The organism is Sulfitobacter sp. THAF37, from assembly GCF_009363555.1.
Classification (GTDB): domain Bacteria; phylum Pseudomonadota; class Alphaproteobacteria; order Rhodobacterales; family Rhodobacteraceae; genus Sulfitobacter.
The window spans coordinates 1,437,501-1,890,629 of record NZ_CP045372.1; the positions used below are offsets into that span (position 1 = coordinate 1,437,501).

General features: G+C 64.1%; 432 protein-coding genes, 7 tRNA genes, 2 rRNA genes, 1 other RNA gene, 1 pseudogene and 1 riboswitch (2 of these 444 running past the window's edge). Of the genes and pseudogenes, 227 read left to right on the forward strand and 216 right to left on the reverse strand.

Annotated elements, in window-relative coordinates; all coding sequences use genetic code 11:
• The 5 genes and pseudogenes from FIU94_RS07130 to FIU94_RS07150 all read left to right on the forward strand — a co-directional run.
• Positions 1-35 (forward strand) — tRNA-Ala (locus tag FIU94_RS07130) (it extends 41 nt beyond the left edge of the window).
• 407 nt (positions 36-442) lie between these two features.
• Positions 443-3,276 (forward strand): 23S ribosomal RNA (locus FIU94_RS07135).
• Between the two features lie 88 nt (positions 3,277-3,364).
• Positions 3,365-3,479: ribosomal RNA gene (gene rrf, locus FIU94_RS07140) — 5S ribosomal RNA — on the forward strand.
• Positions 3,480-3,536: 57 nt separating this feature from the next.
• Positions 3,537-3,613: transfer RNA gene (locus tag FIU94_RS07145), tRNA-Met, on the forward strand.
• Positions 3,614-3,803: 190 nt separating this feature from the next.
• Positions 3,804-3,938 (forward strand): annotated as a pseudogene (locus FIU94_RS07150) (integrase core domain-containing protein); the annotation flags it as partial.
• Positions 3,939-4,235: 297 nt separating this feature from the next.
• Here the strand turns inward: FIU94_RS07150 and FIU94_RS07155 are convergent.
• The 4 genes from FIU94_RS07155 to FIU94_RS07170 form a co-directional block, all read right to left on the reverse strand.
• Complete coding sequence (locus tag FIU94_RS07155; protein WP_152465123.1) at positions 4,236-5,288, reverse strand: 2,3-butanediol dehydrogenase; 1,053 nt, start codon at positions 5,286-5,288, stop codon at positions 4,236-4,238.
• Positions 5,289-5,314: 26 nt separating this feature from the next.
• Positions 5,315-6,088: an acetoin reductase gene (locus FIU94_RS07160; protein WP_152465124.1), complete on the reverse strand. Its 774-nt coding sequence runs from the start codon at positions 6,086-6,088 to the stop codon at positions 5,315-5,317.
• 73 nt (positions 6,089-6,161) lie between these two features.
• Positions 6,162-7,961 (reverse strand): NAD(P)/FAD-dependent oxidoreductase, encoded by a 1,800-nt coding sequence (locus FIU94_RS07165; RefSeq protein ID WP_152465125.1) that lies wholly within the window; start codon positions 7,959-7,961, stop codon positions 6,162-6,164.
• A gap of 140 nt (positions 7,962-8,101) precedes the next feature.
• Positions 8,102-9,841 carry a sigma-54-dependent Fis family transcriptional regulator gene (locus tag FIU94_RS07170; protein WP_152465126.1) on the reverse strand — a complete coding sequence of 580 codons (1,740 nt, stop codon included), beginning with the start codon at positions 9,839-9,841 and terminating at the stop codon, positions 8,102-8,104.
• A gap of 794 nt (positions 9,842-10,635) precedes the next feature.
• On the opposite strand from FIU94_RS07170, the gene FIU94_RS07175 reads away from it, so the two are divergent.
• The 4 genes from FIU94_RS07175 to FIU94_RS07190 all read left to right on the forward strand — a co-directional run bounded on the left by FIU94_RS07175 (position 10,636) and on the right by FIU94_RS07190 (position 13,577).
• The gene (locus tag FIU94_RS07175; protein WP_152465127.1) at positions 10,636-11,109 is read left to right on the forward strand and encodes a VOC family protein; all 474 of its coding nucleotides are present in this window, start codon (positions 10,636-10,638) and stop codon (positions 11,107-11,109) included.
• 81 nt (positions 11,110-11,190) lie between these two features.
• Positions 11,191-12,297, forward strand: a complete 1,107-nt coding sequence (locus FIU94_RS07180) for a class II histone deacetylase (RefSeq protein WP_152465128.1) — start codon at positions 11,191-11,193, stop codon at positions 12,295-12,297.
• Positions 12,298-12,306: 9 nt separating this feature from the next.
• Positions 12,307-12,885, forward strand: a complete 579-nt coding sequence (locus tag FIU94_RS07185; RefSeq protein ID WP_152465129.1) for a nitroreductase family protein — start codon at positions 12,307-12,309, stop codon at positions 12,883-12,885.
• Entirely contained in the window at positions 12,870-13,577 is a 708-nt protein-coding gene (locus FIU94_RS07190; protein ID WP_152465130.1) for an EI24 domain-containing protein, read from the forward strand. The genes FIU94_RS07185 and FIU94_RS07190 overlap by 16 nt, the downstream gene beginning before the upstream one ends.
• Here FIU94_RS07190 and FIU94_RS07195 read toward each other — a convergent pair.
• Both FIU94_RS07195 and mce read right to left on the reverse strand, forming a co-directional pair.
• A complete protein-coding gene (locus FIU94_RS07195) occupies positions 13,537-13,830 on the reverse strand; it encodes a DUF1467 family protein (protein WP_152465131.1) in 294 nt (97 codons plus the stop codon). The two genes, FIU94_RS07190 and FIU94_RS07195, sit on opposite strands and share 41 nt — an antisense overlap.
• 3 nt (positions 13,831-13,833) lie before the next feature.
• Positions 13,834-14,238 (reverse strand): methylmalonyl-CoA epimerase, encoded by a 405-nt coding sequence (gene mce / locus FIU94_RS07200; RefSeq protein ID WP_152465132.1) that lies wholly within the window; start codon positions 14,236-14,238, stop codon positions 13,834-13,836.
• A gap of 149 nt (positions 14,239-14,387) precedes the next feature.
• On the opposite strand from mce, the gene FIU94_RS07205 reads away from it, so the two are divergent.
• Positions 14,388-15,107, forward strand: coding sequence for a response regulator (locus FIU94_RS07205; protein ID WP_152465133.1), 720 nt, complete (start codon positions 14,388-14,390; stop codon positions 15,105-15,107).
• A gap of 27 nt (positions 15,108-15,134) precedes the next feature.
• Here FIU94_RS07205 and FIU94_RS07210 read toward each other — a convergent pair whose 3' ends face one another.
• Complete coding sequence (locus tag FIU94_RS07210) at positions 15,135-15,860, reverse strand: GNAT family N-acetyltransferase (protein ID WP_152465134.1); 726 nt, start codon at positions 15,858-15,860, stop codon at positions 15,135-15,137.
• Positions 15,861-16,043: 183 nt separating this feature from the next.
• Between FIU94_RS07210 and FIU94_RS07215 the strand changes: the two genes are divergently transcribed.
• Entirely contained in the window at positions 16,044-16,226 is a 183-nt protein-coding gene (locus FIU94_RS07215) for a hypothetical protein (RefSeq protein WP_152465135.1), read from the forward strand.
• A gap of 24 nt (positions 16,227-16,250) precedes the next feature.
• On the opposite strand, the gene FIU94_RS07220 is transcribed toward FIU94_RS07215, so the two are convergent.
• Both FIU94_RS07220 and FIU94_RS07225 read right to left on the reverse strand, forming a co-directional pair.
• Positions 16,251-17,411: a DUF1501 domain-containing protein gene (locus tag FIU94_RS07220; protein ID WP_152465136.1), complete on the reverse strand. Its 1,161-nt coding sequence runs from the start codon at positions 17,409-17,411 to the stop codon at positions 16,251-16,253.
• 13 nt (positions 17,412-17,424) lie between these two features.
• Positions 17,425-18,861: a DUF1800 family protein gene (locus FIU94_RS07225; RefSeq protein ID WP_254702631.1), complete on the reverse strand. Its 1,437-nt coding sequence runs from the start codon at positions 18,859-18,861 to the stop codon at positions 17,425-17,427.
• A gap of 92 nt (positions 18,862-18,953) precedes the next feature.
• On the opposite strand from FIU94_RS07225, the gene FIU94_RS07230 reads away from it, so the two are divergent.
• Positions 18,954-19,430 carry a hemerythrin domain-containing protein gene (locus FIU94_RS07230; RefSeq protein ID WP_152465137.1) on the forward strand — a complete coding sequence of 159 codons (477 nt, stop codon included), beginning with the start codon at positions 18,954-18,956 and terminating at the stop codon, positions 19,428-19,430.
• A gap of 69 nt (positions 19,431-19,499) precedes the next feature.
• Here the strand turns inward: FIU94_RS07230 and aspS are convergent, their stop codons facing one another.
• Positions 19,500-21,353, reverse strand: a complete 1,854-nt coding sequence (aspS, locus tag FIU94_RS07235; protein ID WP_152465138.1) for an aspartate--tRNA ligase — start codon at positions 21,351-21,353, stop codon at positions 19,500-19,502.
• 667 nt (positions 21,354-22,020) lie between these two features.
• On the opposite strand from aspS, the gene FIU94_RS07240 reads away from it, so the two are divergent.
• A complete protein-coding gene (locus FIU94_RS07240) occupies positions 22,021-24,015 on the forward strand; it encodes a S8 family serine peptidase (protein WP_152465139.1) in 1,995 nt (664 codons plus the stop codon).
• 2 nt (positions 24,016-24,017) lie between these two features.
• On the opposite strand, the gene FIU94_RS07245 is transcribed toward FIU94_RS07240, so the two are convergent.
• Positions 24,018-25,067 carry a phosphatase PAP2 family protein gene (locus FIU94_RS07245; RefSeq protein WP_172975866.1) on the reverse strand — a complete coding sequence of 350 codons (1,050 nt, stop codon included), beginning with the start codon at positions 25,065-25,067 and terminating at the stop codon, positions 24,018-24,020.
• Between the two features lie 355 nt (positions 25,068-25,422).
• Between FIU94_RS07245 and FIU94_RS07250 the strand changes: the two genes are divergently transcribed.
• Complete coding sequence (locus FIU94_RS07250; RefSeq protein ID WP_152465141.1) at positions 25,423-26,913, forward strand: hypothetical protein; 1,491 nt, start codon at positions 25,423-25,425, stop codon at positions 26,911-26,913.
• Between the two features lie 136 nt (positions 26,914-27,049).
• Here the strand turns inward: FIU94_RS07250 and trpS (FIU94_RS07255) are convergent, their stop codons facing one another.
• Positions 27,050-28,069, reverse strand: a complete 1,020-nt coding sequence (gene trpS / locus FIU94_RS07255; RefSeq protein WP_152465142.1) for a tryptophan--tRNA ligase — start codon at positions 28,067-28,069, stop codon at positions 27,050-27,052.
• Positions 28,070-28,142: 73 nt separating this feature from the next.
• Here trpS (FIU94_RS07255) and FIU94_RS07260 point away from each other — a divergent pair, with 73 nt between their 5' ends.
• Positions 28,143-28,829, forward strand: coding sequence for a rhomboid family intramembrane serine protease (locus tag FIU94_RS07260; protein WP_152465143.1), 687 nt, complete (start codon positions 28,143-28,145; stop codon positions 28,827-28,829).
• A 51-nt stretch (positions 28,830-28,880) separates the two neighbouring features.
• Here the strand turns inward: FIU94_RS07260 and murJ are convergent, their stop codons facing one another.
• From murJ to FIU94_RS07275, 3 genes are all read right to left on the reverse strand, one after another.
• Entirely contained in the window at positions 28,881-30,422 is a 1,542-nt protein-coding gene (murJ, locus tag FIU94_RS07265; RefSeq protein ID WP_152465144.1) for a murein biosynthesis integral membrane protein MurJ, read from the reverse strand.
• A 135-nt stretch (positions 30,423-30,557) separates the two neighbouring features.
• The gene (locus FIU94_RS07270; protein WP_254702651.1) at positions 30,558-33,266 is read right to left on the reverse strand and encodes a [protein-PII] uridylyltransferase; all 2,709 of its coding nucleotides are present in this window, start codon (positions 33,264-33,266) and stop codon (positions 30,558-30,560) included.
• 79 nt (positions 33,267-33,345) lie between these two features.
• Positions 33,346-34,530, reverse strand: coding sequence for a penicillin-binding protein activator (locus FIU94_RS07275; protein ID WP_152465146.1), 1,185 nt, complete (start codon positions 34,528-34,530; stop codon positions 33,346-33,348).
• 89 nt (positions 34,531-34,619) lie between these two features.
• Between FIU94_RS07275 and rsmI the strand changes: the two genes are divergently transcribed.
• Genes rsmI through FIU94_RS07295 form a run of 4 tightly spaced genes read left to right on the forward strand, consistent with a single transcriptional unit; the run spans position 34,620 to position 37,774 of the window.
• On the forward strand, positions 34,620-35,483 hold the full coding sequence (gene rsmI, locus FIU94_RS07280) for a 16S rRNA (cytidine(1402)-2'-O)-methyltransferase (RefSeq protein ID WP_152465147.1): 864 nt from the start codon (positions 34,620-34,622) through the stop codon (positions 35,481-35,483).
• A 29-nt stretch (positions 35,484-35,512) separates the two neighbouring features.
• Positions 35,513-35,857, forward strand: coding sequence for a YraN family protein (locus FIU94_RS07285; RefSeq protein WP_152465148.1), 345 nt, complete (start codon positions 35,513-35,515; stop codon positions 35,855-35,857).
• A gap of 58 nt (positions 35,858-35,915) precedes the next feature.
• Positions 35,916-36,851, forward strand: a complete 936-nt coding sequence (gene gshB / locus FIU94_RS07290; RefSeq protein ID WP_152465149.1) for a glutathione synthase — start codon at positions 35,916-35,918, stop codon at positions 36,849-36,851.
• A complete protein-coding gene (locus tag FIU94_RS07295; RefSeq protein WP_152465150.1) occupies positions 36,848-37,774 on the forward strand; it encodes an alpha/beta hydrolase in 927 nt (308 codons plus the stop codon). The genes gshB and FIU94_RS07295 overlap by 4 nt, the downstream gene beginning before the upstream one ends.
• Here the strand turns inward: FIU94_RS07295 and FIU94_RS07300 are convergent.
• From FIU94_RS07300 to cobU, 4 genes are read right to left on the reverse strand one after another with little or no spacing between them, the layout of a single operon-like run.
• Complete coding sequence (locus FIU94_RS07300) at positions 37,740-39,254, reverse strand: YifB family Mg chelatase-like AAA ATPase (RefSeq protein ID WP_152465151.1); 1,515 nt, start codon at positions 39,252-39,254, stop codon at positions 37,740-37,742. The genes FIU94_RS07295 and FIU94_RS07300 overlap by 35 nt on opposite strands.
• Before the next feature lie 54 nt (positions 39,255-39,308).
• Positions 39,309-40,001, reverse strand: coding sequence for a glutathione S-transferase (locus tag FIU94_RS07305; protein WP_152465152.1), 693 nt, complete (start codon positions 39,999-40,001; stop codon positions 39,309-39,311).
• A gap of 58 nt (positions 40,002-40,059) precedes the next feature.
• Positions 40,060-40,641 (reverse strand): histidine phosphatase family protein, encoded by a 582-nt coding sequence (locus FIU94_RS07310; RefSeq protein ID WP_152465153.1) that lies wholly within the window; start codon positions 40,639-40,641, stop codon positions 40,060-40,062.
• Entirely contained in the window at positions 40,638-41,159 is a 522-nt protein-coding gene (gene cobU, locus FIU94_RS07315; RefSeq protein ID WP_152465154.1) for a bifunctional adenosylcobinamide kinase/adenosylcobinamide-phosphate guanylyltransferase, read from the reverse strand. The genes FIU94_RS07310 and cobU overlap by 4 nt, the downstream gene beginning before the upstream one ends.
• 96 nt (positions 41,160-41,255) lie before the next feature.
• Here cobU and FIU94_RS07320 point away from each other — a divergent pair, with 96 nt between their 5' ends.
• The 5 genes from FIU94_RS07320 (at position 41,256) to FIU94_RS07340 (ending at position 47,007) form a co-directional block, all read left to right on the forward strand.
• On the forward strand, positions 41,256-42,134 hold the full coding sequence (locus FIU94_RS07320; protein WP_152465155.1) for an RNA polymerase factor sigma-32: 879 nt from the start codon (positions 41,256-41,258) through the stop codon (positions 42,132-42,134).
• Between the two features lie 88 nt (positions 42,135-42,222).
• The gene (gene coaBC, locus FIU94_RS07325) at positions 42,223-43,416 is read left to right on the forward strand and encodes a bifunctional phosphopantothenoylcysteine decarboxylase/phosphopantothenate--cysteine ligase CoaBC (RefSeq protein WP_152465156.1); all 1,194 of its coding nucleotides are present in this window, start codon (positions 42,223-42,225) and stop codon (positions 43,414-43,416) included.
• A gap of 8 nt (positions 43,417-43,424) precedes the next feature.
• Positions 43,425-43,877 carry a dUTP diphosphatase gene (gene dut, locus FIU94_RS07330; protein WP_152465157.1) on the forward strand — a complete coding sequence of 151 codons (453 nt, stop codon included), beginning with the start codon at positions 43,425-43,427 and terminating at the stop codon, positions 43,875-43,877.
• Positions 43,877-44,932 carry a molybdopterin-synthase adenylyltransferase MoeB gene (locus tag FIU94_RS07335; protein ID WP_152465158.1) on the forward strand — a complete coding sequence of 352 codons (1,056 nt, stop codon included), beginning with the start codon at positions 43,877-43,879 and terminating at the stop codon, positions 44,930-44,932. The genes dut and FIU94_RS07335 overlap by 1 nt, the downstream gene beginning before the upstream one ends.
• A gap of 59 nt (positions 44,933-44,991) precedes the next feature.
• On the forward strand, positions 44,992-47,007 hold the full coding sequence (locus tag FIU94_RS07340; RefSeq protein WP_152465159.1) for a M3 family metallopeptidase: 2,016 nt from the start codon (positions 44,992-44,994) through the stop codon (positions 47,005-47,007).
• Positions 47,008-47,089: 82 nt separating this feature from the next.
• Here FIU94_RS07340 and FIU94_RS07345 read toward each other — a convergent pair whose 3' ends face one another.
• From FIU94_RS07345 to FIU94_RS07370, 6 genes are read right to left on the reverse strand one after another with little or no spacing between them, the layout of a single operon-like run.
• Positions 47,090-48,022 carry a glyoxylate/hydroxypyruvate reductase A gene (locus FIU94_RS07345; protein ID WP_152465160.1) on the reverse strand — a complete coding sequence of 311 codons (933 nt, stop codon included), beginning with the start codon at positions 48,020-48,022 and terminating at the stop codon, positions 47,090-47,092.
• Positions 48,023-48,025: 3 nt separating this feature from the next.
• Complete coding sequence (gene rodA, locus FIU94_RS07350; RefSeq protein WP_152465161.1) at positions 48,026-49,165, reverse strand: rod shape-determining protein RodA; 1,140 nt, start codon at positions 49,163-49,165, stop codon at positions 48,026-48,028.
• Positions 49,162-51,105: a penicillin-binding protein 2 gene (gene mrdA, locus FIU94_RS07355; RefSeq protein ID WP_152465162.1), complete on the reverse strand. Its 1,944-nt coding sequence runs from the start codon at positions 51,103-51,105 to the stop codon at positions 49,162-49,164. The genes rodA and mrdA overlap by 4 nt, the downstream gene beginning before the upstream one ends.
• 11 nt (positions 51,106-51,116) lie before the next feature.
• Positions 51,117-51,656: a rod shape-determining protein MreD gene (locus FIU94_RS07360; RefSeq protein ID WP_152465163.1), complete on the reverse strand. Its 540-nt coding sequence runs from the start codon at positions 51,654-51,656 to the stop codon at positions 51,117-51,119.
• On the reverse strand, positions 51,653-52,585 hold the full coding sequence (mreC, locus tag FIU94_RS07365) for a rod shape-determining protein MreC (RefSeq protein ID WP_152465164.1): 933 nt from the start codon (positions 52,583-52,585) through the stop codon (positions 51,653-51,655). The genes FIU94_RS07360 and mreC overlap by 4 nt, the downstream gene beginning before the upstream one ends.
• A gap of 49 nt (positions 52,586-52,634) precedes the next feature.
• A complete protein-coding gene (locus tag FIU94_RS07370; RefSeq protein WP_152465165.1) occupies positions 52,635-53,681 on the reverse strand; it encodes a rod shape-determining protein in 1,047 nt (348 codons plus the stop codon).
• A 178-nt stretch (positions 53,682-53,859) separates the two neighbouring features.
• On the opposite strand from FIU94_RS07370, the gene FIU94_RS07375 reads away from it, so the two are divergent.
• The gene (locus FIU94_RS07375; RefSeq protein WP_152465166.1) at positions 53,860-54,444 is read left to right on the forward strand and encodes a VOC family protein; all 585 of its coding nucleotides are present in this window, start codon (positions 53,860-53,862) and stop codon (positions 54,442-54,444) included.
• 11 nt (positions 54,445-54,455) lie between these two features.
• On the opposite strand, the gene FIU94_RS07380 is transcribed toward FIU94_RS07375, so the two are convergent.
• The gene (locus FIU94_RS07380; RefSeq protein WP_152465167.1) at positions 54,456-54,782 is read right to left on the reverse strand and encodes a DUF1244 domain-containing protein; all 327 of its coding nucleotides are present in this window, start codon (positions 54,780-54,782) and stop codon (positions 54,456-54,458) included.
• Positions 54,783-55,016: 234 nt separating this feature from the next.
• Between FIU94_RS07380 and pyk the strand changes: the two genes are divergently transcribed.
• The 4 genes from pyk (at position 55,017) to rplT (ending at position 57,463) form a co-directional block, all read left to right on the forward strand.
• Entirely contained in the window at positions 55,017-56,462 is a 1,446-nt protein-coding gene (gene pyk, locus FIU94_RS07385; protein WP_152465168.1) for a pyruvate kinase, read from the forward strand.
• 41 nt (positions 56,463-56,503) lie between these two features.
• On the forward strand, positions 56,504-56,728 hold the full coding sequence (locus FIU94_RS07390; protein WP_152465169.1) for a hypothetical protein: 225 nt from the start codon (positions 56,504-56,506) through the stop codon (positions 56,726-56,728).
• Between the two features lie 147 nt (positions 56,729-56,875).
• Positions 56,876-57,076 (forward strand): 50S ribosomal protein L35, encoded by a 201-nt coding sequence (gene rpmI / locus FIU94_RS07395; protein WP_071973065.1) that lies wholly within the window; start codon positions 56,876-56,878, stop codon positions 57,074-57,076.
• Positions 57,077-57,097: 21 nt separating this feature from the next.
• The gene (gene rplT / locus FIU94_RS07400; RefSeq protein ID WP_071973064.1) at positions 57,098-57,463 is read left to right on the forward strand and encodes a 50S ribosomal protein L20; all 366 of its coding nucleotides are present in this window, start codon (positions 57,098-57,100) and stop codon (positions 57,461-57,463) included.
• A gap of 80 nt (positions 57,464-57,543) precedes the next feature.
• Here rplT and FIU94_RS07405 read toward each other — a convergent pair whose 3' ends face one another.
• Positions 57,544-59,073 (reverse strand): catalase, encoded by a 1,530-nt coding sequence (locus tag FIU94_RS07405; protein WP_152465170.1) that lies wholly within the window; start codon positions 59,071-59,073, stop codon positions 57,544-57,546.
• Between the two features lie 125 nt (positions 59,074-59,198).
• Here FIU94_RS07405 and pheS point away from each other — a divergent pair, with 125 nt between their 5' ends.
• The 4 genes from pheS (at position 59,199) to FIU94_RS07425 (ending at position 63,772) form a co-directional block, all read left to right on the forward strand.
• Positions 59,199-60,272 (forward strand): phenylalanine--tRNA ligase subunit alpha, encoded by a 1,074-nt coding sequence (pheS, locus tag FIU94_RS07410; protein ID WP_152465171.1) that lies wholly within the window; start codon positions 59,199-59,201, stop codon positions 60,270-60,272.
• A gap of 9 nt (positions 60,273-60,281) precedes the next feature.
• Entirely contained in the window at positions 60,282-60,569 is a 288-nt protein-coding gene (locus FIU94_RS07415) for a YrhK family protein (RefSeq protein ID WP_152465172.1), read from the forward strand.
• A 347-nt stretch (positions 60,570-60,916) separates the two neighbouring features.
• Positions 60,917-63,316, forward strand: coding sequence for a phenylalanine--tRNA ligase subunit beta (gene pheT, locus FIU94_RS07420; RefSeq protein ID WP_152465173.1), 2,400 nt, complete (start codon positions 60,917-60,919; stop codon positions 63,314-63,316).
• Positions 63,317-63,325: 9 nt separating this feature from the next.
• Positions 63,326-63,772: a YtoQ family protein gene (locus tag FIU94_RS07425; protein WP_152465174.1), complete on the forward strand. Its 447-nt coding sequence runs from the start codon at positions 63,326-63,328 to the stop codon at positions 63,770-63,772.
• 32 nt (positions 63,773-63,804) lie between these two features.
• Here FIU94_RS07425 and FIU94_RS07430 read toward each other — a convergent pair whose 3' ends face one another.
• The gene (locus tag FIU94_RS07430) at positions 63,805-64,503 is read right to left on the reverse strand and encodes a glutathione S-transferase family protein (protein WP_152465175.1); all 699 of its coding nucleotides are present in this window, start codon (positions 64,501-64,503) and stop codon (positions 63,805-63,807) included.
• A 145-nt stretch (positions 64,504-64,648) separates the two neighbouring features.
• On the opposite strand from FIU94_RS07430, the gene mscL reads away from it, so the two are divergent.
• Positions 64,649-65,083: a large conductance mechanosensitive channel protein MscL gene (mscL, locus tag FIU94_RS07435; RefSeq protein ID WP_152465176.1), complete on the forward strand. Its 435-nt coding sequence runs from the start codon at positions 64,649-64,651 to the stop codon at positions 65,081-65,083.
• Positions 65,084-65,140: 57 nt separating this feature from the next.
• Here the strand turns inward: mscL and FIU94_RS07440 are convergent, their stop codons facing one another.
• Complete coding sequence (locus tag FIU94_RS07440; protein WP_152465177.1) at positions 65,141-65,752, reverse strand: TetR/AcrR family transcriptional regulator; 612 nt, start codon at positions 65,750-65,752, stop codon at positions 65,141-65,143.
• A gap of 85 nt (positions 65,753-65,837) precedes the next feature.
• Here FIU94_RS07440 and FIU94_RS07445 point away from each other — a divergent pair, with 85 nt between their 5' ends.
• Positions 65,838-66,179: a darcynin family protein gene (locus FIU94_RS07445; RefSeq protein WP_152465178.1), complete on the forward strand. Its 342-nt coding sequence runs from the start codon at positions 65,838-65,840 to the stop codon at positions 66,177-66,179.
• Positions 66,180-66,293: 114 nt separating this feature from the next.
• On the opposite strand, the gene ald is transcribed toward FIU94_RS07445, so the two are convergent.
• Positions 66,294-67,412 carry an alanine dehydrogenase gene (gene ald, locus FIU94_RS07450; protein ID WP_152465179.1) on the reverse strand — a complete coding sequence of 373 codons (1,119 nt, stop codon included), beginning with the start codon at positions 67,410-67,412 and terminating at the stop codon, positions 66,294-66,296.
• A 137-nt stretch (positions 67,413-67,549) separates the two neighbouring features.
• Between ald and FIU94_RS07455 the strand changes: the two genes are divergently transcribed.
• Positions 67,550-68,008, forward strand: a complete 459-nt coding sequence (locus FIU94_RS07455) for an Lrp/AsnC family transcriptional regulator (RefSeq protein ID WP_152466976.1) — start codon at positions 67,550-67,552, stop codon at positions 68,006-68,008.
• 18 nt (positions 68,009-68,026) lie between these two features.
• On the forward strand, positions 68,027-68,755 hold the full coding sequence (locus tag FIU94_RS07460) for a sulfite exporter TauE/SafE family protein (protein ID WP_172975867.1): 729 nt from the start codon (positions 68,027-68,029) through the stop codon (positions 68,753-68,755).
• An 86-nt stretch (positions 68,756-68,841) separates the two neighbouring features.
• Here the strand turns inward: FIU94_RS07460 and rpsU are convergent, their stop codons facing one another.
• Positions 68,842-69,048, reverse strand: coding sequence for a 30S ribosomal protein S21 (rpsU, locus tag FIU94_RS07465; protein ID WP_007118112.1), 207 nt, complete (start codon positions 69,046-69,048; stop codon positions 68,842-68,844).
• A gap of 113 nt (positions 69,049-69,161) precedes the next feature.
• Here rpsU and FIU94_RS07470 point away from each other — a divergent pair, with 113 nt between their 5' ends.
• From FIU94_RS07470 to FIU94_RS07485, 4 genes are all read left to right on the forward strand, one after another.
• Positions 69,162-69,860: a COQ9 family protein gene (locus FIU94_RS07470; RefSeq protein ID WP_152465181.1), complete on the forward strand. Its 699-nt coding sequence runs from the start codon at positions 69,162-69,164 to the stop codon at positions 69,858-69,860.
• 70 nt (positions 69,861-69,930) lie between these two features.
• Complete coding sequence (locus tag FIU94_RS07475) at positions 69,931-70,650, forward strand: energy-coupling factor ABC transporter ATP-binding protein (protein ID WP_152465182.1); 720 nt, start codon at positions 69,931-69,933, stop codon at positions 70,648-70,650.
• The gene (locus tag FIU94_RS07480) at positions 70,625-71,257 is read left to right on the forward strand and encodes an energy-coupling factor transporter transmembrane protein EcfT (RefSeq protein ID WP_152465183.1); all 633 of its coding nucleotides are present in this window, start codon (positions 70,625-70,627) and stop codon (positions 71,255-71,257) included. Before FIU94_RS07475 ends, FIU94_RS07480 begins: the two co-directional genes overlap by 26 nt.
• Positions 71,258-71,287: 30 nt before the next feature.
• A complete protein-coding gene (locus FIU94_RS07485; RefSeq protein ID WP_152465184.1) occupies positions 71,288-71,833 on the forward strand; it encodes a biotin transporter BioY in 546 nt (181 codons plus the stop codon).
• Here the strand turns inward: FIU94_RS07485 and FIU94_RS07490 are convergent.
• Together FIU94_RS07490 and FIU94_RS07495 are read right to left on the reverse strand one after the other, a co-directional pair.
• Entirely contained in the window at positions 71,822-72,922 is a 1,101-nt protein-coding gene (locus FIU94_RS07490) for a thiolase family protein (protein WP_152465185.1), read from the reverse strand. The two genes, FIU94_RS07485 and FIU94_RS07490, sit on opposite strands and share 12 nt — an antisense overlap.
• Positions 72,919-74,154 carry a class I adenylate-forming enzyme family protein gene (locus tag FIU94_RS07495; RefSeq protein WP_152465186.1) on the reverse strand — a complete coding sequence of 412 codons (1,236 nt, stop codon included), beginning with the start codon at positions 74,152-74,154 and terminating at the stop codon, positions 72,919-72,921. Before FIU94_RS07495 ends, FIU94_RS07490 begins: the two co-directional genes overlap by 4 nt.
• Before the next feature lie 121 nt (positions 74,155-74,275).
• Between FIU94_RS07495 and FIU94_RS07500 the strand changes: the two genes are divergently transcribed.
• Positions 74,276-75,262: an NAD(P)H-quinone oxidoreductase gene (locus tag FIU94_RS07500; RefSeq protein WP_152465187.1), complete on the forward strand. Its 987-nt coding sequence runs from the start codon at positions 74,276-74,278 to the stop codon at positions 75,260-75,262.
• A 195-nt stretch (positions 75,263-75,457) separates the two neighbouring features.
• Here the strand turns inward: FIU94_RS07500 and FIU94_RS07505 are convergent, their stop codons facing one another.
• Positions 75,458-76,105 carry a ribonuclease T2 gene (locus tag FIU94_RS07505; RefSeq protein ID WP_152465188.1) on the reverse strand — a complete coding sequence of 216 codons (648 nt, stop codon included), beginning with the start codon at positions 76,103-76,105 and terminating at the stop codon, positions 75,458-75,460.
• Positions 76,106-76,232: 127 nt separating this feature from the next.
• On the opposite strand from FIU94_RS07505, the gene FIU94_RS07510 reads away from it, so the two are divergent.
• From FIU94_RS07510 to FIU94_RS07520, 3 genes are all read left to right on the forward strand, one after another.
• Positions 76,233-77,015, forward strand: a complete 783-nt coding sequence (locus tag FIU94_RS07510; protein WP_152465189.1) for a DUF1013 domain-containing protein — start codon at positions 76,233-76,235, stop codon at positions 77,013-77,015.
• Between the two features lie 85 nt (positions 77,016-77,100).
• Complete coding sequence (locus tag FIU94_RS07515; protein ID WP_152465190.1) at positions 77,101-78,213, forward strand: endonuclease/exonuclease/phosphatase family protein; 1,113 nt, start codon at positions 77,101-77,103, stop codon at positions 78,211-78,213.
• 236 nt (positions 78,214-78,449) lie between these two features.
• Positions 78,450-79,628: a type III PLP-dependent enzyme gene (locus FIU94_RS07520; RefSeq protein ID WP_152465191.1), complete on the forward strand. Its 1,179-nt coding sequence runs from the start codon at positions 78,450-78,452 to the stop codon at positions 79,626-79,628.
• A gap of 113 nt (positions 79,629-79,741) precedes the next feature.
• On the opposite strand, the gene recR is transcribed toward FIU94_RS07520, so the two are convergent.
• The 4 genes from recR to FIU94_RS07540 form a co-directional block, all read right to left on the reverse strand.
• Positions 79,742-80,335 carry a recombination mediator RecR gene (gene recR, locus FIU94_RS07525; RefSeq protein ID WP_152465192.1) on the reverse strand — a complete coding sequence of 198 codons (594 nt, stop codon included), beginning with the start codon at positions 80,333-80,335 and terminating at the stop codon, positions 79,742-79,744.
• A 64-nt stretch (positions 80,336-80,399) separates the two neighbouring features.
• Positions 80,400-80,744, reverse strand: a complete 345-nt coding sequence (locus FIU94_RS07530) for a YbaB/EbfC family nucleoid-associated protein (protein WP_152465193.1) — start codon at positions 80,742-80,744, stop codon at positions 80,400-80,402.
• Between the two features lie 54 nt (positions 80,745-80,798).
• Entirely contained in the window at positions 80,799-82,559 is a 1,761-nt protein-coding gene (locus FIU94_RS07535) for a DNA polymerase III subunit gamma/tau (RefSeq protein ID WP_152465194.1), read from the reverse strand.
• Between the two features lie 64 nt (positions 82,560-82,623).
• Positions 82,624-82,986 carry a YidH family protein gene (locus tag FIU94_RS07540; protein WP_152465195.1) on the reverse strand — a complete coding sequence of 121 codons (363 nt, stop codon included), beginning with the start codon at positions 82,984-82,986 and terminating at the stop codon, positions 82,624-82,626.
• Positions 82,987-83,049: 63 nt separating this feature from the next.
• Between FIU94_RS07540 and FIU94_RS07545 the strand changes: the two genes are divergently transcribed.
• On the forward strand, positions 83,050-83,889 hold the full coding sequence (locus FIU94_RS07545) for a neutral zinc metallopeptidase (protein WP_152465196.1): 840 nt from the start codon (positions 83,050-83,052) through the stop codon (positions 83,887-83,889).
• A gap of 150 nt (positions 83,890-84,039) precedes the next feature.
• Positions 84,040-85,047 (forward strand): calcium-binding protein, encoded by a 1,008-nt coding sequence (locus FIU94_RS07550; protein WP_152465197.1) that lies wholly within the window; start codon positions 84,040-84,042, stop codon positions 85,045-85,047.
• 48 nt (positions 85,048-85,095) lie between these two features.
• Here the strand turns inward: FIU94_RS07550 and ffs are convergent.
• An RNA gene (gene ffs / locus FIU94_RS07555) (signal recognition particle sRNA small type) lies at positions 85,096-85,193 on the reverse strand.
• 38 nt (positions 85,194-85,231) lie between these two features.
• Positions 85,232-87,010, reverse strand: coding sequence for a 5'-nucleotidase C-terminal domain-containing protein (locus FIU94_RS07560; protein ID WP_172975868.1), 1,779 nt, complete (start codon positions 87,008-87,010; stop codon positions 85,232-85,234).
• Between the two features lie 211 nt (positions 87,011-87,221).
• On the opposite strand from FIU94_RS07560, the gene nudC reads away from it, so the two are divergent.
• The 3 genes from nudC (at position 87,222) to FIU94_RS07575 (ending at position 89,469) form a co-directional block, all read left to right on the forward strand.
• Entirely contained in the window at positions 87,222-88,190 is a 969-nt protein-coding gene (gene nudC / locus FIU94_RS07565; protein WP_152465199.1) for an NAD(+) diphosphatase, read from the forward strand.
• Between the two features lie 74 nt (positions 88,191-88,264).
• Positions 88,265-88,732: an SRPBCC family protein gene (locus tag FIU94_RS07570; RefSeq protein ID WP_152465200.1), complete on the forward strand. Its 468-nt coding sequence runs from the start codon at positions 88,265-88,267 to the stop codon at positions 88,730-88,732.
• Positions 88,733-88,875: 143 nt separating this feature from the next.
• On the forward strand, positions 88,876-89,469 hold the full coding sequence (locus FIU94_RS07575) for a putative glycolipid-binding domain-containing protein (protein WP_254702632.1): 594 nt from the start codon (positions 88,876-88,878) through the stop codon (positions 89,467-89,469).
• Positions 89,470-89,512: 43 nt separating this feature from the next.
• Here FIU94_RS07575 and FIU94_RS07580 read toward each other — a convergent pair whose 3' ends face one another.
• The 3 genes from FIU94_RS07580 to FIU94_RS07590 are packed head-to-tail and all read right to left on the reverse strand — an operon-like array spanning position 89,513 to position 92,232.
• A complete protein-coding gene (locus tag FIU94_RS07580) occupies positions 89,513-90,910 on the reverse strand; it encodes a PepSY domain-containing protein (protein ID WP_152465201.1) in 1,398 nt (465 codons plus the stop codon).
• A gap of 40 nt (positions 90,911-90,950) precedes the next feature.
• Positions 90,951-91,340: a hypothetical protein gene (locus FIU94_RS07585; RefSeq protein WP_152465202.1), complete on the reverse strand. Its 390-nt coding sequence runs from the start codon at positions 91,338-91,340 to the stop codon at positions 90,951-90,953.
• A gap of 52 nt (positions 91,341-91,392) precedes the next feature.
• Entirely contained in the window at positions 91,393-92,232 is an 840-nt protein-coding gene (locus FIU94_RS07590) for a prephenate dehydratase (RefSeq protein WP_152465203.1), read from the reverse strand.
• Positions 92,233-92,360: 128 nt separating this feature from the next.
• Here FIU94_RS07590 and FIU94_RS07595 point away from each other — a divergent pair, with 128 nt between their 5' ends.
• From FIU94_RS07595 to FIU94_RS07620, 6 genes are all read left to right on the forward strand, one after another.
• The gene (locus tag FIU94_RS07595) at positions 92,361-92,861 is read left to right on the forward strand and encodes a cytochrome c family protein (RefSeq protein WP_152465204.1); all 501 of its coding nucleotides are present in this window, start codon (positions 92,361-92,363) and stop codon (positions 92,859-92,861) included.
• 165 nt (positions 92,862-93,026) lie between these two features.
• Entirely contained in the window at positions 93,027-94,952 is a 1,926-nt protein-coding gene (locus tag FIU94_RS07600) for an extracellular solute-binding protein (protein WP_152465205.1), read from the forward strand.
• 7 nt (positions 94,953-94,959) lie between these two features.
• Entirely contained in the window at positions 94,960-96,045 is a 1,086-nt protein-coding gene (locus FIU94_RS07605) for a microcin C ABC transporter permease YejB (RefSeq protein WP_152465206.1), read from the forward strand.
• 68 nt (positions 96,046-96,113) lie between these two features.
• Entirely contained in the window at positions 96,114-97,238 is a 1,125-nt protein-coding gene (locus tag FIU94_RS07610; protein ID WP_172975937.1) for an ABC transporter permease, read from the forward strand.
• Positions 97,239-97,305: 67 nt separating this feature from the next.
• Entirely contained in the window at positions 97,306-98,889 is a 1,584-nt protein-coding gene (locus FIU94_RS07615) for an ABC transporter ATP-binding protein (protein WP_152465207.1), read from the forward strand.
• A gap of 254 nt (positions 98,890-99,143) precedes the next feature.
• Positions 99,144-100,046, forward strand: a complete 903-nt coding sequence (locus FIU94_RS07620) for a LysR family transcriptional regulator (protein WP_152465208.1) — start codon at positions 99,144-99,146, stop codon at positions 100,044-100,046.
• On the opposite strand, the gene FIU94_RS07625 is transcribed toward FIU94_RS07620, so the two are convergent.
• Positions 100,027-101,487: a D-alanyl-D-alanine carboxypeptidase family protein gene (locus tag FIU94_RS07625; protein WP_152465209.1), complete on the reverse strand. Its 1,461-nt coding sequence runs from the start codon at positions 101,485-101,487 to the stop codon at positions 100,027-100,029. The genes FIU94_RS07620 and FIU94_RS07625 overlap by 20 nt on opposite strands.
• Before the next feature lie 250 nt (positions 101,488-101,737).
• Positions 101,738-102,448: an HAD family hydrolase gene (locus FIU94_RS07630; RefSeq protein ID WP_152465210.1), complete on the reverse strand. Its 711-nt coding sequence runs from the start codon at positions 102,446-102,448 to the stop codon at positions 101,738-101,740.
• Between the two features lie 87 nt (positions 102,449-102,535).
• Here FIU94_RS07630 and clpS point away from each other — a divergent pair, with 87 nt between their 5' ends.
• The 3 genes from clpS to FIU94_RS07645 are packed head-to-tail and all read left to right on the forward strand — an operon-like array spanning position 102,536 to position 104,696.
• Positions 102,536-102,877, forward strand: a complete 342-nt coding sequence (clpS, locus tag FIU94_RS07635) for an ATP-dependent Clp protease adapter ClpS (RefSeq protein ID WP_152465211.1) — start codon at positions 102,536-102,538, stop codon at positions 102,875-102,877.
• Between the two features lie 3 nt (positions 102,878-102,880).
• The gene (locus FIU94_RS07640) at positions 102,881-103,873 is read left to right on the forward strand and encodes a class I SAM-dependent methyltransferase (protein WP_152465212.1); all 993 of its coding nucleotides are present in this window, start codon (positions 102,881-102,883) and stop codon (positions 103,871-103,873) included.
• 22 nt (positions 103,874-103,895) lie between these two features.
• On the forward strand, positions 103,896-104,696 hold the full coding sequence (locus FIU94_RS07645; RefSeq protein WP_152465213.1) for an SDR family NAD(P)-dependent oxidoreductase: 801 nt from the start codon (positions 103,896-103,898) through the stop codon (positions 104,694-104,696).
• 33 nt (positions 104,697-104,729) lie between these two features.
• Here FIU94_RS07645 and FIU94_RS07650 read toward each other — a convergent pair whose 3' ends face one another.
• A complete protein-coding gene (locus FIU94_RS07650; RefSeq protein WP_152465214.1) occupies positions 104,730-105,665 on the reverse strand; it encodes a fatty acid desaturase family protein in 936 nt (311 codons plus the stop codon).
• 109 nt (positions 105,666-105,774) lie between these two features.
• Positions 105,775-106,332 carry a fasciclin domain-containing protein gene (locus tag FIU94_RS07655; RefSeq protein ID WP_152465215.1) on the reverse strand — a complete coding sequence of 186 codons (558 nt, stop codon included), beginning with the start codon at positions 106,330-106,332 and terminating at the stop codon, positions 105,775-105,777.
• 238 nt (positions 106,333-106,570) lie between these two features.
• Between FIU94_RS07655 and FIU94_RS07660 the strand changes: the two genes are divergently transcribed.
• From FIU94_RS07660 to FIU94_RS07720, 13 genes are all read left to right on the forward strand, one after another.
• A tRNA-Met gene (locus tag FIU94_RS07660) sits at positions 106,571-106,647 on the forward strand.
• A 238-nt stretch (positions 106,648-106,885) separates the two neighbouring features.
• Positions 106,886-107,917: a TRAP transporter substrate-binding protein gene (locus tag FIU94_RS07665; RefSeq protein ID WP_152465216.1), complete on the forward strand. Its 1,032-nt coding sequence runs from the start codon at positions 106,886-106,888 to the stop codon at positions 107,915-107,917.
• A gap of 80 nt (positions 107,918-107,997) precedes the next feature.
• On the forward strand, positions 107,998-108,579 hold the full coding sequence (locus FIU94_RS07670) for a TRAP transporter small permease (protein ID WP_152465217.1): 582 nt from the start codon (positions 107,998-108,000) through the stop codon (positions 108,577-108,579).
• Between the two features lies 1 nt (position 108,580).
• The gene (locus FIU94_RS07675) at positions 108,581-109,897 is read left to right on the forward strand and encodes a TRAP transporter large permease (RefSeq protein ID WP_152465218.1); all 1,317 of its coding nucleotides are present in this window, start codon (positions 108,581-108,583) and stop codon (positions 109,895-109,897) included.
• A 103-nt stretch (positions 109,898-110,000) separates the two neighbouring features.
• On the forward strand, positions 110,001-111,539 hold the full coding sequence (locus FIU94_RS07680; protein ID WP_152465219.1) for a benzoate-CoA ligase family protein: 1,539 nt from the start codon (positions 110,001-110,003) through the stop codon (positions 111,537-111,539).
• Positions 111,539-112,363 (forward strand): alpha/beta fold hydrolase, encoded by an 825-nt coding sequence (locus FIU94_RS07685; RefSeq protein WP_152465220.1) that lies wholly within the window; start codon positions 111,539-111,541, stop codon positions 112,361-112,363. Before FIU94_RS07680 ends, FIU94_RS07685 begins: the two co-directional genes overlap by 1 nt.
• Complete coding sequence (locus FIU94_RS07690; RefSeq protein ID WP_254702633.1) at positions 112,356-112,817, forward strand: DUF309 domain-containing protein; 462 nt, start codon at positions 112,356-112,358, stop codon at positions 112,815-112,817. Before FIU94_RS07685 ends, FIU94_RS07690 begins: the two co-directional genes overlap by 8 nt.
• Positions 112,818-112,916: 99 nt before the next feature.
• On the forward strand, positions 112,917-114,575 hold the full coding sequence (gene boxC / locus FIU94_RS07695) for a 2,3-epoxybenzoyl-CoA dihydrolase (protein ID WP_152465221.1): 1,659 nt from the start codon (positions 112,917-112,919) through the stop codon (positions 114,573-114,575).
• Between the two features lie 68 nt (positions 114,576-114,643).
• Positions 114,644-116,095 carry a benzoyl-CoA 2,3-epoxidase subunit BoxB gene (gene boxB, locus FIU94_RS07700; RefSeq protein WP_152465222.1) on the forward strand — a complete coding sequence of 484 codons (1,452 nt, stop codon included), beginning with the start codon at positions 114,644-114,646 and terminating at the stop codon, positions 116,093-116,095.
• Between the two features lie 118 nt (positions 116,096-116,213).
• The gene (gene boxA, locus FIU94_RS07705) at positions 116,214-117,392 is read left to right on the forward strand and encodes a benzoyl-CoA 2,3-epoxidase subunit BoxA (RefSeq protein WP_152465223.1); all 1,179 of its coding nucleotides are present in this window, start codon (positions 116,214-116,216) and stop codon (positions 117,390-117,392) included.
• Positions 117,392-117,814, forward strand: a complete 423-nt coding sequence (locus FIU94_RS07710; protein WP_152465224.1) for a thioesterase family protein — start codon at positions 117,392-117,394, stop codon at positions 117,812-117,814. The genes boxA and FIU94_RS07710 overlap by 1 nt, the downstream gene beginning before the upstream one ends.
• A gap of 77 nt (positions 117,815-117,891) precedes the next feature.
• On the forward strand, positions 117,892-118,779 hold the full coding sequence (locus FIU94_RS07715; RefSeq protein ID WP_152465225.1) for a helix-turn-helix transcriptional regulator: 888 nt from the start codon (positions 117,892-117,894) through the stop codon (positions 118,777-118,779).
• Complete coding sequence (locus FIU94_RS07720) at positions 118,776-119,357, forward strand: 3-hydroxyacyl-CoA dehydrogenase family protein (protein WP_152465226.1); 582 nt, start codon at positions 118,776-118,778, stop codon at positions 119,355-119,357. Before FIU94_RS07715 ends, FIU94_RS07720 begins: the two co-directional genes overlap by 4 nt.
• 359 nt (positions 119,358-119,716) lie before the next feature.
• Here the strand turns inward: FIU94_RS07720 and FIU94_RS07725 are convergent, their stop codons facing one another.
• Positions 119,717-121,282, reverse strand: a complete 1,566-nt coding sequence (locus tag FIU94_RS07725; RefSeq protein ID WP_152465227.1) for a 2-isopropylmalate synthase — start codon at positions 121,280-121,282, stop codon at positions 119,717-119,719.
• A gap of 318 nt (positions 121,283-121,600) precedes the next feature.
• On the opposite strand from FIU94_RS07725, the gene FIU94_RS07730 reads away from it, so the two are divergent.
• Genes FIU94_RS07730 through FIU94_RS07740 form a run of 3 tightly spaced genes read left to right on the forward strand, consistent with a single transcriptional unit; the run spans position 121,601 to position 124,232 of the window.
• Entirely contained in the window at positions 121,601-122,044 is a 444-nt protein-coding gene (locus tag FIU94_RS07730; RefSeq protein ID WP_152465228.1) for a VOC family protein, read from the forward strand.
• Positions 122,044-122,709, forward strand: coding sequence for an SDR family NAD(P)-dependent oxidoreductase (locus tag FIU94_RS07735; RefSeq protein WP_152465229.1), 666 nt, complete (start codon positions 122,044-122,046; stop codon positions 122,707-122,709). The genes FIU94_RS07730 and FIU94_RS07735 overlap by 1 nt, the downstream gene beginning before the upstream one ends.
• A complete protein-coding gene (locus tag FIU94_RS07740; RefSeq protein ID WP_152465230.1) occupies positions 122,703-124,232 on the forward strand; it encodes a cryptochrome/photolyase family protein in 1,530 nt (509 codons plus the stop codon). Before FIU94_RS07735 ends, FIU94_RS07740 begins: the two co-directional genes overlap by 7 nt.
• A 10-nt stretch (positions 124,233-124,242) precedes the next feature.
• Here FIU94_RS07740 and FIU94_RS07745 read toward each other — a convergent pair whose 3' ends face one another.
• A complete protein-coding gene (locus FIU94_RS07745) occupies positions 124,243-125,046 on the reverse strand; it encodes a PHB depolymerase family esterase (RefSeq protein ID WP_152465231.1) in 804 nt (267 codons plus the stop codon).
• A 98-nt stretch (positions 125,047-125,144) separates the two neighbouring features.
• Positions 125,145-125,735: an NAD(P)H-dependent oxidoreductase gene (locus FIU94_RS07750; protein WP_152465232.1), complete on the reverse strand. Its 591-nt coding sequence runs from the start codon at positions 125,733-125,735 to the stop codon at positions 125,145-125,147.
• Positions 125,736-125,879: 144 nt separating this feature from the next.
• Between FIU94_RS07750 and FIU94_RS07755 the strand changes: the two genes are divergently transcribed.
• Positions 125,880-126,275: a metallopeptidase family protein gene (locus tag FIU94_RS07755; protein ID WP_152465233.1), complete on the forward strand. Its 396-nt coding sequence runs from the start codon at positions 125,880-125,882 to the stop codon at positions 126,273-126,275.
• Between the two features lie 12 nt (positions 126,276-126,287).
• Here FIU94_RS07755 and FIU94_RS07760 read toward each other — a convergent pair whose 3' ends face one another.
• On the reverse strand, positions 126,288-127,946 hold the full coding sequence (locus tag FIU94_RS07760) for an NAD+ synthase (RefSeq protein ID WP_152465234.1): 1,659 nt from the start codon (positions 127,944-127,946) through the stop codon (positions 126,288-126,290).
• 215 nt (positions 127,947-128,161) lie between these two features.
• On the opposite strand from FIU94_RS07760, the gene FIU94_RS07765 reads away from it, so the two are divergent.
• Both FIU94_RS07765 and FIU94_RS07770 read left to right on the forward strand, forming a co-directional pair.
• Positions 128,162-129,673, forward strand: a complete 1,512-nt coding sequence (locus FIU94_RS07765; RefSeq protein WP_152465235.1) for an MORN repeat-containing protein — start codon at positions 128,162-128,164, stop codon at positions 129,671-129,673.
• 48 nt (positions 129,674-129,721) lie between these two features.
• Complete coding sequence (locus tag FIU94_RS07770) at positions 129,722-130,771, forward strand: nitronate monooxygenase family protein (RefSeq protein WP_152465236.1); 1,050 nt, start codon at positions 129,722-129,724, stop codon at positions 130,769-130,771.
• Between the two features lie 41 nt (positions 130,772-130,812).
• On the opposite strand, the gene FIU94_RS07775 is transcribed toward FIU94_RS07770, so the two are convergent.
• Complete coding sequence (locus FIU94_RS07775) at positions 130,813-131,736, reverse strand: MBL fold metallo-hydrolase (RefSeq protein ID WP_152465237.1); 924 nt, start codon at positions 131,734-131,736, stop codon at positions 130,813-130,815.
• Between the two features lie 539 nt (positions 131,737-132,275).
• Between FIU94_RS07775 and gltX the strand changes: the two genes are divergently transcribed.
• Positions 132,276-133,610: a glutamate--tRNA ligase gene (gene gltX, locus FIU94_RS07780; RefSeq protein WP_152465238.1), complete on the forward strand. Its 1,335-nt coding sequence runs from the start codon at positions 132,276-132,278 to the stop codon at positions 133,608-133,610.
• Positions 133,611-133,664: 54 nt separating this feature from the next.
• Entirely contained in the window at positions 133,665-135,065 is a 1,401-nt protein-coding gene (locus FIU94_RS07785; RefSeq protein ID WP_152465239.1) for an MATE family efflux transporter, read from the forward strand.
• Here the strand turns inward: FIU94_RS07785 and FIU94_RS07790 are convergent.
• Entirely contained in the window at positions 135,045-135,599 is a 555-nt protein-coding gene (locus FIU94_RS07790; RefSeq protein ID WP_152465240.1) for a gamma-glutamylcyclotransferase family protein, read from the reverse strand. The two genes, FIU94_RS07785 and FIU94_RS07790, sit on opposite strands and share 21 nt — an antisense overlap.
• A 96-nt stretch (positions 135,600-135,695) precedes the next feature.
• Positions 135,696-135,781, forward strand: a riboswitch (glycine riboswitch).
• A 153-nt stretch (positions 135,782-135,934) separates the two neighbouring features.
• On the opposite strand from FIU94_RS07790, the gene gcvT reads away from it, so the two are divergent.
• The 3 genes from gcvT to gcvP all read left to right on the forward strand — a co-directional run bounded on the left by gcvT (position 135,935) and on the right by gcvP (position 140,352).
• The gene (gene gcvT, locus FIU94_RS07795) at positions 135,935-137,059 is read left to right on the forward strand and encodes a glycine cleavage system aminomethyltransferase GcvT (protein ID WP_152465241.1); all 1,125 of its coding nucleotides are present in this window, start codon (positions 135,935-135,937) and stop codon (positions 137,057-137,059) included.
• Positions 137,060-137,078: 19 nt separating this feature from the next.
• Complete coding sequence (gene gcvH, locus FIU94_RS07800) at positions 137,079-137,438, forward strand: glycine cleavage system protein GcvH (RefSeq protein WP_152465242.1); 360 nt, start codon at positions 137,079-137,081, stop codon at positions 137,436-137,438.
• A gap of 67 nt (positions 137,439-137,505) precedes the next feature.
• Entirely contained in the window at positions 137,506-140,352 is a 2,847-nt protein-coding gene (gene gcvP, locus FIU94_RS07805; protein WP_152465243.1) for an aminomethyl-transferring glycine dehydrogenase, read from the forward strand.
• 414 nt (positions 140,353-140,766) lie between these two features.
• Here gcvP and FIU94_RS07810 read toward each other — a convergent pair whose 3' ends face one another.
• The 3 genes from FIU94_RS07810 to FIU94_RS07820 form a co-directional block, all read right to left on the reverse strand.
• On the reverse strand, positions 140,767-141,639 hold the full coding sequence (locus FIU94_RS07810) for an inositol monophosphatase (protein ID WP_152465244.1): 873 nt from the start codon (positions 141,637-141,639) through the stop codon (positions 140,767-140,769).
• A gap of 75 nt (positions 141,640-141,714) precedes the next feature.
• Positions 141,715-144,231, reverse strand: a complete 2,517-nt coding sequence (locus tag FIU94_RS07815) for an ABC transporter permease (protein ID WP_152465245.1) — start codon at positions 144,229-144,231, stop codon at positions 141,715-141,717.
• Positions 144,228-144,896 carry an ABC transporter ATP-binding protein gene (locus FIU94_RS07820; protein ID WP_152465246.1) on the reverse strand — a complete coding sequence of 223 codons (669 nt, stop codon included), beginning with the start codon at positions 144,894-144,896 and terminating at the stop codon, positions 144,228-144,230. The genes FIU94_RS07815 and FIU94_RS07820 overlap by 4 nt, the downstream gene beginning before the upstream one ends.
• A gap of 347 nt (positions 144,897-145,243) precedes the next feature.
• On the opposite strand from FIU94_RS07820, the gene FIU94_RS07825 reads away from it, so the two are divergent.
• Both FIU94_RS07825 and FIU94_RS07830 read left to right on the forward strand, forming a co-directional pair.
• Positions 145,244-145,957 (forward strand): arylesterase, encoded by a 714-nt coding sequence (locus tag FIU94_RS07825; RefSeq protein WP_152465247.1) that lies wholly within the window; start codon positions 145,244-145,246, stop codon positions 145,955-145,957.
• A 3-nt stretch (positions 145,958-145,960) separates the two neighbouring features.
• The gene (locus tag FIU94_RS07830; RefSeq protein ID WP_152465248.1) at positions 145,961-146,578 is read left to right on the forward strand and encodes an SOS response-associated peptidase; all 618 of its coding nucleotides are present in this window, start codon (positions 145,961-145,963) and stop codon (positions 146,576-146,578) included.
• Between the two features lie 65 nt (positions 146,579-146,643).
• On the opposite strand, the gene FIU94_RS07835 is transcribed toward FIU94_RS07830, so the two are convergent.
• Positions 146,644-146,850, reverse strand: coding sequence for a cold-shock protein (locus FIU94_RS07835; protein ID WP_067294005.1), 207 nt, complete (start codon positions 146,848-146,850; stop codon positions 146,644-146,646).
• Between the two features lie 285 nt (positions 146,851-147,135).
• On the opposite strand from FIU94_RS07835, the gene FIU94_RS07840 reads away from it, so the two are divergent.
• Together FIU94_RS07840 and preA are read left to right on the forward strand one after the other, a co-directional pair.
• Entirely contained in the window at positions 147,136-148,458 is a 1,323-nt protein-coding gene (locus FIU94_RS07840; protein ID WP_152465249.1) for an NAD(P)-dependent oxidoreductase, read from the forward strand.
• A gap of 116 nt (positions 148,459-148,574) precedes the next feature.
• Complete coding sequence (gene preA / locus FIU94_RS07845) at positions 148,575-149,879, forward strand: NAD-dependent dihydropyrimidine dehydrogenase subunit PreA (RefSeq protein ID WP_152465250.1); 1,305 nt, start codon at positions 148,575-148,577, stop codon at positions 149,877-149,879.
• 12 nt (positions 149,880-149,891) lie between these two features.
• Here preA and FIU94_RS07850 read toward each other — a convergent pair whose 3' ends face one another.
• The gene (locus tag FIU94_RS07850; RefSeq protein ID WP_152465251.1) at positions 149,892-150,257 is read right to left on the reverse strand and encodes a hypothetical protein; all 366 of its coding nucleotides are present in this window, start codon (positions 150,255-150,257) and stop codon (positions 149,892-149,894) included.
• A 151-nt stretch (positions 150,258-150,408) separates the two neighbouring features.
• Complete coding sequence (locus tag FIU94_RS07855; RefSeq protein ID WP_152465252.1) at positions 150,409-151,026, reverse strand: TetR family transcriptional regulator C-terminal domain-containing protein; 618 nt, start codon at positions 151,024-151,026, stop codon at positions 150,409-150,411.
• Between the two features lie 150 nt (positions 151,027-151,176).
• On the opposite strand from FIU94_RS07855, the gene FIU94_RS07860 reads away from it, so the two are divergent.
• The 7 genes from FIU94_RS07860 (at position 151,177) to FIU94_RS07890 (ending at position 158,148) form a co-directional block, all read left to right on the forward strand.
• Positions 151,177-152,427 (forward strand): Zn-dependent hydrolase, encoded by a 1,251-nt coding sequence (locus FIU94_RS07860; protein WP_152465253.1) that lies wholly within the window; start codon positions 151,177-151,179, stop codon positions 152,425-152,427.
• A gap of 61 nt (positions 152,428-152,488) precedes the next feature.
• Positions 152,489-152,812: a hypothetical protein gene (locus tag FIU94_RS07865; protein ID WP_152465254.1), complete on the forward strand. Its 324-nt coding sequence runs from the start codon at positions 152,489-152,491 to the stop codon at positions 152,810-152,812.
• A gap of 71 nt (positions 152,813-152,883) precedes the next feature.
• Positions 152,884-154,344 (forward strand): dihydropyrimidinase, encoded by a 1,461-nt coding sequence (gene hydA / locus FIU94_RS07870; protein ID WP_152465255.1) that lies wholly within the window; start codon positions 152,884-152,886, stop codon positions 154,342-154,344.
• Between the two features lie 70 nt (positions 154,345-154,414).
• Positions 154,415-155,179, forward strand: coding sequence for an ABC transporter ATP-binding protein (locus FIU94_RS07875; RefSeq protein WP_254702652.1), 765 nt, complete (start codon positions 154,415-154,417; stop codon positions 155,177-155,179).
• A 237-nt stretch (positions 155,180-155,416) separates the two neighbouring features.
• Positions 155,417-156,280 (forward strand): ABC transporter permease, encoded by an 864-nt coding sequence (locus FIU94_RS07880; RefSeq protein WP_152465257.1) that lies wholly within the window; start codon positions 155,417-155,419, stop codon positions 156,278-156,280.
• Entirely contained in the window at positions 156,280-157,119 is an 840-nt protein-coding gene (locus FIU94_RS07885; RefSeq protein WP_152465258.1) for an ABC transporter permease, read from the forward strand. The genes FIU94_RS07880 and FIU94_RS07885 overlap by 1 nt, the downstream gene beginning before the upstream one ends.
• Positions 157,120-157,158: 39 nt before the next feature.
• Positions 157,159-158,148: an ABC transporter substrate-binding protein gene (locus FIU94_RS07890; RefSeq protein WP_152466980.1), complete on the forward strand. Its 990-nt coding sequence runs from the start codon at positions 157,159-157,161 to the stop codon at positions 158,146-158,148.
• 128 nt (positions 158,149-158,276) lie between these two features.
• On the opposite strand, the gene FIU94_RS07895 is transcribed toward FIU94_RS07890, so the two are convergent.
• Complete coding sequence (locus FIU94_RS07895; protein WP_152465259.1) at positions 158,277-158,828, reverse strand: L,D-transpeptidase; 552 nt, start codon at positions 158,826-158,828, stop codon at positions 158,277-158,279.
• A 513-nt stretch (positions 158,829-159,341) separates the two neighbouring features.
• On the opposite strand from FIU94_RS07895, the gene FIU94_RS07900 reads away from it, so the two are divergent.
• Positions 159,342-160,316, forward strand: coding sequence for a response regulator (locus FIU94_RS07900; RefSeq protein WP_152465260.1), 975 nt, complete (start codon positions 159,342-159,344; stop codon positions 160,314-160,316).
• 111 nt (positions 160,317-160,427) lie between these two features.
• Here the strand turns inward: FIU94_RS07900 and ettA are convergent, their stop codons facing one another.
• Positions 160,428-162,083 (reverse strand): energy-dependent translational throttle protein EttA, encoded by a 1,656-nt coding sequence (gene ettA, locus FIU94_RS07905; protein ID WP_152465261.1) that lies wholly within the window; start codon positions 162,081-162,083, stop codon positions 160,428-160,430.
• 199 nt (positions 162,084-162,282) lie between these two features.
• Between ettA and FIU94_RS07910 the strand changes: the two genes are divergently transcribed.
• The 4 genes from FIU94_RS07910 to FIU94_RS07925 all read left to right on the forward strand — a co-directional run bounded on the left by FIU94_RS07910 (position 162,283) and on the right by FIU94_RS07925 (position 165,993).
• Positions 162,283-162,963 carry a methyl-accepting chemotaxis protein gene (locus FIU94_RS07910; RefSeq protein WP_152465262.1) on the forward strand — a complete coding sequence of 227 codons (681 nt, stop codon included), beginning with the start codon at positions 162,283-162,285 and terminating at the stop codon, positions 162,961-162,963.
• Between the two features lie 352 nt (positions 162,964-163,315).
• Positions 163,316-163,756 (forward strand): universal stress protein, encoded by a 441-nt coding sequence (locus tag FIU94_RS07915; protein ID WP_152465263.1) that lies wholly within the window; start codon positions 163,316-163,318, stop codon positions 163,754-163,756.
• A gap of 46 nt (positions 163,757-163,802) precedes the next feature.
• Positions 163,803-165,320 (forward strand): sodium:alanine symporter family protein, encoded by a 1,518-nt coding sequence (locus FIU94_RS07920; RefSeq protein WP_152466981.1) that lies wholly within the window; start codon positions 163,803-163,805, stop codon positions 165,318-165,320.
• An 82-nt stretch (positions 165,321-165,402) separates the two neighbouring features.
• The gene (locus tag FIU94_RS07925) at positions 165,403-165,993 is read left to right on the forward strand and encodes a nicotinate-nucleotide adenylyltransferase (protein ID WP_152465264.1); all 591 of its coding nucleotides are present in this window, start codon (positions 165,403-165,405) and stop codon (positions 165,991-165,993) included.
• Here the strand turns inward: FIU94_RS07925 and FIU94_RS07930 are convergent.
• Positions 165,985-166,809 carry a DMT family transporter gene (locus FIU94_RS07930; RefSeq protein ID WP_152465265.1) on the reverse strand — a complete coding sequence of 275 codons (825 nt, stop codon included), beginning with the start codon at positions 166,807-166,809 and terminating at the stop codon, positions 165,985-165,987. The two genes, FIU94_RS07925 and FIU94_RS07930, sit on opposite strands and share 9 nt — an antisense overlap.
• Before the next feature lie 86 nt (positions 166,810-166,895).
• Here FIU94_RS07930 and dacB point away from each other — a divergent pair, with 86 nt between their 5' ends.
• From dacB to FIU94_RS07945, 3 genes are read left to right on the forward strand one after another with little or no spacing between them, the layout of a single operon-like run.
• Positions 166,896-168,392, forward strand: coding sequence for a D-alanyl-D-alanine carboxypeptidase/D-alanyl-D-alanine-endopeptidase (dacB, locus tag FIU94_RS07935; protein WP_152465266.1), 1,497 nt, complete (start codon positions 166,896-166,898; stop codon positions 168,390-168,392).
• A gap of 24 nt (positions 168,393-168,416) precedes the next feature.
• A complete protein-coding gene (locus tag FIU94_RS07940) occupies positions 168,417-169,184 on the forward strand; it encodes a polysaccharide deacetylase family protein (RefSeq protein ID WP_152465267.1) in 768 nt (255 codons plus the stop codon).
• On the forward strand, positions 169,177-170,031 hold the full coding sequence (locus FIU94_RS07945) for a GNAT family N-acetyltransferase (RefSeq protein ID WP_152465268.1): 855 nt from the start codon (positions 169,177-169,179) through the stop codon (positions 170,029-170,031). Before FIU94_RS07940 ends, FIU94_RS07945 begins: the two co-directional genes overlap by 8 nt.
• A gap of 20 nt (positions 170,032-170,051) precedes the next feature.
• Here the strand turns inward: FIU94_RS07945 and FIU94_RS07950 are convergent, their stop codons facing one another.
• Positions 170,052-170,474: a tellurite resistance TerB family protein gene (locus tag FIU94_RS07950; RefSeq protein ID WP_152465269.1), complete on the reverse strand. Its 423-nt coding sequence runs from the start codon at positions 170,472-170,474 to the stop codon at positions 170,052-170,054.
• Positions 170,475-170,590: 116 nt separating this feature from the next.
• Here FIU94_RS07950 and FIU94_RS07955 point away from each other — a divergent pair, with 116 nt between their 5' ends.
• From FIU94_RS07955 to FIU94_RS07965, 3 genes are all read left to right on the forward strand, one after another.
• Complete coding sequence (locus FIU94_RS07955) at positions 170,591-172,171, forward strand: lysine--tRNA ligase (protein ID WP_152465270.1); 1,581 nt, start codon at positions 170,591-170,593, stop codon at positions 172,169-172,171.
• Positions 172,172-172,232: 61 nt separating this feature from the next.
• On the forward strand, positions 172,233-172,646 hold the full coding sequence (locus FIU94_RS07960) for a DUF4864 domain-containing protein (RefSeq protein WP_152465271.1): 414 nt from the start codon (positions 172,233-172,235) through the stop codon (positions 172,644-172,646).
• Between the two features lie 189 nt (positions 172,647-172,835).
• Complete coding sequence (locus FIU94_RS07965) at positions 172,836-175,124, forward strand: glycosyl hydrolase family 28-related protein (protein WP_152465273.1); 2,289 nt, start codon at positions 172,836-172,838, stop codon at positions 175,122-175,124.
• Positions 175,125-175,169: 45 nt separating this feature from the next.
• Here FIU94_RS07965 and FIU94_RS07970 read toward each other — a convergent pair whose 3' ends face one another.
• Positions 175,170-175,835, reverse strand: a complete 666-nt coding sequence (locus FIU94_RS07970) for a hypothetical protein (protein ID WP_152465275.1) — start codon at positions 175,833-175,835, stop codon at positions 175,170-175,172.
• A gap of 143 nt (positions 175,836-175,978) precedes the next feature.
• Positions 175,979-176,164 (reverse strand): PLDc N-terminal domain-containing protein, encoded by a 186-nt coding sequence (locus FIU94_RS07975; protein WP_152465276.1) that lies wholly within the window; start codon positions 176,162-176,164, stop codon positions 175,979-175,981.
• 106 nt (positions 176,165-176,270) lie between these two features.
• On the opposite strand from FIU94_RS07975, the gene FIU94_RS07980 reads away from it, so the two are divergent.
• Positions 176,271-176,819, forward strand: coding sequence for a hemerythrin domain-containing protein (locus FIU94_RS07980; protein ID WP_152465278.1), 549 nt, complete (start codon positions 176,271-176,273; stop codon positions 176,817-176,819).
• Positions 176,820-176,924: 105 nt separating this feature from the next.
• Positions 176,925-177,281: a PRC-barrel domain-containing protein gene (locus tag FIU94_RS07985; RefSeq protein ID WP_152465280.1), complete on the forward strand. Its 357-nt coding sequence runs from the start codon at positions 176,925-176,927 to the stop codon at positions 177,279-177,281.
• A gap of 93 nt (positions 177,282-177,374) precedes the next feature.
• Here FIU94_RS07985 and uvrB read toward each other — a convergent pair whose 3' ends face one another.
• Together uvrB and FIU94_RS07995 are read right to left on the reverse strand one after the other, a co-directional pair.
• Positions 177,375-179,576 carry an excinuclease ABC subunit UvrB gene (gene uvrB / locus FIU94_RS07990; RefSeq protein WP_152465282.1) on the reverse strand — a complete coding sequence of 734 codons (2,202 nt, stop codon included), beginning with the start codon at positions 179,574-179,576 and terminating at the stop codon, positions 177,375-177,377.
• A gap of 106 nt (positions 179,577-179,682) precedes the next feature.
• Positions 179,683-179,967, reverse strand: a complete 285-nt coding sequence (locus FIU94_RS07995) for an antifreeze protein (protein WP_152465284.1) — start codon at positions 179,965-179,967, stop codon at positions 179,683-179,685.
• 140 nt (positions 179,968-180,107) lie between these two features.
• Between FIU94_RS07995 and FIU94_RS08000 the strand changes: the two genes are divergently transcribed.
• The 3 genes from FIU94_RS08000 to FIU94_RS08010 all read left to right on the forward strand — a co-directional run bounded on the left by FIU94_RS08000 (position 180,108) and on the right by FIU94_RS08010 (position 181,839).
• Positions 180,108-180,419: an ETC complex I subunit gene (locus FIU94_RS08000; RefSeq protein ID WP_152465286.1), complete on the forward strand. Its 312-nt coding sequence runs from the start codon at positions 180,108-180,110 to the stop codon at positions 180,417-180,419.
• Positions 180,420-180,517: 98 nt separating this feature from the next.
• On the forward strand, positions 180,518-181,444 hold the full coding sequence (locus FIU94_RS08005; RefSeq protein WP_152466982.1) for an MYG1 family protein: 927 nt from the start codon (positions 180,518-180,520) through the stop codon (positions 181,442-181,444).
• Positions 181,445-181,762: 318 nt separating this feature from the next.
• A tRNA-Arg gene (locus tag FIU94_RS08010) sits at positions 181,763-181,839 on the forward strand.
• Positions 181,840-182,089: 250 nt separating this feature from the next.
• Here the strand turns inward: FIU94_RS08010 and FIU94_RS08015 are convergent.
• A tRNA-Thr gene (locus FIU94_RS08015) sits at positions 182,090-182,164 on the reverse strand.
• Positions 182,165-182,422: 258 nt separating this feature from the next.
• Here FIU94_RS08015 and murA point away from each other — a divergent pair.
• The 7 genes from murA to FIU94_RS08050 all read left to right on the forward strand — a co-directional run bounded on the left by murA (position 182,423) and on the right by FIU94_RS08050 (position 187,826).
• A complete protein-coding gene (gene murA / locus FIU94_RS08020) occupies positions 182,423-183,694 on the forward strand; it encodes a UDP-N-acetylglucosamine 1-carboxyvinyltransferase (RefSeq protein ID WP_152465287.1) in 1,272 nt (423 codons plus the stop codon).
• Entirely contained in the window at positions 183,691-184,161 is a 471-nt protein-coding gene (locus FIU94_RS08025) for a DUF2948 family protein (RefSeq protein WP_152465289.1), read from the forward strand. The genes murA and FIU94_RS08025 overlap by 4 nt, the downstream gene beginning before the upstream one ends.
• Before the next feature lie 334 nt (positions 184,162-184,495).
• Complete coding sequence (gene hisD, locus FIU94_RS08030) at positions 184,496-185,797, forward strand: histidinol dehydrogenase (protein ID WP_152465291.1); 1,302 nt, start codon at positions 184,496-184,498, stop codon at positions 185,795-185,797.
• A 93-nt stretch (positions 185,798-185,890) separates the two neighbouring features.
• The gene (locus FIU94_RS08035) at positions 185,891-186,370 is read left to right on the forward strand and encodes a UPF0262 family protein (protein ID WP_152465292.1); all 480 of its coding nucleotides are present in this window, start codon (positions 185,891-185,893) and stop codon (positions 186,368-186,370) included.
• Positions 186,371-186,373: 3 nt separating this feature from the next.
• Positions 186,374-186,835 (forward strand): low molecular weight phosphatase family protein, encoded by a 462-nt coding sequence (locus tag FIU94_RS08040; protein ID WP_152465294.1) that lies wholly within the window; start codon positions 186,374-186,376, stop codon positions 186,833-186,835.
• Between the two features lie 9 nt (positions 186,836-186,844).
• Positions 186,845-187,237, forward strand: a complete 393-nt coding sequence (locus FIU94_RS08045) for a ketosteroid isomerase-related protein (RefSeq protein WP_152465295.1) — start codon at positions 186,845-186,847, stop codon at positions 187,235-187,237.
• Position 187,238: 1 nt separating this feature from the next.
• On the forward strand, positions 187,239-187,826 hold the full coding sequence (locus FIU94_RS08050; protein WP_152465297.1) for a GNAT family N-acetyltransferase: 588 nt from the start codon (positions 187,239-187,241) through the stop codon (positions 187,824-187,826).
• A gap of 58 nt (positions 187,827-187,884) precedes the next feature.
• Here the strand turns inward: FIU94_RS08050 and FIU94_RS08055 are convergent, their stop codons facing one another.
• Positions 187,885-188,265, reverse strand: a complete 381-nt coding sequence (locus FIU94_RS08055) for a hypothetical protein (protein ID WP_152465299.1) — start codon at positions 188,263-188,265, stop codon at positions 187,885-187,887.
• Between the two features lie 197 nt (positions 188,266-188,462).
• Here FIU94_RS08055 and lepA point away from each other — a divergent pair, with 197 nt between their 5' ends.
• Positions 188,463-190,265: a translation elongation factor 4 gene (gene lepA, locus FIU94_RS08060; RefSeq protein WP_152465300.1), complete on the forward strand. Its 1,803-nt coding sequence runs from the start codon at positions 188,463-188,465 to the stop codon at positions 190,263-190,265.
• A 359-nt stretch (positions 190,266-190,624) separates the two neighbouring features.
• On the opposite strand, the gene FIU94_RS08065 is transcribed toward lepA, so the two are convergent.
• The 8 genes from FIU94_RS08065 to FIU94_RS08100 are packed head-to-tail and all read right to left on the reverse strand — an operon-like array spanning position 190,625 to position 197,325.
• On the reverse strand, positions 190,625-190,819 hold the full coding sequence (locus FIU94_RS08065) for a DUF3072 domain-containing protein (RefSeq protein WP_152465302.1): 195 nt from the start codon (positions 190,817-190,819) through the stop codon (positions 190,625-190,627).
• Between the two features lie 50 nt (positions 190,820-190,869).
• The gene (locus tag FIU94_RS08070; protein ID WP_152465304.1) at positions 190,870-191,346 is read right to left on the reverse strand and encodes a class I SAM-dependent methyltransferase; all 477 of its coding nucleotides are present in this window, start codon (positions 191,344-191,346) and stop codon (positions 190,870-190,872) included.
• Complete coding sequence (locus FIU94_RS08075) at positions 191,343-192,104, reverse strand: polysaccharide deacetylase family protein (protein ID WP_152465306.1); 762 nt, start codon at positions 192,102-192,104, stop codon at positions 191,343-191,345. The genes FIU94_RS08070 and FIU94_RS08075 overlap by 4 nt, the downstream gene beginning before the upstream one ends.
• Entirely contained in the window at positions 192,101-193,234 is a 1,134-nt protein-coding gene (locus FIU94_RS08080; RefSeq protein WP_152465308.1) for a glycosyltransferase family protein, read from the reverse strand. Before FIU94_RS08080 ends, FIU94_RS08075 begins: the two co-directional genes overlap by 4 nt.
• The gene (locus FIU94_RS08085; RefSeq protein ID WP_152465310.1) at positions 193,231-193,815 is read right to left on the reverse strand and encodes a histidine phosphatase family protein; all 585 of its coding nucleotides are present in this window, start codon (positions 193,813-193,815) and stop codon (positions 193,231-193,233) included. The genes FIU94_RS08080 and FIU94_RS08085 overlap by 4 nt, the downstream gene beginning before the upstream one ends.
• Positions 193,812-194,885 carry a glycosyltransferase family 4 protein gene (locus FIU94_RS08090; RefSeq protein WP_254702634.1) on the reverse strand — a complete coding sequence of 358 codons (1,074 nt, stop codon included), beginning with the start codon at positions 194,883-194,885 and terminating at the stop codon, positions 193,812-193,814. Before FIU94_RS08090 ends, FIU94_RS08085 begins: the two co-directional genes overlap by 4 nt.
• Complete coding sequence (locus FIU94_RS08095) at positions 194,882-196,123, reverse strand: glycosyltransferase family 4 protein (protein WP_152465311.1); 1,242 nt, start codon at positions 196,121-196,123, stop codon at positions 194,882-194,884. Before FIU94_RS08095 ends, FIU94_RS08090 begins: the two co-directional genes overlap by 4 nt.
• Entirely contained in the window at positions 196,120-197,325 is a 1,206-nt protein-coding gene (locus FIU94_RS08100) for a glycosyltransferase family protein (protein WP_254702635.1), read from the reverse strand. The genes FIU94_RS08095 and FIU94_RS08100 overlap by 4 nt, the downstream gene beginning before the upstream one ends.
• A 314-nt stretch (positions 197,326-197,639) precedes the next feature.
• Here FIU94_RS08100 and FIU94_RS08105 point away from each other — a divergent pair, with 314 nt between their 5' ends.
• Positions 197,640-200,078, forward strand: coding sequence for a mechanosensitive ion channel domain-containing protein (locus tag FIU94_RS08105; RefSeq protein ID WP_152465314.1), 2,439 nt, complete (start codon positions 197,640-197,642; stop codon positions 200,076-200,078).
• A 91-nt stretch (positions 200,079-200,169) separates the two neighbouring features.
• Positions 200,170-200,943 carry an MBL fold metallo-hydrolase gene (locus tag FIU94_RS08110; protein ID WP_152465315.1) on the forward strand — a complete coding sequence of 258 codons (774 nt, stop codon included), beginning with the start codon at positions 200,170-200,172 and terminating at the stop codon, positions 200,941-200,943.
• A gap of 145 nt (positions 200,944-201,088) precedes the next feature.
• Here FIU94_RS08110 and FIU94_RS08115 read toward each other — a convergent pair whose 3' ends face one another.
• Genes FIU94_RS08115 through FIU94_RS08130 form a run of 4 tightly spaced genes read right to left on the reverse strand, consistent with a single transcriptional unit; the run spans position 201,089 to position 206,946 of the window.
• Positions 201,089-202,243: an ABC transporter permease gene (locus tag FIU94_RS08115; protein WP_152465316.1), complete on the reverse strand. Its 1,155-nt coding sequence runs from the start codon at positions 202,241-202,243 to the stop codon at positions 201,089-201,091.
• The gene (locus FIU94_RS08120; RefSeq protein WP_152465317.1) at positions 202,240-203,268 is read right to left on the reverse strand and encodes an ABC transporter permease; all 1,029 of its coding nucleotides are present in this window, start codon (positions 203,266-203,268) and stop codon (positions 202,240-202,242) included. The genes FIU94_RS08115 and FIU94_RS08120 overlap by 4 nt, the downstream gene beginning before the upstream one ends.
• Entirely contained in the window at positions 203,265-205,148 is a 1,884-nt protein-coding gene (locus FIU94_RS08125) for an ABC transporter substrate-binding protein (protein WP_254702653.1), read from the reverse strand. The genes FIU94_RS08120 and FIU94_RS08125 overlap by 4 nt, the downstream gene beginning before the upstream one ends.
• A gap of 28 nt (positions 205,149-205,176) precedes the next feature.
• Entirely contained in the window at positions 205,177-206,946 is a 1,770-nt protein-coding gene (locus tag FIU94_RS08130; RefSeq protein ID WP_152465319.1) for an ABC transporter ATP-binding protein, read from the reverse strand.
• 147 nt (positions 206,947-207,093) lie between these two features.
• Here FIU94_RS08130 and FIU94_RS08135 point away from each other — a divergent pair, with 147 nt between their 5' ends.
• The 8 genes from FIU94_RS08135 (at position 207,094) to FIU94_RS08170 (ending at position 215,801) form a co-directional block, all read left to right on the forward strand.
• Positions 207,094-207,576: a class I SAM-dependent methyltransferase gene (locus tag FIU94_RS08135; RefSeq protein ID WP_152465320.1), complete on the forward strand. Its 483-nt coding sequence runs from the start codon at positions 207,094-207,096 to the stop codon at positions 207,574-207,576.
• Between the two features lie 237 nt (positions 207,577-207,813).
• Entirely contained in the window at positions 207,814-208,605 is a 792-nt protein-coding gene (locus FIU94_RS08140; RefSeq protein WP_152465321.1) for an IclR family transcriptional regulator, read from the forward strand.
• A gap of 18 nt (positions 208,606-208,623) precedes the next feature.
• Positions 208,624-210,717, forward strand: a complete 2,094-nt coding sequence (locus FIU94_RS08145; protein WP_152465322.1) for a 3-hydroxyacyl-CoA dehydrogenase NAD-binding domain-containing protein — start codon at positions 208,624-208,626, stop codon at positions 210,715-210,717.
• Positions 210,718-210,756: 39 nt separating this feature from the next.
• On the forward strand, positions 210,757-211,950 hold the full coding sequence (locus FIU94_RS08150; protein ID WP_152465323.1) for an acyl-CoA dehydrogenase family protein: 1,194 nt from the start codon (positions 210,757-210,759) through the stop codon (positions 211,948-211,950).
• Positions 211,951-211,953: 3 nt separating this feature from the next.
• Positions 211,954-213,087: an acyl-CoA dehydrogenase family protein gene (locus FIU94_RS08155; protein WP_152465324.1), complete on the forward strand. Its 1,134-nt coding sequence runs from the start codon at positions 211,954-211,956 to the stop codon at positions 213,085-213,087.
• Positions 213,068-213,502 (forward strand): PaaI family thioesterase, encoded by a 435-nt coding sequence (locus FIU94_RS08160; RefSeq protein ID WP_152465325.1) that lies wholly within the window; start codon positions 213,068-213,070, stop codon positions 213,500-213,502. The genes FIU94_RS08155 and FIU94_RS08160 overlap by 20 nt, the downstream gene beginning before the upstream one ends.
• On the forward strand, positions 213,499-214,269 hold the full coding sequence (locus FIU94_RS08165) for an oxepin-CoA hydrolase, alternative type (protein ID WP_152465326.1): 771 nt from the start codon (positions 213,499-213,501) through the stop codon (positions 214,267-214,269). The genes FIU94_RS08160 and FIU94_RS08165 overlap by 4 nt, the downstream gene beginning before the upstream one ends.
• A 23-nt stretch (positions 214,270-214,292) precedes the next feature.
• Positions 214,293-215,801 carry a class I adenylate-forming enzyme family protein gene (locus tag FIU94_RS08170; RefSeq protein WP_152465327.1) on the forward strand — a complete coding sequence of 503 codons (1,509 nt, stop codon included), beginning with the start codon at positions 214,293-214,295 and terminating at the stop codon, positions 215,799-215,801.
• Between the two features lie 3 nt (positions 215,802-215,804).
• Here FIU94_RS08170 and rpe read toward each other — a convergent pair whose 3' ends face one another.
• Complete coding sequence (gene rpe, locus FIU94_RS08175; RefSeq protein WP_152465328.1) at positions 215,805-216,494, reverse strand: ribulose-phosphate 3-epimerase; 690 nt, start codon at positions 216,492-216,494, stop codon at positions 215,805-215,807.
• Between the two features lie 191 nt (positions 216,495-216,685).
• Between rpe and FIU94_RS08180 the strand changes: the two genes are divergently transcribed.
• From FIU94_RS08180 to FIU94_RS08195, 4 genes are all read left to right on the forward strand, one after another.
• Positions 216,686-216,901 carry a DUF2945 domain-containing protein gene (locus FIU94_RS08180; RefSeq protein ID WP_152465329.1) on the forward strand — a complete coding sequence of 72 codons (216 nt, stop codon included), beginning with the start codon at positions 216,686-216,688 and terminating at the stop codon, positions 216,899-216,901.
• Entirely contained in the window at positions 216,898-217,872 is a 975-nt protein-coding gene (locus tag FIU94_RS08185) for a DNA topoisomerase IB (protein ID WP_152465330.1), read from the forward strand. Before FIU94_RS08180 ends, FIU94_RS08185 begins: the two co-directional genes overlap by 4 nt.
• A 104-nt stretch (positions 217,873-217,976) precedes the next feature.
• Positions 217,977-218,900, forward strand: coding sequence for an aminotransferase class IV (locus tag FIU94_RS08190; protein WP_152465331.1), 924 nt, complete (start codon positions 217,977-217,979; stop codon positions 218,898-218,900).
• A gap of 13 nt (positions 218,901-218,913) precedes the next feature.
• On the forward strand, positions 218,914-220,011 hold the full coding sequence (locus tag FIU94_RS08195) for a histidinol-phosphate transaminase (RefSeq protein ID WP_152465332.1): 1,098 nt from the start codon (positions 218,914-218,916) through the stop codon (positions 220,009-220,011).
• Positions 220,012-220,157: 146 nt separating this feature from the next.
• On the opposite strand, the gene FIU94_RS08200 is transcribed toward FIU94_RS08195, so the two are convergent.
• The 4 genes from FIU94_RS08200 to FIU94_RS08215 form a co-directional block, all read right to left on the reverse strand.
• Positions 220,158-221,471 (reverse strand): TRAP transporter large permease, encoded by a 1,314-nt coding sequence (locus FIU94_RS08200; RefSeq protein WP_152465333.1) that lies wholly within the window; start codon positions 221,469-221,471, stop codon positions 220,158-220,160.
• A complete protein-coding gene (locus tag FIU94_RS08205; protein ID WP_152465334.1) occupies positions 221,464-221,970 on the reverse strand; it encodes a TRAP transporter small permease in 507 nt (168 codons plus the stop codon). Before FIU94_RS08205 ends, FIU94_RS08200 begins: the two co-directional genes overlap by 8 nt.
• Before the next feature lie 55 nt (positions 221,971-222,025).
• Complete coding sequence (locus FIU94_RS08210; protein WP_152465335.1) at positions 222,026-223,045, reverse strand: TRAP transporter substrate-binding protein; 1,020 nt, start codon at positions 223,043-223,045, stop codon at positions 222,026-222,028.
• Between the two features lie 80 nt (positions 223,046-223,125).
• Complete coding sequence (locus FIU94_RS08215; RefSeq protein WP_152465336.1) at positions 223,126-223,659, reverse strand: MarR family winged helix-turn-helix transcriptional regulator; 534 nt, start codon at positions 223,657-223,659, stop codon at positions 223,126-223,128.
• A 136-nt stretch (positions 223,660-223,795) separates the two neighbouring features.
• Between FIU94_RS08215 and FIU94_RS08220 the strand changes: the two genes are divergently transcribed.
• Genes FIU94_RS08220 through FIU94_RS08230 form a run of 3 tightly spaced genes read left to right on the forward strand, consistent with a single transcriptional unit; the run spans position 223,796 to position 226,574 of the window.
• Positions 223,796-224,752, forward strand: coding sequence for a PDR/VanB family oxidoreductase (locus FIU94_RS08220; RefSeq protein ID WP_152465337.1), 957 nt, complete (start codon positions 223,796-223,798; stop codon positions 224,750-224,752).
• 11 nt (positions 224,753-224,763) lie between these two features.
• Positions 224,764-226,104 carry an aromatic ring-hydroxylating dioxygenase subunit alpha gene (locus tag FIU94_RS08225; RefSeq protein WP_152465338.1) on the forward strand — a complete coding sequence of 447 codons (1,341 nt, stop codon included), beginning with the start codon at positions 224,764-224,766 and terminating at the stop codon, positions 226,102-226,104.
• A complete protein-coding gene (locus FIU94_RS08230; RefSeq protein ID WP_152465339.1) occupies positions 226,101-226,574 on the forward strand; it encodes an aromatic-ring-hydroxylating dioxygenase subunit beta in 474 nt (157 codons plus the stop codon). Before FIU94_RS08225 ends, FIU94_RS08230 begins: the two co-directional genes overlap by 4 nt.
• 750 nt (positions 226,575-227,324) lie before the next feature.
• Here the strand turns inward: FIU94_RS08230 and FIU94_RS08235 are convergent.
• From FIU94_RS08235 to FIU94_RS08260, 7 genes are all read right to left on the reverse strand, one after another.
• Complete coding sequence (locus FIU94_RS08235; RefSeq protein ID WP_152465340.1) at positions 227,325-228,587, reverse strand: glycerate kinase; 1,263 nt, start codon at positions 228,585-228,587, stop codon at positions 227,325-227,327.
• A 39-nt stretch (positions 228,588-228,626) separates the two neighbouring features.
• Positions 228,627-228,797, reverse strand: a complete 171-nt coding sequence (locus tag FIU94_RS20855) for a hypothetical protein (RefSeq protein ID WP_172975871.1) — start codon at positions 228,795-228,797, stop codon at positions 228,627-228,629.
• A gap of 80 nt (positions 228,798-228,877) precedes the next feature.
• A complete protein-coding gene (locus tag FIU94_RS08240; RefSeq protein ID WP_152465341.1) occupies positions 228,878-229,072 on the reverse strand; it encodes a hypothetical protein in 195 nt (64 codons plus the stop codon).
• 248 nt (positions 229,073-229,320) lie between these two features.
• Entirely contained in the window at positions 229,321-229,632 is a 312-nt protein-coding gene (locus FIU94_RS08245) for an antibiotic biosynthesis monooxygenase (protein ID WP_152465342.1), read from the reverse strand.
• Between the two features lie 10 nt (positions 229,633-229,642).
• Positions 229,643-230,455, reverse strand: coding sequence for a ChaN family lipoprotein (locus tag FIU94_RS08250; RefSeq protein ID WP_152465343.1), 813 nt, complete (start codon positions 230,453-230,455; stop codon positions 229,643-229,645).
• Positions 230,456-230,536: 81 nt separating this feature from the next.
• A complete protein-coding gene (locus FIU94_RS08255; protein ID WP_152465344.1) occupies positions 230,537-231,556 on the reverse strand; it encodes a Fe(3+) ABC transporter substrate-binding protein in 1,020 nt (339 codons plus the stop codon).
• A 363-nt stretch (positions 231,557-231,919) separates the two neighbouring features.
• On the reverse strand, positions 231,920-233,065 hold the full coding sequence (locus FIU94_RS08260) for an alpha-D-ribose 1-methylphosphonate 5-triphosphate diphosphatase (RefSeq protein WP_152465345.1): 1,146 nt from the start codon (positions 233,063-233,065) through the stop codon (positions 231,920-231,922).
• A gap of 56 nt (positions 233,066-233,121) precedes the next feature.
• Between FIU94_RS08260 and FIU94_RS08265 the strand changes: the two genes are divergently transcribed.
• On the forward strand, positions 233,122-233,790 hold the full coding sequence (locus FIU94_RS08265; RefSeq protein WP_368407144.1) for a DUF1045 domain-containing protein: 669 nt from the start codon (positions 233,122-233,124) through the stop codon (positions 233,788-233,790).
• Here the strand turns inward: FIU94_RS08265 and phnN are convergent.
• The 8 genes from phnN to phnG form a co-directional block, all read right to left on the reverse strand.
• The gene (gene phnN / locus FIU94_RS08270; protein WP_152465347.1) at positions 233,772-234,317 is read right to left on the reverse strand and encodes a phosphonate metabolism protein/1,5-bisphosphokinase (PRPP-forming) PhnN; all 546 of its coding nucleotides are present in this window, start codon (positions 234,315-234,317) and stop codon (positions 233,772-233,774) included. The genes FIU94_RS08265 and phnN overlap by 19 nt on opposite strands.
• Positions 234,314-234,994: a phosphonate C-P lyase system protein PhnL gene (gene phnL, locus FIU94_RS08275; protein ID WP_152465348.1), complete on the reverse strand. Its 681-nt coding sequence runs from the start codon at positions 234,992-234,994 to the stop codon at positions 234,314-234,316. The genes phnN and phnL overlap by 4 nt, the downstream gene beginning before the upstream one ends.
• A 34-nt stretch (positions 234,995-235,028) precedes the next feature.
• Entirely contained in the window at positions 235,029-235,799 is a 771-nt protein-coding gene (gene phnK, locus FIU94_RS08280) for a phosphonate C-P lyase system protein PhnK (protein ID WP_152465349.1), read from the reverse strand.
• Positions 235,796-236,671 carry an alpha-D-ribose 1-methylphosphonate 5-phosphate C-P-lyase PhnJ gene (locus tag FIU94_RS08285; RefSeq protein ID WP_152465350.1) on the reverse strand — a complete coding sequence of 292 codons (876 nt, stop codon included), beginning with the start codon at positions 236,669-236,671 and terminating at the stop codon, positions 235,796-235,798. Before FIU94_RS08285 ends, phnK begins: the two co-directional genes overlap by 4 nt.
• 70 nt (positions 236,672-236,741) lie before the next feature.
• Positions 236,742-237,086 carry an endonuclease domain-containing protein gene (locus FIU94_RS08290; RefSeq protein ID WP_302848716.1) on the reverse strand — a complete coding sequence of 115 codons (345 nt, stop codon included), beginning with the start codon at positions 237,084-237,086 and terminating at the stop codon, positions 236,742-236,744.
• Between the two features lie 225 nt (positions 237,087-237,311).
• Complete coding sequence (locus tag FIU94_RS08295) at positions 237,312-238,376, reverse strand: carbon-phosphorus lyase complex subunit PhnI (protein WP_152465351.1); 1,065 nt, start codon at positions 238,374-238,376, stop codon at positions 237,312-237,314.
• A complete protein-coding gene (gene phnH, locus FIU94_RS08300; RefSeq protein ID WP_152465352.1) occupies positions 238,376-238,936 on the reverse strand; it encodes a phosphonate C-P lyase system protein PhnH in 561 nt (186 codons plus the stop codon). The genes FIU94_RS08295 and phnH overlap by 1 nt, the downstream gene beginning before the upstream one ends.
• A complete protein-coding gene (phnG, locus tag FIU94_RS08305; protein WP_152465353.1) occupies positions 238,936-239,391 on the reverse strand; it encodes a phosphonate C-P lyase system protein PhnG in 456 nt (151 codons plus the stop codon). Before phnG ends, phnH begins: the two co-directional genes overlap by 1 nt.
• A gap of 107 nt (positions 239,392-239,498) precedes the next feature.
• Between phnG and phnF the strand changes: the two genes are divergently transcribed.
• Positions 239,499-240,209 carry a phosphonate metabolism transcriptional regulator PhnF gene (phnF, locus tag FIU94_RS08310; RefSeq protein WP_152465354.1) on the forward strand — a complete coding sequence of 237 codons (711 nt, stop codon included), beginning with the start codon at positions 239,499-239,501 and terminating at the stop codon, positions 240,207-240,209.
• Between the two features lie 89 nt (positions 240,210-240,298).
• On the opposite strand, the gene FIU94_RS08315 is transcribed toward phnF, so the two are convergent.
• From FIU94_RS08315 to phnC, 5 genes are all read right to left on the reverse strand, one after another.
• Entirely contained in the window at positions 240,299-240,916 is a 618-nt protein-coding gene (locus FIU94_RS08315) for a chloramphenicol acetyltransferase (protein WP_152465355.1), read from the reverse strand.
• The gene (gene phnE, locus FIU94_RS08320) at positions 240,916-242,199 is read right to left on the reverse strand and encodes a phosphonate ABC transporter, permease protein PhnE (RefSeq protein WP_152465356.1); all 1,284 of its coding nucleotides are present in this window, start codon (positions 242,197-242,199) and stop codon (positions 240,916-240,918) included. Before phnE (FIU94_RS08320) ends, FIU94_RS08315 begins: the two co-directional genes overlap by 1 nt.
• Entirely contained in the window at positions 242,196-243,068 is an 873-nt protein-coding gene (phnE, locus tag FIU94_RS08325) for a phosphonate ABC transporter, permease protein PhnE (protein WP_152465357.1), read from the reverse strand. The genes phnE (FIU94_RS08320) and phnE (FIU94_RS08325) overlap by 4 nt, the downstream gene beginning before the upstream one ends.
• A gap of 75 nt (positions 243,069-243,143) precedes the next feature.
• Positions 243,144-244,055: a phosphonate ABC transporter substrate-binding protein gene (gene phnD / locus FIU94_RS08330; protein ID WP_152465358.1), complete on the reverse strand. Its 912-nt coding sequence runs from the start codon at positions 244,053-244,055 to the stop codon at positions 243,144-243,146.
• Positions 244,056-244,112: 57 nt separating this feature from the next.
• Entirely contained in the window at positions 244,113-244,907 is a 795-nt protein-coding gene (phnC, locus tag FIU94_RS08335) for a phosphonate ABC transporter ATP-binding protein (protein WP_152465359.1), read from the reverse strand.
• A 224-nt stretch (positions 244,908-245,131) separates the two neighbouring features.
• On the opposite strand from phnC, the gene edd reads away from it, so the two are divergent.
• The 3 genes from edd to FIU94_RS08350 all read left to right on the forward strand — a co-directional run bounded on the left by edd (position 245,132) and on the right by FIU94_RS08350 (position 248,675).
• The gene (gene edd / locus FIU94_RS08340) at positions 245,132-246,931 is read left to right on the forward strand and encodes a phosphogluconate dehydratase (protein ID WP_152465360.1); all 1,800 of its coding nucleotides are present in this window, start codon (positions 245,132-245,134) and stop codon (positions 246,929-246,931) included.
• A gap of 15 nt (positions 246,932-246,946) precedes the next feature.
• Positions 246,947-247,585: a bifunctional 4-hydroxy-2-oxoglutarate aldolase/2-dehydro-3-deoxy-phosphogluconate aldolase gene (gene eda, locus FIU94_RS08345; RefSeq protein ID WP_152465361.1), complete on the forward strand. Its 639-nt coding sequence runs from the start codon at positions 246,947-246,949 to the stop codon at positions 247,583-247,585.
• 139 nt (positions 247,586-247,724) lie between these two features.
• On the forward strand, positions 247,725-248,675 hold the full coding sequence (locus FIU94_RS08350) for a D-glycerate dehydrogenase (RefSeq protein ID WP_152465362.1): 951 nt from the start codon (positions 247,725-247,727) through the stop codon (positions 248,673-248,675).
• Positions 248,676-248,747: 72 nt separating this feature from the next.
• Here the strand turns inward: FIU94_RS08350 and FIU94_RS08355 are convergent, their stop codons facing one another.
• From FIU94_RS08355 to FIU94_RS08380, 6 genes are all read right to left on the reverse strand, one after another.
• The gene (locus tag FIU94_RS08355) at positions 248,748-250,046 is read right to left on the reverse strand and encodes a flavin-dependent oxidoreductase (protein WP_152465363.1); all 1,299 of its coding nucleotides are present in this window, start codon (positions 250,044-250,046) and stop codon (positions 248,748-248,750) included.
• 59 nt (positions 250,047-250,105) lie between these two features.
• The gene (locus tag FIU94_RS08360) at positions 250,106-251,785 is read right to left on the reverse strand and encodes an amidohydrolase (RefSeq protein WP_152465364.1); all 1,680 of its coding nucleotides are present in this window, start codon (positions 251,783-251,785) and stop codon (positions 250,106-250,108) included.
• Between the two features lie 113 nt (positions 251,786-251,898).
• A complete protein-coding gene (locus tag FIU94_RS08365; RefSeq protein ID WP_152465365.1) occupies positions 251,899-252,918 on the reverse strand; it encodes an extracellular solute-binding protein in 1,020 nt (339 codons plus the stop codon).
• Positions 252,919-252,936: 18 nt separating this feature from the next.
• Positions 252,937-253,737, reverse strand: coding sequence for an ABC transporter permease (locus tag FIU94_RS08370; protein WP_152465366.1), 801 nt, complete (start codon positions 253,735-253,737; stop codon positions 252,937-252,939).
• Positions 253,730-254,641 (reverse strand): ABC transporter permease, encoded by a 912-nt coding sequence (locus FIU94_RS08375; protein ID WP_152465367.1) that lies wholly within the window; start codon positions 254,639-254,641, stop codon positions 253,730-253,732. The genes FIU94_RS08370 and FIU94_RS08375 overlap by 8 nt, the downstream gene beginning before the upstream one ends.
• 4 nt (positions 254,642-254,645) lie before the next feature.
• On the reverse strand, positions 254,646-255,707 hold the full coding sequence (locus FIU94_RS08380; RefSeq protein WP_254702654.1) for an ABC transporter ATP-binding protein: 1,062 nt from the start codon (positions 255,705-255,707) through the stop codon (positions 254,646-254,648).
• A gap of 169 nt (positions 255,708-255,876) precedes the next feature.
• Between FIU94_RS08380 and FIU94_RS08385 the strand changes: the two genes are divergently transcribed.
• The gene (locus FIU94_RS08385) at positions 255,877-256,674 is read left to right on the forward strand and encodes a helix-turn-helix transcriptional regulator (RefSeq protein WP_254702636.1); all 798 of its coding nucleotides are present in this window, start codon (positions 255,877-255,879) and stop codon (positions 256,672-256,674) included.
• A gap of 23 nt (positions 256,675-256,697) precedes the next feature.
• Here the strand turns inward: FIU94_RS08385 and FIU94_RS08390 are convergent, their stop codons facing one another.
• Complete coding sequence (locus FIU94_RS08390) at positions 256,698-258,329, reverse strand: alpha-D-glucose phosphate-specific phosphoglucomutase (RefSeq protein WP_152465369.1); 1,632 nt, start codon at positions 258,327-258,329, stop codon at positions 256,698-256,700.
• A gap of 14 nt (positions 258,330-258,343) precedes the next feature.
• Here FIU94_RS08390 and FIU94_RS20860 point away from each other — a divergent pair, with 14 nt between their 5' ends.
• Positions 258,344-258,517, forward strand: a complete 174-nt coding sequence (locus FIU94_RS20860) for a hypothetical protein (RefSeq protein ID WP_172975872.1) — start codon at positions 258,344-258,346, stop codon at positions 258,515-258,517.
• On the opposite strand, the gene comE is transcribed toward FIU94_RS20860, so the two are convergent.
• The 5 genes from comE to FIU94_RS08415 form a co-directional block, all read right to left on the reverse strand.
• Positions 258,508-259,062 carry a sulfopyruvate decarboxylase subunit beta gene (comE, locus tag FIU94_RS08395; RefSeq protein ID WP_152465370.1) on the reverse strand — a complete coding sequence of 185 codons (555 nt, stop codon included), beginning with the start codon at positions 259,060-259,062 and terminating at the stop codon, positions 258,508-258,510. The two genes, FIU94_RS20860 and comE, sit on opposite strands and share 10 nt — an antisense overlap.
• The gene (locus FIU94_RS08400) at positions 259,059-259,565 is read right to left on the reverse strand and encodes a thiamine pyrophosphate-binding protein (protein WP_152465371.1); all 507 of its coding nucleotides are present in this window, start codon (positions 259,563-259,565) and stop codon (positions 259,059-259,061) included. The genes comE and FIU94_RS08400 overlap by 4 nt, the downstream gene beginning before the upstream one ends.
• An 83-nt stretch (positions 259,566-259,648) precedes the next feature.
• On the reverse strand, positions 259,649-260,956 hold the full coding sequence (gene hisD / locus FIU94_RS08405; protein WP_152465372.1) for a histidinol dehydrogenase: 1,308 nt from the start codon (positions 260,954-260,956) through the stop codon (positions 259,649-259,651).
• 248 nt (positions 260,957-261,204) lie between these two features.
• Positions 261,205-262,479, reverse strand: coding sequence for a Vi polysaccharide biosynthesis UDP-N-acetylglucosamine C-6 dehydrogenase TviB (gene tviB / locus FIU94_RS08410; RefSeq protein ID WP_152465373.1), 1,275 nt, complete (start codon positions 262,477-262,479; stop codon positions 261,205-261,207).
• Between the two features lie 9 nt (positions 262,480-262,488).
• A complete protein-coding gene (locus FIU94_RS08415) occupies positions 262,489-263,502 on the reverse strand; it encodes an NAD-dependent epimerase/dehydratase family protein (protein ID WP_152465374.1) in 1,014 nt (337 codons plus the stop codon).
• A 281-nt stretch (positions 263,503-263,783) separates the two neighbouring features.
• Here FIU94_RS08415 and FIU94_RS08420 point away from each other — a divergent pair, with 281 nt between their 5' ends.
• The 3 genes from FIU94_RS08420 (at position 263,784) to FIU94_RS08430 (ending at position 266,434) form a co-directional block, all read left to right on the forward strand.
• Positions 263,784-264,803 (forward strand): ABC transporter substrate-binding protein, encoded by a 1,020-nt coding sequence (locus FIU94_RS08420; protein ID WP_152465375.1) that lies wholly within the window; start codon positions 263,784-263,786, stop codon positions 264,801-264,803.
• A 61-nt stretch (positions 264,804-264,864) separates the two neighbouring features.
• A complete protein-coding gene (locus FIU94_RS08425) occupies positions 264,865-265,632 on the forward strand; it encodes an ABC transporter ATP-binding protein (protein ID WP_152465376.1) in 768 nt (255 codons plus the stop codon).
• Positions 265,625-266,434, forward strand: coding sequence for an ABC transporter permease (locus FIU94_RS08430; RefSeq protein WP_152465377.1), 810 nt, complete (start codon positions 265,625-265,627; stop codon positions 266,432-266,434). Before FIU94_RS08425 ends, FIU94_RS08430 begins: the two co-directional genes overlap by 8 nt.
• 13 nt (positions 266,435-266,447) lie before the next feature.
• On the opposite strand, the gene arsJ is transcribed toward FIU94_RS08430, so the two are convergent.
• From arsJ to ectA, 7 genes are all read right to left on the reverse strand, one after another.
• On the reverse strand, positions 266,448-267,710 hold the full coding sequence (arsJ, locus tag FIU94_RS08435) for an organoarsenical effux MFS transporter ArsJ (RefSeq protein ID WP_152465378.1): 1,263 nt from the start codon (positions 267,708-267,710) through the stop codon (positions 266,448-266,450).
• Positions 267,707-268,708 (reverse strand): ArsJ-associated glyceraldehyde-3-phosphate dehydrogenase, encoded by a 1,002-nt coding sequence (locus FIU94_RS08440; RefSeq protein WP_152465379.1) that lies wholly within the window; start codon positions 268,706-268,708, stop codon positions 267,707-267,709. The genes arsJ and FIU94_RS08440 overlap by 4 nt, the downstream gene beginning before the upstream one ends.
• Positions 268,705-269,553 (reverse strand): helix-turn-helix domain-containing protein, encoded by an 849-nt coding sequence (locus FIU94_RS08445; RefSeq protein WP_152465380.1) that lies wholly within the window; start codon positions 269,551-269,553, stop codon positions 268,705-268,707. Before FIU94_RS08445 ends, FIU94_RS08440 begins: the two co-directional genes overlap by 4 nt.
• A 420-nt stretch (positions 269,554-269,973) precedes the next feature.
• On the reverse strand, positions 269,974-271,407 hold the full coding sequence (locus FIU94_RS08450; protein WP_152465381.1) for an aspartate kinase: 1,434 nt from the start codon (positions 271,405-271,407) through the stop codon (positions 269,974-269,976).
• On the reverse strand, positions 271,404-271,805 hold the full coding sequence (locus FIU94_RS08455) for an ectoine synthase (protein WP_152465382.1): 402 nt from the start codon (positions 271,803-271,805) through the stop codon (positions 271,404-271,406). Before FIU94_RS08455 ends, FIU94_RS08450 begins: the two co-directional genes overlap by 4 nt.
• 6 nt (positions 271,806-271,811) lie before the next feature.
• Positions 271,812-273,104: a diaminobutyrate--2-oxoglutarate transaminase gene (gene ectB, locus FIU94_RS08460; RefSeq protein WP_152465383.1), complete on the reverse strand. Its 1,293-nt coding sequence runs from the start codon at positions 273,102-273,104 to the stop codon at positions 271,812-271,814.
• Positions 273,105-273,156: 52 nt separating this feature from the next.
• Positions 273,157-273,690: a diaminobutyrate acetyltransferase gene (gene ectA, locus FIU94_RS08465; RefSeq protein ID WP_152465384.1), complete on the reverse strand. Its 534-nt coding sequence runs from the start codon at positions 273,688-273,690 to the stop codon at positions 273,157-273,159.
• Between the two features lie 231 nt (positions 273,691-273,921).
• On the opposite strand from ectA, the gene FIU94_RS08470 reads away from it, so the two are divergent.
• From FIU94_RS08470 to FIU94_RS08505, 8 genes are all read left to right on the forward strand, one after another.
• Positions 273,922-274,428: a MarR family winged helix-turn-helix transcriptional regulator gene (locus tag FIU94_RS08470; protein WP_152465385.1), complete on the forward strand. Its 507-nt coding sequence runs from the start codon at positions 273,922-273,924 to the stop codon at positions 274,426-274,428.
• 127 nt (positions 274,429-274,555) lie between these two features.
• Complete coding sequence (locus FIU94_RS08475; RefSeq protein ID WP_152465386.1) at positions 274,556-274,996, forward strand: YeeE/YedE family protein; 441 nt, start codon at positions 274,556-274,558, stop codon at positions 274,994-274,996.
• Positions 274,996-275,415 (forward strand): DUF6691 family protein, encoded by a 420-nt coding sequence (locus FIU94_RS08480; protein WP_216643264.1) that lies wholly within the window; start codon positions 274,996-274,998, stop codon positions 275,413-275,415. The genes FIU94_RS08475 and FIU94_RS08480 overlap by 1 nt, the downstream gene beginning before the upstream one ends.
• A 217-nt stretch (positions 275,416-275,632) precedes the next feature.
• Positions 275,633-276,619, forward strand: a complete 987-nt coding sequence (locus FIU94_RS08485; RefSeq protein ID WP_152465388.1) for a TAXI family TRAP transporter solute-binding subunit — start codon at positions 275,633-275,635, stop codon at positions 276,617-276,619.
• Between the two features lie 23 nt (positions 276,620-276,642).
• Positions 276,643-277,086 carry a DUF1850 domain-containing protein gene (locus FIU94_RS08490; RefSeq protein WP_254702637.1) on the forward strand — a complete coding sequence of 148 codons (444 nt, stop codon included), beginning with the start codon at positions 276,643-276,645 and terminating at the stop codon, positions 277,084-277,086.
• Positions 277,083-279,068 (forward strand): TRAP transporter permease, encoded by a 1,986-nt coding sequence (locus FIU94_RS08495; RefSeq protein ID WP_152465390.1) that lies wholly within the window; start codon positions 277,083-277,085, stop codon positions 279,066-279,068. Before FIU94_RS08490 ends, FIU94_RS08495 begins: the two co-directional genes overlap by 4 nt.
• A 34-nt stretch (positions 279,069-279,102) precedes the next feature.
• On the forward strand, positions 279,103-280,836 hold the full coding sequence (locus FIU94_RS08500; protein ID WP_172975873.1) for an ATP-binding protein: 1,734 nt from the start codon (positions 279,103-279,105) through the stop codon (positions 280,834-280,836).
• Positions 280,833-282,161: a sigma-54 dependent transcriptional regulator gene (locus FIU94_RS08505; RefSeq protein WP_254702638.1), complete on the forward strand. Its 1,329-nt coding sequence runs from the start codon at positions 280,833-280,835 to the stop codon at positions 282,159-282,161. Before FIU94_RS08500 ends, FIU94_RS08505 begins: the two co-directional genes overlap by 4 nt.
• Positions 282,162-282,185: 24 nt before the next feature.
• On the opposite strand, the gene FIU94_RS08510 is transcribed toward FIU94_RS08505, so the two are convergent.
• From FIU94_RS08510 to FIU94_RS08545, 8 genes are all read right to left on the reverse strand, one after another.
• On the reverse strand, positions 282,186-282,950 hold the full coding sequence (locus FIU94_RS08510) for an ABC transporter ATP-binding protein (RefSeq protein WP_152465392.1): 765 nt from the start codon (positions 282,948-282,950) through the stop codon (positions 282,186-282,188).
• On the reverse strand, positions 282,944-284,005 hold the full coding sequence (locus tag FIU94_RS08515) for an iron ABC transporter permease (RefSeq protein WP_152465393.1): 1,062 nt from the start codon (positions 284,003-284,005) through the stop codon (positions 282,944-282,946). Before FIU94_RS08515 ends, FIU94_RS08510 begins: the two co-directional genes overlap by 7 nt.
• A gap of 47 nt (positions 284,006-284,052) precedes the next feature.
• The gene (locus tag FIU94_RS08520; protein WP_152465394.1) at positions 284,053-285,183 is read right to left on the reverse strand and encodes an ABC transporter substrate-binding protein; all 1,131 of its coding nucleotides are present in this window, start codon (positions 285,181-285,183) and stop codon (positions 284,053-284,055) included.
• A gap of 435 nt (positions 285,184-285,618) precedes the next feature.
• The gene (locus tag FIU94_RS08525) at positions 285,619-286,218 is read right to left on the reverse strand and encodes a TetR/AcrR family transcriptional regulator (RefSeq protein WP_152465395.1); all 600 of its coding nucleotides are present in this window, start codon (positions 286,216-286,218) and stop codon (positions 285,619-285,621) included.
• 195 nt (positions 286,219-286,413) lie between these two features.
• Positions 286,414-286,488: transfer RNA gene (locus tag FIU94_RS08530), tRNA-Gln, on the reverse strand.
• A 59-nt stretch (positions 286,489-286,547) separates the two neighbouring features.
• Positions 286,548-287,882 (reverse strand): mechanosensitive ion channel domain-containing protein, encoded by a 1,335-nt coding sequence (locus FIU94_RS08535; RefSeq protein ID WP_152465396.1) that lies wholly within the window; start codon positions 287,880-287,882, stop codon positions 286,548-286,550.
• Positions 287,883-287,960: 78 nt separating this feature from the next.
• Positions 287,961-288,953 carry an NADPH:quinone reductase gene (locus FIU94_RS08540; protein WP_152465397.1) on the reverse strand — a complete coding sequence of 331 codons (993 nt, stop codon included), beginning with the start codon at positions 288,951-288,953 and terminating at the stop codon, positions 287,961-287,963.
• Between the two features lie 89 nt (positions 288,954-289,042).
• Entirely contained in the window at positions 289,043-289,480 is a 438-nt protein-coding gene (locus FIU94_RS08545; RefSeq protein WP_254702655.1) for an SH3 domain-containing protein, read from the reverse strand.
• Between the two features lie 209 nt (positions 289,481-289,689).
• Between FIU94_RS08545 and FIU94_RS08550 the strand changes: the two genes are divergently transcribed.
• From FIU94_RS08550 to FIU94_RS08570, 5 genes are all read left to right on the forward strand, one after another.
• Entirely contained in the window at positions 289,690-290,676 is a 987-nt protein-coding gene (locus FIU94_RS08550) for a D-glycerate dehydrogenase (RefSeq protein WP_152465399.1), read from the forward strand.
• Positions 290,677-290,797: 121 nt separating this feature from the next.
• Positions 290,798-292,576 carry a gamma-glutamyltransferase gene (ggt, locus tag FIU94_RS08555; protein ID WP_152465400.1) on the forward strand — a complete coding sequence of 593 codons (1,779 nt, stop codon included), beginning with the start codon at positions 290,798-290,800 and terminating at the stop codon, positions 292,574-292,576.
• Between the two features lie 32 nt (positions 292,577-292,608).
• The gene (locus FIU94_RS08560; RefSeq protein WP_152465401.1) at positions 292,609-294,015 is read left to right on the forward strand and encodes an FAD-binding oxidoreductase; all 1,407 of its coding nucleotides are present in this window, start codon (positions 292,609-292,611) and stop codon (positions 294,013-294,015) included.
• A gap of 289 nt (positions 294,016-294,304) precedes the next feature.
• The gene (locus tag FIU94_RS08565) at positions 294,305-296,800 is read left to right on the forward strand and encodes an FAD-dependent oxidoreductase (RefSeq protein ID WP_152465402.1); all 2,496 of its coding nucleotides are present in this window, start codon (positions 294,305-294,307) and stop codon (positions 296,798-296,800) included.
• The gene (locus tag FIU94_RS08570; protein ID WP_152465403.1) at positions 296,797-297,543 is read left to right on the forward strand and encodes a hypothetical protein; all 747 of its coding nucleotides are present in this window, start codon (positions 296,797-296,799) and stop codon (positions 297,541-297,543) included. Before FIU94_RS08565 ends, FIU94_RS08570 begins: the two co-directional genes overlap by 4 nt.
• A gap of 321 nt (positions 297,544-297,864) precedes the next feature.
• On the opposite strand, the gene FIU94_RS08575 is transcribed toward FIU94_RS08570, so the two are convergent.
• The 4 genes from FIU94_RS08575 to FIU94_RS08590 are packed head-to-tail and all read right to left on the reverse strand — an operon-like array spanning position 297,865 to position 300,925.
• Complete coding sequence (locus FIU94_RS08575; protein ID WP_152465404.1) at positions 297,865-298,662, reverse strand: GH25 family lysozyme; 798 nt, start codon at positions 298,660-298,662, stop codon at positions 297,865-297,867.
• Positions 298,662-299,315 (reverse strand): DUF938 domain-containing protein, encoded by a 654-nt coding sequence (locus FIU94_RS08580; protein WP_152465405.1) that lies wholly within the window; start codon positions 299,313-299,315, stop codon positions 298,662-298,664. The genes FIU94_RS08575 and FIU94_RS08580 overlap by 1 nt, the downstream gene beginning before the upstream one ends.
• Before the next feature lie 58 nt (positions 299,316-299,373).
• Positions 299,374-300,312: an aldo/keto reductase gene (locus FIU94_RS08585; protein ID WP_152465406.1), complete on the reverse strand. Its 939-nt coding sequence runs from the start codon at positions 300,310-300,312 to the stop codon at positions 299,374-299,376.
• Between the two features lie 4 nt (positions 300,313-300,316).
• Positions 300,317-300,925 carry a glutathione S-transferase family protein gene (locus FIU94_RS08590; RefSeq protein ID WP_152465407.1) on the reverse strand — a complete coding sequence of 203 codons (609 nt, stop codon included), beginning with the start codon at positions 300,923-300,925 and terminating at the stop codon, positions 300,317-300,319.
• 135 nt (positions 300,926-301,060) lie between these two features.
• On the opposite strand from FIU94_RS08590, the gene FIU94_RS08595 reads away from it, so the two are divergent.
• The gene (locus FIU94_RS08595) at positions 301,061-302,047 is read left to right on the forward strand and encodes a serine hydrolase (RefSeq protein ID WP_152465408.1); all 987 of its coding nucleotides are present in this window, start codon (positions 301,061-301,063) and stop codon (positions 302,045-302,047) included.
• Between the two features lie 84 nt (positions 302,048-302,131).
• A complete protein-coding gene (locus tag FIU94_RS08600; protein ID WP_152465409.1) occupies positions 302,132-303,349 on the forward strand; it encodes an MFS transporter in 1,218 nt (405 codons plus the stop codon).
• A 217-nt stretch (positions 303,350-303,566) separates the two neighbouring features.
• Here the strand turns inward: FIU94_RS08600 and FIU94_RS08605 are convergent, their stop codons facing one another.
• From FIU94_RS08605 to FIU94_RS08645, 9 genes are all read right to left on the reverse strand, one after another.
• On the reverse strand, positions 303,567-304,640 hold the full coding sequence (locus FIU94_RS08605; RefSeq protein ID WP_152465410.1) for a BMP family ABC transporter substrate-binding protein: 1,074 nt from the start codon (positions 304,638-304,640) through the stop codon (positions 303,567-303,569).
• Positions 304,641-304,671: 31 nt separating this feature from the next.
• Entirely contained in the window at positions 304,672-305,592 is a 921-nt protein-coding gene (locus FIU94_RS08610) for an ABC transporter permease (RefSeq protein ID WP_152466987.1), read from the reverse strand.
• On the reverse strand, positions 305,592-306,674 hold the full coding sequence (locus FIU94_RS08615; RefSeq protein ID WP_152465411.1) for an ABC transporter permease: 1,083 nt from the start codon (positions 306,672-306,674) through the stop codon (positions 305,592-305,594). Before FIU94_RS08615 ends, FIU94_RS08610 begins: the two co-directional genes overlap by 1 nt.
• A gap of 48 nt (positions 306,675-306,722) precedes the next feature.
• A complete protein-coding gene (locus FIU94_RS08620; protein ID WP_152465412.1) occupies positions 306,723-308,243 on the reverse strand; it encodes an ABC transporter ATP-binding protein in 1,521 nt (506 codons plus the stop codon).
• The gene (gene xdhC / locus FIU94_RS08625; RefSeq protein WP_152465413.1) at positions 308,240-309,004 is read right to left on the reverse strand and encodes a xanthine dehydrogenase accessory protein XdhC; all 765 of its coding nucleotides are present in this window, start codon (positions 309,002-309,004) and stop codon (positions 308,240-308,242) included. The genes FIU94_RS08620 and xdhC overlap by 4 nt, the downstream gene beginning before the upstream one ends.
• Positions 309,001-311,391: a xanthine dehydrogenase molybdopterin binding subunit gene (xdhB, locus tag FIU94_RS08630; protein ID WP_152465414.1), complete on the reverse strand. Its 2,391-nt coding sequence runs from the start codon at positions 311,389-311,391 to the stop codon at positions 309,001-309,003. The genes xdhC and xdhB overlap by 4 nt, the downstream gene beginning before the upstream one ends.
• On the reverse strand, positions 311,388-312,779 hold the full coding sequence (xdhA, locus tag FIU94_RS08635) for a xanthine dehydrogenase small subunit (protein WP_152465415.1): 1,392 nt from the start codon (positions 312,777-312,779) through the stop codon (positions 311,388-311,390). Before xdhA ends, xdhB begins: the two co-directional genes overlap by 4 nt.
• A 188-nt stretch (positions 312,780-312,967) precedes the next feature.
• Positions 312,968-313,444, reverse strand: coding sequence for an SRPBCC family protein (locus FIU94_RS08640; protein WP_152465416.1), 477 nt, complete (start codon positions 313,442-313,444; stop codon positions 312,968-312,970).
• Complete coding sequence (locus FIU94_RS08645) at positions 313,441-313,773, reverse strand: helix-turn-helix transcriptional regulator (protein WP_152465417.1); 333 nt, start codon at positions 313,771-313,773, stop codon at positions 313,441-313,443. Before FIU94_RS08645 ends, FIU94_RS08640 begins: the two co-directional genes overlap by 4 nt.
• A 124-nt stretch (positions 313,774-313,897) precedes the next feature.
• Between FIU94_RS08645 and dnaE the strand changes: the two genes are divergently transcribed.
• Together dnaE and FIU94_RS08655 are read left to right on the forward strand one after the other, a co-directional pair.
• A complete protein-coding gene (gene dnaE, locus FIU94_RS08650; protein WP_152465418.1) occupies positions 313,898-317,434 on the forward strand; it encodes a DNA polymerase III subunit alpha in 3,537 nt (1,178 codons plus the stop codon).
• Positions 317,435-317,522: 88 nt separating this feature from the next.
• The gene (locus FIU94_RS08655) at positions 317,523-318,326 is read left to right on the forward strand and encodes a hypothetical protein (protein ID WP_152465419.1); all 804 of its coding nucleotides are present in this window, start codon (positions 317,523-317,525) and stop codon (positions 318,324-318,326) included.
• Positions 318,327-318,396: 70 nt separating this feature from the next.
• Here the strand turns inward: FIU94_RS08655 and FIU94_RS08660 are convergent, their stop codons facing one another.
• A complete protein-coding gene (locus FIU94_RS08660) occupies positions 318,397-318,591 on the reverse strand; it encodes a SlyX family protein (protein WP_152465420.1) in 195 nt (64 codons plus the stop codon).
• Between the two features lie 160 nt (positions 318,592-318,751).
• On the opposite strand from FIU94_RS08660, the gene hisS reads away from it, so the two are divergent.
• Genes hisS through hisG form a run of 3 tightly spaced genes read left to right on the forward strand, consistent with a single transcriptional unit; the run spans position 318,752 to position 322,010 of the window.
• Positions 318,752-320,245: a histidine--tRNA ligase gene (gene hisS, locus FIU94_RS08665; RefSeq protein WP_152465421.1), complete on the forward strand. Its 1,494-nt coding sequence runs from the start codon at positions 318,752-318,754 to the stop codon at positions 320,243-320,245.
• Positions 320,245-321,324: an ATP phosphoribosyltransferase regulatory subunit gene (locus FIU94_RS08670; protein ID WP_152465422.1), complete on the forward strand. Its 1,080-nt coding sequence runs from the start codon at positions 320,245-320,247 to the stop codon at positions 321,322-321,324. The genes hisS and FIU94_RS08670 overlap by 1 nt, the downstream gene beginning before the upstream one ends.
• Positions 321,321-322,010, forward strand: coding sequence for an ATP phosphoribosyltransferase (gene hisG / locus FIU94_RS08675; RefSeq protein ID WP_152465423.1), 690 nt, complete (start codon positions 321,321-321,323; stop codon positions 322,008-322,010). The genes FIU94_RS08670 and hisG overlap by 4 nt, the downstream gene beginning before the upstream one ends.
• Positions 322,011-322,073: 63 nt before the next feature.
• On the opposite strand, the gene FIU94_RS08680 is transcribed toward hisG, so the two are convergent.
• Positions 322,074-322,505 carry a DUF1489 family protein gene (locus FIU94_RS08680; protein WP_152465424.1) on the reverse strand — a complete coding sequence of 144 codons (432 nt, stop codon included), beginning with the start codon at positions 322,503-322,505 and terminating at the stop codon, positions 322,074-322,076.
• 155 nt (positions 322,506-322,660) lie between these two features.
• Here FIU94_RS08680 and FIU94_RS08685 point away from each other — a divergent pair, with 155 nt between their 5' ends.
• Entirely contained in the window at positions 322,661-326,044 is a 3,384-nt protein-coding gene (locus tag FIU94_RS08685) for an LAGLIDADG family homing endonuclease (RefSeq protein ID WP_152465425.1), read from the forward strand.
• A 127-nt stretch (positions 326,045-326,171) separates the two neighbouring features.
• Here the strand turns inward: FIU94_RS08685 and FIU94_RS08690 are convergent, their stop codons facing one another.
• Positions 326,172-326,465, reverse strand: a complete 294-nt coding sequence (locus tag FIU94_RS08690) for a hypothetical protein (RefSeq protein ID WP_152465426.1) — start codon at positions 326,463-326,465, stop codon at positions 326,172-326,174.
• Between the two features lie 2 nt (positions 326,466-326,467).
• Between FIU94_RS08690 and FIU94_RS08695 the strand changes: the two genes are divergently transcribed.
• The 4 genes from FIU94_RS08695 to FIU94_RS08710 all read left to right on the forward strand — a co-directional run bounded on the left by FIU94_RS08695 (position 326,468) and on the right by FIU94_RS08710 (position 331,204).
• Complete coding sequence (locus FIU94_RS08695; protein ID WP_152465427.1) at positions 326,468-326,689, forward strand: hypothetical protein; 222 nt, start codon at positions 326,468-326,470, stop codon at positions 326,687-326,689.
• 311 nt (positions 326,690-327,000) lie between these two features.
• A complete protein-coding gene (locus tag FIU94_RS08700; RefSeq protein ID WP_152465428.1) occupies positions 327,001-328,464 on the forward strand; it encodes a hypothetical protein in 1,464 nt (487 codons plus the stop codon).
• 20 nt (positions 328,465-328,484) lie between these two features.
• Entirely contained in the window at positions 328,485-329,354 is an 870-nt protein-coding gene (locus tag FIU94_RS08705) for a hypothetical protein (RefSeq protein WP_152465429.1), read from the forward strand.
• A 464-nt stretch (positions 329,355-329,818) separates the two neighbouring features.
• A complete protein-coding gene (locus FIU94_RS08710; RefSeq protein ID WP_152464641.1) occupies positions 329,819-331,204 on the forward strand; it encodes an IS1182 family transposase in 1,386 nt (461 codons plus the stop codon).
• Between the two features lie 253 nt (positions 331,205-331,457).
• Here the strand turns inward: FIU94_RS08710 and FIU94_RS08715 are convergent, their stop codons facing one another.
• The 3 genes from FIU94_RS08715 to trpS (FIU94_RS08725) form a co-directional block, all read right to left on the reverse strand.
• Entirely contained in the window at positions 331,458-332,375 is a 918-nt protein-coding gene (locus FIU94_RS08715; RefSeq protein ID WP_152465430.1) for an S-4TM family putative pore-forming effector, read from the reverse strand.
• A 143-nt stretch (positions 332,376-332,518) separates the two neighbouring features.
• Positions 332,519-333,820, reverse strand: coding sequence for a nucleotidyltransferase (locus FIU94_RS08720; protein ID WP_152465431.1), 1,302 nt, complete (start codon positions 333,818-333,820; stop codon positions 332,519-332,521).
• Positions 333,821-334,185: 365 nt separating this feature from the next.
• Entirely contained in the window at positions 334,186-335,187 is a 1,002-nt protein-coding gene (trpS, locus tag FIU94_RS08725) for a tryptophan--tRNA ligase (protein ID WP_152465432.1), read from the reverse strand.
• Between the two features lie 874 nt (positions 335,188-336,061).
• Here trpS (FIU94_RS08725) and FIU94_RS08730 point away from each other — a divergent pair.
• From FIU94_RS08730 to FIU94_RS08755, 6 genes are all read left to right on the forward strand, one after another.
• Positions 336,062-336,463: a hypothetical protein gene (locus tag FIU94_RS08730; protein ID WP_152465433.1), complete on the forward strand. Its 402-nt coding sequence runs from the start codon at positions 336,062-336,064 to the stop codon at positions 336,461-336,463.
• Between the two features lie 75 nt (positions 336,464-336,538).
• Complete coding sequence (locus FIU94_RS08735; RefSeq protein ID WP_152465434.1) at positions 336,539-336,982, forward strand: hypothetical protein; 444 nt, start codon at positions 336,539-336,541, stop codon at positions 336,980-336,982.
• Between the two features lie 115 nt (positions 336,983-337,097).
• Positions 337,098-337,820: a hypothetical protein gene (locus FIU94_RS08740; RefSeq protein ID WP_152465435.1), complete on the forward strand. Its 723-nt coding sequence runs from the start codon at positions 337,098-337,100 to the stop codon at positions 337,818-337,820.
• Positions 337,805-340,030 carry a Mu transposase C-terminal domain-containing protein gene (locus FIU94_RS08745; protein ID WP_152465436.1) on the forward strand — a complete coding sequence of 742 codons (2,226 nt, stop codon included), beginning with the start codon at positions 337,805-337,807 and terminating at the stop codon, positions 340,028-340,030. The genes FIU94_RS08740 and FIU94_RS08745 overlap by 16 nt, the downstream gene beginning before the upstream one ends.
• On the forward strand, positions 340,030-340,974 hold the full coding sequence (locus tag FIU94_RS08750) for a TniB family NTP-binding protein (protein ID WP_152465437.1): 945 nt from the start codon (positions 340,030-340,032) through the stop codon (positions 340,972-340,974). The genes FIU94_RS08745 and FIU94_RS08750 overlap by 1 nt, the downstream gene beginning before the upstream one ends.
• Positions 340,975-341,051: 77 nt before the next feature.
• On the forward strand, positions 341,052-342,899 hold the full coding sequence (locus FIU94_RS08755) for a TniQ family protein (protein WP_152465438.1): 1,848 nt from the start codon (positions 341,052-341,054) through the stop codon (positions 342,897-342,899).
• A 338-nt stretch (positions 342,900-343,237) separates the two neighbouring features.
• Here FIU94_RS08755 and FIU94_RS08760 read toward each other — a convergent pair whose 3' ends face one another.
• Genes FIU94_RS08760 through FIU94_RS08775 form a run of 4 tightly spaced genes read right to left on the reverse strand, consistent with a single transcriptional unit; the run spans position 343,238 to position 346,901 of the window.
• The gene (locus FIU94_RS08760; RefSeq protein ID WP_152465439.1) at positions 343,238-344,734 is read right to left on the reverse strand and encodes a tripartite tricarboxylate transporter permease; all 1,497 of its coding nucleotides are present in this window, start codon (positions 344,732-344,734) and stop codon (positions 343,238-343,240) included.
• A gap of 1 nt (position 344,735) precedes the next feature.
• Entirely contained in the window at positions 344,736-345,185 is a 450-nt protein-coding gene (locus FIU94_RS08765; protein WP_152465440.1) for a tripartite tricarboxylate transporter TctB family protein, read from the reverse strand.
• Between the two features lie 3 nt (positions 345,186-345,188).
• On the reverse strand, positions 345,189-346,139 hold the full coding sequence (locus FIU94_RS08770; RefSeq protein ID WP_152465441.1) for a tripartite tricarboxylate transporter substrate binding protein: 951 nt from the start codon (positions 346,137-346,139) through the stop codon (positions 345,189-345,191).
• 33 nt (positions 346,140-346,172) lie between these two features.
• Positions 346,173-346,901 (reverse strand): GntR family transcriptional regulator, encoded by a 729-nt coding sequence (locus FIU94_RS08775; RefSeq protein WP_152465442.1) that lies wholly within the window; start codon positions 346,899-346,901, stop codon positions 346,173-346,175.
• Positions 346,902-346,983: 82 nt separating this feature from the next.
• Between FIU94_RS08775 and FIU94_RS08780 the strand changes: the two genes are divergently transcribed.
• Positions 346,984-347,784, forward strand: coding sequence for an amidohydrolase (locus tag FIU94_RS08780; protein ID WP_152465443.1), 801 nt, complete (start codon positions 346,984-346,986; stop codon positions 347,782-347,784).
• A gap of 63 nt (positions 347,785-347,847) precedes the next feature.
• On the opposite strand, the gene FIU94_RS08785 is transcribed toward FIU94_RS08780, so the two are convergent.
• A complete protein-coding gene (locus FIU94_RS08785) occupies positions 347,848-348,387 on the reverse strand; it encodes a cell wall hydrolase (protein ID WP_254702490.1) in 540 nt (179 codons plus the stop codon).
• 154 nt (positions 348,388-348,541) lie between these two features.
• On the opposite strand from FIU94_RS08785, the gene FIU94_RS08790 reads away from it, so the two are divergent.
• On the forward strand, positions 348,542-349,198 hold the full coding sequence (locus tag FIU94_RS08790; RefSeq protein WP_152465444.1) for a hypothetical protein: 657 nt from the start codon (positions 348,542-348,544) through the stop codon (positions 349,196-349,198).
• Positions 349,199-349,243: 45 nt separating this feature from the next.
• Here FIU94_RS08790 and FIU94_RS08795 read toward each other — a convergent pair whose 3' ends face one another.
• Positions 349,244-350,194: a YihY/virulence factor BrkB family protein gene (locus FIU94_RS08795; RefSeq protein ID WP_152465445.1), complete on the reverse strand. Its 951-nt coding sequence runs from the start codon at positions 350,192-350,194 to the stop codon at positions 349,244-349,246.
• 303 nt (positions 350,195-350,497) lie between these two features.
• Between FIU94_RS08795 and FIU94_RS08800 the strand changes: the two genes are divergently transcribed.
• The 5 genes from FIU94_RS08800 (at position 350,498) to FIU94_RS08820 (ending at position 356,563) form a co-directional block, all read left to right on the forward strand.
• A complete protein-coding gene (locus FIU94_RS08800) occupies positions 350,498-351,508 on the forward strand; it encodes a BMP family protein (RefSeq protein WP_152465446.1) in 1,011 nt (336 codons plus the stop codon).
• A 105-nt stretch (positions 351,509-351,613) separates the two neighbouring features.
• Positions 351,614-353,146 carry an ABC transporter ATP-binding protein gene (locus FIU94_RS08805; RefSeq protein ID WP_152465447.1) on the forward strand — a complete coding sequence of 511 codons (1,533 nt, stop codon included), beginning with the start codon at positions 351,614-351,616 and terminating at the stop codon, positions 353,144-353,146.
• The gene (locus FIU94_RS08810) at positions 353,136-354,185 is read left to right on the forward strand and encodes an ABC transporter permease (RefSeq protein WP_152465448.1); all 1,050 of its coding nucleotides are present in this window, start codon (positions 353,136-353,138) and stop codon (positions 354,183-354,185) included. Before FIU94_RS08805 ends, FIU94_RS08810 begins: the two co-directional genes overlap by 11 nt.
• Positions 354,185-355,129: an ABC transporter permease gene (locus FIU94_RS08815; protein ID WP_152465449.1), complete on the forward strand. Its 945-nt coding sequence runs from the start codon at positions 354,185-354,187 to the stop codon at positions 355,127-355,129. Before FIU94_RS08810 ends, FIU94_RS08815 begins: the two co-directional genes overlap by 1 nt.
• Positions 355,130-355,255: 126 nt before the next feature.
• The gene (locus tag FIU94_RS08820; protein WP_152465450.1) at positions 355,256-356,563 is read left to right on the forward strand and encodes an amidohydrolase family protein; all 1,308 of its coding nucleotides are present in this window, start codon (positions 355,256-355,258) and stop codon (positions 356,561-356,563) included.
• Between the two features lie 503 nt (positions 356,564-357,066).
• Here the strand turns inward: FIU94_RS08820 and FIU94_RS08825 are convergent.
• Both FIU94_RS08825 and FIU94_RS08830 read right to left on the reverse strand, forming a co-directional pair.
• Positions 357,067-357,948 (reverse strand): BadF/BadG/BcrA/BcrD ATPase family protein, encoded by an 882-nt coding sequence (locus FIU94_RS08825; RefSeq protein ID WP_152465451.1) that lies wholly within the window; start codon positions 357,946-357,948, stop codon positions 357,067-357,069.
• 120 nt (positions 357,949-358,068) lie between these two features.
• Positions 358,069-358,716 (reverse strand): DUF2268 domain-containing putative Zn-dependent protease, encoded by a 648-nt coding sequence (locus tag FIU94_RS08830; protein WP_152465452.1) that lies wholly within the window; start codon positions 358,714-358,716, stop codon positions 358,069-358,071.
• Positions 358,717-359,128: 412 nt separating this feature from the next.
• On the opposite strand from FIU94_RS08830, the gene gap reads away from it, so the two are divergent.
• Positions 359,129-360,130 (forward strand): type I glyceraldehyde-3-phosphate dehydrogenase, encoded by a 1,002-nt coding sequence (gene gap, locus FIU94_RS08835; RefSeq protein ID WP_152465453.1) that lies wholly within the window; start codon positions 359,129-359,131, stop codon positions 360,128-360,130.
• A 10-nt stretch (positions 360,131-360,140) separates the two neighbouring features.
• Here gap and FIU94_RS08840 read toward each other — a convergent pair whose 3' ends face one another.
• Positions 360,141-360,668: a winged helix DNA-binding protein gene (locus FIU94_RS08840; protein WP_152465454.1), complete on the reverse strand. Its 528-nt coding sequence runs from the start codon at positions 360,666-360,668 to the stop codon at positions 360,141-360,143.
• Between the two features lie 242 nt (positions 360,669-360,910).
• Here FIU94_RS08840 and FIU94_RS08845 point away from each other — a divergent pair, with 242 nt between their 5' ends.
• Positions 360,911-361,990 (forward strand): Hint domain-containing protein, encoded by a 1,080-nt coding sequence (locus FIU94_RS08845; protein ID WP_152465455.1) that lies wholly within the window; start codon positions 360,911-360,913, stop codon positions 361,988-361,990.
• A gap of 26 nt (positions 361,991-362,016) precedes the next feature.
• Here FIU94_RS08845 and FIU94_RS08850 read toward each other — a convergent pair whose 3' ends face one another.
• Positions 362,017-362,586, reverse strand: a complete 570-nt coding sequence (locus FIU94_RS08850; RefSeq protein WP_152465456.1) for a TlpA disulfide reductase family protein — start codon at positions 362,584-362,586, stop codon at positions 362,017-362,019.
• Positions 362,587-362,607: 21 nt separating this feature from the next.
• On the opposite strand from FIU94_RS08850, the gene argH reads away from it, so the two are divergent.
• From argH to FIU94_RS08875, 6 genes are read left to right on the forward strand one after another with little or no spacing between them, the layout of a single operon-like run.
• Positions 362,608-363,999 carry an argininosuccinate lyase gene (gene argH / locus FIU94_RS08855; RefSeq protein ID WP_152465457.1) on the forward strand — a complete coding sequence of 464 codons (1,392 nt, stop codon included), beginning with the start codon at positions 362,608-362,610 and terminating at the stop codon, positions 363,997-363,999.
• Positions 363,996-364,175 carry a hypothetical protein gene (locus FIU94_RS08860; protein ID WP_152465458.1) on the forward strand — a complete coding sequence of 60 codons (180 nt, stop codon included), beginning with the start codon at positions 363,996-363,998 and terminating at the stop codon, positions 364,173-364,175. The genes argH and FIU94_RS08860 overlap by 4 nt, the downstream gene beginning before the upstream one ends.
• An 11-nt stretch (positions 364,176-364,186) precedes the next feature.
• On the forward strand, positions 364,187-364,345 hold the full coding sequence (locus FIU94_RS20870; RefSeq protein WP_172975876.1) for a hypothetical protein: 159 nt from the start codon (positions 364,187-364,189) through the stop codon (positions 364,343-364,345).
• Position 364,346: 1 nt separating this feature from the next.
• Positions 364,347-364,664, forward strand: a complete 318-nt coding sequence (locus tag FIU94_RS08865) for a DUF2834 domain-containing protein (protein ID WP_152465459.1) — start codon at positions 364,347-364,349, stop codon at positions 364,662-364,664.
• Between the two features lie 32 nt (positions 364,665-364,696).
• Positions 364,697-365,962 (forward strand): diaminopimelate decarboxylase, encoded by a 1,266-nt coding sequence (gene lysA, locus FIU94_RS08870; RefSeq protein ID WP_152465460.1) that lies wholly within the window; start codon positions 364,697-364,699, stop codon positions 365,960-365,962.
• Positions 365,963-365,998: 36 nt separating this feature from the next.
• The gene (locus tag FIU94_RS08875; protein WP_152465461.1) at positions 365,999-368,608 is read left to right on the forward strand and encodes a TIGR02302 family protein; all 2,610 of its coding nucleotides are present in this window, start codon (positions 365,999-366,001) and stop codon (positions 368,606-368,608) included.
• Between the two features lie 354 nt (positions 368,609-368,962).
• Here FIU94_RS08875 and FIU94_RS08880 read toward each other — a convergent pair whose 3' ends face one another.
• On the reverse strand, positions 368,963-369,787 hold the full coding sequence (locus FIU94_RS08880; RefSeq protein WP_152465462.1) for a zinc-ribbon domain-containing protein: 825 nt from the start codon (positions 369,785-369,787) through the stop codon (positions 368,963-368,965).
• A 171-nt stretch (positions 369,788-369,958) separates the two neighbouring features.
• On the opposite strand from FIU94_RS08880, the gene FIU94_RS08885 reads away from it, so the two are divergent.
• From FIU94_RS08885 to FIU94_RS08905, 5 genes are all read left to right on the forward strand, one after another.
• A complete protein-coding gene (locus FIU94_RS08885) occupies positions 369,959-370,636 on the forward strand; it encodes a cell division ATP-binding protein FtsE (protein ID WP_152465463.1) in 678 nt (225 codons plus the stop codon).
• Positions 370,633-371,538, forward strand: coding sequence for an ABC transporter permease (locus FIU94_RS08890; RefSeq protein WP_152465464.1), 906 nt, complete (start codon positions 370,633-370,635; stop codon positions 371,536-371,538). The genes FIU94_RS08885 and FIU94_RS08890 overlap by 4 nt, the downstream gene beginning before the upstream one ends.
• Positions 371,538-372,263: a 1-acyl-sn-glycerol-3-phosphate acyltransferase gene (locus FIU94_RS08895; protein ID WP_152465465.1), complete on the forward strand. Its 726-nt coding sequence runs from the start codon at positions 371,538-371,540 to the stop codon at positions 372,261-372,263. Before FIU94_RS08890 ends, FIU94_RS08895 begins: the two co-directional genes overlap by 1 nt.
• Positions 372,250-372,855, forward strand: a complete 606-nt coding sequence (locus FIU94_RS08900; RefSeq protein ID WP_152465466.1) for a pyridoxamine 5'-phosphate oxidase family protein — start codon at positions 372,250-372,252, stop codon at positions 372,853-372,855. Before FIU94_RS08895 ends, FIU94_RS08900 begins: the two co-directional genes overlap by 14 nt.
• A gap of 119 nt (positions 372,856-372,974) precedes the next feature.
• Complete coding sequence (locus FIU94_RS08905) at positions 372,975-373,361, forward strand: hypothetical protein (RefSeq protein WP_152465467.1); 387 nt, start codon at positions 372,975-372,977, stop codon at positions 373,359-373,361.
• Positions 373,362-373,547: 186 nt separating this feature from the next.
• Here FIU94_RS08905 and lpdA read toward each other — a convergent pair whose 3' ends face one another.
• From lpdA to FIU94_RS08990, 17 genes are all read right to left on the reverse strand, one after another.
• Positions 373,548-374,936: a dihydrolipoyl dehydrogenase gene (gene lpdA, locus FIU94_RS08910; protein ID WP_152465468.1), complete on the reverse strand. Its 1,389-nt coding sequence runs from the start codon at positions 374,934-374,936 to the stop codon at positions 373,548-373,550.
• 105 nt (positions 374,937-375,041) lie between these two features.
• A complete protein-coding gene (locus tag FIU94_RS08915) occupies positions 375,042-375,437 on the reverse strand; it encodes an MAPEG family protein (protein WP_152465469.1) in 396 nt (131 codons plus the stop codon).
• Positions 375,434-375,697: a hypothetical protein gene (locus tag FIU94_RS08920; protein ID WP_152465470.1), complete on the reverse strand. Its 264-nt coding sequence runs from the start codon at positions 375,695-375,697 to the stop codon at positions 375,434-375,436. Before FIU94_RS08920 ends, FIU94_RS08915 begins: the two co-directional genes overlap by 4 nt.
• 12 nt (positions 375,698-375,709) lie before the next feature.
• A complete protein-coding gene (locus tag FIU94_RS08925; RefSeq protein ID WP_152465471.1) occupies positions 375,710-376,093 on the reverse strand; it encodes an MAPEG family protein in 384 nt (127 codons plus the stop codon).
• 54 nt (positions 376,094-376,147) lie between these two features.
• Entirely contained in the window at positions 376,148-377,725 is a 1,578-nt protein-coding gene (gene odhB / locus FIU94_RS08930; RefSeq protein WP_152465472.1) for a 2-oxoglutarate dehydrogenase complex dihydrolipoyllysine-residue succinyltransferase, read from the reverse strand.
• Positions 377,726-377,728: 3 nt separating this feature from the next.
• Positions 377,729-380,692: a 2-oxoglutarate dehydrogenase E1 component gene (locus FIU94_RS08935; protein ID WP_152465473.1), complete on the reverse strand. Its 2,964-nt coding sequence runs from the start codon at positions 380,690-380,692 to the stop codon at positions 377,729-377,731.
• Positions 380,689-381,219, reverse strand: coding sequence for a DUF805 domain-containing protein (locus tag FIU94_RS08940; protein WP_152465474.1), 531 nt, complete (start codon positions 381,217-381,219; stop codon positions 380,689-380,691). The genes FIU94_RS08935 and FIU94_RS08940 overlap by 4 nt, the downstream gene beginning before the upstream one ends.
• 25 nt (positions 381,220-381,244) lie before the next feature.
• Positions 381,245-382,132 (reverse strand): succinate--CoA ligase subunit alpha, encoded by an 888-nt coding sequence (sucD, locus tag FIU94_RS08945; RefSeq protein WP_152465475.1) that lies wholly within the window; start codon positions 382,130-382,132, stop codon positions 381,245-381,247.
• A 53-nt stretch (positions 382,133-382,185) separates the two neighbouring features.
• Positions 382,186-382,455 (reverse strand): hypothetical protein, encoded by a 270-nt coding sequence (locus FIU94_RS08950; protein ID WP_152465476.1) that lies wholly within the window; start codon positions 382,453-382,455, stop codon positions 382,186-382,188.
• A gap of 72 nt (positions 382,456-382,527) precedes the next feature.
• Positions 382,528-383,043, reverse strand: coding sequence for a hypothetical protein (locus FIU94_RS08955; protein ID WP_216643244.1), 516 nt, complete (start codon positions 383,041-383,043; stop codon positions 382,528-382,530).
• Positions 383,040-383,324, reverse strand: a complete 285-nt coding sequence (locus tag FIU94_RS08960) for a hypothetical protein (RefSeq protein WP_254702491.1) — start codon at positions 383,322-383,324, stop codon at positions 383,040-383,042. Before FIU94_RS08960 ends, FIU94_RS08955 begins: the two co-directional genes overlap by 4 nt.
• Positions 383,325-383,712: 388 nt before the next feature.
• Complete coding sequence (gene sucC, locus FIU94_RS08965; RefSeq protein WP_152465478.1) at positions 383,713-384,906, reverse strand: ADP-forming succinate--CoA ligase subunit beta; 1,194 nt, start codon at positions 384,904-384,906, stop codon at positions 383,713-383,715.
• A 242-nt stretch (positions 384,907-385,148) separates the two neighbouring features.
• Complete coding sequence (locus tag FIU94_RS08970) at positions 385,149-386,030, reverse strand: sulfotransferase domain-containing protein (protein ID WP_152465479.1); 882 nt, start codon at positions 386,028-386,030, stop codon at positions 385,149-385,151.
• Between the two features lie 143 nt (positions 386,031-386,173).
• Positions 386,174-387,205: a MaoC family dehydratase gene (locus tag FIU94_RS08975; RefSeq protein ID WP_152465480.1), complete on the reverse strand. Its 1,032-nt coding sequence runs from the start codon at positions 387,203-387,205 to the stop codon at positions 386,174-386,176.
• Positions 387,205-387,408 (reverse strand): DUF1737 domain-containing protein, encoded by a 204-nt coding sequence (locus FIU94_RS08980; RefSeq protein WP_152465481.1) that lies wholly within the window; start codon positions 387,406-387,408, stop codon positions 387,205-387,207. The genes FIU94_RS08975 and FIU94_RS08980 overlap by 1 nt, the downstream gene beginning before the upstream one ends.
• A gap of 17 nt (positions 387,409-387,425) precedes the next feature.
• The gene (locus tag FIU94_RS08985; protein WP_152465482.1) at positions 387,426-387,983 is read right to left on the reverse strand and encodes an NnrU family protein; all 558 of its coding nucleotides are present in this window, start codon (positions 387,981-387,983) and stop codon (positions 387,426-387,428) included.
• Positions 387,984-387,987: 4 nt separating this feature from the next.
• Complete coding sequence (locus FIU94_RS08990) at positions 387,988-388,845, reverse strand: CoA ester lyase (protein WP_152465483.1); 858 nt, start codon at positions 388,843-388,845, stop codon at positions 387,988-387,990.
• Between the two features lie 297 nt (positions 388,846-389,142).
• On the opposite strand from FIU94_RS08990, the gene FIU94_RS08995 reads away from it, so the two are divergent.
• Positions 389,143-389,475: a hypothetical protein gene (locus FIU94_RS08995; protein WP_152465484.1), complete on the forward strand. Its 333-nt coding sequence runs from the start codon at positions 389,143-389,145 to the stop codon at positions 389,473-389,475.
• Between the two features lie 59 nt (positions 389,476-389,534).
• Here the strand turns inward: FIU94_RS08995 and FIU94_RS09000 are convergent, their stop codons facing one another.
• On the reverse strand, positions 389,535-390,284 hold the full coding sequence (locus FIU94_RS09000; protein ID WP_152465485.1) for a sulfite exporter TauE/SafE family protein: 750 nt from the start codon (positions 390,282-390,284) through the stop codon (positions 389,535-389,537).
• Positions 390,285-390,402: 118 nt separating this feature from the next.
• Here FIU94_RS09000 and FIU94_RS09005 point away from each other — a divergent pair, with 118 nt between their 5' ends.
• The 10 genes from FIU94_RS09005 to FIU94_RS09050 all read left to right on the forward strand — a co-directional run bounded on the left by FIU94_RS09005 (position 390,403) and on the right by FIU94_RS09050 (position 399,539).
• A complete protein-coding gene (locus FIU94_RS09005; RefSeq protein ID WP_152465486.1) occupies positions 390,403-391,473 on the forward strand; it encodes a PRC-barrel domain-containing protein in 1,071 nt (356 codons plus the stop codon).
• A 186-nt stretch (positions 391,474-391,659) separates the two neighbouring features.
• On the forward strand, positions 391,660-392,622 hold the full coding sequence (gene mdh, locus FIU94_RS09010) for a malate dehydrogenase (protein ID WP_152465487.1): 963 nt from the start codon (positions 391,660-391,662) through the stop codon (positions 392,620-392,622).
• A gap of 318 nt (positions 392,623-392,940) precedes the next feature.
• A complete protein-coding gene (gene sdhC / locus FIU94_RS09015; protein ID WP_152465488.1) occupies positions 392,941-393,324 on the forward strand; it encodes a succinate dehydrogenase, cytochrome b556 subunit in 384 nt (127 codons plus the stop codon).
• 10 nt (positions 393,325-393,334) lie between these two features.
• On the forward strand, positions 393,335-393,706 hold the full coding sequence (gene sdhD, locus FIU94_RS09020; RefSeq protein WP_152465489.1) for a succinate dehydrogenase, hydrophobic membrane anchor protein: 372 nt from the start codon (positions 393,335-393,337) through the stop codon (positions 393,704-393,706).
• 28 nt (positions 393,707-393,734) lie between these two features.
• Positions 393,735-395,540 (forward strand): succinate dehydrogenase flavoprotein subunit, encoded by a 1,806-nt coding sequence (gene sdhA / locus FIU94_RS09025; protein ID WP_152465490.1) that lies wholly within the window; start codon positions 393,735-393,737, stop codon positions 395,538-395,540.
• A 1-nt stretch (position 395,541) separates the two neighbouring features.
• Positions 395,542-395,871, forward strand: a complete 330-nt coding sequence (locus FIU94_RS09030) for a hypothetical protein (protein WP_152465491.1) — start codon at positions 395,542-395,544, stop codon at positions 395,869-395,871.
• A 3-nt stretch (positions 395,872-395,874) separates the two neighbouring features.
• On the forward strand, positions 395,875-396,675 hold the full coding sequence (locus FIU94_RS09035; protein ID WP_152465492.1) for an FkbM family methyltransferase: 801 nt from the start codon (positions 395,875-395,877) through the stop codon (positions 396,673-396,675).
• A gap of 74 nt (positions 396,676-396,749) precedes the next feature.
• Positions 396,750-397,529 carry a succinate dehydrogenase iron-sulfur subunit gene (locus tag FIU94_RS09040; protein ID WP_152465493.1) on the forward strand — a complete coding sequence of 260 codons (780 nt, stop codon included), beginning with the start codon at positions 396,750-396,752 and terminating at the stop codon, positions 397,527-397,529.
• A gap of 69 nt (positions 397,530-397,598) precedes the next feature.
• A complete protein-coding gene (locus tag FIU94_RS09045; protein WP_152465494.1) occupies positions 397,599-397,814 on the forward strand; it encodes a hypothetical protein in 216 nt (71 codons plus the stop codon).
• 72 nt (positions 397,815-397,886) lie between these two features.
• Positions 397,887-399,539 carry an FAD-binding dehydrogenase gene (locus tag FIU94_RS09050; RefSeq protein WP_152465495.1) on the forward strand — a complete coding sequence of 551 codons (1,653 nt, stop codon included), beginning with the start codon at positions 397,887-397,889 and terminating at the stop codon, positions 399,537-399,539.
• Between the two features lie 3 nt (positions 399,540-399,542).
• Here the strand turns inward: FIU94_RS09050 and FIU94_RS09055 are convergent, their stop codons facing one another.
• A complete protein-coding gene (locus FIU94_RS09055; RefSeq protein ID WP_152465496.1) occupies positions 399,543-399,983 on the reverse strand; it encodes a hypothetical protein in 441 nt (146 codons plus the stop codon).
• A 126-nt stretch (positions 399,984-400,109) separates the two neighbouring features.
• On the opposite strand from FIU94_RS09055, the gene FIU94_RS09060 reads away from it, so the two are divergent.
• Positions 400,110-400,955, forward strand: coding sequence for a DUF1989 domain-containing protein (locus tag FIU94_RS09060; protein ID WP_152465497.1), 846 nt, complete (start codon positions 400,110-400,112; stop codon positions 400,953-400,955).
• A 775-nt stretch (positions 400,956-401,730) separates the two neighbouring features.
• On the opposite strand, the gene deoD is transcribed toward FIU94_RS09060, so the two are convergent.
• From deoD to FIU94_RS09080, 4 genes are all read right to left on the reverse strand, one after another.
• Entirely contained in the window at positions 401,731-402,441 is a 711-nt protein-coding gene (gene deoD, locus FIU94_RS09065) for a purine-nucleoside phosphorylase (RefSeq protein ID WP_152465498.1), read from the reverse strand.
• Between the two features lie 169 nt (positions 402,442-402,610).
• A complete protein-coding gene (locus FIU94_RS09070) occupies positions 402,611-402,943 on the reverse strand; it encodes an H-NS histone family protein (protein ID WP_254702492.1) in 333 nt (110 codons plus the stop codon).
• Positions 402,944-403,028: 85 nt separating this feature from the next.
• Positions 403,029-404,996, reverse strand: a complete 1,968-nt coding sequence (locus FIU94_RS09075) for a protein meaA (RefSeq protein ID WP_152465500.1) — start codon at positions 404,994-404,996, stop codon at positions 403,029-403,031.
• Positions 404,997-405,121: 125 nt separating this feature from the next.
• The gene (locus tag FIU94_RS09080; RefSeq protein ID WP_152465501.1) at positions 405,122-405,706 is read right to left on the reverse strand and encodes a GNAT family N-acetyltransferase; all 585 of its coding nucleotides are present in this window, start codon (positions 405,704-405,706) and stop codon (positions 405,122-405,124) included.
• 66 nt (positions 405,707-405,772) lie between these two features.
• Between FIU94_RS09080 and FIU94_RS09085 the strand changes: the two genes are divergently transcribed.
• The 6 genes from FIU94_RS09085 to FIU94_RS09115 all read left to right on the forward strand — a co-directional run bounded on the left by FIU94_RS09085 (position 405,773) and on the right by FIU94_RS09115 (position 412,723).
• Positions 405,773-407,167: a 1-acyl-sn-glycerol-3-phosphate acyltransferase gene (locus FIU94_RS09085; protein ID WP_152465502.1), complete on the forward strand. Its 1,395-nt coding sequence runs from the start codon at positions 405,773-405,775 to the stop codon at positions 407,165-407,167.
• Between the two features lie 114 nt (positions 407,168-407,281).
• Positions 407,282-408,562 (forward strand): crotonyl-CoA carboxylase/reductase, encoded by a 1,281-nt coding sequence (gene ccrA, locus FIU94_RS09090; RefSeq protein ID WP_152465503.1) that lies wholly within the window; start codon positions 407,282-407,284, stop codon positions 408,560-408,562.
• A 380-nt stretch (positions 408,563-408,942) separates the two neighbouring features.
• Complete coding sequence (locus tag FIU94_RS09100) at positions 408,943-409,644, forward strand: autoinducer binding domain-containing protein (RefSeq protein ID WP_254702493.1); 702 nt, start codon at positions 408,943-408,945, stop codon at positions 409,642-409,644.
• A 164-nt stretch (positions 409,645-409,808) separates the two neighbouring features.
• Complete coding sequence (locus FIU94_RS09105; protein ID WP_152465506.1) at positions 409,809-410,444, forward strand: acyl-homoserine-lactone synthase; 636 nt, start codon at positions 409,809-409,811, stop codon at positions 410,442-410,444.
• Positions 410,445-410,486: 42 nt separating this feature from the next.
• Positions 410,487-412,031 (forward strand): ATP-dependent RecD-like DNA helicase, encoded by a 1,545-nt coding sequence (locus tag FIU94_RS09110; protein WP_152465507.1) that lies wholly within the window; start codon positions 410,487-410,489, stop codon positions 412,029-412,031.
• Entirely contained in the window at positions 412,028-412,723 is a 696-nt protein-coding gene (locus tag FIU94_RS09115; protein ID WP_152465508.1) for an SDR family oxidoreductase, read from the forward strand. The genes FIU94_RS09110 and FIU94_RS09115 overlap by 4 nt, the downstream gene beginning before the upstream one ends.
• Here the strand turns inward: FIU94_RS09115 and FIU94_RS09120 are convergent.
• Both FIU94_RS09120 and FIU94_RS09125 read right to left on the reverse strand, forming a co-directional pair.
• A complete protein-coding gene (locus FIU94_RS09120) occupies positions 412,720-413,484 on the reverse strand; it encodes a TIGR02186 family protein (RefSeq protein ID WP_172975877.1) in 765 nt (254 codons plus the stop codon). The two genes, FIU94_RS09115 and FIU94_RS09120, sit on opposite strands and share 4 nt — an antisense overlap.
• The gene (locus FIU94_RS09125; RefSeq protein ID WP_152465510.1) at positions 413,484-414,398 is read right to left on the reverse strand and encodes a sulfite exporter TauE/SafE family protein; all 915 of its coding nucleotides are present in this window, start codon (positions 414,396-414,398) and stop codon (positions 413,484-413,486) included. Before FIU94_RS09125 ends, FIU94_RS09120 begins: the two co-directional genes overlap by 1 nt.
• Before the next feature lie 171 nt (positions 414,399-414,569).
• Here FIU94_RS09125 and FIU94_RS09130 point away from each other — a divergent pair, with 171 nt between their 5' ends.
• Positions 414,570-415,709 carry an endonuclease/exonuclease/phosphatase family protein gene (locus FIU94_RS09130; protein ID WP_152465511.1) on the forward strand — a complete coding sequence of 380 codons (1,140 nt, stop codon included), beginning with the start codon at positions 414,570-414,572 and terminating at the stop codon, positions 415,707-415,709.
• 44 nt (positions 415,710-415,753) lie between these two features.
• Here FIU94_RS09130 and FIU94_RS09135 read toward each other — a convergent pair whose 3' ends face one another.
• The 7 genes from FIU94_RS09135 to FIU94_RS09165 form a co-directional block, all read right to left on the reverse strand.
• Complete coding sequence (locus FIU94_RS09135; protein ID WP_152465512.1) at positions 415,754-416,722, reverse strand: ABC transporter permease; 969 nt, start codon at positions 416,720-416,722, stop codon at positions 415,754-415,756.
• A gap of 8 nt (positions 416,723-416,730) precedes the next feature.
• Positions 416,731-417,852, reverse strand: coding sequence for an ABC transporter permease (locus FIU94_RS09140; RefSeq protein WP_152465513.1), 1,122 nt, complete (start codon positions 417,850-417,852; stop codon positions 416,731-416,733).
• Position 417,853: 1 nt separating this feature from the next.
• Positions 417,854-419,479: an ABC transporter ATP-binding protein gene (locus tag FIU94_RS09145; protein WP_152465514.1), complete on the reverse strand. Its 1,626-nt coding sequence runs from the start codon at positions 419,477-419,479 to the stop codon at positions 417,854-417,856.
• A 4-nt stretch (positions 419,480-419,483) separates the two neighbouring features.
• Positions 419,484-420,479 (reverse strand): BMP family protein, encoded by a 996-nt coding sequence (locus FIU94_RS09150; RefSeq protein WP_152465515.1) that lies wholly within the window; start codon positions 420,477-420,479, stop codon positions 419,484-419,486.
• Between the two features lie 98 nt (positions 420,480-420,577).
• Positions 420,578-421,042, reverse strand: coding sequence for a ribosomal protein S18-alanine N-acetyltransferase (gene rimI / locus FIU94_RS09155; RefSeq protein ID WP_254702494.1), 465 nt, complete (start codon positions 421,040-421,042; stop codon positions 420,578-420,580).
• Positions 421,039-421,665 (reverse strand): tRNA (adenosine(37)-N6)-threonylcarbamoyltransferase complex dimerization subunit type 1 TsaB, encoded by a 627-nt coding sequence (gene tsaB, locus FIU94_RS09160; protein ID WP_152465516.1) that lies wholly within the window; start codon positions 421,663-421,665, stop codon positions 421,039-421,041. Before tsaB ends, rimI begins: the two co-directional genes overlap by 4 nt.
• A complete protein-coding gene (locus FIU94_RS09165; RefSeq protein WP_152465517.1) occupies positions 421,658-422,218 on the reverse strand; it encodes a NifU family protein in 561 nt (186 codons plus the stop codon). Before FIU94_RS09165 ends, tsaB begins: the two co-directional genes overlap by 8 nt.
• Before the next feature lie 232 nt (positions 422,219-422,450).
• Between FIU94_RS09165 and FIU94_RS09170 the strand changes: the two genes are divergently transcribed.
• Complete coding sequence (locus tag FIU94_RS09170; protein ID WP_152465518.1) at positions 422,451-422,810, forward strand: hypothetical protein; 360 nt, start codon at positions 422,451-422,453, stop codon at positions 422,808-422,810.
• 20 nt (positions 422,811-422,830) lie between these two features.
• Here the strand turns inward: FIU94_RS09170 and FIU94_RS09175 are convergent, their stop codons facing one another.
• The 3 genes from FIU94_RS09175 to FIU94_RS09185 all read right to left on the reverse strand — a co-directional run bounded on the left by FIU94_RS09175 (position 422,831) and on the right by FIU94_RS09185 (position 424,479).
• Entirely contained in the window at positions 422,831-423,289 is a 459-nt protein-coding gene (locus FIU94_RS09175; protein ID WP_152465519.1) for a universal stress protein, read from the reverse strand.
• A gap of 68 nt (positions 423,290-423,357) precedes the next feature.
• On the reverse strand, positions 423,358-424,233 hold the full coding sequence (locus FIU94_RS09180) for a branched-chain amino acid aminotransferase (protein WP_152465520.1): 876 nt from the start codon (positions 424,231-424,233) through the stop codon (positions 423,358-423,360).
• A gap of 9 nt (positions 424,234-424,242) precedes the next feature.
• Positions 424,243-424,479 carry a hypothetical protein gene (locus FIU94_RS09185; RefSeq protein ID WP_152465521.1) on the reverse strand — a complete coding sequence of 79 codons (237 nt, stop codon included), beginning with the start codon at positions 424,477-424,479 and terminating at the stop codon, positions 424,243-424,245.
• Between the two features lie 129 nt (positions 424,480-424,608).
• On the opposite strand from FIU94_RS09185, the gene FIU94_RS09190 reads away from it, so the two are divergent.
• Both FIU94_RS09190 and FIU94_RS09195 read left to right on the forward strand, forming a co-directional pair.
• Positions 424,609-425,322 (forward strand): M48 family metallopeptidase, encoded by a 714-nt coding sequence (locus tag FIU94_RS09190; protein WP_152465522.1) that lies wholly within the window; start codon positions 424,609-424,611, stop codon positions 425,320-425,322.
• Between the two features lie 17 nt (positions 425,323-425,339).
• A complete protein-coding gene (locus FIU94_RS09195) occupies positions 425,340-425,714 on the forward strand; it encodes a YigZ family protein (protein ID WP_152466990.1) in 375 nt (124 codons plus the stop codon).
• Here FIU94_RS09195 and FIU94_RS09200 read toward each other — a convergent pair.
• From FIU94_RS09200 to rimO, 4 genes are all read right to left on the reverse strand, one after another.
• Entirely contained in the window at positions 425,667-426,296 is a 630-nt protein-coding gene (locus tag FIU94_RS09200; RefSeq protein ID WP_152465523.1) for a hemolysin III family protein, read from the reverse strand. The genes FIU94_RS09195 and FIU94_RS09200 overlap by 48 nt on opposite strands.
• Before the next feature lie 68 nt (positions 426,297-426,364).
• Entirely contained in the window at positions 426,365-426,739 is a 375-nt protein-coding gene (locus tag FIU94_RS09205) for a thiol-disulfide oxidoreductase DCC family protein (RefSeq protein ID WP_152465524.1), read from the reverse strand.
• Between the two features lie 37 nt (positions 426,740-426,776).
• Positions 426,777-427,133, reverse strand: a complete 357-nt coding sequence (locus FIU94_RS09210) for a hypothetical protein (RefSeq protein ID WP_254702495.1) — start codon at positions 427,131-427,133, stop codon at positions 426,777-426,779.
• 274 nt (positions 427,134-427,407) lie between these two features.
• A complete protein-coding gene (gene rimO / locus FIU94_RS09215; protein WP_152465525.1) occupies positions 427,408-428,784 on the reverse strand; it encodes a 30S ribosomal protein S12 methylthiotransferase RimO in 1,377 nt (458 codons plus the stop codon).
• A 61-nt stretch (positions 428,785-428,845) separates the two neighbouring features.
• Between rimO and FIU94_RS09220 the strand changes: the two genes are divergently transcribed.
• Both FIU94_RS09220 and trpB read left to right on the forward strand, forming a co-directional pair.
• Complete coding sequence (locus tag FIU94_RS09220) at positions 428,846-430,777, forward strand: AsmA family protein (RefSeq protein ID WP_152465526.1); 1,932 nt, start codon at positions 428,846-428,848, stop codon at positions 430,775-430,777.
• A 246-nt stretch (positions 430,778-431,023) separates the two neighbouring features.
• Positions 431,024-432,256 carry a tryptophan synthase subunit beta gene (gene trpB / locus FIU94_RS09225; protein WP_152465527.1) on the forward strand — a complete coding sequence of 411 codons (1,233 nt, stop codon included), beginning with the start codon at positions 431,024-431,026 and terminating at the stop codon, positions 432,254-432,256.
• A gap of 151 nt (positions 432,257-432,407) precedes the next feature.
• Here trpB and FIU94_RS09230 read toward each other — a convergent pair whose 3' ends face one another.
• The 5 genes from FIU94_RS09230 to pth are packed head-to-tail and all read right to left on the reverse strand — an operon-like array spanning position 432,408 to position 436,361.
• Complete coding sequence (locus FIU94_RS09230; protein ID WP_152465528.1) at positions 432,408-432,995, reverse strand: DUF4893 domain-containing protein; 588 nt, start codon at positions 432,993-432,995, stop codon at positions 432,408-432,410.
• A gap of 36 nt (positions 432,996-433,031) precedes the next feature.
• Positions 433,032-433,409: a DUF2237 family protein gene (locus FIU94_RS09235; protein ID WP_152465529.1), complete on the reverse strand. Its 378-nt coding sequence runs from the start codon at positions 433,407-433,409 to the stop codon at positions 433,032-433,034.
• Between the two features lie 7 nt (positions 433,410-433,416).
• A complete protein-coding gene (locus FIU94_RS09240) occupies positions 433,417-434,571 on the reverse strand; it encodes a serine hydrolase (RefSeq protein ID WP_152465530.1) in 1,155 nt (384 codons plus the stop codon).
• 57 nt (positions 434,572-434,628) lie between these two features.
• Positions 434,629-435,666 (reverse strand): DUF2332 domain-containing protein, encoded by a 1,038-nt coding sequence (locus FIU94_RS09245; RefSeq protein WP_152465531.1) that lies wholly within the window; start codon positions 435,664-435,666, stop codon positions 434,629-434,631.
• A complete protein-coding gene (pth, locus tag FIU94_RS09250; RefSeq protein ID WP_152465532.1) occupies positions 435,663-436,361 on the reverse strand; it encodes an aminoacyl-tRNA hydrolase in 699 nt (232 codons plus the stop codon). Before pth ends, FIU94_RS09245 begins: the two co-directional genes overlap by 4 nt.
• Before the next feature lie 302 nt (positions 436,362-436,663).
• On the opposite strand from pth, the gene FIU94_RS09255 reads away from it, so the two are divergent.
• Complete coding sequence (locus FIU94_RS09255; protein ID WP_152465533.1) at positions 436,664-437,884, forward strand: GNAT family N-acetyltransferase; 1,221 nt, start codon at positions 436,664-436,666, stop codon at positions 437,882-437,884.
• 83 nt (positions 437,885-437,967) lie between these two features.
• On the opposite strand, the gene FIU94_RS09260 is transcribed toward FIU94_RS09255, so the two are convergent.
• Positions 437,968-438,642: a 50S ribosomal protein L25/general stress protein Ctc gene (locus FIU94_RS09260; protein WP_152465534.1), complete on the reverse strand. Its 675-nt coding sequence runs from the start codon at positions 438,640-438,642 to the stop codon at positions 437,968-437,970.
• Positions 438,643-438,816: 174 nt separating this feature from the next.
• Between FIU94_RS09260 and FIU94_RS09265 the strand changes: the two genes are divergently transcribed.
• On the forward strand, positions 438,817-439,992 hold the full coding sequence (locus tag FIU94_RS09265; RefSeq protein WP_152465535.1) for an MFS transporter: 1,176 nt from the start codon (positions 438,817-438,819) through the stop codon (positions 439,990-439,992).
• Here FIU94_RS09265 and FIU94_RS09270 read toward each other — a convergent pair.
• The 3 genes from FIU94_RS09270 to trpA all read right to left on the reverse strand — a co-directional run bounded on the left by FIU94_RS09270 (position 439,976) and on the right by trpA (position 443,199).
• Complete coding sequence (locus FIU94_RS09270) at positions 439,976-440,596, reverse strand: hypothetical protein (protein ID WP_152465536.1); 621 nt, start codon at positions 440,594-440,596, stop codon at positions 439,976-439,978. The two genes, FIU94_RS09265 and FIU94_RS09270, sit on opposite strands and share 17 nt — an antisense overlap.
• Before the next feature lie 392 nt (positions 440,597-440,988).
• On the reverse strand, positions 440,989-442,155 hold the full coding sequence (locus tag FIU94_RS09275) for an alpha-hydroxy acid oxidase (RefSeq protein WP_152465537.1): 1,167 nt from the start codon (positions 442,153-442,155) through the stop codon (positions 440,989-440,991).
• A 252-nt stretch (positions 442,156-442,407) separates the two neighbouring features.
• On the reverse strand, positions 442,408-443,199 hold the full coding sequence (gene trpA / locus FIU94_RS09280) for a tryptophan synthase subunit alpha (protein WP_152465538.1): 792 nt from the start codon (positions 443,197-443,199) through the stop codon (positions 442,408-442,410).
• A 398-nt stretch (positions 443,200-443,597) separates the two neighbouring features.
• Here trpA and FIU94_RS09285 point away from each other — a divergent pair, with 398 nt between their 5' ends.
• The 5 genes from FIU94_RS09285 to FIU94_RS09305 all read left to right on the forward strand — a co-directional run bounded on the left by FIU94_RS09285 (position 443,598) and on the right by FIU94_RS09305 (position 447,848).
• Positions 443,598-443,810 (forward strand): hypothetical protein, encoded by a 213-nt coding sequence (locus FIU94_RS09285; RefSeq protein WP_152465539.1) that lies wholly within the window; start codon positions 443,598-443,600, stop codon positions 443,808-443,810.
• Between the two features lie 41 nt (positions 443,811-443,851).
• Entirely contained in the window at positions 443,852-444,949 is a 1,098-nt protein-coding gene (gene ychF, locus FIU94_RS09290) for a redox-regulated ATPase YchF (RefSeq protein ID WP_152465540.1), read from the forward strand.
• A gap of 397 nt (positions 444,950-445,346) precedes the next feature.
• Positions 445,347-445,436, forward strand: a tRNA-Ser gene (locus FIU94_RS09295).
• A gap of 185 nt (positions 445,437-445,621) precedes the next feature.
• On the forward strand, positions 445,622-446,644 hold the full coding sequence (locus FIU94_RS09300; protein WP_152465541.1) for a NotI family restriction endonuclease: 1,023 nt from the start codon (positions 445,622-445,624) through the stop codon (positions 446,642-446,644).
• 73 nt (positions 446,645-446,717) lie between these two features.
• On the forward strand, positions 446,718-447,848 hold the full coding sequence (locus FIU94_RS09305) for a DNA cytosine methyltransferase (protein WP_152465542.1): 1,131 nt from the start codon (positions 446,718-446,720) through the stop codon (positions 447,846-447,848).
• 163 nt (positions 447,849-448,011) lie between these two features.
• Here the strand turns inward: FIU94_RS09305 and FIU94_RS09310 are convergent, their stop codons facing one another.
• From FIU94_RS09310 to FIU94_RS09330, 5 genes are all read right to left on the reverse strand, one after another.
• Positions 448,012-448,644 (reverse strand): hypothetical protein, encoded by a 633-nt coding sequence (locus FIU94_RS09310; RefSeq protein WP_152465543.1) that lies wholly within the window; start codon positions 448,642-448,644, stop codon positions 448,012-448,014.
• Positions 448,641-449,165, reverse strand: coding sequence for a hypothetical protein (locus FIU94_RS09315; RefSeq protein ID WP_152465544.1), 525 nt, complete (start codon positions 449,163-449,165; stop codon positions 448,641-448,643). Before FIU94_RS09315 ends, FIU94_RS09310 begins: the two co-directional genes overlap by 4 nt.
• A 518-nt stretch (positions 449,166-449,683) precedes the next feature.
• Positions 449,684-450,091, reverse strand: a complete 408-nt coding sequence (locus tag FIU94_RS09320; protein WP_152465545.1) for a hypothetical protein — start codon at positions 450,089-450,091, stop codon at positions 449,684-449,686.
• Positions 450,092-450,116: 25 nt separating this feature from the next.
• Positions 450,117-450,389 (reverse strand): hypothetical protein, encoded by a 273-nt coding sequence (locus FIU94_RS09325; RefSeq protein WP_152465546.1) that lies wholly within the window; start codon positions 450,387-450,389, stop codon positions 450,117-450,119.
• A gap of 415 nt (positions 450,390-450,804) precedes the next feature.
• A protein-coding gene (locus FIU94_RS09330) for a DUF927 domain-containing protein (protein ID WP_152465547.1) crosses the window boundary here: on the reverse strand, positions 450,805-453,129 show its 3' portion. It continues 204 nt past the right edge of the window; the window shows 2,325 of its 2,529 coding nt (coding positions 205-2,529); the start codon falls outside the window, past its right edge; the stop codon is at positions 450,805-450,807.

Genomic DNA, 453,129 nt, shown 5'->3' on the forward strand with positions numbered 1-453,129 from the left:
GGAGGTCAGGAGTTCGATCCTCCTAGGCTCCACCATTATTTGGTAGAACATATCTTCAAGCATTCGCGGAATGTTTGAACGTCTGTTCTGCAGACGAATTGACATCGTAAAGAGAGATACAATAACAACACTGTTTGGTTGTCCCGAGTATGGGAGCGACCTCGGTTTGGTGCTTCGGGCTTTGGTCCGGAGCGAGCGTTTGCAAGGCTGTTTCCTCGGCCGACCGATCGTATGCCTTCCGAAAAGAACGTGTTGTCCAAGTCAAGTACACTAACCAGAGGCATGACGCTGCACCCTGCACGGGCTGCGGCTATCAGCGTGTCTCATTGTCCAGACGACAGTCTGGGCGGGAAAGTATGCTTTTGAACCAGGATAAGGATGGTCAGTTTCTTACCAGCTTCTGACCGTCGCGCGAGGCGCAAGTCTTGCTTTTTCTGGATCAAATCAAGCGCGAAAAGGGCGTTTGGTGAATGCCTTGGCAGTAAGAGGCGATGAAAGACGTGATACTCTGCGATAAGCCATGGGGAGCCGAGAATAGGCTTTGATCCATGGATCTCTGAATGGGGCAACCCACCTGATACTGTGTTATTGTTACCCGCTTCGGCGGCGATCAATAATGCGGTAAGACAGGTATTTCTAGACTGAATACATAGGTTTAGAAAAGCAAACCCGGGGAACTGAAACATCTAAGTACCCGGAGGAAAGGAAATCAATTGATACTCCCCCAGTAGCGGCGAGCGAACGGGGACCAGCCGAGCCATGAGTGTGGTTAGAATGCGTTGGAATGCGCAACCAGAGTGGGTGATAGTCCCGTATAAGAAGCATGATTGGACGTATTAAGTAGGGCGGGACACGTGAAATCCTGTCTGAAGATCGGAGGACCACCTTCGAAGGCTAAGTACTCCTTACTGACCGATAGTGAACCAGTACCGTGAGGGAAAGGTGAAAAGCACCCCGACGAGGGGAGTGAAACAGTACCTGAAACCGAACGCCTACAATCAGTTGGAGGGTCCTTGCGGCCTGACAGCGTACCTTTTGTATAATGGGTCATCGACTTGGTCTCACGAGCAAGCTTAAGCCGTTAGGTGTAGGCGCAGCGAAAGCGAGTCTTAATAGGGCGTCGAGTTCGTGGGATCAGACCCGAAACCGAGTGATCTAGGCATGGCCAGGTTGAAGATAAGGTAACACTTATTGGAGGACCGAACCCACATCCGTTGAAAAGGATCGGGATGAGCTGTGCCTAGGGGTGAAAGGCCAATCAAACTCGGAGATAGCTGGTTCTCTGCGAAATCTATTTAGGTAGAGCGTCATCCGAATACCCTCGGGGGTAGAGCACTGGATGGGTAATGGGGCCCCACAGGCTTACTGATCCTAACCAAACTCCGAATACCGAGGAGTACTAGATGGCAGACACACGGCGAATGCTAACGTCCGTCGTGAAGAGGGAAACAACCCTGACCTCCAGCTAAGGCCCCTAATTCATGGCTAAGTGGGAAAGCAGGTGAGACGGCCAAAACAACCAGGAGGTTGGCTTAGAAGCAGCCATCCTTTAAAGATAGCGTAACAGCTCACTGGTCTAATTAAGCTGTCTTGCGGCGAAGATGTAACGGGGCTCAAGCCATGAGCCGAAGCTGAGGATGCATTTATTGCATGGTAGCAGAGCGTAGTGTGACATAATTCCATGTCTCCTTACTCCCCTCGGGGATATTGGAGACGCGGAGTTTTCTGTGAAGCCGGCGCGTGAGCGATCCGGTGGAGAGATCACTAGTGAGAATGATGACATGAGTAGCGACAAAGAGTGTGAGAGACACTCTCGCCGAAAGTCCAAGGGTTCCTGCTTAAAGCTAATCTGAGCAGGGTAAGCCGACCCCTAAGGCGAGGCCGAAAGGCGTAGTCGATGGGAACCAGGTTAATATTCCTGGGCCAGATGGAAGTGACGGATCTCGAGGGTAGTTCATCCTTACTGGATTGAATGGGCTGCTTAGAGGTCCCTGGAAATAGCTCCATCGCTAGATCGTACCCTAAACCGACACAGGTGGACTGGTAGAGAATACCAAGGCGCTTGAGAGAACTATGTTGAAGGAACTCGGCAAAATACCTCCGTAAGTTCGCGAGAAGGAGGCCCGGTTCCTAGGCAACTAGGGGCTGGGGGCACAAACCAGGGGGTGGCGACTGTTTATTAAAAACACAGGGCTCTGCGAAGTCGCAAGACGACGTATAGGGTCTGACGCCTGCCCGGTGCCTGAAGGTTAAAAGGAGGGGTGAGAGCTCTGAATTGAAGCCCAGGTAAACGGCGGCCGTAACTATAACGGTCCTAAGGTAGCGAAATTCCTTGTCGGGTAAGTTCCGACCTGCACGAATGGCGTAACGACTTCCCCGCTGTCTCCAACATAGACTCAGCGAAATTGAATTACCTGTCAAGATGCAGGTTTCCCGCGGTTAGACGGAAAGACCCCGTGCACCTTTACTACAGCTTCACACTGGCATTAGGCCGAACATGTGCAGGATAGGTGGTGGGCTTTGAAACCGGGACGCCAGTCTCGGTGGAGCCTCCCTTGAGATACCACCCTTGTTCTGCTTGATGTCTAACCGCGGTCCGTTATCCGGATCCGGGACCCTGTGTGGCGGGTAGTTTGACTGGGGCGGTCGCCTCCTAAATCGTAACGGAGGCGCGCGAAGGTTGGCTCAGAGCGGTCGGAAATCGCTCGTTGAGTGCAATGGCAGAAGCCAGCCTGACTGCAAGACTGACAAGTCGAGCAGAGTCGAAAGACGGCCATAGTGATCCGGTGGTCCCAAGTGGGAGGGCCATCGCTCAACGGATAAAAGGTACGCCGGGGATAACAGGCTGATACTGCCCAAGAGTCCATATCGACGGCAGTGTTTGGCACCTCGATGTCGGCTCATCTCATCCTGGGGCTGGAGCAGGTCCCAAGGGTACGGCTGTTCGCCGTTTAAAGAGGTACGTGAGCTGGGTTTAGAACGTCGTGAGACAGTTCGGTCCCTATCTTCCGTGGGTGTAGGATACTTGAGAGGAGTTGCCCCTAGTACGAGAGGACCGGGGTGAACGATCCACTGGTGGACCTGTTGTTGCGCCAGCAGCAGTGCAGGGTAGCTATGATCGGACAGGATAACCGCTGAAGGCATCTAAGCGGGAAGCCCCCCTCAAAACAAGGTATCCCTGAGAGCCGAGGTAGACCACCTCGTCGATAGGCCAGAGATGTAAGCGTGGTAACACGTTCAGTTGACTGGTACTAATTGCTCGATAGGCTTGATTTGATCCAGTAGAAGCAAGATTCTACCAATCAATCAAAAGCATACACAGACATTAGCTGTACTGACTTGGAGTTTTAGAGGATTTGTTCGGTTTGGTGATCATAGCACGAGCAAAACACCTGGTCCCATCCCGAACCCAGCCGTTAAGTGCCGTAGCGCCGATGGTACTGCGTCTTAAGACGTGGGAGAGTAGGTCATCGCCAAACCTAACAAGTCCTCTAATCCGTATCTCTCTTCGATGTACACATATACCGACTTAGTGGCGCGGGATGGAGCAGCCCGGTAGCTCGTCAGGCTCATAACCTGAAGGTCGTAGGTTCAAATCCTACTCCCGCAACCAACTTATCCTGCGAAGCGCCCTCCGGGGCGCTTTCGCATGTTGGGCATTCGCCAAGCGCGGCTCTGCTAGCCGCCATCGTGGCGTCGTTGATATGCGATGACCTGCTCACCTGAAAAGTCCTCGGTTTGAGGTTCCCGGCTGAAGTCGTCGATGACACAGAGGATGCAGAACCGGCGGCCATCAGCGAGCGCATGCCCGCAATCTGATCGCGGCATGGCGCGACGACTACAACCATCACCGCCCCCACTCGAGCGTCGACGGGCTCACTCCGTGGGAGTATCACCAACGGTCAAGAGAGGACCAAACCCTGAACAGAGCTAACTGAAAAATGCGGACTCTCAGGGGAGCAGGTCAACGAAACCCAATTAATGCAACAGTCCCATGAGTTGAGAGACCGGAACGTAAGCGTGGCAAGACCATGATGCGGAAGGCCCGACTGGGGCCGGACTCCTGCAAGAAGAGCTCCCGCTCGCGATCCGGAGACGTGAATTGCGCGCGCGAGGCAGAACTTCCCTGCTGGTCGTCTTGAATTGTCGGCGCATGCACTTGCCCTGCATGTTGTAGGTCCTCGGTCGCCGACTACCGCTTGAGACAGTGGCCGCCGGCTTCACTCGACGGAATGTCAGTCCGGTGCCTCGACCAAAATCTTCACATGAGACTTCTCCGCGACCAGCGCCTCGAAGCCTTCGCTGACGATATCCTCAAGCGCGATGCGCTTCGTGACCAGCTGATCGGCGCAGAAGTACCCTTGGGCCATGAGCGCCATCACCGACGGATAGACATTGCGATAGGCAATAGTGCCCTGCAACTGCCGCTCCTTAAGGACGACGGTGTTGGGTTGGAAGGAGGCCTCCTGTTCCCAGATCGAAACGATCAGAACCTGGCCCTCGTGGCGGGTCGCTTCGACGCACTGGGACAAGACCTGAGGCACGCCGGTCACTTCGAAGGCCACATGGACCCCGTCGGTGGCGGCGAGGATCTCGGCCACCGCGTCAGTCGCCGTCGGATCGATCACCGAAGTTGCGCCGAGCTGCAGCGCCTTCTGTCGCCGGACTTCCGAGGGTTCGACCACGTGAATTTCAGAGGCGCCGGCCACACGCAGCGACTCCAACACCAGAAGGCCGATCGGACCGGCGCCGAAGACGGCGGCCTTGTCACCGGCCTTGATCTTCGACAGGCGTACGGCATGCAGGGCCACCGCCGCGGGTTCGACCAGCGCGCCCTGTTCCATCGAGAGCGAGTCCGGCATCTTGTGGACCATTCGGGCGGGCACAACGCTGTGGGCGGCAAACCCGCCGTGGCCGCCGGAGAGGCCGACGAAACCGAGGCTGTCGCACAGGTTGTACTTGCCTTCGAGGCAGGCCGGGCATTCGCCGCAGGCAAAGATGGGCTCGATTGCGACACGGTCTCCGACCGAAAGCCCGGTGACGCCTTCGCCCAGCTCGGCCACCGTGCCACAGTATTCGTGGCCCATGGTAATCGGCGCCTTGTCGTGGCTCAGGGGGTGATCCTCATCGACGGGGATGAAGATCGGCCCGGCCAGGTATTCATGCAGGTCACTGCCGCAAATTCCGGTCCAGGCGACCTTTACTTTTATCTCGCCCGCGCCGGGCGCAGGCTCTTCCACATCTTCGACGCGGATATCTTTGACGCCGTGCCAACGTGCTGCTTTCATGGTCGTATTCCTCTTCAATTGGTAACTCAGCGATAGACCATGCCGCCGTCGATCAGGATCGACTGTCCGGTCATGTAGTCGCTGTCCGGCCCCGCGAGATAGGAGACGAGGCTGGCCACGTCCTGCGGGGTCTGTGCGCGCCCGAGGGCAATGGAACCCACGAATGTATCGAAGGTCTCGCCCTTCGCGGCGCCGGTGAGTTCGGCGAAGCGCGCGTCGATCTCGGTCCACATGTCGGTGCCCACGACACCGGGGCAGTAGGCGTTGACGGTGATGCCGTCGGCGGCGAATTCCTTTGCCGCGACCTGGGTGAGCGCGCGCACGGCGAACTTGGTCGAGCAATAGGCCCCGAGCATGGGGTAGCCCTCATGCCCCGCGATGGAGGCGGCGGAGATGATCTTGCCTTTGGTGCCATCCTTCCTGAACCGCGCGGCGGCGGCCTGGATGCCCCAGAGCACCCCTTTCACGTTCACCGCGAAGACCTTGTCCATCTCGGCTTCGGTGATCTCGGCAATGGGCTGCACCTGCGCGATGCCTGCGTTGTTCACCATGATATCGAACCCGCCCAGCTGATCTGCCGTGCTGTCGATGGCCTCGATCACCTGCTGACGGTCGGTCACGTCGGCGGCGATGGTGATGACCTTGCCGTCGCTGAACCGGCCCGCCGCCTCGGCGAGTTGCCCGGTGTCGAGATCAACCAGGGCGATGCGGGCGCCGTCGGCGGCCAGGCGCTCGGCGATGCCGAGCCCGATGCCCCGCGCGCCGCCGGTGACGAGCGCGATTTTTCCGTTGAGAGACATTGTTCTGCTCCTTTGAAACTCTGGAAAACATGCGCGCACCCGGTTAGGGAGGACCGGGTGCGCGCGCGGTGCATCACGACAGGTGATGCACCTCCTGCAGGCCGTAGACGGGGGTTTCCAAACCTTCCATCCGGGCCTTCAATTGTAGCGCCAGGTACAGCGAGTAATGCCGCGACTGGTGCAGGTTGCCGCCGTGGAACCAGAGGTTTTCCTGCTGGGTCGGCTTCCACATGTTGCGCTGCTCGCCCTCCCAGGGGCCGGGGTCCTTGGTGGTGTCGGAGCCCAGCCCCCAGACCTTGCCCACCTTGTCGGCCACGTCTTGGCTGATGAGGTCTGCGGCCCAGCCGTTCATCGAGCCATAGCCGGTGGCCATCACCACCAGGTCCGCGTCCAGGTGTGTGCCGTCGGCCAGCACCACGCCGGTTTCGTCAAAATGATCGACCTGGCCTTTCATCAGCTTCACCTCGCCGTCGATGATGAGCTGGCTCGCGCCCACATCGATGTAATAGCCCGAGCCGCGCCGCAGGTACTTCATGAACAGGCCCGATCCGTCGTCGCCCCAGTCGAGGTCAAATCCGGCCTTCTCGAGCCCGGCGTAGAACTCGGCGTCGCGATCGCGCATCTGGTCGTAAAGCGGGATCTGAAACTCGTGCATGATCCGGTAGGGCAGGGAAGCGAAGACCATGTCGGCCTTCTCGGTCGTCATGCCATTTGCCACCGCTTCCTCGGAGTAGAGCGCGCCGAGGCCGATCTCCATCAGCGTGTCCGAGCGCACGATGTGGGTGCTGCTGCGTTGCACCATCGTCACATCGGCGTCCGCCTCCCAGAGCGCGGCGCAGATGTCATGCGCCGAGTTGTTGGAGCCGACGACCACCACCTTCTTGCCGGCCCACGCGTCCGGCCCCTCGTGCTGCGAGCTGTGCTGGATGGTGCCCTTGAAGCTCTCCATACCCGGAAACTTCGGCATGTTCGCCTTGCCCGACATGCCGGTGGCCAGCACCAGCTGGGTGGGGCGCAGCACCACCTCCTCGCCGTCGCGGTTGACCTTCACCTCCCATGTGCCGCTGGCCTCGTCGTAACTGGCCTTCTGCACCTCGGACCGGGTCCAATAGTTGATCTCCATGACCTTGGTATACATCTCCAGCCAGTCGCCCACCTTGTCCTTGGGCGTGAAGACCGGCCAGTTGTCGGGGAACTTGATGTAGGGCAGGTGGTCGTACCAGATCGGATCGTGCAGGCAGAGCGACTTGTAGCGCGAACGCCATTGGTCGCCAGGACGGTCGTGCTTGTCGAGCACAATGGTCGGCACCCCGAGCTGGCGCAGCCGCGCGCCCAGCGCGATGCCGCCCTGGCCGCCGCCGACGACGACGGTGTAGGGCTGTTCTGTATGGCCGAGATCGGCAGCTTCCGCCTCGCGATTTTCTTTCCACGACTTGCGGTTCCTCGCAGCGCCGTGTTCGGCCCCCATCGGGCGCCGTTTGCCCCGATTTTCCTCGAAGCCCTTTAGCTCCTGCATCGCGGTGAGCAGCGTCCAGATGCGGCCGTCCTTCAACCGCATCAGCCCCCAGCCCCGTCCGACAGCCGTTTCGAATGTGATCCAGGCAGTGATGACGCCGCCATCCTCTTCGGGCAACTCGCCCTCCTGAATGGCAAAGCTGCCCGGTTTTGTGTGCTTGAGCTGCGCCGCGAGCATGTTCTGCACTTCGGCTGGCCCCTCCACGGTCTTCAGGTTCCAAGTCACGGCAACCAGGTCGCGCCAGTAGCTGTCGGTCGCAAAAAGGGCGCTGGCGGCCTGGGCGTCCTCCTCCTCCAAGGCGGCGTTCAGGCTATTGAGCATGTCCTGCACCTCGGCAGTGACGGTCGAGTCGAGCATTGCGTATCCTCCTCATAGGCAATGTGATGAGGAGTGTGTAGCGAGCCAGCATGCCCGCCGGCCACGACGATCTGGCGATTTTCAGTGTCTTTGAGCTTGCGGCAGTGCAGCATGTTGCAAACGCAACGCCGCGCAACGGTTCAGCCGGGCGCGCGCAACCCTTCCTTGCGGACGCGTCGCAGAACGGTCGAACGGTTCACGCCCAACCTGCGGGCGGCGCGGGCCATGTTCCAATTGCAGGCGTCGAGCACTGCCTCAAGGTCCGGCTCCGCTTCCGAGGGCCGTGGCGGCGCGGGCAGATCAGGCAGGTCGATGACGGTGCCTTCCGCCATCGCGCAGGCCACGTCGAGCACATGTCCCAGCTCGCGCAGATTGCCGGGCCAGTCACGGGCCATCAGCTCGGCGCGGGCCGAAGGCGTGAGCCGTTTCTCGCTGCCTGAACTCCGCCGCAGCAGCCGCTCGATCAGCCAGCCGAGATCCTGCCGCTCGCGCAGAGGCGGAAGCTCGACAACGGCCCCGGCGAGTCGGTGATAGAGCGCGCTTGGCAGGGACTCGTGCGACATAAGGGCACTCGGGGTCAGGCTGCTCGTGCTGATCGGGCGCAACTCGGGGTGCGAATCCAGAAGCCCGGGCAAGGCGCGGGCCGCACTGTCAGAAAGATCCTCGATGCGTCGCAACAGAAGCGTCGCCTTGCCGGGCTGCGACCTGATGAGCCGCGCAATCTCGCCCGCCTCCGTGCCGGCACAATCCACGGTCAGAAAACCCGCGCGTCGGGAGGCCATGTGCAGTGCGCGGGCCAGCTTCGATTTGCCGCTGCCACTCTCGCCGCTGACCACGACCGGGACGGATGTGGTTGCCAGACGCTCCGCCCGAGACAGGAGACGCTCCATACCGGGATCGCTGCCCGCCAAGGCGGTCAGGACACCGGTGCCGGGACGTGTGACCATCGCCCTCTGTGGGGCGCGCGGGGCCTGTGGCGCGATGGCGTGACCGAAGACCGCACCGCCATCGCCCAAGGGGACCACTCGGTCCTCGGTCGGGCGGTCACGCATGAGATCGGGAAGATCGTCGACGCTGATCCCGAGCAGACTGTCGATCCTCTCTCCGATCAGGTTTCCCTTGCGCGAGAGCATCCGCTTGGCCGCGTGGGTCGCCCCGATCACCAGGCCCGACCCGTCGAGAGCGACCGCGCCTTCCGGGTCAACGTCGAGAAACTCCGGACTGGACGAAAACCGCAGAACCCATTCGCGGCGGCTCGCGGCCATCAAATTCGCCATCTCGACCCGCCGCGCGGCCGCCGTCACAAGCGACATGGCGAGGTTCTGGCTACTTTTCGGCGACGGTGAGCGCAGCAACGAGATGTCGAGCACAGCGGCCATCTGACCGAGGCTGTCGTAGATCGGCGCGGAGGTGCATGAGAGTGCAGTATGTGCATTGCCGAAGTGATCGTCCTGATGAACCGTGACCGGCTCGCCCGTCACGATGCAGGCGCCCACACCGCATGTTCCGGCAAGGTCTTCGGACCAGTTCGACCCGAGGTACAGGCCGGCCCCGCGCAGTTCATCGGCGAAGAGACTGTCGCCGAAGTAGTCGACGCAGACGCCTTTGGCATCCGTCAGCAGCAGCACGTAATTCTGGCCCGCGACCTGTCGGAAAAGGTTTTGCAGGCTGGCACGGGCCGCGCCGATCATCCACTCGGCCTGGTCGCGATGGGTCCGGAGTTCGGCATCGGTGACGATGTGCGCGGGCTCGGCGCGGGCGGGATCCATGCCGTAGAGCTCGACGCAGCGCCGCCAGGACGCATCGACATAACTGTCGCGCCCGGTAGCCCTGCCATCCAGAACCTGTGCGATTTCCTCGACGTGATGTCGCTCGAACATCAAAACGTTCTCCCGATGCTGAGTATACACCCGAACCATGCTCACCCAATGGTAGACTTTGGTCTGAGGCCCTGGTCACTTCACGCCCCTGACGAAATGCGCGTCGTTATTGTCGTTCGGCCCAATCGCGCGGCCACGACGACCCGTCTTCGGCGTGCAACGCTCCTCCGGGTCCCGCTAACCTGATCCGGTTGCCAGCTTGTCGCCCGGCAAAAGAGCGCCAGCGACGGAAATGAGCGAACGGTGTTTGTCCCAACCGCCCGTACCGGGCTGTCAAAAGGTCGACTCTGACGCGCCTCTCAGTCCGGCTCATTCCAACGACTGGATAACAGGGACGCCCCAGGATGAAAGCCGCCTCATCTAATATTCGAATGTCGCGCCTGACAATCAGTGCGGACCTTGGTGACCGTTCTGCGAACAGCTCAAGTGCCCACTTCCCGGACTGATGGCTCGAAATCGACGCTACATGTTGCCGCCAATGGCGGGTTTAGGGAAGCTGCGACGCAGCAATAGGCAGCTTGGCGGATGTTCGCTAAGGGCCGAAAGCTACCTACATTTGAAATATTGCGGGTAATATCGTGCAATCCGAAATTCGTTCAAATCCTTGAAGTTGTGTCCAAATCGCCCTCCCGCAACCAAGTCCCCCCTTTTTTCTCGTTTTGGTGCAGTTCGCGACCTTTCTCGTGCGAGACCCAATCACTTTGTGCTCTCCTGCACCAACGCCCTGCGTTCCGGACCCTCGCGCCGGGGCAATTTTCGGCCTACCTTTACCGCAAGACAGGAAAGGAAGCCGCATGCCGGATCACGCCACCATTGGTCACGTTCACCTTCGCGTCAGCGATTTGGACAGGGCGATCTCGTTCTATCGTGATATTCTGGGGTTCGAAGTGACCCAGAAATTCGGGAACCAGGCCGCTTTTCTGTCCGCGGGGGGCTACCACCATCATATCGGCCTGAACACTTGGGAAAGCCGGGGAGGATCTGCTCCTCCGCCGGGGCATACCGGCTTGTATCATGCAGCCTTCCTTTATCCGGACCGACAAAGCCTTGCGACGGTTCTGAAACGCATCGTCGCTGCCGGTATCCCCCTCGACGGCGCGGCGGATCACGGCGTAAGCGAAGCCGTCTATCTTCGTGATCCGGATGACAACGGGGTCGAGATCTATCGCGACCGCCCGGCTGCGGACTGGCCGAAAGACCCGGAGGGCAATCTCAGGATGGTGAATGATCATCTGGACCTGACGGCCCTGCTGAACGAGGCTCCATAGCGGGGCCGATTCCGCGACCGCGATGGACAATTCCCGGCGGCTCCTTCAGGTTCTGCGCGAAACGTCAGAGGGAGGCACATCATGGCGACAGGATTCTATTGGGACGAACGCTGTTTCTGGCATGCCGGGGGCAATTACGCGCTGACCCTCCCGGTTGGTGGCTTGGTCCAGCCTCAGGTCGCCGGTGGCCTCCCCGAGAGCCCTGAAACCAAGCGTCGGCTCAAAAACCTGATGGATGTGACCGGCCTGAGCGCCGAACTGGACCAGCGCAGCGCGGCCCCCGCAGACCGCGAGACGCTGGAGCGGGTGCATCCCGCCCGCTATCTGAACGAATTCAAGGCGGTGTCCGATGCACAGGGCGGCGAGATAGGGCATCATGCCCCTTTCGGCCGGGGCGGTTACGAGATCGCGACGCTTTCGGCGGGCCTGGCCTGCGCGGCGGTTCGTGATGTGGCGACCGGTTCGGTCGAAAATGCCTATGCGCTGACCCGGCCGCCGGGCCACCACTGCGAGCCGGACAACCCGATGGGGTTCTGCCTGCTTGCCAATATTGCCATAGCGGTCGAAGCGGCGCTTGCCGAAGGTCTGGTAAAGCGTGTGGCCGTCCTGGACTGGGACGTGCACCACGGCAATGGCACGGAAAAGATCTTTTACGATCGCGACGACGTGCTGACGATCTCGTTCCATCAAGAGGGAAACTACCCCACGACGACCGGCGGCCTCGCGGATCGGGGCAGCGGGGCCGGGGACGGCGCCAACATCAACCTGCCGCTCCACGCGGGTTCGGGCCACACCGCTTACCTGCACGCGATGGATCGGGTCGCGATCCCCGCGCTTGACGCGTTCAAACCTGACATGATTATCGTTGCCTGTGGCTTTGATGCCGCCATGGTCGACCCGCTGGCCCGGATGCAGGCCACGTCGGCAACCTTTGCCGGGATGACCCAGCGGATCAGGGACGCGGCAAAGCGCCTTTGCCAGGGTCGCCTTGTGCTGGTTCACGAAGGCGGCTATTCCGAAGCTTATGTGCCGTTTTGCGGCCATGCCACCATTGCGACACTAGCGGGCAGTGCCATCAGCGCGCCGGACCCCATGCTGTCGTCATTCGACATCCGCCAGCCTTCGCCAGCCTTTGATGCTTTCCTGCGCCAGTCGATTGACGACATGGCGAAAACACTGGGACTCTGAGGACCGAACATGCCTGACGCCAACCCCGACGCCCTGAAATTCCTGCAGACCCGCCGGTCACGACCGGCCAAGACGCTCGGCCTGCCGGTCCCTGACCGCAGGGCGCTGTTGCCCCTGCTGACTGCGGCTGCACGCACGCCGGACCACGGCAAGCTGGAGCCATGGCGCTTCATCGTGCTGGACCGCGCAGCGATGGAGCGGCTGGCAGACCTGGCCGAAAGCCGCGGTGCCGCTCTCGGCCTGCCGCCGGAACAGATTTCCAAAGGCCGCAGCCAGTTCGACGACGGCCAGCTGGCCGTTGCGGTGATCGAGGTGCAGCGGTCCACCGACAAGATCCCGGCCATCGAACAGACATACTCCGCGGGGGCGGTCTGTCTCGCGCTGCTGAACGCGGCGCTGGCCAGCGGCTGGGGGGCCAACTGGCTATCCGGCTGGCCTTCGCATGACCGCGATTTCATGCGCGAGGGTCTGAGGTTGGAGAACCACGAGCGGATCGCGGGTATCGTGCACATCGGCACCGAAACCAGCGCGCCGCCCGACCGTCCCCGTCCCGACATCGAAAGCATTACCACATGGCTCTCGGACTGATCTTCGACGCATTCTTTCGTGCGCTCGGGCAACTGGGCGACCCTCGTTTCCGGCGGGTTTTCCTGCTGGGCGTGGTTCTGTCCCTGGTTTTGCTGATTGGCTTCACGGCCGCTTTCACCTGGTTGACAGAGGCAATCACACCCGATGAAGTCTGGCTTCCGATCCTGGGCGAGGTGCAGTGGATCGACGATCTGCTGTCCTGGGGCGCTGCTTTCCTGCTGCTCGGGTTGTCGGTCTTTCTGATGATCCCGGTCGCCTCGGCCATCACGTCCCTGTTTCTCGACGAAGTTGCCGAGGCAGTAGAGGGTCGGCACTACCCGGATTTGCCTCGCCCGCAGACGGTCTCTTTCGGCGAGGCCCTGCGCGATACTGTGAGTTTCCTCGGTGTTCTTCTGGCGGCGAATATCTTTGCGATCGTGTTGTACGTGATTTTCCCGCCTTTCGCCCCGGTGATTTTCTGGGGGATGAACGGGTTTCTGCTGGGGCGGGAATATTTCACCATGGTCGCGATCCGTTGGGTCGGTCGCGTGCAGGCCCGAAGCCTGCGTCGCGCGCATCTCGCGACGATCTGGGCGGCGGGCACCCTCATGGCGGTGCCGCTGTCAGTGCCCCTGCTGAACCTTCTGGTTCCTATTCTGGGTGCGGCGACCTTTACCCATCTGTACCACGGCCTGACCAGGCACCGGCCCTGAACCAGCTTTCGACGTCGTCGACGCTGATCCATTCCGACAGGATGACGGTTGCCGCCATCGCCCAGATGACGGCGGCAACCACCGTCGTCCACAGGGCCTTCTTCCTCAGGTGGTGATGCTCTGGTGCGCCGGCGTGGGTGCCGGGAACGACGTCATCCAGATCCCCCTGTGTCTGAACCCGGATCGGCAGGGCGATCAGAAAGGTCAGTGACCAGATGACCGCATAGAGTACGAGCCCCGAGACGATTCCCATGGTTCAGACCTGCTCCAGCTCGACCAGCGCGCCGTTGAAGTCCTTGGGATGCAGGAAGAGCACCGGCTTGCCATGCGCGCCGATCTTCGGCTCTCCGGTGCCCAGCACCCGCGCACCAGTCGATTTGAGGTGGTCCCGCGCGGCGATGATATCCTCCACCTCGTAGCAGATGTGGTGGATGCCCCCGGCGGGGTTCTTGTCGAGAAAACCCTGAATGGGGGAGTCCTCGCCCAGAGGATACAAGAGCTCGATCTTGGTGTTCGGCAGTTCGATGAATATTACCGTGACACCATGGTCCGGCTCATCCTGCGGTGCACCGACATTGGCGCCCAGAGCATTGCGGTACTGATCTGCCGCGGCCTGGAGGTCGGGTACGGCGATGGCCACGTGGTTCAAACGTCCGATCATGATAATTCCTTCCGATGTGCCCGTGCCTTATGCCTTCGCGGTTCGACAAGGGCAATGTGACACCTGCGCACGCAGGCGGATGGTGCCCATTAACGGTGCGTTAGGCATCCCTGACTAGTCTCTGAGTCGTCATCGCACGGGAGACGACAATGGATAGCAACGAAACCTTCTCTGCACAGCTTCCACAGCCCACCGCGGCCCGGCCTCTGCTTGGCCTGACCGTTCTTGTTATCGAGGACAGCCGCTACGCCTGCGAGGCGATGCGCCTGCTCTGCCTGCGCTCCGGCGCGCGGATCAGGCGGGCGGACTGCCTGCGGTCGGCGCGGCGGCATCTGCAGGTCTACCGTCCTTCCGTTGTGGTGATCGACCTCGGCCTGCCCGACGGCGACGGCACCGACCTGATCGCGGAACTGGCGAACAGCACACCCCGCATCCAGGCATTGCTGGCGGTTTCGGGCGATACCCATCTGGAGGCCGACGCGCTGTCCGCCGGGGCCGACGGGTTCCTGGCAAAGCCGATCCTCTCTATCGCCACGTTCCAGGAAAAGGTTCTGTCGCTGTTGCCCGAAGATCGCCAACCATCCGGCCCACGCGTGCTGGACACCTCTGTTGTCACACCTGACCGCATTGCGTTGCAGGACGACATGGCTCACATCGCCGAGGTACTGGAAGATCCGCCCGACGCCCATGCGCTGGACTATGTGACACAGTTCCTGACCGGGGTCGCGCGGCTGGCCGACGACGAACCGCTGGAAAAGGCGAGCGTTGCCTTGGCCGCGAAACGTGCACTGGGTGAAGCGGCAGCTTCCGAAGCCGCGACCCTGGCGGGCATGTTGCAGCAACGCCTGTCGCACCGAATGGCAATCTAGTTCAGGATCAGGGGCGTCCGCTGCGGGTCAGAGCGTGGGATCGGTGGCGACGCGGACAAGGCCAGTGAGATCGGCAAGCCTTTCCTTTTGCGTGCCATCCGCGTTGAAATTCGCCGGGGATAGCCAGGCCTCAAAGGCCTCTTTCAACGCGGGCCACTCGGAATCGATGGCGGCAAACCAGGCCGTGTCGCGGTTGCGCCCCTTGACCACCGTGGCCTGCCGGAACACCCCTTCGTAGCTCAACCCAAACCGCTGGGCGGCGCGCCGGGATGGTCTGTTCAGCCCATCGCACTTCCATTCAAAACGTCGATAACCGGCCTCGAAGGCCCATTTCATCATCAGGTAAATGGCTTCGGTCGCGGCGCGGGTGCGTTGCAATGCGGGGCTGAAGTTGATGTGCCCCACTTCGATGGAACCACCGGCGGGCACGATGTTGAGATAGCTCGCCACGCCCTCCCATGCTCCGCTTTCCAAGTTGCGGATCGCGTAGAAAAACGGGTCGGTCTGGCCCTCATGCTCTCGCGCCCATCGGTAATACTGCGCGGCGGACGAGAACGGCCCATAGGGCATGTAATCCCAGACGGCGTCGTTTTCCGCATAGGCGCGGTACAGCAGGGCGGCGTGCCCCTCTGCAGAGAGGGGGGCAAGCCGGGCATAGGTCCCGGTCAATATCTCGCCGGAGGGCCGTGGCGGCGGCGTCCAGTTTGGAACAGCAGCGCCTTTCGGACGCGGATCGGAGGATAAGCCAGTCATGCCAGAACGATAGGCCCGGCGAACCGGTTCGAAAAGGGGATATCGCACGGATCGGCTACAGCTCTTTCAGAGCCAATCGGCCAGAAATTGGCCAAAAGCCGCAAAACCGACCCCATCTCTGCCCAAATTCGCCGGGTTCGCTTGCTGAGATGTCATGAATGCCGCACCAGCCAAGGCCGCCAGATGTCACGTAACATGCGCACCGAGCGACAAAAACAGGATGCCGATCACCGCAAGGTGGATTGGATCGTGCTGACGGCGTCACTGCTGGGTGTCGGGATCGTTCTCGCCGCGTCGATCCGGGCGGGCGAGGCGGGGCTTGTCGCGAGCCTGGGCAGCTACATGATGACATCCGCGTCGTTCTAGAAACCGGCCGCCATGGGCCTGTCTCTATGCCAGAAGCCCGGGATCGCTGCCCATGTGGAGACCCGGAAACACCTTGTTTTCAAGCACGTCTCGGTTGACGCCCGTGATGCCCCGCATCACCCAGGCGGCGACAGCGCGCACGTCTCGGGTCGGCATCAGGTCCCGCCGCTGGTAGAGGGCGGATTCCGCCAGTCCGGGCCAGTCGCCGTTGACCCGACCGCCCCGAACGGCACCACCGGCGAGAATTGCAAGCCCGCCGGTCCCGTGGTCCGTGCCCCCCGCACCGTTTTCCCGCGCGGTGCGTCCGAATTCCGTCATGGCAAGGATAGCGGTCTTGCCCCAGACGTCAGCGCCCAGACCGTCCCGCAGGGTCAGGATGGCCTCTTGCAGCGTCGCAAGGCTGCGGGGCAGCACACGGTCTTGCGCGCGGTGCGTATCCCAGCCGCCCAGCGAAAAGGCGGCGATCCTTGCGTCCTGGCGCAGCCGTCCGGCGGCATAGCTGGCGATCTGACGATGGGCGCGACCGCCCTTGCCGTCGCGTCCGTTCTCTGCCAGCAGCGCCGCCTCGGCCAGGGCCGCGTGCAGGGCCGGGTCCTCCTCCATCACCCTTTCGGCCAGACGCATCGTCTGCGGGCTGATCTTGAGGTTGGCTTCGGGTGCCCATTTCGCAACCGGAGCACTGCCATCAAGCACCGGCAGGGGCGTGGTGCCGATGGCATAGGCCGTGTCCCGCTCCACGCCCGGCACCTCCTGCAGCAGCCGGTTCAACCAGCCGTCCCTCGCGCCCTGGCCCAGATCCACCGTCCCGGCCTCCAGCAGGTCCTGGCCATCGAAATGGCTTCGCTTGTCGCGATATGGGGTCGAGACCGCATGAACAAAGCCCAGCTCGCCCTTGCTCCACAAGGGCATCAGCCCGGCCAGCGCGGGATGCAGCGCAAAATATCCGTCGAGGTCCTGCGCACCCTCGGTCCGCAGACCCGGTCGCAGTGGGGCATAGGCCGGGTCGCCCACAGGGCGCACCACGTCCAACCCGTCCATCCCGCCGCGCAGTATGATGACCACCAGCCGCCTGTCCCAGGGGGCCTGGGCAAAACTCATCGGTGTGATCAGCGGGCTCGCGGCCACAGAACATCCGATCACACCGGCCCGGACCAGAAGCTGCCTGCGGGAAAGACCGTCCTTCATCCAGTTTCTCCTTCTAACGGCGCTGCAAGGCGGGCGAGATGAGGATCAGCCCGACCCCCACGGCCTGGGTTTCCGCGGCTGATGCGGCAAATTTCAGCGCGTCAGTTGCGTCCGGCCCCACAATGTCCTGAAGCATCTGCTGAGGGTCAGGCAGGTCGTCCAGCAGGCGTGCAGGCACGTTCATCGCCCAGTCCAGCCGGGCGGCGACGCCCTGCGGAGTGACCCAGGCGGCGTCCGTTTCGGGCCAGCCGTCAGGCCCTGATACGCGGTCCCAGTCCTGTCCCATGATCTTCAGGGGACGCAGGAACCAGCGGAGGGTCTCTTTTGGCGTCAGTGCCGCGAAGCGGTCGGGCGGCACGGCGAGCGCGCGCAGGGCGGTGCTCATGTACTCCAAAGGGGGGCGGATGTTCGTCGGGGGGCTATCCCATGCCGCGGGATCGTTCAGCAGCGCCTCATAGACAGCCATCAGGTCGCCATCGCTGTCCAGATACGTTCGCGTCAGCCGCCCGATCGTCCGTTCCGTCGGGGTGTCGGAGATGAAATGCACCGCCAGCTTGCCAGCCAGGTGACGTGCCGTGCTCGGATGCATCGCCAGGTCGCTGAGGGCATTGCGGATCGGCTGCATACCAGGCTGGTCGCTATAGGTCTTTCCCAGCACGGTTTCCGCCCCGGGCTCGGCCCAGCCCTTGCGAAAGACAAAGCTGTAGTCCCGTGTCCGGGTCAGTCCGGTCAACAGCTCTGCCATCTGCCGCACATCCGTCTGGGAATAGGCCGCGCCGACGCCCAGCGTGTGCAGCTCCAGCAATTCCCGGGCCAGGTTCTCGTTGAGACCACGGCGATTGCCCTTGCGTCGGCCCCGCTTGCTGTTCGGTCCGACAGAGGTGCTTTGGTCCAGGTACTCCAGCATCACGGGGTGTGTGATGCAGGCGGAGAGCATATCGACAAAACGGCCCGAAACATGAGGCCGCACCGCTTCTTCCACATAGGCGGGGATCGCAAGCTTCAGCAGCCCTGATTTGCCCTGTGCGGTGAAATGATCCGACCAGAAATCGACAAGCCTTTCGCGGAAATTATCTTTGCTGTGAATGCGCCTTAGTTGTTGCTGGGCAAAGGTTTCCAGCTGCTGATGCCGAAAACGCTGCTCAATTTCATCCGATTTCTCGCGGGCCTCGGCGGCCTGCTCTGGGGTCGTGGCCTTTTTGCGGGCGAAGGCGTCGAAGCGAGCCTTGACGACGTGTCCATCCTGAAGCTGGCGAAAGCCGGGCACCGGGAACCGCTCGGCCATCAGGTCCTTTCCGCGCAACCGACCGAGCATGCCCGCGATGTTCTCCGGCGGTGCGATGGACGGCGACCTGCCATACCCGAAACGCCTTTCGGCAAGATGCGGTGAAAAGCCCATGTCGTCTCCAGAACCGGCCTTGCGGACAAGATAGTATGTCCCGGTTTTCATTGCATCCCCCTTGTTCGGATGCAGGCCGGTTTTGGCCGGGAACCGGCGCGCACCTCTGCGCGTTGGACAGAATTGAACGAAAGGACCTGTAAATGCCCACGATCTATGACGCGATCAAAGCCGATCACGACCAGCACCGTAGCCTTTTGAATGAAATCGGCGAGACCAGCGGCGATAGTGCTGCGCGTCAGAACGCCTGGAGCAGTTTTTACCACGATGTGAAGTCCCACGCCGCAGCAGAGGAAGAGACGTTCTATTCCAAGCTCATTTCCAAGACCTGGGGCCAGGACGCTGCGCGCCATTCCGTGCACGAACACCAGCAACTCGACGACCTGATGGAAGAACTGAACGAGATGGACATGTCGTCCTCAGGCTGGCTGACGAAGTTCAAGACGCTCAAGCACGATTATGAGCACCACATGGATGAGGAAGAAGAAGAGGTCTTTGCCCGCGCCAAAGAAGTGATCGACGAGAGCGAGATCGAAGGATACGGCGCCCGCTTCGAAGCCCGCAAAAAGGAAGAGCGTGATCTGATCGACGAGAAGAAGGAAGACTCGCTGGAGGATTGACAGGCAAGCCCTGTCGCCTGAGGCGGGGCAGGTTCAGGCAAGCGTGCGGCACATGCCCTGAACCCCGACTTAGTCCTGCGGGATCACCCTGAGCCCAAGTTCCATCAACTGGTCGCTGGTAGGGTCGCTCGGCGCGTTCATCATCAGATCTTCCGCACGCTGGTTCATGGGGAACAGGATTACCTCGCGGATGTTCTGTTCCTCGGCCAGCAGCATCACGATGCGGTCGATCCCGGCAGCGCATCCCCCGTGGGGCGGCGCGCCATACTGGAACGCATTGACCATGCCGCCAAAGCGTTTGCGGACTTCTTCCTCGCCGTAGCCGGCGATTTCGAAAGCCTTGAACATGATTTCGGGGCGGTGGTTCCGGATCGCGCCCGACACCAGTTCGTAGCCGTTACAGGCCAGATCATACTGAAAACCCAGCACCTGCAGCGGATCGCCCTGCAAGGCGTCCATCCCGCCCTGCGGCATGGAGAAAGGGTTGTGCTCAAAGTCGATCTTGCCGCTCTCTTCGTCTTTCTCGTAGATCGGGAAATCCACGATCCACGCAAAGGCGAAGCGGTCCTTGTCCGTCAGGCCCAGTTCTTCGCCGATGATGTTGCGGGCGCGGCCCGCGATGGCCTCAAAGGCCTTGGGCTTACCACCAAGGAAGAACGCCGCATCGCCGACGCCCAGACCCAGCTGCTGGCGGATCGCCTCGGTGGGTTCGGGGCCGATGTTCTTGGCCAGCGGACCTGCCGCTTCCATGCCGCCTTCCACCTCGCCGGATTTCAGCTTGGCCTGAGCTTCTTTCACGGTGATGCCCATTTCCTGTGCCACGGCATCCGCCGTTTTCTCGCGCCAGAAAATATAGCCCATGCCGGGCAGCCCTTCCTTCTGGGCAAAAGCGTTCATCCGGTCGCAGAACTTGCGCGACCCGCCAGTCGGCGCGGGGATCGCCCGGACCTCGGTGCCTTCCTGCTCCAGCAGCTTGGCAAAGATGGCGAAACCGGAGCCCGCGAAATGTTCGGAGACGACCTGCATCTTGATCGGGTTCCTGAGATCGGGCTTGTCCGACCCGTACCAGAGCGCGGCATCCCTGTAGGAGATCTGCTCCCAGGTCTGGTCCACCCTCTTGCCGCCGCCGAACTCTTCGAAAACCCCGGCGATCACGGGCTGGATCGTGTCGAACACGTCCTGCTGCTCGACAAAGGACATTTCCATGTCAAGCTGGTAGAAATCGGTGGGCGAACGGTCCGCACGCGGGTCTTCATCGCGGAAACAGGGCGCGATCTGGAAATACTTGTCAAAGCCCGAGACCATCAGCAGCTGCTTGAACTGCTGCGGCGCCTGCGGCAGGGCGTAGAACTTGCCCGGATGCAGGCGCGACGGCACGAGAAAATCACGCGCACCTTCGGGGCTGGAGGCGGTAATGATCGGGGTCTGGAATTCCTTGAACCCCTGATCCCACATGCGCTTGCGGAGCGAGGTCACAACGTCCGATCGCAGCACCATGTTGTTCTGCATCTTCTCGCGGCGCAGATCGAGGTAGCGATAGCGCAGGCGGGTTTCCTCGGGGTATTCCTGATCGCCGAAAACCTGCAGGGGCAAGTCACCGTTCACACGGCCCAGCACTTCGATGTCGCGGATATAGACCTCGATCCCGCCTGTCGGGATCTTCGGGTTCTCCAGACCTTCGGCGCGCGCTTTCACTGTGCCGTCGATGCGGATACACCATTCGGCGCGGACCTTTTCCACCTGCGAGAATACAGGGCTGTCGGGGTCGCACAGCAGCTGCGTCATGCCATAGTGGTCGCGCAGGTCGATGAACAGCACGCCACCGTGATCCCGCACCCGATGGACCCATCCGGCAAGGCGGACCTCTTCGCCCTTGTTGGCAAGGTTCAGATCGGCGCAGGTGTGGCTGCGATAGGCGTGCATGTGCTGTCCCCTTCAGGGCTGAATGAATTGGCGCAGATACACCCCTTGCTGTGCGGGAAGTCAAGGGTTCGGCAGGCCCAAGGCCCATTTTGCAGGCCCTTTGCCGTTTGCCGAAGGGGGCAGCAGGGTCATGAAACCGGGCCGGTCCGTGACAGACCGACCCGGTCGTTCCCGACGGGGAGATGTCGGGGGCATCGCGCTTGTGCCGCATTCGACACGGTGTGCAGGATGCCGCCGTTTTCAACGGTGCGGGTGAATCCCGCACCAGGTCGCTGAGCCAAATTGCCACGACCGCACGACAGCCGCAGGCGAGAATTCCGGCGGCACTATCATCCCCGGAGGGCAAGGTGGCGCATACGAAGTGTAATGCACTCCGCATACGCCAGGCATTCATGACCCGAGCAGATTAAAATACGAAGCTTTGCCACTACGCATATTCCCCCGGACATTTTGCGCTGACCGGAAGCTTCGCGGCGGCATCGCCCCCACCCGGATCACAAACACCAGCCTAGACAGCCGCCTTCAGTTTACCCAGGGGAACGCGGATTGCGCGTTAGTAAACCGTTAATCATTTGCCGCAGCCAGGCCGCAGCTTGACCACCCGTCCGGGCTGCGGTCACACTCGTTCTTGCGTGCCGCGCCCGATGCGGCAGGGCTGGGGGGCCGGATGACGCAGACGATGCAGGAGTATTTCTGGGACGGATACCTTCATTGGGCCGACTTGATGGACAAGGCGGTAGACGGGCCAGCGCCTTCGCTTGGCCGCATCGCGGACGAGACCTCGATGATGGTCTACGAACCCGTTTTCGTGCGGTTGAACACCCCCTTGTCGGCAGGGTCGAATGACCGGCTTACCAAGATGCGGCGGGGTGCCGTGCCCTCAGGCAGCGCAGAGGTGCTGGCGCTGTCCGAGGTTGCCTTTCTCTCGGGGTCTGACCTGGCCTTCGACCTGGACGATCTGCTGATCGGCCTTGAACATGCGCTGCTGTCGGGCACTCCGTTGGAGTTCTTTCTTTATCGTCCCATCGCCCGCAGCATGGCGGATCATTCCCGCTATGACGCAGTCTTTCAGGTCATTGACGTGGGCGCGCCTGTTCTGTTGAGAAATCAAAGACCGGCTGGCATCAACACGGCGCGGGCGACGTCCCTTCCCCCCATCGAGACGCAGGTGATCGGCGCGGTGATCGACAACGACATCGGGTTTCTGAACACCACTTTCCGTCACCAACAGGGAATCCGCGCGGGCGAAACCCGATTTGAGGCGGTTTGGCTGCAGGCGCGCGAATGTCTGGTCAGTACGCCTCTGCCGCCGGTGAATGCGGTCGAGCTGGGCCGTTTCCTGCGCAAACCCGACATTGACGCGATGATCCGCAACGATCCCCGGGACGAGCAGCGCATTTACCAGCAGATCAACGAGGCGCTGCACGTTTGGGACCCCTTCCGCCGCGCGCCGCCTGGGCAAAGCCACGGCACGGCGGTGGCTAACCTTGCCTACGGGCAGGACGCCTGCGCGCCGGACGATGTGTGTACGGTGCCGCTGATGGCGGTGCAGCTTCCGCCCGAAGCCGCCGTTGATACCACCGGGACCTACAGCGAAAGCTATATCGTGCAAGGGGTCCGTTGGCTTTGCGCCGAAGCGCGCCGGCGGGCGCCGCAGGCGCGGCTGGTGATCAACATCAGTTACGGTGTGCTGGCGGGGCAGAAAGACGGCGGCAAGTTTCTGGAGGCGCAGGTCGCGCGAGAGGTCACTATGGCCGAGGCGCTGGGCCAGGAAGTGCATGTGGTCTACGCATACGGCAACAGCCTCAACAGCCACCAGGTTGCGCGGCAAAGCGTGGCACCGGGGGCAACCTCGGACCCGCTGGTCTGGGTGGTGCAGCCTGACGATCCGGTCCCGAGCTTTATGGAGATCCGCGCTCTGGGGGCCGGCCCCGCCTCGCATCTGGCCAGCCTTCCTGAGGGGCTGCAGCTGACGCTCTTGTCGCCCGATGGCAGCCAGGTTCTGCACACCGCGCCCGCCGCTGGTGCGGCTGTGCCGCCGCTTGGCCCCGACCGTGCTGGCGCGGCGGCGCGGCTGTATCACGCGCCGGAACGAAACCTGACCGGGCGGCCCGCGACGCGGGGTTTTTACAACCTCGCCATTGCGCCCACGCGGCGGATCGACCCGGGGCTGCCGGTGGCCCCGGCAGGCGACTGGCGGCTCTCCGTGACCAACACCACCAATGAACCGGTCGATCTGGTATTCCAGATCCAGCGCGGCGACACGGCGCCCGGCTTTGTCATCGGTGGTCGGCAATCCTTTTTTGAGGGCATCGGCGTACCGGTTGTCAAGGACGGGCATCCCGGTCGGGACGTGCTGGAGCCGCTTACGAACGACGGCACCTGCAGCGCCTTCGCCTGTGCCAGCCATCCGCGTATCCACACGGTCGGGGCGCTCAAGGACGTGCTGGGGCAGACCACTGGTGCGGACTATGCCGCACGCGGCGCGCCGTGGGCAGGGACCGGGGGTGCGACGCATCACAGGGTGGTTGATCGGGTCTTTACATACGGTCAGCGCACCACGGGCACTTATTCCGGCACGGGGTCGCGGCTGTCGGGGTCAAGCGGTGCCGCCGCCCGGCTCAGCCGGGAACTGGTCGGATCAGGCCCGCCTTCGGCCTGACGCTAGAAATCCGCCACGCGCATCTCGGCGCGGGCCCGCGCCCAGATATCTCGCAGAAGCGGTGACACAATCGCGGCGTTTACCGCTACCGTGCCGGGGGCGTGATCGAACGCCTTTTGCGGACCGGAAAAGCTGAGGCTGTCGAAATTGAAATCCAGCGCCGCAATGCCTGCGGTTTCCAGCCGGTAAGCACCGGTTGACGTCGCCCCGCTCAATGCGTTGACCAGATATTCGCCAATCGCCATGCCCATCGCGGCTCCGGCGAAGCTGTCCGCGGGGAAATGCACGCCCGCGACGGTACGATTTTCCGCGATGCGGGCTGCCAGCCGCATCAGCAGGCTCGCCTCGGTCGGGGGCTGCTGCGGCGCGAAGGCGGATTCCACCGAATAGGGGGTGTTGCCGGAACTGTCGGTGGACAGCGCGTGCAGCACCGTGGCCACGGCGAAGGCTTCGACCGAATGACCGCTGGGAAAGCTGGCATGGCTGGGCGGCTGAATGATGGGCTGCACGAAACCCGACATTTCATTCGGGCGGGCTGCCGACAGGTGCAGCTTGACCGGCATCTCGATGTAGGTGCCGAACCGCAGGATCGCGTCCAGCAGCATCAGCGTCCAGGGGGTGCGATTGTCGTCGAGCGACATCAACGCGCCGAAAAAGCTGAGCGTATCGGTCTGCTGGACATGAATCTCATCGAACCGCTCGTCGCGCAGGGCTGCGGCGCTCTTGACGAACCGCATCTGCCCGCGAAGGTATGCGTTCAGGGTTTCGCGCCACTGCGTCTGCCCGCCCGTGGCCTGTGGCAGCGGCAAGGTAAAGATCGGCGCGGCGGCACCCGCCTCCTGCAACACCACGTCGGTCGGCGCATTCAGGACCAGCGGTGCGAACAGCCGGTCGAGATTGTAATCCACGATATGGTTGCGAAAGAACGCCTCGTGACGCTCGAACGCTGCAAGGTCTGGCGACAGCGCGGGCAGCCCGGTGGTGGGCGAACTGGTGCGGGGGCGATGCAGGGCCGAATCCCACAGACGGGTGATCCCCTCAAAGGTCGTCATCAAGGCCGCGCTGACCTGACTGTCGCTTGCGCCCCCAGCAAAGAAGATGCCATCTCGCCCGTTGCGCCCGTTTCTTCCGTTGCGACCATTCCTGCCGTTACGGCCATTTCGACCGTTAAGTCCGCCTAGCCTCGTCATAGCACCCCTCCGAGAACCGTTGTGTTCAGTACAGCCTGCGCATAGGCTTGGGTCAACAGACACCGTGACGGGGTGCCGATACTAACGGTTTTATCACGGCTTCTGAAAGAGTTGCACGCGGGGCGGGGGCATGGCGCTGGTACGGTTCACATTGCGGGGTGATTGTCGCATCACGTCGCCGACGGGGAGCGTGTTGACCCCTCGGGGGAAGAAGGCGATGGGCCTTCTGGCCATGCTCGCCGCCAGCGACAATCACACCCGCAAGCGGCGCTGGCTTGAGGAAAAGCTGTGGAGCGACCGCGCCAGTGAACAGGCGCGTGGCAGCCTGCGCACGACATTGGTGGACATCCGCAAAAGCCTGGGCAATTTCGCAGACATCCTGGGGTCCGACAGGTCATCGGTCTGGCTGGACAGCACGCGCATCGAGACCGATCTCGAAGATAGCGACAGCAGCCGTGAATTTCTCGAAGGGCTGGTGATTCCGGATCCGGAGTTCACCGATTGGCTCATGCGCCAGCGTATGACGCTCCGGCGGCCCAGCGGAACGAACCGACCCGAAGCGCATCTGCCCGCGCGCGTGACCATACAATGTGGTGAGCCGTGGAACCTGTCTACAGCGGCAAGCGTCAAGCCGCAGATCGTCAACGATCAGGTCGGCAAGATCATCACGGATTTCATCGCGATCTCACGCCGGACCATTACAGAAACCACCGCCGACCTCGTGATCCGCACCAGTATCGAGGAAGAGGACCGGGGCGCCACGATCCTTGTGCAGGTCATCGACCCGATAAGGGACGAGATCGTCCATACCGACCACTGCTTTGCCGATGACCTGAGCTCTTTCCTGCGCAGTCAGGAACTGCTGGGCCGTTTCTGCTGGAACGTGGCCGACCTGACGCTGGAAAAACTGCCCGGATTGCAGCGCACGCAAAGCCCGCTGGTCACGCGTTCCGCCCACGTGCAGAAGGCGCTGCGCAAGGTCCTGACGTTCGACGCCGCCGAGATGCGGTCAAGCCTTGAGGTCCTTGACCTCGCCAACGACGAGATGGATGCAGGTCTCTATCTCGCGCTCAAGGCCTGGGCGATGACTTCCATGATCATGGAGGGGTTTCTGGTCGAGGATGCCGCCTCGCTGGAAGAGATTTCGGCGCTCCTTGCAAGGGCCGAGGAGCTTTCGCCCGGCGATCCGATGATGGCGGCGGTCAGCGCCAACGTGCAGGCGATCCTTTTCGAACGGCATGACAATGCGATCGGTCTGGCCCGCCGCGCACTGCGCGAGAACCCCAACAACCTGTTCGCGTTGCAGGCCATGTCGGTGGGCCGCGCCGCACGTGGAGAGCTGGAACAGGCCTATGCCCTGTCGCAGCAGAGCAAGTCGATCTCTGCCCTGTCCAAATTCGAGGCCATGTGCAACCTGCACCATGCGTTGCTGTGCATCTCGTTGCAGCGGACCGAGGAAGCGGTGGCCAGCTCGAAGCTCGCCGCGGAACGCTCGCCCGCCTATCGTGCCCCTCGGCGGCAGCTGATCGGTCTGCACGCCGCGCAGGACAAGACGGGCGAAAGCCTGAAACTGGTGAACGAACTGAAGACGATCGAGACCGACTTCAACATCGAACGCTATCTTTTCGACCACAGCTATCCGTCCAACACCCTGCGCAAATCCGGCTACCTGGACCGCGCGCGACAGACGTTGTCGGGGCGAAAGTAGGCCAGGGCGATCAGAACAGGAAATCGCCCGCGTCCAGATCCGCCCTGTTCACGCAGTACAGCGGTATCGAACTGTCTGCGACGGGTTGGCAGCGCAGCCGGGCTCAGGAACCACTGGTCTTCGTCCCCGAAGACGTTCAGCCCACCATGCCGATGATTTCGTAAGTCTTCTTGAGGACGGGCGCGGTGATGTCCCGTGCCTGTTCCGCCCCATGCGCAAGGATGCGGTCGATTTCGTCGGGTTCACTCATCAGGCGGGCCATCTCTGCCGAGATCGGGGCGAGCTTGGCCACGGCCAGGTCCGCGAGCAGGGGCTTGAACGTGCCGAATTGCTGCCCGCCGACTTCGGACAGCACCTGATCGACGCTCTGCTCGGCAAGCCCGGCGTAGATGTTCACCAGATTGCGCGCCTCGGGGCGGTCCTTCAGCCCCTCAGCCTCCGAGGGCAGGGCGTCTGGGTCGGTCTTGGCCTTGCGGATCTTCTTGGCAATCGCGTCGGCGTCGTCGGTCATGTTGATCCGGCTGGCGTCCGAAGGGTCCGATTTCGACATCTTCTTGGACCCGTCGCGCAGAGACATCACGCGGGTCGCGGCCCCCTCGATGACCGGTTCGGTCAATGGAAAGAAGTCGACACCGTAGTCATGGTTGAACTTGGCCGCGATGTCGCGGGTCAGTTCGAGATGCTGCTTCTGGTCCTCGCCGACCGGCACATGCGTCGCGTGGTAGATCAGAATATCGGCGGCCATCAGGGCGGGATAGGCAAAGAGACCGAGCGAGGCGGCCTCGGCATTCTTGCCGGCCTTGTCCTTCCACTGGGTCATCCGCCCCATCCAGCCCATCCGGGCCACGCAGTTGAAGATCCAGGCGAGCTGGGCGTGTTCGGGCACCTGGCTTTGGTTGATCAGGATGGATTTTTCGGGGCTGATCCCGCTGGCGATGAAACCCGCGGCCAGTTCGCGCGTATTGCGGCGCAGCACGTCGGGTTCAAGGAATTTCGCCGTGATCGCGTGCAGGTCGACCATGCAATAGATCGTCTCGAAGTCCTCGTCCTGCATCGACACGAACCGCTTGATCGCGCCAAGATAGTTGCCCAGCGTCAGGCCGCCCGAGGGTTGGATCCCGGAAAACACGCGCGGGGTGAAGGATGTCTCGGACATGGGCGACCTCTGGGGCTGGAAATAGCGGTGGGCACGGCTTACTCATGGGGGCCAATCCCGTCAAGGAGCGCCCATGTCCGCACCCGACTTCCAGCCGCCGGTCAACCCCATGCCCCCGGCCGTGATCCTGTTGTTCGTTGCCATCGCCGGGGTCGAGGCGGGGCTGAGCCTTGGCGAGGCCGGTCTGATCGGCGGTCCCGGCGCCGTGGGCTGGCGACTGGGCCTGATCCGCGACTATGGGTTTTCCGGGCAGATCTTCGACTGGATGATAGCCAATCGGCAATTTCCGCTGCCCGAACTGCTGCGGCTGTTGAGCTATCCTTTCGTTCACCTGAGTTTCACACACGGCATCTTTGCCATGGTGCTGCTGCTGGCGCTGGGCAAGATGGTCGCCGAGGTGATGGGGCAGGTGGCCTTTGTTCTCATTTTTGTCCTCTCAGGGGTCGGCGGGGCGGTTGTCTATGGGCTGCTGCTGGACAATCCGATGTGGCTGACCGGGGCCTATCCCAACGTCTATGGCCTGATCGGCGCCTATACCTTTGTGCTGTGGCGGTCGCTGGGGCGGACCGGCGAGCCGCAGGCGCGGGCGTTCACCCTGATCGGGCTCCTGATGGGGCTTCAGTTGCTCTGGGGCGTGTTCTTTGAGGTCGGTATGCTCTGGGTGGCGGAGCTTGCGGGGTTTTTCTGCGGGTTTGCGTTGTGTTTCCTGTTGGCGCCGGGAGAATGGGCGCGGATGCGCGCCGGTCTCAGGCGGCGGTGAGAGCTGCACCGCCGGATTGAAGTATTTTTGGCATAAAGAAGCGGGGGCTGCTCACCCGCGGCGCAGGGCACGTCTGAATTCCGAGAGCCTGAAGGCCCCGATCAGCTGTCCCACGCCGAAGTAGCTGACCATGCCCACCAGGATGAGCAGCACCAGCGCCAGGCCGCGCCACCAGGGCATGCCGAGAAAGGGCTGAAGGGCGACATTGGCAGCCCAGAGGCACAGGCCCATCACCGCCGAAGCCGCCAGCACCCGCCAGATGCGGCTGTGAAACCGGCTGTCGAATTTCGCCGCTTCGCCGTAGCTGCGCGCGCCGATGGCGAGACAGGCGAACATGGCCCAACCCGCGATCGTTGCTGCGATGGCAGGCGAGACCCAGCCGACCAGCGGTGCGAGGCCGATGGCAAGCGCGGCGTTCACCACCATTGCGACGAGCGCAAAGTAGAACGGTCGCCGTGTATCTTCACGCGCGAAATATATCGGCTGTAGGATCTTTTGCAGCACAAAGGCCGGCAGACCCAGGCCGTAGATCGTCACCGCCGTCGCGATGGCGGCGCTGTCGTCCACGTCGGACGCGCCGCGCTGGAACAGTACCGTCACCAAGGCCAGCGGCACGACCACCAGCGCCACGGCTGACGGGATGGTCAGTGCCAGCGATATTTCGGCCGCCCTGCTGAGTGCACCGCGCGCGCCCGCGTCGTCACCTGCACGCAGGCGGCGCGACAGGTCGGGCAGCAGCACGACGCCTACGGCGATACCCACCACGCCAAGCGGGAGCTGATAAAGCCGGTCTGCCGCAAAAAGCCAGGACACCGCGCTGTCGTACTGGCTGGCCACCAGCTGGCCGACCACCAGGTTGATCTGCATGACGCCCGAGGCGAGCGCGGCGGGCAGGGCGATCACGATCATGTTGCGCATGTCGGGGGTCCACCGGGGCCGACCGGGGCGCAGGGAAAACCCGGCATCAGCGGCGGCGCGCCAGGTCAGGGCCAACTGCGCGACCCCCGCCAGGGGTATCGACCAGATCAGCCAGTTCACCACAACACCGCCGGTCAGCGCACCGATCGTCATCGCGGTGATCACAAAGATGTTCAGCAGCACCGGTGCTGCCGCCGCAACCGCAAAGCGGCCTGTGGCATTCAGGATGCCGGAAAACAGGGCGGACAGGGACATGCACAGAATGTAGGGAAACACGATGCGCCCGAAGCCCACGGTCATGTCGAAACGCGCATCCCCGGCAAAGCCTTCGGCGGTGGCCCAGACCAGCGCGGGCATGAAGATCATCCCCAGACCGGTCAGCACCAGGACAACCATCCCCAACCCGTTGAACGCGTCGCGGGCAAAACTGGCGGCACCTTCTTCGCCTTCCAGCTTTTTGGCGAACATGGGCACAAAGGCCGCGTTGAACGCCCCTTCGGCAAAGAAGCGGCGGAACATGTTGGGCAGGCGGAAGGCGGCGACAAAGGCATCCATCACCGGCCCCGGACCGATGAGCGACAAAAGCAGCACTTCGCGCAGGAAACCCAGAATGCGGCTGAGCAGGGTCCAGACCCCCACGGTGAAAAAGCCAGACATTAGGCGGATGGGTTTCATGGATGCCTCGGAGAATTGCGCTGCGCTTTGCCTAGCCGTTGCCGAGATGCCGCGCAATGGGGCGGCGTGTGCAGGAATTCGGGAGTTTTCCGGCAGATGTCGCAACGGTCGGGCCGACCTCTAGGTCAACACGGCCTAATTCTCCGCCCGTTCCGCGCCTTCCGCAATCGCCTCGCGCAGGCGCTTTTTCAGCATCTTCTGCTTGGAGACCGTGTGGTATTTCAGGCCGAACATGTCCTTGACGTAGAAGGTGTCGACCACCTGCGCGCCGTAGGTGGCGATCACGGCATTGGCGATATAGACGTTTGCCCCTGCCAGTGTGCGCGTCAGATCGTAGAGCAGCCCAGGCCGGTCGCGGGTATCGACCTCGATGATGGTGTAAATCTCCGATCCCTCGTTGTCGAAGGTGATCGACGTGGGCACGCGAAACGCCTTTTCGCGTTTCTTGACCTTGTCGCGGGATTTCAACGCATCGCGCGCCACGACTTCGCCGCGCAGGGTCTTGGCGATCATCTGGCGCAGGCGCGGCAGCTTGGAGGATTCGTAGGCGTTGCCCTCCGCGTCCTGAATCCAGAAGGCATCGGTCACGAAACCATCCTTGGTGGTGTAGCTGCGCGCGTCCACGACATTGGCACCGACCAGCGCCAAAGCCCCCGCAAGGCGCGAAAATATACCCGGATGGTCAGCCATGACGAAACAGGCGCGGGTGGCGTCCCGGTCCTCGTCCGGGTGCAGGTCGATGAGCACATCGCCGTCGTCGATATCACGCAGCATCTTGGCAAAAGCGACATGGGCGGTGACATGCAGCCCCTGCCAGTAGGGGGGATAATGCCGCGCCTTTTCCGCCTTGAGGTCCTTGGCAGGCCAATCCGACAAAGCCTCTTTCAAAGCCTTGCGGGCTTCGGCGCCACGGTTTTCGCGGTTGATGTCCTCCAGCCCCGTCTGCAGGCCACGCTTGGTCTGCCGGTAAAGCGCGCGGATCAGAACCGCCTTCCAGTTGTTCCAGGTGTTGGGTCCCACGCCGCGGATGTCGCAGACCGTCAGCACGCACAAAAGGTCCAGTCGCCGGACCGTCTGCACCGCCTTGGCAAAGTCGCGCACCGTGCGCGGGTCGGCAATGTCGCGTTTCTGCGCCATGTCCGACATCAGCAGGTGATAGCGGACCAGCCATTCCACGGTATCCACATCCGCCCGCGACAGGCCCAGACGGGGCGCGATCTTGCGCGCCATCTTGGCCCCCAGCACGGAGTGATCTTCGGGACGGCCCTTGGCGATGTCGTGCAGCAGCAGGGCGGTGTAGATCACCTTGCGGTTCACGCCCCGCTTGAGGATGGAAGAAGCGACAGGAAGCTCCTCGACCAGTTCCTGCTTTTCGATCTTGGCCAGATTGGCGATGCATTGGATCGTGTGCTCGTCCACGGTATAGCTGTGATACATGTTGAACTGCATCATCGCGACGATGGGTTCGAATTCAGGGATGAAGGCGGCCAGAACGCCCAGTTCGTTCATCCGCCGCAGGGCCCTTTCCGGGTTGCCATGCTTCAGCAGCAGATCGAAGAAGATGCGCTGTGCCTCGGGCGTCTCGCGCAGCTCGTCGTCGATGAGATGCAGGTTCGCCTTGATCAGGCGCATGGCGTCGGGGTGGATCAGCATGCCGGTGCGCAGCCCCTCCTCGAAGATGCGCAGCATGTTCAGCTTGTCCGAGAGAAAGGCGGAATCGTCCGATATGGCGATCCGGTTGTGCACGACCTCGTAGCCGTCCTTGACCTTGGGGCGGCGGCGGAAGAAGCGTTCCAGCAGCGGTTCCGCCTTGACGTGGATCGCTTCGAGGCTGGACAGGAAGATGCGGGTCAGATCCCCCACGACGGTGGCGTGGCGGAAATAGGCCTGCATGAACACCTCGACCCCGCGTCTGCCGCTGGTGTCCTGGTATCCCATCGCCTCCGCCACCTGGACCTGGACATCAAAGGTGAGCTGTTCGGTGGCGCGACCGGCCAGCAGGTGCAGATGGCCCCGCACGGCCCAAAGGAAATCCTCCGCCTCCCGGAAGGTGTTGTATTCATCCGGGCGGAACACGCCCTTGTCCACCAGATCCCAGATCCGGTCGACGTGGTAGATCAGTTTGGCGATCCAGAACAGCGAATGCAGGTCGCGCAGGCCGCCTTTGCCCTCTTTTACGTTGGGCTCCACCACATATCGCTGGCCCTGTTTGAGGTGCCGCTTGTCCCGTTCTTCCAGCTTTGCTTCGATGAAATCGCGGCCTTTGCCGTCAAAGAGATCACTGGCCAGCCTCTCGTCCAGTGTCCGGGAGAGTTCTGTGTCGCCCGCGATGGGGCGGTGTTCCAGCAGGGCGGTCTGGATGGTGAAATCCTCGGCCCCCAGGCGGATGCAGTCGCGCACCGTCCGGGTGGCATGGCCCACCTTCATCTTCAGGTCCCACAGGATATAGAGCATGCTTTCCACCACGCTCTCGGTCCAGGCTGTGGCCTTGTAGGGGATCAGGAACAGCAGATCGACGTCAGAATAGGGGGCCATTTCACCCCGACCGTAGCCGCCGACGCCGATCACCGACAGGCGCTCGCCATCCGTCGGGTTGGGATTGGGGTGCAGATGGCGGGTGGCGATGTCAAGCGCGGTGCTGACCAGATGGTCGGTCAGATAGGTGTAGGCGCGGGTCATGCCCCTTGCATCGAACGGAGATGCGGCGAAGCTCTTGGCGATCTCGGCGCGGCCATTGTCCTGCACCTTGCGCAGAACCTCCACCGCTGCGGCGCGACGTGCGTTTGGATCGGCAGTGTCGCAGACGTCTTGCAGGGCGGCCTGCACGGCGGTCGCGTCAAAGATCAACTCCGGCGCGCAGATCAGGCGCGGATCGGTGTCCGCGCCTGAGGATGATTTTGCGAGTGAAACGGTCACTTCGGCGTCAGAAGCCTGCGCCGCCGAAGGCCTGGGGTGCCGCGTCGATGATGACGACCTGCTTGTTGCGAATTGTCGCCACCGCGAGGCCGCGCTCATTGGTGCCGTTCCGGTTCAGGCGGAAGATGCCGCTGGCGCCGCGGAACCCTGCCCCCTGGGTCAGCGATGCCGCTGAAAGGGCAGAGGATTTGCCGCTTTTGGCCAGTGCGCCAACCGCCGCGATCCCGTCGAAGGCGAGACCGGCAAGCGGGTGCGGGTCGGACTGGTAGGCCGCGCTGTATTTCTGCCGGAAGACACCGGAGGCGCCCGGATCGGGCAGCGCGAACCATCCGCCCTGGACGCCGGGCAGCGCCAGCGTGGCAGGCGGAATGTCCCAGCGGGTCAGGCCGATGTACTGCGTGGCGGGGCCCTGTATTCCCGCCTCGGGCAGCAGTTGCGCGAACAAGGGCAGGGCGCTGGCGGAGGAGGTGGTCAGGAACACGGCGTTGGCATTGCCGCCTTCCACCGCCGCCTTGACCCGCGGAATGGAGGCGATGACGGATTCCTGGCTCAACGCGTAGTCGACGCTGCCCGCAAGTGTCGCGCCATTCGCCGCAATTGCCTGTTCGATGGCGGTGCGGCCCAGCTGTCCGGCGACATCCTGTCCACTGACGACCACGATGCGGTCCTTACCGGTCCGCTTGGCATAGCCCACAAGGCGGTTGGCGGTGGTATCAAAGGTCGGCCCCAGGACAAAGACGTTGCCCCCCGCAATGGTCGGGTTGTTGGAGAACGACAGAACATTGACCCCCTGGGAGGCGACGGCGACACCCGCCGCATTGGCGGATTCGGCATAGACCGGCCCGAGAATGATCTTGGCGCCTTCGTTCACGGCCTGAGCGGCCACGCTCGCTGCCGTGCCGGCATTGCCCGCGGTGCCGTAGACCCGCAAGTCCACCTGCACACCGTCAAGGTCGCGAATGGCCAGCCGTGCCGCGTTTTCAAGATTCTGCGCCAGCAGGTTGTCGCCGGCCGAACCGCCGCGCGGCACCAGCAGGGCAACGGGGATCGGGGCGCTGGTATCGATCCTCGGGCCGCTGTTACCGGCGATGCCGCCCATTGCGATCGGCTCGCATGCGGCCAGGATCAAGGCAAAAAGCGGCAGAAACAGCAGCCGCAACTTCTTGCGGCCTGCATCGAAAAAAGCAATCATGTCGAACTCACTCCCCGGGTGATCTGGCGGCGTCGCGACGCCGGTGTGTGTCCTGCGGGATCATAGAGTGTGGGAAAGGCGGGTCCAGCGTGAATTATGACAAAACCCCCTTGTCGGCGGGTTTGTACTTTGTCGGGGTGCCCATCGGCACGGCCCGCGACATCACCCTGCGGGCGCTGGATGTGCTGGCCAGCGCCGATGTACTGGCGGCGGAAGACACCCGCAGCCTGCGCCGTCTGATGGACATCCACGGCGTGCCTTTGAACAATCGCCGGATCGTGGCGATGCACGATCACAGCGGTGCAGGCGTGACCGAAAAGCTGCTGGAAGACATCAGGGCGGGCCGCGCTGTGGCCTATGCGTCCGAAGCGGGGATGCCGTTGATCGCCGATCCGGGGTTCGAACTGGCGCGGGCGGTCGCGAAGGCAGGCCTGCCCATGACCTGCGCGCCCGGCCCTTCGGCGCTGCCCACCGCTTTGGCGCTGGGCGGCTTGCCGACCGATGCGTTCTTCTTCGCGGGTTTCCTGCCCAATGCCGCCACCGCCCGCAAGGCCGCGATGGACACCCTGCGCGAGATACCCGGCACGCTGGTATTCTACGAATCCCCGAAACGGCTGGGTGCCATGCTGCGCGACGCGGCCGAGGTGCTTGGCGCCTATAGAGAGGCGGCTGTCTGCCGGGAATTGACCAAGAAGTTCGAAGAAATTCAGCGCGCGCCATTGGGCACATTGGCCGAGCGATATGCCGGGTCTCCGCCCAAGGGCGAGATCGTGGTTCTGGTGGATCGGGGTCGTTCAGAAACTGTTAATGAAATTGACCTAGAAACGGAGTTGAGCGGCGCATTGTCGGAAATGTCGATGCGAGATGCGGTCGATTTGGTATCGCAGGCGCATGGATTGCCGCGGCGCAAGGTGTATCAGGCTGCCCTGGCGATGGGAAAGGATGAAACGTGACCGGATCTGCCAGAACCTACAGGGGCGCGATGGCTTACCAGGCTGGGGTCGCGGCGGAAAATCGGATTGCGCAGGACTACGAAAGGCGCGGTTTTGCCTTGGCACGCAGGCGGTGGCGCGGCAAGGGCGGGGAGATTGATCTGATCCTGCGCGATGGTGACGGGTTGATCTTTGTCGAAGTCAAGCAAGCGCGTGATTTCGACCGGGCCGCGTGCAGCCTGTCTGCCCGGCAGATGCAGCGCATCTATCTGGCAGCCGAAGAATTCCTTGGATCAGAGCCTGCGGGCACACTGACCGAAACGCGATTCGACGTCGCACTGGTCGATTCGCAGGGACAGATGCGGATCATCGAAAACGCCTTTGGTCACGGCTGACCCATTGCGCCCGCCGTCCCGCTGCGCCATCTAAGAGGCAAGCAGCAGGGATTGACCGATGAAAATTGCCTTTCAAATGGATCCGATCGGGGATGTGAACATCAACGCGGACAGCAGCTTCCGCCTTGCCGAAGAAGCGCAGGCGCGCGGGCATGACCTTTTCTTTTACGGGCCTGATGATCTGGCCTACGAGGAGGGAAGGATCACCGCGCGGGGGCATGACTTCACCGTGCAGCGGGTACAGGGCGATCACGCCCATTTCGGGCCCCGCCGCGAAGTCGACCTTGCGGAATTCGACGTGGTCTGGCTGCGCCAGGACCCGCCGTTCGACATGCATTACATCACCACCACGCACCTGCTGGACCGGCTGAAAGGCACGACACTGGTAGTCAATGATCCTTTCTGGGTGCGCAATTACCCTGAGAAACTGCTTGTGCTGGATTTTCCCCATCTCACGCCGCCCACCACGATTGCCAGAGACCTGGAAACCATCAAGGCGTTCAAGGCCAGGCATGGCGACATCATCCTGAAGCCGCTCTACGGCAATGGCGGTGCGGGGGTGTTCCGTCTGGATGAAAACGACCGAAACCTGACGTCGCTGCACGAATTGTTTACCGGATTCTCACGCGAGCCCTTGATCGTACAGAAATTTCTGCCTGCGGTTTCCAAGGGCGACAAACGTGTGATCCTCGTTGACGGGGAGGCCGCGGGCGCGATCAACCGGGTTCCTGCCGAAGGCGAGACCCGGTCGAACATGCATGTGGGCGGTCGCCCGGAAAAGGTCGGCCTGACTGATCGCGACCGCGAGATCTGCGCGGCCATCGGCCCGCTGCTCAAGGAGAAAGGCCAGATTTTCGTCGGCATCGACGTGATCGGCGATTATCTGACAGAGATCAATGTGACGTCGCCCACCGGCATTCAGGAGCTGGAGCGGTTCGACGGCGTAAACATCGCCGGCAAGATCTGGGAGGCGATCGAGGCGCGCCGCGCATGAGCCTGCTGCGCCCGGTCCTCAACGCCTACCTGAGACTGGTGGAGAAGCCGCGTCTGGCGCGGAGCAGTGCGCCGGAGCAGATGCGCGGCAACCTGGAACGCCAGGCACGCCTCTTCTTTCGCGCGCCCCGCGGCACCCGACAAAACTGGCAGATCCTTCAGGCCGGAGAGCGTCGTGTCGAGGCGCTGGAAGTGGTGCCGCGTGATCTGGCGTCGGACGCCGTCATCCTGTATATCCATGGCGGCGCTTTCGTCTTTGGCAGCCCCGGCACCCATGCGGCGATGCTGGGGCGGATCGCGGCCCTGTCGGGAACACGCGCGGTTCTGCCGCGATATCGGCTCGCGCCCGAATCCCCCTTTCCCGCCGCCGCCGACGACGTTCGCGCCGCCTGGGACGGGCTGATCGCCGCCGGTGTCGATCCGGCCCGTGTGGTGCTGGGCGGCGATAGTGCGGGCGGGACGCTGGCGCTGGGCCTGCTGTCACAGCTGTTGCAGGAAGGGGCGGCCCGCCCCGCCGGAGTTTTCTGTTTTTCCCCGCTCACCGACCTGACGTATTCAGGCGACAGCTTTCGCCAGAACGCGCGGGCCGAAGCGATCCTTGTGGCGAGCCGCGCCGCAGAACTTGCTGACATGTATCTCGCTGGCCGCCGGGCCGACGACCCGGCGGTCAGCCCGCTGTTCGCCGATTTCGCCGGGGCCGCGCCGGTCTGGCTGACGGTGGGCGACACCGAGATCCTGCGCGACGATTCGCACCGGATGGCTGCGCATCTGCGCGCGCAGGGCGTCGACGTCAGTTTGACCGAGGCGCACGACCTGCCGCATGTCTGGCCCATATTTCACAACAGCCTGCCTGAGGCGCGGCACTCCCTGCGGGACGTGTCGGTCTGGATCAGGCAACGGCTGGAGACGGCAGCCGAAAGCTGACAGCTTCGGCGATATGCGGTTTGCGTACGGTTTCAGACCCATCGAGGTCTGCGATGGTGCGGGCGACCCGGATCACCCTGTGATAGCCGCGCGCCGACAGGTGGAACCGTTCGGCGACCCTGGTCAGCAGTGCACGGGCTTCGGTGTCCGGGGTGGCGATCTGCTCCAGCATTTCGCCTTCGGCGTCGGCATTGACCAGCATGCCCGCGTGATCTCTGAACCTTTCGGTCTGAAGGGCGCGGGCGGCGGCGACGCGGGCGGCTACCTCGGCCGAGCTTTCGCCATTGCTGGGCAGGTCGAGGTCGCTGAAGGCGACAGGCGGCACATCGACGCGCAGGTCGAACCGGTCCATCAACGGGCCAGAGATGCGGCCCATGTAATCTTCGCCACATTGAGGCACCCGGGCGCAGGCGCGGGCCGGGTCACTGAGGTAGCCGCATTTGCAGGGGTTGGCCGCAGCCACCAGCATGAAGCGGCAGGGATATTTCACATGCGCATTCACCCGCGCGATCATCACTTCGCCGGTCTCGATGGGCTGGCGCAACGTCTCCAGCACGGTGCGGGGGAATTCGGGGAATTCATCCATGAACAGCACGCCATTGTGGGCCAGCGATACCTCGCCGGGGCGCGCCTGCCGCCCGCCGCCGATGATCGCCGCCATGGAGGCGGTGTGATGCGGTTCACGAAACGGTCGTGCGCGCGATATTCCACCCTCGTCCAGCAGACCGGCGAGGGAATGGATCATCGAGGTATCGAGCGCCTCCGCCGGGGTCAGGGGCGGCAGGATCGAGGGGAGACGCGCGGCCAGCATGCTCTTGCCCGACCCGGGGGTGCCCACCAACATCAGGTGATGACGTCCCGCTGCTGCGATTTCCAGGGCGCGCTTGGCGCGTTCCTGACCTTTGACCTCGCGCAGGTCGCGGCCCTGGGGCAGATCGGACACTTCGCCCGGTTCGGCGGGAGAGAGCGGGGCCTGCCCGGTGTAGTGGCGCACAACGTCGCCCAGCGTGGCTGCGGCGATCACCTGTGTCTTGCCGACCCAGGCTGCCTCTGCCCCCGACCCGGCGGGGCAGAGCAGGCTGCGATCCTGCTCTGCCGCGGCCATCGCCGCGGGCAGCGCCCCCACCACTGGAACCAGCGTGCCGTCCAGCGACAATTCGCCCAAGGCCACGACATCCTGCACGATGTCGTCGGGCAGGATGTCCAGCGCCGCCAGCAGCGACAGGGCGATGGGCAGGTCGAAATGGCTGCCCTCCTTGGGCAGATCCGCGGGGCTGAGGTTGACGGTGATCCGCTTGGAGGGCAACGCGATGGCCATGGAGGTCAGAGCCGTGCGCACCCGGTCGCGTGCCTCGGACACGGCCTTGTCCGGCAAGCCCACGATGGAAAACGCGGGCAGACCTGCGGTGACGGCACATTGCACCTCGACCATCCGCGCTTCCACACCTTGGAACGCGACAGTGTAGGCGCGCGAAACCATCTTTCCCCTTTCGAATCCCTGGTTAAGGGTTAGGCAAGGTTGGTTTAAGAATGGTTAACGCGGATCGTCGCCCGGCCAGGGTGCAGTGTCCGTGCCCATGTCGTAGGGGAACGGGTCATAGGTCGTCTTCAATCCCTCGGCACGCCAGGCCCGGAATGCGGGGTCGTCGATTGCCGTCTCGCAATAGCGGCGCGCGGCGTCGGAGACGGGCAAATCGTATCCGACGATACGGGCCGCCACCGGCGCATAAAACACATCGGCAAGCGAATAGGCCCCGAACAGCCATTGCCCCCGAACCGGCGCGTTCCGCATGGCATGGGTCCAGAGCGTCTCCAGCCGGTCGAGGTCGGCGCGGACGGCGTCGGACACGGCGAACCCCTTGTTGACGTGCTGCAATTGCATCGGGCAGCTGCCGCGCAGCGCGCCGAAGCCCGACGTCATCGCGGCGCAAAGCCAGCGTGCGGTCGCCCGTGCGGCGGGATCTGCGGGCCACATGCCGGCGTTGGGATGCCGCTCGGCCAGGGTTTCGGCCATCGCCAGCGACTCGCCCACCACGGTTCCTTCGGGTGTGCGCAGCACCGGGACCAATGTGGCAGGGGCCAGGGGGGCCAGATCCGCGCTCATGGTGCCGCTGTAAAGGCCGACCATGTGCGTCTGATACGGCAGGTGGAATTTCTCCAGCATCAGCCATCCCCGGAGGGACCAGCTGGAGAAGGTGCGATCGCCGATGAAAAGGTCATATGTCATGACCGCAGTTAGCTTGCTTTCGAACTTTCCGGCAAACGCCGAATTGTGCGGTGGACCATCACGGGCGGTGATTGATCCGCCGGACCGTCCAGGTGCCCTGATGGCAATGCACCTCGGTCACTGACAGGTTGTCGATCTTGTGGGCCATCGCCTGTGTCGCGGATACCCCCAGCGCCCGCTGGACCTGTGTCAGGATGACGCCGAAATGCGCCACGGCGATGATATGCGCTTCCGGATGGCTGGCGTTCAGCGTATCGACGGCGCGGTTGACCCGCGCGGCGGCGTCGTTCCAGCTTTCCCCGCCGGGCGCGGTTATGTCGCCAGGGGTTTCCCAATAGGCGCGGGACAGTTCCGGATGGGTCTTTTCGATCTCGGTGAAATGTTTCCCGTCCCAGTCGCCAAAATGCAGTTCCCGCAGGTCGTCCCGATGTGGCAGGCGATGGCGGGCCTGTGTCTCAAGCGCGTCTGCCGTGGTGATCGACCGGCTCAGGTCGGAAGACACGATCAACGCGGTGTCCGGCAGGAAACGGGTCAGCCGTGTCAGGCGCGGCGTGTCAGACAGGTCGGCCGGAACATCGCGCCAGCCGACAAACGTCTTTTCGTGCGTTGGGCCGTGCCTGATCCAGTGCCAGGTGGTCACGGCAACTGCCCCTTGAGCGCCAGCGGCAGACCCGCCGTCACCTGCACCACCAGCGCCGCCTCTTGCGCGAGCAGGATGTTCAGACGCCCCTGTGCCTCGCGAAAGCGGCGGGCCAGTGCATTGTCGGGGACGATCCCGTGCCCGACCTCGTTCGAGACGATGACCCAGGGCGCGGCACAGGTGCGCAGCGCAGCCAGCAGCGCGTCTTGTGCAGCGGCAATATCATTTCCGTCCATCATGTGATTGGTCAGCCACATGGTCGCGCAGTCGATCAGAACATGATCCTGCGCGGTCACATCGGCCAGCGCGGGCCCCAGGTCGAGCGGGGCGTCCACGGTGCGCCACCGGGCATCGCGCCGTTTCCTGTGGATTGCGACCTTTTGCGCCACCTCGTCATCGAAAACCCGACTGGTGGCAAGGTAAACCATCGGACGCCCGCCTTTTTCCAGCATTGCTTCGGCCCAGCCAGATTTCCCCGACGCGGCTCCTCCTAGGACAAGTGCGGTTTGCGTCAACATTTTTCTCCTCCCGCTCGGAACCAATGCGCCGCGTCATGCGTACCTTTCCCAAAGGTTTGTCTCAAGACGTGCTGAGATTTCAGGGGGTATTTGATTATGACGATGCAAACGGCCAGGGAGTTTTCCCTTACGCGAACCGCAATGAAAGCGGAACTTCTCGATGCGGATACGGAGCTTGAACTGGCTTATGCATGGCGCGACAAGCGCGATGAAGCGGCGTTGCATCGGCTGATCACCGCCTACATGCGTCTGGCGATTTCGATGGCGGGCAAGTTCCGGCGTTATGGCGCGCCGATGAATGATCTGGTTCAGGAGGCCGGCCTGGGCCTGATGAAGGCGGCGGACAAGTTCGATCCCGACCGAGGCGTTCGTTTTTCCACCTATGCCGTGTGGTGGATCAAGGCGTCCATTCAGGACCATGTGATGCGCAACTGGTCGATGGTGCGCACCGGTTCCACGTCTTCCCAGAAATCCTTGTTCTTCAACATGCGCCGGGTTCAGGCACGGCTTGAGCGTGAGGCGTCCGCCGCCGGAGAGGCGCTGGATCGCCACCAGCTTCGGCAGATGATCTCGACCGAGATCGGTGTGCCGCTGCATGACGTTGAGATGATGGAAGGCCGCCTGTCCGGATCTGACTATTCCCTGAACGCCACCCAATCCGCCGAGGACGAGGGCCGCGAGTGGATCGACGCATTGGTCGATGACAGCATGCAGGCCGCCGAGCGTGTCGAGGACGATCATGACACCAGGCAACTCCGCAACTGGCTGGTGGCCGCGATGCAAGAGCTGAACGACCGCGAACAGTTCATCGTCCGCGAGCGCAAGCTGCGCGACCAGCCGCGCACGCTGGAAAGCCTGGGCGACGAGTTGAAACTGTCCAAGGAGCGGGTGCGCCAGCTTGAAGCGGCGGCTTTCGTCAAGATGCGCAAGTCACTGGAAGGGCAGTCGCGCGAGGTCCTGCATTTCCTGAACTGATCCGCCCCAAGGCACGCGCAGGGGCTGGCACTTCGACAGCCCGCCGCATATGGTCCCCGGCAAGATGCGATCTTGCGGGGGCGAACATATGCTTGCAGGCAAACATATTCTGCTGATCATCGGCGGCGGCATCGCCGCATTCAAAACGCTGGAACTGATCCGCCGCCTGCGCGAACGCGGGGCTGAGGTCACGCCGGTTCTCACCGCGGCTGGGGCGCAGTTCGTCACACCTCTTTCGGTGTCTGCGCTGGCGGGAAAGACCGTTTTTCAGGATCTTTTCGATCTCAACGATGAGGCCGAGATGGGGCATATCCAGCTTAGCCGGGTGGCCGATCTGGTGGTCGTGGCACCGGCGACGGCGGACCTGATGGCCAAGATGGCGCAGGGGCTGGCAAATGACCTTGCCTCTACCCTGCTGCTGGCCACCGATACGCCCGTCCTGCTGGCCCCGGCGATGAACGTGCGCATGTGGCAGCATCCCGCCACGCAGCGCAATCTGGCCACACTTCGGGCCGACGGGATTGCCACGGTCGGGCCGAATGACGGCGACATGGCCTGTGGTGAGTTCGGCCCCGGACGCATGGCCGAACCGATGGAGATCGTGACAGAGATAGCGGCGCGGCTGACCGACGGGCCGCTCAGGGGCAAACGCATCCTTGTCACCTCCGGTCCCACGCACGAACCGATCGACCCGGTCCGTTATATCGCGAACCGATCCTCCGGTGCGCAAGGGGCGGCGCTGGGCCAGGCGCTGGCGGCGCTGGGGGCTGAAGTGGTTTTCGTCACCGGCCCCGCCGATGTGCCCCCGCCCCAAGGGGTCAATGTGGTGCGCGTTGAAACGGCGCAGCAGATGCTTGATGCGGTACAGGCCGCCTTGCCCGCCGATGCTGCGGTCTTTGCCGCTGCCGTCGCTGATTGGCGGGTCAGCTCGGCCAGTGACCGCAAGCTGAAAAAATCGAAGGACGGGCTGCCTGAACTGACCTTTGCTGAAAATCCCGATATCCTGAAGACTGTCAGCCGGATGGAGCAGGGGCGTCCCGGTCTTGTCGTGGGGTTCGCCGCCGAAACCGACGACGTGATCGACAACGCGACCGCCAAACGCAGGCGCAAGGGCTGTGATTGGATCGTCGCAAATGACGTCTCGCCCGCCACTGGTATCATGGGCGGAACAGAAAACGCGGTGATCCTGATTTCGGACGAGGGGGCTGAAACCTGGGACCGCGCGGGCAAGGATGTGGTTGCCCGCAAGCTGGCGGCCCGCATAGCGCAGGCACTGGGGTAGGTGCGGACATGGTGAATATTCTCCTCCGCTGGGCCGAAGGCGCTGACGAGGCGCTGGGCCTGCCAGCCTATGAAACCGAACAGGCCGCCGGTGCGGACTTGCGGGCCAACTTGCCGGACGGGCCGGTCACTCTGCCTCCGGCGGGCCGCGCGCTGATTTCCACCGGGTTGCACATGGCAATCCCGCGGGGGTTCGAGGTGCAGATCAGGCCGCGTTCAGGCCTCGCGCTGAAACACGGGCTGACCTTGCCCAACAGCCCGGGCACCATCGACGCTGATTATCGCGGGGTTGTCGGGGTCATCCTGCTGAATGCCGGGACCGAGGCGTTCGAGGTCACTCACGGTATGCGGATCGCACAGATGGTGGTCGCACCGGTGGTGCAGGCGGTTTTCACTCATGCCGCCGACCTGGACGATACCGCGCGGGGCAGCGGTGGTTTCGGGTCCACCGGGGTCGACTGATGCTGCTGGTCGCGATCATGGCCGCGGCAATCTGGTTCGGCGGCAGGCTGATCGGTGCGCCGCGTGAGGTGCGGCTGACCCTTCTGGGGCTGCTTTATGTCGCGGTGCTGGGTATTCAGGTGGCCTTTCCCGCAACCCATCCGCTGGTAATCAACACCGGCGGCAGCGCCGCCCCCTGGCTGCTGTTGGGCGGGGCTGTAGCGATTTTTCTGTCGTATCGCGGCCTCATCCGCGCACTGCGTCGGCGGGCGGACAGCGAAGCGTCGCAGCCCGACCCACCGCAGGGGGGCGGGGGGTTCTCGGATACCGAACTCAATCGCTATGCCCGCCACATCGTCCTGCGCGAGGTCGGCGGGGCGGGTCAGAAGGCGATGAAGGATGCGCGCGTCCTGGTGATCGGCGCGGGCGGTCTGGGCGCGCCGGTCCTGCAATACCTTGCCGCCGCCGGTGTCGGCACCATCGGGGTGATCGACGACGACACGGTCGAGAACGCCAACCTCCAGCGCCAGGTGATCCACCGCGATTCCGCCATCGGGATGCCCAAGGTGTTCTCCGCCCAGCAGGCGGTGGAGGCGCAGAACCCTTTCGTCACTCTGCGTCCCTATCATCGCCGCCTGACCGCCGAGATCGCGGATGAACTGGTCGCGGACTATGACCTGGTGCTGGACGGCTGCGATAATTTCGAAACCCGCTATCTGGTGAATTCGGCATGCGTGCGCGCCGGAAAGCCGCTGGTCTCGGGCGCGTTGAGCCAGTGGGAAGGTCAGCTTTCGGTGTTCGACCCGGCGCGCGGCGCGCCCTGCTACCGGTGCATTTTCGACGCGCCCCCCGCACCGCATCTGGCGCCGTCCTGCGCCGAGGCGGGGGTGATCGGGCCGCTGCCCGGTGTCGTCGGTTCCATGATGGCGATCGAGGCGATCAAGCTGATCACCGGGGCGGGCACACCGGCACGGGGGCAGATGCTGATCTACGATGCGCTCTTTGGCGAAAACCGCAGCATCACCGTGCAGCGCCGGGCCGATTGTCCCACCTGCGGTGCGGATGCCGCCGCGTGATGTCGGGCGCATTGTAACTGACCGCGCCGCGACCTAGCTTGGGGGCAAAGGAGTTCCCCATGACAAATCCGCTGCTGCAAGACTGGCACACACCCTTCGATCTCGCCCCCTTCGACCGGATATCCGACGATGACTTCGCGCCCGCGCTGGAACAGGCGCTGGCGGCCCACAACGCCGAAATCGAGGCAATCGCGCAGAACGGCGACCCCGCCGGTTTCGCGAACACGGTCGAGGCGCTGGAGGCTGCGGGCGGGGCGCTGGACAAGGTGCTGGGCGTGTTCTTTACGGTCGCCGGGGCCGACAGCACCCCGGCGCGGGAAAAGCTGCAGCGCGACTTTTCGCCCAGGCTGGCCGCCCATTTTTCCGAGATTTCGGCGAACAAGGCGCTGTTCGCCCGCGTGGCCGAGGTATGGGACAAGCGTGACGATCTGGACCTGACGGATGAACAGGCGCGGGTGCTGATGCTGACCCACCGCGGTTTCGTCCGGGCCGGTGCGGCGCTCGACGGAGAGGAAGCTGCCCGGATGAAGGAGATCAAGGGGCGGCTTGCGGTGCTGGGCACCCAGTTTACCCAGAACCTGCTGGCCGATGAGCGCAGCTGGTACATGGAGCTGGCCGAGGATGACCTGACGGGGCTGCCGGATTTCGTGGTCGATGCCGCCCGTGCCGCTGGCGAAGAAAAAGGCGCCGACGGCCCCGTGGTCACTCTGTCGCGGTCGCTGATCGTGCCGTTCCTGCAATTCTCGCCCCGTCGCGATCTGCGCGAGCGGGCGTTTCGTGCCTGGGAGGCGCGGGGCGCTGGTGGAGGTGAGACCGACAACCGCGCCATCGCGGCCGAGATCCTGGCCCTGCGCGAGGAACGCGCCAAGTTGCTGGGATATGAGACCTTCGCGGCCTACAAGCTGGAAACTGAAATGGCCAAGACGCCCGAAGCGGTGCGCGGCCTGCTGATGGAGGTCTGGGCGCCGGCCAAGGCACAGGCGCAGGCCGACGCAGAGGTTCTGACCGGCATGATGCATGCCGATGGGGTGAACGGCGATCTCGCCCCCTGGGACTGGCGCTACTACGCTGAGAAACGGCGCGCGGCGGAGCATGACCTCGATGAGGCGGGATTGAAGCCGTATTTCCAGCTCGACCGGATGATCGAAGCGGCGTTTGACTGTGCCAACCGGCTGTTCGGACTGGAATTCGCGCCTCTGGACGTCCCGCTGTATCACGCGGATTGCCGGGCCTGGGATGTGACGCGCAATGGCGTGCATGTCGCGGTTTTCATCGGAGATTACTTTGCCCGCGGGTCAAAGCGGTCAGGCGCCTGGTGTTCGGCCATGCGCGGGCAGGCGAAGTTCCCCAAGGACCAGCGCCCTGTGGTGATCAATGTCTGCAACTTTGCCAAGTCCGACCCGGCGTTGCTGTCCTACGACGACGCGCGCACCCTGTTTCATGAATTCGGCCATGCGCTGCACCAGATGCTGTCCGATGTGACCTATGAAAGCGTCAGCGGCACGTCCGTCGCGCGGGACTTCGTGGAACTGCCGAGCCAGCTGTATGAGCACTGGCTGGAGGTTCCGGAGGTGCTGGGAAAATTCGCGATCCATGCCCGCACCGGGGAACCGATGCCCAAGGAGATGCTGGACAAGGTACTGGCGGCGGCCACCTTCGATATGGGGTTCCAGACGGTGGAATACGTAGCTTCCGCCCTTGTGGACCTCTCGTTTCATGACGGGTCCGCCCCCGCCGACCCGATGGCGCGGCAGGCCGAGGTTCTGGCGGACATCGGCATGCCCGACGCGATCCGCATGCGCCATGCCACGCCGCAGTTCGCGCATGTCTTTTCGGGAGATGGCTATTCCAGCGGTTACTACAGCTACATGTGGTCCGAAGTCATGGACGCCGACGCGTTCGAGGCCTTTGAAGAAGCGGGCGGCGCCTTCGATCCGGACACGGCAGCGGCGCTGGAGCGGCATATCCTGTCCACAGGCGGCAGCCGCGATGCGGCAGAGCTTTACACCGCTTTCCGGGGCCGCCTGCCGGGGGTCGAAGCCTTGCTGCGGGGCCGGGGGCTGATGGCGGGTTGAAACGGAGCGGGTGCTCCGCGGCCATCTTTCGTTGATTTTGGCCTGACCACCCGCCGTCCGACTGCCACGGACAATTGGCCGATCAGTAACCCAGCCCGCGATCGACGAGGTTGAGAAAGTCTTCTCCCGCCTCGCCCCGGCGGATGTTTTCCGCGATGGAGGCGGAGGCGGTGCTGGCGCGGGTTGCGGCGGCAATGTGGGGGGTCACGGTGACTTTGGGGTGCGCCCAATAGGGGTGATCCTGCGGCAACGGTTCGGTGCGGAAGACGTCAAGCGTGGCGTGTCCGATCTGGCCGCTGTCGAGCGCCGCCAGCAACGCGTCGTCGTCGATCAGCGGGCCGCGACCCGGGTTGATGATGCAGGCGCCCCGCGGCATCAGGGCCAGCGTTTCGGCATTCAGCGTGTTCTCGGTCGCCGGTGTGTCGGGCAACAGCAATACGGCGATCTCGGCCTTGGCCAGGGCGTCTTGCAGGCCGTCCTCTCCGTGCAGGCAGGTGACACCCGGAACGTCCTTGGGGCTGCGCGACCAGCCGGTGACGTCGAAACCGATGCGTGTCAGCATCTCTGCCGCGGCGCTGCCGAGGGCACCCATGCCCAGCATCACGACCGAACGCTCCTCAGCCAGCGGCGGTGTGCGCGGCGCCCAGCGGGGGTCGGTGCGCGTGATGTCGGTGTCCAGCCCCAGATGGTAGCGCAAAACGTGGCCGCTGACCCATTCCACCATGCCTTTCGTCAGGCCGGGGTCGACCATGCGCGCCAATGGTATCTCAAGCGTCTCGTTGCCCACGATCCTCTCCACCCCCGCCCAGAGGTTCAGCACCGCCTTTGCGCGGGTGTAGGGGGTGAAATCCTGCAGGTCGCTGTTCGGGGCATACACGATATAGTCCACCTCTGCCGCGGGCATGTCGGTTGCCAGCCGCGCATCGAGACCGGCTGCGGACAGGGCCTTGCGCAGAGGCTGCTCATAGGTTTCCCAGCCTTCTTGCTTGGCGGCGAACAGGACATTGACGGTCATGGATTACCTCGGTCTGTGAATATGGGCGGATTGCACCAATCCGAAGGCCAGCAGCAGGACCAGCATGGCCGACCCGCCGTAGCTTACAAGCGGCAGGGGCACCCCTACCACCGGGGCGAGGCCCATGACCATGGACATGTTGACCGCGAAGAACAGGAAAAAGTTCAAGGCGATCCCGAGGGTCAGCAAGGAAGAGAAACGGTCCTTGTTCAAGGTTGCGGTAATCACGCAGAACAGGATGATCAGGGCGTAGAGCCCCAGAAGGCTGAAGCCGCCCACAAAACCGAATTCTTCGGCCAGCGTGGTAAAGATGAAGTCGGTGTGCTTTTCGGGCAGGAAGTTCAGCCGCGATTGCGTGCCTTGCATGAAGCCGCGCCCTGTCCATCCGCCGGACCCCAATGCGATCTTGGACTGGGTGATATGATAACCCGCTCCCAGCGGGTCGGCAGCGGGGTCCAGAAAGGTGTCGATGCGGCGGTACTGGTAGTCGTTCAAAAGCTGCCAGGTGGTGCCGCGAGATTGGAAGACCGCCGTGACCAGCCCGCCGGCCGAGGCGATGACAGCAGCGAAATAGGCCCAGTGCACGCCTGCCAGGAACATCAGGCCGCCCCCCGCCGTCAGCAGCAGGATCGCGGTGCCGAGGTCGGGTTGCCGCAGGACCAGCGCGGTGGGGACCAGCACGATGGCCACCGGCAGCAACACCCAGAATGGCCGCGAGACCCTCTTGGGCGGCAACCAGTCGTAGTAGGCCGCGAGAAACATGACGAGTGTGATCTTCATCAGCTCCGAAGGCTGCAGGTCCATGAAGCCAAGGTCGATCCAGCGTTGTGACCCTTTGCGTTCGTCCCCGATCAGCGCCACCGCGATCAGCAGCACCAGCGAGATGCCGTAGGCCAGTCCCGACAGGTTGCGCCATAGCCAGATCGGGGTCAGCGCCACCATCAGCATCAGCGCAAAGCCGAGCGCGAAACGCTTCATCTGCGGTTCTGCCCAGGGGCTGAAGGAGCCACCGGCGACGGAATAGAGCATCAGGAAGCCGATCCCGCAGACCGACGCCAGAAGCAGGGTAAGCGGCCAGTTCAGGTGCAGGATCTTGCGAAAACCCGTCGGGACCGATTTGACCGTATACTCAAGATAGCTCATGCCTGATCGTTTCCGTTGATCCCGGCCTGAGGCTGCATCTCGCGCAGCTTGCGTTGCTGTGTCTTGATCCGGCCCCTGTCGGCGGTCGGATATGCCTCAAGCGGCGGCTCGCCGCCCGCCAGCGCCTGCAGGACCACGTCGCGCGTGATCGGCGCCGCCGCTGTCGACCCGCCGCCCCCATGCTCCACCAGCACCGACACCGCGTAGCGCGGCTTGTCAAAGGGGGCGAAGCTGACGAACAGCGCGTGGTCGCGGCGTTCCCAGGGCAGGTCCTCGTTGCGGCTGACGCCACGGGCGCGCTCGGCGGCGGTGATGTTGCGGACCTGGCTGGTGCCGGTCTTGCCTGCCATGCGGTATTCATCCGCGATGATCCGCGACCGATAGGCCGTGCCGCGCCGGTTGTTGACCACCTCGTACATCGCCTTGCGCATCTTGCGCAGGTTGTTTTCGTTCATATTCAGCGGCTCACCCGCCCCGCTGGGCTGCTCGACCCCATCAATCGTCTTGACCAGGCGGGGTGTCACCGCCCGGCCCGTGGCGATCCGCGCGCTCATCACGGCGAGTTGCAGCGGCGAGGCGAGCATGAAGCCCTGACCGATAGAGGCATTGACCGTGTCCCCGATCACCCAGTCGGCGCCGCGGTTTGACCGCTTCCATTCCTTCGTGGGTGTCAGGCCCGCCGCGACAGAGGACAGGGCGAGGTCGTGTTTGACCCCCAGTCCAAAGCGGTTGGCCATCGCCGATATCTTCTCGATACCGACCTTCAGCGCAAGGTCGTAGTAATACACGTCGCAGGACTGCTTGAGCGAATTCTCCAGATCGACCCAGCCGTGCCCGGCCCGCTTCCAGCAGTGGAACCGGCGGCCTGCGACCTCCAGGTGGCCCGGACAATAGACGGTTTCGTCGGGGCCGATGATCCCTTCTTCGATGGCGGCCATCGCCACGACCATCTTGAAGGTCGATCCCGGCGGATAGCTGCCCTGCACCGTCTTGTTGACCAGCGGCCGGTACTTCGATTCCAGCAGCGGATTGTAATCCTTGGACGAGATGCCGCCGATGAACAGGTTCGGGTCATAGGAGGGCGACGAGGCAATGGCGGCCAGATCGCCGGTGTCGCAGTCGATGACCACGACGGCGGCGCTTTCCCCGCTCAGGCGGGCCTGAACGTACCGCTGCAGATCCGCGTCCACGGTCAGCTGTATGTCCTTGCCGGATTCGCCTTCACGCCGGGACAGTTCGCGCATGACCCGGCCGGTGGCGTTGACCTCGACCTGCTTGGTGCCCGCCTTGCCGCGCAGGATGTCCTCGCGCCGGGCTTCCACGTTGATCTTGCCGATCTGGAAACGCGGGATGCGCAGCAACTGATCGGGATTCTCCAGCGCGTCGAGATCGGCCTGGCTGACCCGGCCCACCCGGCCCACCACATGGGCAAAGTCCGGGCCGCGCGGATAGACGCGGGTCAGGCCGACCTCGGGCGTGACACCGGGCAGGGCCGGGGCGTTCACGCTGACCCGGCTCACGTCGTCCCAGCTGACATCGTCCACGATGGTGACGGGCAGGAACGGAGCGGAACGCTGGATTTCGGCCAACGCACGCTCGCGGGTTTCCGCGTCGATGGTGATGATCCGGCTCAGGCGATCCATCACCTCTTCGGCGTCTCCCGCATCTTCCCGGACCATGACGATCCGGTAGCTGGGCACGTTTTGCGCCAGCCGCACGCCCTTGCGGTCGAAAATTTCGCCCCGCGCGGGCGGAATCAGGCGGATGTTGATGCGGTTTTCTTCGGCCAGCAGGCGGAACTGGTCGGCCTGATCGACCTGCAGATAGCGCATCCGTGCGGCCAGCCCGCCCATGAACAGAAGCTGCGCCCCGCCCAGCAGGGCGGCGCGCCGGGTCAGGCGGGTATGGCTTGCGTCGTTCTCCGCGCGGTTGCGTCTCATTCCATGCCTCCTCAGACCCTCTGGCCCAAAGCATCCAGATCGCCCGGCGCGGTTTTGCGCACGCGCATGATTCCGTGGGTAACGGCGACGATCAGGGGGTAGAATAGCAGGGACATGCCCAGTTCCGAAAGGCTCAGTGCAAGGCCGGGAACCGGGACGAGGACCAGCGCAAGGATCAGCCGGTTGGCGGCCATGATCAGGACCATGACCATGCCGACGGTCAGCCATTCGGCGGCAAACCCGCCATCGCGCAGGGACCGGCCCCGCGACTTGAGGTTCTCGCAGCCGATCAGCGCCAGCAGCGCCCACAGGCCCGGAGGGCGCTGGAGCAACAGGTCAGTCAGCAGAAAGGCGAGTGCTAGCGCCGGCGCGGGGACGTATTCCGGGCGGCGCAGGCTCCATGCGCAGGCGAAACACAGCAGCAGGTTCGGTCCCGCCCAGCGGCGCGGTGTCGTCTCCATCGGCAGCAGCTGGAAGAACAGGATCACCAGGGCCAGCAGAACGAACGCCGCCCGCATCGCCCAGAGCCGGGTCTGTGACAGGTCGTTCATTCGCCCACCTCCAGCTCCACCTCGGCTTCGGCTTGCATGTCCGGGCTGTCGGGTTCTGCAGGCAAGGGGCCTTCGGGTGTGATCACCTGCGCGTTATCGGTGACGCGCTGCGTGCCGTAGTGGCGCAGGACCCGCAGGAACTCCAGCCGTTCGTAATCGGCGGCAAGGCGGACCCGCAGCCGTCCGCCGGGGTCGGCTGCGACCTGTCCGATCAACAGCCCGGCGGGGAATACCCCCCCGTCCCCGGAAGAGATCACCCGATCGCCGGGGCGCACCAGATCCGGGCTTTCGATAAAGTCGAGCGGCGGCGCGGCGGAATTGTCGCCGGCGACGATGGTGCGTTGACCGGATGGCTGGATCACCGCCGGAATGCGGCTGGAGGCATCGGTCAGCAGGATCACACGGGCGGTGTTCTGGGCCACGCCGGAAATGCGTCCGACCAGCCCGATGCCGTCCATCGTGGCCCAGCCGTCAACGATCCCGTCGCGGGCGCCTACGTTCAGCAGCACCGATTGCCGGAAGGGAGACCCGGAATCGGCCAGCACGACACCGGTAATGAAGGTCAGGCGCGGATCCAGCCTGACCTTGTTCAGGTCCAACAGCCGGGCGTTTTCCTGTTCAAGCTGCAATGCCGCCTCTTTCCAGGCCTGCATCTGGCGCAGTTCGCTGCGCAGTTCCTGGTTCTGTTCGCTCAGCCGCCGGTAGGACTGAAAATCGCGCAGCAGGTTGATCGTGCCTGTCACGGGGGCCATCGCCCAGTCCATGTTGGGCACCAGCCGGTCTGTGATCTGCGCCCGGAACCGTTCGACCCGGGGGCTGTCGATGCGCCACAGCAGGAAGGTCGCGCCAAGGATCAGGATAAGGACAGCCAGCAGCAACCGGCGCAGAGGGCCGGTGAAGTCACTGCTGTTCGAGCGGTCTTTGGCCATGTCACAAGGGCTCCTGCCAGAGGAGAGGGCGCTGGGATGGTATCAGGTTTCAGCTGTCGTAGTCGATGGCGTGGCGCAATTGCTTTTCGTATTCGAGCGCCTTGCCCGTGCCAAGTGCGACGCAGTTGAGCGATTCGTCCGCGATGGACACGGCCAGCCCCGTCTGCTCGCGCAGGGCGAGGTCCAGATCGCCCAGCAACGCGCCGCCGCCGGTCAGCATCACGCCGCGGTCCACGATGTCGGCGGCCAGATCGGGCGGGGTGGTTTCCAGCGCGGTCATCACGGCCTCGCAGATCTGTTGCACCGGTTCGGCCAGCGCCTCGGCGATCTGGGCCTGTGTCACTTCGATCTCTTTCGGCACACCGTTCAGCAGGTCGCGGCCCCGGATCTGCATCGACGTGCCGCGCCCGTCGTCGGGCATGCGCGCTGTGCCGATGGACGTCTTGATGCGTTCTGCGGTGGTTTCACCCACCAGCAGGTTCTGCTGGCGACGCAGGTAACTGATGATGGCCTCGTCCATGCGGTCGCCGCCCACGCGCACGGAGCGGGCATAAACGATGTCACCAAGGCTGAGCACCGCAACTTCGGTGGTCCCGCCGCCGATGTCCACGACCATGTTGCCGGTGGGGTCGGTGATCGGCATACCCGCCCCGATCGCCGCCGCGATGGGTTCGGCGATCAACCCGGCCCGACGCGCACCGGCAGACAGAACCGACTGGCGAATCGCGCGTTTCTCGACCGGGGTCGCGCCATGAGGCACGCAGACGATGATCTTGGGCTTTGAGAATGTGGAGCGTTTGTGCACCTTGCGGATGAAATGCTTGATCATCTCTTCCGCCGTGTCGAAGTCTGCGATGACGCCCTCGCGCATCGGGCGGATCGCTTCGATGCTGCCGGGCGTCCGGCCCAGCATCAGCTTGGCGTCCTCACCCACCGCCAGTACCTTTTTGACCCCATCCTTGATGTGATACGCAACCACAGAAGGCTCCGACAGAACGATCCCGCGCCCCTTGACGTAGACGAGCGTGTTGGCAGTGCCCAGGTCAATCGCCATGTCAGAAGAAAACATGCCGCTGAGATTTCCAAAGATGTTCATGCGGTGCAGATCCCGAATAAGCCAAATCAGCCCGCGACTCTGACCGAGGCGGGCGCGCAGCCCTTATAGGCTTCGCTCCGGTGAGGCGAAAGGGGGGCTATTGGATCGTTCGGCATCTTGTCGCCACCGGTGGCGGACTAGGTTAGGCTGGGAAGGACCAACAGGGGTGGAGGAACAAATGAAGAAAATTCAGACTCTCGGCGTACACCACATCACCTTGACCGGCGCGGACCGCCGCACGTCGATCGACTTCTGGGAAGGTCTTTTGGGCATGCCCTTCATCTTTGACCAACCCAATCTCGACGATCCGGACGAAGGTCATCTATATTTCGATCCCGGCGATGGGCGGCTGATCACCATCTTTACCAACGAGAACCGCAAGCCCGTTCACGACCGCACGCCGATGGATCCAGGCTGCGTGCACCACCTGGCGCTGGAAGTCGATCAGGCCACGCACGAGCAGGTTCTGGACCGGCTGGCCGAAAGAGGCATCCCGAACTCCGGGGTCAAGGACCGGGGCTTCATGCAGTCGATCTACTTCAAGGACCCGCTCGGCTTCCTGATCGAGCTGGCTTGCTATACCTTCATCCCGCCCCGCGGGAGCAGCCATGCCGAGGTCATGCTGGAGGCGCACAAGATCCGCGTCGAGCGCGGCGACAAGGCCATAGGGCGTCCGCACCTGGCCGATGCGGTGCTGAAGATCGTGGAGCGCAGCCAGCCCTCGCTGAGCGAAGACCGAAGCCCGCGCAACCCCTATACGTAGGGGCGCCTGCCTCAGCCCTTGGTGACGTTCCTGGCAAAGGACTCCTTGAACGTGTCCTGTTTATCGGGGGTTGCCTCGGTCTGGTAGTTCGCCTTCCAGTCGTCCATCGTCATGCCGTAGAACAACTCGCGCGCCTCTTGCTTGCCCATCTCGATGCCGCGTGCGTTTGCCGCCTCCTGGTACCAGCGGCTCAGGCAGTTGCGGCAGAACCCCGCCAGGTTCATCAGGTCGATGTTCTGAACGTCGGTGCGATCTTCCATCAGGTGCTTTTGCAGCCGGCGAAAGGCGGCGGCCTGAAGTTCGATCTCCTGCTGTGTCGGTTCTTGCGGGCTGGACATGGCGCTCTCCTTTTCGTGCAAAGCTGGGGGCGGGCCGCACAGGTGTCAAGCATCGCCGCCTGCCAGCGTGGAAAACCCTGCCGGACAGGGCAAAGAGACTGGCCCATCGTTTGCATTCGTGAAACCTTGGCGTTGTACGACGGCGGGGCTTCATGTGCGGAGCAGTCCGTGTTACCGCTAACACAAGCGATTTGACCGGTTGCCGGTCCAGATGAAAGACGGGGATGAAAAGATATGAGACGCCTGCGCAACGTAAAGATCGTGGCAACCCTGGGTCCGGCATCCGACAGCTATGACATGATCGAGACCTTGCACAAGGCCGGTGCAGACGTGTTCCGCCTGAACATGAGCCACGGCAGTCACGAGGAAATCCGCGAAAAACACCGCATCATCCGAGAGGTGGAGGAAAACCTGGGCAGCACCATCGGCATCCTTGCCGACCTGCAGGGCCCGAAGCTGAGGGTCGGCGTCTTTGCGGGCGACAGCGAACAACTGGTTCCCGGCAGCAGCTTCCGACTGGACCTGAACGAGCAGGAGGGCGACTCCAGCCGCGTGAACCTGCCACACCCCGAGATTTTTCAGGCGCTGGAGCCGGGGGCGACCCTGCTTGTCGATGACGGCAAGGTCAGGCTGAAGGTCCGCGAATGCGGGTCCGATTTCGCCGATTGCGAAGTGGTGATCGGGGGCATCATTTCCAACCGCAAGGGCGTCAACGTGCCCGACGTGGTTCTGCCGCTGGCCGCCCTGTCGGACAAGGACCGCGCCGATCTGGAATTCGTCTGCGGTCTGGGTGTGGACTGGCTTGCGCTCAGCTTCGTGCAGCGCCCCGAGGACGTCGCCGAGGCGCGCGATCTCGCGCGGGGACGGGCCGCCATCCTGTCGAAGATCGAGAAACCGTCGGCCGTCACCCGGTTTGAGGACATTCTCGATGCCAGTGACGGCATCATGGTCGCGCGCGGCGATCTCGGTGTGGAATTGCCGGTACAGAACGTCCCGCCGATTCAGAAACGCCTGGTGCGCAAATGCCGCACGGCGGGCAAGCCGGTGATCGTGGCCACGCAGATGCTCGAGTCCATGATCGAAAGCCCGATGCCGACGCGTGCCGAAGTATCAGACGTGGCGACCGCGATCTACGAGGGGGCCGATGCGGTCATGCTTTCGGCGGAATCCGCGGCGGGCTCCTACCCGGTGCAGGCGGTCCAGACGATGAACAACGTCGCGACCGAGGTCGAGCTTGATCCGACCTATACCCAGATCATCGAATCCTCGCGCATTGCCGACCGCGAGACGGTTGCGGATGCCATCGTCGCCGCCGCCCGCGAAATTGCCGAAACGACCGAAATCAAGGCGATCTGCTGCTTTACCCAAAGCGGGACGACAGCGGTCCTGACCGCCCGCGAACGGCCCCGTGTGCCGATCATCGCGCTGACCCCCGACGTGCGCACCGCCCGCCGACTGGCGCTGAGCTGGGGGACCAACTGCGTGATCACCCCGCCGCTTGACCGCTTCAAGCTGGCTGTCGTGGCCGCCGTCAAGGCCGCCCGTGCCGAAGGATTCGCCCAGGCCAAGGACCAGATCGTGGTCACGGCGGGGGTGCCCTTCAATGTGCCCGGCACAACCAACATCCTGCGTGTCGCGCCCTGCGACGAAAGTTTGATTTTTGCTTCCGATCCGGAGTAGCCTTTTTTCATAGCTGGTGTTCTACTCAGGAGAGGTCTGCCATGGACCCTGATCTGGCCCTTGTCCTCGGTATCGTGATCGCGGCATTATCGATTCCGTCCATCCTTTCGGCACTGTCGGATAGACGGGCGCCGCGGGCCTCTGCACTCACCATTCTGATCGGCGGAGGGTTGATCCTGTACGCCTTGCAAAGCAAGCCGCAGGGCTACACGCTGAACCAGGTCCCCGACGTGTTTGTGAACGTGGTGGCGCGCTACATGCCCTGACGGGCGGTGCCCAGGGTTTGGGCCGCCCGAAAAGGGGCACTTGCCAAACTTGTGCAACCCTCCTATACGCCCCCTCTCAACCCGCGCGTCCGGCCAATGCGGCATGCCGAGTCGCGCGATAACCGAACTCAAGAGACGGAGACGGAAATGCCCAAGATGAAGACGAAATCAAGCGCCAAGAAGCGCTTCAAGATCTCGGCGACCGGCAAGGTCATCGGGGGTCAGGCCGGCAAGCGCCATGGCATGATCAAGCGGACCAAGAAGTTCATCCGCGACGCACGCGGCACGACAGTCCTGTCGGAGCCCGATGCAAAGATCATCAAGGGCTACATGCCCTACGACCGCTGATAACGCCCAAGGAGAACCGAGATGTCCCGAGTCAAAAGTGGCACAGTCACCCACGCCCGTCACAAGAAGATCGTCAAGGCCGCCAAGGGCTACTATGGCCGCCGCAAGAACGTCTTCAAGGTTGCAACACAGGCCGTCGACAAGGCCAACCAATACGCCACGCGTGACCGCAAGGCGCGCAAGCGCAATTTCCGCGCCCTGTGGATCCAGCGGATCAACGCCGCCGTCCGTGCGCACGACGAATCGCTGACGTACAGCCGCTTCATCAACGGCCTGAACCTGGCCGGTATCGAAGTGGACCGTAAGGTTCTGGCCGATCTGGCCGTGCACGAACCCGAAGCCTTTGGCGCGATCGTCAAGCAGGCGCAGGCCTCGCTCGCCGCGTAAGACCTGCGGCCCTGTTGATTACGGAAAACCCCGCCGAACCGGCGGGGTTTTTTGTTGTGCGGTCGATGGTTTGAAACGTGTCAGTCCGCGTTTCCGTCCCCGCCGATGCTGAGCGCAGACGCCATGCCGGCAGCCTTGGACTTGCCTCCCAGCTTGTCGCGCACCGCGTCTTCGATCCGCTTGCCGATATCACCGTCGATGTTGCGCCAGTATTCGAACGCCCGCACCAGCACTTTCTCGCTGACGCCGTCGCAGAGATGCCCGGTGACGTTGTTCACCAGCCGCTCGCGCGCGGCGTCGTCCATGACATCCCGGACCAGTGCGCCGGCCTGCGACCAGTCGTCATCGTCCTCGCGCAGGGTATAGGCGCTGCGCACCATGTCGCCATCTGCGTGCCACAACCCGGCCTCGGTCGGCAGGGGCTGCGCGGCGGGCCCGCCGTAGGAGTTCGGGGCATAAACCGGGTCGGTCACATTCCGGGTCCGGCCCGCGCCATCCTTGGTATAGGCATGGACAGGCGCCTGCGGCTTGTTCACCGGAATTTCCTTGTAGTTCACCCCCAGCCGGGCGCGATGCGCATCGGCATAGGAAAACCCGCGTGCCAGCAGCATCTTGTCCGGGGACAGGCCGACACCGGGAACCATGTTGTTCGGCTCGAATGCGGCCTGTTCGATCTCTGTATGGAAATCGGTGGGATTGCGGTCGAGTACCAGCTTGCCCACCTCGATCAGTGGATAATCCTCATGCGGCCAGGTCTTGGTCAGATCGAATGGGTTGATCCGGTAGGTCTTGGCATCTTCATAAGGCATGATCTGCCACTTCAGCGTCCAGCTGGGGTGGTTGCCGTCGCGAATGTTGTCGAACAGATCGCGGCGGTGGTAATCGCTGTCGGCACCGGCCATCTTGTCGGCTTCATCCTGGGTGAAATGAGCGTTGCCGTCGCCTTGATCGGTGTGAAAGTGGAACTTGACCCAGAATAGCTCTCCCGCTTCGTTGACCAGCGAATAGGTGTGGCTGGAATAGCCGTTCATCTCGCGCCAGGTTTTGGGGATGCCACGGTCGCCCATCAGATAGGCGACCTGATGCGCGCTTTCGGGGGACAGGGTCCAGAAATCCCACTGCATGTCGTGGTCGCGCAGCCCGTTGTCCGCGCGGCGTTTCTGGCTGCGGATGAAGTTCTGGAACTTGATCGGGTCGCGGACAAAGAAGATCGGCGTGTTGTTACCCACCATGTCAAAGTTGCCGTCTTCGGTGTACATCTTGACGGAAAAGCCGCGCGGGTCGCGCCAGGTGTCGGGGCTGCCACGCTCCCCGGCGACGGTGGAAAACCGCATCAGGACATCGGTTTTCGCACCGGGCTGGAACAACTTGGCCTTGGTGTAGCGCGACACATCCTGTGTCACTTCGAAATAGCCAAAGGCACCGGACCCCTTGGCGTGCGGCTGGCGTTCGGGGATGCGTTCCCGGTTGAAATTCGCCATCTGCTCCAGCAGGTAATGGTCGTGCAGGACGATGGGCCCATCCGGCCCCACGGTCAAAGAGTGTTCGTCGCTCTGGACGCGGATACCGGCATCGGTTGTGGTCGGGGGGACATTGGTTTTGCGGGACATGAAACTCTCTCGTTGAAGGGTGCTTACCACGGCAACCATCGGCGCCACGCCCCGGTTCCCGCCCGCCATCTTGCAATCGGGGGGCGGTGCGGCTAGCAGGGCAGCTAGAAGTATGCGAGGCCACCATGGAAGACCTATCAGCCAAATACCTTTCCCGTATCGCCGACGCGCGCGACGAGGCGGCGCTGGAGGACATCCGTCTGGCAGCCGTCGGCAAGAAGGGCGAAATCGCGCTCAAGATGCGCGAGCTGGGAAAGATGACCCCGGAGCAACGGCAGGTCGCCGGCCCCGCCCTGAACGCGCTCAAGGACGAAATCAACTCGGCCCTGGCCGCCAAGAAGGCCGCGCTGGGCGATGCGGCCCTGGACGAGCGGCTGCGCAGCGAATGGCTGGACGTCAGCCTGCCCAACCGCGCCCGGCGGCAGGGCAGCATTCACCCGGTCAGCCAGGTGACGGAGGAACTGACCGCGATCTTTGCCGAGATGGGCTTTTCCGTTGCAGAGGGGCCGCGCATCGACACCGACTGGTACAACTTCGACGCGCTCAACATTCCCGGCCACCACCCGGCCCGGGCCGAGATGGACACGTTCTATATGGCGCGGGCGGAAGGGGACAATCGTCCGCCGCATGTGCTGCGCACCCATACCAGCCCCGTGCAGATCCGCACGATGGAGGCCCAGGGCGCCCCGCTGCGCATCATTTGCCCCGGCGGTGTCTACCGCGCGGATTATGACCAGACCCACACGCCGATGTTCCACCAGGTCGAGGGGCTGGCGATCGACCGCGATATCTCCATGGCGAACCTCAAGTGGGTGCTTGAGGAGTTCTTTGCCGCCTTTTTCGAGATCGACGGGATCAAGACCCGCTTTCGCGCGTCGCACTTCCCCTTCACCGAGCCGTCGGCGGAAGTGGACATCCAGTGCTCCTGGGTGGATGGCCAGCTGCGCATCGGCGAGGGCGACGGATGGCTGGAGGTGCTGGGCAGCGGCATGGTGCACCCGCATGTGCTGCGGGCGGGCGGCATCGACCCCGACCAGTGGCAGGGGTTCGCTTTCGGCATGGGGATCGACCGCATCGCGATGCTGAAATACGGCGTACCGGACCTGCGCGCCTTCTTTGACAGCGATCTGCGCTGGCTGCGGCACTACGGTTTCGCCAGCCTGGATCAGCCGAACCTGCATGCCGGATTGAGCCGTTAGAGGTTGCCCATGAAGCTGTTTCATCGTGACAGGCGTGAAGATTCCCGTTCGCATCGCAGGATCTACGCCCAGTTCGAAATAGCTTATACGATTGTGGATTTCGCGGCGGCCCTGCTCTTTATCGTCGGGTCTGTGCTGTTCTTCTACGAAGCCACGCAGCGTGTGGGGACCTGGATGTTCTTGGTCGGATCGGTTTGCTTCGCTCTCAAGCCGACCCTGCGGCTGGTGCGTGAGATCAAGCTTTACCGGCTTGGCGACACGGAAGATCTGGCTGACCGGATCGGTGGGCGGGACTGACGCAGTTTCAACGTGGCCCGACGATCCGTGGCGATAAGGTCACGACGGGCGATGTTGGTTTCTGTTGCTTTGCCTTGTTCTGTTTGTGAGTGTCCGGGCCGATGCATCGCCCCCCTGCGCCGAGGGCGGGCTGTGTCGGCTGGGGGGACGCGCCTATCGCATGCGCCTGCCTGATACGGGGCCGCGATATCCCTGAGCGGTGGTCCCGGGGGCAGGCCGGGCATGTGTGTATTTGAAGAACAATGAAGGTGCTGGTGCGTCCTGCGCCGTACGCAGGGGCTTTTCATTGAAACCCCCGGCATTTGCGGGTACCGAACGCCAAAGACGCATGCACGAGGTACCGCGCGATGAAATTCACCCTGTCCTGGCTGAAAGAGCATCTGGATACGACCGCTTCGGTCGATGAAATCACCTATGCCCTGACCGATCTGGGTCTGGAGGTCGAAGGGGTCGAGGATCGCGGCGCGAAGCTGGCGGATTTTACCATCGGTTACGTGAAATCGGCGGAAAAGCATCCCGACGCGGATCGCCTGCGGGTCTGCCAGGTGGAGACGGATGAGGGCGTGACCCAGATCATCTGCGGCGCCCCCAATGCGCGCGAGGGCATCACGGTGGTTGTCGCCAAGCCGGGGGTTTACGTGCCCGGTATCGACACGACCATCGGCGTGGGCAAGATCCGGGGGATCGAGAGCTACGGCATGATGGCCTCTGAACGTGAAATGGAGCTGAGCGACGAGCATGACGGCATCATCGAGCTGCCCTCTGGCGAGGTCGGGCAGCGTTTTGTCGACTGGCTGGCCGAGAATGACCCGGCAAAGGTCGATCCGGTCATCGAAATTGCGATCACGCCAAACCGGCCGGATGCGCTGGGCGTGCGCGGCATCGCCCGCGATCTGGCGGCCCGCGGTCTGGGCAAGCTGAAGCCGCGCGACGTGGACGCTGTCGAGGGACAATTCCCCTGTCCCGTGGCCGTCAGCATCGACGATGACACCCGCGACCAATGCCCCGTCTTTTATGGCCGCCTTATCCGTGGGGTAAAGAACGGGCCATCGCCCGCCTGGCTGCAGGACCGCCTGCGGGCCATCGGTTTGCGCCCGATCTCTTTCCTCGTGGATGTGACCAACTTCTTTACCTTTGACCGCAACCGCCCGCTGCACATTTTTGACGCGGACAAGATCACCGGCGACACGCTGCGCATCCACCGCGCCAAGGGGGGCGAGACGCTGCTGGCGCTGGACGACAGGGAGTACATCTTTGAGGAGGGGATGACGCTGATCTCGGACGCCGAGGGGGTGGAGAGCATCGGGGGCGTGATGGGCGGTGAGCGGACAGGCTGCACCGGCGAGACGGTGAATGTCTTTGTCGAGGCCGCCTATTTCGACCCGGTCCGCACCGCCTATACGGGGCGCGCGCTCAAGATCAATTCCGATGCGCGCTACCGGTTCGAGCGTGGGATTGACCCGGCCTGGACGCCTTATGGCATTGAACATGCCACCCGGATGATCCTGGATCACGCGGGCGGAGAGGCTTCCGAGGTTGTGGTGGCGGGGCAGATCCCCGACACCTCCCGCGCCTATCGGCTGGACGCGGCAAGGGTTCAGTCGCTGGTCGGCATGACCATTCCCGAAAGCGACCAGCGCCAGACGCTGACCTCGCTGGGCTTCCGGCTGGAAGGGAACATGGCGCATGTGCCGTCCTGGCGGCCCGACGTTCAGGGAGAGGCGGACCTGGTGGAAGAAGTGGCGCGCGTCGCCTCGCTGACCAAGCTGGAGGGGAGGCCACTGCCGCGCCTCACCGCTGGCGTCCCCCGCCCCGTTCTGTCGCCGATGCAGCGCCGCATAGGGGGCGCGCGTCGGGCAACCGCCGCGCTGGGGTACAACGAATGCGTGAGCTACAGCTTTATTGATCAGGCCTCTGCCGCGCTGTTCGGCGGCGGCACTGACGCGACGCGGCTGGAGAACCCGATTTCGTCGGACATGAGCCACATGCGCCCTGCGCTGCTGCCCGGCCTGCTGCAGGCGGCGGCGCGAAATCAGGCACGCGGCCAGGCAGATCTGGCGCTGTTCGAAGTTGGACCGGCCTTTCACGGGGGCGAACCCGGAGAGCAGACCGAGATCATCAGCGGTCTTCTGATCGGTCGCACCGGCCCCAAGGATGTGCATGGCGCGTCACGGCCCGTGGATGTCTACGATGTCAAGGCGGATGCCGAAGCGGTGCTGGCGGCAATGGGTGCGCCCGCCCGAGCGCAGATCATGCGCGGCGGGCCGGACTGGTGGCATCCGGGGCGCCACGGTATGATCTGCCTTGGCCCCAAGAAGGTGCTGGGCATCTTTGGTGAGCTTCACCCCAGAGTGCTGTCTGCGATGGATGTGAAAGGACCGGCGATGGCCTTCACCCTTTGGCCCGGTGAAATCCCGCTGCCGCGAAGGGCCAGTGCGACCCGCGCCGCGCTGAAGATCAGCGATCTGCAGGCGGTGGAGCGTGATTTCGCCTTTGTCGTCGATGCCGGGGTTGAAGCGTTGACGCTGGTAAATGCGGCGCTGGGCGCGGACAAGGTGCTGATCGAGGATGTGCGCGTCTTCGACGAATTCATCGGCGGGTCACTGGGCGAGGGCAAGAAATCTCTGGCGATCACGGTGCGGATGCAGCCCAGCGAGACGACGTTGAAAGATGCTGATATCGAAGCGGTCGGGGCAAAGGTGATCGAAAAAGTCACCAAGGCCACGGGCGGCGTTCTGCGCGGTTAAGGAGGCAACATGCTCAGAGTTTATCTTTCCGGTGAAATCCACACCGACTGGCGCGAACAGATCATCGAAGGGGCCAGCGGCCTGGACGTCGTCTTTGACGGGCCTGTCACCGAACACGCCGCCAGCGACGATTGCGGTGTGGCGATCCTGGGGGCAGAGGCTGACAAGTTCTGGCACGACCGCAAGGGCGCGCAGATCAATGCCATCCGCACCCGCAAGGGGATTGCGGACGCGGATGTCGTGGTTGTGCGTTTCGGCGATCAGTACAAGCAATGGAACGCCGCCTTCGACGCGGGTTATGCCGCCGCATTGGGCAAGTCGCTGATTGTGCTGCACGGGCCGGATCACGCCCATGCCCTGAAGGAAGTCGATGCCGCGGCACTCGCGGTCGCCTCCGAACCGGCGCAGGTGGTGCAGATCCTGCGCTATGTCCTGACCGGTGTGCTTCCGGGCTGATTGACTGACGCCCCCAGCCCGGAGCGGTGGCGTCAGTCGCGCGGCGGCGTCACCAGCCCTTTTTGCACCGCCGGACGGGCCGTGAACCGATCAACGTAGTCGACCAGATTGCCGTGATCTTCCCAGCCCACGGCCTCTTTTGCGCCGTAGAAATCAAGCGCCCGCAGCCAGGGGGCGATTGCGATGTCGGCGATGGAGAAATCTCCGGCGATCCATTCCTTGCCCGCGAGTTCAAGGTTCAACACGTTCAGCAGGCGTTTGGCTTCGTCGATGTAGCGTTGCTGGGGGCGTTTGTCCTCCCATTCGGACCCGGCGAATTTGTAGAAGAAGCCGAGCTGTCCCAGCATCGGGCCAAGACCACCCATCTGGAACATAAGCCACTGGATCACATGGGCTTTTTCCGTGGCATCGGACCCCATCAACTGGCCTGACTTCTCCGCCAGGTAGATCAGGATGGCGCCGGATTCGAACAGGCCCACGGGCCTGCCGTCCGGCCCGTTCGGGTCGATGATCGCGGGGATCTTGTTGTTGGGGTTCAGCGACAGGAACTCCGGGCTTTTCACGTCGGCGTCCGACAGGGTGACTTTGTGCGCCTCGTAAGGAATGCCCATTTCCTCCAGCGCGATGGAGGCTTTGACCCCGTTCGGTGTCGGAAAGGAATAAAGCTGCAGCACGCTCGGGTCCTTGGGGGGCCACTTTTTGGTGATGGGGAAGGCTTCGAAAACTGACATGGAGGGCTCCTTTGGTTTCGGGAACTAAGTTAGTGGCTTTTCCCCGCAGTAACAGACTTTCCCCTGTGCAAAGTTATGCTAACAAATGTGCAGTGCTGAACGGACCGAAAGCCGTCCGGGCATCTAATGGAGAGAGGGACATGTTGTGATTAACGAATTCAAGGACTTCATCGCCAAGGGCAATGTCATGGACATGGCCGTCGGTATCATCGTCGGCGCAGCCTTTACCGCCATCGTGACATCGCTGGTCGGCGATTTGATCAATCCGATCATCGGTCTGTTTACGGGCGGTGTGGATTTCACCAACAACTATGCCGTGCTGGCCGGTGACGTACCTGCCGGTGCCTCGTTGGAAGCAGCGCGGGAGGCGGGGGCGTCTGTCTTTGCCTATGGCGCGTTCATCATGGCGGTCATCAACTTTCTGATCATCGCCTTTGTGGTGTTCATACTGGTCAAGATGGTCAACCGCGTCAAAGCTGCGGCGGAGAAGCCCGACGAGGTTGCGCCCGAAGTCTCTACCGGCCCGTCCGAGCTGGACGTTCTGCTGGAAATCCGTGACCAGCTTGCCAAGGGCAGGTGATCGGTTCCGCTGTCGGTCAAAGGCCCGCTTTGGCGGGTCTTTTCCGCTTGCGGCGTTTCAGGCGCGCTCGTCCGGGCTTGGCCCCAAGCCGAGGTACCCGCGCGCCAGCCGCCGGGTTCTGAGCATCAGCGCCTCCTGATCGGTCTCTCCTGCCATACCGGCGGCATCAATCATGCCGCGCAGCGCCGCCACGAGGTCGCGGGCCAGCAGATCGGCATCCTGCAGCCCTGCCTGGGTCAGAAACGCCGCGACCCTTTGCAGAATGGCAGCATTCACGGCCTGTGTTTCCTCCTCCAGCGGGAGGAAGGCATCGGCATGTTCCAGCATCCGGGCCAGTTTGGGCCAGCGCAGCTGATGGCCGACCGCGGCGCGCAGCAGCCGGTCCAGCGTTATGTGTACATCCTCGTCGGCCATGTCGCGGGTGGCTGCCGCTATATCCTCCAGCAGCTGACCGCGTTCGCGGCGTATGATCTCTGCCAGGATCGCCTCCTTTGACGGGAAGTATTGGTACAGCGTTCCGATGCTCACCCCCGCGACCTCTGCCATGCGATTGGTGTTTAGCCGGTCGAACCCCTCCGCCACCAGAATGCGAGCAGCCGCCTCCAGGATCGCGTCGTAGCTGACACGGGCGCGGGACTGGGTCGGTGTTTTTCGGGGGCTTATCCGCATGTCCAAGGCCACCTCGGGAAGCGAGTAGGAGAATGTGAGTGATCGCTCGTATTATGAACCGCAAGCAGAGGAAAAGGAATGACCGATGAAATGGACCGTCTTTGTCAACATGCGCGCCACAGCGGCCTGGTTGCGACAGTCGCCCGAAGACCGCGACAGGATCGCTGCGGCATGCCTTGGCACGGCAATGGTGGACGACCGCGTGACCATGCGGTTCTACGATGCGGAAGCCTTCAGCGGCTATTGTTCCGACGTGGCCGTGTTCGAGGCGACCGATTTGCGGGCCTATTATTTCGTCATGGAGCGGTTGCGCAATACGGCACTTCTGTCAGTGCCCTACTTTGAAATCATCTCCATCATCCCTGCCATGGAAAATGGGTTCCGGGAATTCCAGCGCGCCGAGAATGGTGTACGGCAAGCCGGGTGATCAGCGCGCCCGCGCCCCATGTCCGCGGTTCGGGCGCTGCCACCTCCTGCTGGCATACCGCAGCGTTCAGTGGCAACGCCGTAACACAAGGCCGGGGGTGAACGGCGTTTGACCTTATGCCTTCAGCGCAAGCCGGGGTGACAACACGTCGATCCCCAGCGCCTTGCCCACCGCATGATAGGTCAGCTTGCCCGCATGCACGTTCAACCCGTTCAGAAGATGCTCGTCGTCCTCGCAGGCCTGACGCCAGCCCTTGTTCGCCAGCTCCAGCATGAACGGCATGGTGGCGTTGCCAAGCGCGATGGTCGAGGTTCGCGCAACTGCGCCCGGCATGTTGGCCACGCAGTAGTGCATGATGCCGTCGACTTCATAGATCGGGTCCTGGTGCGTGGTGGCTTTCGACGTTTCAAAACAACCGCCCTGGTCGATCGCCACGTCCACCAGCGCGGCACCGGGTTTCAGCTCGGACAGCTGCGCGCGGGAAATCAGCTTGGGCGCCGCGGCACCGGGGATCAGGACCGCGCCGATGATCATGTCAGCCTGACGCGCAAGTTCCAGCGTATTCTGCGCCGAGGCATAGGCGGTCTTGAAGGTCCCGCCGAACACATCGTCCAGATAGCGCATCCGGGGCAGGGACCGGTCCAGCACGGTCACATCCGCGCCCATGCCCGCCGCGATCCGCGCCGCATGGGTGCCGACAACACCACCGCCGATAACCATGACGCGGGCAGGGTTCACACCGGGCACACCGCCCATCAGCACGCCGCGCCCGCCGTTTGCCTTTTGCAGGGTCCACGCGCCGACCTGCGGTGCCAGACGTCCGGCAACCTCGGACATCGGCGCCAGCAGCGGCAGGCCGCCCATCCGGTCGGTCACGGTTTCATAGGCGATGCAGGTCGCGCCGGAGTCCATCAGGTCGCGGGTCTGCTCCGGATCGGGGGCAAGGTGAAGGTAGGTGAACAGCACCTGACCCTCGCGCAGCATCTTGCGCTCCACCGCCTGCGGTTCCTTGACCTTTACAATCATCTCGGCAGTGGCAAAGATCTCCTCTGCCGTGCCGAGGATGCGCGCCCCCGCCGCCTCGTAATCGGCGTCCTCAAAGCCGGCGCCGACCCCCGCGCCGGTCTCGATCAGCACCTCGTGGCCAGCGTTGGCCGCTTCCAGCGCCGCCGAGGGCGTCAGCCCCACGCGGAATTCCTGCGGTTTGATCTCTTTCGGGCAGCCGATCTTCATATTGATTCCCCCTGTGAAAATATTGCCCCATTTTTAGGCAGCCAAGGCGCAAAGGGACACGAATAACACTGGCGCCCGAGCGATCAATCAGGATACTATTGCGCCAAATGGCCCTGAAACGCGAAGGGATTGCGCAGATGACCCTGGATGAGTTGGATCGTCGTATCCTGCGAGCCCTTCAACGCAACGGGCGGATGTCCAACGCAGAGTTGTCGGATGATGTGCATCTCTCCCCCTCCGCGTGCCACCGCCGGGTCCAGCGGATGGAACGGGCGGGCTACATCAGCGATTACGTCGCACTCCTGGATCCCCGCAAGCTGGGCATGCCGACCGTCGTTTTCGTCGAGATCACGCTTCAGGGTCAGGCAGAGGACACGCTGGACGCCTTTGAGAAATCGGTCGCCCGGATCCCCGATGTGCTGGAGTGCCATCTGATGGCAGGGTCTGCCGACTATCTGCTCAAGGTCATTGCCGAGAACACAGAGGATTTCGCGCGCATCCACCGCCAGCATCTTTCACGCCTGCCGGGCGTTCAGACCATGCAGTCCAGCTTTGCCCTGCGTACCGTCTGCAAAACCACCGCGCTGCCTGTCTGAATGCAGGTCGACCCCGCAATGGCTGTGCTGGTGGCCGCCGTGTTTCTGTTCGCTGGCACGATCAAGGGTGTGATCGGGCTGGGCCTGCCGACGGTCGCCATGGGGATCATGGGCCAGTTCCTGCCGCCCACCACTGCACTGGCGATCATCGTGCTGCCGCTGCTGGTGTCGAATGTCTGGCAGGTGATCCGTGCCCGGGCGGGGCTGGCCACGCTGCGGCGATACTGGCTGCTGATGGCGCTGCTGGGCGGATCGCTCTGGGTGACGACGTTCTTCACCGCGTCGGTGTCGCCCGAATTCCTGCTGGGCGCCATCGGTACCGCCATCGTTGTCTTCGCAGCCTCGAACCTGCTGAGCACCCCGCCGCCGATCCCCGACCGCTGGGACCGGGCCGTACAGGCAATCGCGGGGATCAGCGCGGGCATACTGGGCGGCTTGACCGGCATATGGTCGCCGCCCTTCGTGACCTACCTGATTGCACGACGCACCGACGCGGACGAATTCGTGCGCGCCTCGGGTCTCTTTATCCTGATCGGGGGCGTACCCCTTGCAATCGGCTTCTGGCAATCGGGCATCCTGAACGGCACCACCGCCCCGCTCTCCGCGGCGATGATCGTACCGACGCTGGCAGGTTTCACCCTGGGTGAGGTGCTGCGCCGCCGGATGAGCGCGCAGGCGTTTCGGCGCGTGTTCCTCTGGCTCTTTCTCCTGATGGGGCTGAACCTGCTGCGCCGTGCGGTGTTCTGACCGTTTCGCGATCGGGCGTCGGAAAAAGAAAAACCCCCGCAACGCAAGGCTACGGAGGTTCCGATTTCCGGCATCGCGGGAATGATTTACATCATGCCTTCGCGTTGCGCTTTTTTGCGTGCCAGCTTGCGGGCACGGCGGATCGCTTCAGCTTTCTCGCGCGCTTTTTTCTCGGACGGTTTCTCGAAATGCTGCTTGAGCTTCATTTCACGGAACACGCCTTCGCGCTGGAGCTTTTTCTTCAGAGCCCGGAGGGCCTGATCGACATTGTTGTCGCGAACACTAACCTGCATGTGGTTGTCACCACCTTTCTAGGAAAAAGTTGCAAGGATTTGCAGGAAGTGGCCCTATATCAAGGCTGAGATCATTTGTCGAGTCCGACAATACCGCGTGACAGGAGGTCAAAATGACAAAGACACCCCAGGATCCCAAGCTTATGCTGCTGGATGCGGCCCTGATGCATGTGCCGTTTGATGGTTGGTCGGAAATCACCTTCAAGGCCGCCATCGCCGACAGCGGCGTCGAACCCACGGTGGCGCGCGCAATATGCCCGCGTGGCGCGGTCGATCTGGCCGTGGCATTTCACCGGCAAGGCGACGCCGCGATGGTCGATGCGCTGAAATCTGAAAATCTGCAGGACCTGCGTTTCCGCGATCGCATCGCCCGCGCGGTCCGCCTGCGGCTGGATGCGGTTCAGGACAAGGAACTCGTTCGGCGCGGCACAACGCTTTTTGCCCTGCCGCAATACGCCCCCGACGGGGCCAGGCTGGTCTGGGAAACCTGCGATGCCATCTGGGACGCACTGGGCGACACGTCGGACGACGTGAACTGGTACACCAAGCGCGCCACCCTCAGCGGCGTCTATTCTTCGACCGTGCTTTACTGGCTGGGCGACGACAGCGAGGGTCACACCCGCACCTGGGAATTCCTGGACCGGCGCATCGACAACGTCATGCAGATCGAAAAGCTCAAGGCGCAGGTGAACAACAGCCCGACACTGAGCAAGCTGATGGCGGGCCCGAACTGGGTCCTGAGCCACATAAAGGCGCCCACCAGGTTTCCCAGGGACGATCTGCCCGGTTCGTGGACCGTGCCGCGCGACTGACGGCGAGCCTTTACACTCCGGCCAGACGTGGTAGGCCAAGCTGCCTTGTCCAAGCCGGAGCCGCGCCTGCATGCCGCTGATTGATGCACGGAACATCACTTATGCCCCGGACGGCGTGCCGGTGCTGACCGATGTGACCCTGCGCAGCGACGCGCGGCGCATCGGTATCGTGGGGCGCAACGGTTCGGGCAAGACGAGCCTTGCGCGCGTGCTGGCCGGGCTGATCGTGCCCGACAGCGGCGAAGTTCGCATCGCGGGCGCTGCGGTGGGAACGGAGCGCAAGGCGGCGCTGTCAGCGGTGGGGATCCTCTTCCAGAACCCGGATCACCAGATTATCTTTCCCACAGTGGAGGAAGAAATCGCTTTCGGCCTCGGGCAGATGGGCCTGGCCGAAGCGGAGGTCCGCGCGGGCGTGCAGGCTGTGCTCGACCGTTTCGGCAAGACGCATTGGGCCAAGGCAGCCATTCACAGGCTGTCCCAGGGCCAGCGCCAGCTTGTCTGCCTGATGTCGGTGCTGGCGATGCGGCCACAGGTGATCCTGCTGGACGAACCCTTTGCCGGGCTCGATATCCCGACATCAATGCACCTTTCCCGCGTGCTGGCCGATGTGGATGCCGCTTTGATCCAGATTACCCACGACCCGGCCATGGTGGCGGGCTATGATCACGTCCTGTGGCTCGATGGCGGCACGGTGACCGCGCAGGGGGCGCCGCAGGAGGTGCTGTCGGCCTTTGAGGCGCGTATGACCGAACTGGGGGCGGGCGATGATCTCTCTGACCTCGCCGGTTGAAACGCGCGCCCACGGCTGGCCCGCCGGGGCCAAGCTCATCGCGCTTTGCGGGGCGATCGTGGTGCTGTTCGCCACCGATACGCTGGTCCCGCATGCGATCTATCTTTGTCTGACGCTCGGGCTTTATGCCCTGCCGGGGCGGCGTTTCCTGCGCACGGGGATGAGCCGGCTCAGACCCCTGTGGATTTTCGCAGCGGTGATCCTGATCTGGCATGTCGTCACCTCGGACCCGATGGCGGGCCTTGTGATCGTTCTGCGGATGGTGACGGCGGTGGCGCTGGCCAATCTCGTCACCATGACAACCCGCCTGACCGACATGATGGCCGTGGTGCGCTGGCTGTTGACGCCGTTGCGCCGCTTCGGCCTGCGGACCGAAGCGGTGGAACTGGCGATGGCGCTCGTCATCCGCTTTACACCGGTGCTGGCAGAGAAGGGCCACATGCTGACGCTCGCCTGGCGCGCCCGCGCGGTGCGGCGGGTGGGCTGGCACATCGTGACGCCGCTGGCCGCACTCGCCATAGACGATGCCGAACACGTCGCCGAGGCGCTGCGCGCCCGCGGCGGGGTGGCGGCAACACAGGTTGACCACCCCGGGGGCAGGCAGTAGCCAGTCTCAAACCGGATCAAGGATACCCGCATGGAACGCTCACTCACCCTCGTCGCCCTTTTCGCCGCGCTGATCGCGGCACTGGGCCTGATGCCCAACCTGATGCTGGCGACCGGCGTGCCGATCACCGCCCAGAGCCTCGGCATCATGCTGTGCGGGACGGTCCTTGGGGCGGTGCGCGGCGGTCTCGCGGCGCTGCTCTTAGTGGCGCTGGTGGCGCTGGGCCTGCCGTTGCTGGCAGGGGGGCGCGGCGGTGTCGGTGTCTTCGCCTCGCCGACCGTGGGTTTCGTCGTTGGCTTCCCGATCGCGGCCTTCGCCACCGGTTTCGCGATGGAGCAATTGAGGGGCATGTCGGTCGGCTGGGCCGCCGGGGTCGCCTCGGTGCTGGGTGGCATCCTTGTGCTCTACGCCTTTGGGCTGGCAGGTTTCATGATGGTGCTGGACCGCTCGTTCGTCGAAGCTTTCGCGATCCTCGGCTGGTACCTGCCGGGAGACGCGATCAAGGCGGTGCTGGCCGGGCTGATCACCGCCGGGCTGGCCCGCACGCGACCCGCCAGCCTGCTGTCACGCGGATAGGACCAGCGCGGTTCCGATCCCGCCAGCAGCGGCAATGGCGGCAAGCCCGGTGCCACCCTGCTTGCGTAGCGTGTGAAACAGCCGCACGGCGTTGATCGCGCCGGAGGCCCCCACCGGGTGCCCCCGCGCCAACGCCCCGCCGCCGCGGTTCACGATGTCCGGATCAAGGCCCGCTTCACGGACGCAGGCCACCGCCTGAACCGCGTAGGCTTCCATCACCTCGGCGGCGCGCAGATCGGCGGGCGCAAGCCCTTCTGCCGCCAGCACCTGCCGGATCGCCGCCACCGGGGCGAGGCCGGGCAGGTCGGGGGTGCCGCCCAATGTCACCCCTGCGCGCAACGCGAGACAGGGCGTGGTCAGCCGCCGCGCCAATCGGTCGGACACTACGACAACAAAGGCTGCCCCATCTGCCGCAACAGCGGTATTGGCGGTGGTGATGTCACCGCAAAGCACTTTGGCGCGGCGGCAGAGGGCGGGCCGCAGATCGCGTGTGAAAGCGTCGGCGCGCAGACCGGCAAGCGGGACGATCTCGTCATCTTCCGGAACATGGGCGCGGGCCAATGCGTGGCTTCGCATGGCCCAGTCGTCCTGCGCCGCACGGTCGATCCCCAACGCCACGCCAAGCGCATGCGCCGCCTCGGTCATGTCGGGATCGCGATCCGGCCAGGGGGTGAAGGCGGCCTGGTCGTAAGGTGCTGGCGCACGCCCGTCCGGATAGGTGCGCAACCGCAGAGGGCGGCGCGAATAGCTTTCGACGCCGCCCGCCACCACCACCTCAGCCGCGCCGGACAGGATCATCTGCCGGGCAAGGTTCAGCGCGTCGAGACCGCCCGCGCATTGACGGTCAAGGCTCAGCCCCGCCACCCGTTCCGGCAGGCCCGCCGCCAGGGCCAGCACCCGGGCCGGGTTGCCGCCCGCCCCCAGTGCGTTGCTGACGATCAGCTCGTCCACCTGATCAGTCGAAAGTCCGGCCTGGGCCAGCGCCGCGCCGATCACGGGCGCGCCCAGGTCGTGCAGCGAAAGCGCGGACAGCGCCCCGTCGCGCGGGGCCACGGCACTGCGGCAGGCGGCGGCGATCCACACGGTCATCGGGTCTTCTCCGCAAGGTGGGCCAATTCCGCATGGTCGATCTTGCCCGATGCCAGCCGGGGCAGGGTGGGGACAAAGTGGATGACGCGCGGCGCGACCAGAGGACCCAGGGACGCCCGGCAGGCCCGCTGTACCGCCTCCGCCAGCACAGCGTCCTTTGGGCCTTCCAGCCAGGCTTCCAACCGATAACCGCGCAGCATGTCGGGCCGGGGCACGACAGCACAGTCGGCGATGTCCGGCAGGCTGCTGATGAACTCTTCCACCGTCTCTGGGTGGACGTTCTGATCTGCGATCTGAACCATCCGCGATCTGCGCCCGCTGAGCCAGAGCCAGCCGTCCGCATCCAGCCGCCCCATCTCGCCGACCGAGACGAAGCCGTCCCGCTGCTGCAGCTTCGCGTCAGGCGCGCCGAGATAACGCTCGAACAGATAGGGGCTGCGCGCCCAGACCTCGCCAACCCCGTCCGAGGGATGCCCGGCATCGTCAAGAATGCGCAGCGTCACGCCGGGATAGGCCCTGCCCACGGAGCCTTCGGGCGTCGTCGGTCCGCCAAGTGTGATGAAACTCGTCTCCGCCGCCCCGTAGAACTGGTAGAATGCCGCAGCCGGGGCGAGCGTGGCCACAGCAGCGCGGGTCGCGGGCTGCAACGCCCCGCCGCCGCAAAGGATCAGCCGCAGCCTGGGCAGGCGCTGCCCGCCCGCCGCCCGCGTCAGCCGCTGCAGTTGCACCGGGGTCGCGTAGAGCACGCTCACCCCCCTGTCGATGCATTCTCCCAGTTGAGCGCGGGGCGAAAGCCCGTCCAGCACATGGACATCCGCGCCAAGGTGAAGCCCCTCCAGCACACCGTAGAGCGCAAGGGAATGGATAAGGCCACCGGGCACCGCCACGCGGTCCGCCGCGCCGATGCCGAACATTGCCGCGTTCTGCAAAAAGCTCGCGATCCAGGACCGTTGACTGCGCAGGATCATCTTGGGCCGACCGGTCGAGCCGCCGGTCAGCGTCAGGAAGTGGTCCTGCGGCACCGATTGTCCTGAGGCGACGCTGTCATTGCTCACGCAGAAACCGCCGCCTGCCAGCAGCCGCCCGCCCAGCCGGGCGAGACAGGTCGCTGCCGGTGTCGCCGCGATCGCCTCGAACTCTGCCGCGCGGGTAGGCACCGGGCGGGCGATCTGCGTGCTTCCGGCAAAGAGGCGGGCCTGTTCTTGCCAGATGAAATTGTCCTGATTGGTCATCGGATGTTCCGGTCTCGCGGGTTTGGAGCGGGCTTGCCCGGTATCCCCTGCGGAGTTATCGGGGTCGACGGGGCCAGCGCAAGACCTATGCTGCAAGGCAAGACAAGCGAAAGGAAGACCGATGAGCCAGACAATGACCGCGATGGAGATCACCAAGCCGGGAGGGCCGGAGGTTCTTCAACCCGTCGAACGACCGGTGCCCGAACCTTCCCACGGGCAGGTCGTGATCAAGGTGGCCTATGCCGGGGTCAACCGCCCCGATGCACTGCAGCGGGCCGGGAAATATGCGCCGCCCCCCACCGCCAGCGACCTGCCGGGTCTCGAAGCCTCTGGCAAGGTCGTCGCCCTCGGAGAGGGTGTTACTGATCTTGCCGTGGGTGACGAGGTCTGCGCCCTGCTGCCCGGCGGCGGTTACGCGGAATTCGTCGCCACGCCTGCCGCGCACTGCCTGCCCGTGCCGGACGGCATGGGGATGAAAGAGGCTGCCTGCCTGCCTGAGACCTTCTTTACCGTCTGGTCCAACGTCTTCATGCGGGGCGGTCTCAAGGCCGGAGAGAAGTTCCTGGTGCACGGTGGTTCCTCGGGCATCGGCACGACGGCGATCCAGCTGGCCCATGCGTTCGGCGCGCGGGTCTTTGCCACTGCCGGGACGGACAAGAAATGCGCCGCCTGCATGGAACTGGGCGCCGAGGCGGCGATCAACTACCGCGACATGGATTTCGTCGACGTCCTGACCGCAGAGGGTGGCGCGGATCTGGTTCTCGACATGGTGGGCGGGGATTACATTCCCCGCAACCTGCAGTCCCTGGCGGACGACGGTCGGCTTGTGCAGATCGCGTTTCTGCAGGGGCCCAAGGTCGAGGTGAACTTTGCCACGCTGATGACCCGGCGCCTGACCATGACCGGCTCGACCTTGCGGCCGCAGAGCGATCTGGCCAAAGCGCGAATCGCTCAGGAGCTGCGCGAGGCGGTCTGGCCCCTGCTGGTGGCGGGCCGGGTGGCCCCGGTGATGGACAGCACCTATCCCCTGACCGAAGCCGCCGCAGCCCATGCCCGGATGGAGGGGAGCGGCCACATCGGCAAGATCGTGCTCGAAGTCGCCCCCTGATCCGACAGCCGTGCCAAAGCGCGACACCATGCCTGGCGGCGGCCTGCACCTGAGCCCCCGTCGGGCAGTGGCCCGCTTCTGGCCCCTGTCGCGATTGGGTCTTCTCTTCCTTGCAAGAGGGCGGGAAGGGGCATGGATTTCACAAACCCCGATCTGATCCCCGTGGCGGCAATGCGCCCCGGCGTGCATTCCGTGTCAGTTCAGGCTGCGCAGGGGGGTGAACAGCGCATCCTTCATGCGGCAGTCCCTGACCAAATCCTGGCCGCAGGGCACCGGGTCCAGGGTTTTGCTCAGGCATATGCGTGCTTCCTGGATGTGGCCGTCGCGGCAGGTGATGGTGATCCCGTCCCGCTCCAATGTCGGGTTCGCCTCAAGAAACGCGTCCTCCACGACCGAGGCCGGCAGGCGGACGTCCCGGGTCAGTGCGCGGAAGACCGGCGGGCGCGTGATCGTGCCGTAGGCCTGCCGCGACAGGGCGTAGTAATCGGCGGCGGACAGGCCGCTGCAACTGCCGTGCTTCTTCCATTGATGCCAGGCCAGGCCCCCGGTGCCCATGATATCTGCCATCGCCGCGGTCATCCCGCGCGAAGGCGGGCGCTGGGGGCTCTGGCAGAAGGACGGGTAGCCGCGATGGTACTGAGGCCAGAGGCCGTGCAGGATCCAGCCGTGTGCCGCGCCCCGCGCACATTGGGCAGAGCGTCGTGCGTCGCCTTCAAGGGCGCACCAGTTGGGCGACCAGCTGAGCGATAGCACGTAGTAGTCGAAATCGCCCGGTGTTTCCGCCCGCAACCGGTCTGCCGACGTGGCGATGATCAGGGCCAGGATCAGGGCGAGGGCGCGCATTGGGGCTTTCCTTTGTTGTGCCAGACCACTATAAGGCGCGCGAGTTCCCCGACAATGGAAACCGTCCCGGCCCGCCGGGAAAGCCCTTTCAGGCGACGGGAAAGTTGCGACGTTCAGGAGAGATAAAATGGCAAAACCGATCATGGCCAAGGCGACTGCCGTATGGCTGGTGGACAACACGACGATCAGCTTCAAGCAGATCGCGGATTTCGTCGGCCTGCACGAGCTGGAAGTCCAGGGCATCGCCGACGGCGACGTGGCGCAGGGTGTGAAGGGATTTGATCCCATCGCGAACAACCAGTTGACGCAGGATGAGGTGGATGCGGCCCAGGACAATCCGCTGCACAAGCTGAAGCTCAAGTACAATGCCGCTGCCCAGGGCGAGGAAAAGCGACGCGGCCCGCGCTATACGCCGCTCAGCAAACGGCAGGACCGTCCGGCCTCGATCCTGTGGCTGGTGAAGTTTCACCCCGAACTGTCCGACGGCCAGATCAGCAAACTGGTCGGCACCACCAAGCCGACAATCCAGGCGATCCGTGAACGCACCCATTGGAACATCGCCAACATCCAGCCCATCGACCCGGTGGCGCTGGGCCTGTGTAAGCAGTCCGAGCTGGACATGGCGGTGCAGAAGGCGGCGGCCCGCAAGGCTGCGGCCGGCGAGGTGATGAACGACGACGAGCGCCGTAAGCTGGTCAGCACCGAACAAAGCCTTGGCATGGAGGCCGAGCCCAAGATCCCCACGGCGATCGAAGGCCTTGAGACCTTCACCCTCGGCAATGACGACGCGGATGAGGACGACACGGACAGCCGAGGGGATTACTCGGACGCCGACAGCTTCTTCTCGCTGCCTGACAGTGACGACAACGACGACAATGATGATGACGAGGACGACAGCACGGGCCGCTGAGCCTGTGCCTGGCATGGAACCCAGGCCGGTACTTTCGAGTTCTTCGCCAAGCGGGTGTTGAACCCGGCGAGGTAAGGAGCACGGGATGGACTGGGTGGGCGTGGTGATTGACGGGCTGATCTGGTTCATTGCGGCTTTGCTGCTGATCGCGACGCTTCTGCCGCTCAGCAAGCTGCCCCATGGCATCGTGCGCGGGGGGGAATTCCCCCGCGAACAGATTTTCATTCTTGCCGTGGTGATGGCTGCCATCATGGCCACGACCCAGCAGTATCATCTGGGCGGTGTCGCGGCGGCGGTGATGACGCTGGTTGCCATTGTCCAGTTGATCTTCATCCTGAAATTCACGCCGATCTGGCCGCGCCAATCCGTTGCCGCCGACCCTGCACTGCAGGAAGATACGGCGCGGCACATCAGCCTGCTGACTGCGAACGTGAAGAAATCGAACCGCGATTTCGGCAAGCTGATCGACATGACCCGCGATCGGTCGCCCGATATCATGATGGCGATCGAGGTCGATGACGAATGGCTCGCGGCGCTCAAGGACGGCCTGGCCGACCGCTATCCCCACTGGATCGAAGCGCCGCGCGACAACGGGTACGGCATGTGCCTGATGTCAAAGCTGGAACTGGCGGAGCCACAGGTGCGCGACCTGATCGTGGATGACGTTCCGTCGATCCGGACCATCGTGAAGCTGCGCGACGGACAGACCTGCCGTCTTTACGTGGTGCACCCCGAACCCCCGGTGATCGACCACGACACCAAGGGCCGCGACAGCGAGATCGCGCGCGTCGGCCTCGAAGCGGAGGAGGACCCGCTGCCGGCCATCGTCACTGGCGATCTGAACGATGTCGCCTGGTCCACCACGACCCGCCGCTTTCAGCGGCTTTCGGGGCTGCTGGACCCGCGCGTGGGGCGCGGCTTTTACAACACCTTCAGCGCGACCATGCCGTGGATGCGCTGGCCGCTGGACCACCTGTTCCATGACCCGCGGTTCCGGCTGGTGGACATGGAGCGCATGGGCAAGATCGGTTCGGACCATTTCCCGATGTGGTTTGTCCTGGCGCTGACCCGGTCGGAAGCTTGCGAGAGTGATCCGGGCGAGAGTGAAGAGGGGGAGATCGAAGAAACCGAAGAGATGATCGAGGAAGAGAAATCCCGTTCCCGCGAGGCGATTGGCAGCGATTGGGAAGACGAGTGAAGCCGCGGGTCCAGGTGATGCGGATGAGTGACAGTTCGATCCTTGCCGGTAACTTTTTCGATCACGCCCGATTTGCTCTTGTACGAATCTCAAAAGGGAATAGATGGCGGATTACAGACGCCAACGCACGCGCCTCTGGCCGGTCAGTCCCAGCTGACTGACCCGCGTTTATGTAGCGACGGTAACGTCTCTTGAAACGACATCTGGGGCATCATCCCCCCACCTGCTCTTTGGAGATGACCATGAACGCTATCGTCCCCGGTGCCTTGCGCGCCGCCTCCACCGAATTTGCCGATCCGGCTGCCGCCTACATTGCCGCGCACGATTTTGATCGTCCGACGCTTGTGGTCAGCCGCGACCGCGTGTCCGCTCAATACGATGCGCTGCACGCGGGTCTGGGTGGCGCGCATATCCACTACGCGGTCAAGGCCAATCCGGCGGCGCAGATCATCCGCATGCTGGTCAAAAAGGGGTCGGGGTTCGACGCGGCTTCGCGGCAGGAAATCGAACTGTGCCTTGCGCAGGGTGCCAAGCCCGAAAACATCTCCTTCGGCAATACCATCAAACGCGCCTCCGACATCGCATTCGCCTATTCCGCCGGCGTGACCCTCTTTGCCGCCGATTCCGATGCGGAGCTGGAAAAGATTGCCGCCCATGCGCCTGGCGCGCGGGTCTATCTTCGCCTGATCGTGGAAAACTCCATGGCGGACTGGCCGCTGAGCCGCAAGTTCGGCTGTGCGCCGCAGGCGCTGCCCGGATTGCTGGATTATGCCCGTGACCTGGGCCTGGTGCCCTATGGCCTGTCGTTCCATGTCGGTTCGCAGACCAAACGGGCGGAATACTGGAACCCGGTTCTGGATCAGGTGTCGAAGCTGTGGCACGCCGCTCGGGCTGACGGCCACGATCTGCAGCTGCTGAACCTCGGTGGCGGTTTCCCGGCGTTCTACGGCGAGGACATCGACGCACCCCGCGCCTATGCCGCCGCCGTGATGCAGGCGGTCGAGGATCGTTTTGGGGCCGTGCCGCAGGTGATGGCGGAGCCGGGCCGTGGCCTGGTCGCCGAAGCCGGTCATATTGCGGCCGAAGTGGTGCTGGTTTCGCGCAAATCGGCGGATGATCTGCACCGCTGGGTCTATCTGGATATCGGCCGCTTTTCCGGTCTGGCCGAAACCGAAGGCGAAGCGATCCGATACCAGATCGCGACGCCGCACGACGGCGGCGAAACCGGGCCTTGCGTTCTTGCTGGACCTTCCTGCGACTCTGCAGATATCCTGTACGAGAAACGCCCGATTCATCTGCCTCTCGCCCTGAAGTCGGGTGACAAGGTGATGATCCGGTGCTGTGGTGCCTATACCAGCTCCTACAGTTCTGTCGGGTTCAACGGGTTTCCGCCGCTGGATGTGATCGTTCTCTGAGAGAACGAAAGATCGCGACGGACGGGCCGCCTGCTTTGGGAGGAGCGGGCGGTCTGCGTTTTTTCGGACCGGAGTTTTCGAAACCTCCGGTACGTTGCTTTTGCAGAATGAGGCTATAGCGCCTTGCGGGCGCGCATCGCGGCGCTGATCGTACCATCGTCGAGGTAGTCCAGTTCGCCCCCGATCGGGACGCCCTGCGCCAGTGAGGTCAGTCGCACCTGTCCTTCCAGCCGGTCGGCGATGTAATGCGCCGTGGTCTGTCCGTCGATGGTGGCGTTCAGGGCCAGGATCACCTCCGTGATCCCTTCGCTGGCGACCCGGTCGATCAGCCGGGGGATGCGCAGTTCCTGCGGGCCGATGGCATCGAGCGCCGACAGCGTGCCGCCGAGCACGTGGTAGCGGCCCTTGAACACGCCGGCGCGTTCCATCGCCCACAGGTCGGCCACGTCCTCGACCACGCAGATTTCGCCGTTCGCCCGTTTCTCGGAGGTGCAGATGTCGCAGACATCCGCGGTGCCCACGTTGCCGCAGTTGAGGCATTCCCGTGCGGTAGCCGCGACCGTCTGCATCAGGTCCGCCAGAGGGGTCAGTTGCAGCGCGCGTTTGCGGATGAGGTGCAGCACTGCGCGCCGCGCCGACCGGGGGCCGAGGCCCGGCAGTTTCGCCATCATCTCGATCAGGGCGTCGATGTCGCGGGTCGAACTCATCCCGGCGCTCCCGGCGGCGGCTGTTGCACTAGAGTATTTTGGGCATAAAGAAGCGGGGGCAGTCTTAGAACGGCAGGTTCATGCCTGGCGGCAGGCCGAGCCCCTCGGTCAGTTTGGACATTTCCTCCTGCGCCCGCTCCGACGCCTTGGCCTGAGCGTCCTTGATCGCCGCGAGAATCAGGTCTTCGACGACTTCCTTGTCATCGCCGTTGAAGATGGAGGGGTCGATGTCCAGGCTCTTGAGTTCGCCTTTCGCGGAACAGGTGGCCTTGACCAGCCCCGCGCCGCTTTCGCCGGTCACGAGGATGTTGTGCATTTCCTCCTGCAACTGGGCCATCTTGCCCTGCATTTCCTGGGCCTTTTTCATCATCCCGGCCATGTCGCCGAGCCCGCCTAGTCCTTTGAACATTCGCTGTCTCCTGGTGTCTGGTTGTCTGTCATATGAGGTCCGCGGGTGCCGGGATCAACTGTCCTCGAAGGGATCCCATTCATCTTCGACCTCGGGCAGGGCCTCTGTCTCGGCCTGGGCGGCCACCTGTTCGGGGGTGCGTATCGCGGTGATGCGGGCCTTGGGGAAGGTCGCAAGCACCGCCTGCATCAGCGGATGCGCCTGGGCATCGGCGCGCAGTTCGTCTTCGCGGGCGTCGCGCACCTCGGCGATGGTTCTGGCCGTCGCGCCGTTCACGATACTGACCGCCCATCGGTTGCCGGTCCACTGCTGCAGCTTGGCGCCCAGTCGCTGTGCCAGATCCCGTGGCGCGGTGTCGGTCGGGGTGAATTCGATCCGGCCGGGCTGGTAGGCCGCGAGACGCAGGGTCGTTTCCACCTCTACCAGCAGTTTGACATCCCGGTTGGCGCGGATCAGCTCGACCACATGTTCGAAACTGGGAAAGCGGGCGAGCGCCGCTTCGGGCGCCTGGGCCAGCGCGGTGGTCTGCCCCGCAGGGCCGGGGGCGCTGGCCATCCGGGTCGTCGCCTGCTGCACGGCCTGCGCGCCCCGGGAGGCGGTGCCGCCCGCTCCGCCGTGGCCGGGCGTGGATGCGGGGCCGCTGGCCGGGGGCGGCGTGGAGTTTTGCAGCCGCCGCACCAGTTCTTCGGGGCTGGGCAGGTCGGCCACATGGGTCAGCCGTATGATCGCCATCTCGGCGGCCATCATGGCGTTGGGCGCGCCGGCCACCTCGTCCAATGCCTTGAGCAGCATCTGCCAGAGCCGTGTCAGTACCCGCATTGGCAGCGCCTCGGCCATCTGGGTGCCGCGGCTGCGTTCCTCGGGCGAAACGGTGGGATCTTCCGCCGCTTCGGGCGTGATCTTGACCACCGACACCCAATGCGTGATCTCCGCGAGGTCGCGCAGGACCGCCATCGGGTCGGCGCCATCGGCATATTGCGCCGACAGTTCGGTGAGCGCGCCCGCCGCGTCGCCGCGCAGGATCATGTCGAAGAGGTCCAGCACCCGGCCCCGGTCGGCAAGGCCCAGCATGGCGCGCACCTGCACCGCTGTCGTCTCACCCGCGCCGTGGCTGATCGCCTGATCCAGCAGCGACGTGGCATCACGCGCCGACCCTTCGGCCGCGCGGGTGATCAGCGCCAGGGCATCCTCCGCGATGTCGGCGCGTTCCGCATCTGCAATCTTGCGCAGCAGGGCGATCATCACCTCGGGTTCGATCCGCCGCAGATCGAAACGCTGACACCGCGACAGGACCGTGACCGGCACCTTGCGGATCTCGGTGGTCGCGAAGATGAACTTCACATGTTCGGGGGGTTCCTCCAGCGTCTTGAGCAGGGCGTTGAACGCGCCCGTGGACAGCATGTGCACCTCGTCGATGATGTAGACCTTGTAGCGGGCCGATGCCGCCCGGTAATGCACGCTGTCGATGATTTCGCGGATGTTGGCGACACCGGTGTTCGACGCCGCGTCCATCTCCATCACGTCGACATGGCGGCCTTCCATGATCGCCACGCAATGTTCGCAGACGCCGCAGGGCTCGGTCGTCGGCCCACCCTGGCCGTCCGGTCCGATGCAGTTCATCCCCTTGGCGATGATTCGCGCCGTCGTCGTCTTGCCGGTGCCGCGGATGCCGGTCATGATAAAGGCCTGTGCGATACGGTCCGCCGCAAATGCGTTCTTGAGTGTGCGCACCATCGCATCCTGACCCACCAGGTCGGCAAAGGTCTCGGGGCGATACTTGCGCGCCAGGACGCGGTAGGCGGTGCTGTCGGTCATGTAGGTCCTTCGGATTCGGTCCGGTGGCCAAGGTAGGCTTTCGGGGGCGCGGCGTCCACCGCCGTCAGAGCGCCCAGAGCACCGCGCCCACCGCTATCGACGCGATGCTCAGGAGGATCGCCAGCGTGCGCATGCGGCTGTTCGGCTGCGCCTCGGCGTGATGGTCGTTCAGCCTTTCCAGAGTCTTGGTCGCCTGGTCGTGGGCGGCCCAAAAGATGTAGATCGCCGCCAGAATGAACACCGACGCCACCGCCTTGGCCGCCCAGGTCGGTTCGAATTCCCCGAATACCGCGCGCAGGCCGATCGCGACTGCAAGCGACGCCATGCCGGTGCGCATCCATCCCGCGAAAGTGCGTTCGTTCGCCAGGATCGTGCGGTCCTCGGCCCAGTCGGTGCGATTTTCGGCCAGTTCGTTGTCAGTGCTCATTGAACCATTGTGCGGTTTGGGCAGTTGGCTGACAATACACTGCGACATAGCAAGGACAATATCATGCGGTTACGTGGCATCCGGCGAAGCAGAAACGTCGAGGTAAGGCGTGGGGGTGGCGGTGCGGGCCGGGTCGGCGGCCTGGGGCTTGTCGGGGTGCTTTTCGTGCTGGGCATCGGCTATTTCACCGGCATCGACGTCACACCGCTCCTGACCGGCTCGGGCGGCTCTCCCACCCAGCAGGGAACGCCGGTCAGCGCCGAGGATGACGCGGCCACGCAGTTCAGTGCGCAGGTCCTGACCACGACGGAAGAGGTGTGGACGCAGGTGTTTCGCGACCAGCTGGGCCGCACTTACGAACCGCCGCAGCTGGTGGTCTTTTCCGGGGTCACGCAAAGCCCTTGCGGCGGGGCGTCGGGGGCAACGGGCCCGTTCTACTGCCCGGCGGACGAGAAGGCCTATCTCGACACGCAGTTCTTTACCATGTTGAGCCAGCGCATGGGCGCGCAAGGCGATTTCGCTGCGGCCTATGTGATTGCACATGAGGTTGCGCACCATGTGCAGAACCAGCTGGGGATATTGCCCAAGGTCAATGCGGCGCGGCAACGTGCCAGCCAAACGGAGGCGAACGCGCTGACCGTACGGCTGGAACTGATGGCGGACTGTCTGTCGGGCGTCTGGGCGACGAACGTGCGCGGACTGATGGAGCGGGGCGATCTGGACGAAGCCCTGAACGCCGCGCGCAAGATCGGCGATGACCATCTGCAACGCCAGGCGGGCCGAGTGCCGCAGCCGCACACCTTCACCCACGGTACGTCAGAGCAACGCGCGCGCTGGTTCGGACGCGGTTTCGATACGGGGCGTGTCGGCGAATGCGATACCTTCGCTGCAGAGCGTCTTTGACAATCCATTGTGATATTTATGCCGTGATCTCAGGCCGTTGGCCGGAACTTGCGGGCTTGCATCGAATCCACTTTGCGGGTGTGGTGACCGGGTGTAATTCAGCTGCGCTGGGTCCGCTTGGGGCCTGATTCGCAGTAAGGATTGCTGCCCATGTACGCGCTGCTCGCCCTTCTGGGCCTTGGTGCTGCTTTCGCTCTCGTTGCCGGTATCGGCGGTGACGACGATGCAGTCGACGAAACCCCTGAACAGGAAGAAATGCCTCCGGTCGTGTCGCTTCAGACATTCACGGACGGGGACGACGCCGTGTTGGACCAACGCTATGTGGAAGATGCGCGCGCCAATGCGGATGACCTGGTGGCAGAGGGGGAACTGACCCGCGCCGAGGCCGACGCGGCGCTTGATGCCATCCGCATCGCGCAAAACCCTGCCAATCTGGATACCGGCGCGGGCGACGATTACGTGGTGACGGGCGATGGTGCGGACACGGTCCGCGCCGGCGCTGGCGACGACGTGGTGGTTGGCGGCGGCGGCAACGACCTTGTTTCATTGGGCGATGGCGATGATGTTTATGGCAGCGATGTACGCACGATCTCGCTGCCCGACGACGTCATCGGTTTTCCGGACAGCGGGTTTGGCATCTTTGGCACGGATGCCGCGCTCGAGGGTGGCGATGATACCATCATGGGCGGTGCCGGGATGGACGCGATCTCTGACAGTTTCGGGCGTAACGTGGTGTTCGGCAATCAGGGTCAGGACTTTATCGTCACCGTGGACGAAGACGGCCCGGGCGCATCCCCCGATACCGTCGATGGCGGGTTTGGCAACGACACGCTGGTGGTCGACCAGGGCGACGTGGTTACCGGCAATCAGGGTCGCGATCTGGTGACGGTCGATTTGTTTGCCGGGGTGTCGGACGACTATGCCGAAATCACGATCACCGACTTTCAACCGGGCATCGACACCCTGGAACTGGAAGGCAGCTTTGGGCTGCTGATGCCCCCCAGTCCCACAGGTCCGGATGATGTCCCTGTAAACCCGATCAGCGTGGCCGACCTGGCGGACGGCACGGCGGCGATCGTTTCGGTGAACGGCATACCCGTGGTGCGCGTCATGGGCGGTGCCGGGATGACGGTCGCGGATGTGCGTATCTCTGTCTGAGAGGGCGACGGCGGGCGGGCTTGCGGCGCAAGCCTGTCCGCGGCGTCAGGGTGAGAGATTGATAACGACCCAAGCGGGACTCGTTACGGCTGCTTCCTTCCGGACCTGACCGGGTTGGCGAGGCGCCTGCCCGCACCAACCTCTCGATCCCCGATATAGGGAAACGGGCAGCGGAGCGCAAGGGTCACAGGGTCAGGCGGATGCGCAGAAAACCGTCGTCTGTCACCTGTTCGGCCACGGGTTTCAGATGCGCGATGTCCTGCAGATGCCCGGCGGCCTCGGGTGCGGTTTCCAGCAGGGTTTCGACCGCCCCGCCGCAATCAAATTGCCAGGGTTGCGCCAATGGCCATGGATCAGCCAAGGCTCCCCGGTTGGCCAGCAGGCGCGCCACGGCGTCGGACAGGCTGACCTCGCTGCGCAGGCATACGTGATCGGACGATGGCACGGGAAAGCCACCGCCGCCCGCTGCGCGGAACGCGTCGGTCGCCAGAATGAACCGGTCCTCGGGGCCGATGGGGCGGTCCGCGTGGCACAGGTTGGCGATGCGCTGACCCACCGGACGGGTCGGGTCGATGGTATAGGTCAGCCCGTAGATCGTGTCGAAGTTGAAGGAGGGGATCGCGGGATCGTCCAGCTGCACGACCGCGCCACCGGGCGCCTGCCGCGCATAGGCCGCCGCCGCATGTTCCAGCCACCGCCGCAGACGGTCGCCCGAGATATGCAACGCCCAGACCGGGTCTTCGTAGGGGACCAGCCCATTGAGGTGTCGGCGGCGCACAATCCCTGCCGGAATGCTCAGGTAGTGCCCCGGGCCACTGCGCCCCCCTGTTGTATGGGCCGCGGTGCTGGCTAGAAGGGGCAGGTCCCCCTCGGGGGTTCCCTGCAGCGCGGCGCGGACTACATCGGCCTTGGCTCGGGCGATGAGTTCGGCGCTCGGGGTGGGCATGGCAAGGGCAAAATAGTTGTGCAACTGCCGCTCGATCCGGCCCACAGGCTGCGCCAGATGGCGGCGCGCCGCCTCATGTGGGGCGCGGACCCCCGCCAGCACGCCGGGATGTGCAGGCAGGTCGGCGTGGTTCCCGCGAAGGTCACTGAAATGATCAGTGACCTGCCATCCTCCGTCGGGTCGCGGGGCAAGCGTAAGGTCCATGACCGCCAGATCGGACCCGCCATGCCCGGCCATGATCGCCGGACGTCCGCCCAGCCTTCCCCGGACGGTATCGATGGCAACGGTTCCGGGATGATCGCGCCCCGGAAACCGCTGGTGGGTATGCCCCAGAATGATGGCGTCGATGCCGGGTACCTCGGCCAGCGGCACGGCGCTGTCCAACGGGTCTTGACCGTGCTCGGTCCCTTCGATCCCCATGTGCGCCAGCAGCACGACAAGGTCTGCGCCCTGCGCGCGCAGCGCCGCGGCCTGTTGGGTCAGGGAGGGGCGCGCGGGTCGCACCTCGGCCCGTCCTTGCAGTTGGGTCATGTTCCAGCGCGCGGTCTGTTCCGGCACGACGGAAAGAACCCCGATGTGCAGCGGCGATGCCCCACCCGGAAAGTGGCATTTCACCAGCGCCTCCGGCTGGATCGGACCGGTGCCGCGCAGGGACAGGTTCGTGCAGACCACCGGCATCGCCAGCTCATCGGCGACTTGGTTCAGGTAGCTTAGCCCGAAGTCCAGATCGTGGTTGCCCAGCCCGACCGCATCATAGGCCAGACCATTGAAAGCGGCGGCGACCGGGTGCGCGGCCGTCACCGGCTGACGTGCCAGCCAGCTGCCAAAGGCATTGCCTTGCAGGATGTCGCCGTTGTCCAGCAGCACGCAGGCCAGCCCCTGCGCCGCCGCCTCGGCCCGGGCGTCCGCAATCAGGCTCCCCAGGCTCGCCAGTCCGCCATGGGGCAGGGGTTTGTCGGCGACATAGTCATGCCCCAGAAGCTGCATGTGCAGATCGGTCGTGGCCAGGACGCGCAAGCGCCGGGCCGTGGGTCGAAGAGCGGGCGTTCGCGCTTGGATCTTCATCTTCAAGTACTACTGGCTACCTGACTGCTCAACTCATGATTGTTCGACTTACATCACGGCGGCGGCAAGAACTCAAGGGGCGCGCCATTGCCCTCGCCCGGGGGTTTGTGCAAACGAGACAAGTGGGGCCTTTGACGCGGCCCGCCAGGACGGGGACAGCAGGATGCGACATGCGGAAGAAGTGACATTCGGTGGCTCGGCGCTGGACCGGGCCGGCGAGATTCGCAACGATCCCGCGGCGGTGCGTGCCGCGAGAGAAGCGCCCGAGGCGCGCGCCATCCTGTTCTGGCGGGGCAAGCCGCTGATTTCTCCGGCGCGTCCCGCTCAGCTGGTGCGGCTGCCGCTCGACCATCCCGTGCTGGCCGACGCGGCGGAGGACACGATCCTGCTGGGCCGCGAAGACGGCGCCGCGCGTTTTGCCTTTGACCTGTCAGCCTGGCAGCCCGAGAACCTGGACGAGGCGGCGCTGGGCGGGTTCCTTGACCCCAGCGAACAGCGTCACCCGGCGCTGGGCGACGACATGGCATTCGCCGAACTGCGGCGGGTGATGACATGGCTTGGCCCGCGGGATGCGGAACTGGCCGCGACGGGGCGGGCGATGTTTGGCTGGCATCGCGCCCACGGCTTCTGTGCGGCCTGCGGCAACCGGTCGGATATGGTGCAGGCAGGCTGGCAGCGGGTTTGTCCGGTCTGCAAGGCGTCGCATTTTCCGCGCACCGATCCGGTCGTGATCATGCTGATCACGCACGGTAATTCGGTGCTGATGGGCCGCTCGCCGGGGTGGCCGCAGGGGATGTATTCCCTGCTGGCCGGCTTTGTGGAGCCGGGCGAGACGCTGGAGGCGGCGGTGCGGCGCGAGGTGTTCGAGGAAGCAGGGGTGCAGGTCGGCGAGGTGGGGTATCTGTCAAGCCAGCCCTGGCCTTTTCCGGCGTCGCTGATGTTCGGATGCCGGGGCGTGGCGCTGAGCCGGACAATCTCCATCGACCCGGTCGAGATCGAAGATGCGCTGTGGGTTTCGCGTGAGGAGATGATGGAGATTTTCGCAGGCAACCATGACACGATCCTGCCCGCGCGCAAGGGCGCTATCGCGCACTTCCTGATAGAAAATTGGCTTGCGGACAGGCTGGATTGAGGCAAAGGTAAACGCAAAAGGCCCGCAGGGAATGTCGGGCCGTGCGAAGAGGCAGCGCAAATCGGGACATTTTTATGAAGTTTTCGACCAAGGAAGACGTGGACGCGCCGATCGACGCGGTCTTCGAGATGCTCAGTGATTTCGAGAGCTTTGAACGCTCCGCCATGCGCCGCGGTGCCGAGGTGCAGCGCACCGACCAGATGAAGCAGCCAGGCCCCGGCATGACCTGGCGCGTGGCCTTCGACCTGCGTGGAAAGCGCCGGGAGATGGACCTGGAAATGGTGACTTACGACCGTCCGAACGAGATGGTGCTGGAAAGCACATCGCCGGGTCTGCTGGGCAACATGAGCTTTGAGATGATGCCGCTGTCGCGGTCCCGTACCCGTGTGCTGGTCGAGCTTGAGGTCAAACCGCTGAACCTGAGCGCCCGCCTGCTGGTTCAGTCGATGCGGCTGGCTAAGAATTCACTCACCCGGAAATACAAGCTGCGCGTCGCTGAGTTTGCGCGGCAAATGGAAGAACGCCATTCGCGCATGGCGTAGCCCGGCCCCCTGGTGCAGAGGGGGGTGGCCATCATTCCCGGCGCCCTGCCGGTGGATGACATGCAAGAGGTTTCTGGAGGGGATTGCATGAGTTGCCATTGCAACCCATCATCCGAACCAGCGAGGGAGGCAGCGCCAGCGACATGAACGACGAAGAGCGCATCGGCGATATGCCGCGCCGGGTTTTGTGGCGCAGGATCGACATGGAAGGTCTGGATGCCTGTTCCTACTGCCGCGAGGGCGATGGATATTCCGTTTCCGGCACCGCGCTTTACCTCGATGGTGCCGAACCGGCGCGGCTTGAGTATCGGGTCTGCTGCACATCGGATTGGTCAAGCGGGTCTGCATCCGTTGCCGGATGGACCGGTGACAGACGGAGGGACCTCTCCCTCTCGCGGGATGCGACCGGTGAATGGCTCTTGGATGGCAAGGCGGTTCCCGGCGTGCGCGGCCTTGTCGACATTGATCTGGGCTTCACGCCGGCGACGAACACCAATGCGATCAGGCGGCTGGATCTGGCGATTGGCGAGGACGTCGAAACCACCGCAGTCTGGCTGGACACCGAGGATTGGTGTTTCAAACCTCTCAGGCAGGTATATCGGCGGCTTTCGGAAACCGAATTCGCCTATCGCTCACCGACGCACGGCTATGCCGCAACTCTGACGGCCGACGCTTTCGGGATCGTGCGCGAATACCCCGAGCTTTGGACGGCAGTATCCGGCGCGGGCACCGGTTGAGTGGAGCGGCGGCGGCCCCATGGGACCGCCGCCCTCCGCGCGATCAGGACAGGGCGCGTTTCGCGGACGGCAGAACCCGCAGCACCGTCGCGTCGATCAGCAGGATGACCAGTATAGCGGCCCCCGCCATCGGGAACAGGGCCCCCAGCACCAACACCAGTGCAGCGGCACCCTTCCAGAACGGCAGCCCGGTCGGTCGCGGCGGCGCGGCAAGGCGGGAGGCCGAAGCCGGGCGCCGTTTCTGCCACATCACCACGCCGGAAACGGACACCAGCACCACCAATAGGCAGAACAGGGTATTGAGCGCGAGGTTCCAGATGCCGAGGTCACCTTCGTGAAAGGCGATCCCCACGGCCATCGCCTTGGCGTAGGGTGAATAGTCGGCGAACCGTACATCCGCCAGCACGTTGCCGGTATAGCGGTCGATATGCACCGTCCGGTCCGCCGTCGGATCTGGCCCGTCGTTCGACATGCTGTCATGGCTGACGGTCCATACCCCGGTTTCATCCGCAGGCAGGTTGATCTGGAAGCGACCGTCAAACCCGAGAGTGGTCGCAAAAGCGGCGATCTTGTCGATGGTGACATCGCCCTGGATGGCCGATGTGCCCGTAAGCGAGCCGGAGACCGGCATCGGTGTCTGCTCCAGACCCCAGGGCACCTCGTCCGATGCGCCGTGGTTCATGGCGGCATGCGTGGCGTCCGATGTCGGTACGCCCCATTTCTCGGCTGGAAAGGTGTTCCAGGCCTGCATCATCTTGGTGCCCCAGACCCCCGACCAGCTGAGCCCGGAGACAAGGAAAACCAGCAGAAGCAGTGAAATCCAGAAGCCCGCGACGCCGTGAAGCGATTTCCAGAAACCACGGCCCCGCGCCCGGATCTGCGGGATCAGCGTGGTGCGCCAGCTTGTCCCGTTTCTTGGCCAATGCAGGTAAAGCCCGCTGGCGATCAGGACAATGGCAAGGCTCGCCGCGATCTCGATCATCGCGTCACCGAAAGAGCCGAGCAGCAGGCTGCCGTGGATATCGTTGGCGAAATCGTACCAGCCCGCGCGCCAGGGAAAGGTATGCAGGGCCTCCCCGGTATAGGGGTCGAGCGCCACGCCCGTCCGGGTGCCCCCTGCCTCGACGGCAAAGGCCGCCACACGGTTCTCGGCAAGGGGGGCCACATACTGGACGGCCCGGCTGCCCGGAACCGCGGCTTCGGCAGCGGCCTGAAGCTGGGTGAGCGGGACCGGCGCGCCCGCTGGCGTCACGGCCATCCGCTCGGCCCCCAGTCCCGCACCCCATGAGATCCAGAGCATGGTCAGGCCGGTCAGCGCCAGCATGCACAGGAAAGGGATGACATAAAGTCCGGCGTAAAAATGCCAGCGCCAGGCGATGAAGTAGAATTTGCTCGCAGAGGGAGCAGCCGGAGAGTGGTCTCCGATCGTCGTGTCCGTCATGGGACCTCCGTTGGGATATATCTGAGTTTCGTCGGGAACGTCAGATCTCCAGGGGAGGTCCGGTGGATGGTGGCAACCCGGTTGAGCGGGCATGAAACAGGATAGTCGCCGCGCGGGCGGGTCCGATGAGGGTGACGTCGCCGCGTATCGCCTTGATCGCAGCGAAAGGCGTGAAAGCGACCGCCGTGTTCGCGGAGGCCCAGTCGCAGCGGTCGGGCGCATCGCCTGTGTCTTCGGGATCGACCGGTTGCCCGGTGTCGGGGTCGATGACAACCTCCGGCGTCTCGCTGCCGGTGCATAGCACCATCCGGATGCCCTGCGCAGTGGTGTCCGGCATCACCGCGTCCGAGATCAGCGAAACAGCCAGGAACGGCGCCAGCATCAGCCAAAGCGCCGCCCGACCGAGGATATGTTCGGGCCTGATTTTCATTCAGAACGGTCCAGAGCGCGGCTTGCGTTCCGCTTAGCGGCACACACCCGGTTCAGCCCCTGTCGGGATGCGCGGGGTAGACGCCGAGGATGTTCAGCATGTTGGTGAAATAGGCCAGTTCTTCCAGCGCCCGTTTGACCGCCGGATCGTCGGGGTGCCCCTCGATGTCGGCGTAGAACTGCGTCGCGGTGAAGGAACCGCCGACCATGTAGCTTTCCAGCTTGGTCATGTTGACGCCATTGGTCGCGAAGCCGCCCATCGCCTTGTAGAGCGCGGCAGGGATGTTGCGGACTTCGAAGACGAAGGTGGTCAGCATCTTGTCAGCGCGGCGCGCGGTGTCGATCTGCGGTGACATCAGCAGAAAGCGGGTCGTGTTGTGGTCCATGTCCTCGATGTCGCGGGCCAGGACCTCCAGCCCGTGGATGTCGGCCGCAACCTCGCTGGCCAGCACACCTTCCGTGCTGTCTGCGGCTTCTGCCAGTTCGGCGGCGGCCCCGGCACTGTCGGCGGCGGCCTCCGAGGTGATGCCGTGCGCATCGAGAAAGCTGCGCGCCTGTGGCAACAGGACCATATGCGCCCGCACATGTTTTACATCTTGCAGCCTGACACCGGGGCGCGCCATCAGGGCGATGCGGACCCGCACGAAGGCCTCGCCGATGATGCGCAACCCGCTTTGCGGCAGAAGCCGGTGAATGTCGGCCACACGACCATAGGTCGTGTTCTCCACCGGCAGCATGGCCAGGTCCGCGCGGCCCTCGCGCACGGCGCGGATGACCCCTTCGAAGGTGGTGCAGGGGACGGGAATCATGCCGGGTGCAGCTTGCAGGCAGGCCTCGTGCGAATAGGCGCCAAGAGCCCCCTGAAAGGCGATGCGCGGCGTGGTATCTGCCATGTTTGTGAACTTCCTTCGGCGATTTGTCCCAAGAGGGGCGTTTGGTCGCGGTAACTACACCTTGCCCCGCGAGAGGGAAAGCAATAGATACCCGCCCAAGATAGCCACAGAAGTAATGGACCACGCCCATGTTCGATACGATGACACTGACAAAAATTGCCGGCGGCCTCTTCGGGGCGTGGCTGATCCTGCTGCTGGGCAAATGGGCCGGCGAAGAGATCTATCACGCCGAAGCGCATGGCGATCAATCCTATGTCATCGAAGTGGCCGACGCCGGATCCGATGAGCCGGAGGAAGAGATTGATTTCGCGGCGCTGATGGAAGCGGCCGACCCCGGCAAGGGCGAGCGGGTTTTCCGCAAATGTTCCGCCTGTCACAAGGTTGACGGTAACGATGCGGTCGGCCCGCACCTGAACGGCGTCGTCGGACGTGACATCGCCTCTGTCAGCGGCTTCAGCTATTCCGGCGGCCTGTCCGGCAAGGAAGGCGCGTGGGAGCCCGAGACGCTGAGCGCATTCCTGGCTGACCCGAAGGGCTGGGCACCGGGGACCACGATGGGTTTTGCGGGCCTGAACAATCCCGAAGATCGCGCCAATGTGATTGCATATCTGGACGGCACAGACGGCTGATATTTCTATAAATTCTGCGAAAGGCCGTCCATCCGGGGCGGCCTTTTTCGTATCAGGGGTGCGGCACGCACAAGATTACATATTCGCAACTTGTATCTTGGCGGCGTTGGCCTTTAGCTTACATCTGGTTTGAACGACGATTTGAGACCCTCAAAGGAGAGCCTGATGATCCGACCCCAGTCCCGCGCAGCCGAACTGCCCCTGATGACAAGGCTCCGGACAGCGTGGACCGCGCTGCTGGTGATAGGGCTGGCGCTGGGCGCAGGCACTGCCGCCCTGGCGCAGGAAGAGACGATCAAGAGCCACGGCTATTCCTTCTTCGGCGATCTCAAGTACCCGGCGGACTACGACCATTTCGATTACGTGAACCCGGACGCGCCGAAAGGCGGCGAGATCTCGATCTCGACCCTTGGCACGTTCGATTCGATGAATCCCTATACCCGCAAGGGCCGCGGCGGCGTGCTGAGCACGGTCATGTACGAAAGCCTGCTGGGCGAGGGGGTCAATGCGGCGGCACCGGCAGATGTTTATTCGGAATACTACTGCCTGCTGTGCGAGAGCCTGGAATACCCGCCGAGCAAGGACTGGGTCATCTTCTACATGCGCCCCGATGCGACGTTCTCCAATGGCGATCCGGTCACAGCGCATGACATTGCGTTTTCGCACAACCTGCTGCTGGATCAGGGCCTGAAGTCCTATGCCGACGCAGTGCGCCGACTGATCCCCAAGGTCGAAGTGATCGATGATCACACCATCAAATTCTACTTTGCCGAAGGCGTTTCCCGACGCAGCCTGATCGAACAGGTGGGCGGTGTGCCCGCGTGGTCCAAGAAGTGGTACGAGGAAACCGGCGCGCGGCTGGACGAGGGGCGGCTCGAAATCTCGCCGGGGTCCGGCCCCTACATGGTCGACACCGTCGATGTGAACCGCCGCATCGTTTACAAGCGCAATCCCGACTACTGGGGCGCAGACCTGCCGTTCAACGTCGGGCGGAACAATTTCGACCGCATCCGGATCGAATATTTCGGCGATGAGAACTCTGCCTTTGAGGCGTTCAAGGCCGGCGAATACACCTTCCGCGCCGAAGGCAATTCCAAGCAATGGGCCAGCGCCTATGATTTTCCCAAGGTCCAGCAAGGCCAGGTCGTCAAGGAAGAACTGCCGAATGGATCGCCGCCGACACCCAACGGCATTGTCTTCAATCTGGGCCGCGAAGTGCTTCAGGACAAGCGCGTGCGCCGCGCCGTTGCGCTGGCGTTCAACTTCGAATGGACCAACGAGTCGTTGCAATACGGTCTGTTCAAACAGCGCGCATCCTTCACGCAGGATACGCCGCTGATGGCCACCGGCGTTCCCGAGGGGGATGAACTTGCCTTGCTCGAATCTCTGGGGGACGTGGTGCCACCCGAACTGCTGACCGACGAGGCGGTGATGCCGCATACTTCCAGCCCCGAGCGGCTGCTGGATCGCCGCAACCTGCGCACCGCGATGCGCCTTCTGGACGAGGCCGGGTGGTCGGTCGGCGATAACGGGATGCGCGCCAATGCCGAAGGCGAGCCGCTGCAGCTGCGGTTTCTTCTGAACTCCTCCGGCTCGGCCACGCTGGCCGCGGTGGTCGAAAACTTCATCTCGAACCTCAGGGCCATGGGCATCGACGCCATTCTCGAAAAGGTGGACGCCTCGCAATACACCACCCGGGAACGGGACCGCGACTATGACCTTGTATTCGACGAATACGCGGCCTTTCTGGGAACCGGCACCGGATTGATCCAGCGGTTCGGCTCCGAGGATGCGGCGTATTCGCTGTTCAACCCCGCCGGGCTCGCCAGCCCGCTGGTCGACGCGCTGATCGAGGCATCGCTGCGGGCGGAAACATCCGAAGAGGAAGAGGCGGCGCTGATCGCGTTGGATCGCGCGCTGCGGTACGAATTCTTCATGATCCCGGTGTGGTACAACGACGTGTACTGGGTCGCGTATTACGATCAGTACGAACACCCCGACATCCCGCCCTATGCGCTCGGCTACCTGGATTTCTGGTGGTACAATGCCGACAAGGCGGCCGAGCTGCGCGCCGCCGGCGCGCTGAGGTAGTCGCGGCGTGGGCGCCTATATTGTCAGACGGCTGCTGCTGATCATTCCGACGCTGTTCGGGATCATGCTGGTCAACTTCGCCCTCGCGCAGTTCGTGCCGGGCGGCCCGGTCGAACAGGCCATCGCCCGCATCCAGGGCGGCGGCGATGTTTTCGCGGGATTTGCCAGCGGCGGTAATGACGCGGGCGCCACCGAGGTGGGCACCGGCAGCGAATACGTGGGCTCACGCGGCCTGCCGCCCGAGTTCATCGAAGAGCTGGAACGCGAATTCGGCTTCGACAAACCGCCGGTTGAACGGTTCTTCAACATGATGTGGAACTACGTGCGCTTCGACTTCGGAGAGAGCTATTTCCGGTCCATCGGCGTGATCGACCTGGTGAAGGAAAAGCTGCCCGTGTCGATCTCGCTCGGGTTGTGGTCCACGCTGATCGCCTATCTGGTGTCGATCCCGCTGGGCATCCGCAAGGCGGTCCGGGACGGCAGCCGATTTGACACCTGGACGTCGGGCGCGATCATCGCGGCCTATGCGATTCCGGGATTCCTCTTTGCCATTCTGCTGCTGGTGCTGTTCGCGGGCGGATCCTATTGGCAGATTTTCCCGCTGCGCGGCCTGACCTCGGACAACTGGAGCGAACTGAGCCTCGGCGGCAAGATTGCCGATTACTTCTGGCATATCACCCTGCCGGTTCTGGCTTCGACCATCGGGGCCTTTGCGACGCTGACGCTGCTGACCAAGAACAGCTTTCTCGACGAAATCAAGAAGCAGTACGTGATCACGGCACGGGCCAAGGGGCTGTCCGAGCGCAAGGTGCTCTACGGTCACGTGTTCCGCAATGCGATGCTGATCATGATCGCCAGCTTTCCGGGCGTCTTCATCGGCGTCTTCTTCACCGGCTCGCTGATCATCGAGACGATCTTCAGCCTGGATGGGCTGGGCAGACTGGCGTTCGAAGCCACCGTGGCGCGCGACTATCCCATCGTGTTCGGCACGCTTTTCATTTTCGGCCTGATGGGGCTGGTTGTCGGGCTGATTTCGGACCTGATGTACGTGGCTGTCGATCCTCGCATCGACTTTGAAAAGCGGGAGGGCTGAGCGTGAGCGATCTAGCCAAAACCGACCCGCTGCCGCAGCGCCCGCCCGGACAGGAGGCGCCGCCGCCCGTGACCAAGGCACCGCGCGGCTGGCTGTCGCCGCTGAACCGGCGGCGCTGGAACAACTTCCGCCGCAACCGCCGCGCCTATTGGTCGATGTGGATTTTCGCGGTGCTGTTCGGTATTTCGCTGTTCGCCGAATTCGTGGCGAACGACAAGCCGATCCTGGTGAGCTACCGGGGCGAATACTACATGCCGATCTTCAACTTCTATCCCGAGACGGCGTTCGGCGGAGACTTCCAGACCGAAGCGGTTTATCGCGATCCGGAGGTGAAATGCCTGATCGCGACCGGGGGCATGGACCTGTGTTTCGACGACCCCGAAGGCTATTACGAAGATGCCCAGGACGGCGAGATCGACGGGGAGCCGATCCAGAACGGCTGGTCGGTCTGGCCGGTCATCCCCTATTCCTTCAATACCGCAGTAGACCGCCCCGGGGCCGCGCCGCTGCCGCCCAACGGACAGAACTGGCTGGGCACTGACGGCACCAAGCGCGACGTCATGGCCCGTGTGATCCACGGTTTCCGCCTGTCGATCCTTTTCACCCTGATCGTCACCGGCGCCGCCACGGTGATCGGGATCATTGCCGGCGCGTTGCAGGGGTTCTTCGGTGGATGGCTGGACCTGATTTTCCAGCGGGTGATCGAGATCTGGTCGGCGACGCCGTCGATCTATGTGATCATCATCATGTTCGCGATCCTCGGGCGAAGTTTCTGGCTGCTGGTCTTCCTGCTGGTCCTGTTTTCCTGGACCGGGCTGGTGGGCGTCGTGCGGGCCGAGTTCCTGCGCGCGCGCAACCTTGAATACGTGCGCGCGGCGCGGGCACTGGGGGTCAGCAACACCACCATCATGTTCCGCCACATGCTGCCCAACGCGATGGTTGCCACGCTGACCTTCCTGCCCTTCATCATCACCGGCACGATCAGCACACTGGCGATCCTGGACTTCCTTGGCTTCGGCCTGCCGTCTTCCGCCCCGTCGCTGGGCGAACTGACCCTGCAGGCCAAGCAGAACCTGCAGGCGCCCTGGCTGGCTTTCACCGCGTTTTTTACCTTTGCCATCATGCTGTCGCTGCTTGTCTTTATTTTCGAAGGCATCCGCGACGCCTTTGACCCCAGAAAGACCTTCTCATGACGCGGACACGGAAATTACGGAATTTCCGGCCCGATTTCTTCGAAGAAATCGGCCAGGGGGCGAAGGCATGAGCGCACCTTTACTGGATGTCCGCGACCTGAACGTCTCGTTCCGGCAGGACGGTGCACTGGTCAATGCGGTGCGCGGCGTGTCCTTTACCGTGCAGCGGGGCGAGACCGTGGCGCTGGTGGGCGAAAGCGGTTCCGGCAAATCCGTATCTGCGCTGTCCACCGTGTCGCTTCTGGGCGACAGCGCCGAGGTCTCCGGCTCCGTCACCTATGACGGGCAGCAGATGATCGGCGCGGACGCGGCGCTGTTGCGCAAGGTGCGCGGCAACGACATCAGTTTCATTTTTCAGGAACCGATGACTTCGCTCAATCCGCTGCACACCATCGAAAAACAGCTGGGCGAAAGCATCGCTTTGCACCAGGGACTGGTGGGGGACGACGCGCGGGCGCGCATCCTGGAACTGCTGGAAAGGGTGGGGATCAACGACGCGCAAAGCCGACTGGGCGCCTATCCGCACCAGCTTTCCGGCGGTCAGCGTCAGCGGGTGATGATCGCCATGGCGCTGGCCAACAAGCCGGACGTGCTGATCGCGGACGAGCCGACCACCGCGCTGGACGTGACAATCCAGGCCCAGATTCTCGAACTGCTGAAAGAACTCAAGGACAGCGAAGGCATGGGCCTGCTGTTCATCACGCACGACCTTGGCATCGTGCGGCGCATCGCCGACCGTGTCTGCGTGATGCAGAAGGGCGTGATCGTCGAGCAGGGCCCCACGCACGAGATTTTCGACAATCCGCAACATCCCTATACGCTGAAACTGCTCAGCGCCCAACCCACGGGCAGTCCCGAACCGGTCCCGGCTGACGCGCCGGAGATCGTATCGACCGAGAATCTCAAGGTCTGGTTTCCGATCCAGCGTGGCCTGCTGCGGCGCACCGTCGGACATGTGAAGGCGGTGAACGACACGACCCTGTCGGTCCGCGCGGGCGAGACGCTGGGCATCGTGGGCGAAAGCGGGTCTGGCAAGACGACATTGGCACTGGCGATCATGCGGCTGATCCAGTCGGAAGGGCGGATCACCTTTATCGGCGAGGACGTGCGCAAGTGGTCCACCCGGCAGCTGCGACGGCTGCGGGCGGACATGCAGATCGTCTTTCAGGACCCGTTCGGGTCGCTCAGCCCGCGGATGACCTGTTTCCAGATCATCTCGGAAGGCCTCGGCATTCATGGCATCGGCAAGGGGCAGGACCAGCGCGTGCTGGTGCACGAGGTGATGGAGGAAGTGGGGCTCGATCCGGCAACCATGGACCGCTACCCGCATGAGTTCTCCGGCGGGCAACGCCAGCGGATTGCCATCGCCCGCGCGATGGTGTTGCGGCCGAAACTGCTGGTGCTGGACGAACCGACGAGCGCGCTGGACATGACCGTTCAGGTCCAGATCGTCGATTTGCTGCGGAACCTGCAGGAGAAATACGGGCTGGCCTATCTCTTCATCAGCCACGACCTGAGGGTGGTTCGGGCGATGTCGCACAATGTGCTGGTGATGAAGCGGGGCGATGTGATCGAATATGGGCCGGCGGACGACCTCTATGACAACCCGCAGACCGAATACACACAGACCCTTCTGCAGGCGGCGACCTGAAGGCGCGCCGGCGTTCGCTTACATTGCGGGCCGTCTTACCTGAACCCGTCGGGGCTGCGCGTGCCGGTGGGCCGCCACCGATGCCGTTTTTCAGTCGGGGTGGGCCTGTCTGCCCGGATCGCCGTGCGCATGGCTGCTGCGTAGATATGTAACATCTCTTTTCCTCCGGTTTTGACTTTGACCCTTCACATATTGAGGTAATTGGGGCCAAATGCGACTCATGTAATATTGAAGCATGAAAGTCAGGGTTACATATGGATTGGAGAGCTCTTCCACCGCTGGCCGCGCTGCGTGCTTTCTCTGCCTTTGCCCAATGCGGTAATGTGCAGGCGGCAGGCACGGCGCTGGGGGTCAGCCATGCGGCGATCAGCCAGCAGCTGCGCGCGTTGGAGGCACATCTGGACGTGGCGCTGCTGGACCGGTCGGGCCGATCCATGCGGCTGACGCCCAAGGGCGAGATTCTGGCCAAGGCGCTCCATGCGGGCTTTGCCGCAATGATCGAAGCGGCGCAGGACATCACCGGCGAACGCGATGCGCGACCGCTGCATATCTCCTGCACGCCGACCTTTGCGGCCTCGTGGCTGATGCCCCGCCTGCCGTCCTTCCGTGCCGCCCACCCGGAGGCGAGCCTGCGGCTCGACCCGACGCCTGCGCTGGCGGAGCTGTCGCCGGATGGTATCGACATCGCCATCCGCTATGGCACGGGCCCCTGGCCGGGGCTTGAGACGGAACTGCTGACGCTGTCGCCCATGGTCGTCGTTGCCGCGCCCAGGCTGGTAGGGGAGGGGCCTTTGCCGCCGCTGGAAACGCTGTCCGACTATCCCTGGCTGGAAGAGGCGAGCACCACGGAAAGCACAGACTGGTTACGCCGCCTTGGGCAGGGGGACCTTGCGCCCAGGGCACTGATGCAGGTGCCGGGCAATCTGCTGCTGGATGGGGCGCGGGACGGGCAGGGGGTGGCGGTGACGGTGCACCTGTTCGTCGCGCGGGATATCGCGTCGGGACGCCTGCGCGAGTTGCATCGGGCGGACCGGCCCGGAGCGGGGTATCACCTGGTAACGCGGCCCGGCGTCATGCGGCCCGCGCTGAAGGATTTCGTGCAATGGATCCGCCGCGAGGCGGCTCAGGATCCGCCAGTCAACCCGGCCCTACCATGAAGCAGCTGATGTTGCGCGCGGCAAGCCTGCGACACGCCAGGTCGGCGCTGTCGCGGGTCATTCCGAGGAAATTCGCATCGAACCCCTGTGGCCGCTTCACCACCTTGCGCAGGCTTCCGTCCAGCGTGGCCATTTCAGACAGCGCAGTCTTCAGCAGCACCTTCTCGGCGGCATAGCGGCTGGGATAACGGCCCAGGTTCACACCCCATTGCCGCCCGCCCGAGGTCGAGACCCGGCTGACAACTTCCTGCTCTACCGGCGCGGGGGCCGCCGCGGCAACCATGGCCTGGGGGCGGATCGTTGGCCGCGCCGAAACTTGGGCGGCAGAGGCCAGTGTGACCACACCATCTTCCGCTGCGGGCGCCGGGGGAGTGATCGCGGGGCTCTGCACCGCTTCCTTCAGCGCCGCGGTGACGTCGGCGTTGCTGACCACCGGATCGGCAGCGGCGACAAGCACCTGAGCCTCTGTGCCGGGCCGCAACTGCGGTCGCTTGGACGTCGTGACCGCGCCGACGAGGCGGATCGTCTTGCCCGCGCCACCGGCGCTGTTGCCGGTGTCCTCGTCCTCCACGTCCGCATAGACCATCTCGCGCTTCGGCTTGTTCAGGGGGGCGTTCGACGGGGCCCGGCGGAAGCCAAGGTCCATCAGTTCCGCCACCTTGGCGTTGCGCGATGCTGTGGATTTGCCGCCAAAGACGGTAACGATGATCCGTTCATTGCCCCGTTCCGCAGAGGCGGTGAGGTTGAAGCCCGCCGCCCGTGTGTAGCCGGTCTTGATCCCGTCCGCACCCTTGTAGGACGACAGGAAACGGCGGTTGGTGTGGCTGACCTTGCGGACCCCGGCATCGGCGGTAATGCGCGAGAACAGGTTGTAGTACTGCGGGTAGTCATACAGCAGATGCCGCCCCATCAGGGTCATGTCGTGGGCGGTGGACAGGTGGCCCGCCTCGGTCAGGCCATGCATGTTCTTGAAGGTGGTGCGCGTCATGCCCAACGATTTCGCGGTGCGGTTCATCCGGCGGGCAAATTTGGCTTCGGACCCTTCGATCGCTTCCCCGATTGCGGTGGCGGCGTCATTGGCCGATTTCACCGCCGCAGCGCGGATCAGGTACCGCAGCTTGATCTTCTGGCCCGGACGCATACCCAGCTTGCTGGGCGGCTCAGCGGCTGCATTCTTTGAGATCGTCACCTCGGTATCCAGGCCGATTTCACCCCGGCGGACCGCCTCGAAAGCGATGTAGAGCGTCATCATCTTGGTCAGGGACGCCGGATGCAACCGGGTGTCCGCGTTCTGTGAATGAAGCACTTTCCCGGTTCGGGCGTCGATCACATAGGCGGCATAGGGGGCTGCGATGGCGCTGAGCGGTAAGACCACGAGAAGCCATATTGCCGCGATGAAAAATAGCCCGAAGCGGGCCGGCTGAATGCGCCGCGCCTTCATTTTGAACCTGCCTTTTTTGCCTCTGGACCGCCGATTTTTCGGCTGGCCTCATTTTGATTGGGAGTAAGGTAACACAGGTTCAATTTTGGGAGAAGTCATAACGTACTGGTAAATCATAGAAAACAGGCGCACGTGCCGTCCACATCTAGCGGCAACCTAAAATGGCGCCACAATAGGGGCCATTAAGGCGAAAATGTGGCGATAGCTGGGCGGAAATGCCTTTTTCCAAGGACTGCGTCCTGATGGCATCTCAGCTCGCCGATTTGCACCGCCGGATGAGATCGGGCAGCTTCGAAAGATCAGGGATTTCCGCGAACCTCGGGTGGTTCTCAGGCGCCTTGGCGTGTTCCAGCGCCCAGGTCAGCCCATGCGGCACCAGCACGCCCCAGCCGCCCGCTTCCAGCATCGGTAAAACGTCCGAGGCCATTGAATTGCCCACCATCATCCCCTGATCCGCGCCGGTGCCGTGACGCTCGAAGATGTCGGCATATTCGGTGGGTGTCTTGTGCGAGACCACTTCGATCGCATCGAATCGATCCCGCAGGCCCGATTGTTCGACCTTGCGCATCTGGTCCAGCAAATCGCCCTTGGTGATCATCACCAGCTTATGGTCGCTCCGCAGCAGCTCAAGCGTGTCCTCGACGGCCGGCAGCAGCTCGATCGGATGGGACAGCATATCGCGACCCGCATCGAGGATGTCGCCGATCACCGTGGCTGGCACCTTGCCGTCGGTGATCTCGATCGCGGTTTCGATCATCGACAGGGTGAACCCCTTGATCCCAAAACCATAATGCGAAATGTTGCGCCTTTCCGCCTCGGTCAGGCGGTCCATCAGATCCGGTTTGTCGGCGTGGTCGGCCAGAAGCTCCGCAAAGCGGTCCTGCGTGAGGGCAAAGAACTGTTCGTTCTGCCATAACGTGTCGTCGGCGTCGAAACCGATGGTGGTCAATGGCGTGGACATTTCCAAGCTGCCTCTTTTCTCGTAACGCGAACAGGTTATATACACCCACACACGACTCACAACGCACAGCAACCTGCCGGAGCAGCAATGCGCCCTGACGAATACATGATGGCGAACAGGTCGGACGATGACGGTCAGACCGATCTGCTGACCAAGACCAAGCCCAAGACGAAGCGGCCGCCGCTCTACAAGGTGCTGCTGCTGAACGACGACTTCACACCGATGGAGTTCGTCGTGCATGTGCTTGAGCGATTCTTCGGGCTCAATCATGCGCAGGCGTTCGAGATCATGCTGACGGTCCACAAGAAAGGGCTGGCCGTGGTCGGGGTCTTCAGCCACGAGATCGCGGAAACCAAGGTCGCACAGGTGATGGATTTCGCGCGTCGGCATCAGCATCCGTTGCAGTGCACGATGGAAAAAGAAGAATAGCGTGTGATTGACGCACGTCTGGATCTGGCTCTTCAAGGCGGGCTTGAGCTGCCGGAAGAGGGGCAGATCGCCGTTTTCCGGCCCCCCGAGGACGCGCAGCTGCCCGGGATCGACCGTGATCGCTGTCATATCGTACAGGATTTCAAACCTGTTTTCGATGCCTGGGAAGCGCGCGGATATACTGCGGTGCGGATGATCCGCGACCGCTATGCCGCCGCCATCGTCTGCCTGCCCCGCGCCAAATCCGAGGCTCGTGCCCTGATCGCGGCGGCCTGTGGCACCTGCGACGGGGTTGTCGTGATCGACGGTCAGAAAACGCAGGGCATCGATTCCATATTTCGCGAGATGAAAGCCCGGGTCACAGTGAACGGCCCGATATCAAAGGCGCATGGCAAACTGTTCTGGATCGACGCCGCGGCCAGCGATTTTTTCGCCGATTGGGCCGAAGTGCCGTCGCAGACGCCGGGCGGGTTCTGGACGGCGCCGGGGGTGTTCTCGGCCGATGCGGTCGATCTTGCCTCGGCGCTGCTGGTCGATGCCTTGCCGGCCAAGCTGGGGGCGGAAGTTGCGGATCTGGGCGCGGGCTGGGGGTTTCTGGCCGCGCATGTGCTGACCCGCGAAAGCGTCAAGACGGTGCACCTGGTCGAGGCCGGCCACAGTGCGCTGGAATGCGCGCGTCACAACGTCACCGACGACCGTGCCAAGTTCCACTGGGAGGACGCCACAAAATGGGCGCCGCCGCACCGGATGGACAGCATCGTCATGAACCCGCCATTCCATCAGGGCCGCGCCGCCGAGCCGCAGATCGGCCAGGCTTTCGTCGCCGCGGCGGCAAGGCTCTTGCAGCCAAACGGCAATCTGTGGATGGTGGCGAACCGCCATCTGCCGTATGAGGCAGAGCTGAAAAAGAACTTCGACCATGTCGAGGAACTGGGCGGGGATGCGCGTTTCAAACTGTTTCATGCGTCCAGACCCGTGCGGTCGGCCCGGCGCTGATCGGATCTGAGAAGGGAAAGCGATGTCTTTTTCGATAACCGGCAAGACCGCGATCGTCACGGGTGCCGCCAACGGCATCGGCCTGTCCATCGCCCGCCACCTCGCGGATGCGGGGGCCAATGTCATGTGTGCCGATGCCGACGAAAAGCAACTGATCAAGGAGCTGGGCAGCGAGCCTGACGACGGCAACATCCGCGTTTTCGCGGGCGATCTGCGCCAGCGCCTGACCATCGCCAACCTGATCTCTGCCACGATCGACGCTTTCGATCAGGTGGATATCCTGGTCAATGCCTCGCGGCAGGTCCTGACCTCCGACGCGCTGGACGTCGAAGACACCTCGGTCGAGACGCTGCTGGAACAGAATCTGATGACGGCGCTGCGGCTCACGCAGGCGGTCGCCCGAAGAATGATCAAACAGGCCGACCCCGAGGCCAAGGGGCAGGTGGGGTCGATCATCAACCTCTGCTCGACCGCGTCCAAGCAGACCCGGCCCGAGCTGATGGGCTATGCCATCGCGGCCTCCGCCGTGCAGCAGATGACCCGGTCCATGGCGCTGTCGCTGGCGCAGCACCGGATCCGGGTAAACGCGATCTCTTTCGGCAGCGTGATGAGCGCCTCGTTGCGGGCAGCAGTGGCCGAGAATCGCGAATGGCGCGACGACATCCGCAAAAACACCCCGCTTGGGCGCATCGCCTCTCCGAACGAGCTTTGCGAGGCGGTGCAGTTTCTGGCGGCGGACAGTTCGGCCTTCATGACCGGAGAGATCATGGTGATCGACGGCGGCCGCACGTTGCTGGACGCCGTGACCGCACCGGCGCACTGAAGCCGGGTTTCAGCTGGCCGGTACGGGCCGTACCTACCAGCCGGCCTCGGCCAGGGCATGGCCATAGTTGGGAGAGACGCGCATACGGCCGCCAAGCCCGGCCTTGCAGAGAGCTTCGTGCATCTCGGGCAGCCGCCAGCAGGGGACGTGCATCACCATGTGATGTTCAAGGTGGTAGTTGACCCAGTAGGGCGCAACCAGCGCACGGGCGATGGGGCCCGCGCGGGTGGTGCGAACATTCTGCAAGGGATTCTCGGACTGTTCGGTTGCACCGTGTTCGGCAATGTTGCGGATGCGCAGAACCAGCTGGAACCACGTGAGGTAGGGCAGTATCCAGAACGCGAGGCCGTACCACCATTCTCCGGCAATGCTCATCACCAGCGCAACGCCCGCAAATACCGGCAATGATTTCCACAGGTCCCGCGCTTTGAATGCCTGCGCGGCATCCTGATTGGCCGCCTCGATCGCGTCGTCGTCCCCGGCCAGGCGCAGGGACATCATGATCTGGCCGATCAATTGCCGCGCGCCGGTTTGCCCGGTCAGGTCCCGGATGAATTTGCGGCGCAGGCTGGCGTGAGAAGTTGGGAATTTGGCCGACAGCACCAGGTCGGGGTCCTTGTCGGTCTGGGTGTGGCGGTGATGGGTCAGGTGATAGTGGCGGTAACTGGCCAGCTCGGCCAGGATCGGCCGCCCGCACAGCCATTCCCCCGCGAATTCGTTGATCCGGCGGGTCTTGAAAAGGGCATTGTGTGCCGCTTCGTGCATCAGGATGGCGAGGCCCAGCTGGCGAGAGCCGATCAGCACGACGGCCAGAAGGGCGGTCAGGATGTTCGGCCATAGCGCGAACAGGCCGACAGCCCCGGCGATCACACCCCAGCAGTGCAGGACCAGCCAAGCCCCCATGAGGTCCGACCGGGCGGCGAGCCCGCGGATGGTGTCGCTGTCCAGATATGCCTTTCCGGGTGTCATGCCCCATGCTGTGCCAGCAGGACCGTCAGGTCAAGCGCGACAGGCGCTGCCTACCCAAAACCCCCCGCAACCGGGCTGCGGGGGGCAATCTAGCAAACTATGGTCAACGTTACTGCTTGGGCAGCATCACGCCGTCAATCACGTGTATGATCCCGTTGGACTGGTTCACATCCGGGATGGTGACAAACGCACCATTGCCGTTCTCATCGACGATCAGCACACGACCGTCATCAGCGAAAGAAGCTGTCAGTGTGCAACCGCCCAAGGTCGGGATCGCATGGCTGCCGCCACCCGCTTCGATCATGCCGGTCAGCGCCTCGGCAGTGACCACCCCGTCGACCACATGGCAGGTCAGCGTCTGGGTCAGTTGTTCACGATTGGCGGGCTCCAGCAATGTGGTGACGGCCCCTTCCTCAAGGCGGTCAAATCCTTCGTTTGTCGGCGCAAATACGGTAAAGGGGCCGGGGCCGGACAGCGTTTCCGCCAGGCCGGCCGCCTGCACGGCGGAAACGAGGGTGGTATGATCCGCCGAGTTCACGGCATTCTCAACGATATTGCGGTCTGCGAACATTTCTGCGCCGCCCACCATCGGGTTGTCCTGCGCGAAAGCCGCTGTGACCGAAAGTGCGAGGGCAGAAGCGGCCAGTGTCAGTTTGATCGGTTTCATATCTGATTCCCCATTGGGTGTCTGTTACGGTATGGGAAGGTACGTGATCCGATTGGATTTAGTTTCAAGGGCTGCACTAGCGCAGGCATTCAGCACTGGTGTCGGCGCCTTCTGCGTCTTGCCTGTCTCGCGTGGGGCCGGTGATGATCACCGGATCGGGCCGGTTCGCCGATGAAGGCGACAGATCGCGGATTTATGCTTGACGGGGGCTGTGGGCTGGCATAGTCCACGCGCTCATGGCGTTATAGCTCAGTTGGTTAGAGCGAACGACTCATAATCGTTAGGTCGGTGGTTCAAGTCCACCTAACGCCACCATTTCCCTGTCCGTCGCATGACCCGACGCCGCCTGATAAGGGGCGCGGCCCGTCAGGGCGCAACCGGAAATATAATGCCGAAATCGGGACAGCCGCCCGCTTTTTTCATGAATTGCTCAGCTTGGCCGCAACCCCTTGTTGACGGCGATAGACCTGTAATGTCTGATCTTATGGCATTCAAATTCCGCCATCGTCCGGCAATAAGGGCGAGGTCGGGAATCATGATAGGGAGAAGACCAATGATGTTTCGCAGAACCCTGCTGGGGGCCGCGGGTGCGGCGCTTGCAACCGCGTTCACCGTGACCACGGCCATGGCGCAGGATGTGACCCTCCGCCTCCACCAGTTCCTGCCGCCGCAGGCGAATGTGCCGAAGCTGGTGCTGGACGTCTGGGCCGACAGCGTCGAGGAAGACAGCGGCGGCCGCATCAAGGTTGAACGCTATCCTTCCATGCAGCTGGGCGGCACCCCGCCCGAACTGATGGACCAGGCCATTGATGGCGTGGCCGATGTGGTCTGGACCGTCGTGGGTTACACGCCGGGGCGCTACCCCTCGACCGAGGTGTTCGAACTGCCCTTCATGGTGGACGATGCGCGCGCCGCCTCTTCGGCCTATTGGCAGATGTTCGAGAAGCACATGAAGGACACCGAGTTCAAGGACGTCCACATCCTGGGCACCTGGGTTCATGGCCCCGGTCTGATCCATGCAAACAAGGAAGTCCGCTCACCCGACGACATGCAGGGGATGAAGATCCGCGGTGGGTCGCGCCTGGTGAACCGCCTGCTGGAAGTCACCGGGGCGACGCCGGTCGGCATGCCGGTTCCCGCCATTCCCGAAGGCCTGTCCAAGGGCGTCATCGACGGCACCACCATCCCGTGGGAGGTCACTGCGTCCCTCAAGGTGCCGGAGCTGGTGAAGAACCACACCGAATTCGACGGCGCACTTTACACTCTGACGTTCGTACTGGCGATGAACAAGGACCGGTACGAGGGCCTGCCGGACGACCTGAAGAAGGTTATCGACGACAATTCCGGGCTGGAGTTCTCGATCTTTGCCGGCGGCACGCAGGCGGATTCGGATGGCCCCGCCCGGCAGGCCGCCGTGGATGCGGGCAACAACATCGTCACCCTGAACGCCGAGGAGACCGCCGTCTGGCGTGACGCGGCACAGCCGATCTACGATGAGTGGGTCGCCGACATGCAGGACAAGGGCATCGACGGCCAGGCGCTGATCGACGAAGCGAAGTCGCTGATGGACGCTTACCAGCAGTAAAGACCCGCGCATTCGGCTGCCCCGCAACCTCGCTATTGCGGGGCAGCTTTTTGCACTATTCTACCGAAAGGTTCTCGCGGATGCGTCGACTTGTCCACGCCCTGGCCCGTGCCACCGCCATTCTGGGCGGTTTCGTCCTGCTGGCGCTGATCGTGCTGACCACGTTGTCGATCGTCGGGCGGTCTCTGAACAAGTTTCTGCATACGGATTTCTTCGACACGGCGCTGACGGGGCTGTCGCAATTCCTGCTCGACCTCGGGGTGGGAGAGATCAATGGCAGCTACGAATTGCTGGAAGCTGGCGTAGCCTTTGCCATTTTCTCGTTCCTGCCGATCTGTCAGCTCTTCGGGGCCCATGCGACCGTCGATATCTTTACCTCTGGCCTGCCGGATCGGGTCAACCGGTGGATCGCCGCCTTTTGGGAAGTTGTCCTCACGGCCGTCATCGTGCTGCTGATCTGGCGCTTGTTCGGCGGGCTGGAACGGTACTATGGCAATGGCGAAACAACCCTGTTCCTGCAGTTTCCGGTCTGGTGGGCCTATGCCTGCAGCTTTGCCGCCGGGATTGTCGCCTGCATCGTCGCGGTCTGGTGCGCCACGATGCGCGTGATGGTGGCGGTACAGGGGCGCGACCTGCTGCCCACCGACCTCGGGGAGCACTGAGATGAGCGGTCTCGAACTGGGGTTCTGGTCCTTCCCGGTCTTGCTGCTGATGGTGTTTCTGCGGGCGCCCATCGGGCTCGCGATGATGCTCTGCGGCTTTGGCGGCTGGTACTTCTTTATGGGGGGCAACCCGACACCGCTGCTGGCCAAGCTGAAATCCGAAACCTACACGACCTTTTCCAGCTATTCGCTGTCGATCATCCCGATGTTCCTGCTGATGGGCCAGTTCGCGACCCTGTCGGGCATGTCGGCTGCGCTGTTCAAGGCGGCTGAATCCTTCCTCGGCCATCGGCGGGGCGGGGTCGCGATGGCGGCGGTCGGGGCCTGTGCGGGCTTTGGCGCGATCTGCGGGTCTTCGCTGGCCACTGCGGCGACGATGTCCAAGGTCGCGCTGCCGGAATTGCGCCGCTACGGCTATTCCGGAGGCTTTTCGACCGCGACACTGGCGGCGGGCGGGACGCTGGGCATCCTGATCCCGCCCTCGGTGATCCTGGTGATCTATGCCATCCTGACCGAACAGAATATTGCCAAACTGTTCCTGGCCGCCTTCATCCCCGGTGTGCTGGCCGCGATCGGCTATGTCATCACCATTTCAATCTACGTCCGGCTATACCCCAAAGCGGCCGGCACACGCCCTGCCGTCCCAATGGCCGAACGGTTCCGCGCGCTGGCCGACACCTGGCCGGTGCTGGTGATCTTCTTCATTGTCGTGGGCGGCATCTATCTGGGTTGGTTCACCCCGACCGAAGGGTCCGCCATCGGCGCCGCGGGCACCGGGCTGGTCGCCCTGCTGTCCGGCAGCCTGAACTGGGCGGTGCTGCGCGACAGCCTGCTGGGCACCGCCAAGACCACCGCGATGATCTTTTTCATCGTGCTGGGGGCGGGCTTCTACAACGGGTTTCTGGCCCTGTCGGGGGTGCCCCAGTTCATGGCGGACTGGGTGGTGACACAGGGCTTCAGCCCGTTGCTGGTGCTCAGCATCATCCTGCTCTTCTACCTGATCTTCGGCTGCCTGATGGACAGCCTTTCGATGATCCTGCTGACGGTCCCGATCTTCTTTCCGGTGATATCGGCCATGGACTTCGGGATGAGCGCGGAGCACGTCGCGATCTGGTTCGGCATCCTGGTGCTGATCGTGGTCGAGGTGGGGTTGATCACGCCGCCCGTCGGGATGAACCTGTTCATCATCAACACGATGGACCGCGACACCCCGATGAAGGAGACCTACAAGGCCGTGATGTTCTTTGTCGGCTCCGATATTGTGCGTGTGATCCTGCTGGTGGCCTTCCCCAGCATCACCCTGTTTCTTTTGACATAGGCGGACGGTTCGCCAGCTTTGATGCAGTAAAGTGCATCTTTCTCCGGTCAAGCTTGCGATTGCGGCACTAAGCTGCACCATGTGGTGACTTCGGGAGGAACGGATGCTGTCAACACAAGCGAATGCCGCGCGTTTTTTCGTCGATCGCCATATCGCCGAGGGCCGGGGAAGCAAGATCGCCTATACCGAGGCGGAAACCGGACGCACCCTGAGCTATTCCGACATGGCGGGCGGCGCGTCCTGTGTGGCCGGGGCGCTGACCCGTGCCGGTATCCGCCCCGAGGAGCGCGCGGCGATGCTGGTTCTGGACCAGATCGAGTTTCCGCAGATCTTCTGGGGCGCGCTGAAGGCCGGTATCATCCCGGTCCCGCTCAACACTCTTTTGGCTACCCCCGTCTACGATGCGATCCTGCGCGATTCCCGTGCCGCGATCCTCTTTGTCTCTGCCCCCTTGTGGGAGGCCGTGGCACCGGCGGTGCGCGACAATCCGTATCTGCGGCAGGTGGTGGTGATCGGCGATGCGCCCGATGACACGACTGATTTCGCCACCTTCATCGCCGACGCGCCCGCGCAGGACACGATCCCCGTCAGCAGCGACGAAGTCGCCTTCTGGCTCTACTCCTCCGGATCGACCGGGCAGCCGAAAGGCGTGGCGCATGTGCATTCCGCCCTGCGTGCCACCGCGGACACCTACGGGGCCGAGGTCTTGGGCATTCGAGAGGACGATGTGGTGTTGTCGGCGGCCAAGTTCTTTTTCGCCTACGGGTTGGGGAACGCGATGACCTTTCCGTTGTCGGTCGGGGCCAGTGTGATCCTGTACACCGGCAGACCGACCCCGCCGGCAATGATCGACACGATCAACACGCACAGACCCACGATCTTTTGCGGGGTGCCGACGCTGTTTGCCGGTATGGTGGCACAGATGAACAGCACCGGTGCGCCCGACGCGCCGTTGCGGATCTGTATTTCGGCCGGAGAGGCACTGCCCGAAGAGGTGGGGAAACGCTGGGAGAAACACACCGGTGTCAGCATCCTGGATGGGGTCGGATCGACCGAGATGCTGCACATCTTTCTGTCGAACGTGCCGGGCGACATCGTCTATGGCACCTCCGGTCGCGCCGTGCCGGGGTACGCGCTGCGACTGGTGGGCGAAGATGGCGAAGAGGTCGCCCCGGGCGAGATCGGAGAGCTGCTGGTCAACGGGGCATCTGCCGCGAACTGCTATTGGAACCAGCGGGACAAGTCGCGCGGGACTTTCGAGGGGATCTGGACCCGGACCGGCGACAAATACGAGAAACGGGCCGACGGACGGCTGGTCTATTGCGGGCGTACCGACGACATGTTCAAGGTGTCCGGCATCTGGCTGTCCCCCTTTGAGGTCGAGGGCGCGCTGGTCAGTCATCCCGCGGTGCTGGAGGCGGCGGTTGTTGCCAAGCGGGACGCGGACGGGCTGGAGAAACCCCAGGCTTTCGTCGTGTTGCAGGCCGGAGAGAACGCGGAAACGATCCACGATATCCTGAAGGATCACGTCAAGGAAAAGATCGGAAAGTGGAAATATCCGCGCTGGATCGACGTGGTCGATGAATTGCCCAAGACCGCGACGGGCAAGATCCAGCGTTTCAGGCTGAGAGAGGGGCGCTGATGTCGATCGAATGGAGCGAGAAACCGGACCAGAAGCTGACAGTGGCGGGGCAGGGGCTGGAATATGCCTGTTGGGGTCCGCCGCCGGATGCGGCGCCGACGCTGTTGATGCTGCACGAAGGCCTTGGCTCAATCGCGCAGTGGCGCGATTTGCCGTCCCGGTTGGCGGCGGCTACCGGCTTTGGCGTGCTGGCCTACGCGCGGGCGGGCTACGGCGCATCGGACCCTGCCGATCTGCCGCGCCCGCTGGACTACCAGACCCGCGAAGCGACCCAGGTGCTGGGGCCATTGCTGGATGCTGCGGGGATCGAACAGGCGCTGCTTCTGGGGCACTCCGACGGGGCGACGATTGCGGCCATCTATGCCGGGTCGGTCTCCGATCTTCGGGTGCGGGGGCTCGTGCTGATTGCGCCGCACTTCTTTACCGAGCCGGAGGGGCTGGCGGCGATCCGCGCGGCGGGCGAAGCTTACCGCGACGGTGATCTGCGCGTGCGTCTGGCAAAGTATCATGCGGACGTGGACGGTGCCTTTCGCGGCTGGCACGATGCCTGGACCCATCCCGGGTTTGAACGCTGGAACGTCGCCGATTGCATCGACCACTGGCGCATCCCGGTGTTGGCCATCCAGGGGCGGCGCGACCCCTACGGGACCTTGGCCCAGATCGCTGAGATCGAGCAGCGCATCTATGCGCCGCTGGAAACGCTGATCCTGGACGACTGCGGACATGCGCCGCATCTCGAACGTCCCGAAGAGACCGAGGGGGCCATCGTCGAATTCTGCGCCCGGCTGCACCGGCTGGAGCGGGAAGAGGTTCACTTTGCCTGAACGGCCCGGGCACATCGACCTGCCACCGCATGCCTATGTTCCCGGCCAGACGCCGCGTCACCCCGAAGACCTGTTCGATCCCGTCAAGGCCAGCGTCACCGGCGAGGTCCCGGTGGCAGAGTTGCACCGGACCGAGGCGTGGAGAGCGGGGCGCGCCTATTTCGAAGCGGGCTATTACTGGGAGTGTCATGAAGTGCTGGAGGCCGTCTGGATGCGCACGCCCGAAGGGTCGCAGGAGCGGGACATCACCCAGGCGCTGATCCAGCTGGCCAATGCGCGGCTCAAGATCACCATGCGCCGCCCCCGGGCGGCCTGGCGGTTGTGCAACATGGTGGCGGGGCATCTGGCGCGCTGCGATGCGGACGCGCTGATCCTGGGACTGCGGGTCCCGGAGCTGCGGGAGTTGGTCGCGCAGACAAGACGGAGCCTGGAGAGGCAGGGAAATGCAATATAGTGCATTCCTGGCCGCTTTTTGATCCAATAAGCTGGTTATTGGCGGCCGAATTGGTACTATAATACATCCGCGGCCACTGGGTCCCCTAAAGAGGCATACATGACCAAGATCATCGACTTTCAGACCGATCCTACGAAATACCGCCACTGGAAGGTGCAGTACGAGGGCCCCGTGGCGCGTTTGTTCATGGATGTGGACGAAAAGGGCGGGTTGTTCGACGGCTATGAGCTGAAGCTGAACAGCTACGATCTTGGCGTGGACATCGAATTGGCCGACGTGGTCCAGCGGATGCGCTTTGAACATCCCGAGGTCAAGGTCGTGGTGATGCAATCGGCCAAGGACAAGGTGTTCTGCGCGGGCGCGAACATCCGGATGCTGGGCGGTGCGGCGCACAGCCACAAGGTCAATTTCTGCAAATTCACCAACGAGACCCGCAACACCTACGAGGCGGCGCTGGCCGATTCGGGCCAGAACTACATCTGCGCGGTCAAAGGGGCCTGTGCAGGGGGCGGTTACGAGCTGGCACTGGCGTGCAACCACATCATGCTGACCGACGACAGCACGTCCTCCGTTGCCCTGCCCGAAGTGCCTCTGCTGGCGGTGCTGCCCGGCACGGGCGGGCTGACCCGCGTGACCGACAAGCGCCTGGTGCGCCGCGATCTGGCGGATGTCTTCTGTTCCATCGAGGAGGGGGTGAAAGGCAAGCGCGCCAAGGATTGGCGGCTGGTCGACGAGGTCATTCCCAACTCCAGGTTCGACGAGACAGTCGCGGAGCGCGCCAGGGAGATGGCAGCGGCGTCCGACAAGGCAGATGTCGAGAAAGGCATCGAACTGACGCCGATCAGCCGCAGCTTCTCGGACGATGCGATCACCTACTCGACCGTCGAGGTGGCCCTGCACCCCGAAGGCCGCCGCGCGACCGTGACGATCAAGGGGCCCGAAGACGGCGCGCCCGCCGACATGGACGCATTCACCGCCAAAGGCGCCGCGGCCTGGCTTTTGCGCTGCGCCCGCGAGCTGGACGACGCGATCCTGCACCTGCGCAACAACGAAAAGGAACTCGGCCTGATCGAATTCCAGACCCAGGGCGACCCCGAGCAGGTCGTGGCCCACGAGGCACTGCTGCTGGACAACAGGGATCACTGGCTGGCCAACGAGGTGCTGCAATACTGGAAACGCGTGCTCAAGCGGATCGACATGACATCGCGCAGCCTTGTGGCAATCGTCGAGCACGGGTCATGCTTTGCCGGACCTCTCGCCGAACTGCTTTGGGCCGTGGACCGCAGCTATATGATGCTTGAGGAATTCGACGGCGACAATCGCCACACCGCCACGGTGACGATGACCGACGGCAACTTCGGCACCTATCCGATGGGCAATGACCTGACCCGGCTGGCCACCCGGTTTCTGGGCACGCCCGAACAGGTGGAGAAACTGAAATCCAGCATCGGCGCGGCGCTGGAGGCCGACGAGGCCGAAGAGCTGGGCCTTGTCACCTATGCCTACGACGATATCGACTGGGAAGACGAGGTGCGCCTGTTCATGGAGGAACGCGCCAGCTTTTCACCCGATGCGATGACCGGGATGGAGGCCAACCTGCGCTTTGCCGGGCCTGAAACCATGGAAACCCGCATCTTTGGCCGACTGACCGCCTGGCAGAACTGGATTTTCCAGCGCCCGAACGCGGTGGGCGCGGACGGCGCGCTGCAACGCTACGGCACCGGCCAGCGCGGCGAATACGACATGGAACGTGTGTGACGGGCCCGGATTTTTAGAAAATCCGGCCCAAAATTTTCGAAAATTTTGGCCCCCCTAGGAGGAAACCAATGCTCGACCTGATCAACGTAAGCTATGACACCCAGATCCCGAACAACGTGAACCTGAGCCAGGACAAGAAAGTCCTCAAGGCGCTGGAAAAATGGCACCCCGGCTATATCAACTGGTGGAACGATCTGATCCCGCAGAACTTCCAGGAATCGATGGTCTACCTGCGCACCGCCGTCAGCGTGGACCCCAAGGGCTGGGCCAAGTTCGACTACGTCAAGATGCCCGAATACCGCTGGGGCGTGCTGCTGGCCCCCGCGGTCGAGGATCGCAAGATCCCCATGGGCGAACATTACGGCGAACCCGCCTGGCAGGAAGTGCCGGGCGAATACCGCAACATGCTCAAGCGCCTGATCGTGATCCAGGGCGACACGGAGCCGGGTTCGGTCGAGCAGCAGCGTTTCCTCGGCCTGACAGCGCCGTCGCTTTATGACATGCGCAATCTCTTTCAGGTCAACGTGGAAGAAGGCCGCCACCTCTGGGCGATGGTCTATCTGCTGCAAAAGTATTTCGGTCGCGATGGCCGGGAAGAGGCGGACGACCTGCTGGTCCGCTCGTCCGGTTCTGACGAAGCGCCGCGGATGCTGGGGGCCTTCAACGAGGAAACGCCGGACTGGCTGTCGTTCTTCATGTTCACCTATTTCACCGACCGTGATGGCAAGATGCAGCTGGAATCGCTGGCTCAGTCCGGATTCGACCCGCTGTCGCGCACCTGCCGCTTCATGCTGACCGAGGAAGCGCACCACATGTTCGTGGGCGAAACCGGCGTGGGCCGTACCATCCAGGCGACGCTGGAGGCGATGGCGAAACATGGCATCACCGACCCCACTGACATCAACAAGATCCGCGATCTGGGCGTGATCGACCTGCCCACGATCCAAAAAAAGCTGAACCTGCATTATACCCTGTCGCTGGACCTTTTCGGGCAGGAGGTATCGACCAACGCCGCCAATGCCTTCAACTCCGGCATCAAGGGGCGGTACATGGAGCAGCGGATCGACGACGATCACAAGCTGACCGGCGACACCTATCCGGTGACGTCGATCAGGGACGGCAAGATCGTCACCGAGGACGCCCCGGCCCTGACCGCGATCAACATGCGCCTGCGCGACGACTATGTGCGCGATGCGGCAGGCGGCGTGGGCCGCTGGAACAAGCAGATCGCCAAGGCGGGCGTGGATTTCGAACTGAAACTGCCGCACGAAGGCTTCCATCGCCAGATCGGCGTGTTCAGCACCGTGGCGGTGGACCCCGATGGCAACATCATCTCGGCTGACGAATGGCACAAGCGGCGCGACGAATGGCTGCCGACCAAGGCCGACGGCGACTACATCCAGTCGCTGATGGTGCCCTGCTATGAGCCGGGTAAATACGCCTCATGGATCGCCGCGCCCAAGGTCGGGATCGACAACAAGCCGGGCGATTTCGAATACGTGAAGCTGCACATGGCCTGAAGGGCAGGGTGGGTTTCAACCCCACCTTACGGCAATCTTGAGAGGTGCGTGCCTGTCACGCGCCTTTCCTATAAAAGGGACATGCCGCCCAAGCAGCGGGCCGGAGGGGAAAGCGCATATGAACACACCCGTCAAGCAGCACCTGATCGACCCGGAAATCTGCATCCGCTGCTACACCTGCGAGATGACCTGCCCGATCGACGCGATCACCCATGACGACAACAACGTCGTCGTGGACCCGGACATCTGCAACTTCTGCATGGATTGCATCCCCGTCTGCCCCACCGGTTCCATCGACGAATGGCGGGTGGTGCAGACCCCCTACACGCTGGAACAGCAGTTCGAATTCGACGAACTGCCCGAACAGGAAGACATCGACCCCGCCCCCGCCAGCGATGACGAGGAAGCGGCCGATCCGATTGCCGCCCTGCTGGCAGAGGCGCACAAGGGCGCGGGTGGCAAGGCGAGGGCCCCGCTCAGCGCGGGCAAGCCCACGGTCAACATGTACACGCTGGGCAAGCCCGCAAAGATGAAGGTGCAGGGCAACAACCCGCTGACCAGGGACCCCAGCCATGACGTGCGCCACATCATACTGGACCCCGGCGCGCTGCCCTTTCCGGTGCTGGAGGGGCAATCGGTCGGCATCATTCCCCCCGGCACGGACGCAGAGGGCAAGCCGCATCTGCCCCGGCTCTATTCCATTTCCTCGCCCCGCGACGGAGAGCGGGCGGGCTATCACAATATCTCGCTCACGGTGAAGCGGGAGGACAAGGGCCTTGCCTCCAACTACCTGTGCGATCTGGAACAGGGCGCCGAGGTCGAGGTCACAGGCCCCTTTGGCGCCACCTTCCTGATGCCGTCCACGGCGGAATCGCATCTGCTGCTGATCTGCACCGGCACCGGCTCCGCCCCGATGCGGGCCTTTACCATGCAGCGCCAGCGCAGCGGTGCCACCGGGGGCATGACCATGTTCTTCGGCGCGCGCACGCCCGACAGCCTGCCTTACTTCGGGCCGCTCAAGAAGGTGCCGGAGAGCCTGCTGAAACAGCATCTGGTGTTCTCGCGCGCGCCGGACCGGGACAAGGAATATGTGCAGGACCGCATCCTGGCCGAGCAGGACAGGGTGGCAGAACTGCTTCAGGATGACCGCACGCATATTTACATCTGCGGTCTGCGCGGCATGGAGGAAGGGGTGGAACGCGCCATGACCTCCATCGCCGAAAGCCTCGGCCAGCAGTGGACCGCGCTGCGCGATGCCATGCGCGAGGACGGGCGGTATCACGTGGAGACCTATTGATGGCCGACCCCTTTATCCACCCGGTCAACGTCACCTGGGCCGACTGCGACCCGGCGCGCATCGCCTATACCGCGCGGCTGCCCTATTTCGCCCTGGATGCGATCAACGGCTGGTGGGAGGCCCATCTGGGCGGCGACGGCTGGTTCCAGATGGAGATCGACCGCAACGTCGGCACGCCCTTTGTCAGCCTCGCGATGGAGTTCCGCAGCCCTGTCACCCCGCGCCACACCTTGATGTGCGATACCTTTCCGACCCGGCTGGGAGAAAAATCCATCAGCTTTGCCGTGAACGGCTCGCAGGATGGCAAGCTGTGCTTCGAAGGGCGGTTCACCTGCGTTTTCACCATTGCGGACCAGTTCAAGAGCCAGCCGGTGCCACCGGATCTCCGGGCCATCATCGAACCGCATATTCGTGCGGAATAATGCACCTTATCGCCCTTGGTGAGTTGAATTTCGCGGCGCATTGCGAAATATTGCCTTAATTCAGAGGTCCGGATGCCATGCCCGATACGCTCCAATCAAACGACGCCGGCGCCGCGTTGATCGCGCGGGTGGCCGAACGGGTGGCTGCGGCGCGCAAGAAAAAGGGCGTGCCGCGCCGGGTTTTGTCGGAACGCTCCGGCGTGTCGCCGCGCTATCTTGCCCAGCTTGAATCAGGCGAGGGCAATATCTCGATCCTGTTGCTGTCGCGCGTGGCGGCGGCGCTGGATCTGAAGGTGGAGGCGCTGCTGGCGGATGAGATCCCCACGGACCACGATGCGCAACGCTTTGCCGCGCTCTACCGCAGCGCCCCGCCCGCGGTGCAGCACGAGGTCGGCGCTCTGCTTGCGCCGCGTGATCCGTCGCTGATGCGGGCAGGGCGCATCTGCCTGATCGGTCTGCGCGGCGCGGGGAAATCGACGCTGGGGCGGCTGGCAGGCGAGGCGCTGAAGATCCCTTTTGTCGAGTTGAACGAGGATATCAGGAACGCCGTCGACATGCCGTTGTCCGAGGTCATGGCGTTCTACGGCGAAGACGGCTATCGCCGGTTGGAGGCCGAGGCGCTGGACCGCATTTCCTCCATCCACGACCGGGTGATCCTGGCTGTCGCAGGGGGGCTGGTGGCGCAGCCCGCAACCTACGACCGGCTGCGGGAACGGTTTCACACCATCTGGATCCGCACCAGCCCCCCGGAACACATGCAGCGCGTGCGCGCCCAGGGCGACTTGCGCCCGATGCAGGGTAATCCCGTCGCGATGGCACAGCTGCGCGATCTGCTGGACTCGCGCAGCCCGCTTTACGGTCTGGCGGAGGCGCAGGTGAATACATCGAACCGCACGGTCAGTTCGTCGCTGAACGACCTGCTGAGCACCATCGCGAAACACAAGTTCCTCGACCCGGTGGCATGAACCTGAACACACTGATCTCAGCCTTGCAGGATGTGTTCTGGCGGCGGGGCGAGGATTTGCTGTTCCGTCACACCAACCCGTGGGAACTGGACACCGCACTGACCGATTGGGGCCTTGAGCTGGGTCCATGCGAGGCGCAGGACCTGCTGGGGCTGGACAAGGTGCTGGCGCGGGGGCCGGAACGCACCGTTCCGATCCTGCCGCGCATGGTGTCCGAGGGGCGCATGGGCAAGGGCGGCGGCGTGGGCTATTATCGGTATCCCGGCGGTGGCGGCGCGGTGATCGACCCGCTGATCGAGGATCTGATCCTTGAGGAAGCCCGGTTCGCCAAGATCACGCGGTCAGAGCTGAGCGATGCCGCGCTGGTCGAGGCAATGCGCGGCGCGCTTGTCGGGGAATGTCGCAAACTGATGTCGAGACCGGGCGTGACCCTGCCCGCGGTCGAGACGGCGCTGGTGCAGGGGCTGCGCCTGCCACTGCACAGGGCGGCGCAGGTTCTAGGTCGTGTTGACATTCATTTTCGCCCAGCCGTTTCAGTCCAAAATTGCTCAGTTCCAGGCAAGAGAGCGAAGGAATAGCCAGCTATTTCAAGCTCTCTTTGCGCGCCCCGCCTTGAAATTGAAGCGCCAATACCCTGCGCGCTACGCGCTCTCGGGACATTGGCGACGTGGTTCATTTTTAAAGTAAAGGCGGGACGCTGTAACGCGGAAATGGCAATTTTGGCGAAACCCCTTCGGGGCGCGGCGGATTTTGCCTCTGCCATCCCGGATGTTCGCTTCCAATGATCACATTGCTGCGCTCACATCAGGGCGCCAGCGGCAAAATCCGTCTCGCGCGGGTGGTCGACAATGAATGGCAACACGACCTAGCGGCCATTTGAACGGAAAAGGCCCCCGAGGTGTCTCGGGGGCCCTTTGCCAATGCGGTACCATGCCGGTCAGGACACGTCCTTGTAGCTGACCTCGCGCTTGTCGCTGCCGCCCTTCTCGCGGCGGACCAGCAGGCGGTTGAGCGCATGAATATAGGCGCGGGTCGAGGCGACCACCGTATCGGTATCCGCCGATTGACCGGTCACGATCCGCCCGTCCTCTTCCATCCGGACAGACACGGTGGCCTGTGCATCGGTGCCTTCGGTGACGGCATGCACCTGGTAAAGCTGCAGGCGCGCGTCATGCGGCACCAGCGCCTTGACGCAGTTGAAGGCCGCATCGACCGGACCATCGCCGGTCTGTTCGGTGGTCTGCTCGGCACCGTCCACATTCAGCGTCATCCGGGCCTGGTTCGGCCCCTCGGTGCCGCAGACCACATGCATGGAGACCAGCGCGATGCGGTCCTCCTCCGGGTCGGTTGCGATCCGCATGAGCGCGATCAGGTCTTCCTCGTAGATTTCCTTCTTGCGGTCGGCCAGTTCCTTGAAGCGCACGAACACGTCCTTGAGCTGGTTGTCGCCCAATTCGTACCCGAGGTCTTCGAGCTTGGCACGCAGCGCGGCGCGGCCCGAATGCTTGCCCATGACAAGGTTGGTGGCGGCCAGCCCGACGTCCTCGGGGCGCATGATCTCGAAGGTTTCAGCGTTCTTCAGCATGCCGTCCTGGTGGATGCCCGATTCATGGGCAAAGGCATTCTTGCCCACAATCGCCTTGTTGAACTGCACCGCAAAGCCCGACACCGTCGCGACCCGGCGCGAGATGTTCATGATCTTGGTCGAATCGATCCCGGTTTCGTAAGGCATGATGTCGTTGCGCACGCGCAGCGCCATCACAACCTCTTCGAGCGCCGTGTTGCCCGCACGTTCGCCAAGTCCGTTGATCGTGCATTCGATCTGTCGCGCACCGGCCTCGACCGCGGCAAGGCTGTTTGCCGTCGCCATGCCAAGGTCGTTGTGGCAGTGCGTGGCAAAGATGATCTCGTCGCCGCCGGGGACTTCCTCGATCAGTCTGCGGATCAGATCGGCGCTTTCGCGCGGCGCGGTATAGCCGACCGTGTCGGGGATGTTGATGGTGGTGGCACCGGCCTTGATGGCGATCTCGACCACCCGCCTGAGGTAGTCCCACTCGGTCCGCGTGGCATCCATCGGCGACCACTGCACATTGTCGCAGAGGTTCCGCGCATGGGTCACGGTCTCGTGGATGCGGTCGGCCATTTCATCCATGGTCAGGTTTGGGATGGCCCGGTGCAGCGGCGAGGTGCCGATGAAGGTGTGAATACGCGGTTGCTTCGCGTGTTTCACCGCCTCCCAGCAGCGGTCGATGTCGGGCAGCTGGGCACGGGCCAGCCCGCAGATCACGGCGTTCCGGGACTGGCGTGCGATTTCCGCGACAGCCTTGAAATCGCCTTCGGATGCGATGGGAAAACCGGCTTCGATGATGTCGACGCCCATGTCGTCAAGCAGGCTGGCGATTTCCAGCTTTTCGGCGTGGGTCATGGTGGCGCCCGGGCTTTGTTCGCCGTCGCGCAAGGTGGTGTCAAAGATCAAGACGCGGTCTTGGGGCTTGGTATTCATGTCGGGTTCTCTCTGTTCTGCTGTAAATCCGTGGCGCGTAACCAACCCTCTGAGCGGACGCGCCGGATGGCACGCTCAGAGGCGGATTAGCAGCAGCAGGTTGGCACGCAGCGGCGTCGCGCAGGGGCGCGGCAGGGTCGTGATATGGGCGGCGTGTGTCATGCGCCCATTTATAACCTGCGTTTCGCAAATGAAAAGGGTTCAATCGGCGGCGACGCGACCGGACGGCCGGGCCGCACACCGGCTTTGCGGATTTACGGTCCGGACCGGCGTTGATTGCGGGCGCGATACATCTAATTCCTCGAAAAGGAGGATGTCATGAGCCAACCGGAAAAGACGAAACTCGTGGGCGTGAACCACCTTGTGCTGGAAGTCGGCGATCTGGAGGAGGCGCTGGCGTTCTACCGGGCGGTCTTTGACTTTGATTTGCGCGGGCGCAGCGACACGATGGCCTTCATCGACATGGGCGACCAGTTTCTGGTGCTGTCGCAGGGCCGCGACCAGGCACCTGACGAGGGCCGGCATTTCGGTCTCGTGGTCGAAGATCGCAGCGGCGTGCCCGCGCGTGTCCGCGCCGCAGGGGGGACGATGCTGGATACCGGGTACATGGATTTCCACGATCCCTGGGGCAACCGTGTCCAGGTGGTCGACTACCGCGATCTGCAATTCACCAAGACCGACGCGGTGCTGCGCAAGATCGGTGTCAGCGGGAACAAGACCGACGACGCGCAACAGGAACTGCGCGACAAGGGCATGCTCTGATGGCGCGGCTGCTGGTGATCGGGGCTTCAGGCGGCATCGGGGCCGCCCTGGCCGCTGCGGCAGGCGGTCGCGGCGACGACGTGACCGAACTGTCGCGCTCGCGCGACGGGTTTGACATCACCGATGAAGCGTCGGTGGCCGAACATCTGGGCGCGCTTGAGGGGCCGTTCGATCAGGTGATCGTGGCCACCGGCGCGCTTGAGATCGACGGTGCCGAGCCGGAAAAGACGATCCGTTCGATTCGAAAAAAGGCGATGTTGGACCAGTTCGCGCTGAACGCCGTCGGTCCGGCCCTGGTCCTGGCCCATGCCCAGGATCTGCTGCCGCGCGACGGGCGCAGCGTGCTGGCGGTGCTGTCGGCACGGGTCGGCTCCATCGGCGACAACCGGATCGGCGGCTGGATCAGCTATCGCAGCGCCAAGGCGGCGGTGAACCAGATCGTCCATACGGCGTCGATTGAACTGGCTCGCACGCACAAGGACGCGGTGTGCGTGGCCCTGCACCCCGGCACCGTGGCGACACCCTTTACCGAAAAGTACCTTGGCCGGCATCCCGCCGTGCAACCGGAAGAGGCGGCGCAGAACCTGCTGTCGGTGATGGCAGGGCTGACGCCGGACGACAGCGGCGGGTTCTTCGACTACGCCGGAAAGCCGGTCGAATGGTAAAGCGGCTGGTTCTTGTCCTGGGCGATCAGCTGTCTGACCGGCTGAGCGCCCTGCGCGAGGCCGACAAGGCGCGCGATGTGGTGGTCATGGCCGAGGTCGCGGAAGAAACGGACTATGTCCGCCATCACCCCAAGAAGATCGCCCTGATCTTTGCCGCCATGCGCAAATTCGCGGCGGCGCTGGAAAAAGACGGCTGGGAGATGCGCTATACCCAGCTTGACGACACGCAGAACGCGGGCAGCATCTTCGGCGAACTGCTGCGCCGGGCAGAAGAGACCGGGGCGGAGGAAGTACTGACGACCGAGCCGGGCGAATGGCGGCTGATCGACAAGCTCAGGCATGCGCCGATCAAGACCCGGATCCTGCCGGACGACCGTTTCATCGCGACCCACGCCGAATTCGACGACTGGGCCAGGGGGCGAAAGGCGCTGCGGATGGAATATTTCTACCGCGACATGCGGCGCAAGACCGGCCTGCTGATGGATGGTGACGCCCCCGCGGGCGACAAGTGGAACTACGACCACGACAATCGCAAACCCGCCCCGGACGAGGTCGACTTTTCCGGCCCGATGCAGTTCACCCCCGACGAGACGGTGGAAGAGGTGCTGGACCTGGTGGAGACGCGTTTCGGCGACAGGTTCGGCGACCTGCGGCCGTTTCACTATGCCACCGATCAGGGGCAGGCGCGTCGGGCGTTGTCGCATTTCATCAGACACGCGCTGCCCCGGTTCGGGGATTACCAGGATGCCATGATGGAAGGGCAGGCGTGGCTCTATCATTCGATCCTGTCGCCCTACATCAACATCGGCCTGCTCGACCCGCTGGAGGTCTGCCGCGCGGCCGAGGACGCCTGGAAGGCGGGCGATGTGCCGATCAATGCCGCCGAAGGTTTCATCCGGCAGATCATCGGCTGGCGCGAGTATATTCGCGGCATCTATTTCCTCGAAGGGCCGGAATATGCGCAGCGCAACAGGCTGGGGCATGACCGGACGCTGCCGGATTTCTTCTGGAACGGGGAAACCCGGATGAACTGCGTGGCGCAGGCCGTATCGCAGACGCGCGAACATGCCTATGCGCATCACATCCAGCGGCTGATGGTCACGGGAAATTTCGCGCTGCTGGCGGGGCTGAACCCGCAGGACCTGCAGGAGTGGTACATGGCCAGCTACATCGACGCCTTTGAATGGGTCATGTCGGCCAACGTGATCGGGATGAGCCAGTTCGCCGACGGCGGTGTGGTGGGGTCCAAACCCTATGTGTCGTCCGGCAACTACATCGACCGCATGTCGGACTACTGCAAAGGCTGCTCCTACAGCGTCAAGGACAAGACCGGCGAGGATGCCTGCCCGTTCAACCTGCTCTATTGGCATTTCCTGGACCGGCACCGCGACCGGTTCGAGGGCAACGGGCGCATGGGCAACATGTACCGCACTTGGGACCGCATGGATGCCGACCGGCGCGAGACTGTGGTGCAGGACGCCGACGCCTGGCTGAAAAGGCTGGACGCGGGCGAACGCGTCTGACCCTGCCCTGTCAGAGCTGCCCGGCGGCCTGAAGCCGCTCCAGCCCGTAGCGCAGGTGTTCCGTGCGGAAGGAATGACCGCCCGGGAACAGGCAAAAGTCGAGCATATCGCCCGTGGGCGCTGACCGCACCTCGCAGTTCAGGTCTTCATAGCTGGTCGCAACGGCAGGGCCGAAATCTCCGAAATCCTCGTAAAGCGCGATCGCATCCGCCACCTCGCCCTGCTTGGTTTCATTGATGACCCGGCCGGTCAGCGGCACCGTCCTGTCCGCGTCGCCGTGGATGTGCACGATGGATGACACCGGTGGCACGCAGGTTTCGGGCGGTTCCAGCCAAAAGGTGCCAGACATGGGGATGAACCCGGCAAAGGCGCCCGGATGGCTGCAGGCGAGGTTCCATACCATCATGCCGCCCGCCGAAAACCCGGCGGCGACGATGCGGTCGGGGTCGATGGGAAACCGGTCTTTCGCGTCGGCCAGCACGGCGTCGAAATAGGCGAATTCAGCCGCGCCCGTGCTGTCGAAGGTCCCCGGCCCGTTCGGCAGATCCCACGACCCGTCAATGCCATTGGCGGCGATCAGGGCAAGACCTGCATCCGACAGCATGCGGCGCAAGCTGCCATTGCGCATCGCTCCGGCGGCGGAGCCACGGTAGCCATGCGACCAGACCAGCGCGCCGACCGGCGTTGCGCCGTCGTGGCCTTCGGGCATGGCAATACGGTAAGTACGGTCGCCCACGGTACAATCCGTGTCCGGCCCGCAGGCGAAGGCGGGCGTGGCGAGAATGAAGGCGATGAGGGAAATGAATCTGCGCATGGCACACCCTAAGCCCCGAACAACCCGGCATTCAATTCACAAGCCCGTGGCACCCTGCAAGATGGCCGCCCGGTGAAGGGCGACCCCGAAAGTCACTTTCAGTCGATCAGCTTGCCTGTGATCTCAACCAGTCGCTTGGCCTGAAAATCCACGGCCTTCTTGCCGAGGTCGTCGAATTCACCGGCTGTACCGGAGTACCCGTAGGGGTTCCCGTCCTGAAACTTGACCTCGTCGGCGTAGCCCGGCGCGACGATGATCGTGCCCCAGTGCATGGCCGACTTATAGAGGTTCTGGATCGTGCCCTCACGTCCGCCGTGAGCTGTCTGCGCAGAGGTTGTCGCGGTGATCGTCTTGTTCACCAGCTTGCCCTCCTGCCAGAGCGGACCGAGCGTGTCGATGAAGGCTGCCATCTGGCTGGGCAGGTTGCCATAGCGCGTGGGGAAGGAGAAGAAGTAGCCGTCAGCCCAGGTCATGTCATCGTGCGACACTTCGGGAATGTCCTGCATCTTTTCCACTTGGTTCTTCCAAGCTTCCTGCCCGTCGATGACCGATTGCGGTGCCGTTTCGGCGGCGCGACGCAGGCGTACTTCGGCCCCGGCGGCTTCGGCGGCTTCCTTGGCGGCCAGCGCGATCTGATGGTTGGTGCCATAGGTGGTATAGAAGATGACGGCGATCTTGGGGGTGCTCATGAGGTGCTCCTTGGATTGGACATATGATTGTAAAATGACACAGAGGACAGTTCGTTCCGCTCGGCAACGCACAAGGCCTGTGATAATTTGCAGAAGGGGCCGCGGGCCTTTTACTTCACGCCCCTGCGGCCCATATCTGCGGTCATGACCGCTGACATCCCCGATCTCGACCGTTTCGAGGGCATTGCACGCCGCACTGTCGAAGACTTTCCGCCACCGTTCCGGAGCGCGGCGCGCGACGTGCTGCTGCGCGTGACCGACTGGCCGACGGACGAGATGCTGGCGTCACTGGAGATACCGGAGCCTACCGGGCTGACCGGGCTCTACGAAGGCATACCGATGACGCATAAATCGGTGATGGACATGGCCCATGAACCCGACACCGTCTGGCTGTTCCGCGAGCCCATCCTGCACGAATGGCGGGCGCGGGGCGATGTCGAGATCGAGGACCTGATCGCGCATGTCACGATCCACGAGTTCGCGCATCACTTCGGCTGGTCCGACGACGAGATCGCCACCGTGGCACCTTGGCAGTATTGACGCCCTCCAAGGTCAGGAGGGGTCGCGCCAGCGGTTCACGATCGGGTAGCGCCGGTCGAGCCAGAACGCCCCCTTTGTCAGGCGCGGGCCGGGTGCGGACTGGAACCGCTTGTATTCGCTGATGTAGATCAGGTGTTCGACCTTTTTCGCCACATCTCGTTCAAACCCTGCCGCCACGCAATCGGCAACCGATCCGTCCTGATCCACCAGAATGTTCAGGATCGCGTCGAGTTCCGGATAATCGGGCAGGCTGTCGCTGTCCTTTTGATCCTCGCGCAGTTCCGCGCTGGGCGGCTTGGTGATGATAGTATCGGGGATCACGGCACCCGCAGGCCCCATCATCCAGTTGCGGTGGTTTTCGTTGCGCCAGCGGCAGGTTTCGAACACGCGGGTCTTGTAGAGGTCCTTGATCGGGTTATAGCCACCCGCCATGTCGCCATAGATCGTGGCATAGCCCACCGCGACCTCGGACTTGTTGCCGGTGGTCAGCAGCATCTCGCCGAACTTGTTGGACATCGCCATCAGCAGTAGACCGCGCAGGCGGGACTGGATGTTTTCCTCTGTCAGGTCTGGATCACGCCCTTCGAACAGGGGGGCCAAGGTGTTGGTGATCGCCTGGCGCCCCTCCTTGATCGGCACGTAGTCATAGCGGCAGCCAAGCGCCTTTGCCACGGCCTCCGCATCGTCCAGCGAGCTTTGCGAGGTGTATTCCGAAGGCAGCATCACGCAGCGCACGTTCTCCGCGCCCAGTGCGTCCACCGCGATGGTGGCCACGATAGCCGAATCGATGCCGCCCGACAGGCCCAGCAGCACCTTTTTGAACCCGGTCTTCGCCATGTAATCGCGCAGCCCCTGCACCATGACGCGGTAATCCTGCTCCCAGGCGTCGGGCAGCGAGGCAAGCGGCTGTTGCAGAATGCGCCAGCCTTCATCGCCGCGCTCCAGATCAATGTGGTGCACCTCTTCGTCGAAAGCAGGCATCTGCATTGCCAGCTTGCCGCCGGGGTTCAGCGCAAAGGAGGCGCCGTCAAACACCTGGTCGTCCTGGCCGCCCACCATGTTGAGGTAGATCAGCGGCAGCCCCGTCTCGATCACGCGGGCGACCATCATGTTCATCCGCGTGTCCAGCTTGCCCCGGTAATAGGGCGATCCGTTGGGCACCAGCAGGAATTCCGCGCCCGTCTCGGCCAGGGTCTCGGACACTTCGGGGTGCCAGGCGTCTTCGCAGATCGGGCTGCCGACACGGGTGTTGCCCACCGCATAGGGCCCGCCCAATGGCCCGGAATCAAAGACGCGCACCTCGTCGAAGACGGTCTCGTTCGGCAGATTGTGCTTGAGCACGCGGCTGGCGATCTTGCCGTTCTTGAGGATCAGGTAGGCGTTGAACAGCTCTGCCCCTTCGGCCCAGGGCGCACCGATGGCCAGCGCCGGTCCGTCTGCGCAGTCCTCGGCCAGCCGTTCGATATGCGTCATCACATCCAGTTGGAAGGCGCGTTTCATCACCAGGTCCTGGGCGTTGTAGCCGGTGATGAACATCTCGGGCAGGGCCACCAGATCGGCGTTCGCCGCCTTGCCCTTCGCCCAGGCGTCCGCCGCCAGCGCGGCATTGCCCGCAAGATCGCCCACCGTGGGGTTCAACTGGCCAAGGGTGATGCGGAAACGGTCTGCCATATGCGCGCCTTTGCGTTTTGCTCCGCCCCGGATGTAGCAGATCGGGCACGGGGGAAAAGCCCAAAGGACCTTGCCCGCCGGATGCGGCAGACCCGGTGCGGTGAATTTGCCGACACACGGCGCAGGGCACAAAAGACGATTGCCCCTCTATCCCCCATTGCTTAGGCTTGCCGACGATCCCGCTTTGACGGCGGTGCAACTAGACGGGTATGTCCATGTCCTTTCGTTCACTGATCCTGTGTCTTTTGCTGACAACCACGCCCGCCTGGGCGCAGGAAGGTCAGGTACTGACCAAGCAATACGACGATGGCGGCGTGTACGAGGGCACCTTTCGGGGTGGCCTTCAGCACGGGCAGGGCACCTACACATTGCCGAACGGCTACCAGTACCAGGGCAACTGGGAAGACGGCGAGATCAAGGGCGAAGGCGTCGCGCGCTTTCCCAACGGGTCGGTCTACGAGGGCAATTTCTCCAAGGGCAAGCCGGATGGCTTCGGCAAGATCACCTTTGCCGACGGCGGCACCTACGAGGGCGACTGGGAGACCGGCGCAATCATGGGGCAGGGCGTGGCCCTGTACGCCAACGGGGTGCGTTACGAGGGCGGGTTCCGCAACGCCAAACATCACGGCAAGGGCGTGATGCAAAGCCCGAGCGGCTACGAATACAAGGGCGACTGGATCGACGGGGTCAAGCAGGGCACCGGTACCATCACCTATCCCGACGGCGCGGTCTACGAGGGCGCGATCGAGGCGGGCAAACGCAATGGCGAGGGCAAGCTGACCATGCCCGACGGGCTGGTTTACGTCGGTCTGTGGCAGGACGGCCAGATCGAGGGCACCGGTACGCTGACCCAGCCCAACGGCGACGTCTACGAAGGCAACCTCGTCGCGGGCCGGCGCGAGGGCGAGGGGAAAGTGACCTATGCCAACGGCGACACCTATGTCGGGACGTTCGAGGATGACCGCCGCCACGGGCAGGGCACCTTCACCGGGGCGGACGGTTACGTCTACGTCGGCTCCTGGGTGGACGGCCAGATCTCGGGAGAAGGCCAGGTCACTTATCCCGACGGATCTGTCTATGTCGGCGAATTCCGCGATGACCTCGCGGAGGGGCAGGGCAAGATTACCTACCCCGATGGCTCCACCTACGAAGGTGCCTGGGAGGCCGGTGTGATCGAGGGCGAGGGCCGCGCGACCTACCCCAACGGGGTGGTCTACGAGGGCAGCTTCTCCAACGCGCGCAACGACGGCCAGGGGGTGATGACCTATGCCGACGGGTATCGCTACGAAGGCATGTGGAAGGACGGCCAGCGTCACGGCATGGGCACCGCGACCTATCCCGACGGCACCGTTTACGAAGGCAACTTCCAGGATGGCAAACGTCACGGCCGCGGCAAGATCACCATGGCCAACGGTTTTGTCTATGACGGCGAATGGACACGCGGCGAGATCGAGGGCCAGGGCATCGCGACCTACGCCAACGGCGATGTCTACGAAGGCACCTTCAAGGCGGGCAAACGCCAGGGCAGCGGCACCATGCGCTATGCCAGCGGTGAGCAGGCCAGCGGCGACTGGGACAACGGGGCCCTGACCGAGACCGCCGCAGGAGAGACCGCCGCAGCAGAGGGCAGCGAAGAAACCGCAGCGGAGGATGGGCAGCCCGCGTCCGAGACCCCGCCGAGCGACGACGCCCCGGCCAGTGACGACGCCCCGGCCAGTGATGACTAACTCAAACCGGCGGGCGCGCTGGCCTCGCTGAAGTCAAAGAGGCACCGCATGCTGGACGGACTGGGCATAGAACTTCCGATCTTTCAGGCACCGATGGCCGGGGTTTCGACCGCGCGCATGGCGGCGGCGGTGTCGAACGCGGGCGGGCTGGGCGCGATTGCCGTGGGCGCGACCGATGTCGCTGGTGCTGCCCAAATGATCGCGGACACCCGCGCGGCGACGGACCGCGCCTTCAACGTCAATGTCTTCACCCATGAAAAGCCACAGGCGGACCCGCAGGCTGAACGCGCCTGGCTGGACCTGTTGCGCCCGCTCTTTGCCGAATTCGGCGCGGAGCCGCCCGCAGAGCTGCACACCATCTATCAAAGCTTCAACGACAACCCCGACATGTTGTCCCTTTTGATCGAGACCCGCCCGGCGGTCGTCAGCTTTCACTTCGGGCTTCCCACACCGCAGGCTGTCACAGCACTTCGGGATGCGGGCATCACGCTGCTGGCGACGGCGACGAACATGGATGAGGCGCGGCAGATCAAGGCGGCGGGCATTCACGGCATCGTCGCCCAGGGGATCGAAGCGGGCGGCCACCGCGGCATGTTCGACTGCGCGGCGCCCGATCCGCAGCTTGGCACCTTTGCGCTGACACGGCTGCTGACCGCTGAACTGGACCTGCCGGTGATTGCGGCAGGGGGCATCATGGATGGCGGGGGCATCGCCGCTGCATTGAACCTGGGTGCCGTTGCGGCACAGCTGGGCACCGCCTTCATCGACTGCGCTGAATCCGCCGCTGATGACGCCTACCGGGCCGCCCTGCACGGGCCGGGTGGCTACCGCACGCGATTGACATCGGTGATTTCCGGTCGTCCGGCCCGCGCGCTTGAAAACCGCTTCACGGCCAGTGACGGCGTGGCACAGCACGGCATGCCGCCTGCCTATCCGATCGCCTACGACGCGGGCAAGGCGCTTCATGCCGCCGCGAAAGCCGCCGGTGAACATGGGTTCGGCGCACAATGGGCCGGTCAGGGCGCCCCGCTGGCCCGATCCCTGCCCGCGGCGGAACTGGTGGCGACGCTGGCCCGGGAACTTCGGGCGCAGCGCTGACGTCCCGGCGCGGGGATCGGCCCCGCACCGGGCACCTCACCTCAAAGCATCAGCTGGTAGCTGTGCGGCACATAGACGAACCCGTCGTCGCGCGTATCGACATAGCCGAAAGCGGGAAATGGCATGTGATAACCGACAAAGGGGATGCCATCGGCTGCCAGCATGTCCAGCAGTCGGCGTCGCGTTGCGGCGGCGGCTTCCTTGTCCTGGTCGAACTTCACTTCCCAGTCCGGATGGGCCAGGGACCAGACGTAGTGGTTCGCGAAATCCGCCCCGAGAACCAGTTGCTTGCCATCGGATTCGATCATGTAGGCCATGTGGCCGGGGGTATGCCCGAATGCCGCCATCGCCGTGATGCCCGAGGCGACCGTCCCGCCGTCATCTAGAAACGTCATCTGGTCCGCCAGCGGCTTGACCTTGGTGTTGAACCCCTCGTTGTCCATCGCGGACCAGGCGTCGAATTCGACCTGTCCGGTCACGTAACGCGCGTTGGGAAAGGTCGGCGCATCGCCCTGCATCAGCCCGCCGATATGGTCGCCGTGCATATGGGTCAGCACCACGATGTCCACCTGATCGGCGGCGTATCCCGCCGCCTGCAGTGCCGCCAGCGTGCCCTCCGCGCTGACCCCGGTATCGAAAAGGACGACTTCCGACCCGGTGTTGACGACCGTCGGCGTGAAGAAGAACTGCGCAGCATCCGCCGGGATATGCGCGGCCTGCGACACGTTTTCAAAGGTCTCATGATCCACGTTCAGGCCGAAGATGTCATGCGGCGCCTCGACCGCGCGGGTGCCCGCGAGGATCGTCGTGACATCATAACCGCCAAGGCTGACACGGCGAAACGGCGAGGCGCCGGCACCCATGATCGGCGCTTCGGCACGGGCAGAGGTGGCCGCAGCGGCCAGGGGCAGGGCGGCAGCACCGGCAAGGGCGCTGCGTCGGGACATTTTGAATGCGTTCGTCATGGATGGGACCTCCGTTTTCTGTTGTGATGGCTAATGGTAGCAGCGCGGGCGCTCTTTCCCATTTTTCCATGCTCCGGAGGCGATCATATTTTCGTCAGCCCGCCGGCACCGCGCAGACGCCCCCGTGGCAGCGACCCTAGGCTCTGGACCCATTAACTCCATATGCTCAGCGGCGATTTCACGAAATTTCAGTGGTTTGGGGCGTGCAGCTAATCCCCTCTCGGGACATTGCTGCGCAATGCCCTGCCGGGCAGTGGTAGGTTCTATTTGCAAGCGACCCAAGACGTTGAAATGAAGTGAAATCGCCGCCCGTCGCTCCGAAGGAGCGCCGATTCATGCTGCCACGCCTTCGGCGTGACGGGTTTGACGGATTTTCCCGCAGCCTGCGGCGTATCTGTTTGAAATAAAACTACTATTCCAGCGCAGATGCTTCTTGTCTGCGGACAAATCAGTCAAACAGAGCGTATTGAATTGATGGGTCCAGAGCCTAGACAAACAATCGGCTCTGTGACACTTGACCGGGGTCCAAGGAGAACAGCATGGCCGCCGATACCGTCACCCGTTTCGCCCCTTCCCCCACCGGTTACATCCACGTTGGCAACCTGCGCACGGCGCTGATGAACTATCTCATCGCGCGCAAGGCGGGCGGCACCTTCATCCTGCGCATCGACGACACCGATCCCGAGCGGTCGAAGGAAGAATATGTCGACGGCATCAAGCAGGATCTGACCTGGCTGGGGCTGGAATGGGACCGGGTGGAACGCCAGTCGGAACGGCTGGACCGGTATCACGCCGCCGCTGACGAACTGCGCGCCAAGGGCCGGTTCTACGAGGCGTTCGAGACCCCGACGGAGCTGGACCTGAAGCGCAAGAAACAGCTGAACATGGGCAAACCGCCGGTCTATGACCGCGCGGCGCTGTCCCTGACAGACGCGCAGAAGGACGACCTGCGTGCCGAGCGGGGCAATGGCGTCTGGCGTTTCAAGCTGGACCAGAGCCGGATCGAATGGGCCGACGGTATCCTGGGCGATATTTCCATCGACGCGGCCAGCGTCAGCGACCCGGTGCTGATCCGGGGCGACGGACAGATCCTGTACACGCTGGCGTCGGTCGTGGACGACACCGACATGGGCGTGACCCATGTGGTGCGCGGATCGGACCATGTGACCAACACAGCCACGCAGATCCAGATCATGCAGGCGCTGGGGCACGATCACCCCGCCTTTGCCCACCATTCGCTGCTGACCGGTCCCCAGGGCGAGGCGCTGAGCAAGCGGCTGGGCACCCTGGCGCTGCGCGATCTGCGCGAACAGGGCGTCGAACCCTTTGCCCTGCTCAGTCTGATGGCGCGGCTGGGGTCGTCGGACCCGGTAGAGCTGCGGACAGACATGGCAACGCTGATCGACGGCTTCGACATCGAACGCTTCGGCACTGCCCCGACCAAGTTCGACGTGCGGGACCTGTTCCCGCTGACGGGCCGTTACCTGCAGACCCGCCCGGTCGAGGATGTCGCGGGCACGATTGCCGACATCGGCGTGCCAGAGGATCAGGCCGCGCGATTCTGGTCCGTCACCCGCGAGAACATCGAAACGCTGCATGACCTCAAACCCTGGTGGGAAATGTTCCGCGACGGTGCCGATCCGGTGATCGAGGACGGCGACGAGGCCTTTGTCGCCGAAGCCATGGCGATGCTGCCCGAGATGCCCTTTGACGAAACCACCTGGTCCAGCTGGACGGCCGAGGTCAAGGAAAAGACCGGGCGCAAGGGGCGCGCCCTGTTCCGGCCCCTGCGGCTGGCGCTGACCGGACAGGAACACGGCCCCGAGATGGCCAATGTCATGCCGCTGCTGCGGGTCGTGAAGGCGCGCGGGTGATGACCGGCCTGCAGGCTGACCACGTCCTGCAGGATAGACGACGCCGGACCCACGATGGCTGACGGCGCGCAGGCAAAGTTCCTCACCGGGAACCTTTTCGTGCACGTGGCGGTCATGGCGCTGACCTCGTCCATCGGACTGATGGCTGTGTTCCTGGTCGACTTCGTCGACATGATCTTCATCTCGATGCTGGGCAAATCCGAACTCGCGGCGGCGGTGGGATATGCCGGCGCGATCCTGTTCTTCACCGCCTCTTTCGGGATCGGCATGGGCATCGCGGCAGGCGCGCTGGTGGCCCGGGCGCTGGGGGCGAACAACCTCGTGCTGGCACGCGAAAGGTCGACCCACGCGTTGCTCTACGGTCTGATGTTCGGGATCGTCTTCTCCATCGGGGTCTGGCTTGCGTTGCCCGGGCTGGTGGCGATGCTCGGGGCCCGCGGCGAAACCGCCGGGCAGGCCGTGCATTTTCTGCAGATCGTGGTGCCGTCGGTCCCGTTTCTCATGGTGGGGATGATGGGGTCGGCCATCCTGCGGGCCCATGGCGACGCGCGGCGGGCAATGATGGCGACCATCGTGGGCGGCATCGTCAACGCCGCGCTGGACCCGATCCTGATCTTCGGGCTGGACCTCGAACTGACCGGTGCCGCCATCGCCTCCTTTGTTGCGCGCGTGGCGATTGCCGCCGTGGCGATCTGGTCCCTGATCAGGGTCTATGACGCGCTGGTGATGCCCCGGTTCAGGGGGATGCTGCGCGACTTTACCCCCGTTGTCGCCATCGCCTTTCCGACCATCCTTGCGCAAATCGCCACACCGGTGGGGCAGGCCTATATCACCCGTGTCATGGCCGATTACGGCGAGGACGCGGTGGCGGGCATGGCCGTCGTGGCGCGGCTGATGCCGGTGGCCTTTGCCGTGGTCTTTGCGCTGTCGGGGGCGGTGGGGCCGATCATCGGCCAGAACTACGGCGCGGGCGACCTGGCGCGGGTCCGGCGTGGCTTCACGGCGGCGATCCTGTTTGTCGCGCTGGTGATCCTGACCGTGTCGGCCCTGTTGTTCGCCTGCCGTGCGCCGATTGCGGATCTGTTCGGTGCGACCGGCATCGCACGCGACCTGATCTACCTGTTCTGCGGCCCGCTGTCGCTGGCGTTCTTCTTTCCCGGCGTGCTGTTCGTGGCGAATGCCGTGTTCAACAACCTGGGCCAGCCGTTCCTGTCTACCGTCACCAACTGGGGCCGCAACGCGGTGGCGCTGATCCCGCTGGTCTGGCTTTGCGCGGCCATCGGGGGCGCGCCCGGTGTGCTGATCGGGCAGGCGCTGGCCGGGGTCGTCTTTGGTGTCGTGGCCTGGATCATGGCGCTGCGCTGCATCGCGCGCGGTGGCAAACCCGAAGGCCGGGGCAAGGAAATCTTTGGACGTGAGGGCCGCCTGATGACCCTATTCCACGCGCGCCGATAGCCGCGCGAGGTGGCTGTCCACCAGTGCCGTCTCCTGTGCCGACAGCACCTTGTGCCGGGGATAGCGGGGTGCCGCGCGGTCGTTCAGCACCGGCGTATCCCAGCCGTCCGTCGTGTCGAAGAAATCCTGCACGCCCGCTTCGCCGAATTCGTGCAAAAACCCCTGCACCACCACGTCGAGATAGCTGAGCAGGATGGCGTGGTCGCCCGGTACGCCCGTGTCGGAGGGCGGCACCGCGTAATGCGCGATGTCCGGCGCCGGGCTGATGGGGTGGATCACCGCCCCGCCCGAGGACAGGCGCGCATAGCCCGCCTCGCGCGCGTCCAGCGCCGCCCAGTCTGCCCCCGGCACCGCTGCGATCAGCCCGTCGATGGTGGTGCCGGGGTCTTCCACGACGCTGAGGAACACCAGATCTCGTACCGCCGTGCGCACCCAGCTGCGCCGCCAGCCGCGCAATCGCGCGGGATGGGCATCGGGATAACTGTGGGTCTGGCGGTTTACGAGGCTGCCATAGCCAAAGAAATAGGGGATCATATGCAGAAGGTCCGTTGGTATCGCGGGCAAAAGACCATTGTAGCCCGGCGCATGCAAGCCTGCTTGACGACCGGTCGGCCCCCGGCATACCAAAGGGCATCCGTCACGGGAGAATCGGATCATCCGATGCCGAAGGAGCAACCGCCCCGGAAACTCTCAGGCACAGGGACCGTGCCGGATACCGACACTCTGGAGAGTGGTGCCAAGCGCATCCGCCGAAGGGATAACGATCTCAGGCGAAAGGACAGAGGGGGCATCTTGGACCGCAATGTGCGGGGGAAAGATGCCGTTTTGCTCCATCTGGACAACCGGCAGGAAGAAGAGGTGCCGCGCCGATGGACGATCTGAAACATACACCGCTGTTCGATCTGCACGTGGAACTGGGCGCGAAAATGGTGCCCTTCGCCGGCTATGCCATGCCGGTGCAGTATCCGCTGGGGGTGATGAAGGAACACCAGCACACGCGCGAAGCGGCGGGCCTGTTCGACGTCAGCCACATGGGGCAGGTGATCCTCTCCGGCCCGTCATGGGATACGGTCGCCCGCGCCTTCGAGACGCTGGTGCCGATGGATGTGCTGGGTCTGGCTGACGGCAGGCAGAGGTACGGCTTTTTCACCAATGATGCGGGCGGGATAGAGGACGATCTGATGTTCGCCCGCCGTGGCGACGATCTTTTCGTGGTGGTCAATGCCGCCTGCAAGGACGCCGATATCGCCCGGATGAAGGCCGCGCTGGAACCCGATGTGACCGTGACGCCACTGACCGACCGTGCGCTGATCGCGGTGCAGGGCCCGGCGGCCGAAGGCGTGATCGCCGCGATGGACAGCCGCGCGGCGGAAATGGCCTTCATGGATGTGCGCGATCTGGAACTGGATGGCGCGCCGGTCTGGGCCTCCCGTTCCGGCTACACGGGCGAGGACGGCTTCGAAATCTCCGTCCCCGCCGACGCGGCGGAGCCGCTGGCAAGACGCCTTCTGGCGCAGGACGGGGTCGCCGCCATCGGCCTCGGCGCGCGGGATTCGCTGCGGCTGGAGGCGGGGCTGTGCCTTTACGGACACGACATCGACACGCAGACCACACCGGTCGAGGCCGCGCTGACCTGGGCGATCCAGAAAGTGCGCCGCCCGGGGGGCGACCGCGCCGGTGGCTATCCGGGCGCGAAGGTCGTGACAGATCAGATGACGCAGGGTGCGACGCGCAAACGCGTCGGGCTGCAGCCCGAGGGGCGCGCGCCCATGCGCGAGGGCACCGAAATCTTCGACGCAGCCGAAGGCGGCAACCGCGTTGGCCAGGTCACATCCGGCGGTTTCGGTCCCAGCGTTGGGACACCGGTTGCGATGGGCTATGTAGAGGCGGGGCTGGCCGGGACCGGAACGCCCCTCTGGGGCGAGGTCAGGGGAAAACGGCTGGCGCTCGCCGTGGCGAAGCTGCCCTTCGTGGCGGCGAATTTCAAACGATGAAGTCAACAGGGAAGACACAATGAAGTTTACTGAAGAACATGAATGGCTGCGCGAGGAAGACGGCGAAATGGTGATCGGCATCACCATCCACGCGGCAGAGCAGCTTGGCGACGTGGTGTTCGTCGAATTGCCCGAGGAAGGCACCGTGGTCAGCAAGGACGATGAGGTCGTGGTGATCGAAAGCGTCAAGGCGGCGTCGGACATTCTTGCGCCCGTGGATGGCGAAATCACCGAAGTGAACAGCGCATTGGCCGACAACCCCAGCCTCGTGAACGAGGATCCGCAGGGCGACGCCTGGTTCTTCAAGATGAAGATCAGCGATCCATCCCAGATGGACGAATTCATGGACGAAGCCGGGTACCAGCAATTCATCGGCTGACCCGGACCCGCACGCCGGACCCTCCGGCCGGGGTTATTTGACTGCCAGAAAGAACGAGGATGTCGCGATGAGCTTCAAGCCGACCGAATACCTGCCCTATGATTTTGCCAACCGCCGACACATCGGGCCGTCACCGGCGGAGATGTCGGAGATGCTGAAAGTTGTGGGCGCCGATTCGCTCGACGCGCTCATCGACGACACCCTGCCCAAGGGCATCCGCATGAAGGGGACGCTCGATTTCGGCAAGGCCAAGTCGGAGCGCGAGGTGTTGGAGCATCTGCGCAAGGTGGCGTCCAGGAACAAGGTCCTGACCAGCCTGATCGGCCAGGGCTATCACGGCACCGTCACGCCGCCCGCGATCCAGCGCAACATCCTGGAAAACCCGGCCTGGTATACCGCCTATACCCCCTACCAGCCCGAAATCAGCCAGGGGCGGCTTGAGGCATTGCTGAACTTCCAGACCATGGTCAGCGACCTGACAGGCCTGGAAATCGCAAACGCCTCCTTGCTGGACGAGGCGACCGCCTGTGCCGAGGCGATGACCATGGCGCAGCGGGTCTCCAAGTCAAAGGCGGTCAAGTTCTTCGTGGACCGCGACTGTCATCCCCAGAACATCGCGGTGATGAAGACCCGCGCGGAACCGCTGGGTATCGAGGTTGTCGTGGGCGACCCGGCCAAGATGGACGCATCCGAGGTCTTCGGCGCGATCTTCCAGTATCCGGGCACCTATGGCCACGTGCGCGACTTTACCGACAGCATCGCGGCCCTGCACGAGCACAAGGGCATCGGCATCGTCTCGGCCGATCCGATGTCGCTGACGCTGCTCAAGGAACCGGGCGCGATGGGGGCGGACATCGCCGTCGGCAGCACGCAGCGGTTCGGGGTGCCCGAAGGCTATGGCGGGCCGCATGCCGCCTACATGGCGTGCAGGGACGCCTACAAACGCGCCATGCCGGGCCGTATCGTCGGTGTTTCGATCGACGCGCATGGCAACCGCGCCTACCGTCTGTCCCTGCAAACCCGCGAACAGCACATCCGCCGTGAGAAAGCGACCAGCAACGTCTGCACCGCTCAGGCCCTGCTGGCGGTCATGGCGTCCATGTACGCGGTGTTCCATGGCCCCGAGGGGCTGAAGGCCATCGCGCAGCGCATCCATCGCAAGACCGTTCGTCTGGCCCGCGGATTGGAAGAAGCGGGCTTCAAGGTGGATCCGCAGGCGTTCTTCGACACCATCACGGTGGACGTGGGGCCGCTGCAGGCGGCGGTGATGAAATCGGCGGTGGACGAGGGGATCAACCTGCGCCGGGTGGGGGAGTTCCGGGTCGGCATTTCGCTCGATGAACGGACCCAGCCTTCCACCATCGAGGCGATCTGGCGGGCCTTCGGCATCGTCAAGAAAGACAGCGATTTCACCCCGGAATACCGCGTGCCCGAAGAGATGCTGCGCACCTCGGATTATCTGACGCACCCGATCTTTCACATGAACCGGGCCGAGACCGAGATGATGCGCTACATGCGCCGTCTGGCGGATCGGGACCTGGCGCTGGACCGCGCGATGATTCCGCTCGGCTCCTGCACGATGAAGCTGAACGCCGCCGCCGAGATGATGCCGGTCAGCTGGCGGGAATTCTCGTTGATCCACCCCTACGCGCCCGCCGATCAGGCCCTGGGGTACAAGGAAATGATCGACGACCTGTCGGCCAAACTCTGCGATATCACCGGCTACGATGCGATCTCGATGCAGCCCAATTCGGGGGCGCAGGGGGAATATGCGGGGCTTCTGACCATCGCCGCCTATCACGAGGCGCAGGGCCAGGGACACCGCAAGATCTGCCTGATCCCGATGAGCGCGCACGGCACGAACCCCGCCAGCGCACAGATGGTGGGCTGGAAGGTGGTCGTGGTGAAATCGGCGGCCAATGGCGACATTGATCTGGACGATTTCCGCGCCAAGGCCGAGGCCGCGGGCGACGATCTTGCGGCCTGCATGATCACCTACCCTTCGACGCATGGCGTGTTCGAAGAGACGGTGAACGAGGTCACGAAGATCACGCATGAATTCGGCGGGCAGGTCTATATCGACGGGGCCAACATGAACGCCATGGTGGGCCTCAGCCGCCCCGGTGATCTGGGCGGCGACGTGAGCCACCTGAACCTGCACAAGACGTTCTGCATCCCGCACGGCGGCGGAGGTCCCGGCATGGGGCCGATCGGCGTCAAATCGCATCTGACGCCGCATCTGCCGGGTGATCCGAACGGGGGCGGCGCGGCGGTCTCGGCGGCGCCCTACGGCTCGCCCTCGCTGCTGCCGATCTCCTGGTCCTATTGCCTGATGATGGGCGGCGAAGGGCTGACTCAGGCCACGCGGGTCGCGATCCTGAACGCGAACTATATCGCCAAGCGGCTCGAAGGCGCGTTTGACGTGCTTTACAAGGGGCCGACGGGCCGGGTCGCGCATGAGTGCATCGTCGATGTGCGTCCCTATGATGACAGCGCCGGGGTGACGGTGGATGACATTGCAAAGCGCCTGATCGACTGCGGCTTCCACGCGCCGACCATGTCCTGGCCCGTGGCGGGGACATTGATGGTTGAGCCGACGGAGTCGGAAACCAAGGCAGAGCTGGACCGCTTCTGCGACGCGATGCTGGCGATCCGGGACGAGATTGCCGCGATCGAGGCGGGCGACATGCCGCGCGAGAACAACCCGCTCAAGAATGCGCCCCACACGGTCGAGGATCTGGTCGTGGACTGGGGCGACCGGCCCTACAGCCGCGAGCAGGGCTGTTTCCCGCCGGGGGCCTTCCGGGTGGACAAGTACTGGCCGCCGGTCAACCGGGTGGACAATGTCCATGGCGACCGGAACCTGATCTGCACCTGCCCGCCCCTTGAGGACTACGCCGAAGCGGCGGAGTAGCCAGAACACCGACCGGTTGTCTCGTTCCTGTGGGAAAAAACGGCCACCCGAGGGGCCAGCCCTTTTCATCGCGTGTTGCAACTCATGGCCGAAATGCCTGCGGGCATGACGCTATGTCCAACAAAGTCTCCCGAAGCAAAATTCGGGAGACTTCTGCGCCGAAGGTCGGCATTGCGGACTTTGCTGCCGTTGCGATAGCGCGGTGCCTGTTCCACAAGCATCCGCCCGGCGCCAGCCGGGCATCGCCCGACCTCCCCCCGGAGGGCGATTTTGCAACATTTGCCACCACATCACCCGCCTGCTAGTTTGAAACGACTCTCACCACTTATTGGCTTGGAACGCCCTCCAGCTCGGGCGATACCCGGCTGGCGCCTCATGTCACTTTGGTCTCATTGCGGGCAGGTCCGTCCGGTCCTACAGGTCCGCGTCGTTCAGGAATTTGAATGCCTTGGCCAGCCGGTTCCAGGTTGCCTTGTCCGGCGCCGCCAGAAGGTGCCCGCTGCGCAAGGTGGCGGTGTAGTCTTCGCCTGACAGCATCTGCACATATCCGCCCGCTTGCTGGCAGATCAGTACACCAGCGGCATGGTCCCACGGGTTCAGGCTTTCGGTCAGGACAAAGTCGACATGACCCTGCGCGAGCATCCGGTACTCATGGGCCGAGCAGCGCAGGCTGCCCACCCAGCCGAAATCGGGAAGCTTCGATGCCAGCTTCTGCCGCCGCGCGTGATCGAACAGGTAAAGCGGGACATAGCCGGAAAGCCCTGCCAGTTCACCGCCCTGGCTGGCCTGCAGATCTCGGGTCACGCCGGAGGGATGTTGCATCTGGGCGGGGCCCTGATCGTCTGCAATGACCCAATCGTCCATCACCGGGTCATAGATTAGCCCGAAGGCCGGTTTGCCGTACCGCGTGACCGCAAGGATGATGCCGAACACCGACAGCCCCCGCGCATAATTCCAGGTGCCGTCGATCGGGTCGATGATGAAACACAGCGGCGCGTCCGCGATCTTGTCCAGCAGGCTGGCATCGGCGGACACCGCTTCCTCGCCGATCACGAGCGCACCGGGAAAGGCCATATGCAGGGCGCGGGTGATCATCGCCTCTGCTGCCGTGTCTGCAATCGTCACCAGGTCGTCCGGCCCCGACTTCGTGGCGATGTCGGCGGCGTTCAGCCCGCGGAAACGCGGCATGATCTCGGTTTTTGCGGCGCGGCGCAGGATGTTGATCACATTGTTGCGCTGGGCGCGGCTCAGGGCGGGGGCGCGGTTGGCGGGCAGATTGTCAGGCATTGTCGCTCCTTTGTATTCTGGCGCTGACTTGCCCGATCCGCCGGGGGATGTGCAAGCCGGGTCCGGACCATTGCGTCATTCCCGCGCACGCAGGACCTGCGCGGGCCGGGCATTGAGCGCGCGCAGGGCAAACCCCAGTCCGGCCAGCACAGACGCCAGCGCCCCGCCTGCCACGATCATGAGGGCAGAGGGCCAGATCACGCTGAACCGGGTCTCCATCACGAAATGACTGATCGCCCAGCCCCCCAGAATACCGGCCAGCAGCGCGACACTGCCCGCAAACAGCCCCAGAAGCGCCGCGCGCAACACAAAGCTGGCGGCGATGGCGCGCCGTGACGCACCCAATGTCTTGAGCAGCGCGGATTCATAGCGCCGTGCCTCGGCCCCTGCCGCCGCCGCACCGATCAGCACCACGAACCCCGTCAGCAGCGTGGCCAGCGCCCCGTAGGAGGTCGCGGCGGCGAGGCTTGCCAGCACGGCGGATACCCGGTCGATGGCGTCGCGCACCCGGATCGCGGTGATGTTGGGATAGGCGGTTGCCAGATCGCGCAGAATCGCCGCTTCGGCCTCCTGCTCGGCATAGACGGTCGAGATGAAAGTATGCGGCGCACCGGCCAGCGCGGCAGGGTTCATCGTCAGGACAAAGCCGATCCCGGCGGTGGAAAAATCCACCTCCTGAAAGGCGGCGATGGTGCCGGTGATGTCGCGGCCCAGCACGTTGATGGTCAGCGTGTCGCCCAGCTTCAGACCCATCTCCTCGGCCTCTTCGGCGGCAAAGCTGATCAGCGGCGGGCCGTCGTAATCCTCCGCCCACCATTCACCGGCGGTGATCGTGGCATCTGCGCCGGGGCGGGCGGCATAGGTCACGCCCCGGTCGCCGCGCACCACCCAGTGATCGCCCGCGACCTCGCGCGCCGGTCTGCCGTTGATCTGGGTCACGACGCCGCGCAGCATCGGCGCGCTGTCGATGCGGCTGACGCCGGGGTCATCCTCCAACCGTTGGGTGTAGCCCGGCATCTGGTCCTTCTGGATGTCGACAAAGAAATAGGACGGCGCCACATCCGGCAGGTTGCCCGCGATGGCCTGCCGCAGGTTGCCGTCGATCTGCCCCACGGCAGCCAGCACCGACAGGCCCAGACCCAGCGACAGCACCACGGCACCGGCGCCTTCGCCCGGTCCCGCAAGGGCCGCCAGCGCCCAGCGCAGCCGGGGTCGGCCCCGCGCCAGCCGCGCACCGCCCCGTGCCACCACGCGCAGCAGCATCGCCGCCAGCACAAGGATCAGCAGCGCCCCGGCAATGCCGCCCAGCGTCCAGAGCGTCAGCCGCCACGACCCGTTGAACCAGCCCGCAAGCCCCACCAGCGCCGCCGCGAGCGCCGCGATGGCCACAAGATACTTCGCAGCCGGCAGTCGCCGCGCCCCGGCCCAGGCATCACGAAAAAGAGTTGCCGCGCGCACATCCTCGCTGCGCGCCAGCGGCCAGAGAGTAAAGGCCAGCGCCGTCAGCAGCCCGTAAAGCGCCGCCTCGATCAGCGGCGCGGGATAAACCGCGAAACTGGCCGGCAAGGGCAGCCGTGCCGCGATGATCGGCGACAGCAGCAGCGGCACCAGACCGCCCAGCACCACGCCGATCAGGACACCCAGCAAGGACAGCGCCCCGATCTGAATGAAGTACGTCTGAAAGATCGTCGACCGCTCCGCCCCCAGGGCGCGCAGGGTGGCGATCACCCCGGTCTTGCCCTGCAGATAGGACCGCACCGCGGCAGAGACCCCGACGCCCCCGACGGCAAGGCCGGACAGACCGACGAGCACCAGAAAGGCGCTCAGCCTTTCGACGAAACGCGCCACTCCCGGCGCACCGTTGCGCGCATCGGTCCAGCGCATCCCGGCATTCTCGAACCGGGTCTTTGCCTCGGCCTCCAGTGCTGCCAGGTCGGTGCCCTCCGGCAGGTCCAGCCGGTACTTGCTGTTATAAAGCGTTCCCGGCGCCAGCAGGCCGGACCCGTCAAGCGCATCGCGGCGCAACAGCGTGCGCGGCCCCAGCGCAAACCCACTGGCGGCGCTGTCCGGTTCGCGCAGGATCAGTGCATTCAGGCGGTAGTCGCGGGTGCCAAGGCGGAAGACATCGCCAGGTTCCAGCCCCAGCCGGTCGGACAACGCACGCTCCATCACCGCGCCGGGCAGGTCGTCCTCGGTCGCCAGCGCCAGCTCCAGCGGCATCTCGGGGTCGAGCCGCATCTGCCCCACCAGCGGATAGGCATCGTCCACACCTTTGATCTGGGTCAGGGCGCGGTCATCGCCGACCACCGCCATGGACCGGAATTCGACGATCTCGGACAGGGCGTCCGACCGTTCGGCCATCCAGGCCTGCTCTTCGGGCGTGGCGAACCGATAGGTGAAATCAAGCTCGGCATCGCCACCCAGCAGGGCCGCGCCTTCGCGGGCAAGGCCCGCCTCGATCGCTGCACGCACGGACCCCACGGCGGCAATGGCCGCAACCCCCAACGCGAGACACGCAAGGAACAGGCGAAAGCCGCGCAGGCCTCCGCGCATTTCGCGGCGGGCAAACCGGGCGGCAAGCGCAAGGCTCATGCGATCTGCCCGTCGGCCAGCGCGATGGATCGGTCGCAACGGTCGGCCAGCACCGGGTCATGGGTGACAAGCACCAGCGTCGCACCGTATTGGTCGCGCAGGGAAAACAGCAGGTCCATGATGGCGGTGCCATTGGCGCTGTCCAGATTGCCGGTGGGTTCATCCGCCAGCAGAATGTCCGGGCGCGGCGCGCAGGCCCGCGCCAGCGCCACCCTTTGCTGTTCTCCCCCCGACATCTGCGCCGGATAATGGCCGGTGCGATGGCCCAGTCCGACGGTATCCAGCGCCTCCTGCGCGCGGTCGAAGGCGTCCGGGACCCCTGCAAGCTCCAGCGGCGTCGCGACGTTCTCGATCGCGGTCATCGTCGGTATCAGGTGAAAGGACTGGAACACGATGCCCATGCGGCCCCGCCGGAACCGCGCCAGCGCGTCTTCGTTCATCACGGTCAGGTCCTGACCCAGCGCCTGGACCGTGCCGCCGGTGGCCTGCTCCAGCCCGCCCATCACCATCAGCAACGACGACTTTCCCGACCCCGAAGGCCCGGTCAGCGCGACGCTTTCCCCGCTGTCGACCTTCAGGGAGATACCGCGCAGGATATCGACAGGTCCGGCATTGCCCTTGAGCGACAAAAGCACATCTTGAAGGTGGAATACGGTGTCATTCACGCCGGGGCCTTTCTGCGGGGTCCCTAGGGCTAGCGGACATTCATTTTCCACCACCCGTTTCAGTCCAAAATTGCTCAGTTCCAGGCGAGAGAGCGCAGGAATAGCCAGCTATTTCAAGCTCTCTTAACGCAGAAATGGGCAATTTTGGCGAAACCCCTTCGGGGCGCGGCGGATTTTGCCTCTGCCTCTCGGATTTTCGCTTCCAATGATCACATTGCTGCGCTCAAATCAGAGCGCCAGCGGCAAAATCCGACTCGCGCGGGTGGCGGAAGATGAATGTCCACAGGCCCTTAGGATATGGAGTTGTTATGATGATGCGCAAGGCGATAAGGCGTTTCGGAGTGAACATGAAACATCCCACATCACTTTTCGCGTCCGACCGACGGGAAAGGCAGGCAAGAGGTGCTTCAGGCATCGCCCGAACCGCTCTGGTGGGGGTCGTTCTGGTCTGGGGCCAGGCCGTTGCGGCGCAAGAGGTCGTGGTCGCGGCATTGGGCGACAGTCTGACACAGGGCTACGGGTTGCCCGCCGATCAGGGTTTCGTCCCGCAGCTGGAAAACTGGCTGCGCGCGCAGGGCAGCGAGGTGACGCTGGTCAACGCGGGCGTGTCCGGCGATACGACCGCCGGGGGTCTTGCCCGCGTGGGCTGGACCCTGACACCCGAGGTGGACGGGATGATCGTGGCGCTGGGCGGCAATGACCTGTTGCGGGGCCTTGCCCCCGAACAGGCGCGCGCCAACCTCACCGGCATCCTGCAGGCAGCGCAGGATGCCGAGGTCGAGGTGCTGTTGATCGGGATGGAGGCACCGGGCAACTACGGGCCCGACTACAAGGCCGATTTCGACGCGATCTATCCCGAACTGGCCGCCGAATTCGACACAGGGTTTCTGGGCAGTTTCTTTGCCGGACTGACAGAAGGCGATGCGCCCGCCGATCCGGCGCAATTGCAGACCTACTTTCAGGCTGACGGTATCCATCCCAATGCCGAAGGGGTCAGCCGCATCGTGGCCCGGGTGGGCCCCGAGGTGCAGGCGCTGGTCGAGCGGATCGCGGCGGACTGATCCTTGCCGGGGCGGCTGTTTCTTACCGCGCCAATCCCGGCGCTGGCGGCAGAGTTGGGTGTGCCTGCCGCAGGATTGGCAGACGAACCGCCGCGCGCCAATATCGCGCCCGGGCAGCAGATCGTGACGCTGACCGAGGCGGGGCTCGTGCCGATGCGCTGGGGCATTGTCCCGGTGGGGCGGGTCAACGCGCGGGGCCGTCCCGTGATGGAAATGCTGGTGAACGCGCGCAGCGAAACGGTTTTCGACAAAAGCGCCTTTGCCGGGACCGGCCGCGCCGTGGTGCCGGTGAACGGTTGGTACGAATGGACCGGCGAGAAACGGCGCAAGACGGCCTGGCGGATCGCGCCTGTGGGCGGTGGCTTTCTCTACTTCGCCGCCATCACCGACCTGTGGCAGGCCCCGGGCGGGATGCAGGTGGCCCAGGTGGCCACCTTGACCTGCCCGCCGAACGGGGACGTGGGGCCGGTCCATCATCGCATGGGTGTCCTGCTGGCGCGAAAGGACATTCAAACCTGGCTCACCAGCGGCGAAGAGGCGGTGCGCCCCCTCATGCGGCCCTGGCCGGATGGGCGGTTGCAGGTGACACAGGCCGGAGACGTCGACTGGTCCGCGCCCTGAACCCGGTCCCGAAAAAGAAAACGGGCGCATGAAAGCGCCCGCATTCCCTCATGAAACTGATGTGTTCAGGCCAGCGCGATATTCGCCGCGCTCTCACGGCCGTCACGGCCTGCTTCGACATCGAAAGTCACTTTCTGGTTGTCCGCGAGGCCGGTCAGACCCGCGCGTTCTACTGCAGAGATGTGGACAAAGATGTCTTTGCCGCCCCCATCAGGGGCGATGAAGCCGTAGCCTTTGGTCGTGTTGAACCATTTTACGGTGCCAGATGCCATGGACCGGGTCTCCTGTCTTTGGTCTGCCCGCAGGATGCGGCAGCGTGGCTCGGACGAAAGCGTGATCGTTCCAGCGCCGAAAGGCAGGGAGTGTCGAAAGTCGTTCGTGCAGCGGGGTCGATAATGAAAGGAATCACTCGAAAATCAAGTGCCTTTCGGTTGCTCGGCCCAATCGGCGGCCACTTGCGCAAGAAATTTCACCGGAATGAAATAATTTGACCACTTGATAAAAAAATTACTCTGATGCAGAGTTTTTCAGAACCCAGCCAAAGCAAGGTGCTCCAGATGACTTCAGACGTCTTTGAACCGGGAATTCTAGCGGGTCGGCTGAACCCGGAGGCATATCAGACCCAGTTTGCGGATCTGCATCCGCCGCTGGAGCATCACGAGGCGCTGGTGGCGGCGGATCGGTGCTATTTCTGCCATGATGCCCCCTGCATCACCGCCTGCCCGACGGATATCGACATTCCGCTGTTCATTCGACAGATCGCGACGGGCACGCCGGATGCGGCGGCCAAGACGATCCTGAGCCAGAACATCCTGGGCGGCATGTGCGCGCGGGTCTGTCCGACGGAAACCCTGTGCGAACAGGCCTGTGTGCGTGAGATGGCCGAGGGCAAGCCGGTGCTGATCGGCCAGTTGCAACGCTATGCGACGGACCATTTGCAGGCGCAGGGGGTGCATCCCTTTGTCCGCGCGGCCTCCACCGGCAAGACTGTGGCGGTGGTGGGCGCGGGCCCGGCGGGCCTGTCCTGCGCGCATCGGCTGGCGATGCTGGGGCATGACGTGGTGATCCACGATGCGCGGCCCAAGCCGGGCGGTCTGAACGAATACGGCATCGCGGCCTACAAGACACCGGGTGGTTTTGCCCAGGCAGAGGTCGACTGGCTGATGCAGATCGGCGGCATCAGCTTCAGGCATGAAAGCGCGCTGGGCCGGGACCTGACGCTGGAGGATCTGAAGGCGGAGTATGACGCCGTGTTTCTTGGCATCGGTCTGGGCGGTGTGAACGCCCTGGGGGCCGAGGGCGAGGACAAGACAGGCGTCAGCGACGCGGTCGATTTCATTGCCGAATTGCGTCAGGCCGATGATCTGTCGGCCCTGCCAATTGGCCGCGACGTGGTGGTGATCGGCGGCGGCATGACGGCGGTGGACGCCGCGGTGCAGGCCAAGCTGCTGGGGGCGCTCAACGTCACGCTGGTCTACCGGCGCGGGCGCGACCGGATGAATGCCTCTGTTTTCGAGCAGGACCTCGCCGCTTCCAAGGGGGTGCGGATCGTGACGCATGCGGTGCCGGTGGCGGTGCATGGCAACGGCGCGGTGCGGGAGATCGAATTCGAATATGTCGACGACGCGATGAAGGGCACCGGGCAGAAGCTGAAACTGCCCGCCGACCAGGTGTTCAAGGCCATCGGCCAGACGCTGGAGGCGCAGGGCGTGCCTGACCTCGACGGACGCAAGATCAAGGTGGACGGCACCGGCCGGACCAGCGTGGCGGGCATCTGGGCCGGGGGCGATTGCGCCAGCGGCGGCGACGACCTGACCGTGACCGCCGTGGCCGAGGGCCGCGATGCGGCGATGGACATTCACATGGCACTGACCAAATGAGGTTTCGCATGCGAAACCTTGTTTATTAACAATGGGTTAACATCTGAGGCGCGCCCCGCGAGGCCACCGCCGGAAACGAGCGCATCGGAACGGACACATCATTTGAGGATTGCACAATGGCTGATCTGACGACCGACTTTATCGGGATCACATCCCCGAACCCGTTCTGGCTTGCCTCTGCGCCGCCGACGGACAAGGAGTACAACGTGCGCCGCGCCTTCGAGGCCGGGTGGGGCGGTGTGGTCTGGAAAACACTGGGGTCCGAGGGGCCGCCCGTGGTCAATGTGAACGGCCCGCGCTATGGCGCGATTTACGGGGCGGACCGGCGCCTGCTGGGTCTGAACAACATCGAACTGATCACCGACCGCGACCTTTACACCAATCTGGAAGAGATCAAGCGCGTCAAGGCCGACTATCCCGACCGGGCCATCGTCGTGTCGATCATGGTCCCCTGCGAGGAGGAAGCCTGGAAGGCGATCCTGCCGCTGGTCGAAGACACCGGCGCGGACGGGATCGAGCTGAACTTTGGCTGCCCCCACGGGATGAGCGAGCGCGGCATGGGCGCTGCGGTGGGCCAGGTGCCGGAATACATCGAAATGGTGACGCGCTGGTGCAAGCAGTATTATTCAAAGCCGGTGATCGTGAAACTGACGCCGAACATCACCGACATCCGCAAGCCCGCGGCGGCGGCCAAGGCCGGGGGCGCGGATGCGGTCAGCCTGATCAACACGATCAATTCGATCACCTCCGTCAACCTCGATACCATGTCGCCGGAGCCGTCGATTGACGGCAAGGGATCGCATGGCGGCTATTGCGGACCGGCGGTCAAGCCCATCGCGATGTCGATGGTGTCGGAGATAGCGCGCGACCCCGACACGCGTGGCTTGCCGATCTCGGGGATCGGCGGCGTCACCACATGGCGCGATGCGGCGGAGTTCATTACGCTGGGCTGTGGCAACGTGCAGGTCTGCACCGCCGCGATGACCTATGGTTTCAAGGTTGTGCAGGAAATGATCAGCGGCCTGTCCGACTGGATGGACAGCAAGGGCCACACCAGCATCGACGACTTCAAGGGCGCGGCCGTGCCCAATGTCACGGACTGGAACCAGTTGAACCTGAATTACATCGCCAAGGCCAAGATCGATCAGGACCTGTGCATTTCCTGCGGCCGCTGCTTTGCCGCCTGCGAGGACACCAGCCATCAGGCCATCGCCATGTCAGAGGACCGGACGTTCACGGTGATCGACGCGGAATGCGTCGCCTGCAACCTGTGCGTCAACGTCTGCCCGGTGGAAGACTGCATCACGATGGAGGCGATGGCACCCGGCAGCACCGATCCGCGCACCGGCAAGGTGGTGGAGCCGGACTACGCCAACTGGACGACCCATCCGAACAATCCCTCTGTGACCGCCGCCGAGTAATAGGTCCAGAGCCTAGGCCTGTCCGGCCCCTTTCAGGAAGGGTGAGGTCGGTAAGGGGTCGGGCATGGTGCTGGAAATTTCTGCCAGTGTCGGCATCAGGTTTTCGATCTGCGCGGCCATGATCGAACCTGCCGTGGCGTCCGTCGGACGGCGTGACAGCGCGGGGCGCTGTGCCGCCTCACCGCCCGCACCGGCACCGGTGCCGGAATGGGAGGTCGAGGACCCCTGTCGGGGGGTATCGGCGGGGCGGGTGGCGGGCGCGATCCTGACCGCGGGTGACGTTGCGGTGACACTGGCATCGGTGCCCTGTACGACTTTTTGCCCGGCCGTGGCCGTGCCATGCACCGCGAATGGATTGGTCAAAAGTAGAACACTCATCTCTGCTCCGATCATGTGAAACAGGGCTTTTCGCCCATGAGACAGCCTGCGGCGCAATCATGAAGGAAGTGTAAAGACGCCTGTGCCTGGCCGGGATGCTGCGCCTGCGGCCCCGTGGGATACCGAGAAACGGCAGCGGGATCCGGGCCGCTCAGACCTTGAGCATCGCTTCGAACATCCGCCGCAGGTGGGTGGAGGCCCGGGCGTGCGGGTCTTCATCGGGGCCCATCAGGATACTGACCTGGCTTTCGAAATCCGCATAATGCTGTGTCGTGGCCCAGATCGAAAAGATCAGGTGCTGCGGGTCCAGCGGCGGCAGCCGGCCCTGGGCGGACCAGCTGGCGATCAGGGCGCATTTCTCGTCGAAGAGCGGTTTCAGGTGGCCGGTCAGTTCGGGTTCGATCCGCGGGGCGCCCTGAAGGATCTCATTGGCGAACAGCCGGCTTTCGCGGGGCAGGTCGCGGGCCATGTCGAGTTTGCGCTGCACGTATGACAGGATTTCCGTCGCCGGATCACCTTGCGGGTTCATCGCCACCAGCGGATCCAGCCAGCTGTCCATCAGACGGCTGAGCAGGGTGACGTGGATGTCCTCCTTGCCGTCAAAGTAATACAGGATGTTCGGCTTGCTCAGTCCTGCCTCCGCCGCGATCTGATCGAGCGTCGCGCCGCGAAAGCCGTGCCGCGAAAACACCTCAAGTGCTGCGTCCAGGATCTTTCCACGGTTGCGTTTCTGGATGCGGCTTGGTTTCTTGGACGCGCCGTCTGGCAAGGGCGTCTCCCTTCGGATGCTGATAATTGAGGCATGTCCCCAAAGCACGGAAACGAGGCCAAAGCAGTTCTTGACAGATGCCAGTGTAATCGCAATCGTGCCTTTACCAAATGGTAAAATTTAATCGCCAGCCTGTCGAGGAGCCAGCAGATGCCCGCACCCGGAGAGAACCTGAGGACGAACCCGGACCGCCTGTGGGACAGCCTGATGGAGATGGCCAGGATCGGGCCGGGCGTGGCGGGTGGCAACAATCGGCAGACCCTGACGGATGAGGATGCCGAGGGCCGCGCGCTGTTCCGGAAATGGTGCGAGGACGCGGGCTGCACCATGGGGCTGGACCAGATGGGCAACATGTTCGCGCACCGCGAGGGCACGGACCCCGACGCGTTGCCGGTCTATGTGGGCTCGCACCTTGATACGCAGCCGACGGGCGGCAAGTATGACGGCGTGCTGGGTGTGCTTGCGGGGCTTGAGATCGTGCGCACCCTGAATGACCTGGGGGTCAAGACCAAGCACCCGATCGTCGTGACCAACTTCACGAACGAGGAGGGCACCCGCTATGCCCCCGCGATGCTGTCATCGGGGGTGTTCGCGGGGATCCACACCCAGGACTGGGCCTATGATCGCGTCGATGCGGAGGGCAAATCCTTTGGCGACGAGCTCAAGCGCATCGGCTGGCGCGGCGAGGAAGAGACGGGTGCGCGCAAGATGCACGCCTTTTTCGAGCTTCACATCGAACAGGGGCCAATCCTGGAGGCCGAGGACAAGCAGATCGGGGTTGTCACCCACGGGCAGGGATTGTCCTGGACGCAGGTGACGGTGACGGGCAAGGACAGCCACACCGGATCGACCCCCATGCCGATGCGCCGCAACGCGGGGCTGGGCATGGCGCGCATTCTGGAGAAGGTGGACGAGATCGCCTGGTCGCACAAACCGCATGCGGTGGGGGCGGCGGGGCATATCGACGTCTATCCCAATTCGCGCAACGTGATCCCGGGCAAGGTGGTCTTTACCGTCGATTTCCGGTCGCCCGACCTGAGCGTGATCGAGGACATGGAAAAGCGCCTGCGGCAGGAGGCGCAGAAGATCGCGGATGACATGGAGCTTGGCATCGAATTCGAGAAGGTCGGCGGGTTCGACCCGGTGGCATTCGATGAGGGATGCGTCAGCGCGGTGCGCGACGCGGCCGAGCGGCTGGGCTACAGCCACATGAACCTGATCTCGGGCGCGGGGCACGATGCCTGCTGGATCAACCGCGTCGCCCCCACGGCGATGGTGATGTGCCCCTGCGTCGACGGGCTGAGCCACAACGAGGCGGAAGAGATTTCGAAGGACTGGGCGCAGGCGGGCACCGATGTCTTGTTGCACGCGGTGGTGGAAACAGCAGAGGTTGTCGGGTGAGGCTGGTGCCGATTTTTTGGAAAAAATCGGTCCGGAATTTTCGAAAATTCCGGGGCAGCGCATGATTGCACAGGGGCTGTCGATACCCCGGCGGATCAGCACGCTGCTGGATGCGGAGGTGGCGCAGGCCCTGTCCAGCGCCGACCGTATCGACCGGCGCACCGCCCGGGAATTCCAGCGCCTGCGGCGTGTGCCGCGCGAAGTGACGGTGACATTTTCGGGCGGCATCACCCAGCGGTGCTGGTCGGTCAGCCGCGGGGACGGCACCTACCGGGTCGTTTACCTGCCGACAGCGGGGTATTTCTCGCTTTGCGTGGAAAGCGATTTCGGGCCGCTGGATATCGGGGTGCACGGGCCTGCGCTGGGGTGTTTCGGATCGGTCTGAGGCGGGGGCGCGGCCCCCGCGGGACGCTTCGGAACATTTGGGCACAAAGAGAAACTGACGGGAGAGACGTGATGAGCAAGGTGATCAAGGGCGGCATGGTCTGCACGGCGGACCGGACCTGGAAGGCGGATGTGCTGATCGAGGGCGAAAAGATCGTCCGCATCGGCGAGGACCTGACAGGCGACGAATATATCGACGCGGAAGGCGCCTATGTCATTCCCGGCGGGATCGACCCGCATACCCATCTGGAAATGCCCTTCATGGGCACCACCGCCGCCGAGACCTTCGAGAGCGGCACATGGGCCGCCGCCTGTGGCGGGACCACGATGATTGTCGATTTCTGCCTGCCGGGTGCCGATGGCAGCATCAAGAACGCGATCAACGAATGGCACCGCAAGTCCGCGCCCCAGATCTGTTCCGACGTCGGCTATCACATGGCGATCACCGGCTGGGACGAGAATGTCTTTAACGAGATGAAGGACGCCGTGGAGATGGGCGTGAACTCGTTCAAGCATTTCATGGCCTACAAGGGCGCGCTGATGATCGAGGACGACGAGATGTTCGCGTCCTTCAAACGCTGTGCCGAGCTGGGCGCGCTGCCGATGGTCCATGCCGAGAACGGCGACCTGGTGGCAGAGCTGCAGCAGAAGTATTTCGATCAGGGCATCACCGGGCCGGAGGGCCACGCCTATTCCCGCCCACCGGAGCTGGAGGGGGAGGCGGCGAACCGTGCGATTACCATCGCCGATACCGCCGGTGTGCCCTTGTACATCGTGCATGTCTCCTGCGAGCAGACCCACGAGGCGATCCGCCGGGCGCGACAAAAGGGGATGCGGGTTTACGGCGAGCCGCTGATCCAGTTCCTGACGCTGGACGAGAGCGAATATTTCAACAAGGACTGGGACCATGCCGCGCGCCGCGTCATGTCGCCCCCGTTCCGCAGCAAGGACCATCAGGACAGCCTCTGGGCCGGGTTGCAGGCGGGGTCGCTGCAGGTGGTGGCGACGGACCACGCCGCCTTCTCGACCGAGCAGAAACGTGCCGGCAAGGATGATTTCCGCATCATTCCCAACGGGTCGAACGGGCTGGAGGAACGTCTGAGCGTGCTCTGGACGACAGGGGTGGAGACCGGGCGGCTGACGCCGAACGAATTCGTCGCCGCGACCTCGACCAATGTGGCCAAGATCCTCAACATCTATCCGCGCAAGGGGGCCATCGTCGAAGGCGCGGATGCGGATATCGTGGTGTGGGATCCCAAGATCACCAAGACGATCACACCCGCCAACCATCATTCGGTGCTCGACTACAACGTCTTCGAGGGCTTCGAAGTGACGGCGAACGCGCGTTACACGCTGAGCCGGGGCGAGGTGATCTGGGCCTGGGGGCAGAACAGCCAGCCGCAGCCGGGCCGGGGCAAGTTCATCCCGCGCCCCGCCTTCCCCAGCGCCAACGTGGCGCTGTCGAAATGGAAGGAGTTGAATTCTCCGAAGATGATCAAGCGCGATCCTTTGAACATTCCGGCGGGGATTTGACCAGGTGACTGATGCATCGCCCGCCGGGGACACGTCTGCCCCCGCCAGCTCCTTATCGCAGCAGCCGGTTATTTCGGCACGTGACCTCGACCTGACTTTCGAGACCAGCGATGGGCCGATCCACGCGTTGAAGGATGTCAGCCTGGATATCGACAAGGGCGACTTCGTCTCCTTCATCGGCCCCTCGGGTTGTGGCAAGACGACCTTCCTGCGGGTGATGGCCGACCTCGAAAAGCCCACGGGCGGCACTGTTACGGTGAACGGCATGACGCCGGAAGAAGCCCGGAAGTCGCGGGCTTATGGCTATGTGTTCCAGGCGGCGGGGCTTTATCCCTGGCGCACGATTGGCGGGAATATCCGCCTGCCGCTGGAGATCATGGGCATCCCCAAGGCCGAGCAGGACGCGCGCGTGGCGCGGGTGCTGGATTTGGTGGAGTTGAGCGGGTTTGAGCGGAAATTCCCCTGGCAGCTGTCGGGCGGGATGCAGCAGAGGGCCAGCATTGCGCGGGCACTGGGGTTCGATGCGGATATCCTGCTGATGGACGAGCCCTTCGGCGCCCTGGATGAAATCGTGCGCGACCATCTGAACGAGCAGTTGCTGAAACTGTGGGAACGCACCGGCAAGACCATCGCTTTCGTGACGCATTCGATCCCGGAGGCGGTATTCCTCAGTACGAAAATCGTGGTGATGTCGCCGCGCCCGGGCAGGATCACCGACGTGATCGACAGCCCGCTGCCGCGCGAGCGGCCGCTGGATATTCGCGACACGCCGGAATTTCTGGAGGTGGCCCACCGGGTGCGTAAAGGGTTGCGGGCGGGGCATGGAGATGCGTGAGCGCGATAAAGCGGCCCGGTCCGCCACGACTTGCTGTGACGTTCCGGGTCCGCTCCGCCGTTTGTGTGGGGAGGCGAGGTCCCCCTTCATCGTTCACGGTCATCGGCTCACCAGCCTGTACCGCTGGTGCAGAAAACAACCAATTCCTTTCATTGTTCTTAAAATACACAAAATCCACCGCCTGCGGCTGGCCGGGTCATTTGTGTATTTGAGGAACAATGAAGCAGGGGGTGTCGCATGAGGCGGTCTGTCGTCCCTGTGTTGACCGTCGTCGGGTTCCTGCTGGTTTTCTGGTATGCAGCGGCGGTCTGGCTCAACGCGCCCTGGGCCTACAACAAGGCGCAGCGCGCCGGGGCGGATCTGACAGCGGTGCAGCTGGTGACGGATACCTGGTCCCAGAAGAAGCCGAAGCTGCCCGCGCCGCATCAGGTGGTGCGGGAAGTCTGGGAAACCACCGTGCAGAAGGCGATTACCTCGAAACGGTCGCTGGTCTATCATTCTGGCATCACGCTCAGCGCGACCTTGCTCGGGTTTGCCCTGGGCACGGGGCTGGGTATCTTGCTGGCAGTGGGGATCGTCCACAACAGGACGATGGACCTGTCGGTCATGCCGTGGGTCATCGCGAGCCAGACCATTCCCATTCTCGCGATTGCGCCGATGATCATCGTGGTGCTGAACGCCGTCGGCGTTTCGGGCCTGCTGCCGAAGGCGTTGATCAGCATGTATCTGTCGTTCTTTCCGGTTGTGGTGGGCATGGTCAAGGGGCTGCGCAGCCCCGATGCGATGCAGCTGGACCAGATGCGCACATGGCATGCGAGCCGGGGGCAGACTTTCTGGAAGCTCAGGCTGCCGTCTTCGATGCCGTATCTCTTTACCTCGCTGAAGGTCGCGATGGCGGCATCGCTGGTGGGGGCCATTGTGGGTGAGCTGCCCACGGGGGCGGTTGCTGGGCTCGGCGCGCGGTTGCTGGCAGGCAGCTATTACGGGCAGACGGTGCAGATCTGGTCGGCGCTGGTGATGGCGGCGGTTCTGGCAGCCTGTCTGGTCGGGTTCATCGGCCTGTTGCAGCGGTTCACCCTGCGCCGGATGGGGATGAGTTGATGGGTTGGGTTCTGTTCGCCGTCGCCGCATGGCTGCTGGGCTTGCTGATAAACGTCTCGCTGGCACGACGGCCCTCCAGCTGGTGGGTGTCGCTTGCGGCGCCGATTGTCTTTGGGGTCACGCTGTTGGCGGTGTGGGAGGGCGTGGTGCGCGGGTTCGGGATCAACCAGGTGCTGCTGCCTGCGCCCACGGCGATCGCGGCTCGGATCTCAGCTTCGGCTGACCTGCTCTGGGCCGATTTCGTCCAGACCGTGCTGAAGGGCGCTCTTTCGGGCTATGTGATCGGCTGCGGCGCGGCTTTTCTGATCGCGGTGGCGATCGACCGCTTTCCGTTCTTGCAACGGGGTCTTCTGCCCGTCGGGAATTTCGTGGCCGCCCTGCCGGTGATCGGGATGGCGCCGATCCTGGTGATGTGGTTCGGCTTTGACTGGCAGTCCAAGGCGGCGGTTGTCGTGGTCATGGTGTTCTTTCCCATGCTGGTGAACACGGTGCAGGGATTGCAGGCGGCCGATGCAATGCAGAAGGATCTGATGCGCACCTACGCGGCGGGCTACTGGTCCACCATGATCAAATTGCGACTGCCCTGTGCGATGCCCTTCGTGTTCAACGGTCTCAAGATCGGGACGACGCTGGCGCTGATCGGTGCGATCGTTGCTGAATTTTTCGGCTCGCCCATCGTCGGGATGGGCTTTCGCATCTCGACATCGGTGGGGCAGTTGACCCTGGACCTGGTATGGGCAGAAATCTTTGTCGCGGCGCTGGCGGGCTCGGCCTTCTACGGGCTGATGGCACTGGCCGAACAACGCGTGACATTCTGGCATCCAAGCCAGAGGCATTAATCAAGAAGACCAACCAACGGGAGTAAGACTATGAAGAAGATGACCAAGATCGTGGCCGGCGCGGCGCTGGGGCTGTGGGGCACGATGGCCCAGGCCGCCGACGATGTGACGCTGCAACTGAAATGGGTCACGCAGGCGCAATTCGCAGGCTACTACGTGGCAAAAGACAAGGGGTTCTACGAAGAAGAGGGGCTGAACGTCACCATCAAGCCCGGTGGTCCCGACATCGCGCCCGAGCAGGTGATCGTCGGCGGTGGTGCCGATGTGATCGTGACCTGGATGGCCGCGGGTCTTGCCGCGCGGGAACGCGGTGTGCCGCTGGTCAATATCGCACAGCCTTTCAAGACCGGTGGCCTTCAGGTCAACTGCCTCAAGTCGACGGGTGTGGAAAGCCCCGAGGATTTTGCGGGCCGCACCATGGGCGTCTGGTTTTTCGGCAACGAATATCCGTTCTACGCCTGGATGGCGTCGCTGGGGCTTGAGACGGACGGCGCCGACGAGAACGGCGTGACGGTGCTGAAGCAGGCGTTTTCCGCGGATCCGCTGATCCAGGGACAGGCGGACTGCATTTCGACCATGACCTACAACGAGTACAACCAGATCATCGAAGCGGGCATCACCCCTGAAGAGCTGGTCACTTTCAATTACCTGGAAATGGGCTTCGGGATGCTGGAAGACGGGCTGTATGTCCTGGAGGATGATCTGGAGGATCCGGCCTTCAAGGACAAGATGGTCCGTTTCGTCCGTGCGTCGATGAAGGGCTGGAAATATGCCGAGGAAAACCAGGAGGAAGCCGCTGAGATCGTCATCGAGAACGACGCGTCCGGCGCGCAGGAACTGGATCACCAGCTATATATGGTGGGAGAGGTTGCCAAGCTGACGGCGGGCAGCAACGGTGCGCTGGACCCGGCGGACTATGAACAGACGGTGCAGACGCTGCTGTCCGCGGTGAGCGAGGAAAACCCCGCCATCACGAAGGAGCCGGAAGGCGCCTGGACTCATGAGATCACGGATGAAGCACTGAACTGATCCGCGACCCGTCGAGATGGAAAAGGCCGGTACGATGTACCGGCCTTTTGCTTTGTATGTCTGCGGCTCTTGGGGGGGGTTCCGACGCTGGTTAAGGCGTCGGCCCCCGACGTTTCGCTTCAGTGGACTCAGAGCACGGTGACTTTGGTGCCCAGGGGAACCCGCTGGTACAGATCCTTGACGTGTTCGTTCAGCATCCGGATGCAGCCGTTGGACACCGACCGGCCGATCGAGCCGGGCTGGTTGGTGCCGTGGATGCGGAAATACGTGTCCTTGCCGTTCTGGAACAGGTAGAGCGCCCGCGCGCCCAGAGGGTTCGATGGGCCGCCCGGTTGCGCGTCGGTATTGCCGATGAAACGCTTGTACGCCTGCGGGTCGCGTTCGATCATCTCATCCGTGGGACGCCAGGTCGGCCATTCCTTTTTCACGTCGATCGTTGCGGTGCCGGTGAATTCAAGGCCGGCCTTGCCGACACCGACGCCATAGCGGATCGCCCGACCGGGGGAGGTCACGTAGTACAGGTAGTGGCTGCGCGGCAGGATCAGCAGCTGACCTGGCTGATACTGGCTTTTGATCGACACTTCCTGTGGGGTGGGGTCATAGGCACCGGCCTGTGCGCTCAGGGCATGTGGCAGGGCGGCAGCAGCCAGGGAACTGGCGATAAATGTACGGCGGCGCATGTAATGCTCCATATGAATTGGGTTGGCAGATGTTGTATTTTCGGGGTCGACCGCGAGGCTGGCAAGTCTTTGCGCCGAAAAATCTACCTGTTGTTGCACAATGGCCGGACAGACGTTCGTTGCCCCCGACACGAAATGGAAACGCGAGGCTGCGAACAGAGTTCCAAGCGGCGTGAAGAGACAGGGCCCCGGCTGTCCGGATGGATCAGTACAGGCGGGGTGAGAGAGATTCTGTTCCGTTACGTCAGCGCGCGGGCGCCGCGGAGGTCCCGGCCAGTTTTCGGCACAAATTACTGTATTTACGGCCAATTCTGGCAAGGCTTTTGCCGACAGATAGGCAGCTTTTATCGCTTTCGGCACATTCTTGACATGTTCGGAAATAATCGACCTCCAATCTTAAAATTGTCTTAATCGCGACGCAAAATTGCCCTCTCTCCGCTCGCACATCTTGAAAGAACTATCTGCTCGCAGCCTGTGCGCGTCGCGCGACCGGCCAACTTTAGGGGATGACACATGCGTATTCTTGCCGTTGATGACGATCCGGTGATTCTCGACCTGTTGGAACGGGCTCTGGCCGACGACCGCGGGTATCAATTGACCACCTGCAAGACTGCGGAAGAGGCGCTGACGCTGGTCGCAGGCCCGATCGAACCTTTCGAGTGCTTTCTGCTGGACGTCATGTTGCCGGGGATCGACGGTATCGAGCTGTGTGACCGCATCCGGCAGACACAGGCCTATCGCTCTGCCCCCATCATCATGATCACCGCGAGCCGCGAAGCCGACCTGATGGAACGCGCCTTTTACGCGGGCGCAACCGATTTCATCTCCAAGCCGCTGGACGGCGTGGAGTTGAGCGCACGGATCGTGTCCGCCAGCATGCTGAACGACAGCCTGCACCGCGAACGCGAAGTGCGGCACACCCTGGCCGATCTGACAGCCCAGATGAAGGTCCGCTTTGAGGAGCCGATCAAGCTTGAAACGCCCGAGGTCACGGACCTTCTGGCGCTTGAAAACAGCCTGTTGCGTCTGCCCGAGGGGCTTTATGCGATGACGCCGTTCACTGTCGATGTGGTTGGTCTGCGTGGCATTCACCGCGCGGTCGCTCCTCCGGCGTTCCGTTTCCACCTGGAGGCTGTCGCCAAGGCGATGGTGAGCGCGCTTGAGCAACGGACGGCGCGGCTGGCCTATACCGGGTCCGGTCGTTTCATGGGGGTCGTGCTGGGCCGCGAAAGGTTCAACCGGGACGCGGTTCTGACGCAGATCAACGCCACGCTGTCGGCGGATTGGGACGTGGCGGCCAGCGGCACGCCGATGCCGCCTGCAATCCGGCTGACCACCCTGTCCGATCAGCGTCTTTGGTCCGGGGTTTCGGCCAGCGACTTGCTGCGCGCCAAGAAGACCAACACCGACCTGCTGCGCGGCGTCCGGGAAGAGCAGGAGGATGCCCTGTTCGAAAAGCTGGATGCCAAGGTGTCGCGCACATCGTGACCCGATGGGCCGCCCGTCAGGCGCGGCCCCGCCAATATGTGCAGCCGGGCTTGTCAACAAGCCCTGCTAAACAAGCCCTGCCGCGCCCGCGTTGAAACTGCTACGCAAAGCTCAACGCACGAACTTCTTGTGCTTGAGCCGCTTGGGTTCCAGAGCATCCGCGCCCAGGCGGCGTTTCTTGTCTTCCTCGTAGTCTTCGAAGTTGCCTTCGAACCACTCCACATGGGCTTCGCCTTCGAAGGCGAGGATGTGGGTGCAGATCCGGTCGAGGAAGAAGCGGTCGTGGGAGATGACCACGGCGCAACCCGCGAAATCCACCAGCGCATCTTCGAGCGCGCGCAGGGTTTCGACGTCCAGATCGTTGGTCGGTTCGTCCAGCAGCAGGACGTTGCCGCCCTCTTTCAGCAGGCGGGCCATGTGGACGCGGTTGCGTTCACCCCCCGACAGCAGGCCAACCTTTTTCTGCTGGTCGCCGCCCTTGAAGTTGAAGGACGAGCAATAAGCGCGGGAGTTGACCTCGGCGTCGCCCAGTTTGATCAGCTCGGCCCCGCCGGTGATGGCCTGCCAGACCGTATCGTCGGCCTTCAGGTCGTCGCGGGATTGATCGACATAGGACAGATCGACGGTATCGCCGTATTCGATGGACCCCGCATCAGGCTTTTCCTGGCCGGTGAGCATCTTGAACAACGTGGATTTACCGGCGCCGTTGGGGCCGATGACCCCGACGATCCCGCCCGGCGGAAGGGAGAAATCCAGACCTTCGACCAGCAGTTTGTCGCCCATCGCCTTTTTCAGGCCCTCGACCTCGATCACCTTGTTGCCAAGGCGCGGGCCGTTGGGGATGACGATCTGCGCGCGCGACAGTTTCTCGCGTTCGGAGGTTTCGGCCAGTTCGTTGTAGGCGTTGATCCGGGCTTTGGATTTGGCCTGCCGCGCCTTGGCGCCCTGACGCATCCATTCCAGTTCGCGCTCCAGCGTCTTTTGCTTGGACTTGTCCTCGCGCGCCTCCTGTTCGAGGCGCTTGGCCTTCTGTTCCAGCCAGTCGGAATAGTTGCCCTCGTAGGGCACACCGCGGCCCCGGTCGAGTTCCAGTATCCAGCCGGTGATGTCATCCAGGAAATAGCGGTCGTGGGTGACGATCAGGATTGTCCCTTTGTAGTCGATCAGGTGTTGCTGCAGCCAGGCGATGGTTTCCGCGTCCAGGTGGTTGGTCGGTTCGTCCAAGAGCAGCATGTCGGGCGCTTCGAGCAGCAGCTTGCACAGTGCGACGCGCCGCGCCTCGCCGCCTGACAGAGAGGCGACATCGGCGTCGTCGGGCGGGCAGCGCAGCGCCTCCATCGACACGTCGATCTGGCTGTCGAGATCCCACAGGTTCTGGGCGTCGATGTCGTCCTGCAGCTTTGCCATCTCTTCGGCGGTCTCGTCCGAATAGTTCATCGCCAGCTCGTTGTAGCGGTCCAGAATGGCCTTTTTCTCTGCCACGCCTTCCATGACGTTCTCGCGCACGGTCTTGGACGGGTCGAGCTGCGGTTCCTGCGGCAGGTAGCCGACCTTGGCGCCTTCGGCGGCCCAAGCTTCGCCCTGAAAATCCTTGTCGAGCCCCGCCATGATCTTGAGCAGCGTGGATTTACCCGCGCCGTTCACGCCGACAACGCCGATCTTTACCCCCGGCAAGAAGTTCAGGTTGATGTTTTCAAAGGTTTTCTTCCCGCCCGGATAGGCCTTGGATACACCGGACATGTGATAGACGAACTGGTAGGCGGCCATTGCGGAATTCCTGTCTGTTCAATGCGATTTCGGCCCGCAATATAACGGCGATGGTCCAAGATCAACGGAGACCTGCGAGGGCCCGCGAGGCAGGGCGGCCGTTCGCGCCGGGGCCCGGACAATTTTCACGGCCTCCCCTCCAGCCGGCAACCTTTTCTTTAGAGTCGTGCGGATAATTTGCGCTGGAAAGGAACATCTCATGCTAGATTCTGTGACTCAAGCGGCGCATGGCCGCCGGGCGACGGACGCCGATGCCATCGACGCGGTCGTGACCATCGACGCCAAGAACAAGATCCTCTCGTTCAACGAGCCAGCCGAACGTCTGTGGGGCTACAGCAGCACCGAAGTGATCGGAAAGAACGTGAAGATGCTGCTGCCGCCGGAGATGCGGTCAAATCACGACAGTTTCGTCGACAGGCACCGCAACACCGGTCAGGGCCGTATCGTGGGCACCAGCCGCGAGGTGCCGATCCATCGCAAGGACAATTCGACAGGCTACGCACGGCTTGCCCTGAGGATGGATTTGCAGCCGGATGGCGCAAAGCATTATATCGCCTTCCTCACGGATGTCTCCGAACAACACAACCGGACGATCGAGACATTGCAGCTGATGCGCGAACTGCTGGATCAGATCGACAAGTTGACCACCGGCATCAATACCATCGCGCAGCAGACCAACCTGCTGTCGGTCAACGCCTCGATAGAAGCGGCGCGCGCTGGCGATATGGGCCGGGGATTTGGCGTTGTCGCGATGGAGATCCGGGCATTGTCGAACCAGGCCCGGGAGATCACCAATGAGATCGAGACCGTGGTCGAATCCGGCAGGCAGTCGGTCAGTAAGCTGGCCAGAGAATCCGTTCCGACAGGCATAAGCACCTGATCGCGCTGGCGTCGAAGGTTTCCCGGCGCAGGTTTTCTGGCCTGTGAGATGTGTCTTTTATTGATGAATTGATTCCACCAAAGAGTGTATGCCGGGAACAATATCCCGCAGGATGGGCGCCCATCCTGCGGCTTTGATCGGGTCATATCACCTATCAGATCCCTTATTTTCAGGTAATCCGCCTGAAGTGAGGAAAATTTCAGTCGATATGAGTTGCATTTCTCTGTTACCTTTTTGTTAGCCCATGCGGAATGGTCGATGTCCGCCTGCGTGGGAAAACGAAGCTGCGACGTCACGCCGGTATGTCATGTGACATTGGTGTGAGGCGCACAGGGACAACAGGGAACATCTCATGTCAAAAACCGCAATTGTTGTGGGCCTGGACGGATCGGAGGCCGGCGCACGCGCGCTGGCCTTTGCCAAAGACAGAGCCAAGATGATCGGCGAGTGTTCGGTCACGATCTGCTACGTGATCGAATGGTCGCCGTTCTCTTTCCAGACGCCCGAGGAAAACGAGCAGCGCCACAAGCGCCGCGAAGAGGAACTGAAACTGGCGCACGACCGGGTCATCGACCCTGCTGTTGCCCAGGCCAGGGCCGAGGGTCTCGACGTGTCGGGTATTGTCCGGCACGGCGACGCCGCCGATATTCTGGACGACATCGCCAGGGCCCAGAACGCCAGTCAGATCGTCGTGGGCCGGGTGGGCGTGCGCGGCCTGAAAGAACGGCTGTTCGGCGGCGTCACCGGGCGGCTTGTCGCTGCGGCGAGCGTGCCGGTCACAATCATTCCCTGAAGCGGAGGACATCGAAATGCAAAGGCTTTTTGCTGCAATACTGACAATGATCACCGCTGTTCTGCCGGGGCTTGCCACCGCGCAGGAGGCCGTGGGGATCGACCAGAGGATCAATGAGATTTTCGCGGATTATACCGGCTGGTATGTCTCTTTCATCTTTGCACCGCTGCCGGGGACAACCTTTTCCTGGATCGCCTTGTGGCTGGTCGTCGGGGCGCTGGTGTTCACCGTCTATTTCGGCGCGATCCAGTTCAAGGGGTTTGTCCATTCCATCCGGTTGGTGAAAGGCGACTATTCCGATCCCAACGACGCGGGCGAGGTCAGCCACTTTCAGGCGCTGGCGACGGCGCTGTCTGGCACCGTGGGGTTGGGCAACATCGCGGGCGTCGCGGTTGCGGTCAGCATCGGGGGGCCGGGTGCGACCTTCTGGATGGTGGTCGCGGGGCTGTTCGGCATGGCGACCAAGTTCACCGAATGTACGCTGGGTGTGAAGTACCGCAACGAATATCCTGACGGCAGCGTGTCGGGCGGCCCGATGTACTATATCGTCAAGGGATTTGCCGAGCGGGGTCTGCCGCTGGGTGGATTCATGGCGGTGGTGTTCAGCATCTTCACCATCCTCGGTGCGCTGGGCGGCGGTAACATGTTCCAGGCCAACCAGGCGCATGCGCAGATCGCCGGTGTGGTCGGCGACTATCCCGGCTGGATCACCGGTGTGATCCTGGCGGGCATCACCTTTGCGGTGATCGTGGGCGGTCTGAAGTCGATCGCACGGGTCACGGAAAAGGTCGTCCCGTTCATGGGGGTTTTCTATGTGCTGGTGTCGGTTCTCATCCTGCTGATCAACTACGATCAGATTGCCTGGGCCTTCGGCCAGATCTTCATGGGGGCCTTTACCGGTCTGGGTGTTGTCGGCGGCTTTACCGGGGCGCTCATCCAGGGTTTCCGCCGTGCCGCTTTCTCCAACGAGGCGGGCATCGGTTCGGCGGCCATCGCGCACTCTGCGGTGCGCACGAAGGAGCCGATAACCGAAGGTTACGTGGCCTTGCTGGAGCCGTTCATTGATACGGTCGTGATCTGCACGATGACCGCACTGGTGATCGTGATCAGCGGCGTGATGAACGTCGATCCTGAAACCGGTCTTTACGTCTGGAATGCCGAGGCAGGCCGGATCGCGACGGATGGGGATGTCAGCGGTGTGGCGCTCACGTCGGCGGCCTATGCCAAGGCGTTCTCGTGGTTCCCGGTTCTGCTGATGGTGGCGGTGGTGCTTTTCGCCTTTTCCACCATGATCAGCTGGTCCTACTACGGGCTGAAAGCCTGGACCTATCTGTTCGGTGAAGGGCAGACCAAGGAGTTGGTGTTCAAGGTGATCTTCTGTGTGTTCATCGTGATCGGCGCGGCAGCAAGCCTCGGGCCGGTGATCGACTTCTCGGATGCGATGCTGTTCTCCATGGCGATCGTGAACATCATTGCGCTGTATTTCCTGATGCCGATCGTGAAGCGCGAGCTGAACAGCTATGTCACCCGTCTGCGCGCGGGCGAGTTCACCCGGCACAAGTAACCGGATGCATTGACAATGGGGCGCAAAGCCCTTCCTTTCGGCCCCTGAAGAAATTCGGGGGCCGTTTTCGTTGCGCCATGACATGCCATATGCCGCGCCGGGGCAGGTTGTCGGCCTTTTGGGCGGGTCGTTTGACCCGGCCCATGCGGGTCATGCGCATATCACCACCGAGGCGCTCAAACGGTTTGGGCTGGACCGGGTCTGGTGGCTGGTCAGCCCCGGCAACCCCCTGAAGGCGCGGGGGCCGGAACCACTGGCCAAGAGGATGGACCGCGCCAGAGAGGTCATGCGGCATCCGCGCGTCGAGATCACGGACATCGAGGACCGGCTGGGCACCCGCTATACCGCACAGACACTGGCACATCTGCGCAGGCTTTATCCGCGGGTCCGTTTTGTCTGGCTGATGGGGGCCGACAACATGGCACAGTTTCATCAGTGGCAGGACTGGGGCCAGATCATCGAGACGGTGCCGATTGGCGTGCTGGCCCGACCCGGCCAGCGGATTTCGGCACGGATGAGCCGCGCCGCGGCGGTGTATGCGCCCTACCGTATTCCGGGGCGTTTCGGGCAATTGCTGGCGCGGTCAAGGGCACCTGCCTGGTGTTTTGTGAATGTGCCCATGAACGATGCGTCCTCCACCGCGATCAGGGCGCGGGGCGGCTGGTCAACGTAGGCGGGTCGACGTCAGCCCCGCGCCGATGATCAGCGCCAGGCCCGCCCAGGTGAAACCATCGGGAAGGTCGCCAAAGATCAGAAAGCCCAGTGCCACCGCGGCGATCAGCTGGAAATAGACCAGCGGGGCAAGCCGGGTCGCCGGGGCGATCCGATACGCATCGAGCAGCAGCAGGTTGCCAAGCATGGAGCACGTGGCAGAGGCCAATGTGAGCCCGGCGATGGGCAGGGTGAAGGCGGGCAGGTGCCACAGCCCGACCGGCAGCGTTAGAGTTCCGGCGATCACCAGTTGGGTAAAGGTCAGCGCCATGGGGCTTCCCAGCCCGGACAACCACCGCGACATGGTCAGGAAGGTGCCGTAGAACACCCCCGCGGCAACGGCCCAGAATACCCCGAGTTCGGCCTCGGGGCCGGGCCGCACCACAAGCAGCACGCCGACGAAACCCAGCACGGTCAGTGTGCTGCGCAGCAGGGTCACGGCCTCGCGCAGGAAGATGACGGCGAGGATGTAGCTGACCAGCGGCCCGACGAAGAAGGCGGCGAAGACAGTTGCGACATCGACTGTTTTCAGGGCGGTCTGGATGCAGGTGATGCCCATTGCCAGCGTTCCCGCCCGCAGCCAGATGCGCCAGTTGCGCAACAGGGCGCCGCTGCCGTCCGGCAGAAACGGCAGCAGGATCAGCGCGCCGAGGGCGAAGCGCGACCACGCCACGAAGAGCGGAGAGAGGCCGAGGCCGCTGCTCAGCAGTTTGCCTGCGCTGTCCCCTGCAGGGATCAGGGACATGGCGATGAACATGATGGCGACGGCGCGACTCATGATGCCTGCTAGCACGCATTTCCGGTCTGGAAAATGTGATATCTGACTGCTTGTGGACGGCCACGAGGTGCGGTTTAAACGGTCGCATGGAAAAGCTATTTTCACGCCGGTCATTTCTGGGCTCCGCCGCCGCCTTGGGGGCGGTGCCCGGGGCGCTTCTGGCCGAACCGCCAACCCAGTCGGTGCGCCCGGCCATGCGGGGCGACGACCTTTACAAACGTGCCATCCCGGATGTCGAGACGATCATCGGGGACGCGAGACTGACCGGCGACCTGGCCTTTGCCGTGGCGCGGACCGACACGGGTGAGTGGCTGGAGTGCCGCAATGAACAGGTCGGGACGCCGCCCGCCAGCGTGGCAAAGGCCTTGACGGCGCTTTATGCGCTGGACGCGCTGGGGCCTGAACACCGGTTCGAGACACGCGTCCTGGCCACCGGCGGGATTGTCGATGGCGCCGTGCAGGGAGATCTGTTGCTGGTCGGCGGAGGTGATCCGACCCTCGATACCAATGCGCTGGCCGACATGGCCGCCGAGCTGAAAGCCGCCGGGGTGCGGGCGGTCAAGGGCGGCTTCAAGGTCTACGAGGCCGCGCTGCCGGTGATGCGGCAGATCGACCCGGAACAACCGGATCATGTGGGCTACAACCCGGCGGTGTCGGGGTTGGCGCTGAACTTCAACCGGGTTCATTTTGAATGGAAGCGCGGCAGCAACGGCTATTCCGTCAGCATGGAAGCCCGGTCGGACAAGTACCGGCCCGCTGTTGTGATGGCCGCGATGCAGGTCGCGGACCGCAGCACGCCGGTTTACACCTACGAGGAACGCGGCGGAAAGGACCAGTGGACCGTGGCGCGCGGTGCGCTGGGCGGCGGCGGGTCGCGCTGGCTGCCTGTGCGCAAGCCGGGTCTCTATGCCGGTGACGTGTTTGCCACCCTGGCACGGTCGCAGGGCATCGTGCTGCAGCAGCCCGAGATCGTGGACAGCCTGCCTGACGCGTTCGAAACCCTGGCGACCCGACGCAGTGACCCGCTGATTTCGATCCTGAAAGACATGCTGCGCTATTCCAACAACCTGACCGCCGAGATGGTCGGCATCGCCGCCACGCAGGCGCGGATCGGGCCGGTTGAGAACCTGCGGGCCTCTGCCGCCGCGATGAATCGCTGGGCCGTGTCGGAGCTGGGGCTGACCGCGCCCGCGCTGGTGGACCATTCCGGGCTGGGCGATGACAGCAGGATCACCGCGCTCGACATGGCGCGCGCCATGCTCAAGGTGCACGGCAGCGGGCTGCGCGACATCCTGAAGCCCTTTGGGATGCGCGATTCGAAGGGGCGGCCGGTGCGCGACCACCCGATCGCGGTGGACGCCAAGACCGGCACACTGAACTTTGTCTCGGGTCTGGGGGGCTACATGACGGCGGCGGATGGCACCGTCATGGCCTTTGCGATCTTTGCCGCCAACCGCGAGGAACGGGCCAAGATCAGCCGGGAGGAGCGCGAAGGCCCGCCGGGTGCCCGCAGCTGGAACATCCGCGCAAAACGGGTGCAGCAGGCGCTGATCGAACGCTGGGGCGCGCTGTACGCAGGCTGACGGCTGCGGCTGAAAGGACATATCTTGGCAACATGGACCGACCTGGACGAGGAGTTGCGGATGTGGCAGGCCGCCGGCGAGGTGCCGACCTTCTGGTGGCGCGATGACGATACCGAAGCGCCGACCGCCGATCTGGACCGGCTGATCGCGCTGGCCGAACGCTTTTCGATCCCGCTGCACCTTGCGGTGGTGCCGCATGACATTGATGCGGGGCTCGCGACGCGTCTGCGGGCGGCGCCGCTGGTTCAGTGCCTGCAACACGGTTTCGCCCACAAGAACCACGAACCGAAGGGCGCGCGCGCGTCCGAAGTGGGCATCAACCGGGACCTGGAGCTGCAAAAGGCCGATCTGCAGACGGGCTGGCAGCGGATGGTGGCGGCGGCGTTGCCGAACCTGTTGCCGGTATTTGTCCCGCCCTGGAACCGCATCGCGGACAAGACGCTGCGCGCCCTGCCGGACCTGGGATTCAGGGCCGTGTCGATTTTTGACACGCGCCCCCGCGCCCCCGTCGGGCTGCCGCATTTCAACGGCCATATCGACCCGATCCGCTGGAAGGAAGGCGCGCGTTTCGCCGGGGTCGAGAAGACGCTGGAGCAATGCGTGCGGCATCTTGCGCAGCGGCGCACGGGTGACGCGGAAAAGGACGAGCCGACGGGGTTCGTGACCCATCATCTGCAGACAGATCAGGCGACATGGGACTTCAGCGCGGCGCTGCTGGACCGCCTGGTGGCGCAGGGTGGTACCCGGTGGATCGCTCTGCCGGAGGTTATGAAAGGACCGTCCGATGGTTGAGATCGCCTATGCCGCGCCATCCGAACGCGAGGAAGTCGCGCAGTTCATGAACGCGGTTTTCGTCAAGGCAAAGTGGGATATCGACGGCTGGCGCCGTCTTGTTGCGGGGCGCTGGTGCGGGCCCGAGGGGCGCTATGCCATCACCGTTCGGGACAACGGGCGGTTGATGGGTGTGCTTGGGCTGGTCTACGCGGAACGGTTGACGGCGGAAGGTGTGCGCACAACCGCGGACATGACGTCATGGTATGTCTTGAAGGAATTGCGCGGGCAGGGCGTGGGCGGCAAGATGATGGCGCTGGCAACCTCCGACCCCGAGGTGACGGTGACGAACTTTTCCAGCGCCAAGGCGGCGGTGAGCGTTCTGGAACGGGCGGGGCTGGAGGTGCTGGACCGGGAGCGGCTGGTCTGGCTTCCGTCGGACCTGCCGAAACTGAAGGTGCACGAGGACCCGCTGGCACTGGGCGACCGCCTGACCGCGAAGGATCGGCGCATCATCGGGGATCATCAGGGGCTGCGGCTGCGGCATCTGGCGGTGGAAACGCCGGACGGGCTGTGCGTGATGGTGATCTATCCGCAGAAGAAGCACGATGAATACGTCACCCATGAGATCATGTATCTGGCCGACCAGCCGCTGTTCGCGCGGCACGCGGCACGGATCGCGGCGTCGGTCCTGCCTGCGCGGGAGGCCATCCTGTCACTGGACCGGAGGTTCGCCGCCCCCGGTATCGACTGTGACGATGTCCGCGCCTTTGCCACGCCGCGGTTTTGCCAGAAGGGGCTGCTGCGCCCTTCCGAGATCGACATGCTTTATTCGGAATGCGTGCTGCTGAATATCAAGATTCACTAGCACCTGTATTTGTCAGGCGGTCAGCTGAGGTGACGCGCACGGGCGCCGCGTTCGATGGCGGCGGCGTGAAGCCGGTCGATGTTCAGCTCGTAGCGGATTTCTTCCAGCAGGCGCAGCTCGGCTTCTCCGAGGATGCCATCGGCGGCGGCGACATCGCAGGCCAGGGCGTAGGCGGTTTCATACAGACGTTCGGGCAGGGCGTCGCGTACAAGGCCAAAGAGCGCATCAAGGCCGTCTTCCTGTTCGAACAGGTCGAGCACCGTCTTGCTGATCGTGCTTAACCTGTCGTTGTCGTAGTCGGCGAAGATGGGCAGCATGTTGACCGCCGCCTCGATCTTGATCAGTTCGGTGGTCCGGATGTTTTCGTCGGACGCGGAAACGGCGACCATGACCGCGACAAGGCTGTCCTGCGCGCTGAGCGAAAGCGAGGGATCGTCAGACATGGAAGGTCCTTTGATGTTCAGTTGGGCGGAGATTATTGACCCTGTCGGCCCCGCGCAATAGGAAGCGGACTGACCTGCGCGCATTGGGCGCACAGGTGCCAACGATGGATTACATGATGTCTGATATGCGTGACGCCGCACTGAGCAGCAAGGCCTGGCCCTTTGAAGAAGCGCGCCGGGTGCTCAAACGCTATCAGAACAAGCCGCCGGAGAAGGGTTTCGTGCTGTTCGAGACGGGCTACGGCCCCTCGGGGCTGCCACACATCGGGACCTTCGGCGAAGTGTTGCGCACGACGATGATCAGGCGCGCCTTTGAAGAGATCAGCGACATTCCGACCAAGTTGATCTGTTTTTCCGACGATCTGGACGGGATGCGCAAGGTGCCGGGCAACGTGCCGCAGCAGGAGATGCTGGCGGAGCACCTGCACAAGCCCTTGACCAGCGTGCCGGACCCGTTCGGCACTCACGAGAGTTTTGGCCACCATAACAACGCGATGCTGCGGCGTTTCCTGGATACCTTCGGGTTCGAGTACGAATTCTATTCGGCGCGGGAGTTCTACAAGACGGGTCAGTTCGACGAGGTGCTGCTGCGCGCGGCGGAACGCTATGACGAGATCATGGCGGTCATGCTGAAGTCTCTGCGTGAAGAGCGGCGCCAGACCTATTCGATCTTTCTGCCGATTCACCCCGAGACCGGGCGCGTGCTGTATGTGCCGATCAAGGAGGTCAACGCCAAGGACGGTACGATCACCTTTGACACCGAAGAGGGGGAGGAGATGACCCTGCCGGTGACAGGCGGCAACGTGAAGCTGCAATGGAAGCCCGATTTCGGGGCGCGCTGGGCGGCGCTGGGCGTCGATTTCGAGATGTACGGCAAGGAACACGCCACCAACACCGCGATCTATGATCGCATCTGCGAGATCCTTGGCGGCAAGAAGCCGGAGCATTTCAGCTATGAGCTGTTCCTGGACGAGAATGGTCAGAAGATTTCCAAATCCTCGGGCAACGGTATCTCGATCGACGAGTGGCTGACCTATGCGAGCACGGAATCCCTGGCGTATTTCATGTTTCTCAAGCCCAAGACCGCGAAGCGCATGCACTTCGACGTGATTCCGAAGGCCGTGGACGAATATCACCAGCAGTTGCGTGCCTATGAGACGCAGGATGCCAAGGCGCGGGCGAACAACCCGGTCTGGCACATCCACGGCGGCGACGTGCCGACTTCGGATATGGTGGTGCCGTTCTCCATGCTGTTGAACCTCGCGTCGGTGTCTTCGGCCGAGGACAAGGGGCAGTTGTGGGGGTTTATCCAGCGTTACGCGCCTGACGCCTCGCCGGAGAAGAACCCCGGTATGGATGCGGCTGCGGGCCATGCGGTGCGGTATTTCAACGATTTCGTGAAGCCGAACAAGGTGTTCCGCGCCCCGACCGACCTGGAGCGTGAAGCCCTGGAGGAGCTGCGCGACACCCTGCGGGCGTGGGATGGCGGGCCGGATGCGGAAGCCCTTCAGAGCATGGTCTTTGCCGTGGGGAAAGAGCGGTTCGATCCGCTGCGCGACTGGTTCACGGCGCTCTACGAGGTGCTGTTGGGGGCATCGCAGGGGCCACGATTTGGCGGGTTCATTGCGCTCTATGGCGTGACCGAGACGGCAGACCTGATCGACGAGGCGCTGGCCGGCAGGCTGACCGCCGCTTGAAACTCTTGCCCTGTTGGCGCCGTGGCTTAACATCATGGACATAGCCAACAGGAGAGGCATCATGCGGACAGGAGTTCTCAGACTGCTTGGGGGGCTGATGCTGTTGCTGATGTCTGGCATCGGCGCAGCGGCACAATCGACCGAAATCGAAGGCACGATCAACAGCCAGTTGGAAGCGTTCAAGGCGGATGATTTCGACACCGCCTTTACCTACGCCACCCCGACGCTGCAGCGCCTTTTTCAGTCGCCGCAGAACTTTCAGCGGATGGTGACGCAGGGCTATCCGATGGTCTGGCGGCCCGCCGAAGTGCGCTATCTGGAACTGCGCGAAAAGGCTGGCGGCCTTTGGCAGAAGGTGCAGATCACGGATGCCAAGGGGTTTACCCATATCCTCGATTACAAGATGGAAGAGACCGACATGGGATGGCGCATCGGCGCGGTCCAGATTCTGGACGCGGCGGGTGTGACCGCCTGAAGACCGCGCCGCCTGGGCTGTTGCCGGGCCGATAGCGGTGTTGCGTGGGCCGGGAAACGGTAGTCCCGGCAGACGTTAAGATTTCACAGATATGTCCCTTTCTCAGGTTCGGCAGGCGCTGGATCCGGAAAACAACCACGCGGCGTGCCGAAGGTGCTGCCGCAGTGCGGCCAATGGAAGGGATTTTCGATGAACAAGGCGATTACCGATGGCGTGGTGCTGATGCCAACCCCGTTCGCCCAAGGGTTGGACGTCTGGTCGAGCGGCGACGGCACGCCGGGATCGGACACCTATGAGAACGCGGCGAATGCTGCATTCGTCGCGGCGGATCAGGATTTTGGCGGGGCGCTGGAACTGCTCAAGACGCAGAACACGCAAAAGCTGCGCTATATGGGAGAGACACCTTTGCTGCCGGGCTGCTATCTGCGGATCAGTGCCAGGGTGAAGGCGATCAGCGGCAATCTGCCCTCGGTGCGCATCGCCGGTTACGCCGCGCGGGCAAATGGGACGCTGGTCGGGGGCGTGCCGGGGTTTGCGCCGTTCGTCACGCTGACCAGCTACGGTGAGGTGGTGGAGGTGTCCGCCATTGTCGGCACGGGCAATCGCGGCGGTGTCGATCTGGTCTGGGGGGTGGAGCCGGTCTACGGGCATTTCGGGATCGACCTGGTAGGACCCAACGGCGGCGTCGTGCGGGTGGATGATATCGAGATCGAAGATGTCACATCGGTTTTTCTGCGCGACATGCTGAGCCAGGTGGACGTGGTCGATTTTGGCGCTGTCGGTAACGGCACGACGGACGATACCGCCGCTTTCGAAGCGGCCAATGCAGCGGCGAACGGGCGCACTGTCTTTGTGCCGGGCGGCACCTATCGGTTGAATTCCAGTGTGACGATCGACACGAACGTGAAGTTCGAGGGCACCGTCACGATGCCCGACAGTGCCGTGCTGCTGCTGCGCCGCAACTTTGACCTGCCCAACTACATCGAAGCCTTCGAAGATGAAGAACTGGCCTTTCGCAAGGCGTTTCAGGCGTTGCTGAACAACGCCGACCACGAAACGCTGGACCTGGGCGGACGCAAGGTGAACGTCACCGGCCCTATCGACATGCAGGCTGCCGTGCCCGGGCAGAACACCTATGCAACGCGCCGGGTGATCCGCAACGGTCAGCTGGAAGCTGCGAGCAGCAATGCCTGGGATACGCAGGTCGTGACCTCGCAGGCGACCTACAACACCAACAACAACAAGCGGCTGACGGATGTTGCCAACATCGCCAATATTCCTGTCGGCGCGCTGGTGGAAGGTAATGGTGTGGGCCGCGAGGTCTATGTCCGGTCCAAGAATGTGGCGACCGGCCAGATCGAGTTGAACGTGCCGCTCTACGATGCGTCGGGTACGCAGAACTTCACCTTTCGCAGATTCCAGTACATGCTTGACTTCAGCGGCTTTGGTCAGCTGAGCAAGTTCGTGTTGGCGGATATCGAATTTCAGTGCAACAACCGGTGCTCTGCGGTCATGCTGGCGCTGTCAGGCACTGCATTCCACGTGCGCGACTGCTTTGTCACGCGCCCGGCAGATCGCGGCATCACCTCGACCGGGGGCGGCTGTCAGGGGATGCTGATCGACCGCTGCCAGTTCCTGTCGGCCGAGGACGCGCTGCCGGTGTCGCAGCGCAAGACCATCGGGTTCAATGCCAATGCCAACGACGTCAAACTGCGCGACAATCGCGCGACGCGGTTCCGGCATTTCGGCTTGCTGGGCGGGGCAAACAGCATCGTCACGGGCAACCATTTCTTTCAGGGTGACGAGGTCGACAACGGTGTCCGGTCGGCGGGGATCATTCTGGCGAACACGCATGTCAGTTCGATCGTTTCGGGCAATTACGTCGACAATTGCTTTGTCGAATGGACGAACGAGCACGACCCGGCACCGGCGTTCAATTCCGAATTTTCCTTTAGCGCGCTCAGCATCACCGACAATATCTTCCTGTCGGGAGAGGTTGCGCCCTGGTTCAACTACATCGTTGTGAAGCCGCATGGTGCGGGTCATTTCCTGAGCGGCGTGTCGATCACCGGCAACCGCTTCCGCAGCCTGAACGGTCTGATCGACCGGGCGGAACGGGTGGACACGACCTTTGCCGATCTCGATCTGTCGCGGTGCAAGAACGTGGTTTTCACGGAAAATTCGTTTCACGCGGTGACCTTTCAGGTGGAAACGCCCGCAAAGGTGGAGTTCTTTCAGAACACGGCATCGGATACCTGGACGATCGACCTGGCCGATTACCTGCCCTTTGGCGGTGAGGCGTTGAAAGTCGAAAGCGTGCTGCCGCAGGGGGCGCTGCGCAATGGCAACAACGTCAGGGTCTGGGAAACGCCCTATGCCGATGTGGCGGTCGGGGGCAACCGGGATCAGATCAGGCTGAACTGGTCCGCCCCGGTCAGGGGCCGGGTGCAGGTTACGGTCCGCATGGACAGCCGCTGAAGATAGATCTGCCAAGGGACGCCCCGCCATCGCGCGGGGTGTCTTTCAGAATTCCCGCCAGATGCCCAATTTGACCGAAGTGGCCGAGAATGCGTCAAAAGGGCTTTCCGTACCGATCTGGATGCGGAAGTTGCGGTTGCGGGGGCGGATCAGGATTGAGGGGGCAAAGGTGGCATGGCTCTGCCCGTCGATCTGAGCGAGGTAGATCTGTATCATCCCTGCGGTTACATCCGAGAAATTGTAGCCCACTGTGCCGTCCAGTTTCGCGGCTCTTCTGCCGGTGGAGACGTCCCAGAACAGCGCGCCGTCCACACCCATCCAGCCCCAGCGGCCCGCTGCTTCGAAATTCCGGCCCCAGGATAGCCCGAGCTTGACGTGGGGCAGCATCAGATCCTGCACCCAGGCGGTTCCGGCGCCAATCTCGTAAGCCCATTTCTGCGTGCTTTCCGCGGGGCCCAGTCTGCGACGAAAGAAGAACGTGGCGGCGCCGGATTGCAGGCCCAGGTGGCTGTTCGCCAGGCTGATGTCCGCACCGATGGTCAGATCATCGCTCCAGCCGTGTTCGACGTAGGTGCTGCTGCTTTGGTCCAGCAGACGGTTCAGGACAAAGGTGGAGGAGACGAAGCTGGTTCCCTTTTCACGCATCCAGGCGCCGGCCTGCGCGGGGCCGGAGATGAAGGCCATGAAAAGAACCAGAACGAGAACAGGCATCGCACCCTCCTGTCCCGATCTTGGTTAATCCAAGTTAACAAAGGGTTACTGCTTTGTCGTGACAACCCAGACAGTGAAGGTCCGTGCAAAGAAAATGGCCCGAAGCAAAAGCTTCGGGCCATGTCTTGTCAGTCTTGTCCGTCTTATACGGTGGCGCGGTTGCCGCGCGGGCCGAAGATCAGCCATGCGATGAAGCCAAGCACCGGCAGCAGGATGATTGCGATGGTCCACACGATTTTCGCGAGGGTCGACGCACCCGATGTCAGCACCTGATAGATGGCGTAAATATCGGCGATCAGGACGATAAGTCCGAGCAGGCCATATTCCATTGGTATTCTCCTTAAGTCACATACTGTGTATTGGCGGATCAACTCCGCGTGATTGGCAAAGGTTCCGGCGGTTGCGGTAGCCGATTGAAAATACTAAGGAAGCCGCATGATTACCGACCCCGAACTGGCGCTCGATCAGCGCGATGGTCTGCCCGACGCCCTGCGTGTTCTGGCAGAGGCCTATCCGCGTGCGAATTGGGAGGCGCATGAGAATTTCGGCGAGATGATCCGCTTCTGGATGGAGCGTCACGCGATGTTTAGGCAGCTGACCGACCTGTTGCAGCAGGACGCGCGGGCGCTGGCGGATGGCAAAGTGGATTTCAACACCTACGCCCCGCGCCTGTCGCAGTATGGCGGGATGCTGCTGAACCAGCTGCACGGCCACCACCAGATCGAAGATCACCATTACTTTCCGCAGCTGATCACGCTGGATGGGCGGCTTGAACGGGGCTTTGAGCTGCTCGAGACCGACCACGAGTCGATGGACGGGCTGCTGCACAACATGGCCGAAGGGGCCAACGCGGTACTTCAGGGGGGCGAAGTCGGCCCCTTTATCGAGCGGCTGGACCGGTTCACCGCGCTGTTGAACCGGCACCTGACCGACGAGGAAGAGATCGTCGTGCCCGTGGTCCTGGAAACCGGCTTCAGAGGCTAGCGCGCAGAGGGCAGGCGGGCTTCCGCCAGTCTGGGGCGACCGGCGGAACCGCGCACCGGCGCAGGCGTTTTCCTTTCATACACGCACTCAGGAAAGGAATGCGCTATGAACGATATGTCTTCTACTGCAGCACTGGTTTCTTCCGACAAAGTGAATGGAAGCGCGGTTTTCGGCACCGGCGGTGACGAAATCGGGCACATTGATCACCTGATGATCGACAAGAAATCCGGCAATGTCGCCTATGCGGTCATGGGCTTTGGCGGTTTTCTGGGCATGGGCGAAGACCACCACCCGATCCCGTGGAATGCCCTGCGCTACGACCCGTCCCGCGAGGGCTATGTGACCGACATCGACGCGGATACGTTGAAAGGAGCCCCCGAGCGCCCCGAAGGCTGGGAACGGGATCGCGCCTGGGAACAGCGCACGTTCGATCACTACGGCGTGCCGTATTACTGGATGTGATCCGAACCCAGGTTGACGCAAACACGCAAGCGGGCTTTCCAGCCCGCTTTTTCTCTGTGCATGTGGCAGGAGTTCGGCCCTATCTGTTCGGCCCTATCGTTTGCCGCGCCGCTTTACCCCGCCGCGCATGCCGCCACGGCCCATGGTGCTGCGGCCTGACGCCTTTTGCGCGTCGCCGACGGCCTTTTCCACCGCGTATTGGCGGGCCATCGGGTCGTCGGCGATGGTAAGGTCCACGGCTTCCAGCCGCTTGACCTCGTCGCGCAGGCGGGCGGCTTCTTCGAACTCCAGGTTCTCGGCGGCCTTGCGCATGTCTGTGCGCAGGCCCTCCAGTACGGCTTGCAGGTTGCCGCCGTGGGCCTTGTCCACCTTGGCGGTGACGCGGTTCATGTCCACGTCGCCCTTGTAAAGCCCCGCCAGAATATCCTCGACGTTCTTTTTCACGGTCTGGGGGGTGATGCCGTGCTCTTCGTTATAGGCCAGTTGTTTGGCGCGGCGGCGTTCGGTTTCGCCTATGGCGCGTTCCATCGACCCGGTGATCCGGTCGGCGTACATGATCACGCGACCCTCGGCGTTGCGCGCGGCGCGACCGACGGTCTGGATCAATGACGTCTCGGAGCGCAGGAATCCTTCCTTGTCGGCGTCCAGAATGGCGACCAGCCCGCATTCGGGAATGTCCAGCCCCTCGCGCAGCAGGTTGATCCCGATCAGCACGTCAAAGGCGCCCAGGCGCAGGTCGCGCAGGATCTCGATCCGCTCGATCGTGTCGATGTCGGAGTGCATGTAGCGCACGCGGATGCCCTGTTCGTGCATGTATTCGGTCAGGTCTTCGGCCATCCGCTTGGTCAGCGTGGTGCAAAGCGTGCGGTAGCCATCGGCGGCCACGCGGCGCACCTCGTCCAGCAGGTCGTCCACCTGCATTTCGACGGGACGGATTTCGATTTTCGGGTCGATCAGGCCGGTGGGGCGGATGATCTGTTCGGTGAACACACCGCCGGCCTGTTCGATCTCCCAGGCTGCGGGGGTGGCAGAGACAAAGACCGACTGCGGGCGCATCGCATCCCATTCCTCGAACTTCAGTGGCCGGTTGTCCATGCACGACGGCAGGCGGAAGCCGTGTTCGGCCAGGGTGAACTTGCGCCGGTAGTCGCCTTTGTACATGCCGCCGATCTGCGGCACGCTCACATGGCTTTCGTCGGCAAAGACGATGGCATGGTCGGGAATGAATTCGAACAGGGTGGGGGGCGGCTCACCGGGGGCGCGGCCCGTGAGGTAGCGTGAATAGTTCTCGATCCCGTTGCAGACGCCGGTGGCCTCCAGCATCTCAAGGTCGAAGTTCGTGCGCTGCTCCAGCCGCTGTGCCTCCAACAGCTTGCCATCGGCGACCAGCTGATCGAGCCGCGTGCGCAGTTCTTTCTTGATGCCGATGATGGCCTGAGACATCGTCGGTTTCGGGGTCACGTAGTGGCTGTTGGCATAGACGCGGATCTGGTCGAACGTATCCGTCTTTTCCCCGGTCAGCGGGTCGAATTCCGTGATGCTTTCCAGTTCTTCGCCAAAGAACGACAGCCGCCATGCCCGGTCGTCCAGGTGGGCGGGGAAAATCTCAAGGCTGTCGCCGCGCACCCGGAAGGATCCGCGCTGAAAGGCGGCGTCGTTGCGCTTGTATTGCTGCGCCACGAGATCCGCGATCACCTGGCGCTGGTCGTAGCTGGAGCCGGTTTTCAGATCCTGCGTCATCGCGCCGTAGGTTTCCACCGATCCGATACCGTAGATGCAGGAGACGGACGCGACGATGATCACATCGTCCCGTTCCAGCAGCGCGCGGGTGGCCGAGTGGCGCATCCGGTCGATCTGTTCATTGATCTGCGATTCCTTCTCGATGAAGGTATCGGACCGGGGGACATAGGCCTCGGGCTGATAATAGTCGTAGTAGGAAACGAAGTACTCCACCGCGTTGTCCGGAAAGAACCCCTTGAACTCACCGTAAAGCTGGGCCGCCAGCGTCTTGTTGGGGGCCAGGATGATGGCGGGGCGCTGGGTTTCCTCGATCACCCGCGCCATGGTGAAGGTTTTGCCGGTGCCGGTTGCCCCCAACAGCACCTGATTGCGCTCACCCTCCGTCACGCCCTGCGCAAGCTCCGCGATCGCCGTCGGCTGGTCGCCCGCCGCCTCGAATTCGGTCTGCAGGCGAAACTTCTTGCCGCCCTCCAGCTTGGGACGATTGCGCACATCGGGCGCCGGGTTTGTCAGAACCGGCGCGATTTCGGAGGTATCGGAATGGGCGTAGGGCATGGGCGGTCCTTGGCTGAGGAACACCATAGGTGTCGTTTTTCACGGCGGGATCAAGGGGGCAGGCGGGCCAGCTGACATGTTCTGTCAACAGGTCCTTCCGCCCCTGTCACTTCATCAGCCGCTTGCGGTTCGCCCTAACCCGACGACGCAGCGGTGTCAGGGCGGCGGACATGACCTGGTCCGGGCGCTGGCCCTTCATCATCGCTTTCCCGGCGGCTATGCCGGATTTGGTCAGCGCGGGCAGCTTCTCGGCCACCATGCGATCGTTCTCGCCGGATTTCTGGGGAATGAGCCCGCCAATGGCCATCAGGCGGAGGGTCATCACCGTCTGGGCCTCAAGGGCCAGCAGGACGGTATTGGTGGACAGGGTCAGCCAGTGCAGGGGATACATCGAAAGCTCCTTTCGAAAGATGATATACAGATAATGCTGCGTTGCGGCATTGGTAGGTCTTTCGCATTATCGACACGAAGGTCTTGCCCCATGCGCGTGATTGCCCGATATAGAGGCGCAGATCGGACCAAGGAGCCCCCATGCGCGCACGCATCTACAAGCCCGCCCGCACCGCCATGTCATCGGGCATGGCCAAAACGAAGGTCTGGCTGCTGGAATTCGCCCCTTCCGAGGCGCGCGAAGTCGATCCGTTGATGGGCTGGACGTCTTCTTCGGATACCCAGACCCAGGTCAGGCTGCGCTTCGAAACCCGCGAGGAAGCGGTGGAATACGCGCGCGAGCATGGCATCGACGCACAGGTGCAGGAACCGCAAAGCCGCAAGCCCAACCTGCGCGCGGGCGGCTATGGCGAGAATTTCGCCACCGGACGGCGCGGGGCCTGGACGCACTGACGCTGCCGTTCTGACAGCGGGGCACAGCCCGCGTGCACCGACAAGATGAAGGCCCGGACCGGCGATCCGAAAGCGCAGCACAGATGACGGCACCGCAAATGGATATCCGGTACCTCGTCACCCATTCGGGAGGCTTTCACGCGGATGAACTGCTGTCGTCGGTAGTGCTGACGCAGCTTTTTCCGCAGGCGAGGCTGATCCGCAGCCGCGAAGCCGGCTGGATCACACCGGCATCGGACCGGATCGTCTTTGATGTCGGTCGGGCGTATGACACTGACGCGGGAATCTACGACCATCACCAGGTGCCCGGACCTCTGCGGCCCGACGGGCAGCCCTACAGTTCTTTCGGCTTGATCTGGCTGCATTTTGGGCGGGCCTATCTGGCGGCGCTGGGGGTGCCCGAGGCCGCTGTCGAGACCTTGCACGCGGGGATCGACGCGGATTTCGTGCTGCCCGTGGACCTGATGGACAACGGAACGCTCGATCCCGGCAGCGCGGGGGCCTTGGCGGGATTGACGCTGCCGGTCCTGCTGGAAACCCTGAAACCCGACTTCGATGACCGCGCCCCGCAGGCCGACGACACGGCCTTTGCCACCGCGCAGCACATCGCCCGCGCGTTTCTGGATGCAGCGGTCAAGGGGCGCGCGGCCAAACAGCGCGCGGCAGGGGTCGTGAAGGCGGCCATTGAGGGTGCAGGCGATGCCGCGGTGCTGGAACTGCCCATGGGCATGCCGTTCCGCGCCGTGATCGAGGACGCCGGCGCCGACCACCTGCTGTTCGTGGTGCATCCGCGCGAAACCGACTGGGCCATCTCCGCCATCCGCAAGCACGCCGACAGCTTTGCCCTGCGCGCCGATCTGCCCGCGGCCTGGGCCGGGCTGACCGGGGCAGAGCTGGAACAGGTCAGCGGCGTTCCCGGCGCCCGGTTCTGCCACGCGGCGCGGTTCCTCGCCATTGCCGCCGACCGTCATGCCGCGTTGCGTATGGCCGCGCTGGCGGTCGAGGCGGCGCAAACGCCCGGTTGAGCCCTAGGTCGTGTTGACATTCATTTTCGCCCACCCGTTTCAGTCCAAAATTGCTCAGTTCCAGGCAAGAGAGCGTAGGAATAGCCAGCTATTTCAAGCTCTCCTAACGCAGAAATGGGCAATTTTGGCGAAACCCCTGCGGGGCGCGGCGGATTTTGCCTCTGCCATCCCGGATGTTCGCTTCCAATGATCACATTGCTGCGCTCACATCAGGGCGCCAGCGGCAAAATCCGTCTCGCGCGGGTGGTCGACAATGAATGTCAACACGACCTACGAGGCTTGCCAAGTCAGGCGTGATGGTGGAAAACCCCGCCCAGCGGTCCCTTAGCTCAACTGGATAGAGCAGCTGACTTCTAATCAGCAGGTTGAGGGTTCGAGTCCTTCAGGGATCGCCATTTTGATGTTTCTGCCTTCGCCTGTCCATCGTGCGCCCCCTTCTTTTGTGCGATCTCGCTATCGGGCCATTTCTGCGGAAACATCATGCCCGACAAGGCACAAGGGGGTATGCGGCGGGGTTTCGGGAAGAGGGGATCGAGACGTGGCATCGGCGCAGTCGTCAGCCAGAAACGGTCAGATAACTTCTTCGCGCGGTCTTTGAGCTATGAAACACGCCGCTGCGCGGTAAACTATGGGTGCTGATCGAAATGGTGCTGCTGGAGAGAATTGAACTCTCGACCTCTCCCTTACCAAGGGAGTGCTCTACCTCTGAGCTACAGCAGCGCCGATGAGGCGGGTCATTAGACGCAATCCGACAATCGTGCAACCCCAATCTGGACGCTCTTCGGTCGCTGCGGTACACACGCTTCATGGCGGAGCGGCAGGACCCTAAGAAACCCGGCAGGAACGCCTCCACGCGGGAGGAACGGCTGAAGGCTGCGCTGAAGGCGAACATGGCGCGGCGCAAGGCCCAGATGCGGGCGCGCGTGGCACAAAACCCAACGGAGAGCCGCGAAGGCTCCAGTGAGGAAAGCAGTTAAAATGGATTCGATTCTGGTTCGAGGGGGCGGTGCGCTTGAGGGAGAAATCCCGATCGCGGGGGCGAAGAATGCCTGTCTGGCTTTGATGCCCGCAACGCTGCTGTCGGACGAACCGCTGACGCTGACCAATGCGCCGCGCCTCAGCGACATCCGCACCATGACGCAGCTCCTGGCCTCGCTCGGGGCCGAGGCGACATCGCTGCAGGACGGTCTGGTGCTGGCCCTGTCGTCGCATGGGGCGATCAACACGCACGCGGATTACGATATCGTGCGCAAGATGCGCGCCTCCAACCTGGTTCTGGGGCCGCTGCTCGCGCGGGAGGGCCATGCGGAAGTGTCGCTGCCGGGGGGCTGCGCCATTGGCGCACGGCCGATGGACATTCACACCGACGGGCTGGCGAAAATGGGTGCCGAGATCGAACTGCGCGACGGTTATCTGCATGCCAAGGCAAGCGGCGGCAGTCTGAAGGGCGCGGTCATCGACTTTCCCTTCGCCTCCGTCGGGGCGACCGAGAACATCATGATGGCCGCGACCCTGGCCAAGGGGACCACGGTGATCAACAACGCCGCCCGCGAGCCCGAAATCGTCGACCTGGCGACCTGTCTGCGGGCGATGGGCGCGCAGATCGACGGTGACGGCACGTCGCGGATCGAGATTCAGGGCGTGGACCGCCTGCATGGCGCGACCCACCGGGTCGTGACCGACCGGATCGAGCTGGGCACCTACATGCTGGCGCCGGCGCTCTGCGGCGGAGAGGTGGAATGCCTGGGCGGGCGGATCGACCTGCTGGAAGCCTTCTGTGAGAAGCTGGACGCTGCGGGTATCTCCGTGACCGAAACGGACAAGGGGCTGAAAGTCGCGCGCAAGAATGGCCGCATCGGCGCCGTGAACGTGACGACAGAACCCTTCCCCGGCTTTCCGACCGACTTGCAGGCGCAGATGATGGCGCTGCTCTGCACGGCGGAAGGCACCTCGGTTCTTGAGGAGAAGATCTTTGAAAACCGCTTCATGCACGCGCCGGAGCTGATCCGGATGGGGGCCGATATAGAGGTGCATGGCGGCACCGCGACGGTCAGGGGCGTGCAGAAACTCAAGGGCGCGCCGGTCATGGCGACGGACCTGCGCGCGTCGATTTCGCTGATCCTCGCCGGGATGGCGGCAGAGGGCGAAACCAAGGTCGCCCGTGTTTATCATCTGGACCGGGGCTATGAACATGTGGTGGCCAAGCTTTCGGGTGTGGGCGCCGATATCGAACGGATCAAGGACGCATGACCGAGGACGCAAGGTTTGAAGATGGCCGCGAGGCCCCGCTGAACATCGGCGTGCTGGATGCCGACGACCTCAAGATCGTTGCATCGCTGACGCAGGACGCGGTCTTTCCGGCGTCCGAAATGCGCTGGGACCGGAAGGGGGCGCGCTTTGCGCTGCTGCTGAACCGCGTCCGGTGGGAGGACGCGGGCACGGCACGCCATGCGCCCGAGCGCGTGCAATCGCTGCTGGTATTCAACACCGTGCAACAGGTCGCCTCGCAGGGCGTGACAAAGGGCGATGCCGACACGATCCTGTCGTTGCTCAGCATCGACTTTGACGAAACGGATGCGCCATCGGGGCATGTGGACCTGACGCTGGCCGGTGACGGGGCGATCCGATTGACGGTCGAGGCGCTGGAGGCCACGCTGCGCGACGTCACGCGGCCCTATGCGGCACCGTCGGGTAAATTGCCCCGGCATGAGGACTGAGGTTCGCGTCGCCACGGCTGATGACGCCGAGAACTGGCGCGAACCGGTCCGTTAAGGGACGCCGTACAGGCTTTGCCGCCGTCCCGTCAGGCGGCGTGTGATCCAAAAGCGCCCCGCCCGGCGTAAGCCGGGCATCGCCCGACCTCCCCCAGGAGGGCGATTTTACAGGCGCTGCCTAGTCACGGTCGAGTTGCGGGATGATGTGTTCTGCGTCGCCAATAGGGCTGAGCGCCCTCCAGGTCGGGCGATACCCGGCCTGGCGCCTCGCCGTCCCGCAAACTCTTGAGGGTTGTCGATGCGGCGGCTATGCACGGGCCAGCAAAAGGATGCGCCCATGCCCGTGTTTCTCGATCAACGCCAGCCCGACTTTGAGGATGGTTTTGCCGCGCTGCTGAATGCCAAGCGCGAGGACAGCCCCGATGTGGATGCCACCGTGGCCCGGATCATCGAGGACGTGCGCGCGCGCGGCGATGCGGCGGTGATCGAACTGACCGAGAAATTCGACCGGATCGCCCTGACAGCGGACAAACTGGCCATCAGCGCCGATGAGGTCGCGCAGGCGGTCGACAGTGTCGCCGCCGCCGAACGTGCGGCCCTGGAAACCGCCGCTGCACGCATCCGCGCCTACCACGCGCGGCAATTGCCGGAAGACGCGCAATGGACGGACGAGGCCGGTGCAACGCTCGGCTGGCGCTGGTCCCCGGTTTCGGCGGCAGGGCTCTACGTGCCCGGCGGGCTGGCCAGCTACCCCAGTTCCGTTCTGATGAACGCGATCCCAGCCGCCGTGGCCGGTGTCGGACGCCTCGCCATGGTGGTGCCGACCCCTGACGGCGTGCTGAACCCGCTGGTTCTGCTGGCGGCGCAGCTGTCCGGCGTGACGGAGATCTACCGCATCGGCGGCGCGCAGGCAGTGGCGGCGCTGGCCTACGGCACCGAAACCATCGCGCCGGTGGACAAGATCACCGGCCCCGGCAACGCCTTTGTCGCGGCGGCCAAGCGCCGGGTCTTTGGCAAGGTCGGCATCGACATGATCGCCGGTCCGTCCGAGATCCTTGTGATCGCGGACGGGGACAATGACCCCGACTTCATCGCGCTCGACCTCTTGAGCCAGGCGGAGCATGATGAAAGCGCGCAGAGCATTCTGATCACCACGGACGCCGACTTTGGCCGGGCGGTGGCTGCGGCGGTGGACCGGCAGCTTGAAACCCTGGACCGGCGGGCCATCGCGGGGGCGTCGTGGCGCGACAACGGGGCGATCATCACCGTGCCTGACCTTGCCACTGCCGCCGCCCTGTCGGATCGGATCGCGCCGGAACACCTTGAGCTTTGCGTGGCCGACCCCGAAGCGTTGAGCGCGCAGATCACCCACGCCGGGGCGATCTTCCTTGGCCAGTGGACGCCCGAGGCGATCGGCGACTATGTCGGCGGGCCGAACCACGTGCTGCCCACGGCCCGCTCCGCCCGGTTCTCCTCGGGCCTGTCGGTGCTGGATTTCATGAAACGCACCACGCTGGCGCGGATGACGCCCGAGGCGCTGCGCGCCATCGGCCCCGCGGCGGAAACCCTGGCGGCGTCGGAAAGCCTGCAGGCCCACGGGCTGAGCGTCACGGCGCGGCTGAACAAGCTGAACCGGTGATCGCCACGCGCACGCTGCGCCGCGGCACCGTTGCGATTGCCCCGGACGGCGGGCTGCGCTATGGCTGGAGCACTTTTCTGCCTGAGGTCTTCCATGTCCCGCATCTCCCATATCGTGCTTCACGACGCCAATCTGCCGCCCCCCACACCCGAGATCGAGCAGGAGCGAAAGGTCGCGATGTTCGATCTGCTGGAAGACAACACCTTTGTCATTCCCGCGCGGGGGGATCGTCCGGTGCCCGCAGGGCCCTACCACCTGGGCCTGTCGATACGCGACAAGCGGCTGGTCTTTGACGTGGCGACCGAGAACGAGGAGAAGGCGGCAGAATTCCATCTGTCGCTCGGGCCGTTCCGCCAGGTGGTGAAGGACTATTTCCAGATCTGCGAAAGCTACTTCGAAGCGGTCAAGAAACTGCCCCCCAGCCAGATCGAGACGATTGATATGGCCCGTCGCGGCATCCACAACGAAGGCTCCCGCGTCCTGCAGGAACGGCTGGAAGGCAAGGCCGAGATCGACATCGACACCGCACGCCGTCTGTTCACCCTGATCTGCGTTCTGCATTTCGGCGGCTGAGCGATGGCGGACCTTCCCCAGTCCGTTCTGTTCTGCTGCGATCACAACGCAGTACGCTCGCCCATGGCAGAGGGCATCATGAAAAAATTCTACGGCACCGATACCTACGTGCAATCGGTGGGCGTCAAGAACGACCTGGAAATCGACGGCTTTTCCATCGCGGTCTGTGCCGAGATCGGTGTCGAACTGTCGCGCCACCGCTCGCGCAGTTTCGACGAGATGGAGCAATGGGGCGATGACCTGTCATCCTTTGACCTGGTGATCGCCCTGTCCCCGGCCAGCCAGCGCCGCGCACTGGAACTGACGCGGTTCTTTCACCTCGATGTCGAATACTGGCCCATTCTCGACCCTACAGGACTGGGCGAGGGGCGCGAGGCCAAGCTGGTGCAGTTTCGTGCTGCCCGCGACCAGATCAAAACCCGCCTGATCGACCGTTTCGGCGATCCGGTCTGCCCTGTTACGTAGGATTTTCTCATGGCCGACATCATCAAGACCTATTTCGATGCCTTTAACGCAGGCGATACCGACGGCATGCTGGCCTGCCTGACCGATGACGTGGCGCATCATGTCAACGAAGGGAAGGTGCGCGAAGGCAAGGCGAAGTTCGCGGAGTTTTGCGCCCACATGAGCCGCTGCTACAAGGAAAACCTGACCGACATGGTGGTTTTCTCTGACCCTGATGCTACGCGGGCAGCCGCGGAATACGTGGTCAACGGCACCTACCTTGAAACCGACGCGGGACTGCCCGAGGCACGTGGCCAGGGCTACCGGCTGCCGGCGGGGTCATTCTTTGACCTGCGGGAGGGTCGAATCAGCCGCATCACCACCTATTACAATCTGGCGGACTGGACCGCGCAGGTCAGCTGAGATGGCCTTGCGGATCACGCCCCTCACGGGGGCCGCGCTGGTCAGGGCACTGCCGAGCGTGGCCCGGCTGCGCATCGCGGTCTTTGCGGAATGGCCCTACCTCTACGACGGCGACCCGGCCTATGAGGAGCGGTACCTGCAAAGCTATCGCGACAGCGACAGTGCCATCGTTGTCGGGGCTTTCGATGGCGATGTGTTGGTCGGCGCCAGCACCGGGACGCCCCTGACGGATCACGCGGATGATTTCGCTGCCGCATTTGCCCCGACCGGGGTTGACCTTGGGCAGGTGTTCTACTGCGCCGAAAGCGTCCTGCTGCCCGCGTACCGGGGGCAGGGGGCGGGGCACAGCTTCTTCGCCGCCCGCGAGGACCATGCGCGGAGACTGGGATTTGCCAAAAGCTGTTTCTGCGCGGTGATCCGCCCCGAGGACCACCCGGCGCGCCCCGCCGGGTACCGCCCTCTCGATGGCTTCTGGCGGGCGCGGGGGTACCGGCCGCTCGACGGGGTGATCGCCCGGTTCCGCTGGAAGGATCACGGCGAGACGGAAGAGACGGCGAAACCCCTGCAATTCTGGATACGCGACCTCTGAGGGCGCCGGAGTTTTTGAAAACTCCGGGCAAATTTCTTCAAAGAAATTTGGCCCCTGCTCAGGTTTGGGCGCAGACGGCTGCGGCGTTCTGGCCGAACTCTTTCCACGCCTTCCAGAACCGTTCGTTGTTGGCATTGTCCGACTGGCGGATTTCCTGCAACTGGTGCGGGTCCCGGAACATCTTGGCGCCGCGCCGTTGGTCCCGTGCGGACAGCGACTGGTCCGCTACCGCCTGCACACAGCCGCAGCGCGTGGGCGATGACCCCTTGCGGCCATCCGCCTCGCAGGCCCTCTGGATCGGCCCGCTGGCAAAGGGCACCACCGGCACCGCCGCATAGCCCCCGCCGTAGCCCGCTGCATTGCTGCTGGAATATCTGCTGCCGCCCCCACAGGCGGCCAGCCCCAAAACGGCGACAAGCGCCACACCGATACGCATCATCTTTCCTGCCTTCTCACCGGACCGTGGGATTTGCCCCTTGGTGGTCCTCGTTTGCTCTGGCCGGGATTATGCACGACAAGCGCCGGCTGGGCAATTCACGTTTGATTGCGGAACCGTCCCCGTGGGCCGGCCACCGTCGCACCGGCGGTCGATATGCCACCTTGACCAGCCCTACAAAGCGCCGCATATCCCCATACATGACACCGCTTTCGCACATCCGCAATTTCTCCATCGTGGCGCATATCGACCACGGTAAATCGACGCTTGCCGACCGGCTGATCCAGCTCACCGGGACGGTGGCCGAACGCGACATGAAGGAACAGCTTCTCGACGCGATGGACATCGAGCGCGAGCGCGGCATCACCATCAAGGCCAACACCGTGCGCATCGACTATCCCGCGCAGGACGGTGAGACCTATGTGCTGAACCTGATCGACACACCCGGCCATGTCGACTTCGGCTACGAGGTCAGCCGCTCGATGCAGGCGGTCGAAGGGTCGCTGCTGGTTGTCGATGCCTCCCAGGGGGTCGAGGCGCAGACGCTTGCCAATGTCTACCAGGCCATCGACGCGGACCACGAGATCGTGCCGGTGCTGAACAAGGTCGATCTGCCCGCCGCCGACTGCGCCCGCGTGCGCGAACAGATCGAAGACGTGATCGGCATCGAGGCGCACGACGCGGTCGAGATCAGCGCCAAGACCGGCGTGGGCATCCCGGACGTGCTGGAAGCCATCGTGAAACGCCTGCCGCCCCCCGAAGGCGGCGACCCCGATGCGCCGCTCAAGGCGATGCTGGTCGATTCGAAATACGACCAGTACCTGGGCGTCATCGTCATTGTCCGGATCATCGACGGCACCCTGAAAAAGGGCGACCGCATCCGCATGATCAAGACCGGCGGCACCTACGACGTGGACGACGTCGGCGTCTACCGGCCTGCAATGACGTCTGTCAAAAGCCTCGGCCCCGGCGAAATCGGCTATCTGAACGCGTCGATCAAACAGGTGCGCGACACCCGCGTGGGCGACACCATCACCCTTGAAAAGCGCCCCTGCGAAAAACCCCTGCCGGGTTTCAAACCTTCCCAGCCCGTGGTTTTCTGCGGATTGTTCCCGGTGGACAGCTCCGAATTCGAAGACCTGCGCGAAGCGATCGAGAAACTGGCCCTCAACGATGCCAGCTTCTCCTTCGAGATGGAGACCTCGGCCGCACTTGGCTTCGGCTTTCGCTGCGGGTTCCTCGGCCTTCTGCATCTGGAGGTGATCCGCGACCGGATCGAACGGGAGTACGACATCGAGCTGATCACCACCGCGCCGTCGGTGATCTACCACGTCCACATGAAGGACGGCGAGATGCGCGAGTTGCACAACCCCGCCGACATGCCGGACCTGACCCATGTGGACCACATGGAAGAACCACGCATCAAGGCCACGATCCTGGTGCCGGACGAATACCTTGGCGACGTGCTGAAGCTCTGCCAGGACCGGCGAGGCATCCAGCAGGATCTGACCTATGCGGGCAGCCGCGCGATGGTGGTTTATGACCTGCCGCTGAACGAGGTGGTCTTCGACTTCTACGACCGGCTGAAATCTGTGACCAAGGGGTATGCCTCCTTCGACTACCAGATGATCGGCTACCGCCAGGACAACCTGGTCAAGATGCAGATCCTGGTGAACGACGAACCCGTGGATGCGCTGAGCACGATGGTCCACCGAGACCGGGCCGAGATGCGCGGCCGCGCGATGGTCGAAAAGCTGAAAGACCTGATCCCGCGCCACATGTTCAAGATCCCGATCCAGGCGGCCATCGGCGGCAAGGTCATCGCCCGCGAAACCCTGTCCGCCATGCGCAAGGACGTGACCGCCAAATGCTATGGCGGCGACGCCACCCGCAAGAAGAAGCTGCTGGAGAAGCAGAAGGCGGGCAAGAAGAAGATGCGCCAGTTCGGCAAGGTGGATATCCCGCAGGAAGCTTTCATCAGCGCACTGAAAATGGACAGCTAAAGCTGGCCATTTCCAGCGCGGATGAAAGACGGTGGGGTGAGAGTCTCGCGCAGCGGGGCGAGGCCCCACACCGGTAGGGCGGCGCGCTTAATCCGCCACCCAATGCCAAACCCAAAAGGGTTTGGCAGCGCCCGTGTCCGGCGCTTCGCGCGTTCAGCTCTTAATTGATCCTCTGGATCAGTTCCTAGATGGGCCTTACCCACTCCCACGGGGCGGGCGCTTCGCTTTTTCGGGCTCCGCCCGCTCCGGCCTGAAACTGTCCACTGGACAGTTCCCAAGACGGCCTTCGCCCCTTCGGTACGGGCGCAGTGGAAGGTTTAGAGGGTATCGCGAAGCGGCTGACCCTTCAGCCGCCTCTCTTACCCCTTCAGCGCCTCGATCCGTTCCGACGCCTCCGCCTTCGTCAGGCCGTCCTGAAACTCTTCGCCGTGCTGCTCGCACAGGGTCTTGAGGTAGCTGGCCTGCGCGCCGGTCATCGGCTCGTCGCCGGTGACCCAGTCCTCGGGGTCCTTTTCCGCGTTTCCGGTGGGGTTGTTCTTGGGGTTGTCGGTCATTGGTGTTCTCCTTTTGTTTACCAATGCGCGACGGGGCGTGGCGGTTCCGCTCAGGCCCGGTAAAACAGATACCGGCCGTCCGCCACTGTCTCCGGCCCCGCGATGCGTTCGAACCCCTCCAGCGGATCCTGCGAGATCACCAGCCCGCCGGGCACCAGCAGCGGGGCGATCAGCGGGCTCAGCCCACGGCTCTTGACCGCGTCGGCCTCGGGCACGCCGATGCCAAGCTCGTAATGCACCAGCGAGAGCCGCGTGCCCGCCCGGGCCATCCGGTCCAACATGCGGTCGGCGTCGCCCTGCAGGAAATCCGCCTCTGGCGGGACGCAGGAGGGATGCGCGTTCATCTCGCGGTCGATGACCCAGATGCGGCGGTCGGGCAGGCCCGCGCGCAGGTGATCGTAGGTGCGCCCGTTGCCCAGACCCAGTTCCAGCACATCGCCTTGCAGGTTTGCGATCTGCGCCGCGGCCCAGTTCAGCCCCTCGATCTGGGCGGTCAGGCGGCGGCGCATGGATTCGAGACGGCTCATGGCAGGGGTCCTTTCAGGGACAGCAGGTTGATCGGCGTCGCGCCACCCATCAGCAGGGTGGACACGCAGGCATGCGTGAACTCCCAGATCGCGGCGTCATGGACAAGGTGATGCGTCAGCACACCCAGCGGTTCCGTGGCATCGGTGCGGCCTGCGCGGCGGTCCTGCAGCTGCTGCACAAGGGTGGCGATCTGAGCGTCGGGGTCCGCCAGCCCGCCGCCGCCGCGCCAGTGGATCGGATCGACATGGGTGTTGATCTGCACCAGCCCCGGCGCGGCGTCGCGCGTGGTGCGCGGCGTGTAGGTGGACAGCGCCCGAAAGCCCATTGCGGGCAACGCCGCCGTGACCGAGGGGTCGACCCGGTTCCAGGGGGGCACGAACATCTCGAACAGCCCGTCCCGGAACAGGCCGCGCAGTCGGGTCAGCCCCGCCTGAGCCTCAGCCGCGGCACCGGGGCGGGGATGGCCGAACTCGGCCTTTTTCTGGCCCAATGGCGCGTGGTTTTCATGCGCCCAGCCATGCACCAATGCCGTGGCATGGGGGCGGTCCCGCAGGGTTTCGGCCAGGGCGGGTGTCGCCAGGGCCGGGATCACGGCCAGGTGTACCGGCAGGCCCAGTGTCCCTGACAGCGTCAGCAGCCGGTCCAGCGCGGGGGTGGGGTCGGTCGCGTCGTCGTCGCGCCACCACAGGGGCAGGGCGCGGGCCTCTGCCCGCCATATCGCCAGTTCGGCGGTCAGCGTGGACCAGTCGGGCTTCATCGCCGCACCCTCCGCAGCGCCGCGACGATCTCGACCGTTCGGGCGGCTCCGTCCAGGCCCTCGCGCAGCGGTGTGGGGCGCGGGCCCGAGGTGATCTGTGCCAGCGCGTCCAGCAGGGCGTCGGCGGTCAGTTCGGCGCTGCGCAGGACCGCGAAACCCCGGCGCTGTGCCAGAGCCTTGGCCCGCAGGCCCTGTTCCACCTCGCTGCCCGCGTCGAAGGGAATGAACACCGCGGGGCAGCCGGTCTGCAGCAGGTCCAGCGCGGTGTTGTAGCCGCACATGGAAACGGAGGCCGCCGCGTGGTGCAGCATCTGGCGGAAGTCCGGTCGGGCGGGTTCGACGATCATGTTGGGCGGGCCGGTCATCTCTGCGGCGCGTGCCGTCGCATTGGCGCCGCCCAGCAGCAGCCGCCATGTCCGGTCCGGATCGGCCGCCGCGGCCGTGCGGGCGGCGGCGAATATCTCCGCCCCGACGTCGCCGCCGCCCGCGCTGACGATGATCTCTCCCGTTCCGGTCCGCTCGGGGTGCGGGGGGGCGGTCGGGGGAGCGACGAACCCGGTGTAGCGCAATCTGGCCTCTAGCGCGGGCGACACCGGCCAGCTCAGGTCAAGGGGGGTGATGTCGGCATCCGCGTGCACCAGGACAGCATCGTAGTAGGCAGCGATGATCTCTTCGGCGAAGGCGGCTTTCTTCGGATTCGTCGGCGGCGCAAGGATGTCGCGGATCGAGGCGCAGATCAGCGGTTGCTGCGGTGCCGCCCGTGCGGCGTCAAGCAGGGCGCGGAATTCGGCCCGCAGGATACGCCGGCCAAAGGGAAAGAGTTCGGTCATCACCACATCGGGGGTCATGTCGTGAAAGGCCGACAGCAGGGCAGTCTGGCGCGCGGCGAGGAAGGTGCCGGACACCTCGGCGTCGCGATCGTCCAGAAGCCGCGTAAAGTCGACACCGTCCGACCGCACGGGCGGCAGTTGCGTCAGCGGCAGGTCTGGATCGGCCAGATGCGGCGCGGGCATCCCGCCCGAGACGACCCGGACCCTGTGCCCGCCTTGCCGGAAGGCGCGCGCCAGCGTCAGGGCGCGCGACAGGTGCCCGGTGCCCAGCAGGTGCGTCACCACGATCATCACCTTCATGGCGTGACCCCGGTCAGTCTGACCGGCTCTGCCGTCGGGTGCCAGCCGGAAGCCGTGATGTCGATCACGTAAAGCCGGTTGCGCTTGACCGCAAAGGGGGCCGGGCCGTCGAAATCCCAGCCGTGCGCATGGGCCAGCAGAACCCGCATCACGCCGATGTGGCAGACCGCCACCGCGTCGCCCGTCAGCGCCTGTGCCCAGGCAAGGACGCGGGCGCGGACCTCGGCGGGGCTTTCGCCGCCGGGCGGGGCGTGGTGCCAGCCCCAGGCTTCGATCGGGCGGTAGTCGCTGTGGGGGTCGTCGTGCAGATCGGGCCGTGTCCGGCCTTCCCAGTCGCCCCAGTGCATTTCGGTCAACGCCGCATCCGTCAGGGGGGGCTGGCCACTGACCAGCCGCGCGGTTTCCACGGCGCGGTGCAGCGGGCTGGACCAGACCGCGGCGCGGTCCCAGGGCGGGGGCAGCGACAGCGCCGACAGCTGTGCGCGTGCCTCGTCGTCCAGCGGTATGTCCGTGCGGCCCTGGATGCGCCCCGCGCGATTCCACGCGGTGTGGCCGTGGCGCAAGAGGGCAAGGCGGCTCATGTCACCCCCGCGGCGGCGAGGCCCGCGCGCAGGCTGTCCATCGCGGCAGGCCGCAGGTGATGCCTGGCCACATGGTCGCGCGCCAAGTCACCCTGCCGCGCCCGCAGGTCGGGGTCTTGCAGCAATTCGGTCAGGCGGTGGGCCAGCGCGGCGGCGCCCGCCTCGGGCGGTGGCGGGGTGCCGGGGGCCAGCACGTCGCGAACGCCCGGGCGGTCCTGCGCCACCACGGGCAGACCCGCCGCCTGCGCTTCCAGATAGACGAGGCCGAAGGCCTCGTTCACGCCGGGCCAGAACAGCAGCGATGCGCGGGCATAAGTCCGGGCCAGCTCCGTCTCTGCCAGCGCGCCCAGCAGGCGTACCCGGCTGCCAAATGGCGCCATCAATTGCGCCACCTGCGCCCGCGCCGGGCCATCGCCGGCGATCTCAAGCGACCAGTCTCCCGGCACCAGCGCCAGCGTTTCGGCGATGATGCGGTAGGAGGCCAGTTTGTCCCCCGCGCGCATCATGCCGACGCTCAGCATGGGACCGCTCCGTGTGGCGGCGTCCGGCAGGCTGTCCCGGTCCAGGAACGGCCGCAGGCGGTACAGGTGCTGACCCGGCGGCGCATCCCGGCGCAGCGTCTCGGCATCGCGTTCGGTGACGTGAAAGATGACCGCCGCGGCATCCGCTGCCGCCTCTGCTGCGGTCGCGTAACCGGCCCACGGCCCGACGAGCCGTTTGCGTGCGCGGGTGGATTCCACCTGAAGATAGGGGATGCCCAGGGCCCGCGCCACGGCGGGGCCGATCAGGTCCGGGGCCTTGTAGTAATTGTGGTAACTGATCCAGGCCTGCCAACGGGTCTGACGGCCCTGCGCGATGAGGCGGGCAATCTCGGCCTCGGCCTGTGCCATCGTCCGTGACTGGAAAGCGGGGTTTCCCGCGCCGTCGCGGCTGCGCAGGGTGCTGGCCAGCGAGACGTCGGCGCCGATCCCCTCCAGCGCGGCGATCAGGCTGCGGGCCATCGCGCGGTCGCCGGAAGGCACGGGGTGATCGGGTGGCTTGAGGGGCGCGTAGAAGGCGAGCCGCATCATCCCCCCTGCGCAAGCATCTGGGTCAGGCGCCGTTTCAGATGCGCGATCCCCGGCTGCATCAGGAACTCCGACGTCAGCCGCGCGTGGGCGGCCTCTGCCATCCGCGCGGCACGCGCCGGGGCGGTGGCAAGGTCGGTCATCGCGGCGGCCAGCCGGTCGGGGGCGTCGTCGCTCAGCACCCCATGGGTGCCGTTGTCGATGAATTCGGGAATGGCGGAAACCGGCGTGCTCAGGATCGGCAGCTTCTGGCTGGCCGCCTCCATCAGCACATTGGGCAGGCCGTCGCGGTCCCCGTCCGCCGCGATGCGCGACGGCAGCACGAACAGATCGGCGGCGCGCATGGCCGCGATGACCTCCGGCTGGTCGCAGGCCCCCCGCCAGGTGATCCGGTCGCTGACACCGTGGGCGTCGGCGCGGGCACGCATCTGTGCGTCCAGCGCCCCGCCACCGATGTGTGTCCAGTGCCAATCCAGGCTGGCGGGCAGCAGCGCCAGCGCGTCGATCAGGTTGTCAAAGCCCTTTTTCTCGACCAGCCGCCCCACCGACATCATCTGAAAGGGGGCGTCGGCAGCGCGCAGCGTCCGCTCCGGCGGGGCGGGGAAACGGCTCAGGTCCAATCCGTGATACACCAGATCGACCCGGGCGGGCGTATCGGCCAGCCCCTGAAGATGCGCCGCCCCGAAAGCGGTGCAGGTCGCGCCAAAGGCGGCGCCGTGGTGCCGCGCCGACAGCTTTTCGCGCAGCTCCCAGTCGGGCGAGGTCCAGATGTCCTTGGCATGGGCCGAAAAGGACCACGGCATTCCCCTCAGGATCGCCGCGTAGCGCGCGACCGAGGAGGGCGTGTGCAGAAAATGCGCATAAAGGCCCGCAACGTCCTGCGGCAACTCATGGGCCATGACGCAGGCCTGCCCCCAGCGGCGGCGGCGGTTGGGGGTGTCGTCGCGGCCCAGATCGTCGGCAAAGGCGGCAGCGGCGGCATCGAAACCCGGCAGGTCGGCGGCCGCCCCGATGGCGCGGGCCACGCGTTTTGGTTCATCGCGCAGGTATTCCGGCAGGTACCGCACCTGCGCCTTCAACCGGTCGTGCAGCGGATGCGTCTTGCGGTCTGTGGGGTGCCGCAGCGACCATATGTCGAAGTCCAGCCCCGCACCCTCAAGCGCGACGAGTTCCTGCGCGATGAAGGTTTCGGACAGGCGCGGCCAGCCCTTGACCACCACGGCCAGCCTGCCTGCAGTCACGCGCGGGCCTCCTGCGCCATCAGGGCACGTGCCCTTGTGACCACCATCTCCAGCCCGTCCAGTAGCCCGTCCGCCCCTGCCATCGACGGTTTGTCCTGCTGCGGCAGGGCACGGATCGCGTCGATCATCGCGTCGGCGGTCATTCCGTCGCGGGTTTCGTCCAGCATCCGCACCAGTCCGCGCTGTTCGGCGCGGCTGGCCCTGATCCATTGCTCAAGCCGCGGCTTAGTGCGCGGCACGATGATCGCGGGCTTGTCAAAGGACAGGACCTCGCAGAACGTATTGTAACCGCCCATGCAGATGACCCCTTCCGCCCGGGCGAACAACGCCTCGATCCGGCTGTCGAAACCCGTGGCAATCACGCTCCCGCCCAGCTTGGCCACCCGCGCGTCAAAGGCCGCGCGGACCTCGCCCGACAAAAAGGGGCCGTAGACCAGCACCGCGTCCGGTCCCAGCGAGGGATCGTTCTCGTAAGCTTCCAGCACCAGCGAGACCATGGCAGCCCCATCGCCGCCGCCGCCCGGCGTGACCAGGATATAGGGCCGTTCGGGCACATCGGAGGCGTCGGTGACGCTGCGGCGCAGATAGCCTGTCCAGTGCATCCGGGCGCGGGTGGCTTGCGACAGCTCCAGCCCCTCGGTCGGATCATAGACATCGCGGGCACCATAGACCCAGATCTCGTCATAAAAGCGTTCCGTCGCCTCGATGGCACCCTTGCGCGCCCATTCGGCCCCGATCACCGCGGGTTCGTCCAGCACATCCCGCAGGCCCAGCACGCAGGGAACCTTGCCCTTCCTGTCCAGCCATTCCAGCGTCGGCAGCAGCTCTCCGCGAAAGCCGGTCGGTTCCTTGTCCACGATCAGCAGGTCGGGCTGGTATTGTTCCACCGAAGTCTGGATCAGACCGGCCCGCAGGGAGGTTGTCTGGTCGATGTCCATACCCAGCGTCTGGCTTATGTAGGACCCGTCGGGCAGCTTGGTCACACCGGGCAGGCGGATGTGATCGACCCGCTCGGGAAAGGTAAAGCGCCCGGCCACCGGAGATCCGGTCAGGATGATCGCGGACGATTTGTCGTCCCCCTTGGTCAGCGCCGTGGCCAGGGCACGCGACCGGCGCAGGTGGCCCAGCCCGAAGGTGTCGTGGCTGTAGAACATGATCCTGCGGGATGTGGCCCGGCGTGCCAGGCTGACGGTCTGTGCCATTCGTTCCATTTGGCCCCGCTCCGGTTCCGAGTTCATCAGGACGCGGCCCGGTGGCTCGCTTGTTGTGGACGGCTGGCGCGGCGGACCGGCACGAAGGGAAGTAGACATTGGCGGGCAGGTTGCGGCATGGGCGGTCTTTCCGGTTTCAGAGTGGCAGCCCGTGGCGCCTGCTTTCCGCTATGCCACAGATTACACGGCTTTGTAAAACCTCCGGCGCGAAATTCAACGCCACAGGCCACGCAGGGCGGCGCTGCGGCGATTGCAATGATTTGTCCCATGACATAGCGTGATCCGACCTGATGGCGGGGGAAATCATGCGCTACCTCTTATGTCTCATCGTGGCGTTGATGATATGTCTGCCCGCACCCGATGTGCGGGCGCAGGGGCTGGGGCCGCTGGTGACGCAGGATCAGGCGCCAACGACGCAGGCCGAAGAGAAAATCGAACAGATCATCCGCAAGGCTGCCGAAAACGGTGTCGGAGTGGTGGTGATCGACAGCGACGGCAACCTGCTGAACCAGCCCGCCACAGAACCGCCGGATGCCGCGGCGGATGAGGAAATGGCGAGCTCACCTCTGATGGCGGCACAGGAGAGGGCGACGCACTTGCGCGCCGCCCTCGCCGAGCGGCTGCTGCGGCTGCCCGATGCCTTCAACGAGGTTGTCTATATCCTGCGTGCAGCCAGCCCGGATGGCACCATCCGGGCCTTTGGCAGGATACTGCTACTGTGCCTCGCGCTGTTCGCGGTCGGGGCCCTGTTCGAAAGGTATGTCTTCGGCAGGCGGATCATGCGGGGATATGTGACCGCCCGCGTGCGGGACAATCCGCGCGGCTATGTCGAAAAGATGCCCTTTCTGGTGATGCGTTTCGCGGTTGGGGTGGTGGGAATCCTCGTGTCGATGCTGGTCGCCTATGTTCTGGGCTTCATCATCTTCGGCACGCAGGATGACACGGCGGTGCAGTTCACTGTGGCCCTGATCAACATCGGCTATTTCATGTGCCGTCTGGTTGCCGGGATCTGGCGGATGATCCTGTCGCCGTTTCTCAGCCAGTACCGGATTCCGCATTTCAGCGACCGGGACGCAAAGCGGCTGCACCGGTGGCTTTGGATGCTGGCCATCCTGGATGTCTGCACGATCCTGTTCGGAATATGGATTGCCGAGCTGGGTCTGAACTACGAAGTCTATGCCTTTCTTTCCGCGATGATGTCGGCGGGTATCGTTCTGATGAACATCCTGATGGTCCTGATCAACCGCCGCGCGATCAGCCTTGCGCTGCGGAACGGGAAATCCCTTGCGGAATGCAGTTTACTCGTGCGGTTCCTGTCGCGGGCATGGGCGCCGGGGATGATCGTCTACGTCATCTTTGCCTGGCTCGAACTGACCGCTGATCTGGTTCTGGGAACCCCGTCGTCCATCCCGCTGATCGCGGGGGCCTACGGGATCACGATGTCGATCATCGTGGTCTACGGTGTGATCAACTACCTGATCGAACGCAACTTTGCCCGTGCGCGGGCGATACGCCGGATGAACGAACGGCTGGCGCAGGAGGAAAGCCAGGAAGCCGACCTGATCGCGGCGGAAAAGGCGCATGACCTCAACGCAGACGAGAATGTGGCGCGGCTGGAAGGCGACCTGGCCGAGACCCGTGCCGCCGTCGCGGAAGAGGAACAGCGTTTGAGCCATATGCAGTACCAGCATCTGAATTCCTTTGAGGCTCTGGCCGGTCGCGTGGCGGGTATCCTCGCCTTTGTCGCGGGGACCTATGCGTTCTTCTATATCTGGGACAACGATGGCGCACGGATGGTCGAAAGCTATGCCGACCGGTTTCTCGACATCCTGACGATCATCTTTATCGGATATATCGTCTATCATGCCTTTCGCATCTGGATCGACAACAAGATCGCCGAGGAAACCGGCGACGAACAGGACGTCGAACTGGGGGATGAGGGCGGCGGTTCGTCGGCAAGCCGGCTTGCGACGCTGTTGCCGCTGTTTCGGAATTTCATTCTGATCCTGGTGGTGGTGACGTTGCTGCTGATCGTGCTGATGCAGATGGGCATCAATGTCGGACCCCTGTTCGCCGGTGCCGGTATCGTCGGCGTGGCGATCGGTTTCGGCTCGCAGGCGCTGGTGCGCGACATTTTCGCCGGGGCGTTCTTTCTGTTCGACGACGCCTTCCGCAAGGGTGAATACCTCGACGTGGGCGATGTGAAAGGGACGGTCGAAAAGATCTCCGTCCGGTCTTTCCAGCTGCGCCATCACCTGGGCGCGCTGCACACGATCCCCTTTGGCGAATTGCAGGTCATCACCAACTACAGCCGCGACTGGGTGATGATGAAGCTGCCGCTGCGCGTGACCTATGACACGGACGTCGAAAAGGTGCGCAAGCTGATCAAGAAGCTGGGCCAGGACCTGCTGGAAGATCCGGTGATCGGGGACAATTTCATTCAGCCTCTGAAATCGCAGGGCGTGATCGAAATGCAGGACAGCGCCATGATCATCCGGGTCAAGTTCATGACCAAGCCGGGCGATCAATGGCTGGTGCGCAAGAAGGTTTACGAAGAGATACGCGCCCTGTTCGAACGCGAAGGGATCAAGTTTGCGCATCGCGAGGTGACTGTGCGTCTGGCCGATGGCAAGGTCGAGGACCTGAGCGAAGCGGACCGCAAGGCGGTGACCGCCGCGGTCCAGGCCCATATCGAGGAGGAGGAGGAGGCAGGCGCCGGGGGCGGTGCCGGAGACGACCGGTGATCCGTCGACAGGGCGGGGGGACGGGCCCGTCGCGCTTTGACAACGCAGGTCGGGAACCTATGTCTTTGGCAGATTGAACAGGAGGATCACAATGTCACAGACCCGCCGTCATTTCCTTGCCACCTCTGCCGCAGCAGCGGGTGTCGTTACGCTTCTTCCCTACGCCGCCCGCGCGGCGGCGCACGCGGGTGATACCTTTGAAACGGATGCCGGTCCGATCACCGTGCATCCTGTGTCGCATGCGTCTTTCGTGATGGAGACACCCAAGGGGACGATTTATGTCGATCCGGTGGGCGAGCCCGCGCAATATGCGGATTTCCCGCCGGCCGATCTGGTGCTGATCACCCATGAACATGGTGATCACTACAATGCCGAGACGCTGGCGGCGCTGGTGGGCGCGTCCACGCAGCTGATCACCAACCCGGCGGTCCACGATATGTTGCCCGAGGCGTTGCGCGGCAAGGCCAGTGCCGTCGCCAACGGCGAGACGGCGCAGTTCGCTGAGATGAACATCGAGGCAATCCCGGCCTACAACACCACCGAAGAGCGCAAGAATTTCCATCCCGAGGGGCGGGACAACGGATATGTGCTGAACTTTGACGGGTTCCGGGTGTATATCTCGGGCGATACCGAAGACATTCCCGAAATGAGGGAGCTGTCGGACATCGACCTGGCATTCGTTTGCATGAACCTGCCCTTTACCATGGATGCCACGGCTGCGGCCTCGGCCGTTGCCGAGTTTGCGCCGACATATGTCTATCCCTACCATTACCGGGGCCGCGATGGCGGTACTCAGGATCCGGAAGCCTTTGCCAGTGGCGTGGGCACCGAGGTCGAGGTGAAGATGGGCGACTGGTACGGCTGATCCGGTTTCGAACGGGCATGCGCCCGTCCGACCGGGGCGAGGGGCGCTGCCCCTCGCGCTCCCCGGAGGTATTTTCGGCATAAAGAAGGGCAGGGCGGCGCGACTGGTGACTGCAGCTTTGCCCCCTGCTGTGCCGGAAGGGGCGTCAGCTTTTGTAGGGGTCGAGTGACGCGCGCAGCCCGTCCCCGAGGAAGTTGAACGCCAGCACCACGATCACGATCGGCAGCATCGGGATCGCGGTCCACCAGTAGATTTCAATACTGGCAAGGTTCTGCGCATCGTTCAGCATCACACCCCAGCTTACCGCCGGGGCGCGCAATCCGAGGCCGAGGAAACTGAGCGCGGTTTCGCCCAGGATCATCGCCGGGATCGACAAAGTCGCGCTGGCGATCAGGTGCGACATGAAGTTGGGCAGCAGGTGTCGACCGATGACCCGCGCCGGTTTCGCGCCCATCATTTCGGCGGCTTTGACGAATTCCTCTTCACGAAGGGACAGGAACTTGGACCGCACCGCGCGGGCGAGGCCGGGCCAGTCCAGGATGCCGAGGATGATGGAGATGATGAAGAAAACTGCCACCGGGCTCCAGTTCGAAGGGACCGCGGCGGAGAGCGCGAGCCAGAGTGGCAGTTCCGGCAGCGAGCGCAGGATTTCGATTGCCCGGTTGACGATCCAGTCGGTGCGTCCGCCGAAGTAGCCCGCCATCGCGCCAAAGGTGATGCCCAGCAGGAAGGACACGGTGATGCCGATCAGCCCCACCGTCAGCGACAGCTGTGCGCCGTAGAGGATGCGGCTGAACACATCGCGGCCCAGCCGGTCGGACCCCCACAGAAAGATCGTCGCCCCCTCGGGTGCGCAGAACAGGTGGGTGTCGGAGGGGATCAGCCCGAAGAGGTTGTACCCGCTGCTCTCGCAGAAGAAGTCGAGCGGCATCGGCGTCGTGGTGTCCGTGGTGTAGGTCCAGCGGAAGTTTTCGAGATCCGCCTCGGCGGTGATCGGATAGACGAAAGGTCCGATGAACGTCCCCTCGTGCCAGAGGTTCACGCTTTGTGGCGGGGCATAAAGATAGTCCGCGCTGCGTTCGTTCGGGGTGTAGGGCGCGATGAAGCCCGCGACGGGCAACATCATGTAGCACAGCAGAAGGAATACGCCGGAAATTAGCCCGATCCTGTGCCGCTTGAACTTGCGCCAGGTCAGCCGCGCGGCGGATGCGTCCATCTCGGCGCGTTCGGGGGCGCTGATGTCGGTGTCGTCGGACCAGGGTTCGCGGTCGACATATCGGGTGTCGGGCTGGATGCTCATGCGTCACGCGCCCCGTAGCGGATTCGCGGGTCGAGCAGCACCAACAGCATGTCCGAGATCATCGTGCCCACGAGGGTCAGGAGCGCCACGAACATCAGCACGAAGGCGGCAAGGAACTGATCCTGGCTTTTCAGCGCGGCCAGAAGCGCGGGCCCGATGGTCGGCAGGGCCAGAACGACCGACACCAGCACCGAGCCGGAGACCATGGCGGGCAGAAGGTTGCCGATATCGGCAACGAAGGGGTTGAAGGCCATGCGCAGCGGGTACTTCGCCAGCAGCCGGGTGGGCGCGAGCCCCTTGGCGCGGGCGGTTTCGACGTAGGGTTTGCTCAACTCGTCCAGCATGTTGGCGCGCAGGCGCTGCATCATCGCCGCCGCCCCGGAGGTGCCGATGACGAAGGTCGGGACGATCAGATGGATGGCGATGGATTTTACCTTGGCCCAGCTCAGCGGTTCGCCTTCGAAGGTCGGGTCCATCAGGCCGCCGATGGGAATGTCGAAATACTTGTGCCCGTAATAGAACAGGATCAGGGCCAGCAGGAAGTTCGGCGTCGCAAGACCGAGGTAGCCGGCGAACCCGGCGGTATAGTCCGCCCAGGTCTCGGCCTTTGCCGCGGCAAGCACACCCAGCGGCAGGGCCACGACATAGACAAAGAGCACGGCGGCAAGGTTCACCAGAACCGTCAGCCAAAGCGCATCGCCCACGATCTCTGACACCGGCCGGTCGAATTCGAAGGACCAGCCGAAATTGCCCTGGATCAGCCCGGAGAACCCGTTCGGGCCGGGGGCGAAACCGACCCAGATCAAGTATTGCTCCCACAGTGGCCGGTCGAGCGCATATTCCGTCCGCAGGAATTCGGCCTTGGCCACGCCTTCGGCCTGTCCGGTGGCGCGCAGTTCCGCGATCTGGTTGGACAGGTAGTCGCCGGGGGGCAGGTTGATGATGACGAAGACGAGGATCGACACCACCCAGAGTGTCAGCAACATGGTGATGAAGCGGTAGACCGCGTACCTCAGAAAGGTCATTGCGACACCTGCTGCGACGCGTTCTCGAAATAGAATTCGTCGATCCGGTGCACGCCGAAATGCGCGCCGGGTTCGAATGCCCAGATGGCCGTTTCGGGCACGTTGCGCAGGTCCTTGTTCACGACCACGGGCTGCGGCGCTTCGGACAGGATGCCGATGCCGAACTGCTGTTCGGCGTGGATGTCCAGCATCTCGGCCCAGATGGCGCGGCGTTCTTCGCGGTCGAAGGTGTGGTTCCAGGCATCGGACAGCGCCATCAGCCGCTGGGCCGCGGGCATGTCCGGTGGCTCTCCCACCTCGCCGCCGGATTGATAATACTGTCCCCATTTCGGCCAGGCAAAGAAGACCTGATCGGTCGGCGCGAGATAGCTGGGCGAGGTCGACGGCGAAGGCAGGCCGTTGTCCCAGCCGTACCATACCGCGGACATGGTCACACCGGCGTAGACCCGGTTGCGCAGGATGTCGCGGTCAAGCGGGCGCATCACAAGTTTGATCCCGAGGTCGCGCCAGGTGTCGGTGACGATGGCCAGCGCATTCTCCACCTCCTGCCGCTCGCCTGCTGTCTCGATGATGAATTCCATCGGGCGGCCGTCGGGCAGTCTGCGCAGCCCGTCAGCCGTGCGTTCTGTCAGCCCCATCTCGTCGAGCAGGGCATTGGCCGCGTCGATATCCATGCCGGACCACATCTTCAGGTCATCGGGGTCGAAGAGCGAGCTGGAGGACAGGGCTGTCATGCCGCCTTCGGCGGCGAGACCGAAATAGAGGGCGCGGTTGATCATGTGCCGGTCGATCCCGAGGCTGAGCGCCCGGCGGAAGCGTGCGTCGCGCATCACGTCCCGCCAGACCGGGTCGTTGAAGTTGAGGTTGGGGTAGATGGCGATCTGGCTGGCCGCCCCGTTGCCCCAGAGCAGCGTGCGGTAGTTGCCGCCGTCCGCCTCGCCCTTCTTGAGCATGGAGATGTCGGGAAAGTCGAGGCCGCGTGCCTGCAGGTCGGCCTCGCCCGCATTGGCCTTGGCCGCGACCAGTCCACCGCCCACGATGCTCATCTCGACCACGTCGATATAGGGCAACTGCGTCCCGCGCGCGTCGATGCGGTGGTAATAGGGGTTGCGCACGAAGACCTGACGCGAGGTGGTGCCGCTGGCATTGATCCAGGGTTGCAGGGTCGGCTGTTGCGGATTGTCGAATTTGTACATGCTGTCGCGCCGGTTGTGCAGCGCGGCCCAGCTCTTGACCCGTGCCTTGCGGGTCTCACGCTTCAGCGCCTCGGGGTCGGCGAAATCGCCATGGAACTGCTTGAGGTAATGCGCGGGGCGGTAGATGAACGGCGGTGCCGCCTGCGCCAGCAGCGGCAGAAAGTTTGCGTTGGGCGTCGGCCATTCGAAGACGACGGTGTATTTGTCCGGAAAGGTCACACTGCCCAGAACGTCGTCGACATACATGAACTCCGGCGGACCGGTCGGCGTGATCTTGTCGTTGTTGGCGATGTTTTCCCACCAGTAGCGGAAGTCTTCCGAGGTGAAGGGGGCGCCGTCGGACCAGCGATGACCGGGCCGCAGGTGCATGGTGTACTTGCGATCGTCCTCGATCTCGATGTCGCGCAGGATGTCGGGGTAAAGGTCATAGCTGGTGTCGTAGCCGACCAGCCGGGCATAGCCGTAGATCACCATCTGGCGCACGTCCTTGGCACGCGACACCATGGTGCGCAGGGTGCCGCCCTGCTGGCCAAAGCTGCGGCCCTTGGCGGCAAGATCCACCACAAGCGGTGTTTCGGGGATCCGCTCCGCCACCGGGGGCAGGTCGCCGCGGTCGATTTCCATCTGCCAGAAGGAACTTTCCCGCGGCTCCGGTTGCGGTTGGGCGGGGGCCGGCGGTGCCATCAGCAGCACCAGAAAAAGGGCAAGCAGGCTACGCATGGCATCTCACCATATGACCGGGGTCCAATTCGCGCAGCAGGGGGGCGTCCGCCCCTTCGAAGCGGAACTGCTCGGGCCAGGTGGAGGGTGCGCCTGCGCCCTTGGCCACCAGTCCCAGGTCGATGGGCCGCGAGAGGTCCGGTTCCGGCTGTGCTGCGATCAGCGCCTGCGTGTAGGGATGACGCGGGTTGTAGAACAAGGTTTGTGGCGGGGCCTGTTCCACGATCACGCCAGCGCGCATCACCGCCACCTCGTCCGCGATGCGCGCGACAACGGCAAGGTCGTGACTGATGAAAAGGTAACTCAGCGCGGCGCGGTCGCGGATTTCTTCCAGCAGCGTCAGGATCTGGTCCTGCACTGACACGTCCAGCGCCGACGTCGGTTCGTCGCAGATCAGCAGCTTGGGATCGAGGGTCAGCGCCCGCGCGATTGACAGCCGCTGCCGTTGTCCGCCCGAAAAGGCATGCGGATACCGGCGCAGCATGTCCGGGTCCAATCCGACCCAGCGCAGCATCTCGGCGGCTTTCTCGCGTTGTTCCTGACGGGTGCCGATCCCGTGGATCTGCATGGGTTCCGACATGGCGCTCTGTACCCGCATCCGGGGCGACAACGAAGAATAGGGGTCCTGGAACACCATCTGCGCCTGACGCTGAAAAGCGGTCCGTTGGTCGGGGGTCATGTCGTGCACGGGCAGGGGCGTATCGCCCCTGTCGGGGGTGAACAGCACCTCGCCGCCCGGATCGGGGCGTTCCGCCCCCAACGCGATGCGCGCGCAGGTCGTCTTTCCCGAGCCGCTTTCGCCGACGACCGCCAATGTCTTGCCGCGGATCACCTGCAGGTTCACGTCGCGGCAGGCCGCGACCGTCACCGGTTTGCGCCAGCCCCCGGCGCGCATGGTATAGGTCTTGGACACCTGCCGCAGGTCGAGAATGACATCCTTGTGGTCGAGCGCGCGGTCAGGCTGCCCGACTTCGGGAATCCGGGGCGCCGCGGCCAACAGCTTGCGGGTGTAGCCATGCGCCGGGTCGCCCAGCACCTCATCCGCGCTGCCGCTTTCCATGACCCGGCCCCTGTTCATCACGACGACCCGCTGCGCCATGTTGGCGACGACACCCAGGTCGTGGGTGACAAGGATCACGGCCATGCCGGTTTCCTTCTGCAGGCTGCGGATCAGGCCAAGCACCTGCGCCTGCGTGGTGACATCCAGCGCCGTGGTGGGTTCGTCGGCGATCAGCAGTTCGGGCTCCGCCACCATTGCCATGGCGATCATCGCCCGCTGCCGCATGCCGCCCGACATTTCGAAGGGGTAGCTGCGCCAGGCGCGTTCGGGGTCGGCGAAACCGACCTTGTCGAATTGTTCCAACACCCGCCGCTTTGTCTCGGCCCGGCCGATGTTGCGGTGGACACGCAGCACTTCGCCCACCTGGTTGCCGAGGCGGTGCAACGGCGACAGCGAGCGCATCGGTTCCTGAAAGACCATCGCGATCCGGTTGCCCCGGATGCGCCGCATCTGGCGGTTCGAACAGGTCAGCAGGCCGACCTCTCTGTCCGGCTGGTGCAGGGTGATCGTCCCGTCCCGAAGCTGCGCGGTTTCCGGCAATATGCGCAGCACCGCGCGGCAGGTCAGTGTCTTTCCCGATCCGCTTTCCCCGACAAGGGCCAGGGTCTCGCCCGGGCGGACACGAAAGCTCACCCCGTCGACCACCGGCGGGGCGGAGCCGAAGCCTATGGTCAGCTTTTCAACGTCGAGCAGTGAGGTCATCAGCATCCTGTAAAGGCGGTGGGGCCGCCATACGGAGTGAAACCTATTCCGTGCCGCAGGTCCAGAGCCGCGGTCAACCAGCCGCGAAAGCTTCACATTCCACATTGTCTGCGCCATGTAGGGCGGGCAACGCTACAGGAGAAATGCATGAGCCGCCTGGATGTCTTTATCAACCGCATGGTGTCGCAGCGGGCGTGTCTGGATCATGCTGCGGCGCTGACTGCGCATCTTGACGGCCCGGTGTTCGAACTGGGTCTCGGCAATGGCCGCACCTACCACCACATGCGCGAGACGATGACGGGGCGCGAGATCTACGTTTTCGAACGTGCCGTGGCCGCGCACCCGGACAGCACCCCGCCGGACGACATGCTGATTCTCGGCGACGTGCGCGACACGCTGCCCGCCGCCCTTGCGCGCTTCGGCCCCACGGCGGCGCTGATCCATGCGGACCTGGGGGGCCACAACCTCGAAAAGAACGACGCCTTCGCGCGGCTGGTCTCTCCGCTGATCGAGCCGCTGGTCGCCGCCGGCGGGCTGATGGTATCCTCGGACAGGATGTACTTTGAGCGGCTGCAGGAGCAGGACCTGCCACCCGATGCCGTGCCGGGACGCTGCTTCATCTACGGCTAGGACGGTCGGCGGACCGTATCAGAGGGCAATATGACGTTACGGCGCTTGTGGCATGACCCCACAAGCGCGGGAGTTTCCGCTTGTGCCTTTCTGAGCGCGAAACTATCTTGCGCGTGAATTCTGCGGAACGTCGTTCTGCAGCGCGAAATACCGGGGAGGGGGAACAGGCTTGTCGTGGATCTGCGCAGCGCCGACATCTGGTCAAGGCCGAAAACGGGCCGGGAAGCGCCCTTGCCGATGACAGCCGCACATACAGGTCCCTGTGATCCCGATCGCAAGTTCGCCACTACGCTGGCACGCGGTCTGGGTGTCTTGCGCGCCTTTCGCGCCAGCGACCGTGGGCTGACCCATGCCGAAATCGCCGCGCGCACCGGCCTGCCGAAACCGACCGTGTCGCGGCTGACCTATACGCTGTGCGAACTTGGCTATCTCGCACATGGCGGGCGCAACGAACGGTTCCGCCTTGGCCCCGCAGCGGTAACGCTGGGGTCGGTCGCGGGGCTGTCGGTCGGCTTTGTCGATCGGGCCTCTGCGCAGCTGCAGGCGCTTGCGGATCGCACCGGCACGCTGGCGGTCATCGCGGTGCGTGACGGGGCGCGCATGCTGCTGGCCAAGACATGGCGGCCCAAGGGGCCATCGACCCTCTGGCTGGAGCCGGGGCACAGAACACCGGTGTTGGGGTCCTCTTCGGGCATGGCCGTGCTTGCGGCGATGGACCGCGACAGCTTTGCGGCGCTTGACGATCACGGCGCGCTTGCGTCGTTCCGGCAACAGGGGCTGGACCAGCTGGCGGACCGGGGCTTTGCCATCGTGCCTCGGGGCCAGAGCTACACCCGCACTGTCAACGCGGTCAGCGTGCCCTACTTTGCGCAGGAGTTTTGCGAATCCGTTGCCTTTACCTGTGGTGCTTCGCCACGTGACCTGACAGCCGACCGGATGCTGGCCGAGGTCGGCCCCGCCCTGCGGGACACCGTGTGCGCGCTGCAGCGGGACGCCGGAAATGCCTGCGCGCCGGTGCGGCACAGATAAGAATTCAAGGAGACCCATATGACCGACAAGATCGACTATTCCCGCCAGGACGACATCGCCGTGCTGCGCATCCAGAATCCTCCGGTCAATGCGCTGTCGCAGGCCGTGCGTCAGGGCCTGTCCGACGCGATGGACCGCGCTGAGGCCGAAGACGGCGTGAAGGCGGTCCTGATCGTGGGAGAGGGCAGAGCCTTTATCGCGGGCGCCGACATCACCGAGTTCGGCAAACCGCCGCAGGAACCCTTTCTGCCGGACCTCTGCACAAGGATCGAAGGCTCGCCGCTGCTGGTCGTGGCCTCCATGCATGGGGTGTCGCTGGGCGGCGGGCTTGAGGTCGCGCTGGGCGCGCATTACCGGATCGCGCAGCCCGACGCGCGGGTGGGCCTGCCGGAGGTACACCTGGGCCTGATCCCCGGTGCCGGCGGGACCCAGCGCGTGCCGCGCCTGACCGGCGCCGAAAAGGCGATTGATATCATCACGTCGGGCCGACAGGTCAAGGCGGACGAGGCCAAGGAGCTGGGCCTGATCGACCGCGTGTCCGAAGGCGACCCCGAAGCGGTGGGGCTGGCCTATGTGCGCGAGCTTCTCAGCTCGGGCGCGCCGCGGCGTCCGGTCAGCGAACTGCCCGCACCCGAACCGATCGACTGGGACGCCACCTATGACGCGGTGCTCAAGAAGGGTCGGGGCCAGATCAGCCCCGCCACCGCAGTACGTGCGGTGCAGGACAGTGCCGAACAGCCCTTTGCCGAAGGCATGAAGCGCGAGCGGGCGCATTTCATGGATCTCATGCAGACCGACCAGCGCAAAGGCATGATCCACGCCTTCTTTAACGAACGCGCGGTGGGCAACCTGCCTGAACTCAAGGGGGTGGAGCCCCGCGCGCTGCAATCCGTCGGCATCATCGGCGGCGGCACGATGGGGGCTGGCATCGCCACGGCGGCCCTGCTGGCGGGTCTCAACGTCATCCTGATCGAGATGAAGCAGGAGGCGGCGGATGCCGCGCGCGAGCGCATCGCGGGCAACCTTCAGGGCGCGGTCAAGCGCGGCAAGCTGTCCGAAAGCCGCTACGAGGCCATCATGACGACCGGGCTGGAGGTGTCGGTCAACTACGACAGCCTGCGCGACGTCGATCTGGTGGTCGAGGCGGTGTTCGAGGACATGGCCGTCAAGCGCGAGGTCTTCGGTAAACTCGATGCCGTCTGCAAACCCGGCTGCGTGCTGGCGACGAACACCTCCTATCTCGATGTGAACGAGATCGCCGCCTCCACCTCGCGTCCCGAAGATGTGATCGGCCTGCACTTCTTCTCGCCCGCGCATGTGATGAAGCTGCTGGAGGTCGTGGTGGCCGACAAGACCGCGCCGGATGTGGTCGCCACCGGCTTTGCTCTGGGCAAGATGCTGGGCAAGGTCAGCGTGCGCGCGGGCGTCTGCGACGGTTTCATCGGCAATCGCATTCTGGCGGTCTACCGGACCGCGGCGGATCACATGGTGCTGGACGGGGCGTCGCCCTTCCAGATCGACAAGGCGCTGACCGACTTCGGTTTTGCCATGGGGCCCTTTGCCGTGGCCGACCTTGCGGGGCTCGACATCGGCTGGGCCACGCGCAAGCGCAAGGCGCCGCACCGCCATCCGGAGGAACGTGTACCCGCCTACATCGACAGGCTCTGCGAACAGGGCCATTTCGGCCAGAAGACCGGCGAGGGCTACTACATTTACGAGAAGGGCAAGCGCGGCGGCACGCCGAACCCGAAGATCGGCGAACTGGTGGCCGAGGAACAGGCCGAGCGCGGAATTACGCCACGTGAATTCACCGACGAGGAGATTGTGCGGCGCTATATGTGTGCGATGGTGAACGAAGCGGCCAAGGTCGTTGGCGAAGGCATCGCGCGCCGTCCCCTGGACGTCGATATGACGCTGCTCTTCGGCTACGGCTTTCCGCGGTTCTGGGGAGGACCGATGAAATGGGCGGACATCCAGGGGCTGGACAATGTGCTGGCCGACATCGAACGCTATGCGCAGGAGGATGCGTGGTTCTGGCAGCCCGCACCGCTGCTCAAGAAACTCGTGGCCGAGGGCCAGACATTTGACGATCTCAACAAGGCCGCATCGTGACAGCGCGCGGCATGACGATTGACCGATAGGAGCACCGACATGGATCTGAGCTATTCCGACGAAGAAAAGGCCTTCCGCGAGGAAGTCCGGAGCTTTCTCAAAGAAAAACTGCCCAAGGAGCTGAGCGACAAGGTGCGCGGCGGCGACGAGTTGGGCAAAGCCGACATCGAACGCTGGCACGCGATCCTGAACGAGAAGGGATGGCTCGCGCCGAACTGGCCCAAGAAGTTCGGCGGGGCCGAGTGGAACGCGGTGCAGCGCCACATCTTCGAAGAAGAGGCCGCCGCCCATCACGCGCCGCGCATCGTCCCTTTCGGGCTGTCGATGCTGGCCCCCGTGTTGCAGAAGTTCGGGTCAAAGGAACAGCAGGACTACTGGCTGCCGCGTATCCTGTCGGGCGAAGACTGGTGGTGTCAGGGATACTCCGAACCCGGCGCCGGGTCCGACCTTGCCTCGCTCAAGACGACGGCGGTGCGCGACGGGGACCACTACATCGTCAACGGTCAGAAGACCTGGACCACGCTGGGCCAGCACGCCAACATGATCTTCTGCCTGGTGCGCACCGACAAGGAGGTCAAGCAGCAAGAGGGCATCTCTTTCCTGCTGATCGACATGGACACACCCGGCATCGAAGTGCGCCCGATCGTCCTTCTGGACGGCGGCGCCGAGGTGAACGAGGTCTTCTTCAACGATGTGAAGGTCCCGGCCGAGAACCTCGTGGGTGAGGAAAACAAGGGCTGGACCTATGCCAAGTACCTGCTCACGCACGAACGCACCAACATCGCGGGCGTGGGCTTTTCCCAGGCCGGTCTGACGGCGGTCAAGCGTATCGCCAAGGCCGAGATGGCAGGCGGCAAGCCATTGATCCAGAACCCGCATTTCGCGGCCCGTCTGGCGCAGGTGGAGATTGACCTGCAGGCCATGTCCACCACCAACCTGCGCATCATCTCCAAGGCGGCGGCGGGTACGGCGCCGGGGGTGGAATCCTCCATGCTCAAGGTCAAGGGGACGATCATCCGGCAGGAAATCAACGATCTCGCGCGCCGGGCCGCGGGGGCCTATGCGATGCCCTTCGCCTCTGAGGCGATCGAAGGGTCGAACGCAGGTCTGCCCGACCCCCTTGCGGCGGGACCGGTGGCCGCGCAGTACTTCAACAACCGCAAGCTGTCGATCTTTGGCGGCTCCAACGAAATCCAGCGTGGCATCATCGCCAAGGTCACGATGGGAGGATAACTGATGAATTTCGAGCTGACTGAAGAACGCCAGATGCTGCAGGACACCCTGCGCCGCTATCTGCGCGAGAAATACGATACCGCCACCCGCAACAAGATCATCGCCAGCGAAACGGGCTACAGCGCCGAGATCTGGGCCGAACTGGCCGAGCTGGGCGTGATCGGCGCGCTGTTCACCGAAGAGCAGGGCGGATTCGGCGGCAAGGGCTTCGACATCACCACGGTGTTCGAGGAACTGGGCCGCGCGGGCGTGGTCGAACCTTTCCTCGATACCGGTGTGCTGGCCGGGGGCCTGATCGCGGATCTTGGCACCGACGACCAGAAGGCGCATGTGGAAGAGATCATCGCGGGCAGCCTGCAACTGGCTTTCGCCCACGGCGAGCCGACCAGCCGGTATGACCTGAACCGCGTGCAGACCTCGGCAAAGACCGATGGCGACGACATCGTGCTGAACGGGCACAAGGCCGTCGTGGTCAACGCCGAAGCCGCCGACATGCTGGTCGTTTCGGCCCGCGAAAGCGGCGAGCCGGGCGACGACGACGGCATCTCGCTGTTTCTGGTGCCGGCGGATACCAAGGGCGTGACCGTCCAGGGCTATGCCCTTCTGGCCGGTGGCCGCGCCGCCGAGGTCATGCTGGACGACGTGAAGGTTCCCGCCTCTGCCCGTCTGGGTGCGGCGGGCAAGGCCTTTTCGGCCATCGAGGCTCGGGTGGCCGCCGCGTCTGTCGCGCAGGTGGCTGAAACGCTCGGTGCGATGGAAACCGCGACCAAGCTGACCAAGGAGTACCTTGGCACGCGCAAGCAGTTTGGCCGCCCCATCGGCAGCTTCCAGGCGCTGGCGCACCGCATGTCCGACCTGCTGATCGAGATGGAGCAGGCGCGCTCTGCCGTGATCAATGCGGCAGGCCACCTGGACGCCGACCGCGCGATCCGCGAAAGCCATGTCTCTGCGGCCAAGAACCTGATGGGCCGTGCGGGCCGTCTGGTGGCAGAGGATTCGATCCAGATGCACGGCGGTATTGCCATGACGCAGGAATACGAACTTGCGCATATCGCCAAGCGGATCGTGATGGCCGACCATCGCTTTGGAGATACCGACCACCATCTGGAGCGTTTCATTGCCCTCTCCGCAGCCTGAGACATCTCACCTGATCGAGAACGAGACCGGGACGCAGACATTGATCGGCTATGTCGTCGATGTCAGCGACCCGGACGGTCGGGGACGGGTCTGGCTGGATATCGGGCCGCAACACACCAACCGGCATAACGTGCTGCACGGGGGCATCGCTACCGCGGTGCTCGACAACGCCTGCGGGACCACCGGGTCGCTGACGGTCGATGCCGCCGGCAAGGCGCCGTTCCTGACGATTTCGATGAACGTGCAGTTCATTGCACCGGCCTGGGAAGGCAGCCGTGTCACGGCCACGGGCCGTGTCGTGGGGGGCGGGCGCAGCACGCTGTTCATCGCCGCCGACCTGGTGGACGACAAGGACCGCCTGATCGCCTCGGCGACGGGCGTTTTCAAACGGGTCCCGAAGGAGAAACTGAAATGAGCGCACGGCTGGAAGACAAGGGCGACCGCCTGATCGTCTGGAACGGCAACACCGCCAAGCGGGGTGCGCTCAGCCCCGAACTGTACGACTGCATCCTTCAGGCCGCCGAACAGGCGCGCGACCGGCGCATTCGCGCGGTCATCCTCACGTCCGAGGGGCCGTTCTTTTGCGCGGGGGGCGATCTGAACGTGCTGATCGAGCGGCGCACGCTGAGCGAACCGGAACGCCGCGACAGGATCGACGGGTTGCACGACATCATCCGCGCGATGCGGTCTTCGCCCGTGCCCTTCATCGCGGCGATCGAGGGCGGCGCTGCCGGGGCCGGTCTGTCCATCGCGCTGGCCTGCGACCTGATCGTCGCTTCCGAAGAGGCACGCTTTACCGCGGCCTACGTCAAGGCGGGGCTGGTGCCCGATGGCGGCCTGACCTCGGCCATGTCACGGATGATCCCGCGTCCGCTGGCGATGGAGATGTGTCTGATGGGCCGTCCCGTCAACGCGCATCGGTTCGCCGACATGGGCGCGGTCAACCGCATCTGCAAACCCGGCAAGGCCATGGAAGAGGCGATGACGCTGGCCGACACCCTTGCGCAGGGGCCGCGCGACGCGCAAACTGCGATCCGGGGATTGGTGGCCGACGCTTACGAGGCGACAGAGGCCGAACAGCTCGATGCCGAACGCGATGCGATGGCCGCTGCTTCGGGCAGCGAAGAGGCCGCCGAAGGGATCGCGGCCTTTCTGGAGAAACGCAAACCCGACTACCGCTGATCGGCGCCGGGGGAGGAGTGAAAATGGCAAGGGTTGAGGAATATCTCGCCGCTCAGGTCGCGAACGCGCCGCTTTCCGCGGCGGTGAGCGACAGCACGGGCGTGCGCTGGACCTTTGCCGATCTGGACGCCGCCAGCGATGAACTGGCGGCACAGTTGCAGGACGCGGGCGTTCAGCCCACCGACCGGGTGCTGCTGCTGGCAGAAAACTGCGCCGCCGCCGTTTCGGCCCTGCACGCGGCGTGGAAGCTGGGCGCGGTGATCATCCCCTTCAACGCCCGCCAGACAGCGGGCGAGGTGCAGAAGATCCTCGACCATGCCACCCCGGCTGCCGTTCTGATGACGACAGGTGCCTCCGCCGATGCGGGCAGGCACGCCGAGAGTATACAAGCGCGTGAAATCACCGGCAAGTTCGGCAATCTGCACATTGCGACCCCTCTCGGCAGCGACCCCGATGCCGACCTGCAGGACGTGGCGGTCCTGCTTTATACGACCGGCACCACCGGCGATCCGAAGGGCGTGATGCTGACCCATTCCAACATGCGTTTCGGTGGCAAGGCCTCGGCCGAGCTGCGGCAGATGCGTCGGGATGACGTGATCTACGGCGTGCTCCCGATGAGCCATGTCTTCGGCCTGGTCTCTGTGCTGACCGGGGCCTGCTACGCGGGAACCCAGGTGCGGCTGGAGGCGCGGTTTTCGGCGCAGAAGCTGTTCGAGGCTGCCCACGACGGCGTGACCATCATCCCGGCGGTGCCGCAGATGCACGCGCTGGTGATGCAGTACACAAAGGAAAAGGGGCTGGACAAGCTGGGCTCCCCCAGCCTGCGCTATGTCTCTTCTGGCGGCGCGCCGTTGGATCCGGCATGGAAGCGCAAGGCCGAAGCCTTCTATGAGCTGCCCTTGCAGAACGGTTTCGGCATGACCGAAACGACCTCCGGCGCGTCGGCCACGGTGAACAAACTTGGCTCTCCCGATACGTCGGTGGGTCCGATCACGCCGGGCACCGAAGCGATGATCGACGATTCCGTCCCCGGCGGCGGCGGCGGCGGCGGCGACGGGCAGGGCGAGGTGCTGATCCGTGGGCCCCATGTGATGAAAGGCTACTACCGCAACCCCAGGGAAACCGCCAAGGCGCTGGACGCTGACGGTTGGCTGCACACCGGCGATCTGGGCAAGATCGACGCCGAGGGGCGGCTGCACATCCTGGGCCGCTCGAAAGAGCTGATCATCCACGGGGGGTTCAACGTCTATCCGCCCGAGGTGGAGGCGGCGCTGAACGATCATCCGCAGGTGATCCAATCCGCCGTGATCGGCCGGATGAAGGACGGCGACGAGGAAGTCCTGGCCTTTGTCCAGGCGGCAGAGGGGGATGTGCCCGACGCCGACGAGCTGCGCGAATTCGTGAAGCAGCGGCTGGCGGGCTACAAGCGGCCCAGCCAGATCATCGTCGGCACCAGCCTGCCCGCCGCGCCGACCGGCAAGATCCTCAAACACCGCCTGCTTGATGCTTTCGCCGACCGGCTCGCGGACTGACGCTCAGACGTAGGTGCCTTCCGCCGCCTGCCGGATCGCGCGGATGTTGTCGCCGTAGGGCGCGGGGTTGTCGGCTGCGCCGCCTTTGAACACTGCCGAGCCTGCGACCAGCACGTCCGCCCCCGCCTTCACGCATTCGGGCGCGGTGTCCACCGTGACCCCGCCGTCGATCTCGATATGCACGGGGCGGTCCCCGATCATGTTGCGCAACGTCGCGATCTTGTGGGACAGCGGGATGAATTTCTGCCCGCCAAAGCCGGGATTCACCGTCATGACACAGACAAGGTCGGCATCGTCCAGAAGGTGCTCGACCGCGCTGGCCGGGGTGCCGGGGTTCAGCGCCACACCGGCCTTGCAGCCCGCGGCGCGGATGGCCTGAAGGGTGCGATGGATGTGCGGGCCCGCCTCCACATGCGCGGTGATGATGTCCGCACCGGCATCGGCAAAGGCGTCGATGTAGGGATCGACCGGTGCAATCATCAGATGCACGTCCATCACCCCCTTGATATGGGGCCGGATCGCGGCGCAGGTCGTGGGGCCGAAGCTGATGTTGGGCACGAAATGCCCGTCCATCACATCCACATGAATCCAGTCGGCGCCCTGTGCCTCCACGGCGGCGCATTCGGCGCCGAAGTTGGCGAAATCGGCGGCGAGGATGGAGGGGGCGATTTTCACGGAACGATCAAAGGTCATGGCAGTCTTTCCGGCAGCAGGAACAATGGCGGCGTCATAGCCTTTCGGGCCAGCGGAGGATAGGGCGTTCGCGTCATTTTCGCGACTGTCTGCGGGGTATGGCCCTTGGGTGCGTCATTCTCGTGAACTCTGGGAACCGGGTTCGCAAATCCGGCGTTTGCCATCTGAACGCTGGTGAGGAGCTTGGGCACATGGCACAGATCAGGGAAGGCACCGAAGTCGAATGGGATTGGGGCAACGGCACCGCCCACGGCAAGGTACAAAAGACCTACACGCAGAAAATCACCCGCAAGATCAAGGGCAACGACGTCACCCGCGACGGATCGGACGACGATCCGGCCCTGTTCATCGAACAGGAAGACGGCGACGAAGTGCTCAAGCTCTGCTCCGAAGTCCGCAGGAAATGAATGCCGTGACGGGCAAGCGGCTTATCTATGTCAGCGACGACCAGCCGGGCATCTCGCGGCGGCGGCGGGGGCGCGGCTTTACCTATATCGCGCCAGATGGCACAACCATTGCGCGTGGGGCCGAACGCCGCAGGCTTGAGGCGCTGGCCGTTCCGCCCGCCTACGAAGATGTCTGGATGTGCACCCTGGCCAACGGCCACCTTCAGGCGACCGGTCGGGATGCGCGCAAGCGAAAGCAATACCGCTACCACCCCGACTGGACCGAAGCGCAGTCATTAACCAAATTCGCGGGGCTGGCTCGTTTTGGGCACGCCCTGCCCAGACTGCGCCGCCGCGTGGCGCGCGACCTGGAGGAACAGGAGGGCGAGCACATTTTTGCCCTGGCCTGTGCCGTAACCCTGATCGACCGGACCGCGATGCGCGTGGGCGACCCGGCATATACGTCGGAAAACGGATCCTACGGGGCATTGACCCTGCGCAACCGGCACGTCGAACTTGACGGTGACGAACTGCGCCTGCGCTACCGGGCCAAAGGCGGCAAGAAAGTCCGCCGGACCATGACCGATCGCAAACTCGCCCGCATCCTCGACCGGATCGGGGACTTGCCGGGCAAGGAGCTGCTGAGCTGGACGGACAAGGAAGGCCAGGCCCATTCCGTCGGCTCCGCCGATCTGAACGCCTATATCGCCGACATCACGGGCGAGGAAGGTATGACCGCCAAGACATTCCGCACCTGGGCCGGCACCCTGAGCGCCTTCAAGATCGCGGAAAAGGGCGGGGCGACGATCAAGGCCATGTCGGAGGCTGCCGCAGATACGCTCAGCAACACGCCCACAATCGCGCGCAACAGCTACATCCACCCCGAGGTGATTGCGCTGGCAAAGGGAGATCCGTTGGAGATCGAGGGTCTGGACAAACGCGATCTGTATGCCGCCGAAGGCAGGCTGCTGCGGTTTCTCGAAAACGGCTGAACGGCCCTTCATCCCCCGCTCCCCCGGTGTTTGCAGACACATCTGCCTGGTATCTGGTGCAGGGCCGCAAACCTGTTAACACTGCAAAGACGACGACAGGGGAGATGGCGATGGCCCAGACCACACATGAGGCGGACGAGGACAGCCGCAACCGCGATATCCGCATCTACGTGAACGGCGATATCGTGCACCGGGACGAGGCCAAGGTGTCGGTCTATGATGCGGGCTTCATGCTGGGCGATGGCATCTGGGAAGGGATGCGGCTCTACCAGGGGACATGGGCGTTTTTTGACGACCACATGGACCGTTTCTTCAACTCCTGCAAAGCCATCGACCTGGAGGTCGGGATGGACAAGGCAGGCATCGCCGAGGCTCTGCGCCGCACGGCAGAGGCGAACGGCATGACCGATGACGTGCACTGCCGCCTCATGCTGACCCGCGGGATCAAGGACAAGCCGTTCCAGCATCCGGGGCTCAGCACCTCCGGCCCGACGCTGGTGATCATCATGGAGCATTCCAGACCCGTGGACCGCCTGCAATCGGCGGGCATCCGTCTGGCTTCGGTACCGCAGGTGCGCGGCCTGCCGCATACACAGGACCCGAAGCTGAACAGCCATTCCAAGCTGAACTGCATCATCGCCTGTCTGCAGGCCGAAGCCGCAGGTGCCGACGAGGCGCTGATGCTGGACCCGCATGGTTTCGTGAACACGACCAATGCCTGCAACTTCTTCATCGTGCGCCGGGGCGAGGTCTGGACCTCCACCGGGGACTACTGCATGAACGGCGTGACCCGGCAAAAGGTCATCGACCTGTGCATCGACAATGGCATTCCCGTTCATGAAAAGAACTTCTCGCTCTACGAAGCCTATGGCGCGGACGAGGCTTTCCTGACCGGCACCTTTGGCGCGCAAACGCCGGTAGCCTCCATCGACGGCAAGACGATCGGGAACGGAGAGCGACCCGTGACCCGCACGATACAGGGGATGTACAAGGACCTCATCAAGCAACATGTGAACGGAGCGGCTTGAGGTGGCGGACGGCATGACCGCTACGCCCAGGTCCTACCTCGAACCACTGAACCTGCGCGGGCGCATTTCGGCACCGCAGCCCAAGGGACTGCCGCTGGTGAACCTCGGCTTCAATGAACTGCCCTATGGACCCAGCCCGAAGGTCGCCGCCGCAATCGCCCAAGCCACGGCGCAGGTCGCCTCTTATGGGACGCCGCTTTGCGACGGGCTGCGCGACAGGCTGGCACAGGCCAACGGGCTTGACGCCGACCGGATCATCTGCGGCAACGGCTCCGAAGAGCTGCTGGACGTGATCGCGCGCAATTTCGTGCGACCGGGGGACGAGGTGCTGATTTCGGCCTATGGCTATATCCAGTTCCAGATGGTCGCGGCCCGGCAGGGGGCGACGCTGGTCAAAGCACCCGAAACCGACTTTACCACCAATGTGGACGCGCTGCTCGGCGCGGTCACGGCGCAGACGCGGCTGGTCTTTCTGGCCAACCCCAACAACCCCACCGGCACGGTGCTTCCCCTGTCCGAACTGGCGCGCCTGGTCGAGGGGATGCCGCCCCATGTGGTGGTGGTGCTGGACCTCGCCTACGGCGAATTCACCGGTCTTGATCACTGCGCCGACGTACATGCGCTGGCGGACAATCGGAAGAATGTCATCGTAACCCGGACGTTTTCCAAGGCCTACGGTCTGGCGGGGCTGCGCTGCGGCTGGGCGCATGCCCCCCTGGCCATGATGCCCAGCCTCTACGCCGCGCGGGGCATGGGCAGCGTCAACCGCCTTGCCCAGGCTGCAGCGACCGCCGCATTGGCTGATATGGAGGTGGTCAAGGCGCGTGTGGCCGAGATCGTGTCAGAGCGCGACCGCGTCGCCGCGGCACTGGCCGGCATCGGCATCGCCGCGCTGCCTTCGGGCACCAACTTCCTGCTGGTCCGTGTCGATGGCCGGGGCGCGGAGGCCGCAGAGGCGCTGGTGGTGCATTTCTTCGAAGACGCCGGGATCATCGTAAGCCGCACCCGCGAGGCGGGGCTGGAAGACTGGCTTCGGTTCTCGCTTGGCACGCCTGATCAGAACGACCTTCTGCTGCGCAGCGCCCAAAGCTTCATGGGACGGCTGGGCTAACCGGCACCCCCCGCTTCTTTATGCCAGAAATACTCGGCACGCCGCGCGCAAGGGGCGCTGCCGCCGATCCTCCGGGCGCAGGCCGTCCCGCTTCAGCCTTGGGGCGGCAGTTCGACCAGCGGCGGCCTTTGCGGGGCCGACCGCCGTCACATTTGCGAGGGCAGGAACAGCACCAGTGCAGGAAAGGCCAGCAGCAGGATCAGCCGCAGGATATCGACCATCCAGAACGGGGTCACACCGCGAAAGATCGTACCAGTGGACACATCGCCCACCACACCTTTCAGGACAAAGACGTTCAGCCCCACAGGTGGGGTGATCAGGCTGATCTCCGTCACCACCACGACGATGATGCCGAACCACACCGGGTCAAATCCCAGGCCCGTGACCAGCGGAAAGAAGATCGGCACCGTCAGCAAAAGCATGGACAGAGATTCGAACAGGCAGCCCAGCACGATGTAGATCGCGATGATCATCGCCATCACCACCCAGGGCGGCACGTCATAGGCGCTGACGGCGGCACGCAATCCCTCGGGCAGGCCCGCGATATTGACGAAGTTGGAAAAGATCCACGCCCCGATCAGCACCGCGAACAGGCTGGCGGTGGTCAGTGTCGTCTCGGTCAGGACCTCGCGCAATCCGCTCCAGTTCAGCCCCCCGCGCGCCAGCGCGATCAGGAACGCCCCTGCCGCCCCCATGCCGGCCGCTTCGGTCGGGGAAAAGGCCAGGTAGATCGGCCAGAAGTCCAGCGCGCCGTAAAGCCCGCCGATGACAAGCCCGAACAGCAGCAGAACCGCCCAGACCCCGCGCAGAGCAGCGGCGCGGTCCTGCCAGTTCGCCCGCGGTCCGGCGGGCCCCGCGTCGGGGGTGCGCGCCACGGTGAACCGCACCGCAGCGAGGTACAGAAGAATGCCAAGGGTGCCCGGTACGATGCCCGCGATGAAAAGCTGCCCGATGGAGGTTTCTGTCAGAAGGCCATAGATCACCAGGATGACCGAGGGCGGTATCAGGATGCCCAGCGTGCCCCCCGCCGCGATGGAGGCGGTCGACAGACTGTCCGCGTAGCCGAACTTGCGCATCTCCGGCATGGCGACCTTTGACATGGTCGCGGCGGTCGCCAGCGACGAGCCGCAGATCGCGGCGAAACCGCCACAGGCCACGATGGTCGCCATGGCCAGCCCGCCCCGGAAATGCCCGAGAAACGCATTGGACACGGCGTAAAGTTCGCGGCTGATGCCGCCCTTGTTCACGAACAGCCCCATCAGGATGAAAAGCGGCACCACCGACAGCCCGTAGTCCTGGCTGGTGTCGATCAGCAACCGCGACACCATCGAGATCGAGGCGGTGAAATTCGTCTGATAGGCAAAGCCGATCATGCCCACCGCGCCCATGGCGAAGGCGATGGGAATGCGGCACAGCACCAGCACGAAAACGGCAAGGAACCCGATAGAGGATTCAATCATGTGGAGGCTCCAGCGTGCCGGGGGCGAACCAGTGCAGCAGCCCGCGCAGGACCAGCACCAGGGCTGTCAGAAAGGTCATGATGGCGATGAAATATTCGACGTAGAAGGTCGGGATCGACAGGTATTCGGTCACGTCGCCGTAGCTGCGCCCCCGTTCCGCCAGCACGACCACGCGTTGCGCGGGCCAGTACAGCATCACGCCGCAGGCCAGGTTGACAAAACCGTCGCGCAGCCGCGCGAGGTTCAGCCTGTCGAAAAGCCCGTCGATCAGATCGACAGAGATATGCCCCTCACGGCCCGACAGCACCGGCAGGGCGGAAAAAACGACGATTGCGATGGCGATACGAGTCAGCTCCGTCGCGGCCTCGATCGGCGCGTTCAGGGCAGACCGCAGCACCACGTCGCAGAACGTCAGCACCATCAGCCCGAACAATGCGACCGATGCCACTGCCATGGGCAGGGCCGCGCCGAGGCGGGCGATTTTGATCACCTGTTGCATGGAACCTCTGGAGGGGAAGGAAGGGGCGGGCAGGGGGGGTCCCTGCCCGAACCGGTTACTCGGTCTCTTTGGCCATCTCTGCAACGATCATGTCATAGGCGGCCTGCGCATCGACACCGGCAGCGTCGAGCTCGCCCAGGATTTTCTCCCGCACCCGCGCGGCCATCTCGGCAAAGGCGGCCTGGTCCTCTTCGCTCGCGGTCACGATGGTGTTGTCCGCCGCCGCCTCGGTTTCACCGCGCGCCTTGGCGTCGCTTTCGTCCCAGACCTTGCCCATCATGCGGCTGGCCGTTTCACCGAAGACCTGCTCGTCCAGCGCGGTTTGCAGGTTTTCGGGCAGGCTGTCGAACTTGTCCTGGCTCATGATCACGGCAAACGACCCACGATAGAACCCGCCGGGCATCTCGTAGACGTTCTTGGCCACCTCGTTCAGTTTGAAGCTGATTCTTTCGCCCATGTTCATCGCCACGGCGTCGGCCGCGCCCGAATCGAGCGTCTCGTAGACCTTCGGCGCAGGCACCTGGATGCCGACCAGGCCCAGCTCCGCGCCGACGTCGGCCGAAACACCGCCGCCGAGGCGGGTCTTCAGGCCTTCCAGATCGGCCAGCGTCTGGACCTCCTTGTTGGAGTGGATCTGACCCGGCCCGTGGGTGGTCAACGCCACCAGCTTGGTGCCGCGATGCTCATCCAGCGCATTCAGATATTCCTCCTGCACACGCCAGTAGGCGACCGATGCCGCCTCGGCATCGCCCTCGTAGCCGGGCACCTCGATCAGCTTCGATCCGATGAAACGACCGGGTTGGTAGCCGTGGAAAATGATCGTCATGTCCGCAGCCCCGTCCATGACGAGATCCATCTGCGCAGGCGGCGGGGCGAGGCCCATCTTGATCTCGCCGGTCACTTCACCGTCCGTCGCGGCCTCCATCATGTCGATGAGCCCCTCCAGCATCCCGGTGTTGATCGGGTGGCTCGGCGGCAGCCAGCTTGAGATCGTGATGGTCTCGGCCGACTGGGCCGCCGTCGCCATGCCAAAGGCCAGCGCCGTTCCGGTCAGGAATTTCGAAAACTTTCCCATTGTTCACTCCCTTGTTTTCTTCATTCGTGGCGGGCGTCCGATCCTCGGAATCCGCGCCAAGAAATTTATATGCGTTTTCATTAATCCATATTTTTCATGGCTTGTGAACCCGTTTTCTTGGCGCGTCCGGATGCACTGTCGCCGGGGTTGTCCTGCGCCAGCACCTCCAGAAGCGACCGCAGGGCCGGCTTGAGCCGCGCACCGTCCCCGCCCGACAGGGATTGGATCAGAGCCGCCTCGTGCACGCGCGCTTCGGCCACCAGATCGCGTGCCAGCGCGCGTCCCGCGTCCGTCAGGTAGACCCGTACACGGCGCTTGTCGGCGGCATCGCCGCGCCGCGCGACAAGGCCCCGCGTCTCCATCTGCAGGATGATCCGGGTCAGCCGCGACTGTTCCGCCAGCGCGATACCGGCCAGTTTGGTGATCATCGCGCCATCGTCGTCCAGCAGGCAGGCCAGCACCCGCCACTCCGGCACCCGAAGACCTGCGGCGCGCACCTTGGCATGAAACTGCGCGCTGGCCGCATCGCTGGCCGCCGCCAGCAGATACAGCAGGTAGTCGGAAACGAATCCGGGGTGAGACTGGGTCAGCGTCTGCTCTGGCGATGTCTGCATCTCTGCGCGTCCTTTTCTGGGCCGCGCGGCGCGGGCGGCGGTCGTGCTGTGGCAATGTAGCCAACCCCTTTGCCCGGAGAAAGGGGTTGACGGGTAATATATGATTTTTCATGCTAATTGCGTTGGAGGAACACCGATGGACACCATCACCGGCAAAATCGTGGATGTCACCCCGCTGACCGATCGCATCAGCAGTTTCCGCATTGCGGCTGCAGACGGCGCGCGGCTGCCGGGGTACGCCCCCGGCGCCCATGTCAGGGTGACTGTGGCCGACGGTGAAACACGCGCCTATTCGCTAGTGGACTTCACGCCGCCCACGCAAGCGCCGGAGAGCTATGTCATCACCGTCCAGCGCGAGGACGACGGGCAAGGGGGGTCCCGTCATATGCATGGGCTTGCTGCGGGCAATACCGTAACGCTGGCCCCACCCAGGAATGACTTCCCTCTTGACGACGGAAACGCCGGGTCGGTTCTGCTGGCCGGTGGCATCGGAGTCACGCCGATGATCTCCATGGCGACGGCGCTGGCCGACCGGGGCAGGGCCTACGCGTTTCACTATGCCGGACGCTCGCGCGGCATGATGGCATATGTCGATGTGCTTGAAGATCAGCATGGCGAAGCCCTGCGGGTTCATTGCGACGATGATCCCGATACCACGCTCGACCTCGACGCTGTGATCGCATCGGTGGACGCCGAGGCGCATCTATATGTCTGCGGTCCGCGCGGCATGATTGATGCCGCCCGCGCCAAGGCAGAGGCAGCGGGCATGTCAAACGATCGCATCCATTTCGAACTGTTCGAGAACGCCGCCCCCCAGGTCGGCGACACGCCCTTTGAGGTGGAGATCGCATCGACCGGGGAGGTCCATACCGTGGCGGCAGACCAAAGCATCATCGAGGCGCTGGAGGCCGCGGGCATCGACGTGATCTACGATTGCCAGCGCGGCGACTGCGGCATCTGCCAATGCGACGTGATCAGCGGCGAACCGGATCACCGCGACGTGGTCCTGTCGGCGGAGGAACGCGCCAGCGGCAAGGTCATGCAAATCTGTGTCAGCCGGGCAAAGTCGCCCCGCCTGGTGCTGGACATATAAGGGAGGACACCATGGGCAAATACGCAGGAGATCCCGCAGCCGCGGCTGCACTGGTCGAAGGCCACCAGGTTCACCGCGATGTCTATATCGACCCTGACGTGTTCCGGCTGGAGATGAAGCACGTTTTTGCCAATGCCTGGGTCTTTGTCGGCCACGAAAGCCAGACGCCGCAAAAGGGCGATTACTTTGCGACCTCCATCGGCGACCAGCCGGTGATCCAGGTGCGCCATTCGACGGGCGACATCCACGTTCTCTACAACAGGTGTCCGCACAAGGGGACCAAGATCGTGATCGACCGGCAGGGCAATACCGGCAAGTTCTTTCGCTGTCCCTACCACGCCTGGTCTTTCAAGACAGACGGTTGTCTGCTCGCCATCCCGCTGAAGAAGGGCTACGCCGATACCGGCCTCGACCAGACTGAAGGGGCCAAGGGCATGAAAGCCGTGGGTGACGTGCGCAACTACCGGGGTTTCATCTTTGCCCGTCTGGCCGAAGAAGGCATTTCATTCGAAGATTTCTTTGGCGACAGCCTGTCGTCGCTCGACAACATGGTGGACCGCTCCCCCGCCGGACGGCTTGAGGTCGCAGGGCCGCCGCTGCGCTACATGCATCATTGCAACTGGAAGATGCTGGTGGAGAACCAGACCGACACCTGCCACCCGATGGTGGCGCATGAATCCTCCGCCGGAACGGCGGTGAAACTCTACGAAGAGCTGGACCTGCCCGAAGACGCGCCCAAACCCCCGGCGATGGAAATCATCGCGCCTTTCATGAGCCCTTATGAATTCTTCGAAAACATGGGCATCCGAACCTGGCCCAACGGGCATGGGCATACCGGCGTGAACCATTCGATTCACTCGAATTATTCCCAGATCCCCGGCTATTTCGAAGCGATGGTGGAAAGCTATGGCGCGGAAAGAGCCAAGGCGATCCTGGACGAGAATCGCCATAACACGGTCTATTTTCCAAACATCATGATCAAGGGTCCGATCCAGCAGCTGCGCATCTTCATCCCGCTGGCGGCCAACAGGACGTTGGTGGAAAGTTACATCTACCGCCTTGTTGATGCGCCGGAAGAGCTGACCGCGCGCACGGCCATGTACAACCGCATGATCAACGCGCCAACGTCCATCGTCGGCCATGACGACCTGGAGATGTACGAACGCGCGCAGGAAGGGCTCGAAGCCGACGGCCTGGAATGGGTGAACATTCAGCGCCTGCGCACGGGCGAAGAGGATTTTTCCGAAGAGGCGGTGGAGAACGGCACCACGGAACGCCAGATGCGCAACCAGTTCGACGCCTGGGTCAAGTTCATGACCCGCAACGTCCCCGCGCGGGAGGCCGCAGAATGAGCGTGACCAGGGACCAACTGATCGACTTCATCTATGACGAGGCAAGAATGCTGGACGAGGGCCGCTACACCGAATGGCTGGACCTCTGGCTGCCCGATGGACACTACTGGATGCCGCTGGACTATCAGCAGACCGATCCGCTGCACGTTACGTCCCTGATGTACGAGGACCTTTTCATGCTGAAACTGAGGGTGGAGCGGCTGAACGGCACGCGCACCTTCAGCCAGAAACCCAAAAGCCGCTGCCACCATGTGATCCAGCGCCCGTTCGTGGACGAAATGAACGGCGACAGCTTCGTCACAACCACCTTCATGCATTACGTCGAAACGCGGCTGGATGAACAGCAATTGCTGGCGATGACCGCGAAACACGATCTTGCGCTGGTCGACGGGACGCTCAGGATCGCGAACAAGCGGGTGGATATCGTCAATTGCGACGCAGCCTTCCGTAACATTCAGTTGCTGCCCTGATCGGGGATCGGATCTTTCCAAAGGTGCGGCTGCGCCGCATTCGATCTGAACGATCTTGGGGCTTCGCCCCAAACCCCGTGTATTTCCGGAACAATGAAGATGACGTGAGGCGTTATTGTCCGCTTCATTGTTCTTCAAATATACCGGGGGAGATGCGGCTTGCCGCGTCGGGGGCAGAGCCCCCAGCCGTGCCGCCGGCACGGCCGGTACAGAGATCGCCAGCAGGCCGTTTGCCGACAGATCACCGCGGCCGGCCCGGCGCATCTGGCAGTCCTGGCGGAGTTCCGGCTCGACGCATTGCCGCATCTTTTTGCCCTGTTTGTCTTCTCGACTTGCCGCGCGACCTTGGCGATGCGGGCGTCGAAAACGGTAGAGGCCGAGCCGCCCGGCGTTGTCACCACTTTTGCCGGCGCCTCGATGTCGCCTTGCATCTTTCCCCAGACCTTGCGCGGGCGACCCCGACTTTGCCTATCATCGCGCCTGCCAATCATGCACTGCCCCCGCCGAAGGCCATGGGGGCAAAGCGGTGCGGATCGTTTCCACTACTTGAAGATGTGGTTGCCTGGGTGCCAGTCTTTCGCGGTTTCGAATACTGCTAGCCCTTCAGACAAATGAAGACATGTCAAAAATGACATGTCTTCATTTGTCGTTTTGCATTGGATTGAGGGGCCTGGTCCGGGGCGTCCGGGCGCGGACCTCTGACGGCAGCTTGTCTTTGGATCAGCTTCCTGGACTGCTCCGCCGGCCACTTTAACGGGCCGCCCCGGTAATGAGGATCGCCCTGAAATCGTTCACGTTCGTCCCCGTCGGGCCGGTCATGAATAGATCATTCACCGCCCGGAACGCGACGTAGGAATCGTTGCGCTGCAACTGGCCCAGCGGATCCAGACCCGCCGCCCGCATTCGGGGCACGGAGGAGCCGTCCACCCAGGCGCCGGCGTTATCTTCGGAGCCGTCAATGCCGTCGGTATCCGCGGCGAGTGCGTGGAACCAGGGCTCTCCCTCCAGCGCCAGTGCAAGCGACAGCTGAAAGGCGCTGTTGCGCCCGCCCTTGCCGCGGTGGCGCAGGGTCACGGTGGTCTCTCCGCCGGAGAGCAATACGAGAGGGGCGGGATAGGGCGTACCTGCCGAGGCCGCTTGGCGGGCGAGCGCCGCATGGACCAGCGCCACCTCCTGCGCCTCGCCCTCGATTCGATCCGACAGGACCCAGGGTGTGACACCGGCCTCGCGCGCCTTGCGGGCGGCGGCCTCCAGCGACAGGGCGGCGGAGGCGATGATACGCGTTTCGATATTGCCTGTCGGCGCTGCCGGGTCTTCGCCTTGTTCGCGCAAATGATCGGCGCAGGCCTGCGGCAGGCTCAGGCCGCGCGCTTCGATCAGGGCCCGCACGTCTGCTGCGCTGGCGCGTCCCGGCACGGTAGGGCCGGAGGCGACCTCACCCGGCGCATCGCCCGGTACGTCCGACACGATCAGATTGCAGATCCGCGCCTCCCCCGCCAGCGCGGCCAGCCGCCCGCCATTGATCCCGCTGAACCTTTTGCGCACCGCGTTCATCACCGAGATCGGCGCGCCGGAGGACAGCAGGGCGGTGTTGAGCGCCTGGAGGTCGGCCAGGGTCAGGCCCGGCGGCGGATCGGGCAAGAGCGCGGAGCCCCCGCCGCAGATCAGGGCGATCACCAGATCGTCGGGCCCCAGGCCGCTCACGGCGGCTTTCAGCGCGGCGGCTGCGGCGAGGCCAGCGGCGTCGGGGACGGGATGGGCCGCCTCCATGACCCTGATCGACCGACAGGGCGCGCCATAGCCGTAGCGCGTCACGACCACCCCTTCGAGAGGGCCGTCCCACAGTCCTTCCAGTGCCTGTGCCAGTTGGGCCGCGCCCTTGCCCGCGCCGACCACGACGGTACGGCCCCGCGGCGCGCCGGGCAGGTTGCTGCCCAGGGCGTTCAGCGGATCGGCGGCGGCGACGGCCGCATCGAACAATCCGGACAGGAAGGCGCGGTGGTTCTCGGCCATGATCCCTCGTTCAACTGCGGAACAGGGGGCCTGCGCGTGTCAGCTCAGGCCGAAAATGTCCCGGGTAAAGACTTTGTCGCCCACGTCCGACAGGTCGTCCGAGGCGCGGTTCGCAACGATGACGTCGCTCAGCCGTTTGAAGCTTTCCAGATCGCGTATCACCGCACAACCTAGAAATGTTTCCTCGTCGCAGGCGGGTTCGAAGATCACCACCCTTACCCCCTCTGCGAGGATACGGCGAATCACACCCTGGACAGAACTCTGGCGGAAGTTGTCGGACCCTGCCGTCATCACCAGCCGACGAATACCGTCCAGCTGCGCCTGCGCGGATCGGGGTCGCAGCCCTCGATATCCTCGGGGGTATTCATGACTTCGGCCAGCGCATGGCCGTCCATCCTGCCAAATACCGCGGCTTCGCGCCGGGCAAGGTAGGTATAGGAGAACGGTTTTATGGATTCCGCCTCTTCCGGACCGGCGAAGAGCACTTGTGTATCCCTGATCACCGCGCCTTATGCCAGCAGGCTGGCAAAGACCCTGACTTCCTGGCGCTGCGATCCGATCCCGAAAACCGCGATCTTCCCAGAATTCAGTTTCGGCAAATATGGCGCAAACCAGCCACACCTTCGATGAGCGCCGACAGCATGCCCCCCGCTCCGCAAATGTTCCCGGTGCCATTCTGCGCATACGCGTTGCGGGAGAGAACAATGCCGCGTGAAAAAGGCGGGAAGTCAGTTCAGGAGATATGCTGGATCGCTGTGAACCCTTCGAAGGTTGGCGTGCCTTCGTGCAGCTTTGCGGGGCCGCCCGCGCCCTTGTGCGCGGCGTGAAACGCCGCGCTGCGGGTCCAGTCCTGAAAGGCGCCTTCAGAGGCCCAGACGGTGTGCGAGGCAAAAAGCACTTTGCCGTCATTCTCAGGCCCGCGCAGCATGTGGAACTCGACAAAGCCCTCCGTCTCCTTGAGGTGGCTGTCGCGTCCCAGCCAGAGCGCCTCGAAAGCCTCGGCGTTTTCCAACGGCACGGTAAAGCGGTTCATGGCGATATACATGGCTGGTCCTTCAGTCGGTGAATGCGGCGCATGGATCGGGTCGCGTCGCAGGGGCGGTGACGATCGTCGTGTCAAAGCGCGGATCGTCGGCGGGTGCAGGCCGTTCGGTGAAACCAACGACGTGCACAGCGGTTGTCGGTGCGGCCCGCGCGATCATGGCGGGCATCCCCCAGTCCTTCCGCGCGTGGCCGTTTCCGACGATCACCACCACTGGCGCGCCGTGCGTGGCCAGCGCCTGTAATGCTGCGGCGGAGAACTGCGCGTCACGCAGCCGCTGCGCTTCGACCATTCCCGCCATCAGCGCCATGGGCATTGCCGCGCAATGGGCGGCGAATTGCAGCGCGTTGCGGGCATCCTGTTGCGACTTTGCCAGGGGCTGGTCCAGACCAAAGCGCGGGGCGTCCGGGCCGAACACGGCTGCGGCGCCGTCCTCGAAGGCGGCACGGACCCGGTCGCGTGGCAGGGCGGCCCCCACCACGGGCGTCTGGCCCAGAGCGGCAAAGACCGGGTGGTAAAGTAAAAAGTCGGGCCAGCCCGCCTCGGCCCAGCCGATCCGATGACCCAGCGCGTCCAGATCGTCCCGCCCGTCGGCGTTGACCTCTGCGGCCTGTTCCGGCGACAGCATTTCGAACACGACGGCGACCGGTGAAATCGCTTCGATCAGCCGGGCCTGTCCGGCGTGATGGTCCGGGTTGTCATGGACCTCTCCGAGAATGACGATATCGGCAGCGCGCATCCGCGCGACGTCATCGGCTGATCCGTCGGCCAGGGCGATGCCGGCAAGGGGCAGAAAGCTCGCAAGCAGTGCGGAAATGATGCGCATGTCCGGCCCTCGGTCGTCTCTGACTGATACGAAAAGACTGCCCGCGAAAGCGCGGGCAGTCCCGGTTCAATGGCAGTGATGTTACTTCCAGCCGACTTCGTTGAAAATCTTCTGGGCGGTGGGCAGGTTTGTTGCCACCGCGCTCAGGTCGACATCGTCGGCCTTGAAGTCGCCCAGCTTGCCGACGCTCTCGCTGAGTGCGACGCCCGGGACTGCCGGATATTCGTCGTTCCCGGCCGAGAAATACTGCTGCGCCTGGTCGGAGGCGAGGTATTCGAGAAAGGCGATGGCGTTGTCGCGGTTGGGCGCATTCGCGGCCACGCCGCCGCCCGACAGGTTCATATGCGCGCCTTCGGCGTCCTGTGCGGGGAATATCCAGCCGATTTGGTCGATCTCATTGGACAGCCCGTCCACATCCGTGCGCAGGGCGCGGGCAAAGTAGTAGCTGTTGGCGACCGAGATATCACATTCGCCGGAGACGAGCGCGCGCAACTGATCGGTGTCGCCGCCTTCGGGGTCGCGGGCGAAATTTTCGACCATGCCGGCGGCCCATTCACGCGCCGCTTCTTCGCCGTGGTTCTCGATTATGGCGGAAAGCAGGGTCTGGCCGTAGACGTTGGTGGACGACCGGTGGCAGACCATGCCCTTGTACTTGGGGTCAGCCAGCGACAGGTAGTCCATCGGCGGTTCGCTGACCTCGTCCTTGTCGTAGAAAATGATCCGCGCCCGCTGGGAAAAGCCGAACCACTGGTTGTCGCTGTCCTGCAGGTTGGATGGAATGCGCTCTTCCAGGACGTCGCTGTCGATGGATTGCAGCACGCCGGCATCCTTGGCCCGCTGCAGGCGCGAGGTATCGACCGTCAGCAGGATGTCGGCGGGCGAATTCGCGCCCTCTGCCTGCATCCTCGCGATCAGCTCGTCCGCGTTGCCTTCGATCCGGTTGATGGTGATGCCGGTCTGCTCGGTGAAATCGGAATAGAGCCGTTCGTCCGTGTCGTAGTGGCGCGAGGAATAGAGGTTTACCTCACCCTCTGCGGCGGCGCTGCCAGCGACGAGAAACGCGCTCAGGGCGATGGGGGTGAAACGTACGTTCTTGGGCATCGAAATCTCCAGCCTTTTAATCCCTACTTTTTTGATCAGTTATCAGAATCACCGCGGAATGCAATAATGCCTATTGAAATAGTCGGAAATATCTCGCCTGCCGGAGCTTCGAAGTGGAACAGTAAGCGGCCGTTGCGGCGTCCGGGCCGGCCCCTGAGGACCTGGTGGGGTGGGTAAACCCCCCCCGGTTCGGCCTGTTTGCACCTGTGTCTCGTCCGCGTGACCCTAGGCTACAAAAGAAGACATGTCATTTTTGACATGTCTTCTTGGAGGGGTGTCGATTTCAGGAAATCGGGCTCGACCGGTCCGGCGGCCCGTTGTCTCGATACCCACCGCAGGCGCCGGTCGCGGCGGCACCCGACATCACGACGCCCGCACACCCTGGACCCAGACGGATTTGACCACCGGATGATGCCCCAGCGTCGCGAACCTCAGCAGATCGGCACGTTTTCCGATGCTCAAAGCGCCGCGATCCTCCAGCCCGACATGCTGCGCCGGATTGGCGGTGATCGTGGCCAGTGCGCGCGGCAGATCGCCCCATATCTCGTTCAGGATCAGCGCACCCTGCAACAGGGCCGCAGGCACATAATCGGACGACAGGATGTCCAGCCGGTCGCCCTCCGCCAGTTCCCGCGCCGCCACATTGCCCGAATGCGACCCGCCCCTGACCAGATTGGGCGCGCCCATGATCGTGGCAATCCCCTGCCTGTGGCAGGCATCCGCCGCTTCTACCGTGGTGGGGAATTCCGCGATGCTCACGCCCTGCGCATGGCTTTTGTCCACCTGCGCTGCGGTGGTGTCGTCGTGGCTGGCCAGCGTCGCCCCGTATCGCCGGGCAGCGGCGACAGCGGCGGCTTCATGGGTGTCGCCGAGCCGGGCCTGCAGCCCGTAAAGGAAATCGCGGTAGTCGTCGAAGCCTTCGGCGGACATGCCATGTTTGCCACAGACGTAGTCCCTGAATTTGTCCAGATCCCGAAACTGCCGCTGGCCCGGCGTATGATCCATCAGCGATACGATCCCGATCTTGTCCGCCGGTCCGAACTCGGCCATTTCCTCCACCAGCGTTTCGGAACAGATCTCGGCCCGCAGGTGGATATGGTGACTGATCTTCAGCACTCCGGCCTCCCGCATTTCGAGGATCTCGTCTGCCATCTGGCGGGCGTATTTACCGTAGCGGCGATTGCTGTCGGAAATGATCGAACCGACCCTGATCGCATCGAACACCGTGGTGATCCCGGTGCCCGCCAGTTCCCGGTCATGGGCCAGGATCGCGGTGCGATGGGGCCAGTCCACCTTGGGGCGGGGGGCCATGTGGCGTTCGAGGTTGTCGGTGTGCAGCTCGATCAGACCGGGGCAGAGGTAATCGCCCGCGCAATCCGTGGCACCGGGCACCGCGCTTGCTCCGTGCGCGATATCCGCGATGCGCCCGTCCCTTGTTACCAGCGTGCCGCGCACCACCTCCGTCGGCAGGACGATCCGGGCGTTTGTCAAAACGGTCTCTTGTGTCATAGCAACGTCACATCTGAATGGCACGGCTTGCCCGTACGAGTTGAAAGGATGGGGTGATGTTCAAACGGTATGCGGTCTATTTCACACCGCAGGGCGCGCTGGCCGACAGGGGCGCCGCCTGGTTGGGCTGGGACATCGCATCCGGTCAGCCTGTAGCCCACCCCGAGGTGCCGGGCCTGGATCTGGCCGACTTGACGGAGACTCCACGCAAATATGGCTTCCATGCCACGATCAAACCGCCCTTCGCCCTTGCGGCGGGCACCGATGTGGCGGGTCTGTCCCAGGCCCTGGCGCGGTTTTCCGGACAAGTCGCGCCGGTGGTGCTGGACGGTCTTCAGGTCAGCGCGCTGGGCCGGTTCCTCGCCCTCACGCCACTGGGCGACCAGGAGGCGTTGAACGACATGGCCGGAGAGGCGGTCATGCAACTGGACGGGTTTCGCGCCCCGGCGGGGGCGGAGGAGCTGGCGCGCCGCCGCGCGCGCCCTCTCACGCCGGAGCAGGACCGCAACCTGCGCGACTGGGGGTATCCCCATGTGCTGGATCTCTTTCGGTTTCACATGACCTTGACCGGTCGGCTGGACCAGCCCGATGCCCTGCGCCCCCGCGTCGCAGCCCATTTTGCCGACAGCCTGCCGCGGCCCTTCGTGCTGGACGGTCTGAGCCTTGTCGGGGAACGGCGGGACGGCATGTTCGAGACGCTCCAACACTATGCCCTCACCGGGTAGAGCGCAGCCAGCGCGCGGGTCACAGTGTCATCCAGGCTGCCGGAGTTGTCGATCTGTACCGCGTCGATGCCGGGGGGTATCGCGAAATCCGCCCGCGCCAACCGCCCCTCGATCTGGGCGTCGGTCTCGCGTTCCCGGGCCCGCAGGCGTCGCTCAAGCACCTCGGGGGCGGCGGTCAGCGACAGAACGCAAAGCCGGGCGAACCGGGTCTTCGCCTCCGCCAGGACCGACCGGGACAGATTGGCCAGAATGTCGCGGCCCTCTGCCATCTGTGCGGATACATCGGCGGGGATGCCATACCGCAGACCATGCGCCTGCCAGTGCAGCACGAAGTCGCCGCGCGCCTGTCGCCGCTCGAACTCGACGGCGTCGACCGCGTCAAAATCTTCCCCGACCGCGTCGGCGGGCCGGGTGATGATCCGCCGCGCGACCACCAGCGCGGGGTCGCGCGCCAGCATCCCGGCCATCACCGAATCCTTGCCGACGCCGGACGGCCCGACCACCGCGATAAACCGACCTCCCGTCATGACAGGCCCGGGGTGAAACGGGTCACGTCCACCACGCGGTCACAGACCCTGTCGCGCGCCGCCTCGTCGTGAAAGATGCCCACGATCGCCGCCCCGCGCGCCTTTGCTTCGTCGATCAGGGTCAGAACGGTTTCGCGGTTCGCGGCATCCAGGCTCGCCGTCGGTTCATCAAGCAGCAAGGCCGGATACGCATAGGCAAAGCCGCGGGCGATGTTCACGCGCTGCTGTTCCCCCCCCGAAAATGTCGTGGGGCTGAGCGACCAGAGCCTTTCGGGGATATTCAGCCGGTTCAGCAGATCGCACGCCCGGCCGCGTGCTGTCTGCGCGTCATGTCCGGTGCGCAAAAGCGGCTCCGCAACCACGTCGATCGTGGGCACCCGCGGCACGACCCGCAGGAACTGGCTGACGTAGCCCAGCGTATCGCGACGCAGATCCAGGATCTCGCGCGGCGCTGCCCGGGCGACGTCGATGCCGCCGATCCGAATACTGCCCGAAGCCGCCAGATAATTGCCGTAGAGCATGCGCATCAGGGTGGATTTTCCCGCCCCCGACGCCCCGATCAGCCCGACGCATTCGCCGACAGCGACCGATAGTGCCGCGTTCTCCATCACCGGGATGACGGTGCCGCCCTGGTTGTGCAGTACAAAGGATTTGCAAAGGTTTTCGACATGGATCATGGGATCAGCCTGTTCCTTGGGTTGTGTTCGCCGGTCATACCTGCAGGACCGAAGAAACCAGCAGTTGCGTATATCCATGCTGCGGGTCGTCCAGCACCTGGTCGGTCAGGCCGGTTTCGACCACGTGACCGTCCTTCATGACCATCAATCGGTCAGCCAGAAGGCGCACCACCGCCAGATCGTGGGTGACGATGATCGCGCTCAGCCCCATCTCGCGTACCAGCCCGCGCAACAGGTCCAGCAGGCGGGCCTGTACGCTCACATCGAGCCCCCCGGTCGGCTCGTCCATGAACACCAGCCGCGGCCCGGTGACGAGATTGCGGGCGATCTGAAGCCGCTGCCGCATGCCGCCCGAAAAGGCGCTGGGCCGATCGTCGACCCGATCCTCCGCAATTTCCACCCGGCCCAGCCAGTCAATTGCGGTGTGCCGGATGTCGCCGTAATGCCGCGCGCCAACTGCCATCAGGCGCTCGCCCACGTTGCCGCCCGCGCTGACATTCATGCGCAGCCCGTCGTGGGCGTGCTGATGGACAAAGGCCCAGTCGGTGCGTCCCAGCATCCGGCGCTCCGGCTCGTTCATCGTCACGGTATCGCGCAGCCCTTCGGCGCGGGTCTCAAAGCGCACCGCGCCGCTATCGGGCGGCTGGTGGCCCGCCAGACAGTTCAAAAGCGTGGACTTGCCCGACCCGCTTTCGCCGACGATGCCCATGACCTCGCCCGGGTAGAGATCAAAGGATACGTCCCGGCAGCCGATCCGGCGGCCGTAGAATTTCGAAAGGTTCTCGACCTGCAGAAGCGGGGTCATGCCGCATCCTCCGCCACCGGGGTTGCCTTGGTGCCAAGGTGGCCCGCCGCGCGCCGCGAGGCGCAGTAGTCGGTATCGGAGCACATGAAAAGTCGCCCCCCCGCGTCATCCACGATCAACTCGTCGAGATAGCTGTCCGATGCCCCGCACAGATCGCAGGCATGATCCGCCTTGCTTGCTTCGAAAGGGTAGTCCTCGAAATCGAGGCTCGTCACCCGCGTGTGCGGCGGCAGCGCATAGATCCGCTGTTCCCGCCCCGCTCCGAAGAGCTGGATCGCTTCCATGGTCAGCTTTGGATTGTCGAACTTGGGGATCGGCGAAGGGTCCATCACATAGCGGTTCTCGACGCGGACTGGGTAAGCGTAGGACGTCGCAATGGCGCCGTGCTGGCTGATGTCCTCGTAAAGCTTGACATGCATCAGACCGTATTCCTCAAGGCTGTGCATCTTGCGGGTCTCGATCTCGGACGGTTCGAGAAACCGCAAGGGTTCGGGGATCGGCACCTGATAGACCAGAACCTGATCCTCGCGCAGAGGGGCCTCAGGGATCCGGTGACGCGTCTGGATCACGCTGGCCTGAGTTGTCTGCTCGGTCACGGCAACGCCGGCAGTTTTTTCGAAGAAGCGGCGGATCGAAACGGCGTTGGTGGTGTCATCGGCGCCCTGGTCGATGACCTTGAGCGTGTCGCCCGGGACCAACACCGCTGCCGTAACCTGCACGCCGCCCGTCCCCCAGCCGTAGGGCATCGGCATCTCGCGGCTGGCAAAAGGCACCTGGTATCCCGGGATCGCCAGCCCCTTGAGAAGGGCGCGGCGGACCATCCGCTTGGTCTGCTCGTCAAGATAGGCGAAGTTGTACGCGGCGTCGGTCATGAGACTCGCGGCTCCTCTGTGGTGTGGAATGAGCTGGCATTGCCGGATGATCGAGAGGTGAAATGGGGTTTCAGAGCCGACGGCAACCGACCGATCCGATCTCCGACAGCACGCCGGGCAGGTCGGTTTCGATCCGTTCCCGCGCCAGCCTGATCACACCGTAGCCGTGGGCCAGCAGCGCCGCATCCCGCTGCTCCAGAAGTTTGCGGTGCTGGGCCGGGCCCGTCACCTCGACCACAAGACGCGCCGCAGGACAGAGGAAATCGACAACGAAGGAGGCGGCGGGTGACTTTCGCCGAAATTTGAGCCCGGCCACCTGCCGATTGCGCAGCGCCTGCCACAGCAGATCTTCCGATCGCGTCATCCACCGCCGCTGCGCGCGCGCTTTGCGGATATGTGGATGCGGGCGGATCATGCCTCCACCATGGCAACCACGAGGTAAACCACGGGTTAAGATCGGGCGAGAGGTCGTCTCTGGCGATACGTCCCCTCACCCCCGGCCCCTCTCCCCGAGGGGAGAGGGGATATGCGCGCAGCGGCGTGGGCGATATCGGTTCTCGCAGCGGTGTCCGTAGAACGACGCGTAGTCCCCTCTCCCCTCGGGGAGAGGGGGTTGGGGGTGAGGGGGGCTCCCGGCAGATCATTCGGTCGCCTCGTTCCGCAATTTGCGGATCAGTTCCAGTTCCGACTGGAAATCGACGTAATGCGGCAGTTTTATGTGCTCAAGGAAACCCGTCGCCTGGATATTGTCCGCATGGCTCAGCACGAACTCTTCATCCTGCGCGGGTGCGCCCGTGTTGTCCTCATCCAACTCTTTCCAACGCAACGCTCGGTCGACCAAGGCCATTGAGATCGCCTTGCGTTCCGACATTCCGAAGACCAGCCCGTACCCACGGGTAAACTGGGGTGGTTCGGTCTTCGAGCCTTTGAACTGGTTCACTGTTTCGCATTCCGTGATTTCGATCTCGGCGATTTCGACGGTGAAACCCAGTTCGGGAATTTCCATTTCGACAGATACCGTCCCGATCCGCAGTTCCGCGACAAAGGCATGGTTGCGTGCGTAGCCGCGCTGGGTCGAATACGCCATGCCGAGGATGAAACCCTCGTCGCCCCGGGCCAGTGACTGCAGGCGCAAGGGGCGTGCCGCGGGAAATTCCAGCGGCGTGCGGGTCAGGTCGGCGGGCCCTGTCGGGTTCTCCGGTTCCGGTTTGACCAGGTCCTCCCTTTCCAGGAATTCCATGATGTGGGGTACCGAGGGGGCGCCAGCGCGCGCCTCTGGTGCGGGGGGCGGGGTGCCGTCTGCGGCGAGGCTGAAATCGAGGAGGCGGTGTGTGTAGTCGAAGGTCGGGCCCAGCAACTGCCCCCCGGGCGCGTCCTTGAAGGTGGCGGAGACTCTGCGGTCGCAGTGCATGCCGCCGGTGGCAATGGCCTGCGAGGCGCCGAAACGCGGAAGGGTCGTCCGGTAGGCGCGTATCAGGAAAATAGCCTCGATCAGGTCGCCGCGTGACTGTTTGATCGCCAGCGCCGCGAGGTCGGGGTCGAATAGGGATCCTTCGGCCATCACGCGGTTTACGGCCAGCTTCAGCTGTTCGCGGATTTGCGCGACCGATAGTTCGGCGACCTGCCCGTCGCCCCGGCGTTCCTCCGCGAGCCAGGCATGGGCGTTGTCGATGGCGCGTTCGCCTCCCTTGACGGCAACGTACATCAGGACACCCTCGTGCTGCGCGGCAGGGCGGCGACATGCCTGCCGGCTGTGAAGAAAAAGTCGTTGCCCAGCGGGAACAGGGCGGCATTCTCCCGGAACCGGTCCAGCTCCGGCAGGGACAACTGCGCGGTGTCACGGATGCCAGGCCCCCGCAGGGTAGGTCCCTCGGATGTCAGTTCCGGCATTTCGACAATCAGCGTGGTGGAACGGTCCGGGTACTCGGGCGTGCCGACGGAGAACGCCTGACCCGAGAGTGCGCCCCAGTCGCCCAAGGCAAAGGCCGCATGCGCCTGATCGGTGAAGGGGGCGCCGGTATGGAAGGTGATCCAGTCGCGGATCGGGGGGGTATCGTGCCCCGGCGCAAGATAGACCGGCGTGTCCGGATCGCACAAGGTAAGCACCAGTGTTCCGGCGGCGATGGAGAGGGGGGCAGGCGGCGTGGCGCCGCCGATCCGGGCGATCCGGCCGGGCCGGGCCATGACCTGCATGATCTCGCGGAAGGCAATCGCAGAGTCGGTTGGTGCGTCGGCGAAACCGCCTGTCAGAGCCTGTGACTGCATCAGTCCTCTCCTCTTGCCATGGTAAAGAAATCGACCTTCGTCGCGGCGGCCTTGGCGGCGCGGGTTGCCCTGCGCTGCCGGGCTTTCTCGGACAGGGGCCCAAGCACCTTTTCGCGGATACCAGCCGCGGCGGCGGTCTGCATCGCGGCGTCCAGCAGCGCGGCCCGCAACGCTTTGGTCCGGTCGCGGCCCTGGACGTAGGCATGGCCGTCCTCCCCGGTCGACAGGCGGACGGAGCAGCGGGTCACGGTGATTTCGCCCAGATTGAAGGCGGCGCCGACAGCCCCTGCGCGCCCGCGCACCATGACGCTGCCAATCTCGGGGGCGCGCAGCACCTGGTGATCAAACGCGGGGTCGAGGTCCTGCCACACCCCGTCCAGATCGGCGGCATCGCATGTCGCCAAGAGGCTAATCCAGCCTTGCCGATCTGCGGTCTTGTCCTGGGTCTGGGTCATCTAGACACCTTGTGGATTTGTCTACGGTACTATACAACTAGACAAATATTGGCGGAATCGCCGCCCTGAGGCAACCCCCGAAACCATGAAACTTTGGTGACAGACATATGGCACGCACCCCGATCTGGCGGTCAATCGCCACGACATTGGCGGCAGAGATCGCTGAACGGCACTATGCACCCGGTGACAAACTGCCGACGGAATCGGCGCTGGCCACGCGCTTTGGTGTCAACCGGCATACGGTCAGGCATGCGCTGGCGGCGCTGGCGGAACAGGGGGTGGTCCATGCCCGGCGCGGGGCCGGGGTTTTCGTCACCCAGGTGCCCACGGATTATCCCATTGGCAAGCGGGTGCGCTTTCACCAGAACCTCAGCTCGGCGGGTCGCGTGCCGACCAAGCGGATCCTCGCAATGCAGACCCGCGCCGCGACCCGGACGGAAGGGAACCTGCTGGCGCTGGATGAGGGGGCGGAGGTGCATGTCGTCGAAGAGCTTTCGCTGGCCGATGACCTGCCGGTGGCGATTTTCACCAGCGTATTTCCGGCGGCGCGCCTGCCCGATCTGCCGGATCACCTCGGCGCTGTCGGCTCTGTCACCGAGGCGCTGCGCCGCTCGGGCGTGGCCGATTACACCCGCGCGTCCACCCGGCTGAAGGCGAAGCTGGCCAGCGCCACCCAGGCACTGCACCTGCAGATCCGTGAGGGTGCTCCGGTGTTGTTCTCTTCATCGGTCAACGTAGACCCGGATGGTATCCCTGTGGAATTTGGCAGTACCTGGTTTGCCGGTGACAGGATCACCCTGACGCTGGAGGGGGAATAGGGGCGGCGCGGGGCGACGATCTTGCCTCGGTCGACCGGATCTGCGGCCTTCCCGGCTGCTGCGGCAATGGGCGTGGGCGTTCGAGATCCCTAGCTCTCGTACTTTTCCAGAAATGCTTCGGCGGGCAGCGTGCGGAAATCTTCCAAGGTGTCGCGCAGGCGGGCATGCGGCCAGTCCCACCAGGCGAGCGCCATCATGCGGTCGGCGATGCTGTCGGGAAACCGCGCCCGCAGGGGCACGGCGGGGATGCCCGCGACGATCATGTAGGGGGGCACGTCGCGGGTGACGATGGCGCCGCCCGCCACTACGGCGCCGTGGCCGATGGTGACGTCGGGCCGGACCTGCGCGCCGTGACCCAGCCAGGTGTCATGGCCGATCCGCGCGCGGCGGCTGCGGCGGTGGGCAAACCAGGCATGGTCCGGCTCTGCATCGTCGAAGTAATCGGCGGAGCGGTAGTGGAAATGGTGCAGGCTGGCCTTGTCCATCGGGTGATCGGTCGCGCCGATGCGCACAAAGGAGGCGATGTTGGAGAACTTGCCGACCCGCGCATTGGCGATGTCGGCGTAACGGTCGCAGTAGGAATAATCCCCGACATGGCTGTGCGCCACGCGCGAGGCGCGGCCGATCTCCACGTAGGCGCCGAAGGTGCTGTCGGTGATCTCGCAATCGGGGTGCAGGTAGGGAACGTGCGGTTTCAGACGTGCCATCAGGACGCATCCCCGGCGATCAGACGCCGCCGCAGCCAGCCCGACAGGCTGTCCATGATCATCACCATCAGGATGATCAGCACGATGTAATAGGTCACTTCTTCCCAGTCTTTCTGGGTGATGATCGCCTGCGTCAGCAACAACCCGATGCCGCCGCCGGTGATCGCGCCGATGATGGTGGCAGAGCGGGTGTTGGATTCAAGGTAGTAGAGCACCTGGCTTAGCAGAACCGGGGTGATCTGGGGGATCACGCCAAAACGGTAGCGTTGCAGCGGGGCCGCCCCGGTAGAGGCGATGCCTTCGATCTGCTTGTCGTCCACGTTCTCCAACGCCTCGGAGAAAATCTTGCCGAAGGTGCCGGTGTCGGTGAGCATGATCGCCAGCGACCCGGTCAGCGGGCCGGGTCCGAAGGCTCGGCTGAGCACGATGGTCCAGATCAGCCCGTCCACCCCGCGCAGAAAGTCAAAGATGCGCCGGGCGGTGAACCGCGCCGCCCCGAGCGGAGAGAAGTTGCGCGCCGCGAGAAACCCCATCGGCAGTGCGATGATCGCGGCCCCGAAGGTGCCGAGGAACGCCATCAGCACGGTTTCCACCAGCGCCCACGCCACGTCGGCATGCCGCCACATCTTGTTGTTCCAGAAATCCGACCACATCGCGCCGTAGTCGCCTGTGGCAATCAGCTCTGTCAGGCCCAATCCGTGGAACGGGCTGTCGAGGGTGAAAAAGAACAACTCCCAACCGGTGAAGTAACGGAACACTTCGGTCCGGTTGCGGGTGATGGTCACGCGGCCCGCGTCGGTGGTGATCGCCACGCGGTTCTTGGACGCGTTGATCCACTCTGGCACGTCGCCCGCTGGCAGCTCTGCGTTGACGCCGGTTCGGCCCGGTCGCGCCGTTACCCTACCGTAGCCGGGGATGTCGTAGCGGACGGTTTCGCCCAAGGTGACAACATGTCCGCCGCCGAGATCGACGGTGGAGGCAGGGCCGAGGCGCACCCAATCGGGGCTTTCGCCCTGCGGATAGGTGCCCTTGCGCTCGCCCTCGATGGCGATGCTGACCTCGCCGTTGCGGTTGTCCTGCGTGACGTGGGTCTTGTAGCTGTAGACGTCGCGCAGCAGCGTGTTCATGTTGTCCACGCTGACCCGGTCGCGCAGGCCCGGCACGTCGAAGGCGAAGAAGACATAGATCAGATAGGCCGCGATCAGCGCGGGGGCGGCGCAGGCAACCAGACGCTTGCGGGCGATCAGGCTGTCGGCTTGCAGGGTGAGGCTGGCGGTCGTCACAGGAGGGCTCCCTTGTCCTTGTAGGCCTTGCCGTGGGTCAGGCGGTTGCGGGCATAGCTGGAGAGTTGATCGACGATCACGATGGCGCCGAAGAGCAGCAGGAAGATCGCCGCCGCCTCGTCGAATTTGCCCTGGCCCCAGGACATGGTGTTTCGCAGGTCATAGCCGATGCCGCCCGCACCGACGAAGCCGAGGATGGCGGAGGCGCGGATGTTGATCTCGAACCGCAGCAGCGCATAGCTGAGGTAATTGGGCGCGACCTGCGGCACCACACCCAGCATCATGCGCTGCATCCAGGACGCCCCGACAGAGGCCAGCCCTTCCACCGGTTTGAGAGAGGCGTTTTCATTCACTTCGGAGAACAGCTTGCCCAGGGCCCCGATGGTATGCAGGCAGATGGCGATCATGGCGGGCACCGGGCCGCCGCCCAGCAGAAAGATCAGGATCAGGGCGATGACGATCTCAGGCACCGCGCGCAGGATGTCGAGCACCCGGCGGACGGGCGCGACGATCCAGGCTTGCGGGGCAAGGCCGCGGGTGGCCAGCAGGGCCGCGAAAAGCCCCAGCAGTGCCCCCAGCAGTGTGGCCGCGGCGGCGATATTGATGGTCTCGATCAGTGACGGCAGGTATTTCACGAGATAGCCGGGCATCAGGTGCGCACGGGACAATGCCTCGCCGATCACGTCGCGCGGAAAGTCCAGGATATTGCGCCAGCCGTCCCAGAAACCGCCCGCGTTGCGCGCGTCTGCCATGGCAAAACCCGCCACCAGCAAGGCGATAAAGAGGATCAGCAGCAGCATGTTCATCATGCGTTTCTGCCGCATCGCGGCGAGATACCCCTCGCGGATTTCCTGCGTGGTGTCGGTCATACTCTGCGCCTTTCGAAAAAAATTGCAGGTCCCGATGTGACACCGGGACCTGCATCTCAACTTAAATGTCTTTGATCAATTCGATTTCGCCTTGCGGGCCTCGACGATCGACACATAGGCGTCATGTGTGATCGGGTCGAAGCCCAGGCTTTCGCCCGCGGCCACGCCATAGGCGCAGTCGGGGTCGGTTTCATACAGGTTGTCGACCAGCGCGGTCATCTTGGCCTTGACCTCTTCGGGCAGGTCCTTGCGCAGGACGACGGGGCCTTCCGGGATCGGCTTCGACCGCCAGATTTCCACCAGATCGTTCATGTCGACCAGGCCCGCGTCCACGGCCTTGCGCAGCGCGCCCGAGTTGTAGCCGTCTTCCCAGTTGCCCTGGCCGTCGGCCCAGGTCACGCCGCCGTCGATGTCGCCGTTGGCGACTGCCACGATGGTCTGCTCGTGACCGCCGGTGAACTTGACCTCACCGAAATAGTCGCCCGACTCCATCGTGATCTCATCGCCTTCCTGCGGGATCTCGATGGAGGGGATCAGGTAGCCGGAGGTGGAGTTGGGATCGCCGAAGCCGAAGACCTTGCCCTGCATGTCTTCCAGCGAGGCGATGCCGCTGTCCTTGCGGGCAAAACCGATGGAATGGTAGCCGTAGGAGCCGTCGAGGTTGATCTTGACCAGCACCGGCTCGACCGCTTCGGGGTCCTGGATATAGACCGCGGCGTAGCCCGAAGCGCCCATCCAGGCCATGTCCAGCGTCCCGCCCAGCAGGCCCTGGATCACGCCGTTGTAGTCGGCGGGGGCGAAAAGCTTGGTTTCGACGCCCAGTTCCTCGGTCGTGTAGTCGGCCAGGCACTGGTAGCTGTTCAGCCGGTCCTGGGCGTTCTCGCCGCCGAGGATGCCGATGCGGAATTCGTCGATCCCGTTGGTCTGGGCGAGGGCGCCCGTGCTGAGGGCCGTGGTGGCGAGCGCCGCTGCGAAAAGCTTGTTCATGTGTTGTCTCCGGTTGGTTGGATGTTCCGCCCGGTCCTGCCGGTGCGGCTTGGGCATTCAGGCAAGCGCATGGTCGAGGGTCTCGATCGAGGTCGACGTGGCGGCTTCTGAAAAGGAGGCGTCGGCGCCGTAGATTTCGCGCGCCATCGCGGTGGTCAGTTGTTCGGGCAGGCCGTCGAACACGATCTTGCCATCCCGCATCCCCACCACGCGGTCGCAGTAGCGGCGCGCGGTATCCAGGGTGTGCAGGTTGGCGATGATCGTGCGCCCGTCTTCTTCGTGGATGCGGCGCAGGCTTTGCATGACGACCTGTGCGTTCATCGGGTCGAGCGATGCGATGGGCTCGTCCGCGAGGATGATCCGGGGGTCCTGCATCAGCGCACGGGCAATCGCCACGCGCTGTTGCTGCCCGCCCGACAGCGCCTCGGCCCGCTTGGTGGCATGTTCCGCAATGCCGAGGCGGTCGAGAATGTCGATTGCACGGTGCACATCGCTGGTGGGGTAGATGCTGAACATGCTGGCGAGTGTCGAGCGGCGGTTGAGCGTGCCGTGCAGCACGTTCGACACCACGTCCATACGCGGCACCAGGTTGAACTGCTGGAAGATCATGGCGCAGCGGGACTGCCAGTCGCGCCGGGCCTTGCCGGTGAGCGCGGTGATGTCGCGGCCTTCGAAGTTGATTTCGCCGGATGTCGCGTCAGTTAGGCGGTTCAGCATCCGCAGCAACGTGGATTTGCCCGCACCGGACCGGCCAATGATGCCGATCATGGCCGGACGGTCGATATCGAGGTTCGCGGACTTCACCGCGACATTCGGACCATAGGCTTTGGTCAGGTCGGTCAGTTTCAGCATGGTGCCCCCAATGTTTGAGGCACCATCTGTCAGCGGGGGCTTGCACATCTGTGTCGGTTTGGTGAAACTTTTGTAACGACCCGGAAAGCACGGATTTTGCGGCAGCGCCTGCGCGGTTTCACAAGGCCGGGTGCTGGACTCTTGGCGCTGTTAGCGCTAACGATGTTGCGAGCCATCAGGTGGCCCGATCCGGGTTGCCACGATCCGAATCGATGGAGGACCCCATGCTGAACCAGACCGTCGCCCGCGTCACCGACCGCATTGTCGCCCGCAGCGCCAAAGGGCGCGAGGCCTATCTCGACCGGATGGCGAAGGCTGCGCAGGACGGGCCGGCGCGTGCGCATCTGTCGTGCAGCGGTCAGGCCCACGCCTATGCCGCCGCAGGGCCGGATCAGGATGCGCTCGCCACGCAATCCGCAGGCAATATCGGTATCGTCACCGCCTACAACGACATGCTGTCGGCGCATCAGCCGTTCGAACGGTTTCCCGATCTGATCCGTGCCGCCGCCCGGGCGGCCGGGGGTACGGCGCAGGTCGCGGGCGGGGTGCCCGCCATGTGCGACGGGGTGACACAGGGCACACCGGGGATGGAACTGAGCCTGTTCTCGCGCGATGTGATCGCGCTGGCCGCGGGTGTGGCGCTCAGCCACAATACATTCGACAGCACCGTCTATCTCGGCGTCTGCGACAAGATCGTGCCGGGGCTGGTGATCGCGGCGCAGGTGTTTGGCCATCTGCCGGCGGTCTTTTTGCCCGCGGGGCCGATGACCTCGGGCATTTCCAACGATGAAAAGGCCACCGTGCGCCAGAAATTCGCCGCCGGGGAGGTGGACCGCGCGGCGCTGATGCAGGCGGAAATGGCGGCCTATCACGGGCCGGGCACCTGCACCTTCTACGGCACCGCGAACACCAACCAGATGCTGATGGAGTTCATGGGGCTGCACCTGCCGGGGTCCAGCTTCGTCAATCCCAACACGCCGCTGCGCGATGCGCTGACGGATGCGGGGGCGCGGCGGGCCCTGTCGATCAGCCATCTGGGCAACGAATATATCCCGACCAGTCAGGTGCTGGACGAGAAAGCCTTTGTAAACGGCATTGTGGGGCTGCATGCCACCGGCGGCTCCACCAATCTGCTGATCCATCTGGTCGCGATGGCGCGGGCCGGGGGGATCATTCTGGACTGGCAGGACTTTTCGGACCTTGCCGATGTGACCCCGCTGCTGGCGCGGGTCTATCCCAACGGTCTGGCCGACGTGAACCACTTTCACGCGGCGGGCGGCCTGGGCTTCATGATGGGGCAACTTCTGTCGGCGGGTCTGCTGCACGAGGACGTGACCACGATCATGGGCCAGGGACTGAGCCTTTATACCCGTGAGCCGCGGCTGAAGGACGGCGAGCTTGTTTGGGAGGACGGCGCGGGCGAAAGCCAGAACGACCGCATCCTGCGTCCGGTCAGCGATCCTTTCCAGCCGACCGGGGGGCTGCAGCGGATGGACGGGTCGCTGGGGGCCGCCGTGTGCAAGGTCTCTGCGGTGAAGCCGGAACACCACGTGATCGAAGCCCCGGTGCGGGTGTTCCATGACCAGGATTCGGTCAAGGCGGCCTACCAGGCCGGGGAGTTCGAGGAGGACGTGATCGTCGTGGTCCGCTTCCAGGGACCCAAGGCCAACGGGATGCCGGAACTGCACAGCCTGACACCGGTGCTGGCGAACCTGCAGGCGCGCGGCCTGAAGGTGGCGCTGGTGACGGACGGGCGCATGTCCGGTGCGTCCGGCAAAGTCCTGAGCGCGATCCACGTTTGCCCCGAGGCGGTCGACGGCGGTGCCATCGCCAAGCTTCAAGACGGCGATATCCTGCGCGTCGACGCCGCGGAAGGCCGGATCGACATCGTGACCGAGGGGGTGCTGGAACGTGATTGCGTGACCGCGGACCTTGCCGCCAACGGCTATGGGCAGGGCCGCGAGCTGTTCAATCACTTCAGGACGCTGGTCGGCGCGGCCGATACCGGCGCCAGCAGCATCTAGGATCGGAGAGACGCCATGACCCCAGCCGAAAGCAGCCGCGCGGCCCGTGACCTGTGCCGGATGGCCCCCATCATTCCCGTTCTCGTGGTGGAGGATGTGGCCCACGCCCGCCCCTTGGCCGAGGCGCTGGTGGAGGGGGGGCTGCCCGTGCTGGAAGTGACCCTGCGGACCGAGGCCGCGCTGGCGGCCATTGCCGAGATGGCCAAGGTCGACGGCGGCGTCGTGGGCGCGGGCACTTTGATCACCGCGCAGGATGTGGCCGATGCGGTCCGGGCCGGTGCCCGCTTTGGCGTCTCGCCCGGCGCGACCGACGCGTTGCTGGCGGCGACGGAGGCGGCTGACCTGCCGATGCTGCCGGGCGCGGCGACCGCGAGCGAGGCCATGCACCTGCTGGCCCGTGGCTATGACATGCTGAAGTTCTTTCCCGCCGAGGCGGCGGGCGGAGCCGCGCTGCTGAAATCCCTCGGTGGTCCGCTGCCGCAGATTTCCTTCTGCCCTACCGGCGGTGTGAGCCCGTCGAACGCGGCGCACTACCTGCGCCTGCCGAATGTCGTCTGTGCCGGGGGCAGTTGGGTCGCGCCTGCCGATCTGGTCCGCGCCGGAGACTGGCGCGCGATCACCGAGCTTACCCGCGAGGCGGCGGCCCTGGCCTGAAACCCGCGGGGTCGCGTTATGCGCAGGTCGCGCGGCGACAGACCGGTCGCCGGAGTATTTGGGGCATAAAGAAGCGAAAGCAGCGTGGTTTCCGCTGGTCCGCCCGGCTATGAAGGCGGCGGACCAGCCGGAGGACGACATGAAGAAACTACTGATCACGCGGCCTTTGCCGGACAAGGTGGTGGCAGAGGCGCAGCGGCATTTCGAGGTGGAGGTGCGGCCGGAAACCCTGCCGTTGTCGACAGAAGAGAAGGCCCGTGCGCTGGCGGAGTTCGATGCCGTGTTGCCGACGCTGGGAGATCGTTTCGACGCGTCGTTCTTCGAGGCGCCTCCGCGCTGTCAGATTCTCGCCAATTTCGGCGTCGGCTACAACCACATCGACGCCGAGGCGGCCCGCGCTGCAGGGGTCGCGGTCAGCAATACCCCCGGCGCGGTCACGGACGCGACCGCGGACATTGCCATCACGCTGATGTTGATGACATGCCGCCGCGCGGGCGAGGGGGAGCGGATGGTGCGCGGTGGCCGTTGGCCGGGCTGGCACCCCACGCAGCTACTGGGGCTTCACGTGACCGGCAAGACGCTTGGCGTCGTCGGCATGGGGCGGATTGGCAAGGCCATTGCGCAGCGTGCCGCGCTGGGGTTCGGGATGAAGGTGGTCTTCTTTAACCGTTCGCCGGTGACGGACCTGCCATTCGAGGCAGCGCAATTGGACAGGCTGGAAGATGTGCTGGGCGCGGCCGATGTGGTCGTCCTTGCCGTGCCCGCGACGCCGCAGACGCATCACCTGATCGACGCGGCGGCGCTGGGCGCGATGCGGCAGCACGCCTTTGTGGTCAACATCTCCCGGGGCGACGTGGTGGACGAGGCGGCGCTGATCGACGCGCTGCGACAGGGCCGCATTGCGGGCGCGGGGCTGGACGTCTACGAGTTCGAGCCAGACGTGCCGCGCGCCCTGCGCGAGATGGAGAACGTGACGCTGTTGCCGCACCTCGGGACCTCGACACTGGAGGTGCGGGAGGACATGGGCATGATGGCGGTCGCGAACCTGGTTGCCTTTTTCAAGGACGGCAGGCCGCTGAACCCGGTTTAGGGCGCGACCGAGAACCCGCCTCCGGCGCAGCGCCGATTGTTTTCGCTGTGGGTGTTCGGTGGCCGCCGCGTGCTATTCCGCCGCTTGCCTTTCCACCCTCGCCCCGTCGGGGATGGTAGGTGCGGCGCTGTTCAACGCCTCGATGGCAAAGCCCGCGGCGGCCTTGTACTTGGCCATGAACTCTGCCCGTTCCATTGGCGGGATCACCTCGTCGATGTCGTCGAAGTTGCCGCCGCAGCGGTCGTTTACCATATTCAGCAGGCCAAAGGGCCCGGCGCCCCGGTTGCGCAGGATCAGGGCCGAGATCGGCGCGCAGAGCTTTGCGTCGAAAGCCGCCAGCGCCGCGGGTGTGACGCCATGAGAGAGGAAGGCCGCGCCCAGCTCGCGCGCGTCCACGATGGCCTGGCTCGCCCCGTTCGAGCCGGTCGGATACATCGCGTGGGCCGCGTCGCCCATCAGGGCCACGGGGCCGTCGGCCCAGGTGTCCACCGGATCTCGGTCGATCATCGGGTTCTCGTAGGCCACCTGCGCCCCGCGCAGCAGGGCCGGCACGTCGAGCCAGTCATAAACCCAGTCGTCGAAGTGATGTGCGAAATCCTCGATCTTCACCTGTCGGAACCAGCCGACGCCGTCGCGCGCCGCAGGATCGTCCATGGTGACTTCCGCGATCCAGTTGACCTGCGCCAGCCCGGTGTCGGGGTCGGGCGGCGAGATCGGGTAAATCACCATCCGCTGGCGATGGGTGCCCAGCCCGATGAAGGACGCGCCGGTGCGCACGGGTTTGACCATGCTGGTGCCGCGCCACATCACCGCGCCGCCCCAGTGGATCGGCGGCTGATCGGGATGCATCTGTGCGCGGACCCGCGAATGGATCCCGTCCGCGCCGATCAGCAGCGCGCCGCCCTCCTGCCGCTCCGCCCCGTCCGCATCGGTGATCAGCGCCGTCACGCCACCGGTTTCGTTTTTCTGATAACCTGTCACGCGGCTGCCCAGCCGGATCGCGTCCTCACCGGCGCGGTCCAGCAGCACCTGCGCCAGCAGCATCTGCAACTGGCCCCGGTGCATGGCGTATTGCGGCCAGTTGTATCCCGCCTCCAGCCCCCGTGGCTCAGCATAGATTTCCTGGCCCTGCTGGCCCACCAACGCCCATTCCCGGGCGGGCACACCGGCCTTGTCCAGGTCCGCCGCGGTGATCCCCATCTCGAACAATTCGCGGACCGCGTTGGGTTGCAGATTGATGCCCACCCCGAGGGGCCGCAGCGCGCCCACGGATTCGAAGATCGTGAAGGGGACACCGATCTGGTGCAGCGTCAGCCCAAGGGCAAGGCCGCCGATGCCGCCCCCGGCAATCATCACTCTGTTCTCGGTCATGGTCCCTCGGTTCGTCCGTCTGGCTGCTTGGGTCCTTATAGGCAGGTTTGCCCGCAGGGTCAGCCCCGTTCGAAGGTGACTTTGCCGTCGCAGATCGTCAGCTCCGCCCGTGCCCGGGTGATGTCGGCGGGGGCGAGGGCGGTCAGATCGTGGCTCATCACCGCCACATCCGCCATCATGCCCACCTTGAGCTGGCCCTTGCGGTCCTCGTTGAACTCCACCCAGGCGTTGTCGCGCGTATAGCTTGCCAGCGTGTCCTGCAGGCTTTGCGTCTGGTCTGGCCAGTCCGGACCCAGATCGAGCGGCGCGATCGCAGCCTTGATGTTGGGCATCACGTCCACCGGTATGACCGGCCAGTCGGTCGAGAACACAACCCGCGCACCGGTGTCGCGGATGTCCTGCCACGCATAGGCCCCGGCGATCTGGTCGGCGTGCAGGTAGTCGCCAACCGCGCCGGGCGGAAAGAAGTGGCCGCGCGGGGCGTGGGCCGGCTGGATCGAGGCGACGATGCCCAGTTCCGCCAACCGAGGGATGTCATCGCTGTGCATGACTTCAAGGTGTTCGATCCGGTGGCGGCTGTCGCGTCTGCCATTGGCGGCCTGCGCGGCGGCGTAGGCGTCAATGGTGCGACGCACGCCTGCGTCGCCGATGGCGTGAACCGCGATCTGCATCCCGTGGCGGTCCGCCTCTTGCGCGGCGGCGACAAAGTGGTCCTGGGTAAAGACCTCGTCGCCCGTGTTGTCATCCTTGCCCAGCGCGCCGGGGTAGGGGCGCATCATGAGCGCGGTGCCGCTTTCGATCACGCCGTCGATGAACATCTTCATATGGCCGCACCAGACCTTGTCGCCGGTGAAGCGTTCGTACATGGGCACGCCTTCATCCGCGATCCGGTCGATCGGGTCGGTGCCCTTGAAATGGAAAGGCACCATGCAGCGGCAAAGCAGACGGCCCTCGGCCTCAAGTTCCGTCAGCAACTCCAGCTGATAGAGATTGCCGTCCATCAGGTGCAACCCGGTGATGCCCTGCGCCGCGCAATGGGCCAGCCCCTTTGCGATGGCGTCCTTGTCCATCGCGCGCTGTTCGGCTGTCGGGGCCGGGACCGGATCCTTGCCGGTGGTCAGGCCCAACATATCGCGCCCCCCGTGGCGGGTCAGGGCGAGGATCGGGCTATAGGCGCCTGGCTCCAGCAGTTCGCCGCTGGCAAGGCCGTCGTCGCCCATCACGATTTCCGAACCCGCGTCGACCTCGCCCCCCTGCAGCAGGCCCGCGGCCTCGAGCGCGGCGGTATTCGCCCAGACGGTGTGGTGATCGGCGGCGAACATCGCCAGCGGGCGGTCCGGCAGGATCTGGTCCAGGTCGTGCCGGGTCAGGTTTCGTCCGGTGCCGAGGATGCCGTAGTTCGCCCCTACGCAGAACACCAGCTCGGTCTCGGGGATGTCGGCGGCGTAGGGGCGTATCACCGCGGTCATTTCCTCCAGCCCCTGCACCGTATGAAGGTTGAGGCTGGTCAGTTCCACCGACCCGCCGAAGAGGTGGACATGACTGTCGATCAGCCCCGGCAGCACCGTGCCGCCTGCCGCGTCGATCAGGCGGGTGCCGTCACCGGCCAGCGCCATCACTTCAGTATCGGAGCCTACGGCAGTCAGCGTCCCGCCCGTGATCGCAAGCGCCTGTGCTTCTGGCTGATCGGGGTCGAAGGTCATCAGCTTGCCGTTGTGGACGATGGTGTCGGGGGTCATTCAATAGCTCCGTGAAGGGGGGGCCGATTTCTTGCAAGAAATCGGGTCGGAATTTTTGAGAAATTCCGGGGCGCGTGACGGCAGCCGGGGGCGTGTCCCGGCTGCCGACGGTCTTACTTCTGGAGTTCGGTCCAGATCGCCGTGTAGATCTTGGTCGCTTCCGGCGGGCAGGTCTTGGCCACATAGGCCGCGCCCTTCAGGTCTTCGGGCACGACGATCTCGGGGGCAGACTTCATATCCTCCGGCATGAACTCCTCCGAGCCCTTGATGCCGTTGGCGTAGCGCGCGAATTCCGACAGCATCGCGGCGTTCTCGGGCGCCATGATGAAGTTGAGGAACGTCTTGGCTTCTTCCACGTTCTGCGCGTCCGCGAGGATGGCGGCGTTATCCATCCAGACGGGATAGCCTTCCTGCGGATAGCCGAAGGCGATGTCCTCGTTCAGATTGCGCGAGCGGAACGATGCCCCGTTCCAGTTCACACCGGCGGAAACATCGCCCTTGGCGAATTTCTCGATCATGCCGTAATCCATCGACAGCCAGTTCTTCTTGGCCTCGACCATTGTGTCGCGGACCTTTTTCAGGACTTCCTTGTCCGCGGTGCATTGTTCGCCGCCGACATAGTGGATCGCCATGCCCATGACGTCATTCATTTCGGGCACCACGTTGATCTTGCCCTTCAGCTCTTCTGGCGGGTCAAAGATCACGGCAGCGGTGTTGATGTCGCCGTCATAGACGGCGGTGTTCACGGTCACACCAACGGTGCCCCACTGCCAGGGCACGGTATAGTTGCGGCCCGGATCGAATTCCACGTCGACCCACTGCGGGTCCATGTGCTTGAAATTCTCCATCTCGTTGGGCTTGCTTTCCATCAGCAGCCCTTCCTGGATGAAGATCGGCACATAGGTGCCCGAGGGGACCACGATGTCAAATCCGTGACCGCCGGCCTTGATCTTGGCCAGCGCGGTGTCGTTGCTGTCGTAGTCGGTAACGGTGACTTTGATCCCGGTCTCTTCCTCGAACTTGTCGATCATTTCGGGGCTGGTGTAGTTGCCCCAGTTGTAGATGTTCAGCTCGCCTTCGGCGAAGGCGGGTGTGGCCAGCACCAGTGTCAGGGCCGTAAATGTCCGTTTCATGGTTTTGCTCCCGTTGGCTTAGTTCTTGATTTTGCTCAGCACGGTGAACGCGATGACAAATGTCACCGAGATGCCGAGCAGCACGGTCGAGATCGCGTTGATCTCTGGCGTGACCACCCGCCGCAACTGGCCGAGCATATAGGTAGGCAGCGTATCCTGCCCTGCGGATTTAACAAACTCCGTGATCACCACATCGTCCAGCGAAATCACGAAGGCAAGCATCGCGCCAGCCAGGATTCCCGGCCAGAGCTGCGGCAGGGTGATCCGGCGAAACACCTGAAAGGGGGGCGCGTAAAGGTCGGCGGCGGCTTGCTCAAGGCTGAGGTCCATCCCCTGCAACCGCGCCCGGATGGGCAGGTAGGCGAAAGGAATGCAGAATGCCGAATGCGCGACGATCAGATAGGCAAGGCCGGTGTACCCGGTGGCGACCTTGATCATCGCAAAGAAGATCAGCAGGGCAACGGCAGTCACGATCTCGGGCACCATCAACGGCTGATTGATCATGGCAAAGACCGCCGCCTGTCCCCGGAACTTGCGGGTGCGGGTGGTGGCCAGCGCCGCCAGCACGGCACAGAAGGTCGAAATGCCCGACGCCCAGAGCGCGATGACCAGGCTGCGTATCGTCGCCTCCTGCACCTGTTCGTTTTCCCAGGCGGACTGATACCAGCGCCAGGAAAACCCCTCCCATATGGCGATGGAGGATCCTGCGTTGAAAGAATAGATGACCAGCAGGATGATCGGCATGTAAAGCAGCACGAAACAGACCATCGCGATGGTCGTGAACCCGGTCTGTCGGCTGATGTTGAACTGCTTAGACACGGTGCGGCTCCTGGTTTCCGGCAGCGCGGACGTAAGCGAGCAGGGCGACCATGACGATCGCCAGCAGCGTGATCGACAGCGCCGCACCCAGCGGCCAGTTGCGGCCCTGGCCGAACTGCAGCTCGATCAGGTTGCCGATCATCAGCTGGTTGCCGCCCCCCATGACGCGCGGTGTCACATAGGCGCCCAGGGAGGGCACGAAGACCAGGATGGACCCTGCGATAACCCCCGGCTTGACCAGCGGCAGGATCACCCGGCGCAGCACCTGAAGACGGGTGGCGTAAAGGTCGTATCCCGCCTCGACAAGGCTGAAATCCAGCCGTTCCATCGACGCATAAAGCGGTAGCACCATCAGCGGCAGGTAGACATAGACCATGCCCAGCAGGATCGAGAATTCGGTGAACAGCATCTGGATCGGTGCGTCGATGACCCCGATCCACAGCAGCAAGGTGTTCACGGTGCCTTCGGCGCGGATCAGCTCGACAATCGCAAATGTGCGGATCAGCAGGTTGGTCCAGAACGGAATGATGATCAGCAGCATCCACAGATCACGCTGCTTTTTCGGTCGGGTCGCGATGAAATAGGCGGTGGGAAAGCCGAAGAACAGGCAAAGCACCGTGGTCATCAGCGACAGCTTGACCGAGCGCCAGAAGATGCTCAGATGCGCGTCCGACCAGGCCAGCGTGTCATCGAAGATGTCACGCTCCATGAAGACGTTGAACCACGCCTGCCATGACCCCTGCCATTCGACACCGCCGTAATCTCCGGGGGTGAGGAACGAATAGAACAACGTGATCAGCAGCGGCCCGGCGGCGGCGAAGACCAGGATGAAAAGCGCAGGCGCCAGCAGCAGCCAGCGGCGGCGGCTGGCCCGTGCATCTGCGGTCGAGGACATGTCGGCCATCAGGTCAATCCCTCAGAACCTGGCCGATACCCGGCGCGAACTGCACGCCCACGCGGTCGCCGGTATTGAACTGCGCGGCTGCATCGGGCCGGTTCTGCTGGCGCACCACGAAAGCGGTGCCGTCCGCCATCGCCACATGGTAATGCGTGTCGGTGCCGAAGTAGACGACCTGCTCCAGCGTGCCTGACAGCAGACCGTCGGTCTCCGGCACGATGCTGGCGTGTTCAGGCCGCACGGCCAGGGTCACTTTGCCCTTGCCCTCGCCGCTCTTGGCCGCGCGTGCCGCGATCTGCGTGCCCGACGACAGCCGCACCGTCGCGGTGTCGCCGCTGATGTCCGTCACCTCCGCCGGGAGGAAATTGGTATCCCCGATAAAGTCGGCGACAAAGCGTTCCGCCGGCTGGTCGTAGATCTGGCGCGGGTTGCCGATCTGCCGGATCTCGCCGGCGCTCATCACCGCGATCCTGTCCGACATGGTCAGCGCCTCTTCCTGATCGTGCGTGACAAAAACAAAGGTGATGCCGGTTTCGGTCTGAAGGCGCTTCAGTTCCAGCTGCATGTCCTTGCGCAGCTTGAAATCCAGCGCGCTCAGCGGTTCATCCAGCAGCAGCACCCGCGGTTTCGGCGCCAGCGCCCGCGCCAGCGCAACGCGCTGCTGCTGGCCACCGGAGATCTGGCCGGTCTGGCGGTCCGCCATTTCGGTCATCTTTACCAGGGCCATCATCTCGTCCACCGTCTTTTTGATCTCGGCCTTGGGCTTGCCCAGCATTTCCAACCCGAAGCCGATGTTCTGTGCGACCGTCAGGTGCGGGAACAGCGCGTAGCTCTGGAACACGGTATTCACGGGACGTTTGTGGGGCGGCAGGTCCAGCAGGTTCTGCCCGTGCATGGTCAGCGCGCCCGCGGTGGGATGTTCGAACCCCGCGATCATGCGCAGCAGGGTCGTCTTGCCGCAGCCCGAGGGGCCGAGAAGCGTGAAGAACTCGTTGTCACTGATGTCGATGCTGGCGTCGGCCAGTGCCACCACGGGCGGTTGACCGGGATAGACCTTGCGCAGATTGCGGATACTGATGGCTGTCGCCACTTTGAGCATTCCCCCATTTTGGTCGTCTCATGGTCGCCCAGCAGGGGGGCAAATACCATGAAGTTGAATGATTGCGGCATTCTTGGGGTGAAAAAATACCCCCACAGGGGTAGTCATTGATTAGTTTTTGGTCTGGATGGGGTTATAAATCATGGAAATGCTCAGACCGGGCGATATTCAGCGCCTGCAAAAGACGATGGCACATGCCCGCGACGAATCGTTCTTCGGTCTGTTCCGCAACCTGCTGCGCGCACGGATCGGGTTCGATACCTTCCTGATCTTGCGTTTCAGCGACAGCGGCACACCGCAGTCCCTGAACGCCTGGCTGGCGGATCATTCGCTCAAGACGACGTATCCGCAACACTACCTTGACGGGACCTACCGGCTCGATCCCTTCTTCCAGATGCGCAAGCGGGCGACGCCCGGTGCGTTGTACCGCCTGTCAGACATTGCACCCGACCGGTTCTTTTCCGGCGAATACTACCTGGAATACTATCGCAAGACCGAAATCTGCGACGAGGTCGGTCTGCTGGTCGATCTGCAGGACGGCGCAACCGGCCACCTGTCGATGAGCCGTCAGGCCGGGCGCGGCCGCTTCAGGCGCCGCGAACTGCAATGCCTGCGGCACTACAGCCCCGTTCTTCTGGAATTGTTGCGCCAGTACTGCGAATACCTCCAGGATCAGCAGGAGGGACGCGCCCCACCGCCCGTGCAACGTCCGCTGGACGCGGTGATCCGAAGCCATGTCACCGACCAGACAGGCAAGGCGCTGACCCGCCGCGAAGCGCAGCTGGCGGCCCTGATCCTGCAGGGGCATTCGAACCTGTCGGCGGCACTGGACCTCGGTATCTCGCGCGAGACGGTCAAGGTCCACCGCCGCAACATCTACCGCAAGCTGGACATCTCCTCGCAGGCCGAACTCTTTGCGGCGCTGAAGGACCTGTTCTGAGCTGCCGTCGACCGGCAGACCCGTCAGGTCATGACGTCTGGTTTCGTCCTGCCGGTGCGCTTTTGCAGATCGGCAAGCCCGGCCACTGCCGCGGCCACGGTCGACAGGGCGTCCTGCGTTTCGATGTCCAGATCGCCCTCCGGCGGCGCGTAGCGTTCCAGATAGATGCGCAGCGTTGCGCCCTCGGTCCCGGTCCCGGACAGCCGCAGCACACCGCGCGCACCGCCGTCAAAGGTGATCCGCAGGCCCTGTTTGCCACTGACCGATCCGTCCACCGGATCGTGGTAGGAAAATTGGTCGGCTTCCTTGATCGTCAGGCCTGCCGCGCTCTGGCCCGGAAGCTTCGGCAGCGCCTCTTCCAGCGCCGTCATCAACGCGGCAGCGGCCTCCGCATCCACGGCCTCGTAATCGTGGCGGGAATAATAGTTACGACCGTATTCCTTCCAATGGTCGCGCAGGATGTGCTGCACTGACTGACCCTTGACCGCGATGATGTTGAGCCACAGCAGCACGGCCCAAAGGCCATCTTTCTCGCGCACATGGTCGCTGCCGGTGCCGGCGCTTTCCTCCCCGCAGAGCGTCACCTTGCCTGCATCGAGCAGATTGCCAAAGAACTTCCAGCCGGTCGGCGTCTCGTAGCAGGCGATGCCCATCGCCTCGGCAACGCGGTCGCAGGCGCGGCTGGTGGGCATGGACCGCGCCACCCCCGCGATACCGTCCTTGTAGCCGGGTGCAAGATGCGCATTCGCCGCCAGCACCGCCAGACTGTCGGAGGGGGTCACATAGACACCGCGGCCCAGGATCATGTTACGATCCCCGTCCCCGTCCGACGCGGCGGCGAAATCGGGGCCGTCTTCGGCCATGACCATGTCGACCAGCGGTTTTGCCCAGATCGGGTTTGGGTCGGGGTGCCCCTTGCCGAAATCGACCGATGGACGGCCATTCAGCACGGTACCTTCGGGTGCCCCCAGCCTGTCTTCGAGGATCGCCTTGGCATAGGGGCCTGTAACCGCGTGCATGGCATCGAACCGCATGTCAAAACCGGCCTGGAACAGCCCCTTGATCGCTTCGAAATCGAACAGCTTTTCCATCAGGCTGGCGTAGTCGGCCACGGGATCGACGATCTCGACCGTCATATCCCCCAGCGTGGTCTTGCCCAGCTCGCCCAGGTCGATGTCGTCGGTGTCCAGCGTCTTGTAACTGTCGATGGTCCGGGTCTGTTCGAAAATTTCAGCGGTCACGCTCTCGGGCGCAGGGCCGCCGTTCGAGACGTTGTATTTCAGGCCGAAATCCGCGTCGATTCCGCCGGGGTTATGGCTGGCCGACAGGATCAGCCCGCCCTGCGCCCGGCGCTTGCGGATCAGGTGCGACGCCGCCGGGGTCGAAAGCAGACCGCCCTGGCCGACGATCGCGCGTTCCGCACCGTTGGCCGCGGCCATGCGCAGGATGGTCTGGATCGCCTCGGCATTGAAAAACCGCCCGTCACCGCCGATGACGAAGGTTTTTCCATCTGCCCCGTCGATGGCGTTGAAAATGGATTGGACAAAGCACTCCACATAGCCCGGTTCCATGAATACGCGGGTTTTCTTGCGCAGCCCCGAGGTGCCGGGCTTCTGCCCGGATACGGGTGTGCACGCATGGGTGAGGATCGTCATGGAGCAAGTTCCTGGTGTCTGAATTTACATCTGAAAGGGTCGTTGTGGCCGCAGGCGGCCTGCGCGCATCCGACATCATGTGGACCGGCTGCGCAAGGTCCGGTGCGCGGGGCGGCGCGGACACGCTGACCGCCCCGCCACCCTCCATGATGCGCGCGATCAGGCCTGATGCGCGCGATCAGGCCTGAACCGCTTTCATGAAGCGGTCGCGGATCACTACGGGGTCCATCGTGATCACGGGATGCTTGGCGTTGCCGCTGTCGCATTTGACGACGATCACCGTCATCTTCCGCGATGCCAGCGCCGCCTGCAGAACCTTGCCGGTATCCTCGCCCTGGCAAGTCACCACGTTTTCGCAACCGCAGGCCTCTGCCACTTTCTCAAGCCTGGTCTTCTTGCCCGCATAGGTCGGCTGGTCCCCGGTCGATCCGTAGGAGCCATTGTCGATGATCATCAGGATGAAGTTGTCGGCGACGTTGTTGGCAATGGTCGGCAAGGTGCCGAGGTTGGTCAGCACCGACCCGTCCCCGTCGATGGCAATGACCGGTTTGGGTTGCGCCAGCGCCAGCCCCAGCCCGATGGAGGACGCCAGCCCCATCGTGCCCAGCATGTAGAAATTGGTCGGCTGATCGTCGATGGCGTGCAGTTCCTGGCTGGGGATGCCGATGTTGCAGACCACGAGCTGATCGCGAAGGATCGGTGCGATGTCTTTCAGGATTTCGGAACGGATCATTGGTCGCCATAGCCTCCCCAGAAGTTGGCGTCGGTCAGGATCGCCACCGGTTTGTTGCACATGAAGGTGTATTTCAGGATGTTGTCGAACTCCTCGACGTCCTTTTGCCAATGAAAGTGGTAGGTGGGGATATTGAGTTGCGCCAGCAGCGCCTTGGTATGAACGGCCATCTCCACCTGGCAGGCCACGGGTTCGCGCAGCTCACCCCGGTATGAGATGATCATCGGCAGCGGCATCCGGTAATACTGGATCAGCGTGGCCAGCGTGTTGATCGTCACGCCGATGGCCGTGTTCTGCATGATGATGGCAGGCCGCTTGCCGCCCATGAAGGCCCCGGCACACAGGCCCATGCCCTCGTCTTCCTTGTTGGAGGGGATGTGGAAGATGTCGTCGCGGGCCTCGATCTCTTCGATCACGCCGGCCAGCTGCTTGCAGGGCACGGTGGTGACAAAGGAAACGTCGTTCGCGACAAGATCATCTGCGATTTTCTTGTCGATGTTCATCGGTTGTCTTGCCTTTCGATGGCCACGCCAGGGCGCGGGATAAGCGGTCTGTTCGGTAGTGTAGCACGCGGCGGGTGCGGGTATCACCCACTGGATGACAGGTCGAAATTTTCGCCCGGGAAATATTTGGCCAGACGCACGTCTGCCGCGCGTGCGTGCCCCTCCATTCCTTCCAGTCGTGAAATGCGCGCGGTGGCAAGGGCCACGGGTTTGGAACCGTCCCGCGTGGCGCGCTGCCAGGTCACGATCTTCATGTATTTGTGGACCGACAGCCCGCCCGTGTAGCTTGCCGCGCCCGAGGTCGGCAGCACATGGTTCGTGCCGGTCGCCTTGTCACCGTAGGACACGGTCGTTTCCTCCCCCAGAAACAGCGAACCGTAGCAGGTCAGCCGGTTCAGCCACCAGTCCAGATCATCCGCCTGCACGGTCAGATGCTCTGGCGCATACGCGTCCGAACAGGCGGCCATGTCCTCGCGGTCCGAACACAAAACCACCTCCGCATAATCGCGCCAGGCGGCAAAGGCGTTGTTGCGATTGACCTCCGGCAGTTCGTCGATCAGCCCCGGCACCAGCTGCATCACCGTTTCGGCCAGCGCGCGGTCGTCCGTGACCAGCCAGACCGGAGAGTTGTAACCATGCTCGGCCTGGCTGACGAGATCGGTTGCCACCACCAGCGGGTCCGCCTGCGCATCGGCAAGGATCAGGCTGTCCGTGGGGCCCGCGATCATGTCGATGCCGACGCGCCCGAACAGGATACGCTTGGCTTCGGCCACGAACTGGTTGCCGGGGCCGACGAGGATATTGGCGCGCGGCAGGCCGAACAGGCCAAAGGTCATCGCGGCCACGCCCTGGACGCCACCCATCGCCATGATCTGGTTCGCGCCGCCGAGATGGGCGGCATAGACGATGGCGGGCGGCACGCCGACACCGGGGCGCGGCGGCGAACAGGCGGTGATGTGCCGACAGCCCGCGACCTTGGCCGTGGTGACGGTCATGATGGCACTGGCGATGTGGCTGTAGCGCCCGCCCGGCACATAGCAGCCAGCGGCATCCACCGGAATCGCCCGCTGACCGGCGATCAGGCCGGGAACGATCTCGATCTCCATGTCCGACACGCTGCTTTTCTGCTTTTCGGCAAATCGTTTCACGTTGTCATGCGCAAAGCGGATGTCGGCCTTCAGCTTTTCGGGCACCAGCGCGCAGGCTGCCTCGATCTCGTCCGGGGTCAACAGGACGTTGCCGTCGTAGCGGTCGAATTTGGCGGCGTATTCCAGCGCCTTGGCATCGCCGCCGGTTTCGATATCGGCGAGAATGGCGCGGACGGCCTCCTGCACCTCCGGTGCATCCGAGGTCGCGGTCAGCGTGGCTTTCTTCAGATATTCGCGGGCCATGGGAGTCCTGCCTTCAGTTTTCAGAAATCGGCATCTTCCGGGCCGCGGCCATCCGTTGGGCTGGCCAGGGGATGTGTCGGCGATGCCGGCCAAAATCCTCCCTATATCTCTGCAATCAAAGCATATGACGCGTCAATGGTGTCGCATGGCATATTCTGGGTAATGTTATAAGGCCAGTTCGGTGGATTAAGTAAAGTGGAATATAAGAATTCGGCGTTCGAAATCGCCAGATACGCCGGACCGGAGGGTCAGACCCGAAGATCGCTCTCGTCGGGGGCGAACACGCTCTTGATGTCGTAGAACACCTGGTCCGCCTTGCCGTAGGCGCGCAGGGCAGGGGCGCCGGCCGAGGCGAATTCTGCATGCGCGACGGCCAGCACCACCGCGTCGTAGGTGTCGGGCGCGGGGGCCGCGACCATGTCGATGCCGAACGCGCGCCGCGCCTCCGCCGGGTCCACCCAGGGGTCGTGCACGTCCACCTCGGCGCCGTAGTCGCGCAATTCGCGGATCAGGTCGATCACGCGGGTATTGCGCAGATCGGGGCAGTTCTCCTTGAAGGTCAGGCCCAGCACCAGCACCCGCGCGCCACCGATGGCGATGTCGCGCTTGATCATCGTCTTGACCAGCTGGCCCGCCATATAGGCGCCCATCCCGTCGTTCAGCCGCCGCCCGGCGAGAATGATCTGCGGATCATATCCCAGCTGCTCGGCCTTGTGGGTCAGGTAATAGGGATCGACCCCGATGCAGTGCCCGCCGACCAGGCCGGGTTTGAAGGGCAGAAAGTTCCACTTGGTCCCGGCGGCGCGCAGCACCGCGTCGGTGTCCAGCCCCATCCTGCCAAAGATGATGGCAAGTTCGTTCATCAGGGCGATGTTCAGGTCGCGCTGGGTGTTCTCAATCACCTTGGCGGCTTCGGCCACGCGGATGCTTTCGGCCTTGTAAGTACCGGCGGTGATGATCTGGGCATAAAGCGCATCGACCCGCTCCGCCGCTTCGGGCGTCGATCCGGCTGTGACCTTGCGGATGTCGGGCAGGCGGTGCAGCTTGTCGCCGGGATTGATCCGCTCGGGGCTGTAGCCGCAAAAGAAATCGACGTTGAACCGCAGGCCGGAGCCGCGTTCGAGGATCGGCACGCAGTCTTCTTCGGTCGCACCGGGATAGACGGTGCTTTCGAAGATCACCAGATCACCCGGCTTCAGCACCCGGCTGACGGTTTCCGCCGCGCCGCGCAGCGGGCCGAGGTCGGGCCGCTTGTTGGCGTCGATGGGGGTCGGCACGGTGACGATGTAGATGGTGCAATCGGCGATCTGTGCGCGGTCGTCGGAAAAGCTCAGGTGCCGCGCCGCCGCCAGTTCCCCGGTCGAGGTTTCGCGCGTGCGGTCATGGCCCGCGCGCAGGTCCGCGATCCGTTCCGCGCTGATGTCAAAGCCGACCACCGGGCGCTGACGGCCAAACGCGACGGCAAGCGGCAGGCCCACGTACCCCAACCCGATGATCGCGATCTTGTCGGTTCCCGTGGTCATCGCGTCGCCCTACCTGCCGTAATAGTCGCGGAACCAGGCCACGAACTGTGCGATGCCATCGCGCACGTCGGTGCGTGGCTGGTAGCCGGTCAGGTTGCGCAGCAGGTCCGCGTCGGCCCATGTCGCGGGGACATCGCCGGTCTGCATCGGCATGTAGTTGCGCTTGGCTTCGATGCCCAGCTCCGCCTCGATCGCGTCGATGAAGTCCAGCAAGCGTACCTTTTGCGAGTTCCCGATGTTGACGACGCGAAACGGGGCCACGGGCGACAGGCTGTCCCATTCGGGAATGTCGTCCTTGCTGGCGGGGCGCTGCGGTACTGCCTCCATCAGCAGCATGATGCCGCGCACCAGGTCGTCGACAAAGGTGAAGTCGCGGAACATGTCGCCGTGGTTGTAGATGTCGATGGGCCGTCCATCCAAAATGGCGTCCACGAACTTGAAGAGCGCAAGATCGGGCCGCCCCCAGGTGCCGTAGACCGTGAAGAAACGGAACATCGTCGTCGGCAGGTCGTGCAGGTGGGCATAGGCATGGCCCATGTTCTCGTTCGCCTTCTTGGTGGCGGCATAGATGGTCAGCTGGGTCTCTGTCCGGTCCATCTCGGCGAAAGGCATTTCTTCGTTGGCACCGTAGACCGAAGAGGTCGAGGCCATAAGCAGGTGCCGGACCTTCAGTTTGCGGGCCGCCTCCATCACATTGAAGGTGCCGATCACATTGCTGTCGAGATAGGCGCGCGGGTTCTCCAGCGAATAGCGCACCCCGGCCTGCCCGGCGAGATGCACGATGATCTCGGGCTGGAACGCCTCTGCCACGGACCACAGCAGGTCCTCGTCCTCCAGCTTGCCGACAGTGGCCGAGAACGCGGGGTTCTCCAGCAGCATCTCGTGGCGCTTTTGCTTGAGCGTGACATCGTAATAGTCGGTCAGCGCGTCATAACCCTGCACCTCGAACCCTTCGGCCAGCAGGCGACGGGCCAGGTGAAAGCCGATGAAACCGGCGGTACCTGTCACCAGCACGCGGGTCATGACGCGAAGCCTGGGCAGGGACGTGGCAAGGGAAGAATGATCAAGGCGGCACCTGACGCGCGTTAGGGTTTTGGCTGTGCCGTGGGGGCCGGGGCGGCGTTGCGGCAGCCTTCGGGACTTAGGCAAGTGCGCGCCCCTTTACAACCTGCGGCGCCGTAAACACAAGCGCAAGGCTGCCTTGCGCCTGCGTGCTGCGGGGGCGCCCAGCCTTGCAAATGCCGGCCCGGACCGACAAAGATGCCCCTGTGACAGCCAGGAACAGATCAGATCGGGAGGATATCATGGTCAACTTCAACAGGCGCCAGACGCTGGGTATGCTGGGGGCCGCGACAGCCACGGGGCTTGCCGCACCGGCCATCGCGCAAAACAAGAAGATCGTCGTGGGTGCGCTTCGGTTCACCTCGCATTCCGCCAGCTTTATCGGGGTCGAGCGTGGCTATTTCGCCGACGCAGGGCTGGACGTGGAACTGCGCTTCTTTCAGGCGGCGCAGCCGATGGCAGTCGCCATTGCCTCGGGGGATGTGGATTATGCCGTGACCGCGATCTCGGGCGGTCTGATCTCTCTGGCGGACAAGGGCGCGATCAAGGTCATCGGCGGCGGCCTGAGCGAAGAGCCGGGCATCGACGGGCAAAAGATCCTGGCGTCTGACGCCGCGTTTCAGGCGGGCATGACGACCCCCGCCGACATGGACGGCAAGACCTTTGGCATGTCCACCGCCGGATCGTCCTTTCACTACATGGGCTCGAAGGTGGCCGCGGCCGAGGGGATCGACCTGTCCTTCAAGCCGTTGCAGAAGGTCGGCGCGATCATCGGCGCGCTGAAAACCGGCCAGATCGACGCGTGGTCCATCGTGCCGCATATCGCCAAGCCGCTGGCGGGTTCGGGCGCGGTGCACATCATCGGCAACATCTCTGACTATCTGCCGAATTACCAGGTGACGACGGTCTTCACCTCGACCGGGAATGCCGAGAACCAGCGCGACCAGACCGCGGCCTTCATCGACGGTTTCAGCAAGGGTGTGAGCGATTACAACAGCACCATGATCGACAAGGCCGGTGGCGACGAAGGCGTGAACGAGATGGTGAAGCTGATACACAAATACGTCTACACCGATCGCCCGCTGGAAAAGGCGTCGCCGTCCATCATCAACGGCACCATGCGCCTGAACGAAGGCGCCAAGCTGAATGCCGCCTCGGTGCGCGACCAGCTGGAGTGGTTCCAGTCCGAAGGGCTGGTGGACGACGGCATCGGCATGGAAACCCTTGTCGACACCAGCTACGTGGAAACCTACGAGGCCTGAGGCCGCCATGAACCGGCGGGGCCACAGCGCCGCCGGCCCACCATATCCGGGACATTGCCGCATGGACATCCGACTGGACGCGATCCACCACAGCTATGGGGACACGGAGGTTCTGCGCGACATCTCGCTCGACATTCCCGCGGGTCGGATCGTCTGTCTGGTCGGGCCGTCCGGGTGCGGCAAATCCACGCTGCTGCGGTTGATCGGGGGGCTCGAACGCCCCGTTGCGGGCCGGGTGCTGCAACTGGGCACACCGCCCGAGGGCTGCCTGAACCCGCTGACCTACGTGTTCCAGGACTTCGCCCTGCTGCCCTGGCGCAGTGTCCGGGGCAACGTGTCGCTGGTGCTGGAAGATCACGGCATCCGCGGGCGCCGGGCCGAGGCCATCATATCCGACGTGCTGGGCCGCACCCGACTGGGCGATTTCGCCGATGCGCTGCCGCGCCAGTTGTCGGGCGGCATGAAACAGCGCGTGGCCATCGCCCGTGCGCTGGCGGTCAATCCCGCCGTGATGCTGATGGACGAACCGCTGTCGGCGCTCGACAGCCAGACACGCGAACTGCTGATGGACGACCTCATCGCGCTGTGGACGCGGCAGCCCTTCACATCCGTCTACGTCACGCACAACCTGGCCGAGGCGGTGCGCCTGGGCCACCGGATCGTCGTGCTGTCGCGCAGGCCCGGCCAGATCCGCGAGGTGGTCGAGATCGACAAGCCGCTGTCCGAACGCGGCTTTGCCGATGCGGACCTGGAGCGGACGCAGAAACACCTGTGGGACCTCATGCGCGAGGAAGCCCGCGCCGCCGACGAGGAATTGCTGGATGTCTGATACGCAGATGAACGCCACCGCCACCGAAGTCCGGTTTCGCGGCGGCGGGTTCGCCCCGTCGGCCCGTCGCGGTGTCGGGGCCGCCGTGTTCGTCGTGCTGATCCTTCTGATCGAGGTCGGTACGCGGCAGGGGTGGATCTCCGCGCTGACGCTGCCGCGTCCTTCCGACGTGCTGGCCACCTTCGGCGAACTCTGGCAGTCGGGCATGCTGTTCAAGCACCTTCTGCCCTCGCTGGGCCGGCTGGCGGTCGGCGCCGCCATCGGCGCCAGTCTGGGCATCCTGGTCGGTGTGATGATCGGCCTGTTCTCTTACGTGCGGGCCGGTCTGGTGCCGCTGGTCGCGGCGCTGTTCCCGATCCCCAAGATCGCGCTGCTGCCCCTGTTCGTGATCTGGTTCGGCATCGACGAAGCGTCGAAATACGCCTTGATCGCCTTTGGCACCTTTACCCCCACGGTGGTCGCCACCTACAGCGCGGTCGACAACGTGGACCGGTCGCTGATCCGCATGGGGCAGAGTTTCGGACTGTCGTGGCTGTCCATCGTGCGCAAGATCGTGCTGCCCGGTGCCATGCCCGGCATCCTTGCAGGGCTGCGCATTTCGCTGGCCATCGCCATCATCCTGCTGGTCGCGGCCGAGATGCTGGGCGCGGAATACGGCATCGGCGCCTACATCCTCGAAGCCGGGTCGCTCTATGATCTCGAACGCCTGTTCGCGGGCGTGGTGATCCTGTCGCTTCTCGGGGTCGTCATCAGCGCCGTGATCGGTCAGGTAGAGAAACGCCTGCTGCGCTGGCGGTCCTGAGCCGGGCGCGCGGCTAGGCCGGCTCAGCCCGCAGGAACCCGACCGCCAGCGCCGACAGCGCCACCAGAAGCGCCGCGGTGCCCAGCATCAACGCCAGCCCCCCCGCCTGGTAGGTCAGCCCCGACAACAGGGTGCCCGCCAGCCGTCCGGTCGCGTTGGCCATATAGTAAAAGCCCACATCCATCGTCACCCGCTCCGCCCGGCTGAAGGCCAGTATCAGGTAGGAATGCAACGAGGAATTCACCGCAAAGACCACACCAAAGATCAGCAGTCCGACGACAAGGGTCACGGTCAGCCAGGTCTGCGGGCCATCGGTGGCAAGGGCGCAGAGCGTCAGCAGCGCGGGCACCGCCGCAAGCGCCCAGGCCCATCCCCGCGCCGCTGCGACCAGTTCGCGCTCGGGGCGTCTGGCGGCACGCAGCAGCTGCGGGGCGTTGGCCTGGACCAGCCCGTACAGGATCACCCAGCCCGCCATGAAGCTGCCGATCAGAAAGAACGCCGCCCGGTTCCCCTCTGTGGTGCCGTCCGACAGCACCGCATAGAAATAGATCGGGATGCCCACGACAAACCAGACGTCGCGCGCGCCGAACAGAAACACCCGCGCCGCTGACAGCCAGTTGACGTTGGCGGACCGCGACCAGATTTCCGAGAACTTCGCGCCCCTGCGCCCCTTTGGCAGCCCCGGCGGCATGGCGATCAGCACCGCCAGCAGGATCACGGCGAGGATTGCCGCCATGCCCAGCACGGCCCAGACGAACCCCAGCGTGGCCAGCAAAGCCGCGCCCAGCAGGAAACCTGCGCCCTTCACCATGTTCTTGGACCCCGTCAGAAGGGCCACCCAGCGAAACAGGCCGCCATCGGCGGCGGGTGCCAGCAGCTTGACCGCGGATTTCGATGACATCTTGGCCAGGTCCTTGGCCACGCCGCTGGCGCCCTGGACCAGCATGACATAGACAACCGAAGCGCCCGCCGCCCAGCCGGGATCGAGCCGTGCCAGCGCAAGCAGCGCCAGCACCTGCAACCCCAGACCGGCATACAGCGTTGACGTCAGCCCAAAGCGCGCCGCGATCCATCCCGCGGCAAGGTTCGTCACGACCCCCGCAATCTCGTAGAGGACAAAGAGATAGGCCAGCTCAACAGGCGAAAAGCCGAGCGTGTGGAAATGCAGCAGCACCAGCATCCGGAGCGCCCCGTCGGTCAGCATGAAGGCCCAATAGGACGCAGTGACGGCGATATAGGCCGACAGACCTTCGGGCCGGGCAGCGGTGGGTTTCACAGGCTGGCTCCGACCATGCAGGCCACGTCCACCAGCCGGTGGGCATAGCCCATCTCGTTGTCGTACCAGGCATAGATTTTGACCTGCGTGCCGTTCACCACCATGGTGGAAGGCGCATCGACGATGCCGGACCGTGTGTCGTTGGTGTAGTCCGCCGACACCAGCGGCCGTTCCTCGTAGCCAAGAATATCTTTCAGCGGCCCCTCCGCCGCCGCCGTGCGGAACAGCGCGTTGACCTCCTCCGCCGTCGTCTCGCGCGCCACTTCGAACACGCAGTCCGTCAGCGAGGAATTCAGCAGCGGCACCCGAACCGCATGGCCGTTCAGGCGGCCCTTGAGTTCGGGGTAGATCAGCGTGATCGCCGTGGCGCTGCCCGTCGTGGTGGGGATCAGCGAATTCAGCGCGGACCGGGCGCGGCGCAGGTCCTTGGCCGGGCGATCCACGATGGTCTGCGTGTTGGTGACATCATGGATCGTGGTGATGGAGCCATGCCGGATGCCAAGCGCCTCGTGAATCACCTTGACCACCGGGGCAAGGCAATTTGTCGTACAACTCGCCGCCGTGACGATCCTGTGGCGGTTCGGCTCATATGTCTCATGGTTTACGCCGTAAACGATGTTGGCGGCATCCCCGTCCTTGACCGGGGCGGAGACGACAACCTTCTTCACACCGGCGTCGAAATAGGGGGCCAGTTTGCCTTCGGTCTTGAATGCGCCGGTACAGTCGATCACCACATCGACACCCTCCAGCGGCAGGGCCGACAGGTCGCGTGTCCCGGCAAAGGGCAGGCGGGTGCCGTCGATGGTGATGCTGTCCGCATCATGGGTGAAATCCGCCTGCCAGCGGCCATGCACCGTGTCGAACTCCAGCAGATGCGCGTGCATCTCCGGGTCGCCGACCGCGTCATTGATCCAGGCAATCTTTGCCCCCCGCGCCAGCAGGGGCTTCAGGGCGAGTTTTCCGATCCGGCCAAGGCCGTTGAGAGCATAGACAGTCATGCGGGGTCTTCTTCCTCTTTGGTCTGGCCGACATCATCGACCGCTTTCTGCAGGGATATCCGGTCGAGCGAGGCGATCGGCAGCGCGGTAAAGCCGGTCATCCGGTTGTGCAGCGCGCCGTAGGTCTGCTGGAACGCAAGGCTCTTTTCCGCGTCCGACCCTTCCATCTTTACCGGGTCGGTCAGCCCCCAATGGGCGCTGATCGGCTGACCCGGCCAGGGCGGGCAGTCTTCGTTCGCGGCCCGGTCGCAGACGGTAAAGACGAAGTCGAACACAGGTGCATCCGCGCCCTGGAACGCCGTGACATGCTTGGCGCGCAGAACGGACAGGTCATGCCCCTTCTGTTTGAGCACGTCCAGCGCGAAAGGGTTCAGCGCCGACCGCGGATTCGTCCCCGCCGAATAGGCAATGAAACGGTCCCCCGCCATCTTGCGCAGAATGGATTCGGCAAAGATCGACCGGGCGGAGTTCCCGGTGCAGATGAACAGCACGTTGTACCTGCGGTCGTCCATTGGTGCGGCTGCGACGGAATTGGGATTGGACAGCGGGGCGCAGATTTCCGGTCGGCCGCGGCAGCAGTCGTTCAGCAGGTAGTCGATCGTTTCCCGCGCCGCGTCCATGTGGATCGCGTAGCGCAGGGAGGTTCCCGCGCGCTCCTGCGTTACCAGCCCGGCCTGCATCAGCGCACTGACGTAAGTCGACAGCGTGTTGGGCTTCAGCCCCAGCGCCATCGCCAGTTCCGTCGCGGGCACGCGGTCGGGATAGCGGCGCATCAGCAGCCGGAACACGGCCAGCCGCTGCGGGTGGCCAAGCGTCGAGAGGCGGGAGGGAAACAATTCTTCCATAATTCATGAATATATGAATTATGGGGTGCCGCAAAGTTAAGTTTTTGTAACGGTCCCGTTGATCCCGCCAACAGATGAAGTCGCCGCCGTCGCCGCGCAGGAAAAGCTGGCCCTGCCAGGAAGCCGACGCAGACAGCGTGTCGCACCAAAACTGCCGTTCAACCAGCGCATCCCCACAGCATGCACCCCATGTGAGGTGCCCGGCCTGCGTACATCGGTGGGACGATATATCGTCGGCAAACCCTGATCATGGTTTTGGACAGAACCACACCAACGTTGCAAAAAGAAAACAACAAGGCGAAGCCGGACAGCAGGGAAATTCTATCGTTTGATCAACGCACAGCGCGGCGGGTCCTGCGCAGACGCGCAAAAGCCGCCCCCTGCTGGGGACGGCTTTTTCGATGGCTATCTGCCCTCGCGTCAGGCCGCGCGGGGTACGGCGCGCGCGTCGTCTTCGACAAAGGCGGAATGCAGCGCCTTGATTACCGGTTGGAGCATGTCGCGCTCGACGATGAACTGCACGTCGACGTTGCGCGGGCCTTGCGTCGCGCCGATGGCGGTATGTCCCGCCTCCGCGATGGCCAGCAGGCCGTTCGACAGCACCGACAGTCCGTTCAGGTCGCGCCCGATGACCGATGCCATTGCCAGCGTTCTCGTGGTGACTTCGGCTGCCGGGAAGGCTTCTGCCAGGTCCTTTTCGACCCGGCGCATCGTCTTGAGCGATGTATCCAGGTAGTGCGTGATCGTATTGGCGTTGGACACCTTCGACACGATACGCACGTTATGGCGCTTGAGCACGTCCAGAATCGTGCTGTCGTAGCCCTTTACCCCGACCATGTCCTGTTCGAAAACTTCGAGCGTGACAATGTCGAGCCCGGTAACGATCTCGACCGCGGGCGATGTCGCCTTTTCGTCGTCGATCAGCGTGCCCGGGTCATCCGGCTCGAACGCGTTTGTCACGCGCAGGGGGACGTTTGCCTGCCGCAATGTCTTGGCCGCCTTGGGGTGGATCGCCTCCATCCCCATGTTCGACAGCTGATCCGCGACGTCGTAATTGGTGCGCCCGATCTTCTTGACCGCATCTTCGCCCACCAACTTCGGATCGCAGGACGACAGGTGAAACTCCTTGTGGATCAGCGCTTCGCGCGCACCGCTCAACGCGGCCAGCTTCGAAAACGTGACCTCGGAATAGCCCCTGTCGAATTCGCGCATCAGCCCTTCGGCGCACTGGGCGTATCCGGTAACGATGGGCATCTCGGTCTGCGGGTCGATCCCGTCAAGGGCGCTGTTGATGCGCTCTTCAAGGGTGACGCCGCCGTCATCCCGCCAGCCCGACAGATCGACAAACCGGGCGTTCACCCCGGCACGCTGAAGCAGCAGCGTGGCGACATAAGCAGAATGCGACTCGCCCAGACCGGACAGCAATTCCCGGATCTGCAGCATGTGCTCTGAAAGGCGGAAGTGGCCGTATGCGCACAGCCTTTGCAGGTCGATCAGACAGTTGCGCGCGCCGTGTATCCGCTCGGTGACGAAGGCATCGGCCAGTTCCACATCGCCGGGATGCTCCAGCACCTCCTTGTGGACCTCCTGCATCTTGCGCTCCACGTCGTTCAGCGCGTCATGCCAGCCGTGGCCGGTGTCGGAGTTCGCGAAATGCGCATAGACGCCGGGGTTGCCGGATTTCTTGTGCTCCAGCAGCAGGTCCGTGATCCCGCCAAAGGCGGAGACCACGAAGATGCGCCCATAGAGATCATCGCCCTTGCGATTGCCGATGAACAGCGTGTCGCGCAACTGGTTCACACGGGACATCGACGTCCCGCCGATTTTCTCGACTGTGTGGGTCTTCTGGGTCATGAGGGTTCTGCTACCTCCTCTGCCGGGGCATAGGATCCGTCCTCGCGGTGCACCTCGTTGCCGGTCACCGGCGGGTTGAAGCAGCACGCCATGTGCAGCTCTTCCTCGGCCCGCAGGATATGCTTGTCGTTCAGGTTCAGCGCATACATCACGCCGGGGGTGATTTCGTGCGTTTCGCCGGTGGCGACGTCGGTAATCGACCCTTTCCCCTTCATGCAGTAGACGCTCTCGAAGTGGTGCTTGTAGTGGAACGTATGTTCAGATCCGGCTTCGAGAATGGTGATGTGAAAGGAAAACCCCATGCCATCGTCGGCCAGCAGCATCCGTGTTGACGTCCACTTGGCGTCCGCCACATGACGGTCGGTTTCTTTCAGTTTGTTGAAATCGCGTACAATCATGGTCTGTTACTCCGCAGCAATTTTGTGGCTGTCGGCGACTTCCTCGGCCGCTCTGATCAGGATGTCGAATCCTTCGCGCATCAGTTCGGGTGAAATCGTCAGCGGTGCGAGGAACTTGATCACCTCGTCACCGGCGCCAGAGGTTTCGATCACAAGGCCCAGTTCATAGGCCCGTGCGCAGATGGCACCCGCCAATTCACCAGAGCCCACATCGACACCCTGCATCATGCCGCGACCCTTGAGCGTCGCGCCCGGCACGCGAGCGGCCACTTCCTGCAGTGCCGTGGTCAGCATGACCGACTTGCTCGCGATATCCTTTTCAAAAGCATCGTCGGACCAGAACTTCTCGATCGCGACGCGTGCCGTCACAAAGGCGTGGGTGTTGCCCCGGAATGTGCCGTTGTGTTCGGCGGGCTTCCAGATGTCGTGATCGGGACGGATCAGCAGCGCGGCAAAGGGCAGGCCGAAGCCGGACAGCGATTTCGCCTGTGTCACCATGTCGGGCTTGATGCCCGAAGCTTCGAAGGAAAAGAAGCTGCCGGAGCGCCCGCAACCGGCCTGGATGTCATCGACGATCAGCAACGCGCCGTGCTTGCGGGCGATCTTTTCGACGCCCTGCATCCAAGCGTCGGAGGCTGCGTTCAGGCCGCCTTCGCCCTGGATCGGCTCAAAGATGAAGGCCGCAGGTGCGTCGATGCCCGATGAGGGGTTCGACAGCATCGCGTCCATCAGCTCCAGCGTATCGACATTCTCGCCCAGAGAGCCTTCAAAAGGCATGTGGGTCACGTCGCCCAGCGTGCCGCTGCCGGCACCGCCACGCTTGTCGGTGTTCCCGGTGAGCGACAGCGCACCCATGGTCATCCCGTGGAACCCGTTCGTGAACGAAATCACGTTGCGGCGGCCAGTGACCTTGCGGGCCAGCTTGATCGCCGCTTCCACGGCGTTGGTGCCGGTGGGTCCGGTCATCATGATCTTGTAGTCCATGCCACGCGGCGCAAGGATGTGATCCTCATAAGCCTTGAGAAAGGCCGCCTTGGCGTCGCTGTGGAAATCCAGACCGTGGGCGATTCCGTCGTTGGTGATATGGTCCACCAGCGCAGATTTCATGTCCGGATCGTTGTGACCGTAGTTAAGCGAAGAACAGCCCGCCAGAAAGTCGATGTAACGGGTACCGGTCTGGTCGAACATCTCGGCGCCCTGCGCCTTGACGAACATGTTGTCCATGCCGCGGCAGTAGGAACGTGCCTCGCTCTCGCGGCGGGTGAAGATCGTGGTGTCTTGTGTCATGTCTTTGGGCATAGGATATCCTTTCCCTTTTTCAGGTTGGGGAGTCTCGTGAATGTGCGGGGGATCAGGCGGCGCGTTTCAGCGCGGCCGGATCGGGCAGGCTGATCGTCACCAGATGCTCGGTGGCCTGAGCACCGCCAAAGTGCGTGTCGCGTTCGAAATGCGGCGCATCTTCCAGCGTGCCGCCGATCTGACGGGCAAAGCTGCGGAACAGCCCCCAGGACGCGGCATTGTCCTTGGTGATGGTTGTCTTCAACTCGGTCGCCTCTGCGGTTTCGTCGCGGTTGATCAGTTCGTTCAGCATCTTCTTGCCAAGACCGAGGCCGCGCGCCTTGGGGCTGACAGCCACCTGCCAGACAAAGAAGGCATCCTCGTTCGGGATCATGTGGCCGGAAATCCAGCCCAGAATCTCGCTATCGACCTCTGCAACCACACAGGTATCGCGGAAATGGTCGGCCTGAATCACGTTGGCATAGATCGAATTTTCGTCCAGCGGCTTGCAGTCGCGCACCAGCTCCCAGATGGCCGCGCCATCGTCGGGCTCAGGCTTGCGCAGTTCCACTGCGATGTCTTTGCGTGTTTCCGTGCCGTTCAGCATTTTTTGGTCCCTCATCATTCGTTCGGCTAACTAAGTAGTTCGAGTCGGGCGTTGCTTCAACAGTTAAAGGAAAATACTTCAAATGCCGCTATGAGCGCGTATGAGATGCCTTTGCCAGCCTTGAATTCCTTCGTTTTTCTAATGATAAATGTGTCTTTGACGCAACAATTCTCCAAGACTCAAGGAATTTTCAGGTTTGATGGAACCATATTTCTCGTGCAAGACTGCCGCATGACGCAAAACCTTCATAATCGGATCGACGAAAGCCTGATCGCATTACGCCGGATTCTGCGCGCGACAGAGCTTTATGGCCGCGACCTTGCGCAGGCTGCGGGCGTGACCCCGGCGCAGCTGCGGGTCTTGCAGATCGTCGAGGAAAAGGTCGATCCGACGCCCAAGGCGCTGGCGACGCAGATGGGGGTCAGTCAGGCCACCGTGACCTCGCTGGTGGACAAACTGGTGGCGCGCGGCATGGCGCAGCGACACGCTTCGGAACGCGACCGCCGCCAAAGCAATATCGTGCTGACCGAAAGGGGCCGCCGGACGCTGGAAGAAGCGCCCGATGCATTGCAGCAGCGGTACGCGCGCAAGTTCGCGGAACTGGCCGACTGGGAACAGGCGCAGCTTGTGGCTTCGCTTGAGCGGGTCGCCGACATGTTCGACGCAAGGGGGCTCGACGCATCGCCGGTTCTGGCGACGGGGGCGTTGCAGGGTGAACGCAAGGGCGGGCCGGAGTAGGCCGGGGTTTCCACCGCTGGCCAGGATTCACAAATGCCGGTATCAGAAGTGACATGAGTTGCCGCGGCCGTCCCTCCGAAGCGGCCTTCGACCCCTTTCGCGCGCGCCAACCTGAAGGAGCTTCTCGATGTTGCCAGTTACCCCGACCGACTTCACCCCATGGGCCGCGCTGGGCGGGGGCGTCCTGATCGGCCTGTCCGCCGTTATGGTCATGGCACTTTTCGGGCGGATCGCCGGGATCGTCGGCATCACCACGGGGGCCGCTGCGGCGGCGGACAAGGGGTGGCGCATCGCCTTTATCGCGGGACTGCTGGCAGCGCCACTGCTGTGGCTGCTGATCGGCGGCGCGTTTCCCGCCCAGACGGTCAGTGCGAACCTGCCGGGCATGGCCGCCGCGGGGCTGCTGGTGGGCGCGGGAACGGCGCTGGGATCGGGCTGCACGTCGGGGCACGGTGTTTGCGGGCTGGCACGGTTGTCGGGACGGTCCCTTGCCGCGGTCCTGACCTTCATGGCGTTCGCCGCTCTGACGGTCTTTGTCCTGCGTCACGTGATCGGGGGTGCGGCATGATACGGCAGGTCCTCGGCTTTGTCGCCGGTCTGGTCTTTGGTACAGGGCTATTGCTGTCGGGCATGGCGGACCCGGCCAAGGTGCTCAACTTTCTTGACGTGTTCGGATCCTGGGATCCCAGCCTCGCCTTCGTGATGGGAGGCGCGTCGGTGACAGCCTTTGTCGGCTACCGGCTGGCGTGGCGGCAGGCCTCTCCGGTCCTGATGGCGGATTTCGACCTGCCCGCGATCAACAGCATCGACGCGCCGCTGCTGACCGGGGCCGCGCTCTTCGGGGTCGGCTGGGGCATCGGCGGCTTTTGCCCCGGGCCGGCATGGACCGCGCTGCCCATGGCGGCACCGGGGACATTGATCATTGTGCCCGCGATGCTGATCGGCATCCTTGCGGGCCACCGCCTGAAACGCGGCCTGCGCGCCTGACCGACCATTGCCCGTTACCGGGACGATCTGCCCGCCGCCTCTGGCAAGGCGGCGGCAGTCTGGCGGAAAATCGCCCGCGGCCTGGTGGCTGTCTGCCATGAAACCTGCGCGCAGCCCCAGAAAGCCGTCTACATTTCAGTAAATTTCTGAAAGCCTCTTGCTGTCGCGGGAGGAACGCGAGACCATCGGAATACGACAGATATATTGGGAGGATAGAATGCTTCATACACTTATTCGCGCGCCAAAGGCCCTGATGGGCGCGGCTGCGCTTGTCGCGCTGGGCTTTGCGGCCCCCGCTGCGGCGCAGACACAGCTTTCCATCGCGACCGGCGGCACCGGCGGGGTCTACTACCCCATGGGCGGCGGCCTGGCCGAAGTGATCAACAAGAACGTGGAAGGCTATTCCGCCACCGCCGAAGTCACCGGCGCCTCGGTCGAGAACATGGGCCTGATCGCGACCGGCGATGCCGACCTCGCCATCGGCCTGGCCGACACGGTCGCGCAAGCCTACCAAGGCACGGGCCGTTTCGAGGGCCAGCAGCTGCCGATGGTGCGCGGCCTTGCGTCACTTTATGCAAACATGATCCACATCGTGGCGCTGTCTGACAGCGGGATCACCTCGCTCGAAGACCTGCGTGGCAAGCGCGTCTCCATCGGTGCGCCCGGTTCGGGCACAGAGGTGAACACCAACGCCATCCTTGAGGCGAACGGCATCAGCTACGACGACATCGACGAACAGCGCCTGAACTTCAACGAAACAGCGGATGCGCTGGCCAACGGAGACATCGACGCGGGCTTCTGGTCGGTCGGTGCGCCGACGTCGTCGATCCTCAACCTGTCGACGACCCAGGACATCGTGATCATCGCCCTGACCGAAGAGCAGCTGAACGCCGCACGCGACGCGGACGCGACCTTTGCAGTCACGACGCTGGCCGGTGGAACCTACACCGGCGTGGACGAGGATATCTCGGTCCTCGGGATTCCGAACGTGCTGGCCGTTTCTTCCGAGATGTCGGACGATCTGGCCTATGCGATCACCAGTTCGATGTTCGAAAACATCGCCGATCTGCAGGCGGTTCACCCGGCGGCGAACCAGACCACGGTCGAATTCACGCTCGATGCGACACCGGTGCCGCTGCATCCCGGTGCCATCCGCTACTTCGAAGAGATCGGGGCCGAGATCCCGGACCGCCTGCGTCCGTGACACGCGGCGCAAGAGGAGGGCTTTTGGCCCTCCTCCTGTCTTTTCCGCCTCTCGCCTCGGCGGCAGAACTTGTCGCCACCCGTGAGACCGGCGAGGAAATCGCCCGGTTCGACGTGAAGAACGGCGAGGGCTGGTGCGTGCTCTGGCACCACTCGGTCAAGGGGTTCGAAGTTTCCGACTGCTACGAGAACCGCGAAGGCCGGATGGTCCTGATCTGGTCGCATCTCCCCGATTTCGCGGCCGGGCTCGACCATATCCCCGGACGCGGACGGCAGGTGACGGACGGACAGGGCGGCTATTTCATACTGGACATCGACGAACCCGTGCCGGGCGACGCTTATGTGCTGCGCCCCGGTGCCGGACCCGTCGATCACCGGATCAGAATGGGTGACAGGGTGGTTTCCCTGTCGGCGGCGGCCCCGCGTGAACGGGTGCGGATCGCCTTGGTTGGGACGGACAACGAATGACCACGGAAAACGACATCAACCCCGAAGCGGTCGCGCAGCCCCGCATCGTGTTGCGCGCCATCATGCTGATCGGCATCGCCCTGTCGCTGTTCCAGCTCTGGGCGGCGGGGGTTCAGCCGCTGGGCCTGTTCTTTCAGCGGCCGATCCACCTGGGCTTTGTTCTGGTACTGTGCTTTCTCATTTTTCCGGTCTTCGGGCCGGGCCGTCCGCGCGGGCCGCTGGGCTGGGCAATCGACGGGCCGCTGATCCTCTGCGGGATCGCGGCGGGCGCCTGGGTGCCGCTGAACATCGACACAATCGCCAACCAGATCTTTCCACGCCAGATCGATGTCTGGATGGGTGTGCTGACCATCTTCGTCGTGCTCGAAGGGGCGCGTCGGGCGGTGGGGCTCGGCATGACCATTATCGGTGCGGTTTTTCTGGCCTATGCCTTTGCGGGGAACAGGGGCGAACTGCCGTTCCTCGCCGACTGGATGCCGGGCATCCTGAACCACCGCGGCTACTCACTGGACCGCGTCGCCAGTCAGATGACGCTGGGTGCCGAAGGAATCTTCGGCATTCCGCTGGGTGTTGCCGCCACGTTCGTTTTCATCTTCGTTCTCTTCGGCGCGTTTCTCGAAGCGACAGGCGCCGGTAAATTCTTCATCGACCTGGCCTATGCCGCCACCGGGCGCCAGCGTGGCGGCCCGGCCAAGGCGGCTGTGATCGCCTCGGCGGGCATGGGGTCGATCTCGGGCTCGGCCATCGCAAATGTCGTGACCACGGGGGCCTTCACCATTCCGCTGATGAAGAAACTGGGCTACCGCCCCGCACAGGCCGGCGGGATCGAAGCCGCGGCTTCTACGGGCGGGCAGATCATGCCGCCGCTGATGGGCGCGGGCGCGTTCCTGATGTCCGAATTCACACGCATGCCTTACGTGGACATCGTGCTGATCTCCATCTTTCCGGCGGTGCTGTATTTCGGCATCGTTTACCTGCTGGTGCATATCGCGGCGGTCAAACAGGGCATGACCGGCCTGCCAAGCGCCGAGCTGCCGCGCACCCGCGCCGTACTGGCCGAGGGCTGGCATTTCCTGCTGCCGCTCGTGGCGCTGATTGCGCTGCTGGTGGCGGGGTATTCGCCGATGCGGGTGGGGTTCTACGCGATCCTGTCGATCATGGCGGCCGCCGCCGCCCGCGCGCTCTGGAGCTTCGCGGCCAGGGGGCCGACCATGTCGGGCTTTGTCGCGCTGTGCCGTACCGGCATCCGCCTCACGCTGGATGCGCTGGAGCTGGGCGCGCGCAATGCGGTTGCGGTGTCCATGGCCTGTGCCGTGGCGGGGATCATCGTCGGCGTCGTTGGCCTGACCGGGCTGGGGCTGAAGTTCTCGGCCATGATGATCGCCTTTTCCGGCGGCAACCTGCTGCTGGCGCTGTTGCTGGTTGTCATCGCCTCGCTGATCCTGGGGATGGGGCTGCCGGTGACGGCTGCCTACATCGTGCTGATCATTCTCGTCGGCCCCGCCCTGACCGAGGAATTCGGCATTCCGCTGCTGATCGCGCACCTCGTCGTCTTCTGGTACTCGCAGGACAGCAACGTGACGCCACCGGTCGCTCTGGCCGGGTTCGCCGGGGCGGCCATCGCCGGGTCCAAACCGATGGAGACCAGCGTGCAGGCGTGGAAATACGCCAAGGGCCTCTACCTGATCCCGCTCTTCATGGTCTTCAACGAAGAGATCATCCTCGGCGGGCCGGTGCTTCTAGTGCTGTGGAGCGGCCTGATCGCGATCCTCGGGCTCGTCGCCTTTGCCGCGGTACTCGAAGCCTTCCTGTTCCGGCCCCTGCAGCTTTGGATGCGGGTGCTGCTGCTGCCGGGTATCGTGGCGCTGTTCTGGCCTTCGCTGACGGTCGAAATCGCCGGGGCGGCGCTGGTGGTGGCGTTGCTGGCACTGAACTTTGCGCAGTCCAGGCGGGACCCCGACGGGGGTGTCGCCGCCGTATGACCGTCGGCGCCACAGCGGGGGGCGGGGCGGCGCGGTGACGGTCGCACGGTCGCTCATCCTTGCGGCTCTGGTGGCGGCGCTGGTCTGGTTCGTCGCGCATGCCTGGACAACCGCCACGGTCCGGCAGGGGCTGGATCAGACCCTGCTGCTGACCACCCGCGCGGTCGAAGCGGAGATCGACCGCCTGCGTGCGCTGCCGGTCGTCACCGCCGAAGACGCGCGCATCCGTGACGCATTGTCTGGCACCGGTCCACTGCAGGCCGCGAACCGGTACCTTGAAGCCGTGGCCAACCACGCTGGCGCGGACGAGCTTTTCCTGATCGACCGAACAGGCGAAACCATCGCCGCGTCGAACTGGAACCGGCCCGGCAGCTTTCTGGGGCAGAATTATGCCTTTCGCCCGTACTTCAAGGATGCGCTTGCCACCGGGCAAGGGCAATTCTACGCCATCGGCGTGACCACGGGCATACCGGGGTACTTTCTGGCGGCGCGGGTCGATGTGGATGGCACGCGGGGGGTCATGGTGGTCAAGCTGGACCTGCGCCCGCTGCAAGAGACCTGGCGCGCCGCCGAAGCCGACGTGGCGCTGGCGGATGAACACGGGGTCGTCTTTCTGTCCGCCCGTCCGGAATGGCAGTATCGCCCGCTTGTGCCGCTGACCCCCGAGACGCTGGGCAACCTGCGGGCCGCCCGCGTCTACGAGGGCGTGGGCCTGAGCGAGGCCGCGCCTCTGCTTTCCGGTCCGGTCGAGGGCGCGGATGCGCGCGGTGACGGCTGGCTGGCCCGGATCGGCCAGGTGCCCGGTACAGGCACCCGGGTCATCGCCCTGCGGCCTCTCGCGGGGGTGCGGCTGGCCACCTTCGGCTGGGCGGCGCTTGCGGCCCTGGCCACGCTTGCCATCGCAGCGATGGTCAATGCCATGGAGCAGCGCCGCCAGATCATCGCCATGCGGCTGTCGCAGTCCGAACGGCTGGAGGCGATGGTGATCGACCGCACCGCCGACCTCGCCCGGGAGGTCGAGGCGCGCAAACAGGTGGAAACCGACCTGCGCGCGGCACAGGAGGCGCTGATCCACACCGAGAAAATGGCCGCCATGGGCCGCATGTCCGCCGCCATCGTGCATGAGATCAGCCAGCCACTGGCCGCGATGGAGGCGACGCTGGCCGCTGCTGAACTTGGCATCCAGCCGCAGGATGACCGCACGCCCGCCCGTATCGGCAAGGCGCGGGACATGATCCGCCGGATGCAACGCACCACCAAGCACCTCAAGAGCTTTGCCCGCAAGGATACCGCCCAGCTCAGCCTGATCGACCTGCGCGCGCCGCTGAAATCCGCGCTCGACCTCGTGCTGCCGCGCGCGCGGGCGGTGGGGGTCTCGCCGGTGCTGCACCTGCCCGACGACCCGGTGCGGGTCATGGCCGGGACCCTGCGCATCGAACAGGTCGTGGCGAACCTGCTGCTCAATGCGCTGGACGCGGTGGAGGGAGCGGCGCAGCCCGAGGTCACGATGACGCTGTCGATCGACGGCGGACAGGCAACGGTCAGCGTGGCGGACAACGGTGTCGGCATCTCGGACGCCGATCTGCCCCGCGCGGCAGAGCCGTTCTTTTCCACCAAGCAGACCGGCGAGGGGCTGGGCCTTGGACTTGCGATCTGCAAAGTGATCCTTGCGGATTTCGGCGGCACGTTCGATATCACCTCGGCATCGGGGCAGGGCACTCGGGTGACGGTGACATTGCCCCGCGCCCAGGAGGAGGACAGTGAATGATGGCGGCGCGTGTGGACATCGTGGACGACGACGCCGACCACCTCTCGGCCCTGTCCGACCTGGTGGAAACAGCGGGTTACGCTGTGCGCGCCTTCGCGGCGGCAGGTGATCTGCTGGCGGCCCTTTCGGACCCGCCCGACATGATCATCAGCGACCTGCGGATGCCGGTCATGGATGGCATCGGGCTGCTCAAGGCGTTGCGCGAAAGGGCGATCAGCGTGCCGGTGGTGTTGCTGACCGGCCACGGCGACGTCGCCCATGCGGTCGAGGCGATCCGCGCGGGGGCCGACGACTTTATCGAAAAGCCATATGATTCCGTGCATCTGCTGTCGGTGATCCGCCGCACGACCGAGGCCGAGGCCGCCCGGCGGGAGGTCGCGCGTCTGCAACGGGAACTGGGCGAGCGGGACAGGGTCAGCATCCTGGGCCGATCCCGCGCGATGCGCGCCTTTCGGGATCGCATCGCGGCGCTGGCGTCGGTGGACCTGGACGTGCTGATCACCGGCGAGACCGGCACCGGCAAGGAACTGGCGGCACGCGCGATCCACGCGGACAGTGCGCGGGCAGGCGGCCCCTTTGTCGCGCTGAACTGCGCGGCCCTGTCAGAGGCGACCGCCGAAACCATGCTCTTTGGCCATGGTGAGGGGGTTTTCGCCCATGATGCCAAGGGCCGCGCGGGCAAGCTGGAGGTCGCGGACGGCGGCACATTGATGCTGGACGAGGTCGAGACGATGCCGCCGCCGATCCAGGCCAAGCTGCTGCGCGTGCTTCAGGAACGCACCGTCGAGCGGATCGGCGAAACCGTACCGCGCCCGCTCGACATCCGGGTGGTCGCCACGACCAAGACGTCGCTGCGGATGCAGCCGGAGTTCCGGCCCGACCTCTATTTCCGCCTCGCCGGGATCGAACTGACCACCCCGACCCTGCGCGAGGCAGGCGAGGACATTCCCCTGATCTTTGCCCATTACGCACAGCTGGCCGCGCGCCGATATGGCCGTGCGGACCCCGAACTCCCGTGGCCGGTACAGCAAAGGCTCAGGCGGATGGCCTGGCCCGGCAACATCCGCGAACTGAAGGCCAGCGCCGAGGCCTTTGCCCTGGGCCTGTTCGTCCCGACCGGCGCGGCGGGCGCGGCCGCCGGTCCGGTGTCGCTCGCCGATCGTGTCGCGGATTTCGAAGCGCGCGAGATCGCGGCGGTGCTGGATGCCCATGTGGGCAACACGCTGCGCGCCGCCGAAACGCTGGGCATCCCCCGCCGGACGCTCAACGACAAGATGCGCCGCTACGGCCTGTCGTCGACCCCCGGTCCCGGCGATGACGGCTGACCGCCCGCCGCCCCCGCAAGGCGGCTATTGCGCCGCATAGGCCGAGGGACCGTCCACGATCATCATCGGGCAGCCGCGCGAACAGCGTTCGACCCGGCTGTCGATGCCGTAAAGGCGGCCGATCATCCCGGGCGTCAGCACCTCCAGCGTCGGCCCGGTGGCCAGGATGCGCCCCTCTGCCATCGCCATCACCGTTGTGCAGGCGCGCATCACCTGGTTGAGATCGTGCAGCGCCAGGATCACCACCGCGCCGGTGTCCTCGGCATAGCTGCGCAGGCCGTCCAGCACTTCGTACTGCCGGTAAAGGTCCAGCGCCGAGGTCGGTTCGTCCATCAGCACGACCCGGGGGCGCGTCACCAGCGTCTGTGCGATGCTGACAGACTGGCGCTGGCCGCCCGACAGTTCGGGCAGCTGCCGGTCCGCCAGATGCGCCACGCCGAACCGCTGCAACGCCGCGTCCACCGCCGCCAGCTCCTCCGCCGAAAGCCGCCAGCCGCCGCCGCCCTGCTTCAGCGCGAGGATCACGGATTCGTAGACCGTCAGCGCGGCATTCATGCCGGTGTCCTGCGGCATGTAGCGCAGATCGTCCTGATCGGCGCCGGACAGATGCACCGCGCCCGAGCCGCGCAGCTGGCCCGCGATGCGGCGGAACAGCGTGGACTTGCCCGCCGCGTTGGCACCCACCAGCGCAGTCAGCGTGCCGCCGCCGATTTCGGGCGTGGTGGCATCGGTCAGAATGTGGCGCCGCCCGTAGCGTGCGCCGACCCGGTCGAGCGTGAGGCTTACCATGACTTGCGTCCTTTCGTCAGGATCAGGGCAGCAAAGAAGGGCACCCCGACCAATGCCGTGATGATGCCGATGGGCAGGACCGCGCCGGGCAGGATCGCCTTGGACAGCACCGAGGTCGCCGACAGGATCACCGCCCCCGACAGCATCGCGCCGGGCAGGAAAAACCGCTGATCCTCCCCCAGCAGCAGGCGCGCCACATGCGGGCCGACAATGCCGATGAACCCGATTGTTCCAACAAAGCTGACCGGCACAGCGGCCAGCAGCGACACCAGGAACAGCGCCTCCAGCCGAAGGCGTTTGACCGGTACGCCCATCGCCGCCGCCCGCGCTTCGCCCAGCCGGATCGCGGTCAGCGCCCAGGCGCGGCGCGCAAAGAGCGGCGTGCACACCGCAAGGATGACGGCGCAGACACCGACCTTGGCCCAGGTCGCCTTGGTCAGGCTGCCCATGGTCCAGAAAACCACTGCCGACAGCGCCTGTTCAGAGGCGAAATACTGCAGCAGCGCCAGTGCAGCGTTGAAGCTGAAGACCAGCGCGATGCCCAGCAGAACGATGGTTTCCACCGTCACGCCACGCATGGTGGACAGACCGAAGATCAGCAAAGAGGCTGCCATCGCCATCGCGAAGGCGTTGATCGGCACCATCAGCGAGACCGCCGCGGGAAAGATCGCGACACCCAGCACCATTGCCAGTGCCGCACCAAAGCTCGCCGCCGCCGACAGGCCAAGGGTAAACGGACTGGCAAGCGGGTTCGCCAGGATGGTCTGCATCTGCGCGCCCGCCAGCGACAGGCTGGCGCCCACTGTGACGGCAAGCAGCGCCATGGGCATCCGGATGTCCCAGATCACCACCCGCATCTGCAGGTCGCTCGACCCGGGCGCAAAGATCGTGCGCAGGACGTCGCCCAGCGGATAGCGCGCCGGGCCCAGAGACACATCGACGGCCAGTGAAAGGACCAGAAGCGTGGTCAGCCCCGCCAGAATGGCGAGGCGTCGCGCGACCAGCCCTCGATAGCTTGCCGCATGGGGCAGGGCGGCGGTGTCGGCTGTGACCATTGGGGCCTCCTCAGGTTCGGGGCGACCCCTTGGCCGCCCCTTTGCATTCAGTTCGACACCTGATCAAGCGAGACCCAGTAGCCGGGATGGTAGTCCACCGGCAGAAAGCGGTCATGCAGCTCTTTCATTGTCGATTCCGGGTCCAGGTCGGGGAACAGGTCCGGATGAAGCCATTTCGCCAGCTGCTGCACCGCGACAAAGCTGTAGGGGCTGTTGTAGAACTGGTGCCAGATGGCGTGTACGTTGCCGTTCTCCACCGCCGCAACGCCGGTAAAGCCGGGCCGTTCCATCAGGGCCGCGAGTTTCGATTTCGCCTCTGCCGTGTCAGTGCCGGGACCGACGCCGATCCAGTCGCCGCCGGGGACATAGGCGTCCCAGACGCCGCCCGTCACCACGATCTGGTCGGGATCGCTGGCGATCACCTGCTCGGCGTTGACCGTGCCGAATGTGCCGGGGATAAACGGCGCGGCCATGTTGTCGCCCCCCGCCAGTTCGACGAAGGTGCCGAAATTGCCATTGCCGAAGGACATGCAGCAATCCTCTGAATAGCCGCCCGCGCGTTCGACAAAGACCAGTGGCCGCTCAAGCCCTTCTTGCGCATCCAGCACATCCGTAACCCGCGCGATCTGCCCCTCGTAGAAGGCGTTGAATTCGGCCGCGCGGGCGGTCTCACCGAAGAGCTGACCGATGATCTGCATCGACTGGGCGGTGTTCTCGAACGGTTTCTCGCGGAAATCGACATAGACGATGGGGATGCCGACCTTGGCCAGTTTCTCTTCATAGCCAGCCTCGTCGGTGGCGGCCTTCGCCTCCAGGTTCATGATCATCACGTCCGGGTCCAGCGCAACCGCCTGTTCAATGTCGAAGGTGCCGTCCTTGAAGCCGCCAAAGGTGGGGATGTCTGCCATATGCGGAAATTTCTCTGCATAGATCGCATAGCTTTCGGGCGCGGCCTGAAGCAGGTCTTCGCGCCAGCCGACGACGCGCTTGAACGGGTCGTCGCCGTCCAGTACGGCGGCAAAGAAGATCTGCCGCCCTTCCCCCAGGATCACGCGGTCGGCGGGCTCGGGCAGTGTCACTTCGCGTCCGGCGATATCGGTCACTGTGACCGGGTCTGCCAGGACCAGGCCGGGAAGCAGGGACAGCGCCGCGGCGCCAAACGTCAGTTTCAGGGTCATTGTGGCATCCTCGTTTTCAAACTGGCCCTTGGATGGTGTATCCGATTAATTTAGTCAAGATATAGGCTGACAAAAAAGCTTGGGTATTCGTGGGGGCGAATTGCCGCCACCTCGCACAGCAGCCCGCTTGCGGTGGTGATCGGTCAAGAGTCCTCCAAACGGGATCACGAGACAAAGATCTGTTTTGGCACTGGCGCCCGGCGATTACACGCCGGACAGGTCGGTGCATTCCTGGATTTCATGCTGTCCGAGGCTGGCCGGTCGGCCCTGAGATCAGCAAGTCTCCTTGTCAGAACGGACGATACGGCGCCCGCATCCCTGCGCCTGCTGGAAACGCCGGAGCCAAGCCTTCGTCCCATCGCGTTGACGCCGACGCTGCTGATGGAACCTGATCAGCAGAGCGGCGGGAACTTCGTGGACCTTCGCATCTCCCCTTCAGGGGGAAAGCAACCGCGCCAAGCGTGTCAGGGCCAGCTCCGACCTTTCAATGCAGAAACCGGGTGTGGGCGCGGGCACCCTGCCGATCACACGGCGGATCTGCAGATCGCCGACCAGCAGGTTCATGTAGAGCGATGCCGCCTCTTCCGGCTGGTCAAAGGCCAGCTTTCCCTCAAGCCTCGCCGCGTCCAGCACCTGCACGACAAGCGGCAGGACGGTTTCCCGCCCGGCCAAAGAGATGACCGCGCCCAGCTCGCCGGTCGGATCTGCCGCCGCGGCGCGGTTCAGCGCGATGGCGCGGTCGCCCAACAGCAACTCCAGCAGCTTTGGCCCGAAACCTGCGAGCGTTGTCATCGGCTCACTCGCCGCCGCGAGTTCCCGTTCCAGAAGCGATTTCACCTCGGCCGCGTTTCTGGTCACAAGTGCCTTGAAGAGGCCCTGCTTGTCTCCGTACCAGTTGTAGAGCGTCTCGTTCGAGGCGCGCGCCTTCTTGGCGATGGCCAGCATGGAGGCACCGGCATAGCCCTTTTCCTCCAGCAGCGCATAGGCGGCGGTCTCGATCTGCTGCTGGCGCAGGGATTTGTTTTCTTCACGCATGTCGCTTCTCCGTGCCGGAAGAATCCGTAAGTCGTGTTACGGATATGTCAATGCGTAAACCGGATGTCGCTCTTGTCGATCGGGGGGCTGCCGGGCTTGGTCTGGCTGTTCCGGATGAAAACTCCATCTATGCCAGCCTGGCCCGCGCAGGACACAACCGGCTGACCGGCGGCGAACATCACAAAACGGAGCGTGTGGCTGGGGTGGTAGGATTCGAACCTACGATACACGGTACCAAAAACCGATGCCTTACCGCTTGGCTACACCCCAACGTGAGCCGCTAATTAGAAGCCTTGCGCGGTCAGTGCAAGTCCGTTTTGGCAAAAATCCTATTCCTCGGTCGCGTTCACGTTCAACAGGTCGCGGCGGGAAAGTTCGGCGCGTTCCTGGTCGACGATCTTTTCCAGCTCCTTTTCCGCCGTCGCGTCCACATCCTGGACCGGCGCGGGGGCGGGCGCGTCTTGCCGGGGGGGCGGGGCGCCGGTGTCTGCCCTCTGTCCCGTCAGTTCCGGCAGGTTCTCGATCCGGTAGCTTGGCAGAGGGGCGGCGATGCCCGCGGCGTCGAATGCCGCCTGCGTCAGCCGGATCGCTTCGGACCGGGCCAGCACGATGGAGGTGTCGTGCTGGTCGATCCAGGCCGCCATGTTGAGCGTGACCCAGAAATCATCGACCGATTCGATCCAGACCGAGGTTTCTGGGCTTTCCAACACGAAGGGCAGGGCGTCCAGCGTGTCCAGCGCCAGGTGGCGCGCCTGGTCCAGGTCCGCATCGGGGGCCACGGACAGGGCAAAGGTGAAGCGTCGCTCGGCGTTGCGTGAAAAGTTGACGATGCGGCTTTTGAACACCGTCGCATTGGGGATGCGGATGTGGTTGCCGTCAAAGCTCAGCAGGATGGTTGCGCGACTGGTCAGGCGGATCACCTTGCCGGTGTCGCCCTGAATCTCCACCGTGTCGTTGGGACGGAACGGCTGGCGTATCGACAGCATGATGGAAGCGATGAAGTTCTCAACCGTATCGCGCACCGCAAAACCGATGGCGAGGCCGACGATCCCGGCGGCGCCCAGGATGCCCGACAGCAGCGCGGTCGCCCCCACGATGTCCAGCGCGACGACCAGTCCGGCGATGATAAAGAACAACCGCACGATCTGGCGGTAGATGTCGGCGATGAAGGCGTTGGGCGAAAGCCGGTCCCAGGGCTGTTTGCGCCGGGCGATGAAAAAGCCCAGGAACACGACGGCAAAGAACACCGCCAGTGCGATCAGGGCCAGCGGCAGGAAAGCCACCAGCTGGTAGCCGCGTGACTTGAACCGCTCCACCGCCGGGTTCAGGCGACGGGCCACATCGGTGGTTTCGAAAACCTCGTTCTTGATCGCCACGACCCCCTCTACCCGGCCCACCAGCTCTGACAGACGTGTCGCGGCGTTCATGTCCAGCGTGGAGCCGCGCAGGGTGACGATGCCCGAGGACACGGTGACCGTGACGTCCTCGAACCCCTCCAGTTCGTGCAGGATGTCGCGGATGCGGGTTGCGATGGCCGCGTCTGACGCCGCGTCGTCCTTGATGGTGATGGTGCCGGTGGGCTGATCGCTGGTCTGGGAGGAAGCGGCATGGGGCAGCGCGGCCAGGGGCAGGGCCAGGCAGAACAGGTAGGCGAGAATGCGCATGGGCTGAAATCCGTCGTGATAGAATCCGGACACCCTAGGCCGCAGCCGCGGCCCTGGCAATCATGCGAAGAGGGGCCTTCAGCCCTGACAGTCCACCAGGATCGCCCCGTTGCGGCCGCCTTTCTCCACCGCCTCGTGCGCCGCTGCCGTCTCGGCCAGCGGCAGGATCCGCTCGGTCGGGCAGTCCAGCGCCCCGTCGGCCAGCGCGTGGTGCAGCCGGTCGATGGCCCGCGCCCGCTGGGCGGGGCGCAGCAGGTAGATCAGGATGATGTCGATTGTCACCGCCTTGAACAGCAGCGGCCCGAAGGACAGGGTCGGTTCCATCATTTGTGCCGAGCCGTAGGCTGCCAGTCGTCCGTTGGCCGCGATCAGCGCGGTGTCGGCGGCGATGTTGAGGCCGAATTCGACCTCGACCACGGTTCCGACAGGCATGCCGTCATTGGCGTCCAGCACCTGCGCCGCCAGGTCGCCCGCGCCGTAGTCGAACACGGCGTCCGCGCCAGCCGCCACGACCCGGTCCCGGTCGGCGGCGCTGCACGTCGCGATGACCCGCGCGCCGCCCCATTTGGCCAGCTGCACCGCCAGTCGCCCCACTGTGCCCGCGCCGCCCTGAACCAGCACCGTCTCGCCCGCCACATCGCCACCGCCAAAGACCGCGTGGCAGGCGGTCAGCCCCGGAATCCCGAGGCTCGCCCCGACGTCGAAGTCGACACCGTTGGGCAGCGGCACCGCCTGTTGGGCGGGTAACGTGATGTGGCTGGCGGCAGTGCCGTGGCTGCGCTGCCACTGGCCGTTCCAGATCCACACCCCTTGCCCGATCCGGGCAGGGTCGACGCCCGCGCCGACCGCCTCGATCTCGCCCGCGCCGTCGCTGTGCGGCACGATCAGCGGAAAGGCGGGTTTCGTCACACCGGGCCGGGTGCCTGCCCGCGCCTTCACGTCCGAGGGGTTCACCCCGGACAGCGCCAGCCTGACCCGGACCTCACCGGGGCCGGGTGCGGGGCTGTCGATCTCCTGCAGCCGCAAAACCTCGCGCGCCGGGCCGAATTTCTCATAGGTGATGGCTCGCATCGCTTATCCCCCTTTTGCCGTTTCGCGGCACTGTGGGGCAAAAGCCGGGCATGGGCAATCCGGCGTCGGGCAGGGGTGCGAAGCCGCGGTCAGTCGTGGATTTCGTCCGCCGCCACGCCCCAGATGCGGGACTTCGGCGCCCAGCCGGAATAGCCCCCGGTGCGCAGTTCGCACCACTCGGGAATGCACTCGCCCAACCGGGCCACCACGCCCAGTTCAAGCGCCGCGGCGATCGGGGCGTTGGGGTCGGGGCGCACGTGCAGCGCCAGCATGTCCTGTTCCACCAGAACCGTCCGGGTGCCGGACAGCAACGAGTAATGCACCCAGCCGCCCATGCCGTCGCGGTCTTCCACCCGCCGCCAGTGGCCGTGTTCGGCGGTGATCCTGAGCGGCATGTCCCGCCGTTTGTAGACCCAGTCGATCCGATGCGACAGCGACGGCCCCCGCCGCACGTTGCCTTCGGAGGCCTTCATGGACACGAACCTGGGAAGCGGAAGGTTGGTGACGGGCCCGACCCCTTCGGCCATTGCCGGGGGGCAGAGCACGGGCGCCGTCAAACTCGTGATTACCAACAGCGCCGCAAGGGCGCCTTTGAGTCGGAAGTTCATGGGTGCTGCCTGCACTGTCTTCTGTTTGGTTTTGTTTGCTCTTTTGCACCGCGAGGTTCTTGTGCCTCGTCGCTGCTTGGGACACCATGCGGGCAAAAGCGCATGCCGCCAAGACTGGGGAGGACGAAATGTCAAAGAAACGGTTGAGTGTTGTAGTCACGCGACGGTTGCCAGATGCCGTGGAGACGCGGCTGTCCGAACTCTTCGACGTGACCCTGCGCGAGGACGACGCCCCGATGAGCCGGGCAGAACTGGCCGAGGCGGTCAAGGATGCCGATGTGCTGGTCCCCACGATCACCGATACCGTCGATGCGGCGCTGATCGGACAGGCCGGCGAGCGGCTGAAGCTGATCGCGAACTACGGTGCGGGGGTCGACAACATCGACGTGGCGACGGCGCGCCAGCGTGGGATTCTGGTGTCCAACACCCCCGGCGCGCTGACCGACGATACCGCCGACATGACAATGGCCCTGATCCTTGCGGTGACGCGCCGCATGCCCGAAGGCATGGCAAAGATGCAAAAGGGCGACTGGACCGGATGGGCGCCCACCGCGCTGCTGGGCGGCCGGATCAGCGGGCGCAGGCTGGGCATTCTCGGCATGGGGCGCATCGGCCAGGCGGTGGCCCGGCGCGCACGCGCCTTCGGGATGCAGATCCACTACCACAACCGGCGCAGGCTGCACGCCGAAACCGAACGCGGTCTGGACGCGACCTATTGGGAAAGCCTGGACCAGATGGTGGCGCGGATGGACGTGATTTCGATCAATTGTCCGCACACGCCGTCGACCTTCCATCTGATGAATGCGCGGCGGCTGAAGCTGATGAAACCCGACGCGGTCATCGTGAACACCTCGCGCGGGGAGGTGATCGACGAAAACGCGCTGACCCGGATGCTGCGCGGAGGCGAGATCAAGGGGGCGGGGCTGGACGTCTACGAACACGGGACCGACATCAACCCGCGCTTGCGCGAACTGGATAACGTGGTTCTGCTGCCGCACATGGGGTCGGCCACGCTGGAGGGCCGGATCGAAATGGGCGAGAAGGTCATCATCAACATCAAGACCTTCGATGACGGCCACCGCCCGCCGGACCAGGTGGTGCCGTCAATGCTCTGATCCCGCCGGGGCGGGACCCGTAAGGCGCGGCTGCGCCGCACGCGATTCATGAGGGGATGAGGGGCGCTGTCCCTCAAGCTCCCTGAGGAAATCTGGGCCGGAAAGAAAGGGAGTTTGCACGATGTTGAAAACGATTTCGGTAGTGGCGATTCTATGTGCGGGGGCCGTATCGGCCCAGCAGGTGGCGGATACGGTGGCCCCCGAAGCGGCGGGGGCCGGTGTGTTCGAAGGTCTTGGCCCCGAGTACGCAGGCGCCATGGCCGCCAAGGTGCAGGGCAAACCGGTCAAGGCGCAGAACTGGATGGTCGCGGCGGCCAACCCCCATGCGGTCAAGGCGGGCGCGGATGCGCTGGCTGCCGGTGGCACGGCGGCGGATGCGCTGGTGGCAGTGCAAGCCATGCTGGGGCTGGTGGAGCCGCAAAGCTCTGGCCTCGGGGGCGGGGCCTTTCTGGTCTGGTATGACGCGCAAACCGGCGAAGTCACCACGCTGGACGGGCGCGAGACCGCGCCGTTGGCTGCCACCCCGCGCCGGTTCCAGGACGCGGAAGGTGAACCGCTGAAATTCTTCGACGCGGTGGTCGGGGGGCGCTCCGTCGGGGTGCCGGGGACGCCTGCGCTGATGGAGGCGGTCCATGCGCGCTGGGGCAGCCTGCCCTTTGCCGACCTGACCGCGCCCGCCATCGCCATGGCCGAAGAAGGGTTCGCGGTTTCCCCGCGTCTGGCGGGGCTGATCGAGGGGGATCAGGAACGCCTGGGCCGGTTTGCCGACACCGCGGCCTATTTCATGCCCGGTGGGGAGCCGCTTGCCGCGGGCGATCTGCTGAAGAACCCCGCCTATGCTGAAACGCTGCGGATGCTGAACGGCGGTGCAACCAACTTCTATACCGGCGCCAATGCCGAGGCCCTCGTGGCGGCGGTCAATGATGCGATGGACGGGGCCGGGATGCTCTCGCCCGTGGATCTGAGCATCTATCAGGTCAAGGAACGCGCGGCGGTCTGCGCCCCCTACCGCGGTCACGAGGTCTGCGGGATGGGGCCGCCGTCCTCTGGCGCGGTGGCCGTGGGGCAGATCCTGGGGCTGCTCGAAGGATATGACCTGAGCGCGGGACCGCAGGATCCGCAGGTGCGCCGCCTGATGGGCGATGCCGCGCGGCTGGCTTTTGCCGACCGGGGCCGGTACCTGGCGGACAGCGACTATGTGCCGGTGCCGGTCACGGGGCTGCTGGACAAGGCCTATCTGGCCCAGCGCGCCGAACAACTGGCCGGAGATGCGGCGCTGGACGAAGTGGCACCGGGCGAACCCGAATTCGACCATGCGCTGCTGTGGGCCGATGATGTCTCGCTCGAACTGCCGTCGACCTCGCATATATCCATCGTGGATGCGGCGGGTAATGTCGCCAGCATGACCACCACCATCGAGAACGGCTTTGGCAGTCGGATCATGGTGAACGGCTATCTGCTGAACAACGAACTGACCGATTTCTCCTTCAGTTCCCACAGCGACGGGGTGCCGATTGCCAACCGGGTGGAACCGGGCAAGCGGCCGCGGTCTTCCATGGCGCCGACGATCGTCCTGAAGGATGGCAAGCCGGTGCTGGCCGTGGGCAGCCCGGGCGGCAGCCGGATCATCGGTTATGTGGCCGAAGCGATCATCGGCGTGATCGACTGGGGGCTGGACGTGCAGCAGGCGGCCAGCATTCCCCACGCGGTCAACCGCTTTGGCGCCTACGATCTGGAGGAGGGCACCCCGGCGGCAGACCTGCTGGAGCCGCTCGCCGGGATGGGATACGAGGTTGGCACCCGGGCGCTGACCTCGGGCCTGCACCTGATCGCCACCGGGGAGGATGGTCTGCAGGGCGGCGCCGACCCGCGCCGCGAAGGCATCGCATACGGACAATAGAAGGACCGCCCCGCGGCGGAGGAGGAAGCACTATGGCACAAGTCACCACGCTGGCAAGAAACGAGGACGGGATCGGTACGGTCCTGGGGGTGCTCAAGCAGACCTTCGGAGAACGGTTCCAGACCGGCGAAGCGATTCGCGAGCAGCACGGCCACACGACGACCTGGATCGAGAACCAGAAACCGGACGGCGTGGTCTTTGCCCGCTCGACCGAAGAGGTGTCGCAGGTCGTGAAGGTCTGCGCCGAGCACAAAGTGCCGGTCATTCCCTACGGCACCGGGACGTCGCTGGAGGGCCACGTCAACGCGCCCGCCGGTGGCATTTCCATCGACCTGTCGCAAATGGACAAGGTGCTTGAGGTCAATGCGGGCGACCTGGATTGCCGGGTGCAGCCGGGGGTCACGCGGGAGGCGCTGAACACCCACCTGCGCGACCAGGGGCTGTTCTTTCCGATTGATCCGGGCGCCAATGCCTCGCTTGGGGGGATGACGGCGACGCGCGCCTCGGGGACCAACGCGGTCCGCTACGGCACGATGAAGGACAATGTGCTGAGCCTGGAAGTGGTGCTGGCGGACGGCAGGATCATGCGCACTGCCAGCCGGGCGCGAAAGTCCTCTGCCGGGTATGACCTGACACGGCTCATGGTCGGATCAGAGGGCACGCTGGGCCTGATCACAGAGATCACCCTGAAGCTGCAGGGCATCCCCGAGGCGATCTCGGCGGCGCGCTGTTCCTTTCCGACGCTGGAGGCGGCATCCCGCGCGGTGATGGCAACGATCCAGTACGGCCTGCCGGTGGCGCGGATCGAACTGCTGGATGCGCGGGTGGTCCAGGCGGTGAACGCCTATTCCAAGCTCGACCTGCCGGAAACGCCGTTGCTGCTGCTGGAATTCCACGGCTCGGAGACCGCGGTGGCGGAGCAGGCGGAGACCTTTGGCATGCTGGCAGAGGAAGAGGGCGGGACGGGCTATCAGGCCACGGGGTCGCTGGAGGAGCGCAACAGGCTGTGGCAGGCGCGTCATGACGCCTATTGGGCCATGCTGGCGCTGCGGCCCGGCTGCAAGGCCGTGACGACGGATGTCTGCGTCCCGATTTCGCGTCTGGCCGAGGCGGTCGCGGCCACGGACGCCAAGGCCCGTGAGATGGGGCTGATCGCGCCGGTGGTGGGCCATGCGGGCGACGGGAATTTCCACGCATCCTTGCTTTTGGACATGGCCGACGCTGCGGAAGTGACCCGCGCGGAGAGCTTCGTCAGCTGGCTGAACGACCTGGCGATTTCCATGGACGGCACCTGCACAGGCGAACATGGCGTGGGACAGGGCAAACGGCCCTATCTTGTGCGGGAACTGGGGCCGGAGGCGATTGGCGTCATGGGGGCGATCAAGGTGGCGCTGGACCCCGACAACATCATGAATCCGGGCAAGATCCTGCCTGCCTGATCCCAAGGAGCGGCTGCGCCGCACGACATGCCTGGCCTTTGCGGCAGGCTGAGCCCCGGACCCCGGCGTTGCGGATGCGGCACCGGGTTCCGGTGTATTTGAGGAACAATGAACGACATGGTTGCGCGCCGACCCCGCCGGATTCGCGGGCCGGAGGGGCAGGGGGATCGTCGGCGGTTCAAAACGGGTCGGGCAGGTCGGTTTTGCACTGTCTTGCGTCGGCGCGGAATGATGGATTTTCCGCACCCTGACTAAAAGGGGGGGCAGATCCAGCAGGGGAGCCCGGGACATGAAAACGCAAGTCAAAGCATTGGTCGTGGGCGGCGGCGCCGTCGGGACCTCGATCGCCTATCATCTGGCGCGTGCGGGCTGGGAGGATGTGATGTTGCTGGAGCGCGACGAGCTGACGTCGGGTTCCACCTGGCATGCGGCGGGCCTGCTGCCCTATTTCAACATGTCCTATGCGACCACGCATATCCATGATTATTCGATCAAGTTCTACAAGACCCTGGAAGAAGAGACCGGTCTGAACGCGGGCTTCGCCGTGGTGGGCAACCTGCGCATGGCGCAGACCGACGAACGCATGGACGAGTACATGCTCTATGCCTCCACCGCCGAGACCTGTGGTGTGCCTTATGAGTGGCTGACACCCGATCAGATCAAGGCCAAGTGGCCGCTGATCCGGACAGAGGACCTGAAGGGCGCGCTGTATCACCAGACCGACGGCTACATCAACCCGGCGGATGTGACCATGGCCATGGCCAAGGGCGCGCGCCAGCGCGGCGTGATGATCGAGCGCAAATGGCAGGCGGATGCGTTTCACTGGAACGGCGACGCCTGGGAAGTGACCGCCACCAAGATGGTGGAAAAGGGCGGCAACCTTGTGCCGTCGGACGAGCAGATCGTGATCACGGCGGAGCATGTGGTGACTGCCAGCGGCAACCATGCGCAGCGCACCGCGAAGATGCTGGGGATCAAGATGCCTGCGATTCCGGTGGAGCACCAGTTCATCGTGATGGATCAGGACCCCGAGCTGGTGAAGTTCCGCAAGGAGGAAGGCAACGTCGAACATCCGGTGATCCGCGACGCCGATGCGCAGTCCTATGTGCGCGAGGAACGCGGCGGCTGGATCCTGGGGGTCTACGAGCCGCACGCGCCCGCGAGGTTCGAATACGGCGTGCCGGACAGCTTCCGCGCCGATCTGTTCCAGCTGGATCTGGACCGGATCGAGGATCAGTACATGGCGATGAACCATCGTATTCCATCCGCCGAGAACTGCGGGTTGAAGGACGATTTCAACGGCCCGATCTGCTACACCCCCGATGGCAACCCGCTGGTGGGTCCCGCCCCGGGCCTGCGCAACATGTGGCTGGCCGAGGGGTTCTCCTTTGGCATCACTGCGGCGGGCGGCACCGGCTATTACCTCGCGCAGCTGATGGTCGAGGGCGAGGCCGAGATCGATATGGCGTCGCTCGACCCCAAACGCTACGGCGACTGGATGACCACGGAGTTCGCGGCGCGCAAGAACGAGGAAGCCTACGAGCACGTCTATATCCTGCACCACCCCGACGAGGAACGCCCTGCCTGCCGGCCCCTGCGCACCTCGCCCGCCTATGACCGGCAGGCCGCACGCGGCGCGCAATTCGGCTGGGTCAATGGCTGGGAGCGCCCGAACTACTACGCGCCCGAAGGGTTCAGCGACCACGATGCGCGCAGTTTCCGCCGCGGCGGCTGGTGGCAGTATGCCGTGGAAGAGGCACGCGCGATCCGCGAGGGCGTGGGTCTGATCGACGCGACGGCCTTTACCAAGCATCTGGTCAAGGGGCCGGGGGCGACGCAGTTCCTGGACTGGTTCACCTGCAACAAGCTGCCCTCTGTCGGTCGGATCAACCTGACCTATGCCCTGACCGGGGCGGGGACCACGCGCACGGAGTACACCATCGTCCGGCTGGCCGAGAATGAATATTACCTCGTCTCCGCCGGGGCCTGGACGGCCTATGACAGCGATTACCTGCGCAAGGCGATCGAGGACAAGGCGCCGGAGTTCGGTTACATCGAATGCCATGACGTGACCACGCAATGGGGTGTCTTTGCCATCGCGGGACCGAAGTCGCGCGATGTTCTCAAGGAAATCGTCAAGGACGCGGACCCGGACACGGTGCTGTCGAACAAGCGTTTCCCCTGGCTGACCATGCGCAACATCGAACTGGGCATGTGCCCGGTGCGCGCCATCCGCGTCGCCTATACCGGCGAGTTGGGCTGGGAGCTGCACCACCCGATCGAGATGCAGAACTACCTGTTCGACCAGCTGGAAAAGGCGGGTGAAAAGTATGGCATGAAGCTGGTCGGCGCGCGGGCGCAGAACTGGCTGCGGCAGGAAAAGAGCTACCGCGCCTTCGGCAACGAACTGGGCCGCGACGCGACCCCGCTGGAAGCCGACCTGCCGCGCTTTGTGGATCTGTCCAAGGAGTTTCACGGCAAGCAGGCAATGGCCGATCACGGCATCCGCAGCAAATGCGTGACCCTTCTGATCGACGGGCCGGAGGATGCGGACCCCTGGGGTCGCGAGGTGCTCTATCATGCGGAGGGTCGCACCGGGCGTCTGACCTCGGGCGGGTACTCCGTGGCTTTCGGGAAATCCATCGGCATGGGCTATGTCAAACCCGAACACGCCGAGGTCGGCACCAAGCTGAAGGTCAAGATGTTCGACCGGCTTTGGGATGCCGAAGTGGTCGAGGACAGCCCCTATGACCCCAAAAACGTGAATATCCGGGTCGACGGGTGAGCCGCAGGCTCACCCTTGCTCTTCTCTGTGCGCTGGCGCTGACCGCCGCAATGCTGCGCGACAACCCGCTGGTCGCGGCGGGGCGTGACTATGCCCAGGGCGTCGCCACCACGGCGGCGGCCAGCTATGTCACGCTGCGCACGCTGAACGCGTTTCTGTCCACCGCGCAGGAAATCGAGGTGGGCCTCTCCTTTATCGCGTCCGGATCGGCCCAGCCGCTGAAGGTGTTGGAACCGATCGACGACACGGTCGAGCGCATCGCGGGGCTGGTGTTCGGCGTGATGGTGGCGACCGGCGTCATCGCGGTGGCGCTGGGCCCGGTCAGCGCGATCGGCATGGGGCTTTTGGCCGTCGCGCTGGGCATCTGGGCGTTGAGCGGGCGGGGCCATGCGGGGCTGCCGCGGCGGCTGGCCTGGTACGGCGGTTTTCTCGGCCTTGCCCTGCCGCTGGCGCTGGTGGCCGCCGAGCCGTTGGCCCTGCGCATGACAGAAGCCACCTACACCCGCAACATCGTCCTGGTCGAAGAGATCACTGCCCGCGTCGGTGGCAGCGAAGCCCTGGGCGAGGAAGAACCGGGTCTGACGGAATACCGCCAGCTGGCGGGCAACCTCTGGAGCCGCGCGGATGAACTGATCGGCGCATTGCTCGCGGTGCTGGGGGTGCATGTGTTCCGGATATTCATCCTGCCGATGCTGCTGATCGGCGGTCTTTTCGTCATTGCGCGTCACTACGCGCGGGACTGAAAGTCCCCGGAGCGGCACAGGCCGCGCCGGGAGCATCTGTTCACATGCCCTTTGCGGCGGCAAAGCCCGTGATGCCGCCCATCGGGGCCAGGTCGACCTCTTGGCCATCCACCCAAGCCGTTGAAATGAAGTGAAATCACCGCCCGTCGCTCCGAAGGAGCGCCGAGGCATGCTGGCACGCCTTCGGCGTGATGGGTTTGACGGATTTTCCCGCAGCCTGCGTCACAGCTCCTTGAAATAGAACCACTATTCCTGCGCAGGTGCGTCTTGTCTTCGGAGCAATCTGTCAAACTGAGCGTATGGAATTAATGAGTCCAGAGCCTAGCGTACCGCCCGGCGCGCGATCCAGTTCTGCCAGTCCGACCGGCTGCCGTTGAAGGCGTTCAGGTCCACACCGCCCGCGATGCCCGGTACAATGCCGGTGGCGGTATACTGCCAGAATTTCCACGGCTGTCCCGAATAGACTTCGCCCAGGGTCTTGGCGGTCGAGCGCAGCCAGAATTCGTAGCCGTCAAACTGCCCAAGACCGTTCTGCCGGTAGAATTCCGGCGTGGTGTAGATGATCGGGCGCTGTCCGTAATGCGCCTCGACGATCCGCAGCCAGCGCCGCATCTGGTCGCGCACCTCTGCCCCGGGCGGGCGCACGGTGGCGCAGGTGGGCGAAAACGGGTTCCATTCCATGTCAAGCACCGGGGGCATCATGCCGGACGTGCGCGGTACGTTGCGGATGAACCAGCGCGCCTGATCCTCGGGAGAGGTGCAGAAGTAGTAGAAATGATAGGCCCCGCGCACGACACCCGCGCTGCCTGCGGCGCGCCAGTGTTCGTGAAACGCGGTGTCAAGCAGGTCGCCCCCCTCGGTCGCCTTGATGAAGGCGAAATTGACGCCGTTTGCCCGTGCCTCTCCCCATGCGATGCTCTTTTGAAAACGCGCCGCGTCGATCCCGTGCACCGCAAAGGCATCGGGACGGGGCGCGTTGAAGCTGGCCGGATTGCTGTCCCCGAAATCCGGCGCGAAGAGCACACCGGGCGGGGCGGGCGGCACCCCGGTATCGTTCGCGCCGCCACAGGCGGCGAGGGCAAGCAGGCACAGGAAGAAAAGGCGACGGAACAGGATCATCAGACAGGCTTTCGCGCGACAAGGGCAAGGTTGTTGGCGGGCATCTCGATCACACCGCCGGGCTCCAGCCCAGAGTTGCGCAGCCAGTCCGCGACTGCAAGGTCGTCCTTGTAGCCGATCAGCGGATCGGCGCTCCGCAATTCCGCATCGAACCGGCGGTCGCCGTCGCTGGTCAGCGTGCCACTTCGCCTGAACGGACCATAAAGGACAAAAACACCGCCCGGCACCAATGCAGAGGCGACGCCGTCCAGGATGTGCCGCGCCTCGGGTTCCGAGACGAGGTGCAGCAGATTTACCAGGACCACCAGGTCGACGGGCGGCCACCTGGCAGCCCAGCCCGGTTCGGTCGCGTCAAGCTGCTGCGCCGGGGCGATGTTTGGCAGCGCCGCCTCGGCCGCATGCGCGTCGATGCTGGCCCGGCGGGCCGGGTCGATTTCGGTCGGGTGCCAACGCAGGTCGGGCAGGGCGCGGGCAAATGCCACGACATGCTGCCCGGTGCCACTGGCGATTTCCAGCGCGCGGCCCGTGGCGGGCGCATGATCGGCCAGCACGGTACAGATCGCGTCGGCATTCCGGGCCGCGGCGGGGGCAAAGAGCTTGCCGTTCTCGCGCTGGTCCGCCACGCTGGCGGTGGGGGGCAGTTTACGGCTCACCTGCGGAACCTGTCCGCCGACAGACCCGCGATGCCGCCGCCGATGACGGCAGTATCGCTCATGCCTGTTCCTCAAGTCGGTCCGTGGCCGGGGGCGGCGTCGGGCTGAGCGTGCTGAGCCGGGCGTAAAGATCATCCGACATCTCGAAGTCCAGCGCAGCCAGCGAGGGCTGCAACTGCTCCAGCGACCGGGCCGAGATGATCGGGCTTGGCCCGGTCGGATGCCGCGCGGCCCAGGCCACCGCCAGCGTGGCGGGATGCACCCCCAGTTCCTGCGCCACGCCGTTCAGACCAGCGGCGGCATCGTGCATGAGGGCCTGACCATAGCGCGCGGCATAGCGGTCGTCTTCGCTCAGCCGGCCGGTGCCGCCCGCCCCGTATTTGCCCGTGAGCAGGCCACCGCCCAGCGGCGAATAGGGCGCGACAAGGATGCCAAGGTCATCCGCCATCGGCAGGATCTCGACCTCGGCCTGGCGTTTGACCAGATTGTACATCGGCTGGATCACCGCGATATCGAGGCCGAAACCCGCCGCGACCCCAGCCGCCTTGACCACCTGCCAGGCGGCAAAGTTGGACAGACCGATGTGGCGGACATGGCCCTTCTGCTTCAACTCCGCCAGTGCGCCAAAGCTTTCCGACAGGGGGGTGTCGGCGTCGAACCGGTGCAGGTAGAGCACGTCCAGCGTGTCGATCTGCATGCGCTGGCGCGAGGTTTCCGCCGACGCGAGGACGTTCTCGCGCCCCGCGCCGCCGGTATAGGCGGCCTTGGTCGCGACGATCAGGCTGTCCCGCCGGCTGCCCAGAAACCTGCCCAGCAGCGTCTCCGACGCGCCGTCGGTATAGACATGGGCGGTGTCGAAATGGGTGATGCCCGCCGCGACACAGGCGTCGAACATCGAGGCAGAGGCGGCTTCGTCCGCGCGCCCGCCGAACTGCATGGTGCCAAAGGCAAGGCGGCTGGCGGGGGTGCCGTCGGGGCTGGTGAGTGTCTGTTTCACCTGCTCACTCTCCGCCCTTCTCGGTTGCCCGCTGGTAGGCCGGGCGCGCGCGGATCATATCGACAAAGCCCTTCAACGCCGGAAATTCCGCGCCGCGCTCCATCCGCATGGCGATTTCCGCCGGAAAGCTCAGCATGATATCCGCCGCCGACAACCGGTCGAGCACGAAATGCCCCGAGGGCCGCACGAGGCTGTTCATATAGGCGAAATGGCTGGTGAGTTCGTCCGAAATGCGCGGATGCAGCGGCGCGCCCGCTTCGCCCAGGCGGCCCACGTAAAGGTTCAGCAGGATCGGTGTCATCGCCGACCCTTCGGCGAAATGCATCAACTCCAGGTGCCGCAGGTAGGCGTCGTCGTCGCGGTCCGGAATCATTTCCGGCGCAAAGCGGGTGCAAAGCACCTCGGTGATCGCGGCGCTTTCGGTGATCAGCCTGCCGTCCAGTTCCACCATCGGCGACTTGCCCAGCGGATGCACGCTGCGCAGCTCCGGCGGGGCAAGGTTGGTTTTGGCGTCCCGCGTGTAGTGCGCGATTGTATAGGGCTCTCCGATTTCCTCCAGCAGCCAGAGGATGCGGTGAGAACGGGATCGGTTCAGGTGGTGGACGTGGATCATTGCGGCCTTCCTTTGAATTCGGTGCCACTCTACCTGACCGCCCTGCGATGGAAAGGGGCCGCGCCCCCGCGCTCCGCACGGGACTGTGATCTCAGGGGGCTGGGCAACCGCGGCAAATGGCCCAACTATGTCGGCATGACCACACGCCGTACCTTTCTTGCCGCGACCGCCGCCGCCTGTGCGATGCCTGCCCTCCTGCGCGCCCAGTCCGGGCCGGTGGCCGATCTGGACACCGCCATCTCTGACCTGACGCAACTGCATTCACTTCAGGTGCGGCGCGGGGATACGGTGGTCTTTGCCAAGGCCCCGCGCGGCCCGGGCCTGGACCGGCTGGCCAATATCAAATCCTGTTCGAAAAGCGTCGTGGCGCTGCTTCTGGGGACCGCCATCGCGCGGGGCGAGATCGCATCGGTGGGGGCGACCCTGGCCGAGGTCGCCCCCGGCATCCTGCCCGCCGATGCCACGCCCGGCGCCGGGGACATCACGATGGAAGACCTCGTGACCCTGCGCGCGGGGCTGGAGCGGACCTCGGGGCCGAACTACGGCGAATGGGTCAGCAGCCGCAACTGGCTGGCCAACGCCCTGCGGCGCCCGATGGTGGCCGAGCCGGGGCAGCGGATGCTGTATTCCACCGGATCGACCCATATCCTCGGCGCGGCGCTGGCCGAGGCGACGGGGCAAAGCCTGCTGGCGCTGGCCCGCGACCGGCTGGGTCGCCCGATGGGGATCGAGATACCGCCCTGGACCCGTGACCCGCAGGGGTACTATCTGGGCGGTAACGAGATGGCACTGCGCCCGACAGCGATGCTGGCGCTTGCCACGATGGTCCGCGACGGCGGCAGCTACGAGGGCGCGCAGGTGGTGCCGCAGGACTGGATCGAAGCCTCGGGCCGTCCCCGCGGGCGGTCGCCCTGGTCGGGGATGAGCTACGGCTACGGCTGGTTCCTCACGCGCTCGGGCTACATGCTGGGCCGTGGCTACGGTGGCCAGATCATCGCCGCCCATGCCGAACGGGGCCTCGCCGTCGCCATCACCTCCGATCCGGGCCTGCCCGCTCGGTCGCAGGGATACTTCGGCGCGCTGACGGATCTGCTCGACGGTCCCGTGCTGGCGCTGGCTTAGAATCCGGTCCGGCGATAGCTCCTTGAGCTTGCCGCGCCTGATGGGCCGTGCCACTCTTTGCCAAAACGCAAAGGACCCGCACGGATGCCGGCACCGCTAGTCTTGAGAAACAGAAACTACCGGCTTCTCCTGGGGGCCGGCACGATGAGCAATCTTGGCGACGGGCTGGTTGTCCTTGCATTGCCGTGGCTCGCGACGTTGATGACCCAGAACCCGGTTGCGATTGGCGCGGTGGCGGCGGCCACCCGTCTGCCCTGGCTGTTGTTTGCCATTCCCGCAGGCGTCGTTGTCGACAATTCCGAACACAACAGGCTGATGGCCCGCGCCGATCTTCTGCGGGCGACAATCGCGGTGGCGATCCTCCTGCTGGCCGTGAACCAACCCGCCGAGGGCGCGGTCTGGGTCCTGGCGGGGCTCGCCTTTGTCCTGGGCTCTGCCGAAGTGCTGCGCGACAACGCCGCTCAGACCATGCTCCCCTCCATCGTGGACCCCAAGGATCTGGAGGCGGCCAACGGCCAGCTGTGGAGCGTCGAGCAGCTGACAAACCAGTTCATCGGGCCGCCGCTGGCAGGGGTGTTGATCGCGGCGGGCATCGGCATCCCGTTCGGTATCGACGCCGCCCTGCTGGTCCTGTCCGCAGGCTGCGTCTGGATGATCACGCTCGCGCCACGGGCGCAGGGCAGGGCGCCGTTCCGCAAGGCCCTGATGGAAGGGATCGGTTTCATGCGTGCCGATGCCCTGCTGCTGCGGCTTGCCGTGGTTCTGGGGATTGCCAATTTCATCGCGACGGCGACGATCACCGTTCAGGTTCTCTTTGCGCAGGATGTGCTGTCCCTGTCCGCCTCTTCCTACGGGATCGTCCTGTCCGTCGCGGCGCTGGGCGCCATCACCGGAAGCCTGCTTGCGCCAAGGTTCGTCGGGTTTCTGGGAACCCAAAGGTGCCTGTACCTTTCAATCGCGACCTGGGGCATCGGCTATGCCTCCATCGGGTTCAGCCACGCGGGCGTCACCATGGCGGTCGCGCTCTTTTTCGTGATGGCCGCGGCGATGCTGTGGAATGTCATCACGGTGTCCTGGCGGCAAAGGCGCATCCCGCCGCTGCTGCTGGGGCGGGTGAACAGCATCTACCGCTTCTTCGGCTGGGGCTCCATGCCGCTGGGGGCCATGACCGGCGGCATCCTCGTGTCGGTACTGGAACAGGATTTCGGCCGGGAACTGGCGTTGCGCGCCACCTTCATCTGTGCCGGGGCGGCATGTGCGATCCTGCTTTGCTACGCTTTGGTGAAGCTGCGTCTGGAATGACCTGGCCGACCTTCGGTCGCGACACCCCGGCACGGCGGGGCATCGTCCGCTTTGTCCGCCAAGCCGACCTCCGGTGCGGAGGCCTTTCGAAGATTTCTTCGGGGAGCCTTGTCGGACCTAACGTCAGTCCCACAAGCAGCTTGGCCACGAATTGCACCACGAAATGCAAAGGGCGACCACCGGGGCCGCCCTTCCTGTTCTACCAAGCCGTTTCCGCTTACTGCGGGATGTCGCCTTCGATGCCTTCGACGTAGAAATTCATGCCCGCCAGCGTGCCGTCATCGGCGGTCTCGCCCTCGGCCAGCCAGACGCTGCCGTCCTGCTTGTTGATCGGCCCGGTGAAGGGGTGGTAGTCGCCGCTCGCGATGCTGTCCTTCAGCGCCAGCGCCTCTTCCTTCACCTCCGCCGGAACCGCATCGGTGATTTCACCGATCGCGACCATGCCCGCACCGATGCCGTCCCAGGTGTCGGTCGATTCCCAGGTCCCGTCCATCACGGCCTTGGTGCGCGCGATGTAGTAGGGCGCCCAGTCGTCGATGATCGAAGACACCCGCGGCTTGGGCGCATATTGCGCCATGTCCGACGCCTGACCAAAGGTGATCACGTTGCCCGCTTCCTGCGCTGCGGCCTGCGGCGCGGTGGAATCGGTGTGTTGCAGCACCACATCGGCGCCCTGGTCGATCAGCGTGCGCGCGGCGTCGGCCTCTTTCGCCGGGTCGAACCAGGTATAGGCCCAGACGATCTTGAACTGGACATCGGGGTTGACCTTCTTGGCGTGGATGTAGGCGGAGTTGATGCCGCGGATCACTTCGGGGATCGGATAGGATCCGATGTAGCCGATGATGTTGCTCTCGGTCATGCTGCCCGCGATATGCCCCTGGATCGCGCGGCCCTCGTAGAAGCGGGCGGAATAGGTCGACACGTTGTCGGCGCGCTTGTAGCCGGTGGCGTGTTCGAATTTCACATCCGGAAACTTCTTGGCCACGTTGATGGTCGGGTCCATGTAGCCGAAGGACGTGGTAAAGATCAGGTCGGCGCCGTCCAGCGCCATCTGTGTCATGACACGCTCGCTGTCGGGGCCCTCGGCCACGTTCTCGACGAACACGGTCTCGACCGCGTCGCCGAATTCTTCCTCGACGGCCAGACGGCCCTGGTTGTGCTCGTAGGTCCAGCCGCCGTCACCGACCGGCCCGACAAAGACGAAGCCGACCTTGGTCTTGTCCTGGGCGTAGGCGCCGGTGGCCAGGATCAGTGCCAGTGCGGCACCAGCGAGAAGAGTTCTGCGTTTCATGGTCATCCCCATTGTTGAAGTTTGTTGGCCCCTAGGACGAGGCGTGGAAGATACGCCCGAGCGAGGCGGGCGCGGCAGATTTGTCGCGGCTCAGAATCACCAGAACCACAATCGTGGTAACGTATGGCGACATGTCCAGATACTCCACCGGAATGGCAACCCCCGCGCCCTGCAGATTGAGCTGCAGCTGGTCGATGCCGCCGAAAAGATAGGCACCCAGCAAGAGCCGCCAGGGTTTCCAGCTGGCAAAAACCACCAGGGCCAGCGCGATCCACCCGATCCCGGCGGTCATGCCTTCGGTCCATTGCGGCACCCGGATCAGGCTGATGTAGGCCCCGCCTATGCCCGCGCAGGCGCCGCCGAACACGATTGCCAACGTCCGGATGCGCTTGACCGGGTAGCCCAGCGCATGCGCGGCATCATGGCTTTCGCCCACCGCGCGCAGGATCAGCCCCGCGCGGGTGAATTTCAGCACCGCCCAGACAGCGGCGACAAGCACCAGCCCCAGATAGAGGATGATGTCATGGGTAAAGAGGATCGGCCCGACCACCGGAATATCCGCCAGCAGGCCAAGGTCGACGTCCGGCAGACGCGGGGGGGTGACGCCGACGTAGGGCTGCCCCAGCAGCGACGACAGGCCAAGGCCGAACAGCGTGAGCGCAAGGCCGGAGGCGACCTGGTTGGCCAGTGTGACCTGCGTCAGGAAGGCAAAGAGCAGCGACAAGAGCGCCCCGCCAAGGGCGGCGGCGGCGAATCCCAGCAGCGGGGAGCCGGTTTCGACCGCCCCTGCAAATCCGCAGATCGCGCCGATGATCATCATCCCCTCCACCCCGAGGTTCAGCACGCCCGATTTCTCGACCACCAGTTCTCCGGTGGCGGCAAAGATCAGCGGTGTCGCCGCGACGAGAAAGCCTGCGACGAAGAGGATCGGGTTAATCGCGGACAGGTCCATCACGCTACCTCCGGCTTGCCCAGCCGAAGCCGGTAGTTTGTCAGCACGTCCAGTGCCAGCAGAAAGAACAGCAACATCCCCTGGAACACCTGGATCGCCGCCGCCGGCAGGCCCAGTTGCGACTGGGCGATGTCGCCGCCGATATAGGTCAGCGCCATCAACCCGCCCGCCAGCAGAATGCCGATCGGATGCAACCGCCCGAGGAACGCGACGATGATCGCCGTGAACCCGTAGCCGACGTTGAAATCAATGGTCACTTGCCCCGCCGGTCCCGCGACCTCGAACAACCCCGCCAGCCCGGCCAGCAGCCCCGATGTGCCCAGGCAGAACAACACCAGCCGCGCCGGGTTCACACCGGAAAAGCGCGCGGCGCGTGGCGCCTCTCCGGTGACGCGGATCGCAAAACCCAGCCGGTGCTTGGTCATCAGCACATAGGCCAGGATCACCGCGATCAGCGCCGCGACCACGCCCCAGTGCATGCCGGTCCCCTCGATCAGATCGGCGTTGAAGGCGCTCTCGTACTGCTGCAGGTTCCGCGACCCGGGAAAGCCGAACCCCTCGGGGTTCTTCAACAGCCCCAGCGACATCGAGGCAAGCAGGCTTTCAGCCACGTAGACCAGCATCAGCGACACGAGAATCTCGTTGGTGCCGAACCTGACCTTCAGGAGCGCCGGGATCATCGCCCAGATCCATCCGCCAAAGGCCCCCGCCAGCACCATCAGCGGAAACACGATGAAACTGTCCAGTGGATAAAGCGCCAGCCCCACCCCCGCGCCGAACAGCGCACCCATGATGTACTGACCTTCGGCGCCGATGTTCCAGATCCCCGCCTTGAACCCCAGGCTCAGCCCGATGGCGATCAGCACCAGCGGCGCGCCCTTGATCAGCAGCTGCGGGCGATAATAGAACGCGAACTCCCCGAACAGCGGCTGCCAGAAGATGGTGATGATCGAGGTCACCGGGTCCTTGCCCATGACGGCAAACATCAATCCGCCAAAGACCATCGTTGCCAGCACCGCCAGCAGCGGCGTGGCCAGCGAAACGGCGCGGCTGGGCTGGGGCCGCTTCTCCAGGCGTATCATGCGCCGTCCCCCGGCTTCATTGTTCCAAAAATACACGAAAGCAACGGCTCAGACATGCGCCACCTCCATCCCGTGCGCGCCGCCCATCATCAGGCCGATCTCTTCAACCGTCAGCCCCTGCGCCGGACGCGGCGGCGACAGGCGGCCCTCGTTCAGCGCCGCGAACCGGTCCGAGATCTCCATCAACTCATCCAGGTCCTGGCTGATCACCACGATCGCCGCGCCCTTCTCGGCAAGATCCAGCAGCGCCTGCCGGATGGCCGCGGCGGCAGAGGCATCGACCCCCCAGGTGGGCTGGTTCACCACCAGCAGGTCGGGCCGCTGCAACACCTCGCGACCGATCACGAACTTCTGCAGGTTCCCCCCCGACAGGGACCGTGCCGCGTTGCCCGGCCCCGGCGTGCGCACATCGAAGGTGCCGATGATGCGCTCGGCAAAGCTGCGCGCGGCGCCCCAGTCCAGCAATCCGCCCCGGTCGAGGCTCTCCCGCGCCGCCCCGGTGAGCATGGCGTTCTCCGTCAGGGACATGTCCGGCACCGCCGCATGGCCCAGCCGTTCCTCGGGGGCGGTCAGAACACCCATGGCCCGGCGCGGCGTCGGCCCCAGCACGCCGATGTCGCGGCCCTGAAACGCGATCATGCCGGGCGCGCTCAGGGTCTCGCCCGACAGGGCGGCCAGCAGCTCGTCCTGACCGTTGCCCGCAACCCCGCCGATGCCCAGCACCTCGCCCGTGCGCACCTCCAGGCTGATCTCGCGCAGCGGCATGCCAAAGGCGCTGGGCGATTTCGCCGACAGCCGGTCAAGCTTCAGCACCACCTCGCCCGGTGCCTTGCCCGCCCGCGTCGGTGTCTTCAGCACCGTGCCCACCATCATCTCCGCCATGTCGCGGGCCGAGGTCTCCGACGGGGTGCAATGGCCCACCACCTTGCCCAGCCGCAGGATCGTGGCACTGTCACACAGCGCGCGGATCTCCTCCAGCTTGTGCGAGATATACAGGATCGCGGTGCCTTCCGCGCTCAGCTTGCGCAACGTCTTGAACAGGATCTCGACCTCCTGCGGGGTCAGCACGCTGGTCGGTTCATCCATGATCAGCAGCCGCGGCTCCTGCAGCAGGCAGCGGATGATCTCGACCCGCTGGCGTTCCCCCGCGGATAGGTCCCCCACCACCCGGTCGGGGGCCAGGGGCAGGCCGTAGGTCTCCGACACCTCGCGGATGCGCCGGCTCAGCGCGCGCAGCTTCGGCGCGTCCTCCATCCCCAGCGCGATGTTCTCGGCCACGGTCAGCGCGTCGAAAAGCGAAAAGTGCTGGAACACCATGCCCACGCCCGCCGCCCGCGCCGCATGCGGATCGCCGGGGGCGAAGGGCGCGCCGTGCATCCGCATCCGCCCGGCATCGGGCTTGACCAGACCGTAGATCATCTTGACCAGCGTGGACTTGCCCGCGCCGTTCTCGCCCAGCAGCGCGTGGACCTCGCCGGGGGCGATGCGCAGCGATACGTCGTCGTTGGCGACCACGCCGGGATAGGCTTTCGTCAGGCCTGACAGGTCCAGCAGCGGCGCGTCGGTCATGCGGTCTCCCCTTGAAGTGTCGGAAAAAGAAGCCCGTTTACACAGCCTTTTGCAATAGCGTCGGGCGCCCGGCCCAGCGATTTGTCCCCGATGGGACAGGTAATTGCCGCCGGATCGAGCGCCAGCGCCTCCAGCCGGGTGCGGAACCGGCGCCACTTTGTCTCCGATCCGATCAGCCCGCAAGAGCCGAAGCCGCGCCGCAACAGCGCCGCGCAGAGCGCAAGGTCGATGTCATGTGAATAGGTGAAGATCAGGTGATGCGCGTCGGGCGGCGCCGCGGCGGCCAGCCGCGGCATATCGGCGGCGGGCAGCATCGTCACAGCGGCGGGAACCTCGGCGGGAAAGCGGTCCCGGTCGCTGTCGATCCAGGTGATGTCGAAGGCGCCGGGCGGGCAGGCGCGCACCACCGCGCGGCCCACGTGACCCGCCCCCCAAAGCCACAGCGGCAAGGGGGCGTCGAGGCGCAGCGGCGCAGGGGCGGCGGCGGCCGGTTCGTCCACCGGGCGCGGCGTCCGGCCAAAGCGCAGCGTCACCGCCCCGCCACAGCACTGGCCCAGCCCCGGCCCCAGCGGCACGTTCTCTTCCATCTGTTCCGCCCCGGTCGACAGCATCCGCCGCGCGGTCCGGACCGCCCGCAGCTCCAGCGCGCCGCCGCCAATGGTGCCCCGGGTCGTGGTCGCCGTCACCATCATCGCGGTGCCGGCCTCGCGCGGGGCCGATCCGCGCACGGCGAGGATCTCCACCCAGATCGCGCCGGTCATGCCCGCGTCCTTTGCACCGCCGCCAGCACCGCTTCGGCGGTGGCGGGGGCCTGCAGGTCGCCGTAGGCCGGGCCGCAGGCGGCCAGGGCGTCGGACAGCGCCATGAAGGCCGAAATGCCCAGCATCAGCGGCGGCTCGCCCACCGCCTTGGAGCGGTAGACCGTCTGCGCCGGGTTCGGCTGATCCCAAAGCGCCACGTTGAACACCGGCGGCCGGTCGGAACAGGCGGGGATCTTGTAGGTCGAAGGCGCATGGGTCCTGAGCGCGCCCTTGTCGTCCCAGACCAGTTCTTCGGTCGTCAGCCAGCCCGCGCCCTGCACATAGCCGCCTTCGATCTGGCCAATGTCGATGGCCGGGTTCAGCGACGCCCCCGCGTCGTGCAGAATGTCGGTGCGCAGGATGCGGTTTTCACCGGTCAGCGTGTCTATCACGACTTCGGTGCAGGCCGCGCCATAGGCGAAATAGTAAAACGGCCGCCCCCGGCCCCGGATGCGGTCCCATTCGATGTCGGGTGTCTTGTAGAACCCGGTGGCCGACAGGCTGATCCGCGACTGGTAGGCGGATGCCGCCGCCTGCGCAAAGGTGATCTCTTCGCCGCCCGCGCGGACCTTGCCCCCGGCAAAGCTGATCTCGGTGGTCTGGTAGCGTTCCGCCAGATGCGCCCTGATCCGCTCGCGGATCTCGTCGCAGGCGTTCTGCACCGCCATGCCGTTCAGGTCCGACCCGGAGGAGGCCGCCGTGGCCGAGGTGTTGGGCACCTTGCCGGTATCCGTCGCGGTGATCTTGACCGCCTCCAGCGGGACGCCGAAACGGCTGGCGGCCACCTGCGCGACCTTCTGGAACAGGCCCTGGCCCATCTCTGTCCCGCCGTGGTTCAGGTGGATCGACCCGTCCTGATAGACATGCACCAGCGCCCCCGCCTGGTTCAGGTGGGTCAGGGTGAAGGAGATGCCGAATTTCACCGGCGTCAGGGCGATTCCCCGCTTCAGCAGGGGCTGGACGGCGTTCCATTCCGCGATCGCCGCCCGCCGCGCGGTGTAATCGCAGCCCTCCGCCAGCCGGTCGGTCAGTGCGTTGATGACGCAATCGGTCACTGGCTGGTGATAGGGCGTCGTCTGCACGCCGTCCGGCGGGGCGGGCGGCGCCTTGGCCGGGGCAGGCGCGCCGCCGCGCGATGTGTTGTCTTCCGCCGGGGTGGCGGTCACGGGCGCGCTGCCTGTCTCGATATGAGGCTGGTCGCCGCGCCTATCGGCGTAGTAGTTGGCCCGCCGCACCGCCAGCGGGTCCAAGCCGCGCGCATGTGCGATATGGTCCATCACTTTTTCGATCCCCATCATCCCCTGCGGCCCGCCGAAGCCGCGAAAGGCGGTGGCGGACTGGGTGTTGGTGCGCAGCCGGTGCGAGGTGATCGACACATGCTCAAGGTGATAGGCGTTGTCGGCGTGCAGCATGGCCCGGTCCGCCACGGGCAGGCTCAGGTCCATGGCCCAGCCGCAGCGGGCGTATTGGGTAAAGGCCAGCGCCAGGATGCGGCCCGCGTCGTCGAAACCAACGTCATAGTCGATGCGGAAATCGTGTCTCTTGCCGGTCACGATCATGTCGTCGTCGCGGTCATAGCGCATCTTGCAGGGTCGCCCGCTGTGCCGCGCGGCCACGGCACAGGCGATGGCCAGTGCGTTGCCCTGGCTTTCCTTGCCGCCGAAACCGCCGCCCATGCGCCGGGTCTCGACCCGGACGGCGTGCATCGGCCGCCCGATGGCATGGGCCACCTTGTGCTGGATCTCGGTCGGGTGCTGGGTCGACGAATGGATGACCATGTCTCCGTCGTCCTGCGGCAGGGCAAGTGCCGCCTGACCTTCGAGATAGAAATGCTCCTGGCCGCCGATGTGTACGCTGCCCCTGCGCCGGTGCGCGGCGCGCGACAGGGCCGCCGCCGGGTCGCCCTTGGTATAGACCCGCGGCCCGTCCTCGAACCGGGCATCCGCGGCAAGCGCGTCCTCGATGCTCAGCACCGGCTTTTCCGCCGCGATCTCGACCGTGCCCAGCCGCGCCGCGCGCCGCGCCGCCAGATGCGATGTGGCGATCACCAGAAACACCGGCTGGCCAAGGTAATGCACGGCCCCGGTCGCCAGCAGAGGCTCGTCGTGGTTGGAAGGCGAGCAATCCGCGTCGAAGGGCAGATCTCCGGCGGTCAATACCGCGACCACGCCGGGCGCCGCGCGCACCGGGTCCAGGTCCATCGCGGTGATCTTTCCGGCGGCGGCCCGGCTCAGCCCGAAGGCGAGGTGCAGCGTGTTGGCGGGCACGGGAATGTCATCGACATAGCGTGCCGCCCCCGTCACATGCAGACGGGCGGCGTCATGGGGCAGGGGGCGTGCGATGCTCATGCGCTCACCTGCCCGACATCGGTGATCTGGCCGGAGAGGTCATGGAAATAGCGCAGCAGCATGTTCTGTGCGGTCTGCATCCGGTAGCGGGCAGAGGCGCGCATGTCGGACATCGGCTCGAAATCCTCCGTCAGGGCGGCCATCGCGGTGTGAAAGCTGTCGGCGGTGAAGGGGGCACCGGTCAGCGCCGCTTCGGCTGCGGCGGCGCGTTTCGGGGTGCCCGCCATGCCGCCGAAGGCGATGCGGGCGCGCGTGATGGTCTGGTCCTGCCGGGTGAGGTTGAGACAGCCGCAGACGGCGGAAATGTCCTGATCGAAGCGTTTCGACAGCTTGTAGCAGCGCAGGTTGTCGGGCTGTTTGGGCAGGCTGATCGCTTCGACGAATTCGCCTTGGGCGCGGTCCTGCCTGCCGTAGGCGACAAAGAAATCCTCCAGCGGGAGGCTGCGGCGCGTGTCGCCGTGACGCAGGTGCAGCGTCGCCCCCAGCGCGATCAGCGCGGGCGGCCCGTCGCCGATGGGAGAGCCGTTGGCGATATTGCCGCCGATGGTGGCGGCATTGCGGACCTGCACCGACCCGTAGCGCCGCAGCATGCTGCCGAGGCTGGGGTGGTGCGGGGCGATATGGGCCTCCAGCGCGGTGAGGCTGGTCATCGCCCCGATGCGCCAGTGATCGCCCTGGTCCGTGATGCCGCGCAGGTCGGCGCACCGGTTCAGGAAGGCGACATCGCCCAGATCGCGGAATTGCTTCGTGACCCACAGGCCCACGTCGGTGGCCCCGGCGATCAGCGTCGCCTCGGGATGATCGGCGTACCAGCGCGCCAGTTCGTCGGAATGCGCGGGGTGCAGGACCCGGGGGGCCAGCCCCCCGGACCCCCCGGTGGTATTTTCGGAACAATGAAGAGACAGGTTTTCCAGATGCGCGGGGGGCGGTGCGGATTCTGCCGCTTGAGCGGCGCGGATGATCGGGGCATAGCCCGTACAGCGGCAGAGGTTGCCGGAGAGCTGCGTGTCGTGGTCGGTTCTGCCGTTGAGATGGGCGCAGGCCATGGAGACCGCGAAGCCCGGCGTGCAGAAGCCGCATTGGCTGCCGTGGTGGTCCACAAGCGCCTGCTGCACCGGGTGCAGGGTGCCGTCGGGGGCGCTGAGCCCTTCGACCGTGGTGACGTGGCAGCCCGCGATCTGGGGCAGGAACAGGATGCAGCCGTTGAGTGCGCGGGCGCCGTCGGCGTCAGTGATCATCACCGTGCAGGCCCCGCAGTCGCCTTCGTTGCAGCCTTCCTTGGTGCCGGTCAGCCCGCGCGCTTCGCGCAGCCAGTCGAGCAGGGTGGTGGTGGGGGACACGCCGGTCAGCGACACGGGTTCTCCGTTCAGAAGAAACGTGATGTCCATTGTGGAAACCTGTCGCCTTACCGGGAATGGCGGCCGTTTCTGCGCCCCCTCGATGCGACGTAGAAGAGGAGCGGCCCGTTTACGTCTGCCAGATTAGGGAATTTCGCGCCGTGCTGGCAAGCAAAAGCGCGCGGCCGCGGTGTTAAAACCCGGTCGGGGCCAGCGGTTGCCGGTTGAACAGGCGCCGGTCAGTCGCCCAGCGTGGCGGCAAGCGCCGCCATCTGATCCGCCGCCGTGCCCCAGCCTTCGTGAAAGCCCATGTCGAGGTGCTTTTGCCGGTCTGCGTCGGTCGCGTGCTTGACCCGGGCGGTGTAGCGGGTGCCGCCTTCGACCGCCTCCAGCGTGATGATGCCGGTCATGAAGCCGCTGGCGAGCGGGCGGAAACCGGGCCCCAATGCGTCGGTGAAGGTAAACCGCCGCGCCGGTTCGGCTTCGAGGACGCAGCCTGCCTGGGCGTCGAAGTCGGTGCCGTCCGGGGCCTGCATCGCGGTCAGGAAGATCCCGCCCGGCGTCGGATCGACCTCGGCACGGGTCACTTTGTAGGGCGCGGGGCAGAACCACCGCTTCAGCAGCTCCGGTTCGGTCCAGCAGCGCCAGAGCGTGTGAGGGGACGCCGCGATGGTGCGGGTCAGTTCCAGGTCGAGCTTGGGGTCATGATCGGTCATGTGGTGTTCTTTTCCAGTGAGAGGGCCAGTGCGTCGAGCCGGTCGAGCCGCGTTTCCCAGACCTGGCGCTGCCAGGCGAGCCAGCCCTGCACCTCCATCAGCGGGGCGGCTTCGATATGGCAGGTCCGCACGCGGCCTTTCTTGACCGACCGTACCAGGCCCGCGTCCTCCAGCACCTTGAGGTGACGCATGAACGTGGGCAGGGCCATGTCGTGCGGTTCGGCCAGTTCGGAGACCGAGGCGGGGCCACCCGCCAGCCGTTCCACCACCGCGCGGCGGGTGGCATCCGACAGGGTGGCAAAAACGAGATCAAGACGCTGTTGGCTCATGCGGCCACTATGCCTGCGTGCGGGGGGCAGTCAACAGAAACTTAGCCGTTAAGCTAAGTAATTATCTGCTGTCGGCGACCTGCCGCCGATTGCCCCCCCGCAGCGGGCTGGGTACGGTTGGCGCATGACACAATCCCCCCGATTCATCCACCTGCGCACCCATTCCGAATACTCCCTGCTGGAAGGGGCGCTGCGGCTGAAGAAACTGCCGCAGATGTGCCGCGACGCGGGCATGCCTGCGCTGGCGCTGACCGACACCAACAACATGTTCGCGGCGCTGGAATTCTCCGTCGCCATGGCGGGGGCGGGGGTGCAGCCGATCATCGGCTGTCAGGTGGATCTGGCCTATGTGCAGGTCCAGCCCGGCGAGAGACCGCGCGCGCCCGCGCCGGTGGTGTTGCTGGCGCAGACCGAGGCGGGCTACGAGAACCTGATGAAGCTGAACTCCTGTCTTTACATCGACAAGGGCGGCGCGCTGCCCGAGGTCACGCTGGAGGAGCTGGAGGCGCTGAACGGCGACATCATCTGTCTGACCGGCGGGCCGGACGGGCCGGTGGGGATGCTGCTGCGCAATGGGCAGCGCCCGGCGGCAGAGGCGCTGATGGCGCGGCTCGCGGCGGCATTCGGCGACAGGCTGTATGTGGAGTTGCAGCGCCATCCGGGTGAGGACGGCCAGCCCGAGGCCGAGCGCCTGACCGAACGCGGTCTGATCGAGATGGCCTATGCCTTGGATCTGCCGCTGGTCGCCACCAACGACGTCTATTTCCCCAAAGCGGACATGTACGAGGCGCATGATGCGCTGATCTGCATTGCCGAGGGCGCCTATGTGGACCAGCAGCAACCCCGCCGCCGCCTGACCGCGCAGCACTACTTCAAGACCGAGGCCGAGATGACGGCCCTTTTCGGCGACCTGCCCGAGGCGCTGGAGAACACGGTGGAGATCGCCCGCCGCTGCGCCTTCATGGCCTACCGGCGCGACCCGATCCTGCCCAGGTTCGCCGATGACGAGGTCGCCGAACTGCGCCGCCAGGCGCAGGAGGGGCTGCGCGCCCGGCTGGCGATCATTCCCCATGCCGCGCCGGTGGAGGAATACGAGAAGCGGCTCGAATTCGAGCTTGGGATCATCGAGGGGATGGGCTTTCCCGGTTACTTCCTGATCGTGGCGGATTTCATCAAATGGGCCAAGGATCAGGATATTCCCGTGGGGCCGGGGCGCGGCTCGGGGGCGGGCTCGCTCGTGGCCTATGCCCTGCTGATCACCGACCTGGACCCGCTGCGCTATTCCCTGCTGTTCGAACGGTTCCTGAACCCCGAAAGGGTGTCGATGCCGGACTTCGACATCGACTTCTGCATGGATCGGCGCGAGGAGGTGATCCAATACGTGCAGGGCAAGTACGGGCGCGACAAGGTGGGCCAGATCATCACCTTCGGCGCGCTTTTGTCCAAGGCGGCGGTGCGCGACATCGGCCGGGTGCTGCAGATGCCTTACGGGCAGGTGGATCGCCTGTCCAAGATGATCCCGGTCGAGGGGGTCAAGCCGGTCAGTATCGAAAAGGCGCTGGCGGACGAGCCGCGCCTGCGCGAGGAGGCCAAGAACGAGGAGGTCGTGGCGCGGCTGCTGGACTACGGCCAGCAGGTCGAGGGGCTGTTGCGCAACGCCTCCACCCACGCCGCCGGTGTGGTGATCGGCGACCGGCCGCTGGACGCGCTGGTGCCGCTCTATCAGGACCCGCGGTCCGATATGCCCGCGACGCAGTTCAACATGAAATGGGTCGAACAGGCGGGGCTGGTAAAGTTCGACTTTCTCGGCCTGAAGACGCTGACCGTGATTCAGAACGCCGTGGACCAGATCATGGCCTCCGGCCGTCACCTGCACATCGCGGCGGACGGCACGGAGCTGTTCACGCCGCCGGAGGGCGTGCTTGACGATATCTCGACCATTCCGCTGGATGACGAGGCGTCGTATAAACTCTACTCCAGCGCCAAGACGGTGGCGGTGTTCCAGGTGGAATCCAGCGGCATGATGGATGCCCTGAAGCGTATGAAACCCACCTGCATCGAGGACATCGTGGCGCTGGTGGCGCTGTACCGTCCCGGCCCGATGGAGAACATCCCGACCTATTGCGACGTCAAGAACGGCAAGCGTGAACTGGAATCGATCCACCCGCTGATCGACGACATCCTGGAAGAGACCCAGGGCATCATCGTCTACCAGGAGCAGGTGATGCAGATCGCGCAGGTCATGGCGGGCTATTCGCTGGGCGGCGCCGACCTGCTGCGCCGCGCCATGGGCAAGAAGATCGCCGAGGAAATGGCCAAGGAACGGCCCAAGTTCGAACAGGGGGCCGTCGCCAACGGGGTCGACCCGGCCAAGGCGCGTGAGGTTTTCGACCTGTTGGAAAAATTCGCCAACTACGGCTTCAACAAGTCGCACGCGGCGGCCTACGCGGTGGTGAGCTATCAGACCGCGTGGCTCAAGGCGAACCATCCGGTGGAATTCATGGCGGGCGTCATGAACTGCGATATCCACCTGACCGACAAGCTGGCGATCTATTTCGAAGAGGTCCGCAAGCGGCTGGAACTGCCGTGGGTGCCGCCCTGCGTGAACCGGTCGGATGCGTCTTTCAAGGTGGTGGACGGGGCGCTCGTCTATGCGCTGGGCGCGCTCAAGAACGTCGGGCTGGAGGCGATGAAGCTGATCACCGAAGGGCGCAAGGTCGAGGGGCGCGACCGGCCCTTTGCGACGCTCTTCGATCTCGCGCGGCGGGTGGACCTGAAACGCGTGGGCAAGCGCCCGCTGGAAATGCTGGCCCGCTCGGGCGCCTTCGACGAACTGGATTCCAACCGCCGCCGGGTGTTCCAGGCGCTGGATGCGCTGGTGGCCTATTCGGCGGCGGTGCACGAGCAGAAGGCGTCGAACCAGGTATCGCTCTTTGGCGAGGCGGGCGACGATCTGCCCGAGCCGCGCATGCTGCCCTGCGACGACTGGCTGCCCGCCGAACGGCTGACCGAAGAGTTCAAGGCGGTGGGCTTTTACCTGTCGGGGCATCCGCTGGACGATTACATGACACCGCTCAAGCGCAAGTGGGGCAACGACCGGGGCGTGCCCTTCCTGACGCTGGACGAACTGACCGACAAGGTGACGGAACGCGGCGCGATGAACGCGCGGCTGGCCGGTGTGGTCGCCGGGCGGCAGGAACGCAAATCCGCGCGCGGCAACCGCTTTGCCTTTGCCCAGCTCTCCGATCCCACCGGGGGCTACGAGGTGACGCTGTTTTCGGACACGCTGGAACTGGCCCGCGACCACCTGGAAACCGGATCGAAGGTCGTGATCACGGTGGAGGCGACGATGGAAAGCGACCAGCTAAAGCTGCTGGGCCGGTCGGTGGCCCCTGTGGATATGGCGGTGGCGGACGCCGGCAGCATCGGCCTGCGCGTCTTTGTCGATGCGGCGGATGCGATCCCGGCGGTGGCGCAGGTGCTGGAAGGGGCGCGTTCCGCCGCACGGGCAGGGGGCAAGGGGCCGATCCAGCTGTGCCTGATGGACCCCGGCCTGCCCGGCGAGGTCGAGGTCGATCTGGGCTTTGAATACCCCGTCACACCGCAGATCAAGGGCGCGATCCGCTCGCTAGGCGGGGTGCTGGAAGTGCAGGAAATCTGAACCGGAACCTGCCGCTTGCGACGGTGTCGGCCTGCATTGCTGGACCTCATCCGCGCGCTGCGGTAAATAACGGCAACTTCCGGGGGGCTTGGCCATCTTACGATCCACACTTCTGATAGCTGCGCTTCTGGCGCTTGGCGCCTGCGGTGATCCGCTGGACGGACTCGACCGGATCAACGAGGTGGATCTGGCAGATGACGATCCCGCGGTGCAGGCCCTGCCGGACGATGCGGAAGTCGCGCGCGAGGGGTTCTTCGGCACCGGTGCCGCTTCGGGCGGAGAGGGGGCCGTGGTGCCCGGCGACGAGGACGCCGAAACCGCCCGTGAACCGGCCCGGCGCGGTGGCGGGCTGTTCGGTCTTTTCGGCGGCGGTGGGGGCAGCCGCGCCTCCCGCGAAAGGTCAGACGTGCGGGACGTGGCCTATGGCGATGTCCTGCCCTACGGCGTGGTTGCCCGCGTCTGCGACGCCAAGGGGCAATCCCTGGGGTCGAAAATCGAAAACGCCCCGGCGCGCGGCTATGCGCTGCACGATTCCGCGCCGGGCGCGGCTGTGGCGCGGACCTTCTATGTCACCGGGTTCTCCGACGGCTGCCCGCGTCAGTTCACTGCCGCCAACGTGCTGCTGGGCGCGCCGTCGCTCTATGAACAGTTGCACTACGGTCCGGGCGGAGAGAACCTGCCGGTGGGGTCAACCGACCGGGCCTACGAAGAGATAAAGCGCGACGTCTGCGGCGCGGGGCAGGGCAAACCCTGCGGGTCCCGGATCGGCCGGATGGACAGGAACACCTTCTTCGTCAGCGCCTACGACAGTTTCGGCAATTCCAGCCGCTGGACCGAATTCCTGATCCATGAGGGCGACGTGATCGCCACCGCCACCAAGACCAGCGGCTGAGCGGCCGGAATTTTCGAAAATTCCGGGCAAAATTCTTTGAAGAATTTTGGCGCCCGGGGGCGGCACTGGTTCAATAATGCGGCGGGCGTTCGTCTCCCAGCACGATACCCGCGCCCTGGCTCGCCTCCCGCTCGCCTTCGCGCTGCATCAGCATCTGCACGCGCCGCGTGAGCGTGGCGATTTCACCCTCCTGTCGGGCGACCACATCCGACAGGTCATCGACCATGCGGCTGAGGTGGGCGATCTGTTCTTCGAGTCTTTCCATGATGCGTTCCTAGCATGGAGAAAGGCCGCCTGAAATGCCTGTTGTCGATGGATATGCACCGCGGAAAAGACCAAGGCCACCCCGCCCCGCTCCGCTTGCCCTCGAAAGGGGGCTGGGGTAGAGGCAGGGCGCACGAACCGCGCTGACAGGAACAGGTATCATGGCCAAGCCCAAGAAGACCCCCCGCCCCAGGGCCGAAACCCCTAAAGGGTTCCGCGACTACTTTGGCGCCGAGGTCACGCATCGGGCCGAGATGCTGCGCAAGATTGCCGCCGTCTATCACCGCTACGGGTTCGACGCGCTGGAAAGCTCCGGGGTCGAGACGGTGGAGGCGCTGGGCAAGTTCCTGCCCGACGTCGACCGCCCCAATGAGGGCGTCTTTGCCTGGCAGGAGGACGCCGAGGGCGACAAGCCCGGCGACTGGCTGGCGCTGCGGTATGACCTGACCGCCCCGCTGGCGCGGGTCTATGCCCAGCATCGAAATGACCTGCCGACGCCCTACCGGCGTTACGCGATGGGGCCGGTCTGGCGCAACGAAAAGCCGGGGCCGGGGCGGTTTCGCCAGTTCTATCAATGTGATGCGGACACCGTCGGCGCGCCGAGCGTGGCGGCGGACGCCGAGATCTGCGCCATGCTGGCCGATTGCCTGGAAGAAGTCGGAATCGCGCGCGGCGACTACATCGTGCGGGTGAACAATCGCAAGGTCCTGAACGGCGTGCTGGAGGTGGCGGGCCTGTCGGGGGACGACAAGGAAGCCGAGCGCGGGATCGTTCTGCGAGCCATCGACAAGCTGGACCGGCTGGGGCCGGAAGGCGTGCGCGCCCTGCTGGGTGAAGGCCGCAAGGACGAGAGCGGGGACTTTACCAAGGGTGCGGGGCTGGACGGCCCACAGGCCGATGTCGTGATGGGCTTCATGCAGGCCAAAGGCGCGTCGGGTGCCGAAACAGTTGACCGCCTTCGCAGCCTCGTTGCCGGATCAGACATCGGTATGCAGGGCGTGGATGAACTGAACCTGATCTCTGACCTGCTGAAAGCGGGCGGATACGGGCCCGACCGGGTTGAGATCGACCCCTCCGTCGTGCGCGGCCTCGGCTACTACACCGGCCCTGTCTTCGAAGCCGAACTCACCTTCGAAATCCAGGATGAGAAGGGCCGCACCCGCAACTTCGGCTCTGTCGCGGGCGGCGGGCGGTATGACGACCTGGTGAAACGCTTCACCGGGCAGGAAGTGCCCGCCACCGGTGTTTCCATCGGCGTGGACCGGCTGCTGGCCGCGCTGGCGATGAAGACCGAGGGCGCGGCCCCCGATCCCGGACCCGTGGTCGTGACGGTAATGGACCGCGACCGCATGGCCGATTATCAGGCGATGGTGGCCGAGCTGCGGCAGGCGGGTATCCGGGCGGAGGTCTATCTGGGCAATCCCAAGAACTTCGGCAACCAACTGAAATACGCCGACAAGCGGGGCAGCCCCGTCGCCGTCATCGAAGGCGGAGATGAAAACGCCCGCGGCGTGGTGCAGATCAAGGACCTGATCCTAGGGGCGAAGATCGCGCAAAGCGCCACCCATGAGGAATGGAAGGACCGGCCCAGCCAGTACGAGGTGCCGCGCGACCAGCTGGTGGCCAGGGTTCGCGACATACTGGACAACCAGTGATGCCCACACGCTCCGAAACCCTGGCCCGCGCGGCCAGCCTGCGCGCGATGTTCGAGGCGCAGGGCGCTGCGCTGGTGGAACCGCCGATCCTGCAACCGGCGGCCACGCTGCTGGAACTTTACGGCGAGGACATGCGCGCGCGCGCCTATGTGACTTCCGATGCGCTGCGGGGCGAGCAGATGCTGCGCCCGGACTTCACGGTGCCGGTGGTGCAGATGCACATGGCCGAAGGCGCGGAACCCGCGCGCTATACCTACGCGGGCGAGGTGTTTCGCCGCCAGGAGGAAGACCCGGACCGCGCCAATGAATATATCCAGGTCGGTTACGAGGTTTTCGACCCGACCGATCCGGCGGCGGCGGATGCCGAGGTTTTTGCCCTGATCGCCGAGGCGTTGCGCGGGCTGCCGCTGCGGGCGGTGACGGGGGATATCGGGCTTCTGATGGCGGCGGTGGAAGGGTTGCAGACCAGCGCCCGGCGCAAGCACGCCCTGATGAGGCATATCTGGCGACCCCGCCGGTTTCGCGCGCTCTTGGATCGGTTCGGGGGGCGGGTCCCGGTGCCGCCCAGCCGGGCCGCGCTGCTGGCGGGAAAGGCGGCCACCGACGCCCCGCTGATCGGGCTGCGCAGCCATGCCGACATCGAGGACCGCATCGCGGCCCTGCACGAGGACGCGGCGACACCGCCGCTGTCCGCCCGCGAGGTCGGGCAGATCGAGGCGCTGCTCGACGTGCGCGAAACCATGCCGCATGCCCTCAGCCGGCTGCACGATCTGGCGGTGGACATGCCCTATATCGCACCGGCGGTGGCCCGTATCGCAGCCCGGGAGAAGGCGCTGAAGGCGCGCGGCGTCGAGACCGACAGCCTGATGTTCGAGGCCAGCTATGGCCGGTCGTCGATGGAATACTACGACGGTTTCGTCTTTGGCTTTCGGGCCGACGCGCGGGCCGACCTGCCGACGGTGGCGACCGGCGGGCGCTACGACGCGCTGACGCGGCAGCTGGGGCAGGGGCTGGCGATCCCGGCGGTGGGCGGCGTGATGCGCCCCGGGCTGATGCTGGAACTGGAGGGCACGGCATGACGCTCAAGCTCGGGGTGCCGTCCAAGGGTCGGCTGATGGAAAAGACGTTTCAATGGTTCGCACAGCATGGCATCACGCTGCAGCGGACGGGATCGGACCGGGAATATGCCGGGGCCGTGGCCGGGATCGACGGGGTCAGCCTGATCCTGCTGTCGGCGGGCGAAATCCCGCGCGAACTGGCCGCCGGGCGCATTCACCTGGGCGTCACCGGCACCGACCTGGTACACGAGAAGCTGGCGCTCTGGGAACAGCTGGTCGAACCGGTTGAGGAACTGGGCTTTGGCCATGCCGATCTGATCATCGCGGTGCCCAAGGCCTGGATCGACGTGGACACGCTGGACGATCTCGACGCCGCTGCCGCCGCCTTTCGCGCGGCGCATGGATTCCGCCTGCGGATCGCCACGAAATATCACCGGCTGGTCCGCAATTTCCTGCGCGACAGCGGCGTCGCCGACTACGCGCTGGTCGACAGCCAGGGCGCGACCGAAGGCACCGTGGCGAACGAGACCGCCGAGGCGATCGCCGACATCACCTCCAGCGGCGAGACCTTGCGCGCCAACCACCTCAAGGTGCTCTGCGACGGCATGGTCCTGCGCTCTCAGGCGACCCTCTGGCGCAGCCGCACCGCCCCGGTGGACGATGGGGTACGCGAAACGCTGAAGGAACTTGAGGCCCGGCTGGGATAGGACCGACCGGGGCGGCGCGCCTGCCTGACCGTCAGGGCAGGGTGGCGCCTGGGCGCGACCTTCTCAGATCACCCCGATTTCCGCCAATGCGCGGTCCAGCTCGGTGGGCAGGGCCGTGTCGCCGGCCTCGCCCTTGCGCAGGTCGCGGGGGGCATCGGCGGGGTCGAGATAGCGCCAACCCTGAAACGGACGGCGCAGCGCGGGCGAAACCCGGACGATCTCGGGGTCCAGCACGATGCCGCATCGGCGGATGCCGTCGCTGCCGATCTTCTCGTCGAATCCCAGGATGCGCTGGCGCGCCTGCACCTCGCCTTTGATCACCCAATAGATCGAGCCGCCGTTCAGCACCTCGGCCTCGCGTTTGGGCCACATCCGCGTGATGTGATAGTATTTGCCGTCCTTGATCTGCTTGGACCGCTGACGCTGCCAGGTCTCCAGATCCTCGATGCTTTCGGTGCCGACGCTCAGCTTGATCAGATTGACGTGTTTATCCACAGGCTTTTCCCCAGACTCACCCCCGAGCCACGAGATAGGGTAGCCCATCGCGCGGCACCGTCAAAGTGTGGTACATTGGCGCAGGAATTCGGGTGGTCAGTCTGATGGATTCTTGTTAGGTTGAGACCTTCCCTTCTGCATCACAGGAATCGCCCATGTCCCGTTTCGCCGCCCCCATCGCCGAACAGATCTGGGACATGAAGTACCGCTTCAAGGACGCGGACGGCACGCCGCGCGACACCACGGTCGAAGACACCTGGCTGCGCATCGCCCGCGACCTCGCCCAGGTCGAGCAAGACCCGGCCGCTTGGGAAAAACGGTTCTACGCCGCGCTGGAGGATTTCAAGTACCTGCCCGCGGGCCGCATCATCGCCGGGGCGGGTACCGCGCGGCGGGTGACGCTGTTCAACTGCTTTGTCATGGGGACCGTGCCCGACAGCATGGCCGGTATTTTCGACATGCTGAAAGAGGCCGCGCTGACCATGCAGCAGGGGGGCGGCATCGGCTACGATTTCTCGACCATCCGGCCCAAGGGCGCGGATGTGAAGGGCGTATCCGCCGATGCGTCGGGTCCCTTGTCGTTCATGGATGTCTGGGACGCGATGTGCCGCACCATCATGTCCGCGGGGTCGCGGCGAGGCGCGATGATGGCGACCATGCGCTGCGACCACCCGGATGTCGAGGATTTCATCGCGGCCAAATCCGACCCTGCGCGGCTGCGCATGTTCAACATGTCGGTGCTGATCACCGATGCCTTCATGGACGCGGTCAAGGCCGACGGGCCGTGGGAGCTGGTCTTTGGCGACAAGGTCTATCGCACCCTGCAGGCCCGCGACCTGTGGAACCGGATCATGCGCGCCACCTACGACTATGCCGAACCCGGTGTGATCTTCATCGACCGGATCAATCAGGCCAACAACCTCAGCTACTGCGAAACCATCGCGGCGACCAACCCCTGCGTCACCGCCGACACCTGGGTCGGGACCGCCGGCGGCGCGCGGCAGGTGCGCGATCTGGTGGGGACACCTTTTGTCGCGCTGGTGGATGGGCAGGCCCATGCGACCGGCGACGCAGGTTTCTTCAGCACAGGGGTCAAACCGGTACGGAAACTCTCGACCACCTGCGGGCGCGCGCTGCGCCTTACAGACGACCACCTGGTCCGAAAGGTGACATCCAGAACCCGCTGGCGCATCGACACCGGATGGGTGCCCGCCGCCGACCTGGTGCCGGGCGACGAGATCATGCTGCATGACCACCGCACTGCCGGATGCGAGACATCCGCCGAAGGCGAACGCGGCTACCTGCTCGGCCTGCTTGTCGGTGACGGTGTGATCCGGGATGACAAGGCGCTGATTTCCATCTGGCCGCAACAGATCTGTGCCGATGGCACGAAACCGGGGGGCGGCATCGCCGACCACGTCGAACAGCTGCTGCGGGACATGCCGCACCGCGCCGATTTCACCGGCTGGCAGCATGTCGAGGGGCGGGGCGAATACCGCATCGGAACCGCTGCGCTCAAGGCCCTGGCCCATGAATACGGCATGGAACGGGGTCGCAAGACGATCACACCCCAAATCGAAGCCGCGGAGACAACCGGCTTCTGTGCCGCCTTCCTGCGCGGGCTGTTCGACGCGGATGGATCGGTGCAGGGAACCCGGGAAAAGGGCGTTTCGATCCGCCTGGCGCAAAGCGACCTGGACCTGCTGCAAGCGGCGCAGCGCATGCTGCTGCGGCTGGGCATCAACAGCACGATCTACCGCGACCGCCGTCCGGGCGGGGTCGGCATCCTGCCCGACGGCAAGGGGGGCGTGGCGACCTATCCGACCAAGGCGCAGCACGAGCTGGTGATCAGCGGCGAGAACCTGCACACCTATGCCGACCGCATCGGTTTTGCCGATGTTGCCAAGGCGCGGCGTCTGCAAACCTCGCTTGGAGGCTACAAGCGCGCGCTGAACCGCGAACGCTTTACCGCGACCGTCATCGCCAATCATCCCGACGGCGAGGAAGAGGTATACGACCTGCAGGTTCCGGGCATCAACGCGTTCGATGCCAATGGTCTTTATGTCCATAACTGCGGCGAACAGCCCCTGCCGCCCTATGGCGCCTGCCTGCTGGGGTCGATCAACCTTGCGCGGCTTGTCAGCAACCCCTTCGAGGACGACGCCGGTCTGGACCTGGATGCGCTGGGCGACCTGGTCGCGACAGCGGTGCGGATGATGGACAACGTCGTGGACGCATCGAAATTCCCGCTGGAGGCGCAGGCGCGCGAGGCGCAGGCCAAGCGGCGCATCGGGCTGGGGGTCACCGGTCTGGCCGACGCGCTGCTGATGACCGGCCTGCGCTACGGCTCTGACGCGGCTGCCGCCCGGACCGAAGAATGGATGAAGCAGATCGCCCGTGCCGCCTATCTCGCCAGTGTCGATCTGGCCAAGGAGAAAGGACCGTTCCCGCTGTTCGATGCCGATGCTTACCTCGCCTCCGGCACGATGCAGATGATGGACGAAGACGTGCGCGCCGCGATCCGCGAACACGGCATCCGCAACGCCCTGCTGACCTCGGTGGCGCCCACCGGCACCATCAGCCTGTACGCCGGGAACGTCAGTTCCGGGATCGAACCGGTGTTCGCCTATGCCTACACCCGCAAGGTCCTGCAAAAGGACGGCAGCCGGACGGAGGAGGAAGTTGTCGATTACGCCGTGCAGATGTGGCGCGAACTGAAAGGCGACGCGGAACTGCCCGACTATTTCGTCAACGCCCAGACACTGGCGCCGCTGGATCACGTCAAGATGCAGGCCGCGGCGCAGAAATGGGTGGATTCGAGCATCTCCAAGACCATCAACTGCCCCGAGGACATCGGCTTTGACGCCTTCAAGGACGTCTACATGCAGGCCTACGAGACCGGGTGCAAAGGCTGCACGACCTACCGGCCGAACGATGTGACGGGGTCTGTGCTGTCGGTCAGCGACACCAAGTCCGAGGAGAAGCCGGTGCTGGTCGAAGAAGGCGGCGAGGTGGTCTATATGTCCGAACCGCTGGACCGGCCAAGCGAGCTGGAGGGCAACACCTACAAGGTCAAATGGCCCGACAGCGAACACGCGCTCTATATCACCATCAACGACATCGTGCTGAACGGCCACCGCCGCCCCTTCGAGGTTTTCATCAACTCCAAGAACATGGAGCATTTCGCCTGGACGGTGGCGCTGACGCGGATGATTTCGGCGGTGTTCCGGCGCGGCGGCGACGTGTCTTTCGTGGTGGAGGAGCTGAAAGCCGTCTTCGACCCCCGCGGCGGGGCCTGGATGAAGGGCAAGTACATCCCGTCCATCCTGGCCGCCATCGGCGGCGTGATCGAGCAACACATGATCGCCACCGGCTTCATCGCGGGCGAGGGTCTGGGCCTGAAAACCGACCCTCAGGCCCGCGTGGTCGGGCTCGACGCTCCTCGGGGACCGGCCTGTCCGTCCTGCGGCCAATACGACATGCGCATGGTCGAAGGCTGCATGACCTGCGCGTCCTGCGGCCACTCGAAATGCGGTTAGGTTTTTGATCTCACGGTTTGTGTAACGACCACCAAATATTGACCATTACGGGGGTCATTTGTCCATTATGACAACCAAAAGCTGGCCATTGGACACTTTCGGCGGGAAATTGGTCGCCTGAGCCGTATCAGCGGAGCAAAAAGCCTTGAATAGCCATGAAGGCCTTTTCGATCTCCGCGACGGACCCGAGCACCGCCTTTTCGTCGTTTGTCCCGCCGTCCGCAACGGCGAGCTTACCAACACGGTCGAGGCGTTTTTTCTGCGGGGTTTCCTGCCCGATGAGGCGCTGCCCGATATCCGCGCCGAGATGGAAGCGTAGCGCTTCGCGCTGCCGCCCGGCTGCCGTCTTGAGATCGGCCGCGAGGCGGTACGAGGTCGTCCGCAGGCAATGGTGAGCGTCGTTATGGACAGCATCCTTCACATGTGTTGATCACGATCATCAACGGGGGCGGCTTTCTGCCACTGATACTCGTCGGCGGCGGGTTTTGCCCCCTTGCCATTGCGGTCGCGGGCGGCGTGCTGCTGGCTGCCGACGTCAGCTTCTACTTCACGCCCGCGGCCTTCCGGCTCGTCTACGCGCGCGAACGAGCGCCTGCGATGCCCCATGCCATGCCACCGGTCCCGATCCTGCAGACGGCGGAATAGCCACGCGGATAATGCAGGTCGCGCCCCGAGAATTGGCGCGACCCGTCGTGAGCGGCCCATAGCCGCCGTTCGCCAAGATAACCAACGCCGTAGCGCGGCTTCCCCATACCGGACCTTCACGGCAACGCGCAGCAAGCATAATCCAAGGCCCCAATGGCCGCCCCGCGGGCCTTTCTGCCGTTCGCCGCGCCCGCTCAATTTTTGCCGCGTCTGCGTACGCCATCAAGGGTAAGGGCGGATAAACTAAGTTTGACACTTTGAAAGCAAATCGTGAGCATGCACCAGCGAGTCTGATTTAACCGGAGAATTTCGTGAAACGCTTCTTTCATGCCCTACGGGATGTGATCATGGGTGTGCGCGTCGGTCGTGACCACCCCGTGGCCAAATACAAAGTCGAACTCGAAAGAGCTTCAGAAAGAAATCGTATTCAACGAGAGCGCCAGCTTCACGGTCTGGAATTCCAGGCGAAGCAGGACGAAGAGAATACCCGAAACAAGCGGGAGCGCCTCCTCAGAAGGATCAAGGCAGCCCGGAAGCACTCCGGCGAGGTCCTAAAGCGCGCGGAGAGCGAACTCGAGGAGAAGCACTCCCTCCGCGTCGTTGCACGTCGTGAGAGAGAGCGGTCAGAGGAACGCTTCGAGGCGTGGCATGCCGCGCTCGGAAGACCGCCTTACAAGATGGAACACCGCAGTATGATCGACCGTCTGCGGTTTAAGCTCGAACCGATGCAGGGCTCTGAAGGCGGCCTGGCCTCCATGGCTTCGACAATCGACACTGAGACGCTGTCGCCGAGGTGGCGGCGGGCGATATCGATTGGTGCCGGCGTCGTTGGTCTGCTCGTCATTCCGTTTGACATAATCTACTCGCTTCCCGGCTTTGAGGTCCTGCTCGAAGATCCGTTTTTCGCTCGCATGGCGGCGATCCTTCTCGGCATCATCCTGTTTTCTTTGGGGTCTACTCTTGCCTACCTGATCACGCGGGTGAGGTCGCGCCACCTGCTTGAAGATGGCACAATCGGAAGCAGCTACAGCACGTTGTACGCCGTCCTGATCGTCATGGTCACCGTGCTGTCGCTTACAACTATCTATGGGGCCACCACCGTTCGCAGCATTGTCCCTGAGGCGAACACCTTGCTCGCCGAACAGCGAACGCTTTCGACGCGCATCTCTTCCCTCGAGCAGAGAAACCGTGGTGGCAGAACCGTAGAAGACCGAGCGGAGGAAATCAGCCGCCTTAGAGAGCAGGCCGCGAGCATTCGCGAACAGCTCTCTAAGCTGCGCCACGTCACGTATCCCGTGGTTTCGGCCGATGCGGTGATTGCGTTCAGCTTCTACTTCTTCGCCGTAGTCTCGGTGATGGTTTCGAAGGTGTCACGTCATGACCCTGTGTTCGAGTACCAGCTGGCAGCACAATCCTACAGCGCCGCTCTCAATACCGAAGTCCGAATTGCCAATGGGGTCTCTGCCGGACGCGCTAAGGCTGAAGCCATCATTGCCGACCTCGATGTAAATATCGAGGATCAGGAACAGGAGCTGAAAGACGAAATCGGTCCTTCGGAGAAAATCGAGGCCCAAATCCAGGATATGAAGTTCGCAATGCAAGCTGCGGAAGCGGAAGATTCCGCCCGTATAAAACGCGAGGCTCTGACATACGCGAAGTCGCTGAAGTTCTTGACCTGGAACCCTGAAGCCCTGCGCGAATGGGAAGAAATCTTCGACCAAGAAAATGGTACCCTTCACGAGCCGGACGAAGAGCCCCTGACAAACGCAGCCTGAAGAATTCATGGAGCAAAAGTATGCATTCACATTTGATGGCGCTGGCGACCGTTGCATGTACCCTGGCCGGCAGCCAGGCCGTAGCACAATCGCAATCCTGCACTGGGGATCGCCACATCCTGATCGTCGACCGAACATCAACGCTGAACCGTGCAGAGCAGGATGCCTTCGAAGCAGGTATCGAGATCCTTTTTCAGGACCCCGATTTCGGCGGCGAGCTCATGATCGGCGAAGTTCGGGGAGCATCGCTGTCGTCGGAATGGATCTTCGAGACCTGCGTGTCGAACGAGTTCACACCTTCCTTGGCATGTGAGGATGTCCTGAGCCGCGATGAGCAAAACACAGCGCTCGGAGAGGACCTCATTTCTTGGGCGAAGGGCATTTTGATGGGGACCAAAGAACGTGAGGTCACCCCGGAAGAGCGGCTTACCTGTCAGCAGGAGCAGAACGAGTTCGAGGCCGTCCGGCTTGAGAGCCAAGAGAGGGCGCTTCAGGCCGTTATGGAGGTCTCGCAACAGGACGTGGCTACATCCAAGACCGCGCTCGCGAAAACGATCTTCCGGACGATCCAATCGCGCTGTGCGATCACGTCCTGCGACCTCTACATCTTCTCGAATCTTCTCGACAACGGGTGGAAGGAACTGGTCGACGGCGAGGGTGACTTCGCCGCCATGGGCCGGCAAGCCGTCCTCGAAGCTTCGCGATTTGAGCCATCCGAGAGTCAGGCAGACCGCGTGATGGTCTGGGGCTTCGGGTTCAATGAGCTCAATGGCGAGGCCAAGTCGGCGCTGAGTGAAGAACACGCAATCCGGCTGGAGAATTACTGGACCGGCTTCTTTGGAGAGATCAGTGACGAAAGCGTCCAGATCAGCTTCGAGATGCCGAGATAAAAATCGTGCGAACTGAAATGCTATCGTGTCCGCACCTCGGAAGCTGAGTGAGCGTTGCGGACGCACGCAACGCGAGAGCGAACGGCAGCTCCGGGCTGAGCGCGACAGGCGAGCCCATGATGCGACTGCGAAAACTCCACGGTTTGACGCGTCCAATTTGGGTCCGAAGCGGTCATGCGGCGCAGCAGCGCATTCCGCGAATTCGACACGGTCTGAATGCCCGCCATCACCGGGCTGAATCGATCAAGTCGCATGTGTAGAGAACAAACTGGAACCCGTCCAACCTGTCGATCATCCCCGTACCGCGTGGCCCGGTTCGGCCGAAAGTCCGGTTCTTCGGCTGGACTTGGCTTCGAGCGCGCCCGCGGCGAGTGTCGGTTCACCGCCTATTTTGTTGAAAAACTCACGCTTGATCGATGGGCATCCTGCTGATTCAATTCCGACATTGGGCGGGAGGAATGGCGATGATGGGACCGAGGCAGGAAGCGCAGCCGGCGTTGTTCTACGAGTTCTCGCTGGAAGATCACGTCCCGCAAGATCACCTGCTTCGGTCCATCGACCGCTTCGTCGACCTGAGCAGTATCCGTGCCCATCTTGCAGAGTTCTACAGTCACACGGGCCGCCCCTCGGTCGATCCCGAGTTGCTGATCCGGATGCTGCTGGTCGGCTATTGCTTCGGCATCCGGTCGGAGCGGCGGCTGTGCGAAGAGGTGCATTTGAACCTGGCATATCGCTGGTTTTGCCGCCTCGACCTCGCCGACCGAGTTCCCGATCACTCGACATTTTCCAAGAATAGACACGGGCGGTTCCGGGACAGCGAGTTGCTGCGCCATCTGTTCGAGGTGACGGTCGCACGGTGCATCGCTGAGGGCCTGGTCAGCGGGCAGCGCATGGCGGTCGACGCAAGTCTGATCGAAGCGGATGCCAACAAGCAGAACTCGACGCCGAAAGAGGATTGGGACGCCGGGCAGATCGACCCTGCCGACGCGCCCCGGGCCGTCCGTGAGTATCTGGAGACCCTGGACGAAGTCGCCTTTGGCGCGGCCAGCGAGGTGCAGCCCAAGTTTACCTCGCATTCCGACCCGGCCAGCCAGTGGACGGCGGCCCGTAAAGGTCCGGCTTTCTTCAGCTATTCCGACAATTACCTGATCGATACGGACCATGGCGTGATTGTGGACGTGGAGGCCACGAGGTCGATCCGTCAGGCCGAGGTCGGATCGACGAAGACCATGCTTGAGCGGGTGAAGGCCAAGTTCGACTTGCACCCAGAGCGCCTGATCGCGGACACGGCCTATGGCACCGCGCCGATGTTAGGATGGCTGGTTGACCGCAAAATTGCCCCGCACATCCCTGTCTTCGACAAGTCGGGGCGCAGCGACGGGACCTGGACCCGGGCCGACTTTGAGTGGGATGCCGAGAACAATCAATACATCTGCCCGGAAGGCCACGAACTGAAGCAATTCCGCCGGAACTACTCCGATCCGAACCGCGGGCCGACCGGCAAGGGCGTCGCCAAATACCGGTGCCTGAAGCACACCTGCCAGGCCTGCCCCTCGAAGTCGCGTTGCTGTCCCAACATGGACTTCCGGTCGATCACCCGCGAGGAACATGAAGACGCCCGCCAGGTTGCCCGCGACATTGCGAAAACCGAGCAATACGTGATCTCGATGAAGCTGAGGAAGAAGGTCGAAATGCTATTCGCCCACCTCAAGCGCATCCTCGGCCTGAACAGGCTCCGATTACGTGGTCCATGCGGGGCAAAGGACGAATTCCTCCTCGCCGCCACCGCCCAAAACCTCAGGAAACTGGCCAAGATATTTCCTGCACCGCAGCAAGTGCGGACAGCCTGACAGGTAAGGCGCTTGCGCCGCTTTCGGATGCCAGAATTCTGCGCTCGCGAACGGGTGTTTTTCCACAGAATGGGCCCAAAGCGGACTTACAAATGGCCGAAATTTTCTGAGTTGCAGCTACTTGATCCGATTATCCATTTCTACGGAAATCCTCTACATCGACATGCGGTTGGCCGCATGCGAGAAGTAGAAGAGGTCCCCATCCTAATACTTTCAAGATTGACACACCCAGCACTCAAATCGATGCCATCAGCTATTCGCTGTCGGCAACAGGAAAGGCAGTTGCATATTCTCGTCGAAAGGTGTCGGCTCTTCGTGCGGCTCGTCCCTCAAATGCTGATCTCTTGAGATTGTAGATTCCGGGAAAGATCAAGGTTCCTTCTGCACGGCGCATGTAAAGTGCATCTTGACTGTCCCTCACGGCTTCTTTGAGTGCTTCCCCTTTCAGCACCCCTCTGCATATCTGAAGCCACATATCATCCATCAGCTGCATTGTTTTGTCTTGATCGGATGCAAGATCGTCGTTCGACCGGATCGTCGTGATAAACCATGTTAACAGGGGAACGAACGGCACAATGGAGACAACGATAGAGTCCCTGAACCTATCATTCTGACCGACTAAGAAAACGAACACGAAGATAATCAGTGCCATGAACAAGAACCACAGAACTTTCAGGTAGAAACGCCGCAGAGCATGATCGTATGCCGTCGACGTATATTGCGCCACCAGAGCCGCAACAGGCTTGGGCATCGCTCCAAGATCGCTCTCATACCAGTCCTCCAGGTTCGCCAACTTCTTTTTGTTCAGGGCAGAAGCATCTACTTCAATGCTTGCCTGACTGATATCCAGGGCGAGGTGAGGATTCTCGTCAATGTCGAAAACTCTACAGTCGAACCTCTCTTGCAGTGTTGCGTTCCGTCTCGAGGTCTTGACGATTTTGGGGTGTATAAACCCGGCTTCGCAGATAGTGAATATTAGCGACACAATGGCCAACATTTCGGCCGCTTCCGTTTTCCTCTCCGGGAGAAGGAATGCGCACACGGATAGCCCCAACGCAAAGAGGAAGCTCAAAAACACAAGGAGATTGCATGCCTCAAAGGCCTTCCTGCGTGCGGCCAAGTATTTCAGGTTCTCATGCGAATTCTGTATTTCTCTGATCGGCCATATCATTTGATCACCACGTTGTATGGAGCGCTCCTACAGGCAAGTGTATTATCATATTTTCGTATGATGAAAGCTTCAACGAAATGGACTCCGCGATACGAAAGCTTTTCCCACTTCATGAACTGATCATCTTGAATGTAGAAATCACCTCACATTTGCCCCTTTAGCTTTGCAACAAGTCCAGTATTTGTGACCCGCCATTGCACAAAGTATTCCGTCCTGTCGTAACGCAGCTGGAAAGGGGTGCAGGTAAAACGGAGCCACCCATCCCGTGGTAGGGCAGAACCATCAACGACGTTCACACCTGAACTACCTTTGCCACCTTTATGATAGGTCGCAGATACATTGCATGACGCAGCCTCATTCGATGTGGGCCATGTTGATGGTCGAAGATGAGGTGGGCGGTAGAAGGTTGTATTTAAGATCCTGACGCCATTTCTCATGACGGCTTCGACCAGACTATCAGAGTGACCGGCATCAGTGGCGAGCGTGACGGCCTCGGATTTGGCGGCGAGAACATTGTAGGCAGCAACGCTCTTCTCTTTACCAGCTCCAAACTTGTCTCCCAGAAGCTTCCTCCACTTAGCGAGGCTGGCGTTGTGATCCTCTTCCGTTAGCGCGTCCCGTGCCCAGCCTGCGTAGAGATGGATCTTGTCCTTAAAGTTTCTGAACTGATCGATCGTCCACAGTTCGCCGAGGTCTTCGTAGTCGAGGCTTGGACTGGGGTTGAGAACTTCAGGGACATCAACGTGAGGTGCCAGATAACTATCTAACCGTTCTAAGACTGTAACCAGGGTCTTTGGAACACTGGAGAAATCCTCAGTGCCTCGGTCGTTGTCAGTGATCCGGTAGCCGATAAGGGCGGTAAGCAACACTGACGGGCACGTGAAGCTTTTTTTGTGGTTCCTGATATATTTCAAAATCCTGGTCATCTTCCTAAAGGAGTTCCCTCCAGAAAGCTTGTTCCGCTGAACCAGCCAATCAGTGAACTCGAACGGCTCACTGCGGATAAGTTGGTTGTGCCGATGGTGGCAAATATTGATTTCGTAATCTTTATCAGCAACCTCAAATATCGGCATCAAATCGATCTTCTTATCGCCGGCGTAGTCAAGTGTGACACAGACATCCGACAGACGTGACTTGCTTTTGTATTTGGAATTGGCCCAAAGCACACGACGGAGGTCCAGCAGATAGTCTTTCGGCTCCCACTCACTGTTCTCGGCAACCATCATCACGACGTCGGCATCAAATTCTCGTCCGTTCAATGGGCGAACAATCGTTCCATGTGCAAGCGAGCCCTGCCTCTTAAAGAAGCGAATCCTCGTGCCGTAGTCGGATTTGAGAATGTAGTTTTGAATTGCGCTTATGCTTGTGTCGAGTGAGTCCAGGCGATCCTGGTCGATGTTTACGACGCCCTTTAGGAAGTCCTCGAAGTATGAATTGTGCTCCACGGATAGTCCTTGATTGATTCTTCTCGGCCAATCCAAACCGGCCAGACGCTACATTTTTGTTTTGGGTGAGCATAAAGTCTCACGAAGTAGACCGAGTCGGCGGCCCAGTTGGTCTGCGAGCCTAAAGGTCCGAATCCACTTCGCGGTAAAGGCTGCGCGAAGCTAATCGCAATCGATCTCCTTCTTTTCCCACACCATCCGTGATTTTCAGGCTTGGCACGATAAGCGTCTGAATACGCTCCACAGTAGTCGAAAAGTAGCTGTGCTTGCAATCGCAGCGAAGGTCCGTTCCCCGTCCATCTTGTAGGCCAGAAGGCCTTGGTGAAAATCCGATATCACGCGCTACGGCTGATTGCTTCAAGTCTTCATAGCCGAAACAATCCCAAACCCTGGGTTACCTCCTTCTTCGTCGCCTCCGTTCTCTCCCGCGCTCGTTCCGTGCCCTCTTGGATGACGCTCAGAACATGGTCCAGATCCTGTGCGAGCAGCTGACGTCTTTCTCGGATCGGGGCGATCAACTCCTGGAGAATTTCCTCGAGGCGGCTCTTTAGGGTTCCGTCGCCCAGTCCGCCGCAGCGATAGTGATCCTTGAGCCTGTCCAATTCGGTTTGATCTTCATCAAACGCATCGAGATACGTGAAGACCACGTTGCCCTCGACCGTGCCAGGATCGTTCACGCGCAGGTGGCCAGGGTCGGTATACATGGCTTTCACTGCCGCCCTGATCTGATCAGGTGACGCTGAGAGACTAATCGCGTTCCCTCCCGATTTCGACATCTTCGCTTTGCCATCCACCCCGGGGAGTCGGCCGGATTTCGGAATGACAGCCCGGGCTTCTGCAAGGATTGATTTGCCCGCCGTCGCGTTGATGCGGCGGACGATTTCGTTCGTCTGCTCGATCAGGGGGGCCTGATCTTCACCGACCGGGACCATGGTGGCCTTGAAAGCGGTGATGTCTGCAGCTTGGGCGGCTGGGTAGCAGAGGAAGCCTGCGGGAATGTCCCTTCCGAACCCTCGGGCTTTGATCTCGTCCTTGATCGTCGGATTTCTCTCCAATCGGGCGACCGAGACGAAATTCAGGTAGAGCATCGACAGCTCCGCCAGTGCCGGCAGATGCGATTGCAAACAGATTGTGGTGCATTCCGGATCGATGCCGACAGCGAGATAGTCGAGCGCGACCTCGATCACATTGCGCCGCACTTTTCCCGGATCGTGCGCATTATCGGTCAGAGCCTGCATATCCGCGAGGAGTAGGAATTGCTCGTGATCCTTCTGGAATCGAAGGCGGTTGCGAAGCGACCCGGCGTAGTGGCCGAGGTGGAGGGGGCCCGTGGTGCGGTCTCCCGTCAGAATGATGGGTTTCTTCATTTACGTGTCCTCGAATAAAGCGAGGCGCCGCACAGGGGGAAGGGGAAACAACAAAGGCCGCCTGTGCGGCGGCCTCGGGATAAAATGGTTCCGGCCGCCTTGTTAGGAGACCAGCCACCAGCTGCAGTTCGCGATGGTCATCGTGTTGTCCATGTCGGCTGACTTAGCCGCATTCCTTCAGACTGTCTACCGATACACACACTTGATCGTCTTCCGACGTCGAGAAACGTCCCGCCTGCTCTTGGGCTCGCAGCTACGTTTCCTGTTGCGAGGCCGGATGGATCGGACGTCGTGACGAGCGGAAAACGACCCGACACCGAGGATCGTCGTCCCATCTTGGCGCCGTGTCTATGAACCTCTGCACGGCCTCTTGATCGACCGGACGATCGCACCCGTGACTGCGTAGAATATGCCAGCAGAAAGCAAGGAAGGCTGCCAAAAGTATTAGCGACACCGAGATGATCCATAAATCAAGTGCAGTCATAATTTCCCTGCCTATTCACGAGCGACCTTTCGGCTGCCAACGGTATAACGACGTGACGTGAGCCGATCATTCGAAGCGGGGAGTTCAACTCCCATACCGGAATTCCACGTCTGAAGTCCAATAACTCCGGGCTGCGTAAGCCTGCAAATGACCGGCTTACGAGCCCTCTTATGAATTTTCAGGTAATCCATAATGGGTGAAAGTCACGATGGCCTGATCGTCGAAAGGGCCCATCTGCACAGGATTTCGAAAAAATTTCAGTTTTCTGCTTCGTGTTTGTGAGTGCCAGCCAATCTCATCGTCGAACAACAGATATCACGCCGGAGAAAGGAGCGAAGGCGATCTTGAAGCTGCCGCATCGGTGCAGCGCTGCCATGAAAGGCAATACAGATGTTCGACTCTGCCGATTTCAACATTTTCGATGAGTCCCTTGCGAATGCACGGAATCTCCTCTTCAATCACGGACATGACATCGCCCAAGCGGCGGCCCTTTTGGGCGGTGCCGCCGCAGAAGCCCGGGTGATCTCCTGTGCACTGCGCCTCGAGACGGCGACCCGGATTGATCGCCGTATCCTGCGTGATCTGATCGCGATCCACAGGCTCCTTGCTTTGCAAGACGTGGGCGATCCCGACGACTTCGAGACATGCCTCTTTGCCGGCTTTCACCCGGCGTCGCCCGAGGTCGAGACGATCTGCGTACTCACTGATCTGTTCGACGATCTTCTACGCTCAATCGGCCTGGAGCCCGATTGCGACGGCGCATTCCAAATCACTGAACTCCTCACCGCCTGAAATCGATCCGGTCCCCATACCGGGGGCCGGATTTTGACGCTTGGCCATCGGGGCCGAGCAAGATGGGAGACGTCCATGATCAATTCTCAAGAAAACCAACGCTCAATCCAAAGCCTCGCTGAAGAAACCGTGCGTCTCGGGCGCGAACTCGAACGGGAGGCGCGATCTGCAAAAGTCGGTGGGTCCACGGCGGCGCACGGCTTTGTTGCGCGCAGTCTGCGGTGCCTCGCAAAGCGGAATCCTTTCGACGAACGCGACGAGGCCTCGCTCGATGCGCTTTGCGGCATCCTCGATGCGGACTTGGAGAGCGAGATCGTCAGCACTGACACTCGCTTCGTGGAGACGCGATTTGACGCGATGGGACCGCACGGTGAGTTTCGGGATGTCCCAGTCTACAGCGAGCGCGGCGAGCATCTCTTGAGAGTGCGAAGTATGCTGGCGGCATTCCTACACGTGCGCGCTGCGACCCTCGACGCGATCGCAGCAGAGACCGCGGTCGCAGGGTTGCTTCGCGTGTAGTCCGTGCAGCCGCGGGAGCATCTGCTGAGAACCTTCGAGCCTCGGTCTATGATAAAAACTAATCATCGCAATGAGTTGTGAGATTTCTCTCAAAATCGCTTCTGCGGCCCGCACCTTGGATAAATTTACAGATCCGAACGCATTCAAGTTCGAAGGAATGAAGAACATGTACCGAACACCAAAAGATACATTCCGCCTTCCGCAGCCATCCACGGCGATGCGCGCGGTCAAGATGGGCGTGCGCGAACACTTCACCGGCAGTTTCGTGGGCGGCGAGAATGAAGGTTGGCGGATGGAGGTCGAGAGCCTGACCGAGTTCCGGGTCGCGCTCGTGATGCAGGCTCGTCCCGATGTCGTGGACCTGGAAAACCAGGTGCTCTTCCATTGGGTCGACTTGGAGGGGCAGGGCGCACGCCACTTCTTCGATTTTCGGGTCACGTTCGAGGACGGAACCCGTACGGCCCTGATCGTCAAGAACAGCCGGACCGCCGCGAAACCCGATTTTCGGGCGGAGATGCGTTGTCTCGCGAGCCAGGTCCCCGCCGAGGTCGCGGACAGGGTCGCGCTCGTGACCGAGAAGCACCTCGACCCGATCGAGGTCTACAATGCCGAGCTGATCCACAGCGTGCGTCTCCACGACGGAGAGCCGGATGACGCCCTGCGCGGCCTTGTCTCCAATATGGGCGGTGCTGCCCGGATCGCCGATATCGTTTCGACGATCGGAGGCGCCGGCCAGACGTTCCGAGCGGTGGTTCGCCTGATCCGGACCCATGCCCTCGAGCTGGTTCGCCACGAGCGCATCGGACCGGAAGCACTCGTCCGGTGGAGGCCGATCTGATGCTGGATTTCGCACCCAGCGGCGACAGCCCGCGTTTCGCCTTTCGCAAAGGCGACAAGGTCACAATCGACGGGATCGCATTTCAGCCGGTCGACGTGACGGATGCTGGCTACCTCTTCTGCCCAGCTGACGGCACGGGCGTCACGGTGGGCTACAATCGCAGCCAGATCGCGCGGTTCGTCGAGCTTGGATGCATTCAGCATGAGAGAGGCGCGTTGCTACCGGAGGGCGCACGCAGGATGCTGGATCGCCCTGCCGACCTGCTGTCGAGCCTGCCGGAGAACATGCACAAGGTCGCGCGCGAACGGGAGGCGGTCGTGCGTAGCTTTCTCAGTCTGGAGGAAGAAAACAGGGTCAACCGTACCGACGAGTCGATCGACGCGATGAAGGACAGCATCGTCGGCAAAGCCGCGAGGTTCCTCGAGGAACCGAGCCAGTTCGATGGTAGGGTGTCCGAAACCAAGGTCCCAAAATTCAGCGCACGGACGTTGCGTCGATGGCTTAAAGCCTACGAAGGTTTTGGTCTCTCCGGCCTCTATGGTAGCAGCGGTCTTAAGGGAAACCGTGACCGAAATCTCTGTGCAGACACCCGCGCCATCTTGGCTGATTGCGTGCGCGGATACATGAGCCCTGGAATCACGCAATCCGCTATCGTGCGGAACACTCGGCGCGCATTCGAGGCGAAGAATGTCGAACGCCGCCGCGAGAATCTCCCTGACCTGGAATGTCCTTCGAAGGAAACGATCCGCCGCGAAATTCTCAGCCTCGATCCGTACCACTGCGACGTAGCGCGTCTCGGCCTGGAAAAGGCCCGCAAGAAGCACGCTCCTGTCGGAACCGGTCTTGATGTCACCCGCCCCCTACAGCGCGTCGAGATGGACACCTGGCAGATCGATTTGATCTCTCTGATGGCCGACTCCGGGCTGCTGAATTTCCTCGACGATGAAGACAAGCTTCGGTTGGGCCTCACTGGCAAGAAGAAGCGGTGGCATTTGACCGTGGCAATCTGTGCGACCACGCGATGCATCCTCGCGATGCGCCTGTCGCGGTCGCCGAACTCCCAGGCCACGGTTCAGGCAATCGAGATGATTGGACGTGACAAGGGAGTCTGGACGGATGCCGTGGGAGCTCTCACCCCATGGTCGATGCGCGGAACACCGGAACTGATCGCGACCGACTGTGGCAAGGAATATGTGAGCTACGATGTGGCGGTTGCTGCACAGGATCTCGGCATTTCTCTGATACACGCCCCCGCCGGTCTGCCGGAAATGCGTGCTCGCGTCGAACGCGTCTTCAAGACAATCTCGGTGGGCCTCATGCCGCGTCTCACCGGACGGACGTTCGGAAACATCCTCGAACGGGGTGACTACAACTCGGAAGGCAAGGCGGCACTGACCGTCGATGATCTGTGCGCGGCCCTCATCCGTTGGGTCGTGGACATCTATCACCGGCTGCCTCACGAGGGCCTCGATGGCGAGACCCCTGCCAATTGCTGGAACCGTCTGGTCGACACTTATGGCGTCGCGCCTCCGGCCGATCTGCGGCGGCGACGCTTGGCCTTCGGTACACGGCTAAAGCGGACCGTCCAGAAAGACGGTATCACGTATCTCGGCATCCGGTATCACTCCGACCTCCTTGCCGAAACGATGCTGCATCGGCGGAACAAGGAGGTGAAGGTCCGCTGGTACAACGAGGACCTTGGAGCCATCGCCGTCGAGATCGATGGTGAATGGATCGAGGTGCCGTCCGTGTTCTCGCGCTTCCGCGGAGTCCGAGCTCATACCTGGTTCTCGGCCAGAAACGCTCTCAGGGCTCGCTTCAAGGAGCAAGCGGCCTTCGAGGAGAGTGTCATCAATCGAACGATCGATGACATCGAGCGGATCAACGGCGATGCGATGGCACGCGTCGGCCTGCTCGCCGACGACTGGTCCGAGGAACGGCTTGAGCGTGCGGAGAGGAAGTTGTTCATCGGTTTCTTCGGTGAGCCGGATCGTCCATCTCGGATCGCGATGACCAAAGACGGGATCCTTGGTGACGAGCTTCCGACGATGGGTCGCGCTTCTCACGAAAACGTCAAAAAATCCGCTTCGGATCCGGTCTCATCCGTTTCCGAGCCGTCCACATCGTACGCAAATTCTCCTCGTGCCGAGCATCAAACCGAGAGCGGCGATGACCCGGACGAACCGAATTTCGACATTGAGGACAAGTGATGACGACCAGTGAACTCCAAGATCGTGGCATGATCCGCGAAATCGTTGCGGGCATGCGTTCCAAGTACATTACCCTGGAACGGGACAGGAAAATTCGTGAGCGCCTGGATCGGCTTTTGTCAATGGACGCGAACGGTAATTCGTTGATCGCGGCGGATGACTCCCGGGCCGATGGAGAGCGGCGTGGTTTGGCGGTGGTTGGTGGTGCCGGAAGCGGCAAGACATCCCTTATCAATAAAGCGGTCGACAATCATCCCGATCTGCAGCCGTCGTCGGCCGCGCCGATACCGGTGGTCCGGGTCACCGTACCGAACCCAGCAACGAGCAAGAGCTTGGCGTTCGAAGTCCTGAAGAAGACGGGATACACCGAACTCGCGAAAAAGCGCGCCACTGCTTGGGATGCTTGGAACGATGTCCGAGTCCGTTTCAAGCTTCTCGGCACTGTGCTTCTGGTCATTGATGAGGCTCAGGACATGTTTCCCAGAGGGTCGAAGTCGGAGGCGCATGATATTCTCCGTACTTTGAAGACCCTTATGCAAGACGAGGGTGGCGTCGCTGTAGTTCTCTGCGGGATCGAGACCCTGTTCGAGAGGCTCTCGGTCGATTTCCAAGCGGACCGACGCTTCAAGAAGTTCGAACTTGGACCCGTGAACGTCACTGCGGACGGGAAATTGCTCCGTGGTCTGGTATCGACCTATTGCGACATGGCCGAGGTCGCACGCCCCGAACCTGCCGACCTGATAGAGCGCCTTGCTCACGCCGGGCGATACCGTCTCGGTCTCTGCATCGAACAGATCATTGCGGCCATCGAGATCGCATTGATGCGGGGGGACAAGACGCTCGAGATCCAACATTTCGCCGAAGCCTTCTTTGAGCAAGAGGCCTGCGAGGTCGGGCGCAATGTCTTTCTCTCGCCACGCTGGTCCAAAATCGATCTCGGCTGAAATCTCGCCGGGGTTTGCTTCGCGCCCCGGCCGCCGAGGCCTCTCCATACCTCCCATCACTCTCTACTGGAGCACCCATGCCCAAGCTTTTCCCGTATCTGCCCTTCCATGATGACGAGACCGCACTGTCGTTCGGCGCGCGCCTCGCAGCTTTCCATCTCGACACGCGGCTCGTTCCATTCCTGCACGATATCGGTGTCCATCCCGAAGCCCTCGTCCAAGGCAAGGATGCTGCCATCGACCGTCTGGCGACTGTCGCTGGTGTTGATCGTGGTCTCCTGCGTCGAAACTCCGCACTGAGCGTCGGCAAAGCCGACTTCGTTCTCGGAGGTCACGATCTGAGCGCAGAATTCTTCGCTCGACCTGACACTGTCTTCTGCCCCGCGTGCCTCCGGGAGGATGACGCGGACTATGCGAATGTCGCGATCTCACGGCGACAGCGCGTTGCCTGGACCCTGCGAGCTGTGCGTACTTGCCCGGTTCATGGCCTTGCTCTCATCTGCCGCCGCGGCCGGGACTACGATCGAAAATTCCATGAACTGAGTGTTCAGGTTCCTGAACGAGGTGTTGCCCTCGACGACTTGGTCAACAACTGCGAGCGGAGATCGCCATCCCCTATGCAGGACTACGCGCTCGCGCGGCTTGATGGCATGGCGGGCCCCGCCTGGCTCGATAGTCAAACGCTCGAACAGGCGGTTCGCGTGTCCGAGTATATCGGTCTGCTGGTCATCCATGGTCCTGCGAAGAAGGCCTCGGACTTGACCCAGGACCAGTGGGATCAGGCTGGACGGGTCGGGTTCGGGATTACCTCGGAGGGAGAGGCTGCCATCCGGGAATGCCTCAAGGAGGCACAAGCCGCCTTCTCGCAGACAGATGGCACGCCGGGCCGGCGCAAGATCTTCGGTGCGCTCTACGACTGGCTCTCCTCGAAAAAGAACCGCAGGGAGCCCGGGGACATCGTGCGCATCATGCGAGAGCACATCTTCGACACCATGGACGTCGCAGCGGGCGATATCATCCTGGGTGGCTCGCTCGCCGAGCGGCGACTCCACAGCGTTCAGTCTCTCGCCGCCGAGAGCGGTTTGCACCCGAAGACCCTCCGCAACGTTCTCACCGCTGGCGGTCTCATCCCGACTGACGCGCGGTTCAGCGCCAATCACGTCTTCGACGCCACTGCTGGCCGAAGACTGGCCGCAACGGTCACCAACGCGATCAATGTGAGCAAGCTCGATAAGGCAATGGGCTGCAGCCGACCGCAAGCCGACCAGTTCCTCGATGAACGGCTTCTTCTGCCTCTCGCGGACGGGCCGAAGGATGCTGCCGGGCGCCTCTGGAAATCGGTCGGCCAGGATGCTGTCGAGCAGCTGCTCGAGAAGCTTCTGTCCGCGGCCCGTCCGGTCGCATTTGCCCCGTCCGAGATGGTGACGATCGCGAAGGCTACCGAGAAGGCCAAGGTGCCGGGCGTCGAAATCGTGCATCTCATCCTTGGGGGGTTTCTCTCCAAGGTCGTCCGACTTCAGGATGTCGACGGAGTTGCGTCACTGCATGTCGATCCGGAAGAGGTCCGCGCTGCGATTGGAACCCATGTGCCCGGCATCTCTGCCTCGTCGGCTTTCGCGATGCTGCGAATTCCGAAAGCCACCGGCTGGGCATTGACCGAGCGGACTGTCGCTCCGCATCTTCCATCGATCATGGTCGAAGGGAAGAACGGCCGACATCGCTTCTTCCGGTTCGACGAGCGCGCGATTGCGAAGTTCGCGGAAGAATTCACCACGGTCGTCCGCATCGCGAACGAACATGACCTCGGGCGGAAGGACGTGGCCAAAACGCTTCGGAGACACAGAGTTCGCCCGGCAATAGCGCGGGATGAAATTGGCATCGATTTTTACCGAGTTGAGGAACTTCCAGAGTTCGAGCTCGCGTAGATCGATCTGCGGTGCCCGACGGAGCGGGCAGAGACTTCGACAGAAACAATAAGGGTCACCATTCGGTGGCCCTTTTCTTTTTGCCGTTCTCTCGCATCTGCATTAGGTTTCCGGGGCGCTATGAGAGCTTATTTTGCACGATTTTGAGAAATTCTCAGTGGACATCAATTGATTGGAAAATGGACAAAAGCTCGAATAATTCAATAAGGTGACGCAACGAAATCAGTTAGTTATAGGGGTGCGATGGTCGTGTTTTGATTGTCGCTACAGTTTGCCGGTGCGATCCCCGTGCAGAAAAAGACAGGGCAACGCCGCCCGACCTGGAGAGGCTTGTTGCCTTAGTTCTCTCTGCGCGCCTTTCGTCGGCGCAGCGTCTTTGCAATCGGCCAGACGATCACGAGGACGGTCATCACCGCCAGCCCGGCCGAGATCGGGCGTGTCAGAAGCTCTGTCGCGTCGCCACGGCTGATGAGCAGGGCGCGGCGAACGCTTTGTTCCGCCATCGGGCCGAGGATCATGCCAAGGATGATCGGGGCGAGCGGCACATTCACTTTCTCAAGAAAGTAGCCCGCGATCCCCGCCGCCAGCATCACCCAAAGATCAATCGGGCGACCGTTTATCACAAACACGCCCACGCACATCAGGATCAGGATGGACGGCACCAGAAGCACGCCGGGAAGTCGTTGGAACTGGGCAAAGGCCCGCGTGGCCACCGCGCCGCCCATTGCGAAGATCAGGATCGAGGTGATCAGCATCTCCATCATGAAGCCGCCCACGAGCATCGGGTTCTGGTGAAAGAGCTGCGGGCCGGGTTGCAGCCCGTGAATCGTCAGCGCGCTGAGAACCAGGGCCGCGACCACGTTGCCGGGGATACCAAGCGCAAGCGCAGGGATCATCGACGCCGCGTTATCCGCGTTGTTGCCGCACTCGGCCGCGGCGACACCCTGCGGGTTGCCCTTGCCAAAGCTGTCAGGGTCGGCAGAGGCATTGCGCGCGGCATTATAGCTCAGGAAGGCTGCGATGTTCCCGCCCGCACCGGGCAGGATGCCGACACCGATCCCGATACCCGAAGACCGCAACCAGGTCGGAAACAGGCCGCGCCGTTCACCGGGTTCGAACGGCACGTCCGACAGTTTCAGCTGTGCCGCCGATAGCCCCTTCAGGTCGCACTTTTCGGCCAACTGAAGAACCGGCGGCAATGCATAAAGCCCGACAAGAACGACAATCAGGTCAAGTCCGCCCAGAAGCCACGTCTGATCGAAGGTGAACCTCGCCTGGCCTGACAGGTTGTCGATCCCGATTGTCCCGATCAACAGGCCCAGCACAGCCGCCATCACGCCCTTGACAGGGTCGGAGCCGACCATGACGCCCACCGAGGCCATTCCGAACATCGCGATCCAGAAATACTCCGCCGGTCCGAAGAACAGCGTGACCCGCGCCAGCAGCGGGCCAACCGTCATCAGCGCGATGGCACTGGCGATTCCGCCCACGGCGGACGACCAGCACGCGATCTTGAGCGCCTTGGACGCCGCGCCCTTGTCGGCCATGGGAAAGCCGTCGAACGTGGTGGCGATCGAGGCGGGCGTGCCGGGAATACGCAGAAGGATGGCCGGAATTGCGCCGCCATACATGGAACCGTTGTAGATGCCCGCCACCATGCCCAGCGCCACCAACGGATCCATCGAGTAGGTCAGCGGCAGCAGCAGGGCAATGGCCATGACCGGGTTCAGCCCCGGCAGCGCCCCGATGAAGACCCCCAACAGGGTCGCGCCGATCATCGCGACCAGCGGCCCGATGGTCAGAACCGCGCCAAGCGCATTGACGTAGAAATCCATATCAGCCTCCGGGCGCCAGAAGGAGAAGTATCGCTTCGCGCGGGAGCGGTTTCTCCAGCAGCACGGAGAACACGAGATAGACAACGGTGATGAAGATGGCCGCCACCACGGTGGCATAGACCCATTGCCGAAAGCCGAGCGCGATCGGCAGAACCAGCATCAGCAGGAAAGACGCCGTATAGAACCCCAGGGGCACGACCGCGGCGACATAGACGGTGGCGATCACGGTTGCCGTGATCATCTTGGACGGCGCGGCGACCAGTTGCCGCATCTCGTCAGAGCCGGACCGGACGGCTTTGGCCGCCACGGTCCCGCCCAAAAGCGTCAGGATCAGGCCCAGTGTCATGGGGTAGATCCCGCTGGCCCCGGTATAGCTTCTCGCCATCCACGCGGCGGCGAGGCCGAGACCGACAAAAATCAGCCCCAACACGATATCCTGACGCTTTTCCATCGGTTACAGGCCCAGTGCCTTGGACACTTCGGCCAAGGCATCGTATTCCGACCGAAGCCGCTCGCCCAGGGCATCGCCCTTGACCACGTTGGGCACTTCGCCCTTGGTCTTCAGGAACTCGACATAACCGGGGTCGTTGACGGCTTTCTCGATGGTGTCGGCAAGCATGCTGACGATCTCGGGGTCCAGACCCTGCGGCCCCAGGATCGCCCGCCACAGCAGCGTTTCCTTGTCACCAAGGCCCAGAGCTTCCAGACCCGAAGCACCCGGCAGTGCCGGCACGTCCGCCGCTGATGTCACCAGCGGGCATTTCACCTCGCCATTCTCGACATAGGGCAGGACGGTCGAGATTGACCCGCCGTAGATGTCGACATGGTTGCCCAGAAAGTTCTGAAGCGTTTCACCCGCACCGCCGAAGGGAATGGCGACCGCGTCGATGCCGCGCGCCTGGAAGATCCGTTCCGCGGCCAGTTGCATGGTGCCGCCGATGCCGTCGTTGCCATAGGTGTACTTGCCCGGGTTCGCTTCAAGCTCTGCCAGGAATTCCTCACCGGTGGTCGCGGGGAAATCGGTCTTCACGCACAGGGTGTAGGCGGTTTCGGATGTCGAGGCGATGGGCGTGAAACTGTCGAGCGAATAGGCGACGTTCTGCACCTGCGGCACCGTCGTCAACGGGCTGTTCCACGTTGCAAACAGCGCATAGCCATCCGGGTCGGCCTGCATGAACTGCGACGCCCCGACAGAGCCGCCCCCGCCACCCACGTTCAGGATCGCGATAGAGGTGCCAAGCATCTCTTCGAGCAGGATCGCCAACTTGCGCGCGCTCGTGTCGGTTCCGCCGCCAGCGCCGGCCGGGATCGTCAACTCGATCGTGCGCTCGGGGTATTCCGCCAGTACGGGCGTGGCGAGTGCCGCCGCCGCCGTCAGGCCGATGAAGGTTGTCTTGAGTGTCATGGTCTCTCTCTCCCTTGGGTGTGTTTCGGTTGTTCAGTTGATTTCACTGCGATAGCGGAACTTCTTGGCGCTGCCGCTTGCGATGCGCCATTCGATCGGCGTGTTCTCGATGTCGAAGGCCGTGCGCTCGATCACCGCCAGCGGATCGCCGGGCGGGATCTGAAGCCGCTGCGCGACCCGCTCCGGGGCCTGCCCGAACGACACTTCGTCAGCGGCCCGCTTCACCATCACGCCGAAATGTTCGAAGTAAAGCGGGTAGAGCAGCGGACCCAGGCTTGCCTCCGGCAGGGTGTCGAACCCGGCGAACCGGCTGGTGGGAATATAGATTTCCTCGAACAGAACCGGCTGGTCCGACAGGCAGCGCAGGCGGACGATCTTGATGACATCACGGGTGCCCAGCACCTGTGCCGCCTTGTCGGGCGCTTCGGTGACGCTGCGCAGGATGATCTGGCTCGACGGAATGGACAGGGGCGACCCGTCTGTCTCGCGGATCGGGAAGAAGCGGAACAGCGTCGCATCGAAGGAAGGGGCCCGCACGCGGGTACCAGAGCCTTGACGGCGCTCCAGAAGTCCTTCTTCCACCAGCCCGTCCACTGCCTTGCGCACGGTCCCGATGGAGACGTCGAACTCGTTTGCCAGCCGCGCCTCGGAGGGGATCGGCGCATCAGGGGTCCATTCGCCCCTTGCGATCCGCGCCGTAAACGTGTCCCGAAGCCGGATGTAGGCCGGAAGCCTCATATCGGTCGCAGCGAATCCGTTCATCGTCATTCCTCCCACCGGCAGTCATAGACCTGCTTGACCCATTTAGTCAACTGGTCATATATATGAATTGAAGGAGACCCAGATGATCCGGTTTGATTGCCACGCCCATGTCTATGAAACCGTGACCGCGATAGACGGCGCGCGCTACGTCCCAGCGAAACCGGCACCGCTTTGCGATTGGCGCGCGCATCTGGACGCCAGGGGGCTCAGCGGCGGCGTCATCGTTCAGGTCAGCTTTCTGGGATCGGACAATTCGCAGATGTGCGCGGCGCTCTCGGATCTGGACCGCACGCGCTTTGCCGGGGTCTGCGTCGTTGCGCCGGATGTTTCGGGGGAACAACTCGATCGTCTCGCGGGGTCCGGCGTGCGGGGGGTGCGATGGAACCTCGTGCGCGGGGCCGCAGTTCCCGACCTTCAGGACCGGACGATCCGGGCACTTCTGCAAAAACTGCGCGCCCGCGACATGCATCTCGAAATTCACCTTGAAGGTCCGCGCCTAGCGCCGATCCTGCCTGCGCTCTCGGAACTCGGGGTCAGGGTCGTCATAGATCATTTCGGGCTGCCGTCCGAAACCGTCCCGAAAGATGATCCGATGCTCCGGGCCGTGTCAGACCTATCGGATCGGCAGGCATTGTTTTTCAAGTTTTCCGCACACTACCGGGTCCCGTTCGACGTGGCGCCGCACGCGCAGGAACTGCTGAGCCTGCTTCCATCCGACCACGTTGTCTGGGGCAGCGACTGGCCCCACACACAACACGAAGAGCGCGCGAACTATGCAGGTGTCTGGGCGCTTTCTTCGTGTCTCGGCGTCGTGTCTGACAGGGCTGCGGTGCGGACCCTGTACGGCATCGGTTCAGGACTGAACGACAGCTTGGGGTCCTGACCCTTCTGCACCACACTTTGCCATATCGCGCCAGTGGCCAGTCCCGGCCAGGGGCAATGATCCTCAGCCCGGTGTGATGCCTTCGGTCGGGGGCAGCGGCACGCGGACGAGAACCTGTTCGGGACGCCGCTTTTCGTAAAAGGCGTTGCCGCCGGTGGTCAGCACGTAATGGATGTTGTTGAAGTTGGCCTTGTACCAGGCCGCGTGAAAGAACCGTGCGGCGCTGACATGGGGGTGGCGCTCTCCGTTATGGACCGCGACGGCGGCTTGCCGGGCAAGGGTCGCGCCCGCTTCGTTCATGGGCCGGGTCATGACGCCGGGGGCGAACTGGTTGTGCTGGCTTACCACGCCGCAGATCGTATCGGGGAAATCGTCGGACGCGACACGGTTCATCACCACGCTGCCCACCGCGATCATGCCGTCGCGGCTGGAGCGGTTGGATTCGAAGTACATCGCCCGCGCGAGGCATTCGATGTCATCAGCGGGCGGCGGTGTCACGCGGTCGGACCCGCCGCAGGCGGCCAGCAGTGTCAGCAATCCCAGCGCGGCGGGCACCAGGCGTTTCGTCTCGGCTCGCGGCATGTCATCCCTTCCGGTATTCATCGGCATTCCGTTTCGTGGGGCGGACAGTAGGCCGCAAGCGTCCCCGCAGGCAAGCGGTATCGGACGCATTGGCGCCGCGCCGCGTGCCATGCCCCTCGCCATGCTGGGGGGCTTGCCCTATGTGGGGTGGGACGCCAACAGACAGGGGCCCTCCATGACCCGTTTCTCGATCCTTGCACCCGTGCTTGCATGTCTGCTCTGCGGGCCCGCGCTGGCCGAAAAGCTGACCTATGCCATGGCGCTGGGCAGCCGCCAGATCGGCAGCGTCAGCTATGATGGCGGCCCCCGCGCGGGCCGTCTGCTGGCGGTCATGGACAACACCCCGCTCGGCGTGGCTGACGGCAGCTTCGAGGCCGTGACCCGCGCGCAGGCCGGCACGGTGATCTACGAAAGCCGCAGCCGGGGCAGCAAACAGCGCGAGATTGTGGTGAAAAGGGCCGGGGGGCGGGTGACGGAAGTCACCGTCATCCCGCCGGATGAGGCAACGGACCTGAGCGATGTGGCGCAAGTGCCAAGGGGCGTGATGTCACTGACCGAAGCCTTTGCCGCGATGGCGCTGGGCCGCGACTGCCCGGACCCCATGACCGTGTACGACGGCCGCCGGGTGGTGCGCATCGCCACCGCCGCACGCAGTGACAGCGGCAGCGAAGTGAGTTGCAAGATGTCCTACCGCGTGGTGCAGGGGCCGGGGCACCTGTCGCCCTTCCGGTTCAGGTCGCTGGGCATGGAACTGACCTATGCCACCAGCGCCCTGCAGCGCATCACGTTCAGCGCGGGCGGTTTCGATGTGACGCTGACCCGGCAGGAATAGGGGCGCTTGCCCTGCGCCGCCCACGCGTGCTTCAACCCCCCGCCGTCAATCGCTGTCCGGGTCCTGGCGCATGGCACGGGCAAGGCGGCGGATACGAATGGCGCGGTTCAGCTCGCCGCCGAAGATGAGAACAAGCGCCGCCAGATACAGAAAATACAGCGCCGCCACGATCCCGGCGAGCCCGCCGTAATAGGTCGCATAGGTGGCAAAATGCCCGAGGTAGTACGAAAACGCCGCCGTCAGGGACGCCCATATCACAACGGTAAACAGAACCCCGGGATAGATTGACGAGAACCTTGTGCGCCGGGCGGGCAGGAACACATGCGCCAGGAAGAGCGACAGGACCAGGATGATCGCGGCGGCCGGATAGCGCACCAGGCGTATCGTCACCGACGCCGGATCGAAACCCGGAAACAGGACATGCAGCAGCGACCCGGCCCGTGGCGCAAAGACAAGAAGATACCCCACCAGCACAAGCACCATGCTGGCGATGACCACCATCAGGATCATGACCGGGTAAAGGACATACCATGAGCGTGTCTCGCGCACCCCGTAGGCGCGGTTGAGACCGACGCGCACCCCGTCCACGCCGCCCAGGGCGAACCAGATCGTCAGCAGGATACCGGTGGACAGCACGCCGCCGCGCTGGACCGTCATGACCTGCTGCACCTCTGCCACGATGGGCTCGATCAGCGTTGCCGGGACGATGGCGATCAGGAACGATACCAGATCGTCCGCCATGCTCTGGCTTCCGACGAATGCGGTCATCGAAGAGGTGAAGATGAGGAAGGGAAAGACCGCGAGCAGGACCCGGAACGCGACGTTTCCGGCCAGCCCGAAGGCATCATCGCTCCACAGGCGCAGGGCCGCCTCGCGGGTGACACCCCACAGGGCTTGCCAGCCTGTTCCGAACAGCAGCCCCTCGGGATTGTCGCTGACGATCCCGTGGGTGATGACGGCATCGCGTCCCGCTTCGGTGGGCTGACGTTTCTCCATTCGGCATCTCGCTTGGTTCCATGAGCTTTCCATAGGGCGGCCCGATTGGCAAAAGTAGTGCATGATCCTGCCCGGTACAGCCAGCACGCGGATTTCTGCCCCTGCGCGTCGTCATCCGCCCTCGGCCCATCCTCGCGTCAATGCTGTCGGCCAGCGTCTCTGCCCGCTGGCGGAGGATCGCCCGCGGACTGTGCGCATCGCCCGCCCTGCGGTTGAAGTATCGCGCAAACGGGCGGCGTTGGCTTGACTCATCCGGGCGGCTGGCAAACGATCTGTCACAACATAAACCAATGGGGGACAATCATGACCACACGTCGTTTCACACGCCGCTTCCTGCTCGGCTCCGCCGCCGCGCTGGCGGGCGCCTTCGCCCTGGCACCGCGTACCGCACTTGCTGCAGACCCGATCAAGGTCGCGGGCATCTACACCGTGCCGGTCGAGCAGCAATGGGTCAGCCGCATTCACAAGGCGGCGGAGGCGGCGCAGGCCCGTGGTGACATCGAATATGTCTTTACCGAAAACGTCTCGAACACCGATTATGCCCGCGTCATGCGCGAATATGCCGAAAGCGGGAACACCCTGATCATCGGCGAGGTCTTTGGCGCGGAACAGGAGGCGCGCGAGGTCGCCGCCGACTACCCCGATGTCGCCTTCCTGATGGGATCGAGTTTCAAGCAGGACGAAAGCCTGCCGAACTTTGCCGTCTTCGACAACTACATCCAGGACGCCGCCTATCTGTCCGGCATCGTCGCGGGCGCGATGACGGAAAGCGGCAACATCGGCATGGTCGGCGGCTTTCCGATCCCGGAGGTGAACCGCCTGATGCATGCCTTCATGGCTGGCGCTGCCGAGATGAACCCGGACATCGCCTTTCAGGTCAGCTTCATCGGGTCGTGGTTCGATCCGCCTAAGGCCAAGGAAACCGCATTCGCGATGATCGAGAACGGGGCGGACATCCTTTATGCCGAACGCTTTGGCGTCTCTGACGCGGCGCAGGAAAAGGGCATCCTGGCCATCGGCAACGTGATCGACACGCAGGCGGAATACCCTGACACCGTCGTCGCCTCGGCCATCTGGCACTTTGAACCGACGCTGGATGCGGCGATTGCCGCGGTGAAGGCGGGTGAATTCACCGCCGCGGACTATGGGGTCTATTCCTTCATGAAGGAAGGCGGCGCATCGCTGGCGCCCTTCGGCACCTTCGAGGGCAAGATCCCGCAGGAGGCGCTGGACCTGATCGAAGAGCGCACCAAGGCGATCAAGGCGGGCGATTACACGGTCGAGATCAACGACGAAGAACCGAAGTCCAGTTGAGTGCTGCCCTTGCGGATGGTCCCGCCCGGCCGGGAGGCCGGGCAGCGCCACCCCTCGGGTCGGCGCTGCCCTTTGCACCTGCCACAAACCGCTGACTGCTTCTGAATGAACGATACCACCGCCCCCGTTGTCCTGCGCCTTGACCGCATCACCAAACGCTTTGGCGCGCTGACCGCGAATGATGCCATCAGCTTCGATCTGCGGCAGGGCGAGGTCATCGCGCTGCTGGGTGAAAACGGCGCGGGCAAGACCACGCTGATGAACATTCTTTTCGGCCATTACACACCCGATGAGGGCCGCGTCGAAGTCTTTGGCCAGCCGCTGCCCCCCGGCACCCCGCGTGCGGCGCTGGAGGCCGGGGTGGGCATGGTGCATCAGCACTTCACACTGGCCGACAACATGACCGTGCTGGAGAACATCGTGCTGGGCACCGCGCCGCTCTGGCGGCCTGGGTTCGGCCGCGCCGCCGCACGCCGCCGGATCGACACCTTGATGCAGGACTACGGGCTGCGGGTGGACACGGAGGCGCAGGTCGGCGCGCTCAGCGTCGGCGAACGCCAGCGGGTAGAGATCCTCAAGGCGCTCTACCGCGAGGCGCGGATCCTCATTCTGGATGAACCCACCGCCGTATTGACCCCGCAGGAAACCGACGACCTGTTCGCCACCATGCGCCGGGCGGTGGCGCGGGGGCTGTCGGTGATCTTCATCAGCCACAAGCTGCACGAGGTAACGGCGATCTCATCGCGCGTGGTAGTGCTCCGGCACGGCAGGCTGGTGGCAGAGGCGCGGACCGCCGAAACGGATGCGGCGCGGCTGGCGCAGATGATGGTGGGGGCCGAGGTTGCCGCGCCGCAGGTGAGGCAGGCCAACCCCGGTGCCGTGCGCGTATCGCTGCGCGGCGTGACCACGCCGGACCGGGGCAGCGCACCGGGGCTCAAGGCGGTCGATCTGGACCTGCGGGCGGGCCAGATCACCGGGCTTGCGGGGGTGTCGGGCAACGGGCAGGCGGCGCTGGCGGACCTGCTGGGCGGGCTGATCGCGCCCGCATCGGGCGAATTGCGCCTAGCGGATGCGCCGGTTGCGGGGTGGAGCCCGCGTGCCGCGCTGGCCGCGCGGATCGCCCGCATCCCAGAGGACCGGCACAAAACCGGCACCATCGCGGATTTCGATCTCACGGAAAACGCGGTGCTTGAGCTTTACGCCACGCCGCCCTTTTCCCGGCGGGGCTGGATGAACTGGCGCGCCGCCCGCGATTTCGCGCAGAAGATCATCGCAGGCTACGACGTGCGCTGCCCCGGCCCGGAGACCCGTATCCGCCTGCTGTCGGGCGGCAACATGCAAAAGCTGATCCTGGGCCGCGTGCTGGAAACCGCGCCTGACGTCGTGCTGGCCAACCAGCCGGTGCGGGGGCTCGACATCGGGGCGCTGACCTATGTGCATGAACAGCTGCTGGCCGCGCGGGACCGGGGCGCGGCGGTGCTGCTGATCTCAGAGGATCTGGACGAGGTCACGGCCCTGGCGGATGTGATCCATGTGATCTCCGAAGGGCGGCTGTCGCCCGGTTTCGACCGGGGCGCGCTGAGCCTGGCGGAACTGGGTGTCTGGATGGCGGGCGAGGGGTTTGACCATGCGGCTTGAACCCATCGCCAACCCCGCACTGACCCGCCGTCTGGGCCTGCCCGCGCTGGCGCTGGCGGGGACCGTGGTCATCGCCTCTCTGCTGGCGATGATCGCGGGGGCGCAGCCGTTTTCGGTGCTGGGACTGATCCTCAAGGGCGCCTTCGGGTCGAAATTCGCCACGCTTGAGACGCTGAACCGCGCAACGCCGCTGATCTTTACCGGGCTGGCGGTTGCCACAGCCTTCCGCGCGAAACTGTGGAACATCGGGGCCGAGGCGCAGCTTTACATGGGGGCGGTGATCACCGTGGTGCTGGGCACCGGCGCGCTGGCCTGGCCCTCGGGCGTGCTGCTGCCCTTGATCGGCGTCGCCGCGATGCTGGCGGGGGCGCTGGTGCTGCTGGTGCCGACCTTCCTGAAAACCCGCTTTGGCGTGGACGAGGTGGTGACGACGCTGCTGTTGAATTTCGTGGTGCTGCTCTGGGTCTCCATGCTGCTGGAAGGGCCGCTGAAGGACCCGATGGGGCTGGGCTGGCCCAAGTCCGCCCGGCTGATCGACGAGGCGCGGCTGCCCCGCATCATCGACGGGCTGCGCCTGCATTGGGGCTTCGGCCTTGCGCTGATCTCTGCCGGGTTCGTCTGGGTGATCCAGCGCCGCACCACGCTGGGTTATGAAATGCGCGCCGTGGGCCTGAACGCCGAAGCGGCACGGTTCGCCGGTATCCCGGTCAATGCGACCCTGATCAAGACCGCGCTGATGTCGGGGGGGCTGGCGGCACTTGCCGGGTTTTCCGAGGTTTCGGGGCTGAAGGGCAGCCTCACTTTGGATATCTCGCCCGGCTTTGGCTACACTGGCATCATCGTCGCCATGCTGGCGCTGCTGAACCCGCTGGGGGTGGTGGTGGCGGCGCTGTTCGTCGCGGGCATCTTTGTCGGCGCCGACAGCATGAGCCGCGCGGCGGGCGTGCCGACCTACCTGGCCGACATCATGCTGGCGGTGGCGCTGCTGTTGATGGTGCTGGCGATCATGCTGACGAGATTCAGGGTGAGGCGCGGCTGATGGACATTCTCGAAATTCTCATCTCTGCCAGCTTCTGGACCGCCGCGATCCGCATCGCATCGCCGCTGATCTTTGCCGCCCTGGGCGAGCTGATCTGCGAACGGGCAGGGGTGCTGAACCTCGGGATCGAGGGGATCATGGTGGTCGGTGCCTTTGCCGGTTGGCTGACGGTCTATCTGGGCGGGGGGCTGTGGTTCGGCGTCTGCGTGGCGATGTTGTCGGGCATGGCCTTCGGCCTGTTGCACGGGGTGCTTTGCGTGCCCTTCGGGCTGTCGCAACATGTGGTGGGGTTGGGCATTACGCTGTTGGCGACCTCGCTGACCTACTATTGCTACCGTCTGGCCCTGCCGGAGGTCACGTCACCGCCCAAGATCGACGCCTTTCAGCCGTGGGAGGTGCCGCTGCTGTCCGACATTCCCGTCCTCGGTCAGGCGCTGTTCCACCAGACGCCGCTGACCTATCTGGCCTTCGCGCTGGCGGCGGTGGTGTCGGTCACGCTGTATCGCACGCCCCTTGGTCTTGCGCTGCGTGCGGCGGGCGAAAACCCGGCGGCGGTGGAGGCGCAGGGGCTGAGTGTCAGCGCGATCCGCATCGGTGCTGTGATGGTGGGCAGCGGGTTGATGGCGGTGGGCGGGGCGTTCCTGACGATGAGCGCCTTCAACTCGTTCTTCTTCGAAATGGTCAACGGGCGCGGCTGGATCTGCATCGCGCTGGTGGTTTTCGGGTCGTGGAAGCCGGGCAAGACGCTGTTGGGCGCGATCCTGTTCGCGGCTTTCGACGCGCTCCAGATCAGGTTGCAGCAGACACCGCTGGGGGCGGGGATCCCATACCAGTATTTCCTGATGGCGCCCTATATCCTGTCGATCCTCGCGCTGGTCGTGATGTCGCGCCGCGCACAGGTGCCAGCGGCGCTGATGGTGCCCTTCAACAAGGGGGAACGGTAGTGATCTTCCGTCCGGCCGCAGGCCGGACAGCCCCCGACCGCCCCCATGGGCGGGGGCTTCACCCCCACCCGCGGCCGGGGGCCGTCCTTCGCGCTAACTCGAGACCGGTAAAGTAGAAAGATTTCAATGTTCGACATCATCATCAAGGGCGGCACTTTGCCGGACGGACGCGTCGCCGACATCGGCATCGCGGGCGACCGGATCACCGCCATCGGCACGCTGGACACGCAAGCGGGCGAAGTCATCGACGCGACCGGCGATCTCGTCTGCCCGCCCTTTGTCGATCCGCATTTCCACATGGACGCCACGCTCAGCTACGGCACCCCGCGCATCAACGCCTCGGGCACGCTGCTCGAAGGGATCGGCCTCTGGGGGGAACTCAAGGGCGTGATGACGCAGCAGGACGTCTTCGACCGCGCGCTTGAGTATTGCGACTGGGCGGCTTCGCTGGGCCTGCTGGCGATCCGCAGCCATGTGGACACCTGCGACGACCGGCTGCTGGGGGTCGAGGCGCTGCTGGAGGTCCGCAAAGCGGTCAGCGGCTACATCGACCTGCAACTGGTCGCCTTCCCGCAGGACGGACTCTACCGCGACCCCACCGCCCTTGCCAACACGATCCGCGCGCTGGACATGGGGGTGGACGTGGTCGGCGGCATCCCGCATTTCGAACGCACCATGGCGGATGGCGCGCGGTCGGTCACGACCCTGTGCGAAATCGCCGCCGAACGCGGGCTGATGGTGGACCTGCATTGCGACGAAACCGATGACCCGCATTCGCGCCATATCGAGACGCTGGCGTTTGAGACCCGGCGGCTGGGGCTTCAGGGGCGGGTCGCGGGGTCGCATCTGACTTCGATGCATTCGATGGACAATTACTATGTCTCCAAACTGCTGCCCCTGATCGCCGAGGCAGAGGTCGCCGCGATTCCGAACCCGCTGATCAACATCATGCTTCAGGGCCGCCATGACACATTCCCGAAACGGCGCGGGCTGACGCGGGTAAAGGAGATGCAGGCGCATGGCATCGCCGTGGGCTGGGGGCAGGATTGCGTGATGGACCCGTGGTATTCGATGGGCACGGGCGACATGCTGGACGTGGCCTTCATGGGGCAGCACGTCGCGCAGATGAGCAGCCCCGAAGAGATGCGGCGCTGTTTCGATATGGTGACAGAGGTCAACGCCCGGATCATGGGCCTGCAGGATTATGGGCTGCACGAGGGCGCGCAGGCCTCGCTCGTCGTGCTGGACGCGGGCAACCCGATCGAGGCGCTGCGCCTGCGGCCCGATCGTCTGTGCGTGGTGGCGAAAGGCAAGGTGATCTCGCGTCAGGCCCGCAATGACGCGCGGCTGTCGCTGCCGGGACGGCCCGCGTCGGTGCGGCGCAGACACGCCGCGCATACCGGCGCAACGGGCGGGACGTCAGGACAGGGTTAACCACACTCCGCTAGAACCCCGCCTGTCGCGACACCCGCACCCGGCCTGACACCCCGGGCGCATTCGGAGAAACAGAGGCCCGCCATCAACGGGCCACATTGAACCGTTCAACGTGCAGGGCCTGCCCTGTCTCATACCATCCGATCCGGCGGCGCCGCCATTTCAACGGTCCCTACAGATCCACAGACCCGGAGGAGGCAAACAAAGCGCGACCGCTGCGGCGGGCGCCGGTGCCTCTTATCCAACGTACATGGCATTGACCATTAGGCCGAAGCCGCGACGACTGGCTTTGCTCCGCTGTCAGCTGCCGCCACGGCCCTGCTGCCTGCCGCCACAGCCCTGCTGCCTGCAGGTGAAGACATGTCATCATAGACCTGTCATTTTTGACATGTCATGCATGACATGTCTTCCCTCGCGGTACGGCGCGCCAAGCTGCGTCCTCGGGGCCGGGCGCGAACCTCTGGCGCACATCCGTCTCACGGCTGCGATTCCGATTCCGGGCGCTATCCGTTCTGCTGCGCGGCCTGACGGGCCAGCGCAAAGGCCCCCTGCATGGCATTGCCCTGCGGCGCGACCACGTTGCGCACGGTCTCTTCCGGCAGGTAGCCCCGGTAATGCGGCCCCACGCCCCCGGTCAGGCACAGCCTGTCGCCGGGCGAGAAGCCCAGCGCCGCCAGCCCCTTTTCCAGAAAATCGACCGCCCGCGCGATGATCGCCAGCGCCGCGGCATCGCCGTCCTGCGCCGCGGTCAGAACCTCCGGAGCAAGGGTCGCGTAGTCCGTCGGCGTCGCGGTCAGGCAGAATCCGCGCATCCGGTGCAGCCCGCCCATGCTGTCCAGCGTTCGGCGGGTCAACGCGGTATGCGGCTCGATACCGTCGTGGGCCAGCAGGGTGCGTTCCAGCAGCCGGTGTCCCAGCCAGGCCCCCGAGGCCTGATCGGAAATCTGGAAACCCCAGCCCGAGACGGTGCTGACCACGCCGCCGCGCTGGCGCGAGATGAAGGTGCCGGTGCCGATCCCCAGCACATAGCCGTCATGGTCGCCCAGTGCCCCGGCGACGGTGGTTTCCTTGTCGCCGGTGACTTTGCAGCTGCCATAGGGCAGGGCGGCGGCCACCTTGGTCATGGTCTCGGCACTGTTGGCGCCGGCAGCGCCCACATGGCCGGTGATCCGCGCCATCGGTGTCTGGGCGAGGCTCGCGTTCGTCAACGCCTCGGTCACGGCGGCGATGATGTTGGCGATGGCCCCGTCAAAGCTGTTCTCGACATTGGCCGGACCGCCCCGCGCATCGGCCAGAATGCCGCGCGTCACGGTACCCGCAGCAGCGCGGCATCCGGTGCCGCCCGCGTCCACCGCGATCAGTATGGGATCATGCATATGGGTCATGCCGTTTTCTATAGGACACCTGCGCGCCCATTGCAGCGTGAAAATGCGACCTTTGCCCCCGGTTCAGGTGCAACTGCGCCCGGAGCGCGAAGGCTTCTTGGCGGATCTGATGCGTGGCGCTCAATCGGCCACAACCTCCAGATCGCCTCGAAATCTCTCGGCATCCGCGTGCACGAGCGTGGCGGCAGTCTCTTCCGGATGGATGGAGAGGTGGCGTCTGATCAGGGCGAACCCGAGCCCGTAACCGCGCCATGCGGGGTCACTGCCGAAGAACCACCCGGCGTGATCGTAAGCGTCGTCGTACCACGCCGCTGCGGCGTCTCTCGCCGCCTCTGAAAGATCTTGTCCATCGAGCGAAGTTTCCCACATTTCCGGTGGACCGCCGTAGAGCTGCTGCGCAAAGTGGCCCGCCAACCCTTCGGAGACCAGGGCTTCGCCCAATGTGCTGCCATAGCCGGGCCCGCGCCACCGTAGCGCATGGTGGAATTCGTGCACGACCGTTCGCTCCAGAGCTTCGCCCAGATTGTGCGCGCAGTTCGGGTTGCTCGGGTCGAAGGTCAGTTGGATCATGTCTCCGGTAGGTGCATAGCCGACGTGACCCAGATGCGGGATGACCCGACCCGGCCAAACCTGGACGATCACGTCGAGGTCTACCCGCGCCGAAACTGCTTCCGCCTGCGATTGCGCCCGCTCGATCGCCTTGCGGATCGGTGACACGAGACCGTTGAGGTGGCCCGAGGCATTGGCGATATGGATGGCCCATGTCATGGGGAATGAATATCCGGGCCGGGCCCGCCGAACAATCCGCAAAAGCGTCCTTCGCTCAGTCGATGCGGGAAACCGCTCCGTCCTGCAGACCTGCCGTCAGGACATCTTGCAGCCAGACTCAGGAGCAAGCCCAAGCGGACACAGGCTGCGTCGGATCAGGCGTCTGCGCGGCCCGGTGATCGCGGCCAGGAAAGAGCGCAAGCCCCTGATCGCGACCAATGGTATCGTGATCTTGATGCCTTTCGCCCCGTATCTGTCGTTCAAGGCGCAGTCGGGCCGGGGATTGAAGGTTGTAATTCGCGCTTGTTAGCGCTAACGAGAGGGCGAAGACATGACGCAACCAGATGTCCTGCGCCAGGCGGGATGCGCCGTGTCGCGCGGAATGAACCCATCCGAAAGGGGAAGACACATCATGACCACGAAGATCGCAATCAACGGCTTTGGCCGGATCGGGCGCAACGTGCTGCGGGCGCTCCTGGAAAACGGTGCGGAGGGGATAGAGGTTGTGGCGGTCAATGACCTCGCCCCGGCCGAAACGCTGCTGCATCTGCTGAAGTACGATTCCGTCCATGGCCGCCTGACCGAAACGGCGATGCTGGACGGCGACACCCTGAACGTGGGCGCGCATGGCATCCGCCTGACGGCGGAACGTGACCCGGCAAAGCTGCCCTGGGGCGACGTGGACATCGTCTATGAATGCACCGGCATCTTTACCACCCGCGACAAGGCTGCCGCGCATCTCGAAAACGGATCGAAGCGGGTGCTGATCTCGGCCCCCGGCAAGGGGGTGGACCGCACGGTGGTCTATGGGGTCAACCACGGCGATCTGACGGCGGATGACGTGATCGTGTCGAACGCGTCCTGCACCACGAACTGCCTGGCCCCGGTGGCCATGGTGCTGGAGCAGACCTTCGGCATCGAAACCGGCTACATGACCACGATACACGCCTATACCGGCGACCAGCCGACCCATGATGCGCCGCACAAGGACCTGTATCGCGGGCGCGCGGCGGCGGTGTCGATGGTGCCGACCTCCACCGGGGCGGCGGCGGCGATTTCCGAGGTCCTGCCGGGGCTGAAGGGCCGGCTGGAAGGGTCCGCCGTGCGGGTGCCGGTGGCGAATGTGTCGATGGTCGATCTGTGCATCCTGCCGGGACGCAGCGCATCGGTCGAAGAGGTCAACGCCGCGATGGAGAAAGCCGCGAACGGGCCGCTCAAGGGCGTGCTGTCCTACGAGACTGATCCGCTGGTATCGGTGGATTTCAACCATGACCCGCATTCGTCCTGCTTTGCCGCCGCGCAGACCAGCGTGACGCAGGGCGGCATGATCCGCGTGGTCAGCTGGTATGACAACGAATGGGGCTTTTCCAACCGGATGAACGACACCGCCCGCGCCATGGCCGCGCTGCTCTGACCCGGGTGGATCAGAGCGAGGCGGCCGCGCGGCTGGCCTGATCGTATTGCCCCGACATGGTGCGCAGGCTGGCGGCGACCTGGCGCAGTTCGTTGCCGTCCATGTTGATCCGGTTCAGCCCGTCGAGAAAGCAGGTCTCGCGGATCGTGCGGTAGGCCTCGCACAAGGCCGCACCTGTCTCGGAGGTGCGGTAGAACACCTCCTTGCCGCGCTTCTCGGCCACCAGAAGCTCGGACTTCAGCAGCTTTTTCAGCGCGTAGTTGACGGTGTGGGTGTCTTCGATGTTCAGCAGGAAACAGATGTCGGTCAGGCGTTTCTCGCGGCTGCGGTGATTGGTGTTGTGCAGCACCAGGATCTCCAGCGGCGTCATGTCGGCATTGCCCGCCGCCGCCATGCAGCGCGACATCCAGCGTGTGAAGGCATTATAGGCGATGATCATCCCGTATTCGAGTTCCGAGGCTTCCCAGCCCTCGCCCTCGGCGAGGTGGCGGGACGAGACGATGCGGCGGCCCGGCTGGGCCTTGGGCGGCAGGGACATGGCGACTCCTGAGCGGTTTTGGCTGAAACAACGCTAACAAATCGCCAGCGTATTACAACGATTTCCCGCCGCGACCGCAGCCTGCGTACCGCCCGGATGCCGCAGGACCGGGGCACGCCGCTGTGCGGGGGATCAAGGTCAAATTGCAACACCTTGGAAAATGACAGGATTATGGCTTTGCAGGTGGCGGTCTTTTTGCTAGCGGTTGGGTAATAATAATACTGAGGCAGGCAGAACGAGCAATGAAGACGGGCTTTAAGGGCACGTTTGTCATCAGCTGGTCGCAAACAGAAATAGACGGCCTTGATGCCGCGCCGGTGCAAACCCTTTCGGTAGGGGCGGCATGGGCATGGCGGGGGGACGCGCTCCGGGTCGATGGCCCGAACGACGTGTTGCGGCTGGACCAGGCAGACGAAGCGGAAAATCTGCGCAAGCGCGCGGCAAGGATGGTGCGCCGTCTGGTCGGTGCGGCGCTGGAAGAGGGCGACGGCCCGAGACGCGATCCGCGCCGGGCGGACCCGGTGGACAACGGTCCGCTGATGGACAACAGCTTTGTCGTGACCGACGGCGGGCGCAGCTATACCGTGACGCTGATCGAAGTGGGCGGCGGCAGCCAGCCGTTGCTGATGTTCCTTGATGAGATGCCCCCGCGCAACCGCGACCTGTGGATCGTGCATCACACGCTGGGCAGCGCCACCGGCGACGCGGCGTCGGCCAGCGACGGGGGGGTGATCTGTTTCACCCCCGGCACCCGCATCCGCACCCCCGGCGGCCTGACCCTGATCGAGGATCTGCGCGAAGGCGATCTGGTGCAGACAAAGGATGACGGCGCGCAGCCTGTCCGCTGGGTCGGCAGCAGGCGCATGACCGGCGCGCGGCTGTTTGCGATGCCGCGGCTGCGCCCGGTGCGCATTGCCGCGGGTGTGCTGAACCCGGGCCAGCCCGACCGCGACCTGATCGTGTCGCCGCAACACCGGATTCTGGTCAAGGGCGCGGCAGCGCAGGATCTGTTCAACACGCCCGAGGTGCTGGTGACGGCCCGTGATCTGATCAACGGAAAGACCATCACCGTGGACCTGCAGCTGCGCGAAGTCACCTACATCCACATGCTGTTCGATTCGCATCAGGTGATCTGGGCCAACAGCGTCGAGACCGAGAGCTTTCATCCCGCCTCTGCCGCGCTGTCGACGCTGGACGAGGCGGACCGGCGGCGGCTGTTGGCCGAATATCCCGAACTGGAATACGACCCGCATACCTACGGCAGTTTTGCGCGGCGCAATCTGTCGGCGTCCGAGGCGGCGATCCTGAACCACGCGGCCTGAGGGGGCTGTCAGCGCCCCCGCGCTGGTCAGCTGTCCTGCCGCGTCTCGATCAGCGCCTTGACGATGGATTTCGCGCTCTCGCTCGACCAGTCCGCGTCGCCGCGCAGGCGGGCGATCTCGCGGCCCTCGGGGTCGATCAGCACGGTGATCGGCAGGCCGAAGATGCCCATCTGACTGGCCAGCGCCTGTTTGGGGTCCTGGTGACGGGGCAGGCTGGTCACGCCCGCTTCTTCGAAGAACCGCGTGATGCCATCGGGCGAATTGCGCCCCGTGGCGATGGTCAGCACCTCGAAATCCTCGCCGCCAAATTCCTTCTGCAGCGCGTCGAGCTGCGGCATCTCCTTGCGGCAGGGGGCGCACCAGGTGGCCCAGAAGTTCACCAGAACGTATTTGCCCCGGTAATCCGCCAGCGTACCCTGACCCGCGTCATCGGCCAGGTCGAACGGCGCGTCGGAGGTGGCGGTGGGCGCATCGTGCACCACCAGTTTCTTCATGTCGCCGTCGCGCAGGCCCAGAATGTCGGCCCCTGCCGCCAAAGCGGGGTTTGCACCTGTCAACAGGGCCGTATACACGAGGCCAAGCACGAATTTTCTCATCTGTCCCTCCGAGGGTTTGACATGACTGACACGACCTCCAACAAGATGTGGGGTGGCCGATTTGCCGCCGGTCCCGACGCGATCATGGAGGCAATTAATGCCTCGATCTCGTTTGACAAGCGGATGGCGGCACAGGACATCGCAGGGTCGCGCGCCCATGCCGCCATGCTGGCCGCGACGGGCATCATCACTGATAGCGATGCGGATGCGATCCGGGAAGGCTTGCTCACGATCTTGTCAGAGATCGAGGGCGGCAGCTTTGAATTTTCCGCGGCCCTCGAAGACATCCACATGAACGTGGAGGCGCGCCTGAAAGAAGTGATCGGCGAACCCGCGGGCCGCCTGCACACCGGGCGCAGCCGCAACGACCAGGTCGCCACCGACTTCAAGCTGTGGACCCGCGACCAGCTCGACGCCTTCGACGCGGGGCTTGTGGCGCTGATCCGGGCGCTGCTGGGGCAGGCAGAAGCGGGGGCGGATTGGGTCATGCCCGGCTTTACCCATTTGCAGACGGCACAGCCCGTCACATGGGGTCATCACATGATGGCCTATGTAGAGATGTTCGGCCGTGACCTGAGCCGTGTGCGCGACGCCCGCAGACGCATGAATGAAAGCCCGCTGGGCGCGGCGGCGCTGGCGGGCACGTCCTTTCCCATCGACCGCGAGATGACGGCAAAGGCGCTGGGATTCGACCGGCCGGCGGCCAACAGCCTTGACGCCGTCAGCGACCGCGACTTCGCGCTGGAATTCCTGTCCTGCGCCAGCATCTGTGCGGTGCACCTCAGCCGCTTTGCGGAGGAGCTGGTGATCTGGTCCTCGGCGCAGTTCCGTTTCGTGGCGCTGTCGGACCGGTTTTCCACCGGCTCCAGCATCATGCCGCAGAAGAAGAACCCCGATGCGGCAGAGCTGATCCGCGCCAAGGTGGGCCGCATCTTTGGCGCCAATACCGCGCTGATGATGGTGATGAAGGGTCTGCCGCTGGCCTATTCCAAGGACATGCAGGAAGACAAGGAACAGGTGTTCGACGCCGCCGACAACCTGATGCTGGCGCTGGCCGCGATGGAGGGCATGGTGCGCGACATGACCGCGCAGCGCGACAACCTTGCCGCCGCCGCGGGCAGCGGGTTTTCCACCGCCACGGATCTGGCCGACTGGCTGGTGCGGGTGCTGGGCCTGCCGTTCCGCGATGCGCATCACGTGACCGGTGCGCTGGTGGGCATGGCGGAAAAGGCGGGCTGCGACCTGCCGGACCTGACGCTGGAGCAGATGCAGTCGGTGCACCCCGAGATCACGAATGGCGTCTTCGACGTGCTGGGCGTGGAAAACTCCGTCAATTCGCGTATGTCTTATGGCGGGACGGCACCGGCGCAGGTGCGCGACCAGATCGAACGGTGGAAGGAGATACTGGCATGAGGATCCTCCTGGCGCTTCTGAGCCTTGCGGCGCTGGCCGCCTGTGGCGCGGACGGTGAACCGGTGCGGCCCACGGCGAACTCTACCGTGACGCTGTCCAGCAGCGGCATGTACGGCGGCACCAGCGTCGGCATCCGGAAGGGAACTTTCGCCGCATCGCTCGGGCTGGGGCTGTGAGGGGCGTCGCGGTGATTTCCGTCATGGTGCTGCTGGGGGCCTGCGGCCCGACGGAGCCGCAGTACGACGACCCGGCATGGCGCGGCGATACCCGCCAGCAGCCCAGCACGCTGACCCCCGGCGTCAGCATTTCGGGCTATGCGAACATCGGCGTGCGAAAGAGTTTCTGACATGACGGTGTTGCGGATGACATACCTCGCGCTTGCCGTCTGGGGCGCGGTCCACCCGATGTATTATTTCGTCACCTGGTTTCAGGCCAATGGCTGGGACCTGATGGCGATGGTGGAAGCCTGGCATGCCAATGCGGCCAGCAGCGGGCTGGTCTGGGATCTGACCATCGCGGCGATCACGCTGACCCTCTGGATCCTGGCCGAGGTCGCCGTGCGGCGCAACTGGACCGGGCTGATCGCCATCCCGGCGACCTTCTGCATCGGCGTGTCCTGCGGGTTGCCGCTCTATCTCTTCCTGAGGACGGCGCCTGTTCGCTAGGGCGCGTCCGGATATTTGGGACCGAAAAGAACATGGATCATTTTCTCTACCGCGACGGCGCGCTTTTCGCCGAGGATGTCGCCGTGGCCGATATCGCCGCGGCTGTCGGCACGCCGTTCTACGTCTATTCCACCGCGACCCTGCTGCGGCATTTCCGCCTGTTCGACGAGGCGCTCGACGGCATGGACCATCTGGTCTGCTACGCGATGAAGGCCAATTCCAACCAGGCGGTGCTACGCACGCTGGCGCAGGCGGGCGCGGGGATGGACGTGGTGTCGGGCGGTGAATACCACCGCGCCAGGGCGGCGGGCGTGCCGGGCGACCGGATCGTGTTTTCCGGCGTGGGCAAGACCCAGGAGGAGATCCGCACAGCACTTGAGGGCGGCATCCGCCAGTTCAACGTGGAGAGCGAGCCGGAGATGGCGGTGCTGGATGCCACGGCGCGGGCCATGGGCAAGGTCGCGCCGATCACCATCCGCGTGAACCCGGACGTGGATGCGAAAACCCATGCCAAGATCGCCACCGGCAAATCCGAGAACAAATTTGGCATTCCGATCGCCCGCGCGCGCGAGGTCTACCGCATGGCCGCCGCCATGCCGGGGCTTGAGGTCGTGGGCATCGACGTGCACATCGGCTCGCAGCTGACCGATCTGGAACCTTACGCGCTGGCCTATGGCAAGGTGGCGGAATTGACCGAGGCGCTGCGCGCCGACGGCCATGACATCCGGCGGCTGGACCTGGGCGGTGGCCTTGGCATTCCCTACGAGCGCAGCAATGCCGACCCGCCGCTGCCGTCGGACTATGGCGCGCTGGTGAAGCGGACGCTGGGGCATCTGCGCTGCGAGATCGAGATCGAGCCGGGGCGGCTGATCGCGGGCAACGCGGGGCTGATGGTCAGCGCGGTGATCTATGTCAAATCCGGCGAGGGGCGCGATTTTCTGATCCTCGACGGGGCGATGAACGATCTGATCCGCCCGGCGATGTACGATGCCTATCACGATATCATCCCGGTGGTGGAACCCGCAGCGGGCGTGGAGCGTGCGCCCATGGACGTGGTCGGGCCGGTCTGCGAATCCGGCGATACCTTTGCGCGGCAGCGGATGATGCCGCCGCTTGCCGCCGGGGACCTCGTCGCCTTCCGGTCCGCCGGCGCATATGGCGCGGTTATGAGCAGCGAGTACAATTCGCGACCGCTGATCCCGGAAATTCTGGTCAAAGAGGATCAATTCGCGGTTATCCGCCGACGTCCGACCTTTGACGATCTGATAAATCGCGATACCATCCCCGAATGGTTGTGAGGTGATCCGCCTCGGGCCAGGCCGGAGGCAGTTCTTATGAGTACATCCCCAGACGCCGAACGGAATGACGCGCTGTCCAGGCTGCGCTGGCCGCTGCGGCTGACTTGGGCGGGCATGCTGGCCGAGGGGCTGGTACAGGCGCTTTGGCCGCTGATGAGCGTGACATTGCTGGTACTGGCCGCCCTGATGTTCGGGCTTCAGGACATGGTCGGTGTCGAAATCGTCTGGGGCGCCGCCGTGGTGGCAGGGCTGGCCTGGCTGGCGGCATTGATCTATGCGCTGCGCCGGTTCCGGCTGCCCCCTCGGGGGGCGGCGATGGCGCGGCTTGACCGCAGCCTGCCGGGGCGGCCGATACAGGCGCTGCTGGACCATGCGGCGATCGGCCAGAACGATGTGGCCTCCATGGCGGTCTGGCAGGCGCACAAGGCACGCATGGCCGACCGCGCGGCAACCGCCCGTCCGGTGCCTGCGGATCTGCGCGTGTCGCGGCGCGACCCCTATGCCCTGCGCTTTGTCGCGGTGCTGGCCTTTGGCATGGCCCTGCTGTTCGGGTCGGTCCTGAGGGTGGCTTCGGTGGCCGACATGGCACCGGGCGGCGGCGGATTGGCGCAAGGCCCGGTCTGGGAAGGCTGGGCGGAACCCCCGCGCTATACCGGCAAGCCAACGCTCTACCTCAATGATCTGGATGGCGGCCCCCTGAGCCTGCCCGCGGGCACCTTGATCACCCTGCGGTTCTACGGCGACGTGGGCGCGCTGACTTTGGCCGAGACCGTGTCGGGGCGCACCGAAGACGTGCCCGCGGCATCCGACCCGGCACAGGATTTCGCCGTGGTCCAGGACGGCAGCCTGGCCATCGAGGGGCCGGGGGGACGGAGCTGGAATGTGACGATGCTGCCTGACGCGGCGCCCGAGGTGGAGCTTCTGGGCGACCCCGAGGTGTCGGCCCTGGGCGAGATGCGCCTGCCCTTCGCGGCGCGGGACGACTATGGCGTGGAGGCGGGCGAGGCGCGCATCACGCTCGATCTCGCGTCGGTGGATCGGCGCTACGGGCTGACCGTCGACCCCGATCCGAGGCCCGAGGTCGTGGTGCCCCTGCCGACGCCGATTTCGGGCGACCGGGCGGCCTTTGAGGAGAACCTGATCGAGGATTTTTCCAAGCATCCCTGGGCCAACCTGCCGATTGAAATCAGCCTCAGCGTGCTGGATTCCGCGGAACAGATCGGCCAGACCGCGCCCCGCGAGATGATCCTGCCCGGGCGGCGGTTCTTTGACCCCGCCGCCGCGGCGGTGATCGAGATGCGCCGCGACCTCATGTGGTCCAAGTCGAATGCGCCGCGCATGGCGCAGGTGCTGCGGGCCGTGGCCTACCGGCCCGATGACATCTTTCGCTCGGAGGTGACGGCACTGCGGCTGCGCGACGTGATCGACCGGCTGGAGATCCACGCCCGCTATGGGCTGAGCGACGACGTGCAGGAGAACCTGGCGGAGGACATGTGGGATCTGGCCATTGAGCTGGAGGAGGGGGTCTTGGCCGATGCGCTGGAGCGGATGCGCCGCGCGCAGGACCGGCTGAACGAGGCGATCAAGAACGGCGCCAGCAAGGAAGAGATTGCCGAGCTGATGGACGAGCTGCGCCGCGCGACCGAGGAATACCTGCAGCAGTTGCAGCGCCAGCAGGCCCAGCAGAACGAACAGAACGGCGACCAGCAGCAACAGGGCCAGCAGGGCGAGACCATGCAGATGACGCAGGACGACCTGCAGCGCATGATGGACCGGATACAGGAACTGATGGAACAGGGCCGCATGGCCGAGGCCGAAGAGGCACTGCGCCAGCTGCAGGAAATGATGGAGAACATGCGCGTGACCGAGGGCCAGCAGGGTCAGGGCGGCCAGTCACCGGGCGAGCAGGCGATGGAGGGGCTGTCGGAAACCCTGCGCGACCAGCAGGGGCTGAGCGATCAGGCCTTCCGCGACCTGCAGGAGCAATTCAACCCCGGCGCCCAGGCTGGCGAGAGCCAGGGCAACGAGGGCCGCAACGGCGGCCAGGGCCGGGGCGAGAGCCACGAGGGCCAGAACGGGCAGGGTCAGGGACAGGACCAGCAGCAGGGTCAGAACGGGCAGCCGGGCGATCAGGCGCAACCGGGGCAGGGGCCGGAGGGTCTGGCCGAGCGTCAGCAGGCGCTGCGGGACGAGCTGCGCCGCCAGCAGCAGAACCTGCCGGGGCAGGGCACGCCCGAGGGCCGCGCGGCCGGCGAGGCGCTGGACCGTGCGGGAGAAGCGATGGACAACGCCGAAGAGGCGCTGCGCAACAACGACCTGGCGGAGGCCATAGACAACCAGTCTCAGGCGATGGAGGCCCTGCGCGAGGGGATGCGGGCGCTGGGCGAGGCGATGGCACAGCAGGAGCGCGAGCAGCAGCCGGGGCAGGGCAATACCGAACAGGGCGGGCGCGCCAACCGCGACCCGCTTGGCCGCGAGGGTGAAAGCGCGGAGGGCGGGCTGTCGGATGGCGGGCGTCTGGGTGAGGGGCCGGATGCCCGGGAGGAAGCGCGCCGTCTGCTGGACGAGATCCGCCGCCGGTCGGGCGAGACCGAGCGCCCGGAGGTGGAGCGCGATTATCTGAACCGGTTGCTTGACCGGTTTTGACCGGGTTGCCGGGGCGGGCCGGTACGGCGGCCTTGTCCGGTGACACGGGGACCGTTTTCGCGCCGGTTTCTCGTCTTCTCTCAGGCGGTGCTGTGAAGACATGTCATCGCTGTGACAGCGACTGGCGACTGGCCGGTCGATGGGTGCACAGGGACGTTGGCGGAGGCGAGACGCGTGATCAGGCCTCAAAGACCGGGCAAAGAAGACATGTCAAATATGACATGTCTTCTTTGGTGGCGCAGGATGACGGTCGCGCAGGGATGACGGTCTTGCCCTGGGACATTCGTTCACGCGGGCGCAGGGCTCCTTGCCGCGGATAAGGACAGCGGACCGCAGATCCTGCGATGATGCCTGTCAGGCGGCGGACTGGTCCGCCAGCGCGTCCAGCCAGATCAGCAGATCCTGCACCTGTCCATCCAGCCAGACCCGCAGCTGATCGACCCACCCGACATAGCTGCTGAGGTAGGGGTCCACCTGCGGCACGGCACGCGCGATCTGCGGGGCGAAGACGTAGAGCATGACCAGAATTGCCGCCAGGACGATCACCAGCATGAAGCCGCGTCCGAACCCGACGCCGCGCCCGGCGACCGGCAGGTCGGCCTCCTCCTGCGCGATCTGGGGGCCATTGCGCTGATCGTCGCTGCGCAGGGTCGAATTGATTTCTTCGATATCCGGCAGCAGTTCCTTGCGCGAGGTCATGGCGGCGGCGCGGGCTTCCTCTTCGGTCAGGGGTTCCGGTTCGCCGCGCATCCGGGCCATCCGGCGGCGCGCCTCCAGGGCGCGACGCTCGCGGTCGTCCGCGACCGGGGCGGTGTCCAGCCCCAGGTCCGGCTGGCTTTCCAGCGGTTCGGCCTGTTCCTTCCGGCGCGCGCGCGCCTCATGCTCGGCCTCGGCCTCTTGCCGCAGGATGTCGGCCACCGCCGGGTCCAGCTGCCGTGGCGCGGGCTCCGGTGCGGGCCTGGATGGCGGCGGCGGGGGCGCGGTTTCCTCGTCCGGGGCGGGGGCCTCGGGCGGCGGCACCTCGGCATCCTCTTCGGTCGCCTCGACCGGGGCGTTGTCCGGGTGATGCTGAAACCAGGTCTGACCGCAGTTGGAGCATTGCACATCCCGCCCTGCCGCCGGAATCACCTCGTCGGGCACCTCGTATTGTGCGTCGCAGTTCGGACAGGTCAGCCGCATGATGTTCCCGCTGCTCTCAAGAGCCCATTTTCGGGCTGTTAACCATTTCGGACAAGCATAGTAGAAGATTTGCGCAGGAAAAGTGCTATCTCGACCGCAAGTCCGGAAGTGGTGCATTGAATCCCCTGCGGTGCTAAGGCACAACAGGTCAACGAAATCCGGGGTACAGGCGTGATCGAGCTGGAAAATGTGGCCTACAGCTACGGCGGGGGCGAACTGCTGTCGGACATCACGCTGAAACTGGCGCCCGGGTCCTTCCACTTTCTGACCGGTCCCTCCGGGGCGGGCAAGACCACGCTGATGAAGCTGTGCTACGGGGCGCTGATGCCCACCGCGGGGCATGTTCATCTGTTCGGCAACGACGTGCGCGGTCTGGCGCGCGACGACATCGCAATGGTGCGCCGGCGCGTGGGCGTGGTGCATCAGGACGTGCAGTTCCTGGATCATCTGGACGTGGCGGAAAACATCAACCTGCCCCTGATCGTCTCTGGCCGCAGCGCCACCGCCGCCAGCGAGGACCTGGCCGATCTGATGTCCTGGGTCGGCCTGTCGAACCGCGCCGATGCCCTGCCGCCCGAACTTTCCGGCGGTGAACGGCAGCGTGCTGCGCTGGCCCGCGCGGTCATCATGTCGCCCGATGTGGTGCTGGCGGACGAGCCGACCGGCAACATCGACTGGGACATGTCCCAGCGCCTGCTGCGGCTGCTGATCGAACTGAACAAGATGGGCAAGACGGTTCTGATCGCCACCCATGACCTGGGCCTGATCCGCGCCACCAAGGCGCATGTGCAGGCCCGGGTCCTGCGCATCGCCAACCGGCGGATCCAGCTGGCGGGGGCGGACCTGTGAAGTTGACCCGCCCCAGCCTGAGCGCGCTGCTGTCGGGCGACCGCCAGGCCGACCGCGTGGTGCCGCCGTCGGGGTTTACCGCGCAGCTGACCCTGTTCGCCGCCGCTGCGATGGCCTTCATCGCGGTGTTTGCCCTGGCGCTGTCGCTGGCCGCGGGCCGCCTGGCCGACCGATGGGGGTCGGAGCTGGCCCGAACCGCCACCGTGCGCATCGTGGCCCCGCTGGATCAGCGTGCGGCCCAGACCGACGCGGCGCTGCGCATTCTGGAAACCACCAAGGGGGTTGAAACCGCCCGGGCCCTGACCGACGCCGAACAACAGGCGCTGCTGGCGCCCTGGTTCGGCCCCGACCTCGCGCTGGATGCGCTGCCGGTGCCGCGCCTGATCGAGGTGATCGAGGACAGCGATGGCATGGACGCCGCCGGACTGCGCCTGCGGCTGGCCGCCGAGGTGCCGGGGGCTGTGCTGGACGATCACGGCCGCTGGCGCGAACCGCTGGTGCGCGCGGCCACCCGCCTGCGGCTGATGGGCTGGGTGTCCATCGGCCTCATCGCCGCCACCGTCGCCGCGATGATCACGCTGGCCGCGCAGGCGGCGCTGTCCGCCAATGCCCAGGTGATCGCGGTCCTGCGGCTGGTGGGCGCCACCGATGACTATATCGCGCAGGCCTTTGTCCGCCGCTTCACCCTGCGCGGCCTTTCAGGCGCGGCGGCGGGCACGGGTGTCGCGATGGTCTCCGTGCTGCTGCTGCCCGGTGGTACGGAAACCGGCGGGTTCCTCACCGGGCTGGGCTTTCGCGGGTGGCACTGGCTGTTGCCCTTCCTGATCCCGCCGCTGGCCGGTGCCGTCGCCTTTACCGCGACGCGGGCCGCCGCGCGGCGCACGCTGCGGGGGTTGTCCTGATGCTGCAATGGATACGCTCACTCGTCTACATCGTGCAGGTCACGGTGGCGATGCCGGTCATCGGCCTGGCCTTTGCCCCCTGGGCCATGTTTTCCAAGCGGGGCGCATACACCGCCTGCAAGACCTACGCCGCATGGTGCATGTGGTCGGCGCGCTGGCTGATCGGCCTGCGCTGCGAGGTTCGGGGCACGGTGCCCACCGGCGAAGTTCTGATCGCGGCCAAGCACCAGTCCTTCCTCGACATCATCATGATCTTCCACGCGCTGCCGCGCGCCAAATTCATCATGAAGCGCGAAATCCTCTGGACCCCGGTGATCGGCCAGTACACCAAGCGGATGCAGATGATCGCCGTGGACAGGGGCAAGCGGGGCAAGGCCATCGCCAAGATGCTGGCGGACGTGGAGGCGGGCAAGATCGAGCCGGGGCAGATCGTGATCTATTCCCAGGGCACCCGCGTTCCTCCCGGCAAGCGGATCCCCTACAAGGTGGGCAGCGCCGCGCTATACGAACAGTTGCAGCAGCCCTGCGTCCCGGCGGCGACCAACGCGGGCTACTTCTGGCCGCGCCGGGGGCTCTACCGGCGTCCCGGCGTCGCGGTGGTCGAATTCCTCGACCCGATCCCGCCGGGGCTGAGCCGGGCCGACTTCATGCAACGGCTGGAAGAGGTCGTGGAGCGCCGTTCCGACGCGCTGTTGGAAGAAGCCGGCTGGCATGCGCAGGATTGACGACATCGCGGCACTTGAGGCGCTGTATGGCACACCCGGCGCGCCTGCGCTGCGCAAGGTGGCGGACCGCCTGACGCCGCTTTACCGCGACTGGATCATGGCATCAAAGCTGTGCATCCTGTCCACCGTCGGCCCCGAGGGCACCGACGGCAGCCCGCGCGGCGACGATGGCCCGGTGGTGCTGGAACTGGATGCGCGGACGCTGGCGCTGCCCGACTGGCGCGGCAACAACCGGCTGGATTCGCTGCGCAATATCGTGGTGGATGGCCGCGTGTCGCTGATGTTCCTGGTGCCGGGGTCGAACAACGTGGTGCGGTTGAACGGCACCGCCATCCTGACCGACGACGCCGACCTGCGCGCGCGCTTCGACAAGGGGGGCCGCCAGCCCGCCACGGTGATCGTGATCACCATCCGGGAAGTCTATACCCAATGCGCCCGCGCGTTGATGCGGGCAGGGACCTGGGCCGGTGCGGACGAAAGCGGCGGGTTGCCCAGCGTGGGTGAAATCCTGGCGGAAATGACCAGTGGCGAAGAGGGCGGCGCGCCCTACGACGACGCCTGGGGCGCCCGGGCCGCCAAGACGATGTGGTAGCTCAAGAGACAAATTTGCAACGGACTATGCTTCATGCACTCTGATCTGGAGTTTGACTAGGAACTTGGTTGCTACGCAGGTATTTCTTAGTTCCATTAATAATTTCAAAGGCTTATTTCATGGTAAGAACTGTTATTGCGGCTGCTTCGATTGCAGTCGCTTTGTCTGGGTGTGCGCAAAAGGCTTCTGATGTGACGGGGAGTTACGTGTCTCCGTTGACGTACCAGTCCTTTAGCTGCCGCCAGATTGTCGAAGAAGCGAGCAGGGTTAGCGCCAAGGTTGGAGAACTGTCAGGAGTTCAAAACAAGAAGGCCAATGATGATGCTGTTGCAACAGGTGTAGCTCTTGTAATCTTTTGGCCGGCCGCGTTCTTCATTAAGGGCGACAAGCAGACAGCATCAGAACTCGCCCGGCTGAAAGGTGAATTGGAAGCTCTGGAAAAAGTGAGCATCCAGAAAAATTGTGGGATCAAGTTCGAACGAGCTCCGGTGCCCACGAAGACCTAGCCCGATCCGAGTTTCATTTCAAAATGGGGGCGTATCGCTAGACGCCCCCTCACAAGTGGATCGGGGCATCCCCGCAGGTCAGCAGCGCCGCTTCGGAATAGGTGGGGTGTGCGTGGCAGGGCCCGCCGCGGGCGGCGAAAGGTCCGGGGGACCTTTCGCGCCCTGGACGGGCGGAGCCCGACCGGTCTACATGTGGATCGGGCCATCCCCGCAGGCCAGCGCGGCTTCGCGGACGGCTTCGGAATAGGTGGGATGCGCGTGGCATGTCATCGCCAGATCCTGCGCCGAGGCGCCGAACTCCATCGCCACGCAGATCTCGTGGATCAGGTCGCCCGCGGAGGGCCCGATGATATGCGCGCCGAGGATGCGGTCGGTTTCCTTGTCGGCAACGATCTTGACGAAACCGTCGCCCGAGAAGTTGGCCTTGGCCCGCGCGTTGCCCATGAAGGAGAATTTGCCGACCTTGTAGGCGCGGCCCGCTTCCTTGAGCGTCGCTTCGGTTTCGCCCACCGACGCGACCTCGGGGTGGGTGTAGATCACGCCGGGAATCACGCCGTAGTTCACATGGCCATGCTTGCCCGCGATCACCTCGGCCACGGCCATGCCTTCGTCCTCGGCCTTGTGGGCCAGCATCGGGCCTTCGATCACGTCGCCGATGGCATAGATGCCCTTGACGTCGGTTTCCCATTCCTTGGTGACGGCGATCTGGCCGCGCTTGGTCAGGCGGATGCCGAGATCGTCCAGGCCGACGCCCTCGTGGTAGGGTTTGCGCCCGGTGGCGACCAGCACCACGTCGGCGTCGATGGCATTTTCGCTGTCATCCTTGCGCAGCTTGTAATGCACCTTGGCCTTTGTCTTGGTGGCTTCCACCTTTTGCACGGCAGCGCCCATGATGAAGTCCAGCCCCTGCTTTTTCAGCATCCGCTGGAAGGTCTTCTGCACCTCGGGGTCCATGCCGGGTGTGATCGCATCGAGGAATTCGACCACCGTGACCTCTGAGCCAAGCCGGGAATAGACGCTGCCCAGTTCCAGGCCGATCACGCCCGCGCCGATGACCACCATCTTCTTGGGCACCTTGCCCAGTTCCAGCGCACCGGTGGAGGTGACGACGACCTTTTCATCCACCTCGACGCCGGGCAGCGACGACGGTTCGGAGCCGGTGGCGATGATGATGTTCTTGGCCTCGTGCACCTCGTCGCCGACCTTGACCTTGCCCGCCTCGGGGATGCTACCCCATCCTTTCAGCCAGTCGATCTTGTTCTTCTTGAACAGGAATTCGATGCCCTTGGTATTGGTGTCGATGGTGCTGTCCTTGTAGGTCAGCATCTGCTTCCAGTCGACGGAAGGCGATTTGCCCTTGAGGCCCATCTCGGCGAAATTGTGTTCGGCCTCGTGCAGCATGTGGGAGGCGTGCAGCAGCGCCTTGGACGGGATGCAGCCGACGTTCAGGCAGGTGCCGCCCAAGGTTTCCCGCCCCTCTACGCAGGCGGTTTTCAGGCCCAGCTGCGCGCAGCGGATCGCGGCGACATAGCCGCCGGGGCCGGAGCCGATAACGATGACATCATAGGTGGACATGGGGGTCTCCTTGCCTTGGGTGTTGAGCGTGTTGCAGGCGAGGGTAGGGGGGCCAGCCCCCCGGCGCAAGCGCCGCCCCCCGGTGTATTTGCGCGAACAATGAAATCAGAAGAGGGCGGCCATCAGCATCAGCAGGGTGGCGAGAAAGCCGATGAACCAGATGAGCGACCGCCAGGGCCGCCAGCCCAGAGCGTAGGCGGGGATATAGATCAGCCGCGCCCCGAGGTAGACCCAGCCGCAGAGCGCGGTCAGCGCGCTGTTCTGCCCCGACATCTGGATCACGCCCACGGCGATGGCAAAGAGGATCAGCCCTTCGAAATGGTTGTCGAAGGCGCGGCCAAGGCGCGCGGTCCGGTCCGAGAGTGCGTTGGACGGATCGCGGTCGCGGGCGGACATGGTGTAGCCCGGCCCGAGTTCGCGATTGGCCGGCACCGCGTAGATCGCGAATTGCAGGTATTGCAGCAGTGCCGCCAGCGTCAATGCCGTCAGTTCCGGGGTCATGACGTTTTCAGGAAATAGGCGGAGGAGGAGGTCACGGTGCCGCCGTCGTCGGCCGCCAGTGCGTTGGACCGGTCGATCCATTGCTGCGCCTTGTCGCGGTCGTTGACCTCCAGAAGGACAAAGGCGTGCGTGTCGCTGTCGGCGTCCTTCCAGACCTGCAGCACGGTCAGCCCCGCGTTGCGCCGCGCCTCGTCGTCCTTGTCAAAGGCGGCTTTCCAGTCGGCGAAGTTGCTGACGTGCTGGTGGACGATCATCTGCATCGGGGAGACCTTTCAAAGCGCCTGGAAGTAGAGGACGGCAGTGGCGAGGAAGCCCGCCAGCCAGGCCAGTGTGCGCACCGCGGGGACGCCGATCGCATAGACCGGCAGGTAGATGATGCGCGCGATCATGAAGACCTGTGCGGCCAGCAAGGTCGTGGGATTGGTCTGTTCCGTGATCACGAGGATCAGCACGGCGGGGGCAAAAAGCGTCATCGCGACGATGGAGTTGTTCAGCGCCCGTTCGATCCGCGCGACCATGCCCGTGGTGCCGCGATTGTCGTCGCGGGCGGACATCAGGTACCCCATGGAGAGCTGGGTCATGGCGCCCAGCACCTGCAGGAGGATCGTGACCATGACCAGCAGGCCATAGGCGATGAGAATGGTGATTTCGGTCATGGTATCCAAATCCTAGCGAGGGGGTGGCGGCCCGTGGCGGGCCGCCGCGGGGGGTTACAGGTCCATCAGCAGGCGGCGGGGGTCTTCCAGCGCCTCTTTCACGCGCACAAGGAACGTGACCGCCCCCTTGCCGTCGACGATGCGGTGGTCGTAGCTGAGGGCGAGGTACATCATCGGGCGCACCACGATTTCGCCGTTCACCACCATCGCGCGGTCCTGGATCTTGTGCATGCCCAGAATGCCCGATTGCGGCGGGTTCAGGATGGGCGAGGACATGAGCGAGCCGTAGACGCCGCCGTTCGAGATGGTGAAGGTGCCGCCCTGCATGTCGGCCATGCTGAGCTTGCCGTCGCGGGCCTTGGCGCCCAGGCTGTTGATCGTCTTTTCGATCTCGGCGAAGGACATGGAATCGGCGTCCTTGACCACCGGCACCACGAGGCCGGTGGGGGTGCCCACGGCGATGCCCATGTGAACGTAGTTCTTGTAGATCACATCGGTGCCGTCGATTTCGGCGTTGACGTCCGGCACTTCGTTCAGGGCGTGGCAGCAGGCCTTGGTGAAGAAGGACATGAAGCCCAGCTTCACCCCGTGTTTCTTTTCGAACAGCGCCTTGTATTCGTTGCGCAGGTCCATCACCGCGGTCATGTCCACCTCGTTGTAGGTGGTTAGCATCGCGGCGGTGTTCTGCGATTCCTTGAGGCGGCGCGCGATGGTCTGGCGCAGGCGGGTCATCTTGACCCGTTCCTCGCGCGCGGCATCGTCGGCGCCGGACGGCGCACGGGGGGCGGACTTCGCTTCCGGCGTTGACGCGGCGGAATTGCCCGCCGCGATCGCCTTGGCCACGTCTTCCTTCATCACGCGGCCGTCGCGGCCGGTGCCCGTCACCGCATCGCGGCTGATGTTGTTCTCGGCCATGGCCTTCTTGGCGGAGGGGGCGTCCTCCACGTCCTTGCCGCTCTTGCTGTCGGCGGCGGCGGGGGGCGGCGCGCTTTCCTGCGCGGGGGCGGAGGCAGAGCCGCCTTCGGCGCCGGAGATCACGGCAAGCTTGCCGTTGGCCTCGACGGTGCTGCCTTCCTCGGCCAGGATTTGGGTCAGGGTGCCCGCGGCGGGGGCGGGAACCTCGACGCTGACCTTGTCGGTTTCCAGCTCGCACAGCATCTCGTCCTGCGCGACAGTGTCGCCGACCTGTTTGAACCAGGTGCTGACGGTGGCTTCTGTCACGCTTTCGCCCAGGGTGGGCACCATGACGTCCACATCGTCGGCGGGATCGCGGGGCTTCATTTCCTCGGCACCGGCATCGACGGATTTCGGGGTGTCCTGGCCGCGTTCGGAAGCGGACTCCGCCTTGTCGTCCTTGGCCGCTTCCTTTGCCTTGGGCGCGTCGTCGGAGCCTTCGTCGCCTTCGGAGATATTGGCGAGCAGGGCATCGACACCCACGGTTTCACCCTCTTCGGCGACGATGTCCGACAGGGTCCCGGCGACGGGGCTGGGCACTTCGACGGTGACTTTGTCGGTTTCCAGCTCGCAGAGCATTTCATCGACCGCCACGGTGTCGCCGGGTTTCTTGAACCAGGTGGCGACGGTGGCTTCGGTCACGGATTCGCCCAGGGTGGGCACACGTACTTCGGTCATGGGTTACTTTCCTTCGATGGTCAGCGCCTCGTCAACGAGAGCGGCTTGTTGTGCTTTGTGCTGGCTGGCCAGTCCCGTCGCGGGAGAGGCGGCGGTGGCGCGGCCGACGTAGGTCGGGCGACCGTGTTTCGCACCGATGCGGCCAAGGACCCATTCGATGTTCGGTTCGATGAAGCTCCAGCCGCCCTGGTTCTTGGGCTCTTCCTGGCACCAGATCATTTCGGCATTCTTGAACCGCTCCAGTTCCTTCACCGAGGATTGCGCGGGGAAGGGGTAGAACTGTTCGAAGCGCAGGATGTAGATGTCGTCGATCCCGCGGCTGTCGCGCTCTTCCAGCAGGTCGTAGTAAACCTTGCCCGAACACATGACGACGCGCCTGATCTTGTCGTCCGCCACCAGCTTGGTGTCCGAGTTGCCCTTTTCCGCGTCGTCCCACAGGACCCGGTGGAAACTGCTGCCGGTGGTGAATTCCTCTGCCGTCGAGACCGCCAGCTTGTGACGCAACAGGGATTTCGGTGTCATCAGCATCAGCGGCTTGCGGTAGCTGCGGTGCAGCTGGCGGCGCAGCAGGTGGAAGTAGTTGGCGGGCGTGGTGCAATTGGCCACGATCCAGTTGTCGCCGCCGCACATGGTCAGGAACCGTTCCAGCCGGGCAGAGGAGTGTTCCGGCCCCTGGCCTTCGTAGCCGTGGGGCATCAGGCAGACGAGACCGGACATGCGCAGCCATTTGCTTTCGCCCGAGCTGATGAACTGGTCGAACATGATCTGCGCGCCGTTGGCGAAATCGCCGAACTGCGCCTCCCACAGGGTCAGCGCGTTGGGTTCGGCCAGCGAATAGCCGTATTCAAAGCCCAGCACCGCGTATTCCGACAGCATGGAATCGATGACCTCGTATTCCGCCTGACCCTCGCGGATGTGGTTGAGGGGATAATAGCGGTCCTCGGTCTCCTGGTTGATCAGGGCGGAATGGCGCTGGCTGAAGGTGCCGCGGGCGCTGTCCTGGCCGGACAGGCGGACCTTGTAGCCCTCGGTCAGCAGGGAACCGAAGGCGATGGCCTCGGCGGTGGCCCAGTCAAAGCCCTTGCCTTCCTCGAACATCGTGGCCTTCGCGTCCAACAGGCGCCCCACCGTCTTGTGCAGGGGGAAGCTGTCGGGCGCAGTGGTCAGCGCCTTGCCCACATCGGCAAGGGTTTCCTTGGAAATCGCCGTCTTGCCGCGCTGGTATTTCTTGTTCTTCGACCGGTCGAGATGCGACCACTTGCCGTCCAGCCAGTCGGCCTTGTTGGGGCGGTAGTCCTTACCGGCCTCGAATTCCTCGTTCATCTTCTTCTGGAAGTCGGCCTTCATGTCCTCGATCTCGCCCTCGGGGACGAGACCGTCCTGGACCAGCCGGTCGGAGTAGAGGCTGAGCGTCGTCTTCTGGCCCTTGATCTTCTTGTACATGATCGGGTTGGTGAACATCGGCTCGTCGCCTTCGTTGTGACCGAAGCGGCGGTAGCAGATGAGGTCGATCACCACGTCCTTGTGGAACTTCTGCCGGAACTCCGTGGCGACGCGGGCGGCGTGGACGACCGCCTCCGGGTCGTCGCCGTTGACGTGGAAGATCGGCGCTTCGACCACCAGCGCGTTGTCCGTCGGATAGGGCGAAGAGCGCGAGAAATGCGGCGCGGTGGTAAAGCCGATCTGGTTGTTCACGACGATGTGCATGGTGCCGCCGGTCTTGTGCCCCCGAAGGCCCGAGAGCGCGAAACATTCGGCCACGACACCCTGGCCTGCAAAGGCCGCGTCGCCGTGCAGCAGGACCGGCATCACCTTGGTCCGGTCGGTATCGTTCAGCTGGTCCTGCTTGGCGCGGGCCTTGCCCAGCACCACGGGGTTCACCGCCTCAAGGTGGCTGGGGTTGGCAGTCAGGCTGAGGTGCACGGTGTTGCCGTCAAAATCGCGATCCGACGACGCGCCGAGGTGATATTTCACATCGCCCGATCCGTCCACATCCTCGGGTTTGAAGCTGCCACCCTGGAATTCGTTGAAAATGGCGCGGTAGGGCTTTTGCAACACGTTGGCCAATACCGACAGGCGGCCCCTGTGGGGCATCCCGATCACGATCTCCTTGACCCCCAGCGCGCCGCCGCGCTTGATGATCTGCTCCATCGCTGGGATCAGGGATTCACCGCCGTCCAGGCCGAAACGCTTGGTGCCCATGTATTTCACATGCAGGAATTTCTCGAATCCCTCGGCCTCCACCAGCTTGTTCAGGATCGCCTTGCGCCCGTTCTTGGTAAAGGTGATCTCCTTGCCATAGCCTTCGATCCGTTCCTTCAGCCAGCCGGCCTGTTCGGGATCGGAGATGTGCATGTACTGCAGCGCAAAGGTCCCGCAGTAGGTGCGTTTCACGATATCGACGATTTCGCGCATGCTGGCCACTTCGAGGCCCAGCACGTTGTCGAGAAAGATCGGGCGGTCCATGTCCGCATCGGTGAAACCGTAGGATTTCGGGTCCAGCTCCGCGTGGTCGCCGGTGTCGCGCATGCCCAGCGGGTCAAGCGTGGCGGCGAGATGGCCGCGAATGCGGTAGGCGCGGATCAGCATCAGCGCGCGCACGGAATCGAGCACGGCGGCGCGGACCTGCTCGGTCGAGACCTCTACCCCCCGTTCGGCGGCCTTCGCGGTGATCTTGTCACCCGCCGCCTTTGCCTCGGTCGGTTCCGGCCAGATGCCGGTCAGCGCGCCGAAGTCCTCGCCCGCCGGGGCCGGGGGCCAGTCGCTGCGCGCCCAGGAGGGGCCTGCCGCCTCGGCCTTGACCGTGCTGTCCTCGTCTCCCATCGCGTCGAAGAACGCGGCCCATGCCGCGTCCACGGCGGCGGGATCGTTGGCGTATCGGGCGTACATCTGTTCAAGGTAATCGGCGTTCTGGCCTTCCATGAAGGATGACGCCTGAAACTGGTCATTGGCGGGCTGTTTGGTCATGATGACACCTCACGAGGGTTGGGACCGTACACATTGGGACCGGGCTGGCTGGGGCGGGTGAGCCACCACAGCACCAGAAAAGGAGAGATGAAGGCGACGATCGCCGCCAGCATCAGGATAATACCGAAAGCCCCGGCAAAGAGGGCGGCGACGTCTCCGGACAGCACGGCGCCGAAACCGCCTGCGACGCTGACGAAGATGCTGATCCCCACGATGACGATCAACGGGTAGAGCAGGAAGAGACCGGACCGGCCCGTGTCGTGCATCCGCCGCCAGCCAACGGCGAGCGACGGGATCAGGATGGCCAGCCCGAAGACGGAGGCGATGGGTCCGCTGCTGTCCACGGTGACGGAACCGGGCGCGGTCTGCACCACCGGATCACCGAACAGCATGTTGTCCACGAAACCCAGCAGCAGGCTGCCCAGGAACCCGAACAGCGCGAAATACCAGTATTCCGGGCGCGGCGCGCGGCCCGAAAACGTGGCATAGCGCCGAAGGCAGGTTAGGACAGCCTTTGCAAAGGTCATCTGCGTCTCCGTCGGCAGCGGGCGATCAGCCCTTTTCGATGGCGGCCTTGACGGCCTCGCCCAGCGTGGCGGGGCTGTCGGCGACGACGATCCCGGCGGATTTCATCGCCTCGATCTTGTCCTCGGCGCCGCCCTTGCCACCGGCGACGATGGCGCCTGCGTGGCCCATGCGGCGGCCCGGAGGCGCGGTGCGACCGGCGATGAAACCGGCGGTGGGCTTCCAGCGGCCCTTCTTGCGCTCGTCGGCAAGGAACTGCGCGGCTTCTTCCTCGGCGGAGCCGCCGATTTCGCCGATCATGATGATGCTCTCGGTTTCATCGTCGGCCAGGAACATTTCCAGCACGTCGATGTGTTCGGTCCCCTTGATCGGGTCGCCGCCGATGCCCACGGCGGAGGACTGGCCATAGCCCAGGTCGGTGGTCTGCTTGACGGCCTCGTAGGTCAGCGTGCCGGAGCGGCTGACGACACCGCAGGTGCCGCGCTTGTGGATGTGGCCGGGCATGATGCCGATCTTGCAGGCGTCCGGCGTGATGACACCGGGGCAGTTCGGCCCGATCAGGCGGGATTTCGATCCGTCCAGTGCGCGGGCGACGCGCATCATGTCGAGCACGGGGATACCTTCGGTGATGCAGACGATCAGCGGCATTTCCGCGTCGATGGCTTCGAGGATCGAATCCGCCGCGAAGGGCGGCGGCACGTAGATCACCGATGCATTGGCTTCGGTCACATGCATCGCCTCGTGGACGGAGTTGAACACCGGCAGGTCAAGGTGCGTCTGCCCGCCCTTGCCCGGGGTCACGCCACCGACCATCTTGGTGCCATAGGCGATGGCCTGTTCGGTGTGGAAGGTCCCCTGTGACCCGGTGAGGCCCTGACAGATGACTTTGGTGTTTTCGTCTACAAGTACGGCCATGTGCCGCGTCTCCTTCAGTTGATTTCGTTCGTGGGTTCCGACCGGCGCGCGGCTCAGTCGATGATGGGTTGCGATCCGTCGCCGGGGACGGGGGTGTAGGCGGCGTCCGGCGTGCAGGGTGCCTCGCCCAGGCCGCCGCAGCTGGTTGTGACGACCGGGGCCACCGCGACGGCGCCCTGGGCCAGCGCCGATGTGCTGGGATGCACCGCCTGGGGTCCGGCGCGGACGCCGTCGTTGGCGCGGTTGGTGTTGCACCCTGACAGCGCGGCACCCAGAACGAGGATGCCGAGGACGCGGGCAAAGGGTTGTTTCTTGGGGTTCATCGCTTTCTCCTTGGGGTCAGGCAGGTGCATTGCGCGGCAGGACCGGGCAGGGCCGCGGGGCGCGCGATACAGTCATGATCCCCCCGGCAGGCCAAGACCGGAATAGAGCCGGTCGACGGACATGAAGGTGACGGGGGCGTCGGGGGCGTTGCGGATGCCGACGTGGACCACGGCAACGCGGCCCCGCAGCAGCTCTCGCCCCTCGATCAGGGCGGTGTCGGTCGTCGCGGTGTGGGTGTCGGGCAGGGGGATCGGCGTGCCGAAGACCGGCGGCCTGGCCATCTGGGCTCGCAGCGCGGCGATGGCTTCGACGGTGTAGTCGCCGTCGAATGCCACCTCGCAGCGACGCTCGACGCCTTCGGGGGCATCCGCCGGGCGCGGCTCAAGGCTGTCGTCCCAGAAGGTCAGCGTAAAGGGCGCGCCGTCGGCCTGCATGTTGCGCCGGGCGTCGGCGACGGTCTGGCCCGCCTTGAAGCACCAGGTGTTGAAGGCTTCGATGGAGATGAGGGCCTGCCTGGGGGTGCCCGCGACGGCACCCGGTGCAGCAAGCCCCGCCAGAAGCGCGATATGAAGCGCGTTTCGGATCAAAACAGGCGGTCCTCGTCCTCGACCAGTTCGTCCAGCGCGCGGACCAGGATCAGCCCTGCGCCCATGATCATCAGCGACCGGGCGATGGAGCCGGTCAAATTCCCCGGCAGCGCGCCCGCCAGCCCGTCACGCGACTTGCGCGCGGCGCGGCGGATGCCCCGGTCATGTCCGCGGGCGTCGTCCTCGTCGTCGGGCAGGGTCAGCAGATCCGGCTGCCAGCGCCGGACCAGCAAACCCGCACCCAAAAGGGCAAGGCCGGAGAGAAGGGGTGAAGTGCGCATCTTTTCCTGCATGGTCAACCTTTCAAAATGTTCCTGTGCAAGGAAAATGGCCGAGCGGCGCAGAGGTTCCGGTAGAGGGCACGGGAGCGACGCCGGGGCCGCGCCCGTTCGGACCCCGAAACCTCCACCGGAGGTTTCGCCGGCCTTATGGCCGGACAGGTCCATTGCCGGGGCTCCGCCCGTTCGGACCTCGAAACCTCCACCGGAGGTTTCGCCGGCCTTATGGCCGGACAGGTCCATTGCCGGGGCTCCGCCCGTTCGGACCTCGAAACCTCCACCGGAGGTTTCGCCGGCCTTATGGCCGGACAGGTCCATTGCCGGGGCTCCGCCCGTTCGGACCTCGAAACCTCCACCGGAGGTTTCGCCGGCCTTATGGCCGGACAGGTCCTCACCCTTTGACGGCCTTCACGATTTTCTGCGCGCCGTCCTTGAGGTCTTCGGCGGCGATCACATCGACGTCGGAGTTGTTGATGATCTCCTTGCCCTTCTCGACATTGGTGCCTTCGAGACGGACAACCAGCGGCACCTTGAGGCCCACTTCCTTGACCGCGGCGATCACGCCCTCGGCGATCACGTCACAGCGCATGATGCCGCCGAAGATGTTCACCAGGATGCCTTTGACCTGCGGGTCGCTGGTGATGATCTTGAACGCTTCGGTCACTTTGTCCTTGGTCGCACCGCCGCCCACGTCGAGGAAGTTGGCAGGCTCCGCCCCGTAAAGCTTGATGATGTCCATCGTCGCCATCGCCAGACCCGCGCCGTTGACCATGCAGCCGATCTCGCCGTCCAGCGCGATGTAGTTGAGGTCGTACTTGGAGGCTTCGAGTTCCTTGGGGTCTTCTTCGGTGGTGTCGCGCAGCTCGGCGATGTCGGCGTGGCGGTAGATCGCGTTGCCGTCAAAGCTGACCTTGGCGTCCAGCACCTTGAGGTCGCCGCCGTCGGTGACGATCAGCGGGTTGATCTCCAGCATCTCCATGTCTTTTTCCAGGAACGCCTTGTAGAGCAGGCCCATCAGCCCGACACATTGCTTGACCTGCTTGCCTTCCAGCCCGAGGGCAAAGGCGATGCGGCGGCCGTGGAACGCCTGGTAGCCCGTGGCCGGATCGACGGAGAACGACAGGATTTTGTCAGGGGTGGAGGCGGCGACCTCTTCGATGTCCATGCCGCCCTCGGTGGAGCAGACAAAGGACACGCGGCTGGTCTGGCGGTCCACCAGCAGAGCCAGATAAAGCTCCGTCTCGATGCCGGAGCCGTCTTCGATGTAGATGCGGTTGACCTGCTTGCCCGCCGGGCCGGTCTGATGCGTGACCAGGGTGCGGCCCAGCATCTTCTTGGCCTGTTCGGCGGCCTCTTCCACGGATTTGGTCAGACGCACACCGCCTGCGTCACCGGCGTCCGCTTCCTTGAACTTGCCCTTGCCGCGACCACCCGCGTGGATCTGCGCCTTTACCACCCAGAGCGGGCCATCCATTTCGCCAGCGGCATTCTTGGCGTCCTCGGCCTTGAGGACAACGCGGCCATCGGAGACGGGCGCGCCGTAGCTGCGCAGGAGGGCTTTGGCCTGGTATTCGTGGATGTTCATCGCAAATGGATCCCGTTGTTGGTTCAAGATCGGCGCGCTGCGCGCGAGTCTTATCTGTCGCAAATCACGATTTAGCAGATGAAAGGATATTGAAAGGGCAAAGTGCATTTTGTGATCACACGTCGAAATCCTGTGATCACAAAACCGCTGAGATTAGCGAAATGTCAATGAAATATGGCCCGGAGGTTGCCGTCACACCGTCTGGAATCGGGGGCGGCGGCGACCGATCCGGTGCGGCCAGGTCAGCGCCGCCCGCGCGATCCGTATTCCAGCCAGGCCCTTTGGTCCGGTGAAAGCGCGGCATCCATAGCGCGGTCGTAGGCGGCAAGCTGGGCATCGGTCAGGGTTCCGACCCACTTGCCGCTGCTGCCGCTGTGAAAGAAGTCCGCGTCCGACTTCATGAACCCGCTGCCGCCCCCCGGCGCATATCGCGCGGCGTTGGCGCGCATGTGGTCAAAGCTGGCCGCGCGCAGCAGCTGGTCCATGACAGCGGGCGGATGGGTGATGTCCAGCACCTCCGCCACGCGGGCGAATGTGCCGGGTGGATCGCGGCGCATGTCGGCGTAGTGGAACAGGGCCACGTTCGGGCGGTCGGCCAGCGCCAGGGCGGTGGTATAGTGCCTGAGGATGTGGGCAAGCGGCATGGCATCGCCGTCGAAACCTTCGGGGCCGCCGTCGAGAAAGCGTCGGAAGGTGGTGCCGTCCTGGTCGTCCTCCGGATACCAGAGCGTGAAGAACGGCATCGGCATGTTGCGCAGGTGCATGCGATAGGAGAAATGCGCGTCGAGCGGGTGGCGAAAGACGCAGATGTACTGGACCCGGTCATCCAGCGGCAGCCCGTCCATCGGTGTATGGCTTTTCAGGCAGCGCCGGTGGTTCATCGCCTCGATCCGCTCGGCGACCTCGGCCATCTCGCGGACGCGGATGTCGACCCAGGGCATGCGGACCGTCGGTTCGGTTTCCATCTCCGGATCGCCGGAGCAGAGCAGGGCGACGATCGTCTGCATCCAGGTGGTGCCGCATTTCGGCGGGGAGGCCACGATCACATCGTCGCCGCGCAGGCGCACCATGTCCCAGCGCCGGTTGTCGGTCAAAGGCCCGAGATAGAGTTGTCGACCGGTCATGTCTGGCGCCTCCTGCAGGGTCCGTCACAGGGAAAGTCCTGTGCAGGCGGAATGCAATGGAAAAATGGCCGGATGCGCCGCCTGCCTTGCGCCTCGGGTCACATGGGGGCAGGCGGCCATGTCGCTGATCCGGTCCCGCGCCGTCACATCGGCATCAGCGCCCAGTAGTCGAGGTCGAGCAGCACGTCGGGCAGGTATTTGCCGTCCTCGCCCTTCAGGTTGAACGGCTCGCCCCCCTTGGTCGCCACCAGCCGCAGGCGGATCGCGCCGACGCCGGGGGCGGAGGTTTCGGCCTTGTCCAGCACTTCGGACCAGGCGCGGATCGTGTCGCCGGCGAGGCAGGGGTTGGCATGTGCGCCGCCGTTCAGGCCGACGACCATCTGCGCATTGGCCAGCCCGTTGAAGGACAAGGCGCGGGCCATGGAGATCACATGGCCGCCATAGATCAGGCGGCTGCCGTCGGGGCGGGCGGAGGTGTCGAAATGCACCTTGGCGGTGTTCTGCCACAGGCGGGTGGCCATCATGTGTTCGGCCTCTTCCACCGTGACGCCGTCGACGTGGTCGATCTGCTCGCCCACCTCGTAGTCGCCCCAGCGGTGCGGCTCGCCTGCCAATTCGAAATCGTAGTTGCTGAAATCCAGGCCCTTGGGGATCACGAGATCGGAGGGCGCCACCGCCTCCGGCAGGTCGGGCAGCGCGGTTTCCGGGGCGGGCGCGTCCAGGTCGTGTTTGCGCACCATGACCCAGCGGGCATATTCCAGCACAGGTTCGTCATGCTGGTTCAACCCGGTGGTGCGCACATAGACCACGCCGGTCTTGCCGTTGGAGTTCTGCTTGAGCCCGATCACTTCGGATTCGCTGCGCAGCGTATCGCCGGGCCAGACCGGGGCCAGCCAGCGGCCCTGCGCGTAGCCCAGGTTCGCCACGGCGTTCAGCGACACGTCCGGCACGGTTTTGCCGAAGACCACATGGAAGGCGACCATGTCGTCCAGCGGGCTGAACGGCAGGCCGCAGCTTTGCGCGAACTGGTCGGAGGAATACAGCGCGTGCCGCGCCGGGTAGAGCATGTGGTAGAGCGCGCGTTCGCCCATCTTGACGGTGCGCGGCACCGCGTGACGGATCGTTTCGCCCAGGGTGTAATCCTCGAAAAAGCGTCCGGCGTTGGTCTTGGCCATCAGTGGTCCCCCAGTTTCGTGTCGGGGGTGTAGGTGCCTTCGACCTCTTTCACGACCGACTGGCCGCAGCGCATGATCCCGGCGGCGTGGTCCCAGGTCTGGGTCGGTGAGCCGTAAAGCTCCCAGCCCTTGTTCAGGGCCTCGGTGACTTTGTGGCAGAAGGCGGATGTGTCCTCGGCGGACAGGAAGCGATAGAGTTTCATGCAGGCTCCGTCAGGGTTCAGGCGGGGAAGGGCGACACGCCCAGCCAGGTGTGGATGCCGACGACCACGGCAAAGATCACGGCGGTGATGACCACCAGCCGGATGTAGGTCGCGCGGCCCGCGTGGGGCGGCGGGGTCCAGCCGGGTTCGGCGCGGTTGATCAGGATCACGCTGACCACGGCCCAGGCCAGCAGGCCGCCGAACAGGATGATCGAGGCCAGATCGCCGTTCACCAGCAGGTGCGCCACGGCCCAGGTCTTGACCGCGAGCAGTTGCGGATGGCGGGTCCTGTAGGCGGGCCAGGCCTTGGCCCCCTTGGCGGCGGAAGAGCCGAAGATCCAGAAGGCCAGGACCATCAGCAGGTTGTTGACATGGACCAGGAAGCCGGGCGGGTTCCAGACGGGGATGAAATCGGCCCCGCGGTAGCCGATGACCATCAGGACCACCCCCGCCACGATCAGCACGGCCACCAGCCCCTTGCCGGGGTCGCCCAGTCTGGCACGGGCATCGGGGGCGAGGCGTTTGAAATAATGTGCGCCCACCCAGAGGATGAGGCCGAGGATCAGAAGGAACATGGCGCTACTCCGCGCTGAGGGCTGCGATTGCCTCCAGTTTTGCCAGTGTTTCGCGTGCGGTTGCAACATGCAGGTTTTCGACGATCTTGCCGTCCACTACCGCGACGCTCTGTCCGGAGGCGATGACTTCCTCGTAGGCCGCGATCTGGCGGCGGGCGAGGTCGGCTTCTTCCTCGGTCGGCGAGAAGGCCTCGTTCGCGACATCGAGTTGCGCGGGGTGGATCAGCGTCTTGCCGTCAAAGCCCATGTCGCGGCCCTGGGCGCATTCGGCGCGCAGGCCCTCGTCGTCCTTGAAGGCGTTGTACACACCGTCGATGATGGCGCGTTCATGCGCCTTGGCGGCCAGCACGCACAGCCCGAGGCCCGTGATCAGCGGCTGGCGGTCGGCGCGGAACCTGGTCTGCAGGTCCTTGGCCAGGTCGTTGGTGCCCATGACCATGGCCTGAAGCGACCGGTGCGCGGCGATGGCGGCGGCGTTCAGCATCGCGCCCGGTGTTTCCATCATCGCCCAAAGCGGCAGGTCACCGACGATTTCGGCCAGTGCTTCGAGGTGGGCGGGGTTTTCCACCTTGGGCAGCAGAATGGCATCGGCGCCCATGTCCCGGACGGCCTGCGCGTCATCCTGCCCCCAGTCGGTGTCCAGCGCGTTGATGCGGATCACCTTGAGCCGCGCGCCATAGCCGCCTTCCTTGAGCGCGTCGGCCAGCGTGGCGCGGGCGGCGGATTTCTCGTCCGGGCTGACCGCATCCTCAAGGTCGAAGATGATCGCATCGCAGGGCAGGCTGCGGGCCTTGTCCAGCGCGCGGGGTTTGGAGCCGGGGATATAGAGGGCGGAACGCAGGGGGCGGGTGAGCTTGGACATGGAGCCTCCGGTTGGGTTGACCGCGTGTTGCGGTGGCGTGGACATATTGTTGCGCGCAGATGCTCATTTTTGTTTGAAAAGTTCAAGAGGAAACCTGCCGCAGCGCAGCGAAAAGAAGTCGCAGCGGCCTGCGGTCGGACCGTTAACCAGTATTTCAAGCATTGACCGCCATGATTTGGGCATCGTCAGCGCCGCAGGGGCGGGGCGGCGTTTGAAACCTGGCCCGCTCGGGTCACGCCGGGCGCGGCCCGGCTGATCCGCAGGAACCGGCGTGGCCATCAGAGCAAAGGCGGGACAATGGAACGCAGGACAAAACTGTTCAACATGGCGGCGCTGACCACCGGTGCCGTGATCTATCTGACGGCTACGACGGATGTGCTGGCACAAAATTCGCGCAATTGCGGGCCGCGCGACATCGTCGTGGCGCGGCTGGCGGAGGGTTACGGCGAGACGCGTCAGTCCATCGGGTTGGGTGCCAACAACGCGGTGGTGGAGGTTTTCGCCTCGGACGAGACGGGAAGCTGGACCATCACGGTGACTGTTCCGGGCGGTATGACCTGCCTCGTCGCCTCGGGGCAGGCGTATGAAGAGGTGGTTGAGCCGCTTCCGGTGCGCGGCGAGGACGCCTGAGGGCGCGATTTTCAGACTAATACGGATGTCGTGTGACATCTATTGTGGATGGCCTGCGTTCAGGTAAGGCCATCCCAGATCAGCTTGACCCCGGTGATTGTCAGCAGCACGTAGGTCAGGCCGAAGAACAGCTGTTGCGACACCAGGCGGTGCGCCCGCACCCCGGCCCAGGTGCCCAGCAGGGCAAAGGGGGCCAGTGCGAGATTGGCCATGAAGGTCTGTGCCGTGAACATGCCAAGCGCGGCATAGGGCAGAAACTTGACAATATTCAGCACCCAGAAGATCAGGACCGTGGTGGCCTGGAACTGGGTTTTGGTCAGGCCCCGTGTCAGCAGGAACACCGCGGCGGGCGGACCGCCCGCGTGGCTGACGAATGTGGTGAACCCCATGACCCCACCGAGCGCCAGACCGGCGCGGTCCGACAGGCGATGTGCGCGAAGACGCAGCCACCCCCTTGCCAGACTCACCTGCCAGACCACAAAGGCGACCGATACGCCGCCGATCAGGAGGCGGAAGAGATCCGGTGACGCGACGCGGTACAGCGCGGCGCCAAGAACGATGCCGGGCAGGCCGCCGATAATCAGCACCCGGGCATCCGGCGCGCTCCATTTCCGCCAGTAGGGGCGCAGGGCGCTCACGTCGATCAGCATGAGCAGCGGCAGCATCACGCCCAGGGCCTGACCGGGTTCGACAACGAGGGCGAGGATGCTTGCGGCAGCAAAAGCCGCGCCGGATCCGAACCCGCCCTTGGATATTCCGGCAAAGAAGACTGCGGGTCCCGCGATCAGAAAAAACGTCAGATCAAACATGGTATGTCATAGATTATAACGGGCGAAATAAACTCACTTTTTCGTGGAACCCGCTGGGCGCGACCGTGTTCGTTCATCAAGCGGTGCACGCCACCGTAACACACGAAGGAGGACTATAATGAAACGCTTTCTGAGCACAACGGCTGTTGTCGTCGCACTGACGACCGGCGCTTATGCACAATCGAATACCGGCAATATGAACATGGACGCCGTCGAGTTCGAACAGGGCGATTTTTACGCCAGCGATCTGATCGGCATGCGCATCTACAATTCCGAAAACGAAGTTGACGCCTCGCAGACCGTTGCGGACGGCGCCGAGACCGAATGGGACGACATCGGCGAGATCAACGACATCATCGTCGCGAGCGACGGCAGTGTCCGCGCCGTGATCCTGGGCGTCGGCGGGTTCCTTGGTATCGGCGAGCGTGACGTCGCCATTTCCATGGACGACATCACCGTGCTGACCGAAGACGGCGACATGGGCGACCGTTTCCTCGTGGTTTCCACCACTAAGGAAGCTCTTGAGAGCATGCCGGAGTTTGACCGCGACATGGATGATGCCATGGAGCAGAACGCCGAAAACGCTGCTGAGAACACCGAGCAGATGGCCGAAAACGCTGCCGAGGAGACCGAGCAGACAGCCGAGAACGCTGCCGAGAACACCGAGCAGATGGCTGAAAACGCTGCAGAGGAAACCGAGCAGGCTGCCGAAAACGCTGCCGAAAACACTGAGCAGATGGCCGAAAACGCTGCTGAGGAAACCGAGCAGGCCGCTGAAAACGCTGCCGAAAACACCGAGCAGATGGCCGAAGACGCTGGCGACTCGATGGAGCAGACCGCAGACAACGCAGCTGCCGAGATGACCCGCCCTGAGTACGAGGTCGAAGGCTACCAGAACGCTGAAGTGGCCGAAGTCGAAGCACTGACCTCGGAAGAGATCAACGGTTCCTACGTCTATGGTGCCAATGACGAAACCGTCGGCGAAATCGACAACCTGATGGTTGGCGACGACGGCAAGCTGACCGGCGCCGTGATCAACGTCGGTGGCTTCCTCGGGATTGGTGAAAAGCCGGTTCTGGTCGAGTTCGACAAGATCCAGGTGATGAAAAACGCCGATGGCTCCGACTACCGGTTCTACATCGACAGCACCGAAGAGCGTCTCGAAGCACTGCCCGAGTACGAAGACTAAGCATCCGCAAGTGACCGCCTGTTCGGTCATGCGCTTTCGGAAGGCCGCCCCCCTGGGGTGGCCTTTCATCGTTCTGGCCTGTGCGATTGACCACCATCCGATTGACCCTGCCCCAAGCGCGAACTTGCAGGGCGCGTCGCATTTCGCTATGCCGCACCGCAACGCAACCCTGACGGAGAACATACCATGGCCAGACCCAAGATCGCGCTGATCGGCGCGGGGCAAATCGGCGGTACACTCGCACATCTCGCGGCACTGAAGGAATTGGGCGATGTCGTCCTCTTCGACATCTCGGAAGGTATCCCCGAAGGCAAGGCGCTGGACATCGCGGAATCGGGTCCGGCGGGCAAGTTCGACGCTGCCCTGTCGGGCACGCAGGACTACGCCGATATTGCTGGCGCAGACGTCTGCATCGTCACCGCGGGCGTGCCGCGCAAACCCGGGATGAGCCGGGACGACCTGCTGGGCATCAACCTCAAGGTCATGAAATCCGTGGGCGAGGGCATCGCCCAGCACGCTCCGGATGCCTTTGTCATCTGCATCACCAACCCGCTGGACGCGATGGTCTGGGCGCTGCGCGAATTCTCGGGCCTGCCGCACGAAAAGGTCTGCGGCATGGCTGGCGTGCTCGATTCGGGCCGTTTCCGCCACTTCCTGGCGACCGAATTCAATGTGTCGATGAAGGACGTCACCGCATTTGTGCTGGGCGGCCATGGCGATACCATGGTGCCGCTGGTGCGGTACTCCACCGTTGCGGGTATCCCGCTGCCGGATCTGGTCAAGATGGGCTGGACCACGCAGGACAAGCTGGACGCCATCGTGCAGCGCACCCGTGACGGCGGCGCCGAGATTGTCGGCCTGCTGAAGACCGGGTCGGCGTTCTACGCCCCGGCGACCTCTGCGATCGAAATGGCGGAGAGCTATCTGAAGGATCAGAAGCGCGTCCTGCCCTGTGCCGCCTACGTGGATGGCGCCTATGGCCTTGACGGGTTCTATGTCGGCGTGCCGACCGTGATCGGTGCCGGCGGCGTGGAGCGGATCGTCGAGATTTCCATGAACAAGGACGAGCAGTCGATGTTCGACAATTCGGTCAAGGCGGTCAAAGGGCTGGTGGATGCCTGCAAGGGCATCGACGACAGCCTGGCCTGAGCCATTTCCGCAAAGAACTGACAGGGCGCGCCTCGCCAGGCGCGCCTTTTTTGTTGGGAAGGGCCTGCAAGACCTCCGCCGTCGGACGGGCGGGCGGCTGGTTGGCGGCGCTTTGCCGCTGAGTCGTGAGGCTGTGATCACACAAAATGCGCGTGTGATCACAAATTCGGATTTTGCTTGAATTGCCGCCGTTTTCGGGCAAACCGGGACATAAAACCGCGCACCGGCGCTGTGTGCCCTCGTGACACTCCGGTAAAAATCGCTATCACTAGGGCAGCCAAAGACCGAATAAAGCCAACCACATCAAAGGACCAGCATATGGCCGATGTAAACCGGGGCAATCGCCCGCTGTCACCGCATCTGACAATCTACCGTCCGCAACTGACCTCCATGACATCCATCCTGACGCGCATCACCGGCAATGCCATGCTGATCGCCGCGCTGCTGATCGTCTGGTGGTTCCTGGCTGCGGCGACGAGCGAGGGATACTTCGATGTGGTCAACGGTTTTGTCACCAGCTGGTTCGGCGACCTGATCATGTTCCTCAGCGTGCTGGGGCTTTGGTATCACACGCTGGCCGGTATCCGGCACCTGATCTGGGACAACGGCTACGCGCTGGACGTGCCCACGGCGGAAAAGCTGGGCTGGGCCTGCCTGGGCGGTTCGGTGCTGCTGACGCTGCTCACCGTCGTTATCGTGTAAGGAGAGACTGATGGCTTATTTGACAGACCGCAAACGCGCCGTCGGCCTCGGGTCGGCCAAGTCCGGAACCGCGCATTTCTGGGCGATGAAGGTCAGTTCCGTCGCGCTCCTGATCCTGATCCCGCTGTTCGTCTTTACGTTCGGATCGGCGCTGGGCGGCACCTACGAAGAGATCCTCGCCAATTACAGCCGCCCGACACCCGCGATCATCGCGGCGCTGACGCTGGTGGTCGGCTTCAAGCATTTCAACGACGGGGTGCAGGTATTGATCGAGGATTACGTGCACGGGATTGCACAGAAGATCGCGATCATCCTGATGACCTGTCTCAGCTACGGCGCGGCGGCGGTTGGCGTTTTCGCCATCGCGCGCCTGGCGCTCTGATCCATTCATTCCCGAGGGGAGACCGAAAATGGCTGCATATGAGTATGAAACCCACGAATACGACGTGGTGGTCGTGGGGGCGGGCGGTGCGGGCCTGCGCGCGACCCTGGGCATGGCGGAGCAGGGCCTGCGCACGGCCTGTATCTCCAAGGTGTTCCCGACCCGGTCGCACACCGTGGCCGCGCAGGGCGGCATCGCCGCGTCGCTGTCCAACATGGGCCCGGACAACTGGCAGTGGCACATGTACGACACCGTCAAGGGGTCCGACTGGCTGGGCGACACCGACGCGATGGAATATCTGGCGCGCGAAGCGCCCAAGGCGGTCTACGAGCTGGAGCATTACGGCGTGCCCTTCAGCCGCACCGAAGAGGGCAAGATCTATCAGCGGCCCTTTGGCGGTCACACCACCGAGTTCGGCGAAGGCCCGCCCGTGCAGCGGACCTGTGCCGCCGCCGACCGGACGGGACACGCGATCCTGCACACGCTTTACGGTCAAAGCCTCAAGAACAACGCGGAATTCTACATCGAGTATTTCGCCATCGACCTGATCATGTCCGACGACGGTGTCTGCCAGGGCGTGCTGTGCTGGAAGCTGGACGACGGCACCATGCACCTTTTCGCGGCCAAGATGGTCGTGCTGGCCACCGGCGGCTATGGCCGCGCCTATTTCAGCGCCACCTCGGCGCATACCTGCACCGGCGACGGCGGCGGGATGACCGCGCGGGCGGGGCTGCCGCTGCAGGATATGGAATTCGTGCAGTTCCACCCCACCGGCATCTACGGCGCGGGCTGCCTGATCACCGAAGGCGCGCGGGGCGAGGGCGGGTACCTCACCAATTCCGAGGGCGAGCGGTTCATGGAACGCTATGCCCCCACCTACAAGGATCTGGCATCGCGCGACGTTGTTTCACGCTGCATGACGATGGAAATCCGCGAAGGCCGCGGCGTGGGCGAGAACAGCGACCACATCCACCTGCACCTGAACCACCTGCCGCCCGAAACGCTGGACCTGCGCCTGCCGGGCATCAGTGAATCCGCGCGCATCTTCGCCGGTGTGGACCTGACGAAAGAGCCGATCCCGGTGTTGCCCACCGTGCACTACAACATGGGCGGTATCCCCACGAACTATTGGGGCGAGGTGCTGGCCCCGACCAAGGACAACCCCGACAACGTGTCGCCCGGCCTGATGGCCGTGGGCGAGGCGGGCTGTGCAAGCGTTCACGGCGCGAACCGCCTTGGCTCGAACTCGCTCATCGACCTCGTGGTGTTTGGCCGGGCCGCCGCGATCCGCGCCAAGGAAGTCGTGGATGCGAACGCCCCGGTGCCGACGCCCAACAAGCGGTCGGTCGAGGCGGCGTTCAGCCGGTTCGACGGGCTGCGCTATGCCAACGGCCATGTGCCGACGGCGGAGCTGCGCCTTGAGATGCAAAAGACGATGCAGGCCGATGCCGCAGTCTTCCGCACGGACAAGACGCTGGAAGAGGGCCGCAAGAAGATGGAAGGCGTCGCCGGCAAGCTGGACGATCTGCACGTGACCGACAAGTCGCTGGTCTGGAACTCGGACCTGATGGAAACGCTTGAGCTGACCAACCTGATGCCCAACGCGGTCGCCACGATCACGGCAGCCGCCGCGCGCAAGGAAAGCCGGGGCGCCCACGCGCACGAGGATTATCCCGACCGCGACGACGAGAATTGGCGCAAGCACAGCCTGATCTGGTTCAAGGGCAACGAAGCCTCGCTGGGGTTCCGTGGCGTGCATCTGAAGCCGCTGACCAGCCACAACGAGGGCGGGATCGACCTGAAGAAGATTGCCCCCAAGGCGCGGGTCTACTGATATGCGTCTTGCGGCTATCGCCCTCGGCTTGGCTGGCCTTGCCGCCTGTACCGAAGTGACCGAAGCGGTGGACAGTACCGCCCGCGCGGGCGCCAAGGGGGTGGTGACGGAAACGCTTGCCACCCGCTTTCCGCAGGTGCCCAAGCAGCTGATCACGCCCTTCACCGATTGCATCATCGACTACGCGGATGCGATGGAAGTGCGCGAATTCGCCCGCGCTGCGGTCGTCGGCGTGGACGAGACCACGGTCTCGGTGGTGCGCAACATCCTCGCACGGCCCGAGACGCGGACCTGTCTGCAGGCCCGCACGCTCGAAGCCGGGCTGGGCTGAGCCATGAATGCCCTGCCGCATCCTGTCTTCGAACCGGTCGCGGAATCGCTGACCCTGGAGGCGATGCGCGCGGCGTTCCGGGCGGCGGACCGGCCCCTGCGGAAAAAGCTGATGGCGGCCCTGCCGCCTGCGGTGGTCGATTTCGCGGGCATCCGCATGTATGTGGATCCGCGCGACAATTATACTGACAGGATAATCTGGCTGAATGGCCAGCCGCCCGAGATGAAATCGCTGACGGCGCTGATCGAAGCGGTCGAGGGACGCAATGCCTTTGTCCTGGATATCGGGGCGAATTGCGGGGCCTTTGCCGTGCCGCTGGCCCTGGCGGCGGGCAAAGGCAGCAGGGTGATCGCATTCGAGCCGAACCCGGTGATGATCGGGCGGCTGGGCCATAATGTGCAGCTGAACGGGCTGGGTCATGTGGTTCGGATCGAAGGCTGTGCCTTGGCGGCGGAACGCGGCGAGGCGATGCTGAATTTCCACGGCAACAACTTTGGCCAGGCGTCGCTGATGCCGGTCAAGCGGCGGTCTCGTCACGGGGGCAGGCTGGTGCCGGTGCGGCCCCTGCTGGATTTCGTGGAGGAAGCGGCGGGGCACGATGTGTCGGTGCTGAAGATCGACGTCGAGGGCGCGGAGCCCGCGGCCCTGGGCCCGCTGCTGGCGGCGGGGGGCTGGCTGCCGGATGTGATGCTGGTGGAAACCGATCACGCAGGGGACTGGGACAGCGACCTTCTGGGCATGATCGACAGTCTTGGATTCAAGGTCGTGATGCAGGCCGAACAGAACACGTTGTTTGCCCGGTAGGGCAGGCAGGAATTGAATGCCCCCTGACGGGGCCCGATTGAAACCGGCGGCGACGCCAGAACAGGAGATGCTACATGGTTCAGCTGACGCTCCCCAAGAATTCCCGCATGACCAGCGGCAAGACATGGCCCAAGCCCGAAGGGGCCAGCAACCTCAAGGAGTTCCACATCTACCGGTGGAGCCCCGACGACGACAAGAACCCGGCGCTGGACACCTATTTCGTGGACATGGACAATTGCGGCCCGATGATCCTGGACGCGCTGATCAAGATCAAGAACGAGATCGACCCGACCCTGACCTTCCGCCGGTCCTGCCGCGAGGGCATCTGCGGTTCCTGCGCGATGAACATCGACGGGATCAACACGCTGGCCTGTACCTATGGCGTGGCCGAGGTGAAGGGCGTGGTGAAGATCTATCCGCTGCCGCATATGCCGGTGGTCAAGGACCTGATCCCGGATCTCACGCATTTCTACGCCCAGCACGCCAGCATCCAGCCCTGGCTGGAGACCGAGACGCCCGCGCCCGCGAAGGAGTGGCGGCAGTCCATCGACGACCGCGAGAAGCTCGACGGGCTTTATGAATGCATCATGTGCGCCTGCTGCTCGACCTCCTGCCCGAGCTACTGGTGGAACGGCGACCGTTACCTGGGGCCGGCGGCCTTGCTGCATGCCTATCGCTGGATCATCGACAGTCGGGACGAGGCCACGGGCGAGCGGCTGGACGATCTGGAGGACCCCTTCAAGCTGTACCGCTGCCACACGATCATGAACTGTGCCAAGACGTGCCCCAAGGGTCTGAACCCTGCGGCGGCCATTGCCAAGATCAAGAAACTGATGGTCGAACGGACCGTTTGATGTCCACCATCTGAACGTGTCGGGCGTGCGGCGGGTGGCATGACCCGCCGCGCATCTTATATGAGCGACATGCTTGCACCGATTTTCTTCGTCATCGCGGTGATCGCCGTTGCCATCTATGCCCACCGCCACGCCGACACCCGCAAGTGCCGCTGGCGCGAGGACCGTGCCGGGGCCAAGGGCGCATTGATGAGATACAATTGCGTGACCTGCGGGGCAGAGGCCTATCGCGCCAATGGCAAGCCTGACAAGTGCCTGGCCGGGTTGGAGAAACCGGGCCTCTGACAGCTTGCCCCCGCGTTGCCCTCGACAGGATGGGGTCAGAACGGGCAGGATCGTCCCCGAGGGGGAACGCGCATGTCGGAACATGATTTCAAGGCGGATGTGATCGTCGTGGGCGCCGGTCTGGCCGGGATGGTCGCCACGCACGAGGCGGTGCTGCGCGGGCGCCGGGTGCTGCTGCTGGACCAGGAGGCGCCGCAGTCGCTGGGCGGGCAGGCGTTCTGGTCGCTCGGCGGTCTGTTCATGGTGGACACTCCCGAACAGCGTCGTCTGGGCATCCGCGATAGCGCCGAGCTGGCGCTGAGCGACTGGATGGGATCGGCACAGTTCGACCGCGAAGAAGACGCGAACCCCCGCGCCTGTGCCGAAGATTTCATCGACTGGGCGGCGGGCGACATGCGCCGGTGGTGTCACGATCTGGGCATGCGCTGGTTCCCTGTCGTGGGCTGGGCCGAACGGGGCGGCGCCCTGGCGGGCGGGCACGGCAACTCCGTTCCGCGGTTTCACATCACCTGGGGCACCGGGACCGGGGTGGTCAGACCCTTCGTCCGGCTGATGACCGACTACGCCGCCGCCGGAAAGATCAGGCTGGCCTTTCGCCACCGCGTGACAGATCTGGTCACGACGGATGGCCATGTGACCGGCGTGCGGGGCGACGTGCTGGAGGACAGCACCGCGGCGCGGGGCCAAAGCACGTCGCGCAATGTCACGGCTGCATTCGAACACGCGGCGGAGGCGGTTGTGCTGACCACCGGCGGGATCGGCGGCGATCATGACCTGGTGCGCGCCAACTGGCCCCGCGACCGGCTGGGCGCACCGCCCGCGCGGATGGTGGCGGGGGTGCCGGACTATGTGGATGGCAAGATGCAGGGCATCGCGGTAGAGGCCGGTGCCGGCACGATCAACACCGACCGCATGTGGCATTACTGCGAGGGCGTCGAGAACTGGAACCCGATCTGGCCCAACCACGGCATCCGCATCCTGCCCGGCCCGTCGTCCCTGTGGTTCGACGCCAAGGGCACGCGGATGGAAGCACCCTGTCTGCCCGGCTTTGACACGCTGGGGACATTGCGGCGGATTCTGCAGGCCGGAGAACACAGCTGGTTCATCCTGACGCAGAAGATCATCGAAAAGGAATTCGCCCTGTCGGGGTCGGAGCAGAACCCCGACCTGACCGAGGGCGGCTGGCGCGAGGTGTTGCAGGCGCGGCTGGGCAAGGGCGCGACCCCGGCGGTGGAAGCCTTTAAGCAGAAAGGGCCCGATTTCGTGGTGGCCGACGATCTGGAAACCCTGGTGGCGGGCATGAACAGGCTGACGCCGGAGCACCCGCTGGCGTTGGACCATATCCGCGCGCAGATCAGGGCGCGTGACCTGCAACTGACCAATCCGTTTTCCAAGGATGCGCAGATCACCGCGATCCGGGGCGCGCGGGCCTATCGGGGCGACAGGCTGATCCGCACCGCGAAGCCGCACGAGATCCTTGACCCGAAGAACGGCCCGCTGATCGCCGTGCGGCTGAATGTGATCACCCGCAAGTCGCTGGGCGGGCTGCACAGCGATCGGCAGGGCCGTGTCCTGCGCCCGGACGGGACGGTGCTGCCGGGCCTTTTCGCGGCGGGCGAGGTCTGCGGTTTTGGCGGGGGCGGCTATCACGGGTACAACGCGCTGGAGGGCACGTTCCTGGGCGGCTGCCTGCATTCGGGCCGGATGGCGGGACAGACCGCCTGAGGGTCAGTAGATCCGCTCGGCCTGCCCGGTGGTCAGGTCGATCCGCCACATCGCCTCCTGCGTGGGGCAGCATCGCGGCTCACCGGGGCCGAGCATCGTGGTCAGCAGCTGAACCTGCCCGTTCTGGAACTGGTGCGCACGTGGTTCGTGGCCGAACAGGCCGGTGACCGGGGCGGCCATCTGCCAGCCCGCAGCGCCCTTTCGGAAAATGCCGGAACCGATGGAAACGCTGCCCGCCGAGCCGGGAATATGGACATAGGCCACCCCGATGGCCACCTGCGCCGCCGCGGGATCGGGGCTGTCGGGCAGCCAATAGGACGCTTCCATGCTGCCCGTGTTCGACAGGCTGCTCAGCAGCAGCGCGTCGAGGTTGCCCCAGCCGTCCTGTGCGGCGGCGCCTGTGGTGGCCAGCAGCAGCGCCAGCAGCGGTCCGATGATCCGCATGTCGGTTCCCCCCGTGGATGTGTCAGCGCCATGATTGCGCCGGGGATGCCGCAATGCAAGGGACCTGACCTTTACTCGGGGCCCGTGTCGGGTCAGGGTCTGGCGGAACCGATCCGGAGATGCGCCATGCCCCTGTCCCCGCCTGATGCCGATGCCCGCCGCGCCGTGGCGCCGGTGATCTGCTACCCTGTCGAGAGCCTGCCGCAGCCTGACATGGCGCTATACACCGCGGCGCGGCAGACCCTGCGCAAGGTGGATGAGGTCACGGTCCCGCCGCGCGACGCGGCGACCTTCAGCGTGCCCGCGGGCCATTTCTTTCGCATCACCAGCATCGAAGGGCCGCAGGTGGGCGACCTGAACCTGTGGCATGCCGCCGACCTGTCCGAGCGGTTTTACAGCGGCAAGACCCGCGCGTTGCATGGCACCCATATCACCACCGGCCAGCGCATGTGGTCATCCTTTCCTGGGTTGCGCCCGATGGCCACGATCACCCACGACAGCCTGGGCTGGTACGGCAGGGACGGCTTTGGCGGGGCGGTGCATGACGTGATCGGCACACGCTGCGATCCCTATACCCATAACCTGCTGGCGGGCGGGCACTATCACCACTGCTGCCATTCCAACCTGACCCGCGCGCTGGCGCGGCATCTGGACGTGCCGGTGGCGCAGGCAGAGCCGCATGTACACGATGTGCTGAATGTTTTCATGTGTACGGGTTTTACCCGTGACACCGGCCAGTATTTCATGAAGGCCAGCCCGGTAAGGCCAGGCGACTACCTGGAGTTCTTTGCCGAGATCGACCTGCTGGGCGCGTTGAGCGCCTGTCCGGGGGGCGATTGTTCGTCCGAACATTCATCGGACGTGGCCATTTGTCATCCGCTGTTGGTCGAGGTTCTCGCCCCGGAGCCTGCGGCCCTCGCCGGGTGGCAGAGCCCCGCGCGGAACGGATATGCGGGCGGGCACGGCAACTGAGCCGGTGGCGGCCGCGGCGTCCGGGTGTCTTTCCTTGATGCGGTTTCGCACCGCGAATTGGCGTGTTGATGGCTCATGTCCGATGCGCCGGGGCCCGGTTCCCGGCTTTGATCACAATGCGCCCGGTGCCGAGCCTTGATTGGAGACATGTCAAAAATGACATGTCTTCATCTGACCAGAACCGGGGGCTGTCGACTGTCGTGCATCTCGGGTGCCTGCCTGCGTGTTCTCCGACCCCGGTCAGAAGAACGTGCCGAGCGGTGCTGACCGGGCTGCCAGGCCTTTCCGGCCCGGATGGCGCGAGGGCCGGGTGCGCGACCTGTCTGGCAAAGCCCGAGGTCAAGGCTCGAAGCCCGGCAGGGAGCGCGGGACTGCCTGTCACGCAAGAGCCGTGACCGGACCTTTCGGCGCAGCTCTGGCGCGATGGGCGGACGCATCTCGCAGTGTTTCCTTTCCTTACCTCCCGCCGGGGCAAAGCTGAGAGACAATGTGGCCCGGACCGATGTTGTGATGCCCGCTTCCGGTCTGGCGCTGCCCTTCTTGGGCAGGGCTCCTTCGGGCGGAGCGGACCTCGGCCCCGTCGACCATCAACTTGCGCCATGCGCCCTGTGCCAATCAGCAAATGAAGACATGTCATTTTTGACATGTCTTCATTTCCAAGGAAGCGAGGGGACAGGGCGGGTCAAGAAATGGGGCCGCTCGGCCATGTCGCGGGAAAACTGAATTGCCCTTCCCATGCTGTCCGAAACCGGTCCCCGCTTCTGAACGATGTGTCTTAACCGCCGTCAAACGCCGCCATCAGCGCAATTTCGACCATGTCGCCGAAGCTGCGTTCGCGGTCTTCCGATGGCAGCGCCTCTCCGGTTTGCAGATGGTCCGATACGGTCAGCACGGCCAACGCCCGGCGGCCATGACGCGCGGCGAGCGTGTAAAGCTCTGCCGCCTCCATCTCGACCCCGAGGATTCCGTGGCGCACCATCTGTTCATCAAGGTCGGGGCGTTCGGCATAGAACACGTCCGACGAGTAGATGCCGCCAACATGTGTCCTTGCACCCTTTTTTCCGGCCGCGTCCACAGCCGCGCGCAGCAGTGACCAGTCGGCGACGGGGGCGAAGTTCACCTCGCGGAAGATCCCCGAAGACGGCGATGTGATCGTGGTGGCCGTCATTGCGATGATCACATCGCGAATGCCGACCTGCGGCTGCATCCCGCCGCAGGAGCCGATGCGGATCAGGGTTTGCGCGCCATAGTCGCGGATCAGCTCGTTGGCATAGATCGACAGGGACGGCATGCCCATGCCTGACCCCTGGATGGTCACCCGATTGCCCTGCCAGGTGCCGGTATAGCCCAGCATCCCGCGCACCTCGTTCACCAGTTTCGGATTTTCCAGGAATGTCTCTGCCGCCCATTTCGCGCGATAGGGATCGCCCGGCATGAGAACGGTTTCAGCAATTTCTCCGGGCTTTGCGCCGATGTGAACTGTCATCTGGAACTCCTGCAGTGGACCTGGCCAATGTGAAGCCTGCCGGACGCGGGAGCAAGTCGCATCCGCATGGCCCGTGACGATCCACGCCGAATACCTCGGTCGAGACGGGTCGTGCCCGAGCGCGCGGATCGCCTACAGGTTCGGCATTTCGTGCGGATTGAAATGCCGCTCAGATTTCCATGCTTTCGGCCGAGGTACCTTGTTCAATTTCGGCACGATACCAATTCGGCTGGCGGCCTTTCCCCGTCCAGGTCTGGGATGCGTCTGCCGGGTTTGCGTATTTCGGCGCGGCCACTGTCTTGGCGCGGCCCGCCTTTTTCGTTTTGCCCACAGCGTTTTTTCCGTCGGTCAGTTCGCTGAGCGAGAACCCGTATTCCGCCGCTGCTTTCTCGGCGGCCTTGATTGCTTCGCGACGCTCACGGGCCTGCGCATCGGCCAGTGCTTTTTTCACGTCGGAAAGGAGCTTTTCAAGTTCCTTCGCGCTTTTCGATTTGAGATCCAAATCATCAATTCCTTTTATTGGTCTGTCTAGTGACCAATGGACTTAACGAAATGAATCCGAACTTCCAGTTCAATTTTGTGTCAGCCTATTCGGCTGCAACCTGTGCGGGATCAACCAGCGTGACGATATCGGACATGATTGTATTCAATTCGAAATCCTTTGGCGTATACACGCGCGCCACGCCAATTGCCCTGAGCCTTTTGGCGTCTTCCTCGGGAATGATGCCGCCGACGATCACCGGAATGCCGTCCAGACCCGCCTCGCGCATCTTTGTCATCAGGTCCTCGACCAGCGGGATATGCGACCCCGACAGGATCGACAGGCCGACCACATGCGCCCCGTCTGCGCGGGCCGCTTCGACGATTTCGGCGGGGGTCAGGCGAATGCCTTCATAGGCAATGTCCATGCCGCAATCGCGGGCGCGGACGGCGATCTGTTCGGCGCCGTTGGAATGACCGTCGAGACCGGGTTTGCCCACCAGGAACTTCAGCCGTCGGCCCAGACGGTCGCTGACGGCGTCGACGGCAGCGCGCAGATCGTCCAGCCCCTCGGTCCGGTTCGACTGGCCTTTGCCGACACCGGTGGGGCCACGGTATTCCCCGTGTACGGCGCGCATCTGTTCGGCCCATTCGCCGGTGGTCACGCCTGCCTTTGCGGCGGCGATGGAGGCGGGCATCACGTTCTGCCCGTCCGCTGCGGCCTTGCGCAGGTCGGCGAGGGCGGATTTCACCGCCGCCTCGTCCCGGTCCGCGCGCCACGCGTTCAGCCGGTCGATCTGGTCGGCCTCTGTCGCAGGATCCACCACCAGAATGCCGCCGTCCGCGGACATCAGCGGCGATGGTTCGCCCTGCTGCCACTTGTTCACGCCGACGACCACGGTTTCGCCCGCTTCGATCCGGCTCAGCCGGTCGGAATTGGAATCGACCAGCCGGCCCTTCATATAGTCGATGGCAGAAATGGCGCCGCCCATTTCATCGAGATTGGCCAATTCCGCGCGCGCGCCCTGCTTGAGCATTTCAACCTTGGCATCGACCGCCGGGTTGCCGTCGAACAGGTCGTCGAATTCCAGCAGGTCGGTTTCATACGCCAGGATCTGCTGCATCCGCATGGACCATTGCTGATCCCAGGGGCGGGGCAGGCCCAATGCCTCGTTCCAGGCGGGCAATTGCACCGCGCGGGCGCGGGCCTTTTTCGACAGCGTCACCGCCAGCATTTCGATCAGAATACGGTAGACGTTGTTTTCCGGCTGTTGTTCGGTCAGGCCCAGCGAATTGACCTGAACCCCGTAACGGAAACGCCGGTATTTCGGGTCTTGCACGCCATAGCGTTCGGCACAGATTTCATCCCACAGTTCGACAAAGGCGCGCATCTTGCACATTTCGGTCACGAAACGAATGCCCGCGTTGACGAAAAAGGAAATGCGGCCAACGAGTTTCGGGAAATCCTCTTCGGCGACGCGGGGGCGCAGCGCATCCAGGACCGCAGTGGCGGTCGCAAGGGCGAAGGCCAGTTCCTGTTCGGGCGTCGCGCCGGCCTCTTGCAGATGGTAGGAACAGACGTTCATCGGGTTCCATTTCGGCACATGCGTATAGCAGTATTCCGCCACGTCCGCGATCATCCTGAGCGATGGGGCAGGCGGGCAGATATAGGTCCCCCGGCTGAGGTATTCCTTGATCAGGTCGTTCTGGACCGTGCCCTGAAGCTTGGACACATCCGCGCCCTGTTCCTCGGCCACGGCAATATAAAGCGCCAGCAGCCAGGGGGCGGTCGCATTGATCGTCATGGAGGTGTTCATCTGTTCCAGCGGGATCTGGTCGAACAACGCGCGCATGTCGCCCAGGTGGCTGACCGGCACACCGACCTTGCCGACCTCGCCGCGCGACAGGACGTGATCGCTGTCATACCCTGTCTGCGTCGGCAGGTCGAAGGCCACGGAAAGGCCGGTCTGACCGCGTTCCAGGTTCGAGCGGTAAAGCGCATTGGAGGCAGAGGCGGTGGAGTGACCGGCATAGGTCCGGATCAGCCAGGGGCGGTCTTTCTGGGTCTCGGTCATCGGATCATCCTAGATTTGGATCGGCAATATTGTTGCGTTGATATGTATCTAGAGGAAACTTTACGCAACTGTCAATTCGCTGCGTCGCGGCATTCCATCAGGCCGGAAAGCCCGGACCGGGCCGGTTACACGGGGCAGATCATGCGCGTGGCTGTTCGAAAACCAAAGATCAGGCGGAATGGCCCAAGGCTTTCCTGCCCCGCGGCTTCAAAGCCGAAGCGGTCGTAAAGGGCGCGGGCGCGCGGGTTGGTGTCGATGACATCAAGCCGGATGCAGGATTTGCCCTGCGCCCTTGCCCTGTCCTTGATCGCCGTCAGCAGCGCGCTGCCCAGCCCCTGACCCCGCCCGTCGGGCGCGACGCAGATACCGTCCATCAGCAGCGTATCCTCGGTCAGGTCCCGCTCGACCAGGGCCAGGAGCGGCCCGCGCCAGCAGGCGGACACGACGCCATAGACCCGCGCGATGTCACGCAGGTTGCCGCCCACAAGCGACCCTTCGGCGGTCTTGAAGCCCGCGACGCCCTGAACCTGTTGATCGGCATCGCGCGCGACCAGGGCAAACTCCGGATCCAGGTGGTCGGACAGGAATTCAAGGGCCTTTGCGGGCGGGCCCAGAACATGGCGCAACTTGCCGGAAAAGGCGGTCCAGTACAGGTCGGCAACGCGGGCGCGCTCTGCTTCGGCAAAGCCCTTTGATATCGTGAAATCCATTGAGCTGCCTTTCCTGTCAATCATTTACATATTGTCCTTGGCCCGTACCGCTGCAAGGGTGCGCGCATGACGCAGATTGTCGAACTGCCGCTGTGGCTTTTTATCCTGATATTGCTCTTTGCCGCAGTCACGGCATTGAGCCATCTGCTGTTGCCATCGGTGCGCTGGTTCTTTCGGCTGCGGCTGGAACGTGCGGTCAAGCGCCTGAACACCCGGCTGAAACGCCCGATCGAACCGTTCAAGCTGGCGCGGCGGCACGACATGATCCAGCGGCTGATCTACGATCCCGGCGTGACCGAAGAGATCGTGAATTACGCCAACAAAAATGGCGTGCCGGAAAACGTGGCCTTTCAAAAGGCCCGCGATTATGCCCGCGAGATCGTGCCCAGTTTCTCGGCTTTTGCCTATTTCAGTTTCGGCATCCGGGTGGCGCGCCTGCTGGCCAACTGGGTCTACCGGATCAAGACCGCGGACAGCAACGACGCGACCTTTGACGCAATCCCGGAGGATGCCACCGTCGTCTTTATCATGAACCACCGGTCCAACATGGATTATGTGCTGGTGACTTACCTTGCGGCACGGGATTCCGCGCTGGCCTATGCGGTGGGGGAATGGGCGCGGGTCTGGCCGCTGAGCTGGCTGATCAAATCGCTTGGGGCCTATTTCATCCGTCGCCGGTCACGCGGCGCGCTCTACCGCAAGGTGCTGGCGCGCTACGTGCAGATGGCAACGGCAGGGGGGGTCAATCAGGCGATGTACCCCGAAGGCGGGCTGAGCCTGACCGGGGCGTTGCAGCCGCCCAAGATGGGGCTTCTGTCCTATGTGGTCGAAGGGTTCGACCCCGTGGGCGAACGTGATGTGGTGCTGATGCCGGTTGCCATCAACTATGACAGGGTGCTGGAAGACCGGGTGCTGATTGCCGCCGACCAGCGCGGCGACCGGCGATTCGGCGCGCGGATCACCGTGGTTCTGGGGTTTATCCTGCGCAAGCTGTGGCAACGGCTGACCCGGCAGGAAACGCGGTTCGGGACCGCGGCGGTGGCCTTTGGCGCGCCTTTGTCCCTGCGCGAGGCCGGTGCCGATGCCACGGTGGAGGCGCTGTCGGAAGACCTGATGGCGCGGATCGCGGATGCCATGCCGGTGCTGAGCGTGCCCCTGATCGCCGCCGCCTTGCTGGAGGGCGATGCGATGGACACGGCCGCGCTGGTGAACAGGGCGACCGACCTGCTGGAGCAGGTGCCGCTGGCCAACAGGGCCGTGGACCCGGCCGAGCTGGAGGCCGACGTGGGCCAGGCGCTGGAGGGATTGCGGGCGCGGGGCATCGTGCTGCGCGAGAATGCCCTTTGGCGCCCCAACCCCGACGATCTGCCGGTGTTGCGGTTCTATGCCAATTCCATCTCACACCTTTTTCCGGCCCATGCTGCGCTCGCAACAGATATTTCTGCGACTGCGAAGTCATAAAGTTACAAAAATGAACCTCAGGAGGTTGCATTATTTCGCGCGCGGTCATATTCCGATGTGACAAACCGGCGATTCTGCATCGCGGCGCAAGCAATTTTTCGACAGGAGGCCCGCATGGCACTCGATACGACCATCGCGCAATACGACGCACCCGAGAAGGACCTCTATGAGATGGGCGAAATGCCCCCGATGGGCTACGTCCCCAAGCAGATGTATGCCTGGGCGATCCGCCGCGAGCGGCACGGCGACCCCGACACCGCGATGGTCGAGGAAGTGGTGGATGTGCCGACCCTGGACAGCAACGAGGTGCTGGTCCTGGTGATGGCGGCAGGGATCAACTACAACGGCGTCTGGGCCGCCCGCGGCGTCCCGATCAGCCCCTTTGACGGTCACAAGCAGCCCTACCATATCGCGGGCTCGGACGCGTCTGGCATCGTCTGGGCCGTGGGTGACAAGGTCAAACGCTGGAAGGTCGGCGACGAGGTGGTGATCCACTGCAACCAGGACGACGGCGACGACGAATTCTGCAACGGCGGCGACCCGATGTATTCCACCTCGCAGCGGATCTGGGGATACGAGACGCCGGACGGATCCTTCGCACAGTTCACCAACGTGCAGGCCCAGCAGCTGATGCCGCGCCCCAAGCATCTGACATGGGAGGAATCAGCCTGTTACACGCTGACGCTGGCCACGGCCTACCGGATGCTGTTCGGCCACGAACCGCACGACCTGAAGCCGGGCCAGAACGTGCTGGTCTGGGGGGCATCCGGCGGTCTGGGGTCCTATGCGATCCAGCTGATCAACACGGCGGGCGCGAATGCGATTGGCGTCATCTCGGACGAATCCAAGCGCGACTTCGTCATGGATCTGGGGGCCAAGGGCGTTCTGAACCGCAAGGATTTCAATTGCTGGGGGCAGCTGCCCACGGTGAACACGCCTGAATACGCGACGTGGTTCAAGGAAGCGCGCAAGTTCGGTGCGGCGATCTGGGAGATCACCGGCAAGGGCAACAACGTGGACATGGTGTTCGAACATCCCGGCGAGGCGACGTTTCCGGTGTCCACATTCGTCGTCAAGAAGGGCGGCATGGTGGTGATCTGCGCGGGCACCTCCGGGTTCAACCTGACGTTCGACGTGCGCTACATGTGGATGCACCAGAAGCGCCTGCAGGGCAGCCACTTTGCGCATCTGCAGCAGGCGTCCTCGGCCAACAAGCTTATGCTGGAACGTCGGCTGGACCCCTGCATGTCCGAAGTCTTTACCTGGGCGGACCTGCCGGAGGCGCACATGAAGATGATGCGCAACGAGCACAAGCCCGGCAACATGTCCGTGCTGGTGCAGGCGCCGACCACCGGGTTGCGCACGCTGGAAGACGCGCTGGACGCGCGCAACTGATCTTTCGCGCCTCTACGAGATACGCCCGCGAATCGGTTTGATGTCGCGGGCGTTTTCTTGTCTGCCGATGGGGCGTTTCAACTCAGGGACTTGCGGTTTGGGCCCCCCGCCATTTCTGGGGAGGGGAAAGAGGGGAATTTTCTGCAGAAATTGCTACATGTTATGGTTGCGTTAATCTGTCATTAACCATTTGAGGGCGAGTTATACAGTGACAAATGATTGGATCCTGGACGTTCTAGCCGACCTCAAGGTGTATGCCGCGTCAAGCAAGCTGACCGCACTTGCGGAACAACTGGATGATGCTGCCCTCGTGGCTCTGGCCGAGATCGCCGCTCTGGAAGAGAGGAAGCAGAGTAGACGACATGGTCAAGAAAAGGCAGATGGATTCCATTCTGGAGGCGCTGGAACGAACTGATTCTCTCGACGGGCTGCAACGCGCGACAGAAGAGCTGCGGAATCTTCTGGGCGTGGACCATGTGATTTATCATTGGGTCGATTCCACGGGGGAGCAATACGGCTGCGGGACCTATTCCGAAGCCTGGAAGGAACGCTATATCGCGCAGGGCTACCTGCGTGTCGACCCGGTGGTGATTGGCTGCTACCAGCGGTTTCATCCGGTGGACTGGAAGCGGCTGGACTGGGCGTCCAAGGCTGCCCGCGCCTTCATGGCGGACGCGCTGGAATACGGCGTCGGCAATCAGGGGCTGTCGGTGCCATTGCGCGGGCCGAACGGGCAGTTTGCCTTGTTTACGGTAAACCACAGTTGTTCGGATGCGGAGTGGGCAGATTTCACGACGACTCATCGGCGAGAGCTAATCCTGATCGCGCATTTCCTGAACGACAAGGCGCTGGAGCTGGAACCGGACCGCACGCCGGAGACGCACCAGCCGCTTTCGCCGCGAGAGGTGGACGCGATGACCCTGCTGGCAGCGGGCCACAGCCGCGCACAGGTCGCCGACCGGCTTCAGATTTCAGAGCACACGCTGCGGGTCTACATCGAAAGCGCCCGGTTCAAGCTGGGGGCGATGAACACCACCCACGCGGTGGCACGCGCGTTGAGCCGGGGGCTGATCGTAGTGTGACGGCGACCGCGCAGGGGCGCCGCCTGGGCTGGCCCCCTGGGGATCGCCAGACCCCACGGTCGGCGCCTGTTGCGCATATTCGCCAACCGGCGCGCGCGGTGCTTTCCGGATGTTAACTAGCATTCGGCTAGGGCTCGGGCTTCTTGTTCAAAGCGGAGAAGCCCATGCTGCGTTATCTTTATGCCGACCAATTGCACCGACATCCCCGGCTGGCGCGGCAGATGTTCGAGGACAGGGCGGCGCAGTTCGCCCATCGCCTGGGCTGGGACGTGGAGGTCGACGCGGCAGGTGAGGAGCGCGACGCATACGACGCGATGAACCCGCTCTACGTGATCTGGGAAGAGCAGAACGGCCGTCATGGTGGCTCCATGCGGTTTCTGCCCACCACCGGGCCGGTCATGGTGAACGATCATTTCGGGCACCTGATCTCTGGCCCGGTGTGCAGCCCGCTGATCTGGGAATGCACACGTTTTTGCCTGGCCCAGGGGGCGGGACCGCATGTGGCGGCGGCACTCATGCTGGCGGGCGGCGAGATCATGCATGGCTTTGGCATCAGGCATTTCGTCGGGGTCTTTGATGCCCGGATGGTGCGGATCTACCGTATGATCGGATCCAGCCCCGACGTGCTGGGCGCCGCCGGGCAGGGGCGCGACAGGATCAGCGTGGGGCTATGGGGCTTTTGCGGCGCGGCACAGGAAAGGGTTGCGCGGCGGGCCGGGATCAGCCCCGAACAGTCACGTTTCTGGTTCGACCAGGCTTTCGGCAGCCAAATGCCCGCCGTTTTGCAGCAAACCGCCTGAACCGGCTGGCCCCCGTTGGCGGGCTCGCCTAATGTCGCGGCCATGAACAAGCCCGCGCTCATCTATTCCGAAGACCAGGCCGCCGCCCATGACGGCGTGTCCGAAATGCTGCGCGGCGCTGGGATTGATCTGGAAGACAGCCTGTTGATGCCGCCCCCCGGCGGCGCGGACCGGGTGATGGCGGTGACTGGAAAGGCGGGGTCGGGCAAGACTCTGCTGCTGGCGGAACTCTACAAGGCGCTGGAAGGCGCCGGGGTCGAGGTCGTCTCGGGTGATTACGAAAGCCGCAAGCGCCGCGACAAGCGCACGCTTGCGATTCTCGCGCCCACGAACAAGGCGGCGAGCGTGCTGCGCCTGCGCGGGGTGCCGGCGACGACGATCCATCGCATCCTTTACACCCCGGTTTACGACCCCGAGTATGAGCGGATCGCGGAATGGCTGGCAGGCAATGGCGAGCGGCCCGTGGACGTGGAGGGGCTGACGGAGCTGGCGCTGGACCGCGCGGCAGCGTTTTACGCGAACAACAAATCGATCCCCGGCGCCCTGGCGGCGGCGGGGCTGCGCGGGTCGGATTTCATCACAGGCTGGAAACGGCGCGAGGAGCCGCTGGATATCGGCTTTGTCGATGAGGCGTCGATGCTGGACGACAAACAGTTCGAGGATCTGAAAGAGATTTTCCCGACCCTGTTGCTGTTCGGGGACCCCGCCCAGCTGGCGCCGGTGAACCAGTCCGGGACGATGGTGTTCGACCGGCTGCCCGAAAAACGGGTGATGAACCTGAACCGGATCTTCCGGCAGGACGCGGACAATCCGATCCTGGATCTGGCCCACGCGCTGGCCGACCCCGATATCGGCTTTGAACGGTTCGAGCGGATGGTCGAAGAGACCGCACGCGGCGACGATCGTGTGGTCTGGGGCCAGCGGGTAGAGGTGGACCTGATGGCGCGGTCCCCGGTGCTGGTCTGGCGCAATGCCACGCGCATCCGGCTGATCAATGCGTTCCGCCAGGTCCATGGCGCGCCGGAGGATGCCCTGCTGGAGGGCGAGCCGCTGATCTGCGACGGGCTGGAGCTGCCGCTCAAGCACCGCAAGAAGCGGCTGGATCTGGAGGCGCGGGGCCTGATCAAGGGGGCGCAGGTGATCTATCTGGGCGAAGGACGCAAGCCCGGCTTCAGCCGGTTGCACGTCATGGGCGCCGAGGACCCTCAGGTGAGTGCCGCCAGCATCGTGAAGATCGAAAAGCCGGACGAGGAAGAGCCCTTCATCCCCTTTGCGGCCCGTATGGGGGCGACCTTTCTGCATGGGGCGGCGGTGACGATCCACAAGGCGCAGGGGTCGCAATGGGAAACGGTGCAGGTCTTTGCCCCTGATCTCTACGCCGCCGCGCGCATGGGCCGGATGGAGGCAGGCCAGCCGCTGTGGAAGCGTCTGGCCTATGTGGCGATTACCCGGGCGCAGGAGCGTCTGATCTGGGTGGTCCGCAACCGCCTGTCCAAGCCCGGTGGGCCGCTGGCCGTGGACGATCTGCGCAGCCAGCCGGTGGCGCCGCTGTCGCTGGAAACCACCACGGAGGAGGGTCTGTCATGAAGCGCATCATCGTCACTGGCGCCAGTTCCGGGATCGGCCGGGCCACCGCAGAGCTGTTCCTGGAGAAGGGCTGGCGCGTGGGGCTGATCGCCCGTCGGGCCGAGATGCTGGATGAGATGGCCGAGGCCCACGAAAACGCGGTCTCGCTGCCCGCCGATGTGACGGATGCCGCCGCCATGGCCCGTGCCTTTGAGGCGTTCGGGCCGCTCGATGTCCTGTTCAACAACGCGGGCATCTTCGGCGCATCCGGTCCGATCGACGAGATCCCGCTGGAGAACTGGGAGCAGGTGATGGGCGTGAACCTGCACGGCATGTTCATCGCAGCCCGCCTCGCCTTCGGCGCGATGCGCGCGCGGGGCGGCGGGCGGATCATCAACAACGGCTCGCTTTCGGCGCATGTGCCGCGGCCCGGTTCGGTCTGCTACACCACGACGAAACATGCGATCACGGGGCTGACCCGGTCGCTGTCGCTGGATGGGCGGCCTTTCGGGATTGCCTGTGGCCAGATCGACATCGGCAACGCGGAAACCGACATGGTCGCCCGCCTGAAGGATCAGAACCCCGGCATGGACACGATGGATGTGCGCCATGCGGCCAACTCGGTCCTGCACATGGCCCAGCTGCCGCTTGATGCGAATGTGCAGTTCCTGACCGTCATGGCGACGAACATGCCCTTTATCGGGCGGGGCTAGCGGCGCAGCGCGGTAAATACGGCTGACGCCCCCAGGCCCGCGCCGATGGCGATCACCAGCGACATCAGTCCGTAGAGAAACGCGTTTTCGCGGGACAGGTTGAACAGCCACCGCTCCATCCCGACCTTTCGGACGTCGATGCCGGTGTCGTACTTGGCGACCACCTCGCCGCCGCGGGTGAGAAAGATGCGCGTGGCATAGGTGCCTTCGGTCAGGGCGGCGGGCAGGCGCACGGCGGCGCGAAACAGCGTGTCCTCGTCCAGTTTCACCCCTTCCTCGATCACCTGATACTGGTCGTTCCGCGTGCGGATGCGGATCAGCGCCTCGGTGAACAGGGCGGCGTTGTCGATGCTCATGGGGGCCCCGACCGAGCGGATCGCGCGGGGGATCGAGATCTTGTGGCGCAGGTCCTCCACCCGTGTCAGCAATTCGTCCAGCGGGGCGGATGTGACCACGGCGTAGTAGCTGGGCGCACGGTCGACCTCGACCGCGTCCGTGTTGATCCAGATCCCGAAACGCCGTTCCTTGCGCCGGACCAGAACGGGCTTTGACGGGCCGGAGACGGTGACGATCACGCCCAGCTTACCGTCTTCAGGCGGGGGCGCATCGCGTTTGACGGCGCCGTAGACCAGGATTTCGGACCCGTCGAAGTTTGTCGTGATCGACACTTCGGCCTGGCTGAGCCCCAGCACGATTTCCTCTGCCCGAAGGGTCTGGGCGGTGATCAGCACGAGGGCGGCCATGACGCAGAGCAGGCGCATCACGAGACCTCAACCGGGCCGATGGAATAGAGTTCCGCCGGTTCCAGCAGCAGATCCAGCCCCAGTTTTGCGCAGACGCCCAGCACCAGCAGCGCCAGCAGGATGCGCAGCTGTTCTGCCTTCATCTTGACCCCGATGCGGGTGCCCACCTGCGCGCCCAGCACGCCGCCCAGCAGCAGCAGCACCGCGAGCACCACATCGACGGTATAGTTGGTGGTCGCATGCAGCATGGTGGTGAAGGCGGTGACAAAGATGATCTGGAACAGCGAGGTGCCGATCACCACCTTGGTCGGCATCCCCAGCAGGTAGATCATCGCGGGCACCATGATGAAGCCGCCGCCGACGCCCATGATCGCGGCCAGAATGCCCACCAGAATGCCCACCATCACCGGCGGGATCACCGAGATATAGAGGCCCGACACCCGAAAGCGCATCTTGAACGGCAGGCCGTGCACGCGGTTGTGTTTCTTGCGGGCGGGTGGTTTGCCCGATTTCACATTGCGGATGGCGCGCAGGGATTCCGCAAACATCAGCGCCCCGATGATGCCCAGGAAGACGACGTAGAACAGCCGCACCAGCAGATCCACCTGGCCGAGCGACCGAAGGTAGTTGAACAGCAGGATACCGAGGGCCGCGCCGAACAGGCCCCCGATCAGCAGCACCGTCCCCATGCGCAGATCGACCGTACGTCGCCTGAAATGCGCGAGCACGCCCGAGAAGGACGAGGCGACGATCTGTGTCGCACCCGTGGCGACGGCCACAGCGGGCGGGATGCCGATGAAGAACAACAGCGGGGTCAGAAGAAAGCCGCCGCCCACGCCGAACATGCCCGACAAAATGCCCACCAGTCCGCCAAGCCCGAGCACGAGGAATGCGTTGACCGAGACTTCGGCGATGGGCAGGTAGATTTGCATGCGCTCCATTAGCGCAGGTCGCCGCGCAAAATCAACTGCCCTCGCTGCTGCGCAGCAATCAGGACCGATGGAGTGTGCTGAACTGGTCCTATTTTCCGCAGGCCGATTTCAACCGTGGGTTTGGCCGGTTCGTGGTATCCTGCGGCCATTGAAAGCCAAAGGATCAGCCAAATGCGTATTGCCGCCTACAATGTCGAGAACCTGTTCGACCGCGCCCGTGTCTTCAACGATGAAAACGGCAGCCATCAGGACGTGCTGGATGCCCATGCCGAGATCAACACATTGTTTGAAAAGCCGGAGTATACGGCCGCTGACAAGGCGCGGATGCTGGTGCTGCTGACCCGGCTGGGGATGTTGAACGACAATGAAGGGCCCTATGTGCGGTTGCGCCGGATCCGCGGGCAGCTGATCCGGCGGCCCCGTGACCGCGACACCCCGCGCGAGATCGTGGCGGACGGGCGCGAGGACTGGATCGGCTGGGTGGAGCTGAAGACCGAAACGGTGGACGCCACCGCGATGTTGCTGACCGCGCGGGTCATCTTCGACGTCGGCGCCGACATTCTGGCGATGATCGAGGCCGAAAGCCGACCCGTGCTGAAGACCTTTCAGGAGATCATGGCCCGCAAGCTGGACCTGCCCGAGACCTACGCCCATGTGATGCTGATCGACGGCAACGACCGGCGGGGCATCGACGTGGGGCTGGCCACGCGGGCGGGCTATCCCATCGGGCCGATGCTGAGCCATGCGGACGACCTGACGCCGGATGGCCACCCGATCTTCAGCCGCGACTGTCCCGAGTACGAGGTCGCCACCCCGGGCGGAGAGACGGTGACAGTGCTGGTCAACCACTTCAAAAGCAAGTTCGGCGGCAACGACGCCCGGTCGCGCGCGAAACGGCGGGCGCAGGCGCAGGCGGTGGCGGGCTATTACCAGCGGCTGCGCGCGGCGGGGCAGGACCGTGTGGTGGTGCTGGGCGACCTGAACGACACGCCCGACAGCGCCGAACTGGCACCGCTGCTGGAGACCGATCTGCGCGACGCCTCTGCCCATCCGGCCTTCACGCAGGTCGAATTCCGCGCCTACAACGGGCAGCGCGGGATCGGGACCTTCGGGCTGGGCAACGACGACGACAAGATTGACTACCTGCTGCTGTCACCTGCGCTGTTCGACCGGATGACGGGCGGTGGTCTGTACCGGAAAGGCGCCTGGCCCGGCTCTCGCCCGCCACGCTGGGAGGTCTATCCGGAGTTGACCGCGCCGCATCACGCGGCGTCGGATCATCATCTGATCTGGGCGGACATCGACCTCTGAGCCGGGGGCGCCTGGCTGTTCTGAAACGCCGGTATCCGGCGCCGTCAGCGTTCCTTGACGTAGGGCGCGCCACCGGCACGGGGGGGCACCGCCTTGCCCACGAAACCGGCGAGGATGATCACCGTCATGACATAGGGCAGACCGCCCAGCAGCGGGCCGGGGACCTTCAGCCCGATCAGGGCGGTGATCACGTCGGGCCGGGTTTCCAGCGCGCCGAAGAGGCCGAACAGCAGGGTCGCCCAAAGCGCGTACCACGGCCGCCACTTGGCAAAGATCAACGCGGCCAGCGCGATAAAGCCGCGCCCCGCCGACATGTCCTTGACGAAGCCGGCCTGCAGGGCGGTGCTGAGATAGGCACCGGCAATGCCGCAGAGCACGCCGCAGATCAGCACGGCGGCATAGCGCAGCCCGACGACAGAGACGCCTGCGGTGTCCACCGCAGCGGGGTTTTCGCCGACGGCGCGCAGGCGCAGGCCAAACCGGGTGCGGAACAGCACCCACCAGGTCAGCGGCACGGCAAGAAAGGCGATATAGACCAGGACCGAATGCCCCGAGATCAGCTCGGCATAGAGCGGGCCGATCACCGGCACGTCCGCTATGGCATCGGCGCCGGGCAGGGTAATTCCCTCGAACCTTGCGTTGCCGGTCAGGCCCGGTGTGCGACCGCCCTGACGGAACCAGTCCTGGGCGACCAGCACGGTCATGCCCGCCGCCAGCAGGTTGATCGCCACGCCCGAAATCAGCTGGTTGCCGCGAAAGGTGATCGAGGCGACGCCGTGGATCGCCGCCAGCACCAGCGAGGCCGCGATGCCGCCCAGCAGGCCGACCCAGGCCGATCCGGTCAGATAGGCCACGGCGGCGGTAAAGAAGGCGGCGGCCAGCATCTTGCCTTCCAGCCCGATGTCGAAGATGCCCGCGCGTTCCGAAAACAGGCCCGCAAGGCAGGCCAGCAACAGCGGCGTGGCGAAACGCACGGTGGAATCGAGCAGCTGGATCAGGGTGATATAGTCCATTGTTCCGCTTACTCCGCCGGTTTGCGATCTGGGCCGGGTGCGCGGCGCAGGCGGCGCGCCAGAAACAGCCGTTCCAGCGGCATCCGCACCATGTTGTCCAGCGCCCCGGTAAACAGGATCACCAGCGCCTGGATCACCACGATCAGCTCGCGCGGGATCGACGTCCACAGCGCCAGTTCCGCGCCGCCCTGATAGAGAAATCCGAACAGGATCGCGGCGATGACCACGCCCAGAGGATGGCTGCGGCCCATGAGCGCCACGGCGATGCCGATGAAACCGGCGCCTTCGGTCGAGTTCAACAGCAGTTTCTCGGCCTCGCCCATGACGGTGTTGACCCCCATCAACCCGGCCAGCGCGCCCGAGATCAGCATGGTGATCACGGTGATGCGCACCGGATTGATCCCGGCGTATTTCGCCGCCGATTCCGAATGGCCGAAGGCGCGGATCTCGTATCCCAGCCGGGTGCGCCACATCAGCACCCAGACCGCAGAGGCGCTGACCAGCGCGATCAGGAAGGTCACATTGACGCTGTCGTCCTTCGAGGCGCGGAACCCCATGCTGCCAAGCACGGAATTCAGCGTCGGCAGGTCGAGATGCGGCGCGAAACGCGCGCTGGAGGGATCGGCCTGCCCCACGGGTTTGAGGAATTCGTTCAGCAGGTAGATCAGCAAGGCGGAGGCGATGAAGTTGAACATGATCGTGGTGATCACGATATGGCTGCCCCGCTTGGCCTGCAGGTAGGCGGGGATAAAGGCCCATGCGGCGCCGAAGATCGCGGCGCCCAGCGACGCGGCCAACAGCCCGATGGTCCAGTGCGGCCAGGGAATGAACAAGAGCGCCAGCGCCACGCCCAGCCCGCCCAGCATCGCCTGGCCTTCGCCGCCGATGTTGAACAGCCGCGCATGAAAGGCCACCGCAACGGCAAGCCCGGTGAAGATGAAATTCGTCGCGTAGTAGAGCGTATAGCCCCAGCCGCGCACCGACCCGACGGCACCCTCTACCATCAGCTTGGTTGCCGCGATGGGGTCCTCTCCGATGGCGATGATCACCAGCGCCGAAATGATCGCGGCGAGGATCAGCGAAATCAGCGGCACCAGGATCACCTCGGCCCATTTCGGCATCACGTCCATATCAGGCTCCCTTGTCCGCGGCGTGGACGTGGGCGAGGTTGGCCTCGATCTCTTCCACGGCATGTTCGTGTTCGGTGTCGGTGATGCCCGCCATCAGCAGGCCCAGTTCCGCCTCGCTGGTCTCGGCGGGCAGGCGTTCGCCCATGATGCGGCCATCGAACATGACCGCGATGCGGTCCGACAGGGCCAGAATTTCCTCAAGCTCGACAGAGACCAGCAGCACCGCCTTGCCCTCGTCGCGAAGCGCGACGACCTGTTCGTGGATGAATTCGATCGCCCCGATGTCCACACCCCGCGTGGGCTGGCCGATCAGCAGCAGGTCGGGGTTGCGCTCGATCTCGCGGGCGAGCACGACCTTTTGCTGGTTGCCGCCGGAAAAGTTCTTGGCCGCCAGCCGCGGATTCGGGGGGCGCACGTCAAACCGCTGCATCTTTTCCGCCGTATCCTCGCGGATCGCCGCATTGTTCATCAGGAACCCGGTATTGTACGCCGGGTCGTCGTGGTAGCCGAAGGCGGTGTTTTCCCAGGCCTGGAAATCCATGATCAGGCCCTCGCGCTGGCGGTCTTCGGGCACATGTGCGATGCCGCTCTTGCGCCGTGTCTTGCCGTCGGATTTCTTGCCCGTCACGTCCAGCGGCTGACCGTTCAGAAGCGCGGTGCCCTGACCGGCCCTGATGCCGCCCAGCACTTCCAGCAGTTCGGACTGCCCGTTGCCCGCGACACCGGCGATGCCCAGGATCTCGCCTGCGCGCACCTTCAGGTCGATGCCGCGCAGCCGTTCGACGCCGTTGGAATCGACCACGCGCAAGCCTTGCACGTCCAGCACCACCTCGCCGGGCCTGGCCGGTGTCTTGTCCACGCGCAGCAGCACCTTGCGGCCCACCATCAGCTCCGCCAGCTCGGCCGGAGAGGTGTCTGCCGTCTTGACCGTTGCGGTCATTTCGCCACGGCGCATGACGCTGACCGTGTCGGTGATGTCCATGATCTCGCGCAGCTTGTGGGTGATCAGGATGATCGTCTTGCCCTCTTCGCGCAGCCGGGCAAGGATGCGGAACAACTGGTCCGCCTCTGCCGGGGTCAAGACGCCTGTGGGCTCGTCCAGGATCAGGATGTCCGCCTGCCGGTACAGCGCCTTGAGGATCTCGACCCGCTGCTGCATGCCCACGCCGATGTCCTCGATCCGGGCGTCGGGGTCCACGTTCAGCCCATAGTCGGCGGCCAGTTCCACCAGCGACCGGCGTGCCTTGGCCAGCGAGGGGGTCAGCATCCGCCCGTCCTCGGCCCCGAGGATGATGTTTTCAAGAACGGTGAAATTTTCGACCAGTTTGAAGTGCTGGAACACCATGCCGATGCCGCTGGCAATGGCCGCCTGGCTGTCGGTGATATTGGCCTTGCGACCGGAGATGAAGATCTCGCCCTTGTCCGCCTTGTAGAAGCCGTAGAGGATCGACATGAGCGTCGACTTGCCCGCGCCGTTTTCGCCGATGATGCCGTGGATCGTCCCCGGCATGACGCGGATCGAGATGTCCTTGTTGGCCTGAACCGGGCCAAAAGCCTTGGAAATGCCTTTCAGCTCGATGGCCGGGGCAGCCGTTTCCGCCTGCCCCGTTGTCACATCCGCGGTCATGTCCTCAGAAGTCCAGTGCCGGGCAGCTGTCGTCGGACATGTAGTCGTGTACCTGAAGCGAGCCGTCCGCGATCTTGGCCGCAGCCTCGTCCACGGCGGTCTGCATCTCTTCGGTCACGAGGTCGGCGTTGTTTTCGTCCATCGCGTAGCCGATGCCGCCGTTGCCGACGCCCATGACGTTAAAGCCTTTTTCCATGCCTTCACCGTCCTTGAAGGCCTGATAGACGGCGTTGTCCACGCGCTTGAGCATGGAGGTCAGGACCTGGCCGGGATGCAGGTGGTTCTGGTTGCTGTCCACGCCGATGGACAGGATATCCTCGTCCGCGGCGGTTTGCAGCACGCCCACGCCGGTGCCGCCCGCGGCGGCATAGACCACGTCGGCGCCCTGGGAAATCTGCGCCTTGGTCAGTTCGGAGCCTTTCACGGGGTCGTTCCAGGCGGCAGGGGTGGTGCCGGTCATGTTGGCCAGCACCGTCGCGTCGGCGTTGGCCGCCTTGACGCCCTGGGCGTAGCCGCAGGCGAACTTGCGGATCAGCGGGATATCCATGCCGCCGATGAAACCGACGGTGCCGGACTCGGATGCCATGGCCGCCATCATGCCGACAAGGTAGGACCCTTCGTGTTCATTGAACACGACCGAGCGCACGTTGGGCTGGTCCACCACCATGTCGATGATCGCGAAATCGGTTTCGGGATAATCGGGCGCGACCTGGCTGAGCACGTCACCAAAGGCAAAGCCGGTCATCACGATCGGATTGTTGCCCGCTTCGGCAAAGCGGCGCAGGGCCTGTTCGCGCTGCGCTTCGGACTGGAGTTCGATCTCGCGGAAGCTTTCGCCGGTTTCGTCGGCCCAGCGTTGCGCCCCGGTAAAGGCGGCTTCGTTGAAGCTCTTGTCGAACTTGCCGCCGAGGTCGAAGATCAGCGCCGGTTCGGCCAGCGCGGCACCGGCGCTGAGCGCGGTGGCGGCGGCAGCGCCGAGGAATTTGGTCATAAGGGTCATGTCAGTCTCCCGGTTTCTCATGTTGGGGCAAGGCGCGCACGGCACCCGCCCGAGATCAGATGATCAGGATCAATTTAGGGCGCAGGCAGGGGGGAGGGTCAACCGCTTTCTGTGTTCGGCAGGGGCGAAACGGGAGGCTGACCACACGGAAAGCGGCGCTGCATGATCACGGCATCGGCATCGGGACCGGCAGCGCGGTGATAATAGGCGCGCCGCATGCTGACCACGGCAAAGCCGTGCCGTTCGTAGAGCGCGCGCGCGGCAGTATTGTCGGCGGCAACTTCGAGAAAGGCGGTGGCGGCACGGCCCTGCAGACTGTCGAGCCATCCGGTCAGCAGATACGCGCCGATGCCACGGCGCCGGTGGGCCGGGTCCACGGCGAGGGTCAGAAGCTCTGCCTCGTCGAGAATGAGGCGCGTCAGCGCGAAACCCTGCGGGTGGCTGTGCAGGCGCACATGCGGGCTGTCCAGCAGGCCGCGCATTTCATCGGCGGACCAGGGCCGGTCGGTGGTGAAGGCGGCGGCATGCAGCCGGGCCAGCGCATCGGGTGTGTCGGGTGTCACGGCAGGATGGTCGGTGGCGCGTCGCGCGCCGGGGCCGCGTCGGCGGGCCGCAGGTACAGCGGCGCGGGCCGGTCGGTGACGGTGGCGTAGCGCCCGGCGGTGAGCCGCGCGATGGCCTCGGCCACGGGGTCGCGCGGCGGCTGGCCTCCCGCGCCGATCAGCGGGCCGTTGAACACCGGCAGGGTGGCGGCATCGACCAGCTGGGGGCCATCGGGAAGTGACGGATTTTCAAAGCCTTGCAGGTAGACCTGTCCGCGCCGCGCATCCACGGCGCAGGCGCAGGGGCCGGTCGTGCCCAGCCGCAGCGCGTCAAAGCCTGAAACCCCCACCGCAGGCACACCCAGCCCCAGCGCCAGGCCGCGGGCGGCGGACACGCCGATGCGGATGCCGGTGAAATTGCCCGGACCGATGCCGACCCCGATGGCGTCCAGGTCCGCATAGGTCACGCCCGCCTCCTGCAACAGGTCGGCGCACAGACCCATCAGCCGCTCTGCCTGACCCTTGGCCATGTCCTCGTGTCGGCTGGCGCGCATTTGCCCGCCACACAGCAAAGCGACCGCGCAATGCGCGGCCGATGTGTCGAAAGCCAGGATCACAGGCCCGCTGTGGTCCGTATCAGGCAACCGGGCGCACCTCTGTCACCTCGGGGATATAATGGCGCAGCAGGTTCTCAATGCCCATCTTGAGCGTCAGCGTGGAGGACGGGCAACCGGCGCAGGCACCCTGCATGTGCAGATAGACGACGCCGCGCTCGAACCCGTGGAAGGTGATGTCGCCGCCGTCCTGGGCCACCGCGGGGCGCACACGGCTGTCCAGCAACTCCTTGATCTGGCCGACGATTTCGCCGTCTTCGCCGGAATGCTCGGCGTGCCCGGAGGTCGCCTTGTGATCGTCGGCCATCACGTTCTGGCCGGACTGGTAATGCTCCATGATCGCGCCCAGCAGGGCAGGCTTCACATGGTCCCATTCCACCGCGTCATCCTTTGTCACGGTGACAAAGTCGGTGCCGAAGAACACGCCGGTGACACCCTCGACGCCGAACAGCCGCGTCGCCAATGGCGAGTTCTGCGCCGCGTCGGCGGTCGGAAAATCGGCGGTCCCCATCTCAAGAACGGACTGGCCCGGCAGGAATTTCAGCGTCGCGGGGTTCGGCGTGGATTCGGTCTGGATAAACATCGTTTTTCCCTATCTCTGGTTGTCCTAGATATGCGGGCTGGGGCGGCGCGAGTCAAGGTGTCTGGAATGATTCTAAATTGGCGACCTGTGTGGCGGGGCATCGGCCAAGACCCGCTGAAACACGGTGAAATACCGTTTTGAGCTGGTGTGAAACAGGCGTATTCCATCGTGTATCGGGACATGAGTCGCGCCGCTAAGCCGCACTGCACTGTCCCTTTTCATGGAGAAAGAAATGGACATTGTCCTGGGGCTGAGCGTGGCAAGCGTGACGGTCCTGTTGTTCTGCTGGGCCTACGGCGCGCATCGCCGGGCGGTCCCGGCGCGCTGGACCGCGTGGCCGGGCGCCAGCATGTTGACCTGCGTGGCGCTGACGATGCTGGCACCGCTGAGCCTGGGCCTGTTCGTCAGGGCCGCCTTTGCGCCGGGCCGGGTGATCGGGACTTTTGACTGGGCACCCGCATTGGTCTGCATCGCCCTGATGGCGCTGGCCGCGATCATCGGTCCGGTGCTGTTCCGCTCTGCAAGACGCAGCCCGCAGGCGGTGGCCCTGAACACGGCGTCCCCCGCGCCTTTCACCGCCACAGCGGTCTGAGAGGACGGGCAGGGGGCGGCTCAGCTGATCGCTTCGAGCCGCTCCTTGCTCATGTCGCCGGGTACGATCGTGACCGGCACCGGCAACGACCCGGCCGCACGGGACATCTGTGTGACCAGCGGACCGGGCCCTTTTTTCTTGTCGGCGGAAGCGCCCAGCACCAGAACGCCGATCTCGGGATCCTCCGACACGTAGCCGATGATCTCGTCCGTGGGCTCCCCCTCGCGGATGACCAGTTCGGGGTCCACGTTCTGCTTGTCGCGCATCCATTTGGCGAAGACCTCGAAATGGACCTCGATCCGCTCGCGGGCCTCTTGGCGCATGATATCGCCGACGCCGATCCAGTGATTGAATTCATCCGGCGGGATCACGGCCAGCACGGTGACGCCACCGCCCGTGCGCGCGGCGCGCAATGCCGCGAAACGCATGGCATTCAGGCATTCGGTGCTGTCGTCCAGCACGACGAGGAACTTGCGCATCTGGGTCTCCCTTACCGCCGCGATCATGGCCCCTGTCGCAGGACAGGGCAATCGCAATCTGCACCGGCTTAGCGTTGCGAGGCAGCCCAGTCCCAGTACATCTCCCGGACGCGCCGCGTGACCGGGTTGGCATTGGGGCCGATTTCATAAGCGGTGTCATCGAAGGCGCTGACCGGCGTGACCTTCATCATGTTGCCCGACAGAAACACCTCGTCCGCCGCCTGGAAGTCTTCGAAAGAAAGCACCGTTTCATGCACTTTCATGCCGTCGGCCTTCATGTTGTCCATGTGCCGCGCGCGGGTGATGCCCGCAAGGAAGGTGCCGTTCGGGATCGGGGTGAACACCTCACCGTCCTTGACCATGAAAATATTGGCGGTCGCGGATTCGGCGACATTGCCCATCGCATCCGCCACCAGCGCATTGCCAAAACCCTTTGACCGGGCCTCTGCCAGCATGCGGGCGTTGTTGGGATAAAGGCAGCCCGCCTTTGCGTTGACCACGTTGTCCTCCAGCACCGGACGGCGGAACCGGGTGCGGGTCAAGGTCGTCGCGGCTTCGGGCGGGGCCATCGGAATTTCTTCGAGCGAGACGGCAAAGCCGGTGGCGTTTTCGCGCGGCACGATGCCCAGGTCGTCGCCCTCGATCGCCCAGTACATCGGGCGGATATAGACCGGCTGATCCTTGGCGTAGCTTTCCAGCCCCTCGCGGATCAGTTCGACCATCGCGTCGGTTTCAACGTTGGGCGTGATCATCAGGGCCCGCGCCGAGCGGTTGATGCGCGCGCAATGCCGGTCAAGGTCGGGCGCCAGCCCGTCGAACAGCCGCGCCCCGTCGAATACGGTGGTGCCAAGCCATGCGCCGTGATCGGCCGCCCGCATGATCATGTGATCCCCGTCGTGCCACTGGCCGTTGAAATAGGTCTTGATGTTGGTGCCGGTGGCCATGTCGTCTTCCTAGGTCTTGGGGGCGCTGCGATAGATGCCTTCCGGCAGGTTCAGCGCGGCGGTGAGGTCGCGCAACTGTTCGGGCGACAGGGTGATCTTTGAAATCCGGTCGGTGCGCGGATCCCATTGTTCGAAGGTGATTTCTGAATCGAAGGCCTGGACCGTCACGTCCTCGCGCAGGGGCGCGCTGCCTTCATCCACCAAGGTGATCACACTGGCGTCGAATTCGTGTTCGATGGTAAACATGGCGCGAAACTGATCCTTTCGGCGGTCCATTGCAAGAGGGCGCGTCAAAGTCACGTGATCGGGCTGGCCCCTGCCGTGCGCTGTGTTAGAACGAAAGCGACCCCCTGGCCACCGGAGGACCGATTGCCGATGATCAAGAAGACCGCTCTGCTTTTGGTGGCGCTCGCCGCTCTGTCGGCCTGCGAGGTTGTTCCCGCAACACCGTTGCCCGCTCCGAACGGGCCGGCGCCCACCCCATCCGTGCGGATGAGCAGCGATCAGGCTGCACGCAGTTTCGTCCAGGTGGTCCAGACGGTGGAACCCGTGGCGGAACAGGAATGCCGCGCCCGGACAACGGGCGTGAACTGCGACTTCAACATCGCAGTGGACGACCGGCCCGGACAGCCTGCCAACGCCTTTCAGACGCTGGATAAACAGGGCCGCCCGGTGATCTTCTTTACCCTCGGGCTGATCGCGGACGCGCGTAATGCGGACGAACTTGCCTTTGTTCTCGGCCATGAGGCGGCGCATCACATTGCCGGTCACATCAACCGCCAGCAGCAGAATGCGGTGGCGGGGGCGGTGATCTTTGCCGGGCTGGCGACGCTGAGTGGCGGCAACGCCGAGGCAGTGCAGAACGCGCAGCGGCTGGGGGCCGAGGTAGGCGCGCGGCGCTATTCCAAGGATTTCGAGCTGGAAGCGGATCAGTTGGGCACGATCATCACTGCCCGCGCGGGGTATGACCCGTTGCGCGGGGCCGAATTCTTTACCCGCATTCCCGATCCCGGCGACAAGTTCCTGGGGACGCACCCGCCGAACGCGGCGCGGATCGCGGTTGTCCGGCGGACTGTCGCGGGGCTTTGACCGCCGAGGCGGACAGGCTGTGCAAGCTGGGCGTGGTGCTGACCGACCGCGGGTCGAAATACGCGGTGTCCGGTGCGCCCGTGCGCGACCGGGCCGCGGTGGACGCGGTGCTGAAGGATCTCAAACGGGACAAGGCCTATGCCAAGGCCACCCACAACACCTGGGGTGTGCAGCTGTCGGACGGCGGGCGGCTCAAGGGCGACGATGGCGAGGCCGGGGCCGGCATGGTGATCCTGCGGATGCTGGAGCGGGCGGAACTTGCGGATCACGTGATCGTGGTGACGCGCTGGTATGGCGGCAAGCATCTGGGCGGCGACAGGTTCCGCCACGTGCAGACCTGCGTGTCAGCCTATTTGCAAAGCAATGGCCACGGCGGCAAAGAAACAGGCTGAGGCGCTGAGCACGAAACTGTGCCAGATCGCGATCTGGAACCGGAACTCGGGCTTGGCAAAGACCCAGGCACCGGCAGAGTAGATGATCCCCCCGGTCGCCACCAGAAACAGCGCTGCGGGCGGCAGCACCTGCCACATGGGCCAGAACAGCAGCACCGCCAGCCAGCCCATCACGAGGTAGAGCGCAAGTGACCCGCGCCCGTCGGTGCCCCAGAACCACATCTTGGCCACCGCGCCCACCAGCGCCAGTGCCCAGACGATGCCCAGCACCCCATAGGCGAAACCGCTGCCGATCAGGGCGACAAAGGGCGTATAGGTGCCCGCGATCTTGAAATAGATCGCCGCGTGGTCGATCCGGTTCAGAAGCGGGCGCGTCCGGTCCACCGGCGACAGGTGGTAGATGGCCGAGGCGATGAAGGCAAAAACCATGCACCCCGCGTAGAGCGCCGCCGCCGTGGTCATCCGGCCGGATCCTGCAGCCTCGATCAGCAGCAGGATGGAGGCGGGAATGGCCAGGGCCAGGCCCGCGACATGCACCGCGCCGTCTGCAACTGTTTCCGATCTGGAGTATGGGTATGCCATGACGCTAGGCTAACACGCCTTCATGAACTTTCCATGATGACCTGTCGTCAGCCTGCCTTACAGGATCGTTACCCGCCGCGTGCCTGTCGCCGCAGGTGCATCCGGTAGAGCAGCGGTGCCAGCACCCGGTCATAGAGCCAGCACGCCGCCCCGTGCACACCGGGCAGCAAGAACAGCCGCGCCAGCCAGCGGGTCTGCGGGATGTCGCGCCACAGCACGATGAAGGCAGGCAGGCCCGCATAGGTCTGCCCGTCCTGTCGCACGTGCAGCCGTTTCGCGGCGTCTTCCGCGCTGATACCCCAGTCCGCCAGCCTGTCGGTGTCCGACAGGTCGTCGTAGGCGATGGGCAGCGCGGCCTGTTTGCTCAGCCGGGCGTAATGGTCCACTTCACGGCTGCAGACCGGGCAGGACGCGTTGTAGAGAACCCTGGTATCGTCGCTCATGCTGCCAAGGTAGGGCGGCGGCACACCGCGAACAGCCCTACCGCGGCTTGTTGCTGTCGATCCAGCGCGACATCAGTGTCTTGTCCTGAAAACATTCCGGCGGGACGGTGCCGCGTTTCAGCCGGGCGATGCGCTCGGCAAAGGCGACCTGCTTGGACGACGGGTAGTTGGCGAACTTGCCCGCAGGCGGTGCGGCCTTGTGCGCCTCGATCCAGGCGGAAAGGGCGGCGCGGTCGCGTTCGATCCCCCGGGGCAGGGCATCGCCCGTCTTGGCGGCAAGGATGCGCGCGTAACTCATCTGTTTTTCCGTGGCGGCCAGCGGCTGGCCCAGCGGCAGATCGGGCTGCGCATCCCGGTAGTCGAAAAGGTCTGGCGTGGCATGGTCTAGCGACATCTGAAGTACCTCGCGGTTGCTTGGCTCCATATATGGAACATAAAGAGAACATTGTCAAGTATTCCTTAACGCGGCCTCCTTCGCGTCCTCTACATGTAGGGTGGCGCCGAAAGGTTTCAACTAGATGTGCGCAACGGCGCGCCGGTCGAGCCTGCGCGCAGGGGATGTTCCGGTCCGCGACCGCAGACCGGAACAACAGCTGTCGGAATGAAAGTGGAAACGGCTTGGCCTGTGCCCGTCAGCCGTGTGGTGGGCGGTCCGGAGCCTGCGTCGTTCAGCCCGGGACCACCCGCCCCCAAAGATCGTATTCGCCTGCTTCCTCGACCTCGACCGTGACGATGTCGCCGACGGTCAGATCGGAAAAATCCTCGTCGATGAACAGGTTGCCGTCGATCTCGGGGGCGTCGGCCTTGGTGCGGCAGGTGGCGGCGTCTTCGTCGATCTCGTCGATGATGACGTCCATCCGCTGACTTACCTTGGCGGCGAGCTTGGCTTCGGAAATGGCCTGCGCCTTTGCCATGAAGCGGTCCCAGCGGTCCTGTTTGACCTCTGCCGGGACGTGATCCGGCAGGTCGTTGGACCGTGCGCCCGCGACGTTTTCGTATTGAAAGCAGCCGACGCGGTCGAGCTGCGCCTCGTCCAGCCAGTCCAGCAATGTCTGGAACTCGGATTCGGTCTCGCCGGGGTAGCCGACGATGAAGGTGGAGCGCAGCGTGATGTCCGGGCACTGCGCGCGCCACGCGGCGATTTCGTCGAGCGTTTTCGCCGCCGCCGCGGGCCGCGCCATGCGTTTGAGCACATCCGGATGCGCATGCTGGAACGGAATGTCGAGATAGGGCAGCACCAGACCTTCCGCCATCAGCGGGATCAGGTTGCGCACATGGGGGTAGGGATAGACGTAATGCAGCCGTACCCATGCGCCCAGGCTGCCCAGATCGCGCGCCAGATCGGTAATATGGGCGCGGTGGCCACGGTCCTCGGCGTGCTTGATGTCGACGCCGTAAGCGGAGGTGTCCTGGCTGATGACCAGCAGTTCCTTCACACCGTTCTCCACCAGCTTCTCCGCCTCGCGCAGCACCGCATGGGCGGGGCGGGATTGCAGCCGCCCCCGCATGTCGGGGATGATGCAGAATTTGCACTTGTGGTTACAGCCCTCGGAAATCTTGAGGTAGCTATAGTGGCGCGGCGTCAGCGAGACCTGCTGCGCGGGCAGCAGATCGACAAAGGGATCGGGCGCGGGCGGGACGGCGGCATGGACCGCGTCCAGCACCTGTTCGTACTGATGCGGGCCTGTCACCGCCAGGATGCGGGGGTGGTGTTCGCGGATATACTCCGGCTCTGCCCCCAGGCAGCCGGTCACGATCACGCGCCCGTTCTCTGCCAGCGCCTCGCCGATGGCCTCCAGGCTTTCCGCCTTGGCCGAATCGAGGAACCCGCAGGTGTTCACGATCACCGCATCGGCCCCGGCATAATCGGGCGAAACGCCGTATCCCTCGGCTCGGAGCCGGGTGAGGATGCGTTCGGAATCCACCAGTGCCTTGGGACAGCCGAGGCTGACCATGCCGATGGAGGGTTGGCCGGGGCGGTCGGGCGCGTCAAGGCGGGCGCGGGGCGCGAGATCGGGGCGAAGATCTGGTGGGTTTGTGCTCATGTTCTGCGCTATAGATGATGCAAAGGGGCTGGGAAAGCCTCATGGCTTGAGGAGTGCGGTCATGAAATGGGTTTTGCGGATCATCGGCGCCTTGGTGCTGATCGTGGTTCTGGCGGTCGTGGGGGTGCTGTTGCTGCCCGCCGACCGGATCGCGGGGATTGCGGCGGATCAGCTGCGCAAGGTGACGGGGCGCGATGTGACCATCAGCGGCGGGGTGTCGATGACGTTCTGGCCGGTGCTTGGGGTCAAGGCCGAAGAGCTTGAGGTCGGGAACGCGGACTGGGCCAAGGAAGGCGCCATGCTGAGCACCACGAACGCTGCGATCGGTGTGGATGCCATGGCCCTGTTGCGGGGCGAGATCAGGATCACCAACATCGAGGCCGAAAGCCCAACCATCCGGCTGGAAAGCCGCGCGGACGGACGCGCCAGCTGGCAGTTCACCGACGCCAGTGGCGACGCGCAGATCGAAACCGAGACGACGCCAGCGCGCGCGGCGCGGCCCGTCACCATCGAAAAGCTGACCATCACCGATGCGACGCTGATCTATGACGCGGAAGGGTCCGACCTTGTGTCCTATTCCGGGGTGGACCTGTCACTGGACTGGCCCGAAAGCAACGGGCCGGCCGATCTGCGCGCGGTGCTGCGTCCGGCAGGGGCGGCAGTGACCGTGGCGGCCCGTATCGGGGCGTTTTCAAAGTTCCTGACCGGCGAGGTGCAGCCTGTCGACGCCACGCTTACGGCTGACACGGGTAAGATCAGCCTGAACGGGCGGGCGGCGCTGAACGGGGCGGTTGCGGGCAGGGTTGCATTGGACGCGCCGGACACGGGCGCTTTCCTTGCGGCGCTGGGCCAGCCGGGCGTGACGCTGCCGCGCGGCCTGGGGCAGCGTCTGGCCGTCACGACGGAGCTGACCTTGACACCGGACCGCCAGCTTTCCCTGCGCGACCTCGTCGCGGATCTGGGCGGCAACAGCCTGCGCGGTGCGGCAGATGTGGGATTGAACGGCACACCGCAGGTGAATGCGCAGCTGACGGCCGGGGCGCTGGACCTGTCGGGGCTGACCGGCGGCGGGGACAAGAGCGGCACGGGCGGGGCGGACGCACCCGTTGGCGCGGGCTGGCCGACGGCCCCGATCGACGCCTCCGGCCTTGCCGCCTTCAACGGCGACATCGCACTGAGCGCGGACAGCATCGACCTGGGCGCGCTGAAACTGGGGGCCTCGCGGACGTTGCTCAGCAACGACCGGTCGCGCATGGTTTTCGAGATGCGGGACGTGTCTGGTTACGGCGGGCGGCTGACCGGGCAGTTCGTGATGAACAACCGCTCCGGCCTGTCCGTGGGCGGGTCGGTTCAGGCCCAGGGCGTGCAGATGAAACCGCTGCTGACCGATCTTGCGGACATTACCCGCTTTAGCGGGCAGGGCGATGCCGAGGTGTCTTTCCTGGGGGTGGGGCAGAGCGTGGATGCGATCATGCGGTCCCTGTCGGGCAAGGGCGCGGTGAAAGTCGGACGCGGCACGATCGAGGGGATCGACCTGGATGCGCTGCTGGGGTCTTTCGATGTGCAGGGCGGCACCACGGTGTTCGATTCGCTGGGGGCGAATTTCACTATGGACGCGGGCGTGCTGCGCAATGACGACCTGTTGCTGCTGTTGCCGAACTTCAACGCGACCGGGGCGGGGCAGGTGAACCTCGGCGCGCAGACGGTGGATTACACCGTGACCCCCAAGGCGCTGCGGGTGAACGGCGACCGGGGACTGGCGGTGCCGGTGCGGATCAGCGGGCCCTGGGCGGACCCGTCCATCCGGCCTGACCTGAAGGCCGCGGTCGATCTGAATTTTGCCGAAGAGAAGGCGAAGATCGAGGATCAGGTGAAACAGAAACTGGCGGAAGAGCTGGACCTGAACCCGCAGGACGGCCAATCCATCGAGGACGCGGTGAAGGACAAGGTTGAGGACAGGCTGAAACAGAGGTTGCTGAAGATCCTGCAATAGCGGTTTTGGCGGCCCCGGCAGGCTGCTGAAAAACAAGTCTGTGTGCAGTTATCTTGGCCGCAACCGGGAAATCGTTCTTCGATGCGCCCGCCACACCCCTTGGCGCGGCCCTCTCCGATCCGAACAACCGCCTGTGCCGGAACAATCTCCTTGTGGGGAAATGCCCAGGACTTTTGCAAAAGTCTTGGGGTTCCGCCTGCTGCGCCGCTGCGCTACATCTGCTGCGCGCAGACGCAGGAGCATCCCATGGCAAACGACCTATTCAACAGCTTCATGACCGGCCCGGACGAGAAGGGCCGTTTCGGCGATTTCGGCGGGCGGTTCGTGTCCGAGACGCTGATGCCGCTGATCCTCGAACTGGAAGAGCAATACGAGATCGCCAAGACCGATGAGAGCTTCTGGGCCGAGATGGATTTCCTGTGGAAGCATTACGTGGGCCGCCCGAGCCCGCTGTATTTCGCGGAGCGGCTGACCGAGGAATTGGGCGGCGCCAAGGTCTACATGAAGCGCGACGAGTTGAATCATACCGGCGCGCACAAGATCAACAACGTTTTGGGCCAGATCATCCTGGCCCGCCGCATGGGCAAGAAGCGGATCATCGCGGAGACCGGCGCGGGCCAGCACGGCGTGGCGACCGCGACCGTCTGCGCCAAGTTCGGGCTGAAATGCGTGGTCTACATGGGTGCCCACGACGTGGAGCGTCAGGCCCCCAACGTGTTCCGCATGAAGCTGCTGGGAGCGGAAGTGGTCCCGGTCACAAGCGGGCGCGGCACGCTGAAGGATGCGATGAACGATGCGCTGCGCGACTGGGTTACGAATGTCCGCGATACCTTCTATTGCATCGGCACCGTTGCCGGACCCCACCCCTACCCGGCGATGGTGCGCGATTTCCAGGCCATCATCGGCAAGGAGGTGCGCGAGCAGATGACCGAGGCCGAGGGGCGCGTCCCCGATACGGTCATTGCGGCCATCGGTGGCGGCTCGAATGCGATGGGGCTGTTCTATCCCTTCCTGGACGACAAGGAGGTCGCGATCATCGGTGTCGAGGCCGGCGGCAAGGGCGTCAACGAGAAGATGGAGCATTGCGCCTCGCTCACCGGGGGGCGGCCCGGGGTGCTGCACGGCAACCGGACCTATCTGCTGCAGGACGAAGACGGGCAGATCCTGGAGGGTTTCAGCATCTCTGCAGGGCTCGACTATCCCGGCATCGGGCCGGAACATGCCTGGCTGCATGACATCGGGCGCGCGCAGTACGTTTCGATCACCGACAAGGAGGCGCTGGCCGCTTTCCAGAAGTGCTGTGCGCTGGAGGGGATTATCCCGGCGCTGGAGCCGAGCCACGCGCTGGCCCATGTGATGAAGATCGCGCCGGAGCTGCCGAAGGATCACATCATCTGCATGAATATGTGTGGCCGCGGCGACAAGGACATCTTTACCGTCGCCAAGGCGCTGGGCTTCGAGATGGGCGACTTCGCCTGAGGCGAAGCTTCCGGGGGCTCTGCCCCCGGACCCCCGGAGGTATTTGGGGCATAAAGAAGATTATTGCGGTTCCGGTTTATGTCCAGGCGCCGATGCCCTGACCCGTCTTCGGCGCTCCGGGGGCAACGGCGATGGTTTGTGCGGGAACGGTTTATCGGGTCAGTTCGAGGATGTCGAAGTCGCTTTCCACGGCGGGAGCGGGGAACATCAGCCGTGCGCGGGTAGGGCTGACGCGTTCGAACACCGCGACATCCGTCTGGACGCGCCCGTCCGAGGTGAAATCTGCGGGCAGGTCGGCGTAGGCGGCGGGGTCCTCTTCCGAGACGTAGCCGACGCCGACATAGACCGCGCGGCCCTCGCGGAATGTGATCGTGCCGCGTGTCAGTTGTGAACCCGTCAGCTTCTCGAAGGCGAAGCTGCCATCCGCACGGAGGCTGAAGCGGCATTTGAAATCGGTGTAGACCACAAGCGCGCTGATGCCGCCCAGTTTCATCGTTCTGCAGGACCAGTCGCCGGACAGGGTTTCGTCAAAGGCCACCTGTGGCGTGCCCGAGAGTGCGGTGGCGAGGGCGGCCACATCGCCGGGCGCGCCACCGGCAAGGGCCTGCAGGATGGCGCGTCCGGCAGAGGCGTCGAACCGATCCAGCCGGGCGGCATCGGTCGGGCGCAGATCGACCTGGGCGGCGGCGGGTGCGGCCCAGATCAGCAGGGCAAGGGTGGTCAAGAGCGGTCGTATCATCGGGACGCTTTCAGGCGAGGCGGGAACGGGGTGGGGTCAATCGGCTTCGGCGGCGTGGGCGCGCAGGACGTTCAGCGGGACGATGTCCAGCGCCCGGCGATGGGTCGCGGCCAGGTGGACGCGGGGCGCGCACCCCTCATCGGCGGCCTGCAGGAAGCGGCTGGCGCAGAGGCACCAGGGATCGCCGGGTTGCAGTCCGGCAAATCCGTACTCGGGGCGCGGCGTGCTCAGGTCGTTTCCGACGTATTTGGAGTAGGCGAGGAATTCGGCGGTCATTATGGCGCAGACCGTATGACTGCCCTGGTCGGCGGCGCAGGTGTTGCAATGGCCGTCGCGGAAGAAGCCGGTCACCGGATCGGTGCCGCAGACCGCGAGCGGACCGCCTGTCACGTTGATGCTGTCTTCGGGGTCCATGGGCACCTCAGAGGTCGCGGGCGATGGCGCGGAACATGTCCACGTTTTGCTGGTTTGCACCGGGTTCCCGGAACTGGCGGTCGGCGGCGGTGGTGACGATCACGACCTGTCGGGCGGTGTCGATGTAGATGTATTGTCCGTAGATGCCGCGCGCCATGTATTCGCCGTCGGCCGATCCTTCCGGGATCCACCATTGGTAGCCGTAGCCTGCCCCCTCCGGTGCACTCGGTTCGGTCGAGGCGTCGACCCAGTCGGCGGGCACCACCTGCCGGCCCTGCCATTCCCCGCGCTGTGCGTACATCTGGCCAAAGCGGGCATAGTCCCGCGTGGTCATGTTGAGGCCCCCCAGTACGAAGGCGGTGCCGACCCCGTCCGTCACATAGTAGGGGGCGTACTCCAGCCCGAGCGGCTGGATGATATGGGTGCTCAGCAGTTCGGCCACCGGTTTGCCCGCCGCGCCGCGCACCACCATGCCGACAACATGGGTGTCGATGGAGACGTATTTCCAGGTTTCCCCCGGCGCCGCGAAGGTTTCGGTCAGGTGGGCGGCGAAATCGTCCATCCGCCCACCCAGGGCCAGCACCCTGCCCATGCGGTTGATGTCTGAGTTGAAGTCCAGGTAATCCTCATCGAAGGTCACGCCGCTTGCCATGTTGAGCACCTGGCGCAGGCTGGCCCCGTCGTAGGCGCCGCCGCGCAGCAGGGGGGCATATTTCGTCACCGGATCGTCGATGGATTCGATGGTGCCATTGTCCAGCAGCACCCCGACCAGCGCCGAAAGGTAGCTTTTGGCCACCGACCAGCTGATGCGCCGATCGTCCGCCGAGGTGCCCTGATGGTAGCTTTCGTGCACGATCTCGCCGTCATTCAGCACCAGCAGCGACGTCAGGCTGCGCTCTGCCACCCAGGCGTCGGTGCCGGGGGGCAGGGCGGCGTCGGGGCCATAGCTCAGCGGGCTGGTCGGCCCGTTCCCGCGCGAGACTTCGGTGGTCAGAAACGCCTGATCCATGTGGCTGAAATTGTCGACGATCTTTTCTTCGGAAAAGAGCGAGTTCACGGCCATTAGCCGGGTGATCTCCTCGCGTTTCCACAGGCCGACAGCCACTGCGACCACCACAAGCAGCAGCAGGGCGCCGAAGGTCCATTTCAGAAATCTGCGCATGTCTCGGGTCTCTTTGCTTTGGGGCATCCAATCACAACGGGTCGCGCGGCGCCAGTGTCAGCCGTGGGTCCATTCGATCCAGCGGCCATGAAAATCGGCGCGTCCGAGGTTCAGCGTGATGTCACCAGGCCAGAGCCGCAGGATCAGCGCGGCCCCGATCTTGCCGCTGGTGTCGCCGTCGCTTTCCATCGACAGCCAGGCCAGCGGGCGGTTTGCCGTGGCGCGGGCACCTGCGGCCTCGATCATGGCGCGCCCCCGGTCGCGGACGGGTTTGGGAAAATACTGCCAGGCGACGGTATGCTGGATCATGTGCAGGCGGCCCTGCGGGGCGCTTGGCAGGCGTCGTGCCAGCCAGTCGATCGCGTCGCCCTTGACCACCGGGGTTGTCGCAACGGACGCCGCGGCGCGTGTCAGGACCAGACGTTGTGGCTGATCGGCCCAGAGATAGGCGGTGAGGCGCAGGAGGTCTTTGCTGCGGCCGGGGTCCAGCGGGTTCAGATCGACGCCCGCGCGGGACGCGACACGGGGCCGGGCAGCGGGGGGCAGCGGCCCCGTCCAGTCCGGGCTGAGGGTCAGCACCGGCGTCTGCGCGCCAAAGCGTGTGCCGTGGATTTCCAGCGCGAAGTGATCCCACATCAGGTTCAGACCGCCGCTGGCGCCCAGTTCGCTGAGATGAATGGGCAGGTCGAAATGCTGCAGCGCCACATGGGCGCCCGCGATCAGGGCGGCGGAGCGGCGGACCTCGTTGGTCTGCGGCGCGCTGTCGGTCCAGCGCAGCAGGAAGGTTTCATGCCGGGACAATGCAGCCAACACCGCGTCGCGCAGCGCCGCGTCGCTGGCGGCATGGGGCGGATAGACTGCGGCCAGATCCGGGGCGGCGCGGTTCAGGACCAGCGCATGCAGACCGCCCGCGAGGCGCAGGGGCAGCGAATGGCCTGCCGGTCCGATGTCGCCCTCGAAACCCGCGAACTTGCGGGCCAATGCGCTGTCCGCGGGCCAGTTTTCCGCCAGGACGGTCAGCAGTTTCCCCATGAAGGGGGAGCCCATGCGGACGCAGGTATCCGCCTGATGTTCAAACGCGTCCCGCAGGTTCACCTGAAGCGTTCCATCAGTTTTTGCAGCGGCGTTTTCTGCGCTGTCTGCGGCTCATCCGCCGGGGCGGGCGCGGGCGCAGGCGCGGGTTTGGCGGCCTTCGGACCCTTGCTGCCGGTGCCGGAGCGCGCGGGGCTGACCCGCATCGCCACGGTGTTCAGGAACTTTGCCGTGTCCCAGGCGGCCAGCTCCGCTGCGCCATCGCTGATCCCGCGCAGGACATCGTCGAGCCAATCCTCATCCGCCTTGGGGAAATCGCGCAGCACATAGCCCGGCACCGCGTCCTTGTGGCCCGGATGACCGACTCCGAGCCGGACGCGGTGGTACTCCGGTCCGATGTGCTGATGCAGTGACCGCAGCCCGTTGTGGCCCGCGTGACCGCCGCCGGACTTGCATTTGACCTTGCCGGGGGCGAGGTCGATTTCATCATGCAGAACAATGACATCCTGCGGTTCGATCTTGTAGAACTTGGCCGCCGCCTGCACCGACTGGCCCGAGTTGTTCATGAAGGTCTCGGGCTTGAGCAGCACCGCGCGCAGGCTGCCGAAGCGGCCTTCGCTGATGGCGCCCTGATGCTTGCCCTTCCAGGCGGGAAAGCCGTGGTCGGCGGCGATCCGGTCCAGCGCCATGAAGCCGATGTTGTGACGGTTCCGGGCGTATTTGGCACCGGGATTGCCGAGGCCGACGATGAGTTTCATGCGCATCTCCTGAAGGATTTCTGCGCATCCTAGCAAAGGCTGTGGGGGAACGGAACAAGGGCGGGGCCGGTCAGCGGCTGAGGAGGACCCGATCCGCCGTTATGCGGCCTGAACCGGAACCTGAGTTCTCGGCCCTGCGATAATCTGTTTTAATATCAGGTTTGTAGAAAAGTCGTGCCTTCGCCTGTCGGAGCAATCCGCGCAAGTTTTCCTTTTTCCCCGCCCATTGTTGCCAGATTCATGGGCTATTCCGATCTGCGGATCGCCGCACCCCGCAGACAGCCGATGGAACAGGAAGCACGATGAAACACGATGTCGTCACGACCGGAAACGCCGCCGGCGCGGACCTTGCGGTCGAGGTGGTCGATACCCAGCCTGGGTTTGCCGCGCTGAAAGACGCCTGGCAGGCGTTGGAGGCGCGCGACCCGGAAGGCACGGTCTTTCTGTCCTGGGCGTGGCTGAACCAGGCCTTCGCCGACCAGCTCTACCGCTGGAGCGTGTTGGTGGTCCGCGACGGCGGCGGCGACGTCATCTGCCTGGTCCCCTTGAAATACCGCGTCCATTGGGGCGGTAGCAGACAGGAGTTCCAGACCCAGTTGCAGGCGGGGGGGCGTCTGCTGTGGAGCGAATACACCGGGTTTCTCTGCGCGCCGGGACGAGAGCGTGCCGGGTTGGAGGCCGCGGCCCACCACCTTGCGACGATGCCCTGGATCACACTCTCGATGCGCTATGTCGCGCAACAGGGGCGCTGCCGCATCTTTACCGATGCGCTGGAACAGGCGGGCATCGCGGTGCGCTACCAGCCCTACATGATCAACCGGGGCGAGACCGACAACCTGAAATGCCCGCAGGTGACGTTGCCAGATGACTTTGACGCCTATCTCGCGGCCTCCGTCAGCCGCAACAAGCGTCAGCAATACAACCGGTTCCGCCGAAAGCATCTGGATACCGGCGATTACCGCATCACCCATGCCACTGAAGAGACGCTAGAGGCGGACCTGGACACGCTGATGCGCTTCTGGGCCGACACATGGGGCGATAAGAAGGGCCGCCAGACCGAAGGGATCGTGGCGCAATACCGCAGGATGCTGACAGCCGCGGCGCACATCGACAGCCTGTTCCTGCCGGTGCTGTGGCAGGGGGACAGACCGCTGGGCGCACTGGGCCATGTGGTCGACCGCCGACGTGGTGCGGTGCATTTCATCATGGTGGGCCGCGACCAGACGGCAGAAGAGCCGTTTGTCGGGGCTGCGCTGCATTATCACGCCATCGCATGGGCCATCGACCAGGGGTTCGGCTGCTATGATTTCAGCCACGGCAACGAGGCTTACAAATACAGCTACGGAGCAAAAGACATCGACGTGCTGTTCTTCAAGGCGCGCCGCCGGGAGCTGACAGAGGACAACGTCTTCGATTCCCTCTGCCTCGGGGCCGCTTTGACGCGGTTGCAGGGGTTCATCGAAGAAGGCCGGACAGAGCGCGCCGCGCGGGCCTGCGCCCAGCTGGCCCGGACCATGTCCTGACCGGCGGCAGGCCGGACTTTGACCCCCCAAACGCAAACGGGGCCGCCCAAGACGACCCCGCTGCATAATCGAAAGGAAAGCGATTATTCTTCGCTGTCCTGCTCGCCGTCCGGCGGGCCCATTTCGGATGTCGGCACTTCGTCTGCTGCCACATCCTCGTCTTCGTCCTCGTCGTCCTGCGATGCCAGGCCGGAGGGCGCGGAGACCTGCGCGATCACGAAGTCGCGGTCGATCACGGGCTTGGCGCCTGCGGGCAGCTTGACGTTCGAGATTGTCGCGCTGTCGCCGATTTCGAGGCCGGATACATCCACGGTGATGCTTTCGGGGATGTCGGCGGCTGTCACGACCAGTTCAACCTCGGGCCGGACCAGGGTCAGCACGCCACCGTTCTTGATGCCGGGGGATTCATCCTCGCCCGAGACTTCGACACCGATGAACAGGTTGATCTTCGTGGTCCGCTTGAGCCGCAGGAAGTCGACGTGTGTCGGCAGGTCCTTGACCACGTGGCGCTGAACGTCGCGGCAGATGACGCGCACGTCGTCGTGGCCCTCGACCTTCATGTTGAACAGGGTCGCCTTGAAGCGGCCCTTGCGCAGCATGGTCAGCAGTTTGTTGAACGGGATGTTGATGGGAAGCGGGTCTGCGTCGCCTCCGAAAACGATCCCCGGTACCATGCCGTCACGGCGTGCCTGACGAGCGGCGCCCTTGCCTGTCCCCGTCCGTACCTGGGCTTCAAGATCTGGAATCTCTCCGGCCATTTTAATCTCCAATATGTTACGGGACGCCTCCAAGGCTGTCGTCCCCTAGGTACGGGCCGCCGCAAATGGCGGACCCGCATGAAGCCGCGCGTATAGACGCGAAATGCCGCCATGAAAAGGGCAAAACTGCATCGCGGCCCTTGGCACCGGCGCGACCCCGTGGCAGGGGGTGGCATGGGCCTTGCACACGATCTTTACCTGTCGCGCCGACCATTGGCCGGCTTCGTTGCCATCGGCATTGCCTGGTCCACCTATTTCGCGCAGATGCCGGTGATCAAGGCACAAGTGGGGGCCAGTGACGGCGCCTATGGCATGGCGATTCTGCTGGCATCTCTGGGGGCCATCGCCGCCATGTGGCTGGCGCCATTGTTCCAGCGCCTGTTCAACCGGATCGCGGTATCCGTGGGCATCGCCATCGTCGCGCTGGGGATGCTGACGTCGGGCACGTCGGCGACGCTGATGCTGCTGGTGGGCGGCATGGCGCTGGCGTCCATCGGATCGGGGATCGTGGACGTGCTGGTCAACGCCCGCGTGTCGGACCTGGAGGCGCGGCACGGGCGCAGTCTGATGAACCTCAACCACGCGCTTTACAGCTTTGCCTATGCCGGGGCGGCGCTGGCGACCGGGGCGCTGCGCGAGGCGCGGATCGGCACTGTGACGGTGTTCGTGCTGCTGTCCGCCGCGCTGCTGATCCTGGCGCTTGCCGCCCGCGACCGGGTTGCCGAGATGGAAGACCCCGCGCTGCCAGACATCCCCGGCGAGATGCCCCATGCCGTCGTCCTGCTGGTGGGGCTTGTTGTGCTGACCGCCTTTCTGGCCGAGGCCGCGGCGGAGGGCTGGTCGGCCCTGCATCTGGAGCGCACGCTGGGCGGCACCGCGGGCGAGGGGGCGCTGGGCCCCGCCGCGCTGGGGTTGATGATGGGGATCGGCAGGCTGTTCGGCCACAGCCTGTCGCGGCTCATGCGGGACACCCGGCTGATGCTGCTGGCGACGCTGCTGTCCGCGGCCGGGATCGGGCTGGCGGGGCTGGCGCCGAATGTGCCGGTGGCGCTGCTGGGATTTGCCATCGGGGGCCTGGGGATTTCCGTGGTGGCGCCGCTGGCGCTGGGGTTGCTGGGCCGTCTGGTGCCGCCGGACGTGCGGCTGGCGGCGATCAGCCGCGCCTCTGTCCTGGGCTACGGCGCGTTCTTCTTCGGTCCGCCGCTGATGGGGCTGGTCGCCGAAGGCTTCGGGCTGCGCGCGGCCTTTGTGGTGGTGGCGGGAATCCTGTGCCTGACGGCAGTGTCGGTGCTGCCCGCGCTGGCGCGGCGCAGCACGATGGGGCAGGGTGGTCTTAGCCCCCTGGTGTGATCAGGTGCCCGCCTGCCGCGCGGACCCGGTCGTAAAGCGCGAATTCCGCCGCACGCGCGTCGCGCAGCAGGGTCATCGTCTCCGCGCTCAGCCCGGTGTCGGCGTCGGGCGACACATTCTTCGGCTTTAGTTTCACGTCGGTTTTCAGCCTGTCGGACATGAATTGCCTGAACCCGGTCTGGTTTTCGTAGGCAAAGACATGTTCTGCCATCACGGTTTCCCTGCCATCGGTCAGGAAATTGAACTGGCTGCCGATCTGGGCGCGCGGCGGTGGGGCATCGCTGATCACTTCGCGCACATAGGCGTCAAAGGTGATGCCGCGCGTGCTGAGATCGGTGCCTGTCAGCCGGTCGGCCCCGCGATAGCGATACCAGCTGGCGATCTGATCGGTCGGGTCGCGCATGATCGCCACGGCGTCGGGGCGCACGCCAAAGGTGTCTTGCAGAAACGGGGCGATCTTGCGGGAAAAGCGCACGGCGGTGACGTGCTTGCGGTTCTTGCTGAATATGATCTCGGCGCGGGGCCGCAGCGCCATTTCCACGGCGGTGGTCCCGGTCTTGGGCGTGGCCAGAAAGGCAAGGCGGTGGCGCAGAAAGATCAGCATGGCCAGACCCTAGGTCGTGTTGACATTCATTTTCGCCCACCCGTTTCAGTCCAAAATTGCTCAGCTCCAGGCAAGAGAGCGCAGGAATAGCCAGCTATTTCAAGCTCTCTTTGCGCGCCCCGCCTTGAAATTGAAGCGCCAATACCCTGCCGCGCTACGCGCTCTCGGGACATTGGCGACGTGATTTACTTTAAAGTAAAGGCGGGACGCTGTAACGCAGAAATGGGCAATTTTGGCGAAACTCCTTCGGGGCGCGGCGGATTTTGCCTCTGCCATCCCGGATGTTCGCTTCCAATGATCACATTGCTGCGCTCACATCAGGGCGCCAGCGGCAAAATCCGTCTCGCGCGGGTGGTCGACAATGAATGTCAACACGACCTAGCCGCCCCGCGTCAGGACCGCCAGACCCCGCCGAAGTCCTCAGGGATCAGAAGGTTGTGGCGGCCCAGGTCGGAGATCTTGGTAACGCCGCAGAGCGCCATGGTCACGTCCATCTCCTTGTGAATGACCTCCAGCGCGGTGGTCACGCCCTGCTGGCCCATGGCCCCCAGCCCGTAGACAAAGGCACGCCCGATGAAGGTGCCCTTCGCCCCCATCGCAATGGCTTTGAGCACGTCCTGTCCCGAGCGGATGCCGCTGTCGAGATGTACCTCGACCTGGTCGCCGACCGCATCCAGGATCGACGGCAACATGGCGATTGAGCTGAGCGCCCCGTCAAGCTGCCGCCCGCCGTGGTTGGACACCACGATGGCATCGGCCCCGACCTTGACCGCCATCCTGGCGTCCTCGGCGTCGAGAATTCCCTTCAGGATGACCTTGCCGCCCCACTGCTCCTTGAGCTTGGCGATCTTGTTCCAGTCCAGCGTCGGATCGAACTGTTCCGCGCTCCAGGACCCGAGCTTGGAATTGTCCTTTACCCCCTGGACGTGGCCGACGATGTTGCCGAAGTTCCGGCGCTTGGCGCTGAGCATCTCGATGCCCCAGCGCCATTTCGTGGCAAGGTCCGCGATGGTGCGCGCGGTCAGCTGGGGCGGGGCGGACAGGCCGTTCTTGAGGTCCTTGTGCCGCTGGCCCATGATCTGCAGGTCCAGCGTGATGACCAGCGCCGAGCAGTTCGCGTCCTTGGCCCGCTGGATCAGGCGGCGGACGAAATCCTGGTCCCGCATCGTGTAAAGCTGGAACCAGAAGGGCGCGCCCGTGGCTTCGGCCACATCTTCGATCGAGTTGATCGACATGGTGGACAGGGTGAAAGGCACGCCGAAGTCCCGCGCGGCGCGGGCGGCCTTGATCTCGCCATCCGCGCGCTGCATGCCCGTCAGCCCCACGGGGGCCAGTGCCACGGGCATCGCGACGTCCTGTCCGATCATCTGGCTGGCGGTGCTGCGGCCCGACATGTCCACCGCGACCCGCTGGCGCAGGCGCAGCTTTTCAAAATCCGACGTGTTCTCGCGAAAGGTCTGTTCGGTCCAGCTGCCCGATTCGCAGTAATCGAAGAACATGCGCGGCACGCGGCGCTCGTAGATGCGCTTGAGATCGTCGATATTCGTGATGACAGGCATGGGGAAGCTCCGGTATTGGTTCGCTTTCCTTACCAATTTGCCAATTTGATGGCAATCGAAAGGTTCTGCCCGTGTCGTGCAATATCACGGCACATCGGGTCTGATGTCTGTTGGACACGGCAAGGCCGGGCCGCGGCGCGCGGCTGACATGGATCGCACCGTCGCGCGATGCCGTCCGGCGTCACGTGCCCGGCAGGCGGGGCGTGGGAATATTGATGTTCCGAAACCGCGAACGCTGCGCGGACCGGGTGGTCAGGCGCTGTGCGCGCCGTCCGCAAGGCTTTTCACAAAGGCCAGCACATCAGCGGTGCTGTCGCCCTTCGCGATGCGCGACACGATGGCGGACCCGACGACGACGCCATCCGCGACGTCGGCGATGGCGCGGGATTTCTCCGGCGTGTTGACACCGAAGCCGACGATCACGGGCAGGCCGCTCGCCTTCTGGATGCGCGTGACCTCGGGGGCGACATCCGCCGCCTCGGCCTCGGCCGAGCCTGTGATGCCGGTGATCGAGACATAGTAGACAAAGCCCGACGTGTTGCTGGCAACCCGTGGCAGGCGTTTGTCGTCTGTGGTGGGCGTGGCAAGCCGGATGAAGTTCAGCCCCGCCGCCTGCGCGGGCAGGCACAGTTCGTCGTCTTCCTCCGGTGGCAGGTCGACGACGATCAGGCCGTCGATGCCAGCCTCTGCTGCCGCCTTCAGGAATGCATCGACCCCCATCGAATAGATCGGATTGTAATAGCCCATCAGAACGATCGGCGTCTCATCGTCGCCTTCGCGAAAGGCGGTTGCCATTTCCAGCGTGCGGCGCAGGGTCATCCCGCCTTCCAGCGCGCGCTGACCGGCAAGCTGGATGGTGGGACCGTCGGCCATCGGATCGGTGAAGGGCAGGCCCAGTTCGATGATGTCCACCCCGGCGGCGGGCAGGCCGCGCATCACCTCAAGGGATTTGTCGTAATCCGGATCGCCCGCCATGATGTACGAGACAAAAGCCTTGCGGCCTTGCGATTTCAGCGCGGCGAATTTCGCGTCGATACGGGTCATGGGCTGGCCTTTCGGAATACTGGTACCGCTGCATGCCCAAACTCGCGGCAAAACGCAATCGGCAGCATCGACGCCGGCGCGGATTTTGCGGCGCACCCGCATGGCGGGAAGAAGCCCCTTTTCACTTGTTTCCGGGCAAAGTCCTGGATGTTTGTTCAGCTCATGCCCCGGCGTTCTGCGGTAAAGAGGTGCCTGCGGTGCGGCTACCCCCCTTATCGGCACGTCGGTCGGACCTGCGGGAAAAACGACCCCGCAAGGCGCGAACCGGCGCCTGCGGATCGCCAAACATGGCAATCTGCCCAGGGACATCTGCGCAGGCACGTTCCGGGATCAGGAATTCGACCTTTTCGACTGAGCGCACCTCTTCCCTCCGGTAGAACCGCACCTATATACCGGATATGAATTACCTGCTCGCCATACTGCTGCCGCCGCTCTCGATCTTTCTGACGGGGCACCCGATTCTGGGAATCGTGATCTTTCTGATCTGGATTCCGGCCCTGCTGTTCAGCGGTGGGCTGACCCACCCGATGTTCATTCTGCTGGCCTGGTTCCTGATCTTCTCGTCGCGCGAACGGGCCGCCCGCGCCGAGGACTTGCGCGCGCGCCGCTGACCCCCTAGGAGGGCGCAGACGCAAGAACAAGGGGCCGCATCATGGGTTTCAAAATGGGTATCGTCGGGCTGCCGAATGTCGGCAAGTCCACGCTGTTTAACGCGCTGACGCGCACGGCGGCGGCGCAGGCGGCGAACTTTCCCTTTTGCACCATCGAACCCAACGTCGGCGAGGTCGCCGTACCCGACGCGCGGCTGGACAAGCTGGCCGAGATTGCCAAGTCGAAGTCGATCATTCCGACCCGGATGACCTTTGTCGACATCGCGGGGCTGGTCAAAGGGGCCTCCAAGGGCGAGGGGCTGGGCAACCAGTTCCTGGCCAACATCCGCGAAGTGGATGCCATTGCCCATGTCCTGCGCTGTTTCGAAGACGGCGACGTGACGCATGTGGAGGGCCGCGTGGACCCGGTGGCGGACGCCGAGACTATTGAGACCGAGCTGATGCTGGCGGACATCGAAAGCATCGAGAAGCGCCTGCAGAACATCGTCCGCAAGGTCCGTGGCGGCGACAAGGAAGCGGTTCAGCAGGAACGCCTGATGCGCGCGGCGCTGGAGGTCCTGGAAGCGGGCAAGCCCGCCCGCGTCGTCGAGGTGGACGAAGAAGACCGCAAGGCCTGGCGCATGCTGCAGCTGCTGACGACCAAGCCCGTGCTCTATGTCTGCAACGTGGGCGAGGCGGAGGCCGCCGAGGGCAATGCGCTTTCCGCGAAGGTGGCCGAAATGGCCGCGGCCCAGGGCAATGCTCATGTGATCATCTCTGCCCAGATCGAGGAAGAGATCAGCCAGCTTGACCGCGAAGAGGCCGAGATGTTCCTTGACGAAATGGGGCTGACCGAGGCCGGTCTCGACCGGCTGATCCGGGCGGGCTACGAGCTGCTGCACCTGGAGACCTATTTCACCGTCGGCCCGAAAGAGGCGCGCGCCTGGACCATCAAGTCCGGCACCTCTGCCCCCAAGGCGGCCGGGGTGATCCACGGCGATTTCGAAAAGGGTTTCATCCGCGCCGAAACCATCGCCTACGACGACTTCGTGTCGCTGGGCGGCGAGGGACCGGCCAAGGACGCAGGCAAGATGCGCGCCGAGGGCAAGGCCTACGTGGTCAAGGACGGCGATGTGCTGCACTTTCTGTTCAATACCTAAGCCGTTCGGACCGGCGCGGGCCCTCTGCGTGTGAAATCGAAAATGGCGCTGAAGTCGTCTGAACGCACCCGCGACGTCCAGATCGCTTTGAAGAGACGCGTGTCCGAATTCGGCCCGATCGACAGGCAGAAACGGCTGTGGCGGGCGCCGACGCGCCGAGGCCGGAAAGCACAGCTTTCACGCGAAAGTCCGTATGCCATGAGGCCAGACCCTTGTTCTGCGTTGGCCGAACACACGGAAAAGCCCCGCGGATGCCGCTGGCAAATCCGTGTCAAATCCCCGCGGCCCCGTCGGCGATACCGGAGAGCAGACCGATTATCATGCATGTCGCATGAGAGATCAGAAAAGCGCCTTTTTCACCTTGTTTCCCGGCTCATGCCCCTCTAAACGGGTCAGCGGAGACGTGGCCGAGTGGTCGAAGGCGCTCCCCTGCTAAGGGAGTAGGCCCGGAAGGGTCTCGAGGGTTCGAATCCCTTCGTCTCCGCCACAACCCTCTGAAATCGCTTGTATTTCATGTAGCCGCAGTATGGCGGCAGGGGTATTTGGGGAGCGGCCTCGTTTCCAAACGGTAATCCTGTCAGTCAGGCGCTCATTGACGAATTGCCCCGAAAACCTTGAGATTCAATGGGAATCCGTTTCTTCTGCGGGAAAACCGATTGAGGGGCAGTTTTCATGGCAGAGAGATTCCACATAGCCGAGTGGTACGGTCATCCGTACATGGACATCGCCCCCATTGATCGGGTCCGCCTTGCCCAGCACCGGGTCGGCGCTCACACGATGAAAAAGGCCGACATCAAGAGGCTTGCAGCGCTCCAGGAAAAGGTCATCGGCGCCCAGCTGACGCCGCGCGAGCAAGATCGGCTTGATGTCCTTACCGCCCTATTCGAGCAGCAACAGGAGGGTGAACAGCCGTGCCCCTTCCGAACTGACATGGATCACGCGACCTGCACCAAACCTGGCGGGGTATGCTCGCTGCGCCTCTACACTGATGATGACGGCCCCTTTCGACCGGTGGAGGGCGATCGCGGCATGATACGGGCCCTCTGCCCTTACCGCTTTCACCAGGATAACGCCGCATTCCGGCACATCGGCAATCGACTACTCGGAGACCCTACCCCTAGCCAGGCCGGAGAGGTTGGGTTTCTGGAATCGACAGGCAACCTGGACAGCGCGCCCGGCGAAGATGTCGGGCGTATCGACATGATCCTCGTCGCCGAAAACACCCCGGAGGGGGCTGAAATGAAGTGGTGCGCCGTAGAGGTGCAGGCGGTCTACTTCTCGGGCCGCGAGATGGCGATCGAGTTCGGGGACATACAAGAGCGCCAAGGCGTGGCGGCGATGCCGGTCGAGGGTCGCCGTCCGGACTATCGGAGCAGCGGACCGAAGCGCCTGATGCCACAGCTCCAGATCAAAGTGCCAACGCTCAGACGATGGGGAAAGAAGATGGCCCTTCTGGTTGACCGGGCTTTCTTCCTCTCAATGGGCGAAATGCAGCGCGTCGAGCACCTCTCGAACTGCGATGTCGTCTGGTTCCTCGCCGACTTCGTCCGAGAGCCAGGGGAGGACCGATATCGGCTGGAAATCGTTGACGAGTTCGGGACCACGCTTGAGAGTGCGATTGAGGGCTTGACGGGCGGCATCCCGGTATCGCTTGAGGAATTCGAGGGCCGAATCGCCGGAAAAATCTTGCCCTAAGGACTTGCCTGATTCATTGTTCATTGATAATCGCGCGGCAAAAACAAAACTAGAACATTCTCAGGCGGACACCATGACCCTCACAGCAATCGACCTCTTCTGCGGTGCCGGAGGCCTCTCCGCTGGCCTGGAGATGGCCGGATTCCGGGTTCTTGCGGGTGTCGATCTGTTTGAAGCTGCCGGCAAGACCTTCGAGGATACGCACCCGGAGGCGAGGTTTATCGGCAAACCGATCGAGGATGTGACGATCGAGGAGCTGGTTGAGACCACCGGGGTTCAACCCGGAAAGTTGACCGTGCTCGCCGGAGGCCCGCCCTGTCAAGCTTACTCGGTCTACAATCACCAGCGCGGCATGCATGATGAACGGGCCGTCTTGTTCAAGCAATATCTCCGGATCGTCGAGGGCATGCAGCCGGAATGGATCGTCATGGAGAACGTGATGGGGATCTACTCCATCGGCGGCGGCGAAGCGGTCCGGGCGATCAAGGCCGAGCTCCGGAAGCTCGGATACGAAGTCGAAGAGCAGGTCCTCAAGGCCGAGGAATTCGGCGTTCCCCAGGAGCGCCGCCGGGTCGTCTTTATCGGCAACCGCATCGGCGCGCCCATTCGGCACCCTGAGCCCACTCATGGTGAGGGCTTGGAGCCGTTCACGACCATCAAAGACGCGATTGGCGATCTGGTCGCTATCGAGAACGGCGAGGATCGCGGCCCGGTCGGCTACGCCAAGCCGGCCTGGGGCGACTTCCAGAAGTATGCTCGCTCGAAGGCTTCTCGGACCGTCCACAATCACAGCGCCCCGAAGCTCGGCAAGATCAACGTCGAGCGGATGGCTCACATCCCGCCCGGCGGCAGCTGGCGCGACATCCCGTTCGACCTCCTGCCTGCCGGCATGAAGCGGGCGAAGCGGTCGGACCACACCAAGCGGTACGGCCGGATGACCTGGAACGGTCTGTCCTGCACGGTCCTCACAAAATGCGATGTTCATTGGGGGGCCTATATCCACCCGGAACAGGACCGGGCCATCTCGGTGCGGGAGGCTGCCAGGCTGCAGGCGTTCCCGGACTGGTTCGAGTTCTCCGGATCCAGGACAGATCAGTACGTCCAGGTCGGGAATGCGGTCCCTCCTCTGCTCGGTCGTGCGATCGGCCAAACGATCCGCCAGCTGATCGAGGAGAGCTCCAGGAGCAAGATCGCAGCCGAATGAGAAAAAGCCCCGCCAATTCAGCGGGGCTTTTCGCTGCTCGATCACGCCGCAAGAAGGGCGGCGCCCGAGGCTGCGGGGTTTTCACATCGCGGCACTCGCTAACTGCCCAGCGTCCACCCCATCCCGTGGAGCGCTCCAGCGGCAGGGGTACGCGGTGAATCTATCAGTTCTGCCGCATCCTCTCTGCCGCGTCGAAGAGATCTCCGCGGGCCTCGACGAGACTCTTGGAGAACCGCCCGATGAACACGCCCTCCTGCCTCGGTGGCCGGATGATCCCAGACCAGAAGCCGTCGACCTCGAGCTTCAGGATATACGTCCAATGCCAGTCCTGGAGCCTCCATCCGGTTTCGACGGTCCGCCAATTCCGATGAGCGATGAACGAGGACCGCCGATCTGCTCCGGATGCGAAGGCATCCAATTCTCGAAGCTCTGCCCCCAGGTCCCGTATATGCTCACGAGCGTGGAGCATCGCGATGTGCGCACTCATCGTGATATCGATCTTGCGCCGAAGCTCTGACACCTTCAACGAACTCGGTCGACGGATCTTCGAAGCATCCCGGAGTTCGAGCCGCAATGATTTCATCGGCATCGACGTGCAGGCCCCCATGGGGAGGAGGTTGGCGAGGTCCGACATCCAGCTTTCGATCTCCTGCGAGATGTCGATTGCCCGTACGATCTCGGCCTGGCTCCGGGCAAACTCCGGGGTCATCAGATACTCTTCATCCTGAAGTTTCTTGATGTGGGCGAGTATGGAGAGCGCGCGCTTCCGGGTCCTCTCGACGAATTTGACAGTCATGCGGCAACCTCGCTGCCGTCATCGAAGCACTTGAGCTTTCGGGCGCGTTCCATGCGGGCCTCGACGATCAGTCGGCGCGCTGCCTTGATCAGCTTTTCACGAAGCTCTCCTAGGAGGAGGTCGGCAACCACGGCTGCTGCCGCTGCGAGCCCGTCAGCGTCAATCTCGGGCTCGGCGCGGCAGAGCTTCCAGTCGCTTGGCGACATCGCGGCAGGCTCGTCGAAGACGAACTCCCAATAGTTTTCCTCGACGGCTCTATCATCGCGCTCGAACCAGATCGCCTCCGCGACAGCCCCGGCGACGCCGATTGCCCGCCAGACGTCCGGTCTGCTCTCAGAGCCAGCGAAGATCTGGACACGTCCAAGCCATGTTTTCTCGTCTAGCGCATTCGCGCGCGGTGTCGGCCAGATCGCTGCGCGGGCGACATCGACACAGAAATGTTCGGCGATCACGATGTGTCCGGCTTCATGCATGGCGGCTCCCCGTCGATCGCGTGAATTGATGCGTTGGATCTTCATCATTGTCGGCCTGCCTGTCTGTTGAGATCGTTATACTTGGACCACGACCACCAATCTAAGGCGCCCGAACTAGAGGGCCTGGTGGGTCGTGGTGGTGGGCGCGACTGGTGATCAGCCGTCGTAGTCGAAGCCGTCGAGCAAGATGTAGGCAAGCTCGAGCGGGTCATGGTGCAGGCTCGTGTGATATGCGTCCGCCCCCCCGAGATGGACGCCGGAATCCGGGATAGGCCCGAACGTCGTCACAGTCCACGACGAGACCCCTTTTGAGAAGTGCCGGGTGACGGTGTATTCCGGGATGTCGCCGGCGGGCAGATCGAAGGGGTCGGGGCACTCTGCGGCCCGAAGCGCCGTAGCGAGCTTCTCGGCCTTTCGGCTAGTGCGCGTGTTCCGGGATGTAGTCGGCGTTCGGGTCGGTCTCGAGGCCATCAAGCCAATTTCCGGCGGTGCGCTGTGTAATGCGTTCTTCCTCTTCATCTAATGTGGCGGCGGGAAGGAAGACTTCCCCCCAGCCAAGACTGGTGTCATGCGGCGATGGAGTAGTGGCTCATCGCGTGAGCGGTGATGATTCCCGCCTGCTCGGCGGTGATCTCCATGTCCCAGCCCTCTTTCTGATAAGAGGGCTTCTCGATCCGCTCGACGCTCTTCAGGAGCCAGCCGTTGGCGCCACGCTCAATGATGACCCTGGTGGTCGTGATGTTGCGCGACTTCTTGGCGTATGCCGAGCCGGGTCCGGCGGGAGAAAAAGTCAGGCGGGCGCTGCGGCGGTCCTTCACCAGCAGTCCCGAGGCATCGAGCTTCTGCTCCGCGCGCTGCACCAGTTCCTCGAGCTCGTAGTAGACGCTGATCGTGTGCGCGTAGGCGTTACCGGCGGTCTCGGACAGCACGACGTTGATCTTGTGGCGGTTCTTCTCGTTGATCTGGATCTTCATCTTCTGTTTCCTCATTAATTTCCGTTCAACGGCGGATAGGCTGGTATTCGGCGAAGAAGGCATCAAACGAAGAGGTGTGGGCAGTGCTCATGGTGCCCTTGAAACCCTCGTAGACCCATCCGATCTTCTCATCGAAGAAGACCCTCAAGTTGCGATCTCCGGCAAAAGTGCGGTTCGCACCGACCAGGTTCAGGTAAATCCGGCGATCCTTCCAGATCGAGGTGCTGTAGACATATGCCTTGCCGTCGAGCTCCGTCCTGACCTCATCCAGGTTTTCCCTGAGCGCCTGCTCATTCATGTCTTCGTCCTTCATAATAGGGCGCTCAATCCCGCCCGATGATGAAGACAGAATAATCGGCAGAAAGGTGGCAAGGAACTGAAATTATTGCGCTCTTTTCTGAAATGAAAAGCATTACGGCGAATCTAGATCACCCTTTCGTGAGGAGTTTGAATAATGAAAAACGGATTGAGACGGAGTCATTTAGCGGGCTCTTGAGGGCGACCCGATGCTTGGAACTGGCCTGGACGGAAAAGCAGGTCAGACAGATGACTTCCGGAAAAAATTTTGCCATCGCATGAATGATAGCTGCGACGGCGCCGAAATTCCATTCACTCAGCACTGCCATTCCAACACCGATCGCGTACTTAATACCGGCCCCACGCCGCCGCCGATGAACAACGCGGGGCTGGATTCGAACGCCATCCACTCTCCCTTACGGCAGCTGATCAGGTTCCAGGACATAGACCTTCTTGCCTTGCGGGAAGTCCGGAAGACGCTTGTTCTTCTGCCAGCGCCGGCCATCCTTGTCGTGGTGGAGAGCTCCGTGTTTCCTTGCAATCCGCAGCACCAGATCAGTGTTGTGATCGCCGCAGACTTCGTTCCGGAATGCTTCCGGCAGAATGTAGTAGAGGGGACCCTTGCCCTGGTCTTCCCGCTCTTCAAAGTATCCACAGCGATCTCGGACGGCAAAGCCATCAGCCCGGCTCGGCACGTCTTCCGCCTGGCCATCGTCACTGCCGCAAATTCTCTCGAAGCGGGTCCGGCCATGAAGTTCGAAGAACGCCTTCAGGTTTTTGAGAGCCTTCATTTCCTCATGAGATCCACCACCGCCACGCAATTTCTTCCAGGCCCGGAAGCACGTGGCAGCGGCCTTGATGCCAGCTGTGCTCTGCCAGGGCAAAATACCCATGTCACTGGCAATTGAGGCCGCAGCAGCCACCATGCCAAACTGCGCAGCGACACGCCGGACCTGCGGATCGTCCCCCTCTTCGACGAGGCTGTCGATCATCATTTGAATGATCCCCTCCGCTTCTAGCGAGACCTCGGCCTGCCGGTTAATGATCGCTTCGACGAATGCAGGCCCTGCATGACCGTAGTGCGTCTTCGCAAGCCCGGAGAGAGCTTCAGCAAACGCGCCGGAGCTATCAAAACCGGCCAGATTCTCGAAGCTTTGATCTTCCTCGTATTCGATCGGGATATCGATCATTCTCACAGCCTGGCCACCAGTCATGCGGGTCCGCCCCTGACCGCTTTCCACCTGATCCGCTGCAGCATTCTTTCCGCTCGACAGGACGATGAGACGCGTCTGCAGTGTCGCCCGCGCCGATCCGTCTCGGTTCGCGCGCCCCTTCCCATGACCGTTGGCGAAGAGATAGTTGAGCTGGCTGACCAGTTCCGGCGTGGCGGACGTCATCTCATCCAGCGCCAGCAGCAAGTCATTGTGCTCGCCCAGGAGGGCCTCGGCAAAATTGTCAGTCAAGTGCCAGCTACGCACGAAGCCGTCTTTGCCGCCACCACCCCAGACGGAACCCCCAAGCATCAGGGCGGTCGTCTTTCCGCGCGAGCTCTCGCCGAAGAAATTGAACCCGTTGCCCTGGCGATCCATGATCCTAAGCAAAGGAGGCGCGAAGGCAGCACTGATCGCGAAGCACGCGCGGCTGTTGTTTTCGGCATAACGCGCCAGCTCGCGCCAACCTTCCAACGTGCCCGAGCGTCTCAGAAAATGCTGCCGCACGCCCATGTCGAGCATGAGATCCTGTGCGGCATCTTCCGCCAAGACATTCCCTTGCGGAAGGGCAAAGCTGCCGCCGTGCCAGCCGGGGCGTGTCGCCACATGCACGATGGGCCCGTGCATCGCGTAGCCGATAAATTCAGCTTGAGCCTGCCGCCCAGCCCGGTCCTGCGGCACGATTGCTCCGGAAGCCGCGAGAACCTCGCGGAGTTCACGACCGTCGCCCGCGAGCAGGCGCGCGGGAAGCGAAACCGTCTCCCACTGCTGCAGCGGTGTGCGCAGGGCAATCAGGAAACCCCAACCGGGTCCGGTATCGTCCGTTCTTGTGCGGCCCAGGACGACACACGGCGAGCCAGCAAAAATATCAATCGGATTGCCGCGGCGGTCCACATCCTGCTTGATCACCCCATGGCTCGAAAGCGCGAAGGGCCCCCCGATCTTGTCAGCGTCGATGCCGAACAGATCCATCACCTCCTGTTGAATCTGATCCCGCTTACCCTCGGTCGATGTGCTCTTGCCGATCGCGAGAGCGACCTCCTCCGCCGATGCCAGCACTGCTGAATCTTCCAGCAGCTGGGAAAAGCGCGTTTCCTCAAGCCCGAGGGCAATCGCATCAGCGATGTCGAACCCCGACTCGGCCTCGTAGCCGCAGCGTTCGGCAAGGCCCCTCATGTCCAGCCTTCGGACAGAACCTGCCCCAACTTCCTTCAGCACCGAAACCAGGGTGTCGACCGCTGTCGCGCCGGCGTCGTCAAGATCGGGAAGGATGAGGACGGAACGGTCGGCAAGCGGGCTGAAATCCGTCTTGGTGATGGCCTTGCACCCGCCGGACCATGTGACGCTCGCCCATGACGTGAATGCCGCTGCTGCATCCGCACATTTCTCGCCTTCAGAAATCAGGACGGTCTTGCCGGGATTGTCCAGAACGTCTGCCAGACGATAGAGAGGGCGGGAAACGGGCAACGCCTTCGCGTACCAGTCGCGCATGCCTTCAGGCGTCTGCCAGACCGAGAGGGGCAGGATCTG

Coding starts and splice junctions, on each gene's coding strand:
- FIU94_RS07155 (WP_152465123.1), bottom strand. CDS start 5,288: ATGAAAGCAGCACGTTGGCACGGCGTCAAAGATATCCGCGTCGAAGAT.
- FIU94_RS07160 (WP_152465124.1), bottom strand. CDS start 6,088: ATGTCTCTCAACGGAAAAATCGCGCTCGTCACCGGCGGCGCGCGGGGC.
- FIU94_RS07165 (WP_152465125.1), bottom strand. CDS start 7,961: ATGCTCGACTCGACCGTCACTGCCGAGGTGCAGGACATGCTCAATAGC.
- FIU94_RS07170 (WP_152465126.1), bottom strand. CDS start 9,841: ATGTTCGAGCGACATCACGTCGAGGAAATCGCACAGGTTCTGGATGGC.
- FIU94_RS07175 (WP_152465127.1), top strand. CDS start 10,636: ATGCCGGATCACGCCACCATTGGTCACGTTCACCTTCGCGTCAGCGAT.
- FIU94_RS07180 (WP_152465128.1), top strand. CDS start 11,191: ATGGCGACAGGATTCTATTGGGACGAACGCTGTTTCTGGCATGCCGGG.
- FIU94_RS07185 (WP_152465129.1), top strand. CDS start 12,307: ATGCCTGACGCCAACCCCGACGCCCTGAAATTCCTGCAGACCCGCCGG.
- FIU94_RS07190 (WP_152465130.1), top strand. CDS start 12,870: ATGGCTCTCGGACTGATCTTCGACGCATTCTTTCGTGCGCTCGGGCAA.
- FIU94_RS07195 (WP_152465131.1), bottom strand. CDS start 13,830: ATGGGAATCGTCTCGGGGCTCGTACTCTATGCGGTCATCTGGTCACTG.
- mce (WP_152465132.1), bottom strand. CDS start 14,238: ATGATCGGACGTTTGAACCACGTGGCCATCGCCGTACCCGACCTCCAG.
- FIU94_RS07205 (WP_152465133.1), top strand. CDS start 14,388: ATGGATAGCAACGAAACCTTCTCTGCACAGCTTCCACAGCCCACCGCG.
- FIU94_RS07210 (WP_152465134.1), bottom strand. CDS start 15,860: ATGACTGGCTTATCCTCCGATCCGCGTCCGAAAGGCGCTGCTGTTCCA.
- FIU94_RS07215 (WP_152465135.1), top strand. CDS start 16,044: ATGTCACGTAACATGCGCACCGAGCGACAAAAACAGGATGCCGATCAC.
- FIU94_RS07220 (WP_152465136.1), bottom strand. CDS start 17,411: ATGAAGGACGGTCTTTCCCGCAGGCAGCTTCTGGTCCGGGCCGGTGTG.
- FIU94_RS07225 (WP_254702631.1), bottom strand. CDS start 18,861: ATGAAAACCGGGACATACTATCTTGTCCGCAAGGCCGGTTCTGGAGAC.
- FIU94_RS07230 (WP_152465137.1), top strand. CDS start 18,954: ATGCCCACGATCTATGACGCGATCAAAGCCGATCACGACCAGCACCGT.
- aspS (WP_152465138.1), bottom strand. CDS start 21,353: ATGCACGCCTATCGCAGCCACACCTGCGCCGATCTGAACCTTGCCAAC.
- FIU94_RS07240 (WP_152465139.1), top strand. CDS start 22,021: ATGACGCAGACGATGCAGGAGTATTTCTGGGACGGATACCTTCATTGG.
- FIU94_RS07245 (WP_172975866.1), bottom strand. CDS start 25,067: ATGACGACCTTTGAGGGGATCACCCGTCTGTGGGATTCGGCCCTGCAT.
- FIU94_RS07250 (WP_152465141.1), top strand. CDS start 25,423: ATGGGCCTTCTGGCCATGCTCGCCGCCAGCGACAATCACACCCGCAAG.
- trpS (WP_152465142.1), bottom strand. CDS start 28,069: ATGTCCGAGACATCCTTCACCCCGCGCGTGTTTTCCGGGATCCAACCC.
- FIU94_RS07260 (WP_152465143.1), top strand. CDS start 28,143: ATGTCCGCACCCGACTTCCAGCCGCCGGTCAACCCCATGCCCCCGGCC.
- murJ (WP_152465144.1), bottom strand. CDS start 30,422: ATGAAACCCATCCGCCTAATGTCTGGCTTTTTCACCGTGGGGGTCTGG.
- FIU94_RS07275 (WP_152465146.1), bottom strand. CDS start 34,530: ATGATTGCTTTTTTCGATGCAGGCCGCAAGAAGTTGCGGCTGCTGTTT.
- FIU94_RS07285 (WP_152465148.1), top strand. CDS start 35,513: ATGGCTTACCAGGCTGGGGTCGCGGCGGAAAATCGGATTGCGCAGGAC.
- gshB (WP_152465149.1), top strand. CDS start 35,916: ATGAAAATTGCCTTTCAAATGGATCCGATCGGGGATGTGAACATCAAC.
- FIU94_RS07295 (WP_152465150.1), top strand. CDS start 36,848: ATGAGCCTGCTGCGCCCGGTCCTCAACGCCTACCTGAGACTGGTGGAG.
- FIU94_RS07300 (WP_152465151.1), bottom strand. CDS start 39,254: ATGGTTTCGCGCGCCTACACTGTCGCGTTCCAAGGTGTGGAAGCGCGG.
- FIU94_RS07305 (WP_152465152.1), bottom strand. CDS start 40,001: ATGACATATGACCTTTTCATCGGCGATCGCACCTTCTCCAGCTGGTCC.
- cobU (WP_152465154.1), bottom strand. CDS start 41,159: ATGTTGACGCAAACCGCACTTGTCCTAGGAGGAGCCGCGTCGGGGAAA.
- FIU94_RS07320 (WP_152465155.1), top strand. CDS start 41,256: ATGACGATGCAAACGGCCAGGGAGTTTTCCCTTACGCGAACCGCAATG.
- coaBC (WP_152465156.1), top strand. CDS start 42,223: ATGCTTGCAGGCAAACATATTCTGCTGATCATCGGCGGCGGCATCGCC.
- dut (WP_152465157.1), top strand. CDS start 43,425: ATGGTGAATATTCTCCTCCGCTGGGCCGAAGGCGCTGACGAGGCGCTG.
- FIU94_RS07335 (WP_152465158.1), top strand. CDS start 43,877: ATGCTGCTGGTCGCGATCATGGCCGCGGCAATCTGGTTCGGCGGCAGG.
- FIU94_RS07340 (WP_152465159.1), top strand. CDS start 44,992: ATGACAAATCCGCTGCTGCAAGACTGGCACACACCCTTCGATCTCGCC.
- FIU94_RS07345 (WP_152465160.1), bottom strand. CDS start 48,022: ATGACCGTCAATGTCCTGTTCGCCGCCAAGCAAGAAGGCTGGGAAACC.
- rodA (WP_152465161.1), bottom strand. CDS start 49,165: ATGAGCTATCTTGAGTATACGGTCAAATCGGTCCCGACGGGTTTTCGC.
- mrdA (WP_152465162.1), bottom strand. CDS start 51,105: ATGAGACGCAACCGCGCGGAGAACGACGCAAGCCATACCCGCCTGACC.
- FIU94_RS07360 (WP_152465163.1), bottom strand. CDS start 51,656: ATGAACGACCTGTCACAGACCCGGCTCTGGGCGATGCGGGCGGCGTTC.
- mreC (WP_152465164.1), bottom strand. CDS start 52,585: ATGGCCAAAGACCGCTCGAACAGCAGTGACTTCACCGGCCCTCTGCGC.
- FIU94_RS07370 (WP_152465165.1), bottom strand. CDS start 53,681: ATGAACATCTTTGGAAATCTCAGCGGCATGTTTTCTTCTGACATGGCG.
- FIU94_RS07375 (WP_152465166.1), top strand. CDS start 53,860: ATGAAGAAAATTCAGACTCTCGGCGTACACCACATCACCTTGACCGGC.
- FIU94_RS07380 (WP_152465167.1), bottom strand. CDS start 54,782: ATGTCCAGCCCGCAAGAACCGACACAGCAGGAGATCGAACTTCAGGCC.
- pyk (WP_152465168.1), top strand. CDS start 55,017: ATGAGACGCCTGCGCAACGTAAAGATCGTGGCAACCCTGGGTCCGGCA.
- FIU94_RS07390 (WP_152465169.1), top strand. CDS start 56,504: ATGGACCCTGATCTGGCCCTTGTCCTCGGTATCGTGATCGCGGCATTA.
- rpmI (WP_071973065.1), top strand. CDS start 56,876: ATGCCCAAGATGAAGACGAAATCAAGCGCCAAGAAGCGCTTCAAGATC.
- rplT (WP_071973064.1), top strand. CDS start 57,098: ATGTCCCGAGTCAAAAGTGGCACAGTCACCCACGCCCGTCACAAGAAG.
- FIU94_RS07405 (WP_152465170.1), bottom strand. CDS start 59,073: ATGTCCCGCAAAACCAATGTCCCCCCGACCACAACCGATGCCGGTATC.
- pheS (WP_152465171.1), top strand. CDS start 59,199: ATGGAAGACCTATCAGCCAAATACCTTTCCCGTATCGCCGACGCGCGC.
- FIU94_RS07415 (WP_152465172.1), top strand. CDS start 60,282: ATGAAGCTGTTTCATCGTGACAGGCGTGAAGATTCCCGTTCGCATCGC.
- pheT (WP_152465173.1), top strand. CDS start 60,917: ATGAAATTCACCCTGTCCTGGCTGAAAGAGCATCTGGATACGACCGCT.
- FIU94_RS07425 (WP_152465174.1), top strand. CDS start 63,326: ATGCTCAGAGTTTATCTTTCCGGTGAAATCCACACCGACTGGCGCGAA.
- FIU94_RS07430 (WP_152465175.1), bottom strand. CDS start 64,503: ATGTCAGTTTTCGAAGCCTTCCCCATCACCAAAAAGTGGCCCCCCAAG.
- FIU94_RS07440 (WP_152465177.1), bottom strand. CDS start 65,752: ATGCGGATAAGCCCCCGAAAAACACCGACCCAGTCCCGCGCCCGTGTC.
- FIU94_RS07445 (WP_152465178.1), top strand. CDS start 65,838: ATGAAATGGACCGTCTTTGTCAACATGCGCGCCACAGCGGCCTGGTTG.
- ald (WP_152465179.1), bottom strand. CDS start 67,412: ATGAAGATCGGCTGCCCGAAAGAGATCAAACCGCAGGAATTCCGCGTG.
- FIU94_RS07455 (WP_152466976.1), top strand. CDS start 67,550: ATGACCCTGGATGAGTTGGATCGTCGTATCCTGCGAGCCCTTCAACGC.
- FIU94_RS07460 (WP_172975867.1), top strand. CDS start 68,027: ATGGCTGTGCTGGTGGCCGCCGTGTTTCTGTTCGCTGGCACGATCAAG.
- rpsU (WP_007118112.1), bottom strand. CDS start 69,048: ATGCAGGTTAGTGTTCGCGACAACAATGTCGATCAGGCCCTCCGGGCT.
- FIU94_RS07470 (WP_152465181.1), top strand. CDS start 69,162: ATGACAAAGACACCCCAGGATCCCAAGCTTATGCTGCTGGATGCGGCC.
- FIU94_RS07475 (WP_152465182.1), top strand. CDS start 69,931: ATGCCGCTGATTGATGCACGGAACATCACTTATGCCCCGGACGGCGTG.
- FIU94_RS07480 (WP_152465183.1), top strand. CDS start 70,625: ATGATCTCTCTGACCTCGCCGGTTGAAACGCGCGCCCACGGCTGGCCC.
- FIU94_RS07485 (WP_152465184.1), top strand. CDS start 71,288: ATGGAACGCTCACTCACCCTCGTCGCCCTTTTCGCCGCGCTGATCGCG.
- FIU94_RS07490 (WP_152465185.1), bottom strand. CDS start 72,922: ATGACCGTGTGGATCGCCGCCGCCTGCCGCAGTGCCGTGGCCCCGCGC.
- FIU94_RS07495 (WP_152465186.1), bottom strand. CDS start 74,154: ATGACCAATCAGGACAATTTCATCTGGCAAGAACAGGCCCGCCTCTTT.
- FIU94_RS07500 (WP_152465187.1), top strand. CDS start 74,276: ATGAGCCAGACAATGACCGCGATGGAGATCACCAAGCCGGGAGGGCCG.
- FIU94_RS07505 (WP_152465188.1), bottom strand. CDS start 76,105: ATGCGCGCCCTCGCCCTGATCCTGGCCCTGATCATCGCCACGTCGGCA.
- FIU94_RS07510 (WP_152465189.1), top strand. CDS start 76,233: ATGGCAAAACCGATCATGGCCAAGGCGACTGCCGTATGGCTGGTGGAC.
- FIU94_RS07515 (WP_152465190.1), top strand. CDS start 77,101: ATGGACTGGGTGGGCGTGGTGATTGACGGGCTGATCTGGTTCATTGCG.
- FIU94_RS07520 (WP_152465191.1), top strand. CDS start 78,450: ATGACCATGAACGCTATCGTCCCCGGTGCCTTGCGCGCCGCCTCCACC.
- recR (WP_152465192.1), bottom strand. CDS start 80,335: ATGAGTTCGACCCGCGACATCGACGCCCTGATCGAGATGATGGCGAAA.
- FIU94_RS07530 (WP_152465193.1), bottom strand. CDS start 80,744: ATGTTCAAAGGACTAGGCGGGCTCGGCGACATGGCCGGGATGATGAAA.
- FIU94_RS07535 (WP_152465194.1), bottom strand. CDS start 82,559: ATGACCGACAGCACCGCCTACCGCGTCCTGGCGCGCAAGTATCGCCCC.
- FIU94_RS07540 (WP_152465195.1), bottom strand. CDS start 82,986: ATGAGCACTGACAACGAACTGGCCGAAAATCGCACCGACTGGGCCGAG.
- FIU94_RS07545 (WP_152465196.1), top strand. CDS start 83,050: ATGCGGTTACGTGGCATCCGGCGAAGCAGAAACGTCGAGGTAAGGCGT.
- FIU94_RS07550 (WP_152465197.1), top strand. CDS start 84,040: ATGTACGCGCTGCTCGCCCTTCTGGGCCTTGGTGCTGCTTTCGCTCTC.
- nudC (WP_152465199.1), top strand. CDS start 87,222: ATGCGACATGCGGAAGAAGTGACATTCGGTGGCTCGGCGCTGGACCGG.
- FIU94_RS07570 (WP_152465200.1), top strand. CDS start 88,265: ATGAAGTTTTCGACCAAGGAAGACGTGGACGCGCCGATCGACGCGGTC.
- FIU94_RS07575 (WP_254702632.1), top strand. CDS start 88,876: ATGAACGACGAAGAGCGCATCGGCGATATGCCGCGCCGGGTTTTGTGG.
- FIU94_RS07580 (WP_152465201.1), bottom strand. CDS start 90,910: ATGACGGACACGACGATCGGAGACCACTCTCCGGCTGCTCCCTCTGCG.
- FIU94_RS07585 (WP_152465202.1), bottom strand. CDS start 91,340: ATGAAAATCAGGCCCGAACATATCCTCGGTCGGGCGGCGCTTTGGCTG.
- FIU94_RS07590 (WP_152465203.1), bottom strand. CDS start 92,232: ATGGCAGATACCACGCCGCGCATCGCCTTTCAGGGGGCTCTTGGCGCC.
- FIU94_RS07595 (WP_152465204.1), top strand. CDS start 92,361: ATGTTCGATACGATGACACTGACAAAAATTGCCGGCGGCCTCTTCGGG.
- FIU94_RS07600 (WP_152465205.1), top strand. CDS start 93,027: ATGATCCGACCCCAGTCCCGCGCAGCCGAACTGCCCCTGATGACAAGG.
- FIU94_RS07615 (WP_152465207.1), top strand. CDS start 97,306: ATGAGCGCACCTTTACTGGATGTCCGCGACCTGAACGTCTCGTTCCGG.
- FIU94_RS07620 (WP_152465208.1), top strand. CDS start 99,144: ATGGATTGGAGAGCTCTTCCACCGCTGGCCGCGCTGCGTGCTTTCTCT.
- FIU94_RS07625 (WP_152465209.1), bottom strand. CDS start 101,487: ATGAAGGCGCGGCGCATTCAGCCGGCCCGCTTCGGGCTATTTTTCATC.
- FIU94_RS07630 (WP_152465210.1), bottom strand. CDS start 102,448: ATGTCCACGCCATTGACCACCATCGGTTTCGACGCCGACGACACGTTA.
- clpS (WP_152465211.1), top strand. CDS start 102,536: ATGCGCCCTGACGAATACATGATGGCGAACAGGTCGGACGATGACGGT.
- FIU94_RS07645 (WP_152465213.1), top strand. CDS start 103,896: ATGTCTTTTTCGATAACCGGCAAGACCGCGATCGTCACGGGTGCCGCC.
- FIU94_RS07650 (WP_152465214.1), bottom strand. CDS start 105,665: ATGACACCCGGAAAGGCATATCTGGACAGCGACACCATCCGCGGGCTC.
- FIU94_RS07655 (WP_152465215.1), bottom strand. CDS start 106,332: ATGAAACCGATCAAACTGACACTGGCCGCTTCTGCCCTCGCACTTTCG.
- FIU94_RS07665 (WP_152465216.1), top strand. CDS start 106,886: ATGATGTTTCGCAGAACCCTGCTGGGGGCCGCGGGTGCGGCGCTTGCA.
- FIU94_RS07670 (WP_152465217.1), top strand. CDS start 107,998: ATGCGTCGACTTGTCCACGCCCTGGCCCGTGCCACCGCCATTCTGGGC.
- FIU94_RS07675 (WP_152465218.1), top strand. CDS start 108,581: ATGAGCGGTCTCGAACTGGGGTTCTGGTCCTTCCCGGTCTTGCTGCTG.
- FIU94_RS07680 (WP_152465219.1), top strand. CDS start 110,001: ATGCTGTCAACACAAGCGAATGCCGCGCGTTTTTTCGTCGATCGCCAT.
- FIU94_RS07685 (WP_152465220.1), top strand. CDS start 111,539: ATGTCGATCGAATGGAGCGAGAAACCGGACCAGAAGCTGACAGTGGCG.
- boxC (WP_152465221.1), top strand. CDS start 112,917: ATGACCAAGATCATCGACTTTCAGACCGATCCTACGAAATACCGCCAC.
- boxB (WP_152465222.1), top strand. CDS start 114,644: ATGCTCGACCTGATCAACGTAAGCTATGACACCCAGATCCCGAACAAC.
- boxA (WP_152465223.1), top strand. CDS start 116,214: ATGAACACACCCGTCAAGCAGCACCTGATCGACCCGGAAATCTGCATC.
- FIU94_RS07710 (WP_152465224.1), top strand. CDS start 117,392: ATGGCCGACCCCTTTATCCACCCGGTCAACGTCACCTGGGCCGACTGC.
- FIU94_RS07715 (WP_152465225.1), top strand. CDS start 117,892: ATGCCCGATACGCTCCAATCAAACGACGCCGGCGCCGCGTTGATCGCG.
- FIU94_RS07720 (WP_152465226.1), top strand. CDS start 118,776: ATGAACCTGAACACACTGATCTCAGCCTTGCAGGATGTGTTCTGGCGG.
- FIU94_RS07725 (WP_152465227.1), bottom strand. CDS start 121,282: ATGAATACCAAGCCCCAAGACCGCGTCTTGATCTTTGACACCACCTTG.
- FIU94_RS07730 (WP_152465228.1), top strand. CDS start 121,601: ATGAGCCAACCGGAAAAGACGAAACTCGTGGGCGTGAACCACCTTGTG.
- FIU94_RS07735 (WP_152465229.1), top strand. CDS start 122,044: ATGGCGCGGCTGCTGGTGATCGGGGCTTCAGGCGGCATCGGGGCCGCC.
- FIU94_RS07740 (WP_152465230.1), top strand. CDS start 122,703: ATGGTAAAGCGGCTGGTTCTTGTCCTGGGCGATCAGCTGTCTGACCGG.
- FIU94_RS07745 (WP_152465231.1), bottom strand. CDS start 125,046: ATGCGCAGATTCATTTCCCTCATCGCCTTCATTCTCGCCACGCCCGCC.
- FIU94_RS07750 (WP_152465232.1), bottom strand. CDS start 125,735: ATGAGCACCCCCAAGATCGCCGTCATCTTCTATACCACCTATGGCACC.
- FIU94_RS07755 (WP_152465233.1), top strand. CDS start 125,880: ATGACCGCTGACATCCCCGATCTCGACCGTTTCGAGGGCATTGCACGC.
- FIU94_RS07760 (WP_152465234.1), bottom strand. CDS start 127,946: ATGGCAGACCGTTTCCGCATCACCCTTGGCCAGTTGAACCCCACGGTG.
- FIU94_RS07765 (WP_152465235.1), top strand. CDS start 128,162: ATGTCCTTTCGTTCACTGATCCTGTGTCTTTTGCTGACAACCACGCCC.
- FIU94_RS07770 (WP_152465236.1), top strand. CDS start 129,722: ATGCTGGACGGACTGGGCATAGAACTTCCGATCTTTCAGGCACCGATG.
- FIU94_RS07775 (WP_152465237.1), bottom strand. CDS start 131,736: ATGACGAACGCATTCAAAATGTCCCGACGCAGCGCCCTTGCCGGTGCT.
- gltX (WP_152465238.1), top strand. CDS start 132,276: ATGGCCGCCGATACCGTCACCCGTTTCGCCCCTTCCCCCACCGGTTAC.
- FIU94_RS07785 (WP_152465239.1), top strand. CDS start 133,665: ATGGCTGACGGCGCGCAGGCAAAGTTCCTCACCGGGAACCTTTTCGTG.
- FIU94_RS07790 (WP_152465240.1), bottom strand. CDS start 135,599: ATGATCCCCTATTTCTTTGGCTATGGCAGCCTCGTAAACCGCCAGACC.
- gcvT (WP_152465241.1), top strand. CDS start 135,935: ATGGACGATCTGAAACATACACCGCTGTTCGATCTGCACGTGGAACTG.
- gcvH (WP_152465242.1), top strand. CDS start 137,079: ATGAAGTTTACTGAAGAACATGAATGGCTGCGCGAGGAAGACGGCGAA.
- gcvP (WP_152465243.1), top strand. CDS start 137,506: ATGAGCTTCAAGCCGACCGAATACCTGCCCTATGATTTTGCCAACCGC.
- FIU94_RS07810 (WP_152465244.1), bottom strand. CDS start 141,639: ATGCCTGACAATCTGCCCGCCAACCGCGCCCCCGCCCTGAGCCGCGCC.
- FIU94_RS07815 (WP_152465245.1), bottom strand. CDS start 144,231: ATGAGCCTTGCGCTTGCCGCCCGGTTTGCCCGCCGCGAAATGCGCGGA.
- FIU94_RS07825 (WP_152465247.1), top strand. CDS start 145,244: ATGAAACATCCCACATCACTTTTCGCGTCCGACCGACGGGAAAGGCAG.
- FIU94_RS07835 (WP_067294005.1), bottom strand. CDS start 146,850: ATGGCATCTGGCACCGTAAAATGGTTCAACACGACCAAAGGCTACGGC.
- FIU94_RS07840 (WP_152465249.1), top strand. CDS start 147,136: ATGACTTCAGACGTCTTTGAACCGGGAATTCTAGCGGGTCGGCTGAAC.
- preA (WP_152465250.1), top strand. CDS start 148,575: ATGGCTGATCTGACGACCGACTTTATCGGGATCACATCCCCGAACCCG.
- FIU94_RS07850 (WP_152465251.1), bottom strand. CDS start 150,257: ATGAGTGTTCTACTTTTGACCAATCCATTCGCGGTGCATGGCACGGCC.
- FIU94_RS07860 (WP_152465253.1), top strand. CDS start 151,177: ATGCCCGCACCCGGAGAGAACCTGAGGACGAACCCGGACCGCCTGTGG.
- FIU94_RS07865 (WP_152465254.1), top strand. CDS start 152,489: ATGATTGCACAGGGGCTGTCGATACCCCGGCGGATCAGCACGCTGCTG.
- hydA (WP_152465255.1), top strand. CDS start 152,884: ATGAGCAAGGTGATCAAGGGCGGCATGGTCTGCACGGCGGACCGGACC.
- FIU94_RS07880 (WP_152465257.1), top strand. CDS start 155,417: ATGAGGCGGTCTGTCGTCCCTGTGTTGACCGTCGTCGGGTTCCTGCTG.
- FIU94_RS07885 (WP_152465258.1), top strand. CDS start 156,280: ATGGGTTGGGTTCTGTTCGCCGTCGCCGCATGGCTGCTGGGCTTGCTG.
- FIU94_RS07890 (WP_152466980.1), top strand. CDS start 157,159: ATGACCAAGATCGTGGCCGGCGCGGCGCTGGGGCTGTGGGGCACGATG.
- FIU94_RS07895 (WP_152465259.1), bottom strand. CDS start 158,828: ATGCGCCGCCGTACATTTATCGCCAGTTCCCTGGCTGCTGCCGCCCTG.
- FIU94_RS07900 (WP_152465260.1), top strand. CDS start 159,342: ATGCGTATTCTTGCCGTTGATGACGATCCGGTGATTCTCGACCTGTTG.
- ettA (WP_152465261.1), bottom strand. CDS start 162,083: ATGGCCGCCTACCAGTTCGTCTATCACATGTCCGGTGTATCCAAGGCC.
- FIU94_RS07910 (WP_152465262.1), top strand. CDS start 162,283: ATGCTAGATTCTGTGACTCAAGCGGCGCATGGCCGCCGGGCGACGGAC.
- FIU94_RS07915 (WP_152465263.1), top strand. CDS start 163,316: ATGTCAAAAACCGCAATTGTTGTGGGCCTGGACGGATCGGAGGCCGGC.
- FIU94_RS07920 (WP_152466981.1), top strand. CDS start 163,803: ATGATCACCGCTGTTCTGCCGGGGCTTGCCACCGCGCAGGAGGCCGTG.
- FIU94_RS07925 (WP_152465264.1), top strand. CDS start 165,403: ATGCCATATGCCGCGCCGGGGCAGGTTGTCGGCCTTTTGGGCGGGTCG.
- FIU94_RS07930 (WP_152465265.1), bottom strand. CDS start 166,809: ATGAGTCGCGCCGTCGCCATCATGTTCATCGCCATGTCCCTGATCCCT.
- dacB (WP_152465266.1), top strand. CDS start 166,896: ATGGAAAAGCTATTTTCACGCCGGTCATTTCTGGGCTCCGCCGCCGCC.
- FIU94_RS07945 (WP_152465268.1), top strand. CDS start 169,177: ATGGTTGAGATCGCCTATGCCGCGCCATCCGAACGCGAGGAAGTCGCG.
- FIU94_RS07950 (WP_152465269.1), bottom strand. CDS start 170,474: ATGTCTGACGATCCCTCGCTTTCGCTCAGCGCGCAGGACAGCCTTGTC.
- FIU94_RS07955 (WP_152465270.1), top strand. CDS start 170,591: ATGTCTGATATGCGTGACGCCGCACTGAGCAGCAAGGCCTGGCCCTTT.
- FIU94_RS07960 (WP_152465271.1), top strand. CDS start 172,233: ATGCGGACAGGAGTTCTCAGACTGCTTGGGGGGCTGATGCTGTTGCTG.
- FIU94_RS07965 (WP_152465273.1), top strand. CDS start 172,836: ATGAACAAGGCGATTACCGATGGCGTGGTGCTGATGCCAACCCCGTTC.
- FIU94_RS07970 (WP_152465275.1), bottom strand. CDS start 175,835: ATGCCTGTTCTCGTTCTGGTTCTTTTCATGGCCTTCATCTCCGGCCCC.
- FIU94_RS07975 (WP_152465276.1), bottom strand. CDS start 176,164: ATGGAATATGGCCTGCTCGGACTTATCGTCCTGATCGCCGATATTTAC.
- FIU94_RS07980 (WP_152465278.1), top strand. CDS start 176,271: ATGATTACCGACCCCGAACTGGCGCTCGATCAGCGCGATGGTCTGCCC.
- FIU94_RS07985 (WP_152465280.1), top strand. CDS start 176,925: ATGAACGATATGTCTTCTACTGCAGCACTGGTTTCTTCCGACAAAGTG.
- uvrB (WP_152465282.1), bottom strand. CDS start 179,576: ATGCCCTACGCCCATTCCGATACCTCCGAAATCGCGCCGGTTCTGACA.
- FIU94_RS07995 (WP_152465284.1), bottom strand. CDS start 179,967: ATGTATCCCCTGCACTGGCTGACCCTGTCCACCAATACCGTCCTGCTG.
- FIU94_RS08000 (WP_152465286.1), top strand. CDS start 180,108: ATGCGCGCACGCATCTACAAGCCCGCCCGCACCGCCATGTCATCGGGC.
- FIU94_RS08005 (WP_152466982.1), top strand. CDS start 180,518: ATGGATATCCGGTACCTCGTCACCCATTCGGGAGGCTTTCACGCGGAT.
- murA (WP_152465287.1), top strand. CDS start 182,423: ATGGATTCGATTCTGGTTCGAGGGGGCGGTGCGCTTGAGGGAGAAATC.
- FIU94_RS08025 (WP_152465289.1), top strand. CDS start 183,691: ATGACCGAGGACGCAAGGTTTGAAGATGGCCGCGAGGCCCCGCTGAAC.
- hisD (WP_152465291.1), top strand. CDS start 184,496: ATGCCCGTGTTTCTCGATCAACGCCAGCCCGACTTTGAGGATGGTTTT.
- FIU94_RS08035 (WP_152465292.1), top strand. CDS start 185,891: ATGTCCCGCATCTCCCATATCGTGCTTCACGACGCCAATCTGCCGCCC.
- FIU94_RS08040 (WP_152465294.1), top strand. CDS start 186,374: ATGGCGGACCTTCCCCAGTCCGTTCTGTTCTGCTGCGATCACAACGCA.
- FIU94_RS08045 (WP_152465295.1), top strand. CDS start 186,845: ATGGCCGACATCATCAAGACCTATTTCGATGCCTTTAACGCAGGCGAT.
- FIU94_RS08050 (WP_152465297.1), top strand. CDS start 187,239: ATGGCCTTGCGGATCACGCCCCTCACGGGGGCCGCGCTGGTCAGGGCA.
- FIU94_RS08055 (WP_152465299.1), bottom strand. CDS start 188,265: ATGATGCGTATCGGTGTGGCGCTTGTCGCCGTTTTGGGGCTGGCCGCC.
- lepA (WP_152465300.1), top strand. CDS start 188,463: ATGACACCGCTTTCGCACATCCGCAATTTCTCCATCGTGGCGCATATC.
- FIU94_RS08065 (WP_152465302.1), bottom strand. CDS start 190,819: ATGACCGACAACCCCAAGAACAACCCCACCGGAAACGCGGAAAAGGAC.
- FIU94_RS08070 (WP_152465304.1), bottom strand. CDS start 191,346: ATGAGCCGTCTCGAATCCATGCGCCGCCGCCTGACCGCCCAGATCGAG.
- FIU94_RS08075 (WP_152465306.1), bottom strand. CDS start 192,104: ATGAAGCCCGACTGGTCCACGCTGACCGCCGAACTGGCGATATGGCGG.
- FIU94_RS08080 (WP_152465308.1), bottom strand. CDS start 193,234: ATGAAGGTGATGATCGTGGTGACGCACCTGCTGGGCACCGGGCACCTG.
- FIU94_RS08085 (WP_152465310.1), bottom strand. CDS start 193,815: ATGAGCCGCCTTGCCCTCTTGCGCCACGGCCACACCGCGTGGAATCGC.
- FIU94_RS08090 (WP_254702634.1), bottom strand. CDS start 194,885: ATGATGCGGCTCGCCTTCTACGCGCCCCTCAAGCCACCCGATCACCCC.
- FIU94_RS08100 (WP_254702635.1), bottom strand. CDS start 197,325: ATGGCACAGACCGTCAGCCTGGCACGCCGGGCCACATCCCGCAGGATC.
- FIU94_RS08105 (WP_152465314.1), top strand. CDS start 197,640: ATGCGCTACCTCTTATGTCTCATCGTGGCGTTGATGATATGTCTGCCC.
- FIU94_RS08110 (WP_152465315.1), top strand. CDS start 200,170: ATGTCACAGACCCGCCGTCATTTCCTTGCCACCTCTGCCGCAGCAGCG.
- FIU94_RS08115 (WP_152465316.1), bottom strand. CDS start 202,243: ATGAGCATCCAGCCCGACACCCGATATGTCGACCGCGAACCCTGGTCC.
- FIU94_RS08120 (WP_152465317.1), bottom strand. CDS start 203,268: ATGACCTTTCTGAGGTACGCGGTCTACCGCTTCATCACCATGTTGCTG.
- FIU94_RS08125 (WP_254702653.1), bottom strand. CDS start 205,148: ATGGCACCGCCGGCCCCCGCCCAACCGCAACCGGAGCCGCGGGAAAGT.
- FIU94_RS08130 (WP_152465319.1), bottom strand. CDS start 206,946: ATGACCTCACTGCTCGACGTTGAAAAGCTGACCATAGGCTTCGGCTCC.
- FIU94_RS08135 (WP_152465320.1), top strand. CDS start 207,094: ATGAGCCGCCTGGATGTCTTTATCAACCGCATGGTGTCGCAGCGGGCG.
- FIU94_RS08140 (WP_152465321.1), top strand. CDS start 207,814: ATGACAGCCGCACATACAGGTCCCTGTGATCCCGATCGCAAGTTCGCC.
- FIU94_RS08145 (WP_152465322.1), top strand. CDS start 208,624: ATGACCGACAAGATCGACTATTCCCGCCAGGACGACATCGCCGTGCTG.
- FIU94_RS08150 (WP_152465323.1), top strand. CDS start 210,757: ATGGATCTGAGCTATTCCGACGAAGAAAAGGCCTTCCGCGAGGAAGTC.
- FIU94_RS08155 (WP_152465324.1), top strand. CDS start 211,954: ATGAATTTCGAGCTGACTGAAGAACGCCAGATGCTGCAGGACACCCTG.
- FIU94_RS08165 (WP_152465326.1), top strand. CDS start 213,499: ATGAGCGCACGGCTGGAAGACAAGGGCGACCGCCTGATCGTCTGGAAC.
- FIU94_RS08170 (WP_152465327.1), top strand. CDS start 214,293: ATGGCAAGGGTTGAGGAATATCTCGCCGCTCAGGTCGCGAACGCGCCG.
- rpe (WP_152465328.1), bottom strand. CDS start 216,494: ATGACCTTTGATCGTTCCGTGAAAATCGCCCCCTCCATCCTCGCCGCC.
- FIU94_RS08180 (WP_152465329.1), top strand. CDS start 216,686: ATGGCACAGATCAGGGAAGGCACCGAAGTCGAATGGGATTGGGGCAAC.
- FIU94_RS08185 (WP_152465330.1), top strand. CDS start 216,898: ATGAATGCCGTGACGGGCAAGCGGCTTATCTATGTCAGCGACGACCAG.
- FIU94_RS08190 (WP_152465331.1), top strand. CDS start 217,977: ATGGCGATGGCCCAGACCACACATGAGGCGGACGAGGACAGCCGCAAC.
- FIU94_RS08195 (WP_152465332.1), top strand. CDS start 218,914: ATGACCGCTACGCCCAGGTCCTACCTCGAACCACTGAACCTGCGCGGG.
- FIU94_RS08200 (WP_152465333.1), bottom strand. CDS start 221,471: ATGATTGAATCCTCTATCGGGTTCCTTGCCGTTTTCGTGCTGGTGCTG.
- FIU94_RS08205 (WP_152465334.1), bottom strand. CDS start 221,970: ATGCAACAGGTGATCAAAATCGCCCGCCTCGGCGCGGCCCTGCCCATG.
- FIU94_RS08210 (WP_152465335.1), bottom strand. CDS start 223,045: ATGGGAAAGTTTTCGAAATTCCTGACCGGAACGGCGCTGGCCTTTGGC.
- FIU94_RS08215 (WP_152465336.1), bottom strand. CDS start 223,659: ATGCAGACATCGCCAGAGCAGACGCTGACCCAGTCTCACCCCGGATTC.
- FIU94_RS08220 (WP_152465337.1), top strand. CDS start 223,796: ATGGACACCATCACCGGCAAAATCGTGGATGTCACCCCGCTGACCGAT.
- FIU94_RS08225 (WP_152465338.1), top strand. CDS start 224,764: ATGGGCAAATACGCAGGAGATCCCGCAGCCGCGGCTGCACTGGTCGAA.
- FIU94_RS08230 (WP_152465339.1), top strand. CDS start 226,101: ATGAGCGTGACCAGGGACCAACTGATCGACTTCATCTATGACGAGGCA.
- FIU94_RS08235 (WP_152465340.1), bottom strand. CDS start 228,587: ATGGCCGAGAACCACCGCGCCTTCCTGTCCGGATTGTTCGATGCGGCC.
- FIU94_RS08245 (WP_152465342.1), bottom strand. CDS start 229,632: ATGTATATCGCCATGAACCGCTTTACCGTGCCGTTGGAAAACGCCGAG.
- FIU94_RS08250 (WP_152465343.1), bottom strand. CDS start 230,455: ATGCGCATCATTTCCGCACTGCTTGCGAGCTTTCTGCCCCTTGCCGGC.
- FIU94_RS08255 (WP_152465344.1), bottom strand. CDS start 231,556: ATGCCCAAGAACGTACGTTTCACCCCCATCGCCCTGAGCGCGTTTCTC.
- FIU94_RS08260 (WP_152465345.1), bottom strand. CDS start 233,065: ATGACACAAGAGACCGTTTTGACAAACGCCCGGATCGTCCTGCCGACG.
- FIU94_RS08265 (WP_368407144.1), top strand. CDS start 233,122: ATGTTCAAACGGTATGCGGTCTATTTCACACCGCAGGGCGCGCTGGCC.
- phnN (WP_152465347.1), bottom strand. CDS start 234,317: ATGACGGGAGGTCGGTTTATCGCGGTGGTCGGGCCGTCCGGCGTCGGC.
- phnL (WP_152465348.1), bottom strand. CDS start 234,994: ATGATCCATGTCGAAAACCTTTGCAAATCCTTTGTACTGCACAACCAG.
- phnK (WP_152465349.1), bottom strand. CDS start 235,799: ATGACCCCGCTTCTGCAGGTCGAGAACCTTTCGAAATTCTACGGCCGC.
- FIU94_RS08285 (WP_152465350.1), bottom strand. CDS start 236,671: ATGACCGACGCCGCGTACAACTTCGCCTATCTTGACGAGCAGACCAAG.
- FIU94_RS08290 (WP_302848716.1), bottom strand. CDS start 237,086: ATGATCCGCCCGCATCCACATATCCGCAAAGCGCGCGCGCAGCGGCGG.
- FIU94_RS08295 (WP_152465351.1), bottom strand. CDS start 238,376: ATGTACGTTGCCGTCAAGGGAGGCGAACGCGCCATCGACAACGCCCAT.
- phnH (WP_152465352.1), bottom strand. CDS start 238,936: ATGCAGTCACAGGCTCTGACAGGCGGTTTCGCCGACGCACCAACCGAC.
- phnG (WP_152465353.1), bottom strand. CDS start 239,391: ATGACCCAGACCCAGGACAAGACCGCAGATCGGCAAGGCTGGATTAGC.
- phnF (WP_152465354.1), top strand. CDS start 239,499: ATGGCACGCACCCCGATCTGGCGGTCAATCGCCACGACATTGGCGGCA.
- FIU94_RS08315 (WP_152465355.1), bottom strand. CDS start 240,916: ATGGCACGTCTGAAACCGCACGTTCCCTACCTGCACCCCGATTGCGAG.
- phnE (WP_152465357.1), bottom strand. CDS start 243,068: ATGACCGACACCACGCAGGAAATCCGCGAGGGGTATCTCGCCGCGATG.
- phnD (WP_152465358.1), bottom strand. CDS start 244,055: ATGAACAAGCTTTTCGCAGCGGCGCTCGCCACCACGGCCCTCAGCACG.
- phnC (WP_152465359.1), bottom strand. CDS start 244,907: ATGCTGAAACTGACCGACCTGACCAAAGCCTATGGTCCGAATGTCGCG.
- edd (WP_152465360.1), top strand. CDS start 245,132: ATGCTGAACCAGACCGTCGCCCGCGTCACCGACCGCATTGTCGCCCGC.
- eda (WP_152465361.1), top strand. CDS start 246,947: ATGACCCCAGCCGAAAGCAGCCGCGCGGCCCGTGACCTGTGCCGGATG.
- FIU94_RS08350 (WP_152465362.1), top strand. CDS start 247,725: ATGAAGAAACTACTGATCACGCGGCCTTTGCCGGACAAGGTGGTGGCA.
- FIU94_RS08355 (WP_152465363.1), bottom strand. CDS start 250,046: ATGACCGAGAACAGAGTGATGATTGCCGGGGGCGGCATCGGCGGCCTT.
- FIU94_RS08360 (WP_152465364.1), bottom strand. CDS start 251,785: ATGACCCCCGACACCATCGTCCACAACGGCAAGCTGATGACCTTCGAC.
- FIU94_RS08365 (WP_152465365.1), bottom strand. CDS start 252,918: ATGAAACGGACATTTACGGCCCTGACACTGGTGCTGGCCACACCCGCC.
- FIU94_RS08375 (WP_152465367.1), bottom strand. CDS start 254,641: ATGGCCGACATGTCCTCGACCGCAGATGCACGGGCCAGCCGCCGCCGC.
- FIU94_RS08385 (WP_254702636.1), top strand. CDS start 255,877: ATGGAAATGCTCAGACCGGGCGATATTCAGCGCCTGCAAAAGACGATG.
- FIU94_RS08390 (WP_152465369.1), bottom strand. CDS start 258,329: ATGACGATCCTCACCCATGCGTGCACACCCGTATCCGGGCAGAAGCCC.
- comE (WP_152465370.1), bottom strand. CDS start 259,062: ATGATCCGTTCCGAAATCCTGAAAGACATCGCACCGATCCTTCGCGAT.
- FIU94_RS08400 (WP_152465371.1), bottom strand. CDS start 259,565: ATGAACATCGACAAGAAAATCGCAGATGATCTTGTCGCGAACGACGTT.
- hisD (WP_152465372.1), bottom strand. CDS start 260,956: ATGGCCCGCGAATATCTGAAGAAAGCCACGCTGACCGCGACCTCGGAT.
- tviB (WP_152465373.1), bottom strand. CDS start 262,479: ATGACCACGGGAACCGACAAGATCGCGATCATCGGGTTGGGGTACGTG.
- FIU94_RS08415 (WP_152465374.1), bottom strand. CDS start 263,502: ATGACCCGCGTGCTGGTGACAGGTACCGCCGGTTTCATCGGCTTTCAC.
- FIU94_RS08420 (WP_152465375.1), top strand. CDS start 263,784: ATGGTCAACTTCAACAGGCGCCAGACGCTGGGTATGCTGGGGGCCGCG.
- FIU94_RS08425 (WP_152465376.1), top strand. CDS start 264,865: ATGGACATCCGACTGGACGCGATCCACCACAGCTATGGGGACACGGAG.
- FIU94_RS08430 (WP_152465377.1), top strand. CDS start 265,625: ATGTCTGATACGCAGATGAACGCCACCGCCACCGAAGTCCGGTTTCGC.
- FIU94_RS08440 (WP_152465379.1), bottom strand. CDS start 268,708: ATGACTGTCTATGCTCTCAACGGCCTTGGCCGGATCGGAAAACTCGCC.
- FIU94_RS08445 (WP_152465380.1), bottom strand. CDS start 269,553: ATGGAAGAATTGTTTCCCTCCCGCCTCTCGACGCTTGGCCACCCGCAG.
- FIU94_RS08450 (WP_152465381.1), bottom strand. CDS start 271,407: ATGACCCAGAAGACCCACACAGTCGAGAAAATCGGCGGGACGTCGATG.
- FIU94_RS08455 (WP_152465382.1), bottom strand. CDS start 271,805: ATGATTGTACGCGATTTCAACAAACTGAAAGAAACCGACCGTCATGTG.
- ectB (WP_152465383.1), bottom strand. CDS start 273,104: ATGCCCAAAGACATGACACAAGACACCACGATCTTCACCCGCCGCGAG.
- ectA (WP_152465384.1), bottom strand. CDS start 273,690: ATGCTGAACGGCACGGAAACACGCAAAGACATCGCAGTGGAACTGCGC.
- FIU94_RS08470 (WP_152465385.1), top strand. CDS start 273,922: ATGACGCAAAACCTTCATAATCGGATCGACGAAAGCCTGATCGCATTA.
- FIU94_RS08475 (WP_152465386.1), top strand. CDS start 274,556: ATGTTGCCAGTTACCCCGACCGACTTCACCCCATGGGCCGCGCTGGGC.
- FIU94_RS08485 (WP_152465388.1), top strand. CDS start 275,633: ATGCTTCATACACTTATTCGCGCGCCAAAGGCCCTGATGGGCGCGGCT.
- FIU94_RS08495 (WP_152465390.1), top strand. CDS start 277,083: ATGACCACGGAAAACGACATCAACCCCGAAGCGGTCGCGCAGCCCCGC.
- FIU94_RS08505 (WP_254702638.1), top strand. CDS start 280,833: ATGATGGCGGCGCGTGTGGACATCGTGGACGACGACGCCGACCACCTC.
- FIU94_RS08510 (WP_152465392.1), bottom strand. CDS start 282,950: ATGGTAAGCCTCACGCTCGACCGGGTCGGCGCACGCTACGGGCGGCGC.
- FIU94_RS08515 (WP_152465393.1), bottom strand. CDS start 284,005: ATGGTCACAGCCGACACCGCCGCCCTGCCCCATGCGGCAAGCTATCGA.
- FIU94_RS08520 (WP_152465394.1), bottom strand. CDS start 285,183: ATGACCCTGAAACTGACGTTTGGCGCCGCGGCGCTGTCCCTGCTTCCC.
- FIU94_RS08525 (WP_152465395.1), bottom strand. CDS start 286,218: ATGCGTGAAGAAAACAAATCCCTGCGCCAGCAGCAGATCGAGACCGCC.
- FIU94_RS08535 (WP_152465396.1), bottom strand. CDS start 287,882: ATGCGCATTCTCGCCTACCTGTTCTGCCTGGCCCTGCCCCTGGCCGCG.
- FIU94_RS08540 (WP_152465397.1), bottom strand. CDS start 288,953: ATGCGAGCCATCACCTATGAGAAATTCGGCCCGGCGCGCGAGGTTTTG.
- FIU94_RS08545 (WP_254702655.1), bottom strand. CDS start 289,480: ATGGCCGAAGGGGTCGGGCCCGTCACCAACCTTCCGCTTCCCAGGTTC.
- FIU94_RS08550 (WP_152465399.1), top strand. CDS start 289,690: ATGTCAAAGAAACGGTTGAGTGTTGTAGTCACGCGACGGTTGCCAGAT.
- ggt (WP_152465400.1), top strand. CDS start 290,798: ATGTTGAAAACGATTTCGGTAGTGGCGATTCTATGTGCGGGGGCCGTA.
- FIU94_RS08560 (WP_152465401.1), top strand. CDS start 292,609: ATGGCACAAGTCACCACGCTGGCAAGAAACGAGGACGGGATCGGTACG.
- FIU94_RS08565 (WP_152465402.1), top strand. CDS start 294,305: ATGAAAACGCAAGTCAAAGCATTGGTCGTGGGCGGCGGCGCCGTCGGG.
- FIU94_RS08575 (WP_152465404.1), bottom strand. CDS start 298,662: ATGATCCTGTTCCGTCGCCTTTTCTTCCTGTGCCTGCTTGCCCTCGCC.
- FIU94_RS08590 (WP_152465407.1), bottom strand. CDS start 300,925: ATGATCCACGTCCACCACCTGAACCGATCCCGTTCTCACCGCATCCTC.
- FIU94_RS08595 (WP_152465408.1), top strand. CDS start 301,061: ATGACCACACGCCGTACCTTTCTTGCCGCGACCGCCGCCGCCTGTGCG.
- FIU94_RS08600 (WP_152465409.1), top strand. CDS start 302,132: ATGCCGGCACCGCTAGTCTTGAGAAACAGAAACTACCGGCTTCTCCTG.
- FIU94_RS08605 (WP_152465410.1), bottom strand. CDS start 304,640: ATGAAACGCAGAACTCTTCTCGCTGGTGCCGCACTGGCACTGATCCTG.
- FIU94_RS08610 (WP_152466987.1), bottom strand. CDS start 305,592: ATGGACCTGTCCGCGATTAACCCGATCCTCTTCGTCGCAGGCTTTCTC.
- FIU94_RS08615 (WP_152465411.1), bottom strand. CDS start 306,674: ATGATACGCCTGGAGAAGCGGCCCCAGCCCAGCCGCGCCGTTTCGCTG.
- FIU94_RS08620 (WP_152465412.1), bottom strand. CDS start 308,243: ATGACCGACGCGCCGCTGCTGGACCTGTCAGGCCTGACGAAAGCCTAT.
- xdhC (WP_152465413.1), bottom strand. CDS start 309,004: ATGACCGGCGCGATCTGGGTGGAGATCCTCGCCGTGCGCGGATCGGCC.
- xdhB (WP_152465414.1), bottom strand. CDS start 311,391: ATGAGCATCGCACGCCCCCTGCCCCATGACGCCGCCCGTCTGCATGTG.
- xdhA (WP_152465415.1), bottom strand. CDS start 312,779: ATGGACATCACGTTTCTTCTGAACGGAGAACCCGTGTCGCTGACCGGC.
- FIU94_RS08640 (WP_152465416.1), bottom strand. CDS start 313,444: ATGACCGATCATGACCCCAAGCTCGACCTGGAACTGACCCGCACCATC.
- FIU94_RS08645 (WP_152465417.1), bottom strand. CDS start 313,773: ATGAGCCAACAGCGTCTTGATCTCGTTTTTGCCACCCTGTCGGATGCC.
- dnaE (WP_152465418.1), top strand. CDS start 313,898: ATGACACAATCCCCCCGATTCATCCACCTGCGCACCCATTCCGAATAC.
- FIU94_RS08660 (WP_152465420.1), bottom strand. CDS start 318,591: ATGGAAAGACTCGAAGAACAGATCGCCCACCTCAGCCGCATGGTCGAT.
- hisS (WP_152465421.1), top strand. CDS start 318,752: ATGGCCAAGCCCAAGAAGACCCCCCGCCCCAGGGCCGAAACCCCTAAA.
- FIU94_RS08670 (WP_152465422.1), top strand. CDS start 320,245: ATGCCCACACGCTCCGAAACCCTGGCCCGCGCGGCCAGCCTGCGCGCG.
- hisG (WP_152465423.1), top strand. CDS start 321,321: ATGACGCTCAAGCTCGGGGTGCCGTCCAAGGGTCGGCTGATGGAAAAG.
- FIU94_RS08685 (WP_152465425.1), top strand. CDS start 322,661: ATGTCCCGTTTCGCCGCCCCCATCGCCGAACAGATCTGGGACATGAAG.
- FIU94_RS08705 (WP_152465429.1), top strand. CDS start 328,485: ATGCATTCACATTTGATGGCGCTGGCGACCGTTGCATGTACCCTGGCC.
- FIU94_RS08710 (WP_152464641.1), top strand. CDS start 329,819: ATGATGGGACCGAGGCAGGAAGCGCAGCCGGCGTTGTTCTACGAGTTC.
- FIU94_RS08715 (WP_152465430.1), bottom strand. CDS start 332,375: ATGATATGGCCGATCAGAGAAATACAGAATTCGCATGAGAACCTGAAA.
- trpS (WP_152465432.1), bottom strand. CDS start 335,187: ATGAAGAAACCCATCATTCTGACGGGAGACCGCACCACGGGCCCCCTC.
- FIU94_RS08730 (WP_152465433.1), top strand. CDS start 336,062: ATGTTCGACTCTGCCGATTTCAACATTTTCGATGAGTCCCTTGCGAAT.
- FIU94_RS08735 (WP_152465434.1), top strand. CDS start 336,539: ATGATCAATTCTCAAGAAAACCAACGCTCAATCCAAAGCCTCGCTGAA.
- FIU94_RS08750 (WP_152465437.1), top strand. CDS start 340,030: ATGACGACCAGTGAACTCCAAGATCGTGGCATGATCCGCGAAATCGTT.
- FIU94_RS08755 (WP_152465438.1), top strand. CDS start 341,052: ATGCCCAAGCTTTTCCCGTATCTGCCCTTCCATGATGACGAGACCGCA.
- FIU94_RS08760 (WP_152465439.1), bottom strand. CDS start 344,734: ATGGATTTCTACGTCAATGCGCTTGGCGCGGTTCTGACCATCGGGCCG.
- FIU94_RS08765 (WP_152465440.1), bottom strand. CDS start 345,185: ATGGAAAAGCGTCAGGATATCGTGTTGGGGCTGATTTTTGTCGGTCTC.
- FIU94_RS08770 (WP_152465441.1), bottom strand. CDS start 346,139: ATGACACTCAAGACAACCTTCATCGGCCTGACGGCGGCGGCGGCACTC.
- FIU94_RS08775 (WP_152465442.1), bottom strand. CDS start 346,901: ATGAACGGATTCGCTGCGACCGATATGAGGCTTCCGGCCTACATCCGG.
- FIU94_RS08780 (WP_152465443.1), top strand. CDS start 346,984: ATGATCCGGTTTGATTGCCACGCCCATGTCTATGAAACCGTGACCGCG.
- FIU94_RS08785 (WP_254702490.1), bottom strand. CDS start 348,387: ATGAATACCGGAAGGGATGACATGCCGCGAGCCGAGACGAAACGCCTG.
- FIU94_RS08790 (WP_152465444.1), top strand. CDS start 348,542: ATGACCCGTTTCTCGATCCTTGCACCCGTGCTTGCATGTCTGCTCTGC.
- FIU94_RS08795 (WP_152465445.1), bottom strand. CDS start 350,194: ATGGAGAAACGTCAGCCCACCGAAGCGGGACGCGATGCCGTCATCACC.
- FIU94_RS08800 (WP_152465446.1), top strand. CDS start 350,498: ATGACCACACGTCGTTTCACACGCCGCTTCCTGCTCGGCTCCGCCGCC.
- FIU94_RS08805 (WP_152465447.1), top strand. CDS start 351,614: ATGAACGATACCACCGCCCCCGTTGTCCTGCGCCTTGACCGCATCACC.
- FIU94_RS08810 (WP_152465448.1), top strand. CDS start 353,136: ATGCGGCTTGAACCCATCGCCAACCCCGCACTGACCCGCCGTCTGGGC.
- FIU94_RS08815 (WP_152465449.1), top strand. CDS start 354,185: ATGGACATTCTCGAAATTCTCATCTCTGCCAGCTTCTGGACCGCCGCG.
- FIU94_RS08820 (WP_152465450.1), top strand. CDS start 355,256: ATGTTCGACATCATCATCAAGGGCGGCACTTTGCCGGACGGACGCGTC.
- FIU94_RS08825 (WP_152465451.1), bottom strand. CDS start 357,948: ATGACCCATATGCATGATCCCATACTGATCGCGGTGGACGCGGGCGGC.
- FIU94_RS08830 (WP_152465452.1), bottom strand. CDS start 358,716: ATGACATGGGCCATCCATATCGCCAATGCCTCGGGCCACCTCAACGGT.
- gap (WP_152465453.1), top strand. CDS start 359,129: ATGACCACGAAGATCGCAATCAACGGCTTTGGCCGGATCGGGCGCAAC.
- FIU94_RS08840 (WP_152465454.1), bottom strand. CDS start 360,668: ATGTCCCTGCCGCCCAAGGCCCAGCCGGGCCGCCGCATCGTCTCGTCC.
- FIU94_RS08845 (WP_152465455.1), top strand. CDS start 360,911: ATGAAGACGGGCTTTAAGGGCACGTTTGTCATCAGCTGGTCGCAAACA.
- FIU94_RS08850 (WP_152465456.1), bottom strand. CDS start 362,586: ATGAGAAAATTCGTGCTTGGCCTCGTGTATACGGCCCTGTTGACAGGT.
- argH (WP_152465457.1), top strand. CDS start 362,608: ATGACTGACACGACCTCCAACAAGATGTGGGGTGGCCGATTTGCCGCC.
- FIU94_RS08860 (WP_152465458.1), top strand. CDS start 363,996: ATGAGGATCCTCCTGGCGCTTCTGAGCCTTGCGGCGCTGGCCGCCTGT.
- FIU94_RS08865 (WP_152465459.1), top strand. CDS start 364,347: ATGACGGTGTTGCGGATGACATACCTCGCGCTTGCCGTCTGGGGCGCG.
- lysA (WP_152465460.1), top strand. CDS start 364,697: ATGGATCATTTTCTCTACCGCGACGGCGCGCTTTTCGCCGAGGATGTC.
- FIU94_RS08875 (WP_152465461.1), top strand. CDS start 365,999: ATGAGTACATCCCCAGACGCCGAACGGAATGACGCGCTGTCCAGGCTG.
- FIU94_RS08880 (WP_152465462.1), bottom strand. CDS start 369,787: ATGCGGCTGACCTGTCCGAACTGCGACGCACAATACGAGGTGCCCGAC.
- FIU94_RS08895 (WP_152465465.1), top strand. CDS start 371,538: ATGCTGCAATGGATACGCTCACTCGTCTACATCGTGCAGGTCACGGTG.
- FIU94_RS08900 (WP_152465466.1), top strand. CDS start 372,250: ATGCGCAGGATTGACGACATCGCGGCACTTGAGGCGCTGTATGGCACA.
- FIU94_RS08905 (WP_152465467.1), top strand. CDS start 372,975: ATGGTAAGAACTGTTATTGCGGCTGCTTCGATTGCAGTCGCTTTGTCT.
- lpdA (WP_152465468.1), bottom strand. CDS start 374,936: ATGTCCACCTATGATGTCATCGTTATCGGCTCCGGCCCCGGCGGCTAT.
- FIU94_RS08915 (WP_152465469.1), bottom strand. CDS start 375,437: ATGACCCCGGAACTGACGGCATTGACGCTGGCGGCACTGCTGCAATAC.
- FIU94_RS08920 (WP_152465470.1), bottom strand. CDS start 375,697: ATGCAGATGATCGTCCACCAGCACGTCAGCAACTTCGCCGACTGGAAA.
- FIU94_RS08925 (WP_152465471.1), bottom strand. CDS start 376,093: ATGACCGAAATCACCATTCTCATCGCCTATGGCCTGCTGGTCATGGTC.
- odhB (WP_152465472.1), bottom strand. CDS start 377,725: ATGACCGAAGTACGTGTGCCCACCCTGGGCGAATCCGTGACCGAAGCC.
- FIU94_RS08935 (WP_152465473.1), bottom strand. CDS start 380,692: ATGACCAAACAGCCCGCCAATGACCAGTTTCAGGCGTCATCCTTCATG.
- FIU94_RS08940 (WP_152465474.1), bottom strand. CDS start 381,219: ATGACCTTTGCAAAGGCTGTCCTAACCTGCCTTCGGCGCTATGCCACG.
- sucD (WP_152465475.1), bottom strand. CDS start 382,132: ATGGCCGTACTTGTAGACGAAAACACCAAAGTCATCTGTCAGGGCCTC.
- FIU94_RS08950 (WP_152465476.1), bottom strand. CDS start 382,455: ATGAACCCCAAGAAACAACCCTTTGCCCGCGTCCTCGGCATCCTCGTT.
- FIU94_RS08960 (WP_254702491.1), bottom strand. CDS start 383,324: ATGCGCACTTCACCCCTTCTCTCCGGCCTTGCCCTTTTGGGTGCGGGT.
- sucC (WP_152465478.1), bottom strand. CDS start 384,906: ATGAACATCCACGAATACCAGGCCAAAGCCCTCCTGCGCAGCTACGGC.
- FIU94_RS08970 (WP_152465479.1), bottom strand. CDS start 386,030: ATGACCGGTCGACAACTCTATCTCGGGCCTTTGACCGACAACCGGCGC.
- FIU94_RS08975 (WP_152465480.1), bottom strand. CDS start 387,205: ATGGCCAAGACCAACGCCGGACGCTTTTTCGAGGATTACACCCTGGGC.
- FIU94_RS08980 (WP_152465481.1), bottom strand. CDS start 387,408: ATGAAACTCTATCGCTTCCTGTCCGCCGAGGACACATCCGCCTTCTGC.
- FIU94_RS08985 (WP_152465482.1), bottom strand. CDS start 387,983: ATGTTCCTTCTGATCCTCGGCCTCATCCTCTGGGTGGGCGCACATTAT.
- FIU94_RS08990 (WP_152465483.1), bottom strand. CDS start 388,845: ATGTCCAAGCTCACCCGCCCCCTGCGTTCCGCCCTCTATATCCCCGGC.
- FIU94_RS08995 (WP_152465484.1), top strand. CDS start 389,143: ATGGAACGCAGGACAAAACTGTTCAACATGGCGGCGCTGACCACCGGT.
- FIU94_RS09000 (WP_152465485.1), bottom strand. CDS start 390,284: ATGTTTGATCTGACGTTTTTTCTGATCGCGGGACCCGCAGTCTTCTTT.
- FIU94_RS09005 (WP_152465486.1), top strand. CDS start 390,403: ATGAAACGCTTTCTGAGCACAACGGCTGTTGTCGTCGCACTGACGACC.
- mdh (WP_152465487.1), top strand. CDS start 391,660: ATGGCCAGACCCAAGATCGCGCTGATCGGCGCGGGGCAAATCGGCGGT.
- sdhC (WP_152465488.1), top strand. CDS start 392,941: ATGGCCGATGTAAACCGGGGCAATCGCCCGCTGTCACCGCATCTGACA.
- sdhD (WP_152465489.1), top strand. CDS start 393,335: ATGGCTTATTTGACAGACCGCAAACGCGCCGTCGGCCTCGGGTCGGCC.
- sdhA (WP_152465490.1), top strand. CDS start 393,735: ATGGCTGCATATGAGTATGAAACCCACGAATACGACGTGGTGGTCGTG.
- FIU94_RS09030 (WP_152465491.1), top strand. CDS start 395,542: ATGCGTCTTGCGGCTATCGCCCTCGGCTTGGCTGGCCTTGCCGCCTGT.
- FIU94_RS09035 (WP_152465492.1), top strand. CDS start 395,875: ATGAATGCCCTGCCGCATCCTGTCTTCGAACCGGTCGCGGAATCGCTG.
- FIU94_RS09040 (WP_152465493.1), top strand. CDS start 396,750: ATGGTTCAGCTGACGCTCCCCAAGAATTCCCGCATGACCAGCGGCAAG.
- FIU94_RS09045 (WP_152465494.1), top strand. CDS start 397,599: ATGCTTGCACCGATTTTCTTCGTCATCGCGGTGATCGCCGTTGCCATC.
- FIU94_RS09050 (WP_152465495.1), top strand. CDS start 397,887: ATGTCGGAACATGATTTCAAGGCGGATGTGATCGTCGTGGGCGCCGGT.
- FIU94_RS09055 (WP_152465496.1), bottom strand. CDS start 399,983: ATGCGGATCATCGGACCGCTGCTGGCGCTGCTGCTGGCCACCACAGGC.
- FIU94_RS09060 (WP_152465497.1), top strand. CDS start 400,110: ATGCCCCTGTCCCCGCCTGATGCCGATGCCCGCCGCGCCGTGGCGCCG.
- deoD (WP_152465498.1), bottom strand. CDS start 402,441: ATGACAGTTCACATCGGCGCAAAGCCCGGAGAAATTGCTGAAACCGTT.
- FIU94_RS09075 (WP_152465500.1), bottom strand. CDS start 404,996: ATGACCGAGACCCAGAAAGACCGCCCCTGGCTGATCCGGACCTATGCC.
- FIU94_RS09080 (WP_152465501.1), bottom strand. CDS start 405,706: ATGGATTTCACGATATCAAAGGGCTTTGCCGAAGCAGAGCGCGCCCGC.
- FIU94_RS09085 (WP_152465502.1), top strand. CDS start 405,773: ATGACGCAGATTGTCGAACTGCCGCTGTGGCTTTTTATCCTGATATTG.
- ccrA (WP_152465503.1), top strand. CDS start 407,282: ATGGCACTCGATACGACCATCGCGCAATACGACGCACCCGAGAAGGAC.
- FIU94_RS09100 (WP_254702493.1), top strand. CDS start 408,943: ATGGATTCCATTCTGGAGGCGCTGGAACGAACTGATTCTCTCGACGGG.
- FIU94_RS09105 (WP_152465506.1), top strand. CDS start 409,809: ATGCTGCGTTATCTTTATGCCGACCAATTGCACCGACATCCCCGGCTG.
- FIU94_RS09110 (WP_152465507.1), top strand. CDS start 410,487: ATGAACAAGCCCGCGCTCATCTATTCCGAAGACCAGGCCGCCGCCCAT.
- FIU94_RS09115 (WP_152465508.1), top strand. CDS start 412,028: ATGAAGCGCATCATCGTCACTGGCGCCAGTTCCGGGATCGGCCGGGCC.
- FIU94_RS09120 (WP_172975877.1), bottom strand. CDS start 413,484: ATGCGCCTGCTCTGCGTCATGGCCGCCCTCGTGCTGATCACCGCCCAG.
- FIU94_RS09125 (WP_152465510.1), bottom strand. CDS start 414,398: ATGCAAATCTACCTGCCCATCGCCGAAGTCTCGGTCAACGCATTCCTC.
- FIU94_RS09130 (WP_152465511.1), top strand. CDS start 414,570: ATGCGTATTGCCGCCTACAATGTCGAGAACCTGTTCGACCGCGCCCGT.
- FIU94_RS09135 (WP_152465512.1), bottom strand. CDS start 416,722: ATGGACTATATCACCCTGATCCAGCTGCTCGATTCCACCGTGCGTTTC.
- FIU94_RS09140 (WP_152465513.1), bottom strand. CDS start 417,852: ATGGACGTGATGCCGAAATGGGCCGAGGTGATCCTGGTGCCGCTGATT.
- FIU94_RS09145 (WP_152465514.1), bottom strand. CDS start 419,479: ATGACCGCGGATGTGACAACGGGGCAGGCGGAAACGGCTGCCCCGGCC.
- FIU94_RS09150 (WP_152465515.1), bottom strand. CDS start 420,479: ATGACCCTTATGACCAAATTCCTCGGCGCTGCCGCCGCCACCGCGCTC.
- FIU94_RS09165 (WP_152465517.1), bottom strand. CDS start 422,218: ATGTTTATCCAGACCGAATCCACGCCGAACCCCGCGACGCTGAAATTC.
- FIU94_RS09170 (WP_152465518.1), top strand. CDS start 422,451: ATGGACATTGTCCTGGGGCTGAGCGTGGCAAGCGTGACGGTCCTGTTG.
- FIU94_RS09175 (WP_152465519.1), bottom strand. CDS start 423,289: ATGCGCAAGTTCCTCGTCGTGCTGGACGACAGCACCGAATGCCTGAAT.
- FIU94_RS09180 (WP_152465520.1), bottom strand. CDS start 424,233: ATGGCCACCGGCACCAACATCAAGACCTATTTCAACGGCCAGTGGCAC.
- FIU94_RS09185 (WP_152465521.1), bottom strand. CDS start 424,479: ATGTTTACCATCGAACACGAATTCGACGCCAGTGTGATCACCTTGGTG.
- FIU94_RS09190 (WP_152465522.1), top strand. CDS start 424,609: ATGATCAAGAAGACCGCTCTGCTTTTGGTGGCGCTCGCCGCTCTGTCG.
- FIU94_RS09200 (WP_152465523.1), bottom strand. CDS start 426,296: ATGGCATACCCATACTCCAGATCGGAAACAGTTGCAGACGGCGCGGTG.
- FIU94_RS09205 (WP_152465524.1), bottom strand. CDS start 426,739: ATGAGCGACGATACCAGGGTTCTCTACAACGCGTCCTGCCCGGTCTGC.
- FIU94_RS09210 (WP_254702495.1), bottom strand. CDS start 427,133: ATGTCGCTAGACCATGCCACGCCAGACCTTTTCGACTACCGGGATGCG.
- rimO (WP_152465525.1), bottom strand. CDS start 428,784: ATGAGCACAAACCCACCAGATCTTCGCCCCGATCTCGCGCCCCGCGCC.
- FIU94_RS09220 (WP_152465526.1), top strand. CDS start 428,846: ATGAAATGGGTTTTGCGGATCATCGGCGCCTTGGTGCTGATCGTGGTT.
- trpB (WP_152465527.1), top strand. CDS start 431,024: ATGGCAAACGACCTATTCAACAGCTTCATGACCGGCCCGGACGAGAAG.
- FIU94_RS09230 (WP_152465528.1), bottom strand. CDS start 432,995: ATGATACGACCGCTCTTGACCACCCTTGCCCTGCTGATCTGGGCCGCA.
- FIU94_RS09235 (WP_152465529.1), bottom strand. CDS start 433,409: ATGGACCCCGAAGACAGCATCAACGTGACAGGCGGTCCGCTCGCGGTC.
- FIU94_RS09240 (WP_152465530.1), bottom strand. CDS start 434,571: ATGCGCAGATTTCTGAAATGGACCTTCGGCGCCCTGCTGCTGCTTGTG.
- pth (WP_152465532.1), bottom strand. CDS start 436,361: ATGAAACTCATCGTCGGCCTCGGCAATCCCGGTGCCAAATACGCCCGG.
- FIU94_RS09255 (WP_152465533.1), top strand. CDS start 436,664: ATGAAACACGATGTCGTCACGACCGGAAACGCCGCCGGCGCGGACCTT.
- FIU94_RS09260 (WP_152465534.1), bottom strand. CDS start 438,642: ATGGCCGGAGAGATTCCAGATCTTGAAGCCCAGGTACGGACGGGGACA.
- FIU94_RS09265 (WP_152465535.1), top strand. CDS start 438,817: ATGGGCCTTGCACACGATCTTTACCTGTCGCGCCGACCATTGGCCGGC.
- FIU94_RS09270 (WP_152465536.1), bottom strand. CDS start 440,596: ATGCTGATCTTTCTGCGCCACCGCCTTGCCTTTCTGGCCACGCCCAAG.
- FIU94_RS09275 (WP_152465537.1), bottom strand. CDS start 442,155: ATGCCTGTCATCACGAATATCGACGATCTCAAGCGCATCTACGAGCGC.
- trpA (WP_152465538.1), bottom strand. CDS start 443,199: ATGACCCGTATCGACGCGAAATTCGCCGCGCTGAAATCGCAAGGCCGC.
- FIU94_RS09285 (WP_152465539.1), top strand. CDS start 443,598: ATGAATTACCTGCTCGCCATACTGCTGCCGCCGCTCTCGATCTTTCTG.
- ychF (WP_152465540.1), top strand. CDS start 443,852: ATGGGTTTCAAAATGGGTATCGTCGGGCTGCCGAATGTCGGCAAGTCC.
- FIU94_RS09300 (WP_152465541.1), top strand. CDS start 445,622: ATGGCAGAGAGATTCCACATAGCCGAGTGGTACGGTCATCCGTACATG.
- FIU94_RS09305 (WP_152465542.1), top strand. CDS start 446,718: ATGACCCTCACAGCAATCGACCTCTTCTGCGGTGCCGGAGGCCTCTCC.
- FIU94_RS09310 (WP_152465543.1), bottom strand. CDS start 448,644: ATGACTGTCAAATTCGTCGAGAGGACCCGGAAGCGCGCGCTCTCCATA.
- FIU94_RS09315 (WP_152465544.1), bottom strand. CDS start 449,165: ATGATGAAGATCCAACGCATCAATTCACGCGATCGACGGGGAGCCGCC.
- FIU94_RS09320 (WP_152465545.1), bottom strand. CDS start 450,091: ATGAAGATCCAGATCAACGAGAAGAACCGCCACAAGATCAACGTCGTG.
- FIU94_RS09325 (WP_152465546.1), bottom strand. CDS start 450,389: ATGAATGAGCAGGCGCTCAGGGAAAACCTGGATGAGGTCAGGACGGAG.